We start from the raw sequence: 459,285 nt of genomic DNA on the forward strand, positions 1-459,285 counted from the left end.
GAGCCGCTGGAGGCCTCGATCACCGGGCGGTCCGGCCGGATCCAGCCGTTGCAGAGGCCGTAGAGGAAGAGGGAGCGGGCGAGCCGGTGCTTGAGGCTGCCGGTGGGGTGGGTGGACTCGTCCTTCAGGTACAGGTCGATGCCCCACCGCTCCGGCAGGGGGAAGTGGAGCAGGTGCGTATCGGCCGAGCGGTTGGCGTCGGCCTGGACTCTGCGGACGGCTTCTTTCAGCCAGGCGCGGTAGGCGGCGTCGCTGTGATCGACGTCGAGGGTCACACCGGTCCGGGTCTGCTGGGGAGTGCTCACGGGGGCTCCTAACGCTGCGCGCCGACGACGCGTCGCGCGGCCGACACCCCCGATCATATGCACCCTCCGTACGCTTCTCACCTGCATAAACGCACCTTTGAGCCCCCCAAAGCGCCCCCTGGGGCAGGGCCCGGGGCAAGGGGGCGCGTGGTCAGGGGGGCGCACTTGTGTGTGTGCTCCGGGCGCCCCCAGGAGAGGGGGTCCGCTGTACTGGTGCTCGACGCCGGGTGAGGGCAGACTTCACCGCGGGACCGGGGCTCCGAACGGGGTACCGGCAGGGGTACGAGGCACCAACCGGAGCAAGCATCCGGACGGGGGCACACTGGATCAGGACACGAGCCTGTGCCGGGTACCGCAGAGCGGGGCCGGTGCACCGACGCGCACAAGGGGGCGGGTGGCATGGCGGAGCCGGAGTTCAGGGCCACGGGCGTGCGGATCGGGAAGCGGCTGCGTTCGCTCACCCGGGCCGGTCAGGTCCGGATCAGCGGCGGCCGGCTCGAGCTGCTGACCAGCTACGGCAGTGAGATCGACAGCGCGCCGGTGCAGGCGGTGCGCGCATCCAAGCCCTGGTTCGGCCCCGATGACCGGGCCACGGCGGATCTCAACGGCAATCGGTACCTGCTCACCCTGGGCGACCACGACCCCGCTCCGGGCGAGCCCGGGCCGCCGGCCGCGCGGCGCTTCATCGAGGCCGTGCGCAGGGCGGCGGGGCGCGGCGACTGAGATGTCCGCGAGTTGCGGTTCCTTACCCCCTGCGCCACTCTGGTCTCACGTCACTCTGGGTTTACCGGCGATAACGCTGCGAACCAGCCCGCCGGCCACGACAGCGGGCGACAGTGTCACGAAGACGCCCTGCTGGATCCGAACTCCGTGTTCTTCCGGACCTCACGTCGGGGAGTCGCAGCCGTGATCAGCTACCCAAGCAGGCACTGCACGGTGGAGCTCCAAGCCCTGCCGTCGCGGATCGGCCAGGTCCGCAGAATCGTCTCTGCGCAGTTGCGCTACTGGCATCTGGACGCTCTGATCGACCGGGCCTCGCTCGGTGTGACGGAGCTGTTGTCCAACGTCCACCGGCATGCCCAGCCCGACAAGACGTGCACCGTGGAGATAGAGCTGCTGCTCGACCGGCTCACGGTCTCGGTGCGCGACCACGACCCGCGGATGCCCGTGGTCGACGACGCCGAGCCGCTGGCGACCTGCGGGCGCGGGCTCGCGATGGTGGCCGCCATGAGCGAGAGCTGGGGCGTCCGGCCGGACGGCGAGTCCGGCAAGGTCGTCTGGTTCACCCTCCCGACGTCCTCCGCCGCGGTCGCGGCGCCGTCGCGCCGGGCACGGCGCACGGTCCTGGAGAAACCCGCGCGCAGGTTCGCGGAGGTCGGGCACACCGCCGACGGGCTGCGGCCCGAACATGCTCCCGCCCGGTCCGCCGTTGCCGGTTGACCGGGCGGTGACCACCGTCCGCACGGCGGTTGCCACCGGGTGACGTACGCCGCCGGGCGCACGTCACCCGGTGGCGGCGGGGAACCGTTCGGCGTGCGCCCGCCGCCTGTCCGGCGTCGCATCCGGCCGGGGCGGCGCGTCGCCTCCGGCCGGATGTTCAGGCACCTCCGCCCTTGGCCGTGCGACCGAACTCCTCGTTCAGTACGGACAGTCGGCGCCAATACTCCTCCTCGTCGATCTCGCCGGAGGCGAAGCGGTGGCCGAGTACGGCTATGGGCGAGTCGCTCCCGACCGCGGGCTGCCGCCATGGGCCGCCGCGGCGGCCGCGCCATACGGTGCGGCGCAGCAGTGCGATGCCGCCGCCGATGAGCAGGGCCCACAGGACCGGGAAGAACAGGATCCACGGTCCGGGGCCGCCGTCGCCGAAGTGTGCCAGGGTCTGCATGTCGTCCAACTCCTCGATCGCCGTGCCGGATGTCTGTGCGTCGCTTTCGAGAGTCGCCCCACGAGGGGCCCCCGGTCGTCGTACGCCCAGCGACAGTGCGCCTACGCCCTGGGGGGTAGGCGCCGGGTCGATTTCTGTAACTACTGGTATGTACAGTAGGGGCATGAGCACCTCGGAACGGCTGATCGAGTCCACCCGCGAGCTGCTGTGGGAGCGTGGTTACGTGGGCACGAGCCCCAAGGCGATCCTGGAGCGCGCCGGCGCCGGGCAGGGCAGCATGTACCACCACTTCAAGGGCAAGCCGGACCTCGCGCTGGCCGCGATCCGGCGGACCGCCGAGGAGATGCGGGCTGTCGCCGCCGCAGTACTCGACGGACCGGGAACGCCGTACGAGCGCGTCGAGGCGTATCTGCGGCGTGAGCGGGATGTGCTGCGTGGCTGCCCGATCGGCCGGCTGACCATGGACCCGGACGTGATCGAGAGCGCCGAGCTGCGCGCCCCGGTCGACGAGACGCTCGACTGGATCCGCGAGCGGATCGCCGGGATCGTCGAAGAGGGCAAGGAACAGGGCCAGTTCGCGGCCTCGCTGGACGGCGAGGAGATCGCCGCGGCGGTCGTCGCGACGGTCCAGGGCGGTTACGTCCTCGCCCGCGCCTCCGGCTCCCCCGCCGCGTTCGACGCGGGTGTGCGGGGCCTGCTGTCGCTGCTGGCACCCCGCCCGGCCTGAGGAGACCTGAATGCACGCCATGCAGTACGAGCTCACCTTGCCCGCCGACTACGACATGGGCGTCATCCGCGACCGTGTCGCCCGCTCGGGGCATCTGCTCGACGACTGGGACGGGCTCAGCGTCAAGGCCTACCTGATACGCGAGCGCGGCCAGCGCGGCTCGCCGGTCGACCAGTACGCGCCCTTCTATCTGTGGAACACCGTCGAAGGCATGAACGCCTTCCTCTGGGGCGGCGGGTTCCAGGGGCTCAGTGACGACTTCGGGCGGCCGTCCGTACGCCAGTGGACGGGTCTGGCGTACGAGGAAGGGGGCGGTTCGCACGCGAGGTTCGCGGTACGGAGGCGCCAACCCGTCCCGGACTCCGGGCCGTTGGCCGGGGCGGTGGAGGGCGCTGTGCGGGAGGTCCGGAGGCTGGCGGCGGAGGACGGGGCCCTGCTCGCCGCGGCCGCCGTCGACACGAGCCGCTGGGAGCTGGTGCACTTCTCCCTCTGGGAGCACGACGCCCCCAAGGCCGACGGTGACGTGTTCGAGGTGCTGCACCTGTCGGCACCGGGCGTGGACCGGCTGCCCCGGGGGCGGCGGTGGTGAGCGCGGTCCGCACGGTGCTGGGAGACGTGCCGCCCGGAGAGCTGGGCGTGTGCGACGCCCACGACCACCTGTTCTTCGGCAGTCCCCGGCTGCCCGGCCAGGAGCTGCGCAGCGTGGCGGCGGCGCGGGCGGAGCTGGTCGCGTTCCGGGAGCAGGGCGGTGGTGCCGTGGTGCAGTGGACGCCGTACGGGCTCGGGCGGCGGGCCGCCGATCTGCCGCCGCTGTCCCGGGAGACCGGGGTGCACGTGGTCGCGGCGACCGGGCTGCACCAGGCCGTCCACTACGACGAGGACACGCTGAAGGGGCTGCGGGGCCGGCTCGCCGACGTCTTCGTCTCGGAACTCACCGAAGGCATCGGGACGTCGGGGGTGCGGGCGGGTCTCGTCAAGGTCGCGGGCGGTTTCCACGCCCTGGACGCCCACGCCCGCTGGACCATGACGGCGGCGGCCGAGGCGCATCACGCCACGGGCGTGACCGTCGCCGTGCATCTGGAGCTGGGCACCGGGGCGCTGGACGTACTGGACCTGCTGTGCGGGGAGTTGGGGGTGCCGCCGCACCGGGTGGTGCTCGGGCACCTCAACCGCTCCCCCGACCTCGTGGTGCACCGGCAGGCCGCCGAGTCCGGGTGCTATCTGGCCTTTGACGGCCCGTCACACACCCACCACGCCACCGACTGGCGGATGCCGGACGCCGTACGGGCCCTCGCCGACGCCGGGTTCGGCGACCGGCTGCTGCTGGGCGCGGACACCACGACGGCCGCCGCCCGCTCGGTGGGCGGCGGCCCCGGGATGCCGTATCTGTTGCGCCGGGTGCGCCCCCGGCTCGTCCACGCGGTGGGCGAGGACCTGGTGGGGCGCATCCTCACGGAGAACCCGGGCCGGGCGTTCGCCGTGCGGTGGCGCTGACGGCGTGGCGGGCCGGTCTCAGCCCGCGGCCTGGTCGTTGTCCTTCAGCTCGCCCCAGCCGTGCCAGCGGTCGACCTCGATCCAGGCGCTGACCCGGGGCCGGACGCGGTTCGGGTAGGGCTGGCCGCCGTAGTGCCGGGAGAGCAGGTCGATGTCGGTCAGGTCCTTGTCGTCGTACATCTCGGTGACGCGGCCGATGAGGGTGACGTGGGTGTACCAGTTGTCATCGGCGAGAACGGTGAGGGTCACGCGCGGGTCGCGGCGCAGGTGCTTGAGGCGGACCCGGCCCTCGTCGAGGTTGATCAGTACCCGGCCGTCCTTCCACAGGTACCAGGTGGCGGTGGAGACCGGTGTGCCGTCGGAGCGGAGCGTGGCCATGACGCACGGGTTGGGCCGGCTCAGCAGGGCTTCGGCCTCGGGCGGCAGCGGCGGCTTGGACATGGGGAACCTCCGGGGTGATCAGGCGGGCGGGTTGTCGTCGAAACTCGCGAAGTAGGCGGCGGCCATGTCCTCGTCGCCGTGGCCCTGGGCTGCGGCACGCTCCATGCGGGCGGCGGCGGCTTCGGCCACGTCCAGGCGGACGCCGTGGCCCGCACCGGCCTCGACGATGAGGCGGGCGTCCTTGGCCGCGGTGCTCACCGCGAACTGGGGCGGTGTGAGCCGGTCTTCGAGGACCATGCCGGACTTGGCGTGCAGATAGCCCATGTCGAGCGGGCCGCCGGCGACGAGGTCGAGGAAACCGCGCGGATCGACGCCGAGGGCCTTCGCCAGCGCCAGGGCCTCACCGGCGGCGGCCGTGACGGCGAGGACCCAGCTGTTGGCGACCAGCTTCAGCCGGGTGCCGCCGCCGGCCGCGCCGTCCTCACCGGCCCACACGGTGCGGGCGCCGACGGCGTCGAACACCGGCGTCACCGTGTCCCGGCCCTCGACGGGGCCGGCGGCGAGCACGGTCAGCTTCCCGGCCTCGGCGGGCTGGCGGGTGCCCAGGACGGGGGCGTCGTAGAAGACGAGGCCGTGCTCGCGGGCGAAGGCGGCGAGGTCGCCGATGGCCTCGACGCCGGCGGTCGTGGACTGCACCCACGCGGCGCCGGGGCGCAGTCCGGGCGCGGCCTGGCGCATCGTCTCCAGTGCGGCGGGGCCGTCGTAGAGCATGGTCAGGACGACGTCGCTGTCCCGGACCGCCTGCGCGGGGGTGTCGGCGATGCGCACGCCCTCGGCGGCCAGCGGCTCGGCCTTGGCGCGCGTGCGGTTCCAGGCGTGGACGGTGTGCCCGGCGCGTGCCAGGTTGCGGGCCATCGCGGCGCCCATGATGCCGGTGCCCAGGACGCTCACGGTGAGCTTGTCGGTCATGACGTCCAACTTCCTCGTTCGTACGGTGCGGGCGTGCCTCCCGCGGTCCAGCCTGCCCGCTCAGGCGCGAGCCTTCCCGGAAGCGGCGCGTACAAGCCCGTCGAGTCCTGCCTGATGGCCGTTGGCCATCGGATGCGGGGTCTGCCGGGCCGGTTCGGCGGCGGGGCGGCCGAACCGGGTCTCCTGGCTGAGGACGCGGACCCGGTCGCCGGGCAGGTCCTCCCACCAGCCATGCGTGCAGCACTTCCAGCTTCTCCTGAGGCGTGCCGTCCTGCCGCGCCGTCCAGGACAGGCGGCCCGGGGCACCGTCGGTGGGCGGCCGGCGGCGCTGTGAGCCTGACGCGGGAGTGAGACCCGGACACCCTCTAGGAGAGCGCACCCAAGGGGTCGTCCAGGACCGGCTGCCAGGCCAGTTCGGCCGCGCCGACCAGGCTGTTGTGGTCGAGGGTGCACGCGAGGATCGGGACGCCGCCGCTCTGGCCCCACAGGCTGCGGTCTGCGACGACCGCGCGGAGCCGGCCGGGGTCGGCGTCCAGGAGGGTGCGGTGCAGGCCGCCGAGGATGATCCGGTCCGGGTTGAGGATGTTGACGAGACCGGCGAGTCCGAGGCCGAGCCGGTCGATGAGGGTCTCGGTGGCGGTGCGGACGCCCGGGTCGTCGTAGTGGTGGCGGATCAGGTCGATGGACTGCTGGAGCAGGGACACCTCGGGGCCCGGTTCGCGTCCCGCCGCGGTGAGGAAGGCCAGCGGGTCGGTCTCCACGTCCAGGCAGCCGCGGCTGCCGCAGTGGCAGGGGCGGCCCTCGGGGTGAACGGTGAGGTGGCCGACCTCCAGCGCGAGGCCCGAACTGCCCCGGTGGAGGCGGCCGTCGAGGACGAGCGCGCCGCCGACGCCCCGGTGGCCGGTGGCCACGCACAGCAGGTCGCGGGAGCCGCGTCCGGCGCCGTGCCGGTGCTCGGCGAGCGCGGCGAGGTTGACGTCGTTCGCGGCGAACGCGGGTCCGTCGAGACCGGCCGCACGCACTTGCTCCGCGAAGATGTCCCGGACGGGCGAGCCCGCGGGCCAGGCGAGGTGCAGGGGGTTGAGGGCGAGGCCCTCGGGTTCGGCGACCGCGGAGGGGACGGCCAGTCCCGCGCCCACGCATCGCCGCCCGGTCTCCCGCAGCAGCTCGGCGCCCGCCGTGACGACGGAGGCGAGCACCTTCGCCGGGTCGGCGTCGACGACCTCGCAGCCGGGCGCGGTGGCGACGATCCGGCCGCCCAGTCCGACCAGCGCCGCCCGGAAGCCGTCGGCGTGCACCTGCGCGGCGAGCGCGACGGGCCCGTCCTCGGCGACGGCCAGCTTGTGCGAGGGCCGGCCCTGCGAACCCGCCGCCGCCCCGGGCCGGGCGTCGACCCGGATCAGCCCGAGCGCCTCGAGTTCGGCGGCGACCGCTCCGGCCGTCGCCCGGGTCACGCCGAGCTCGGCGGTGAGTACGGCCCGGGTCGGCGCGCGTCCGGTGTGCACGAGCTCCAGCGCGGGTCCGAGCGCTCCGCGCCCCCGGTCCAGCCGCGTCCTCGTCGAGGTGCTCCCATCCCCCGCCGGCCGGGGGTCCGCCTTCCCGCTCATGAGGGCGAGTCTCCCATGATCCGTAGAGCCCGCGGCCTAAAGACCGCTGACCCGGAGCGTGATGTTGAGCCGTCCGGTCAGGCCCAGCCCGGGCGGTGCCGTGCCTCCGTGTACCCGGGGGACCCCGTGGTAGGCGAGCCGGGACGGGCCGCCGAAGACGAACAGGTCACCGCTGCGCAGCTCGACGTCGGCGTAGGGCCGGGTGCGGGTCTCCGGGTTGCCGAAGCGGAACACGCAGGTGTCGCCGAGGCTCAGCGACACCACCGGCGCGTCCGACTTCTCGTCGCTGTCGCGGTGCATGCCCATCCGGGCGTCGGCGTCGTAGAAGTTGATCAGGGCGATGTCGTACGCCGGTGCCGGTCCGCCGAGTGTGTCGCTGACCGCCCGGCGGCCCAGGTCGTCCAGCCACGCGGGGAACGGCTTCACCGGGGCGCCGTCGCCGTCGACGACCGTGCGGTTGTAGGCGTAGGGGTGCCAGTGCCAGCCGAGACAGACCTGCCGGGCGGTCATGGTGCCGCCGCCGGGGGTGCGGACCGTGCGCAGGCCGGCCGGCGGGCGCGCCCACGCGCGGCAGGCCTCCAGCAGCTCGCTCTGGCGCTCTATGTCCAGCCAGTCCGGCACGTGCACCGCGCCCGGCGCCACCTGCGAACGGGCCCTGGGGAACAGTTCGCCGTCCATGCCTCCCATCCTCCCCGACCTGGGCTGAGCAGCGGCTCGGCTAGCCTGGACGCACGATGAACGACCGTATGACGACGCCCTGGGGCGAGCTCGCGCCGACCCGTTTCCCCGAGGACCCGCGCGACAGGCTGCGTGCCTGGGACGCCTCCGACGAGTACCTGCTGAGGTATCTGGCGCAGGAGGGGGTCCCGCTGTCGGGCACGGTCGTGGTCGTCGGGGACCGCTGGGGTGCCCTGGTCACGGCGCTCGCGGAGCACCGGCCGGTGCAGATCACGGATTCCCACCTGACCCAGGAGGCGACCCGGGCCAACCTCGCGCGGCACGGCGTCGAGCCCGGCGCGGTGCGGCTGCTGACCACGCAGGATCCGCCACCCGGCCGCGTCGACGTGCTCCTCGTGCGGGTGCCGAAGAGTCTGGCGCTGCTGGAGGACCAGTTGCTGCGGCTGGCGCCGGCGGTGCACACGGGGACGGTCGTCGTGGGCACGGGCATGGTGAAGGAGATCCACACCTCGACGCTGCGGCTGTTCGAGCGGATCCTCGGCCCGACCCGCACGTCGCTCGCCGAGAAGAAGGCCCGGCTGATCTTCTGCACGCCGGATCCCGCGCTGGAGCGGCCCGCCAGTCCGTGGCCGTACGTCTACACGCTCCCGGACGGCATCGGGCCGGCATCGGGGCGCACCGTCGTGAACCACGCGGGTGTCTTCTGCGCCGACCGGCTCGACATCGGCACGCGGTTCTTCCTGGAGCATCTGCCGGGCGGCGGGGGCGGCCGGCGGGTGGTGGACCTGGGGTGCGGCAACGGCGTGGTCGGGACGGCGGTGGCGCTGGCCGACCCGGCGGCCGAGGTGCTGTTCGTGGACGAGTCGTTCCAGGCCGTGGCCTCGGCGGAGGCGACGTACAAGGCGAACGGCTCGCCGGGGCACGCGGAGTTCCGGGTCGGCGACGGGCTGGCGGGCGTGCCGGCCGGCAGTGTGGACCTGGTCCTGAACAATCCGCCGTTCCACTCCCATCAGGCGACGACGGACGCCACGGCCTGGCGGATGTTCACCGGGGCGCGGAGTGCGCTGCGACCGGGCGGCGAGCTGTGGGTGATCGGCAACCGGCATCTGGGCTACCACGTGAAGCTGCGCAAGCTGTTCGGCAACAGCCGGCTCGTGGCGAGCGACCCGAAGTTCGTGGTGCTGAAGGCCGTCAAGCGGTAGCCGCGCCGAGGGTCTGGAGGGTCCTCGCCACCGTCCGGGTCATGGCCTCCCGCGCGACCGTCAGGTAGCCGCGCGGGTCGACGGCCTCGGGCCGGTCGGCGAGGAAGTCCCGGATCGCGCGGGTCAGCGCGATGTTCAGGGCCGTGCCGATGTTGACCTTGGCGATGCCGCCCGCGACCGCGGCCGTGAGTTCGTCGTCCGGGACGCCGGAGGAGCCGTGCAGGACGAGCGGGACGTCCAGCGCGGCCGACAGCTGTTTGAGGAGGGCGTGGTCGAGGGTGGCGGTTCGGGTGGTCATGGCGTGGGCACTGCCGATGGCGACGGCCAGGGCGTCCACGCCCGAGTCGGCGACGAAGGCCCGGGCCTCGTCGGGGTCGGTGCGGGCGCCCGGGGCGTGCGCGTCCAGCGGGGGTCTGCCGTTCTTGCCCCCGATCTGTCCCAACTCGGCCTCGATCCACAGGCCTCGGGCGTGCGCCCAGTCGACCGCCGCCCGGGTCGCGGCGAGGTTCTGCTCGTAGGGCAGCCGGGCCGCGTCGTACATCACGGAGCTGAATCCGGCCTCCGCCGCCTGGTGCAACAGGGTCTCGCTCTGCACGTGGTCGAGGTGCAACGCGACCGGCACGGCGGCCCGTTCGGCCGCGGCGACGGCCGCGCGGGTGAGCGGGAGCAGTCGTCCGCCGTGGAACTTGACCGCGTTCTCGCTGACCTGGAGCACGACGGGGGCGGTCACGGACTCGGCGCCCGCGATGACGGCCTCGACGTGCTCCAGCGTGATGACGTTGAAGGAGGCGACGGCCGAACGGGCGGCGGCGGCGCGGGTGATGAGCTCGCCGGTGGTGGTGAGGGGCACAGTGCCTCCGAGGTCAGTGAGTGAGGATCACCGAGCGGGTGAGGTGGCGCGGCTGGTCCGGGTCGAGGCCGCGTGTCGCGGCGACGGCGACGGCGAGGCGCTGGGCACGGACGAGTTCGGCGAGCGGGTCCAGGGCCCCGGCGATCCACAGCGCACCCGTGCCGCGCACCTGTTCGGCGAGTCCGTCCGGTGCGTCCCCGAACATCCAGGTCGCGGTGCCGCTCGTGGTGACGCTGATGGGCCCGTGCCGGTACTCCATCGCCGGATAGGCCTCCGCCCAGGACAGTGACGCCTCGCGCATCTTCAGCCCGGCCTCGTTGGCCAGACCGACGGTCCAGCCGCGCCCCAGGAAGGTGAACTGAGCACAGTCGACCAGGCCCTCGGGCAGGGGTTCCGCCAGGGCCGTGCGCGCGTCGGTGACGGCCGTGCCGGGGTGGAGCCCCAGGTGGGCGCGGAGCAGGGTGAGGGCCGTGGTGGCGAACCGGGTCTGCACGACGGAGCGTTCGTCCGCGAAGTCGAGGACGGCGAGGTCGTCGGCCGCCGTCCTCACGGGCCTGTCCGGGGCGGCGGTGATCGCGGTGGTGGGGGTACGGCCCTTCAGCCTGCCTAGCAGATCGAGGACCTCGGTCGTGGTGCCGGAGCGGGTGAGGGCGACGACCCGGTCGTAGGCGCGGCCGTACGGGAACTCCGAGGCGGCGAACGCGTCGGTCTCGCCCTGGCCGGCGCTCTCGCGCAGGGCCGCGGCCGCCTGCGCCATGAAGTACGAGGTGCCGCATCCGATGATCGCGACCCGCTCCCCCGGCGCCGGCAGCACCTCCGCGTGCCCGGGCGCCTGTGCCGCGGCGCGTGCCCAGCACTCGGGCTGGCTGGTCAGCTCGTCCTCGACATGCGTCATGCAGCATCCTCCACTGTGATTGCTCCTGCAAGATATCGCCAACTTTCGAGCAATATCAAGCATCGGGGGCCGATCGGGGCGCCAGGGTCGCGCCGGAGATCGAGAGGTCGAGGTACGGAGGTCGCCGGGGAGACGGTGCGGCGGTTCGAGGAGGGCCTGGCTGCGGGTCGTCACGGTGGGACCGCCGTTCCCCGCGTCGACGCCCTAGGCTGGGGCTGAGGCGCGTACCGGCCAGGGAGGCGGTCATGGGCGGACCAGCGGAGGACCACGGCGTGCCGGGCGGCCGGCGGTATCTGCCGATCGCGGAGCACGGGCTGATCGGCGACCTGCGCAGCGTGGCCCTGGTGGGGACCGACGGCACGATCGACTGGTACTGCTGCCCGTCCTTCGACGCGCCCAGCGTGTTCGCCTCGATCCTGGACGCGGAGCGCGGCGGCTGCTTCGAACTGGCGGCGGCGGTCCCGGCGCGGACCAAGCAGTTCTACTTCCCCGACACCAACGTCCTGATCACCCGGTTCTTCACCGAGGACGGCGTCGGCGAGGTGCAGGACTTCATGCCGGTCGACGGCACGTCGGCCGAGGCCGAGCGGCACCGGCTGATCCGCCGTGTGGTGTGCGTACGCGGCTCGATCCCGTTCCGTACCCGCGTCGCTCCCCGGTTCGACTACGGCACCCGGCCGCACACCGTCCGGATGAGCGGTGAGACGGCGATCTTCGAGGCCGAGGGGCCTGCGCTGGCGCTCGCGCTGACCGCGACCGTGCCGCTGGAGACGGACGGGCCGGACGTACGCGGGGACTTCAAGCTCGCCGAGGGCGAGTCGGCGGTGTTCGCGCTGGACAAGGTGGGCGGCGGCGTCCTGCCCCGCCGGTGCGCGCACACCGAGGCGGAGGAGCAGTTCGCGGCGACGGTGGCGTACTGGCGGCGCTGGCTGTCCGCCTCCAAGTACCGGGGCCGCTGGCGGGAGATGGTGCACCGCTCGGCACTGACGCTGAAGCTGCTCACCTACGCGCCGACCGGGGCGATCGTGGCCGCGCCGACGACGAGTCTGCCCGAGCAGCTCAGCGGCGAACGCAACTGGGACTACCGGTACGTGTGGGTGCGCGACGCGGCCTTCTGCGTCTACGCCCTGCTGCGGCTGGGCTTCACCGGTGAGGCCGAGGCGTTCATGAACTTCGTGACCCGCCACATCAGCCCGGGCGACGGCAAGCCCTCCGGCCCCTTGCAGATCATGTACGGCATCGACGGACGCACCGAGCTGCCCGAGACGACACTCGACCATCTGGAGGGCCACCAGGGTTCCGCTCCGGTACGGGTCGGCAACGCGGCGGCCGACCAGCTCCAGCTCGACATCTACGGCGCGCTGATCGACTCCATCTACCTCTTCGACAAGTGGGCCAAGCCCATTTCCAGCGACCAGTGGGACGACGTGTGCGCGCTGGTGGACTGGGTGTGCGAGCACTGGGACCAGCCCGACGAGGGGATCTGGGAGACGCGGGGCGGCCGCAAGAACTTCCTGTACTCACGGCTGATGTGCTGGGTGGCGATCGAGCGGGCCATCCGCATGGCCAACCGGCGCGGCCTGCCCGCCGACCTGCCGCGCTGGCGGGAGCACCGCGACACGATCTACCGGCGGATCATGAGCCGGGGCTGGTCGAAGGCGCGCCGGGCCTTCGTCCAGCACGAGGACGGGGACGTGCTGGACGCGGCCTTGCTGATGATGCCGCTGACGAAGTTCATCGCACCGACCGATCCGAAGTGGCTGTCGACCCTGGACGCGCTCACCGAGGAACTGGTCTCCGACTCGCTGGTCTACCGCTACGACCCGCAGGCCAGTCCGGACGGGCTGCGCGGGGACGAGGGCACGTTCTCCATCTGCTCGTTCTGGTACGTCGAGGCCATGGTGCACGCCGGCCGGATCGACGAGGCGCGCCTCGCCTTCGAGAAGATGCTGACGTACGCCAACCATCTCGGCCTGTACGCCGAGGAGATCAGCCACACCGGGGAGCAGCAGGGCAACTTCCCGCAGGCGTTCACGCATCTCGCGCTGATCAGCGCGGCCTTCAACCTGGACCGGGCGCTCGGCTGACGCTCAGTGCCCGTGGCCGTCGTCCGCATGCCCCTCGGGGGTACCGGAGCCGACTGCCTCTCCCCCGGCCCTGACGGTGAACGCCGCCGTGTGGACCTTTCCGTCGTGCTTGAAGTCGAGGAACAGGCGGTAGGAACCGGCGCTGGGGGCCGTGGCCGTGAAGGAGATGTCCGGGCCAGGCCTGGTCTTTCCGTCGCCGGGTTCGCCGTTCGGGTGGACGTGGAGGTAGGCGAGGTCACCGGAGCGCAGGGCGACCAGGTGGCCGTAGGCACCGAGGTAGGGCTGGAGGTTCGTGACGGGCTCGCCGGCGCGGGAGACCTTCAGCTTGAGTTCGCTCGCCTTGCCGGGCCGCAGGGCGCCGGACAGCTTCACCTCGTAGCCGTTGGTCGTGGCCGTGGGGTTCGGTGCGGGCAGTTCCTTCGGCTGGTACGGGCCGGAGGCGGCGAGGTCCGCGCCGAGGGTGAGGTTCCGGGCGTCCTTCTGCGCCGGGGTGAAGTCGGCGAAGACGCGGTAGCCGCCCGCGCGGGGCAGGTCGACGGGGGTGCTCCAGGTGCCGTCGGCGGCGCGGGTGGGGTGCAGATGGCGGTAGGTGACCAGATCGCGTGAGGCCACGATGAGGTGCAGTTCCTTTTCGTGTTCGCGCTGGTAGGCGGTGACGGCCCGGCCGCTGCCGTCCCTGACCGTGAAGCGCAGGTCGGCCCGCTGCCCGGCGGTGACGCTCGGGGTCTCCAGGTCGAGGGTGTAGCCGTCCTCGGAGATCTGGAGCCCGCCGGCCGGGGGCGTGTCGTGCCCGGTGTGGCCGTCGGCCTCCTCGGGGCGCTGTGCGGGCGGGGTGTGCTCGTCCTTGTGCTTCGGCGGGCTGTCGGCGACGACGGGGTCGATGCCCTGGCCGACGCCGTAGGCCGTGCCGAAGGTCGCAGCCAGGACGGCGGCGAAGCTCGTGATCTTCAGTCCGGTGTTCATGGCCGGCATCTCCTTCAGGACCGGGGCCGCCCGCGCCCATGCGGGCCTCCATGCAGCTCACCATACCCCTAGGGGGTACCGAGTCAAGTTATTCACTCGCTTGCATCTTATACCCCGCGGGGGTATACAGGAACTGGCGAGGGGATACCCCCGCCCCGTATTTGAGAATCGTGTTTGAGAATCGTGACCGTACTCAGGAGGCACGCCATGCCCGCCACCACCTACGCCGTCTCCGGAATGTCCTGCGGCCACTGCAAGGCCACGCTGACCAAGGTCATCGGCGAGCTGGACGGCGTCAGCGGCGTCGAGGTAGACCTCGACGCCGGGCAGGTCACCGTCACCAGCGCGGGCGAGCCCGACGACGCCCTGATCGCCGAGACCGTCGACGAGGCCGGCTACGAGCTGACCGGGCGGGTGTGAGCCATGACCACCGGCACGACCGGTACCGGCGCCCAGGTGGAACTCGCCATCGGCGGCATGACCTGCGCCTCCTGCGCGGCGCGCATCGAGAAGAAGCTCAACCGCATGGACGGGGTCACCGCCACCGTCAACTACGCGACCGAGAAGGCGAAGGTCAGCTACAGCGGTGACGTCTCCGTCGGCGACCTGATCGCCACCGTCGAGGCGACCGGGTACACCGCGCAGGAGCCCGCTCCCCCCGCCGGACAGGAGGAGCGAACCGAGGAGCCCGACGAACTGCGGCCGCTGCGGCAGCGGTTGGTCACGGCCGTGGTGCTGGCGATTCCCGTCGTGGCCATGGCCATGATCCCGGCCTTGCAGTTCGAGTACTGGCAGTGGCTGTCACTCACATTGGCCGCGCCCGTGGTGACGTACGCGGCGTGGCCCTTCCACAAGGCGACGTTCACCAACGCCCGGCACGGCGCCGCCACCATGGACACGCTGATCTCGGTGGGCACCTCGGCCGCGTTCCTGTGGTCCCTGTGGGCGCTGTTCCTCGGCACCGCTGGAACGCCCGGCATGACGCACCCCTTCGAGCTGACCATCGAGCGCACGGACGGCGCCGGGAACATCTACCTGGAGGCCGCCGCGGGCGTGACCGCCTTCATCCTGGCCGGGCGGTACTTCGAGGCCCGCGCGAAGCGCAAGGCGGGCGCGGCCCTGCGGGCGCTGCTGGAGCTGGGCGCGAAGGACGTCACGGTGCTGCGCGCCGACGGCCGTGAACAGACCGTTCCCGTCGCGGAGTTGCGGGTCGGAGATCGCTTCCTGGTCCGGCCCGGCGAGAAGATCGCGACCGACGGCACGGTGGTCGACGGCTCCTCCGCCGTGGACGCCTCGATGCTCACCGGCGAGTCCGTGCCGGTGGAGGTGGGCCCGGGCGACCCGGTCACCGGCGCCACGATCAACGTCGGCGGGCGGCTCGTGGTGCGCGCCACGCGCGTCGGCGCCGACACCCAGCTGGCCCGGATGGCCCGGCTGGTGGAGGACGCGCAGAACGGCAAGGCCGCCGCGCAGCGGCTCGCGGACCGGATCTCCGCCGTGTTCGTGCCGGTGGTGATCGCCCTCGCGCTGGGCACGCTGGGCTTCTGGCTCGGCAACGGCGTGGGGCTGACGGCCGCGTTCACCGCCGCGGTCGCCGTCCTCGTCATCGCTTGCCCGTGCGCCCTGGGTCTGGCCACGCCGACCGCGCTGATGGTCGGCACCGGGCGGGGCGCGCAGCTCGGCATCCTCATCAAGGGCCCGGAGGTCCTGGAGTCCACGCGCCGTGTCGACACCGTCGTCCTCGACAAGACCGGCACCGTCACCACCGGCCGCATGACCCTGCTGGCCGTGCACACCGCCGACGGCACCGACGAGGCCGAGGTGCTGCGGCTGGCCGGGGCGCTGGAGCACTCCTCCGAGCACCCGATCGCCCGTGCCGTCGCCGACGGGGCGCTGGAGAAGCTGGGCTCGCTGCCCACGCCGGAGGACTTCGCCAACGTGCCCGGACTCGGTGTCCAGGGCGTCGTCGAGGGCCACGCCGTGCTGGTCGGGCGGGAGAGGCTGCTGGCCGATCGGGCGATGGAGCTGCCGGAGGGGCTGGCCCGGGCCCGGGCGGCGGCCGAGGACGCCGGGCGCACCGCCATCGCGGTCGCCTGGGACGGTGCGGCGCGCGCGGTGCTGGAGGTCGCCGACGCGGTGAAGGAGACCAGCCCCGAGGCGATCCGGCGGCTGCGCGCCCTCGGACTGACCCCGATCCTGCTGACCGGGGACAACGAGGCGGTGGCCCGGTCCGTCGCCCGTGAGGTCGGCATCGCGCCCGAGCACGTCGTCGCGGAGGTGCTCCCGCAGGACAAGGTCGACGTCGTCAAGCGGCTCCAGGGCGAGGGCCGTTCGGTCGCCATGGTCGGCGACGGCGTCAACGACGCGGCGGCTCTCGCCCAGGCCGATCTCGGTCTGGCCATGGGCACCGGCACGGACGCCGCGATCGAGGCGGGCGACCTGACCCTCGTACGGGGCGATCTGCGGGCCGCTGCGGACGCGATCCGGCTCGCCCGCCGCACCCTCGGCACCATCCGCTCCAACCTGTTCTGGGCCTTCGCCTACAACGTGGCGGCCCTGCCGCTGGCCGCGGCCGGTCTGCTCACGCCGATGATCGCCGGGGCGGCGATGGCCTTCTCCTCGGTCTTCGTCGTCGGCAACTCCCTGCGGCTGCGCACGTTCCGCGCCGCGGGTTGAGCTTGCGCGCTGGTCAGCGGTGGCGCCACACCAGCGTGTAGCGCCAGAACAGGCGGCGGCGCAGGCGGGCGCCGGGCAGGACGGTCCGGGCTCGCGGACGATCTCCGGGAAGGTCATGCCCGGCGGACTCGTGCGGGCCGTCATCGAGACGGGGAGCGGCGCCGGACGGCCGCGGTTCTTGAGCAGGGCCATGACGATGTTGAGCGCAAACGACGCGGCCGAGAGCAGGTGGTCGGCGGGCGTCTCCTCCCGGGACACACCGACGATCACCAGGGTCCCGCCGGGGGCCAGCCGGTCGCGGAAGGCCTCGAGAGCCCGGGTGAACGGCAGGTGGTGCACCACGGCGACGCAGGTGATGACGTCGTACGGACCGTCGGGAAGCCCGGCCGGCGCGTCGACCACCGCGTACGTCACCGGAACCGACGTGGGGGTCAGCTCCCGCGCCCGCGCCGTGATCGCCGGGTCGGTGTCGACCCCGTCCACCCGCTCGGCCCGGCCGGCCAGCAGCCGGGCGAGGTCGCCGCTGCCGCATCCCACGTCCAGGGCGCTCCCGGCACGCCTGGGGAGCTGCCGCAGGATCCAGCGGTGGAAGTGGGCGTTGTGGTCCCAGGGACGGTCGGCGTGGAAACGGTCGAGTGCGCGCAGGACCCGGCGTGACAGGGGCGTCATGCCCCCAGTCCAGCAGACGGGTTCAGTCGCCCGACATGGGCACTCGGGAGGTACCGGCCCGCGGGGGCGCCGAGCGTGCGCCCGGCGCGAGCCGGTACCTTGCTGAGGAAGGCCACTGCGGGGAGAAGCACATGACCGATCCGACGACCACAGACGAGGACGCCCTTCGTCCGCTCCCGAAGGACGGGAAGCCCTCGGGCGGGCCCGGCCGGCTCCTGGGCGCCGTCATGGGTGATCTCAGGGCCGTGGACGGTGCCCTGTACGCGGCGGTGGCCGCCACTCCCACGCCCACACTTGACCGGACGCTGCGCCATCTGTCGCACGCGGCCGACCACTCCAAGATCTCCTTCGCCATCGCCGCGGCCCTGGCGCTGGGCGGGAAGCGGCCACGCAGGGCCGCGTTCGCCGGTGTCGGGGCGATCGCCGTGGCCTCGGCCTCCGCCAACCTGCTCGGCAAGCGCCTGGTGCGCCGCGCCCGGCCGGACCGTGAGGCGGCCCGCGTGACGGTGGACCGGCACGTTCCGATGCCGACGTCGGCCTCGTTCCCGTCCGGGCACACGGCGTCGGCGGTCGCGTTCGCCACCGCCGTCGGTGTGGTCCTGCCCCCCGCCGCGGTGCCGCTCGGGGCGCTGGCGAGCGCCGTCGGCTACTCCCGTATCCACACGGGCGTGCACTATCCGGGCGACGTGGCCGCGGGCGCCGTCCTCGGCATCGCGAGCGCCGCGGCGGCCCTGGCGGCGGCAGCGGCGGCGGCCACGCCGTCGGCCAGGACGCAGGCACTTCTCACGGCGGCCCGTTCGTGGCCGCGGATCAGCATCGGCGCTGCCCTGCGGCAGTGAGGCCGCAGTACGTCCACGCAGTGCCGTCGCACGCGTTGGCTATCGCAGGGAAACAGCAGCGGACCGGCGTACGTCGACGGCCGTGAGCGCCAAGGCGAGCGGTCCCGGGGCCAGGAAGGCCAACGGCAGCAGCATCCAGGCGCACAGTGCGGCCGTCGCCACGGCCAGCAGGACCAGCCCGCTGCCGCCCGCGTCCGCCACGGCGCCCCGGGCGGCCCCGCGCACCGCCGCGCGCCAGTCGGTGAGCGACTCGGGGCGTGCGCAGGCCCGCAGGCCGACGACCGCCGCGCAGGCGACGATGACCGCGGCGGTCACCGCGAACAGCGGCGCCCCGGGCAGCCCGGCCCCGGCCAGTGCCAGGTCGGCCGCGAACAGCAGCAGACCCGCCAGGGCGACGGCTCCCGCCAGCAGGTCACCGGCTCGCAGCCGTTGCCGCAGCACGGCCACGTACCTCCCGGCCGTGACGGGCCGGTCCTGTCCGGCGCCGCGCAGTACGGCGCACGCCGTCGACAGCGCGGCCGGCGCGGTCACCAGCGGCAGGCAGGCCACCGACGTGGCGAGGCCGACGCTCAGCACGTCCGCGAACAGTGTCATGCGCGGCCCGAACACCTCACCGGCCTCACGTGTCCGCATCCCGCTCACCCCTTCACCCCGGAGCTGGCCATGCCCTCCACCAGGAACCGCTGGAAGGCGAGGAAGAACAGCACGATCGGCAGCAGCGCGATCACCGACATCGCGAACATCGGGCCGAACGCGGAGGTGCTGGAGGCGTCCACGAAGGAGCGCAGCGCGAGGGTCAGCGTGAACTTGTCCGGGTCGAACAGGTAGATGAGCTGGGTGAAGAAGTCGTTCCAGGTCCAGATGAAGGTGAAGATGGCGGTGGTGATCAGGGCCGGCCGGGTGAGCGGAAGCACGACCTGGAAGAAGCTGCGGAAGGGTCCGCAGCCGTCGATCCGGGCCGCCTCCTCCAACTCGCGCGGCAGGCCGCGCATGAACTGCACGATGAGGAAGACGAAGAACGCCTCGGTAGCGAGGAACTTCGGCAGGATCAGCGGCCAGTAGGTGTTCACCAGGCCGAGCTGGTTGAAGATGATGTACTGCGGGATCAGCACCGCGTGGTGCGGCAGCATGATCGTGGCGATCATGAAGGCGAACAGCGGCCCGCGCAGCCGGAACCTGAGGCGTGCGAAGGCGTAGGCGGCGAGCGAGCAGCTGATGACGTTGCCGAGGACCGCGCCGCCGGCGATCAGCAGCGAGTTGGTGAGCAGCCGCCAGATGGAGACGTCGTTGACGCCCTCCATGGCCGTGGAGTAGTTCGACCACTCCAGGCGGCCGGGCAGCAGGTTGAGGCTCGCGATGACCTCGTCGGCGGGCTTGAGCGAGGTGGCCAGCAGCCAGGCCAGCGGGTACAGCATGACCAGCAGCGCGGCCAGGCAGCCCAGGTGGACGGCGACCCGCCCCCAGCGGACGGGCTTGTGGGAAACGGCGGTCGAGGTCATCGGTCCCCCTCGGAGGCGTAGAAGACCCAGGAGCGGGAGGTGCGGAACAGCACCGCCGTGACCACACCGATCACGAGGAGCAGCACCCAGGCCATGGCGGAGGCGTAGCCCATGTGGGAGGCGACGAAGCCGCGGTCGTAGAGGTACATGGTGTAGACGAGGGTCGAGTCGGCCGGTCCGCCCTTGCCCGCGCTGACCGCGAAGGCGGGCGTGAACACCTGGAATGCCTGGATGGTCTGGAGGACCAGGTTGAAGAACAGCACCGGGGACAGCATCGGCACGGTGACGGACACGAACTGCCGCCACTTCCCGGCCCCGTCGACCGCCGCCGCCTCGTACAGCTCGGCCGGTATCTGCTGGAGACCGGCGAGGAAGATGACCATCGGCGCGCCGAACTGCCACACCGTCAGCAGCGCGACGGCGAGCAGCGACCAGCCGGGCTTGTTGACCCAGCCGCCGGTGCCCAGCAGGTTGTCCACCGTGCCGCCGTCGTTGAAGACCGCCCGCCAGACGAGGGCGATGGACATCGACGCGCCGAGCAGCGAGGGCGCGTAGAAGGCGGAGCGGTAGAAGGCCTTGCCGCGCTTCATGCCTTTCAGGGCTAGCGCGACGACCAGGGCGAGGGCCAGTTGCAGGGGCACGGCGATGACGACGTACGTCACCGTCGTCACGACCGAGCGCCAGTAGCGCGGGTCCTCGGTGAACATCTGCACGTAATTGCGCAGGCCCACCCACTTCGGCGGGTTGAACAGGTCGTAGTCGGTGAACGACAGGTACAGCGACACGGCCATGGGCAGCAGCGTCAGGACGATCGCGCCGAGGACCCACGGCGAGAGGAACACCCAGGCGGCGCCCTCGCGTTCGCGCTTGGGGCGGCGCTTCGGGGCGGTGGCGGGGACGCGTTTGGTCTCCGTGGGGATCGCGGTGGTGGTCATGACCTCAGCTCCGCCTTCGCCTCGGTGATGTAGTTCTCGGCCGCCTCGCGGGGCGACATGCGCGCGTAGGACACCTGGTCGTAGTCGCGCTGGAAGGTGCTCTGGAGGGCGTTGTCGCCCGCCGGCGGTGCCTGAGGCGGGTCCTTGAGCTTGCCCTCCAGGGAGGCCTGGAAGTCGGCGATGGTCTTGTCGAAGTCCTTGAGCTGCGGGCCTATCTCGTCGCGGACCTGCTCGTTGACGGGGATGCCGCGGCTCGCGCCGAGGATCTTCGCGGCCTGCCGGTCGTTGACCAGGAAGTCGACGAGCTGTGCCGCCTCCTTCGGATGGGCGGTGTTCGCGGAGACTCCGACGAACATGGACGGCTTGAAGTACTGGCCGGGGGTGCCGTCCTCGCCGGACGGCATGGGAGCGAGGGCGACGCCGCCCTTGACGAGGGCGAGGAAGCCGCTGGCCGGGGCGTCCCAGTTGGCGTCGGTGACGGAGGTGCCGCGCCCCAGCGGGGTGTTCTCGACGGAGCCGTCGAGCTGGGTGGTCTGCTCGGCGGGCGAGACGGCGCCCTCGCGGCGCAGCTTGTCGGTGAAGGTCCACCAGCGGGTGAGGTCGCCTGCGGTGAAGCCGAGTCCGCCGTCCTCGGTGTAGAGGACCTTGCCCTGCCCGCGCAGCCAGACCTCGAAGGCGTCCTCGCTCTGGCCGGGATCGGTCGCCCCGGGCTTGCCGGTCTTCTTCGCCAGGGCCCGCATGGTGTCGGCCCACTGGCTCCAGGTCCAGCTCTTGCCGGGGAGGGGCACGCCCGACTTCTTCCAGGTCCCGACGTCGTAGGCGACGGTCTCCGTGCCGCGGCCCTGCGGGATCGCGTACTGCACGTCGTCCACGCGGCCGGTGGCGAGCAGGCCCTGGTCGATCTCGGAGGTGCGCAGTACGGCCTTCTGCTTCGCCAGGTCGAGCAGGACGCCGCCGGAGGCGTACTGGTCGATCTGGCGGTAGTCCAGCTGCATCACGTCCGGCGCGTCACCGCCGGCGGCCTGAGTGGCGAGCTTCTGTTTGTAGGCGTCGTAGCCGGAGAACGACGTCGTCACGTCGACGTCGGGATGCTGTTTCTCGAACAGCGCGACGGCCTGCTCGGTGCGTTCCGCGCGGTCGGGGTTGCCCCACCACGTGTAGCGCAGCACGACCTTGCCGCCGCCGGCCGATTCCCCGGATCCTCCGCAGCCCGCCAGCACGGCACACAGTGCCAGTGCGGCGGCCGACGCGCAGAACCCCTTCGTCCTGTGTCCGGGCATGCCGAGGTCACCTCTCTTCTCCTCGGAGTTCGGTTGAGGCCCCCCTCGTTGGTGCGGCTACTCCCCCTGGTACGGCAGCGTCGTCCCGGGCAGGTTGTACTCGTCCCGTCGGCCGCACATGCCGAAGCCGCCGAGCCGGGTGGGCGCGGCCTCATAGGCGGTGGCCTCGCCCAGGTAGGCGGGCTCGCCGTCGGCCAGCGCGTCGAGCTGGGCGCCGGTGCGTTCGGCGGTGGCCAGGGCGCCCGCCCGCCACAGGGCGCGCCAGGTGGGCACCTTGTCGCGCACGATCCGGGCGGCGGCCCGCTGGAACTCCAGGTACGGGCCGTTGTCGCCGGCGACGAGCGCCTCGCGCAGGGCCAGGTAGCCCTCCACGGCCAGGTCGCGGCGGCGCTTGGCGGCCGCCGCCGTCTCCGGTCCCGTGCCGGGCGGCAGGGTCGCCGCGGCGGCGTACCGCTCCGGGTCGGCGAGCACCTCGGGCGGGAAGGTGAACACGGCGTCCCCTGCCTCGGGCAGGCCGCTGTTCTGCATCAGCACGGTGATGCGCAGGTCGCCGCCCTGCACCATGCGGTGGACGGTGCCCGGCGTGAACCAGGCGATGGAGCCGGCCTCGAGGGGGATGTCCCGGTAGCCGTCGGGGCTCAGCGTCTGGACCGCGCCCCGGCCGCCGGTGACGACGTACGCCTCGGTGCACACCAGGTGCAGATGCGGGCTGCCGCCGCAGACGCCGTCGGCGGCCTCCCAGTCGTAGGCGCTCAGATGGGACAGGCCGATCGCGCCGGGCAGCGGGTGCGGCAGGGCGGGCTTCGGGTCGTTCACCACGGCAGGCCCTCCAGGTGCGTGCCGACCCGGTCGCGGTCCCAGGCGCCGTCGGCGACGACGAGCCGGTACCGGAAGGCGAAGGACTCGCCCGGCGGGAGTTCGAACTCCTCGAAGAACGCCCAGGAGAAGGCGACCGTCGGGAAGGGCTCGGAGCGGACGAACCAGTGCGACTCGTGGACCGCGGACGTCTCGTCGAGGTTCTCGGGCGCGTGCGCGAAGACGAGGGTGGAGTGGCCGTCGACGTCGTCGTGCTCGGTGGTGAAGGCGAGCCAGGGGCCCTGGGTGCCCATGAGCTTGCCCGCGTCGGCGTCGGTGTCCGGGGCGAAGACCGTGCCGCCGGTGAAGTCGCGCGGGCCGCGCCACTGGAGTCCGGTGTAGCCGGCCATCTCGCGGCCCGCGGTGGTCGGGGAACCGAAGGCCAGCGGCTCGGAACGGACGTTGGTGAGGCGGATCGACCAGTCCAGGGCCCAGGCGCCGGCCTCCTCGTCCACCGAATGGACGGTCAGCCCCCGCACCTCTCGCGCCCACTCCTCGCCGCCGTTCTCGACCCAGGTGAGCTCCTCGGTGAAGGCGAGGCGGTCGTCCTCGACGGTGAACTCCGGGAAGCCGTCGTGCCGCATGGAGCCGACGCGCTCGGGCAGGCGCAGATACCCCTGGCCGTGGACGTAGCAGTTGCCGCCCCAGAAGTTCTGGCCGGACAGATGGCTCGCGGTCATCTGGAGGCCCTTGTGCCAGCGGTGGTCGTTCGGCCGGTAGCCGGTGACCGTCCGCCCGGACAGGGTGCGCACCGGGTGGGCGTACGGCTTGCGGGACTCGAAGGGATCCGGGTCGGGGCGGTAGACGTAGCGGAGGATCTCCGTGCCGTTCGCCGCCGTGACGGCGATGTCCTCGCCGTGGGTGTGGGTGACGCGGATGCTCATGCGCGCTCCTTGGGGGCCCAGTCGGGGTACTCGCCGTGCATGGCCTCGTAGAAGGGGTCGCCGGGTCCGATCTCGCCCGCGTGCACGGAGCGGCCGGTGAACGCCGCCTTGTACAGGGCGGCCGCGAACTCCAGGGTGACGCGGGCGTCCTGGCCGCTGCCCGGTGGTCTGGTGCCGTTGTCGTAGGCGTCCAGGAGTGCGCCCAGTTGGGCGGTGTGCGAGCTGGGGACGTCGTTCGAGGGGGTCCGCCAGGCGGTGGCGCGGTCGGAGGCGACGTGCGGGGCCGGGGTGTAGACCCAGCTGTCGTTGGTGTGGCCGTACAGGTGGGTGAGCTCGACGGTGGCGTCCGCGCAGTCGATGCGGATACGGCTGACCTCGTCCGGGGACAGCACGCTGTTGACGACCGTGGCGAGGGCGCCGCTCCTGAAACGGACCAGCGCGGTGGAGACGTCCTCGCTCTCGGTGTCGTGGACGAGCCGGGCGGCCATGGCCCGGATCTCCTCCCATTCGCCGAGCAGGTGCAGCATCAGGTCGTACTGGTGGATGCCGTGCCCCATGGTCGGCCCGCCGCCCTCGCTGGCCCACTTGCCGCGCCACGGCACGGCGTAGTAGGCGGCGTCCCGGTGCCAGGTGGTCTGGCAGTGCGCCACCAGCGGGGTACCCAGCTCGCCGCTCGTGATCAGTTCGCGGGCGTGGACCGCGCCGGAGCCGTAGCGGTGCTGGAAGACGACCGCCGCGTACGCCCCGGAGGCCTCCTCGGCGGCGGCGATCTCGTCGTACTCGGCGAGCGACAGGGTGAGCGGCTTCTCGCACAGCACCCAGGCACCGGCCTTGAGCGCGGCCACCGTCTGGTCGCGGTGCAGGGAGGGCGGCGTCCCGATGAGGACCAGATCGGGGCGGACGGCGTCCAGCATCGCGTCCACCGAGGTGTACCCGGCGACCTGGCCCCCGGCCAGCTCGCGGAAGGCGTCGAGGCGCTCCTGGTCGACGTCGACGGCGGCGACCAGCTCCACCCGGTCGGAGTGGGCCCGCAGCGCGGGCAGATGACTGCCGCCGACGATCGCTCCGGTGCCGACGACGGCCACGCGGCGGCGGGTGGGGGACAAGGACATGCGGCGCTCCTCGGACGGCCGGCGGACACACGCTTGGAAAGCACTTCTGAAAGCACTTTGGAAAGCGCTTGCACTCGGAAGCCGACCCTAGGCGTGAGCGAATGTCTGGACAACCCCCCTGCATCGACCTGCACAAGGTTTTCCCGAGCGTTCTCCCAGCTCGGGGCCGTGATTCCGATTGTTGCCGGGGTCATGGAAACGGTGGTCCCCCGCCTCTGTGCTGGGGCTCGCCCCACCTCGAAGCGGCTGCCAGCCGGAGTGATCGGACGGCGGCCCGTCCCTAGCGTTCTGTCGCACCGCATCCCCTCTCCGGCGCCCCCTGCCGGTCGTGACGGGGCATCGGCGACAGAAAGGACACCCACCCGTGCTATCCCGCTTACCGGGAACCGCGAGGCGAGCCGTACTCACCCTGACGGCCGCCGGTCTCGCCGTGACGGCGCTGCCCGCCACAGCCGGGGCGAGTCCCGGCCCCGACCCCCTCGCCCGCTACCACGACCAGCGCCTCACCTGGAAGAGCTGCGTGCTCGGACCGGACGACACGACCGGCAAGGAACTGGAGCAGGCCGGCGCCCGCTGCGCCGACGTGACGGTACCGCTGGACTACTCGGACCCCGACGGCCGGACGATCACCGTCGCGATATCCCGGATCCGCGCCACCGACACCGACCGCCGCGTCGGCCCGCTGCTGCTCAACGGCGGCGGCCCCGGCGGGACGTCCCTCGGCGACCCGCCATGGGTGAGCAAGGCGATGAAGGACGTCGCCGCCCGGTACGACGTGGTCGGAGTGGATCCCCGTTTCGTCGGCCGCAGCACACCGCTGGACTGCCACTGGCCGACCGGCTCGGCCTGGCGCGGCGCGGGTGAGGACCGGGCCGGCTTCGACCGCGTGGCCGCGTTCTCGAAGGACCTCGCCGAGCGCTGCCGTAACCACGCGGGCGATGTCCTCCCCCACGCCACCACCCGCAACACCGCCCGCGACATGGACGTCATCCGGGCCGCGCTGGGCGAGCGGCGGATCTCCTACCTGGGCTACTCGTACGGCAGTTACCTCGGCGAGGTGTACGCCACGATGTTCCCCGGCCGGACCGACCGGGTCGTCCTGGACGGTGTGATCGACCCGGACCGGTACGGACCGAGGCTGCTCCGGGGCGTCGAGCGGGCCAACCGCCGCGCGCTGGAGGGCTGGGCCTCCTGGGCCGCCGCCCGCGAGGCGACGTACGGGCTGGGCCGCACGCGGGGCGAGGTGCTGGCGACCGTGGACCGTGTCCACGAGGCCGCGGCCCGCACGCCGCTGCGGCTCGGCGACCACCGGCTGGACGAGCACGTGATGCCGATCGTCGCCTTCAACGGCCTGTCGCAGCACAACGACGCCGCCTACGGGGACTTCGCGCAGGGTGTCCGGGACATGCTGCGGGCGTCGCAGGGCCGGCGGGTCACGCCGTCCCCGTGGCTCGCCGGGGTCCTGGAGTTCGTGCTCACGGACACCGACTCCCACTACGGCAGCGTGCAGACGGCGATCCTGTGCGGCGACGGCCCCGCTCCGCGCGACCCGGAGGTGTACTGGCGCGACGTGCAGCGCACTCGGGCGCATGACCCGCTGTTCGGACCTGTCACACAGAACATCGGTCCGTGCGCGTTCTGGGACCGGCCGCGTGAGCGTCCGACCGCGATCCGGGACGACCTGCCGGCCCTGCTGGTCAACGCGACAGGGGACCCACGCACCGACTACGACGGCGCCCGGGCGGTCCGGGGGATGTGGCCCTCCTCGCGCCTGATCACCCTGGCCGGCGCCGACCAGCACGCGGTGTACGGCGTCTACGGCGTGCCGTGCGTCGACGACACGGTCAACGCGTACCTGGCCACGGGGCGGCTGCCGGGGCGGGACATCGCCTGCCAGGCCCCCGCGGACCGCTAACGCACACCGGTGCCCGGACCGCTCCAGGACCGTTCCCGGTCCGGGCACCGTGAGGGGGCGCGATCGGGACCATCAGGACTCGACGATCTTGCGCACGTTGTCGACGGAACCGCAGCCGGCCTTCAGCTGCCGCTCGCGCTCCTGCCAGAACGCCCGGCCCAGCTCCTCGCGCCGCTCCATCGCCACGTTCTCGCGCGCACCGTTGAGGATGGTGCGCTCCTCCTCGTCGGCGTGGTGGGTGACGGCCTGCACCAGCTCTTCAAGCTTCTCGTCCCACTCGTCGGAGCCGACCTCCTCCACTTCGAGGAGTTCCAGGAGGGCCTCGTTGCCCTCGTCGTGCTCGTGCTCGCCGTGCTCGACCTCTTCGTCGTCGATGTTCTTGTACCGCTTGAGCGCCGGGTAGACCTTGGCCTCCTCGGCCAGCGCGTGCGCGATCAGCAGGTCCGCGAATTCCCGCAGCGCGCCCGACCGGTCGGCTTCGACGCTCCGCATCTCGCGGAACAGGTCCTCCATGCGCCGGTGATCCCGGAGGATGAGCTCGACGACGTCTTGTGTATCGGCCATGGAACAGGAACGCCTTTCATACGAGACATCGGGCCACTTTCCACTCCCCCAGGTGCCCGGCCTACGGGCGAAAACGCAGTCGAGTTCCCGGGTTTGCCCGCCCCTGCCCGGGGCATTTGCGCCACTTGGCCGAGCCATGGCGCCAAGGCCGGATCAGGCCTGAAGTCGGCCTGTTGGAAAGGGAGTTGTCACCCCCCTCGCGGGTAATGAGATCGGCGGCCGGTGTATCCGGCCACTCCATCCGACCCTAGGGGGGTTTCCATGGGCAGCACGGCGAGACGAGTCCGGATCAGATCGGGCTGGGTGGCGGCGACGGCCCTGGCGGTGCTGGCCGTCGGCGTCGGCCCCGGCGGAGCGGCGACCGGGGCACCCGCGCCCGCGACGTCGACCACGGAACCGGCGGACGCCACACTGGGGTACCGCGGCAACGCCCGGCACGACAGCTTCGTCGCCAAGGCCACGGCCGCGCCGCCGTTCACCAAGCTCTGGTCGGCCGACCTGGGCTCGGCCGTCTCCGCGCCGGTGGCGGTCGGCGGGAAGGTCTTCGTGGTGGTCAACGCGGTGGGAGAGGACGAGACCGGCGGCCCGCGCATGGAACTCGTCGGCCTGGACGCGGCCACCGGCAAGAGGCTGTGGCCCCAGCGCCTGATCACCGACAACGACCCCAAGGCCACGCTGGCCTACGGCGGCGGACTGCTGTACACCCAGACCGGCAGGGGCGTGGTGACCGCCTGGGACCCGGCCACCGGCAGGCAGCGGTGGTCCCACAGCATCGGATCCGGCATCTGCGAGTACCCGCCGACGTGGTACGACGGCGTCCTCTACACCCAGGACGGCCGGGGCACGGCCATGGCGCTGCGCGCGAGCGACGGAGCGGAGCTGTGGCGGGCCCCGCTCGTCGACTGGGGCATCTCGCCCGTCGTCGTCGACGACCTCGGCGTGTGGTTCGGCTTCGACAACTACTCGTTCCAGCTCCTGGACCGGAGCAGCGGCCGGGAACTGCGCCGCTACGACGTGCCCGACTTCACCGCGCGCGGCGGCAACCCCATCGCGCGCGGCGCCGGGGCGCTGTGGCTGCGCAGCTCGGCCGCCGACGACGAGCGGATCGTGGCGTACGACCAGAACACCGGCGCCGCGCTGCGGTCCTTCCCCGCCGACGCCACGCCCGCGTTCGGACCGGGCCGGGTCTACGTGGCCCACCGGGGCGTCGTGAAGGCGCTCGGCACGACGACGTACCAGCCCGCCTGGAGCTACACCAGCCCGCGTCAGGCGGCCACCGTCCGTCTGGTCGCGGGCGGTTACGTGTACGTCCAGGACGGCAACGGCAAACTGGTCGTCCTGAACGAGCGCACCGGCGCCGTCGTCTGGTCCTACCGGCTGTGGGCCGAGCCGCACCCGATGGAGAACGTGCTCGCGGAGGAGGACTGGCGGGGCTGGGTCAACCCCGGCATCGCGACCGCGGGCGGCCGGGTGTTCGCGCCCGGGCAGAACGGGGTCCTGACCGCGTTCGGCCAATGAGCACACGGGCGACGCCGAGGCAGCCGGCACCGGCCGCCTCGGCGTCGCCCACTCGAAGACCCGGGAACACCGGTCGCACATCCGAAGACCCCGGAACACCGGTCGCACACCCGAAGACCCCGGAACACCGGTCGCACACCCGAAGACCCCGGAACACAGGTCGCACACCCGAAGACCCCGGAACACAGGTCGCACACCCGAAGACCCCGGAACACAGGTCGCACACCCGAAGACCCCGGAACACAGGTCGCACACCCGAAGGCCCCGGAACACAGGTCGCGCACTCGGCAGCTCCGGGAACTCGCGTCACCCGGGTCACGCCGGTGACCGCAAAGACCACAACCTCCGTTGATTCCGCAAGCGAGACACCTCGTCGGCGTCCGGGCACCATGTGGCCCACGTCACCCTCCCCCACAGGGCCTTCCCTACCCGCAACGACGTACCGACAGGTGGTGGCACTCGTGCGCCTGCGCACTCCCCTCGCCCTGCTCGGGGCCGCCGTGCTCGTGCTCGTCGGACCACCGCTGCTGACCGCCGGCAGCGGCTCCGAGACCGGCACACAGATCCCGGGCCTGCGTTTCATGGTCCCCAACACGCCCGGCGGAGGCTACGACATCACGGCCCGCACGGCCGCCAAGAACGCCGAGGACGCCGAACTGACCCACAACATCGAGGTGTTCAACCTGCCCGGTGCCGGCGGCACGGTCGGCCTGAGCCGGCTGGTGAGCGAGCAGGGCAACGGCAAGCTCGCCATGTCCATGGGCCTCGGGGTCGTGGGCGCCGTCCGTTCCAACGACGCGCCGAAGACGCTCGGCGACACCACACCGATCGCCCGGCTCACCGAGGAGCAGGACGTGGTCGTGGTCGCCAAGGACTCCCCGTACAAGACGATCGACGATCTCATCGGCGCCTGGAAGAAGAGCCCGGGCAAACTCCCGGTGGGCGGCGGCTCGTCGCCCGGCGGGCCCGACCACCTCGCGCCGATGCTGATGGCGCGGGCCGCCGGGATCCCCCCGAAGCAGGTCAACTACATCCCGTTCGACGGCGGCGGCGAGCTGCTCGCGTCGATCCTCGGCAACAAGGTCGCCTTCGGCGTGTCCGGCGTCGGCGAGTACCTGGACCAGATCAAGGCGGGCGAGCTGCGGCTGCTCGCGGTCACCGGCCCCGAGCGCGTCGAGGGGCTGGACGCGCCCACGCTGAAGGAGGCCGGGTACGACGTCAACTTCACCAACTGGCGGGGCATCGTCGCCCCGCCCGGCCTGACCGACAAAGAACGCGACAAGCTCGTGCGGCTGCTCGAGGAACTGCACGGCTCGGACGAATGGCGCAAGTCCCTGGAGCAGAACGGCTGGGACGACGCCTTCCTCACCGGGGACAAGTTCGGCGCGTTCCTCGACGCCGAGGACAAGCGCGTGGTGTCGGTGCTGAAGGAGCTGGGACTGTGACGACGCAGACCACCGGGGTTCCCCCGGCCGAGCGGAACGAGCGGCGCACGTGGCTGCGGGAGCACTCCGAACTCGGCGTGTGCGTACTGCTGCTGGCGCTGGGCGTGCTGGTCCTGACGGACGCGCTCACCATGGACGTCGACATCGCCCAGCGCGGCCCGGTCGGCCCGAAGACCGTGCCCGTCGTGGTCGGCGCCGGCCTGCTGGTGATCGCCGCCCTGCTCGCCGTGGACGTGCTGCGCGGCGGCCGGGGCCAGGCCGAGACCGGCGAGGACGTCGACCTGTCGGAACCCGCCGACTGGCGCACGGTGCTGCTGCTCGCCGGGGTGTTCCTCGGCTCGGCCGTCCTGATCGAGCCGCTCGGCTTTCCCGTCGCGGGCGCGCTGCTGTTCTGGGGTGCGGCGTTCGCGCTCGGCAGTCGCAGGATCGACCGCGATCCGCTCATCGCGGCCGGGCTGTCCCTCGTCACCTACGTCGTCTTCAACAACCTGCTCGGAGTGCCCCTGCCCGGCGGTCCGCTGATGGGAGTGCTGTGACATGGACGCCTTCAACTCCCTTCTGGACGGCTTCGGCACGGCCCTCACCCCGGTCAACCTGCTCTGGGCCGTCATCGGCGTGCTGCTCGGCACGGCCATCGGCGTGCTGCCCGGCATCGGCCCGGCGATGGCGGTCGCGCTGCTGCTGCCGGTGACGTACGGGCTCGAACCGACCGGCGCGTTCATCATGTTCGCCGGCATCTACTACGGCGCGATGTTCGGCGGCTCCACCACGTCCATCCTGCTCAACACGCCCGGCGAGAGCGCGGCGGTGGTGGCGGCCATGGAGGGCAACCCCATGGCCAAGTCCGGGCGCGGCGCGCAGGCCCTGGCGGCGGCGGCCGTAGGGCACTTCGCGGGCGGCCTGATCGGCACGATCCTGCTGGTGGCGCTGGCCCCGACGGTCGCCAAGCTGGCCGTGGACATCGGCGCGCCGGACTACTTCGCCATCATGGTGCTGGCGTTCATCGCGGTGACGTCGGTGCTGGGCTCGTCCCGCATCCGGGGCCTGGCCTCCCTGCTCATCGGCCTCACGCTGGGCCTGGTGGGCCTGGACCAGATGACCGGCCAGCAGCGCCTGACCTTCGGCTCGCTCCAACTGGCCGACGGCATCGACGTGGTGATCGTCGCGGTCGGTCTGTTTGCGATCGGCGAGGCCCTTTGGGTGGCGGCGCACCTGCGGCGCAGCCCGCCGGAGCCGATCCCGGTGGGGCGTCCATGGCTGGGTCGCGGGGATGTGAACCGGACCTGGAAGTCGTGGCTGCGCGGTCCGTTCATCGGTTTCCCGTTCGGCGCGATCCCGGCGGGCGGCGCGGAGATCCCGACCTTCCTGTCGTACGTGACGGAGAAGCGCCTGTCGAAGCACAAGGACGAGTGGGGCAAGGGCGCCATCGAGGGCGTGGCCGGTCCGGAGTCGGCGGCGTCGGCCTCGGCGGCGGGCACCCTGGTGTCGATGCTGACCCTGGGCCTGCCGACCACGGCGGTCGCGGCCGTCATGCTGGCCGCCTTCCAGCAGTACGGCATCCAGCCCGGCCCGCTGCTCTTCGAGCGCGAACCCGACCTCGTGTGGGGCCTGATCGCCTCCCTCTTCGTCGGCATGGTGCTGCTGCTCGCGCTCAACCTGCCGCTGGCGCCGCTGTGGGCGAAGCTGCTGCGCATTCCGCGGCCGTACCTGTACGCCGGGATCATGTTCTTCGCCGCGGTCGGCGCGTACGCGGTCGGCGGTGAGGTGATCGACCTGGTGATCCTGCTGATCATCGGCCTGATCGGCTTCGGCATGCGCCGCTACGGCCTGCCGGTGCTGCCCGCCGTCATCGGCGTGATCCTCGGCCCGAACGCCGAGCAGCAGCTACGGCGGGCGCTCCAGATCAGCGACGGCAGCGTAACGGGGCTGTTCAACACGCCGTTCGCGGTGACGGTGTACGCGGTGATCGTGCTGCTGCTGGTCTGGCCGCTGCTGAGGAAGGCGGTGACGCGGGGCCGCGCCGCGGCCTGACCCGGTCATCGCGGCACCCGTTCCCGGGTGCCGTCCGGGAAGCGGATCTCCACCTCGCCGGTCGCGGCGACCCGTACGCGCGGTCCTGAACGCCGCACGTGCGGGTCGCCGTTCGTCTCCGGGTCGGCGCTCAGCACGACGAGGGTCACCAGGAGGTGGGTGCCGCCCGGGTGGACGGGCAGGGTGAGGTACGGGGTCGCCGAATGGTGACCGCAGGCATTGGCGCCGACCGCGTGTGCCACCGCCGTCCCGGCGTCCTGCCACCCGTGCAGGCCGACGACCGTGCTGGTCAGCCCGTCCGCGCGCCGGGCCAGCGCCCAGCCGGGGCCGGTCCGGGCGGCCGGTGGCGCGGTGTCGTCGGCGACGGCCCAGCCGCCCTCGCGCACCGGCGTGCCGGGCGGCGCGTCGACGCGGTGCACGCGGACCTCCCAGGGGCCGTGCACCACGCTGACCGTCTTGATGCGGTGTCCTTCGTCGCTGCCCGGGAGCACCGCCCGGTGCCAGGAGGCGGCCCGCGTGCCCTCGACGCCGAGCGGGTGGATGCGGCCGCGCGGGGTGGGCGTGCCGTCGGGGGCGAGAAGGGCGATGTGGTTGTCAGGAGCTCGGTCGGCCGGTGTCTCGGGCGCCGTCGCACTGGAATAGGCGAGTCGGGCGTAGTGCGGGCTGTCCTCGGCCGTTGCGGGTGGGGGTGGCAGCCGGTCGCTGCCGTGGTTGACGAGCCGGACGATCCCGTCGGCGGCGGTGGAGTGCAGCAGCCAGCCCGGTGCCGGTAACGCGAGGCGCACGTCGGCCGTCTCCACCGGGCCGGGTACCTCGGGCGCCGTCCACACGGGGTGGTCCGCGGGCAGGAGCAGGCCGAGGAAGGCCTTGCTCGCCCAGTACGGGGAGGCCGGGCCCGAGTACCGCTGGGTGACGGGGAGGAAGGGCCCGTACCAGCCGAGCGTGAGCAGCCCCTGGGCATCGGGCACGCCGCGCTCGGCGAAGTGCTTCAGCGCGCCGGAGGCGAGACGGCGGGTGCGGCCGGGCGGCAGCGGGGTGGCGTCGGCGAGGACACCCGCCCACAGCGGCGCCGCCGTCGCGAAGCGGTAGGTGAGCGAGCGGCCCTGGTGGACGGGTGCGCCGTCGGCGCCGAAGAAGTGCTGGTGGTCGTGGAGGAACGACCGCAGGCGTCTCCGGTGTTCCGCCACCAGCCGGGGGTCGGCGCGCGGCCCGGCGATACGGGCCCACAGGACCGGATAGAGGTGCAGCGCCCAGGCGTTGTAGTAGTCGAACTTGCGGCCGTCGCCGTCGGTGTACCAGCCGTCGCCCCGGTACCAGTCCTCCAGGCGTGCGAGGCCGGCGTCGATCTCGCTGCGGCTGTGCGGGGCGCCGACGGAGGCGAGGAACTCCTCGGTGATGACCTGGAACAGCCGCCAGTTGGAGTCGTTGACCACGGCTCCGACGAAGCCGCCGAGCCAGTCGGCGACCCGCTGCCGTACCCGGTCGTCGAGCCGGTCCCAGATCCAGGGGCGGGTCTCGTGCAGGGCGATGGCGAGGGACGCGGCCTCGACCATGGGCTGGGACCGGTCGGTGATGGGCGGCCAGCGGTCGGGGCCGCGCGGGTCGGTGCCGGCCGCGAGTCCGGCCGCGTACCGCTCGATCAGGCCGGACACGCCCTGCCCGCCCGAACCGGCGATGCGGAACGCGGCCAGCAGGAAGGACCGGGCGAAGCCTTCCAGACCGTCCGACCAGGGCCCGGAGTGGCTGGGCGGGCCGGGCAGCCGGTACTGGGCCAGGCCCGGGGAGGCGTAGGGCGTCAGGGCGTCGAGGAGGCGGTCGGCGATCGCCTCCCAGTGGGCGCGGGTCCAGCCGGTGAGGGGCGAGGTCAGCGGGTCGGGCGGTGGCAGGTGGGGCAGGTTGGGGAGGTGCGTCGGGTCGGGGAGCGACACGTGCGGCGCGCTCATGCGGGTGCGGTTCCTCCGTTGGTCACAGGGCGCGCCCGGGCGGGGGCGCGCCGACGCTGTCGCGTACGACGATGTGGGTGCCGAGCAGATGGTGGGCCCCGGCGGCGTGCTCGGGGTCGCGCAGCGCGATGCGTACGGCGGCGCGCCCGAGTTCCTCCGCGGGGGTGCGGACGGTGGTGAGCGGCGGGTTGAAGTCCTCCGCGAGCGGGATGTCGTTGTAGCCGACGACGGAGATGTCGCCGGGGACGCCGAGTCCGGTGTCGGCGATGGCGCGCAGGGCGCCGGCGGCGACCATGTCGTCCCCGGCGAAGACCGCAGTGAACTCCCGCGTCGACTTGAGGAGTTCGGTCATCGCGCGGTGGCCGGCGGCCCGGCCGAGGCCGCAGTCGACGACGTGTGCGGCCTCGGGCGGCAGCCCGTGCTCGGCGAGTGCGGCCCGGTAGCCGGCGACGCGGGCGTCGAGGGCGGTGTTGCCGGGCAGCCCGCCGAGGAAGACGATCCTGCGGTGGCCGGCCGACAGCAGGTGTGCGGTGATGGCGCGGGCCCCGGCCTCGTTGTCGAACTCGACGACGAGCGCCGGGATCTCCGGGTCGGGCGCGGGCCGGCCGCAGAGCACGAGCCGGGCCCCGGAGGAGTCGAGGGCGTGGGCGTAGTGGGCGACGCGCTCGCGGTAGGCGTCGTCCTCGACGACCCCGCCGACCAGGATCACGAGCCGGGCGCCCTCCTCCCGCATGAGCTGCACGAACTCCATCTCGCGCTGTGCGTCGCCGCCGGTGGCGCCGACCACGCAGAGCCAGCCGCGGTCGGCGGCCTCCGCCTCCACGCCCTCGGCGACCTGGGCGTAGAAGGGGCTGGTGACCTGGCGGACCACGACGGCGGCCATCTTGCGGCCGCCGCCGACCAGGGCGCGGGCGTGCGCGTTGGCCACGTAGTCGAGGTCGCGGGCCGCGCGCAGGACCCGGGCCCGGGTCGCCGGGGGCACCGGGTGGTTGCCGCTGAGCGCGCGGGAGGCGGTGGCCGTCGACACGCCCGCCCGCTCGGCGACCTCGCGGATCGTGACCCGTCCCTTGGACACCATGTCGTTCCCCATCCCCCGCGTCTCCTCTTCCGCCCACCGCTGCTCAGGTGTTGGCCGCGTAGTCCTTGGCGTATTCATCGGCCATTCTGTCGCCGCCCCGGCTCCGCCACCTCTTCACGGCCGCGTCCCACTCGGACATCGGCAGCCGTCCGGCGATGATCCCGGTGATGGTGTCGTCGAGGAACGTCTTGAGGGTGGCGCCCTGGGAGTTGTTCGTCGCGGACTGGAGCCCGAAGGAGGCGTCGCGGATGGCGTGCGGTACGACCTTCCGCTGCCAGGAGTGCAGGGCGCGCACGGCGTCGGGCATGCCGGGCACGAACAGCACCTGGGGGCCTTCGGCGAGGTACTTCAGCGGCAGGTTGGTGTTGTTCTCGACCTCGCCGAGCTTGGTGGGTTCGGGCGAGCCGTCCTTGCCGCGGGTGAAGTGGACGTCCTCGACGCCGTAGTGGACGAGTTCCCACTCCTGACTGCCGAAGGGCGCGGCGAGGTAGTCGAGGATGCGCAGCAGCAGCTCGATGCGCTCCTTCTTGGCCTGCTTCAGGACGGTGTAGCCGAAGGAGCGGCGGGCGGCGACGATGCCGCCGGGCTCGCCGCCGACGCTGTACGGCAGGGCCGCGGCGGGGCTCATCTTGCCCTTGGACTCCCGGTACTTGGGCAGGTAGGCGCCGAACCCGTCCTGCATGGAGCCGACCGTGCCGTTGTAGTAGAGGGTCGTCAGGTCGATCTGGGAGATGGACGTGGCGTCGGGGTGGTAGGAGCCGTTCTTGCGCAGCTGGGCCTGGAAGGCGATCGAGGCCTTGTAGCGCTCGTCGGCGGCGGCCGATAGGAAGGTGCCGTCCTTGGTGACGGCCCAGCGCTGGGGGGCGTTGTGGGCGGCGGAGTGGTAGGCGTTGCCGAACAGGGAGCCGTTGGCGGCGCCGAGCATGTACGTCCGGCCGCGGGTGCCCTGCCGTGCCACGGCGGTGAAGTCGTCGGCGGTCCAGCCCTCCTTCATGCCCGCGTCGGCGAACATGTCCTGGTTGATCCAGAGGGTGGAGCCCGGCAGCGGGCGTTCCAGCGGGATGCCGTAGATGCGGCCGCCGATGCGGCCCATGTCGCGCCAGGCGTGGGTGGGGATGCCCGCGAGGTTGGGGTAGTCGGCGACCGCGTTGCCCGACAGGTACGGCGTGAGGTCCTGGGCGCGGCGCTGCACGAACTGCGCCTCACGGGGCAGGGTGAAGCCGGCGAACATGTTGATGATGTCGGGCAGGGCGTCGGCCTCACCCGCCATCACGGTCGCCATCTTCTTCTGGTAGTCGGCCTGGGAGATGATCGTGTACTCGATCTTCACGCCGAGGGCCTGCTCGACGGCTGACCAGAAGCGGTTCTGCGAGGCGGGCTTGGGCGGGGTGCCGAAGGAGACGGTCATGACGCGGACGGTGGAGCCGTCGCCCGGGGTGCGGGACACGGACTTGACCAGGTCGGACGGGTAGGTGGTGTAGCCGGCCTGGACACCGGCGTCGGTGGGGGCCAGGTCGGGCTTGGGCCCTGAGGCGGGCCGGTAGGCGGGCCAGGGGGCGAGCTTCTTGCCCGCGTTGGAGACGTCGCCGTCCCCGGAGTCCGAGGAGGAGCAGGCGGTCAGCAGACCGGGGACGGAGACGGCGGCACCACCGGCGGCCACGGTACGCAGCAGGGTGCGTCGGGACATGCTGGGCATGGGTGAATCACCTCGTGTCGGCTTGGGTCAGCTCTTGATGGCGCCGGTGAGCACGCCCTTGGTGAAGTACTTCTGGAGGAACGGGTAGACGAGCAGGATCGGCACGGTGGCGATCACGAGCACCGCCATCTGCACGGTCTGCGGAGCGGTGACGGTGGCCTCGCCGGTGGTCGCGTCGGTCAGACCGGCACCGGACACCACATAGGTGCGCAGCACCTGCTGGAGCGGCCAGTGGTCGCTCTCCAGGTAGAGCGAGGCGTAGAACCAGGAGTTCCAGTAGGCGACGGCGTAGAACAGGCCGACGACGGCGAGCGCGGCCTTGGACAGCGGCAGCACCACCGACACCAGCACCCGCCAGTCCCCCGCCCCGTCCAGCCGGGCCGCCTCGTACAGCTCCTCGGGGACCGACTGGAAGAAGCCGCGCAGGACGACCAGGTTGAACACGTTGACCAGGACGGGCAGGACGAGCGAGGCGTACGAGTCGAGCAGGCCGAGTTCCTTGACGAGCAGGAAGCTCGGGATCATGCCGGGCGGGAAGAGGAACGTGAACAGCACCAGCAGCAGCACGGGCTTGCCGCCGAAGACGCCCGGGCGGGACAGCGCGTAGGCCAGGGTCACCGTGCAGGCGAGGCTGAGCAGGGTGCCGACGATCGTCACGCCCGCGCTGACACCGAGGGCGTGGGTGACGATGCCGCCGTCGAAGATGTCGCGGTAGGCGTCGAGCGTCGGATCGCTGGGCCACAGCACCCAGCCGCCGTTGTCGACGACCTCCCGGGTGGACGCCAGTGAGGTCGACACGATCACCAGGAACGGCACGCACACCAGCAGTACGACGGCGGCCAGGGCGAGGGCCTTCGCGGCCTGGGTGAGCGGCCGGGGCTTCTCCATCCAGCCGGGCCGGGCGGACGCGCTCACTTGTAGACCCCCTGCTCGCCGAGGCGGTGGGCGACCTTGTTGGCCGCGTAGACGAGGAGGGCGCCGACGACGCCCTTGAACAGGCCCGCGGCGGCCGCGAATCCGTAATCGCCGCCCACGATGCCCTGGTAGTAGACGAAGGTGTCGATGACCTCGGCGGTCTCCGGGCCGACCGCGTCGCGTTGCAGCAGCATCTGCTCGAAGCCGACGGAGAGGATGTCGCCGAGCCGCATGATGAGCAGCAGCACGATCACCGGGCGGATGGCGGGCAGGGTGACGTGCCAGAAGCGCCGCCAGGGTCCGGCACCGTCGATGGCGGCGGCCTCGTACTGCTGCTCGTCGACCTGGGCGAGCGCGGCGAGGAAGATGATCGTGCCCCAGCCGGCGTCCTTCCAGATGACCTGGGCGACGACGAGCGGCTCGAACGCGTCGGGGTTGCCGATGATGTCGACGGTCTGCAAACCGGCCCCGCTGAGGCCGCTGTTGAGCAGGCCGGTGTCGCCCAGCACCTGCTGGAAGAGCGCGACGACGATCACCCACGAGATGAAGTGCGGCAGATACGCCACCGACTGCACGAACCGCCGCACCGAGCTCCAGGTGAGCGTGTGCAGCAGCAGGGCGAGGCCGAGCGGCACCGGGAAGTAGAAGACCAGCTGGAGGACGGAGATCCAGAGGGTGTTGAGGACCGAGTCCCAGAACGCCGCGTCCTCGAACATGCGCTGGAAGTTGCCCAGGCCCACCCAGGGGCTGCCCCAGAGGCCGTCGAACGGCACGTACTCCTTGAACGCGATGACGTTGCCGGCGAGTGCGCCGTAGTGGAACAGCAGGAAGTAGGCGACGCCGGGCAGCATGAGCAGGAAAAATGTCCGGCTCTGAAAACCTTTACGCTCTCGCTTCACCCCCTCGGGATCGCCTCGACCTGAACCTGCCCCCTTCGTACCTGCTCTTTCCCGTAAGGCAGTTGCCACGGCTCCCCCTCACCTCGGCGTGTCCGGTGAAGGGAAGTTAAAACGTTTACACGGCCCGGTCAACACTTCTGACGCAGAAGGGACTTCACGCCGAGAGACGGGACTTCACCGCCCGAGGACGGGACTTCAGGCCGAGAGCAGTCCCCGGCCGAACCAGTCGGAGGACGAACGCACGCCGGGCAGGGCGAAGAAGTAGCCGCCGCCGGTCGGGGAGATGTAGTCCACGAGGGGTTCGTCGATCAGCCGGGTCTGCGTTGCTTCGAACTGGCGCCGCACGTCCTGCTGGTAGCAGCAGAAGACCAGGCCCATGTCGAGGTTGCCGACGCTGTCGACGCCCCGGTCGTAGTTGTAACCCCGGCGCAGGATAAGGGAGTTGTCGCTCGCCGCGGTGCGCGGGTTCGCGAGGCGGATGTGGGCGTCGAGCGGGATGGCCGTGCCGTGCGGGTCCTTGGCGTAGTTCGGGCTGTCGGTCTCCTGGGCACCGTCCAGCGGGGCACCGGTGTCCTTGCGCCGGCCGAACATCTGCTCCTGCTCGGTCAGCGAGACGCGGTCCCAGAACTCCACCAGCATCCGGATGATCCGGACGACCTGGTAACTGCCCCCGGTCGCCCAGCCCGGTTCGCCCTGCCCGGCGCCGACCCACACGAGGTGGTCCATCTCGCGGGCCGACGCGACGTCCGGGTTGACGATGCCGTCCTTGAAGCCCAGCAGGTTGCGCTGGGTGCCGCTGGGCCGCGGCACGTTCTGGAAGCCGTCGACACGCCACCGGATCTGTACCGCGCCCCGGGTGTGCTTGGCGATGTCGCGTAGCGCGTGCAGCACGGTGTCCTGCCGGCCCGCGCAGATCTGGAGGGACAGGTCGCCGTGGCACTCGGCGGGGTTCAGGTGGTCGTTGGGGAAGGTGCGCATGGGCGTGAGCCGGCGCGGCTTCGCCTCGGCGAGTCCGTAGCGGTCGTCGAAGAGGGAGGCGCCGACACCCACGGTCACGGTGAGCGCGTCGGCCGGGACGACCGGGCCGAGGATGCCGTTGTCCGAGGGCGGGGCACCGACACCCAGGTCGGCGGGGGTGCCGCCGGCGGTGAGGAAACGGGCCCGCTGGGTCAGGGTCCGCAGCAGGTCGGCCAGTTCCGCGCGGTCGCCGGCGATGACGTCGAAGGAGACGAAGGCGGCGGCCTGCTGCTGGGGGGTGACGATCCCGGCCTGATGGGGGCCGTGGAAGGGCACGGCGGCGGCGTCCGTCCCTTCGGCGGCCCGGGCCGTGCCGTCACCGCTCTCGGCGAGCGCGAACCCGCCCCCGGCCAGTACGGCTCCCGCGGCCCCGGCGCCCAGGGCCGTCTTGACGAAGGAACGGCGGCCCGCGTGGGCGGGGCAGCCCGGCGGAGGCGTGTCAGCGGACGGCATGGGGACGTTCCCTTCGGTGTGTTCGTTGTGCTCGTGGCGGCCGGTGTTCACGCGGACTTCCTGATCTCGAGCAGGTCCGGCACCGGCGACAGGTCTTCCAGGAGCTGCCCCATGGCCCCGTCGATCCGGTCCTTCGCGGTCCGTCCGAGCCGGTCGACGGGGGTCCAGCGGCCGTCGCGGTGCTGGGCGTCGAGCAGCGTCCGCAGGCGCGCGATGTCCGCGTCCACGGTCGGGAGCAGATGCGGGGCCCGGGTGATGAGCAACGGCCGCAGCACGGTGAGCAGTTCGCGCGTACCGGAGAGGTTGGCGTCGGCCGTGGCCAGTCCGGTGCCGCTGCCCTGGTCGGTGTCGCCGGTCAGCTCGAACTGGAGGGTGTTCTCCAGGATCTCGTGGGCGCGCAGGGGCAGGTCGGAGGCGTCGAAGTCCTGATGCGGGAAGGCCTTCCGCAACCCGGCGGAATCGGCGGCCAGTTGCCGCGCCGGGCCCTCGAGCTCACCGGCCGACTGGCCGTGCCACAGCCCGTACTCGATCCGGTGGAAGCCGGTGAAGTCCTTGTCGTGGACCCCGCCCGGCAGACCGTCGGGCCTACCGTTGATCTTCTGGTCGAAGTCCTCGAAGGTGCCGTAGGCGGCGCCGAGGGAGGCGTAGGTGCGGTGCGCGGTCAGCCAGTCGGCGCGCGCCGCGCCCAGGTGACCGGCGCGGATGTCGTCGCCGAGCTTCCGGGTCTCGGTGACGAGCGTGACCAGACCCCGGTTCACGTACGCCTCGTACGCCCGCAGCGGCCCCGCGAGATCCCGCGCGGAGACAGGGACGACGGCCCCGGCACCGGCGGCACCGCCGACCCGGACCGGCTTGGACGTGACGGCCTTGCCGTCGGTGGGCACACAGCGCCAGGCGTACGTACCGCCCGCGACGGTGGCGACGAGGTCCCGGGTGGTGCCGGGGGCCAGGCCCTCGATCTCGCCGTAGACCGCGTTGGTGGCCGGGTCGATGAGGTACACCTCGGATGTCTGGTCGCCGGTGTTGCGCATCTGGAAGGTCTGCCGCCCCGGCTCGGGCGCGGTGAAGCCCTGACCGCAGTCCTTCGCGGAGACCGCGACCGTCTCGCCCCCGGCGGGCTTGGGGCGCGCCAGGGCGACGACGAGCCCGGCCAGGACGACGGGTAGGGCGACGACGGCGACGGGGATGAGCCAGGCGGGGCTGTGGCGGGCGGGCTCACGGGTGGGAGTGGGGCTCGGGCTCGGGCTGGGGCTGGGAGCACCTCCCCGCACGCCCCTCACGAACAGCGTCATCACCACGCCGAGATACCCGACGCACCCGGCCACCTGAAGCCACGTCATCGTCGGCGTCAGGTTGAGCACGCCCTGGAGCAGGGTGCTGTACCAGGACCCTGCGTCGACGCTGCCGCTCAGGTCGACGGCGTAGGCCGTCCCACCGGGCAGGACCCCGCCCTCCTGGAGGTCGCGCAGCCCGTAGCCGAGCACGCCCGCGGCGATCACGATGAGGACGGCGCCGGTAGCGGTGAAGAAGCGCGTGAGGTTGATGGAGAGCACCCGGCGGTAGAGCCCCCAGCACAGCACCGCCGCGAGCACGAGCCCGATGCCCGCGCCGGTCAGCGGCCCTGCCGACTCGTGCGCCGCGCGGGCCGTGGTCCACAGGAACAGCGCGGTTTCCAGGCCCTCGCGTCCCACCGCGAGGAAGGAGGTGAGGACCAGCACACCGGCGCCCATGGTCAGTGCCCCGGTGACCTTCTCCTTGATCTCTCCCGCCAGGCTGCGGGCCGAGCGGCGCATCCAGAACACCATCGCGGTCACGAAGGCGACGGCCATGATGCTCAGCGCGCCGCCGAAGGCTTCCTGCGCGGCGGTGGAAAGGGACGCGGCGGTGAACGTGAGGACCGCGCCGAAGCTCATCGAGAGCGCGACCGCGGCCAGCACGCCGGTCCACACCTGCGGAAGACGGGACCTGGCGTCCGCCCGCACGAGGGTGGCGACCAGCACGGAGACGATGAGGCCTGCTTCCAGTCCTTCCCTCAGTCCGATCAGGAAGCTCGGAAACGCGTCGTCCCACATGTGCTGCGGCCCTCCCGGCCCTCCGCCCCGACCCACCACGCAAGCGAGTTAGCCAAGGCATGCCTTACCGACGCCGACCATCATGACCTCGGTTCTCTGGGCATCTGGTCATGAATGGCTCATGGCGCGGCAAAAGTCCGGAGTACGAGCTGCCCATCGGGCCGGCAGTGGGTGCCAGGCCGGGCTCAACCGGACGGCGTGACCGAGGACCACACGCCGAACCACTGCTCGGCGCCGAACTCCTCGAACCGCATTGCGCTTCTGGCAGATCTGACCTTCGCGGTCTCAGCGTGGGGCAAGTTACAGCGTTGCCCGCGTGTTGATCACCGAGGGCATCACCCTAGTGATCGTCGGCAGCTTGGCCTGGCTGAGCGGCTCCGCCACGCCGAGCACCGCGCGCAGTCCCGGTGATCACGTCGACCGGGGCCACGCTCGCCTTGACCGGTTCACCCCGCCCCCTTGACGCGTCAATGACAAAATGGGTTGATGCATGGGAGCGCTCCCACCTCATCCAGGGAAGGGATCACCATGCGCAGGACCCGCCGCTCGTCCTCGCACTTACGCATCATCCCCGTGCTCGGTCTCCTCGCCGCGCTGCTCCTCCCCTTCGGCATCACCTTCGCCTCCCAGGCCACGGCCGCACCGGCGGCAGACCCCGTCCGCGTCATGCCGCTCGGCGATTCGATCACCGGCTCGCCTGGCTGCTGGCGTGCGGTGCTCTGGAACCGGCTGCTGAACAGCGGATACAAGGACATCGACTTCGTCGGCACCCTCCCGCCTCAGGGCTGCGGACAGGCGCACGACGGCGACAACGAGGGGCACGGCGGTGAGCTGGTGACCAACGTGGCCGACCAGAACCTGCTGCCGGGCAGGCTCGCGGCCACGCAACCGGACATCGTTGTCATGCACTTCGGCACGAACGACGTGTGGAGCAGCATCGCCCCGGACCGCATCCTGGCCGCCTACACCAAGCTCGTGACGCAGATGAGGGCCTCGAATCCGGACATGCGGATCCTCGTCGCGCAGCTCATCCCCATGAACCCGGCCAGCTGCGCGGCCTGTGCGCAGCGCGTCGTCGACTTCAACGCGCGGATCCCCGACTGGGCCCGGGCCACCAGCACCGCACGCTCCCCGATCACGGTGGTCGACCAGTGGACGGGCTTCAGCACCGCCACGGACACCTACGACGGGGTGCACCCCAACGCCTCGGGTGACGACAAGATCGCCGCCCGTTGGTTCCCGGCCCTGGCGGGGGTCCTCGACGCGGGTGTCCCGGAAAACCCCGGCGGCCCGGGTGAACCCGCGGCCTGCACCGTCCGCTTCCGGGCCGTGTCCACGTGGCAGGGCGGCTACCAGGGAGAGGTGACCGTGACGAACACGTCCGCCTCCGCCGCCTCGGGCTGGAGCGCGACGGTCGTACCGGCGGGCGGCGCGCGCATCGGCCAGGTCTGGAACGGCACCCTGACCACGGCCGCTGACGGTACGGCCACCGTCACGAACGCGGCGTGGAACGGGGCGTTGGCGCCCGGCGCGAGTGCCACGTTCGGTTTCGTCGCCACCGCCCCGGCAACGGCCGGCGCCCCGGCGGCGACCGTCACGTGCACGGCGAAGAGTTCCGGCGCCTGACGCCCCACGCGGGCCCAGGAACGGCCCGACGACCGACTCAGCATCGATGACCAACTCACCGCTCCCTCCCCAGGATCGGAACGCGACCCGGAACAGGCCCCATCTCCTCCCACCCCCACCTCTGGAGCCGCCATGAGACCCCGCCCCGCCCCCACCCCTCGCGTGGCCACCGTCGCCGTCGCCCTCCTCGGACTCCTGCTCTCCTTCCTCTCCCTCGGCACACCGGCGCACGCCGCCCCCACCGGCTTCCGCATCGACAACGGCCGGCTGCTGGAGGCGTCCGGGAACGACTTCGTGATGCGTGGCGTCAACCACGCCCACACCTGGTTCCCGGACCGGATCAGCTCCCTCTCCCACATCAAGGCCAAGGGCGCCAACACCGTCCGCGTGGTCCTCTCCAGCGGTGACCGCTGGACCCGCAACGACACCGCCGACGTGGCGAACGTGGTCGCCCAGTGCAAGCAGAACCGGCTGATCTGTGTGCTGGAGGTGCACGACACCACCGGGTACGGCGAACAGAGCGGAGCCGTCACGCTCTCGCGCGCCGCCGACTACTGGATCAGCGTGCAGAGCGCGCTGACCGGTCAGGAGGACTACGTCATCGTCAACATCGGCAACGAGCCGCACGGCAACACCGGCTACACGGCCTGGACGGCCGACACCAAGGCGGCCATCCAGAAACTGCGTAACGCCGGGTTCGACCACACGATCATGGTCGACGCGCCCAACTGGGGCCAGGACTGGGCGTTCACCATGCGGGACAACGCCGCCTCGGTGTTCGCCTCCGACCCGGACGCCAACACGATCTTCTCGATCCACATGTACGGCGTCTTCGACACCGCCGCCGAGATCACCGACTACCTGAACCGCTTCGTCACGGCCAAACTGCCCATCGTCGTCGGCGAGTTCGGCCACGACCACTCGGACGGCAACCCCGACGAGGACACCATCCTGGCCGTCGCCCAGCAGCTTCGCCTGGGCTACCTCGGCTGGTCCTGGAGCGGCAACGGCGGCGGCGTCGAGTACCTGGACATGGTCACGAACTTCGACCCGGACCAGCTCACCAGCTGGGGACAGCGGCTCTTCAACGGCGCGAACGGCATCGCCGCCACCGCCAAGGAAGCCGCGATCTACTCGTCGGGCGGCGGTGACACCACTCCCCCGACGGCTCCCGGTGCCCCGACCGCCTCGGGGGTGACCTCCTCGTCCGCCACCCTGACCTGGGCCGCCGCCACCGACGCGGCAGGCGTCACCGGCTACGACGTGGTCCGGATCGGCGGCGGCACCGAGACGGTCGTCACCTCCACGACCAGGACGACCGCCACCGTCACCGGCCTGTCACCCGACACCTCCTACACCGTCGCGGTCTACGCCCGTGACGCCGCCGGCAACCGTTCGCCCCGCTCGGCCACGGTGACGTTCACGACCTCCTCCGGCGGCTCGACGGCGGCCTGCGGCGTCGGCTACCGGGTGACGGGCAGCTGGCCCGGCGGATTCCAGGGCGAGATCACCCTGCGCAACACGGGCACGTCGGCGATCAACGGCTGGACGCTGCGCTGGACCTTCCCGGACAGCCAGCGCATCACCAACCTCTGGGGCGGTACGGCGACGCAGAGCGGCTCCGAGGTCAGCGTCGCGGCCGCCCCGTACACGGCGACGATCCCCGCGGCGGGTTCGGTCACCCTCGGCTTCACGGCCTCCCGGGCGACGGCGAACCCCAGCCCGACGGCGTTCACGCTGAACGGCGCGGCCTGCTCGGTGAGCTGAGCGGCCGTGTGCGACGGTGCCGGCGCGCTCCCGAAAGGCCGGGCGCGGCGGCACCGTCGCCACAGGGGTGATCCGCGAGTGTGATCCGCGCGACATCCACCCCGAAAAGCGGTTTACGTCGCTCCGCTTGGGTCAGGCGGCGGAGATGTCGCACCGGCACCCCACCGCCGTAACCCCGGCAAGACGCGTATCCGCCCGCCCCGGTTCCCCGCACCGTGCGCGGGAGGCGCGATGAGTGAGAACACTCTGCGCGAGGACACCCTGCGCATGCGGCCCGTCGCGAGCACCCGCGGCGAGGCCGGAGCGAGCGCGTCACGCGAGGCCGCCGCCCCGCCGAAGCAGTCCGGGCAGCGCGACGCGTTCTTCGACAACGCCAAGTACCTGGCGATCGTGCTGGTGGCGATAGGGCACGCCTGGGAGCCGTTGCGGGACGGCAGCCGGGCGGTCAGCGCGCTCTACATGGTCGTCTACGCCTTCCACATGCCGGCGTTCATCGTCATCTCCGGCTACTTCTCGCGCTCCTTCGACGCGAGCCCGGGGCGGGTCAGGCGTCTGGTCACCGGGCTCGCCGTTCCGTATGTCGTCTTCGAGACGGCGTACACACTGTTCACGCGCTGGACGGACCAGGAGCCCGACCGGCCCGTGAGCCTGCTGGATCCGCTGTATCTGACATGGTTCCTGGCGGCGCTGTTCATCTGGCGGCTGACCACGCCGGTGTGGCGGCGCGTGCGGTGGCCGCTGCCGGTCGCCCTCGTCATCGCGATGCTGGCGACGCTCTCGTCGTCCGTCGGCAACGACCTCGACCTGCAACGCACCCTTCAGTTCCTGCCGTACTTCGTCCTCGGTCTGCTGCTGAAGCCGGAGCACTTCCGGCTGGTGCGCCGCCGCTCGGCGCGTGTGCTGGCCGTGCCGGTCTTCGCCGGCGCGGTCGTCGTGGCCTACTGGGCGGTCCCGCGGATGACCGGCGCCTGGTTCTACCACCGCGACAGCGCCGAGGAACTCGCCGCGCCCGCCTGGTACGGGCCCGTGATGACGCTGGTGACCTTCGGCTGTTCGCTGGTCCTGGTGGCCTGCTTCCTCGCGTGGGTGCCCGGGCGCCGGGCGTGGTTCACGGTGCTGGGCGCGGGCACGCTGTACGGCTACCTGCTGCACGGCTTCGTCGCGCAGGGGTCCAAGTTCTGGGGTTGGTACGAGCCGGCGTGGGTCCACCGGCCCGTGGGCGTGGTCGTGGTGACGGTCTTCGCCGCGGTGCTCGTGACCGCCCTGTGCACCCCACCGGTGCGGCGGCTGTTCCGCTGGGTGATGGAGCCCGAGATGCCGTGGGCGTTCCGCCGGGACGCGCAGCAGCAGGCGCGGGACCGGAACGCCGTACGCGGGTGACGCCCCGCACCGCGCCAACCACCGACCGCCCCGCCTACCCCTCCCGCGTGAGCCGGATCAGCAGCACACCGGGCGTGCGCGGCACGGACACCCTCAGCCCGTCCCCGTCCCACACCGCCCCGCCCGCCTCCGCGGAGGACGGGTGCAGGACCTCCGCGCGGTCGCTCCGGCCCGCCCAGTGCCGGACGGGGACGCGCAGTTCGGCCGGTCCGCCCCGGCGCCAGACCGACAGGTACGCCGTGCGGTCACCGGGGACCGAGAGCCCCAGGGCCAGCCACTCGTCCTCCCAGCCGGGCAGGCCGAGCGGCCAGAACGGCAGGGCCCGCGCGAGGTCACCGCGGATCGACTTGTAGACCGCGACGGCATCCCGCACGAGGGCCAGCTGGTGGTCCGACATGCGGTCGAGATGGCCCGAGAGGTGGATACGGCCGAGCAGTGCCCCGCCGAGGGTCGTGGTGATCAGGTCGTCGTCGAAGCCGGGCTGCGGATAGGCCCAGACGGCACCCTGCTCGGGCGGGACGGCGGTCGGCGCGGCGACGGCGATGGGCGGGTAGCGCAGGGGGTCCTGCTGGTCGCTGGTGGACTGGAGCTGGGAGACGGCCAGGGTGGCGCCGTCCATGCGCATGCCGCCCGAGGCGCAGTTCTCCACGACGAGTCCGGGGTGGCGGTCCAGTACGCCGGACAGCCAGTCCAGGTAGGCGTGGGCGTGGCCCAGCAGCCCGGCTCCTGGTGCGAGGTCGCCGGGGGCCTGGGTGCCGGGGTCGACCACGATGTTGTAGTCCAGCTTGAGGTAGCCCACCCCCCAGTCGCCGACGATCCGGTCCACGGTCTTGTCGAGGTGGGCTCGGGCGGCCGGGTGCCGCAGGTCGAGCTGGTGGCGGCCCTGTTCGGTCAGGCGCACGCCGTCGCGCTGGAAGAACGCCTCGTCGGGCAGTTCGGCCGCGACGGGGCTGCGCACCCCGACGACCTCGGGCTCCAGCCACAGCCCGGGCACCATCCCGCGCTCCCGGATCCGGTCCAGGACGGCCCGGATGCCGCCGTCGGGGAAGCGGCGCGGCGAGGCCTGCCAGGCGCCGACGCTGTCCCACCAGCCCCGGGTGTCGTCGTCGTACCAGCCCGAGTCGATGCAGAAGTACTCGGCGCCGGCGTCCGCGGCGGCGTCGATCAGCGGCAGGAGCTTGGCCGTGGTCGGGTCGCCCATCAGGGTGTTCATGTAGTCGTTGAAGACGACGGGGAGGGCGGTGTGGTCCGGGTGCGGGCGGCGGATCGCCCGGCGGTAGGAGGTCAGGGCGCCGATCGCCGTGTCGAGGTCGGAGCCGAGTGCCAGGGCTCCGGGGACGGTGGTGAACTCCTCGCCCGGGCCGAGGCGGACCCGCCACTGGTGTTCCGCGTCGGTGGGGCCGTTCAGCGCCAGGTAGCTGCCGTGTGCGTGTTCGCCCAGGTCCCAGCGCCAGCCGGCCGGGGACTCGACCTGCCACGCCCAGGCCCGGCCGCCGCCGCGCTCCGTCAGCGCGCCCATGGCCAGGTGGCCGTCGGTGGGCCAGCTGCCGCGCCCGGTGAGGGCGAGAGCGGCCCGGCTGTCGTGCTCGTGGACGTCGACGTGGATGTCGGCGACGGAGGCGCGCAGCGGCTCGGCGTACCAACGGCACTCGGCGAGCCAGTCGTTGCGTGCCCGGTGGACGTCGAGGGCGTCCGGGGCGGGCAGGCCGCCGAGCAGGACGCTGCTGACGGACTGGACGACCAGGGGCGCACCGCCCTCGTTGCGGAGGCGGACTCGGGAGCGGAGGACGGACACGCCGGCGGGTGAGGCGAGTTCGACGAACGCCGTCAATCCGGTGTCCGGGTCGTGGAGTTCGGCGGTCAGCCACTCCCAGCCGTCGCGTCTGTCCGTGCGGTGGGTCCGGTAGGCGAGCCGGGCGCCGAAGGCCGTGCCGGTGAAGCGGGGGCCGGACCAGCCGCTGCCGTGCCCGAGGGCGGTGAGCTCCACGAGCGGGAGCGCGGAGTGCGGGGCGGCGGGTCGATCGTCGTCGGGATGGGCCAGTCGGACCAGCCGCAGGGTCCCGTCGGCGGCGATCGCGAACCCGGCCCGGAGGGCTTGATGCCCCCAAGTGAACTCGCCCTGCCGCTGGTTGGAGGCCATGTGCGCCGCATCCGCCGTGCCGGTCAAGGTGCTCCCCCTCCTGGCCCCGCCCCGTCGTCGGGGAGCGGAGGTCCGCGTGAATCCCTCGTTACGGTCTCTTGACGACCCAAGTGTGACCGGTCACAATCCTCGCATGAATGTGACCGGTCACACAAGGCGCCCGGCGAGCATCAGGGACGTCGCGACCGCCGCGGGGGTCTCGTACCAGACGGTCTCGCGGGTGATCAACGGCCATCCCAGCGTCCGGCCGTCCACCCGGGAGCGGGTGCTCGCCGCCATCGACGAACTGGGCTTCCGCCGCAACGCGACCGCCCTCGCCCTGGCCAGCGGCCGCACCCGGGCCGTGACCGTGCTGACCGCGAACACCACCCACTACGGCTACGCCTCGATCCTCCAGGGCATCGAGGAGGCCGCCCGGGCTGCGTCGTACGCGGTCGGGATCGGGGTGCTGGAGTCGGCCGAGGACGCGGCCGTCGCCGCCGAGGTGCAGCGCGCGGCGGACGCGGGCGGCGGGATCGTCGTGATCGCATACGATCCGGCCGGTGTCCGGGCGCTGGAAGCCGTGCCCGCCGGGCTGCCGGTGGTGGGCGTGGTCGAGACCCCGGCGACCCCGCCCGGCGGCGACCGCCCATGGGTGTGGGCCGACGACCGCGAGGCGGCCTACCAGGCGACCCGCCATCTGCTCTCCCTCGGCCACGAGACCGTGCACTACGTGGCCATCCCGTCCAGCACCCGCCGCACCAGCGCCCGCACCAGCGGCTGGCGGCAGGCGCTGAAGGAGGCCGGTGCCCCGGAAAGCCGCCCCGTGCAGAGCAGTTGGGGGCCGGCGGGCGGTCACGCGGCCGGGCTGAAGCTGGCGAGGGACCAGTCCGTCACCGCGGTCCTGTGCGGCAACGACGACCTCGCGCTCGGCGTGCTGCGCGCCCTGCACGAGTCCGGCCGCTCGGTGCCGGGCGAGGTCAGTGTGGCCGGTTTCGACGACGCCCCGCACTCCGGCTTCCTCACCCCGTCCCTGACGACCGTACGCCTGGATTTCACCGGCCTCGGGCGGTCCGCGTTCGCCCTGCTGCACGGCGCGCTGGAGGAGTCCGCGCCGGTCGCCCCGCATCCCGTGTCCGTACCGGAACTGGTGGTGCGGGAGAGCTCGGGGCCGCCGCCCGCCGGCGCCTGAACCACCGATGCCTGAACGACCCGAACGAGCCCAGCAGTTGTGAGTCCCGCTTTGTGAATCGAACCGCCTGCTCCGAAAGGCACGAGATGAAGACAAGAGCACTCCCCGCCCTGGCGCTGATATGCGCCGCCGGCCTGGCCGCCACCGCGTGCAGCGACCCGACCGCCGGGGACTCCGGTTCGGACGGTTCGGACGCCAAACCGGCGGCGGTGAATCCGACCGCCCGGCTGGACGGCGTGAAGCTGACCATGTGGACCGCGCAGAACACGGTGAACGCGCCCAAGCAGGTCATCGACGCCTTCGAGAAGGCCACCGGCGCCGAGGTCGACACCCAGGCGATCCCGGACCTCTACGAGCAGAACGTGCCGACGAAGCTGGCCTCGGGCGACCGCCCCGACCTGATGTTCTGGCAGCCGTCCATCTCCACGCTGCCGTTCATCCAGCCGAAGCAGAACCTGCTGCCCCTCGACGGGGAACCCTGGGAGGCCAAGCTCGGCGACACCGAGAGGTCCCTCGGCGTCATCGACGGCAAGCGCTACGCGGCGATCGTCACCAGCCCCGCCATGCTCGGCGTCTATTACAACAAGGACGTCTTCAAGCAGGCCGGACTGAGCGAGAAGGACTTCCCCAAGTCCTACGACGAGCTGCTCGCCCTCGGCCGCAAGGTCGTCGACAAGACCGACGCGGCCGCCTTCTACGAGGCCGGCGGCGACAAGTGGCCTCTCCAGTGGCAGATGCAGGTCCAGCTCACCGACCTCGACCGGCAGTGGTGGGCCGATCTGAACGCCGGCAAGAAGAAGTGGACCGACCCGGTCGTCGTCGGCGCGATCAAGAAGTACAAGGAGAAACTGCTCGACGCGGGGCTCGCCCAGAAGAACTACCGGACGGGCACCTTCACCGGGCAGGCCGACGCGCTGTGGAAGGGCGACGCCGGCATGGTCCTCAACGTCACGTCCTTCCAGAGCCAGTTGCAGGCCAAGTACTCCACCGCCGAGCTCGACAAGAAGATCGGCTGGTTCCCGGTCGCCAACTCCTCGGCCACCGGCCTGTACTCCCCCGACCAGACCAACGGTGTCGTCGCCTTCAAGACCGGTGACGACAAGCGGCAGAACGCGGCCCGGCAGTTCCTCGCCTTCTGGCTCGGCCCGGACTACCCGGACTACATCAAGACGATGAAGATCCCGTCCGTGCAGCCGTCCGTGCCCACCCCCGGCGGCCTGCCCGAGGCTTCCAAGGCCCAGGTCGCGGCCCTGCCCAAGGCCATCGGCGTCTTCCAGGCCAAGGCGATCGTCGCCCCCGACACCCACCTCTACCTGGCCGACATGATCTTCGGCAAGAAGAGCCCGCAGCAGGTCGCGCAGGCGATCCAGGATCAGTTCGCGCAGGTGGCCAAGGCCCAGGGCGTCCCCGGGTTCTGACCATGGCGGACACGGTCGTACGTACGCGCAAGCAGCCGGCTGCACAAGGCGCACCGAAGGGCGTGGGACGGCTGCCACGCGCCGCCGTGCACCACCCCTGGTGGTTCGCGCTCCCCGCGATCGTCGTCTTCGCGGGCTTCTTCCTGGTGCCCAACCTGCTGAACTTCTACTACCCGTTCACCAACTGGTCCTCGTACCACGCGGACATCGCCTTCACGGGCCTGGACAACTTCCAGACCATCGCCGAGGACGGCTCGCTGCTGCGGGCGATCCGCACGACCCTGGTGTACGCGCTGCTGGCGGCCTTGTTCCAGAACGGCTTCGGGCTCGTGCTGGCGCTGCTGCTGGAGGACGACAGCCGCTTCAACCGGTTCTTCCGCGCCGTCTTCTTCCTGCCGGTGCTGATCTCGGCGCTGGCGACGGGTTACGTCTTCCAGGCGCTGCTCGACCAGGACGGGGCCGTCAACTCCGTTCTGGGCACGGACATCCCGTGGCTGGGCTCGACCACCTGGACGCTGGTGATCGTCACGCTCATCCACGGGTGGAAGTGGATGGGCCTGTCGATGCTCATCTATCTGGCCGGGCTCAAGGGCATCCCCGGCGAGATGCTGGAGGCCGCGAAGTGCGACGGCGCGGGGCCCTGGCGGACCTTCTGGTCGGTGCGCTGGCCGATGCTGGCGCCCGCCGTCACCTTCAACGTCACCACCGCGCTGATCGGTTCGATGAACACCTTCGACATCGTGCAGGCCACGACGGGCGGCGGCCCCGCCGCCTCCACCGAGGTCTTCAACATCTACATGTTCCGGATCTTCGGGCAGGGCCTGTACGCGCAGGCGTCCGCGATGAGTCTCGTCCTCTTCCTGGTCGTGGTCGCCGTGGCGATCCCGCTGGTCGTGGGGCTCCGGCGAAGGGAGCAGCTGCTGTGACCGCGGTGTGGCGGTACGGCCGCCCGTCCCTCGTCGTCCTGCTCGCCGCGCTGGCCGTGGGCGTGCCGCTGTGGCTGGTCGCCGTCACCTCGGCCAAGCCGCAGGCCGAGGCGATCAAGCCGAACCTGGACCTGCCGCGGCAGTGGCAGCCCGCGAGCAACTACGCGGACGCCGTCAGCCAGGGCGAGATGCTGCGCGGGTTCCTCAACTCGCTGCTGGTCGTGGTGCCTTCGGTGGTCCTGGTGCTGATCCTGGGTGCGGGCGCCGCCTGGGTCTTCGCGCGCCGCAAGTCGAAGCTGGTCTCGGCGGCGTACGCGCTGTGCATCAGCGGACTGCTGCTGCCGCCGGCCGTCATCACGATCGTGATGGAGCTGCGGCAGCTGGGGCTGTCCAACACCCGCCCCGGCATGATCGCCGTCTACACCGGGATGTACCTGTCGACGTCGATCTTCTTCATGACCGGGTTCATCCGCGCCATCCCCATGGAGCTGGAGGAGGCGGCCCGGATGGACGGGGCGAGCCCGTCCCGCATCTTCTGGCGGATCGTCCTGCCGCTGCTCCGGCCGGTGATCGCCACCGCGACGATCATGGTGATGCTCTACGCCTGGAGCGACATCTTCTACGCGTTCTTCGTCCTCGGCGGCGGAGACCGGGCGACCCTGCCGCTCAACCTCTACCAGGTCGCCAGCGCCCAGCTCTACCTCAACAACTGGCATCTCGTCTTCGCGTACGTCGTGGTGATGAGCCTGCCCATGGTCGCCGTGTTCCTCGTCGGCCAGCGAAAGATCGTGTCCGGAATCACCAGTGGAGCCGTGAAGTGACTGGAGGTCCAGCAGCGTGATCACCCCCACCCGCACGAGAGCCGGTACGAGGTCCCGTACCAGAACCGCCTTGATGACAGCACTACTTGGAGCAGCCGCCATGGCAGCCACTCTCCCCGCAGCCGGCAACGCGGCAGCGGTAGCCGACCCACAGCGCCTCACGGTCGACCTCAAAGCCTCCGAGGGCCCGGTGATGCTCGGCGCCAACGGTTCGCTGTACGGGGTCAGCGACGACGGGGTGCCCAGCGACGCCGCGATGGCGCCCCTGAAGATCACGAGCATCTCGCAGAAGCCGGAGGGCGGCGCGCAGCACCCCAACGGCGACGCGCTCACGGTCTCCAAGTCGTTCTTCCGCAACGGCGGCGGCGAGATCAACGTGATGATGCAGGACATCTACGCCAAGTGGCCGTACGAGGACCTCGGCATCGACGACTATCTCCCCAAGGTCGACAAGATCGCCAAGGAGGTCTCGGCCGACCCGAACAGCGAGCGCTTCGTCTACATCCCGTTCAACGAGCCGGACCAGATCTGGTACAAGCTCGACGTCGCCGACCAGGCCCAGTACGAGAAGAACCGCGACCGGTTCTTCAAGGACTGGAAGACGGTGTACCAGCGGATCCGCGCGATCGACCCGAACGCGAGGATCGCCGGACCCAACGAAGCCGCCTACCACACCCGCCTGCTGAAGGACTTCCTCGCCTTCGCGAAGCGCGAGAACGTGCTCCCCCAGGTGATGACCTGGCACGAGCTCGGTTCCGGCTCGCTGCGCGACTTCCAGGCACACTACGACGACTACCGCAAGCTGGAGCGCGAGGCGGGCATAGCCCCGCTGAAGATCAACATCGACGAGTACGCCAACCGCCGCGACCTGTCCGTGCCCGGGCAACTGGTGCAGTGGGTCTCGATGTTCGAGCGCAACAAGGTGTACGCCAACATGGCGTACTGGGACGCGGCCGGCAACCTCAGCGGCCACGTCGTGCGGTCGAACATCCCCAACGGCGGCTGGTGGCTCTTCCGCTGGTACGCGGGCATGACCGGCAACACCGTGAAGGTGACGCCGCCGCAGCCCAACACCATCGACACGCTCCAAGGGCTCGCCTCCCTCGACACCTCCCGCCGCCAGGCGCAGGTCCTGCTCGGCGGCTCCGCGGCCGACTCGGACGTGGTCGTGCAGGGCGTCCCCCGGTCGGTGTTCGGCCGTACGGTCACCGCGACCGTCGCCGAGGCCGCCTGGTCCGGTTACGAGGGGCAGCACGCGGCGCCGCGGGTCCTCGCGCGCACCAAGGTGAAGGTCGCGGACGACGGTTCGGTGACCGTGCCGCTGCGCGGCCTGCACAAGATGTCGGCCTACCGCGTCGTCCTCACCCCCGGCGGCTCCGGCACCCCGTCCGCCGCCTCCGTGCCGTGGTCGGCGTCGTACGAGGCCGAGGACGCGGCGATCACCGACGGCAAGGTCTACACCCAGGGCACGGTCCAGAACGCCAACGGCTACGCGGCCTCCGGCACCAAGGACGTCGGCTCGCTCAACCAGCCCGGCAGCAAGGTCGCCTTCTCGGTGACGGTGCCGAAGGACGGCACGTACGACCTGGCGATCCTGTACGGCAACCAGTCCGGCGGGCCCGCCACGCAGAAGCTGTCGGTCGACGGCGGCGACCCGGTGACGGTCACCTACCCCTCCACCGAGAACTGGACGTACCGCGCCAAGAAGGACGTCAGTGTCCAACTCAAGGCGGGCACGCACCAGCTGACCCTGTCCAAGGGCGACGCCGAGGTCACCCTGGACCGGATCGACCTGACCACGCGGACGGGCGCGCCCTCCGCGTCCTACGAGGCCACGCTGGCGGACATCAGCGGCAAGCCGTCGTACGACTACACCTCGTCGGCCGGTGTGGGCACGGGCTCCCTGGTGCTGCGCTCCGGCGACAAGGCGGTGTTCGACGTCTACGCCCCGCGCGACGGCTACTACACCGTGGTGCCGCGGACCTCGGCGGCCGTGAAGCTCGCGCTGCACGGGGAGACGGTCAAGGCCGCGCCCGGCCGCCCGCTGCGGCTCTACCTCGTCGCGGGCAACAACCGGATCGCGATGACGTCGGGCCACTCCGCCGTCCGCTCCCTCGACGTCTCCGGTGACGGCTCGGCCGCCGGCACCCTCTCCTACGAGGGCGCCAAGGCCACGCTCGCCGGCGGGGCCAAGCTCGTCGACTCCCCGCACGCGTCCGCCGGCTCGTACATCGGCTGGCTCGGCAACAGCGCTTCCAGCACCGCCGAGTTCACGGTCGACGCGCCTCGGTCCGGCCGCTACCTGCTGGTCGTCCACTACGCGCACAACGACCGCCGGGACAACGGCCACGCCTACAACACGGACATCATGTCCCGTACGGCGGACGTCACGGTCGGGTCCGCGGACCCGGTGAAGGTCACCTTCAAGAACACCTGGAGCTGGGACGACTACTGGACCGTCGGCGTCCCGGTCGATCTGGCGAAGGGCGCGAACAAGGTGACGTTCGGCAACGCGAGCGCCTGGGCGCCGAACATCGACCGGATCGAGCTGGGCCGGATCGTGGGCTGAACCACGCGGTGAGGTGAGTTTGCTCGCCTCACAGGGGTGCCGCGGCACGCGGCACCCCACCCCTCAAAGGGGCGTCGCGGCGTGCAGGATGAGCACCATCGTGACGGCGGAGTTCGCGGACGACATCGCCGACACGGCCGTTCCGGCCGCCGCGCCCCACGCCGCCAGCCCGACCGAGGTGAAGACCGGGGGCCAGTCGCGTACGGCGGGTGGCGGGCCCAGCAGGGCCGCCACCCGGCGCGGCACCGGGCCCGGAGCGGCCAGTCCCGCGAGCGTGGGCGCCGGGGTGCCCCGCGAGATCAGGGCGGCCGTGCCGATGGCACGCGCCACCGTGCGGCGGCTGCCGACCGCCCGGGCCGCCTCCTCGTCCGCCCACCGCTCGGCCGTGTACGCCACGGCGGTGCGCAGCGGCCGCAGGAACGGGTTGGCCCGGGCCGCGAGCTGCACGGTGAGCAGGAAACGGTCGTGCCGGGCGGCGAGGTGCGCCCGCTCGTGGGCGAACAGGGCCCGGCGCTCGGCCGGCCGGAGCCGGTCCAGCAGCGCCGTGGTCACCACGACACGCCCCCCGCGCCGACCACGGACACGGCGCCCGGCACGGCCGTGCGGCGCACCATCACCCGGGCGACCGCCACGCCGAGCACCGCCCCGGGGGGCATCAATGCCTCGGCTCCCACCACCGGGCAGCGCATACGCATAAGGAACGCCGTCCGGCAGCACGGCCACCTCCGTGTCCGGCAGCCCGGCCAGCGCGCGGTGGGCCTGGCGGCGTACCCGGGCGTGCCGCCACAGCGTGCGGGCGCAGGCGACGACCACCGCGCACAGCGCGGGAATCGCGGCCTTGCCGACGACCTCGTCGAACGGGACCGCCGCCCGCACCTCGGGGTCCGACCAGCCGTCGGGCAGCGGGTTGCCGGGCAGTTGGGCGGTGCCGACCACCATGACCAGGCCCAGGCACACCGTGCTGCACAACGCCAGCACCGCGGCCATCGCCGTCAGCAACCGGGTCGCGGTGCGTGGATGCAGATGCTGTTCGGCCAGACGCGCGACCGGCCATGCCGTGAGCGGGAGAACCAGTGGCAGAAAGACGAAGACCCCCATGAGGCTTCAGTCTTCCCCTTCGCCGTGGGCTTGATCCAGCAGGTCACGCAGCAGCCGCTCGTCGTCCGGGCCGAGGCCGGTGAGGAAGCTGGCCAGCACGGCCCCGCGGTCGCTCTCGGCGTCGAGCACCTTGCGCATCTTCCGGGCGGCCAGGCCCGCCTCGTCCGCGGCGGGCGTCCACGCGAAGGACCGGCCCACCCGCTCCCGGGTGACCGCGCCCTTGCCCAGCAGCCGGGTCAGGATCGTGATGACCGTCGTGTACGCGAGGTCACCGCCGAGGCGTTCCTGCACCCAGCCGGCCGTCACCGGGCCGTCCGCCTCGCGCAGTGCCGACAGCACCAGCGCCTCCAGCTCGCCCTGCCCCCGCCGGGGACGCTGCCGGGGTTCCGTCACCGCCCTGTCTCCCTTCGCCGCCCTGCCTTGCCCTGCGGACATCGTATAGATCCGCGGGGCCGACCCCGGCTACTTCTACAGTGCTGTAGATTTCACTGTGCTCGGTACCGACGTCCGACACAGCAACCGGCAAGGAGACCCTGTGGCCGATCCGCCCCGCCTTCACCCCGAGGACCGCGCGGACTTCGAAGCGGTACTGGATCTGGCGCTGAGCAGCGCCGACATCCACCGCGCCGTGCGCGCCGACCCGACCGGCAGGACGGCCGCGCAGCTGCGCGCCCACGCGCTCGCCCACGCCGACGACATCACGGCGGCGGCCGGCGAGCCCTACCGCGCCTACCTCGCCGCACGGACCGCCGCCCGGCAGGACGCGCGGCGCCCGCTCGCCACCGGCACCCTGCTGCCCGCCCTCGCGGTGCTCACGCCGCTCGTGGCGGCGACGTCCGCCGGGGCTCTGCTCCTGCTCGGCAGCCTGCTCCAAGTCGCCGACGCACCGGGGCCGTTGCCCGGGTCGCTCGTCGCGGCCGGCTGGACGCTGGCGCTCGTGGCGGCCGTGACCGGTCTCGTCGGCCTGGCCGCGCTGCTGCGCTCGGCCCTGGGCGGGCGGGCCGACCGCGTGGAGCACGCCCGGCTCGCCTGGCGGCAGGCCCTGCTCGACCGCGGCATCCTGCCCCATCTGCTCCGGCATCCGGCGGTCGCACATGCCGAGGCGGGGATCACACCGAGCTCCCCGCCCGATACGCTCGCGCCGTGCCCGGCCCGGGCGGGAAAGGACAGGACATCATGTTCGGACTGAGCGAGCTCGCGATCCTCCTCATCGTCGTCATAGCCGTGATCGGAGCCAGGAAGCTGCCCGAACTGGCCCGGTCGGCCGGCAAGTCGGCCCGCATCCTCAAGGCAGAGGCACGAGCCGCGAAGGACGAGGAGGCCGGGGCGGGAGCCGCCCCGCGGGTGCTCCAGGGCGAGATCGTCCCGCCGGGCACGGGCACGCCCCCGCCCGGCGCGCGGGCGGCGGACGCCCCGGACCCCCGCTGATCCGCTCCCTGCCTACAGCGTGCGCTCCAGGCGGTCGGCCACGAGCTTGACGAAGCGTGCGGGGTCCTTGGGCTGGCCGCCCTCGGCGAGCACCGCCAGCGTGTGGAGCAGCTCGGCGGACTCGACGAGACCCGAGCGGTCCTCGCGCTCCTTGTACGCCTCGTTCAGGTTCTTCACCAGCGGGTGGCCGGGGTTGAGTTCGAGGATCCGCTTGGTGCGCGGCACCTCCTGGCCCATCGCCCGGTACATGTTCTCCAGGGCCGGGGTCAGGTCGTGCGCGTCCGAGACGACGCAGGCCGGGGAGACGGTGAGCCGCGCCGACAGACGCACCTCCTTGAGGTCCTCGTCCAGCTGCTCCCGCATCCAGCCGAGCAGTCCCGCGTAGTCCTCGGCCTGCTTCTCCCGCTCCCCCTCGGCCTTCTCGTCCTTCTCGCCGTCGAGGTCGATCTCGCCCTTGGCGACGGAGCGCAGCTTCTTGCCCTCGTACTCGCCGACGGCGTCGACCCACACCTCGTCGACCGCGTCGGTGAGCAGCAGGACCTCGATGCCCTTGTCCCGGAACGCCTCCATGTGCGGGGAGTTCTCGATGCTCTGCCGGGACTCGCCGGTGATGTAATAGATGTCGTCCTGGCCGTCCTTCATCCGCTCCACGTACTGCGCGAGCGTGGTCGGCTCGTCCTCGGCGTGCGTGGTGGCGAACGACGCGACGGCGAGGATGGCGTCCCGGTTCTCGGAGTCGGTGACCAGGCCCTCCTTCAGGGCGGTGCCGAACTCGCGCCAGAACGTGGCGTAGCGGTCGGCGTCCTTGGTCTTGACCTCCTTGATCGTGGACAGGACCTTCTTGGTCAGCCGGCGCTGCATCATCCGGATGTGCCGGTCCTGCTGGAGGATCTCGCGGGAGACGTTGAGCGAGAGGTCCTGGGCGTCGACGACGCCCTTGACGAAGCGGAGGTAGGGCGGCAGCAGCGCCTCGCAGTCGTCCATGATGAAGACGCGCTTCACATACAGCTGGACGCCGCGCTTGAAGTCCCGCGTGAACAGGTCGTGCGGGGCGTGCGAGGGGACGAAGAGCAGGGCCTGGTACTCGAAGGTGCCCTCGGCCTGGAGCCGGATCGTCTCCAGCGGCTCGCGCCAGTCGTGGCTGATGTGCTTGTACAGCTCGTGGTACTCGTCGTCGGACACCTCGTCGCGCGACCGCGCCCACAGGGCCTTCATCGAGTTCAGCGTCTCGGGCTCGGGCGCGTCCTCGCCGTCGGCCTTCTCCGGGACCATCCGGATCGGCCAGGTGATGAAGTCCGAGTACCGCTTGACGATCTGCTTGATCGTCCACGGCGACGTGTAGTCGTGGAGCTGGTTCTCCGGGTCGGCGGGCTTGAGGTGGAGCGTGACGGAGGTGCCCTGCGGCGCGTCGTCGACCTTGTCCAGCGTGTACGTGGACTCGCCGCGGGACGTCCAGCGGGTCCCCTGGCCCTCGCCGGCGCGCCGGGTCACCAGTGTCACCTCGTCCGCCACCATGAAGCCGGAGTAGAAGCCGACACCGAACTGGCCGATGAGCCCCTCGGCATTGGCCGCGTCCTGGGCCTCCCGCAGCTCCTTCAGGAAGGTGGCCGTACCGGAGTTGGCGATGGTGCCGATGAGCTGTCCGACCTCGTCGTACGACATCCCGATGCCGTTGTCCCGCACCGTGAGGGTCCGGGCCTCCTTGTCGACGTCGATCTCGATGTGCAGGTCGGACACGTCGGCGTCGAGCGAGTCGTCCCGCAGCTTCTCCAGACGCAGCTTGTCCAGCGCGTCGGAGGCGTTGGAGACGAGCTCCCGCAGGAAGACATCCTTGTTCGAGTAGACCGAGTGGATCATCAGCTGGAGCAGCTGACGTGCCTCTACCTGGAACTCAAACGTTTCGGTCGTCATGGTTCGCGAATACCTCACAGGTCCCACAGTCGCCTGAAGCTGGTGCAGTCACTTTAAAACACCTAGTCAGGCCGGGGGCACGGAAGTCAGACGAGGTGGGCGAAGACCACCAGGTTCTCGCTGTAGTCGCGGGCCTGACGGTCGTAGGCACCCGCGCAGGTGATGAGCCGGACCTGGGCGTCGGGGGTGTCGCCGTACACGCGCTCGCTGGGGAAGTCGTCCTTCTTGAAGGACTCCGCGCCGTCGACGACGAAGGTCGCCCTGCTGCCGTCGGCTCGCGCCACGTGGAACCGGTCGCCCTTCCTCAGCGCGCTGAGCCCCGCGAACACGGCCGGGGACGTGGCGGTGTCCACATGCCCGGCGATGATCGCCGTACCGGCCTCGCCGGGCGAGGCGCCCTTCGCGTACCAGCCGACGAGGTTGACGTCGTCGGCCGGAGGCGGTTCGAGCTGGCCCGAACGGCCGATGGCGAGGTCGGTGAAGGGCGCGTTCACCGAGATCTTGGGGATGTACAGGCGGACCGGCCGGGACCGCGGCAGCCGCGGGCCGGTCCCGGACGCGGCGGTCCGGTGCGGCGCCGCGGAGGAGGGCCGCGCGTCGGGCACGGCCGGCGCGGCGGAGGTGACGGGCGCGGCCGTCGGGACGGCCGGTGGGGCGTGCGGCGGACCGCCGGCGTCGGACGACGACTCGCCACGGCCGGCGACCAGGCTCACGGTCAGGACCAGGACGGCGAGACCCCAGAAGACCGACACGGCGGTGCGGAATCGCCGCTTGGACGGCGCGGGGGCGGGTTCGGCCGGGGACGGGGGGCTGGGGCTGGGGCTGGCTGCCATCGGAGACCACCTCATTCGGGCACGGCAGCGGAACGGACACAGGGACGCGGCATTCGGGAGGACGAGCCGGGCCGCCGCGACGCGAGGAGCACGTGCGGCGGCCGCGGCGGCTATCGGTCAGGCCTCGGTCATGCCGCGCCCTGTGAGGCCTTCTGGCGCCGCAGGGCGTACAGGCCGGTGCCGGCCACCGCCAGCACCGCGAGACCGCCGGCCGTCACGCCCGGCGCGGAGGCCAGGCCGCCGCCACCGGTGTGCATCCCGCCGCGCGGCTTGTGGTGCTTGTCGCCGTGCCAGGAGCCCTTCTCGTGGTCGTCGTGCTTGCCGTGCTCCTCGTGCTTGCCGTGCTTGTCGCCCCAGGCGTCCTCGTCGTGCTTGTCGCCCCAGGGGTCGTCGCCGCGCTCGCCGTCAGGCTCGTGCTTGGGGTTGTCCCAGTCGTCGGCGTTCACCGCGGTCAGCGCTCCGCCGCCCGTGTGTACTCCGCCGCGCGGCTTGTGGTGCTTGTCGCCGTGCCAGGAGTCCTTCTCGTGCTTGCCGTGGTCCTCGTGCTTGCCGTGGTCCTCGTGCTTGCCGTGGTCCTCGTGCTTGCCGTGGTCCTCGTGCTTGCCGTGGTCCTCGTGCTTGCCGTGGTCCTCGTGCTTGCCGTGGTCCTCGTGCTTGCCGTGCTCGCCGTCCTTGTGGCCGTCCTGGTCGTGCTTGTCGCCGTCCCAGTCGTGGTCCGCGGTCACCGCGGCCAGCGCTCCGCCACCCGTGTGTACTCCGCCGCGCGGCTTGTGGTGTTTGCGGTCCTTGTCGTGCTCCTTGCTGTAGGAAGTGGTGTCGTGGTCCCGGTCACCCATCGCCACCGCGTAGGCGGTGGGTGCGGTGATCGCGAGGGCGGCCGTGGCCGTGGCCGTCGCGAGCAGCATGCGGGCAGAGCGCATCGGTGAGTCCTTCCATCGCGGGCCGGGCGCTGACGCCTCGCCAGCTCACGAGACCCGGCCTCGACGTGAACCACCGTCAGTCATGCCGGGCCGTCCCACCATCCAGGGCGTTCACACGGGTTACGGCCCACACCCTTACGGCGGCATCCGCCCAGGCCGGACCGGGCCGGAAAGACCGCAACCTCCTGCCCGTCCCGCCCGTCTCCTACAGCGACGCGGGGGCGAGGTCCGCTCTCCCCCGCACCAGCTTCGGGAGGCGTTCATGGCCATGGTCGGCCTGTTCTGGATCGGCGAGGACTCGGTGTACGTGGGGGCCGAGCCCGAGGGGGCGGCCTCCGGGGTGCGGCTCTCCGAGGACGGCGTCGAGGTGCTGGGGGCCGGCCGGGGCAGGTTCTGGACGTGGGACGAGGTGGTCAGGATCGACACGCGCGACGTGCCCGTGCGGTCCGGGGTGCGGAGGCTGGCGTCCATGGCCTTCGACGCCGCGCTCGTCGTGGTCACGGGTGACGGCCAGCTGCCGCCCGCCTTCTCCGTGGAGGTGACGACGGCCGAGGAGACCGTCCAGGCCGATGTGCACGCGGCCGTCACCGGAGGGATCTACCTGCCCTCCGAGTACGAGCTCTCCGTCACCCTCCTCCAGCGGCTCGCCGACGGCGGCACCGACATCGGCGACCTCCTCGCCTGGGGACGTGACCACGCGGCCGAGGGCACTTTGCCGCACGAGGAACGCGAGGCGCTGCTGCGCAAGTGGGCCGGGGCGTAGGTCCGGGCCGCCGCGCAGGTCACCATCGCCTCTGCCGCTGACGCCCCAGGCGGCTGGGGTCCGGGTCGACCAGCTGGGCCGCCATGCCGACGAGGACCAGCCCGGCCGCGATGAGCAGCCCTTGTGCCAGGGCGATGCCGGATCCCAGGACGGCCACGCCGAGGGCCAGCGCCCACCAGGCTCCGGTACGGCGGTACTCCCGGGGCCGGGCCGGGCGGCCTGATCTCATGGCCCGGGTGAACCTGGGGTCCTCCCGCTCGAGTCGTGCTTCGAGGTCGACGAGACGTTGGTCTTCGGACTGGGGCACGGCTTCTCCTTCCCGGAACCCGACAGCGCTTCGAGGCAGGGCACGGCCGAGGCCATGGCAAGTCCTGGGGTGTCGGGCCGCGTGGCGATACGGAGGGAGACAGCCCGCCGACGCGCGGCGCGGCCGGTCTCACCAGGGCTTCAGCTTCTCCCTCCTCCAGCGGTGTCCGCCATCGGGCCCAATCCTCATCCTTCCCGGTGGCCGCCCCCTACGAACGCCCTGCCGTAAGGCGGATGTTCGGCCGAGGATGGGGTGTGGCACGGATGGCGACGCGAGCGGACGGCACGCACGCCGGATCATGACGGTGCCGAGGAGGCGGTACGCGGTGCCCTTGTTCCGGCGGATCTTCCGGCGTCTTCGCCTGGGCCGCCTCCTCGGCGTGCACGACCGGGGCGCCGCCGTCCCGGGAGCGGCCGCGGGCCGGCTCCGTGCCGTCGGCCGCATCCAGGTGCGCCGCTGACCGCCGCGGCACGCGCCGCTCTGGGTGCCGCCACGCTCGTGGCGGGTGACGGCGGCCGAAGCCATCAGCCGGGTCATGCCGCGGCGCCGGCCCGCGGCCTCGGCGAGAACGAGGCCTGCTGAACGCCCTCGTGCTCATCACTGCCGACGCCCTGCTGCGGCCGGGGCGACGTGCGAGTTGCCGACATCAGCCCCAAGCCGGTGAAGCGCCACCGGGCCGACCTGCTCCAGAAGTCCGGCACGAAGGACCATCTGGCGCTGACCCGCGAGCCCTGAGCCGGGAGTGGGTCAGCGCTCGGCCTCGGCGGGCGTTGCGGCAGAGGCGGACGCGGGTGTGCTGTCGTCCCGGGGGCCGGGCTCCGTGTCGTACGACCGGGCCGTGCGGCCAGGTCGGAGGTCCTGGGCGGCGCGGAGCGCGCGGGCGAGCAGGTGGGCCCGGCCGGCGGCGATGGGGCCGAGGATCGCGAGGACGAGGACGTACCCGGCGATGAACGGGGCGAGGCGGGCGTCGAGCCCGGCGCCGGCGGCCATGGCGGCCAGGATCAGCGCGAACTCCCCGCGGGCCACGAGGGTGGTGGCGATCTCGGCGGCGGGCTCGGTGCCGTAGCGGTACACGCGGGCGACGAGGAGTCCCGCGGCGACGTTCATGACGACGGTCAGTGCCGCCGCCGCGGTGACCGGTCCGACGACGGAGACGATGTCGCCGGGGTCGATGGAGAGCCCGAAGGCGAAGAAGAAGATCGCCGCGAAGGCGTCGCGCAGCGGGTGTACGAGTTCCCGGATGCGCGGGCCGGAGGGCGTGCCGGCCAGGATCAGGCCGACCATGAACGCACCGATGGCGTCGGCGACTCCGAGCACCTCGGCGACTCCCGCCACGAGGACGGCCGCGCCGAGAAAGCTGATGACGAGCAGTTCGTTGTCGCGGGTGGCGATCAGGCGCCCGGCCGGTTTCGTGCCGTAGCGGGCGGCCGCTGCCAGTACCAGCAGGAATCCGAAGGCCTTGGCGCTCTGGAGGACCGTGTCGCCGATGCCCTGGGCGCCGCTGATGACCGGCTGGAGGGCGGCGAGGTAGAGGGCCAGGAAGATGTCCTCGACGACGATGACGCCCAGGATGAGGCGTGTCTCCGGGCGGCCGATGCGGCCCTGGTCGATGAGGATCTTGGTGACGATGGCGGACGAGGAGATCCCCAGGACACCGGCGAGCACCAGCGCCTCCCGGACGCCCCAGCCCAGAGTGAACCCGAAGAGCAGTCCTGCGCCGACGTTGAGCAGCAGATAGATGCCGCCCGCCGTCAGCAGGCGCCGGCCGCCGCTCTTGAGGTCGTCGAGGTGGAACTCGAGGCCCAGGTAGAACAGCAGCAGCACCAGTCCGAGTGCGGAGAGCATCTCGAAGTCGTGTGCGTCCTCGACTATGACCAGGCCCGGTGTGTGCGGGCCGAGCAGGATGCCCGCGAGCATGAAGAGCGGGATGGTCGGGAGTCCGATCCTGCCGCCGAGGCGGGCGAGGAGGGCGGCGGCCAGGAAGGCTCCGCCCATGGCGAGAAGGCTGTCAGCGTGTCCCACGGATCACCGCCTTCGCGGGCACGCGGGGGGCGGATCGTTTCACCGTGCGGGGATGGATAAGGGCTCCTCCTTCGTGGGGCTGGGGCGGACGCGTCGTGCGCGTCTCAGCGCCGCCCGAGGCCGCGGCCATGACAACCGGCGCGAGCTCGGGCAACGCCGCCAGCCTCACACGGGCTCCGGGCCCGTCACCATCGGTGCCCGCACCCATCTCCGGGCGGGGGCGACACCCATCTCCGGGCGGGGCGGCCCCGATCTCGTCGTCACACGTTCCGGTGGTCGATGCCCAGCAGGCTCGCCGCCGCCCTGAAGTCGGCCGCGTGGTGGCCGACGGCGAGGGACCAGTGGTGGCCGACACCCGTCGCGCTCCAGGCGTCCACCCATTCGCCGGGATCGCGGCCGAAGTCGACGCGGCTGGTGGTGTTGCCGATCTCCAGCAGGGGTCCTGGTACGACGGTGCCTTCGGAGGTGACGAAGGACAGGCTGCCGTCGGCGTCCTGGCCGAGGCCGAGCAGGGTGACGGGCCCGTGCTGGACGTCGAACTCGACGCTCACGCCCCAGCCGCGTTTGCCGTGGTAGACGCCGAGCCCGCGCAGCAGCGGGTCGCGGGCGCTGACCGCGAGGTGGGCGGGACCGTCGTGGCCCATCTCCACGACGCCGTCCTCGAAGTTGAGGGCCTGGATCTCGGTGAAGGAGCCCCCGGCGCCGACGCTCTGGGAGGCGAGCTGGGCGACGCTGGTGCGCAGTTCGTACTCCCCGGCCGCCGGCACGCCCCGGGCCGTGAGCAGGGAGGCGCCCAGGATCATGCCGGCGCCGAGCCGCTCGTGCAGCTCCCCGTCGAGGCCCCGGTGGTAGTAGGCGAGGCTGTCGAGCCGGAAGTCCGCCACGAGCCGGTCCAGGGCGACCGACACGGTCGCGCCCCAGGCGAAGTCCTCCTCCACCACGCTGTCGTCGAGGGTGAAGACCTGCCGGGCGAGCGCCATGCGCTCCCTGGTCTCCTGCTCGGTCACACGCTCCACCCGGTGCCGCAGGTCGTCGAACTCCAGCACCTCCACGTGCGAGCCGAACGTCGTGGACAGCAGCGTCGGATCGGTCTGCACGTCGAGCATGCCGGGGTACACGTGCCCCATGAGGCCGTGCCGGGCGTGCCGGAGCGCGGCGCGGATGTGCGCGGCCCGGATCCACTGTTCGATGCGCCGCCAGGCCGACTCCTGCCGCAGCCAGCCCGACACCGACCGGAAGGGGATGCCGGCGCGCCGGAAGACGTTGCCGACCTCAGGGACGGGGCACTGCCCGCAGTAGGCCAGCCAGGCGCCGGTGTCGAAGGAGGCGTGGTCCATCTTCTCGGTCGGCTGGAGGTCGATGACCAGGACCGGCGTGTGCGTGCGCTGCGCGATCGGCAGCACCATCGACGAGGTGAGGTAGGTCGTCAGGAACAGCACGATGAGGTCGCAGTCGGCCTTGCGCAACTGCTCGGCGGCGCGCGCGCCTTCCCGGGCGTCGGAGACGAACCCGGCGTCGGTCACCTCCGCGTCCATCCCCCGGAAGCGCTCGGCGACGTAGGCGGCCGACTCCTTCAGCTGCGGGAGGAGACCGGGGAACTGCGGCCAGTACGTGCCGAGTCCGCCGGCGACCAGTCCGATCCGGGTGCGGCGCCGGGTGACCGGCGGGAGCAGGTCGTGCAGGGCGGCGGCCCGTCCGGCGGTGCGGTCCGCGGTCGTTGCCATGGTCGGTGCTCCTTGTCGGTGTGCTGCGGCTCAGGTGCTGGGGACTCGCAGGTCCGCCCTGTCCTGCGCCGCGCCGGTGGCACGGGGGACCAGGACGCGGATGATGAACACGCCCGCGAACGCGGCCGCCGTCATGCAGCCGGTGATCGTCCAGAGCAGGACGGCCGGACTGTAGTCGGCCAGGGCGGGGGTGAAGAACGCGGCGACCGCGAAGACCCCCCGTGACAGGGCGTAGGTGAAGCCCTGGGTGGTGCCGCGGGTGTCCGCGGGCAGCGTGAGCTGCGACCACACCTTGTAGTTCGCCTCGCCGGCGAAGGGGTTGGAGAACTGGTAGAGCACGAAGAACACGAGCATGCCGACGAGCGCGCCCGCGGTCAGGGACGCGATGACGAACGCGAGGATCTGCACCACCGCGGCCACGTGGAACAGCCGGTCGCGCCAGGGGGTGTCGGCGACCCGGACGAAGGCGAAGGTCAGCAGCACCCCGATCGGGATGAAGGCCAGGTTGATTCCGGTGGCCAAGCTCTGGGAGGCGTCGCTGACGGTGACGAGCAGGTAGGTGCCGAACTGGCCGAAGGTGTTGGCGCCGAGGCCCCAGGTGACGTAGAAGACGAACGTCGCGGTCATCGGCAGCAGGGCGGCGCGCGTCCAGATGTTCTTCAGGGCGCTGCCGGGCGGGGCGGCCGCCGTCTTCTCCTCCGTGTCCTGTTCGTCGGAGAGTTTCAGGCGGGAGCGCAGGGCCCAGGTGACGAGCGCGGCGACGGCCAGTTGTCCGGTGATGATCCGGGCCCCGGTCATGCCCGTGGTGGACAGGACGAAACCGAGGAAGATGGCGACGGCGATGCCCAGCATCCACATGACCTGGGTGAAGGCGACGAGCCGTCCCCGGGCCCAGGAGGGTGCGGCGTCCGAGACCACGGCCAGGGACGTCGGCAGGTCGGCGCCGGCCGCGAGTCCCGCGATGAGGACGCCGGTCAGCAGCGTGATGTCGTCGGGTGCCAGCGTGATGACGATCGCCCCGAACGCGAAGCAGAAGATGTCCCAGTTGTAGACGCGGCGGCGGCCGAAGAGGTCCGCGAGCCGGCCGCCGACGAGGGATCCGACGGCGATGCAGCCGGTGACGATCGCGCTGATCGCACCGGCCATCCACACGCCCATGTCGTAACTGTCGCGGTAGATGGCCAGGTTGACGGAGATGCTGACGATCAGCCCGGCGTCGAGATAGGAGGCCATGCCCGACAGGGTGGCGGCCTTCCAGAGCTGTTTGGGGATGGGGCGGGTACCGGCCATGATGCGACTCCGTCGTCTGGTGACATCGCGGTTCCGGGGGCCTGGTCGCAGCGAATATAGGGCGAGAAAAACGTTGCAACAAGGTGTCGTGCAGACATGGGTGACATGACGTCGGCTTCCCGGTGGCGTGCTCGTGTCTGGCGTGGCCGATCCAGGTCGCCTACCGTGAAGGGCGGCCTAAAAACGTTTTAGGGGAAGGACCGCGTCCGTGATCTCCCCGGTGCTCCGGCAGCTCTTTGACGACCCACCCCGTGATTTCGGTCCCGCCCCCCTGTGGTGGTGGTCGGGTGCGAAGGTCACTCGCGAGCGACTCGCCTGGCAGATGCGGGCGTTCGCCGAGGGCGGTGTCCACAACCTCGTCGTGATCAACCTGGCCCCGGCCGGCCCGACGTTCGGCGCCCGGGCCGACGATCCGGCGTGGTTCGGCGAGGAGTGGTGGGCACGCTTCACCGACGCCTGCGAGATCGCGGCGGAGTTGGGCACCCGCCTGTGGTTCTACGACCAGGTCGGGTTCTCCGGCGCCAATGTCCAGGGCGGTGTGACACACCGTCATCCCGAGGCCAGGGGCTGTGCGTTGCGCTGCCGGGACGTCACCGTCTCCCGGGGCACGGTCGCCCTGCCGGATGCCGAGACCCCGCTGGCCGCGTACACCGCGCAGGGGCGGCGCCTCGACCTCTCCGCGGACGGCCCGGACACCCTGACCGTCGCCGCCGCCGACGGAACCGGCGTACGGCTCGTCACCACCGTACCCACGGCGTTCGACTACCTGGACCCGCACGCCATCGGCCTGTTGATGGACGCCGTGCACCACGAGTACGACCGCCGTGTGCCCGAGCACCTGGGCACCGTCATCGCGGGCAGCTTCCAGGACGAACTGCCGGGCACGAACGCCTGGAGCCACCGCTTCGCCGACGAGTTCCGCGCCCGGCGCGGCTACGACCTGCTCGACCACCTGCCGGCCCTGTTCGGCACGGACGCCACCGTGCCGCAGACGAAGATCCGCGCCGACTACTACGCGGTCCGAGCGGAACTCACCGAAGAGGCCCTCTTCCGGCCGCTGGCGGCATGGCACCGTGAGCGCGGGATGCTGCTGGGCAGCGACCAGAGCCACCCCGCCCGTGCCGGATATCCGGCCCAGTCGACGCAGATCTACACCGACTACTTCCGCACCCACCGCTGGTACGGCGCCGCAGGCAGCGATCACCACGGCGACGCCAAGGTGCACTCCTCCATGGCCCACCTCTACGGCCACGAGCGGGTGTGGATCGAGGCGTTCCACTCCTCCGGCTGGGGCGGCACGCTGGAGGACACCTACCACTGGCTGCTGCCGTTCCTGCGCAGCGGCGCCAACCTGTACAACCCGCATGCCAGTTACTTCGGCACAGCGGGCGGCTGGTTCGAGTGGGCACCGCCGTCCACCGACTGGCGCCAGCCGTACTGGAAGCAGTACCCGGCGTTCTCCCGGGCCGTGGCCCGGATCTGCTCGATCATGTCCTGGGGCGGCTACGCCGCCGACGTGGCGGTCCTGTACCCGACCGCCACGATGCAGGCCCTCGTCCCGCTGGACGCGCCCGTCCGGCACTTCGGCGACGGCCGGCTGGGCGACGGGCACGCCGACGCCGACCAGACACAGCGCCACTACCTGGATCTGTGCGGCACGAACAACTGGCTCGCCCCGCACCCCGGCGCCCTGGACCGGCGCGGCATCTCCTTCGACGTGGTCGACGACGACTCGGTGCAGCGCGCCAAGGCCGCCGACGGCGCCCTGCGGATCAGGGACCTGGCGTACCGCGCGGTGCTGCTGCCGTCGGCGAGCGTGCTGGAGGAGGAGACGGCGCGGCGGCTGACCGAACTGCTCGGCGTGGGCGGCCGCGTCGTCGTCGTGGGCCGTCCGCCGGCCACGGCCGCCGGCCGGTCCGGCGACGACTCGGTGGTGGCGGCCCTGCTGGCGCATCCCCGGCTGGAGCGGGTGCGCGACCCGGAGTCCGGCGCGGCGGCCGTGGCCGACGCGGCCGGTCACGCCACGGGCGAGGTGCCGCTGCTCGTCAGGCGGACGGGCAACGAGGCGGTGGCACTGGTCACGGCGGCCTTCCCCGAGATCGGCGCGCATCCGCTGCGGACCCGGTCCTCTCCCTCGGATGGTGCCGTCGGCGCCTCGTCCGTCACCGTGCGGGCCTCGGTCGCCGAGGCCGAGGTCTGGAACCCGGCGACCGGCTCCCGCACCCCCGCGCACGTCACCGTCTCCCCCGACGGCGCCGTCTCGACCATCGACGTACCGCTGGACGGCGCCCCAGCGGCCCTGGTCGTGTGGCGCGAGGGCCGGCCGACGCCCAGACCTCCTCAACAGGAGGCGCCCGCCCGGGTGATCGACGTCTCGACCGGCTGGCACGGCCGCTTGGTCCCCACCATGGACAACACCTGGGGCGATCTGGCACTGCCCCCGGGTTCGCCGGTGGACGAGCCGCAGATCTGGGCCATGGAGTGGACCGAGGGCGGGGCTTGGGAGCGGACCCGGGTCACGTACGGCAACCGGGTCCGCGTCCTGCCGCCGGTGCCGCTCGGTCAGGTGCCCGAGCCGCTGGACGCCGCGTCCGTGGAGCGGGTTCTGGCCGGTGAACTGCCCCTGGTGCCACCCGACGCGGGCTGGGACGTCGCCGTGTACTCGTCGAGCCGGGGCATCCCGGACCCGGGCGGGCTGCTGGGCCTCAAGGGGCTGGTGAACGAGGAGTTCGTACGCGTCCCCGTCCCGGGCGGCACAACGGCCGCCCGGGTCCGGGCGATCGTGGAGACCGAGCAGCGGGGGCCCGCCGAACTGCACGTCGGCGCGGAGTGCGGCAAGCGCGTGTGGTGGAACGGCGAGCCGCTGGAGCCGGACGGCGGCGGTTACCTGGCCTCCGCCCGGGTCACGGTGACCCGGGACCGCAACGTGCTCGAGTACGAACTGTCCGGCGCCCAGAGCCGCCCCTCGACGATCTCGGCCGCCGACGGCACTCCCCTGGGCAGTTTCTTCTGTCTGTCGGAGCCGGGCGGGCTCGGGCCGCGTCCGCGGTTCATGCGCCCACCGGAGGAGGTGCGGCCGGACGGTCGCGTCACCTACCGTGCGCGCATCCACGTCCCGGGCGACGACGCGCGGGCCGTGCTCGTCGTGGGTGCCGCCTCGGCGGTCACCGTGCTGCTCGACGGGGAGGCCGTGGCGCGGCAGGAGAAGGTGGAGTACTACGAGGCGGACTGGGGCGCCGTGCCCATGTTCTTCCGCCACGAACCGGCGCTCGGGGCGGGCGGGCACACCCTGGAGGTCGTGGCCGACAGCGCCGACGCCCGGGACGCGGTGTTCGTCGACCTGGTGGTGCGTTCCGGGGCCGGGGTGACGGCCCTGGTCAGCGGCGCCGGCTGGGAGGCCGAGTCGGGCGGCCGGCGCGGGCGGACCGTCGAGGACGAGCGCAGGCGGGGCGAGTTGCAGCACTGCCACGCCGCGGTACGGCCGCACCCGCTGCCGGACTCCGGGTGGCTCACGGGCCGGCCGGTGCTCGGCGGCACCGTATGGACGTCACGGTCGACCGACGATGTCCAAGCGACACCACAGCGCTTCCGGTTCACCGTGCCGGCGGGAACGGTGTCGCTCGACCTGCCCTTGGCGCTTCGCGCGAGCGTGCGCGTCGGGTCCGGGCCGGAACTGCCCCTTCCAGGCGCACAGCTGAATATCCGTCAGCCTCTCTCCGAGTCCGCACCGGTCGAGGTGGTCACGGAACCCACGGCGGTCCTGCGGGCCGGTTCCGCCTGGCGGGGGCCGGTGCGTGTGCGTGCCGTACCGGCACCGCTGCCCCTGGGGGACTGGCGGGAGCTGGGGCTGGGCAGTTGGAGCGGAGGCGTGACGTACGCGCGGGCCCTGGAGGTGCCGTCGGGGCCCGCTCCCGTGCTGGATCTCGGGCGGGTGCGCGGCAGTGTGGAAGTGTCGGTCGACGGGGAGCCGGCCGGTGAGGCGTTCTGCGCGCCGTACCGTTTCCCGTTGCGTGGTGCCGCCGGGCGGACCGTACGGCTGGAGGTGACCGTCCGGGGCACGCTGGCGCCGTATCTCGCGGAGGCCACGCCGACGGCCTGGGCGTTCGACTCCCAGCTGGCGTCGGGGCTGTGGGGGCCGGTGACGCTGCGGATCCCGTCCGACCGCCGGGGTGGCGGGGTCTAGGGTCTGTCGTTTGGATCACGCCGCAGACGCGGGGTCTGGCGCGCACATCTGCCGCGTTGTCGTCGGTTGCCGACTCCCCCACGCTCGCCTTCGCTCGCGCGGGCGGTGCCCCCATCGCGTCGACGCCCTCCTCCGCCTTGCAGCTGCACACACCAGACCCCGCTCACCGGCACTGAACAGCACCGTCGATTTCCTGCGGCCTGATCCAAACGACAGACCCTAGTCGTCGGAGGGCGGTCGGGTGGAGTCGCGCAGAACGAGGCCGGGGGCGAAGACGCGGGTCTCGTGGACGTGGTCCGCGCGGGCCTCGATCTCGTCGAGGAGCATCTCCACGGCCGCCCGGCCCAGTTCCTCGACCGGCTGCCGCACCGTCGTGAGGGTGGTGGCGCCGAAGGTCGCGACGTCGAGGTCGCCGTAGCCGACGACCTGAACGTCCTCGGGGATGCGCACGCCCCGGTCGGTCAGGCCCCGGCACAGGCCCGCCGCGAGGAAGTCGTTGGTGCAGAACACCCCGTCGGGCAGTTCCCCGAGGTCGTGCGCGATCCGCGTGCCGTACGCGACGGTCATCCGCTCGGCGACGACCTGGTCCAGCCGTGCCTCGCGCCGGCTGCGCACGGCCTGCCGGGCGCCCTGGTAGCGGTCGGCGCACTGGCGTATGCCGCGCTCGCCGTTGACGACGAGGATGTCGCGCGCACCGCGGTCGAGGAGGTGCTGCACGGCGATACGGCCGCCGGCGATGTCGTCGACGGAGGCCGAGCAGCCCTCCCGGTCGGGCATCGCGCGGTCGGCCAGGACGAGCGGGATGCCCCGCTCGCGCAGCCGGGCGAGCCGGCCCGGGTCGGCGCTGAGCGGCACGACGACGACGCCGACGGCCCGCTGCTCCACGAGCATGCTGAAGTAGCCCTGCTCCCGCTCCGGGGCGTCCCCGCTGTGGCAGAGGACGAGGGAGTAGCCGTGGTCGTAGGCCGCGTCCGCGGCGCCCCGTGCGATGCGCGCGTAGAAGGAGTTGGTCACGTCGGGCAGCACCAGGCCGATGGCCGAGGCGCGGCCGGTGCGCAGGCCGGCGGCTCCCGGGTGGGGAACGTAGTCGAGCGCGGCGACCGCGACGCGGACGCGCTCCGCGGTCTGTGCGTTGACGCGCTCGGGCCGGTTGAGCACGTTCGACACGGTGGACACCGAGACGCCGGCGGCTGCCGCGACGTCCTGGATGCGGGCGGGGCGTGCCGGAACGGCGTTCACCCCCTCGCTCTCGCAAGCCGTGCGACCAGGCACGACGGTGTCCTTCACGGGCGCCGCAAGTATAACGTGACCGGGCGTGGAACGTTTTTCCCGCCCGGTCGACGTCGTCTCTCCGGATCAGGCGGCGGGCGCGCCCGTGAGGACTTCCACGCGACCGGTGTCGAGCGAGTAGTAGGCGCTGACGACGGCCAGGTCGCCCTTCTTCACGAGCGGGGCGAGGTCCCGGTTGGTCCGCAGCTCGGCGGCGGTCTGCTTGGTGTGGATCCGCACCATGGCGTCGACCGGGTCGGCGTGCTTCCCCCTGGCGGTCTCCCGGTAAGCCGGCCGCAGGGCGTCGGAGATCGCCTGGAGGTTGCCGGGCAGCTTCTTGCCGTCGCGCATCGCCTCGTAGGCCGCCTTGATCGCACCGCAACGCTGGTGTCCGAGGACCACGATCAGCGGGGTGCCGGACGTCATCGGCCCGTACTCCACGGAACCGACGACCACCGGTCCCACGACCTGCCCGCCGGTACGCATCACGAACAGGTCGCCGAGGCCCGTGTCGAAGACGAGCTCCGGCGGAACGCGGGAGTCGATGCAGGAGAGGATGACGCCGTAGGGGTCCTGTGCCTCGGCGACGAACTCGCGGCGCTTCGGGTCACGGTCGGGGTGCTGGAGCTCTCCGTCCACCCAGCGCTTGTTGCCGTCCATCAGCCGGGCGAACGCCGCCCAGGGCGAGTCCGGTCGCGCGCCCGCCGCGGGTGAGGGCGAGGGGGTCTTCGCCGCTCCCACGGCCGACGTCTTCCCCCCGTTCGTGCTGTCCGAGTTCGACGAACAGGCGGTGAGCATGGCTGCGGTGGCAGCCAGCCCCCCGGTGAGTATGGCCCTGCGTTGTGGTGTCCTGGCGGTACCCATGTAGCCGTCCCTTTCGGTCCCCGTTCTCCCTGGCGGGAGCGGTGATCCAACTGTCGTGGGAGGCCGGTTAGCGCCCGTACAACGCTGATGCAGGGCAGGAGAAGTGCTGTTCCAAAACGCGGGGGGTGAGGGTGTCGGACGCTGTGTGATCCCTCGTCAAAGGCGGACTGTGGCGCGGTGTTCGTAGTCCAGCCCGTGTTCGGCGCAGGACCCCTGCCCGCGGGGGCAGATCATCGAGTACTCGGTGACCCGGGCCCGGTACACCCGCCACGGGGCGGGCGGACGCACCTCCTCCGGGGCGAGGGAGCGGCCGCCGCGCCCGGCGGGGCCGGGGATCACCCGCAGGCCCTCCAGGGCCTCCTCCCCGTGGAGTTCCTCCGCCGTGGCCCTCAGGTACAGGGCGAGGGGACTCGCCGTGCCCACCGGGGCCCGGGAGTCGTGGAGAACGATGCCGATCCGGGGCTCGTGGGCGATGTTGCGGGAGTGCGTGACCTCGGGGGACGACACCCAGTACAAGTCCCGTCCGTCCTCGGTGGAGTAGAAGACGGGCGAGGCCCAGGGGGCGCCGTCCGCGCCGACGGTGGCCAGCACCATGTACAGGTTCCTGTCGATGATCGCGCGTGCCGCGCTGCGGGTGCCCTCGGTCATGCGTCCCCCCTGGTTCCGGTGTTCCCGTGTTTCCGGCGCTGCCATTGTGCGGCTGCCGAAACCTGCGCCACACCACGATCGGACCAAGAGCGCCGACGTCCCTTACCTGCCGGGAACCCGCCTGCCCGGCACCGCGACACCGCCGGACGCCGCGGCGTCGAGGAGACGGCGGAAGGTGGGGCACTCCATATGGCTCGGCGCGGGGCACTTGGCGGCATGGCGCAGGGAGTCGCGCAGTACGCCCAGTTCGCGGATCCTGTTGTCGAGTTCGTCCGCCTTGGCCGCCAGCTTCCGCCGGTCGATACGCGGCTGCCCGTCCGGCGCGAACATGAGCGCGATCTCGTCGAGCGAGAACCCGGCCGTCCGCCCCAGCGCGATCAGCGCCAGCCGTTCCAGCACGCCCGGGTCGTACTGGCGACGCAGGCCCCGCCGGCCCGTCGAGGAGATCAGACCCTTCTCCTCGTAGTAGCGCAGGGTCGATGCCGGGACCCCGGCGCGGTGCGACACCTCGGCGATGTCCAGTTCTGTCATTCTGCATTGACCTCAAGTCGACTTGAAGTAGAACGCTGTCATCCCGGCACGACGAAGGCAACCAGAAGGAGAGACAGTCATGGACGCTGCGCGCAGGGCCGACGACGAGCAGGCAGCCCGCTGGAAGGGGCCCGCCGGTCACGCCTGGGACGATCTCAAGGGAGTGCTGGACGAGATGTTCAAGCCCATCGAGGAGCTCCTCGTCGATGCCGTCGCCGCCGAAAAGGCGCGGCACGTGCTCGAGGTCGGCTGCGGTACGGGCGGCATCACGCTGGCCGTGGCGCGACGGCTCGGCCCCGAGGGCCGCTGTGTCGGCGTCGACATCTCCGAACCGATGATCAGCACAGCCCGGGAGTACGCCGAACAGGAGGACGTGCCGGCGTCGTTCGTCTGCGCCGACGCACAGGACCACGCTTTTGAACCCGCCGCCTTCGACGCCGTCATCTCGCGGTTCGGCGTCATGTTCTTCTCCGATCCCGTCCGGGCCTTCGCCAACCTCCGGCGCGCCGTCAGGGACGAGGGTGCGCTGCGGTGCGTCGTCTGGCGTGATCCGGCGGAGAACCCGTTCATGACGACGGCCCAGCGCGCCGCGTCACCGCTGCTCCCGGACCTGCCCGTCCGCCGCCCGGACGAGCCGGGACAGTTCGCCTTCGCGGACGCGGACAAGGTCCGGCGCATCCTGGCGGAGAGCGGCTGGACCGGGATCGACATCCGGCCGGTCGACGTGGTCTGCACCCTGCCCGAGAAGGAGCTGGTCCGTTACTTCACCCGGCTCGGTCCGGTGGGCATGTACCTGCCCGAGGTGGACGAGCAGACCCGCGAGCGGGTCGTCGAGACGGTCCGTGCCGCCTTCGAGCCCTTCGTGCACGGCTCGGAAGTCCGCTTCACCGCGGCCTGTTGGACGATCGCCGCCCGGACCTCGTCAGCGAAATTTTCGTGAGGCCCGGCCCTCTTTCGTGAGCGCGGACGCCCGGCGCATAGTGAGATCACGATGACGCTGAAGAAAGCCCTGGTGGTCCGCGGCGGCTGGGAGGGGCACCAGCCGGTCGAGGCGACGGAACTTTTCCTGCCCTTCCTGCGGAGCAACGGATACGCCGTCCGGGTCGAGGAGTCGACCGACGTCTACGCCGACGCCGCCCGCATGGCCGGCACCGACCTGATCGTGCAGTGCGTCACGATGTCGGAGATCACGCGCGAGCAGCTCGCGGGGCTGAGCTCCGCGGTCGTGGCGGGCACCGGATTCACCGGCTGGCACGGCGGCATCGCCGACTCGTTCCGCGCTTCCTCCGACTATCTGCACCTGGTGGGAGGGCAGTTCGCCACGCACCCCGGCAGGGAACCGTGCGAGCGCCGGGGCGGACCGCAGGACAACTTCCTGCCCCACACCATCACCGTCACCGAGGCGGGCCGCGAGCATCCCGTCACCGCGGGCATCGAGGACTTCGAGCTGCACACCGAGCAGTACTGGGTGCTCCACGACGACCTCATCGACGTCCTGGCCACCACCACGCACCCCACCCGGCCTTGGGAGCCCTGGCACCGGCCGGTCACCTCACCGGCGGTCTGGACCCGACGGTGGGGGGCCGGGCGGATCGTGGTGACGACGCCGGGGCACAGCCTCGACGTGCTGGAGAACCCCCACGTCCGCACCATCATCGAGAGGGGCATGCTGTGGGCGACGCGCACCGCGTCGGCGTCGTAGGGCTCGGGGTCATCTCCCGCGCGTATCTGGACACGCTGGCCGGTCATCCCGCCGTGCGCGTGACCGCGGTCGCCGACCTCGACGCCTCCCGGTCGGCCGCCGTCGCCGCCGGACTGCCGGGCGTCCGGGCGCTGACCGTGGAGGAGCTGCTGAGCAGCCCGGACGTGGACACGGTGCTGAACCTCACCACGCCCGGGGCGCACGCCGACATCGCCCTCGGGGCCATCGGCCACGGCAAGAACGTCTACGGGGAGAAGCCGCTCGCCGCCACGCTCGCCGACGCCCACACCGTCATGGCGGCCGCCGCGCGGGCGGGAGTCGGAGTGGGGTGCGCGCCGGACACCGTGCTAGGCACCGGAGTTCAGACGGCGCGGGCCGCCCTGGCCGCCGGGAGCATCGGACGCCCCCTGTTCGCCTCGGCGATGATGGTCACCCCGGGCCACGAACGATGGCATCCGCACCCCGACTTCTACTACACCGAGGGCGGCGGCCCCCTGCTGGACATGGGGCCGTACTACCTCACGTCCCTAGTCCATCTGCTGGGCCCGGTGCGGGCCGTGACGGGGGCGTCCAGCCGGCTGCGCGCCGAGCGGGTCATCGGTTCCGGTCCGCGCACGGGAGAGCGGATACCGGTAGAGGTGGACAGCCATGTCTCCGGTGTGCTGGAGCACGCGGACGGGACGCTGACGACGATCACGACGAGCTTCGACGGGGTGGCCACCACCGCCTCCCCGATCGAGGTCCACGGTGAGGTGGGAACCCTCGCCGTCCCGGATCCGAACCGCTTCGACGGCGACGTACGGCTCTTCGGACTCGGCGATACGCAGTGGCGCACGCTCCCTCCGTCCGCGGGCTACGCCGACGGCGCACGGGGAGTCGGGCTGCTCGACTTCGTCGCCGCCGACGGGCAGCGGGCACCGCGCGCGAGCGGCGAACTCGCCCTGCACGTACTGGAGACGATGACCGCGCTGCTGCGTTCGTCGGCCGAGGGACGGCGCATCGAGCTGACGACGTCGGCGCAGCCGCCCGCCCCCGTCCCGTTGACGGCCGCCGAGGACTGGGGCGGCGCCGCCGAGGAGTGGGGCGGCCGGGCCGCGCCCAGCCCCGCGTGACCCGGCGATGCCGCGGCGGTCAGTCCACGGGCCAGGTGTGCGCGGGCGCGTTCATGTGCATGTAGTCCATGTACGTGGCGGTCATCTGCCGCAGGGCCTCACGCCGGTCGGAGACGCCGGTCTTCTCCAGATGATGGACCATCTCCGCCTGCCACAGGGCGCCGTTGCGGCCGGTAACACAGCGCTGCTCGATGATGCCCAGCAGGGGTTCCCGCCAGGCCGCGTCCATCCCGGCCAGCTCCAGACCTCGGTGGGCCAGCGGCAGCAGACGCCGCAACACCAGTTCCGTGACCGGCACTTCGCCCGTGCCGGGCCAGTACAGGCGGGCGTCGATGCCTTCGCGGGCCGCGGTGTGCAGGTTCTCCTCGGCGACCGAGAAGGACATCCGCGTCCACACCGGCCGGTCCTCGTCGACCAGGGCGCGGGTGAGGCCGTAGTAGAAGGCGCCGTTGGCGATGATGTCGGCCACGGTGGGGCCCGCTGGCAGTACCCGGTTCTCGATGCGCAGATGCGGGCCGCTCTCGGTGACGGCGTAGACGGGGCGGTTCCAGCGGTAGATCGTGCCGTTGTGCAGGGTCAGTTCCCCCAGTTGCGGAACGCCGCCGCTGTCGAGCGCGTGCTGCGGGTCCTCGTCGTCGCACAGCGGCAGCAGGGCCGGGAAGTAGCGCACGTTCTCCTCGAAGAGATCGAAGACGCTGGTGATCCACCGCTCCCCGAACCACACCCGGGGCCGTACGCCCTGGGCCTTGATCTCCTCGGGGCGGGTGTCGGTGGCCTGCTCGAACAGGGGGATGCGGGTCTCGCGCCACAGCTCCCTGCCGAACAGGAAGGGCGAGTTCGCCGCCAGGGCGATCTGCACGCCCGCGACGGCCTGGGCCGCGTTCCAGTAGTCCGCGAACTGCTTGGGGGCGACCTGGAGATGGAACTGGGTGCTGGTGCAGGCGGCCTCGGGAGTGATGGTGTCGGCGTACGTCGACAGGCGCTCCACGCCGTCGACCCTGATCCGCAGGTCCTCGCCACGCGCCGCGAAGATCTGCTCGTTGAGCAGCCGGTACCGCGGGTCACCGGAGAGGGCGGTCTCACTGACGTCCGACTCGTCCAGGGTGGGCAGGATGCCGACCATGATCAGGTGCGCGCCGACGGCCGCGGCGCGGTCCTCGGCGTGGTTCAGGGCGTCCCGGATCGTCTGCTCCCAGGCTCCGGGGCCGCCGGTCGTCAGCTCCCGGGGCGGGATGTCGATCTCCAGGTTGAAGCGGCCCAGCTCGCTGGACCACGCGGGATCGGCGATCGCCTGGAGCACGTCGGTGTTGCGCATCGCGGGCAGCCCGCGGTCGTCCACCAGGTTGAGCTCGATCTCCAGCCCGACCCGGGGGCGCTCGCTCTCGAAGCTGGACTCGCGCAGCATCCTGGCCAGCACTTCCAGGTCCGTCTGCATCTTGGCCCGGTACCGACGGCGGTCCTCCCGTGTGAACACCAGGGCCGGCACGTCACGTCCCATGTACGCTCCCGAGTTCCCTCGGCGGATGGCTCTCGTCCCAGAGTCGCACCTTCTCGTCCTGGCGGCGCACCTTGTCGTGGTGCGCGCACCCGCCTAGCCTGACTTTGTGCCGCAAATAAACAAACCCCGAACGCACAGTGCCGTGCCGGGCAACGGCAACTCCCTCGCCCGACTCCGTACCGCGATCACCGTCTTCTTCGCCCTGGACGGCTTCGTCTTCGCCGGCTGGGTCGTGCGCATCCCCGCCATCAAGGAACAGACCGGCGCCTCCGCCAGTGCCCTCGGACTCGCCCTCCTCGGCGTCTCCGCCGGAGCCGTCGTCACCATGGTGCTCACCGGACGGCTGTGCCGCCGCTACGGCAACCACCGCGTCACCGTCGCCTGCGCCGTCCTGCTCTCCCTCAGCGTCGCCCTGCCCCCGCTGACCCACTCGGCCCTCGCGCTCGGCCTCGTCCTGCTGGTATTCGGCGCCGCGTACGGCGGGATCAACGTCGCCTTCAACAGCGCCGCCGTCGACCTCGTGGCCGCGATGCGGCGGCCGATCATGCCGAGCTTCCACGCCGCGTTCAGCCTGGGCGGCATGATCGGCGCGGGGCTGGGCGCTCTGGTCGCGGGGTCCCTCTCCCCCGCCCGGCACCTGCTGCTGCTCACCGTCGTCGGACTGCTCGTGACGGCCGTGGCGGGCCCCACGCTCCTGCGGCAGAAGCCGCCGGAGCCGCCGGAACGGGAACGGCCCGCGGAGGGCGCCGCCCCGCGCCGGCTCGACGGCCGTACCCGGGGACTCGTGCTCGTCTTCGGCCTGATCGCGGGGTGCACCGCGTATGGAGAGGGGGCGCTGGCCGACTGGGGCGCCCTGCACCTGGAAGAGGACCTGGGCGCCTCTCCGGGTGCCGCGGCCATCGGCTACTCCTGCTTCGCGCTCGCCATGACCGTAGGCCGCCTGACCGGGACGACACTCCTGGAACGTCTGGGCCGGACCCGGACCGTCGTGGCGGGCGGCGCCACGGCGGCGGCCGGGATGCTGCTCGGCTCGCTCGCCCCAGCCCTGTGGATGGCCCTGCTCGGGTACGCGGTCACGGGCATCGGCCTGGCGAACCTCTTCCCCGTGGCCGTGGAACGCGCGGGCGCGCTCGCCGGCCCCAGCGGAGTCGCCACGGCCTCCACGCTGGGCTACGGCGGCATGCTGCTGGGGCCGCCCGCCATCGGGTTCATGGCGGACTGGTTCTCCCTGCCGGCCGCGCTCACCAGCGTGGCGATCCTTGCCGCGGTGGCGGCGGCCATCGGTTTCGCGACGCGCGGCGCCGCGGCGCGCTGATCCTTCCACCGGCGAGCCGGGCATGTCCGATGCCGGGTGATCGGTACCCCGGCGGCGGGGTACCCGGGGCCTCGCCCGTTGTGATCGGCGGTTGTGATCACCGGGACGTTACGCCATGCACAAGGAGGCAGACCCGTGACCGATCAGCAGCACCCCGGCGAACAGCACCCCACCCCGGAGTTTCCCTCCCAGGACCAGCCGCACCCGGGCTGGACCGGCCCCATGGACCCGCCCCCGGACCACGGTGAGGAGTCCTACCGGGGCAGCGGCCGGCTGACCGACCGCAAGGCCGTCATCACCGGCGGCGACTCCGGGATCGGCCGCGCGGTCGCCCTGGCGTTCGCCCGGGAGGGGGCCGACGTGATCTTCACCCACCTGGATGACGAGAAGGACGACGCCGCCGAGACCGCCCGGCTGGTCGAGGAGGCCGGACGGCGTGCCGTACCCGTCTCGTGCGACGTACGGGAGGAGGAGAACTGCCGGGCGCTGATCGACCGTGCGGTCGCGGAGTTCGGCCGGATCGACGTCCTGGTGAACAACGCGGCGTACCAGATGTCGCAGCCCGACGGCATCGAGGCGATCTCCACCGAGCAGTTCGACCGCGTGATGCGCACCAACCTGTACGGCATGTTCTGGCTGTGCAAGCTGGCCCTGCCGCACATCCCGGAGGGCGGCAGCATCATCAACTCGACGTCGGTGCAGGCCTACAAGCCCAGTCCGCATCTGCTGGACTACGCGACGACCAAGGGCGCGATCGTCACCTTCACGCAGGGGCTGGCGCAGATGGTGATCGACAAGGGTGTCCGCGTCAACGCCGTGGCGCCCGGCCCGGTGTGGACGCCGCTCATCCCGGCGACGATGCCGGACACCAAGAAGTTCGGACAGCAGGCGCCGATCGGGCGGCCCGCGCAGCCGGCCGAGATGGCTCCGGCGTACGTCTTCCTCGCCTCGCAGGACGCGTCGTACATCACCGCGGAGATCGTCAACGCCACGGGCGGCACACCGCTGCCGTGACGTCCCTGGGGAAATCCGGCGCTCGGAGTGCGCTCCATGGGGCAGACTCGCGCCATGGAGACCGCCGAGTTCCTTCAGACGCTGGAGACAGAGGGCCGGTTGCTGGCCGCGGCCGCCGAGGAGGCCGGGACCGACGCCAAGGTGCCGACGTGCCCGGAGTGGCATGTGCGTGATCTGCTGCGGCACACGGGCGCGGTGCACCGCTGGGCCGCGTCGTACGTCGCCGAGCGGCACACCGAGCGCCGTCCGCTGGGTGAGGTCCCGGCGGACCTCGACGGGGCGGAGCTCGTGGCCTGGTACCGCGACAGCCACCGTCTCCTCGTCGGCACGCTGGCCGACGCCGCGCCCGATGTCGAGTGCTGGTTCTTCCTGCCCGCGCCGTCCCCGCTGGCCTTCTGGACCCGGCGCCAGGCGCACGAGACGACCGTGCACCGGTTCGACGCCGAGTCCGCACGCGGGGCCGGCATCACCGCCGTCGCCCCGGACTTCGCCACCGACGGCATCGACGAACTGCTGCGCGGCTTCCACGCCCGCTCCAGGAGCCGGGTGCGCACGGACGAACCGCGCGTCCTGCGGGTACGCACGGACGACACCGACGCCGTGTGGACCGTACGTCTGTCGTCCGAGCCCCCCGTGACCACCCGGGGCGCCACCGCGGAGGCGGAGTGCGAACTGTCCGGCACGGCCGAGCAGTTGTATCTGGCGCTGTGGAACCGGGCTCCCCTGCCGTCGGTCACGGGTGACCAGGCGCTCGCCGCGCTGTGGCGGGAGACATCGGGGATCTGACCCGGCTACGGCCTGTCGTCCGCCAGCATCCGCGCCAGCACCGCACGCTGCACGGGCAGCACCTCACCGTGCAGCGTGCGCCCCTTCGCCGTGAGAGCGACGCGCACACCCCGCCGGTCCTCCGGGCACATGCAGCGCTCGACGAGCCCTTCCTTCTCCAGCCGGGCGATCAGCCGTGACAGCGCGCTCTGGCTCAGATGGATCCGCTCGGAGATCTCCTGGACGCGGTAGGAGGGAGTGCCCTTCGCCGCCCGGCACCCGGCGAGGACGTCGAGCACCTCGAAGTCGCTGGCGCACAGGCCGTGGTTGTGCAGAACCCGGTCGAGTTCGCACTGTGTTCGCGCGTGCAGCGCCAGAATGTCCCGCCACTGTTCCACGAGCGCCTGCTCGGCCTGGGTCGCCGCCATGCGCGGCACCGTAGCAGAGAGCCAGGATCGTTGCACCTGAATTAAATGCGTTTGCATCTCATGCATACGCATGTAATCTCCCGTGGCATGACCTCTCCGCTCACCTCCCCCACGTCCGACGGGCGTTGGACTCCCCGGCTCTGGGGCACCCTGCTGGTGCTCTGCGCCGCGATGTTCCTGGACGCTCTGGACGTGTCCATGGTCGGCGTCGCACTGCCCTCCATCGGTGCCGACCTCGGCCTGTCGACCTCGGCACTGCAATGGATCGTCAGCGGCTACATCCTGGGCTACGGCGGCCTGTTGCTCCTCGGCGGACGCGCCGCCGACCTGCTGGGCCGGCGCCAGGTCTTCCTGGTGGCCTTGGGCGTCTTCGCGCTGGCCTCGCTGCTCGGCGGTCTCGTCGACTCCGGGCCGCTGCTCATCGCCAGCCGCTTCATCAAGGGCCTGAGCGCGGCCTTCACGGCCCCCGCCGGCCTGTCGATCATCACCACGACGTTCCCCGAAGGCCCGTTGCGCAACCGCGCGCTGGCCATCTACACCACCTGCGGCGCCACCGGCTACTCGATGGGCCTGGTCTTCTCCGGCCTGCTCACGGAGGCCAGCTGGCGGCTCACGATGCTCCTGCCCGCCCCCATCGCGCTGATCGCCCTGTTCGTGGGCCTGAAGCTGCTGCCGCGCAGTGAGCGCGAGCGCGGCCGGGGCGGCTACGACATTCCCGGCGCCGTCCTCGGCACCACCTCGATGCTGCTGCTCGTCTTCACCGTCGTCGAGGCGCCCGAGGTGGGCTGGGGATCGATCCGGACGATCCTGTCCTTCGCCGCCGTCGCCGTCCTGCTGGCGGCCTTCGTCGCCGTCGAGCGACGCAGCCCCAGCCCACTGATCCGGCTCGGCGTGCTGCGCTCAGGGCCCCAAGTCCGGGCTCAGCTGGGCGCGTTGACGTTCGTCGGCAGCTACATCGGCTTCCAGTTCCTGGTGACCCTCTACATGCAGCAGCTGCTCGGCTGGTCGGCGCTGCACACGGCCCTGGCCTTCCTGCCGGCGGGCGCGCTGGTGGCGCTGTCCGCGACGAAGGTGGGGACCGTCATCGACCGGTTCGGCACGGCCCGGCTGATGGTGCTGGGCTTCGCCCTGATGGTGACCGGCTACGTGCTGTTCCTGCGCATCGACCTCGACCCGGTCTACGCGGCGGTGATCCTGCCGACGATGCTGCTGGTCGGCTCGGGCTTCGCTCTGACCTTCCCGTCCCTCAACGTCCAGGCCACCAACGGCGTCGACGAGCACGAGCAGGGCATGGTCTCCGGCCTGCTCAACACCTCGGTCCAGGTGGGCGGCGCGATCTTCCTCGCCGTGGTGACGGCGGTGGTGACCGCCAACTCCCCCGAGCAGGGCAACGCCTCCCCGCAGGCCGTCCTCGACAGCTACCGGCCCGGACTGCTGGTCGTGACGCTCGTCGCCCTCGCCGGCCTGCTGATCACCCTCACGGGCCTGCGGACCCGGCGGGAACGGCCGTCCGTCGTGGTCGCCAAGTCCGCCCCAAAGGAGACGGAGCGCGTCACCGTACGCGACTAAGGCGTCGTTTCCTTTGGTGTGCTCGTAAGTTGAGCCGTGCGTGAGGGATCTGATCGAGCGGTTGGTGCCGGATGAGTTGTGGGTCCTGTTCCGGCGGGTGGTGCCACCGACTGAGGTGAAGCGTCCGCAGGGCGGCGGCCGACGGCGGGCGGGTGACCGCGAATGCCTCGCCGCGATCACCTTCGTAGCCACCTCTGGTTGCACCTGGCGGCAGCTGCCCCCGGTGTTCGGCCCGGCCTGGCCGACGGTCTACCGGCGCTTCGCCCGGTGGAGCCGGGCCAGGGCGTGGGCTCGCCTCCACCGGGTCGTCCTCGACGAACTCGGCGCCCGCGGTGAACTGGACTGGTCGCGGTGCGCGATCGACTCTGTCAGTGTCCGGGCGGCAAAAGGGGGCCACTGACCGGACCGAATCCGACCGACCGCGGCAAGAGCGGATCGAAAATCCACCTGACCACCGACCGGAACGGTCTGCCCCTGTCACTGGGCATCTCCGGTGCCAACATGCACGACAGCCTCGGCCTGGAATCGCTCGTGCGCGGGACACCGCCCATCCGCTCCCGGCGTGGCCCGCGCCGCCGGCGACCGGCCAAGCTCCATGGCGACAAGGGAGACGCCTACGACCACCTGCGCCGATGGCTCCGCAAGCGAGGCGTCCGTCACCGCATCGCGCGCAAGGGCATCGAGTCCTCGCAGCGGCTGGGCCGCCACCGCTGGGTGGTCGAGAGGGAGCACCCCCTGAAGGTATTGACAATCGTTTCCACCTGGTCGACACTCGATGCACATGGTCGACAATCGACAAAGCGGCGGCAGGCTGCTCCGCTGAAGCACCAGGAGGACCAGTGGGATTCGACATCAAGCCCAAGTTCGTGACGTTCGACATGAACGGAACGCTGATCAAGTTCAGCATCAACGACACGATGCGTGAGGTCCTGGGCGACCGACTGCCGGCCGAGGTCGCCGATGAGTACCTGCGGATCTGCAAGGCGTACCGGATCGACGAGTGCACGGGCGCGTACCAGCCGTTCCACCAGGTCGTCGCGCGTTCCATGGAACGCGCCTCGCGCAGCGTCGGTCTCGAGTACCGCGACGACGACGCGCGGGCGGTGTACGAGATCATCCCCACCTGGGGCCCGTACCCCGGTGTCACCGAGGCGCTGAACCGCCTGGCCGAGGAGGTCCCGCTGGTCATCATCACGAACAGTGACACCGCGCACGCCGTGCGCCTCGCGGAGAACCTCAAGGCCCCGTTCGAGGTCGTCATCAGCGCCGAGGAGATGGGCGTCTACAAGCCGCGACTCCGCGCCTTCGAGTACATGTTCGACAAGCTCGGCGTGACACCCGACGAGCTCGTGCACGTCTCCGCGAGCCCGATGTATGACCACCGCTCCGCGGCCATCATGGGCATCAAGAACAAGGTGTACGTCGACCGCGGCTTCGAGCACGACGAGCACTGGCTCGGCTACGAGCGGATCACCGACATCGCCGACCTCCCGGTCCTCTTCGGCCTGCCGCGCCCGACTGCCTAAGACCGTGTCCTAATACTCCACCCGTAGATCGTGATCTCGATGGTGAGTGGCGCCTCTTCGCCTACCCGAGTTCACCGAGACGGAGGGCGTCCTCAATCTCGCTGAGCTTCGCGGAGGACAGGACGCCCGCCCGCTCGATCAGGTCGTCCTGGGACACGGTGGTCAGCCACGTGCAGGGGGTAAAGCCCGGGCGAGGGAACGCGAACCGCAGCACGCCTTCAAAGGGCAGTCCTTCCATGGCACCTACTTGCACTTCGACGCCCAGACCGCTGATGTCGACGCCCGCAGGAGTGACGACCTGCATCGCCCGGATCCTGGACGCGTCGTCTGCCGCCAGCAGTACGACCAGCCGCCGCTCGTCGAACTCCACCCACCAGACTTCGCCACGTTGCACATGTCCTCCTGACTCAGGACGGCAGGCGGAACTGCGCGACCCTGACGCGTTGTGGAGACGGGTGCGGCCACCGTTGAGGATCGTGAGTTGTGTGGACTGACGAAGAGACGGTGGCCGCAGGTCACAGCATAGAACCCACCCGTTGGCGGGACGCGTTCGAGGGCTTGATGGGCCGGATCGCGGGGGCGCTTCGCCCGGGTCGACCCCCGGCGCAGGGCGGCGCGGTTGGTGCTCGGTCTATTGGCCGACCTGCCGCGCAAGAACTGCTGGACCATCGCCGAGTGGGCTGGCGAGACCACTCCGGACGGCATGCAGCACCTGTTGGGCAGAGCCAAGTTGAATGCCCATCACGTCCGCGACGACGTGTGCGGCTACGTGGTGGAGCACCTGCACGACGACTGGGCGGTGCTGGTCGTCGACGAGACCGGCGATGTGAAGAAGGGCACCGGCACGGTCGGCGTCCAGCGCCAATACACCGGTACTGCCGGCCGGATCGAGAACTCCCAAGTCGCCGTCTACCTGGTTTACGCAGGCAAGCGCGGCCACGCCGCAGTGGACCGGGAACTCTACGTTCCGCGCTCCTGGACCTCCGACCCCGACCGCTGCCGCGCCGCGGGCCTTGCCGAGGAAATCACCTTCGCCACCAAGCCGGAGCTGGCCACTCGTATGGTCGCCCGGTTCCTGGACGCCGGCCACCAGGCCGCATGGGTTGCCGGCGACGAGGTCTACGGCGGCAACCCGAAGCTGCGAACCGCACTGGAGGAACGCGGCACCGGCTACGTCCTCGCGGTGGCCTGCTCGCACGAAGTCACCACCGGTGCGGGGAAGTTCCGTGCGGACATCTTGGCCAAGAAGGTGCCCGAGCGGGCCTGGCAGAAGCTCTCCGCAGGGGCCGGGGCCAAGGGCCACCGCGTCTACAACTGGGCAGTCATCGACCTCCCCGACCCCCGCCCCGGGAGTCGTCAGCTACTGATCCGCCGTAACCGCAGCACCGGCGAACTCGGCTACTACCGCTGCTACTCGCCCGCGTCCGTGCCGCTGACCGTGCTGGTCAGAGTCGCCGGATCAAGATGGCGGGTGGAGGAGTTCTTCCAGTCGGGCAAGGGCCTGGCCACACTCGACGAGCACCAGGTCCGCCGCTATGAGATCCAGCGCCTGTTCATCACCCTCGTCGTCCGACCCGTCCACGACACAGCCCACCGGCTCGGTTGGTCGAACTGGCGACGCCGCCACCAGGCCCGATCCCAAGCCAGCCGCTACCGACGACAAGCCACTCAGGAATGAAGATCACTAACTGCACCCACCTGCGGCGGCCAAGGCGTTCGCTGGACTCGATTCCAAACTCTCCGGCACCAACCGCTTGACCAGATCCGTCATGCACGATTCAACGAACGAGCACACAAAGGAAATGACGCCTAAGGCGCGTTTCCAGTCGTGATCAAGAGGCCCTGCGCGCCCCGCCCAGGGAACGCAGGGCCAGAGGCACGAGGGGCAATCAGTCAAAAAAGTGTACGTTTCATACTTTTCCCGACTCCGAATGAGTTCTAGGCTCATGTACAGATGGCGGGCGGAGGGCCGGCCAGTCGACCACCGCCGCCTGTAACGAGCGGAGGCGGAGATGAAAGCGTCGATAAGGCGGTCCGCGATCTTCGCAAGCGCGGCTGCTCTTGTGATTGCCGTCTGCGGTTCGACGGGCACGGCCCAGGCCGAGCCGGGCGATGGTGAGCTCCAGTTCGGCTATGTCCTGCCGGAGACGGGACAGCTGGCCTACCTCGGCCCACCCCAGATCGAGTCGCTGAAATTCGCGATACAGAAGATCAACGACGCCGGCGGAGTCCTCGGCAAGTCCGTGCCGACTGTGGTCTCCAGTGACGAGGCGGGCCAGGAGGCCGTTGCCGCGCAGTCGGCGGACCGGGTCCTCGCGGCAGGCGTGGACGCGATCGTCGGTGCCGCGGCTTCCGGCATGTCGCTGGCGTTCATCGACCGGGTGACCGGGGCGGGCGTCGTCCAGTGTTCGGGCTCGAACACCGCTCCCACCTTCACCGACTACGAGGACGACGGCTTCTACTTCCGTACCGTCCCGAGCGACGCCTTGCAGGGGCCCATCCTGGCGGATGTCGTCCGCGACGACGGTCACGACCGGGTGGCCCTGGTCGCACGGGCGGACGACTACGGGCGCGGCCTGATGGAGGCCACCCGGAAGACGCTGGAGGAGCGCGGTGCGACGGTGACGCTCGCCGAGACCTACGACCCGAAGGCGACCAACTTCGACCAGGTCGCCCAGCAGATCGAGAACTCCAGGCCGGACGCCGCCGTGGTGATCGCCTTCGAGGAAGGCGCCCAGATCCTTCAGGGCATGATCGAGTCCGGAGTCGGACCCGACCGGATCGGCGTCTACGGCGCCGACGGCCTGCGCAGCGAGGAACTGCCCTCGCTGGTCGCCCCGGGCCAGCCCGAGAGGCTCTCCGGGATGAAGGGGACCGCGCCGGCATCGGCGGAGAACGAACAGTACGTGAAGGATCTCAAGAAATTCGCGCCGAAGCTGAAGGAGCTCCAGTTCGCACCGCAGGTGTTCGACTGCGCGACGACCATCGCGCTCGCCGCGGAGAAGGCGGAGTCCGACGATCCCGGCGACTACGTGAAGGAGATGAACGGGATCACCAAGGACGGCGAGAAGTGCAACTCGTTCGCCGCCTGCAAGGAGCTGCTCGCCGACGGCAGGGACATCGACTACGACGGTGTGAGCGGTCCGCTCAACTTCACCGACAAGGGCGAACCCGGCCAGGCGACGATCGAGGTGTACGGCTACGACGACAAGGGAGCGTTGCAGACCCTGCGTACCGAGACCAGCAGGGCCGAGGAGTGACCGGGAGGGCTGACAGGCAGGACCGGGGAAACGGGAGTCAACGGACGCGGGCGAGCGTGCCGAGGTAGAGCTCGATCACCTTCTCGTCGTGCAGCAGGGCCGTACCCGTACCGGTGTACGCGTTGCGGCCCTGGTCGAGGACGTAGCCGCGGTCGCAGAGCTGAAGGCACCTGCGGGCGTTCTGCTCGACCATGAGCACGGCGACGCCCGCGCTGTTGATCATTCTGCACCGGTCGAAGACGTGGTCCTGGTGGACTGGTGACAGGCCGGCCGACGGCTCGTCGAGCAGCAGCAGCTGCGGCTCCATCATCAGGGCGCGGGCCATCGCGAGCATCTGGCGTTCGCCGCCGGACATCGCGCCGGCCTTCTGCCTGCGGCGTTCGGCCAGCGTGGGGAAGAGCTCCTCGACCGCCGCGACCCGCCGCGTGTGGTCCTTGGGCCGCAGATAGACCCCCATCCGCAGGTTCTCCTCGACGGTCAGCGTGGGGAACACGTTCTGCAACTGCGGTACGTACCCCACACCCCGCCGGACCAGTTCGTGCGCGGGCCGTCCGGTCACGTCCTCGCCGCGCAGCCGCACGGTCCCGCCACGCACCCGCAGCAGCCCGAAGACGGCCTTGACCAGCGTCGACTTGCCGGCGCCGTTGGGGCCGATGACGCCTACCACCTCGCCCGGCCGCACCTCGATGCTGCATCCGCGCAGCACGTCGACTCCGGGGACGTAACCGGCGACGATGTCGTCGGCCGCCAGCACCGGTGTCTGTTCCTCGGCGGACATCGCTACTCCTCCTCGCCCTTCCTGTCGGTCGCCTCCGGGGCCCCGTTGCCCTTCTTCTCGGTCGCATCCGGCTCGTCGTCGCCCCTCTCCTCGGTCACCTCCGGCTCGTCGTGCCGCTTGCCCAGGTAGGCGTCCACGACGGCCGCGTTCCGGCCGATCGTGTGCGGTGGGCCCTCGGCCACCAGGCGCCCGTCGGCCATGACGGCCACCCAGTCGCTGATGCCCATCACCACGTCCATGTCGTGCTCGACGAAGCACACCGTGAGTCCCTCGTCGCGCAGTTGCGTGATGTGGCCGAGCAGCGACTGGGTCAGCGCGGGGTTCACCCCGGCCATCGGCTCGTCGAGCAGGAGCATGACCGGCCGGGCCATCAGCGCGCGGGCCAGTTCCAGCAGTTTGCGCTGCCCCCCGGAGAGCGTGCCCGCGTGGTCGTCGCGCAGGGGCCCGAGCCGGAACCGGTCCAGCAGTTCATCGGCCCGGCGCTCGGACTCCCGCTCCTGACCGCGCCACAGGGGTCGCAGCAGCGCGGGCAGCGCCCGCTCGCCGCGTTGCCCGGGCGCGGCGAGCAGCATGTTCTCCAGCACGGTGAGCCGGGCGAGCGTCCTGGTGAGCTGGAACGTACGGACCATCCCGCGCCGCGCCACCCGGTGCGCCGGGGCGCCGGTGAGCGGCTGTCCGTCGAACGACCACCGGCCGCCGTCGGCCCGGTCGAACCCGCTCACCACGTTGAACAGGGTGGTCTTGCCGGCGCCGTTGGGCCCGATGAGCGCGGTGATGGCCCCGCGCTGCACCTCCAGGTGCTCGACCCGCACGGCGACGAGACCGCCGAAGGTGCGGGTCACCTGGTCCAGGACCAGCAGGGGGTCGGGCTTGCGCACCCCCGGCTCGGGATCGATCGCGGAGAGCCGGCCCGGGTGGGGCACGGCAGCGTCAGCGGCCACTGAGCAGCATCTCCTTCCGGCTGCCGAGAATGCCCTGCGGCCGGAACGCGACCAGCAGGATCAGGGCGACCCCGACCAGGGCGAAGCGCACCGCGCCGACCTCCGACGTGCTGATGAGGTCCGGTGAGATGTACTCGGCGTCGATGGCCTGGCGGAGCGCACTGTCGAGGAAGCTGAGGACGAACCAGAACAGGATCGAGCCGACGACCGGCCCCAGGATCCGCCCGGCGCCTCCGAGAACGAGCAGCGTGTACAGGAAGAACGTGACGCCCGGGTCGTAGTTGTCCGGGTTCACGGACTGTACCTGGATCGCCTGCACCATGCCCGCGACCGCCCCGATGACGCCGCCGAGCACGAGGCTCTGCATCTTGTAGGCGTAGACGTTCTTGCCGAGGCTGCGCGCGGCGACCTCGTCCTCACGGATCGACCGGATGACACGGCCCCAGGGACTGTGGATCAGCAGGGCCATCAGACCCCCGACCACGAGCACCAGCGCCCATCCGACGATCATCACCCAGAGGTCGCGGGAGCTGAACCTCACGAGCCACACGCCGTAGGTACCGGGCTCGATGGGGCTGAGCTCGTAGAAGTCGTTCGCGAATCTCTGGAGTCCGAACACCCCGCCGGTGACCGGCTCGGCCCAGTTGGAGCGGTAGAACAGCCGTAGTGTCTCCCCCGCCGCGATCGTGGTGATCGCGAGGTAGTCGGCGCGCAGCCGCAGGGTGGGCAGGCCGAGGAGCAGTGCCAGCACGATCGCGCAGGCCATTCCGCCGAGGACGCCGAGCCACATCGGGCCGTCGTACGTCGACACCGTGATGGCGAGCCCGTAGCCGCCGACCAGCATGAAACCGACCTGGCCGAAGTTGAGGAGCCCCGTGTAGCCGAAGTGCAGGTTCAGCCCCATCGCGGCGAGCGCGTAGACGGCGGCGATGGGTCCGATCCCCGAGCGCAGGGCGTCGGTGAGGATGGCGGAGAAGTCCATGGCGCACCCCCTCACCCGACGCGTTCGGCCCGGCCGAGGATGCCCTGCGGCCGGACGAGGAGGACGAGGATGAGGACGATCAGTGCCCAGGCGTACTGCAGGTCGACCGGGAACCACAGGGTGGACATCTGGGCGACGATGCCGATGACGAGGCTGCCGACCATGGCACCGTAGGCGGAGCCGAGCCCTCCCAGGATGACCCCGGCGAACATGAGCAGCAGGAGCTTGAAGCCCATGTCCCAGGTGACGATCTCGACCAGGCCGAAGAAGACTCCGCCGAGCGCGGCCAGCCCACCGCCGAGCATCCACACGAAGAGCACCACCCGCTGTACGTCGATGCCCGACGCCTCCGCGAGGTCACGGTTGGCGGAGACGGCCCGCACGGCCGTGCCGATCCGCGTCTTCTGCAGGAGCGCGGCGACGCCGAGCAGCACCAGCACGGCGAGCAGGGTGACGGTGAGGTCCCGTGGGGTGATGCCGGCCGGCCCCAAATCGATCGTGCTCTGGATGTCGTACTGCGCGTAGGAGGCGGGCCGGGTTCCGTACAGCACGAGGACGACGTGGCGCAGCACCAGCGAGAGCCCGATGGTGACGATGAACATGTTGATCAGGCCGGTGCCCCGAGCACGCAGCGGGCGCCAGATGCCGCGATCGACGGCCCCGCCCAGCAGGGCGCCGAAGACCACCGCGGCAAGGGCGGCGGGGATCAGGTGCCAGCCCGGGCCGGCCGCGGAGACGTTGAGGAAGAACGCGAAGGTGGCGCCGATCGTCACGAACTCACCGTGCGCGAAGTTGATCAGGTGGATGGTGCCGAAGATCAGCGAGAGCCCGACCGAGGTGATCGCGATGATCACGCCGAACTGGATACCGTCGATCAGCGCCTGAAGAGCGCGCGCGGCGAAGGTGGGCCCGCGCGGAACTTCCTCGCCCTGTGCCCGGGCGGAGATCGCGGGCAGCACCAGGAGGATCAGGGCGAGGGCCGGTACGAGCAGCCGCTGATAGCGCACGACGGTTCCGGTACGTCACGAACATCCCTTATGAGCTCAGTGTAAGCGCAGGTCGGGGCGGTGACACGGGCAGTGCGCCCGGTATGGCCGCCCACGGGAAGCGGAGGATGCGGGAATGGACGACAGCGGGGATCTCACGCGTGCGTACAGCGACGACAGTGTGCTCTTCCGGGTGCTGCGGCACCTCGGCTGGGACAGCCTGGCCAACATCGGCTACTTCACGCCGCCCACCCTGCCGCTCGCGGCCCTGACCGGACCGGTGCCCTTCCAGCGCCGTCTGGTCCGCCGGTCGCTGGCGCTGCTGGACGCCCGGCCCGGACAGCTCGTCCTGGACGCCGGATGCGGTCGCGGCGACACCACGGCACGGCTGGGCGCCGCGGGGTGCCGGGCGCTGGGGGTGGACATCCAGACCGCGCAGATCGAACAGGCACGTCACCGCTTCGGCGGCCTTTCCGGCGTGCGTTTCGCCGTCGCCGACGCCACGGCTCTGCCGCGTCGGGCGGCGGAAATGCCGCTGGCGGATGGTTCGTTCGACCGAGTGCACTGCCTGGAGGCCGCCTTCCACTTCGGCCATGAGGGGCGCAGGTCGTTCCTGAACGAGAGCTTCCGGCTGCTCCGCCCAGGCGGCCGGCTCGTCCTCGTGGATGTCACTTCACGTACGGATCAGCCGATCGGGACCCTCGACCCGAACGGCCTCGTACGCGGGACCTGGCGCTTCGACGACATCGAACCCTGTGAGCGGTATCCGCTGATGGCTTCCGCCGCCGGCTTCACCACGCGCCGGATCCTCGACTGGACCACTCCCGTACTGCACCGGGCGGCCCAGCTCTGTGCCCTGTTCGTCGCCATCGCGTCCACCCGGGCCGGCCGACGGGCCCTGTGCGCGCGGTGGCCCGGCCTCAGGACACTCGACGCACAGGACTGGGACGAGGTCATCGCCGTCGTCCGGGCCCACCGGGCCATCGGGCGCGTCACTCGCTACACGGCGTACGTCCTCGACAAACCCGCATGCTTGCCCACCGGGCTCCCTCCTGTTTGACTCGCCGTATGACCAGTCACGGGGGACGGCGCACGCAGGGCGAACGGGACGCGATCACCGTCGAGATCGGGTACGCGCTGTGCAGTGCGGCCTTCGCGGCGGCGGTCGTCTTCGGGGCCGTGGCCGGTCCCGCGCTGCTCTTCGACCTCCCGGGCACGCCGGAGAGCCTGCTGCTGCACGCCGGGCTGGTGCTCGCGCCCGTCCTCTTCGCCGCCCGGGTCGTCAGTGTGCTGCTCCGGTTCCGCTCGGCGGGTCAGCCCAGCCAGCCCGGCCGCACCAGCCCCGACTCGTAGGCGAGCACGACCAGTTGGGCCCGGTCGCGGGCACCCAGCTTCACCATCGTGCGGCTGACGTGGGTCTTCGCGGTGAGCGGGCTGACGACCAGGCTGCGGGCGATCTCCTCGTTGGACAGGCCGATGCCGACCAGGGCCATCACCTCCCGCTCCCGCTCGGTGAGCCGGGCCAGCGCGTCGGCGGCCGCCGGTTCCTTGGAGCGGGCCGCGAACTCGGCGATCAGGCGGCGCGTCACCCCCGGCGAGAGCAGCGCGTCGCCCGCCACCACCGCCCGTACGGCGCGCAGGAGTTCGTCCGGCTCGGTGTCCTTGACCAGGAAGCCGGAGGCGCCCGAACGGATCGCCTCGAAGACGTACTCGTCGAGTTCGAAGGTGGTGAGCATGACCACCTTGACGTCCCCGAGGTCCGGGTCCCCGGTGACCCGGCGGGTCGCGGCCAGGCCGTCGAGCGCGGGCATGCGGATGTCCATCAGGACGACGTCGGGCCGCAGTTCGCGGGTCCGGCGCACGGCCTCCTCCCCGTCGGCGGCCTCCGCGGCCACCTCGATGTCGGGCTGCGCGTCGAGCAGCGCCCGGAACCCGGCCCGGACCAGTGACTGGTCGTCGGCGAGCAGTACGCGGATCACCGGTCCTCCTCGACCTCGGCGGAAGTCGTCAGCGGCAGTACGGCGAGCACCCGGAAACCGCCGTCCGGACGGGGCCCCGCCTCGATGGTGCCACCCAGCGCGGCGGCCCGCTCCCTCATCCCCGCCAGCCCGTTGCCGCTGCCACCGGCGTCGGCACCGGTCGCCGGCCCGTCGTCGTCGACGCGCAGCCGCAGCACGTCCGCGTCGTGCGCGAGCCGCACGCGCGCGTGCCGTGAACCCGAGTGCCGTACGACGTTGGTCAGGGCCTCCTGGACGATCCGGAAAGCGGCGAGGTCCGTGCCGGGCGCGAGGCGCGGCGGCTCGCCCTCGACGTCGACGGTCAGGCCCGCGCTCGCCGCCTGCTCCACCAGCTCGGGCAGCCGGTCCAGCCCCGGCGCGGGTGCGCGCGGCGCGTCACCGGGCGCGCGCAGCGTGTCGAGCACCTGGCGCACCTCGCCGAGCGCCTCCTTGCTCTGGGCCTTGATCGTGGTGAGCGCCGTGCGGGCCTGCTCGGGGTCGGAGTCGAGGAGCGCGAGGCCGACCCCCGCCTGCACGTTGATCACGGAGATGCTGTGGGCGAGCACGTCGTGCAGCTCTTGCGCGATCCGCAGCCGCTCCGCGTCGGCCCGTCGCCGCGCGGCCTCGGCGCGCTCGGCCCGCTCGCGGGCCCACTGCTCGCGCCGGACCCTGAACAGCTCCGACACCGCCGCGATCGCCACCACCCAGGTGGCGACCACGATCTCCTCGCCCCAGGACGCGGCGGAGTCCCCCGACGGGGGAAGCCACCGGAAGAGCCAGTGCGCCACCAGCGCGTGCCCAGCCCAGAGCGTTCCCATCGCCGCCCACGCCGCCCAGCGGTGTCCGGCGACGATCGCGCTGAAGCACGCCAGGGCGACGGTGAGGAGCACCGGCCCGTACGGATACCCGGCCCCCAGGTAGAGCATGACGGCACCCGCCGTGCCGAAGACCACGGCCACCGGGTACCGCTTGCGCCACAGCAGCAGCGCCCCTGCCAGCAGCAGGAGCACCCGCGCGAAGGGGTCCAGGGCCGCCCGCTCGCCCTCCTGGCCGTGGGCGGCGAACTGGGAGCCGAGCAGGACGAAGCCCGTGACGACGGCGGTGGACCGCCAGGGCAGGCGGGGCGCACGCTCCCCCTCGCCCCACCGTTCCCACCACGGAGGCCCGTGCCGCCACCACCGCGGCGGACCGCCCCGCGCACGCTGCTCGTCCATAGCGGCCACGCTAGACGCCACCCGCCCGCGGCGGCGTCACCCGGGCGTGGTGATCACTCGTACTCCCGGGGAAGTACGGCGCCCGTCAGGACGCCGGGTTCCTGGCGGCGGGCCCGTTCTGCGGATACACCAGCCCCACCCCGTGGGCGAGTTGCCCCACCGAGTGCCGGAAGAACGTCTCCCGGTCCTTCACCACCCGGTTGAACTGCCCGAACAGCTCGAAGCCGACCAGCCCGAACAACTGGGCCCAGGCCGCGACGAGGGCCGCCACCGTCTCGGGCGGTAGGTCCGGCGCGAGGTCGGCGGCCATCCGCTCGGCCTCCGGGCGCAGGTCGGCCGGCAGCGAGGGCCTGGCCAGGCCGGGACCCTGGTAGGCGTCGCGGACGATGGCGAAGAGCAGCAGACCGACGCGGGCGGCGGGCGGGACGGTGGTGTCGGGGGCGGTGTAACCCGGCACGGGTGATCCGTAGATGAGGGCGTACTCGTGGGGGTGGTCGAGCGCCCAGCGCCGCACCGCCTCGCACACCGCGATCCAGCGTTGCAGGGGGCCGGAGCCGGCGGCCGCTTCGTAGGCGGCCTCGGCGGTCCCGCCCAGGGAGTCGTAGGCGTCGATGATGAGGGCGGTCAGCAGGTCGTCGCGGCTGGGGAAGTAGCGGTACAGCGCCGAGGAGACCATGCCGAGCTCGCGGGCGACGGCCCGCAGCGAGAGCCGGGCGGCGCCCTCGGCCGCGAGCTGTCTGCGGGCCTCGTCCTTGATGGCCGCGGTGACTTCGATCCTGGCCCGGGCACGGGCGCCGTGTGCGGTGCTCATGTGGGGCAGTGTGCCATGAGAACAGAGCAGTGCACACAAACGAGAGCAGCACCCCGAAAAGAGAGCAGTGCTCTTGCTTTCGGGCACCGCTCTCGGGCAGACTGGCAACACCGAGCGAGAGCAATGCTCACAAAAGAGAGCGCTGCTCCACATCTACTAGAACTACCAGACCTACCAGGGGGAACCCCATGTCCACGCATGTCCGCAAGCCCGGCTGGCTCACCATCAACGTCTTCAACCGGCTCGTCGCCTGGCTGACCCGCCGCGGCATCAGCGTCTGGGGCTCCCGCGTCCTCGCCGTCCGCGGCCGCAAGAGCGGCCAGTGGCGCACCACCCCGGTCAACGTGCTGACCCTGGACGGCCGGCAGTACCTGGTCGCGCCCCGCGGCCACGTCCAGTGGACGCACAATATGCGCGCTTCGGGCGGCGGCGAACTGCACCTCGGCGAGCGCGTGGACACCTTCACCGCGACCGAGGTGGCCGACGACGACAAGACCCCGGTCCTGCGCGCCTACCTCAAGCGCTGGAAGGCGGAGGTCGGGGTCTTCTTCAACGGAGTCGGCCCCGACTCCCCGGACGACCAGCTGCGCCGTATCGCCCCCGACCACCCGGTCTTCGAGATCACGGTGACGGGCTGACCTCGTCCGCCTGCGCCTCGCCCGTCGCGGCGGGACGGCGGTCCAGCGCGGTCAGGGCCCGCTGGGCCACCGGATACGTGCGGACGATCTCACCCAGCGACGTCGAGCCCTGCGTGATCTCCTTGAACGCCCGCCAGGCCGGACGGAAGCTCGTCAGCGCCGCGTGGAACAGACCGGGGCGGCGCTCGAACACGGTCAGCAGCCGCTTGCCGACGCTCATCTCCACACCGAGACCGGCCTTGACCGCGAACGCGTAGTTGAGGGCCTGCCGGCGCGTGTCCACGGCGTCGTGCGCCTCGGCGATCCGCACCGCCCACTCCCCCGCGAGCCGCCCGGACCGCAGCGCGAAGGAGATGCCCTCGCGGGTCCACGGCTCCAGCAGCCCCGCCGCGTCACCGCACACCAGCACCCGCCCGCGCGAGAGCGGCGAGTCGTCGGCGCGGCAACGGGTCAAGTGCCCGGAGGAGATGCTCGGTTCGAAGCCGGCGAGACCCAGCCGCCCGACGAACTCCTCCAAGTACCGCTTCGTCGCGGCGCCTTCGCCCCGCGCCGAGATCACCCCGACCGTCAGGGTGTCGCCCTTGGGGAAGACCCAGCCGTAACTGCCGGGCATCGGGCCCCAGTCGAGGAGCACCCGCCCCTTCCAGTCCTCGGCGACGGTCTCCGGCACCGGGATCTCCACCTCCAGGCCGAGGTCAACCTGGCCCACCTTGACCCCGACGTGCGCCCCTATGCGGCTGGCGCTGCCGTCCGCGCCGACCACGGCCCGGGCGAGCAGGACCTCGCCGCCCTGGAGGATCACGGCGACCGTGCGCCGGTCGGGCACCGCCGAGCCGTGCTGCTCGACCCGCTGGACCGTGACACCCGTACGCAGCTCGGCGCCCGCCTTCTGCGCGTGCTCGACGAGCTGCTGGTCGAACTCGGGCCGGTTGATCAGCCCGAACAGCATCTGCTTGGACCGGCGCGTGCGTGTGAAACGCCCGTTGTTCGAGAAGGTCACCGCGTGCACGCGGTCCTTGAGCGGCAGCTCGAAGCCGGGCGGGAGCGCGTCGCGCGAGGGGCCGATGATGCCGCCGCCGCACGTCTTGTACCGCGGCAGCTCCGCCTTCTCCAGCAACAGCACGCGTCTGCCGGCGACCGCCGCCGCGTACGCGGCCGAAGCGCCCGCGGGTCCCGCGCCCACCACGACGACGTCCCACACCTGTCGCACGTCGTCCGCCGAAGAGTTCTCGCTGCTCACGATGGTCTACTGCTCCCGATCAAGCCGCCTGCCCCTGCTGTCTCCCGCATCCTACGGCCGACCTGGCCGAAGGCCGCTGTGGGAGGATCTACGGCACTCACCGCTACAACGTCGCACCCACAAGGAGCGTGCCCATGCCGTCGAATCCGGTCGCCGAAACCGTCGCCTCGCTGATGCCCAGGGCGAAGGAAGAGCTCACCGAACTGGTGGCCTTCCGGTCGGTGGCGGACTTCGACCAGTTCCCGAGGAGCGAGAGCGAGGGCGCCGCCCGCTGGGTCACGGACGCGCTCGCCGCCGAGGGCTTCCAGGACGTGGCCCTGCTCGACACCCCCGACGGCACCCAGTCGGTCTACGGCTACCTGCCCGGCCCGGAGGGCGCGAAGACCGTCCTGCTGTACGCCCACTACGACGTGCAGCCGCCGCTGGACGAGGCCGGATGGACGACCCCGCCCTTCGAACTGACCGAGCGGGACGGGCGCTGGTACGGGCGCGGAGCCGCCGACTGCAAGGGCGGCATCATCATGCACCTGCTGGCGCTGCGCGCTCTGAAGGCGAACGGCGGCGTCCCGGTCCACGTCAAGGTGATCGCGGAGGGCTCGGAGGAACAGGGCACGGGCGGCCTGGAGCGGTACGCGGAGGAGCACCCGGGCCTGCTGGAGGCCGACACGATCGTCATCGGCGACGCGGGCAACTTCCGGGTCGGACTGCCGACGGTCACCGCCACCCTGCGCGGCATGACCCTCGTCCGCGTCCGGATCGACACACTCGCCGGCAACCTGCACTCGGGCCAGTTCGGCGGTGCCGCGCCCGACTCGCTGGCCGCCCTGATCCGGGTCCTGGACTCGCTGCGCGCCGAGGACGGTTCGACGACCGTCGACGGGCTCACCGGGGACGCGGCCTGGGACGGACTCCAGTACGACGAGGAGCGCTTCCGGCAGGACGCCAAGGTGCTGGACGGTGTCGGGCTGATCGGCTCCGGGACGGTCGCCGACCGCATCTGGGCGCGCCCGGCCGTGACGGTCCTCGGCATCGACTGCCCGCCCGTCGTCGGCGCCACTGCGTCCGTGCACGCGAGCGCCCGGGCGCTGATCAGCCTGCGGGTGCCGCCGGGGGTGGACGCGGCCGAGGCGACCAAGCTGCTCCAGGCGCACCTGGAGGCGCACACGCCGTGGGGCGCGCGGGTGAGCACCGAGCAGATCGGCCAGGGCCAGGCCTTCCGCGCCGACACGACGAGCCCGGCGTACCGGGCCATGGCGGACGCGATGGCCGTGGCGTACCCGGGGCAGGAGATGCAGTACGCCGGCCAGGGCGGCTCCATCCCGCTGTGCAACACCCTCGCCGCCCTCTACCCGCGTGCGGAGATCCTGCTCATCGGGCTGAGCGAGCCGGAGGCCCAGATCCACGCCGTGAACGAGAGCGTGTCCCCCGAGGAGCTGGAGCGGCTGTCGGTGGCGGAGGCGCTGTTCCTGCGCAACTACGCGGCGAGCTGACCACTCTGCTGACAGCTAAGGCCCTCGTCCGCGGACGGGGGCCTTGCCTACGGTCGTCCCATGGACGTCGTCGAGCTCCTCCCCCGCCTTCACTTACTGCGTTTCCCCGTCGGCCAGGCCTACCTGTGGCGCGACGGTGACGACCGCGGCGAGCTGACGCTGGTCGACGCCGGCCCGGCGGGCTCCGGTGCCCCGATCGCCGAGGCGGTGACCGCGCTCGGCCGGGATCCGCGGGACGTGCGGCGGATCGTGCTCACCCACTTCCACGAGGACCACGCGGGCGGGGCGGGCGAGTTCGCCGCGTTCGGCGGTGCCGAGGTGCTGGTCCACCGGCTGGACGCGCCCGTCGTCCGGGACGAGACCCCCGGCCCCCCGCCGGTGTTCGAGGACTGGGAGCGGCCGCTGTTCGAGCAGGCGGCGAAGCTCCTGCCCGAGGGTGACTTCGCCCGGCCGGCGCGGGTCACGGAGGTGGCCGGCGGCGAGGTCCTGGACTGGGGCGGCGGGGCGCACGTCGTGCACGTGCCGGGGCACACGCACGGCAGCATCGCGCTCCATCTCCCCGAACACGGGGTGCTGTTCACGGGTGACACAGTCGCCGCGTCGCCCGTGGACGGCACGGTGATACCGGGCGTGTTCAACCTCGACCGCTCCCAGGTACTGGCCGCCTGCCGGCGGCTGGCGGAGCTGGACACGGACGTGGCCTGCTTCGGTCACGGGGATCCGGTGACGCGGGGGGCGGCCGGGGCGCTGCGGGCCATGGCGTACGCGTGAACCGCGGTGGTCAGAGGCTGCCCTTCAGCTCCGCGAGTGCCGGGTCGAGCACGATGTCCTCGGCGCGCGCGGCGACCGTCGGTTCCTCGGGGAAGTGGCAGGCGGTGAGATGGCCCGCGGGGCTGCCTTCGACTCTGACGAGCCGCGGTTCCTCGGTGGCGCACTTGTCCTGGGCCTTCCAGCAGCGGGTGCGGAAGCGGCAGCCGGAGGGCGGGTCGATCGGTGAGGGCACGTCCCCGGCCAGCCGGATGCGCTCGCGCCGCTCGGTGGCGTCCGGGTCGGCCTCGGGAACGGCGGACAGCAGCGCGTGCGTGTAGGGGTGCCGTGGCCGGGTGTAGAGCGACTCCCGGTCGGCCACCTCGACGATCTTGCCGAGGTACATCACGGCGACCCGTTCGGAGAAGTGCCGTACGACGGCGAGGTCGTGGGCGATGAAGACGAAGGCGATGCCGAACTCCCGCTGGAGGTCCTGGAGCAGGTTGACGACCTGCGCCTGGATGGAGACGTCCAGTGCGGAGACGGGTTCGTCGGCCACGATCAGCTTGGGCCGCAGGGCGAGGGCGCGGGCGATGCCGATGCGCTGGCGCTGGCCGCCGGAGAACTCGTTCGGGTAGCGGTTGTAGTGCTCGGGGTTGAGTCCGACCGTTTCCAGGAGTTCCTGGGCGCGCCGCTTGTGGCCCTGGGGCGGGTTGATGCCGTTGAGCCGCATCGGCGTCTCGATGATGGTGCCGACGGTGTGCCGGGGGTTCAGCGAGGAGTACGGGTCCTGGAAGATCATCTGGAGGTTGCGGCGGGCCTGGAGCATCCGTCCGGGAGGCCGGTGGGTGATGTCCTCGCCGTCGAACACGACGGAGCCGCCGGTGGGTTCGAGCAGCCGGGTGATCAGGCGGCCGGTGGTCGACTTGCCGCAGCCGGACTCGCCGACCAGGCCCAGCGACTCGGCGGGCCCGACCGAGAAGTCGATGCCGTCGACGGCTCGCACGGCCCCGATCTGCCGCTGGAAGAGGATGCCCTGCCGGAGGGGGAAGTGCTTTTGGAGACCGCGTACTTCGAGGAGGTTCTCGCCGGTGGGGCGGTCGGCGGTCTGTCCGGTGAGGGACTGGGTGGTGCTCACGTCATGCTCCCTTTCGTCCGCCGTCACGGATCTCGTGCTTGGCCTCGTCGGTGAGGTGGCACGCGGCGAGGTGCCCTCCGGTACCGGGGACGAGGCGCAGCTCGGGCCGTTCCACGGTGCAACGCCCTTCCGGGGCCCAGCCCTTGTAGGCGCAGCGGGGGTGGAAGGAGCAGCCGTCCGGCAGGTTGATCAGGCTCGGCGGGGTGCCGGGGATCGGGTTGAGCCGTTCGCCGACGTCGCCGGTGAGGTGCGGCATGGACTGCAACAGGCCCCAGGTGTAGGGGTGCTGGGGCTGTTTGAGGACCTCTCGGGTGGTGCCGTACTCGATCCGGCGGCCGCCGTACATCACCAGGATGTCGTCGGCGACGTCGGAGACGACGCCGAGGTCGTGGGTGATGATGACGACGGCGGAGCCGAACTCCTCCTGGAGGTCGCGGATCAGGTCCAGGATCTGCGCCTGGACGGTGACGTCGAGGGCGGTGGTGGGCTCGTCGGCGATGAGCAGGGCCGGGTCGCAGACCAGCGACATGGCGATCATGGCGCGCTGGCGCATGCCGCCGGAGAACTGGTGCGGATAGTCCCGGGCCCGGCGCTCGGGCTGCGGGATGCCGACCCGCTTGAGCATCTCGACCGCGCGGTCCCTGGCCTCCTTCTTGGAGACCTTGTGGTGGACGCGGTAGGCCTCGGCGATCTGGGCGCCGACGGTGAAGAAGGGGTGGAGCGCGGAGAGCGGGTCCTGGAAGATCATGGAAACCGTACGGCCGCGCAGTGCGCGCATGTCTGCCTCGGGCAGGGCGACGAGTTCCTTCCCCTCCAGCCAGATCTCGCCGGAGACCCGGGCGCGGGTGCCCTTGTGCAGTCCGAGCAGGGCCAGCGAGGTCACCGACTTGCCGGAGCCGGACTCGCCGACGATGCCGAGGGTGCTGCCCTTCTCCAGGGTGAAGGAGACGCCGTCGACGGACTTGACGAGGCCGTCCTCGGTCGGGAAGTGCACCCTCAGGTCGCGTACGTCGAGGAAGGGTGCGGGCGCGGGCGTGACGTCCGCGGGCTGCGGTGAGGTCTGAACGGACACGGGTGTTCCTAAGGACGGAAGAAGGACTCAGGCGAGGCGCACGCGCGGGTCGACGAGGCCGTACACCAGGTCGACGACCACGTTGGCGAGGACGACGAACGTCGCGGCGAAGAGCGTGGTGCCGAGGATGACGGGCAGGTCGGAGTTCTGGACGGAGTCGACCGCGAGCTTGCCGATGCCGTTGATGCCGAACACCGACTCGGTGATGACCGCGGAGCCGCCGATCAGGGAGCCGACGTCCATGCCGAAGATGGTGATGATCGGGGTGATGGCGGCGCGCAGTCCGTGCTTGAGGACGACGGTGGCGGCCGGCAGTCCCTTGGCTCGGGCGGTACGCATGTAGTCCTCGGAGAAGACCTCCAGCATGGAGGAGCGCGTGAGCCGGGTGTACATCGCGAGGTAGACGATGACCAGGGTGGCCCACGGCAGGATCAGGCCCTTGAACCACCCTGCCGGGTCCTCGGTGATCGGGGTGTAGCCGGAGGTCGGCAGGAGCTGGAACTTGTCGACGAAGAGGTACAGCAGGAGCAGACCGATGAAGTAGATCTGCACCGAGACTCCGAACAGGGCCAGTCCGACCGCCGCCTTGTCGGCGGCCCTGCCCCTGCGGACCGCGGCGACGGTGCCGAGGCCGACGCCCAGGACGAGGAACGCCACCGCGGCGCCGAGTCCGAGGGAGAGGTCCGCCGGGAAGTCCGACAGCAGGGTGGTCAGGACGGGGGTGTCGGTCTGGAAGGAAACGCCGAGGCAGGGTGCCTCGCAGTGGATACGCACGCTCTGGTCGCCGAAGTCACGGCCGGCGAACAGCCCCTTGACGAACTCCCAGTACTGCGTCAGGTAGCTCTGGTCCAGGCCCAGCGAGTGCTTGATCTCCGCGAGGCGGGACGGGGAGCAGGTCTTTCCGCAGGCCAGGAGTGCGGGGTTCGACGGCAGCGCGAAGAAGATGAAGAAGGTGATCGTGGTGATCACCAGCATGATCAGGGCCGCTGCCAGCAGGCGTCTGATGAGGTAACGAAACATGGGATGCCGGGACCTGACGTGAGTGGGGTGCCCGCCGGCGGCCCAGGCCGCCGGCGGGGTCGAGAGGGTTGCCGCCGTCAGTGCTTGACGTAGACGTGGACCAGGCTCGGCTCGGCCAGGATCGTGTCGGGGATGACCCCGCCGACCTTGGAGCCGGACATGTCGCTGAAGTTCATGTACGTCAGCGGGACCACGGCGGCGTCCTTCATGATCTGCTCGTCCAGCCGACCGTAGGTGGCGTTGCGCTGCTTGACGTCGGTCATCGTGGCGGCCTTGTCGATCAGCGTGTTGGCCTTCGGGTCGTTGAGATAGGACAGGTCCTGGTTGGCCTGCGGGTTCTTCTTGATCAGCCGGCCGTCGAAGAGGGTGGGCAGCACCGTGGAGGCGTTGGGCCAGTCGGCGATCCAGTCGCCCCAGGTCAGGTCGTACTGGTTCTTCGTGTTGTTGACCGTGCTGAAGTAGTTCGCCGCCTCGATCGGTGAGATGTTGGCGTGGATGCCGATCCGTTCCAGCGCGGTCTTCACCGCGTCGGCGAAGTGTTCCTGGGTCGGGGTGTTCTCCACCGCGATCGACATGGTCGGCTTCGGGTCGCCCGCCTGCTTCATCAGTGCCTTGGCCTTGGCGAGGTTGCCCGAGGGGTTGGGGCTGTACAGGTTGAACTTCTTGTAGCCGCCGATGCCGGGGCTCAGCATGGTGGTGGCGTAGTCGCCGTACGCGGAGCCCCCGAAGGCGCCGCGCACCGTGGTCTTGTCGATGGCGTACTCGATCGCCTGGCGGACCCGGAGGTCCTTGACGCGGGTGGTGTTGATCGCCAGGTAGTTGATGCCGGGTGCCGGGATCTTGTAGTAACGGCTCTTCAGGGACGGGTCGCCCGCGAGCTGCGCCAGGTCGGAGCCCGCGATCGGCCACTGCTGGATCGATGTCTGCGCGGTGCCGGCATCGGCCTTGATCTGCTGGTCGATGGCCGCCTCGTCCTGGCCGAACTTCACGTCCATCTCGTCGACGTTCTGCTGCCGGATCGGGTCGGTCGGCTGCGACCAGTACTTGTTCCGGGTGAGGACGAGTTCCTTGTTCTTGGCGTACGACTTGATCATGTACGGGCCGTCGGACCAGACCTTGGTGTCATAGGTCGAGCCGGTGTCGTGGGCCTTGGGTACGGCGGACCAGCCGGGCATGGCGGTGGTCTCGTTGAAGTCGGCCACCGGCTGGTTCAGATGGAAGACGATCGTGTACTTGTCCGGCGTCTGGACGGAGCCGAGCTCCTTGCCCTGGTAGGGGCCCTTGTAGTCGGCGCCGCCGACGAGCCACTGGGACGCGTAGGGCGGGCCGCCGTTGATGTCGGAGGAGAAGAAGCGCTCGACGCCGTATTTGACGTCGGGTGCGGTGACCTCGCTGCCGTCCTGGTACTTGACCCCGTGCCGCAGGTGGAAGGTCCAGACGGTGGCGCCCTTGGACGGCGTTCCGGTGTCCGTGGCGAGGTCGCCGACCAGCTTCGGGGCCGAGCCCGTCTCGTCCCAGCCCGTGAGGGTCCGGACGATTTCCTCGTCCATGCTCGAGCCTTCGGTCGTGTAGACGCGCTGGGGGTCGAGGTGGTCGAAGTCCGCCTTGTTCAGGACGGTCAGGGTGCCGCCCTTGCCGGGCGTGCCGCTGCCGCTGTCGCCGGAGGAACCTCCGCATGCGGTGGCCCCCAGGGCGATCATCACGGCGGAGGCCGTGAGAGCGACCGTGCGCGATCTGCGCGTGCTGCGCGTCATTGAGGAAACTCCGTTTCTTGCTACGGGCCGGGCGGCCGTTCGTGGGGCCGCCGGGCCGACACTCGGGGGGTGGCTTGTCAGCCGCGCCGGGCGCGGGGATCCAGGGCGTCCCGGACGCCGTCCCCGAGGAGGTTGAGCGCCAGGACCAGCAGGAAGAGCAGGACACCGGGCACGAAGAGGTACATCGGGTCCTGGAGGAAGAACTGGGAGGCGTCCGACAGCAGGGATCCCCAGTCGGGGTTGGGCGGGATGACGCCGACGCCCAGGTACGACAGGGCGGCCTCGGTGGTGATGTTCTGCGGGACGGCGAGGGCGAAGGAGATCAGGATCGGCGCCCACAGGTTGGGCAGCAGTTGCCGGAACAGGATGTGCCGCCGGCCGGCGCTCATCAGCCGCGCGGCGTCGACGAACTCCCGCTCGCGCAGGGACAGCACCTGTCCGCGCACCAGACGGGCGGTGTACGCCCAGGCGAAGACGGCGATGTTGAGGACCAGGACGAGCAGCCGGAGGTTCTCGTCGGTGCCGCCGTGGCTGTTGGTCTGGAGCGCGTTCTGGATCACCGGGGTGAGCGCGATGATGAACAGCAGCTGCGGGAACGCCAGCATCACGTCCATGACCCGGGACAGCAGGGAGTCGACCCAGCCGCCGAAGTAGCCGGCCGCGAGCCCTGCCACGACACCGACCACGGTGGACAGCACGGCCGAGGCGAAACCGACGTAGAGCGAGGTGCGCAGGCCGTAGACGATGCGGGCGAACAGGTCGTAGCCGGTGCCCGGTTCGACGCCGAGGAGGTGCTGGGCGCTGATGCCGCCCAGCGATCCGTAGGGGAAGTTGCCCGTATCCGGGTTGATCGCCTTGTTGTCGGGGGTGATCGGTCCCCAACTGGTCAGCGCGGTGAGGACCGGCGCGAGCAGGGCGATCGCGATGAACAGGAGGGTGGCCACCAGGGCGGCCGTGGTGACCTTGTCCCGCCTGATCCGCTTCCAGGCCATGCGGGCCGGTGAGCGGCCGGCGACGACCGTGCCGCCGGTTCTGGGATCCTGCGTCGGCGGCTCGGCCAGGAGCGCGGTGCCGCCGCCGGCGTCGGCCGGCTGGTGTTGCGTGGTCATCGTACGGACATCCCGGATCTGCCCCTGAGGCAAGGAAATTGAGTGGCGGTCGCAATCACCGCCGTGAGACTCTGCGGACTTTCGCAATGCCGTGCGAGTCCGGTCAAGCCGAGCAGGGGTCAGAAAAGGGACTGTTTGCGGTCATGGAAGAGTGTTGACGAGAGCAGGGAACGTGATTACCCGCCGCGTGAACGAGTGCGGGAGATTCCTTGGGCAGTACTTGGCAATGGGTCCGTGGACGTTTCCTTTTGCTTTTCCCTCGGAATCTCCCGCGTCGGGTAAAAGGCGGGAACGAGAGCTCGGCGTCAGCCGACCGGCACCCCGGCTTCCAGATAGAACGCCGCTCCGCGTTCGCGTGCCCTCAGGGCCCAGCGCAGCCGCTCGTAGCGCACCGGTGGCAGCAGGTCGGCGGCCTCCTCCTCGGTGACGAACCGCCAGTCGCGCAGCTCCGGCCCGGGCAGCAACAACCGCCCGGCCTCCGTGGAGTCGAGGGTGCCGCCGTCGAAGAGGAGCCGCAGGCCTCCGAACCCGGGGGGCGAGGGGCGCTCCCAGTCGACGACGAGCAGGCTCGGTACCTCGTCGAGGTGGATGCCGGTCTCCTCGGCGACCTCCCGCACACCGGCGCGTGCGGGGGCCTCACCGGGTTCGACGACGCCGCCGGGAAACTCCCAGCCCGCCTTGTAGGTGGGGTCGACGAGCAGGACCCGGCCCTGTTCGTCGAAGAGGAGCACACCGGCGGCGAGTGTCTCGGCGGTGGGCTCGGGCGTCTGCACGATGTCGCAGACGGGCACGGAGCCGCTGTTGACGGCCTCGGCGATCCGGGCGGCGGTCTCGTGCGGTGTGAGGTCGCTGGTGTCGACCGGGTGGGCGTCGGCGGTGAGCCAGGAGGCGAGTGCGGCCCGGTACGGCTCGATGTGGCCGAAGGACCACTGGCGTATTCGCATCTCGCCGTCGGGCAGGTCCCGCGGAACGTCGCGGCCCGCTATCCGCTCGCGCAGTATCGTTTCGGCCGGAGCGAGCAGGAAGTGGCTGACCGCAATCCTGCGGGCGGCCAGGCCGCCGAAGATCTCGTCGCGGTACTCCTGGCGCAGCAGGGTCATGGGGACCACCAGGGTCCCGCCGAGTTCCGCGAGCATCGCGGCCGCCGTGTCGATCACGAGCCGGCGCCAGATCGGCAGGTCCTGGAAGTCGCCGACCCCGGCGAGGTGTTTGGGCGGCAGCAGATACCGGAGCGCTCCGCCGATGACCTCGGGGTCGAAGAGCGTGCTGTTCGGGATCAGTTCGATCAGTTCCTGTGCGGTGGTGGTCTTCCCCGCACCGAACGCGCCGTTGATCCAGACGACGGTCACAGGTCCCCCTCTTCTGTTGGCCCCCTGAGGCTTGCCCGCTCCACCCTGCCACGAAAACCAGCCGCAGTTGAGGGCGCATGACGACGGCGCCGGCGCCCCCTGACTCGGGAGCGCCGGCGCCGTGGGCCGGGGACGGGCGGACCGTCAGCCCTTCTCCTTCTCCTGCGCGCCGTCCTCCTTGTCCAGGGACAGGCTGTCCTTGGCGACGGTGTCGGGGAGGGTGCGGAGGGTCTCGTCCACGTTGAGGGTGCCGAGGCTCTCCCCGACGGCGTGCGACGGGGTGATCGCCGCGACGACGAAGCCGGTGGCAAGGGAGGCGATGGCGAGCATGCTGCGCTTCTTCATGCCCGACTCAACTGCCGGACCCGCCGCGGGGTCACGCACCCGGAGCCGACCGGGCGAAGCAGGGGCTTCACGCGAGGTCGTCGTCCGGCTCCGTGCCCCAGGCGCCGGGGCCGCCGCCGCGCCACTCGATCAGCCCGGACGCCGCCACGTAGGCCTCGTCCGCGTCGTCGATCCCCGCCCGCCGCAGGAACTCGGCGACGTCCAGCAGCCCGTACGCGATCCCGAGGAACTGGTCGTCCACGCGTACCCGCCGGCCACCGTCCGTGGCGGGCGGGTAGACCACGACGGGTTTCACGGACGCCATGGCACCAGGGTGCGCGGGAAGGGCGCCGGGCGCTCGCCGGAGTAGGCCGTTCAGCTCGCCTTCTGCGTCTGCCGGAACTCGTGGACGTCGGCGGTGAGGGTGCCGTCGTGCTGCTCGTAGTGGGACAGGGCCAGGCCCAGACCGAAGAAGGTCGGTGCCCATTCGCCCACGAAGATGCCCCAGCGGTCGGCACGGGCGAGGCCGGTGCCGGGTTCCATCTTCAGCGAGCCCATCCAGGCGACGACGCTGAAGCCGATGGACGCCATGGCGGCCATGTAGGCGTGCTCGCTGCGGACGCCCTTCTCGTGCATCTTCTTGATGATCATCAGCGACTCCGTTCCGTGGGGGGTTCCGGAAACGGAGTGCCCTCGGAGCGTGCCGTTATTCACCCGATTTGAGGCTTATGTGCAGAGTGGGCTTTTTGCGGTGACCGTGAGGCGAGTGACTCCGTGGTGCACTCGCCTCACGACCGTTCTCGCTCAGGCGCCGACGTAGGCCGCGAGGTGCTCCCCGGTCAGGGTGGAGCGGGCCGCGACGAGGTCGGCCGGTGTGCCCTCGAAGACGATCCGGCCGCCGTCGTGGCCGGCGCCGGGGCCGAGGTCGATGATCCAGTCGGCGTGCGCCATGACCGCCTGGTGGTGCTCGATGACGACGACCGACTTGCCGGAGTCGACGAGTCGGTCGAGCAGGCCGAGCAGCTGCTCCACGTCCGCGAGGTGCAGGCCGGTGGTCGGCTCGTCGAGGACGTAGACGCCGCCCTTCTCCGCCATGTGCGTGGCCAGCTTCAGGCGCTGCCGCTCGCCGCCGGAGAGCGTGGTGAGCGGCTGCCCGAGGGTGAGGTAGCCGAGCCCGACGTCGGCGAGCCGCTCCAGGATCTTGTGCGCGGCCGGGGTACGGGCCTCGCCGTCGCCGAAGAACTCCTCCGCCTCGGCCACCGACATCGCGAGCACCTCGCTGATGTCACGGCCGCCGAGGTGGTACTCCAGCACCGAGGCCTGGAACCGCTTGCCCTCGCAGTCCTCGCAGGGGGTGTCGACGCCGGCCATCATGCCGAGGTCGAGATAGATGACTCCGGCGCCGTTGCAGGTGGGGCAGGCGCCCTCGGAGTTGGCGCTGAAGAGGGCCGGCTTCACGCCGTTGACCTTCGCGAAGGCCTTGCGGATCGGGTCGAGCAGCCCGGTGTAGGTCGCGGGGTTGCTGCGCCGGGAGCCCTTGATCGCGCTCTGGTCCACCGAGACGACCCCCGCGTCGGCGGGGATCGACCCGTGCAGCAGGGAGCTCTTGCCGGAGCCGGCGACACCGGTGACGACGGTGAGCACCCCTAGCGGGATGTCGACGTCGACGTCCCGGAGGTTGTTCGCCGACGCGCCCCGGATCTCCAGCGCGCCGGTGGCCTTGCGCACGGTCTCCTTGAGGGTGGCCCGGTCGTCGAGATGACGGCCGGTGACGGTGTCCGCTGCCCGCAGCCCCTCGAGCGTGCCCTCGAAGCAGACGGTGCCGCCCGCCGTACCGGCGCCGGGACCGAGGTCGACGACGTGGTCGGCGATCGCGATCGCCTCCGGCTTGTGCTCCACGACGAGCACCGTGTTGCCCTTGTCCCGCAGTCGCAGCAGCAGGTTGTTCATCCGCTGGATGTCATGCGGGTGCAGGCCGATGGTCGGCTCGTCGAAGACGTAGGTGACGTCCGTGAGCGAGGAGCCGAGATGGCGGATCATCTTCACGCGCTGCGCCTCACCGCCCGACAGCGTGCCCGCCGGCCGGTCGAGCGAGAGATAGCCCAGGCCGATCTCCACGAACGAGTCGAGCGTCCCCTGCAACGCGGTGAGCAGCGGCGCCACGGACGGCTCGGACAGCTTCCGGACCCACTCGGCCAGGTCCCTGATCTCCATCGCGCAGGCGTCGGCGATGCTGATGCCGTCGATCTTCGAGGATCTGGCGCCCTCACTAAGCCGGGTGCCGTCGCACTCGGGACAGACGGTGAAGGTGACCGCCCGCTCCACGAACGCCCGGATGTGCGGCTGCATCGCCTCCTTGTCCTTGGCCAGGAAGGACTTCTGGATCTTGGGGATCAGTCCCTCGTAGGTGAGGTTGATGCCGTTGACCTTGATCTTGACCGGTTCCCCGTAGAGGAACGCGTGCAGTTCCTTCTTGGTGTACTCGCGGATCGGCTTGTCCGGGTCGACGAAGCCCGACTGGGCGTAGAGCTGCACGGTCCACTGGCTGTCCGACTTCCAGCCGGGGATGGTGAACGCGCCCTCGGACAGCGACTTGGAGTCGTCGTAGAGCTGGGTGAGGTCGATGTCGGAGACCTTGCCGCGGCCCTCGCAGCGGTTGCACATGCCGCCGGTGCGCTCGAAGGTCGCCTTCTGGGCCTTGGTCTTGGCGCCGCGCTCGACGGTGATCGCGCCACTCGCCCGTACAGAGGCGGTGTTGAAGGAGTATGCGCTGGGCGGGCCGATGTGCGGCTTGCCCAGCCTGCTGAAGAGGATGCGCAGCATCGCGTTGGCGTCGGTGGCGGTGCCGACCGTGGAGCGGGGGTCGCCGCCCATTCGCTGCTGGTCCACGGCGATCGCGGTCGTCAGCCCGTCGAGCACGTCGACCTCCGGCCGGGCCCGGTTCGGCATGAAGCCCTGGAGGAAGGCGCTGTAGGTCTCGTTGATCAGCCGCTGCGACTCCGCGGCGATGGTGTCGAACACGAGCGAGCTCTTGCCCGAGCCGGAGACGCCGGTGAACACCGTCAGCCGGCGCTTCGGGATCTCGATGCTGACGTCCTTGAGGTTGTTCTCGCGCGCGCCGTGCACGCGGATCACATCGTGGCTGTCGGCAACGTGCGGCCCGGACGACTGTCTTTCCGTCCTCATGGCCATGCTCATCGGTCTCCATCTGTCGGGCGGGGCTGCCGCGGTCGGACGATCTGGCTTCCCCGCGCCGGCCGAGAGGCGCGGCGCGGGGTGTTGCGTGTGGGTCTGCGGATCGGCTGCTACCGCGCCGTCACGGCTTCAGCTGCTGGATGCGGACCATGTTGCCCGCGGGGTCGCGGAAGGCGCAGTCGCGGACGCCGTACGGCTGGTCCACGGGCTCCTGGACCACCTCGGCGTCGCCCGCCTGCACCCGCTCGAAGACGGCGTCGACGTCGGGGCTGGCCAGGACGATGCTGGCGTAGGTGCCCTTGGCCATCATCTCGGCGATGGTCCTACGCTCGTCCTCGGTGACGCCGGGGTCGGCGGCCGGCGGATGCAGCACGATGTTCGTGCCGGGCTGGCCGACGGGTCCCACCGTGATCCAGCGCATGCCCTCGTAACCGACGTCGTTACGGACTTCGAAGCCGAGGGTGTCGCGGTAGAACGCCAGGGCGGCGTCCGGGTCGTCGTGCGGAAGGAAGCTGGCGTGAATGGTGAGGTCCATGGCCATCACGCTAGTTTCGGCTCGAGGTGGGCGCTTCTCGATTCCTGATCGGCCTGGTCACCTGTTTCGCCACACACGACGGAATCCCCGCGGTGGCGAGGAGCGCCTGGCGCCGGAAAGCGCTGGGCGGCATGCCGACCAGTTCCGTGAAGCGGGTGCTGAAGGTGCCCAGCGACGAGCAGCCGACCTCGAAACACACCTCCGTGACGCTGAGGTCCCCGCGGCGCAGCAGCGCCATGGCGCGCTCGATGCGGCGCGTCATGAGATAGCTGTAGGGCGACTCGCCGTAGGCGCGCTTGAACTCGCGGCTGAGATGCCCGGCCGACATGTGCACACCCCGGGCCAGCGCCTCGACGTCCAGCGGCTGCGCGTACTCCCGGTCGATCCGGTCCTTGACCCGGCGCAGGAGGGCGAGGTCGCGCAGGCGCTGCGCCGGGGCGGGTCTGCTGTTCACATGCGTGAGCGTGCCACATCGCACAGACATTCGGGGGCTTTTCGAGAGAAAACCCGGTATCCCGGACCGGCGCCCGTCAGGTGCGGTACGGGTGCCCGCCAGGTGTGCGGTACGGGGGCGGCCCGTCAGGTGCGGTCCGCGTCTCCGGACGTTTCTCCGGACGTGTCTCCGACAGCCACGCCGGGTCAGATGCCGCCCACGCCGGAGCGGTTCCCTCCGAATCGAGAGCATGCCGGATCAGGAACATGGTGGGCTCAGGAGATGACCCGCCTGAACGTTCCAGCCCGGTCTCACACCCCGGCCGCGGCCGTGTCCGTCCGCGTCGCCAGTGCGGCCGCCGCCGCGCCCACCAGCCCGGCGTCGGTGCCCATCTGGGCCGGGGCGACGGTCAGGTGCCGGACGAAGGACAGCGTCGCGTAGGTGCTCAGGGCCTTGCGCAGGGGGACGAACAGGACGTCGCCCGCCTTGCCCACTCCCCCGCCGATCACGGCGATGTCGATCTCCACGAGGGTCGCGGTGGCGGCGATTCCGGCGGCCAGGGCCTGGGCGGCCCGCTCGAAGGAGGCGACGGCGACCGGGTCGTCGGCCCGGGCCGCGGCGGCCACCGCGGCGGCGGACGTGTCGCCGTCAGGGCCGGGCCGCCAGCCGTTCTCCAGGGCGCGCCGGGCGATGTTGGGGCCGCTCGCGATGCGCTCCACACAGCCGTGCGAACCGCACGGGCACAGATCGCCGTCGAGGTCCACGCTGATGTGGCCGATGTGACCGGCGTTGCCGGTGGGCCCGGCGTGCAGCCGGCCGCCGAGCACCAGGCCGCCGCCGACACCGGTGGAGACGACCATGCACAGCGCGTTGTCGTGGCCGCGGGCGGCGCCCTGCCAGTGCTCGGCCGCCGTGATCGCCACACCGTCGCCGATCAGCTCGACGGGGAGGCCTCCGGCCGCGGCCCGGACGCGCCCGACGAGCGGGTAGTCGCGCCAGCCGGGCACGTTCACCGGGCTCACCGTGCCGGCCGACCTGTCCACCGGACCGGCGCTGCCGATCCCCACGGCCGAGACCCGGTCCCACAGCGGCGACCCGGTGAGTTCGCCGAGCACCTCCTCCACAGCCCGCATCACTGTGTCACCGTCCTCCCGGGCGGGCGTCGGCCGCTGGGCGCGGACCAGGATCCGTCCCTCACCGTCCACCAGAGCGCCGGCGATCTTGGTGCCGCCGATGTCGAGCGCGGCCACGAGGTCGGTGTGCATGAGTGTCGGAACTCCCCGTCAACGGTGAAAGGACTGGCCGGCCAGCAGCGGAGCCCGGTCCGGAGATTGCGGTGGACAGTCTCCCCCGAGGCTGACAACGTTGTCCAGGCTCTATGCTCGACGCCACATCCTCATACAAACCGAGGACCGACGCACCCCGTGGACGACAGGACAGGACACCGCACCGTGCCCGAGACCAACCTCCGATCCGCCACGCGCTACGGCACCCGGCCGACCATGAAGGACGTCGCGGCACGTGCCGGGGTCGGACTCAAGACGGTCTCCCGCGTCGTGAACGGGGAGCCGGGCGTGACCCCGGAGACGGAGCGGCGTGTCCAGGAGGCCATCGACGCGCTCGGCTTCCGCCGCAACGACAGCGCGCGGGTCCTGCGCAAGGGCCGCACGGCGAGCATCGGCCTGGTCCTGGAGGACCTCGCGGACCCCTTCTACGGGCCGCTGAGCCGGTCGGTCGAGGAGGTGGCCCGCGCCCACGGCGCCCTGCTGATCAACGGCTCCAGCGCGGAGGACCCGGACCGCGAGCAGGAGCTGGTGCTGGCCCTGTGCGCGCGGCGGGTGGACGGGCTGGTGGTGATCCCGGCGGGTGACGACCACCGGTACCTGGAGCCGGAGCTCAGGGCGGGTGTCGCCACGGTGTTCGTGGACCGGCCGGCCGGGCACATCGACGCCGACGTGGTCCTTTCGGACAACTTCGGCGGTGCCCGGGACGGCATCGCCCACCTCCTCGCGCACGGGCACCGCCGGATCGGCTTCATCGGCGACATGCCCCGCATCCACACCGCCGCCGAGCGGCTGCGCGGCTACCGGGCCGCGATGGAGGACGCGGGCATACCGGTGGCGGACTCCTGGATGTCCCTCGGCGTCACCGACCCCGAGCGGGTGCGCAGGGCGGCCGAGGAGATGCTGTCCGGCCCGGATCCGGTCACCGCGATCTTCGCGGCCAACAACCGGGTGACGGTCACCGTGATCCGCGTGCTCGCCGAGCAGACCCGCCGGGTCGCCCTGGTCGGCTTCGACGACATCGAGCTCGCCGATCTGCTCCAGCCGGGCGTCACGGTCGTCGCCCAGGATCCGGCGGCCATCGGCCGCACCGCCGCGGAACGCCTCTTCCGGCAGCTGGACGGCACCCTCGTCACCCCGGAACGCATCGAGCTGCCGACCCGGCTGATCACCCGCGGCTCGGGCGAGCTGCCCCCGGCGGACTGAGCGGCCCATGGAACATCCCACGGAACCTACGGAGCACATGGCGCACCTCACCGATCGCACACTGCGAGCACTCGGGCTGGCCGAGGCCCCGCGCGAGCACCCCCTGCTCTACCCGGGCGCGTGGCCCGCCGACTCCGGGCTCCTCGACGGGGACCGCTTCCTGCCGCTGGACCGGCTCGTGCACGAGGACCGCACGCCGGTTCTCGCCATCGGCTCGAACGCCTGCCCAGGCCAACTGCGGCACAAGATGGAGGAGTTCGGGATCCTGTCGCCGATCCCGATGGTGAAGGCCCGGGTGACGGGCGTCGACGCGGGTGTGTCGGCCCATGTGAGCCGCATGGGGTACGTGTCGGCCTCGCCGGTCAGCGCGCCCGACACCGTACGGGAGTTGTTCGTCGTCTGGCTCGACGCCGAGCAGCTCGCCGTGATCGACACGAGCGAGGGCGTGCCGGTGCCGGCCGGCAACTACGACCGTGCCTGGCTGCCCTCGCCCGACGTGCGCATCGATCTCGCGGACGGCACGCGCCTGCCCGGCGCGTACGCGTACGTCAACCGGCACGGTGTCCTTCACGACGGCACCGGCGTGCCGCGCACCCACCCGGGCCAGCGGGTGCTGCTCACCGAGCTGCTCGTCGGCCTGCCCCGTTTCCGCGAGCTGTTCGGCGTCGTGCCCGAGGAGTTCTGCGCACGGGCCCGCTCCGACCGGCGGCTGTGCGAGCGGGGCACGCGGCTGTTCGTCGAGGAGAAGCTGGTGACGGCCTCCGGGCTGGAGCGGTACGCCGCGGTGTCGCTGCGCGCTCAGCAGACCGGGAGTCCGGGGACGGGCGCGTCGTTGTCGCCGCCCTTGATGTAGACGTCGCTGACCCAGACGTCCGTGTTGCCGCTGTCGTCGTCCGTCTTGGCCCACCAGATGTTGGTCCACCGGCCGTCGGTCTCCCGCCGGCCCAGGTTCTGCTGGCAGTAGAAGTAGTTGGTGCCGGCGTTGAGGATGCCGACCTTGGTGCCGGAGGCGGTGTAGGAGTCCGCGGTCTTCCAGACCGTGCAGTTGTACTTGCCGCCGCCGATGGCGTGGCAGACGGGTGCCTCGCTGGGGGTTCCGCCGCCTGTCGTACCGCCGTCGCCGGACCCGCCGCCGGCGCCGCCGCCGCCTCCGGAGGTGTCGCCGGACGATCCTCCGGTCGTGTCGCCGGTGGTGCCGCCGGAGGACTTGGCGGGGGCCGAGGATGTCGCCCGGCCGGTGGGCTCCGGTTTCTTCTCGCCCCCGGGCTTCTCCGACGGGGCCTTGCCCTTCTCGTCACCCTTCCCCTCGGGCCTGGGGGCGTTCGAGCCGTCGTCGGTACGACCGGGCTCGGCCGCGGAGGACGCGGCATCCGCACGGGCGGCGTCGGCCCGCGCGCCCGAGTCCTTGCCGTCGGAGGCGTTCATCAGGGCGACCGTGGTCCCGGCCGCCGCGAGGACGACGGTGGCGGCCGCGGCGGCGAGGAGGACGCGGGTCTTACGGCGAGGCGTGGCTCCCGAGTGCATCGGACCTGTGGGAGCGGAGGCGCCGCGGCCGCCCGGGCCGGCCGGACCCAAGCCCTGCGTACCGGGTCCTGGGCCGTGCGGGCCGGACTCGGCGGCGTGCGGGCCGGACACAGCGGTGTGCGAGCCGGGCTGTGAACCGGGCTGAGCGGCCCCCGAGCCGGGCGAGCCGGATGCTGCGCCCTGCGGCCCTTGTCCCGGGCCCTGCGAGCCGAGCCCCGAGCCACGGGGATCGGTCCCCGAACCCTGCGAGCCGGGCCCCGAACCCTGCGGGCCGCCCCCTGCTTCCGCCGGCCCGCCCGAACCCGAAACCGAAACCGATCCGGCCTGTCCCGGTGCTCCGGAGGAGGTCGCTCCTGAAGCAGCGGTGGCCCCGGAACCGGCCTTCGTGCCGGAGCTCGGAGTGCCCTGGTCCTCGTGGGGTCCGGCGGCGCCCGGCCACCCGTGCTGCGGTGGGCCGAATCCCGGGGGTACCGGCGGGACAACACGCTCCGTCTCCGGGCGCGTGGGCGACGTCGGGGCCGCATGACCTCGGAGTGAGGACGTCGGCCTGTCCGTGCTCCCCGTGTCCGCCACCGTCTGGAGCATTTCGCGGGCCCGGTCGGCCTCCGGGCGGCCCTCGGGGCGCTTGTCCAACAGCTGCTGGAGGACGGGGGCGAGAGGACCGGCGCGCCGGGGCTCGGGCAGCGGCTCGGAAACGATGGCGGTGAGCGTCGAGAACGTGGACGTACGGCGGAAGGGCGCGGAGCCCTCCACAGCCGCGTACAGCGTGGCGCCCAGGGCCCAGATGTCGGAGGCGGGGCCCGGGTCGGCACCCTGGGCCCGCTCGGGGGCCAGGTAGTCGAGGGAGCCGACGAGTTCGCCGCTGCGGGTGAGGTTCGTGGCCGAACCGTCGCCCGGGTCGTCCATCGTGGCGATGCCGAAGTCGGTGAGGACGACCCGGCCCGAGCGGTCGAGCAGGATGTTGCCGGGCTTCACGTCGCGGTGCAGGACGCCCGCGCGGTGGGCGGCGGCCAGGGCGCCCATGACCTTGGCGCCGATCCCGGCCGCCTCGCGTGCGTCCAGCGGGCCGCGGTCGCGCAGTACGTCGTCCAGGGACGGCCCGTCGACCAGCTCCATGACGATGAGGGGGCGGCCGTCGACCTCGGCGATGTCGTGCACGGCGATGACTCCGGTGTGGCGCACCCGGGCCGCCGCACGCGCCTCGCGCTGCATCCGCACGCGCAGACCGGCCAGTTCGGGGCCGGCCGCGTCGGTGTAGGTGCGCAGTTCCTTGACGGCCACCTCACGGCCGAGGACCTCGTCGACGGCCTTCCAGACGACGCCCATGCCGCCGCGACCCAGCTGGGCCGCGACGCGATAACGGCCTGCCAGCAGCCGACCGGCCCCATCGCCCTGCCCGTACTCCCCCGTTGACACCGCTGCCCCTGCCCCGTTCCTCTGACCCCACCGGATTCCCCGACACGTCCGTGCGTGGCGTACAGACTACGGGGCCGCTGTGACGGCGACAGCCGGAGGTGACGGCTGTGACAGGGCCGGTACGGGGCACAAGGCCCCTTGGAGAGAAGCCGTCAGGCGGACGCCGTCAGGTTCCCCCGCCTGGGTACCGCGAAGCTCTCCAGGTCGGCGCGGGTCAGGCCGGTCAGCCGGGCTACCTCCCCGATGTCCAAGGCGCCGCAGTCCAGGCCGCGCAGCAGATAGCCGCTGAGGGCCTTGGCGGTGGCGGGTTCGTCCATGACGTCGCCGCCGGTGCGGTTGGCGTAGCGGGCGAGGCGGGCGGCGGCCTGCTCGAAGCCCTCGCGGTAGAAGGCGAAGACGGCCGCGTAGCGGGTGGGGATGTGGCCGGGGTGCATGTCCCAGCCCTGGTAGTAGGCGCGGGCCAGGGCGCGGCGGGTGAGGCCGTAGTGCAGGCGCCAGGCGGCGTGCACCTTCTCGGTGGGGCCGATGGGCAGGACGTTGGTGGAGCCGTCCGAGACGCGCACGCCGGTGCCGGCCGCGGCGACCTGCATGACGGCCTTGGCGTGGTCGGCGGCCGGGTGGTCGCTGGCCTGGTGGGCGGCGGAGACGCCGAGGCAGGCGCTGTAGTCGAAGGTGCCGTAGTGCAGGCCGGTCGCGCGGCCCTCGGCGGCCTGGATCATGCGGGCGACGGTGGCGGTGCCGTCGGCGGCGAGGATGGACTGGCTGGTCTCGATCTGGATCTCGAAGCCGATCCGGCCTGGTTCCAGGCCGTGCGTCTTCTCGAAGGCGTCCAGCAGCCGCGCCATGGCGGTGACCTGCTCGGCGTACGTCACCTTCGGCAGGGTGAGCACCAGCCCGGCGGGCAGGCCGCCGGCCTCCATCAGGCCGGTGAGGAAGATGTCGAGGGTGCGGATGCCCCGGGCGCGCACGGGCGCCTCCATGCACTTCATGCGGATGCCCATGCAGGGGGCCGCGGTGCCGTCCTCGTACGCCTCGGCGATCAGCCGGGCGGCGCGGGCGGCGGCCTCGTCCTCCTCGGCGTCGGGGCGGTTGCCGTAGCCATCCTCGAAGTCGACGCGCAGGTCCTCGATCGGCTCGCGCTCCAGCTTGGCGCGCACGCGCGCGTGGACGGGCTCGGCGAGTTCGTCCGAGAGACCGAGGACGGCGGCGAAGGACGCGGCGTCCGGGGCGTGTTCGTCGAGGGCGGCCAGGGCACGGTCACCCCAGGAGCGGATCGTGTCGGCGGCGAACACGTCGCCGGGGACGTAGACGGTGTGGACGGGCTGGCGGGTGCCGGGGTCTCCGGGGTAGCGGCGCTCCAGCTCGGCGTCGACCGGCGCGAGGGAGGCGCTGATGTCCTCGCTGACGGCGCCCGCGAGGCTCGTCGCCACCTTCTCCTGCTGGCCCTGACCCATTCCGAGATCCTCCTGTTTTCCGCTTTACGGAATCAACAATCCGTAGAGCGAAGTTATCGGCCGACCTTCGGCCTGGTCAACACCGTCTTGAAGTGGGATTCCCCATCCTTCACCGTTGGTCACTGCCGACCCGCCGTCTTCTTCCGTATTCAGAAGGCAAGCTTCATCCTGACGTGCAAGGGGAGGGAGACCACGTGCCGAACGAGGCCGGAGTGACGCGCCGCCACGGGCTCAAGGCGGCGGCCGCCGCCGCCATCGCGGGACCGCTGCTCACCAGCGCAGGCCCCACACAGCCCGCTTCCGCCGGCGAGCACCCGGGCGCCCTGAACGTCATGACGTTCAACGTGCGCTTCGGGACCGTCGTCGACACGACACCGCGCTGGGACGTGCGCCGACCGGTGATGCGAGAGCTGCTGCGCCGCGAGCGACCGCACGTCATCGGCACCCAGGAAGGGCTCTACCGGCAAGTGCGCGCGATCGAGAAGGATCTCGGCGGGCACTACGACTGGATCGGCACCGGACGCGGGGGCGGCAGCAAGGACGAGTTCATGGCGGTCTTCTACGACACGCGCAGACTCGACCCGATCGAGTTCGATCACTTCTGGCTGTCCGACACTCCGTACACGATCGCCTCGAACACCTGGGGCGCGGACTGGCTGCGCATGGTGACCTGGGTCCGTTTCGCCGATCTCGCCGACGGGGGACGGGAGTTCTACGTCCTCAACACCCACCTGGACAGCGTCAGCCAGTACGCCCGGGAACGCTCGGCGGGGCTCATCGGCGAGACGATCGCCGGGTGGGACCGGTCGTTACCGGTCATCGTCACCGGCGACTTCAACGCGGACGCCCAGGACAACCGGGTGCACGACATGATGCTGGACATCGGTCTGGTGGACGCCTGGGACGCGGCGGCCTCGCGGAGTCCGGCGTACGGGACGCACCACGGCTACCGAGGGCCCAAGTCCGGCGGGCGGCGCATCGACTGGATCCTCACGACGCCCGGGGTGACCACGCACTGGGCCGGGATGAACACCTTCTCCGTGGACGGGACGTACCCGAGCGACCACCTGCCGGTGCAGGCCTCGATGACCCTGGGATGAGAAGAGGCCCCCGTGACCGTTCGTGCGGTCACGGGGGCCTTCCACAGCCGGGGTCGATCAGCCCTTGCGGGTCTTGATCTCCTCGGTCAGGGCCGGGACGACGTCGAAGAGGTCGCCGACGACGCCGTAGTCGACGAGGTCGAAGATCGGGGCCTCGGCGTCCTTGTTGATCGCCACGATCGTCTTCGAGGTCTGCATACCGGCACGGTGCTGGATCGCACCGGAGATGCCCGAGGCGATGTACAGCTGCGGCGACACGGACTTGCCGGTCTGGCCGACCTGGTTGGTGTGCGGGTACCAGCCCGCGTCCACCGCGGCGCGCGAGGCACCGACGGCCGCGCCGAGGGAGTCGGCGAGGGCCTCGATGATCGCGAAGTTCTCCGCGCCGTTGACGCCACGGCCACCGGAGACGACGATCGCGGCCTCGGTCAGCTCCGGACGGCCCGTCGACTCACGCGGCGTGCGACCGGTGACCTTGGTGCCGGTGGCCTTCTCGGAGAAGGTCACGTTCAGCGCCTCGACCGCACCGGCGGCCGGGGCCGCCTCGACGGCCGCGCTGTTCGGCTTGACCGTGATGACCGGGGTGCCCTTGGAGACACGGGACTTGGTGGTGAAGGACGCGGCGAACACCGACTGCGTGGCCACGGGGCCCTCGTCGCCGGCCTCCAGGTCGACGGCGTCGGTGATGATGCCGGAGCCCAGACGCAGGGCCAGACGGGCGGCGATCTCCTTGCCCTCGGCGGAGGACGGCACCAGCACGGCGGCCGGGGAGACTGCCTCGACCGCGGCCTGGAGGGCGTCCACCTTCGGTACGACCAGGTAGTCGGCGTACTCGGACGCCTCGTGCGTGAGCACCTTCACCGCGCCGTGCTCGGCGAGGGCGGCGGCGGTGTCGGCGGCGCCGCCTCCCAGCGCGACCGCGACCGGCTCACCGATGCGGCGGGCCAGGGTCAGCAGCTCCAGGGTGGGCTTGCGGACGGCACCGTCCACGTGGTCGACGTAGACGAGAACTTCAGCCATGGGACTTCTCTCCTGCTTGCGAAAGATGAGGGGCGGTCAGCGAATGCGGGGCTCAGATGAACTTCTGGCCCGCGAGGAACTCAGCGAGCTGCTTGCCGCCCTCGCCCTCGTCCTTGACGATCGTGCCCGCGGTACGGGCCGGACGCTCGGCCACGTTCTCGACCGTGGTGTAGGAGCCCTCCAGGCCGACCTCCTCGGCCTCGAGGTCGAGGTCGGACAGGTCCCAGGACTGAACCGGCTTCTTCTTGGCCGCCATGATGCCCTTGAAGGACGGGTAACGCGCCTCGCCCGACTGGTCGGTGACCGACACGACCGCCGGCAGGGACGCCTGAAGGTTCTCGGAGGCGGCGTCGCCGTCACGGCGGCCCTTGACCGTGCCGTCCTCGACCGACACCTCGGACAGCAGGGTCACCTGCGGCACGCCCAGACGCTCGGCCAGCAGCGCGGGCACAACGCCCATGGTGCCGTCGGTGGAGGCCATGCCGGAGATCACCAGGTCGTAGCCGGCCTTCTCGATCGCCTTGGCCAGGACCAGGGAGGTGCCGATGGCGTCGGTGCCGTGAATGTCGTCGTCCTCGACGTGGATCGCCTTGTCGGCGCCCATGGACAGCGCCTTGCGCAGGGCGTCCTTGGCGTCCTCCGGGCCCACCGTCAGGACGGTGATCTCCACGTCGTCGTCGGAGTTCTCGGAGATCTGCAGCGCCTGCTCGACCGCGTACTCGTCGAGCTCGGAGAGCAGACCGTCCACGTCGTCCCGGTCGACGGTCAGGTCATCGGCGAAGTGCCGGTCGCCAGTGGCGTCGGGCACGTACTTCACAGTGACAACGATCCTCAAGCTCACGCCGGCTCTCCTACTGCATCGTCATTTCCATGCTGCCTACTTGCAGGCAGCATAGGCGCCTCAAGCGGCCGATCCCGGTCGGGGGCGACCCCTGCTCCGAGCGAAATATTACTCGTCAGTACACCCAGTTCGTTCCCGCTAAGCAAGCGCTTTGAACTGTGACCTTCGCAACGCAGCGTAACCGGAACTCGACGGTCCCGCAGCCCGGGGAACAGGTGATCAATCGCGCAGGCGGTTGAAGCGTCCCTGGTGGTAGAGGAGCGGCCGGCCGGTGCCCGCGGGGTCGCCGAGCACGACCTCCGCGATCACGATCCGGTGGTCTCCGGCGGGCACGCGCGTGACGACCCGGCCCACCAGCCAGGCCAGCACACCGTCGAGCACGGGGACTCCCTCGGGCCCCTCACGCCAGGCCGTGGGCGGCGCGAAACGGTCGGCCCCGCTGCGGGCGAAGGTGGCGGCCAGCTCCTGCTGGTGCTCACCGAGGATGTGGACTCCGACATGGTCCGCCGCCGCGATCGCGGGCCAGCTGGAGGAGCCGGTGCCGACTCCGAAGGACAGCATGGGCGGCTCGGCGGAGACGGAGGCGAGGGAGGTGGCGGTGAAGCCCACCGGACCGGCGTCGCCACGGGCGGTGATCACGGCGACCCCCGCCGCGTGCCGCCGGAAGACCGAGCGCAGGAGATCGGGCGTGGCGAGAAGGTCCGCAGGCATGGGGTCAGGCTGACGATAAATGGTTGGCGCAGTCAAGTTCGTTCCCCGATGTGGGAGATGGCTCACTGACCGGGTCGCGTCCCTCACACCGCCTCGCCCAGCGCGGCGATGACGTCGGCCTTGCGCGGCTGGCCGGCGGCCCGCCGCACCACCCGGCCGTCGGCGTCGAGGACCAGCACGGTCGGGGTCTTGAGGATGTCCAGCCGTCGCACGAGGTCCAGGTGGGCCTCGGCGTCGATCTCGACGTGAGTCACGCCCGGGACCATGCCGGCGACCTCGCCGAGGACCCGCCGGGTCGCCCGGCAGGGCGCGCAGAAGGCACTGGAGAACTGCACGAGTGTGGCCCGCTCGCCCAGTTCCGCGCCCAGCTCGGCCGCGTCCAGCCGCTTGCCCTCGTCCCGCCCGCGCACCCGCACTCTCCCGCTCCGCCGCCGTTGCAGCACTCCGTAGGCGCTCGCCACCGCGAGCACCAGAACGCACACCACCAGTCCGGTCATCACCTGCTGCAAGCGTTCACGAGACCGCAAAGATTCCCGCCCCCACCTCGGGCGCGTGCTGCGGAATGCTTGCTTCCCATGGACATCGATGTGAGAGGGCCGCGTTTCGGCGCGGCCGTGACGACCGTCGTCCTGGCGGTCGTACTGGTCACGGGGAGCGCGTGGCTGCTGGCCTGGCAGGCGCTGGCGTTCCTGCTGGGCGCCGCGGGCGGGGTGACCCGGGCGCCCTACGGCCTGCTGTTCCGGAAGGCCGTACGGCCGCGGCTCGGGCCTCCGACCGCGTTCGAGGCGCCCGAACCGCCGCGTTTCGCCCAGGCGGTGGGGCTGTTTTGCGCCGCAATCGGGCTCGTCGGCTTCGCCCTGGGACCCGGCTGGCTTGGTCTCGCGGCAACCGGCGCCGCGCTCGCGGCAGCCTTCCTGAACGCGGTGTTCGGGTACTGCCTGGGGTGCGAGATGTACCTGCTCGTACGGCGGATGACGGTAGGCCTGAAGTAATACGGACGTAAAAGCCCGAGGTGGGGTCCGGCGGAGACGTGACGAGAATCTCTTCACGGGCGGGCACGGGGACTGGCTACCCGGCCGTTCTTCGGGCACGATCTCGACAAGCCGTAAACCTACGGCTGCGTAACTTTCCACTGGGAATCCCTTCCCAGGCAGAGCAGGAAGGGTCCGACCCGCCCATGGCAGAGCTCGTCTACCGTCCCGTCGTCGGTTGCGCCCGCACGCTGTTCAAGGCGTGGGACCTCAAGATCGACTGTCAGGGTTCGGAGAACATCCCGCGCTCGGGCGGCGCCGTGCTGGTGAGCAACCACATCAGCTACCTGGACTTCGTCTTCAACGGCCTGGCGGCGCTGCCGCAGAAACGTCTCGTGCGCTTCATGGCGAAGGAATCCGTCTTCCGCCACAAGATCTCGGGCCCGCTGATGCGCGGGATGAAGCACATCCCCGTGGACCGCAAGCAGGGCGAGGCGGCCTACGCGCACGCCCTGGACTCACTGCGGTCGGGCGAGATCGTCGGCGTCTTCCCCGAGGCGACCATCTCGCAGTCGTTCACACTGAAGAGCTTCAAGTCGGGTGCCGCGCGCATGGCCCAGGAGGCCGGCGTCCCGCTGATCCCGATGGCGGTGTGGGGCACGCAGCGGCTGTGGACCAAGGGCCACCCCCGCAACTTCAAGCGCAGCCACATCCCCATCACGATCCGGGTCGGTGAGGCGATCGAGGCCTCCCGCGACAAGTACGCCGGCGCGATCACCCGTCAGCTGCGCGAGCGCGTCCAGGAACTCCTCGAGGCCGCCCAGCGCGCCTACCCCGTACGCCCGAAGGGCCCGGACGACACCTGGTGGATGCCGGCCCACCTCGGCGGCACGGCTCCGACGCCGGAGCAGGTGCGGGAGGCCGAGGCGCACTGACACCGGGGCGGCCGGCCCGGGCTCGGGTCCCGCTTCAGAGTGCGGTGGGGAGTGTCTCCCACAGGTGGGGGCGATCGTCGGCTGATTTCAGGGCGTCGAGCACGACCGGGTGAGGCGCGGCATACAGGACCGGACAGTCCGTCTCACCGGAAGCCGGGTCGGGCGTGAAGGCGAGCCGCTCGCCGTCGAGGGAGAACCGCGCGTTCACCCCCGGCTTGTTGCCCCGGGGGTCCTGCCGGTGCCACGCGCCGTTGAACCGCACGGCCACCAGACCGTGCACCACGTCGAGCTTCTGGTAGCACAACGCGGTCGGGATGTCCTCGGCCCGCAGCAGCGCCGCGAGCGCGTGGGCCTTGGCGTAGCAGATGCCGGTGCGCTGTTCCAGGACATCGGAGGCGCGCCAGGTGACACGGAGATCGCCCGAATCCTGCGAGTGCGGAATGGTGTCGCGCACGAACTCGAACGCCGCCCGCGCATACTCATACGAGTTCGCCACACCCCTGGTCAGCTCGGCCGCTGTCTCGCGAACGAGCGGATGGTGATGGTCTACCGCCTCGTCAGCGGCCAAGTAGGCGGAGAGGTCGGGGGTTTCCTGGATCAGCTGCATGCGGGCAGAGCATAGGGACGAGATCACTCCTGGGTCAATTCATTTTCGGTTAGCCGTATATGTATGCACCGACGGGAGAACGGCTGAACCCCGCCGCAACCCCCCGCCCGGCCACAACCCTTACCCCATGTCACCGGTCTCGGCCCCCGCAGATCCGTGACAAGGGGGAAGACATGAAGCACCCACACCGCCTGCTCGGCGCCGCGCTCGCGAGTTGCGCCCTGGCGGCGGCCGGAGTCGGCGCCGGGCCCGCGCACGCCCAGGAGAACCAGCTGTGGATCAGCGCGCCGTACGAGACGGTGCTGCCGGGCGCCGACTCGGACGGCGGCGCGCGTGAGCGCGGCCTGGCCGTGCAGGTCAGCCGCGACGTCGCCGATGGCGAGTTGCCGGAAGGGCGACTGACCGTCGACATCAGTGAGATCGCCTCTTTCGCGCGGGCGTCGTGGCCCGCGAACTGCGAGCCCGAGTCGGAGGTCAGGGCGGTCTGCGACTTCCCCGAGATGCCCGCCGGGACGGAGAGCGTGCCGGCCGCAGCGTTCGGGCTGCGCGCGCTGCCCGGAGCGGACACCGGCGCCTCGGGCTACGTGCGCTACTCGGCGATCGCCGGAGAGGCGACGGCCCACCCGGCCGAGACCCGGGTCGGCGTGGGCAACGGGCCCGACCTCGGCCTCAGTCAGGCCGGCTACCAGCGCGACCTCAGGCCTGGCTCGGAGACAAGCGTGCGGGCGACACTGTCCAACAGCGGAAACCGCACCGCGGAGCGCACCCTGCTGTGGCTCAACGCCTCGTACGGACTGCGTTTCGGGGAGCGGCACGCCAACTGCGAGTACCGGGAGCACGACACCGGTACGTCCGCCCTGTGCGTACTGGACGAGGCGGTGGCACCGGGACAGCGGTACGCGCTGGACACCGGTCTCGGCGTGGGCCGGAAGGCGCTGTACGAGCGGTTCGACCACTCCGTCCATCCGTACTCCGACGACGCGCTGGAGGAGATGCGCGGCGACTGGACGTGGACCCGGGGCACGGGCGCCGAGCTGGACCTGCGCCCCGTGGCCGCCGCACGGGCCGCGGCGGCGGACCCCGACATCGATCCGCAGGACAACTACCGGACCGTCATCCTCGACGCCCGGAACACCGCCGATCTGAAGCTGACCGGCAGCAGGGTGAGCGGGGCCGCCGGTGACACCGTCACCGCCCGGGTCACCGTGCACAACCGCGGTCCGGCCTGGGTGGCGTCGCCGGGCGTGGGCGCCGCCGTGGCGACGGTGCGGTTCCAGGCGCCGGAGGGCACCACGGTGATGGTGCCCCCGGAGGAGGACTGCTGGACCTCGGAGGACCCCGCGTCACCCACGACGTACTACTGCAAGACGCCGATCTACCTGCACGACAAGGCGTCGCACACCTTCGAGATCCCGCTGCGGATCGACCGTGTGGTGCGGGGCGCGCGCACCACCGTCGCCACCGTCAACGACGATCCCGAGCTGAGCATCAGGAAGTTCGACCCGAACCTGCGCAACAACAGCGCGGGGATCGTCGTCAACTGACGCGGAAGCCGCGAGGAGGTGGCCCTAGCGGGCCATCTCCTCCTTCAGTGCCGCGACGAACGCGTCCACGTCCTCCTCGGTCGTGTCGAAGGCGCACATCCAGCGGACGTCGCCCGCGGCCTCGTCCCAGAAGTAGAAGCGGAACCGCTTCTGGAGGCGCTCGCTCACGTCGTGCGGCAGGCGGGCGAACACCGCGTTGGACTGCACCGGATGGAGGATCTCCACGCCGTGCACCGCCCGTACGCCCTCGGCGAGGCGCTGGGCCATCTCGTTGGAGTGGCGGGCGTTGCGCAGCCACAGGTCCCGGGCGAGCAGGGCCTCCAGCTGCACCGACACGAAGCGCATCTTGGAGGCGAGCTGCATGGACAGCTTGCGCAGGTGCTTCATGTGGCTGACGGCGTCCTGGTTCAGGACCACGACCGCCTCGCCGAACAGGGCGCCGTTCTTCGTGCCGCCGAGGGAGAGGAGGTCGACCCCGGCGGTGTTGGTGAGCGTCCGCATCGGGACGTCCAGGGTGGCGGCGGCGTTGGCCAGCCGGGAGCCGTCCAGGTGCACCTTCATGCCGTGCGCGTGGGCGTGCTCGCAGATGGCGCGTATCTCGTCCGGTGTGTAGACCGTGCCCAGCTCGGTGGCCTGGGCGATGGAGACGACCTGGGGCATCGCGCGGTGTTCGTCGTCCCAGCCGTACGCCTGCCGGTCGATCAGCTCAGGCGTGAGCTTGCCGTCGGGCGTGGGCACGGTGAGCAGTTTCAGGCCGCCGACCCGCTCGGGCGCCCCGCACTCGTCGACGTTGATGTGGGCGCTCTCGGCGCAGATCACCGCGCCCCAGCGGTCGGTGACGGCCTGGAGGGCGACGACGTTGGCGCCGGTGCCGTTGAAGACCGGGAACGCCTCGGCCGTGGGCCCGAAGTGGCTGCGGACCAGTTGCTGGAGGTTCTCGGTGTACGCGTCCTCGCCGTACGCGACCTGGTGCCCGCCGTTGGCCAGGGCCAGGGCGGCGAGCACCTCCGGGTGGGCGCCGGCGTAGTTGTCGCTGGCGAAACCGCGGACCTCGGGGTCGTGATGGCGACGGGCGTCGGTCTTCGGCGGGTTCACGGCTTCTCGGTGAGCCACAGACGGTTTCCGTTCACTTCGGCGGCGGGCTTCTCCCAGACTCCGGTGATGGCCTCGGCCAGGTCCTTGACGTCGGTGAAGCCCGCGAACTTCGCGTTGGGTCGCTCGGCGCGCATCGCGTCGTGCACCAGTGCCTTCACCACCAGGATGGCAGCCGCCGAGGTCGGCCCCTCGGGGCCCCCGGCCTTGCGGAAGTAGTCGGCCATGGCCAGCGTCCACGCCTCGGCCGCCGCCTTGCCGGCGGCGTACGCGGCGTTGCCCGCGGTGGGCTTGCTGGCACCCGCCGCGCTGATCAGCACGTACCGGCCGCGGTCGCTGCGCTGGAGTGCCTCGTGGAAGGCGAGGGAGGTGTGCTGCACGGTGCGCACGAGCAGCATCTCCAGGAAGTCCCAGTCGTCGAGGCTGGTCCGGGTGAAGGTCTCGCTGCCGCGCCAGCCGCCGACGAGGTGGACCAGGCCGTCGACGTGGCCGAAGTCCTTCTCGATGCGGGTGGCCCAGTCGTGCGTGGCCCGCAGGTCGAGCAGGTCGACCGTGTCGCCGGTGACGGTGGCCCCGCCGGTGGCGTAGCTCGCCGCGTCCACCGCCTCCGCCAGCCGCTCCGGGTCGTTGTCCGAGCCGATGACGGTGGCCCCCGCCTCGGCCAGCCTGAGCAGTGCGGCCCGGCCGGCGGGTCCTCCCGCTCCGGCCACCGCGATCACCGCGCCGCTGAGCGCCCCGTTCCCCGCCATGGTCTTCGCCTCCTGAGCCGTGTTCTCGCTTCGCCGATCGCTCACGCGGCGATCCGCTCTGCGCCGTCCGCCGTGATGCCCTTGGTGGAGGCGATCACGTTCTTCAGCTTCTTGGACAGTGCCTCATAGAACATGCTCAGCGGAAACTCGTCCGGAAGCACGTCATCGACGAGTTTGCGCGGCGGCTGCGTCACGTCCAGCGCCTCGGGGCCCTTGGCCCACTTCGAGCCCGGGTGCGGGGCGAGGTAGGCGGAGACGAGCTCGTACCCGGCGAACCAGTGGACGAGCTTGGGGCGGTCGATGCCGTCGCGGTAGAGCTGCTCGATCTCGGCGCACAGCTGGTTGGTGACCTGCGGGGCGCGCTCCCAGTCGATGGTCAGCTTGTTGTCGGTCCAGCGGACGACGTCGTGCTTGTGCAGGTAGGCGAAGAGGAGCTGGCCGCCGAGGCCGTCGTAGTTGCGCACCCGCTCGCCTGTGACGGGGAAGCGGAACATGCGGTCGAAGAGCACCGCGACCTGCACGTCACGCGCCTGCGGCACGCCGTCCTGGGCGAGCTTCACGGCCTCCTTGAAGGCGGTGAGGTCGCAGCGCAGCTCCTCCAGGCCGTACATCCAGAACGGCTGGCGCTGCTTGATCATGAACGGGTCGAACGGCAGGTCGCCGTGGCTGTGGGTGCGGTCGTGGACCATGTCCCACAGGACGAACGCCTCCTCGCAGCGCTTCTGGTCGTGGACCATCGCGGCGACGTCCTCGGGCAGCTCCAGGCCGAGGATGTCGACGGCGGCGTCGGTGACGCGGCGGAAGCGGGCGGCCTCGCGGTCGCAGAAGATGCCGCCCCAGCTGAACCGCTCGGGGGCCTCGCGCACGGCGATGGTCTCGGGGAAGAGCACGGCGGAGTTGGTGTCGTAGCCCGCCGTGAAGTCCTCGAACTTGATGCCGCAGAACAGCGGGTTGTCGTAGCGGGTGCGCTCCAGTTCGGCGAGCCAGTCCGGCCAGACCATGCGCAGCACGACCGCTTCGAAGTTGCGGTCCGGGTTGCCGTTCTGCGTGTACATCGGGAAGACGACCAGGTGCTGGAGGCCGTCCGCGCGGTTGGCGGCGGGCTGGAAGGCCAGCAGCGAGTCGAGGAAGTCGGGCACCTGGAAGCCGCCGTCGGCCCACCGGCCGAGATCCTTGGCCAGGGCCTCGTGGTAGTCGCGGTCGTGCGGGAGCAGCGGGGAGAGCTCCAGGACCGCGTCCGTGACCTGGCGGACGGCGAGCTCGGCGTCGGCCGGGTCGGGCGCGCCCTCGGCGTCGAAGTCGATCGACCCGTCCTTGGACTGCCATGGCCGGATCCGCTCCACGGCATCCTTGAGCACGGGCCATGCCGGGTGCTCCACCACCCTGACCACGGGAGGAACCCGCTCCTCCGAACCCACCTGCCCAAGAATTTCCGTCATGTCACACCTTCCACGGGAGAATCTCGCGTACTCCGACCGTATACATACGAGGTTCCTCCCAGCAAGGGCCACCTCGGGAAAATATCCTGCCTTACCCTGCCCTTCACCGCACTTTTTCCTGTTGACCATCCTTCTGCCCGCACGCACGCCGACCATGCCCTCACCCTCTGCACAGGGTGGGTGCAGGCGATACGGTCAGGTGGGCCGTCAGGCCCCCACTGCCGCCTGTCGACGGAAGAGAGTCGCGTCTTGAACTTCCTCACCATCGGTCACCGCGGAGTCATGGGTGTGGAACCGGAGAACACCCTCCGGTCCTTCGTCGCCGCGCAGGAGGCCGGCCTCGACGTCATCGAACTCGATCTGCATCTGAGCAAGGACGGCGCGCTCGTCGTCATGCACGACACGGACGTGGACCGCACGACCGACGGCACCGGGGCGATCGCCGAGAAGACCCTCGCCGAGCTGCGGACCCTGGACGCGGGCCGGGGCGAGCGGGTGCCGGTCTTCGAGGAGGTCCTGGAGGCCGTATCGACGCCCCTCCAGGCGGAGATCAAGGACGCCCAGGCGGCGCGGGCCCTGGCCGAGGTGATGAACCGGCGCGGGCTGGCCGGCCGGGTGGAGGTGTCCTCGTTCCACGACGAGGCGATCGCCGAGATCAAGCCACTGGTGCCGGGTGTGCGCACCGCGCTGATCGCCAGCCGCTACGGCACCGACATCGTGGACCGGGCCGTCGAAGCGGGGGCCTCGACCGTCTGCCTGAACATCCGCCGGCTCACCCTGGAGATCGTGGAGCGCGCCCGCAAGGCCGACCTGAGGATCATCGGCTGGGTGGTGAACACGCAGGACCATCTGCGTCTCGTCCGCGCCTTCGGACTGGACGGCGCGACCACCGACCACCCGGACATCAAGCGCACGGGCCGTTTCACCGCGTAGGGCCTGTCGCGGGACAGGCCCTGGTGACTAGGTGTGCTGATCGGGCAGGAAGGCCCGGCACCCCGCCGCGGGCCCCGTCAGTTGGGGAAGGAGAAGTAGAGCGCCTCGCTGTAGAAGGACCCGAAGTGCCTCTGCCAGTCGGCTCGGACCGAGGCCAGCCAGTCGTCGTTCTGGCCGGCTATCGCCGCCTCGGCCTGGCCGACGGCGTCGGGGATGTCCTCGGACGCCAGACGCCGCACGCTCGCTGCCGGATCCTCGCCCGTCATCGAGACGATCTCCCCGGTCTCCAGGACGAAGTACTTCGCCTGCTGCTTGTCGAGGTGGGCCGTGGTCGTGGCAACGCATTCGGCGAACTCGGCGTCGTCCTCCAGGCCCTTGCCGACCGCGCGCAAAAGGCCGCGCAGCAGGGCCGCCCCGTCGGCATAGTCCGCGGCGATGCCGATCGGAGGGTTCCAGATCATGGACGGAACGACCGTCGTTCCGCGCCCCACCATGAGCTTGTGCGCGAGCGGGATGTCCCAGTTGTGCTCGGATATGCATCGGATCCGCTCGGGGATCTCCGCCTCGTTCGGCATCGAGTCCGCAGAGTAGAGGTATGAACGGTTCGCCATGGATGGCGACGCTAGCACCGGGGGCCGACAACGCCGGCGCCCTCCAAATCCTCCCCGCGATCGGCGCGTTGGCCGCGATCCTGCTGATCACCATCCAGCACCAGATCAGTGAGATCATCACCGGCCTGGTCGGGGTGTTCCTGATCGCGGCCTCGTTCCTCTCATCGGTCCGCCGTGCCAAGGCGCTCGCGGCCGCCGGGACCGAGGACCCGACCTCACAGCAGGGTGAGTCCCGCCTCTGACCTGACCGTCACACCGAAGCTCCCCCGTGGGAGGGTTCGATGCGGATCACGATGGATTTGGTCACCGGCGTGTTACTGGTCTCGGCCGTGGAGTCCAGGGCGACCAGCACGTTCGTCTCCGGGTAGTAGGCGGCGGCGCAGCCGCGCGGCGTCGGATAGCGGACGGCGCGGAAGCCGGGGGCGCGGCGTTCACCGTCCGGGTTGACGCTGATCAGATCGACCAGGTCGCCGTCGTGGAGGTGGAGGTCGCGGAGGTCCTTCCGGTTGAGGAAGACGACCCGCCGTCCTCCCTTGATGCCGCGGTAACGGTCGTCGAGGCCGTAGACGGTGGTGTTGAACTGGTCGTGCGACCGTACCGTCGTCAGCAGCAGGTGTCCCGGCGGAACTTCGGGCGCGGTCGGTGGGTTGACCGTGAACTGCGCCTTGCCGGTCGACGTGGGAAAGGTGCGGGAGTCGCGCGGTGCACGGGGGAGCATGAAGCCGCCGGGCTGCCGGACGCGCTCCTCGTATGCGTGGAATCCGGGGCAGACGTGCTCGATGTGGCGGCGGATCACGGCGTAGTCGTCGCGCATGCCGCGCCAGCCGAGGTCGTCGCCGAAGAGAGCGTGCCCGAGGTCGGCGACGATCGCGACCTCGCTGCGCAGGTGCGGTGATCCCGGAAGGAGTCGTCCGTGCGACGAGTGCACCATGGCCATCGTGTCCTCGACCGTCACGAACTGCTCACCCGAGACCTGCCGGTCGCGCTCGGTGCGGCCGAGGCAGGGCAGAAGCAACGCCTCGGTGCCGTGGCACAGATGGGACCGGTTCAGCTTGGTCGCGACATGGACGGTGAGGGCGCAGTTGGCCAGCGCGGTCTCCGTGACCTGCGTGTCCGGCGTGGCCGCGGCGAAGTTGCCGCCGAGGCCCATGAACACGTCGACCTCACCGTCGCGCATGGCCTTGATCGAGCCGACGGTGTCCAGGCCGTGGGCACGGGGCGGATCGAACCCGAACTCGTCGCGGAGCCTGTCCAGGAACGGTTGCGGCATCCTCTCCCAGATGCCCATGCTGCGGTCGCCCTGGACGTTGCTGTGCCCGCGGATCGGGGCGGGTCCGGCACCGGGGCGACCGATATTGCCGCGCAACAGGAGGAAGTTGACGATCTCGCGGATGGTTGCCACGGCGTTGCGGTGCTGAGTGAGGCCCATCGCCCAGCAGACGATGACGCTGTCCGCGGCGAGCACGTCGGCCGCGCAGTCCTCGATCAGGCGGCGGGGCAGGCCGGCCATCGTCTCGATCTGCGACCAGTCCAGGGCACGCCATGCCGTTGCGGCCGCTTCGAATCCGTCGCAGTACCGGTCGATGAAGTGGTGGTCGAGCACGGAGCCCGGCTGGGAGTCCTCCCGGTCGACCAGGGTACGGTTCAGGCCCGCGAAAAGGGCCAGATCGCCGTTGATGCGCACCGGGAGCCAGCGGTCGGCGAGCTGCGTGCCCGGGCCGATCAGGCCGCGCGCGGTCTGTGGGTTGTGATAGCGGCCGAACCCGGCTTCGGGGAGCGGGTTGGCTGCGATGATGCGGGCGCCGCGCCGCTTGGCCTGTTCGAGCGCGCTGAGCATGCGGGGGTGGCAGGTGCCGGGGTTCTGGCCCACGATGATGATCAAGTCCGCGTAATCGGTGATGTCGGAGATCGTGATGAGACCTTTTCCGACGCCGATGGTCGCGCTCAGGGCCTCGCCGCTCGACTCGTGGCACATGTTCGAGCAGTCGGGCAGATTGTTCGTGCCGAGCCTGCGCGCCAGCAACTGGTAGAGGAAGGCGGCCTCATTGCTCGTCCGGCCGCTGGTGTAGAAGACGGCACGGTTCGGATCGGCGAGGCCGAGCAGGCGATCGGCGGTGAGCGCGAGCGCGTCCTCCCACGAGATGGGCGCGTAGTGCGTCGCGCCGGGGGCGAGGTGCATCGGCTGGGCCAGCCGGCCCTGCGACTCCAGCCAGTGACCGTCCCGCTCCCGCAGGTCAGCGACGGAGTGCTCGGCGAAGAACGCCGCGTCGACGCGTTTGCGCGTGGCCTCCCAGGCGACGGCCTTCGCGCCGTTCTCGCAGAACTCCGCGATCTTCCGGTGGTCGGGACCGGGGTCGCCCCACGCACAGCTCGGACAGTCGAAACCGTCGACGTGGTTCACCTTCAACAGCGTCTGCAGACTCCGCTTCGGCCCCATTTCGGCCATGGAATACCGCGCGGATTCGGTGATGCCGTGAATTCCGACGCTGGCCTTCTCGGGTCCTGAAGAGGTCACATCCGATACGGACGGGTTGATCGGTTTCTCAGCCATGACTGCCTCTTTGCCCTATACGTGGACTATCGTATGCGAGAGCAAAGTCGACCGCAGCCGTCGCCTCCCCGAGCAATTCCCGGCCGTCAGAACAGCCAGTCTTCAGGGCAAACCGCAGCCAGGTCCGGCACCCTCACCTGACGTCGACGAAGTCGCCGGCCGCCATGGACGGGCGGCCTGGTCGGAACCGCCGTGGTGCTTCACGTCGTAGACCCGGTCTCCGACGAGACCGACCGCGCCGGTGCCCTTGGGGCCGGGGGCGATGACGGCGACCGGGCCGTCGACGGGCCGCTTGTCGATGCCTGCCGCGTGGAAGGAGCGGGCCGAGTAGCCCTTGTCGGCCACGACCCGTTCAGGCCGCCGACGAGGGCGTCCCGGCCCGGGGCGGGCGACGCGGATCGCGTCGATGACGGCTTCGGCTTGGGTGCAGTCGTTGCGTGTGCCGGCCGTGACCGTGAAAGCCAGCGGGCGGCCCCGCCCGTCGCAGGCCAGATGGATCTTGCTCGTCAGCCCACCGCGGGAGCGTCCGAGCCCGCGCTCCTCGAGCCCCCTTTGGCAGCGGCGTGCTGATGGGCCCGGACGATCGTGGAGTCCAGCGCGACCAGCCAGTCCACCTCCGCCCTTGTCTGGACCGCCGCCAGGATCCTGCCGAAGGTGCCGTCGGCCGCCCAGCGGGCGAACCGCCCGTGCACCGTCTGCCACGGACCGAACCGCTCCGGCAGATCCCTCCAGGGCACACCCGTACGGAACTTGAACACGATGCCATCCATGACCTGACGGTGATCCCGCCACCTGCCCCGGGCACGGCCCACCGGCGGCAGCAACGGCTCAATCACCGCCCACGCGGCCTCAGATACTTCCCCATCCCTCACGACCGATCCAACGATCGGATGATCGGCAAGACACCCCCTAGGGGGTGTCCGCAAAGTCCCGTCGTCCGCCCGGAGGGCGGGCCTCGCGGCGTCCGGTGCGTGCTCTCGGCGTGCCGGGCGGACGCCCGCGTACTGGTTGTACGTGGGTGTTCGCCCGGTGCGGCGAGAGGGCGTGCCGGGCGTCGCGGGGCAGGCGGGACTTTGCGGACACGCCCTAGGCCAGCTCCTTGACCAGCAGCTCGAACTCCAGGTCGTCGCGCTGCGGCACGCCGAAGCGCTCGTCGCCGTACGGGAAGGGGGTCATCCGTCCCGTACGCCGGTAGCCGCGGCGCTCGTACCAGGCGATGAGGTCGTCGCGTACGGAGATCACGGTCATGTGCATCTCCGTCACACCCCATGTCTCACGGGCCTGCCGCTCCGCCTCCGTGAGGATCACCTTGCCGAGGCCCTCGCCCTGGAGCCGGGGGCTGACCGCGAACATCCCGAAGTAGGCGTGTTCCCCCCGGTGCTCGATCTGGCAGCAGGCGACGATCCGCCCCTCCCGCTCCACCGTCAGCAGCCGGCCGTCGGGCGCCTTGATGACGGCCAGCACACCCTCCGGATCGGTCCGCTGCCCCTGGAGGATCTCCGCCTCGGTGGTCCACCCGGCCCGGCTCGCGTCACCCCGGTACGCCGATTCGATCAGCGCGACCAGCTCGTCCACGTCGGCGTCCGTGGCATCGCGGAAGGTCAGTCCGGTGGCGGCGGTGTCCATGGGCGTAGGTCTCCGTTTCGTGGGGCGCGCGGGCAGGGACGAGAGTAACTCCACGACTAACCTCCGGTGCATGGTGCATGTACTCAGCAGCCGGATTCTGCTCCGCCCCACCGACCCCGAGCGGTCCCGTGCCTTCTACGGCGAACAGCTCGGGCTCGCCGTGTACCGGGAGTTCGGTACGGGGCCGGAACGCGGGACGGTCTACTTCCTCGGCGGGGGCTTCCTGGAGGTCTCGGGCCGGTCCGAGATCCCGCCGGCGCCGGCCACGCGGCTGTGGCTCCAGGTCGCCGACGCTGCGGCGGCGCACGACGAGCTGCGGGCGAAAGGCGTGGAGATCGTCCGGCCGCCGGTGAAAGAGCCCTGGGGGCTGGTCGAGATGTGGATCGCGGATCCGGACGGGACGCCGATCGTGCTGGTGGAGGTCCCGGCGGACCACCCGATGCGCTACCGGCCGGGCATCTGAGATCACCGGGGGCGGTGCTCCCAGCCCCGGTCGGTACGGGTCAGTTCGCGAAAGCCCGCGCCCGTCAGGTGCCCGAGCATGGTGCTGTCCGCGGCGGATCCGTAGGCGACGAGGCGGTCCACGCCGCACAGGCGGAGCCAGTCGCCGGCGTGGCCGAGCAGCCAGTGCTCCAGGCCCGTGCCGTACTGGGCGGGTCGATGCGCAGGTTGCCGATGTCGGCCAGGGCGGCGGCCCGGGCGTGCCGTTCCGGGCGGGCCAGGGCCGTGTCGGTCTCGACGAACCCGAGGGCGCCGGTGCCGGAACGGGCCGTGAAGCGGGTGCCGCACTCCCCCAGCGTGCGCTCGACCGTGACGCCCGGCCGGGGCTCGGGCTCCGGCAGGTCGGCCACCCGGGCGATCAGGATGACCTCGGTGTCCCCGACGTGCCGGAAGCCCGCGCGTTCGTACGCGGCCCGGATGTGCGGCCAGTTGCGGGGCAGTCCGTAGACGAGGGGGGCGGGCAACGCGCCGTCGGCGTACCGGACGCGGACGTTCCAGCGGGCGAACTGTGCCAGGCACGCCCACATCAGCAGGTCCGCGGCCTGGTCGGCGTCCGGCCAGAAGGACGCCGCCGGACGGCACACGAGCCAGTTGATCTCGGCGGCGTCCCGGTAGGACGCGCCGACCTCGGCGTCGGCGCGGTAGCGCAGCAGATGGGCCGCGGCGACGACGTACTCGCGCTGCTCGGCGACGAGTGTCGTCCGCTCGGCCACCCACGGGTCGGTGATGAACTCGCCGGGCTGCCGCTCCAGGTCGCTGAGGACGGTGTTGACCGAGACCGAGACTCCGGGGACGACGGCCGCCACGTGCATGTTGACCAGGTCGGTGAGCTGGTCGCGGTCGGCTCGGCGGAAGGGGCGCACCTCGAGCGCGGGCATGGGGAACCTCCGGGTGGGGTGAAGGAGCTGGAGGCCGCCACGCGGTGCGGTACGGACCGAGGGTATGCCGGGGCCGGTGCGGCACACCAGTGGGTTTCCCCGGATGGCGGGGAGGGCGGACCGCGGCCTAGCGTGCTGGAGAGGCTCATGCCCGGGACTGCCAGCGGAAGGAACGCCATGAAGCTCGACGCACCGGTGACCGGCGGGCCCTGCTGGACCGAGCTGGGGACCGCCGATCTGGAGGCGGCCCAGCGGTTCTACACCAGACTGTTCGGCTGGCGGCCCGAGACGGACCCGCGTCAGGAGGCGGGCGGCTACACCATCGCGCACCTCGGGGACGCGGCCGTCGCCGCGCTCACCCCGCTGTACCAGCCTTCGCAGCCGGTCGCCTGGAACGTGTCGTTCGCCGTCACCGACGCGGACGCCACCGCCCGTGCGGTGACCGAGGCGGGCGGGACGGTGCTGTTCGGCCCGGCCGACGTGTTCGACGCGGGCCGGTTCCTGGTGGCCGCCGATCCGGGCGGTGCCGTGTTCCAGATGTGGCAGGCGGGGACCTTCCCGGGCGCCGGGCTGTTCAACGCGCCCGGTTCGCTGGGCTGGGCGGAGCTGTACACCCGGGATCCCGAACAGGCCGTGGCCTTCTACAGGCGGGTGTTCGGCTGGACCGTCAACGCCTCGGAGCGCTACACGCAGTGGAGCGTCGACGGGGCGGACTTCGGCGGCATGGTGACGATGGACGACAAGTTCCCGCCCGAGGTCCCGCCGCACTGGCTGCCGTACTTCGCCGTGGCGGACGTGGACGCCACGACCGCCGTCGTCCAGGCGCACGGCGACGTCCTCATGGTCCCCACGTCCGTACCCGACGGACCGCGCATCGCGGTGCTGCGTGATCCGCAGGGGGCGATGTTCGGTGTGTACCGGGCGGGCGACTGGGGTTGAGGTCATGCCGGCCGGCCCCGCCGGTGGACGGTTCAGCTCCGCAGCGCGCCCAGGCGGCCCTCCAGCTGGCTGAGCAACTCACCGAGCAGGGCGGCCAGTTCACCCTGCTCGGGGCCGTCCAGGCCGGACAGGACGGCGGTCTCGTAGGTGAGCTGGGCGGGCAGGATGCCGTCGACGAGTTCACGTCCGGCGTCGGTGAGGCGGAGATGGACGACACGCCGGTCGCGGGTGTCGCCGCGGCGTTCGACGAGACCGCGTTCGGTCAGCTGCTTGAGGCGCTTGGTGACGGCGGCGCCCGAGGAGAAGGTCTCCCGGGCCAGCTCCCCGGGCGTCAGCTCGTGCCCGGTGCGGCGCAGCGCGCCGAGCAGATCGAACTCGGGACGGCTGAGCCCCGCCCTGCGCAGGGGTGCGTCCTCGGCCTGCTGGAGGAGGGCGGCGCAACGGTTGATCCGCCCGATGATCTCCATCGGTCCGGTGTCGAGCCCGGGGTGCACGGCCTGCCACTGCCGGACGACGGCGGCGACGGTATCGCCCCGCCGACGGCCGCCGAAGTCCCCATCGACGGCCGGGGCATCACCGTCCGGATCCCATCCGGCCGCGGGGGCATCACCGGCCAGACCGCCTCCAGGCGCAGGGGCCTCACCGGGCAGAGCCCCTCCAGGCGCAGGGGCTTCGCCACCCGGGCCCCCTTCAGCCACCCGGCTGTCCCCCACCGGCTCTCCTCCGGCCACCGGCCTCGGGCCCGCCCCCGGGTCGGCCCCCGGGTCGGCCCCGGTCCCCGGCTCCGGGCCGCCGCCTGGCCCGCCCCCGTCGGCCGATGGTCCATCCGTCGCCGTCATGGCCGTGCGTCCTCCGTCTCTGTGTCCGTGCCCCGGTCCGGGAGCAGCCCCTGGCGTCGTGCCGCCGCGGCGAGCGTACGGTGTCCGGACTGCTCGGCCAGTACGACCCGCTCCTGGGGCAGGGCACGCTGCCACCATTCGCCGGCCGCGGCGTCGGCGGTGGCGCGCAGCTCGGCCAGGGCGACGGCGAGTCCACGGCCGGCGGCGGCCAGGGCGGCGGCGTCGGCGTCCCGCTCGGCCAGGAGGCGGGCGACGCGCTCGCGGGCCCGGTCGGCGGCGGTCAGGGCCTGCTCGACGCGGCCGCCCGCACGCCGGTTGGTGACGGCCACGGCGGCGACGAAGCCGACCAGGGCCCCGACGACCGTGTCCACGACCCGCTCCGTCATCAGCTCACCCGGCTTCTGGTACCCGGCGAACTCGGTGATGAGCAGCGCCATGGGCGTCACACAGACGCTGCCGAGCCAGTAGTTGCGGCTGATCAGCAGCTCGGCGCCGAAGCTGAAGGCGAGGCAGCACAGCACGAGGGCCGCCTGGCCCAGGTGCGCGAGCGGTGCGACGGCCGCGAAGACGAGCACTCCGACGACGTTGCCCACGACGCGCTGGACGGCCCGGCTCCAGGTCAGGGCGATGTTCGCCTGGTAGAGCGAGGCGGCGGTGACCAGGGCCCAGTAGGGGCGGCCGACGCCGAGGGCCAGGGAGGCGTAGCCGGCGAGCGCGCAGCCGAGCGCGGTGCGTACCGCGAGCGGGGTCAGCGGGCCCAGCCGCGCCCAGAGACCACGGGAGGCGTCCACACCGAGCAGTTCGTCGGCGGCCGCCCGCGGCAGCCCGGTCTGCGGGACGGGCCCGGTGCCGCGCAGCGCGCCCGCCCACGTCCGCAGACGGCCGGCGTCCGCCTCCGTCGGCGCGGCGAGGGCCACCTCGGCACGGACGACGAGCCGTTCGAGCGCGCGGCGGGTGCGGGAACGGGCACCGGCGGACAGCAGCGCCTGCCATGCGGCCTGCACGGCGGCGTAGCCGGCGGCCCGGGCCCGGGCATGGCCCTCACCGGTGCCGCCCGTCCCGGCGTACGCGGCGGCGGCCCTCAGCGCGGCGGCGGTGGCGCGCCGCTCCGGGCCGTGCGGGCGGACCAGCGCCGGCGCCATGCAGACCAGCCAGGCCCAGACACCCGTCGTGGCGGCCAGCGCCAGATGGCCGGGGACCTGGGCGAGGGTCTGCGGCGCGAACAGGGATGCGGAGCTGACGAAGGTGAGGACCACGTTGCCGGGCGGCCCGACCCGGGTGGCGTCGCACAGCATCTTCTGGACGGCGGCCAGCAGAGCGCCGACGGTGACCAGCACGACGGCACTGCCGGTGAGCGAGGCCGCGACCAGGGCGACGGCGAGCCCGCCGAGCATGCCGAGCACCACCCACACCAGGACCCCGGCACGGGCCGCGTACGGCCGGTTGTGGGCGTACAGCGCGCACAGGGATCCGGCCATCGTGTACATCGCCAGGTCGAGCCGGCCGAGCGCCAGCAGGATGAGAGCGGGCGGAGCGATCGCCGCGACCACGCTCAGCGCGGGCTTGAACCAGATGTCCGAGGGGCGGCCGACGCGCAGCACGCCCGCCAGCGGGAAACGCCGGGCGGGCGGGTTGGCGGAGGCGGGGGGCGCACTGCTCATGGGGCATAAGATTAACAGGTGTTTTACCCGTAAAGAATTTCCCTCGCCTAGCCCTCACCTGTGTGCTCCGCCGGATGCTCCCCGTATACACCCTTGCGCTCGCGTGCGCGCCGCATGGCCCGGGCATCGATGGACCGACTGCCGAGCTGACCGACCGTCGAGCGGGGAGGTGCGCGTGCACGGACCGGCTTCGTCCGGCTGGCTGCTGGTGGCGCTCTGCGCGGTGACCGGCGCCTACTGCCTGGTGCGGATGCGCAGCGGTGCCGGGGAGGAGCGCGGCGCCGCGGGCGGCGAGGCGCTGATGGGCTTCGGGATGGCCGCGATGGCCGTGCCGGCGGCGGTGTTCACTCCGCCCTCATGGGCCTGGCCCGTGTACGCGGTGGTGTTCGGGGCGGCCGCGCTCCCCGCGCTGTGGGCGGCGCGGGCCGGCGTGCACCACCTCCACCACCTGGTGGGGGCCGGGGCCATGGTCTACATGTCCGTCGTCATGGCCGGCGCTCCCGCACACGCGCACGGACAGGGGGGATCGGGGGTCCCCCTCCTGACGGGTGCGCTGCTGCTCTACTTCGCCGGATACGTGTTGCTGACCGGCGTCCGTCTGGTGCCGGTGGCCGCCGTGGTGGGAAGCGGGACCGGGGGCGGCGGGGCCGCCGGGTGGGGTGACCGGCCGGAGCTGGCGCGGGCCTGCCGGCTGTCCATGGGGATCTCGACGGTGGCGATGCTGCTGACGCTGTGAGCGGGACCGTCCCGGTACGCCCGTACGGATCCGTTGCCTGCGTCACTTCGGCGCCACAAGTCGTACCCCTGAGCGGCGGGTCACTCATAGGCTGCGCCTCATGATGCTCCCCGCGGCACTGTTGCTGCTCGGCGCCCTGATCGCAGTGGTCGCTCCCCGGCTGCTCGCCCGTGCGGACTGGCCGGATCGTGAGCCGGTGGTGGCGCTGTGGGTGTGGCAGTGCGTGGTGGCGGCCGTGCTCGTGTGCTGTGCGCTGGCGATGACGCTCAGCGCGGCGGCGGCCTGGCACGCGGTCGGCGGGCCCGTCTTCGCGACGGCGCCGGGCCCGGTCGCCGAGGCCTACGCCCTCGGTACGGCGGGCCCCTGGGCGGCGGTCACCGCCGTGGCGCTGGCCGGCGGCGGGCTGTGGAGCGCGGCGATGCTGGTCCGCGAGATCGGCGGGGCACGCGCCCGGGGCCGCCGTCGGCGTGCCGATCTGCTGGTCAGGGCGCCGCTGATGCCGGGCGAGGTGGCCGTGTCCGGTCGGCTCGTCGTCCTGGAGAGCGAGCGGCCCGACGCCTGGTGGCAGCCCGGCACTCCGCCGCAACTGGTCGTCACCACGGCCGCGTTGCGCCGGCTGAAGGGCCGGCAGCTGGACGCCGTGCTCGCCCACGAGCAGGGACACGCGCGGGCCCGGCACGACTGGCTGCTGAACAGCTCCTCCGCACTGGCGGGCGGCTTTCCGCAGGTACCGGTGTTCGCCGCCTTCCGCGACGAGATGCACCGCCTGGTCGAACTCGCCGCCGACGACACCGCGTCCCGCCGCTTCGGCCGCCTGACCACGGCCCTGGCCCTGGTCGAACTCAACGAGCACCGCGGTGTGTTCGGCCCCTGCCCGACCCCGCAGGCGCATGTCCCGGCACGGGTGCACCGGCTGCTCACTCCCCCGGACCGTCTGCCCCCGGTACGCCGGCTGCGGCTGACGGCGGCGGCCGCGCTGGTGCCCGTGGTGCCGGTGCTGGTGGCGTTCGGGCCGGGGCTGCGGGCGCTGGGATAGCCGAGGCCCATGACCTGGGGCGCCGGTGGCGTCCCTGCCGATTGCGTGGGCGCTGGAGGGGCGTCAGGGTGGCCGAAGTATGCGGTTCGGTGCCCGAAGATCGTCGCCGTACTGGATCCGGAGGCCCCGGTTCGGCGAGGATCGCATCATGAACGCCCCGTCCGTCGACTCCCCGCCCCGCCCGCAGCACCGCACCGCCGCCCGGTCGGCCGGCGTCCTGGCGCTGTGCTCCGTTCTGCTGCTGACCCTCGTCGCGGCGAGATGGAGTCCGTTGATCAGCGCGGACGGAGACATCTCCGCCACCGCCCACCGCTGGGCGGTCGAGGAATCCGGCGTCACCCAGGCGTGCCGCATCCTCACGGACTGGGTGTGGGACCCGTGGACGATGCGACTGCTGTGCGCGGTCGTGGTGGTGTGGCTGGTGGTGCGCTTGGCGGCGCGCTGGACGGCGGTGTGGCTGGCGCTGGCGGTCACGCTGGGCACGCTGTTCCAGCAGGCCCTCAAGGCGCTGGTGGACCGCCCTCGCCCGGTCTGGCCCGACCCCGTCGACTCGGCCCACTACGCGGCCTTCCCATCCGGCCACGCCATGACCGCCACGGTCGTGTGCGGCCTTTTCCTGTGGCTCCTGCGCCGGCACGGCGTGGGCCGTGCCGTGTGGCGTACGGCCGTGACCGTGGCCGTCGTGTCCGTGGTCGGCGTCGGGCTGACCCGTGTCTGGCTGGGCGTCCACTGGCCGTCGGACGTGGTGGGTGGCTGGCTGCTGGGCGCGACCGTGGTGGCCCTGGCCGTGTGGACGCACGAGCACCGGCAGCCGCGCACCCACCCGGACAGCGCCTCGTAGGATCGCCCCATGACCGCTGTGCTGTTCGACTTCTCCGGAACGCTGTTCCGCGTCGAGTCCACCGAGTCCTGGCTGCGCGGCGTCGTCGCCGACGCGGGAGTCCTCTTCACCGAGGCGGAGTTGACCGCCGCCGTACGTGCGCTGGAGGAGGCGGGGGCGCTGCCCGGCGGTGGTGCTCCCGCACGGGTGCCGGCCGAACTCGCCGGCTCCTGGCTGATCCGGGATCAGAGCGCCGCACTGCACCGGGCCGCCTACACCGGCCTCTCCCGCCAGGTCACGCTGCCCGACCCGGCGTTGCACGACGCGCTGTACGACCGCCATATGACACCCGCGGCATGGACCCCGTACCCGGACGCCGTAGAGGTGCTCCGCACCCTGCGGGAGCGGGGCGTGCCCGTAGGGGTGGTCAGCAACATCGGCTGGGACCTGCGCCCGGTGTTCCGCGAGCACGGCCTGGACCGCTACGTCGACGTGTACGTCCTGTCGTACGAGCACGGCATCCAGAAGCCCGACCCGCGGCTGTTCGCCACCGCCTGCGAGGCGCTCGGCGCCGACCCGCGCCGGACGCTCATGGTCGGCGACGACCGCAGGGCGGACGGCGGGGCCACCGCCCTGGGATGCGGGGTGCACTTCGTGGACCACCTGCCGGTGACCGACCGGCCGGACGGGCTGCGGCCGGTCCTGGACCTGGTGAGCTGAGGTCACCACCAGGTCACGTGGTCATCTGCTCGCCCGCCTCGGACGATCCCCCGTGTCGCCCGAGGCAGACGGCATCCCCGGCCATGACCGCGCGGTCCTGGCCGGATGTCCCCGAGTATAGTTGGCTGGCAGCCAGTCAACGCAGGAGTTTCAGCATGTCCCCGCGCAGCGCCTCGGTCAATGAAGAGTTGCGGAGGCGTTCCAAGGAGCGGCTTCTCCAAGCGGCGGTCGAACTGGTCGGCGAGCGCGGCTTCGAGGCCACGACGCTCGGGGACATCGCCGACCGGGCGGGCTCGGCCCGCGGGCTGGTCTCGTACTACTTCCCGGGCAAGCGCCAGCTCGTGCAGTCCGCCGTGCACCGGCTGATGCACCGCACACTGGAGGAGGCGCTGGAGCGCGAGCCGCGCACCGAGGACGGCCGGGAGCGGATGGCGCGGGCCATCGACGCGGTCCTGAGCCTGGCCGGGGACCGGCCCGTGCTGATGCGCCAGCACATGGCCGGGCTGTTGCAGGCCGAGGGCTTCGTGTCCTGCCCGGAACAGCGGCGCCTGGCCGAACTGCTGCGGGACACCGTCGCCCGGCACGGCTCGCGGGACGTCGACAGCGACTATCCGATGCTGCGGGCCCTGCTGATGGGGGCCGTGTACGCGGCCCTGGTGCCGGGGGTGCCGATGCCCGTCCCGGTACTGCGGGCCGAGTTGTTCAAGCGCTACCGGCTCGACTGGGAGCTGGGTGTCCCGCCGGAGACCGGAGCCTCCGGCGGGAGGGGTGACAGGGATCTGTCGCGGTTCTTCGCGACCGGGGCCGCACCGGAGTGCGACCCGCGGGCTCAGCCGAAGTAGTCCGGCTGAGTCTGCACGTTGAACTCACGCAGGTGGACCCACCGTGCCGGGTCCGTGCGCCGGTCCTTGATCTTCAGGACGTCGAAGCCCTTGGTGATGTCGTTCGAGTAGATGTAGCCGTTGTAGTAGTACGCCGACCAGGAACCGCCGAAGGTCAGTTGCTCGGTGCTCGCCGGGCCGCGTTCGAAGTAGGCGATCTCCGTGGGCTTCGACGAGTCGGTGAAGTCCCAGACCGAGACACCGCCCTGGTACCAGGCCTGGACCATCAGGTCCCTGCCCTTCACCGGGATCAGCGAGCCGTTGTGGGCCACGCAGTTCTCGGTGTCCGCCTGGTGGCGGGAGATCTTGAAGTAGCTGCGGAAGACGAGTTTGCGCTTGTCGCCCTTGCCGACGATGTCGTAGATGCCGTCGGCACCGCGGTTCGGGCCGGTCGCCACGTTGCAGGTGGGCGCGGGGCCGCCGCCCAGCTCGTCGGTGAACACCACCTTGTTCGCCTTCTGGTTGAAGGTCGCCGAGTGCCAGAAGGCGAAGTTGACGTTGTCCTGCACTCGGTCGATGACCTTCGGGTGCTCAGGGTCCTTGACGGAGAACAGGATGCCGTCCCCCATACAGGCGCCCGCGGCCAGGTCCGCCGAGGGCAGCACGGTGATGTCGTGGCAGCCGGTGGTCTTGGACACGCCCGGGTTGGTGGGCCCGCCCGGGTTGCCGCCGCCGTCCGGGCCCTCGCCGGGGAACAGCACCGGGAAGCCCACGACCGCCGCCTTCTCGGGAGCGTTGCGCGGCACCTTGATGACGGAGATGCCGTCGTGCGGCGGCCGGCAGTCCGGGTACGTGGCGTTCGGCGAGTACGAGGAGACGTACACGTAGACGTTCCGCCGCTCGGGCACCAGCGTGTGGGTGTGCGAGCCGCACGCGGTCTCGACGGCGGCGACGTACCTCGGGTTCCGCTTGTCGCTGATGTCGAAGACCTTCATGCCCTCCCACGAGGACTTCTCGGTCGCCGGCTGCGTGGTGCTGCTGCAACTGCTGTCACTGCGTGAGGAGTCGGTGGACAGGAACAGCAGGTTGCCGGAGACGGAGATGTCGTTCTGGGAGCCCGGGCACAGCACCTGGGCGACCGTCTTCGGTGACCTCGGGTTGCTGATGTCGAAGACGCGGAAGCCGTCGTAGTTGCCGGCGAAAGCGTACCTGCCCTGGAAGGCCAGGTCCGAGTTGGTGCCGGGCAGCACGTCCTTGGGGACGTTGGCTACGTGCTCGATGTTCGCGGAGTGGGCGATCTGGTCCTGGCCGGGTATCTCGCCGTTCTCGATGGCCTCGCGCGCCTCGGCCTGCGCGCTCTTGGAGACCTCCTTCGGCTTGGGCGGGACGTCACCCGGGTCGGGGGTGGCCCCTGCCGGCGCCGCCACGAGGAGCGCGGCCAGCACTCCGCCGGCGATCGCGCCGGCTCCCAGGCGTCTGCGGCGTGTTCTGGGGTCGTTGAACAGGATCACTGTTTTCCTCCCTGGTTCCGTTCGCTGTTGGAACGGTTCACGCACCACGCAGTATCGTCCTCGTCATGCACATACCAAAAGGCGGCAACAGGATCTTAAGGAAGTCGCTCGGTCAATGACCCGCGAGCATGCCCGAATGGCCGTAGGTATCGCCTGGTGTCCACCAGCACGCCTGCCACAGGAGGTTGTTGTGCCCTTCCGCCGCGCGTCTCGCACGTCCGTCGTCATGACGGGGCTGGCCGCCCTGGCCGCGCTCACGGCCGGGGGTTGCGACTCCGGTCCGGACCGTGAGCCGGCCGCCGCGGACGGACCCGCCGTGATCGCCCCGGGCAAGCCCGGCGAGGCGAACCGCACCCTGTCCGCCGAGGAAGCCGCCGACCGGCACGCGGAGAACGACTCCCCCAACTCGGCGGATGTCTCCTATGCCCGCATGATGATCGAGCACCACGCCCAGGCCCTCGTGATGACCGAACTCGCCCCGGAGCGCGCCGAGTCCGCGAAGGTGAAAGGGATCGCCGCACGGATCGCCGCCGCCCAGAAGCCGGAGATCGAGGCCATGAAGGGCTGGCTGAAATCGCACGGGAAGCCGCTGGAGGCCGAGCGGCACGAACACGCCACGATGCCCGGGATGGCGACCGAGGCACAGCTGAAGGAGCTCCGCGCGGCGGACGGAAAGGCGTTCGATCAGCTCTTCCTGACGCTGATGACGACCCATCACCAGGGCGCGGTCACCATGGCCGCGGACGTGAAGGGGCAGGGCAACAACATCCGGATCGAGGAGATGGCCGACGAGGTGATCGCCCAGCAGACGAGCGAGATCTCGCGCATGCGGGACATGCTCTAGCGGGTTCCGGTCCCGGTCGAACGCCGGGCCGGACCCCTCAGCGCCCGGCGCGACGCGGGGTCAGGAGTCCGGCGTCCCGGGCCTGGCCGATGAGTCTGAGGGATGTGCGGCGGCTGTGTCCGGTCGCGCACATCACGGCGAGGACGGGATCGGCACCGTCCCGCTGTGCCGCGCGGTACTCCTGCGCCACCAGCCGCCGCCCTTCCGCACCGCACGGCCAGGCCGGCCGGGCCCGCCGCCCCTGGCCTCCGCCGCCTCCCGGAGCCGTCCCGGCACCGGCGCAGCACGCCTCGGCCAGCGAGTCCTCGATCCAGTCGGCGAGCACCGCGAGATCGTCGGCGGACAGCGCGGGCTGCGCGCGTACGTCCTCGACGCCGACGCGTCCCCCGGCCACGACGGCCAGCGCGTCGACGCGGGCGCCGTCCGTGAAGGCCAGCCGGACGTCGAACCACCGCATGGCGTCGTCGTTCTCCCGCACCTCCCACGCGGGCCGCACGGACACCGCGCTGTCCGCCGGAGAGCGATCAGAAAGATTAAGAAAGGATGCTTCCAGCACACACAGAACGTAACCGAATGATCACATTCCCTATAGATCGGACACGCACCCCGAGCGGAGCACGGCACCCTGTCAGCGGAGCCCGGCCGGTGCGATGCTGGAGACATCAGCGCCTCCAGCGATCCCTCGGGATCCCCGGGTAAGGAGTTCCGCCGTGCTGCGAGTCGCCGTCGTAGGCTCCGGGCCGAGCGGGTGCTACACCGCCCAGAGCCTCGTCCAGCAGGACCCCGAGGTGCGCGTCGACGTCCTGGACCGGCTGCCGTGCCCGTACGGCCTGGTCCGGTACGGCGTGGCTCCGGACCACGAGAAGATCAAGTCGCTCCAGAACAACCTGCGCACCATCCTGGAGCACGACCGGGTCCGGTTCGTCGGAGGCGTCCAGGCCGGCCCCGGCGGGGTGCCGGTCGCCCGGCTGCGGGAGCTCTACCACGCGGTGGTGTACTGCGTGGGCGCCGCGACCGACCGGCATCTGGGCGTCCCCGGGGAGGACCTGCCGGGCAGCTGGTCGGCGACGCAGTTCGTGTCCTGGTACAGCGCCCACCCGGATGCCGTGGACGCCGGGTTCCTGCGGGACGCCCGGTCTGCCGTGGTGATCGGCGTGGGGAACGTCGCCGTGGACGTCACCCGGATGCTGGCGCGCGGCCTGGCCGAGCTCAGCCCGACCGACATGCCACAGGCGGCCCTGACGACACTGGCGGCGAGCCGGGTGACGGAGATCCACATGGTGGGCCGGCGCGGCCCGTCCCAGGCCCGCTTCACCACCAAGGAGCTCCGCGAACTGGGCACCCTGCCGGAGACCGACGTCATCGTGGACCCGGCGGAGCTGGCCCTGGACCCCGGGTACACCGACCCGTCCGCACTGCCCGCCGCGCAGCGCCGCAACGTGGAGGTGCTGCGCGGCTGGTCCGAGACTCCGCCGAGCGGCGCCCCGCGCCGGATCCGCCTGCGCTTCTTCCTCCGCCCGGCCGCCCTGCTCGCCGAGCAGGGCCACGTGGGCGCGGTGCGCTTCGAGCGGACGGCACCGGAGGGGCACGGCGGCGTGACGGGCACGGGCCGGTTCGAGGACGTCGAGGCACAGCTGGTGCTGCGTTCGGTGGGCTATCGCGGAGTGCCGCTGGAAGGGCTGCCCTTCGACCCGGACAGCGGCACGGTGCCGAATCTGGCCGGGCGTGTCCTGCGCGAGGGCGTCGTCACACCCGGCGAATACGTGGCCGGCTGGATCAAGCGGGGCCCGACAGGCGTCATCGGCTCGAACCGCCCATGCGCGAAGGAGACGGCGATGTCCCTGCTCGAAGACGCCCCGGCCCTCGCCCGGAAGAACGTCGCGGAGGACCCGGTCACGGCACTGCGCGCCGAGGGGGCCGACCCGGTCGAGTGGACGGGCTGGCAGTCGATCGAGCAGGCGGAGGCAGTGCTGGGAGCGTCGCTCGGCAGGAACGTGGTGAAGCTCCCCGACTGGCAGTCCCTCATGACCGCCGCGCACGGTGACGCGCTCTAGCCTCCACTGACAGCCTGCCGGCCCGCGGCATCGAGCAGGGCATCCATGAGCCCCGGGAACAGCTCGTCCAGATCGCCCCGCCGCAGCCCGTTCATCTTGGCCGTCCCCCGGTACACCTGCCGGATCACCCCACTCTCGCGCAGCACCCGGAAGTGATGCGTGGTCGTGGACTTCGTGACGGGCAGGTCGAAGTGCGAACAGGACAACTCCCCGCTGGCCGCGGCGAGTTCCCGCACGATCCGCAGCCGCATCGGGTCGGAGAGCGCGTGCAGCACACCTTCCAGCCGGATCTCGTCGCGCACGGGATGCGGCAGGTCGCGACTGCTGACGGCGGGAGAGGTCACGGCGGCTCCACTTTCTTCGGGGATCCCATAGTACGAGAGTCCTCGTAGTTTGACATCCACCGTACTACGATGCCTATCGTACGAGTCGACATCGGCCCCGTGACGAATGGAGTCCGCCGTGACCGTGCTCTTCGAGCCCTACACCCTGCGCGATGTGACGATCCCGAACCGCGTGTGGATGCCCCCGATGTGCCAGTACTCGGCCGCGCCGGAGGGCCCGGAGACCGGCGCCCCCAACGACTGGCACTTCGCGCACTACGCCGCCCGCGCCACCGGCGGCACGGGCCTGATCATCGTCGAGGCCACCGCGGTGTCCCCGGAGGGCCGCATCTCGCCGTACGACCTCGGCATCTGGAACGACACCCAGGTCGAGGCGTTCCGCCGCATCACCCGCTTCCTCGCCTCACAGGGCACGGTGCCTGCGATCCAGCTTGCCCATGCCGGCCGCAAGGCCTCGACCGACCGCCCTTGGAAGGGCGGCGCCCCGGTCGGCCCGGACGCCCACGGGTGGGACTCCGTGGCGCCGAGCCCGCTCGCCTTCGACGACCGTCACCCGGTCCCGGCCGAGCTGACCATCGATCAGATCAAGGACATCGTCGGGCAGTTCGCGGCCGCGGCCCGTCGCGCGCTCGCCGCCGGTTTCGAGATCGCCGAGATCCACGGCGCCCACGGCTACCTGATCAACGAGTTCCTCTCCCCGCACTCCAACCACCGCACCGACGCCTACGGCGGCTCCTACGAGAACCGCACCCGCTTCGCACTCGAAGTCGTCGACGCCGTACGGGAGGTGTGGCCGCAGGACAAGCCGCTGTTCTTCCGCGTCTCGGCGACCGAATGGCTCGACGAGGGCGGCTGGACCGCGGACGACACCGTCCGCTTCGCCGCCGACCTGCGGGCCCACGGAGTCGACCTGCTGGACGTCTCCTCCGGTGGCAACGCCTCCGGCGTGCGCATCCCCACCGGCCCCGGCTACCAAGTACCCTTCGCCGCCCGGGTGAAGCAGGAGACCACGCTGCCGGTCGCCGCGGTGGGGCTGATCACCGAGGTCGAGCAGGCCGAGAAGATCCTCGCCAACGGCGAGGCCGACGCGGTCCTGCTGGGCCGCGAGTTGCTGCGCAACCCCTCGTGGGCCCGGCTCGCGGCGCGGGAGCTCGGCGGTGAGGTGCGGGTGCCGGACCAGTACCACCGGTCGGTCTGAGCCGGCACCCGAGCCGGGAGGCAAGCGGTCAACCTCAACCGGTCGCGCACGCCGTCCCGTTGAGCGTGAACGCGGCCGGGGCGGCGCTGTTGCCGCCGTGAGCGGCCTGGTAGCCGATGCTCACGCTCGCGCCCGGCGCGATGGTGCCGTTGTAGGACACGTCGGCCGCGGTCACCGACCCGGAGGAGGGCGTGTACGTGGCGCCCCAGCCGCCCGTGACCGTCTGCCCAGCCGGGAGCGTGAAGCCGAGCTTCCAGCCGTTGACCGTCGTCGTGCCGGTGTTGGTGATGGTCACGGAGGCGGTCAGGCCGGTGCTCCAGGCGTTCACCGCGGCCGTCACCTTGCAGGCGCCGGGCTGGGGCTGGGGAGCCGGGCCCGACTTGTCGAGACCGAAGAAAGTGAGCACGCGGGATGCCATTCCGTGGGCGTACAGGTTGTGGCCGACGCCCTGGAGGCTGATCGCCTCCACGGGCGCCTGGTCACCCGTGCCGCCGTAGCGGGTGCGGGTCCAGCCGGACTGGGGTGTGTCGGTGGCGGCCGGTGTCTGGCTCACGCCCTGCACGTTCGTCCACTGTTTTATCTGCTCGCCGAAGTTGGGGTAGCGCAGGACGTCGTCCTCGGTGCCGTGCCAGATCTGCATCCGCGGGCGGGGTCCGCTGTAGCCCGGGTACGCGTTCCGGACGAGGTCACCCCACTCCTTCGGGGTGTGGGTGACCGTGCCGCCCGAGCAGTTGCTGTTCCACTCGGAACCGTCGGTGGTGGCGAAGCAGGCGAATGGCACGCCGGAGAAGGCGGCGCCCGCCGCGAACACGTCGGGGTAGTCCCCGAGCAGGACGTTCGTCATCATCGCGCCGGAGGAGATGCCGGTGGCGAACACCCGGCCGGTGTCGGCGTCGTAGGTGCGGGTCACCCAGTCGATCATCGACTTGATGCCGACCGGGTCGCTGCCGCCGCCGCGGCGCAGCGCCTGGGGCGAGGAGACGTCGAAGCACTTGCTGCTGCGCGTGACGGACGGGTACAGCACGATGAACCCGTACCGGTCGGCCAGAGTGTCGTACTCGGTGCCGTTGTACATGTCCGGGCCCGAGCCGGTGCACCAGTGCACGGCGACCACGACCGCCGGGTTCGGCGTGACGCTCTCCGGCACGTACAGGTACATCCGCAGGTTGCTGGGGTTCGTGCCGAAGCCGGTGACCTCGGTGAGGGTCGCGGCGGGCACGGCCTTCTCTCGGGCTGAATCACCGGCGGAATCACGGGCGTTCTCACGGGCGGCGGCCGCGGGCGCGGTGAGCACCGTGGCCGCGAGCAACGGCAGCAGCGCGGCGAGGAGCGTGGCGAGGAGTGCGGCGGGCATCGACCGCAGCGGTCTCCTCGTCGTGGGGTGGGGGGTGGCAGGCACGTCCGGGGTCCCTTCGGTTGTGAGGCGCCCTTCGGTGGTGAGGCGCGACTCGCAGGACGTCGTACGGCGGTTCAGCAGGTGGAGTTCGTGCGGGTCAGCAGGGCCGGCCCCCAGGGCAGCCGGTGGTACTCGCCGCTGGAGACCGGGTCCGTCCCGAGGCTCCGGCGCCCGGCGGCGCCGGCGCCGGGGCCAGGACACCGGCGGTCGGCAGCATGAACACGAGTCCGCAGGCGAACGTACGCATGCGCGGAGTCCTCATCGACCCGCCCTCTCCTCAAGGGAAGCGTCCGATCCGCATGGTGACATGGACATGGCCGCCATGGAAGCGCTCCCACGCCACTTCCCCGGCGTCGGCGGCTCCGACCAGGTCCGACCGAATGTGTTCTGTGCGAGGCGTTGACTAGAAAGCGCTTGCCCCCTACGTTCCGTTCAGCAGTGTGACCCGGTAGCGCCTCCGCCAAGGCGCCCGCCGGAGCCTGCCGGGCTCAGGGACGTGCACCCCTGGGGCATGGCAAGGTCTCCGATTCAGTCGCACGCAGCGCGCGCGGTGAACAACATGGCGAACGTCATTCATGTACATGACCGACCTGGCACCATGAAGGCACCACGAAGGGACGCACCCCACATGCGTACTCAACCCCCACGCACACATGTCCGCAGATCCACCCTGGCGCTCGCCGCCGCGTCCGCACTGGCGACCGTGACGGTCCTGGCCGTTCCCCAGCCGGCCGGGGCCGCCGAGACCTCTCCGGTCGGGTTCGGCGCGGGGACGACCGGCGGTGGCAGCGCCTCGGCGGTCACCGTCTCCACCCTGAGCGCCTTCAAGTCGGCCGTGACCGGCAACTCGGCCAAGGTCGTCCGGGTCAACGGCCTGATCTCGCTGAGCGGTCAGGTCGACGTCGGATCCAACACGACCGTCCTGGGCGTGGGTTCGGCGTCCGGGTTCACCGGCGGCGGACTCCGGCTGAAGAAGGTCTCGAACGTCGTCATCCGCAATCTCAACATCAGCAAGCCGGTGGCGCCGGCCGACGGCATCACCGTCGAGGCGTCCAGCAAGGTCTGGATCGACCACAACTCCTTCTCGGCCGACCGCGATCACGACAAGGACCACTACGACGGTCTGCTGGACGTCAACCACGGCGCGGAGAACGTCACGGTGTCCTGGAACACCTTCAAGAACCACTTCAAGGGCTCGCTCGTCGGTCACAGCGACAACAACGCGAGCGAGGACACCGGCCGGCTGAAGGTGACGTATCACCACAACCACTTCGCCAACGTGTACTCGCGCATACCCAGCCTGCGCTTCGGCACCGGGCACTTCTACAACAACTACGTGGAGGGCGCCGACACCGCCTGCCACTCGCGCATGGGCGCCCAGATGCTGGTCGAGAACAACGTCTTCCGCTCGACGAAGGTCGCGGTCACCACGAACCGCAGCAGCGACGTCGACGGATACGCCAACCTGCGCGGAAACGACCTCGGTGGAGCCGCCACCGAGATCTCGCGGGTCGGCACCTTCACCAGCCCGCCGTACGCCTACACGGCGGAGCCGGCCTCGTCCGTCGTCGCCTCGGTGACGTCGGGTGCGGGCGCCGGAAAGCTCTGACACCCCGTCCGCCCGGACACCCCGTCCGCCCGGACACCCCGTCCGCTCGGACCCCTCATCCGCTCGGACCCCTCATCCGCTCAGACGACAGAAGGAATCGGGACATGACTTCTGCGACACGTCCGCGCGCCCGCAGGCGCGCGCTGACCGGCGCGCTGGCCACCCTCGGCCTGTCGGTTGGCATGATCATGACCACCAATGCGCCGACGGCGAGCGCCGCCACCTGGCCGGCCCCCAACGGCAGCCAGGGGACCTCCTCCACCATCTCCGTGTCCGGTACCAAGGACTACGGGATGAAGCGGTTCTACGGCACCGGAGCCCTGGCCGGTGACGGCCAGGAGGAGGGCCAGGACCCGATCTTCAAGCTCGCCGACGGCGCGGTGCTGAAGAACGTCATCCTCGGCGCCCCCGCGGCCGACGGCATCCACTGCCAGGGCAGCTGCACGCTCCAGAACGTCTGGTGGGAGGACGTCGGCGAGGACGCCGCCACCTTCCGCGGCGGCACCGGTGCCACGTACCACGTGATCGGCGGCGGCGCGAAGAAGGCGGCGGACAAGGTCTTCCAGCACAACGGCGGCGGCACCCTCAACATCTCCAACTTCGCGGTGCAGGAGTTCAAGACGCTCTACCGCTCCTGCGGCGACTGCTCCACGCAGTACACCCGCAAGGTCAACCTCAACACCATCGACGTGACCGGCACCGGCTCCACCGCCCGGCTCGTCGGCATCAACGTCAACCGCAACGACGTGGCGACGCTGCGCGGCATCACGATCCGCAACGACGCCGGCCGGAAGGTCGTCCCCTGCCAGAAGTACAACAACAACACCGCCGTGGGGACGGGGCCCGACAGCAAGAACTGCCTCTACTCCACCTCGGACATCACCTACAGGTAGTCCCTGGGGCAGTTCCTCGGACAGACAGTCCCCCCACGGTGAAGACGGCCGTGCGAAGCGTCCTGGCGGGCGCTTCGCACGGCCGTGCGCGTCATACGCCCCGCACGCGCGCCCGTACCTCGCCGATCAGCTCCCGCTGGTAGTCGGTGTAGGCGGCGCGCAGCCCGGCTCCCGGCCAGTGGGCCGGCAGGAGACCGGGCGGCAGGACGGGGTCCGCGAGCAGGTGCCGCACGACGGCGGCGAAGGCGGTCAGGCGGTCGGCCGGGCCGGGTGTCCGGGCGATGTGGTCGAGCAGCGCGCGGGCCGTGGCGGACCAGGCGTCCAGCGGCCACAGGCTCCGGACCAGGTCGCGGGCGGGCCGGTCGGGGCGGGCCGTGTAGTGCTGGGCCACCCGGTCCAGGTCGCCGGGGAGGGCGCGGGCCAGGTTGGCGGGGCGGAGCCAGACGCCCTCGCGGAGTTCGGCGAGCCGGAGGGCCGCCAGCCGGGCCCGCAGGTCGGCGCGTTCGGCGGGGCCGCGTCCCGTCGCGGTGATCACCACCATCTCCCAGTCGCCGTCCCACGCGCGCGTGCGCGGGTGCACGGCGTCGTCCTGGCGGCGCTGGCGATCCAGCAGCCGGTCGCTGAGGCGGTAGCCGGTGTCCGTACGCCGCAGATCGCCGGCGGCCACCATCCGGCTCAGCGCCGCCCGCAGTGTGGAGCCGCCGACGCCGAAGCCCTCCACGAGCCGCACGAGCTCCCGGACCGGCAGTTCGGGGGGATGCGTTCCGAGGAGCAGGCTCAGCACGACCGACCGCGCGGACAGCGGCCGCAGATCGAGCGCGCCGGGCCGCGCCGGGACGTTCATCGGCATGGTCACGTACTGTACGCGGCGGATTTCCGTGTTGCAGGATTGCTGCGGCCGCAGGAGGAGTGCAACACTCGACGCATGGTCTCGACACTCGACGAACAGCGGGCGTCCGGCGGACCCGCCACGCACGACGTCACGAACCAGGCCCCGCCGCTCGCCCCGTACGACGCCTCCGAGGACACGGCTCTGCTGGAGGGGCTGCGGCGGGAGGGCGCCGGGTGGGCGGAGGAGGACCTGCGGCGGCTCGGCAGGCAGGCCGGCAGCGTCCAGGCGCAGGAGTGGGCCGACCTGGCCCATCGCCACGAGCCGGAGCTGCGGACGCACGACCGGTACGGCAACCGCGTCGACGAGGTCGAGTTCCACCCGAGCTGGCACCACCTGATGCGCACCGCGATCGCGGAGGGCCTGGCCGCGTCGCCCTGGGCGGACGACCGTGCGGGCGCCCACGTCGCGCGGTCCGCGGGCGGACTGGTGTGGGGCCACACGGAAGCCGGGCACGGCTGCCCGACGTCGATGACCTACGCGGCGGTCCCCGCGCTGCGCAGGCAGCCGGAGCTGGCGAAGGTCTACGAGCCGCTGCTGACGAGCCGGGAGTACGAGCCCGGGCTGCGGGTGCCGACGGAGAAGCGCGGGCTGCTGGCAGGCATGGGGATGACCGAGAAGCAGGGCGGATCCGACGTCCGGACGAACACCACGACGGCCACCCCCACGTCGGAATCCGGGGTGTACACCCTGCGCGGGCACAAGTGGTTCACGTCTGCGCCGATGTGCGACGTGTTCCTGGTGCTGGCGCAGGCCCCGGGCGGACTGTCCTGCTTCCTGGTGCCGCGCGTGCTGCCCGACGGCACCCGCAACACCTTCCGCATCCAGCGGCTGAAGGACAAGCTGGGCAACCGCTCCAACGCCTCCTCCGAGCCCGAGTTCGACGGGACCGTCGCCTGGCTGGTCGGCCCCGAGGGACAGGGCGTCAAGACCATCATCGAGATGGTCAACTGCACGCGGCTGGACTGCGTGATGATGTCGGCCGCGCTGATGCGCAAGTCGCTCGTCGAGGCCGGGCACCACGCGCGGCACCGCAGCGCGTTCGGCGCACGGCTGGTGGACCAGCCGCTGATGCGCAACGTTCTGGCCGATCTCGCGCTCGAGTCCGAGGCCGCCACGACACTCACCTTGCGGCTGGCCGGGGCGGCGGACCGGGCGATCCGCGGCGACGCCCAGGAGACCGCGTTCCGCCGCATCGCCACCGCCGTCGGCAAGTACTGGGTGACCAAGCGGGGTCCGGCCTTCACCGCGGAGGCGCTGGAGTGTCTCGGCGGCAACGGCTACGTGGAGGACTCGGGCATGCCCCGGCACTACCGCGAGGCTCCCCTGCTGTCGATCTGGGAGGGCTCGGGGAACGTCAACGCCCTCGACGTGCTGCGGGCGCTGAGCCGCGAACCGGGCACGGTCGAGGCCCTGTTCGGCGAGTTCGCCCGCGCCCAGGGGGCGGACGCGCGGCTGGACGCGGCCGTGGCGCGGCTCGGGAACCGGCTGTCCGGGGCGTCGCAGACGACGGCCCGCCGTCTCGTGGAGGAGATGGCTCTGACGCTCCAGGCCTCCCTCCTCGTCCGGTACGCCCCGCCGGCGGTCGCCGACGCGTTCTGCGCGACCCGGCTCGGGGGCGACTGGGGGTACGCGTTCGGGACGCTGCCGGAGGGTGCGGACCTCGACGCGATCGTGGACCGCGCGCTGCCCGGCGGTAGCTGAGCGGCCCTCCCCCGGCGGCGACCGAGCCACTGTCGGCCAACGGGCACACGGTTCGCGGACAGTCACCTCCCGATTCCGCTTCGTTGTCAGTGCCGTGGTGCAGACTCCCCGTCAGTTGGCACTTCGCCTGGGGAGGACAACGTGTTCAGGGGGATCGACGAGGTCGACTGGGCCTCGCTGCGGCATGCCTACGGCAGCGCGGAGGATGTGCCCGGACTGCTCCGGGGACTGGCCTCCGCCGACCGGGCCGAGCGGGAGACCGCGCTCGACCGGATGTACGGCGCCGTGCACCACCAGGGAGGCGTGTACGACTCGACACTCGCCTGTGTTCCGTTTCTCCTCGTGCTCGCCGCCCGCGAGGAGGTGCGGGACCGGGCGGGGGTGGTGGAGCTCCTTGTCAGCATCGGTGGGTCCGAGGGTGGGGGTGGGTCCGGCGAGGACGGGGGTGGGTCCGGCGATCTCGCCGCGAAGGCCTGTGCCGCGGTGCGCGCGGGTGCCGATGTCTTCGTACTGCTGGCCGGGGACGCGGACGCCGGAGTGCGCGGGGCGGCTCCTGCGGCCCTCGTGCGGTTCCTCGACCGGCCGGCTCGTGTGCTCGCCCTGTTACGGGAGCGGATCACCGTGGAGCGGGACGACCGGGTCCTGCTCGCCCTGGCCGAGAGCCTCGGCCTGTTCGCACGGCGGCACCTGTCGGCCGGTGACTGCCACGCGGCGGAGGCGGTGGGCCTGCTGACGGCGCTGAGCGGGCCGCCTTACGGACCGGGGCTGCGCCTGGCAGCGCTCGGCCAGCTGGCGCAGTGCGCCCCGGAGTTGCTTCCCGCGGATCTCGTACCCACGGTGGTCCGGCTGCTCCGGGACAGGTCCGCACAGCGCGGTTGCGAGAGACCCGCGCAGGACGGTCCCGGTGCGGACACGCTCGCCGGGCGGCTGCGGCGCCTGCGTCCCTCGGACGAGGAGGGCTCCCGGCTGCTGCGGACCCTGCACTCCGCGCTCGACGGCCGGGTGGCCGACCGGGTCGCCCTGCTGTGCGGCCAGTTGACCAGTCCGGATGCGCTCGACCGGTGCAATGCCGTGTGGATGTCGGCCGGCCTGTTCCGCGAGTGGCGTACCGACGTGGTGGAGCCGGTCACCCTCATAGGTGCCCAACTGGGCGCCGGGGAAGGCCGGTTGCACGACGCGGCGGTCGCCGTCCTGGTGGAGCTCTTCGAACTGGCCCTGCCTGCCGCGGACCATCTGCACGCCCTGGTGACCTGCCGTCCCGAGCTTCGCGTACGCCACGGGGAGCGGGGGGCGCCGACGCTGGGTGGCCCGCTCAAGGCGCTGGCCAGGGCCGGTGACGCGCGGGCCACGCCGGTTCTGGCCGAGGTGCTGGCGGGCCCGGTCGTACCGCCCGACCTTGGGCTGGTGATCTCTCATCTGGGCCACGCTGCCGCGCCGCTCGCCCCCGCCCTGCGGCGACACCTCGCCCGCGTTCCGCTCGACGGCCCCGACACGCATGAGCGGGCCGTGCCCCTCCTGTCGGCACTCACGGCACTGGGCGACGCCGAGTCCGTGCCGTCGGTGCTGCGCCTGCTGCGTGGCATGCCGGACGGGCTGCGGCTGCGCGACGCCGTCACGGAGTCGGCGGTCCGTGCCCTGGGGGCGGTGGTCAGCGCCGCGCACGAGGCGATACCGGATCTGCGCCGACTGCTGGAGACCGACTGCGCCATCGCGGCCGGGGACGCGCTGTGGTCGGTCACGGGTGAGGCGGATGCCGTCGTGCCCGTGCTGCTCCGCAGGCTGACGGACAGCGGGAGGGGCCGGTACCGGCCGGCGTCGGCCGCCGGCTTACTCGGACGACTGGGACCGGCGGCCCGTACGGCCCTGCCCGCGCTACGCCGGATGACCGGCTCCGGTGAAGCGTCGGAACGGGCCGCGGCGGCCTGCGCGGTGTGGCGGATCACCGGGGAGCCGGAACAGGAACACGTCCTTCCCGTCCTCCGCGCCGCATGGACGGAGCACCCGCGCACCCGCACGACGATCGCCGGGTGCGTGGCAGCGCTGGGCCCCACGGGAGCGCCCCTGCACGACCTGCTGCGAGCGGAGCTCACGTCCCCACGACGGCATCGCGCCGGCTCCGGCGGCTGCGACAGCCACGGCATCCATGAGGACGAGCGGTTGTTGCGGGTGTGCCGGGGGGCGCTGAGCCGGGAGGGTGGCGGGTAGGACGCGGGATGGACCGGGTCCGCCCCCGCGCGGGCGGGACGGCTGCCTTGTCGGGCACGACCGGCCTGCCTTGCCGGGCGGAACCGGCCTGCCTTGCCGGGTGGAACCGGCCTGCCCTGTCGGGCGGGACCTGCCGCGCCCCGCCGGACGGGGACCAGCCGCCCTCGGCGGGCTTGGACCACCCCGTCCCGCATGACTGCGACCGGCCGTCCCCGTCGGGCCTGGGCCGCCCTGCCCCGCCGGACTGCGACCGGCCGCGCCCGCCAAACCGGGACCATCCCACCCCGTCGCACCGCGACCGGCCGCGCCCATCGGACGGGGACCGGTGGCTCTCGGCGGGCACCCCTGCCACGCCGGACTGCGACCAGCCGCCCCCGACGAACTGCTGATGCGGACCGCCCCGCTCCGCCGGGCCGGAACCGGCCGCTCCGGCCAGACTGGGACCGCCCGCCACATCGGACCGTGACCAGCCGCCCCGCCGAAAGCCACCCCATCGGACCGCGACCACCCGCGCCCATCGGACGGGGACCAGCCGCCCCCGGCGAACTTGGACCGCCCCGCCCCGCCCCGCCGGACTGCGAGCACCCTGCCCAGGGGGACTGCGCCCCGCCAGACCACGACCAACCCGACCAGGGGCGGACTGCGCCCCGCCGCCCCCGGCCGGACCACGACCAACCCTTCCACCGGACCGGGACCAGCCCCTCCTGTCACCCCGTCGTGCGCCCCCACATCGGGCCGAAGCGGGACCACTCGGCGTCCCACTGGTCCATGCGGCGGCGCTCCAGGCGACGGCGTACCGCGCGGCCGGCGGCGAGTGGTGCGAGCGCCGCGCAGACGCCCGCCAGGCCGCCGATCAGCGAGGCGCGTACGCGGGCCTGGGACTCGGTGACGGGGCGGGTCACCTGGCGGCCCTCGCGGTCCGTCCACACGGTGATCGGCGAACCGGCCTGGCTGCCCGCCAGGACCCGCACCTGGCCGGAGTGCGGAGAACCGTCCGCGGCGGTCCACCGTGCCTCGGCCCAGACCTGCTGGGCACGGGAGACGTCGCCGTTCTCGGAGGCCGTCCCGGGAGCCCGCTCGGCGAGCCGGGCCACGAGGGGGCGCCATTCGACGCGCTCGCGGGCCAGCCCGTCCTCGACGGAACGGCTCACCGTCAGGCCGGTGAGGACCCCGACGAACACCGTGAGCATCCACACGCCCAGCACGACCCAGGCCTCCACCCTGTCGGCGCGCCGCTTGAGCGGATTGCGCCGCCAGCGCCACAGCCACACCTTCGGACCACGTAACGCCATCGAGGGTTCCTCCTCACGAGCGCATGACCATCCCGCCGCCCTCCCCATACGGAAGAGGGCCGCTGGATGCTCACTGCACGTACCCACGAGGGGGCGCCACGGGCTGTGGCAGCGTCCTCGCGGGCAGGGCGCCGGACGCCCGTACGCGGCACCGACACGGCCCTGACCTGCGTCGGAGCCCGCTCCGGGGGTGACTGTCAGTGGTGGGGTGCAGACTGGCCCGTGTCTGAGACGAGGGCGTCGACGACGACGCCGCGGAGGTGATCGGCATGACCGAGGTACTGCTCGCCGTGGGCACGCGCAAAGGCCTGTTCATCGGGCGCCGGCGGGACGGTGGCGCCTGGAGGTTCGACGAGAGCCCCTACTTCAACGCGCAGGCCGTGTACTCGGTCGCCATCGACACCCGCACCGCGACCCCGCGGCTGCTGGCCGGCGGCGACAGCGCGCACTGGGGCCCGTCCGTGTTCCACTCCGACGACCTGGGCCGGACCTGGACGGAACCGGCCCGGCCGGCCGTCAAGTTCCCCCAGGACACGGGGGCTTCCCTGGAGCGGGTGTGGCAGCTGCACCCGGCCGCCGCCGAGCCGGACGTGGTGTACGCGGGCACGGAACCGGCCGCGCTGTACCGCTCGGAGGACCGCGGGGAGACGTTCGAGCTCGTCCGCCCCCTGTGGGAGCACCCCACGCGGTCGAAGTGGGTGCCGGGCGGTGGCGGTGAGGGCCTGCACACCGTGCTCACCGACGCACGCGATCCCAACGCGGTGACGGTCGCCGTATCAACCGCCGGTGTCTTCCGCACACTGGACGGCGGGGCGAGCTGGGCGCCCTCAAACTCGGGAGTCTCGGCGGTGTTCCTGCCCGACCCGAACCCGGAGTTCGGGCAGTGCGTGCACAAAGTGACGCGGGACGCGGCGAACCCGGACCGGCTCTACCTCCAGAACCACTGGGGTGTCTACCGCAGCGACGACGCGGGTGCGCACTGGACGGACATCGGCGAGGGCCTGCCGTCCACGTTCGGATTCGCGGCGGCCGCGCATCCGCACAGAGGCGACACGGCGTACGTGTTCCCGATCAGCGCCGACGCCGACCGGGTCCCGGCCGACCGCCGGTGCCGGGTCTACCGGACGGCGGACGCGGGCAAGAGCTGGGAGCCGCTCTCGGCGGGGCTGCCCCAGGAGGACCACTACGGCACAGTGCTGCGCGACGCGATGTGCACGGACGACGCGGACCCGGCGGGCGTCTACTTCGGCAACCGCAACGGCGAGGTGTTCGCCTCGGCGGACGACGGCGACAGCTGGCAGCAGCTCGCCGCGCATCTGCCGGACGTGCTGTGCGTGCGCGCCGCGGTCGTCGGCTGAGGCGTGGTCCAGGCGGGGGGATGAGGGGGGTACGAGGCGAGGGATGAGCTTACGAGCGGCCCTTGGCCACCGGTTGATCGCCTCTGCCCGTACGGCAGTAGGGTGACGCCCGTGGCACCACGACCCTTGCATGAAATCGTCGAAGCGGGCTGGGCGAAGGCCCTGGAACCGGTGGCCGAACGCGTCGCCGCGATGGGGGACTTCCTCCGCGCGGAGATCGCCGCGGGGCGCACCTACCTCCCGGCCGGGCCGAACGTGTTGCGGGCCTTCCAGCAGCCCTTCGACGACGTACGGGTCCTGATCGTCGGTCAGGACCCGTATCCGACCCCGGGGCACGCGGTGGGGCTGTCGTTCTCGGTCGCGCCCGAGGTGCGGCCGCTGCCCGGCAGCCTCATCAACATCTTCCGCGAGCTGAACGCCGATCTGGGACTGCCGCAGCCGTCCAGCGGTGACCTCACGCCGTGGACGCAGCAGGGCGTGCTGCTGCTCAACAGGGCGCTCACCACCGCCCCGCGCAAGCCCGGAGCCCACCGGGGCAAGGGCTGGGAAGAGGTCACCGAGCAGGCGATCCGGGCCCTGGCGGCGCGCGGCAAGCCCTTGGTGTCCATCCTGTGGGGCCGCGACGCCCGCAATCTGCGCCCGCTGCTCGGCGACCTGCCCTCCGTGGAATCCGCCCACCCGTCCCCCATGTCGGCGGACCGGGGCTTCTTCGGCTCCCGTCCGTTCAGCCGGGCCAACGACCTGCTGATCCGTCAGGGCGGCCAACCGGTGGACTGGCGCCTGCCGTGACCGGTGCGTCGGAAGGCTCCGGCTTTCTCGCCGTGGACTCCGGCGGGTCCGGACTCCGGGTGGTGGTGGGAACCGCCGAGCGCGGACCGCTCGCCCGGCGGGCGTCCGACGAGCCGGTGCGCACGGGTGACCGGGGCATCGACCCGGAGCACTTCATGGCGCGACTCGTGCCTCTGGTGCGTGCCCTGACCGCCGAGGCCGGTCCTGTGCGACTGACCGCCGCCGTCGTCGGCGCGGCCGGGCTGGCCTCCCTCGGTGCCGGGCTGCGCGCCGAACTGCCGGATGCCCTGGCGCGGGAGTTCGGTGTACGGAGGGTCGCGCTGGCCGCCGACGCGGTGACCGCGTACGTGGGTGCTCTCGGGCCCCGGCCGGGTGCCGTGATCGCCGGTGGTACGGGACTGATCGCGATCGGCACCGACCTGACGAGCTGGCGTCGGGCGGACGGCTGGGGCCATCTGCTCGGCGACTGCGGCGGCGGTGCCTGGATCGGGCGGGCCGGGCTGGAGGCCGCACTGCGGGCCCATGACGGCAGGGAAGGCGGCTCGGCCCGGCTGCTGGCCTGCGCCGAGGACGTCTTCGGGCCCGTGGCCGGGCTGCCCGGCGCGCTGTATCCACGGCCGGACCGGCCCGCCGTCCTCGCCTCGTTCGCGCCCCGGGTGGCCGCCTGCGCGGAGGAGGACCCCGTGGCGGCGGGCATCCTGGGTGCGGCCGTCCGGCACATGGCCGACTCCGCGGCGGCCGTGTGCCCCGTCGGCGGCGAGTCGCGCGTCGCCGTCACCGGCGGCCTGTTCAAGATCGGCGACCCGCTCCTCGCACCCCTCGACGAGGAACTGGCGAAGCGGCTCCCGCACGCGCGACGGGTGCCGGCCGAGGGCGATCCGCTGCACGGCTCGGTGCGCATGGCGGCCGAGCTGAGCGCCGGTCCGCTCACCCTGCCGGGTGACGAGACCATGTTGAGCTTGACCACCCGATCGGGTGATTGATCCGATCACGCACCATCCGCACGTCATTCAATCCGCACGTCACTCATCAGACAAAACCGGACGGATACCGCTCACCTGACCCCTCCCCGAACAGGGGAGCCCAAGAAGCCAGTAACATGCGGCGCCATGAGTTCCCCCACTGGACCCGAGTCCGGCCTCCCAGTACGAATGCCGCGACCCCGCCAGCCCGGACGGCACCGCCGCCCGGAGCCGCTGGTGGCTCCCGAGGGCGCGCCCGCGCTCGTCCTCGCCGTGCCGGGCACGCCCAGTAGCGCCACCCGCAGCCTCGCCGAAGAGGTCGTGAGCATCGCCCGCTCCGAGCTGCCCGGCCTCGACGCCCGCATCGGGTACCTCGACGGGGACAACGCGGAGTTCCCCACGCTCCAGGCCGTGCTCACGTACGCCGCCGAGGAGCGCACCGCCCGCTTCGAGCAGGCGCGTGCCGCCGGTATGGACGTCAGGGAGCCCGACGGGCCGGCCGCCGTCGTCGTGCCGCTGCTCGCCGGCCCGGACAGCGCGCTGCTGCGCCGGGTCCGCCAGGCCGTCATGGAGAGCCGGATCGCCGCCGAGCTGACCGATGTCCTCGGTCCGCACCCGCTGCTCGCCGAGGCGCTGCACGTGCGGCTCTCCGAGGCCGGCCTGGCCCGTGCGGACCGCGCCCGGCTGTTCACCGTGGCCACCGCCGCCGACGGCATCATCCTGGCCTCCGTGGGCGGTGACGAGGCCGTGCAGGCGGCCGGGATCACCGGCATGCTGCTCGCCGCGCGCCTCGCGGTGCCGGTGATGGCGGCGGCCCTGGACCAGGAGGGCTCCATCGCGTCCGTCGCCGAGCAGCTGCGCAACTCGGGTTCGCAGCAGCTGGCCCTCGCGCCGTATCTGATCGGCCCGGAGATCGAGCCGGGGCTGGTCGAGGAGGCCGCGAAGGAGGCGGAGTGCTCCGCCGCCGAGTCGCTCGGGGCGTACCCGGCGATCGGGAAGCTGGCGCTGGCCAAGTACACGACGGCGCTGGGCATCGCGCCGCAGCAGGCTCAGGGCACGCCGGTTCGCTGACGTCCCCGGTACATCCGAGAAGGCCCGCCCCCGGTCAGGGGCGGGCCTTCGTCGTCGGGGCGGTGCCCCCCCGTATCCCCGTCAGCCGAGGATCACGCAAGACGCCGCCGTCACTCCGATCGAGCCGGCGCGTCGCGGAATGCCCGTGCGCGGGTCGGTGGCGAACCAGGTCACGTCGCCCGAGCGTTCGTTGGCGACGTAGAGGAAGCCGTCGGACGCCGTGAGGGCGCGGGGCCAGTGGCCGCCGCAGGGCACCGTGGCGATCAGCCGCAGTCGCTCGCCCTCGACGGCGAGCACGGACAGGACGTCTTCGCCGCGCGTGGCGGTCCACACGAAGCGGCCGTCGGGCGAGGTGACGATGCCCGAGGGGTAGGCGTCGCCCGCCGGTGCGCCGGGCAGGACCCGGGTCTCGGTCAGCGGTGTCAGCACGCCTTCGGCCCCGTCCCAGCGGCAGACGGTGACGGAGGGGGTGAGTTCGTTCACCACGTACGCGTACGACCCTTCCGGGTGGAAGGCGAGGTGGCGCGGGCCCGAGCCGGGCCGCAGGGCGGTCTCCTTGTGCAGGGCGAGGGCGCCGTCCGTCAGCGTGCAGACCCGCACGGAGTCGGTTCCGAGGTCGACGCTGACGGCCCAGCGGCCGCCCGGGTCGGGTTGCACCTGGTGGGCGTGCGGACCCTGCTGGCGCGGGCTGTGCGGGCCCGAGCCGGTGTGCTGGAGCACGCCTGCGGCGGACCGGGCGAGGGTGCCGTCCGGGCGGAGGGGGATCGCGGTGACGCTGCCGGAGCCGTAGTTGGCGGTCAGGACGTGTCCGGCGAACAGGCTGAGGTGGGTCGGCCCGCTCCCGCCGACCGGCACCGGCGGCCCGGCCGGCTCGGGCCTGTCCCCGTCCACGCGGTAGGCGGCCACCGCACCCTCGGCCGTCTCACTGACCGCGTAGAGCGTGCGGGCGTCGGGGGACAGTGCCAGGTAGGCGGGGTCGGGGACGGCGTCGACGCCGCTCAGGGCGGTCAGCGCGCCGCTGTCGGCGTCGACGGCCGCCGTCACGATCCCGGGGCCGCCGGCCGCCGTGAACGACCCGATGTACGCCCGCCGCCTGCCGCCGTCCGCCACCGCTGTCCCCTCTCGTCCCCGAACGCGTCCTCAACCGTCCGGAACGCCCGCGCAGCCGATCATGCGCGGTCTAGACCAAACGGTCAAGGACGTCGCCGGGCCCGGCTCGCGCCCAGCGCCCCGGCGCCCCGGCGAACGGCAAACGGCAAACGGCGGGGCAAGCGGTGAGCGGCGCGGGGCGGTACGGCGCGGGGCGGTACGGCGCGGCGCGGGGCGGGGCGGGGCGGTACGGCGCGGCGCGGGGCGGGGCGGGGCGGTACGGCGCGGGGCGGTACGGCGCGGGGCGGGGCGGTACGGCGCGGGGCGGGGCGGTACGGCGCGGGGCGGTACGGCGCGGGGCGGGGCGGTACGGCGCGGGGCGGGGCGGTACGGCGCGGGGCGGGGCGGTACGGCGCAGGGCGGGGCGGTACGGCGCAGGGCGGTACGGCGCAGGGCGGTACGGCGCGGGGCGGTACGGCGCGGGGCGGTACGGCGCGGGGCGCCGCAGATAAGCCGAAGCGGCGAACCCACGACGATACGCAGCGGCCGAACGGGCCCGACGAGGGCCCCCTCAGCGCCGTACAGCGCTCACGCGTCGACCAGCGGTGAACCCGACGGCGTGCGGAGGGGGCGGGCGAGTTCCGCCAGGGCCCGTTCCAGGCCGTGCAGGTGGGCCAGGGCGGGTTCCGTCGCGGCGGAGTCGTCCGTCTGGACCGAGACGTCTCCGCCGTCGGTGAGCGCCTCGACCGCGGCCTGCACGCGATGGCAGGCGGCGGCCAGGCGGGCGTCGTGAGAGGCCTCCGGGTCCGCCGCGACGGCCACCAGGCCCCGGATCTCCCGGGCGCAGTCGTCGAGGAGGGCGAGCACGTGCCGGGCGCGTCGCTTGCGGCCGAGCATCGGGTTCAGCGGGTGCACCAGCGGCGCGACCGAGAGCCGTACGCGGGCGAGCAGCTGCTCCAGTTCCGCGACCCGCGGGGCCGGATCGGCGTCGGCCGCGCCCGCCAGGCGCCGGGCGGTCTCGGCGGTGCAGGCGTGGACACAGCGCAGGGCCCGCTGGATCCAGGCGTCGGTGACGCTGTGGGTGGTGACGGGCAGTAGCAGGATCACGGCCAGCGCGGCACCGAGCGCTCCGACGCCGGTCTCGGCGAGCCGCAGGGCCAGCAGACCGGGGCCGAGCACGCCGAGCAGGCCGTAGAGCAGCCCGGCGAGGAGGGTCACCCAGAGCATCATCCAGGTGTAGGAGACGGCGGCCGTGTAGAAGATGCCGAAGACGCAGGCGGCGGCGAGGACGGCCGTGGCGGTCGGGTCACCGTGCACGGGCATGGCGACGACCAGTCCGAGGGCGATGCCGATGACCGTGCCGAGGAGTCGCCGGAAGCCGCGGACCAGGGTCTCGCCGCGCGAGGTGGTGTTGACGAAGATCCACCAGGTGGCGCCGACGGCCCAGTACCAGCGCTGCCCGGACACCAGCTGGCCCACGACGAGGGCGAACCCCGCGCCGGCGGTGGCCTGGATCGCCTGGCGGGTGGTCACGCGGGCCAGCCCGGTACCGCCCGGCGGGGCGGGCACGACGGCCGGCGGCAGGCTGCGCTCGTAGCACCACAGTCCGAAGCGCACCACGGCGGCGGTGAGGACGGACAGCAGCAGCGCGGCGTAGAGCTCGGGCAGCTGGTCCGTGGTGGCGTGCAGGAACTGAGCCACGAAGAAGGTCATGAACGCGAACACGCCGAGGCTGTGCCCGCGCGGACCCCAGCGGCGCGCGTACACCCCCGCGCCGACCACGGCGAGGAAGGTGAGATCGCGGGCGACCGGGTGGTCGTGCAGTCCGGCCGCGGCGGTGAGCACGGGCAGTCCGACGGCGGGCAGCAGGGCCGTGGTGACCGCCTGGCCGCGCACGGTGGCGTCGGTGACGGTGAACAGGGCGAGCAGGGCGGCGAGACCGCCGGTGACGGCCCCCGTGAGGGAGTGCCCGGCGAGGCCGCACACGGCGACCGCGAGCGCGATGCCGAGCACGGCACGCGTGGCGAACCGCAACCGCGTCCGCCCCGGATCCGGAGCCACGAACACCCTCTTCAGCACCACTTACCGCCCCCTTCGGAACGCCGGATGAGCAAGCATGAAAAAGGCGCCGCGGGGTCCGCAGCGCCATCGACGCCTCCATATCAGCATCCCGGACGCCACTGGCTCAACAGGCTCCTTCTAGACTGGGCCATTGGTACAGCCGGAGCGGCCGGAGAGCGGCCGGAGCAGGGCCAACGGACGAGGAGGGCGCGGCATGGCCGTGGACGAGCTCGACACCCGCATCCTGCGGCTGCTGCTGGAGCAGCCGCGCACGAGCGTGCGCGAGTACGCCCGTCTCCTCGGCGTCGCCCGGGGCACGTTGCAGGCCCGGCTCGACCGCCTGGAGCGGGACGGCGTGATCACCGGCACGGCGCCGGCCCTCTCCCCTGCCGCGCTCGGGCACCCGGTGCTCGCGTTCGTGCACATCGAGGTCACCCAGGGCCATCTCGACGAGGTGGGAGACGCGCTGGCGGCGGTGCCCGAGATCGTCGAGGCGTTCTCCATCACGGGCGGCGGGGACCTGCTCACCCGGGTCGTGGCGCGGGACAACGCGCATCTGGAGGATGTCGTCCAGAAGCTGATCAGCCTGCCCGGGGTCGTCCGCACCCGCACCGAGATCGCCCTGCGCGAGCGCGTCCCCCACCGGCTGCTGCCGCTGGTGGAGTCGATCGGCCGCGCGGCCCGGGCCTGACCCCGGCGGTCCAGGGATCATGGTCTTTGACATGCTGGAAGCATGAGCAGTCTCGGCGGCATATCGGTCATCTTCGATCTCGACGGAACGCTCGTGGACAGCGAGCCGAACTACTACGAGGCGGGCCGGCAGACCCTCGCCGAGCACGGCGTCCCCGACTTCGGCTGGACGGACCACGAGCGGTACGTCGGCATCAGCACGCACGAGACGGTCGCGGACTGGATCGGGCGGTACGGCCTGCGGGCTTCCGTGGAGGAGCTGTTCACCGCCAAGAACCGCCGCTATCTGGAACTGGCCCGCAGCTCCACGCGTGCGTACCCCGAAATGCGCAAGTTCGTCGAGTTGCTGGCGGCCGAAGGCGTACCCATGGCCGTGGCCTCGGGGTCCTCGCCCGAGGCCATCGAGGCGGTCTTGGCGGGCACGGGCCTGGACACCCATCTGCGGACGGTCGTCTCGGCTGACGAGGTCGTGCACGGCAAGCCGGCCCCCGACGTCTTCCTGGAGGCGGCCCGCCGGCTCGGCGCGGACCCGGCGGCCTGCGTGGTGCTGGAGGACGCCGCCCCGGGCGCCGCCGCCGCGCACGCGGCGGGGATGCGCTGCATCGCCCTCCCCTACGTCGCCGCCCAGGCCGACGCACCGGAGTTCGCCACCGCCAGTCTGCTGCTGCGGGGCGGGCAGGAGGAGTTCACGGCACAAGCCGCGTACGAATGGCTCCTGAACTCCGCCGGCCTTTCCTGAACTTCACCCCTCCCGCCCCGTTGACGCTCCCCCGTCCCCTCCCTAGGGTCTGGTCGACCATCCGCACGGCGTTCGATATATCGATCACGCCGAGTACCGTGGACTCTTGGAGGAGCACACATGGCACGGCCCCTCTCCAGAAGGACCCTTCTTCAGGCAGCGGCGATCGCCGCTGCCGCGCCCGCGCTCTCCGAGACGACGGCCGGACGGGCAACGGCGGCTCCCGCGGCCGCGGTCGCCGCGGCGGCAGCGATGGACGTCCCGTCCGCCTGGACCGTACGGCCCTTCGACCTGGAGGACGTGAGCCTCGGCCGGGGCGTCTTCGCCGACAAGCGGCAGCTGATGCTGGACCACGCCCGCGGCTACGACGTGAACCGGCTGCTCCAGGTGTTCCGCGCCAACGCCGGTCTCGCCACGGGCGGCGCGGTCGCCCCCGGCGGCTGGGAGGGGCTGGACGGCGAGGCCAACGGCAACCTGCGGGGTCACTACACCGGCCACTTCCTGACCATGCTGGCGCAGGCGTACCGCGGCACGGAGGAGCGGGTGTTCGCCGACCGGATCGGCACCATGGTCGGGGCGCTGACCGAGGTGCGCGCGGCGCTGCGGCGGGACCCGGCGGTACTGAGCGTCGCCGGCAGGTTCGGGACCGCCGCGGATCAGGTGCGCGGCTCCTACCAGTACGTGGATCTGCCGGCGGCGGTGCTCGGCGGGGCCTCGGCGATCACGCTCTCCGTCTGGGTGCGGCCCACGCACGACGCCGACTGGGCCCGCGTCTTCGACTTCGGCGACGACACCACCCGTTACCTGTATCTGGCCGCCCGCAACCAGGCCGGAGTGCCGCGCTTCGCCATCACCACGTCGGGCCCCGGCGGCGAGCAGGCCCTCGACGGCACGGCCGCGCTGCCGCTGAACCAGTGGAGCCACCTCGCCGTCACGATCGCGGGCGGCACCGGCACGCTCTACGTCAACGGCACCGCCGTGGCGCGGAACACCGCGATGACTCTCAACCCCGCGGCCCTCGGCACGCTGAAGAACAACTGGCTCGGCCGCTCGAACTACTCCGCCGACCCGGTCTTCGCGGGCGCCTTCGAGGAGTTCAACGTCTTCTCGCGGGCGCTGACCGCCACCGAGATCACCGAGTTGCAGAGCCGCCGGGCCGCCGACGCCTCGACGGGCCGGGGCGACCTGGCGTCGTACGCCTTCGACGAGACGGCGGGCGGAACCTTCGCGGACGCCTCCGGCCGGGGACTGACCGCCACCTTGCGCCGCACCTGGGGCGGACCCAGCCACCCCGGGTTCCTCGCGGCGTACCCGGAGACGCAGTTCATCGAACTGGAGTCGAGGACGACCCCCGACTACACCAAGGTGTGGGCGCCGTACTACACCGCGCACAAGATCCTCAGGGGTCTGCTCGACGCGTACACCGCCACGGACGACGACCGCGCCCTCGACCTCGCGTCCGGCATGTGCGACTGGATGTACGCGCGGCTGTCCAAGCTGCCGGAGTCCACGCTCCAGCGCATGTGGGGGATCTTCTCCAGCGGCGAGTTCGGCGGCATCGTCGAGGCGATCTGCGACCTGCACACGATCACCGGCAAGACCGAACACCTCGCGCTGGCCAAGCTGTTCGACCTCGACCGGCTGATCGACGCCTGCGCGGCGAACACCGACGTCCTCGACGGGCTCCACGCCAACCAGCACATCCCGATCTTCACCGGATACGTGCGGCTCTACGACGAGACGGGCGAGGAGCGCTACCTCACGTCGGCGAAGAACTTCTGGGACATGGTCGTACCGCACCGCATGTACGGCATCGGCGGCACCAGCACCGGGGAGTTCTGGAAGGCCCGGGACGTGATCGCGGGCACCATCGGCGGGGCCACCGCCGAGACGTGCTGCGCGTACAACATGCTCAAGCTGAGCCGGACCCTGTTCTTCCACGATCAGGACCCGAAGTACATGGACTACTACGAGCGGGCCCTGTACAACCAGGTGCTCGGTTCGAAGCAGGACAAGCCGGACGCGGAGAAGCCGCTCGTCACGTACTTCATCGGGCTGACGCCCGGTCATGTCCGGGACTACACGCCCAAGCAGGGTACGACCTGCTGCGAGGGCACCGGCATGGAGAGCGCCACGAAGTACCAGGACTCGGTGTACTTCGCGAGGTCGGACGGCAGCGCCCTGTACGTCAATCTGTACAGCCCGTCCACACTGACCTGGGCGGAGAAGGGTGTCACGGTCACGCAGACCACCCGCTATCCGCAGGAGCAGGGCAGCACCCTGACCTTCGGGGGCCGTCGTGCCGCCTTCACGCTGCGGCTGCGGGTGCCGTCGTGGGCGAGCGCCGGATTCCGGGTGACCGTCAACGGGCGTGCGGCGTCCGGGACTCCCAAGCCCGGGAGCTACTTCGACGTGTCACGGACCTGGCGGGCCGGTGACACCGTCCGCATCGCCATGCCGTTCCGGACGCGGGTGGAGAAGGCCCTCGACGACCCGTCACTGCAAATGCTGTTCCACGGCCCGGTCAACCTGGTCGCCCGCGACGCCGCGACGGAGTACCTGAAGGTCGGGCTGTACGGCCGTGCCGGACTGTCCGGTGACCTGTCGCACTCCCTCACACCGGTGCCGGGCAAGCCGCTGCACTTCACGCTGGACGGGAGGGAGTGGGCGCCGTTCGCCGAGGGGACGGAGGATCCGACGCACGCCTACTTCCGACGCTCGGAGCCGAAGGTCGTCTTCGGCGGCCGGGACTCGGGCGTCGCCAACCCGGCGAAGCCGGACGGCACCACACTGCTGGACGAGGTCTGGGCGGGGGCGCCGTTCCGGAACAAGGGGGCGCTGGTGGCCCGGGTGCGGTCCACGGTGGACGCGTGGGTGACGGCCGGGCTGCTGAGCAGGGCGGACGGCGACAAGGTGGTGAGCACGGCGGGCGCGGCCTCGTACCAGCCGTGAGCCTTTCCGACCGGGTCCGGTGCCGAGGGCGGCACAGCACCGGACCCGGTCGGTTCACAAAATTTTTTGCGGCAGCGGTGATTGTTTCGCCCCTGGCATCCGTACCTCCTGGCGTTGGGCCGTTCATATCCCAGGAGGCACGATGCGCATCTCGCGCAGCACGGCAGGAACCGCGTTCGTGAGCGGTGCGTTGATCCTTACGCTCACCGCGCTCGCCTACCCGAGCATGCTGGGCGTGGAAAACGCGGCTTCCGGCCAGGACCGCATCATCGCCAACACCCAGTACGGGCCGCTGACCGAGGCGGACCGCGACTTCGTGGTCCGCGTGCGCGCGGCCGGTCTGTGGGAGTACCCGCTAGGGCAGCTGATCATGCAGCGGAGCTCGTCGAAGGAGATGCGGGAGGTCGCCGAGCATCTGCTCGTGGGTCACGGCCGGCTCGACGCGGGCTGCCGCAAGGTCTCCACGGACCTGGGAATCACCCTGCCGAACGAGCCGTCGCCGCAGCAGCAGCAGTTCGTGGCGACGGCGGAAGGCAGCACCGGCAAGGAGTTCGAGTCCACGGCCGTGACCATCATGCGTGTCGCGCATGGGGGCATCTTCCCGACGATTGCCAAGATCCGGGCGACCACCCGGAACAGCCTCGTGCGGGAACTCGCAGACACGACCAACGACACTGTTCTCGACCACATCACGGTCCTGGAGAAGACCGGCCTGATCAACCAAGAGCAGGTCAGCTTCCAGATCACCGCCCCGCCCAAGCTGCCCCAGGAGCAGACGACGCCGCCGCCGCCCCAGCAGGGTGCGCCGGTCCGCGTGCTGCCGATCCCCGAAGACCTGAAGGATCTGCAGACGGTCGCCCCCAACCCGTCCTACGGGCAGCCGCAGCCGTCCCCGCCGGCCGGGTGAACCAGGGGCGGGCCGGGGATCGCGCTCCGGCGGCGGGCCCCCAGGCTACGAACGGCGGCGCGGTTTGCCGCGCCTGCCGCCCTTGGGGGCACCGCGCCCGCTCCGACCGGCCGACTGCCCACCCTTGCCTGTGGGCTTCGCAGCCGCCGACCTCCCGGCCGCCGACTCCCCAGGCACCGGCTTTCGTCGGGCGCCGCCCTTGGGATTCCCCTCCGGAAGAGCCGGCCTGCGGCCGCGCGTGCTGTTGACCGTGCGGCCGCGCACGATGCCGATGAAGTCCTCCACCTCGTCCGTGGTCGCGTCCTCGGGCCAGGCCAGGGCCACACTCGACTCGGGGGCGTCCTTGAGCGGACGGTGCGTGAGGTCCTTGCGGTGGTGGAGGCGGGCCAGCGACAGGGGGACGATGAGCACGCCGATCCCCGCCGCGACGAGTTCGACGGCGTCGGGCGTCGTGGCGGGTCGTTCGAAGGCGGGCCGTCCGGGGAGGTTCTCCCAGTCGAGGACGTCGTCCAGGGGATGCAGCACGATGTCGTCGGACAGATCCTCCGGGGACACCTCGTCGACGGCCGTGACCAGGTGGTCCTTGGGCACCACGACGACCGTCTGCTCGGTGTAGAGGGGGATCGCGCTGAGGACCGTCCGGTCGACGGGGAGGCGTACGAGGCCCGCGTCGGCGTCCCCGTCCAGCAGCCGCCCGGCCGCCGCTCCGGCGGGCACCTGCGTCAGGGCCAGCGGGACGTCGGGGTGCCGCTCGTTCCAGACGCGCAGCCACTTGTCGGGCATCACACCCGGGACGTACACGAGCCGGAACGACGATGATTCTTCCGAGCCTGTCACCTGGCCAGGTTACCGGCCGTGGTAAGCGGTCGTGGTCAGCGGTCGCGCACACGCTCGATACCCTGGGGCTCATGACGTCGCACCAGAGCACCCAGACCATGAAGCCCGCGACCGCGGCGAAGAAGCTGGGTGTGTACCTCGAGGCCACACCCGCCGAGTTCCAGGAGGGCGTCGTCTCGCGCGCCGAGCTGAACGAGCTCCAGGCGAACCCGCCGCAGTGGCTTCAGGACCTGCGGAGCAACGGCCCGCACCCCCGCCCGGCGGTCGCCGCGAAGCTCGGCGTCTCCATCGCGGGTCTCGCCCGCGGCGGCGTCACCGAGCCCCTCACCACCGAGCAGATCGAGACGCTGAAGCGGGAGAGCCCCGAGTGGCTCGAGCGGGAGCGCGCCACCCAGGCGGAGGTCCGCAAGGAGGCGGATCGCATCAAGAGGAAGAACGCCGAGCGCGCCGAGTGCAGCGGCTGACCTCGAACCTTCTCTCACACGGCCCCAACCGGTCCATCCGGTTGGGGCCGCTGTCGTTTTCCGGGCCCTGCCACGGCCTCGTGTGACCTCGGTGAAATCTTTCAGCCATGTCTTGACATGGTGATGAAACGATCCGTAGCTTGGCCGATCATTTAGATTCGTGAAGTTGGTTCACGGATATGAACGGAGGCATCCATGCGGGATCGCCGACGCTGTATCGATGTGCGGTTCCGCGGCGGGCACCGTCTGGCCGCCGCGCTCGCCGTCTCGGGGCTCCTGTTCGGAACGACCGCCTGCGGCTCCGGTTCCGGCAACGCCCGGGCCGGCGATCCGAACACGCTGGAGGTGTGGACCCGGAGCGATCCGGATTCCGCCCAGACCTACAAGCGGGTGTTCGCCGCCTTCACCGAGAAGACCGGCATCAAGATCGACTACCAGCCGGTCATGAACTTCGACCAGCAGTTGCAGAGCCGCGCGTCCACCAAGGACCTGCCGGACGTCATGATCAACGACACGGCCCTGATGGGCAGTTACCAGGGCCAAGGCCTCCTCAAGCCCGTCACACCGGCCTCGATCGCCGGACACGGCGAGATCACCGCCAAGTCGTGGTCGTCCACCGTAGGCCGCGACGGCAGGCACTACGGCATCCCGTACTCCCGCCAGGCCATGACGCTGTTCGTCCGCAAGGACTGGCGCGAGAAGCTCGGCCTGCCGCAGCCGAAGACCTGGCAGGACACGCTCGCCCTCGCCAAGGCCTTCGCCACGCGCGACCCGGACGGGGACGGGAAAAGGGACACGTACGGCATGGTCGTGCCCGGCAGCGCGCAGAACGGCTATGTCGCCTGGTGGGGTGCGAGCTGGCTGTGGCAGGGCGGTGTGCGGATCGTCGAGAAGGAAGGCACCGGCTACCGGCCCGCCATGGACTCGGCGGCCGCCCTGCGCACCGTCACCTGGATGAAGGACAACCTCTTCTGTGGTGACAACGGTGTCATCCAGCCCAGCGCCCTCACCTCCGTCACCGCGAACACCACCAACTTCCAGGACGGCAACGCCGGGATGTACCTCACCGGCCCGTACAACATCTCCACGTTCGACAAGGCGCTCGGCAAGGCCACGTACGAGGTGCTGCCCGCCCCCGCGGGCCCGGCCGGGAACGACGTGCTGGCCGACGGCGAGAACATCTACTTCGGCGCCAGGACCGGGAAGGCGAAGCAGGAGCGGGCGCTGGCCGCGTTCCTGATCTCCCCCGAGGGTCAGACGCTCGCCATGACGGGCGACCACCAGCCCGTCGTGCGGATCCCCGTCAACTCCACGCTGGACGCGGCGAAGGTGCGGGGCGACGCGCGCTGGAGCGTCGTGCAGAAGGCCTACGAGGACGACTCACAGCAGTTCCCCAACGCGCCGGACTGGGCCCCCATCAAGCAGGACACGGCCGATTCCCTCAACGCCCTGTTCACGTACTGCGGCAGTGACGTCAAGGCCGGTCTCAAGGAACTCAACGACACCCTCGCCGGTGACCTCAAGGACCAGGACCTGTTGAAATGACAGCGACCGTGACGACACCCGGGCCGCGCAGAGCCCGGGTCCTCAGCAAGAAAGCCGTACTCGGCAAGAAGGCCGTACTGCCCTGGCTGTTCCTCGCGCCGGGTCTGCTGCTCGCCCTGGTCTTCAAGTTCCTCCCCATGGGCAAGGGCGTCTGGCTCAGCTTCTTCGACGTGCGGCCCTTCCTCGGTGACCAGTGGGTCGGCCTCGACAACTACACGCGGGTCCTGACCGACCACCGCTTCCAGGACGCCATCGGCCACACCCTGGTCCTCGGCCTCGGCATGTCCCTCGGCGGCATCGTCGCCGGCTTCCTCCTGGCCTTGCTGCTCGAAGGCCAGGCCCGGTCACTGAAGATCATCCGTACCGCCGTCTTCCTGCCCGTCGTCACCGCCACCGCGGTGGTCGGCGAGATGTGGCGGCTGATGTACTACCCGACCTCCGACGGCCTGATCAACAGCGGTCTCGGGCTCCTCGGCCTGGGGCCCGTGCCCTACCTCGACAACCCCGACACGGCGCTGTGGGCGACGATGGCCATGGGCATCTGGATGCTCGCCCCCTACAACATGGTGATCATCCTCGCCGGACTGGCGGGTGTGGACCGCTCGCTGTACGAGGCCGCCGCGATGGACGGGGTGTCGCTGTGGCAGCGGCTGCGGCACATCACCCTGCCCGCCATCCGCCCGGCCCTCGGCATCGTCCTCACCCTCGCCGCGATCCGCGGGCTGCGCGTCTTCACCGAGGTGTACGTCCTCACGGGCGGCGGCCCGGCCGGGTCCACCGACGTCTGGATGACCCGGGCCTACACCCTCGGCTTCTCCCGCAACGACATCGGCGGCGCCTCGGCCGCCTCCGTGCTCCTGCTCTGCGTGACGCTGCTGCTCACCGTCACGGTCAACTACATCCGCAAGAGGGGAGACGTGAGATGAGCGCGCCCGCCATCGAGCCCGTCCGGACCCCGGTGACCGCCTCGCCCGAACGGAAGTCCGCCGGGAAGCGGCGCACCACCCCCGCCCGTTTCGACACCGCCCTCGGCTGGAGCGACCGGCCGGGCCCCGCCTGGGCGCTCCGCGTCCTGCTCTGCGCGCTCGCCCTGGGCGTCTTCGCGGCGCCGTTCCTGACGGTCTTCTCCGGTTCCTTCAGCGAGAAGGCCAGCGGTTCGACCCTGTCGTTCCTCCCCCACCACCCGAGCCTGCTGAACTTCCAGGTGGCCGGCGAGCGCGGCATCTGGGACTACTTCGGCAACTCCCTGGTCATCGCGGGCGGCGGACTGCTGCTCCAGCTCGTCGTCTGCACGCTCGCCGCCTACGCCCTGGCCCGGCACAGGTTCCGCGGGCAGGCGCTGATCCTGACCCTGTTCATGCTGACGATGATGCTCCCCGAGGAGGTCATCGCCATCCCGCTGTCCCTGGTCCTCGGTCATGTGCCCGTGGTGGGACTCGATCTGAAGGGCACCGTCTGGGGCGTGATCCTGCCGCTCGGCGCCTGGGGCTTCTCGGTGATGGTGCTCACCGAGTTCATGAAGGACATCCCCGCCGAGATCGAGGAGGCCGCCCGCATCGACGGCGTCGGTGAGCTGCGGATGCTGTGGCAGGTCGTCCTGCCACTGTGCAAGCCCGCGCTCGGCGTGGCCGGGGTGCTCGGCTTCATCATGATCTGGGACCAGTACCTGCTGCCCCTGATCGCCGCCAAGGACCCCACCGACTACACGGTCACCGTGGCCCTGTCCATCCTGCGCACCGACCCCGAGGTCGGCTCGGGCGTGGTGCTGGCCGGTGCGGTGATCGCCCTGGTCCCCAGCCTGATCGTCTATCTGCTCCTCCAGCGCTCGCTGGTCACCGGCATCGCCGCCGGTGCCACGAAGGGCTGACCACCCACCCCCCACGTATGAGGGAGACATGAAGTTCCACGGAGTGCTGTTCTTCCCGGTCACGCCTTTCGCGGCGGACGGTTCCCTGGACGAGGAACGGCTCGCCCAGCACATCGAGTCGGGCGTCGCGGCGGGCGCGGGAGGTGTGTTCGTCGCCTGCGGCACCGGCGAGTTCCACGCCCTGTCGGCCGACGAGATCGAGCGGGCCACCCGGGTCGCGGTGCGGACCACGGCCGGGCGGGTCCCGGTCTTCGCGGCCGCCGGCGGTCCTGTGCCGGTCGCCCGGGACCAGGCCGCCCGCGTCGAACGCGCCGGCGCCGACGGCATTCTGCTGCTGCCGCCCTACCTGGTCGGCGCCCCGCAGCAGGGCCTGGTGCGCTACGTCCGGGAGGTCACCGCGGCCACCGCGCTGCCCGTCGTCTTCTACCAGCGCGGCACCGCCCGGCTCACCGAGGAGACGGCCGCAGAGATCGCCGCCCTGCCCGGGGTCGTCGGACTCAAGGACGGCATCGGGGACATCGAGCGGATGCACCGCGTCGTCCGAGCGGTGCGTGCCGTGCCGGGCACGGAGGACTTCCAGTTCTTCAACGGCCTGCCCACCGCCGAGCTGACCGCGCCCGCCTACCGGGGCATCGGCGTCGAGCTGTACTCCTCGGCGGTGTTCGCCTTCGCCCCGGAGATCGCCCTGGCCTTCCACCGGGCCCTCGCCGAGGACGACGAGGCCCTCGTCTCCCGGCTCCTCGACGAGTTCTACGGCCCCCTGGTCGCCCTGCGCGACGAGGTCCCCGGGTACGCCGTGTCGCTCGTCAAGGCCGGGGTGACGCTGCGCGGCCTCGATGTCGGCGGGGTACGGGCTCCTCTGCTGGATCCGGCACCGGAGCACGTCGCCCGGCTGTCCAAACTCATCGACCGCGGTCTGGAGGTGGTCGGCGCATGAGCCCGACGCGTATCCGGGAGCTGATCATCACCCCGATCGCCTTCGGTGACCCGCCGCTGCTCAACTCCAACGGCGTGCACGAGCCGCTCGCCCTGCGGATCATCCTCCAACTCGTCCTGGAAGACGGCACGGTGGGCCTCGGCGAGTCCCCGGGCGGCACCGCCCGGCTGGAACGGCTTCAGGCCGCGGCGAAGGTGGTGGCCGGCATGGACGTCTTCGACACCACCGCCGTCGCCGCCGCGATCGACTCGGCCCTGCTGCCGGCCGTGCCCAGCTCCCACGAGCGCGGCTGGACCACCTCGGCGGTGGAGGTGGCCTGTCTCGACGCGCAGGGCAAGCTGCTCGGCCGTCCGGTCAGCGATCTGCTGGGCGGCAGGGTGCGCGACGCGGTGCCCTTCGCGGCGTACCTGTTCTACAAGTGGGCCGAACACCCCGCGCTCGACGGCCGTCCGGCCATCGCCGACGACTGGGGCGCGGCCCTCGACCCGGCGGGGATCGTGGAGCAGGCCCGGCTGATGCAGCAGCGGTACGGCTTCAGGTCGTTCAAGCTCAAGGGCGGCGTGTTCCCGCCCGACGAGGAGATCGCCGCGATCCGGGCGCTGGCAAAGGCCTTCCCGGGGCAGCCGCTGCGGCTGGACCCGAACGTGGCGTGGACGGTGGAGACGTCCACGTATGTCGCCCGTCAACTCGGCGGCGTACTGGAGTACTTGGAAGACCCGACCAAGGGCATCGAGGGCATGGCGGAGGTGGCGAAGAAGTCGCCCATGCCGCTCGCGACCAACATGTGCGTGATCGCCTGGGAGCATCTGAAGCCGGCCGTCGAGCAGGACGCGATCCAGGTCCTGCTCACCGATCACCACTACTGGGGCGGGCTGCGCCGCACCCGGGAACTGGCCGCCGTGTGCGAGGCGTTCGGGCTCGCCCTGTCGATGCACTCCAACTCGCACCTGGGCATCAGCCTCGCCGCGATGACCCATGTCGCCGCGGCCATCCCCAACCTCGACCACTCCTGCGACACGCACTACCCGTGGAACTCGGCCGACGACGTGATCGTGCCGGGCGTGCTGGAGCTGCGCGACGGGGAGGTCCGGGTGCCGACCGGCCCGGGGCTGGGCGTCGAGCTCGACCACGACAAGCTGGAGCAGCTGCACCGGCGGTACGTCGACTCCGGGATGCGCGGCAGGGACGACACCGGCTACATGCGGCGGATCCAGCCGGACTACGAGCTGCGGCTGCCCCGCTGGTGAAAACGGGCGTGCGCCCCTCCGCGCGGAGGGGCGCACCCGGTCACCTACTTGGACTTGGGCACCTTCAGCCGGTCCCAGGTGAGCTTGCCGGGGATGCCGTCGGCGTCCTTGCCGGAGAAGCCCTGCTTCTGCTGCCAGAGCGCGTAGGAGCGGCGGTCGGCCTCGCTCCAGTCGGGGCTCGGCCCCTCCTCGTAGCGGCTGCACCCCTCGGCGACCAGACGGCGGCCCATCGCCGTGATGATCGGGGAGCGCTGCCCGACGTGGAAGAACGCGGCGCCCGGGAACGGCTCGTAGGACGGCTTGGGCGACGGCTTCGGGTCGGGGGCCGGCTTGCCGCCGCCCCCGCCGCCCTTGAGCCGCTGGGCTATGCGCTTGCGCATGGCGTCCATGGTGAAGCCGCGCGGGTCGACCTTGCCCGGCTGCCACTCCTTGTGGCCGATGACGGAGCGCTCGGACCAGCCGTGGTGACGGCAGATCGCCGCCGACACCTTCTCGATGGCCTCCTTCTGCGCCTCGGGCCAGGGGTCCTTGCCGTTGCCGAGGTTGACGCACTCGAAGCCGTAGAAGTGCCGGTTGCCGTCGGTGTCGGCCTCGTTGTCGGCCGGCAGCTTCGACTCGTTGATCACGGCGCGCAGGACGTCGCCGTCGCCGAGGCCGGCGTGGTTGGCGCGGCCGTTGCCGACCAGGTGGACGTGACCCTTCTTGTCGATGACGCCGTGGCACAGCGGGCCGGGCAGGCTGGAGTAGCCGTCGTAGCAGATGTCGACGGAGGCGGCGGTGCCGGAGGTGACGGTGTGGTGGATCATCACGCCGTTCACCGGGCCCCAGGGGCCCTTGCTGTTGCGGTTGTGGGTGCGCCAGTTGCGGACCTCGTGGACGGTCAGGCCCTCGGCTCTGAGGATCTCCACCAGCTTGGACGCGCTCAGGGGCTTGGCCATCAGTTGTCTCCTTCCACGGCGGCTTCCGCCTCGGCTGTGGTCTGGGACCGCCCGTGGGAGGGGTCCTCGGCGGCCAGTTCCTCGCGGTGGGCCTGCTCCTCGGCCGCGAGCGTGGCCTCGTCCGCGGGCGGCATGCTGCTCGCCAGCGGGCCGAACGCCAGGCGCAGGTCGACGGCGCTGCCCTCGCCCTTGATCAGCGCCAGCGGGGCGAAGTGCCGGGCGATGCCGGCCGGGCCCTGGAGCAGCGGACGGCGGGCCGCGTCCACCGGCCACTCGACGTTGCCGGTGGCGGTGCGGGCGGGGACGGTCCAGTGGTCGCCGGTGCGGTAGGTGCCGCCCTTGGCGAAGTACACCTCGACGCCGTCCTCCAGGGGCAGCCACTCCCCCTCCGTGACGGGGACCGCGCCGCCGCGCAGGGCGGTGGTGCGGCCCTTGCGCTTCGGGCCGCCGCGGTGGTCCCAGCGGCGCAGGTACGGGTTCAGGTGCGCGAGCCGCCCGACGCCCGGGGCGGGTTCGGCGGACAGGCGGACGCGGCGGCCGGGCAGGTCCACTTCCTCGACCCGCAGCAGCGGCAGGGGCTCCAGGCGGGAGGCGTAGGCGGTGTCGACGAACTCCACGTGGTCGCCGACGTCCAGGTCCAGCTTGTCGTCGTGACCCAGGGACGCCAACTGCACCCAGGTGCCGTCCAGTTCATCGACGGGGAAGACGACGGAGCCGTTCTCACGGGACCACTTGAAGGTGGCGTCCTTCGCCTCGCCGCCCTCGTGGACCTCCACCCGGTACAGCTGGTTCTCCGGACCGCGGTAGCGGGCGTCCGGCTTGACCAGGCACGGGTCCTCGTCGGCGTGGTCGGGCCGCTCGCTGCGGGCGGCGAGCCGGGCCGAGGGGGCCGACCGGCGCTGCGCCCAGCGGGTGAACGCGGCGCGGACGACGTCCTTGGACGGGTCGGTCTCCTCGATCTCCAGCGCGGCGAGGGACAGCGGCAGCACCTGCCAGACGACCTTCAGCCGGGCGGCGGTGTCGGGCATGGCCGCGCCGAGGGCGACCTCGCGCAGCGCGGGGTCCTCGGCCGCGGTGACCGAGCGCTCCCACACGTTCAGGTAGACGACGAACGGCGTCTGGGCGGGCGAGGGCAGCCGGTCGCCGGGCTTCTCCGGGTCGCGGAAGCCGTCGGGCTGGTCCCAGTAGGTCCAGTGCGCGGGCGGCTCCGGGGCCGGCTCCTCGCCGTCCTCGTCGGTGACGGGCACTCCGGCGGCCGGGCGGCCGGCGTCGCACAGGATGCCGTCGACGTAGTAGCGGCCGCCGTGGATGAGGAGGGTGTCGATCTCGTGCTGACCGCCGACGTACTCGATGCGGAAGCCGGCGGCGTGGCGCGGCCCGCCGTGCGGTCCGATCAGGTCGGCGGCGATGCTGCGGGCCTGGTGGAGCTGGATCGCGGTCTGTTCGTTGAGGTCGGCGTCGAGCTGGACGCGGCCCTGCTGGGCGACGACCGCGGAGTAGTGCCGCTCCGGGCGGAACGTGGAGCGGGAGAGGTCTGCGTGCATGAAGGGTGTCCCCCCTGGTTCAGAAGTGCGGGTTCACAAGGTCGGTGGCGGGTGCGCGCCTCACGTCACGAAGAAGATCCCGGCGTCGGTGCCCGCGGGCGTGTACTCGGCGAGCCGGGCCCGCAGGCCGTCCTCGCGCTGCGGCCGGTACAGGTCGTGGAAGGCACCCATCTCGGCGCCGTCGTCCGCGCCGCGCCTGATCTCCTCGGGGCAGCGGTCGGCGAGCAGCCCGTACCAGGGCGTGCCGTAGCGCTGGGAGGTGAACAACGGCCTGATGCCCTGGGCCTGTTCGGGTTGGCAGCGGTGGCGGCGCGGGGTGCGGGAGCCGGTGGGGACGTAGGAGTGGCGCAGGCAGCCGATGCCGCGCCGGGCCACGTGGAGCCGGCCGGTGAAGACGCTGTTCTCGGCGATCTTCACCGCGTGCGTGTGGATCTCGCCGATGACGGTGGTGCGGTGCAGGTGCAGTACGGCGTGGGCGTGGCGGCAGTCCGGGGCGGACAGGGCCTCGCGGTCGTCGGCGGTGGCGTCGAGGACGCTGTCGCGGATGTGGATGTCGAGGGGGTCCTCGCTCACCTCGTCGCCGATGACCTCGATGGTGCCGAGGATGCTGTGCTCGATCTGGAGGCAGGCGGTGGTGCGGTCCAGGACGATGCTCGGCTCCTCGGGCGAGTGCGGCTCGCACTCGGGCTCCAGGGACCAGCCGGGCACGAGCGTGCTGTGCCGCAGGACGACGGCGCCCATCGCGCCTGCCACGTTGATGCCGCGCCCGGCGACGAGCAGCCCGTCGAGGACGACCCGCGGCCGCTCGTGCGGGGCGCAGTCGTCGGACACCGCGCGGATGTTGAGGGCGTCGGGGCGGTTGCTGTACCAGTCGAGGAGGCGGACGACGGGGCGGGTGCCCTCGGCGGCGCGCAGTTCGAGCCGGTCGCCCGGGTCGAGGTCGAAGTCGAGCTGCTCCTGGTAGGCGCCGCTGTGCGTGATCTCGATGATGCCGGCGGGGCCGGTGCGGTCGGCCCGGCGGTCGTGCTGCCAGGCCCGGTAGGCGTCCATGATCTGCCGGTAGGGCTGTCCGGGCCCGACCCGGTACACCTCGGCGTCGGGACGCGCCTCGCGGTCGCGCTCGTACTCGCCGCCGCCCATGTCGGCGGCGAACGCGTAGTGGTAGTCGACCCACACGCCCTGCCGGGGCGCGGAGCGCGACCCGAAGGCGATCCGGCCCAGCTCGGGGTCGACGGCCACCTGGCCGCGCTTCGGCCGGTAGCGCCAGTCCGACAGGTCGGCGACCACGATGTCCGAGGGCGGTACGGGGTTGTCCTCGCCGTCGAGGCGGATCACGAAGCTCTTGCCGGGGCCGTAGTAGTCGAGCAGCCGGTCGTGCAGGAGGCGGCGGGTGACGAACGCCGGCACGTTGTCGGCGGTGGCGATGTGCGCGGGCGAGGGCTCCGGGAACGGCTTGGTGACCAGCGGGGTGTCGTTGCCGAGGATCGAGAAGGTGTAGAGGTTGCGGGCCCGGTCGACGCAGTAGGCCGGGCTCCGGGTCAGCGGGTACGCCTTCAGCCGCCACACGAAGAGCGCGACGCCGGCCGGGCTCCAGCCGCCCTGCCGATGCCGTGAGTCGGCGCGGCGGACGTCGACCGTACGGGCGGAGTTGGCGAACGGGCCGCCGTCGAGGGCGAGTTCGGCGCCGTCGCGCAGGTCGGCCAGCCGGCCGCGCTCGCCGCGGTGCGTGCCGGTGCCGTACAGCTTCACCGGCTGGGTGTGGGCGACCTGCCGGGACAGTTCGACGGCCCGCGCGGGCCAGCCCGCCACCCGCTCGGACAGCTCCTCCAGGAGGTGCAGGGTGCCCTTGCGGCGGCGGTTCGCGACCGTGGCGGCCACGTCCCGGCGCGGGGCGACCGCCTCGGCGAGGGCCGCCCTGCCGCCCTCGTGCAGGCCGGTGGTCAGGACGCGCTCGTAGCCGGGCAGGGTGCGGTAGCCGACCAGGTCACCGAGGTACGGCAGCACCCAGGGGGCCGCCGTCTCCACGAACAGGTCCTCGTAGCCCTGCTGGACGCCGTCGCGGACGCGGTCGATCTGCTCGGCGATCACCGCGAGCAGTTCGCGCAGCGGCCCGCCCTCCTCGGCGTCACGCAGCAGGTGCCAGCGGGGCAGCAGTTCGGCGAGCCCGTCCGGTTCCCTGGGCACCACCGGGGCCGGTGTCTCCAACTGGGTGTCCGGGGACATCACTTGACCTCCGTCAGAATCAGGGTGTCCGCGGCCCGGGGCGACAGCAGCGCGAGCTGGGCCGGGCGGATGCCGCGGAAGACGTACACCGACCGGCCCTTGGGCAGGCGCCGGGTGTCGGTGATGTCGGGGTTGAGGCGCAGGAGTTCGGCGAGGGGTACGCCGTAGCGGGCGCAGATCTCCGACAGGGTCTCGCCGTCGTCGGAGCGGACGGTGTGGGTCTTCTCGTCGTACGTCGCCGGGTGTGCCGGGACGGTCGCCCTGGGCGGGCCGGGCCGGGTGAGCAGCTCGGTGAGCTCGTCCGGGCCGGCGGAGGCGGGCACGCCGGTGAAGACGTCGACGTCCACGTAGTCGACGCCGGGCACGGTGTGGGCGGTGGCCAGGACCTCGGAGAGGCGGGCGGGGCGGCCCAGCTCCCTGCCCTCGAAGCCGAGCCGCTTCAGCAGGGCCTGCCGCAGGCGCGGCTCGACGATCTGCCAGGAGTGGTCGGGGGCCACCTTCACCTTGGCGGCGATCAGCAGCAGGACCAGTTCCCTGCCGTCCACGCGGACCGGGAGGTTCGCGTCGCCGTACTCGGTGAGGGCGCCGCGCAGCGCGCGCAGGGTGTCGGAGTCCGGCGCGATGGGCACGTCGTCGGTGCCCGCGACCGTCACGTGCAGCACGCGCCGCCGTCCGTCGAACAGTTCGCGCGCCGAGGCCCGGCCGATGCCGGCCCGGGAGCGGGCGAAGTCCTCGTAGTCGGACTCGGAGACCAGCCGGTCCAGGGCCGAGACGGCCAGCGGGACGGTACGGCGGGTCAGGCCCGGGCCGTCGGCGTCCGCGCCGCCGGTGGCCGGGCGCGGGTTGGTGACCGCGGTGACACCGAGGGGCCGGGTGAGCGGCTGGGTGACGCGGCCCGCCGGGACGTTCGCGGCCTTGCCGGTGCCGAAGCGGTAGCGGGCGCGGACGTTCTCGTGGCCGGAGGGCAGCCGGGCGCCGTGCACACCGTCGCCGAAGGTCACGGTGGTACGGCCGTCGGCCGTGGACCCGGTGATGTAGACCCGCTCGGTCGGGCCGCGTCCGGCGAGGCTGTCCACCTCGTGCCACAGCACACCGTCGACCCGGACCTCCAGCACAGGTGTGGCGCCGAGCGGATTGTCGTCGGCGAGCCAGGTCAGCGGGGACTGCCAGAGCGCGAAGGTCTGGTTGACGCGGTCCGAGTCGCCGCTGCCGATGGCCTCCTCGCGGCTCTCGCCGTGGGTGGCCTCGACGACGTTGCCGAGGATGCGGACCGTCTCGCGGCGGTAGCGGTGGGCGAGGTCTGCGGTGAACGTGAGCCGGGTGTGGACGTGGTCGCCGGGGATCCGGCGGTCCGCGGCGGGGTCGGCGGCGGCGATCGTGACGACCTCGGTGGCCCGCACCCCGGCCGTGCCGGGGATGTCGCTGCGTTCGCCCTCGACGATGAGCGTGCGGCCCGGGCGCAGTCCGTCGTACAGCTCGGCGAGTTCGATCTCGTTGCCGTGTACGTCCTCGCCGAGCGGTTCGTCGGCGAGGCGCAGCGGCTCGCCCGCCGCGTGCACGGTGGTGTCGCGGATGTGCGACAGGAGCACGTCGAACTCGTCCAGCCAGGCGTGGGCGAGGGTGAGTTCGGTGCCGCGGCCGGTGATGCCGTAGTTGGTGTACGCGGCCGTGCGCACGGCCGTCACCTGGGTCGTGACGAACGCCAGCCTCGGATCGCCGGGGACGCCCTTGTCGGCGCCCTTGGCGGGCCGCTGGATCGCCACCCAGCTGCCGACGGTGATGCCCTCGTGCACGGTGTCCAGCTGGAGCGTGCTGCGGTTGACCTGCTCCGGCTTGGTGGCGATGACGATCTCGACGTTGGGTTCGGCGCCGGCCACCGTGTACTTGAGGCTGACCTCGTGCTCGCCGTGCGTGAACTGCTCGGCGGCGCCCGGCCGAAGGGCGATCTGCTGGGACGTGCCGTTGTGGACGCCGACGTGGACCAGGCCCTCGTCGTCGGGCCGCGACACGAACAGGGTGCGCTCGGGCAGGCCGGAGTGGAGGCGGGCGGTGACGCCGGGTTCCTGGGAGTCGGCGGGCCGCCGGTTGAGCCAGTTCAGGTCGCGGTCCTGGCCGGAGCGCACGGACAGCTCGACCTGGCCGGGACCGAGCGTGAAGGTGACGGGCTGGGTGACGGGCAGGTTCTCCGCGCGCTGGTCGGAGCTGCTGCCCTCGACGTACTGGAACTCGGCCCGGACCGGGGTCTTGCCCGCCGTGTCGTACACGACGCGCATGGTCGCCAGCACCGCTCCGGTCAGCGGCCAGTCGGCGGTGCGGATGACCCGGCCGCGGTCGTCCTGGACCGGCTTGAGCGGAGCCGTGGCGCCGAAGGGGGCCGCGGTGACGCGCAGGGCGAGCAGTTCGCGCAGGAGCTGCGGGGCGCCGGGGGCGGCGGCCGTACGCCAAGCGGGGTAGAGGCTGCCGAGGCCGGGGTTGAGGGCGGAGAGGAGGCGGGCGGTGTCGGTGCCGGGGAGTTGTCGGCCGAAGGTGCCCACCGGGGTGGGCGTGGTGGCGCGAAGGGCGGGGAGTATGGCGCCCAGGGCATCCCAAGCGGCGGTGAGTGCGTCGTCCCTGAGGGGCGCGGGCCGTGCCGATATGCGGCTCCGCCGCGTGGGCGCGACCGGCCCAGACGGTGCCGCAGACAACCGACGGCCCACCGAGGCACCCTCCTCGACCGTCTGCGCGGGCGCCAGCTCCAGAGCCCGATCCGCGAGTTCCGCCAACACCGCCTCCAACTGCTCGAACCACTCCGCCACGTCCTCATACGGCTCGGCCAGCACCTGAGCCTCACCGAGCCGGGCGAGAGGTTCCGCGAGCCGGGCCGCGAGCCGCTCGGGGGTCTTGACGCCGTCCAGGTCGGCCCGCAGCGGGGCGAGGACCTGGTCCTCGAAATCCTCGATCAGCCGGCTGACCGGACGCGGGTTGGGCACCTCCGGGGTCGGCGGCTCCTCCCCCGGCTCCCCCGGCTGCACGGGCGGAGCCGTCCAGCGCCGCACCTCGTCCACGAGTTCCCTCAGGCTCGGCGGCGCCGACTTCGGCAGGGAGATCGCCGTGACGTCGTCGTCCCGGTCGACGCGCGTGTTCGCCACCGGCAGCAGCTTGCGCTCACCGCCGGCGCCTTCCCCGAAGACGAACAGCAACTGGTCGCCGGTCCGCAGGGAGTGCGCGGTGCCCTCGACGAACAGCTCGGAGCGCTTTTCGAGATCCCGCGGGGTGACGAGCGAGGGACGGCGGCGGCGGACCTTGAGTTCGTTGAAGTCCCAGCGGGCCGTCAGGTCCCGGCTCGTCTCGAAGGTCAGCGACTCCTCGTCGGCGGACGCGGGCACGCTGTGGCTGCGCGCACCGCGCGGGATCAGCACGTTCTGGGCCTCGGCGCGCGGGTCGCGTTCGAGGGTGTACGCCAGGTGCGTGGCGGCGGCGACGCCGGGGCGCGGCCGGTGTCCGACGAGCCGGCCGAGGAGCACCAGGGAGCGGTGTTCGTTCGCGGTGCGGACGTAGGCCTCGTCGGCGGTGCGCTCGGAGTGGAAGGTGAGCAGGTCGCCGAGGACGGCGGTGGCGTCGAGCAGGCCGATCGCCGGGTCGTCCGGGGTACGGACGGTGAGCCGGTTCAGGGCGGGGTAGGCGGGTGAGGCGAGCCGGTCGAGCAGGGCGGCCAGGAACGAGCCGTACTCGCCGACGCGGTAGTCCAGCGCGGTGCGGCCGGGCGGGTTGTGCAGCGGGGCCGGCGCGAGGCGCTCGTCGTGGCCGCCGCGGCAGGCGCCGCCGCAGCCGCACTCGTCGGTCGCGGTGACCGGGTGCGTGTCCGTCATCGGGCACCTCCCAGGGATATCGCCAGCAGGCCGTTCTCCGGCCGGTCCGGGTCGTTGTCGCAGGTGGCGATCTCCAGCGGGCCGAGCCGCAGCACGCCGTCCTCCCTCTCTCCTCGGTCCTGTCCGTGCAGCCGCCGCAGCCGGGTGACCTCGACGCTCGCCACTCCGGGCACGGCCGCGGCGACGGCGACCAGGCGGCTGAGCCGGACCGGTTCGCCGAAGGTGAGCGCGTCGGAGTGGAAGAAGCCGAGCCGTCCGCCCGGCAGCCGTCCGCTGCCGAGCACGCGGTACAGCTCGGCCAGGATCTGCCCGTGCTGGTGACCCGGCTCGGCGCACACCGTGAGCGCGATGTCGAGCGGCACCAGGCGGGCGGGGCCCACGACGAGGTCGTGGCCGATGCGCCGGTACGTCTCCAGCGCCTGGGCGACCGAGTCGAGCAGCTCCGGTGACGGGGCCGCGGTGCCGTACGCGTCGATCGCGATGTGCGCCTCCTGGACGCTGCCGGTCCAGCGGAGGGCGGCCGCCGCCCGCTGCACGCCCGGCAGTTCGCCCGCGAGGGCCGCATAGTCCTCGGCGGTCACGGCGCGCAGCCGGGTGCGGCGCAGGTCGAGCGGGGCCAGCTGGCGTACCTGCTCGACCGGTTCGGGCCGGGTGCCGCCGACTGCGGGCAACGGGTTGCGTACGGCGACGGCCGGAGCTTCGCAACCGCTCTGCACGACGAGGTGGTTGATGGCCTCGGCGCCGACGTTGCCGGCGGTGCCGCCGCCGAGCCGGTAGCGCAGTGCCAGCCGGGTGCCGGGCGTGGGCTCGGCGCCGTGCCGGCCGTCGCCGAAGCGCAGGGCCAGACGGCCGTCGTCCTCCAGTTCGCCCACGAAGTGCCGCTCGCGCGGACCGCTGTCGAGCAGGTCGCGGCGCGGCTCCCAGGTCTCGTCGTCGCCCTCGACACGTACGGCGGGCAGCGCCCGGCGCGGGTCCTGGGCGAGGGCGGCGGTCGCCGATCCGCGCAGCACCGTCTCCTCGGGGTGGAGGCCGGCCGCGTAGGCCGGGCCCCAGCTGTGGGCGATCTCCCAGGCTATGTGCCCGTCGAGGACCGTGCCCGCGCGGGCCCGGGCGGCGAGGACCTCGACGCGGCGCAGCTTGGTGTCGAGCAACTGGTCGCTGCGGTACAGCAGTTCGCGCAGGGCGCGGACCGGGTGGCGGCGCAGTTCGAAGCGTTCCAGCACGTTCAGGCCGTAGACCACGGCGAGTTCGGCGATCTCCCGCTCGCCGAGCCCGTCCCGGTCACGGGCGCTGCGCCACAGTTCGACCAGCCGCTGCCGGATGCGGCCCGGGATGGCAGCGATCCGTTCGGCCTGCCCGGCGGCGACGGTGCCGGGGTCGGGGAAGGGCACCGCCTGGGTGACGGGCGTGCGGCCGAGGACCGGGCGGAAGCGGGGCGCGATGCCCGGGTAGACCGACTGGGCGAGCAGGGTGCGCAGCGCGGCGGTCTGGGCGTACGCCGTGCCGGGCACGACCTGTTCGTGCCGCTGCCCGGCGCTCTCCAGACCGAGGCCGGCGCGTGTGGTGGCTCGCTCACCGACGACCTCGAAGAGTTCGCGGACGTCGTCGGGGACGAGCGCCCGGCCCGACCGGGTCTTGTCCGTCAGGGCGTTGATGAGCCGCGCGGGTGCGTTGCCCTCCTCGGTGTCCCGGCAGCCGAACGCGGGTGGATCGCAGGGGGCGGTCACGGCGGGCACGGGCGGCACGGTGACCGTCTCGGGCAGCCCGGTCAGGGTCCGGCCGTGGTCGACGAGGACGACGTTGCCGCGGGCGAGCGTGACGTCCTCGACGGGCAGGCAGTCGCGTCCGCCGCGCGTGGTGAGGCAGAGCGGGAAGCGCAGCGCGTCCTGGGCGGCCCAGGTGACCTCCAGGACCGGCTGGTCCTCGATCCGGTCCAGGCCGGGTGTGACGGAGGTGAGACGGACGGCCTGGCGGTGGCTCGGGTCGGCGTCGCCGGGGGTGCCGGTGCGCGGGCCCTTGGCCTCCTCCAGGACAATGACGTCGCCGGGCTTGAGGTCGAGACGGCGCTCGCGGCAGGTCTCCGGGTCCACCCAGGCGTCGCGCAGGGTGGCGGCGGTGGCGCCCTTCGGCAGGGTGCACACCTCGCCGCCCCACGTCCACAGCCGGATGGCGTTGTGCGCGACCCTCAGCTCCAGCGGATCGGTGGCGACGACCGGTTCGAACACCTCGACCGAGCCGCGCTCGTCGAGGTCACCGAGTTCGCTCTCGTCGATGACCGTGCCCGGCTCGGGGCGGTCGTGCGGGTCGAGGCTGCGCACGTCGACGGAGGCGAAGCGGAAGGTGCCCGGGGCGAGCGTGAGGTCGTCCGCGGTGCGGACGGTGACGTAGGCGCGGGCGTTGCAGCCGTCGTGCATCGCGTAGTCGATGAGCCGCACGTGGCGGCGTACGGAGACGCGGCGGCGGGCGGTGTCGAGGTAGGCCTCGGTGGCGACGGCGTCCTGCTGGTAGCTGATCTGGTCGCCGGTGTACGCGAGGAGTTCGACGAGGGTCGTGCCCAGGTCGGCGGGGTTGCGCTCGACCCAGTCGGGGGTGGTGAGCGCGAGCCGGTCCAGGAGCAGTTTGCGGATGGTGTCGTAGTCGCGGGCCGTGTAGTCGATGACGGGCGCGGCGGGGAAGTCCGGCTCCGGCTGGTCCTGGTCCTTGCAGTCGAAGGGCGTCGGGCAGTCGGGCCGGAAGGAGAACGTGGCGCTGTGGTAGCGCTGGTCGAAGCCGCGGTACGGCTCGGTGCCGGGCCGTCCGTACGGGTCGGCCTCGACGAGGGAGAGCCGGTAGCGGGAGGTGTCGCCGGCCTTGTCGAGGGTGACGTAGAGCCGGTCGTCGAGCTCCGGGTCCTCCTCGCGTTCGACGCTGACGTCGACGGCGGTGATGCCGGTGACGCGCCGGCCGCCGTCGATGCGGACGTTCTCGGGGCCGAGGCCGTGCGGGGCCTTGCCGAGGAAGGTGACGGTGAGCAGCAGGCCGTCGTCGCCGGCCTCGACCGTATCGACTCCGTTGAGCTGGGCGGCCCGTACGCGGGACCGGCGGGACGCGGTGGTGGTCATGCCGCCCTCCCTTCGAAGACGTCCTCGTGCCGGGTGCCGGTGGCGCGCAGGGCGTACGACAGGTACACGCGCACGACGTGGTCCTCGCTGACGACGTCGAGGGCTTCGACGTCGATGAGGTCGCCGAGCCAGCTCTGGAGCGAGGCCTGCACGGAGAGTTCGAGCGTGCTGATCAGTTCGGGGCTGTTGGGTGTGAACACCAGGTCGAGGAGCCCGCAGCCGAAGTCGGGACGCATCACGCGCTCGCCGGGGCTGGTGAACAGCAGCTGCTCGATCAGGTCGTGGACGTGTTCGCCGTGGGTGGCGTGCGCGGTGCGTCCGCGGCGATCCGCGCGGAACGGGAAGGCGATGTCGCTGCGGGGGCGTGTCCCGCGGCTCGTGGGACTCATCGGACGGTGACCTTTCGCTGCGTGCCCTGGACGACGGGCGGTCCCTGCGGGACGAAGGCCGCGGTGAAGCACTGGGCGGCGGAGATGTCGAGCAGCACGGGCGCGCCGTCGACGGTGATGCCGCTGCCGTCCGCGGTCCAGCGGACCGTGACGCACGGCACGGGCACCCTGTCGACGGTGTGCGGGCAGCCGGTGACCACATAGCTGTGCGCGGTGGTGGCGACGGCGGCGCCCGCGACGCGTACGCCGCCGGCCGGTGGAGTGGGCGCCGTGACGCGCCCGCCGTGCGGGCAGCCGATCACGGCGGCGGTGTCCAGCAGACTCCCGGATGTTCCGGACACGTTCTTCGTTCCCCCGTTTCTATCGCTTGGACGCGACGGTCAACTGGCCCTCGTTCACGTCCACCTGGTCGCCGCGCAGGGTGATTTCCGCGCCCAGGCCGTTGGAGATCACGATGGCTTCCTTGGTGATGCGGATGTACGCCCCGCCCTGGGCCTGGAGCAGGATCCCCTGGTCGGCGCCGGGCGGATCGCTCATCACGATCTTGTGCGCCTCGGGCGTCTGGACCACGACGGGCTTGGCCTGGGACGCCGGCTGGACGAGCCGGCGGGCGTCGGGCGGCAGTTCGGCCTGTTCGCCGTACCAGCAGCCCGTCCACACCGGGAAGCTGGGGTCGCCCTGCTCGAACTCGACCCACACCCCGGCCCCGGGCGACGGCACCACGAACTGCCCGGCCTGCGGCCCCGTGAACGGCAGACAGGGCAGCGCCCAGGTCGACGGCTCGTCGCCCAGGACGTCCGGGACCTCGACGGTGATGCGGCCGATGTGCAGTGGATCGTTGTTGTCCACGACCCGTCCGCGGAACTTGCCGAGGTAGCGATTGCCGGGTGCCGCCATGTGAACTGCTCCTGGTCGTGATGATCGGTTCGGGTGGATCAGGGCCCTGGCGCGGGCGCTGATCAGGGCTTGGTGCAGGCGCTGATCAGGGCCTCACGTAGGGGCTGCGTGCTTCGAGTCCCTCTCGGGAGAGCGTGAAGTTCTGCCGGAAGGAGCCCGGGCGCAGGGTGTGCGTGACGGACTTGACGTAGTAGTCGCCGTCGTACGTACGGCCCGAGCCGCGCACGCCGACCAGCTGGCGCGGCTGGAGGATGTAGCCGTGCCGGTTGACGTCGAGCGAGCCGGAACCGGAGATGACGTCGGCGGACACGGCGGCCCTTGCGAGCAGTTCGGCCTCGGCCTGTTCCCGCTGCTGTTTGGCGGTACCGGAGAGCGTCTTGCGTTTCAGGGCGGGGGTGGGCCGTTTGCCGAGGGGCGGCCGCAACGGGCTGATCGGCGGTTGCGGCAGCAGGGTCGACTGCCGGGTCCCCGGGTCCTGCCAGCGGGCCTGCGGCTCTTCCCGCGCCGTCCCGTCGTAGGCGAAGGTCAGCTGGTCGACGGTGGAGTTGGCGTCCATGTTGACGTTGAGGGCGTGCTGGCGGATGCCCAGGCGGACCTCGGGCCCCCAGCGTGCGCTGCACTGTCCGGGGGCCGGGCCGGGCTCCAGGTAGAAGGTGTAGCCGTTGGCCCGGGCCAGGTCGTTGATGTACTGGAGGTCGGTGCCCGTCTGGTAGTGGACACGGAGGTCCTGGTGCGGGGGCTGGGTGACCTTCTCGGTGTACACGTCGGGCCGGATGCCGTAGCCGGAGTAGCGGCGCAGGATGGTCAGGACCCGCTGCGACGGCGGCATGTTGGGGTACCGGTCCGTGCGCTCCTCCAGGTCCATGACGAGGGCCAGGTCCTCGCCGGTGACGGTGAGGGTGGAGTGCCCCGGCTGGTTGCTGGCCCCGACCTCCTGGCGCACGATCAGCCCGTCGAACAGCACCTCGGGCGTGCCGCGGACGGTGACGGTCACGACGAGACGCGTCTTCGGGTCGAAGAAGCCCTCGGGCAGCAGGGTGCGGTTGATGAGCCCGTTCTTGGTGAGGTCGAAGGCCAGCTGGAAACCGCTGCGCTCCCCCGCGGTTGCCGTGATCTGGGCCGACAGCAGGGCCTCGGTCACCTCGGCGGGGACGGGGCGCACCAGCTGCGGTCCCATGTGCAGGGTGACGTGAACGGGGCCGCGCCCCACCGGCAGTTCAGACACGCCGGTCCCCCCGCGGGAAGTGCCCGGCGAGCGGGATCTCGACCTCGCTGCCCGGCTCGGCGGTCAGCTCACGCGGGTCCAGGACGGGGTTGGCGTCGGCGATCCGCCACCACTGGCCGGGGTCGCCGAAGTAGCGCTGGGCGAGCAGGTCGGGACGCTCGCCGGTACGCACGGTGTGCGCCTGCGTGTCCTCGCTCTCGTCGAGAGGCGGGAGCAACCGGCGCTTGGTGTAGCGCACTTCGGTCCCGTCGGGCTGCCGGTGCACCCCGATCTCGGCGTCGTGGTAACGGCTGGTACGCGGGTACGGGTGTGCCCCCGGTATCGCGTCAAGCGCGCTCTCGTACGGTTCGATGCCGGCCATGTCCGGTACTCAGCCCCTTCCCACCGCGATGTCACCGGGCCTGAGCCCCAGCGATCCGAGCCCCGCGGTGCGTGCCGCGCCGGCGAGGCGTTCCTTCTGCGCGAGGTGCGCGTAGTACAGCTCGGCGCCGGGGTGGCCGAGCGGCAGGTCACTGACGGTCAGCACCTTGAGGCCGATGCTCAGGGAGGCCCGGATGGGGTTGAGGTTGACGTCGAAGGCGGACTCGTTGATGGACAGCTCCGTCAGCCGCACGGGCATGACGCGCTTGCTGCCCCAGGTGAACAGCGTCAGCGGCATCTCGATCGGACTGATCTCGATGGTCCCCTTCTTCGACAGCCGGCTCGCTTCCCTGAGCTGCGCGGAGGTCGGCTGCACGAGCATTTCCAGCACGGCGAGCTGGGGGTGGATACCGTCGGGAGCGGCGATCTCGAACTGGTCGGTTGCGTCGATCTCGGCGGTGAACTTCCACGTTTCCTGGGCCGGCCCCTTGAGGCGAAGGGCCTCGTTCCTGTCCCCGTTCCCACTGCCTCCTCCGCCGGAGTCGCCGCTGCCTCCTGCGGACTGGGGCGAGAGGCTGCGTTCCAGGGTGTCGGGGTTGAACTGGAGGACGATGATGCGTTGGGGGGTGCCGCGTTCGGGGTCCAGGAGGACTATGCCGGAGCGGATGGGTTTGGGGATGTCTGCGTAGCGGGTCATGGCCTCTCCTCCATGCGGCGGGCGGGGTTCAGGTCATCCCAGGCAGGGAGAAGAGTCACCGTCGTGCGTCCCATCTCTGCCGCAGGGGTGTGTAGTCGTAGTCCGGGAACACCTGCGGTAGGACGTCGAGCATTCTCGCTACGCGTTCGGCCGTCCGCTCGAACTCCCAGTCGTCGAGCGGCGCCTCGGTGTAGAGGTGCTGCCAGCCGAATGCGCCCTTGGTGAGGCGGAGGAGTTCTACGTATGTGGTGTAGTCGAGATCCATCTGCCACAACCCGCGCACGTGATCGGAAAACCACATTTCGGGAGTCGCCGTCGTCCCGGTCTTCATCCGGATCGCGGTGAATGAACCAGCACCCGTGAACGGGGCATCATCAATGACGTGAAGTTCCGCTCCGACACGCTGCTCCTCGTCCGAGTAGAGAGAAGCGTCAAAACTGGGCGGGTCCTCGCGCAGGGCCTTCGCCAAAGGCGTGAGAAAGAATTCACCGGTGACCACTGGATAAGGCTCTACGGTCTGCCACTGGCTTCCGAACTCGGAGAACCGAAGGATCTGCTCAGAACCAGGCACGATGGCATCCTGGAGCAACGGCCCCCGGGTGTCCCGAAGTACTCGAACTCCAGAATGCTGTCGCAACTCCTCCTGGACGCGGACCCATTCCTGCTCCCACTGCGTCAAGTTCTGCATACCGCTTCCCCTTGCCATCACCTAGAAGGTCAACCACTTGTTCCGCGCGGCTCTCTGGAGCCTCTTGATGACCTCCACCTTGTTCTTGTGACTGCCGCCGGTGAAGGTCTCGTCCACTTCGCCGGAGGAGAGGTGTTCATCGTTGTTGAGGGCCCTGGTCAGGGCGGCCATGTTCTTGAACGTCCTGGTTCTCCGCATCCGGACGATGCGCTCGGCGAAGTACATGCTGATGCCTGTCGCCCTGCGGATCGCATGCGCGTCTGCGCTGTTCACGTTGGCGGAATGCGGCGCATGGTCCTGCTGTTCAGGCGGCGGCATGAAATTGCGCGGCCAGGTCACCGTGGCCGGGTCCCGTTTCCAGTGGCTGCCGGTATAGCTGTATCCACCCCACATGACCTTGATGGAACTCGGAAATCCGGGGAAGGTGTCATCACTGTAGTAGGAGATATTGACGTCATACCAGATCATGTTGTTCAGCTTCCCCTTCCACCTGGATTTCCGCACCTCCTTGCCGAGGGCCCGGGCCGCGGGGTGTTCCACGGCAATGGCGGCTTCCTTGTTCTGAGCCCCGCGTGCGGGTACCAGGTTGGAGGTCGTCGCGTCGCCTCCCAGTGGCGCGGGAAGCAGATGCATGCGCACCCATTTGCCGCCCGCGCTGTACGGCTTTCCGTCTGGGTCGCGCTCGTCGGCCACCATGTCCCAGCCGACGGGCAGGGCGTCCGGCGACTCGTCTGCTTCCGTACCCCTCTTGAGGGGTTCGTGAATATGGTGCGCCTTGAAACTCGGCGCTTTCACGGGGCCATTCGTGAAGGGTGGGAGTTTCGTCGGCGGCAGAGCGGGCTGGGTGCCTTCCGGGGCTGTGCGGTAGTCGATGTGGTCCCCCGTGTCGGTGTGTCCATTGGTGACGGGCTGACTGGGGTTCAGGCGTGCCGTGATGGTGAATTCTTGGTCGTTCGACTTGCTGAGGGCTGTGAGCCGGTAGTGGGCCCGCAGTCGTTCGCGCATGGCCTGGTGGTCCGACTCCGCTATGCCGCGCTCCAGCTTCGCGTTGATGACGGGTCGGATGCGGGCCACTATCTTGCGCAGCCGGTCGCTCTTCGACTCCTCCGAGTTCTCTTCCTTCTTCCTGTTGTCCTTCTCCGGCTTGGACTTGGGCCGGCCCGGCCCCGCCTTCTCCGGTTTCGGCCTGGTCTTGTCGCCGCCCTTCCTGTCCGGCCTGCCCTTCGGCTTCCCCGGGCCCTTCTGGTCCGGCTTGGGCTTCTTGCCGTCCCCGTCCTTGTTCTTGGGCTTGTCGGCGTCCTTCGGCTTCGCCGGATCCTGATCCTTGGGCCTGCCCGTAGCGTCCTTGTCGCCGTCCTTGGGCCTGTCGGGGCCCTGCTGGTTCGGCTTGCCGGGCGCTGACTCGTCAGCCTTCGGCCTGGTCGTGCCCTTGTCGTCCATCGGCTTGCCCGGGACGTCGTCCTTCGGCTTCGGCTTCGTGTCCGGCTCGGGCTTCGGCCTCGGCTTGGGTTCCGGCTTCGGCTTCGGAGCCGGGGTCGGGCGCGTGTCCGGCTTGGTGTCGGGGTCCTTGTCCGTCCTCGGGCGGGCCGGCGTGTCCTGGTCCGTGGGTTTCTTCGTGTCGACGGGCTTGTCCGACTTGGGCTTGGCCGGAGTGGTGTCCCGGTCCTTGCCCGGTGGCACCGTCGTCCGCCTGTTCGGGTCCGCCTTCGGCTCCGGCTTCGCGTTCGGCTTCGTGCCGGGGCCCGTGGCCCTGCCCGGCTTCGGCAGGGTGTCGGCGGAAGTGGGTCGGGCCGGCTTCCTGTCGGTCGGCTTCGGGTCGTCGCCCTGGCCGGTCTTCGGCTTGTCGCCGCCCTTGTCCGGCGTGCCGAGCTTCGCCGCCACCCCCTTCAGGCGGCGGCCGACCTTCGCGACGTACTTGCCGATGCCGCTCAGCAGCGCTTCGTAGGCCAGTTCCAGGAGTGCGACGATGCCCGCCGCGACCGCCTTGGCGAAGAGGACGCCCGCGCCGCCCTGGCGGACCGCCTTCAGCCAGTCGAGGACCGCGCCGATCGCGCGCAGGATCTCGCTGAGGGCACCGATGGCCGTGCGGATCGCGTCGATGACCGCCATGACCCAGCCGGCGCCGGGAATCAGCTTGGCGATGACCTTGGTGATGACGATCTCGCCGATGATGAAGGGGAGCTGGGGGACGATGGCGTCCCACGTCTCCTTCACGATCTTCTCCAGGGTGTAGCCACCCTTGATCAGCTTGTCGAGGATCGCCTTCGGGATGCCGATGATCTCTTCGATCTTGGACTGGAACCACGACTTCACCGCCGCCTGGACCTCGCGGAACAGGTGGTTCTTCGCACCGTCCACGGCGGAGTTCTTCGCGCCGCTCAGCCAGCCGCCCGGGTCGGAGAGGAAGTCGACGGCGATCATCATGAACTCGCCGAGGCCGGCCAGGAGTTTGGAGGCGTAGTCGAGAACCGTCTTGACCGCGTCCACGACCGCCTTGACGACGTCCTTGAGCATCTTCTTGAGGATGTTCAGGATGTCGCTCAGCAGTTTCGCGATGGCGTCCAGCAGGTCGGAGATGATCTGCTTCAGCCGTGCCGCGAGTTCGGTGACGAACGCGATCGCCGCCGCGATGAGGTCGGTGATGAACTTCCGGATGCGGTTCGCCAGTTCGATGACCGCCCGGACCATCGCCTTGGCGAACTCGATCAGATCGTTGATCAGGTTCTTGACCGTGTCGACGATGAACTTGCGGGCCTCGTTGATCCAGCGCTCGGCGTTCTCCTTGAAGTTCTTGATGAAGTTGACGACCGCGTCACGCGCCTCCCGGATGATCCGGACGATCGCGTTCTTGATCTCGATGACCTTCTCTTTGAGCCATTCGAAGGCCTTGGTGACCCAGTTGCCGGACTCCTTGGCGGCCGTGTCGGTCTTGTTCTTCGCGTCCGACTCCGCCGTGGTGGCCTTGTCCTGGATCTTCTTGTCGCTGTCCTTCTTCTCCTGCTCGACGTCGTCGTCGGTCTTCTTCTCCCGCTCCTCGACGTCCTTGCGCACCTTGTCGTGCTTCTCGGTCTTCTTCGTACCGAGCTTCTTGAGCTCCTCGTCCTGCTCGGTGCGCCAGTCGGCGCGCTGCGACGTGACCTCGTCGAGGGTCTTCCCGCGCTCGCTCGTCTGCGCCTCGGTGTTCTTGCCGACCTCGCTGTCGACCTTCTGCTTGTGCTTCTGCTGCGAGTCGCGGAAATCCCTGTCCTTGGTCTGGCGGCCCTCGGACATGCCCTTCTGACCCTGGCTGAAAGCCCGTTGGAACTCCGGGCCGCGGTCGTGCTCCGCCACCTCGGATGCCGCCTCGGCCGGCACGGCCCCGGTCCCCGCGCCCTCGGTCCCGGGCACACCGCCCTGGCCGCCGCCCTGCCGCCCCGGCACCTTCCCCTTCAACTGCTCCTTGGGAGCGTTGGGATAGACCTGGTTCTCCCCCATCGGGCGGGCGGCGTCGTCCTTGCCCGTCGCGACGGTCTCCTGGCCCTTGCTGTCGACCGCGGCGCCCTGCTCACCGGCCGTCTGCTCGGCGGCGCCCTGCATCTCCACGCCAGGCGCGTTGCCGGCCTGGGCCTGCTTCAGGGCTTCGTCCTTGGTCGGCAGTCCGGCGAACTTGGCCGCGAGCTCCTGCGGGTCCACCACCGGTTCGTCGGCGCCGAAGAGGCTGGTGACCCCGTTGACGATCTTGGCGCCGACGAAGCCCAGCGCCATCTTGAAGGTGTCCCAGCCGCCGGGCTCCTCGGCCTTCTCCGCCTCGATCTGGCCCTCGGGCTTCTTCTCGCCCGTGACCTCGGCCTTCTCGTCCTTGGGCGCCTCGGACTTCTGCGCCGGGTCCTGCGAGTACTGCGCCGGGGCGTCGGCCTTCGGCTTGCCCTCCAGGGTCTGCGGCGCGCCCGCCGGCCGCTGCATCGACGGCGGCGCGGCGGCGAGCTGCTGGTGCTCGTCGCCGACCGTGCGGTCCACGGCGCCGCCGACGCCGCCCATCGCCTGAAGTGCCTTGTGCGGCTTGAGCTTCGATGCCGTGGAGAGACCGGCCTCGGGGGAGACCTGGGAGAGGTTCGGCGCGGGTGCCGAGTCCTTCTTCTTGCCCTTGCCGGACGCGGACCCCTTGGCACCACCGCCGACAGCACCGCCCCCGCCCCCGCCTCCGCCGCGCGGTGCCTTGGGCACGGGCGCGGCCTTGGGCTCCGGGGCCTCCTTGGAGGCCTTAGGAGCGCTCTTGGGCGCTGGCGCCGGAGATTCTTTCGGAGCCGGCGCGGCCATGGCCTCCGGCGCCTTCGTGGACGGCGCGACCGGCGTCGCCGAGTCCTCGCTCCGCGTCGGCCCCGCGTCGGGTGACCCGCTCTGCGTCCCGCCGGCGGCCTCGTTGCTCGCGCCGCCCGGGGTGTCCGCGTTGGAACCGCCCGAGAGGTGTGTGTCCCGTGCCGGGGAGGGCGACTTGGCATCCGCCGACAGCTCCTCGCCGCCCGCCGGGCCGGCACCGCCCTGCGCCTGGCCGGCGGAGGCGCTGCCCCCGGACGCCGCGTCCGGCTGCTTCTGCTCGCCCTTGCCCGCGGTCTCCGGCGCCGCCGCCGTACCGCCCGCCGCCTTCTGGGACTGCTTCTCCTGCGCGCCCTGGTCCTTGTCGCCCGCGGCCCGGGTGTTCTGCTCCTCCTTGGCGGCGGTCTCCTTCTCCGCACCGCCGCCCTCGGAGTCGCCGGGGGCCTCCTGCACCGTCTTCTGCGCGGCGACGGGCCCCGCCTTCGGGTCGTCTCCGCTCTTCGGGTCCTTCGTCGGTGCGCCGGGCCCGGGCCGGGACCCGGCGTCCCGGTCCGCCGCCAGGCCGCCGAGCAGGCTGTCCCCCGGGCCGCCCTCGGTCTCCACCGACGGCTCGGGCTCCGTGGGCGCCGCGGCGTCGTCCTCCTCCGGCTCCAGCTCGGCCGCCTCGTCCTCGGCGTCCTCCGCGTCACGTTCGGCCTGCACCTTGTCGGCCTTGGTCGCGGGAGGAGCGGGGAACGACGGTACGGGCTGCCCGCCGGACGAGGACGGGTCGAGCTTGTCCGCGCTCGGTACGCCGGACACGTCCGGGTCCCGCTCCGGCAGGAAGTCCTCGGGCTGGAGCTTGACGTCCCAGGCGCTCTTCTCGGCGCCGACGTCCACCTCCGACTGACTGCCCGAGCCGAACGGATCGTCCTCGGCGGTCTCCTCGGGCCCTTCGAGATCCTGGTTGCGTACGCCGTCGAGCCGGCTCGTCCTGCCGGGCAGCTCGGTGTCCTTGCCCGCCGCCGTGACCGAACCCGCGGGCTTCTCCTTGCCGCCCTTGTCCTCCTGCTTCGGCTTCTGATCCGCCGTCAGCTGCTCGGCCGCCCCGGGGCGGTTCCTGGCCGCGGGCTCCTCCTTGCTCGCGGCGGCCGCGCCCTGCTGGCTGGTCTCCTCCTTGCCCTCCGCGCCCTGCTCGTCCCGGCCGCCCTGCTTGTCCCCGCCGCTGTCCTGCTTGCCCTCCTGGGCACCCGCACCGGACCCGTCGGACTTCTGCTCCCGGGCCTGCCCGGCTGCCCCGGCGGAGGCGCCGGCCGGCTCGCTCGTGGCAGCGCCCGGGCTCCCGGCCCGGCCCAGTTGCTGCTCCTGCGATCCGGCCGGCGCGCCCTCCTGGCGCCCGGCCGATTCGGACTCCCGTCCCCCGGCCGCTTCGGATTCCTGCCGCCCCCGCGGCGCTCCCCCACCCTGCGGCGTACTCCCGCTCTCCGCGGTCCCGCCGTTCTGCGGGGTGCTGCCGGGGGCGTTCTCCCCCTCGGCTAGGTCCTTCTCCGGTCCGGGTGCCAGGGCCGGCCGCTGAGCCCGGGCCTGCTCCTCCTCGACGGTGCGCTCCTCGCTCTCCCGCTCCTGCCGCAGTTCCTCCGCCGCGTCGGGTTCGACGGCCGGGGCGTCGAGCGGCGGACGTTCCGCGTCACCGCCGAGCGCCGCGTCGGCCTCGATCTCCTCGACGAGGTCCAGCACCTTGTCCTGCTCCGAGCCGAGCAGCCTGTCCTCCAGGCGCTCCAGGACCCGGTCGAGCAACTCCTCAGGAAGCCGTGCCAGTTGCTGCCGCGTACGCTTCGAGAGGTCTTCCGGGTCGGCGCGCAGCGACCGTACGACCGAGTTCGCCAGGCGATCCAGCATCGTCGCCGGATCGATCCGTTCCAGCCGGTTGCGGTCCGCGTCCACGGTGGCGTACCGCAGCCAGCCCGGCGTGGCCTGTCCCGTCTCCAGCTCCGGGGCGCCCGAGGCGGACGGGTCGTTCCCCGCGGACTCCGGGCGCGCGAGATCCCGAGCGACGGACTCGGCCTCCTGCTCGATGGCCTGCTGCGGCAGGCTGACCGCGCCGAGTTCGCGCCCGGCCCGCAGCGCGCCCAGGCCGTGCGGGTTCTGCACGGTGTGCAACAACTCGTGGGCGAGCAGGCGTCGGCCGTCCGTGGTGCCGGGGCGGTAGGCGCCCTCTCGGAAGAAGACGTCCTGGCCGACCGCGACGGCGTCCGCGCCGAGCAGCTCCGTCAGCTGCCCGGCCTCCGGCCCGGTGTGCAGTCGTACGCGGCTGAGGTCGTGGCCGAGCTGCTCCTCCAAGTCCCGCCGTACGCCGGCGTCGAGCGGCTGGCCGGCGCCGCTGACGATGTTCTTGGGCTCCGGGCTGCGGGCCTTGGCCGCCTTCTCCCGCCGCTTGCGGCGGCGCCGTTCGGCGGACTGCTCGGAACGGGAGTCCTGGGTCTGGGAGGCGCTCATCGCGTCACCTCCCCGCGGCCGGAGAGCCCGGAGTGCACGGCGCGCGCCAGTTCCTGGCCGAGCCGGCGCGAGGAGAGCCCGGCGGGCAGCGACGGCAGTCCGGACAGCGTGTCCATGGTCAGGGCGCCGTCGGCCGCCAGCGGCACGCCGTGTTCGCGGACCAGCCGGTCGAGTTCACGCTCGAACGCGGCGGAGACCCGGTCCGGGTCCACGCGGAAGCCGTCGAGGACGAGTTCGCCGATGTCCACCCGGATCGCGCGCGGCGCGTGACCCCCTTCGGGGGACCGGTCCCTGCCCGCGTTCCTGCTGCTGCCGTCCCAGCTCACACCCATCCGCGAACCTCCGTCGGCGTCAAGGAGCGCTCCAGCTTCAGGTATTCGGTCCGGGCCGCCGCGGCCATGTGCCGCATCTGGAGCGCCTCGCCCTCCTCGGCGGCCAGGAACGCCCCGGACAGGGCGATGTTGCGGATCGAGCCGCCCGCCACGGTGAGCTGGGCGAGCAGCCGGGGGTCGAGGTCCTTGACCGGCGCCTGCGGCGGCAGCACGCGGCGCCAGATCTCGGCGCGCTCGTGCTCGGCCGGGAAGGGGAAGTCGACGACGAAGCGGATGCGCCGCAGGAAGGCGTTGTCCAAGGCCTTCTTCATGTTGGTGGTGAGGACGGCGAGCCCGCGGTAGGCCTCCATCCGCATGAGCAGATAGCTGACCTCGAGGTTGGCGTACCGGTCGTGGCTGTCCTTGACCTCGCTGCGCTTGCCGAACAACGCGTCGGCCTCGTCGAACAGCAGCAGCGCACCGCCCGCCTCGGCGGCGTCGAAGACACGGCGGAGGTTCTTCTCGGTCTCGCCGATGTACTTGCTGACGACCTGGGAGAGGTCGATGACGAACAGGTCGAGGCCGAGTTCCTTGGCCATCACCTCGGCGGCGAGGGTCTTGCCCGTGCCGGAGCCGCCCGCGAACAGCGCGGTGACACCGAGGCCGCGGCGCAGGGTCTGTGCGAAGCCCCACTCCTGGTGGACGGTGGCGCGCTGCCGCACATGGGCGACGATCTCCCGCAGGACGCTGGTCTGCCGCTCGTGCAGCACCAGGTCGTCCCAGCCGGCCTGCGGTTCGATACGGCGGCCCAGCTCGTCCATGCCCATGCGGGCCTCGTCCAGACCGGCCCGCCAGGCCAGCTGTACGGCGTCCAGCTCGTCCTCGTAGGGCAGTTCACGCCGTACGGTGGCGGCGGCGGAGCGCACGACGTGCGGGGGCAGCTGGAACTGCGCCACCAGCGACCGCAGTTCGCCGTCGTCGAGGTCGGCGACGTCCTGGAAGGCGTCCGCCCACAGGCCGAGCTGCTCGTCGTCGTCCAGGCGCGGCACGGACACGCGGGTGCCGTGCGGCCGGTCGCTGCGGCGCGGGTCGGCGCTGGACACGACGACGGGTACGGCGGCACCGGCCAGGAACGCCTCGGTCGCCGCCTGCTGGTCCCGGTCCAGCTCCCCGGCCTCGACCAGCAGCGCGGCGGGCAGCAGGATCGCCTCGCGCTGCCACAGCCGGGCGAACCGGTCGCGCTCGGCGGGGTCGGTGGGAACGTCCTCGGCGCTCATCGTGTACAGGCCGAGTCCGGCGCGTGCGGCGCCCGCGGCGGCGATGTCGGCGCGGCTGCGCAGGTCGCCGCCGACCAGCTCGACGAGCAGCGGCGCGTCCGGCCGGGCGCCGGCCGCCCAGCCCGCCGCGACCCGGCTCGCGGCCAGGTCGTACGACGGCGGCAGCCGGTCCGGTACGGGGGCGCGGCGCGCCTGGCCGTGCAACCGGGTGTCCAGGTAGGGCGAGCCGAGCAGGAAGTGCAGGATGCGCTCGTCGAGCCGGAGCCGGGAGGTCGTCAGCCGTGTGTCGTCGTCCAGCTCGACGATCCGCCAGCGGCGCAGCGGCGACACGGGCGTGAGGGCGCTCCAGTGGGGTTCCGCCAGGGCGGCCAGGGCGAGCGAGAAGGTCGGGTGGACCCGCTCCGGGTCGGCACTCGCGGCGGCGCAGCGGGCGGCGGTCGTGGGGTCCAGTTCCTGGGCGGCGGTGAGCACGACGAGGTCACGCTCGAAGGGGGTGAGGCCGAAGCAGGTGACGAGGGCGTCGAGGGCAGTGGTTCCGGGACCGGCGGCGGTGACCGGGGTGGCTCCGGCCGCAGCACGGGCATCGTCGTGGGCCGGCACCGAAGCTGCCCCGGGTGCCTCGCCGTCACCACTCCTGGCCCGCTCCGCATGCGCGTCGACGCGGGCCAGGACGCGCCGGATCTCGGCGGTCAGCGTCGGTCCGCCGCCGTGTGCGGCGGCCGCCCGCGGCTCCCGCAGCTCGTGCGAACCGTGCGCTCCCATGTCGTCTCCTGCCCCCGTCGCTGCCATGTGCCGCCTCAGCTCTCCGCGTCCTCGCCGCCGGACTTCGTGTTCCTCGTCTCCTCGGCGGGGGACTTGGCGGTCTTCTTCGCGGTCCTTCGGGCACGCGCCGGAGCCTTGGCGGCGGCCTTCACCGGGGCCTTCGCGGGCGCCTTGGAAGGAGCGGCCTTCGCAGGGGGTGTGCTCGCCTCCCGCACGGGTTCGGGCTCCCCCGCCCCGGACCGCACGCTCGGCTGGTCTCCCCCCTCGGGGAGCTTCGGCGGCACCGGCGCGCCGGGCGCCCCGAACGGCAGCACCCGCACCTCGGGACGCTCCACCGGCTTGCCCGGCACCGGGACTTCGCGGCCGTCGATGAACACCAGGGCTGCCTGGTAGACGACCGACAGCGTGTACGGCGTCTGGTGGAGCATCCCCCACAGCTTCGACGTCTCGTCGATGTCCATCACGGTGGGCGTGAACCGCACCCGCTGCGCCGCCTCGGCCAGGTTGCTCCCGGACAGGTGGGCGCGTTCGCCCGCCAGTTCGATGATGTCCTTGGGCAGGACCGGGATCTCGTGCAGCGTGCGCACGACCGACCCGATGAGCCGCTGCCCGACCAGCTCCGCCTCCTCGCCGTAGGCGCTGATGACGTAGTGCAGGTCGAGCGGCGCGGCCGCCCGCCGGACCAGGGTGCCGTCGGCGGCGCGGGTGGGCAGGTCGGTGTTGCGCTGTGAGGTGTTGGGCGTGACCTGGTACAGGAACACGGTGATGGTGGGCTCGGTCGGCGGGTCGGCCGGGGGCTTGCGCGGCTCGACCTTGACCGCGATGTCGATGTCCGGGGGCAGGTTGGTCTCGATGAGCAGGGCGAGGGCCTGGGTGACATGGGCGATGGCTAGTGCGTTACTCATGGCGTCGGTTCCCCGGTCCCTCTGGTCCTGTCCTCGGTCCCTGTCGTCCTGCTCGTCCCGCCGGCCGGCAGCGTCGTCCAGCTCGTCCTGCCAGTCGGTCGGGTCGCCCAGTTGCTCCCGCCGCCCGGTCGCGTCGTCCAACTCGTCCCGCCGGCCGGTCGGATCGTCCAGTTCCTCCCGACGCCCGCTCGCGTCGTCCTCACTCGCGCCCCCTCGCCAGGTAGTCCGCCAGGCTCACGGCGGCCCGCGGGCGCTCCGCGTCCCGTGGCCGGGGCCTGCCGCCACCGCCCTGGTGCGTTCCGCCCGCGGTCACCTCCAGGCGCCCGATCTGCACCTGCACCACCTGCTCGGTCTGACGCCCGGGCCGCCGGGCCGCCGCCTGCCGGACGGCGTCCCGGGCGGCCGCCGTGTCCGCCGCGCTGGGGAGCAACGCGGCGGACACGGCGGCGGGGGGAGCGGCGCCCGTACCAGGGGGGGTCGGCACGGACGCCGCGTTCGTGGTGGCCGCCCGCTCGGTACGGCCCCTGCCCGCCGCGCGGCGCGCGGTGTCCGGGACCGGCCGCAGCGCGGGGCCCGTCGGGGTGACGGGACGCAGCAGCGGCCCCTCGGGCCCGGCCGGCGGGGCCGGACGAGGCCCGGCTTCGGCCGGCTCCGGGGCCCGCTCGGTCCGTACGACCGTGCGTTCCCGTTCCGTACGGACGACCTCGCGGGCCGCCGGGCGTGCCAGGTCCGGCCGGGCGGCGGCGGCCGGGGCGGCGACGGGCCACAGCGGCTCGGTGCCGTCCGGGTCCGGCGCACCGCCCCGTACCGCTTCGACCCGTTCGAACGGCCCGGCCAGCCGCGGCCGTACGCGCACCACGCCGGGGCGCTGCGCGGCGGGTGCCGCGTGCCGGGCGAGCAGCCGGTCGAGGAAGTCGGGCTCCGGGCGATCGTCCCCAGTGGACTCAGACATCCGCACACAGCTCCAGGTAGTAGCGGCGCCGCAGCGGGCTGAGCGCCAGGATCTCCGGCTCGCTCCAGCCGTACGCGGTGGCGAGCAGATGGACGTCGAGCAGGAGGTCCCGGGCCCAGGCGTCCAGTTCGGTCCACAGGAAGGAGGCGATGTCCAGCTCGGCCCGCGTGCCCTCCCGGCACTCGGGGCAGGCGACGTTGAGCGTGACGTCGCCGCCCGGGTCCGCGGCCCGGGCGGCCTCGGCGATCCGGCGCTGCACGGCGGCGGGCAGCGTGTCCGCGGACACGGGCTGCCCGCCGTGTACGGCGGTGACCACGCACCGGGCGAGCAGGGCCCGGCGCGGGTCGGTGTCCCGGGCCGCCGCCGTCAGGTCGGCGACGCCGGGCACCCGGAACTCGACCTCCCAGCCGTCCTCGGCGACCCGCACCAGCGGATCGCCCCGGTCGGCCAGGGTGCGGGCGAACTCCCCGGCGTCCAGCTCGAACTCCATGTCCGCGCCGCACGCCGCGCACTCCAGGCGTACCTGCATCCGCTCGCCGAACAGGGCCCGGCGCAGGGCGAACAGGTCCGCCTCGCGCTGCCCCACCGGCAGCGACAGCAGCGCCTGCCGGTCGCCGCCCAGGTCCGGGCGGGCGGCCCCGTGCAGCAGCAGGGCCCGCCCGGCCGGGGCCCGGTCCAGCCCGGTCTCCCAGGTGGCCAGGAACTCGGCCGCCTGTGTGATGGCCATGCCTCCCCCAGTCCCGCGCTACGCCGGGTTCAGGAAGGAGGGCTCCTCCGGCTCGGGCACCTCGTAGTCCCGCTCCCAGCCCTCGCACTCGAGCTTCAGCGACTGGATGGCCACCGCGTTGGCGTTGGCGTCCAGTTCGCCGAGGACCTGGTACTCACTCGGCCAGGTCCGGTACAGCTTGTGGGAGACGGCGACCTGGCCGGCCTCGTTGAGGACCTGGATCACGATGTCCTTGCGGAAGTCCGCCAGGGACACCTCGGAGCCGAGGCCCGCGCCGACCTGCCAGACCTTGTTGGCCCAGCGGTCGAACTCGGGGTCGTGCGTGACGCCGCGCTCCAGGGTGATGCCCTCGAACTCGGAGCGGCCCGGCGACTTGCGCGGGGAGGACGGGTCACCGCCGTGGCGGTGCTTGACGACCTCCGTCGTCCGCTTCAGCGGACTGATCTTGCTGATACCCGCGACCGTCCGACCGTCCCACAGGACCAGGAACTTGAAGTTCTTGTACGGGTCGAAACGATGGGCGTTGACCGTGAACTCTGCCATCGAAAATGTCCTCAGGGGTTCCTAGGAGCGTTCCTCAGAGCGCGAACTGCCCGGACGTCTGCTGGATCTTGACGACCACGAACTCGGCCGGGCGGACCGGCGCGATGCCGACGAGGACGTTGACGATGCCGTTCTCGATGTCCTCGGTGGTCGTGGTGTCGCTGTCGCACTTGACGAAGTAGGCGTCGCGGGGCGTGCCGCCCTTGAAGGCGCCCTGGCGGAAGAGGGTGTGCAGGTACGAGGAGGCGGCGAGCCGGATCTGCTGCCACAGGTTCTCGTCGTTGGGCTCGAACACCACCCACTGGAGGCCTCGCTGGAGGCTCTCCTCGACGTGCAGGGCGAGCCGCCGCACCGGCACGTACTTCCACTCGCTGTCGAGGGCGTCGGAGCCCTCCAGCGTGCGCGCTCCCCAGACCACCGGGCCGGTCACCGGGAAGGTGCGCAGGCAGTTGACGCCGAGCGGGTTGAGCAGGCCGCTCTCGCGGTCGGTCAGGTTGACGGTGAGCGAGTGGACGCCGGCGAGCCGGGCCTCGGTGCCGGCCGGGGCCTTCCACACGCCGCGCTCGGAGTCCGTACGGGCGATGACGCCCGCGACCGCGCCGGACGGCGGGAAGGAGCGCAGCCGGCCCGTGAGGGGGTCGGTGAGCTGGAGGTGCGGGAAGTACAGGCCCGCGTGGTTGCCGCGCACGGCGTCGAAGGCGGCGAGCCCGGCCCGGGCGGTGTCGACGCTGACCCAGGTGCCCGGCGCGTCGACCAGCAGGAAGATCCGCCGTTCCTGGCACAGCCGCTGGGCGGCCGAGACGACGGTGACGGCGTCCTCGGTCTTCTCGTACGCGGCGAGTTCGGGCAGTACGAGGAGGTTGACGTCGGCGACGCCGCGCAGCGCCTGGATGCCGGACTTGTCGGCTTCGGAGCCGATGAGGTCGCGCGGTCCGGGTGCCTCGCCGTCCTCGCCGCCCTCCAGCGGGAAGACGGGCGGGTTGACCGAGGCCTCCAGGCCCAGGTCGTTGGCGCACTCGCCGAGGAAGCGGACGACGTCCTCGGGATCGGTGGAGCCCGCGACGACCTGGACGCGCCGGCCGAAGGCGGTGACCTGCACGCCCGCGAAGGCGTGCTTGCCGGGCGCGTCGGGCAGGGCGCGCAGCTTGCGCTCCAGCAGCAGCGCCAGCTCGGCGACGGAGCGCGGGGCCTCGCCGTCGCAGTCGGGGTCGTAGAGCGTGAACTCCCGCTCGACGTCGCCGATCTTGACGGTGAGGTCCACGGCGAGGTCGGGCAGTTCGTGCCCGAACGGCTTGGAGACGGTGCCGGACGGGTCGGGGCGGCCCTCGCCGACGACCTCGACGCGGATCAGCCGGGAGCCGGCGTTGACGACGGTCTGCACGTACCGGCCGTGGGACGGGTCGGTGGACAGGCCGGTGAAGCTCTCGCGGGCCTCGCCCTTGGCGTCGTGGACGCGCAGGTTGAAGGTCTCGTCGGGGCGGGGCGTGTCGTAGTCGACGGCGACGCGCAGGCCGTTGCCCCACACTCCGGGTTCCCTGGCGTGCACCTTGAGGACGTCGCACTCGCTGTGGCCCTCGGTGGACTCCAGCGTCACGCCGGCGGCCTTGCCGCTGCCGGCCTTGGCGACGCGGACGATCACGGCGACGGTGCCGCCGTTGCCGAAGAACTGGTGAACGGCGTAGCCGACGGCGCTCTGGGCGCTCAACCCCCCGAAGCGGCGCTCGAACTCGGTGAAGCTGGTGACGCGGACCGGCTCGTTCAGCGGACCGCGCCGGGTGTGGCCCACGAACGCGGTCACCGAAGTGGTCAGGGTCGAGATGGTGCGGGTGCTGCTGGGAAGCTCTTCGACGTAGACGCCGGGATACGTCGGCTTGGCGGCGTTCACTGCACTCATCGGCATTCCCCCTCCTATCCCTGTCTCGGGCACCGGATGAAGGCACCAAGAGAGGAGGGAGAGACGTTGCGGCCGTGCGCGAGGACCTGGCCCCCGCCCGTCGGCGGTGGACATGCGCGCACCTCATCAGTTCCCCCGTCAGTACCCGCGCGTTCGGTCGCACGGGTCAAGCAGCTCGCTTGTGACTCCTGATGCTCAAGTGCTCAATCCACCTTGCTGCGTTCGGAGTTGACCGAACAAGACGGGTTCTGGCCAGCACGGTAGGAGGTTTTGTGAAGGCAAAATTCCGCGATCCGCACATCCCGCCCGCGCGCCCTCGTGGACTGGTCCACACCTCCCGCACAGCGGCGGTGATCGCCGGGGGGAAAGCATGCCTGGGAGACCCCGCATTTCCGGCACCGGCGTCTCATCCGCCCGGCGCGCTCCCCGGGTCCTCCGCCAGTCGTCCATCCCGCGATGGCCGGTTTCAGCGGGGCGGCATGGACGCGCACGGAGTTGATCGATGCCTTACGGGATCCACCTTCGAGTGCCCCCTTTCGACCGGGACATGCCCGACCCAAACGCCAGGCCGCGCCACCCCTTCCAGCACGTAGAAATATCTACGAACATGGCCACTGCCGGACCGGCACGCGGAGCCCGAGGCTCCGCGGGTCACCGGCCCGTGTCCAGCGTGCGCCCGTCGGGGCGCGACCGACTGTGCCTGGGGTGGCCATGCAGAGCGTGATGTGGAAGCAAGCCGTCGAGTGGCTCGCGGCGGCCGCCCGGGACCCTCAGGAGTGCAAGCGGGAGTGGGACTACGGCACGGGGACGGTGCTCGTGGAGGCGGGGCGGTACTGGGACGTGCTCAGCGTCCCCGACCAGCTCGGGCTGCTCGCGCTGGACTGCCTGTGGCGCGACCCCTTGAAGGTGCCCGGGCCCACCCTGGTGGACAGCGCGGCACGCAGAGTGGGCTTCTTCCTGCCACCCGACCCCGTCAGCGAGTGGGTCGGTTCCGGTGTCCGGCACGTCGGCCGGGGCTCCTGGGTCGCCGTGCCGCCGCCGTACCGGCCCGCCGGGCGCCTGGAGTGGCTCGTCCCGCCGGACGGCACGGGCAGCCTGCACGCCCCGGGCACGCTGGAGTCGGCCCTGCGGGAGGCCACCGAGGCCCTCGCCGTGCTGGCGCCGGTCAGCTCGGAGCACGCGGTGGCCGACTGCTGGTGAGGCGGGTGCCGTCGGGGGCGGCCGTCCCCGGGTGCCGGCCGGCGGTCCATGTGGTGAGGGCGGCCCAGGTCTCGCTCGCGGACGGCGCCGCGAAGGAGACCCACTGGCCGTCCCGGTGCTCCGGGACCGCGTGGCCCCTGGCCCGCCATTCGGCGACGAGCGCCGCGTAGATGGGCGGATGCCCCCCGTAACCGCTGGTGAGTTCGGCGAACGACCGGGGAGCGGCGTCGTTCCCGACAGGGCGCCGCGCCGTCTCAGTACTGTCCATGCCCGGGCAACGCGACGCGGCGCACCGGTGGTACGCGGGCCGGGCCCCGTCCGTCGGGTCGAGTGAACCCGTCACCCGTACGGCGGCACGCGGGCACCGGACAAACATCCAGTCAGGCGGTCGTCCGTTCAGGGCGGGGGCGTTCCCGGGCCCTGCGCACTCCTGCGGCTCGCACGCATTCCGACGCTCTCCTCGACCCCGGCCGTACGCATCCGGTAACACTGACCTCAGACCGTGGACCCGGCCGGCACCGCGCCCGGAACCGATCCTCCCGGTACGACGTACGACGGCAGGGAGAGGCCATGTCACAGCGCCCTGACCTCCGGCAGCGCAGGGCCGTGCTGGAGCACGAGTGGTCCCGCTGGGTGCCGCGCCTGAGCGTCGCGGGCTCGCGGCCGGGCGGCAGCGCGGCGTTGCGCCACGAGGTGACCGAGTCCTGGGCGCGCTCGCTGAGCAGCGTGGACCCCGGGCGGGACAGCGCCCCGGTCGCCGACGGCGGCACGGTGCACCAGCGCTGGACTGCCTCACCGCTGTACCGGCCGGTGTCGGGCCTCGCCGGAGAACTGCGCAGCATCGCCGAGGACGCCGGGTTCGTCACGGCGGTCACCGACGAGTCCGGCACCATCCTGTGGACCTGCGGCGGCCCGACCATGCGCCGCCGGGCCGAGCGCGTCAACTTCGCGCCGGGCGGCCGGTGGGACGAGCAGGCCATGGGCACCAACGCCCTGTCCCTGGCCCTGCGCACCGGCCGTCCCAGCTCCGTGTTCTCGGCCGAGCACCTGGTGTCGGCCCTGCACGGCTGGGTCTGCTACTGCGCCCCGGTGCACGGCCCGGACGGCCGCGTCCTCGGCGTACTGGACCTGTCCACCACCTGGGACCGTTCGCACCCCCTGGCCATGGCCACCGTACGCACTCTGGTGTCGAGCATCGAGGCCCGCATCACCACGGAACAGCCCCGCTCGGGACAGGTACGGCTCACCTGCCTCGGCGCGGAACACGCCGCACAGGCCATACGGGAGGGACGGCCCGTCCCCCTGCGCCCCCGCCAGTTGGAGATCCTCACCCTGCTCGCACTCGAACCCGGCGGCTTCTCCCCGGAGCGGCTGCGCGCCGCCCTGTACGGCGACCGGCCGGTCACCGCGTCCACCTTCAAGGCGGAGATCTCCCACCTGCGCCGCGCCCTCGGCGGCGGCATCTCCCCCCGCCGCTACGCCCTGACGGTCCCGGTCTCCTGCGACGCCGCCGATGTCCTGCGCGCCTTGGAGCAGGGCGACACCGACACCGCCCTGAGCCTCTACGGCGGCCCGCTGCTCCCCCGCTCCGAGGCACCCGGCATCGAGGAGTGGCGCACCCGCCTCGAAGTGGCCGTACGGGAGGCCGTCCTGGCGAGCACCCGCCCGGAACACCCCCTGCGCTACGGCGAACGGGCCCCCTACGACGCGGAGATCCACGAACACGCGCTGCGCCTGCTCGGCCGGGACGACACGCGCCGAGCGATCGCGCGGGGCCGCCTGACCGCGGCCCGGCGCGACTGACGGCCCGGCGCGGCTGACGGCACGGCGATTTGCGGCGCGTCACGGCGCCAACCTTGCGCCAACCTCCCGGGAGCACAGTGAGGCAGTCACGACGGCGTGAACCGTAACCCGCCCGTCATCTCACGGAGGAGAGCCGCCATGGTGTACGCGCAGCCCGGAACGGACGGCAGCATCGTCACCTTCGCCCGCCGCTACGACAACTTCATCGGCGGCGACTGGGTAGCCCCCGTCGAGGGCCGCTACTTCGAGAACCCGACCCCCGTGACCGGCAAGGTCTTCTGCGAGGTCGCCCGCTCCTCCGCGGCCGACGTCGACCTGGCCCTGGACGCCGCGCACCGGGCGGCCGACCAGTGGGGCCGCACCTCCACCGCGGAACGCGCGCGCGTCCTCAACCGGATCGCCGACCGCATCGAGGAGAACCTGGAGAAGATCGCCGTCGCCGAGACCTGGGAGAACGGCAAGCCGGTCCGCGAGACGCTGGCCGCCGACATCCCGCTGGCGGTGGACCACTTCCGGTACTTCGCCGGCGTCGTCCGCGCGCAGGAGGGCAGCATCGCGGAGATCGACGCCGACACCGTCGCGTACCACTTCCACGAACCGCTGGGTGTGGTCGGCCAGATCATCCCGTGGAACTTCCCGATCCTCATGGCCACGTGGAAGCTGGCCCCCGCGCTGGCCGCCGGCAACTGCGTGGTCATCAAGCCGGCCGAGCAGACGCCGGTCAGCCTCCTCTACATCATCGAGCTGATCGCCGATCTGCTCCCGCCGGGCGTGGTCAACGTCGTCAACGGCTTCGGCGTGGAAGCGGGCAAGCCCCTGGCCTCCAGCCCGCGCGTGGCGAAGGTGGCGTTCACCGGCGAGACGACGACCGGCCGCCTGATCATGCAGTATGCGAGCGAGAACATCATCCCCGTCACGCTCGAACTGGGCGGCAAGAGCCCGAACATCTTCCTGCCCGACGTGATGGCCGCCGACGACGACTTCCTGGACAAGGCGGTCGAGGGCTTCGTGATGTTCGCCCTGAACCAGGGCGAGGTCTGCACGTGCCCGTCCCGTGCCCTGATCCCCTCGTCGATCTACGACGACTTCATGGCCCGCTGCGTCGAACGCACCCGGGCCATTCGCGGCGGCGACCCGCTGGACCCGGACACCATGATCGGCGCGCAGGCGAGCAACGACCAGTACGAGAAGATCCTCTCCTACCTGGACATCGGCCGGAAGGAGGGCGCCGAACTGGTCACGGGCGGCAACCCCCGTGCGGTCCCGGGCCTGGAGGGCGGCTACTACATCGAGCCGACGATCTTCCGCGGCACCAACGACATGCGGATCTTCCAGGAGGAGATCTTCGGCCCGGTGGTCTCGGTGACGACGTACGACTCCGTCGACGAAGCCCTGAAGATCGCCAACGACACCCTGTACGGCCTCGGCGCGGGCGTCTGGACCCGCGACGGCAACACCGCCTACCGCCTGGGCCGCGAGATCAAGGCGGGTCGGGTGTGGACCAACTGCTACCACGCGTACCCGGCGCACGCGGCGTTCGGCGGCTACAAGAAGTCCGGCATCGGGCGCGAGACGCACAAGATGATGCTCGACCACTACCAGCAGACGAAGAACCTGCTGGTGAGCTACTCGCCGAAGAAGCTGGGCTTCTTCTAGACGCCCGAAGTCAGGCGCCTGACGTGGTCTAAACACCCGTCAGGCGCCTGTCGCCCAGTCGATTCACGACTCCGCTACGGGGATTCGAAAAACACGGCTTGGTTCTTGCCTGCGGTTTTGGCTCGGTACAGGGCGATGTCAGCGTCCCTCAGCACTTCTGCCGGCGTGGTCGGCCTGGTGATGCTCCGTGCTCCGATGCTTGTCGTCACGTGAACCGAATGGCCATGGGCGAGGGTGAAGGAGTCCTTGAAGGAGTCGAGGATCCGCATCGTGTAGTCGTACAGTGCGCTCGCGCCCACGCCTTCCACGAGCAGTGCGAATTCGTCCCCGCCGAGCCTGACCACGATGTCCTGCTCGCGGACCCTTCCTGTCAGCCGCCGTGCGACGTCGATGAGCAGTTCGTCGCCGGACGGGTGCCCCAGCGTGTCGTTGACTTCCTTGAAGCCGTCGAGATCGAGCATCAGCAGTCCGGCGGGGGAAGTGGCGGAGCACCGGCCGAGAGCGGATTCCAGGCGCTCGTCCAGCAGCGTTCGATTGGCCAGACCCGTCAACGGGTCGTGGGTCGCCCGATGGCTCAGCTGCTTTTGGAGCTCTTCCTGCTCTCGCAGTGATGCTGCGAGGTCGTGGGCCTGCGTCCGCGCTTCGGTGGCCCTGCTCTGGGCGTACTGGGCCAGGAACGCGATGCGCAGCACCAACAGCAGCGAAAGGGTCGCCAGCATGCCGACGACCACCGTGACGCTCACGGGCTGGTACCGGATACCCCCGACATTGGCCACCACGATCAACGGCCCCACCAGGATGAGCGCGATCAGGATCGACAGTCGCTTCCGGGGCATGCTCTCCTTGCCGTCCGACAGTTGTGCCGCACGGCCGACCGACGGGTGCAGCGCCGCAGCCCCCAGCAGGAGGGACGAGACCATCCACCCCACTTCGGACACGTCTTCCGCGATCGCGGTCCCCGTCGTCGCCGTCGTTCCGTAGTAGAGGCCGTCGGCGGCGAGGAGGGCCAGCAGCCATCCGGTGCACAGAAGAAACGACGGAGTACGCTTGCCGGTGGTGAGCATCAGCCGCGCGGCCATGGACAACAGCACCAGGTCGGCGACGGGATAGGCGATGGACACCGCGAGTGGCCACGCGGACAGCTCGCTGCGCAGGTAGGGGGCGATGATGAACGCCCACGCCAGAATGCAGAACCCCAGCGTGACGATTCCCGCGTCCAGCAGCCCCGCCCAGTGCAGACGGCCTGACTGCTGCCGGGCCAACGTCACCAGGCCCGCGGCGAACAACAGGTAGCTGCCCAGGTACAGCATGTCGGCCACACCCGGGAACGGAACGTCTGCGTCGCGGACCTGGTACATGCCCCAGATCGCGTCCGCCACCGTGTACGGTGCCATGGCCGCCGCGAAGAGACACCACGGAACGAACGATGGGGGCCTGTTCCTGGTGAGTCCCATTGCTATCGCGAAGACGACCGAGGCGGCCACCAGCACGGGCAGCATGTAACGCGCTGGGGAGGAAGTGACCAGATAGAAGACGATGATCGTGGTCCCTGCTGCCGCATACGCCCAGACCGCCGCATCACGGCGGGCGGGCGACAGGACTTGGACCTTGCCCACAGGTTCTCCTTCCCTCCTCCGGCCCGTACGCGCCCGGGCGGCGGTGTGCGGACGGCTCCTCAACCAGGTTCGTGGCCGGGAGTTGGGGAGCGGAGCGTCTCGAGAGTGCGACAGGTGCGGTCGAGTTCGTCCTGGAGGCGGGGAGCCGTCTCTGCCAGTGAGGCCGGGTGTCCGGCACGCGCGTGCTCTTCCAGCTCCTGGCAACGGGCGGCGAGGCCCTCGGCACCCATGTTGCCGGCGGCACCTCTGAGGCTGTGTGCCTGATCTGCGATCTCCTGCGTGTCGTGGCGGTCGAGCGCGTGGAAGAGTGCGCTGGTCATCTCGGGGGCCCGGACGAGGAAGTGGTCCACCAGCCTGTCCACCAGTTCGTGCTCGGCCGGGGTGCCGGCGCCGCGTAGTTCGTTCAGCCGCTGTTCGATGGATGCGCGCAGGTCATCGTTGTCCGCCTGTGGGTCGGCGGGGCGGACCCAGTGCGCGAGGGCTTGCTCCAGGTCGTCGGCGCTGACGGGTTTGGAGACGTAGTCGTCCATGCCCGCGGCCAGGCACCGTTCCCGGTCCTCGGCGAGGGCGCTGGCGGTCATGGCGATCACCGGCAGGTGACGGCCGTGGTCCCGTTCCCGGCGGCGCAGTTCCCTGGTGGCGCTGTAGCCGTCCATCCGGGGCATGTGACAGTCCATGAGCACGGCCTGATAAGTGTGTTCCGCGGTCATGCGCAGGGCCTCGGCGCCGTCGGCGGCGGTGTCCGTGCTGTAGCCGAGTCGGGTGAGCATGCCCTGGGCGACCATCTGGTTGATCTCGTTGTCCTCGACCAGCAGGAGATGGCCCCGGTGGGCGGGCCGGGGCGTGCCGGGGGCCTGCGCTTTCGGAGCCGCTCTGGCCACCGGCGTTGTCCGGGTGGCCACTTCGACCAGGGCGTCCAGGAGCTGCGACTGGTGGACGGGCTTGGACAGGCTCTGGGCGATCCCGGCCGCCTGCGACTCGGCGGCGGGCGGCGGGGGGCCGGAGGTGAGCAGCAGCAGCTGCACGCGGGCGAAGTTCTGATCGGTGGTGATCCGGCGGGCGAGTTCCAGGCCGTCCATGTCAGGCATGTGCATGTCGACAAGGGCGAGGTGGAAGGGACGACCGGCGGCCTCTGCCTCGTGCAGGGCCACCAGTGCCTGGGGGCCGCCGGCGACCACGGCCGGCTGGATGTGCCATCTGCGCAGCTGCGTGTCGAGGATCAGCCTGTTGGTGTCGTTGTCGTCGACGACCAGGACCCGCAGCCCGCGAAGGATGTCGGGGTGTGGTGGGGCCGGGGGTTGTTCGGGGGCGTCGGGTGCGCGAACCGGTACCACGAAGGAGAAGGTGCTGCCCTGGCCGGGCAGGCTGTTGACGCCGATGGAGCCGCCCATGGCCTCGGTGAGCCTGCGGCAGATGGCCAGGCCCAGACCGGTGCCTCCGTAGCGGCGGGTGGTGGAGGCGTCGGCCTGGGAGAAGGCGTCGAACATCCGTGCCTGATCGGCCTGGGCAATACCGATGCCCGTGTCGGCCACCTCGAATTGCAGCCACGGCGCCTGCTCTGCGGGTGGCCGGGACAGGGCTGGGCGGGCACGGAGCACGACCTCGCCGGTTTTGGTGAACTTCACCGCGTTGGACGCCAGATTGAGCAGGATCTGCCGCAATCGGCCGGCGTCGCCGAGCACCATCGCGGGCAGGTCGGGATGGCAGTCGCTGAGCAGTTCCAGTCCCTGAGCCTGCCCGGTCTGCGCCACCAGCGAGACGACCTCCTCCACCAGCACCTGCGGGCTGAAGGCGACTTCGTCCAGTTCCAGTTTGCCCGCATCCAGCTTGGAGAAGTCCAGGATGTCGTTGATCAGCGACAGCAGTGCCGTGCCGGCGGCCTGAATGCCCTCGGCGTAACGTCGCTGCTCGGCATCCAGTTCGGTGCCCAGCAGCAGGTCGCTCAGCCCGATGACGCCGTTCATGGGGGTGCGGATCTCGTGGCTCATGGAGGCGACGAACTGCGACTTCGCCTGGGACGCGGCGATCGCCTGGTCGCGGGCCTCCGCCAGAGCGGCTTCGGCCTGTTTGCGCTCGCTGATGTCCCGGATGAAGGCGTTGAAGCAGCGCGCCTTCGCCGACTTCAGCCGCCACACCGCCAGTTCGACCGGGATCTCGTGGCCGTCGTGATGACGGGCGGTGAGTTCGACCTGACGGCCCAGCACATGAGCCTCTCCGCCGGCCAGCACCCGTTGCAGACCGGCCCTGTGCGCGGCGTGGTACCGGTCAGGAATGATCGTCTCCGTCAGCGGACGGCCCACCGTCTCGCGGTGGCTGAACCCGAACAGCCTCTCTGCGCTCAGGTTCCAGTCGATGACCAGGCCGTCCTCGTCGATGGAGACGAAGGCGTCCCGGGCGGTCTCGATGACCGAACGTGCCTGATCCTGCAACAGCCGCAGCGCTTCCTCCCTGCGCCGCTGGCCTGCCGCCTCACGGACGAACCCGCGTACTTCGATCGGCTCGCCCGCGGGTCCCCGCACCACCCAGGACGTCAACTCCGTCCACATCGAGTGCCTGTCGGCATGCCGCAGACGCAGACACACCGACACCCGGCCGTCGCGGAGCAGATCCCGCTCCGCCCACTCGAATTCCTCCACATCGGCCGGATGGACCCAGGACTCCAGCGACGTCCCCACGATCTCCTCGACCGGACGGCCCAGCAATGCCTGCCCCGCGGCGGACACCTCCTGGTAGACGCCCTCCATCGTCCGGCGGAAGACCATGTCCGGAGAGTTCTTGAGCAGTAGCCGAAACCGCTCTTCATCGTCGGTCGCATACTGCCTTGGCGTGGCTTTCGATTCCGGTTCCATCGTCCGCCTCCACATGTCAGGGCACGGCCACAAGGCGCGGCCGGGACCACCGAACAGACCGGTCGCGACGGTTTCGGTGCGGCGTGCGATGACGGAGATCAAGCGATCCGCTCGTCGGACATTTCCAGCAAAGAATGAACCACTGAAGATCGCAAATCGAGGAAGCGGACGCCGAGCCGGGGTTGCGGTCGGGCTATGGCCCTGGTAGCCCGGTTCCCAGGCACCCTCATGCCCATGACTTCCCGTGCCTTCTGACAGCCCTTCAGCTCGACGCGCAAGGACTGGTCCGCCCCTGCACGGCTGGACCCTGAGGTCCGGTCAGGGCGGGGCCGGCGTGCCGGGCGCACCGGGAGACCGCGGGGCACCGTTCAGGCGGAGCCCGCCCCACCGTCCGTACCGGTGAGCGGCAGCCAGGCGGTGATCGTGGTACCCCGGCCCTCTTCGGAACTCACCTCCGTCCGGCCGCCATGGTTCGCCACGATCGTGTGCACGATGGTCAGGCCCAGACCGGTACCAGGGATGGCCTGCTCGGTGGCGTTCGAGGCGCGGAAGAACCGCTGGAAGAGCTTCTCCTGTTCGGCGGCGGGGATGCCGATGCCGGTGTCGCTCACGCTCAGCACCGCCTCCCCGTCCCGCGCGCCGGCTCGCACACTGACTTTCCCGCCGCCGCGGGTGAACTTCACCGCGTTGGACAGCAGGTTCATCAGGACCCGGTCGAGTTGTTCGCCGTCCGCCTCCAGGACCAGCGGCTGCTCGGGGCACCGCGTCTCCAGTGTGACCGAGGCTGCCTCGGCGGCCGGTTTGATCGCGTCGACCGCCGAGGCCACCAGCCGTCGCAGGTCGACCGGTGCCTTCTGGGAGGTGAACGCTCCCGACTCGATCCTGGAAAGCGTGAGCAGGTCCTCGATCAGTGCCCGCAACCGGTTGGCGTTGCGGTCGACGACGTCCAGCATCCGCAGCTGGGACGGGGAAAGCGGACCGGTGTCCTCGTCCTTCAGCAGCTCGATGTATCCCACGATGCTCGTCAGTGGGGTGCGCAGCTCATGGGAGACGGTGGACAGGAAGTCGCTCTTGGCCTTGTCCAGGGCGCGCAGCTTGTCCACCAGGCCCGACTCCTTCTCGTAGAGAAGGGCGGTGTGCAGCGCCCGGCCGACACCGCCGGCCATGGACTCGGCGATTTCGACCTCGACCGGACGCCAAGGTCGGTCGGCGCTGGTACGGGCCACGGACACGGCACCGATCGGTTCCTCCCCCACCCCTATGGGGGTGATCACCGCCGAGTACAGGCCCAGCGCCGCCGCGGCAGCGCGGTTCTCCGCCGGCATACCCGTCGTCCCGAAGGAGCCGGGGGCACCAGGCATCCGTCTGGTGTCGGACACGTACTGGGGCAGGTCGGTGACCAGCCAAGCCGTTCCCCGCCGGTAGTGGTCGCGAACCACGTCCGCCGGGAGCGTCGGTATGCCTCTTCGCTCCTCGTCGGACAGCAGGCCCCGCTCCGCGGACCACACCCGAGCCACGGGAAACTCGGAGCCGCCGTCCTCGGCGAGCAGGATGAAGACGTAGTCGGCGTGCAGGACATCACCGATGCCGCGGCACGCCGCGTCGAGGACGTAGTCGACCTCGAGGCGGTCCCTGATCCGGATGCCGGTCTCCCTCGCGGCCGTCGACAGTCGCTGCCGTTCGTCCTCGACCGCCCGCAGCCGGTCGCTCTCGTCCGCGAGCAGGTTGACCGACCGGGCCACCGCCCGGATCTCCTCCGGCCCCGTCACCTCGACCCGGGCCGCACGGTCTCCCGCGGTGAGCCGGCCGAGCGTCCAGGCGGTTCTCCGCAGTGGCCCGGTCAGGGCGCGCGTGGCGTGCACCGACGTGTACACGGCCACGGCGAGGGCCGCGACCAGCGCCGCGCCGAGCCCGGCGACGCCCGCCCGGATCACCATGTCGGCGTGCCCCTCCAGACGCTGCTCTTCTTCGTTCAGCTGGTCGTTCAGACGGGCGTTGGTCACCTCGAACGCGTCGAACCGCCGGCTGGCCTCCCGGGTGAGCGCGAGGGCCTGCGCGCTTCCCGGAGTGGTGCGCGCCTGGTCGTCGGCTACGCGCAGGTACGCCTCGATCTGCCGCTGCTGCGTCGCGAGATCGCCTTCGTCCGCGACCTCGTGCCCACGGACGGCGTCGATGATCGACGGGATGCTGTCCCGGGCCGCACGGAAGGCGACGAGCTCTCTCCGGTCACCCGTGACCAAATAGCCCCGCATCGAACGCTGCACGCTGATGCCCGCGTTGAGCAGGCGCAGATTGTCGACCTCGGCGGGTTGGAGGCGGTCGCTGATCCGGTCGCGCTGGCTGTCCAGCACCAGCGCGCCGATCAGCGTACCGGCTCCGGACAGGGCGATCAGAAGGGTCAGGAGTCCGAACGCGAGGCCGAGCCGGTGCGCCACCCGGCCGCTGCCCCGTCTGGAAGCACGGCTCATGCACGATCACCTCCGCTCTCCCTCTCCTGGCCGGGAGAGTTGAATCCGGCACGGGTCATGGCACCCCACACCTGGGGAGACCCGCGCAACGCGTCCCACATGCCGCGCAGCCGCCACCACGCCGTCAGCTGGCGGTATCCGATGTTCTCGACGACCACTCCGACGAGGGCGCCCCAGACGTCCCGCCACCGGGTGAACCGGTGGAAGGCGTACTCCTCCACGCCGACCGACACCATGCTGACGACGATGGCGTAGGCGTAGGCGGCGAGCAGGAAGCGCCACAGGAAGTCCGCGTTCACCGCGCCGATCAGTACGCCCAGGGGTACGAGAACCAGTCCCGCGAGCTCCACGAGCGGGGCCAGCAGTTCGAAGACGACGTAGAAGGGCAGTGCCAGCAGTCCGATGCGGCCGTAGCGGGGGTTACCGATCATGCGGCGGTGCTTGAGCAGGATCTCCGTCAGACCGCGGTGCCACCGCCGCCGCTGGCGCGCCAGGACCGTCAGCTTCGAGGGTGCCTCGCTCCAGGAGATCGGCTCGGAGACGAAGACGATGCGGTAGTCACGGCCCTGCTCGCGCATGTGCCGGTGGAGGCGGATGACCAGTTCGGCGTCCTCGCCGATACTGTCCGGGTCCATCCCGCCGACCGCCACGACCGCGTCCTTGCGGAAGAGACCGAAGGCCCCGGCGATGATCAGCAGGCTGCCGAGCTTCGACCATCCGGTACGGCCGAGCAGGAAGGCGCGAAGGTACTCGACGACCTGAACGCGTCCGAGCACGTCCGGGGGCACACGCGCCTCGGCCACCCGCCCCGCCACGACAGTGCAGCCGTTGGCGAGGCCGACCACACCGCCGGAGGCGATCACCCGCAGCGGATCGTCGCAGAACGGTTTGGCCACCGCGAGCAGCGCCTGGGAGTCGAGGATCGAGTCGGCGTCCACCATGCACAGCAGCGGATAGCGCGCCAGGTTGATCCCGACGTTGAGCGTGTCGGCCTTGCCGCCGTTGTCCTTGCGGGCCACCACCAGGCGCACCGGGCCGCCCCTGGGCAGATGGACGGAGGTGACCCTGCCGCGTACGGGGACGTCGTCGGGCATCACGTACTCCACCTCGGCGAGGTCGAAGGCGTCCCGCAGGGCGTCCAGCGTGCCGTCGGTGGAGCCGTCGTCGACGACGACGACCTCGAACTCCGGATAGCGCAGCAGCAGCATGGCCCGTACCGCTTCGACGATGCCGGCCGCTTCGTTGTACGCGGGCATGATCACCGAAACGGGTGGGGTGAGGGGGCTGGTGGCGGCCTCGTCGTGGCCCGCGAAGGGAGCCCGGCGCAGCGTTCTGACGAACTCCCCGAGAGCGATGAGGATCAGCACCAGATAACTGGTGTTGATGGCCACGAAGTACATGATCACCACGCTGTCGCACACGGTGACCACCGAGTGCGCCACGCCCAGCAGCGACGCCCACGGTTCGTCGGCCGCCATGCTCACAGAGCCACCTCCGCGCGGACGTCGTGGCGTCCGGCCCCGACCGCCGATTCGGCGAGCACGGCTCTGGCCTGCGCGGCGGCCTGTCGGCGGGAGCGGTCCTCGGCCACCGCGCGCAGCGCGGCCTGCCCTTCCGGGCCGAGCTGCAGCAGCGCGCGAGCCGCGGTGGCTGCCACATGTGGGTCGTGATCGCCGAGCAGCTCCGCCAGCGGGCCCGTCGCAGCGACGGCTCCCAGACTGCCGAGGGCCCCGGCGCCCACCATGCGCAGGGCGACCGACTGGCCGGGCCGGACAGCCGCCAGCAGCGGCTCCAGGCCGTCGGGCATACCCAGTCTGCCCAGCGCGCGTGCCGCCTTGATGCGTACCTCGACCTGGGGGTCCTCGCGCAGTGCACGGGCGATCCCGGACGTATGGGAGACGACGCCGGTCGCGCCGAGGACCTCGATGGTCACGGCTCTGGCGAGAGGCTCCCGATGTTCCAGTCCCGCGGCGACACTCCGCTGCGCCTCCGGTCCCAGAGAGACCAGCGCCCTGGTGACCACGGCGGGCGGCACCGCCCGCGGTCCGTGGAGGGCCTCCAGGAGGTACGGCACGGACTCCGGTCCCCCGCACCGGCCCAGCGCGCGTGCGGCGGCCAGGCGGACCTCGGGGTCGCGATCGGCCAGCAGACGGCACAGCGACGGGGCGGCGGGACGGTGGCGAAGTTGACCGAGCACCTGCGCGGCGCGCCCCCGCCGGGCCGCGCTGCGGCTCGACAGGTCGGCTACGGCGTCCACGGCGGCCCCGCGCAGCTCGTACAGGCGCACCAGCGCCGTACGGGCTCCGCCGGCGACCTTGCCCAGCAGCGCCGTCAGGGTCGGCTCCAGGGCGATCCAGGTCCGTCTGTCGATCTCCGCCAGCCGGTGCAGCAGCTCGGTCTGCTCGTCCTCCTCCGCGCACAGGAGCTGCAGCAGGGGCCCGCGCACCGGTGCCGCGATCCGCTCGCGTCTGCGCTGTCGGTGCCTGCGGACGAGGCGGTTGCCGACGATCAGCAGGCTCAGCGCCAGGACGACGGCTAGCAGGCCCAGCAACGCGCCACTGACGAGGCCGGTGGGCATCACCGTTCCACCCGGTTGAGCACCGCGGTGACCCTGCTGGACAGCTCCCGCGGGCTGAACGGCTTGATGATGTAGTCGTCGGCTCCCGCCGCGAAGCCGACCTCGACGTCCGCTTCCTGGGAACGGGCGGTGATCATGATGACGGGGAGCGTCGCGGTCTCGGCCGCCGCGCGCAGCTCCCGGCACACGTCCAGACCCGACATGCCCGGCATCCGTATGTCGAGCAGTGCCAGGTCCACCGTGTTCTCACGCGCAGCCCGGAGCGCCGCCATTCCGTCCTCCACGGCCGTGACCTGGTGACCGCTCTGGGTCAGCTTGAACGCCACCAGATCCCGGATGTCCGCGTCGTCGTCGGCTATCAGGACATGAGCCATTACTCCTCCTGTGACTCCTTGGACTCCTGGGACTCCTGGGCAAGGGAGCTTCGGTAGGAGTCCACGAGCCGTGCCACGGCCGACTGCCGGAACGGTTTGGCCAGTACCTCGTCCGCGAGACCATCCAGATCTCGCGGGTCGAGCACCGAGGAGACGACCAGACGGCATCTCCTCGTCCGCTCGTCCGCCCGCAACCTGCGGACGACCTCCCGTCCGTCGATGCCGGGCAGCATCACGTCGACGACCGCGATGTCCGGAGGGTCGGCGAAGGCGAGGCCGAGCCCCTCTTCCCCCGAATAGGCGACGGCCACGGGACATCCCCGCTCGCGGAAGTGGCGCTCCAGCAGGGCGCTCACATCCTGGTCGTCCTCGATCACGAGTACGCGCGGTGGGAACATCGCCGTCCTGTCCACGAAGTCAGACCGTCAGTCATAAGTTAGAAGCAATGGTGAACTTTCACCACATATGACCCAAGGGTCCCGTTGGACTCGAGCACGGTCAGCGCGATGCCGCCGACTGGGCGAGGCGGCGGGCGGGCAAGGTGGCGGTGGGCATCGGGAGGCTGTCACCCGCTGTGCTGCGGAGGTGTCGCACGTACTGCTCTCTCGGCAGGAGAATGCCGCCGAGGTCGCGGACGTGCGGGCTGTCCCGCTGCGCGTCGAGCAGCTCGCCGCCGGCCTGTGCGAAACGCGCGGCGAGGTCGCTCACCGCGACCTTCGAGGCGCCGGGACGCCGGAAGAACATCGAGTCCATACTGAAGACCGATCCGACCCTGAGGCCGAAGACGCCGCCGACCAGATCGCCGTCCTCCCACACCTCGACGCTGTGAGCATGCCCCAGTTCGTGCAGGCGGACCAAGCTTGCGATCAGCTCTTCGGTGAGCCACAGCGGGACACGGTCGCCGCGGCATTCGCGAACGACCCGCTCGAACCCCCGGTCCAGGCTGGTCGACCACGGCAGCCGGTTGCGCAGCCGCCGGGCGAGGCTCCGGCTGAGGTGCGTGGCCGAGACGGGCAGCACCGGTCTGGGATCGGGTGACCACCAGGAGACGGCGAAGGGATCGGCCAGTAACTCCCCCACGAGCCGGATGCGGCCCTCCTGGACCTGATCGGCGAAGACCACCTCGTTGAGGGCGCGGGTGTACTCGTCGGATGCCGGGAACGGATAGGCCCCGGCGCGGTACGCCGCCAGGAGGGCGGCGGGACTGAGGTCGGCGGAGAAGGCCACCGGACCGTCGGGCGCCGCTTCCAGCACGTCCAGTGCCTCCCAGCCGGGGCATGGGCTCACCACCGTGCCGCTCCCTGCCCTCGGCTCTGCACCGGCCGGGCGTGCTCGGCCTGTTGCAGGAAGTCGATGTATCCGTCCATCATCTCCGCGTCCACGGGAGGAATGTCGATCCCGGCGTCCACCAGTGCCCGTTCCGCGTTGGAGCGGGTGAACTCCGGGAAAACGCCCTGGAAGTACATCTCGCTCACGGTGATGTCGGCGTGGTGGCACAGGTCGACGAAGAGAGGGACGAACGGTGTTATCGCGTCGGTGGGGTGCCCGGCCGCGTACTTCACCAGAGCGGCGATCCACTCGGCGTACGGGATCTCCTGGACCGGATATCCCCGCTGGCGCATGCGCTCGGCCAGCGAATCCAGCAGCGTGGGGCGGGGGTTGGTGAGGTGGTAGACCTCGCCGCGCGCTGGATGGCGGGTGGCGATGTGTCCGATTGCGCGGACGAGGCGGTCGGCCGGCAGGAAGTCCAGTGGCAGCCGGACGTCAGGGCACAGACCGGTCCGCGCGATGAAGCTGATGAGGGCGGCCATTTCGCTGGTGGTGTTCATCACGCCGGTTCCGCTGCTGCCCGTGATGTCCATCAGGCGGTAGACGGCGACCGGCAAGCCCGCGTCGGATGCCTTCTTCAGCAGCGCCTCGGCGACCCATTTGGTCTCCACGTATCCCACCGACAGATATTCCGGGAAGTCCAGCGGCGTGCTCTCGGTCACCTCGCGCACCCCGGCCGGCCCGAATCCGGCGAGCACCGCCATGCTGGAGGCGAAGTGGACGGGGACGGCCCTGCCGGCGGCGAGGCGGATGATCTCGTATGTTCCGTCGACGTTGACCGCACGCAACTCGTGGTACGGGTAGATGAAGTTGACCTGGGCGCCGAAGTGGTAGATGGCGTCGATGGTCGATCCCAGCTCCTCGAACCGGCCGGGAGGCAGCCCCAGTCCGGGCTTGCCCAGGTCGCCGACGACCGGCTGGATGCGCGCGCTGGACAGATCGCTGAGGACGTAGCGCTGGTGACTCGCGCGGATCATCTCCATGCCGTGCTGCTCGTCCGATGCCCTGACCAGGCAGAGGATCCGGCCCGTCGTGCTGCGCAGCAGCTCGTCGATCATGTACGCGCCGCAGAATCCCGTCGCCCCGGTGAGAAGGACGTCACCGGGGTGCCGGTGATCCGGTGCCGGCGCGTCATGGCCCACCGCCGGAACGCGCCGATCGGTCTCCGAGGCGAAGTCGACGCTCCCGCCATCCGGGTGGGTCAGTGTGCCGGCACGTGCCTGGCGCACGGACTCGGCGAACGCGGCGAGCATCGGCTGCCGCAGCAGTGAACGGGTCAGGTCGCGGATCTGGGTGACGCCGATGCCGAAGATGACGCGGGTCCGGGCGAGCATCTCCATGGCCAGCAGCGAGTTGCCGCCCAGCTCGAAGAAGTCGTCGTGCGGACGGACGTGGTCCACCCCCAGGATCTGACACCACAGCTGGGCCAGCCCATGCGGCACCGGACGGTCGTCGGCGTCGGCCGTCGTCGTCGTCGCGGTCCCGGCTTCCGGCACGGCCCTGCGGTCGAGCTTTCCGCTGGGCGCGACGGGCAGCCGTTCCACCGCGCGGAAGGCTGCCGGGATCATGTAGCCGGGCAGGACCTCGGCGAGTGCCGACCGCAGCCGTGCGCGCAGCGCCGCCTCGCCGCCGGCCTTCGGCGGCGAGGCCGGCGTGTAGTACGCGATCAGGTCCCGGTCGCCGTTGTCGCGCGCCCGGGCCACCACCATCGCCTGGCCGATCTCCGGGCGGGAGACGAGCGCGGCCTCGATCTCGGCCGGGTCGACCCGGAAGCCGCGGATCTTCATCTGGTCGTCGACCCGGCCCAGGACTTCCAGGTTGCCGTCCGAGCGCCGACGGCCCAGATCCCCGGTGCGATACATCCGGCCCCCCGGCGCGGAGCCGTACGGGTCGGGCAGGAACTGCCGTGCGGTCATGGCGGGTTGCCGCCAGACACCGCGCGCCAGACCCTGACCGCCGATGTAGATCTCGCCGCGCTCGCCCGGCGGCACCGGGCGTAGTTCCGCGTCGAGCACGTGGACGTGAGTCCCCTCCAGGGGCCTGCCGACCGGGGCGACGGCGGTGTCCGGCGCGGCGAGCACTTCCTGGTTCAGGTCGCAGAGCGTGGAGGTGATGGTGGTCTCCGTGAGCCCGTAGGCGTTGACGAGCCGTGCGCCGGGGATCCGGCGCGTAACGGCGCGGCAGTCCTTCGCGGTGACGATCTCGCCGCCGACGATGAGGAGCCTCAGCGACGCGAGGCTCTCGCCGCGGTCCGCGAGGGAGACGACCCGGTGCCAGTAGGCGGGGGGCAGGTCGGCGACGGTGATCCCGTGCTCGGGCAGGCGGTGCAGCAGGTCGGTGGGTGCCCACGTCGGTGTTCCCGCGAGGATGAGCGTCGCACCACTGATCAGCGTGGCGAAGATCTGCTCCAGTGAGGTGTCGAAGCCGAGCGCCGCGGCGTGCAGCACCCGGTCGCAGGGCGTCAGTTCGTATGCCTGGGCCACCGTGGTGAGGGAGTGGGCAAGCGACCGGTGGCTGATCATCACCCCCTTCGGGGGTCCGGTGGATCCGGAGGTGTAGATCACGTAGGCGAGGTCGTCCGGCCGGGGGCCGCGTGCCGGCCGCGGTGCCTCCGGCGGCGCCTGCGTGGCCGGTTCTCCGTCGGCCCCGGCGTAGACGATCCGGGCCTCGCACCCGTCGAACATCGAGGCGTACTCGTGGCTCGAGACGATGACGCGTGAACCTGTCTCCCCCACCAGTGCGACCATCCGTTGCCGCGGAGTCGCCGGGTCGAGGGGCAGGAACGCGCCTCCGGAGCCCAGCACCGCCAGCAGCGCGACGATCAGCTCGGGCACGCGGTCGAGGCACACGGTGACGACGGACTCCGCGCCGACGCCCGACTCCTGCAGCTGGTCGGCGAGCCGGTCGGCGCGGCCGCTCAGCTCGGCGTAGCTGAGCCGGGCGTCGTCCGAGAGCACCGCGAGAGCGGACGGCTCACGCCGCGCCCGCTCCCGGACCAGCTCGGACACGGGGCCCGGCCAGGATTCAGGGGTCCGTCCCCCGGCGCGGGCGCTCGCGGGCCGCATGTCGGTCCACAGGCGGTCGACCAGACTCCCGCACCACGCGGCGGACTCCGGTCCGCCGATCCGACACCACCCTGCCGGAATCCGGCGATCGGCGGGCCAGATCGCGTACTGCTCCTCGTCGTTGCGCAGCACGACGCACGGTGCGGCCGACTCTGCCGGCAAGTGCTCACGTTCCGTCACTCGGGCCTCCTGCCTTCGCGCGGCGTCCCGCGGAGCACGATCCGCGCCCCTAGTGGGAAAGGGCCGCCGCCATCACCGCTCCCCTTCCACGGGCCTCACCGGCAGTTCGGCCAGGCGGCCGAGCGGCGGCGCGAGGATGAGTTGCTCCGCCTCCTCGGCGCTGACCGGTTCGGCGAAGAGGTATCCCTGAGCCAACCGGCAGCCCATGGAGATCAGCAACTCCTGCTGCCTCACGTTCTCCACACCTTCTGCGATAACCGTGAGGCCGAGGGTGTCGGCGAGATGCGTGATGCCCTCGACAAGGGCGTACTGTTCCGGCGAGCGCCCGAGTTCGTCGACGAACGACTTGTCGATCTTGAGTATCGAGATGGGGAACTCCCGCAGATAGCTCAGCGACGAGTAGCCCGTTCCGAAATCGTCGATCGCGATACGGATACCGAGGTCTGTGAGCGAATTCATCTCGGCCAGGATACGTTCGTCGTTGTACATCAGCACGCTCTCGGTCAGTTCCAGTACGAGAGACGACGGATCGATGCCGGAGAGATCCAGGGCACGGCGGACGACGTTGTAGAACTCGTCGTCCCGGAACTGACGCGGCGACACGTTCACGCTGATGTAAGGCACGTTGCGGTCGGCCGTCCCGCCGCGCAGCACGGAGGACTCCCACCGGACCGCCTCGGCCGCGGCCTGGTCAAGCACCCAGGCGCCGAGCGGGACGATCTGCCCGCTCTCCTCTGCCAGCGTGATGAACTGCTCCGGCAGCACCATGCCGCGCGTGGAGTGCGGCCAGCGAACGAGCGCCTCGAAGCCGGCGATCCGACCGCTGGTCAGCTCCACGATGGGCTGGTAAAGCACCAGGAACGAAGTCTCGATCGTCGAACTGTCCAGAGCCTCCTGCAAATTGGCGCGCTCGGCCATGCCGCTCTGCAGTTCCGGGTGGTAGCGGCGCCACTGACGCTTGCCCGCCATCTTCGCCGAGTACAGCGCGAGATCGGCGTGTGCCAGCAGTTCGACCGAGTCGATGCTGTCTTCCGTCGTCGCGACGCCGACGCTGGCGTACGTACTCATCGGTCCCACACTGAGCCGGAACGGCTCGGCGAACACGGTCATCACGTGTTCGGTGAACTGCTCCACGCCCTCTGTCGTGACGGAGCCCTCCACCAGCAGTGCGAACTCGTCGCCGCCGATGCGCGCGGCGGTGTCGGAGGCACGGACGGTGGTCTGCAGCCGGAGTGACAGCGCGACCAGGAGTTCGTCGCCCACACCGTGGCCGTGTATGTCGTTGATGACCTTGAAGTCGTCCACGTCGACGAAGAGCACACCGACCACCGTGCCGTCGCGCTGAGCCTGCGCCAGTGCGTGGTTGACCCGGTCCTGGAAGAGCACGCGGTTGGCCAGGTTGGTGAGCGAGTCATGGAACGCCTGGTGGGTGAGTTCGCGTTCGAGTTTGCGCTGTTCGGTCACGTCCCGCAAGGTGAGGACAACTCCACCGACGGTCGCCTCCTCCCGCAGGTCGCTCCACCTCACCTCGACCTCGATGGACGACCGGTCGGCGCGAACCATACGCCAGTGCTCGCGCTTGCTCTGGTACTCGCCGCTCCGTATCCGGCCGAGTGTCTCGACCACCGCGCGGCTGTCCTGCGGTGGCACCAGATCGACGAGGAGGGCCCCCTCCAGGTTTGGAACGCCGAGCACCTGGGCGGCTGAGGGGCTGGCGTAACGGACCCGGTCGTCGTCGTCGAGGATCAGGATGACGTCGGAGGCGTTCTGCACCAGCGTGCGGAAGTACATCTCGCTGTTGCGCCGGTTGACCTCCTGGGCGAGGGTGACCCGCGCCGCGGCAAGTGCTGCCTGCGCGGCGAGAGTCGCCAGCGTGTCGCGGAGCACGAGCAGGTCCTGCTCGTCCCCGGCCACGATCAGCACCCCGATCAACGGATCGCCCGAGGGGTGATCCTGCGCGGCGAGCGGGCAGACCAGCGCGTGGCCGGTGCGGGCCGGCTCCTCGTCCGAGCCCGCGAGGTGGGCGGCAAGATCGGGCCCCACACCGTCGAGGGTCACCAGGCGGTTCTCGCCGGACGCGATCAGTTCCCGTACGGCCGCGGTCGCCCGTGCGGCCAGGGGCCCGCGCAGGGCGCTGTGCGCCCCGTTCACCCAGAACATGCTGTCCGGCAGGGTGAGCAGCGCGGAACGCGGCGGCCCGTGCGACAGAAGCTGCGTCACAGCGGAGTGGACGGCAGCGGCCACATCCCGCAGCTCCCCCGCTCCGCCCAGCGACGACACCGCGTTGCGCAGCACCTTCTCCCGGCCGACCGCCCGCCGGTGGGTCGCCACCACCCCCGACAGGCGGTAGAGGACGAGGAGGAAGAGCACCGCGGAGAAGACCCCGATGACGCCGACGTTGGACCTCACGCCGCGCACCGCCTCCGTCAGGAGGATGGCCGGGGCTATCAGCGACGCCAGGGTGAGCAGGCTCAGCCGGCCCGTGCCGGTCTCGGCTCGCCATGGCACCGGCTGCGTCAGCCGACGCATGGACGGATGGAGCGCGGCGGCCGCCCAGGCGCCGTACAGGACGGCCCAGCCGAGTTCGACCGCGCTACCCGTGCGCCACGTTCCGTTCAGCTGGATCAGGCCGTACAGCACGTCGGCGGTGAGCAGGCCGAGGGTGCCCGCGGTGAGCAGCATGAGCGAGCGGCTCTTGCCGCCACGGCCGACGAGCAGCCGCAACAGCATCGCCAGGACGAGGATGTCGCCGAGCGGATAGGCGATGGCGAACGCCTTCTGCCACCAGGTCAGACCCGCGGCGCGGGCGTACGGATCGATGAGGAAGAGCCACGACAGCAGCGCCAGGCCGACTGTCAGCGTCAGCGCGTCGACGAGGCTCGCCCGGTCGCGCCAACCTGTGCGCCAGTGCACGAAGCCCAGCAGCCCGGCCGCATAGAGCGGATATGCGGCGAGATAGAAGCCGTCGGCGATCGACGGGAAAGTGATCTCCTCGTTGAGCAACTGGATGAGGATGATCTGGGTGGCTTGGCCTGCGGCGAAGGCGAAGTTCCCCGCGGCGAGCAACAGCCAGGGGAGTCGATGCGCCGGGCGGTTGAGAAAGACACCCAGGACAATACCGATGACGCCGGTCGCTCCAATGGCGACGAAGAGCAGCCGTTTTTCCGGAAATAGATAGTAGAACGCGGTCAGCACGACGATGCATGAACTGACGGCGGCCATCGCAGCATGGCTTCGCAGTCGCGCGTTCATCCCAACAAACCTCCTGAGAGGGCCACTTGTCGGACGGGCTGAGCTGGGCGAACGGGCACCGGGCGGCGGAGAAGCCCGTGGGGCCGGGCTGACATGAGGGGAACTCTCCGGACCCCGGGCCGGGACTCGGCCCTGGTCGCCTGTGAACAGGATTTCCGGTACACACCGTCGCTGGTATACACGGTCTGCGGTATGCACGGTCGCCGTGATGCGGGCTCCTTCTACACCGAGACATCGACGTGTCCTCCATCCAGCTTACCGAGATCGCCATTTCTCGCATGCGCACGGAGAGATGCCGCGTCATCTCGCGAGATACCGCCACATGCGTGAAGATGGAAGATCCGGGAACCGGACCGGGTCCTCCCAGCGACGATCGGCCAGTCACGGAGAGCGTGGAGTCCACGCTCTCCGTTTACCGCCGGACCTTCCGCGCCGGGCGATTGCCGCCCTCCCTGGAGCCGGGCGATTCTGTTGTCTCTGCTGGACGCCCGGGCGGTTTCCCGGACCAAGTCACCGCCCGCCGCCGACCGCGGTCCCGATTTCGCCGGTCATCGTGGACGCCACGCGTGTACCACCAACAGACGAAGAATCTGCTGGTGAGCTACTCGCCGAAGAAGCTGGGCTTCTTCTAGACACAGAGACCCATGTGCCCTCAGGTGTCACCGGGTGCGCACGCCCAAGCGCCGTCGAGCGCGGGCCGTCAGCCGGTACCGACCGCCACGCCGGCGTACGCCACCGCCGTAAGGGCCAGTACGGCGGCGGGCAGTGCCCGTACCGGCGGGTCGCCGTGACGCAGGTGGACCACGGCGGCTGCGGTCATCAGCAGCGCCAGCCCGATCGCGGCGGCCACCCCGAGCGGGGCGGAAGCCAGTCCGAGCACCAGCCCGACGGCTCCGGCCACTTCCAGGGTGCCGACGAAGCGGTAGAGGCCCGGCGACATGCCCAGGTGCGCTGCCGCCTGACGCATGAACGGCACCGCGGCGATCTTCGCCCCTCCCAGGGACAGGAAGACCAGGACCAGGACGACGGCGAGGGTGGTCTGTGCGGTCGTCACGCCGACCGCCCCCGGCGTTCGGCGCCCAGCCGGGCGTAGTGGTCGATCAGGTCGGGGGCGTCCACCGTCGCGGGGTTGACCACCTGCTCGGCCGGGGCGCCCTGGAGGAGGCGTTTGACGGGGACTTCGAGTTTCTTGCCGGTGCGGGTGTGCGGGATGCCGGGGACTTCGAGGATCTCGTCGGGGACGTGGCGGGGCGAAGCGTCGGCCCGGATCGCGCGGTGGCGCGCGGCCAGCTCCCACAGGACGTCGGGCTTGGCGAAGGGCGCCGGGCTGCCGTCGTAGGTGCACGTCGTGGCGCCCGTCAGGAGGGTGGAGGCGACCAGGTTCCACATCATCCAGTGGGTGGTGGTGTACCACAGGAGGCGGTCGCCGGGGCCCAGGTCGGAGTGCAGGCCGAGGGTCTTCAGGTGCTCCAGAAGGACGCCGCCGTGGCCGTGGACGATGCCCTTGGGCAGGCCAGTGGTGCCGGAGGAGTACACGACCCACAGGGGGTGGTCGAACGGCACGGGGGTGCAGGTGAGTTCCTCGGCGCGGGTGACCGCGTCCTCCCACGGCACCACCAGCGACGGGTACGCCCTGGTCGGCCACGGCAGGCCCACGTGGTCCACCAGCACGGTGGCCTTCAACGTCGGCAGCGCACCGGCGAGTTCGAGGGTGGCGTGGCGGCGGTCGTGGGTGGAGGCGTTGAAGAGGTGGCCGTCGGCGCTGATCAGGACGGTGGGTCGGAGCTGGGCGAAGCGGTCGGCGGCGGCCTTGGGGGCGTAGTCCTGCCCGCAGACCGACCACACGGCGCCCAGGCTCACGGTGGCGAGGAACGCGACGATCGCATGCGGGGTGTTGGGCAGGTAGCCCACGACCCGGTCTCCCTTGCCGACGCCCAGGTCGCGCAGGGTGGCGGCGACTGAGGCGACCTGGGCGCGCAGGCGTCTCGCGGTCACCTCGTAGCCGGAGCCGGTCTCGTCGAGCGCGATGATCGCCGCGGCGTCGTCGGCGAGGTTGCGCAGGGCGTGGTGGGCATAGTTGAGGGTGGCGCCGGGGAATCAGCGGGCGCCGGGCATCCGCTCCTCCGCCAGCACCTGCTCGTAGGGAGTGTCCGCGTCGATGTCGAAGTACTCCCACACGCGCCCCAGAAGCCCGACAGGTCGGTGACCGACCAGCGGTGCAGGGCGGCGATAGCTCACCCCGGAGCCGTTCCACCTCCCTCAACTTCATGCTTCGACGATGCCCACCACCAGGTGAGATCACCCGACGTAACGAAGCACTACTAGGTGACGTGGTTACGGTTGCCGGTCAGCGCGGCGGCGGGCGGGACGCCGGCGGCGCCGTCCGGTGCACCCCGGCCGGTCTCCGGTCCGTCCATCCGTCCTGCCGCGTGGACGAGGACACCGCCCGGCGGTCCGGGAACCCGGTCTCAGCCGCCGCGCCGTACCCGGGCCGCTTTGCGGGCCTCCGCGAGCTTGCGGGCCTCGCTGCTCTTGCGGGACGGCCTGCCGCCGGAGCCGTCCTTCGCGTCCTTGGTGCTGCCCAGGCCGCGGAACGGGGCGTTGTGGTTCTTGGGGCGCGGTACGGCCGGCCCGCCGTCGAGCGGCTTTCCGGAGGGCGCCTTGGCGCCGGTGATCCGGCTCAGCTCCGCCTCGCCCGACCGCACTTTGGTGACCGTGGGGGCGACGTGGGCGTCCGCCATGACCTGGCTCGTCTCGCGGCGCTGCGCCGACAGGACGAGTGTCACGACGGTGCCGGAGCGGCCGGCCCGGGCCGTGCGGCCCGCGCGGTGCAGATAGTCCTTCGGGTCGGTGGCCGGGTCGACGTTGACCACGAGGTCGAGGTCGTCGACGTGCAGGCCGCGTGCGGCGACGTTCGTCGCCACCAGCGCGGTGACCTGCCCGTTCTTGAACTGGGCGAGGGTCCGGGTGCGCTGCGGCTGGGACTTCCCGCTGTGCAGGGCGGCGGCGGCCACGCCGCCGGCCCGCAGATGCCGCGTGAGCTGGTCGACGCCGTGCTTGGTGTCCAGGAACAGCAGGACGCGGCCGTCCCGAGCGGCGATCTCCGTGGTCACGGCATACCGGTCCGGGCCGTGCACGACGAAGACGTGGTGCTCGATCGCGGAGACCGCGCTGGACGAGGGGTCCACGGAGTGGACGGCGGGGTCGCGCAGGTAGCGCTGCACCAGCTGGTCGACGTCGCGGTCGAGGGTGGCGGAGAACAGCATCCGCTGCCCGTCGGGACGCACCTGATCCAGGATCTCGGTGACCTGCGGAAGAAACCCCATGTCACACATCTGGTCGGCCTCGTCCAGAACCGTGATGCGCACCCGTCCCAGTCGGCAGTCCTTGCGCTCGATGAGGTCGTGCAGCCGACCGGGCGTGGCGACGACGATCTCGGCGCCGTCCCGCAGCGCGGCGGCCTGGCGTCCGATGGACACTCCGCCCACCACGGTCGCGATCCGCAGCCGCAGCGCCTCGGCGTACGGGGTGAGGGCCTCACCGACCTGCTGCGCCAGCTCCCTGGTAGGCACCAGAACCAGCGCCAGCGGCTCCTTGGGCTGCGCGCGCCGCCCGGCCGTCCGGGCGAGCATCCCCAGGCCGAAGGCGAGCGTCTTGCCGGATCCGGTGCGGCCCCGGCCCAGGACGTCCCGTCCCGCGAGCGCATTCGGCAGCGCCGCCGCCTGGATGGGGAAGGGCACGGTCACACCGCGCTCATCGAGCGCCCGCAGCACCTCGGCCGGCAGCCCCAGCTGCGCGAAGGACGCCACCGTGGGCACCGCCGAAGGGGCGCCCGACGCCTCGGACACATCGTCTCGCTGCCGGGCATCGGCACGTGCAGATTCGCTCACAGAGAGCCTTCCTCCGAAGGGACCGTACCGAGGAAGGCGCGGCAGGGACGCGTCCGCCGGCCGGAGACATCGAACGGAGACCGGCACAGCGACGCTGCAAACCCGCAAGGCTAGCACGCTGGGCGACTGTCTCGACGCGCCTGGACCACAACGTCTGCACCTGTGGAAACAACTCTGCCCTGACTTCTGGGGCCAGTGGCGGCCGCGAGGCCGTGAACCGGGCGGGACAGACGTCGGCGGAGTGGAGCCAGGATCATCCTGGCTCCACTCCGTGGTGCGGGCGTGTCACTGGAACTGTGCGAAGAACCTCCAGATCTCTGCCTTGGTCCAGGTGGTGACGCCGCTTTCGCCGGAGGAGCCGTCGACCGGACCGGGTATGTGGCCTCCGTCGAACGCGGCCCATTGGACCGGGTATCCGGCACGGCAGCCCGAGTAGGTGGTGGTGACGTGCGTTCGGCTGCCCGGCGCGGGCTCGCGCGGGCTCTGGGGGGTGCAGCCGTTGTTGCGGACGAATGTGTCGCGCAGGGACCGTCCTTGCCCGATGTTGAGGACGTTGTCGCTGATGCCGTGGATTCCGAAGTAGGCGATGGGCTGTGTGCCGCCGCTGCACCCGCTGATCTGGGCGCCGGAGATGACCGCGACGGCCCTGAAGACGTTCGCCCGGCTGCACGCGAGCGCGTAGCTCATACCGCCGCCCCAGCTGAATCCCGTGGCGAAGCGCTGCGCCGGGTTGACACAGAGGCCGCCCTCGATTCGCCGGATCATGTCGTCGACGAAGGTGACGTCCTCACCGCCCGAATTGGCCCAGCCGTTGCCGAGGCCCTGGGGGGCCACGAGGATCGCGCTGTTGTTCGACTGTTCCTGTTGGCCGTAGTAGGACCAGGCGCTCCCGCTCGTGCCGCCCGAGGCGACGTCGCCGGCAGTTCCGCCCCGCCAGTGGAACGCGAAGATCAGCCGGTAGCGGTGGCTGCTGTCGTAGTTGGCGGGAACCCGGAGGATGAAGCTGCGGCTCTTGCCGCCGCTCTGGATCGTGTGCGTACCGCTCGTCAGAGTCGGGGCGCTGCCGCATCCGCCGCCGCCACCGGACGACAGCTTGACCATCTGCCATTGCTGGTTGGCGCCGCCCCAGTCGGAGTACTGGACGACGTTGCCGCCGTCGGCGGTGGAGGCGCCCTGCACCTCCACGGCCTTGCCGCTGGTGCGGTTGACCAGCCGGACGTGGCCCGCGTCGGAGTCGGCCAGGCGGAACTGCTGGTTGGCCCCGTTGTGGTCGGCCCACTGCTGAATCGCGGCGCCGTCCGCGGTCGAGGCGCCGGCCACGTCGAGGACCTTGCCCGAATGCCGGGCCTTGAGGCGGTAGAAGCCGCCGCCGGAGTCCACGAACTGCCACTGCTGGTGGGTTCCGTCGTTGCGCGTCCACTGGCTGACCCGCGCACCGTCGGCGCTGGACGCGCCGGAGACGTCCAGCGCCTTGCCGCTGTTGCGATTGACGAGGACGTACCAGGCGTTGGGGTCCACCGTCGCCGCCTCGGCGGGCGCCGGATTCACCACGGAGAGCATGCCCATCGCGAGGGTCGCGGCCACCACGGCGGCGACCCGGGACCACCAGTGTTGTCCGCGTGGAGGGGCGGGGGAAGCCGCACCGTAGGTCTTCATCGACTCAGCCTTTCGTCTGTGACAGGCCCCATCAGGTGCGGGTCCAGCGCTGGTTGCTGCCGTTCGAGCAGGAGTAGAGCTGGATCAGGGTGCCGTTGGCGGTGCCGGCTCCGACGGCGTCGAGGCAGAGGCCGGACTGGACGCCGACGATGGATCCGTCGGAGTTGAGGCGCCATTTCTGGTTGTCGCCGCCCCAGCAGCTGTAGATCTGGACCTTGGTGCCGTTGCCGGTGCCGGCTGCGTCCAGGCACTTGTTGCCGTAGACCCTGAGCTCGCCGGCGGCGGTGTGCGTCCACTGCTGGTTGGTGCCGTTGTTGCAGTCCCACAGCTGGAGCTGGGTGCCGTCGGTAGTGCCGGTGCCGGGCACGTCCAGGCAGCGGCCCGAACCGACGCCCTTGATCGGTCCGCCGTCCGGAGGGGGCGTGGTGGAGCCGCCGTTGAGTGCGTTGAGGACGGCGGTGTAGGCGGGCTTCTTGCTGCCGTTGTCGTTGAACAGCAGTGGCGTGTGCTCCCGTCGCCAGGAGTCGCTGTCGCGCACACCCCAGACGGTGATGCCTAGGCAGCGCGGGACAGCCAGGCAGTCGTTGGTCACGTTGGCGTAGGTCGTGGGCGAGGCGCCCTGGATGTCGAGCTCGGTGATGGCCACGTCGACGCCGAGGGCGGCGAAGCTCTGCAGGGTGGTGCGGAAGTTGCTGTTGTACGGGCTGTCGTTGTTGAAGTGGGACTGGAAGCCGACGCAGTCGATCGGCACGCCGCGCTGCTTGAAGTCTCGGACCATGCGGTACATGGCCTGGGTCTTGGCCCAGGTCCAGTTCTCGACGTTGTAGTCGTTGTAGCAGAGCTTGGCGGCCGGGTCGGCGGCGCGCGCGGTGCGGAAGGCGACCTCGATCCAGTCGTTGCCGGTGCGTTGCAGGTTGGAGTCGCGCCGGGCTCCCGAGTTGCCGTCCTCGAAGGCCTCGTTCACGACGTCCCACTGGACGATCTTGCCCTTGTAGTGGGCCATCACGCCCCTGATGTGGTTGATCATCGCCTGGCGCAGCGCGCTGCCGCTGAGGTTCCGCATCCAGCCGGGCTGCTGGGAGTGCCAGGCCAGGGTGTGGCCGCGCACCTGCTTGCCGTTCTGCACCGCCCAGTTGTAGACACGGTCAGCGGCGGTGAAGTTGAACTGGCCCGGCTGGGGTTCGGTGGCGTCGATCTTCATCTCGTTCTCAGCCGTCACCGAGTTGAACTCACGACTCGCGATCGACGTGTACGCCGAGTCGCCCAGCCTGCCCGAGGCGATGGCGGTGCCGAAGTAGCGGCCGCTCTGCGCCGCCGCGGCGCCGAGCGTGTTCTCGGCGGCGTGCGCGGCCGGCGGCGCGACCAGTGCGGTGACCACACCGAGGACGCCGACGACCAGCGCCAACAACAGGCCGCGGATCTTCCGGCGGACAGCGGATCTGGGAAGGGCGTACGAGCCCATGACTGTGCCTCCAAGGTAGGAATCACGGAAGGACTGAAGCGCAGGGGAACGCGTCGTCCGCTCCCACTCGGCGGACGGACGGGGCGGGCCGGAACCCGGCAGCACGCAACCACCGGACACCGCGGTATGGGACCGGGACGATCTCAACCGGCACGGACGGCACCCGGTCGGCCGTCGGGTGACGTACGGCGGGCTGCGGTGTTTCGACACAGGCATGGGGGGACTCCATCGCGGCTCAGCCGGGCTACCGCCACGCGGCGTCGCGTACCTCTCCAACTGCGCGAAGAGCCAGGTGCGCTGGTGCGAACCTCACCGGGACGTGACGGGGTGGCGCAGGTGCTTTGGTGCGCGGATCTTCTCGTGCAGCTGTTGCGTGGATCTGCCGTGCAGCACGGATGATTGAGGTTTTGACGATGGATCGTCAATACTCCCGGCAGAAGAAGTTTCGATTCCTCGCTCGAAACATTCGAGATCACGGCGAGCCGGACAGCGAATCCCCGGCGCGAGCTACGGAGTGCTCCGGTCTGCGCGGCTGCCTGTCAAGCCCAAACGCGAGGCGCTGTTTGTAGACAGATCTGCGACAGGTCTTGACCGGAGGGTCCCGCATTCCTAGCTTGTGGCGTCAAAGCTTTCCGGGAATTCTTCGAAATGTTTCGGATCGTCCCTGCCTCCCCCGGCAGGCCGCTCTGCGGTTCATCGGGGTCACGTCGCCCCCGCCCCCGCCCCCAAAGGAGTGCCCTCTGATGTGGTCTCGCCTTCCGTCCCCGGTCCGTCTGAGACGCTTACTCGCCGTCCTCGCGCCCTTGCTGCTCGTGGCCACCTTCCTCGGTGCCCAGCCCGCCGGCGCGGCGACCGTAGACCCCAACGCCTCGTATGTGCTGGTCAATCGCAACAGCGGCAAGGCCCTGGACCTCTACAACATGGCGACCGGTGACGGCGCCCGCATCACCCAGTGGACCAGGAACGATCAGAACCAGCAGCAGTGGCAGTTCGTCGATTCCGGGGGCGGCTACTTCCGCATCAAGTCCCGCCACTCGGGCAAGGTGCTGGACGTCCACAACTGGTCCACCGCGAACGGCGGCTCGATCGTCCAGTGGGCCGACCTGAACGCCACCAACCAGCAGTGGCGGCTGGCCGACAGTTCGGACGGCCACGTGAGGCTCATCTCGCGCCACAGCAACAAGGCTCTGGAAGTGCAGGGCGGTTCCACCGCCGACAACGCGAACATCGTCCAGTACGACGACTGGGGCGGCGCCAACCAGCAGTGGCGGCTCGTCAAGGTCGGCGGCGACACCCCTGGCACGTGCGATCTTCCGTCGACGTACCGCTGGACATCGACGGGCGCGCTGGCGCAGCCCAAGGCCGGGTGGGCCTCGCTCAAGGACTTCACCGTCGCCCCCTACAACGGCAGGCATCTCGTCTATGCGACGACGCACGGCACCGCGGGAACGGGAGTGGGCTGGGGTTCGATGAACTTCGGCCTGTTCAGCAACTGGCCGGAGATGGCCTCGGCCAGCCAGAACACGATGTCGGCTTCCACCGTCGCGCCCACGCTCTTCTACTTCGCGCCGAAGAACATCTGGGTGCTCGCCTACCAGTGGGGCGGTGGGAGCGCCTTCTCCTACCGGACGTCGAGCGACCCCACCAACCCCAATGGCTGGTCAGCACAGAAGGTGCTCTTCTCCGGAAGCATCACCGGCTCCGGCACCGGCCCCATCGACCAGACGCTCATCGCCGACGGCCAGAACATGTACCTGTTCTTCGCCGGTGACAACGGCAAGATCTACCGGGCCAGCATGCCGATCGGGAACTTCCCGAGCAGTTTCGGCTCGACCTACACAACGATCATGAGCGATACGGCGGACAACCTGTTCGAAGCCCCGCAGGTCTACAAGCTCCAGGGCCAGAACCGCTACCTCATGATCGTCGAAGCGAGGGGCTCGCAGGGCCGCTACTTCCGCTCGTTCACGGCCACCAGTCTGAACGGCTCATGGACACCCCAGGCCGCGACCGAGAGCAACCCCTTCGCCGGCAAGGCCAACAGCGGCGCCACCTGGACCAACGACATCAGCCATGGCGAACTGATCCGCACCAGCGCCGATCAGACCTTCACCGTCGATCCCTGCAACCTCCAGTTCCTCTACCAGGGCCGCAACCCCAACTCCGGCGGCGAGTACAGCCAGTGGCCCTACCGTCCGGGTCTGCTGACACTGCGGCGCTGACGGCGTGACACGGGTCCGGCCCCGGTACGGAGCCGGCGTGGCGGGCTCGGCGGAGGCCGAGCCCGCCCGGGTCACGCGACAACGTCATGAGTCCCAATGACTGAGTCAAGCCACCTGCATACGCGCCGCCGAAGATCGACGATGATGGAGCCCTTCGCGCCAGATGACGACAAGGGGTGGGCGACGTGGCCAGCGTGATCAGGCGCCAGGAGTATCCGGTGAATGTGGACTACAACGGATGGGCCTTGCAGGACTTCGACGACACACGGGTTCCTGTGCTGTTCCCTGAGGGTTTCGAGAGCGGCACGTTCCTCACCGCTCACCCTGGGCGCCTTGATTTCCACAGTGCCGGGCACACCCACACCGCGTCCCTGACGGTGGAGATCTGGGACGGGGAGCCGGCCGTGCCGGCCGGAGAGTGGGACGAGACGGCCCTGGCCGGCATCGCTTGTTCTTCGGGCAAGTTGCGCGCCAGGGGGGTGGCGGCAGGACCGATGCCAGAGGCGATCGAGTTGTCGGACGGGCCGGGCGTCTGGACGGTGCGAGTGGTGTGCGCCGGCCGTGAGGCGGCATCTGCGCAGACCCAGCACGGTGTGGTGCACGGAGTCGAGCGCTACATCGCACAGTTCTGGCCGAACGCCTAGATGCTGAGGGGCGGCTCGCATATCCCGAGCCGGGGCAGTAGCGCGCTGATCGCGGCTCGTGCCAAAGCCGGTCCGGCCGGCCCGCGGGCGACCGGATACAGTGCGCGAGACGGCAGCCCGGTCTGGGAGGGGAAGCGTGACCGACACCAGCAACACCCGACCCGCCGACAGCGACGCGCAAGCTCCGCGGCAGAGCCGGTTGCACCGCGTGATGCGCTACCTCCCCCTGATCGCCCCCGTCCTGCTGTGGTCCGTGCCCTGCTGGGTGCTCCTGCACACCGGCCAGCACTGGCCGCTGCCCGTCACGCTGGCCGGCACCGCCCTGTTCGCCCTCGGCCTCGTCGGTATGCCGCTCGCGATGGCACGCGGCCACGGCCGGCGCCAGCAGGACCGGGCGGCGATCGTGGGTGACACCCTGCTGGGCACCAGCTGGGTTCTGTTCACCTGGTCCGTTCTGCTCGGCGTCCCCTTGCTGATCGTCCTGAGCGTGGCCGGCGTCGACGAGAGTCAGGACCGGGCCCGAATCGTCACCTGGGCCGTCCTCGGTATAACCGCCGTACTACTCGCCTGGGGGTACGCCGAAGCCCGCCGCGTGCCGCGCGTGCGCCGACTCGACGTGCAGCTTCCACGGCTGGGTGCCGGGTTGGACGGCACCCGCGTCGTCCTCATCACCGACACCCACTACGGCCCCCTCGATCGCACTCGCTGGTCGGAGCGGGTGTGCGAGACGGTGAACACTCTGGAAGCCGACCTGGTCTGCCACACCGGCGACATCGCGGACGGCACGGCCGAACGCCGCCGCGCCCAGGCCGTCCCACTCGGCACCGTGCGGGCCACCCATGCCCGTGTCTACGTCACCGGCAATCACGAGTACTACAGCGAGGCCCAGGGCTGGGTCGACCTGATGGGCGAGCTGGGCTGGGAGCCGCTGCGCAACCGCCACCTGCTGCTCGAACGCGGAGGCGACACCCTCGTGGTCGCCGGCGTGGACGACGTCACCGCCGAGTCCTCCGGCCTGGCAGGCCACCGCGCCCACCTCGCCGGAGCTCTGGACGGCGCCGACCCCGACCTACCCGTCCTGCTCTTGGCACACCAGCCCAAGTTCGTCGACCGGGCGGCAGCCGAAGGCATCGACCTCCAGCTCTCCGGCCACACCCACGGCGGCCAGATCTGGCCCTTCCACCACCTGGTCCGCATCGACCAGCCCGCGCTCGCCGGCCTCAGCCACCACGGCACCCGCACCCTCCTCTACACCAGCCGCGGCACCGGTTTCTGGGGCCCGCCGTTCCGCGTCTTCGCCCCCAGCGAGATCACCCTGCTCGTGCTCCGCTCCCCGTCAGGCGCCTTCCACTCAGCCTGATACCTCGACGAGCCCGACTCGCGCACCAACTCCCCCGTTCGTCCCCCTGGTGTACCGTCCTGACCAGTGCTTCCGGACCAATCGCGGACCAAAATGTGCGGAGCAGTGAGCGCTGCTGTGGGCAGCTGACGCTCGGAACTCCCGTCCCCTGCCTGTCGATAGCATCCACCCATGAGCAACGACGTGATCGCGGCCTGGGAACGTGTCGAGTACTTGCTGAGGCTCCACCCACCAGCTACCCCGGTGGCTCCCGGCGCCTCCGACGAGCTGATCGCCGAGGCAGAGGCCGAGCTGGGGTTCCGCCTCCCCGCCGACCTCCGTACGCTGTGGCGGCGATGCGGCGGGCCGGTCGGGCCGCTGACGCCCGATGGTGAAGTACTGCTCGGAGTGCGCCAGGCCCTGGATGCCTACGACCTGCTGAATCACCCGGGGGTGTGGGAGACCACATGGATCCCGTTCACCGCCGACGAACCTGACGACCCGTTCACCGGGACCTTCATCGACGCCGCGACGGGATTGACCGGGTCGTGGAACCGGCAGGACTTCTCCCACCTTTACGACGATGGCAGCACCCTGACCGGGTACCTGACGGAGGTGGCCGACGAACTTCAGGCGCTCCACTGACGGCACCGAACGGCGCCCGCCCGTTGAGGAGTTCATCCTGCAACGGGCGGGGTGGTGGCTATCGGGTTGCCGTTTCCGATGGTGTCAGCGGCGCGGCGCGCTGAGCTTCGGCGCCGACCGACTGCGCTCAGGGAAACCGTTGGCCCATGCGTCGCAGATGACCTTCGCCGCGGTCCAGTCGCATCCGGCGGCCTTCAGGCCCGTCCAGACGTAGTAGCCGTCGGCGTCCAGCAGTCGATTCGCCGACGCGAACTGACTGAACAGGCGCATGGCCCCCGAGTTGACCTCCAGCGACATGGACGACCGGCCGCACTTGGCCTTCGTCCAGTCCGGTTCGGGGTAACGCCCGTCGTCACGGAGGTGGAGCGTGCCGTCGTCGCTCAGGCCCTCGTACGTCTGCACGCACTGCTCACCGTTGCTGACGAGGTAGGGGTTGGCGTTGCCGTCGGGGTTCTTGGGCATTCCACCGGACTCGTAGGTGGCGTTGAAGGCGTACTCGTCACATGACGGCTTGTCCTTCGGATCGGGCTTGTTCGGCTTGGGCGTCAGCAGGTAGTCGAACAGGGCGGTCTTGTCGTGCGGGACGAAGCCCGTTGCGCCCGAACGGCCGCAGATGACCCGGCGGTTTTCCTGATCGGACCGGTCGAAGCGGTTGCGCTGCGGCTTGCCCTTCTTCGTCATCGGCAGGTAGTGCAGCGGGGTGCTGTAGTCGCTTCCCACATATCCCGGCAGCTTGGCGGCCATCAACTCGGCGTGTACGGCAGCGGCCGGGTATGTGGCCGGATCGATGACCCAGCCGGGGTTGTTGGCCGGGAACACACATCCCGGCGGCATGTTGTTGATGTTCGCGGCGTCGCAGCGGGCTGTGAACGGCCCGTTCTCGAATTTGACGTTCTGCTGCTTGACACCGTCCAGACTGGTATCGATCTGCATGCGGAAGTCGATGGGGAAGGAGCGCTGCCGGTCCTGGTCATGCGGGCCCGCGTTGCCCAGGTCGTCCAGGGCGGTGTCCCACGTCATCACCGCGGTACCGGTCTGTTCATGCGGGTCCGTGGGGTAGGAACCGTTCCAGGTCATCGGCCCGTCCCAGTCGAACGTGGGGCTGTTGGCGCACCCGAAGTCACAGGTGGGGTCGAACCTCACCTTGATGCTGCCCGTGACCGGCGGTTCGCTGGGCAGCAGCGGCCGTGGAGCGAACCTCGCCCAGAACTTGATGTCCTTGGACTTGACGTCGGTCAGCACCTGCGCCTCGATGTCGAACACCGCCACGCCCTTGAGCTTGGGCGGTTGGTTGCTGGATATCTCGATGGCACGGTAGGTGTACTGGTAGCCCAGGCACGCCTGGGTACGGGTGAATGTGCCGTCGGCCGCCGGACCCGTCCGCGAGCAGTACGGGATGATCGGTGCGGGCGTCGCGTCGGCCCGGGTCTCGGCGCCGGAGGCCTTGTCGCGCTCGGGTGCCTCGGCGCCGGGCTTGAGCACCTCCCGCAGTTCGATCTTCGAGCAGATCCGGAGGTTGCCGGAGTCCTCGCAGCGCTCCTTGCCCTTGCCTCGGGCGACCTTGCCGTCAGGCGTCTTGACGCTGTCCGCGCGGGCGGGTTCCAGGATGACGGCGTCGGGGCTCCAGTCGGGAATGGGCTGAGTCCCGTCCACCTGCCGCCAGGTGCCGTCGCTCTTCCTGGGCTTGGGCAGGGCGATGTCGATGATGTGGTTCGTCCGGCGCGGGCCGGTGCCCGCCCGGAACCCGTAGGCGCGGACCTCGCCGACGTTGTCGGCACGGTCGACGGTGGCCGCCTCGACATAGTGCGAACCCTCGGCACCGGGAGTGACCTCGAACGCCGCGTTGCCGGCGGTGGTCGCGATCGACTGCCAGACGCCTGCGCGCGGGGCGGGGGACCGCAGCGCGGTCTCGGGGTCGTCCAGCGCGCCCTCGCCCTCGTCGAGGTCGGCGATGCCGTCCACGCGGTAGCGGACCTCGCGGGCGCCGTCATCGCCGGTGCCCACCTCGAACCGGCCTGGAGTGCCCGCTCCCCCTCCCCACTGGCCTTCGGGGTAAGTGGTCGAGGTCATCCTGGCCGGTGCGCCGGGCGCGGTGGTGTCGACGACGAACTGCGTCCAGGGGGACCAGCTGAGGTTGTAGTGGGTGCCGTCGTAGGCGTTGGTGCGGAACTTGTACGTCTTGCCGTCCTGGAGCTGCCCGGCCGGCACGGTGACCGAGGCGGGCTTGCCGGAGTCGACGAAGTCGGACACGATCAGGCCTTCGCCGACCGGGGTGGTGATGGGTTTGTCGGTGGCGGCGTCGTAGACCTGGAAGGTGCCGTTGACCTTGTCGCCGTCCGGGTCGGTGAACGTGTCCCGCAGGGTCGGGGTGGTGGAGTTCACCGCCCACACACCGGCGTACGACTTGAACGGCGCACCGGCCTGCCGGTTCGTGCCGTCCGAGGGGCGGTAGTTGTAGGTGACGGACAGCTTGGGCTGATTGGCCGCGTTGTTCGCGGAGTTGACCCTCTTCCACGCCTTCACGTCGTCGGTCGCGGCGCGCAGGCCCATGTGGCCGCGGGTGACCTTGGCGGAGGCCCAGGCCTGCACGAGCGTGTCGACGTCGGCATTGATCCAGCCGTCCGGCTGGGTGGAGGCGCAGTCCGGGTTGCCTTTGGTCTGCGTGGAGGAGTGGTACTCCTGGTTCCACGCTGGCTGGTTCGCCCAGCGCGAGGACGTGGACGGGGCGCCGGTGTCCCAGACCGTCCACTTCTGGGCGGTGCAGTCGGTGTTGCCGGAGTGGAAGTTCCACAGCGCCAGGTTCGTGTCGACGATCAGCGCATCCTGGATCGGTGTGGTGTTCCACGTGATGTAGGAGCGTGCGGTGCGCGGCGTGCCGTCGGCGTTCTTGGTGCCGGGGTTTCCGAAGTCGAGTTCGACGTCGGTGGACCAGTCGACGGTCTCGCCCTGCTGCACGTACGTGTCGAAGGTGTTCGTCAGCGCGGAGGTAGACGGGTCGACGGTGACCGGGTACTTCGTGGCCGGGTCGGCGAGGAACTCCGCTGACGGGGTGACCACCAGATCGACCTCGCCCGCGCCCTTGTCGACGACCTTCATGTCGACGCGCGCCCGGTTGAGGTGCTCGCCGGAGACCTTGTCGACGGCGGCGTCCCACATCACCGGGGCAGGCATGGTGGCCCTCACGGCACCGGTCTTCGCGTCCCGGAAGGTGACCGAACCGTCCTTGTCGGCCTTGGCCTTCAGGCCCTTCGTCTTGACCGGGAGGGTGTAGGAGTAGGCGCCGGAGGGCCGTTCGCCGATCTCGACGAACTGCTCGAAGCCGGTACGGGTGGCCTCGACGATCACGTCGGCGCCGGGCACCGCTTCCCCGTACCGGGCACGGGTGCCGTCGAGTTCGGGGGCGGGCAGGCCGCCCTTCCACTGCAGCCTCACCTGATCACTGCCGCTGCCCAGCGTGACCAGGTCGCGGGCCGGGCCGTCCTGCGCGGCGCGCAGCGACTTCGGCAGGGTGCCGCCCTTGCCGCCCAGACGCAGCCCGTTGGGATGTGCTTTGGGCGTGATGCTGCCGTCGGCGTTCTGGGCAAGGGTGGCATCGACCTTCCGCCACTTGCCGTTCTTCCAGACCCGCTCGGGGCCGGCGGTCAGCTCGGTGGTGAGGGTGCCGTCCGGGTTGGCGACGGTGTAACTGGAGGGCGTGGTCTCGTCGGTGACGACGACCTTCGTGCCGGACTTCTTCGCCTCGGTCAGGGCCCACGCCTTGGAGCCCTTGGTGTGCTTGGCCGCCCAGGCCAGGTCAGAGCGCCAAATCTCTTCCGTGCCGGGCGACTTGGCCGTCGTCACGGCAGCAGGAGTCTTCGTCGTCTCCTCGGCGGGCGTGGCGGCGGCTGACTGGCCGGCCAGCAGCGTGCCCTCGACGGACAGTAAAAGGGCTACTGCCAGCGCTGTTCGTCTCTTTCCTTGCCCGCTGAGCGGGCGCCCTAATCTCTGCTCGGACAAGAGCCTTCGTTCCTTTCCCGATCGTGTCGGTCGGCAAGATGCCAAAGAAACGGTAGGGACACCTGTGCGAAAACTGTGGACGGAATGAAATGTTCCGAGTGACACCCGTCACGGTTGCAATGGGTTTCGTGATGATCTCGTGAATACCGTCCTCGGCCGTGAAGAGATCTCATGAAGTTGCGATTTGCGAGATGGAGAGCCGGGTATAAACTTCGGCCGCTTGGAGCCCGTGCGCGCGGGCCGCAGCCGCGCGCCCAACCTCTTCACCCCGGCAGCCCACCCCGGACACCAGGTGCGACAACAGGGGCTCGGCCGCCAATGGCGGCGACTTCATGGAGGGCCGCTCCAAGGGCCCCGAGCTCCTCGGGACGTACCGGTCCTACGGCCCCCGGTCGGCTCGTCTCGTCCCCTACCCGCCGCCGCCCGACAGGGCCCGCAGCGCCGACGTGACGGCATCGGCCATCGCGCGCCGCGCCACGATGAGGGCCGGGCGGGGGTCGACCGCCGCCGGTGCCGCGGCGAGTGCGTCGCGGACCGCGCCGGTGAAGGCGGCATTCAGTGCCGTACCGATGTTGATCTTGACCATGCCGGACGCCACCGCCTGCCTGAGCTCCGCGTCGGGCACGCCCGTCGAGCCGTGCAGGACCAGCGGCACGGGGACCGCCTCGGCGAGGCGGGCGATGAGACCGTGGTCCAGCCGGGCGGTACGTGTGGTCATCGCATGGGAGCTGCCGACCGCGACGGCCAGTGCGTCGACCCCGGTGGCGGACACGAAGTCGCGCGCCTGATCGGGGTCCGTACGTGCCGAGGGTGCGTGCACTCCGTCCTTGCCGCCGATCTCGCCGAGTTCCGCCTCCAGCCACAACCCCTGGGCATGTGCCCACCGTGCCGCAGCGCGCGTGGCGGCGACGTTCTCGGTGTGCGGCAGCGCGGATGCGTCGAACATGACGGATCCGAAGCCGCAGTCCGCGGCGCGGCGCAGCAGCGCTTCGTCGGTGACATGGTCGAGGTGCAGGGCCACGGGGACGGTGGCCGCCTCGGCGAGTGCGGCGGTGGCGCGGGCTATCGGGGCGAGCCGGCTGCCGTGGAAGCGCACGGCGTTCTCGCTGATCTGGCAGATGACCGGGCGGCCCGCGGCTTCCGCCCCGGTGACCACGGCCTCGGCGTGCAGGGTGATCACGTTGAACGCGCCGACGGCCCGTCCCTCGCGGCACGCGGAGCTCACCACGGCGGCGGTGGGAGTCAGCGGCACGGACGGCCTCCTGTCGTGGTGCGCGAGGTCCGCGACGCCCGCAGGGGCAGCGGCTGGGGCAGCGGCATGGACGTGCGGCACGTGCAGGGTTTTGCTCGTTTGTGGACCATAAAACACCCAATCAAGCGCTGTGGTTTCATGGAGGTGCGCACATCGGGGCGTACATCACCGACAGGGAGTTGTGAGACATGGCGGCACCACAGGCCCGGTGGAGCGCGCTGCTGGAGATGCTGACGCGCGACGGACGGATCGAAGTCGAACCGGCCGCCGAGGAGTTGGGGGTCTCCGCCGCGACGATCAGGCGCGACCTCGACGAGCTGGCCCGCCAGCAGATGGTCACCCGCACGCACGGCGGCGCCGTGATCAACGCGATCGCCTACGACCTGCCACTGCGCTACAAGGCCGCGCGCAAGGCTCCGGAAAAGGAGCGGATCGCGGACGCGGCCGCCGGGCTGGTCAAGGCCGGCGCCGTGGTGGGGCTCAACGGCGGCACCACGACCACCGAGGTGGCGCGGGCACTGGCCACCCGGGCCGACCTGAGTTCCGGCGGCGCGGAGACGGCGGTCACCGTGGTGACCAACGCCCTGAACATCGCCAACGAACTGGTCGTACGGCGCCACGTGAAGCTCGTGGTGACCGGCGGGGTGGCCAGGCCGGCGTCCTATGAGCTGATCGGGCCGCTGGCCACCGAACTGCTCGCGGAGATCGCACTGGACCAGGTCTTCATCGGGGTGGACGCCATCGACGTGGCCCACGGGGCGACCGCCCACCACGAGGGGGAGGCCAGCATCAACCGGGCGCTGGCCCGCCGCGCGCAGCAGGTCGTCGCGGTCGCCGACTCCTCCAAGCTGGACCGGCGGGCCTTCGCCCGCATCTGCCCGGTGGAGGACATCGACGTCCTGGTCACCGACAAGGGCGCCTCGGACGAGCTGACCGAGTCGTTCACGGCGGCCGGTGTGGAGGTCATCCGCGCCTGACACCGCACGCCGAGGCCGTGGCCTTCCCGGCCGCGGCCTGGGCTCCGATGCGCATTGCGGTGTCATCCCCGGACCCCGCCCGCGGTCGGGCCCGCGACGAGGTGGCGCTCCACGAAGACGAACAGCACCACCACGGGCACGATCGCGACGAGTGACGTGGCGAACAGGTACTGCCATTGCTCGTGGTACGAGGTGACGAAGCCGGGAATCGCCTTGGTCAGGGTCATCCGGTCGCCGGACGAGGTGATCGTGAGCGCCACCACGTACTCGTTCCACGCGCTGATGAAGGTGTAGACGAGCGCGGTCACCACACCGGGCATCGCCAGGGGCAGGACGACACGCGTGAGGGAGCCGAACCGTCCGGTGCCGTCGAGCCAGGCCGCCTCCTCCAGTTCCCGGGGGATGCTCGAGAAGTACGCGTTGAGGATCCACACGCAGAACGGCAGGTTGAACGCCGCGTTCACCAGGATGAGGCCTTCAGCGGTGTCCGTCAGGTCGAGGCACGCGAGGCGGCAGCCCGGAAGCACCAGACGTTCGTCGGCAACCGGCTCGTTGGTTAGGGTGATGGCCGGGACCCTGGGGGGAGTTCGCGTTGGATCGCCTGGCCGGAGCAGAACCGGGCGCGGTGGGCGTGTGACCGGCCGGTCGGCGCCCGCGGTGCTGCCTTCGCCGCTGCGTGCGGCGCTCGGGCTGGTCGCGGCCCTCGCCGCGCTGGTGGTCGTCGCGCTCGGGGTCCTGTACGCCGGCCATGACCAGCCCGGCAGGGTGGACGGGTGGATCATCCAGCCGACGGCGGACAGTGTGCGGCCGCCGTGGCGGGGCGTCGCTCTGGCCACGGACTTCCTGGGAGAGCCCGCCGGAGCGGCCATGCTGGTCGTGGCCGTCGTGGCAGGCTGCCTGCTGCTCCGGTGTCCTCGCGCGGCGGTGTTCATCGTTGCCGGCGCGGCCCTGGCCGTGGGGACGACGAAGGCGCTCAAGCCCGTGGTGGGACGCACCATCCACGACGGGCACCTGTCCTACCCGAGCGGTCACACCGCCTTCCTCACCGCGCTCGCCCTCATGGTGGCGCTGCTCGCGGCCGGCCGGCTCGGCCTCGGCAGGACGGCCGGCGCGTTGCTCGTGCTCGCCGCGGCGCTGGTGGCCGGCGCCGCGATGGGCTGGGCGCAGGTCGCCCTGGGCGCGCACTACCCGACCGACGTCCTCGGCGGCTGGTGCACCGCGCTGGCGGTGACACCGGCGACCGCGTGGCTGGTCGACCGGACGGCCGACTCCGCTCGGAGGAAGCACAGTTGACGTCACGTCACGCCAAGCGGCGGAAGACGGGCTTCACCGGCCGCCCGGCGAGCCAGGGGGCGGGGTCGGCCGCGTCCAGTGCCTTCCGGTACACCGCACCTGCCTGGGCCACCGCCTCGACGGTGTGATCGATGTCGGCGTCGCTGAGCGCACTGCTCACCACGAACGACGGGGCGAGCACCCCCCCCGCGAGGAGTTGGCGCAGGAACAGGGTGCGGTACCGCTGGGACGGCTGCCGGTTCTCGTCCAGGGTGGCGTAGACCAGGTTGCTGGCCCGGCCCCGGACGACGATGTGGTCGCCGACGCCCATGCTCGCCGCGGCGTCGCGGACACCGGCGGCCAACCGCTCGCCGAGGGCGTGCAGCCGCGCGGTGACGCCCTCCTCGGTGTAGGTGGTCTGCACGGCCATCGCGGCTGCCAGGGAGTGCGTTTCCGCACCGTGCGTGGTGGACAGCAGGAACACCCGGTCGCCGGAGTGACGCAGCCCGCCCCGCTCCATCAGCTCGCGGCGTCCGGCCAGCGCGGAGACGGCGAAGCCGTTGCCCAGCGCCTTGCCGAACGTGGAGAGGTCGGGGACGACGCCGTACAGGCCCTGGGCGCCCGCCTCCGACCAGCGGAGACCGGTGATCATCTCGTCGAAGATCAGTACGCAGCCGTGCCGGTCGGCCAGCTCGCGCAGGCCGGCGAGATATCCGGGCGGCGGCTCGGTGTGGGTGGCGGGTTCGAGGATCAGGCAGGCGACCTCGTCCTGGTGCCGGGCGAGCAGCTCCTGTGTGGCGGCCAGGTCGCCGTACGGGAACGCCACGGTGAGTTCGGTGGTCGCCGCCGGGATACCCGCGGACATCGGCGTGGTGCCGATGAACCAGTCGTCGACGGAGAAGAACGGATGGTCGGCGCAGACGGCCACCCGCGGGCGCCCGGTGACGGCGCGGGCGAGGCGCACCGCGGCGGTGGTGGCGTCGGAGCCGTTCTTCGCGAACTTCACCATATCGGCGGTCGGCACCGTGGCAAGGAAGCGTTCCGCGGCCTCGACCTCCACGATGGACGGCCGGACGAAGTTGCTGCCGCGGTCGAGTTCCCGCCGCACCGCCTCGGTCACGCGTGGGTGGGCGTGGCCGAGGCTGACCGACCGCAGGCCGGAGCCGTACTCGATGTAGCGGTTGCCGTCGATGTCCCACACGTGGGCGCCGCGGCCGTGGCTGATGACCGGGGCCAGGTTCTCGGGGTACTGGTCGTCGCCCTTGGCGTAGGTGTGCGCGCCCCCGGGGATCACGGCGTGCAGCCGCTCGTTCGCCTGCCGCGATCTGGGCAGCTGGAACTCTTCGGTGTCCACGCCGGCCTCACTTCTCTCGTTGCTTCAGGACCTCGGCAAGGCTCGGCGCCTCCCGGTCCCGCTGGGACATCGAGGTGACCGGCAGCGGCCAGGGGACGGTGAGCTCCGGGTCGTCGAAGGCGATCGTCACGTCCTCGGCCGGATCGTGCGGGCGGTCGATCCGGTAGGAGGTGTCGGCGGTTTCGGTCAGCGCCTGGAAGCCGTGCGCGCAGCCTGCCGGGATGTACAGGGTCGTCTGGGTCTCGTCGGACAGCTCGAAGAAGGCCCGGCCCAGGTACGTCGGCGAGTCCGTCCGCAGGTCCACGACGACGTCGAAGATCTTGCCGTACGAGCACCGCACAAGCTTGGCCTCGCCGGCGCCGGAGCGCAGGTGCAGGCCGCGCAGCACGCCCCGGACCGAGCGGGACACGCTGTCCTGGACGAAGGCGTCCGGGTCGAGACCCACCGAGCGGACCACGTCGGCGTCGAAGGTGCGGCAGAAGAAGCCGCGCTCGTCGGCGTACGGCGTCGGCTCGAACAGGTACGCACCGGAGATCTCCGGGACTTCGGTCGCTTTCATGGAGCCTCCCGGTACGCGTGGGCGTGGGCGTGGTCTGTCGTCGGGAACAGGGCGGCGGTCAAGGAGGCGAACTGGTCGTCGAGTTGCCGCTCGGCGACCTGGTTCCGCTCGGAGAGCGTCCGCCGCAGCTGCGCCGACCCCTTCTCCAGCGCCCGGAACTGCTCCAGCAGCCGGTCGGCGTCGACCTCGCGCGCCGGGTGGCAGTACGCGCCGAGGCCCATCCGGTCCATGAGCGCGTCGCTCTTCGCCGCATAGCTGAGCGCGAGCGTCGGTGTGCCGGCCTTCAGCGCGCAGACCAGGTTGTGGTACCGGGTCGCCACCACGGCGTCGGCAGCCGCCGTCTCCTTCATCAGGTCGGTCAGCGAGGCCGCCTCGGCGGCGGTGACCAGCGGTGAGTCCACCGCGTCGAGGATCGCGGCGACCACCGGAGCGTCGCACGCGTCGCCTGTGAGCAGCCGGACCGGCCTGCCGTCGTTCGCCAGCGCGCGGACGAACCGGGTCGTCCCGTCGAGGTAGCGCCGGTGGATCTCCTCGGCCCGGGCGCGGTCGTCGTCGCCGCCGTGGAAGGCCATGACGCCGACGCAGACCGGGCCCGGCCGGCCCGGGGGCGTGCTGGCCGGCGGGGTCGGCAGGGCGAAGGCGAGATCCGGGTAGACCTCGTCGCGCGTGGTGCCCACGCCCATCGCCCGCATCGCGTCGCGGGACTGGGTGTCCCGGTAGGAGCGGTACGTGGCCAGCCGCGCCGACCAGCGCACCAGGGCCCGGGTCGGCCGGCTGCCGATCGCGGCGGCGCCGACGCTGACCAGCGCGACGCGGGTGCCGAACAGCCGGCCGGTCGCGCAGAGCAGGAACAGCGAGTACGGGAAGCCCCACGGCCGCAGCGGCAGCGTGGCCTCCAGGACGCCCATGCCCGGCACGATCACCACATCGTGCCGGCGCACCCAGGCGGCGGTGCGGACGGCGTCGACGAGTTTGCCCAGCGCTTTCCCCGCGATCGCGCCCGCACGTGACGCGGTCCGGTACTCCCCGCGGTACCAGTGCAGCCGCGTCGCGGGGATCCCGTACCGGGCCGCGACGACCTCGGGTCCGCCGCACAGCGCGTCCACGACCGCCTCCGGGTGCTCGGCGCGGAGGTACCCGAGCACGGCCTCGAGCGACCCGTCGTTGCCGAGGTTGCCGGAGCCGAGCAGGCCGAACACCCCCACCCGCACCGAGGTCATGCCCGCCTCCCCTCACGGCCGGCGACCAGGGCGTCGACGGCGGCAATGTGCCCTCCCGGTTCGACCGGGTCGCGGTCCTCGACCCGCTCGCCGGCGCCCGGCCGGATGCGGCTGGTCATCCAGGCGGCCAGGTGGCGGTAGCACGCGCGCCGTTCGGCCGGGGACAGCGGCGCCCGCCGGATCGCCGTGACGAAGCCCCGGACGTACTCGGCGAGCAGCCGGGGCGTCGGGTGCAGCGGACCGGCCCGGCGCGGGTCCAGGTTGACGCACCGGGACCGCTTGGAGGGGTTCGCCCGCTCGGCGCGGGTGGGGTGGTCGCGGCGGAAGTACAGCAGCTCCGGCACCTGGTGGAAGGGCCCGTGCAGGACGATCTCGGCGACGAACGTGCGGTCCGCGTGGTGGTAGCTGTCGTGCGGCTTCACCCGGCGCAGCACATCGGCTCGCATCACCCCGTAGAAGTCGTCACCGCCGGGCTCGAACAGCAGACTGCGGAAGCGCTCCGGCGCGTACGGCGAGTCGGTGGCGAGCCCGTACTCGTACGGGACCTTGACCTGGCCGTCGCCGTCGATGACCGCCTGGCCGGAGTGCGCGAGGATCACGTCGGGCCGCTCGTCCAGCGCCTCCACGCAGCGCCGCAGCAGGTCGCGGGCGTACAGGTCGTCGTGCGAGGCCCACTTGAACAGCTCGCCGCGGCACTCGGTGAACACGTGGTTGTGGTTCGGTGCGGCGCCGATGTTCCGCGACAGGCGGATGTACCGGATGCGTGAGTCCCGGGCCGCGTACGTGCGGCAGATGTCCCGGGTCCCGTCGGTCGAGGCGTTGTCGGAGATGACCAGCTCGAAGTCCTCGTAGGTCTGGCCGAGCAGGGCGTCGAGCGACTCGGCGAGGTACTGCTCGCCGTTGTAGACGGGCAGGCCGATGCTCAGCCTGGGTTGGGCGGTCATGGTGTCCTCACTTCGGGGATGGGGATCTGGCGGTGTTCGCGCAGGGCGGTCCGCAGGTGCAGCCACCACACGGCCGAGCCGCAGGCGGTCGCGGCGGCGACGCCCCAGGCGGAGCCGACCGTGCCGGCGGCGACCGCCCCGCCGAGTCCGCCGCCGAGATAGCAGGCGGAGGCGAGCAGTTGGGCGCGCAGGCTGCGCCGGGCGACACCGAGCGCGCGCAGCCCGGCCGCCGCGCCGGTGCCGAGTCCGGCGCCCGCGACGCCGAGCGTGACCGGCACGATGAGCTCCGCGGCGGAGTGCCAGACGCCGCCGAGGACGAGCTCACCGACCCGGCCTGGCACCAGCAGCAGCGCGCCGCCCCAGAGCAGCGCGGCGACGGCCTGTCCGCCGCCCAGCAAGAGGCAGAACGGGCCGAGGCGGTGCGGGGCCCGCCGCAGCACCCGTGCCGCCTCCGCGACGGTGACCAGCGACAGCCCCATCAGCACCGCGAGGAACGGTCCGAGCAGGAGCTCTGCTCCCCGGATCACACCCACCGCGCCGACTCCGACGATCGCGCCGAGCCCGTAGGCCCGCAGCTGGCTCGCGCCGCTGTTGCTGACGTTCTCGACGAGGTACCGGTAGCCGAGGTCGCGGTGCGCGCGAAGCCACTGGCGTGCTCCGGTCGGACGGGGCCGGATGCCGGACTGGAAGCAGCCGCACACGGCGGCCACCGCGGCGGATCCGCCCCAGGCGAGCACGAAGGCGGCCACGCTGCCCACGCGGGCCGCCACCACCAGGGCGGGGACGAGCGCGATGCCCCACACGAGGTCGTTGACGAACGCCTTCCGCCCGGCGCCGGCGGCGAAGAACGCGAACCGCCACGCGTCCTGCAGCAGCAGCCCCGGCAGGACGACGCCGAGGCAGGCGAACGCGGGCCCCACACGGCCGCCGACGCCGACGCCGACCACCAGACACGCCGCGCCGAGCACGGCACCGACGCCGAGCGCGGCACCCGACGACCGGGCCACCGCCCCGCGCCAGGCCGCGTCCGGCACACCGCTGAAGCGGACCATGAGCGGGTCGGTGGCCAGCCCGCGGGAGACGTTGAGCACCACGCCGTAGGTCACCCAGGCGAGGCTGAACACGCCGAACGCGGTCACGCCCAGCGAGCGGGCCACGTAGATGCCCACCGCGAAGTTGGACAGGCTGGAGGCCGCCTGGTCGGCCAGTCCCCAGGACAGCCGACCGGCGAGGGCCCGCCCGGCGTTCGCCGCCTTCGGTCTCGTCCTCTCCCCCTCGGTGGTCACCGGCGTCATGCCTTGATCAGCCCGGCGCCGTGCAGGGCGTCGGCCGCTGCCGCGACGGTGCCGAACGGCAGCCCGGACCGCTCGGCGACGTCCAGCAGACTGTGCTCGCCGTCGGAGAGGTTGAGCACCCAGAGCATGGCCATCTGGGCCTGCTTGGTGTCGCTGCGGCCGCCGAGCGCGTCGTACAGCCCGCGCCGGCCCAACTGCGGTTCGCCGTAGGGGTTCAGGTTGACGTACCGGCGGTTGCGGTCGAGGACGGCGAACGCCTCGCGACAGACGGCGAGCGTGTCCGTCATCGCCTCCGGGGAGACGAAGTCCAGGTTGTCCGCCGAGGTGTGGTACTCGGGGTAGCCGGCGTACGGGGTGCGGGTGAGCGAGCCCACGCCGAGATCGAAGCCGGGTGAGCAGAACTGCCGCTCGTCGTAGCCGTACGGAGTGAACTCGGTGACGCGGTGCGGGCGTTCGGAGGCGCCCAGCACGTGCCGCATCACCCGGTCGATCTCCGCGTCACCGCGTCTGCTCTGTTTGTACGTCAGGTCCCCCGGGTCACCGGCGCAGGCCAGCACCAGGCCGTGCTTGACCCGTTCCACCCGCTCCGCGTTGCGCGCGAGCCAGGTGATCGCCCCGATGGTGCCGGGCGCGAAGATGAACCGGTAGGTGTAGTAGGGCGTTTGCCGGGCCAGCGCCCGGGCCAGGAACGTCGCCACCGCGATGCCGGCGAGGTTGTCGTTGGCCAGCGACGGGTGGCAGACGTGGCAGGAGACGATCACCTCGTCGGGGACCTGCCCCGGGACCACGTGCTCGGCGTAGGTGAGGTGGCCGTCCGCGAGGGTGGAGTCGATGCGCACCTCGTACTCGCCGTCCGGCATCGCGTCCAGGGTGTCCTGGGCCAGGCAGAACCCCCATTCCGGCTTGTAGTAGCTGGTGCGGTACGGCACCCAGCTCGGGTGGTCCGGCAGGGTGTGCAGGTGTTCCCGCAGCTCGGCCAGCGGCATGGTCGCCGACACGGGCACGCTGTAGCCGAGCACGTGCAGGCTGGACGCGGCGAAGTCGACGACCCGGTGGCCGGTGGTGTCGGCGATGTACGCGTCGCGGATGTTCCACTCCCGCGGCACGGTCCAGTCGAGCACCTGCGTGCCGGTCGGCACCTCGTGCGTCTGGAGCGGGATGTACTCCCCGACGATGTCCAAGGTGGCGCGCACACCGTCGCCGGTGATGCTCCGGCACAGCGGGTACAGCCGCTCCACCAGCGCGTACATCTCCTCACCGATCTCGGTCACGGGCGCCACCGCAGGGTGTCGTCGACGGTACCGGCGCCGGACGCCGCGCGCAGCACGGCGAGGCGGGTGAAGCGTCGCTCGAAGTCCTCCCGGGTCAGGCCGAACTTCCGGTAGGTGTCGGCGAGTTCGAGCGCGCCCCGCTTCACCGTCCACTCGCAGTCGAAGCCGGGTATCGCGGCGCGGAACCGGGAGAAGTCCACCCGGTACGACCGCGGATCGGCCCCGGTCTCCCCGGTGATCACCACCTTCGAGCCGGGTACCGCCTCGGCGACCTGCCCGGCGATCTCGGCGACCGTGACGTTGTTGGTCTCACTGCCGATGTTGAACGCCCGGTCGTGCACGGCTTCCCGCGGCGCCGTCAGCGCGGCCGCGAAGGCGCGTGCGATGTCGGCGGCGTGCACCAGCGGGCGCCACGGGGTGCCGTCGGAGAGCACCAGCACCTCGGCGGACAGGAGCGCGTGGCCCACCAGGTTGTTGAGCACGATGTCGGCGCGCAGCCGGGGCGAGTAGCCGAAGGCGGTGGCGTTGCGCATGAACACGGGGGTGAAGTCGCCGTCGGCCAGCGCGTGCAGGTCGTCCTCCACCCGCACCTTGGACTCCGCGTACGGCGTCACCGGGCGCAGCGGGGCGTCCTCGCCCACCAGGTCGTCGCCGCCGGCGGCGCCGTAGACCGAGCAGGTCGACGCGTACAGGAAGCGCCGTACTCCGGCGTCGCGGGCCAGCCGGGCCAGCCGCACGGACGCGTGGTGGTTGATGTCGTAGGTGAGTTCCGGCGCCAGCGATCCCAGCGGGTCGTTGGAGAGGGCGGCCAGGTGGATCACGGCGTCCACCCCGGCCACGTGGTCGGCCGTGACGTCGCGCAGGTCCACCCGATGCCCCCGCGGGTCGGCGGGCGTCGGGCCGAGGACGCAGTCGGCGAACAGGCCGGCGTCGAGGCCGACGACCTCGTGTCCGGCGGCCGCGAGGACCGGGGCCATCACGGTGCCCAGGTAGCCCTGGTGTCCGGTCAGCAGTACGCGCACGGTTCATTCCCCCAGATCGAGCGTGAGTTTGGTGACGGCGAACGCCTCGGCGTAGCGCGCGTGGCATTCGATGCCGCGGATCCGGGCCAGCCCGAGGAAGGCCTCCCGGTCGTACCAGGGCCGGTGCCGCTGCGAGGGGTAGTGCTCCTGGAGCAGTCGCACCTTCCGTTCGGCGATCTCCGGCGACAGCGGCTGGTACGCCGGCGGACGGCCGAGGTCGCCGTCCCACTTGACGATCTCGTAGCCGAGCACGAGGTGGTCGCGGAAGGCGGTGGACATCAGCTTGGCCAGGCCGCGGTGGTCCTGGTGCGCGTCATCGGTGCGCGGGGCCAGGATCAGATCCGGATCGGTCTGCCCGCGCAGTTCCTCGACCGCGGCCTTGGCCTCTTCCCAGTGCGCGGGGAGCCGGCCGTCCGGCAGCTTGTGCACGGTCAGCCGCAGGTCGGCGTCCGGGCAGAAGGCGGCGAGCGCGGCCTGCTCCTCCTGTTCCCGCTCGCTGCCGCCGCCGGAGAGCACCAGGGCGTCGACGCGGATACCCGGCCGCGCGAGGCACAGCGTCAGCAGCGTGCCGCCGGCGCCGATGGCGATGTCGTCGCAGTGCGCTCCCACCGCGACGATCCGGTCCAGGCGCCCGGTCCCGAGCCGGATCACGCGCTCACCCCCGCGCCGTCCCGTTCCCACACGGCCCACGGTCGGTCGCCCCGGGCGTAGGCGTCGTCGAGCGCGGCCCGCTCCTTCACGGTGTCGGTCGGCTTCCAGAAGCCGCGGTGCTGGTGCGCCACCAGCCTTCCGTGCTTGGCCAGTTGGGCGCATCCGTCGGCGACCAGGTCCCCGTTCTCCGGGATGTGGTCGAAGACCTCCTGGCGGAGCACGAAGTAGCCGCCGTTCTCCCACAGCGGCAGTTCGCTCACCGCGGTGATGCCCCCCACCAGGCCGTCCTCGCCCAGGTCCACGCAGTGGAAGGAGGACTGCGGCGGCACCACCATCATCGACGCGCCGGCGTCGCGCCGGGCGAACCGGTCGATCATCTCCGGCAGCGGGGCGTCGGTGAGCACGTCGGCGTAGTTGGCGAGGAACATCTCGTCGCCGTCCAGGTGGTGGCGAACCCGGCGCAGCCGCTCCCCGATCGGTGACTCGATGCCGGTCTGCGCGAAGGTGATCGTCCAGTCCGCGATGTCGGTGGACAGCAGCTCGGTCCGCCCGCCCCGCAGTACGAAGTCGTTGGACACCGTCTCCTCGTAGTTGAGGAAGAAGTCCTTGATGTGGTGGGCTCCGTATCCGAGACACAGGATGAACTCCGTGTGCCCGAAGTGCGCGTAGTAGCGCATGACGTGCCAGATCAGCGGTCGCGGGCCGACCATCGCCATCGGCTTGGGCACGTCGTCCGCGGCACCGCTTCGCATCCGCATCCCGTAACCGCCGCAGAACAGAACGACCTTCATGCCTTGACCTCGACAATGCTCAGTTCCGGTATGGGAAAGACCAGCCGGCCGCCCCAGTCGTGCACGAAGGACAGCTGCTCGACCAGCTCGGCCCGCAGGTTCCACGGCAGGACGAGGACGTAGTCCGGTCTGTCGGCGGCTATCCGCTCGGGTGGCAGGATCGGGATGCGCGTGCCCGGCGTGAACCTGCCGTGCTTGTAGGGGTTGCGGTCGACCGTGTACGGGAGCAGGTCGGGCCGGATGCCGCAGTGGTTGAGCAGGGTGTTGCCCTTGCCCGGGGCTCCGTAGCCGACGACCGTCTCGCCGCGCTCGGCCGCCTCGATGAGGAACCGCAGCAGGTCCCGGCGCACCTTGGCCACCCGGGCGGAGAACTCGGTGTACCCGGACAGCTCCTGCAACCCGGCGGCCTTCTCCCGCGCCAGCACGTCGGCCACCCGCTGCGTCGGCTCGCCGGCCACCTCGGCCGGCCGTGCCCACAGCCGTAGGGAGCCGCCGTGCGTGGGCAGCAACTCGACGTCCACGAGCGCGAGTCCGCCGCTCGCGAGGGCTCGGGTCGCGGACGCGACCGTGTAGTACTGGAAGTGCTCGTGGTAGATCGTGTCGTACTGGTTCTCCTCGATCAGGGTCAGCAGGTGCTGCACCTCGATGGAGACCCAGCCGTCGTCGGCGACCAGGGCGCGCAGGCCCTGGGTGAACCCGACCACGTCGGGGATGTGCGCGTACACGTTGTTGGCCACGACCAGGTCCGCCGCGCCGTGTTCGGCGCGGACGGCCGAGCCGGTGTCCGGGCTCAGGAACTCCGTGAGCGTGGGAACGCCCGCCTCGCGCGCCGCGGCGCCGACGTTCACCGACGGCTCGATGCCGAGGCAGCGGATCCCCCGGTCCACCACGTGCTTCAGCAGGTACCCGTCGTTGCTCGCGACCTCGACCACGAAGGCGTCGGGGCCGAGTCCCACCCGCTGTACGGCGTCGGCGACGAACGTGCGCGCGTGCTCCACCCAGGAGGTCGAGTACGAGGAGAAGTACGCGTACTCCTTGAACGTCTCCTCCGGCGTGATCAGCGGCGGGATCTGCGCGAGCCAGCAGTCGGTGCAGACCCGCAGGTGCAGCGGGTACGCCGGCTCCGGCTGGTCCAGTTGGTCCGCGGCGAGAAAGCTCTCGCACGGCGGCGTCGCTCCCAGGTCGACGACGCTCGCCGGCGTCGCCGAGCCGCAGAGTCGGCATCGTGTCATCTACTGCCCCCCATTGATTCCGTCCCCCATTGATTCGGTCCGCTTGATTCCGTCCGCCCCGCGATCGCGGTGCGGTACTCCTCCACCAGGCGCTCCAGCCCGACGGCCGGGCTGAACCCCTGCTCGTAGCGGCGCCGGGCCGCCCGGCCCATCTCCCGGTTGCGGGCCGGCCCGGCCGCGATCCGGCGTATGCCGGACGCGAGCGAGGCGGGCTCGCCCGGCCGGTGCAGCAGCCCGGTCACGCCGTCCTCGACGAGTTCGACGAAGGCGCCGTGACCGGCGGCGACGACCGGGACCCCCGCCGCCATCGCCTCCACGACCACCAGGCCGAACGCCTCCAGCCACGTCGAGGGGGCCACCACGGCGACCGACCGCTCGATGGCCTGACGGCACTGAGCCGGGTCGTACAGGCCGACGTGGCGCACGTCGTCCCGGCCCGCCGCCCAGGCGGTCACCTCCGGCTCCAGTGGCCCCGCCCCGGCGATCACGAGTGGTACGCCCACACCGCCGCTCGCCGCGATCTCGTCCCACGCGGCCATGAGCAGCCGTACGCCCTTGGCCTCCGCGAGCCGGCCGAGGTAGAGCACGTGCTCGCCGGGGCCCGTTCGGCAGGAGCCCGGGTCGGGCACGAAGTTGTGCTTCACCGCCAGCCGCTCGGCCGGCATGCCGGACCGCACCAGGACGTCGCGCTGCGCCGCGGAGATGCAGAAGAACCGCTCCACGCCGGACCACCACCGCCGCCGGTTGACCGACAGGCTGACCGCGAGCGGCACCGTCGCCAGCCGGGAGTTGCGGTAGCAGCCGTGCCGGACGGCGGGCAGCGGGGCCGACCCGACGCACTCGGTGCACGGCCGGCCGTCCCGCTGGAGCGTGCCGGGCGGGCAGACCTGGGTGTAGTTGTGCAGCGTGGCGACGGCGGGCACGCCGGCGTCGGCGCAGGCGGCCAGCACGGCGGGCGACAGGAGCGGGAAGACGTTGTGGACGTGGACCACGTCCGGTCGCTCGCTGCGGAGCCGGGCGGCGAGTTCCGCGCGGACCGCCGGGTTCCACGGCACCAGGAGCGGCACCGCGGCCTTGGCGAGGAGGGACCGGGCGGCGATGTCGTCACTGCGCCGCTCGAACACCTCGACCCGGTGGCCGGCTCCGCGCAGCAGCTCCACCTCCTGGTCGACGACCCTGTTCTCCCCGCTCGGCTGCGCCGAGGCGTAGCGGTTGTGCACCACGAGGACGTGCATGGTCAGGTCACCTCCGATCTCCGGGCCGGCACGGGATGCGTCATCGAGGGACTCCGGGCGTCGAGAGGAACGGCCGGGGCGGGTGCCGCGAGCAGCGAGGCGGCGACGGCCAGGTGCAGCAGATACGGCGAGGCGTCGCCGAGGCCGGCCTCGGTGTACGACGCGATCGCGCAGTAGCTGATCAGGAAGATCGCGCAGGCCCTCGACAGCGACGGCGGCCGCAGCAGCGCGACGCCGCCCAGCACGATGATGATCGCCGCCACCAAGGAGACCCCGGTCAGGCCCTGCTCGTGGTAGACGGCCAGCCAGCTGTTGTCGATCGGCAGCCCGCCGAACGACTTGTCGCCCAGGCCCACGCCCAGCAACTGCTCCGTGGTCGTCCGGGGCGCCGCCAGCAGGGCGTCCCAGACCTTGGCCCGGCCGGTGAGGCTGGTGAAGTGCTCCTGGCTCTGTCCGCGCAGGAACCAGGCCTGGAGCGCGGAGGTGAACCCCACCGCGGCCACCGCGGCGCACAGCACCGCCCAGGTGAAGAACCGGCGGGCGGCGGCGCTGGTCAGGACGAGCGAGCCGATCGCCAGCGCCAGACCGATGAGCAGGCCGAGCGTGGCCGTCCGGGTGTGGGTCAACGCGAGCAGGACCAGTGACGGCACGATGACCAGCGCCGCGCCGGCCCTGTCGGTCCGGCGGCCCAGCACGAGCAGCACGGTGAGCCCGGTGATCACCGCGGCGTACTGTCCGATCTGCGGCGGGGTGAGCGGCCACAACGCACCGACCAGCCGCCCGCCGTAGAGCTCGGGCAGGGCCGCGCCCGGTGCGATGACCAGGCCGGCGGCCACCGACCCGAGCACCGCGAAGTACATCCGGATGTGGTGCCGGACGAACGTCGTGCCCCCGTCCCACCAGCGGCTGAGCAGCCACAGCGTGCCGATGAAGAGAGCCAGCCGGGCGCAGCGGAACAGCGCGCCGAACCCGGACTCCAGGTGCGCGCTGGAGATCACGCTCGGCACCAGCAGCAGGGTGAGCAGGAACATGAAGGCGCCGGCTCGCAGGCGCAGCCGCAGATTGACCGCGAGCGCCAGCGCGAACGCGGCGACCAGCGCGCCCATGGTGACCATCTGGATGAGGGAGCGGGGCAGCGGGACGATGGTCTTCGCCCCGGCCGAGCCGAGTGTGTTGAGGACCAGCAGCCCCCAGACGATCCCGACGGTCTTCGGTGTGGTGGTGCGGTCACGGTCCATCTCGGCCACCGGCCCGTTCCGCGAAGGTGCTGCCCGCGTCCTGCTCGTACGGCGGGCCCTGCCACTGCCCTGAGTCGAGCACCCGGCTCGGGTCGTGGGCGACGAACTTCCACGGGCCGAGGTAGACGTTGTCGTGCCAGCGGTTGTCCTGCTCGTGGGTGATCGCCTCCGCCACCTTCTCCCCCTGGTACGGCGACCAGTCCGGATAGGTGCCGTAGTTGGCCAGTACCGCCATGCGGTCGCACTTCGCCGCGCACTTGACGACGGACTTGTCCAGCGCGAAGCGGTTGTCGTGGATGTCCACCCGCTGCGTCTTCCACCGGCAGTCGGCGTAGAGCGGTGGCCGGGTGATCGCCGGCTTCGCGCAGCGGTCGGTGTCCCGCACGAGCAAAGTGCAGTCACCGGACGAGGTGTTGGCCGGGCTGTTGCAGAACCGGTCGGCGTTTTCCCACAGGGTGATCCCGGACCAGTTGTTCTCCAGCACGTTCCGGTAGATCTCGATCTTGTCCGTGCGGGCTCGGATCCGTGGTTCGCCGCCGGACTCGGACAGGTAGACGGTCGCGAACGGGAAGTTGTCGCCGCGGTCGGCCTGCCTGCGGCCCTCGACCCAGTTGTTCCGCCGGATCGTGTTGTTCCGGATGACGGCGTTGTAGCTGGTCTCGTAGATCAGCGCGGCACCCTCGTTGGCCTCGACCACGTTGTTCTCGATGCGGAAGTCGTTGTTGTTGGTGTCGGCCCACAGCCCTGTTCCGCGGTTGCCGTGCACCCAGTTGCCACGCACGTCGGCGCCGTCGACGGCCCAGAACTTCACGCCTCCGGTGCAGCCGCAGCCCTTCCGCCGCCGCTCCCAGCCGCCGGTGTTGTTGCCCGTGATCTCGTTGCCCTCGACCACCAGACCGCTGATGCGGCCTGTGGCCTTGTACGCGTTCATGCCGTACTGGCCGTTGCCGCGCAGGCAGCTGGCGCGGACCCGCTGGCGGGCACCGGCCATCAGCCCGGCGCCGGAGTTGTTCTGGATCGTGGCGTGCTCGATCACCCACCCGTCGGCCGAGTCGTGGTTGACGACGCCCTCGTCATGCGGCGCGACGAAACGCTGCACGGTCAGGTGGCGGATGGTGACGTCGCGGGCGCTGCCGCCGAACGCGTACTGGTTGGTCTTCCGGCCGTCGAGCACCGCGCCCGGGGCGCCGAGGTAGCGGTTCCCCTGCTTGGGGATGACCTGGGCGTAGCGGTCCGGGGCGAGGCTGTGCTTGCCGGGGCGAAGCCAGAACGTGGTGTGCGGAGGGTTGTTCCTGGTCTTCGCCGCCAGGTCACCGACCACCGCGGGGTCGACCGTCACCGCGCCCGCCGGCGCCTTCGCCGGCCCGGCCGCGGGCTCGGCGCACACCCGCGCCACGGGCGTGGACGACGCCGGGGCGGTCGGCTTCGCCCTGGCGTCCGGAGTGCTGGTGCTCGTGCCCGGGCTCTCACAGCCGGTCGCCACCAACAGGGCCAGCGCCGGCGGTGCCGCCGCCCACGCCCAGTGCCGCCTCTTGATCCCCACCCGGCCCCCTAGCCGCGGAACCTGAGTACGGTGGTGAACCCTTCCGCGCCGTCGGCGAAGCCGGTGCCGACCAGTGTGGTGGTGGGTTCCTTGCGCCCGAATCCGGCGGAGTACCAGCCCAGCGGCGGGCCGGTCTCGCCGCGATGCGCCTGCCAGGTCAACTGTCCGGGCAGGTCGAGCACCGCCGAACGCCCCTCGCCGTCCCGGTTCCAGGTGAGCACCGCCCGGTTCCCCACCAGGTCCGCGGCGATCGCGGGGCCGAGGTGGAACGCCAGGCGTACGTCCCGGCTCGGGCCGCGCACCTCGTCGACCACCCTCAGCTCCCGGCTCACGGCCGTCAGCTCCACCCGGCGGCGGTGCACGGAGCGCTGGTATCCGTAGTGCTCGGCACACCAGCGGGACACCCCCTCACCGGAGGGGTCCACGGCCAGCACGCGGCTCCTGGCCTGCCTGAGCCACAGGAACGGGCCGCCGGAGACGGACTGGTCGCCGCCGTCCAGCTCCAGGGTGTTGTGGCCGAGGGTCGACCGGAAGTACTGCCGCCATTCGGGCTGCCCGTGGTAGCAGTACGTCCCCGGGTCGGCGAGCACGTCGACCCCGTCGTGCCGGACCTCCACGGACAGCGCGTCCGCGTGGGCGTGCGCGGCGATGGACAGGAAGCCGTGCGGACCACCGTCGCAGCGGCACCAGATCTCCTCCGGGCCGCGCAGGATGGTGAGCCCCGCGTCCGCGAAGTGCGCCGGCCGGCTCGCCGGGCGGGTCGCGGCGGGTCGGATGGGTCCGATGAGCGCGGCGAGCAGCGGGGTGCGCACATCGGTGCCGGTCACCTTCGGCCACCACGCGAGTCGGCCGAACACCGCGTCCCCGGTGGCCAGCAGCGAGCCCCAGCGGTCGGTGCCCGCGCCGTCGAGGACGAGGCCGTGCCCGTCGTCCGCGTCCCCCTGGCGCGGCGGACGCAGGCGGCCGTCCACTATGGCCGCGAGCGCGTCGGTCATCCGCAGCAGCACCAGCCGGATCGACGCGGGAACCGGCACGCCGGCGGCATCCGCCTCGGCCACCGCGGCCAGGCCGAGCTCCAGCACCAGTCCGTGATATTCGGTGGCCAGCTCGCGGTTGAGACCGGAGTCGAAGGTGTTGCCTCGCAGGTGCCGCTCCAGTGACCGCAGCGCGTCGGCCCGCCACCGCGCCGAGGAGGGGAACCAACCGAACGCGCAGGCCGCCGCCAACTGCCCGGCCGCCTCGGCGATGACGTGGTTGTTCGCCGAAGACCCCCGGCTGGGGAAGGCGGCCAGCCAGCGCTGGTGGTGCCAGATCTGGTTCAGCGCGACCGGGTTGCCCTCGAACAGCCCGGCCGCGCCCGGCCAGCCGTCGAGCAGCCGGCGGATCCACACCCAGGACAGCAGCCGGATGCCCAGTTCGATGCCGCTGATCCAGTGCACCCCGCGCAGCGGCGCGTTGGCCGCCCACCACGACCGCAGGTGCTCGGCCACCCGCTCGGCGTACCGCTCGTTCCCGGTGATCGCGTAGGCGGCGGCGAGCTGGGTCAGGTACTGGTGCCGGGACGGCTCCCAGATCTGCTTGATGTCCCCGACCGCGTCCTCGTTCCGGTACGGCACGTCGAAGGCGTGGCCCCACGGAGCCCGGCGCCCGGTCTTCGGGTCGTACCACCAGTCGGGGTCGGTCAGGTCGTCGCGGACCACACCGAAGTACTCGGCGTGCCCGTACATCAGCCGGTCCGCCTCGGCGATGAGACGCTTCGCGGCGTCCGGGGGTATCGCGGCGATCGTCCCGGCGGGCAGTACGGCGGTGAACCGGGCGCCGGTCACGCTCGGGCAGGCCGGCCGCGCCGACCGCCACCGCCGCCTGCGCACCGCGTCGACCGCCCGGCCGCCGACCTCTCGCGGTCCCATCCGGGACAGCCGCCGCAGGTACCAGCCCGCGCTCATGGTCATCGCGGCCTCGCCAGCGTCACCGGCGCACCGCCTACCAGGCCGGCCCGCACGGCGAGGGTGGCCGCCGTGGTGGCGACCAGCGACTGGAGCGGCACCGGCATCGGCCCGCCGGTCCGCACGGCCTTGACGAAGGCGGCCAGTTCGGCGGACTGGCCCTTGTCCCGGGCCTTGGGCAGCCGCGAACTGACCCACCGCTTCCGGCGGCCATCGTAAACAGCGGCACGGACGAAGTCGTCGAGCCGCAGCGCACGGCCGTCCGCGACCAGGTCCAGCGTCTCCTTGGGGAATCCGGCGGGGCCGGTGGTGACGTAGCTGATGGTGGCGGTGGACCCGTCCGGGTAGCGCAGCACGACCTGGAGGTCCTCGTTGCCGGACGGGGCGACCGCGTACACCGATACCGGGTCGGCGTCGAGCAGCCAGCTCGCCGTGTCGATGAAGTGTCCGCCCTCGCCGGCGAACCGGGAGCCCTCGGTGCCCTGCTGGAGGTACCAGCTTCCGTGTTGCAGCCGGCCCGCGTTGACCAGGTAGCGGAGGTTGGCCGGACCGGTCCGGGTACCGAAGCGCTGCCGGGCCTCCCGCAGCAGTGGCGAGAACCGGCGGTTGAAGCCGACCTGCAACCGGTCGTTGCCGGACTCCTCCACGGCCGCGAGCACCCCGGCCAGCTCGTCCTCGGTGAGGGCCAGGGGCTTCTCCACGAAGACGGTCTTGCCGGCCAGGAGTGCCCGCCGGGTCAGTTCGGCGTGCGAGCTGTGCCGGGTGACGACGAAGACCGCGTCGACGGACTTGTCGCCGAGTACGGCGTCGAGGTCGGTGGTCGCCTCGGCGAAGCCGAATGTGCGCTGCGCGTTGGCCGCGGACAGCGCCGTCGTGGTGACGACCGTGGACAACTCGACGCCGTCGCGCTGTGCCAGGTGCGGCAGCAGCATCGACGTCGCGTAGTTTCCCGCGCCGACGAACGCGAGGCGCACCGGCGTCCTGGCGACCCGGACGGGAGCCGGCTTCACGTTCACCGCGGGCACGGCGACCGCAGGGGCCTTCGCAGGGGCGTCCGCCTCCCCCGCCCGTCGGGGGTACCGGAACAGCACGGCCACGGCCTTCAGTTCGCCGTCCTTCAGGCGCTGGTACGTCTCGACGGCGTCGTCGAATTCGGCGATGTGGGAGATCAAGGGCTCCACGTCGACGCTGCCGCGGGCGAGGAGGCCGAGGAAGCACGCCAGGTTGCGGCGCTCGGTCCAGCGCACGTAGCCGATCGGGTAGTCCCGCCCCTCCAGCTCGTACTCCGGGTCGTAGCGCCCGGGGCCGTACGACCGGGAGAAGCGGACGTCGAGTTCCTTCTCGTAGTACGCGTTCCACGGCAGGTCCAGGCGGCACTTGCCGATGTCGACGACCCGGCCGCGGTCCCGGCTCAGCTCGGCGGCCAGCTCGACGGGCTGGTTGCTGCCCCCGCCGGCGGCCAGGTACACCTGGTCCACGCCGTGCCCGCCGGTGAGGTCGGCGACGGCGGACTTCACGGCCGCGGACGCCGGATCGCCGGCGGCCGCGGCGCCCAGGCGCTCGGCGAGCTCGCAGCGCGCCGGGTCGGGGTCGGCGCCGACGACGCGGACTCCCGAGGCGGCCAGGAGCTGCACCACCAGCTGCCCGATCAGCCCGAGGCCGATGACCAGTGCCACCTCACCGAGCTGCGGTTCACCCTGGCGGACGCCCTGCAACGCGATCGACCCGACGGTGCCGAAGGCCGCGTGCCGCGGCTCGAGGCCGTCCGGCACCCGGGCGTAGAGGTTCCTCGGCACCCAGTTCAGCTCGGCGTGCAGCGCGTGCTCGTTGCCGGCGCAGGCCACGAGGTCACCGGCCGCCACGTCGTCGACCCCGGCGCCGACCTGCTCGACCACCCCGCACAGCGAGTAGCCCAGCGGCGTGTAGGAGTCCAGCTTGCCCATCACCTTGCGGTAGGTGGCCGGCACCCCGTTGGTGGCCACGCTCTGCATGACCTTGGCCACCTGGTCCGGGCGGGAACGGGCCTTGCCCAGCATCGACATGCCGGCCTCGGACACCTTCATGAGCTCGGTCCCGGTCGAGATCAGTGAGAAGGCGCTGCGGACCAGCACACCGCCCGGCTTGCACCCCGGTACCGGCACGTCGAGCACCGCCAGCTCGCCGCTCTTGTAGTTCTGCACAACCTGTTTCACCCGAACTCCTGATTCCTAAGCCGATGACCGAGAGCTCTGACCGGACCCGGAGGTCGCGTCGCGATACCAGTACTCGAGGGTCAGTACGTGCCAGAGATGCTTGGAGAAGTCCCGCTGCCCGGCGGCGTCCTCGGCGACCATCCGCGCCAGCGCGTCGCGGCGCAGCAACCCGGAACGCACGAGCTCGCCGTCGTGCACCACCTCGCGTACCAGCGGTGCCAGGTCCCGGCTCATCCAGGCGCGCAGCGGGGCGCTGAACAGACCCTTGGGCCGGTACACGATCTCCCGGGGCAGGACCGAGGCGGCCGCCTCCTTGAGGACGGCCTTCCCCTGTCGTCCGACGATCTTGCGATCGCCGGGTACGGCGAACGCCGCCCTGACCACCTCGACGTCCACGTACGGCACCCGCACCTCGGTCGACGCGGCCATGCTCGACCGGTCCGTGTACGCGAGGTTCAGGCCCGGCAGGAACATCCGGGCGTCGGTCAGGCACATGCGGTTGACGAAGTCGTCGAGGTCGTTGTCCTGGTAGGTGTCCGCGTGCTCGGTGAGTACGTCCTCGACCGTCCCGGCCAGGTCCGGGGCGACCAGGGCGAGCAGCTCTTCCTGGTCGTACATGGTGTAGCTGCGCCGGAACGCGGTCTCCTCCGGCAGGTCGGCGAAGGAGAGGAACCGTTTCGCGAAGCGCACCGACCGGTAGCCCCGGCGGGACGTGGCGACCGGCAGCCGGTCCACGGCCCGGGACAGGCCGCGGCGCACGGGCCGCGGGACGCGCTGGTAGCGCAGCGCGAGCAGGTTGGCCAGGTGCTTGCGGTACCCGGCGAACAGCTCGTCGGCGCCCATCCCCGAGAGCATCACCTTGATCCCGGCCTCGCGGGCGGCGGAGCAGATCAGGTACGTGTTGATCGCGGCGGGGTCGCCGATCGGCTCGTCCAGGTGGTACGTCATCCGCGGCAGCAGGTCGAGCACGTTCGGGGCGATCTCGATCTCGTGCAGGTCGACGCCGAACCGCCGGGCCACCTGCCGGGCGTAGCGCAGGTCGTCCGGCATCGCCTCGAACTTGGCGTCCTCGGCGCGGAATCCGATCGTGTAGGCGGAGATCCCGGGCCGGTGGCGGGCCGCGAGGGCGGTCAGGTAGCTGGAGTCGAGGCCGCCGGAGAGGAACGTCGCCACGGGGACGTCGGAGAGCAGGTGGCGCCGGGTCGACTCCTCCACGACGGCGGCGAGATCCGGTGGTTCACCGTCCCGGGCCTCGTGGGCGACGTCCCGGAGGTTCCAGTACCGGCCGCGCTCCACCCGTCCGTCGGGCCGGCACCTCAGCCAGCTCCCCGGCGGCAGCTTCTCCGCCTCGCGGAACGCGCAGCGCGAGTCCGGCACCCAGTAGTACAGCAGCGAGGCCACCAGCGCCGTGTGGTCGACCTCCAGCTTCCCGCCGGTCGCGGCGGCGAGCGCCTTGAGCTCGGATGCGAAGGCCAGGCCCGTGCCGCGCCGGAGCAGGAACAGCGGCTTGATGCCCAACTGGTCGCGGACAAGGACCAGTTCACCGGTGCGCTCGTCGAAGATCCCGAACGCGAACATGCCGCGCAGCCGGGGCAGGCAGTCCGTGCCCCAGCGCCGCCAGGCCTCCAGCAGCACCTCGGTGTCGGAGGTGCCGCGGAAGCGCACCCCGGCGGCTGCCAGTTCGGCCCGCAGCTCGGGAGCGTTGTACAGCTCGCCGTTGTACGTCAGGGCGAGGCCGTCGGAGACCATCGGCTGGGCGCCGGTCCCGGACAGGTCGATGATGGCCAGCCGGCGGTGCCCCAGCTGCACTTCGCCGTCGCCGACGGGGTGGCCGTAGCGGCCCGCCCCGTCCGGACCTCGGTGGGCGAGGGTTTCGGTGAGCCGGTCGGTCACGGCCTTCCCGTCCGGCCATCGGTAAGTGCCTGCGATGCCACACATGTCCTACCGCGCCTCCTGCTCGTTGTCCGGGATCCGTGCGGCCCACAGCGGCTGCCGCTCCGTCCGCGCCGGGCCCTCCCCCACTGCCTGAACGGCGTGGGAGGTACCCCCACCGTTCTGCCAGGCCGGCCGTTCGGTCCGGCCGCGCAGCGCGGTGTGCGGCCCGTCCCACAGCGTGCCGTCGGTCCGGTCACGCGGATCGGGGTCGATCAGCACCACCCCGGTCACCTCGATGCGCTGGTCCGCCAGTTGCCGTGCCACGGTGTGCAGCCATGCGGCGCTGCCGTGCCCGGCCCGCACGACGAGCACGGTGCGGGTGCCGAGGTACTGGAGGTCGGTCCAGGCCGTGCCGGGCGCCACCGATCCGACGCCGATCCGGCGTTCGTGAGGGGACACATCCGCGGCGGGCTCGCCGCTGACCACGGCGGGGTCTCCCGGCTTCGGGCGGCGGTTCGCGAGCTGCGGTCCTGGCAGACCGTCGATGACGGCCACCGGCCCGTCCGCCGCCATGGCCCGGGCGAGGTCCAGGGCCAGCGCGCTCGTGCCGCGCGCGCAGCCCAGTTCCAGCAGTGACAGCGGTTCCGCGGAGCCGCGCACGGTGCGGGCCAGGGTCCGGGTGAGCCTCATCCGTGCCGCTCGGGTCCGTCGGCGCCGCCACGGCCTGCCCGGCCGGCGGGGCAGCTCCGCGATGACCGAGGCGCCGAGGTTCGCCGCGATGTCCCGTCGTAGCACGGGGCGGTCCGCCACCACCGTGCCGACGGCGGCCACCGCGAGCCCGAGGACCAGCCCGAGGACGAGCCCGATCGCGGCGTTGGTGGCGGCGGCCCTGGGCAGGGAGTGCCGCACCGCGCGCGGGGCGTCCACGATCTGTGTGCCGGAGACGACCCCGGGTGTGCCGGTGCGCGCCTCCGCGGCGCGCTGGTCGAAATCGGCGATCCGTGAGTCGAGTTCGGCCCGGCGGGCGAAGAGCGACTCCATGCTCGCCGACGCTTTCGGGTCGCTCTGCGCCGACCGGTCTCCGATCGCCTCGTTGACCTGGGCGAGCTCCTCCCGCATGCGGTCACGCTGGTCGAGCAGGGCCTCGGACTCGGCCTTCGCGGTTTCCCGCATCCGCCGCACATGGTCCGCGACGAACGCCTCGGCCAGCGCCCTGGCCCGGGCCACCGCTTGCGCGTCGCTGTCGCCTGTCACATCGATCCGCAGCAGGTTGTTGGTCAAGCCGGTACCCCGGTAGTCCCGCATGAAGTCCTCAGGTTTTTCCCGGGAGTCGAGGGCCTCCAGGGCCTTGCCGGCGATCCGCGTGGTCCCCAGCAGCTCGACGTCGGTGCGGATCAGCGTTCCGGTGTCGTTCGGCTGGTCCTCCCGATGCGCGACCAGCACCTTGGTCACCGCGGTCGGCGGCGGCGGCATCAGGACCGCCACCGCCGCGCCGGCCAGCAGTCCCAGCAGCGCCATGGCGCACCAGATGCGGCGGCGCCTGCGCACCGCCACCACCAGCGCCTGGAGGTCGAAGAGCGGAGCGGCTGCCGACGACTCCGACGTCGTGCTCGTCGTCACACCGAACCTCCCGTCGCATGGCCGCGAACCGCGAGCGCGGGAGTGGCGTCGTCCGGAGGCCGGCCGGCGGACCGCGTCGGACGGATCCGGACCGTTCCGGCGACGACGACGCCGGCCACCTCATGCCCGCCGTCCGCACACGCCTCGGCGATGCCGGCGAGTTCCTCCGCGGTCCGGCTGCCCGCGCTGAGGACGACCAGGGCACCGGACTCGGTGTCGCGGTCCGGCACGACCGGCCGGTCCACCGAGACCTCCACCACCCGCAGCAGCGGATCGCCATCGGCCTCGGCGACGAGCTGTCCGGCGGCCCGGCGGGCGATCTCGTCCCCGTCCGGTACGACGACCAGCAGCCGCCCGGGGGCCGGCAGCCGGTCCCGGAGGCGGGTGCAGACCCGCCGGTAGCGGATCCGTCTGCCGGCCTCGTCGCCCGAGCTCGGCGGCGTCGGCAGGTCCCACCGGGTGTCGAGACCGAGGAGGCGGCGGATCCGGGCCCGTGGGACGCGGTCTTCCGGCCGGTGCGCGCCGCTTGGCTCCTCGGGCACGTCGACGGTGCCGAGCAGTGCCGAGCCCAGTGCCGCGGAGATCTCCGGTTCGGTGCGCAGCCGGCGATTCGTCCGTGCGGCGGCGAGATGGCCGATGACCGCGAGCAGGAAGAACAGCAGCGCCCCGGCGACGATGAGCTGCGTCCTCGTCGGCGGTGCCTCGCCGGTCGGCCGGACCGCCGGGCCCATGACGACCATGCCGGCCTTGCTGGTCGCCGGGTCGGCCTCGTCCAGCTTCCTCATGGCCTGTTCCAGCGAGGTGCGCAGCTTCTCGAGCGCGGTGCGGCCCTGCACGCTCTCCACGGTCTGCCCCGGACCGGCCGCGTGGGCCAGGTCGGTGATGCGGCGGTTGGTCTCCTCGACCTTCTTCCGCAGCTCCTCGGGCTCGGTGGCCGCTTCGGCGTCGGTGCCGCCGCCCGCGATCCGCGCGGCGAACTCGACGAACTGCCGGGCCACTTGGTCGGAGAGCCGCTGGGCGCGCTCCGGGGTGTCGGCCGTACCGGAGATCTCGATGATGTTCCCGTCGGCGGCCTCGGCGGTCACCCGGTCCCGCAGCTCGGCGCCGCCGACGCCCCTCCAGCCGAGCGTGGCGGCCGCGCGGTCGACCACCGTCGAACTGGTCGCGACGTCCACCTGGGTCAGCAGTTCGCGCTCTTCCCACTGCCCCGGCAGCAGGACGGATGCCGACGTGGTGTACCGCGGCGGAAACACCAGCGAGGTGCCGTAGCCGACGAGCGCGCCCACCACGGCGAGGGTGGCGAGAAGCCGCCCGCGCCGGCGGAGAATCCGCCCGATGGTGGCCAGGCGTATGGTGTCCTCGCTCAACTGCGCTGCCTCTTCCCTGTGCGGACCGGGTCGCCCGCCGACACCGGGGTCTGGTCACGGCAGGCGGCGGCGTAGGCGGCGAGCAGAGACGCTTGCGAGTTCCGCCAGGAGAGCGGCCCGCTGATCCGCTCCTGGCCGGTCCTGCCCATCCGGGCCCGCTTCTCCGGGTCGTCGAGGAGCAGCGCGATGAGTCCCGCGAATGCGGCCTCGTCGTTGGCGGGCGCGTAGACGGCGGCGTCACCGGCGGAGACGCGCGCCTCCCGGAGGTCGAAGGAGACGATCGGCCGGCCCATCGCCATGTACTCCAGGACCTTGTTCATGGTCGACACGTCGTTGAGCGGATTGCGCGGGTCGGGGGAAAGGCACACGTCCGCGGTGGACAGGTAGCGCACCAGGTCGGCGTCCGGGATGCGCCCGGTGAACTGCACCCGCTCCGAGAGCCCGAGCCGCCGGGACAGCTCGACCATCGCGTCGAAGGCGTCACCGGAGCCGACGAACACCGCGTGCCAGTCGGTCCGCCCGAGCTCGTCACGCAGCTTCGCGAGGGCACGCAAGGCGTAGTCGACGCCGTCCTGAGGGCCCATGACGCCGAGGTAGCACAGCAGATGAGGCTTGCCGCGCTTCAACTCCGGCTCGGGCGGCACCGGTTGGAACCGGTCGGTCTGGGGTGCGCTGCGCACCACGAAGACGTCCTCCGGCCGCCGGCCACCGCGGCGCACCGCGACGTCTCGGTAGCTCTCGTTCGTGGCGAGCACGATGTCCGCGGCCCGGTAGGTCCGCCGTTCCAGCGCGCACACGGCGCGGTAGAGCAGGTCCTCGCCGCGGTCGAACCGGGAGAGGTACAGCTCGGGCACCAGGTCGTGCTGGTCGAAGACGAACCGCGCGCCGCGCCTCTTCAGCCACAGCGCGGGCAGGAACAGCAGGTCGGGCGGGTTGCAGGCGTGGACCACGTCGACCGGGCCGACCTTGCGGGCCAGCCGGGCCGTGTGCCACAGCGCCGATCCGTACTCCCGCAGGTAGCCGGCCGGTCCTCCGGTGGCCGCGCGCAACGGGTAGCGGTGGATCCGCACCCCGTCGATCTCCGCCTCCGGCTCCGTGTCCCGCTTGCTCCCCTGGGGACAGATGACGTGCACCGTCCAGCCCGCGTCGCGCAGCGTCGTGCACTCCTGCCACACCCGCCGGTCGAAGGGCACCGACAGGTTCTCCACCAGGATCAGCGCGCGCCGGCCCGGCCGGTCGCCGCCGGATATGCCATCTGACGCCATGTCACCAAGCAAGGCCCACGTACCCCGGTTCGGCCCGGCGCGCCTCGGCGTCGGGAAGGTGGATGAGGTCGACGATCACCGGGCGGCCGCCATGGGGCAGCGCCGCCAGCACGGCCGGATCCCTGGTCCCGACCAGGCACACCTCGGCGTGTTCGAGCACCTCGTCGACGGAATCCGCGAGCAGCTGCGCGAGGTGCGGCAGCCGGGTCTCGATGTACTCGCGGTTCGCGCCGATCAGCCGGGAGAGGCTCACGTTGGCGTCGTGGATCCGCAGGTCGTACCCCTTGCCGAAGAGCCTCTCCGCCAGCTCGACGAGCGGGCTCTCGCGGAGGTCGTCGGTGCCGGGTTTGAAGGACAGTCCGAACAGGCCCACCCGGCGCTTGCCGGTGCGCTCGACCAGCTCCACCGCGCGCTGTAGATGCGCGGAGTTGGAGGGCAGCACGTGGGCGAGGATGGGCACCGAGACATCGGCCCGCTGTGCCGCGTGGACCAGGCTGCGCAGGTCCTTGGGCAGGCAGGAGCCTCCGAAGGCGAAGCCCGGCCGCAGGTAGGCGGGGCTGACGTTCAGCTTGCGGTCGGCCAGGAACACGTCCATCACCTGGTGCGAGTCCACCCCGAGGGCCTGGCACACCGCGCCCAGCTCGTTCGCGAAGCCGATCTTGAGGCCGTGGAACGCGTTGTCCGCGTACTTGATCGCCTCGGCTGTCGGGACCGGCACCCGGAACACTTCGCCGGGCAGGCCGTCGTACAGCGCCATCACCGCGTCGCCGCTTGCCGGGTCGAGCTCGCCGATGACGGTCTTGGGCGGGTCGAAGAAGTCCCGCACGCTCGTGCCCTCGCGCAGGAACTCCGGGTTGACCGCGACCCCCAGGTCCACCCCGGCCGTGCCGCCGACGTACTTCTCGAGGATCGGTACCAGCAGGTTCAGACAGGTGCCCGGAAGCATGGTGCTGCGGAACACGACGGTCTGCCGCCCGCCCCGCTCGGCCAGCGCGGCGCCGATCTGCTCGGTGACCCGCTCCAAGTACGTGGTGCACAGGCTGCCGTTGGGCTCCGACGGCGTGCCCACGCAGACCAGCGACACCTCGCTGCCCATGATCGCCTCACGGACGTCGCCGGTGGCGCGTAACGCTCCGGTGCGCACGACGTCGGCGACGAGTTCGCCGATCCGTTCCTCGACCACCGGGGCCTTGCCGTCGTTGACCAAGTCGACCTTCGCCTGGTTCACGTCCACCCCGATGACCTCGTGCCCCATGCTGGCCAGGCACGCGGCCGAAACGCAGCCCACGTAACCGAGCCCGAAAACGCTGACTCTCATGACCCGTCCCTCCCCCAGGCAGGCCCTTGTGGCCTGCGATCCCCCCGAGCAGGCCCGTGGGGCCTGCGGTCCGCGCGCCGGCCGGACGACGGCCTGCGCGCATCAGTACGCCCCTTGCCCATGGATCACCGCACGCAGCGTCTTCCACAAGATCACTGTGTCCAGGGCGAGCGACCAGTCCTCCACGTACCGCAGGTCGAGGCGGACCGCCTCCTCCCACGGCAGGTCACTGCGTCCGCTGATCTGCCACAGACCGGTGAGCCCGGGTTTGACCAGCAGCCGCCGCCGGATGTCCGGGTCGTACGCGGCGGACTCCTCCGGCAGCGGAGGCCGCGGGCCGACGAGCGACATCGAGCCGGTGAGCACGTTGAAGAGCTGCGGGAGCTCGTCGAGCGAGTACCGGCGCAGCACCGCTCCCACCCGGGTCACCCGCGGATCCCGGCGGAGCTTGAACAGCAGCCCCGCGCCCTCGTTGCGGTCGGCCAGCTCGGCACGTGCCCCGTGAGCCCCGGCGACCATGGTGCGGAACTTGAGAATGGTGAACTCGCGGCCGTCCTTGCCGACCCTGCGCTGGCGGTAGAACACCCCGCCCCGACTGTCGACGATCACGAGCAGCCCGACGAGCACCATCAGCGGCGCGAACAGCACCAGCAGGACCGCCGCGCCCACCCGGTCGACCACCCCCTTGATCACCCGGCGCCCTCCGCTGAAGGCCGGCATGCTGACCCGCAGCAGCGGGATCCCGAGCACCGCGTCGACGTGCAGCCGCGGCCCGGCCACCTCCATCAGCACGGGGGCCACGACCATCTCCGTGTCGCTGCCTTCGAGGTTCCAGGCCAGCCGCTGGAGCCGGTCCGGTGACCAGTGCGGGTCCGGTGTGACCGCGACGACGCGGTAGCCGTCGTGGCGGACGTGCTTGGCGACGTCCGCCAGTTGTCCGACGACCGGCACTCCGTCCACTTGGTCACCGTCGAGCCCGCGACCGTCCGTCGTGCACACCGCCTCCACACGCCAGCCGAGGTGCGGGAACTTGCGGGTACGGGTGATCAGGTCGCGCAAGGTGTCCGGGCTCCCGGCAGCGAGCACCGGCCTCAGGCACCGTCCCTCCTTACGCTGTTTGTGCAGCCAGAGGCGGAGCAGATACCGCGCGGTCATGGTGACCAGCGCGATCGCGGGGACCGCGACGAAGATCCAGAGCTTGATGTTGCGCGAGGTGAGAGCGATCCCGCCGAGCGCCAGTACGACGGTCGCCGCGAACAATGAGCGTCCGAGCCGGCGGAACTCCTCGGCGCCCTGGCCGAGCACGACCGGAGACCACGACCTGCTCACCGCGAGCGCTCCGAGCACCAGCAGCTCGGTGCCGAATGCGAGGATTCCCCACTTCTCGTGCCAGTCGGCCGCGTCCCGGGCCCCGAAGAAGTTGCCGATCGCCGCCACCACCAAGGCGGTGGCCACCGTATCGCTGGAGATCACGGTACGGCGGTACCGCTGCTCCCAGTCGATCGCGGGTCTGCTGATTGCCCCATTCGCCAGACTCCCGCGCGCCGACGATAAAGGGCCGACTAATCCCCCCTGCCGCACAGAACCCCCCCGGTTCCCAGTGGTTCGACGGTGTCGCCCAACACTGTTCCTCCCCCTGGGAGGCCCCCGCCTCCCGCGCGCTTCCTCCCCTCGGGGGACCCCCGGCCCCCGCGCCGCGCTGTTCTTTCCCCGCGGGAGCCCCCTGCGCCCGCGTACGGCATTCCGGCTGCTTCAGCGCTACTCGGACGACTCGCGCCGGCGGCAGCGGACTCGCATGTCCTGCCAGACTCTCGAGGTGCGCGTGGGAACCCGTCGAAACCTCGGATGCTCCCCGCACCCGAAGCCCCCTCCCGGGCTCCAAGAACCGATCACCTCCACGGCCGGCACCGGAGACGCAACCGCTGACCGTCCGTAGCACCGGACCTGTAGATCATCATTTGTCGCCTCGTGTCCCAGCATGGGAAGCACGGTCAATCTAGACCATCGGGGCCCTTCTGAAGAGAGGGGTGTGTGGAATTTGTGCTCAAGATTTGAAGCCGTGTCCACGGGCCGGTGACCGCCGACGGGTGCGTCAGTGACAAGGCATGCCTGTGACCTGCGATGACGGGGGTTCTCCGGGCTTCCGGCACCGGCGGCCCCGGGGCGTCCCGGCGCTGCCGGTCGGCGTCGGCGGGGACGCGGGGCAGGGGAAGAGGAGATCACGCAGGCAATGGATCATCACGTCCCGGTCTCCGGGTAACGTCGAGGTATGAGCCATCCGCACCCCGAACTCAAAGCCGCCCCACCCCTGCCCGCCGGAGGACTGCGGGTCGTCGCCCTGGGCGGCCTGGGTGAGATCGGCCGCAACATGACCGTCTTCGAGCACGCCGGCAAGCTGCTCATCGTCGACTGCGGCGTGCTGTTCCCCGAGGAGACCCAGCCCGGCGTGGACGTGATCCTGCCGGACTTCACCTCGATCCGGGACCGGCTGGACGACATCGTGGCCGTGGTCCTCACCCACGGCCACGAGGACCACATCGGCGGCGTGCCTTATCTGCTGCGGGAGCGGCGGGACATCCCCCTCGTCGGCTCCAAGCTCACCCTCGCCTTCATCGAGGCCAAGCTCAAGGAGCACGGCATCCGGCCCCGCACGGTGCGGGTGCGGGAGGGCGACCGGCGCGGCTTCGGACCCTTCGACTGCGAATTCGTGGCGGTCAACCACTCCATTCCGGACAGCCTCGCGGTCGCGATCCGCACCAGCGCCGGGATGGTGCTGCACACCGGCGACTTCAAGATGGACCAGTTCCCTCTCGACGACCGCATCACCGATCTGCGCGCCTTCGCCCGCCTCGGCGAGGAGGGCGTGGACCTGTTCCTCACCGACTCCACGAACGCCGAGGTCCCCGGTTTCACCACCTCCGAGCGTGAGCTGAACCCGGCGATCGAGCAGGTGATGCGTACCGCGCCGCGACGGGTCATCGTCTCCAGCTTCGCCAGCCACGTGCACCGCATCCAGCAGGTCCTGGACGCCGCCCACGAGCACGGCCGCAAGGTCGCCTTCGTCGGCCGGTCGATGGTCCGCAACATGGGCATCGCCCGCGACCTGGGCTATCTGAAGGTCCCGTCCGGTCTGGTCGTGAGCACGAAGGAGCTGGAGAAGCTCCCGGACCACAAGATCACTCTGGTCTGCACCGGCTCCCAGGGCGAACCGATGGCCGCGCTGTCACGGATGGCCAACCGCGACCACATGATCCGCATCGGCAAGGGCGACACCGTCCTGCTCGCCAGCTCCCTCATCCCCGGCAACGAGAACGCCATCTACCGGGTGATCAACGGGCTCACCAGGTGGGGCGCCCACGTGGTCCACAAGGGCAATGCCAAGGTGCACGTCTCCGGGCACGCCAGCGCCGGCGAACTCGTCTACTGCTACAACATCGTCAAACCCCGCAACGTCATGCCCGTGCACGGCGAATGGCGCCACCTGCGGGCCAACGGCGACCTCGCCATCCGTACCGGCGTCGACCCCGACCGGGTCGTCATCGCCGAGGACGGCGTCGTCGTCGACCTCGTCGACGGGCGCGCGTCCATCACCGGCAAGGTTCCCGCCGGCAACGTCTACGTGGACGGCATGGAAGTCGGCGGCGCCACGGAAGCGTCCCTCAAGGACCGCCTCACCCTCGCCAACGAAGGCGTGGTCACGGTGGTGGCGATCGTCGACGCGGACACCGGCGCACTCGCCGAGGCCCCCGACTTCCTGGCCCGCGGCTTCGTCCACGACGACGCCACCTTCGAGCCGGTCATCCCCGTCATCGAGAAGACCCTGGCCACCGCGGCCGAGGAAGGCGTCGGGGACGCCCGCCAACTCGAACAGCTCCTCGCCCGCGCCGTGGCGAACTGGGCGTTCCGCACCCACCGCCGCAGGCCCCTGATCATCCCGGTCATCATCGACGCCTGAACCCGGGTGGAAGCCTGTAAGGGGCCTCATCGGATGCGCTTCGCCGGCTGGGTGGCGGCGTCGAGCAGGTACTCCAGGGGCCCACGGCGGAAGAAGCGGTTTGGCCAGGCGGCGCAGTCGCGGCAGGCGGTCCATCGCCACCGTGGCACCGAGGAAGCGACCGTCCCGCCCCTGTACGTCCTGCTCGGCTTCCCGGTCTCGGGACCAGGGAAGCCCTAAGGGACTGTAAGGACTTGGCTCCCGGCATTGAGCGACCCTGTTCGCGCCGTCGACTCTGTGTGCTCCCGAGCCGCAGACAAGGGAGTTCCGATGGCCACACAGACCACCGCCGAGCGCGCGCGGCAGCCACGCCGCGACGAACGCAGGGTCGTCAGCAACATCGTGCGCGGATCGATCGGCAACCTGATCGAGTGGTACGACTGGTACGCGTACACCGCCTTCAGTGTCTACTTCGCCTCCGTCTTCTTCCCCTCCGGCGACCAGACCGCCCAACTGCTCAACACCGCCGCGGTGTTCGCCGTCGGCTTCCTGATGCGGCCGATCGGCGGCTGGATCCTCGGCCGCTACGCCGACCGCCGTGGCCGCCGCGCGGCGCTGACGCTGTCGGTGACGCTCATGGCGGCCGGTTCGCTGATCGTCGCGCTGACCCCGTCGTACGGCTCGATCGGGGTCGCCGCGCCCGTACTGCTGGTTACCGCACGGCTGTTGCAGGGGCTCTCGGTGGGAGGTGAATACTCGACCTCCGCGACCTACATGTCCGAGGTGGCCTCGCCCGGCCGCCGCGGCTACTACTCCAGCTTCCAGTACGTCACCCTCATCGCCGGCCAGCTGACGGCACTCGGCCTTCAGATCGTCCTTCAGCAGGTTCTCAGCCCCGCGCAGATGGAGTCCTGGGGCTGGCGGATCGCGTTCGTCGTCGGCGCCGCGGGGGCGGTGGTCGTGCTGTGGCTGCGGCGCGGCATGGACGAGTCCGAGAGCTTCCAGCGCGCCGCGTCGGAAGGCGAGGAGGAGCACAGCGGCCCGGCCCGCGGCAGCCTGCGACTGCTGCTGTCCTACCCGCGGCAGTGCCTGGTCGTCGTCGGGCTGACCATGGGCGGCACGCTGTTCTTCTACACGTACACGACTTACCTGCAGAAGTTCATGGTCAACACCAGCGGCATCGCCAAGCCGACGGCGGCCTGGATCAACTTCTTCGCGCTGCTCGTGTTCGTCGTGCTCCAGCCGGTCATGGGCCTGCTCTCCGACCGGGTGGGACGGCGTCCCCTGCTGATCGCGTTCGGGGTGCTGGGCACCGTGGTGGTGGTGCCCTCGCTCACCCTGCTGTCGCACACCAGCGACCCCGTGTACGCGTTCCTGCTCATGGTCGTGCCGCTGGCCGTCAGCTCCCTGTACACCTCGATCAGCGCGGTGGTGAAGGCCGAGCTGTTCCCGACCTCGATCCGGGCGCTCGGCGTCGGCCTTCCGTACGCGCTGACCGTGGCCGTGTTCGGCGGGACCGCCGAGTACGTCGCCCTGTGGTTCAAGAACGCCGGACACGAGAACTGGTACTTCTACTACGTCACCGCCTGTGTCCTGATCTCGCTGCTCGTCTACATTCGGATGCGCGAGACCTCCGAGGCGTCGCCCCTGGACGAGGGCGTTTCCGGGTCTCGCGGCTGACGAGGCGGGAAGGAGGCGACCGTGCGGGTGCTGCTGGCCGAGGACGACGACGGTGTGGCGGGCGCGCTGACCGAGGCCCTGTACGACAACGGCCACCTGCCGGCCCGGGTGCGGCGCGGCGAGGACGTGCTCGCCCGCCACCGGCAGGCCGACCTGCTGCTGCTCGACCTCGGCCTGCCCGACCTGGACGGCCTGGAGGTGCTGCGCAAGCTGCGCGCGGTCAGCCCCCTGCCGGTGGTGGTGCTCACCGCGCGGGGCGACGAACGGTCGGTGGTGCGCGGCCTGCGGCTGGGCGCCGACGACTACCTGGTCAAGCCGGTCCGGCTGGCCGAGCTGCTGGCCCGGATCGACGCGGTCACCCGGCGGGCCGCGGCGCCCTCGGCGCCGGCGCCGCGCACGGTGCGTGCCGGGGACGTCGAGGTCGACCTGGACGCCCGCCGGGTACTGGTCGGGGGCGCGGAGGTGCGGCTGACCACCAAGGAGTTCGAGGTCCTCGCCGCGCTGGCGGCCCGGGCCGGCACGGCGGTCAGCCGCCAGCAGCTGATGGACGAGGTGTGGGGGGACGCCTTCCTCGCCGTGTCCCGCTCGCTCGACGTGCACCTCACCCAGGTCCGGGCCAAGCTCGGCCGCCCCGAGGTGCTGACCACCATCCGCGGCTTCGGCTACCGCTTCGGCGACTGAGCCGGCCACACGACAGGCCCTGTTCATGCGCACCCGCGTCCTCACCGTGGTCCTGGCCTTCGCGCTCCTGGCCGTGGCCGGCTTCGCCGTCCCGCTGCTGGCCGTCACCGCCGCGCAGCGCACCCAGCAGCTCGTCGCGGCACGCACCGCCGACCTGGACCGTTTCGCCGGGCTGGCCGAGCAGGCCGCCGAGAGCGACGACACCGGCGCGCTCACCGCCGACGTGCGCCGCTACACCGAGCTGTACGGCGAGGCCGTCGTGGTCGTCGACGCCCGCCGCGCCCCGGTGGTACAGACGGGCGGCCTGCACGCCGCCGACCCGTCCGTCGCCCGGCTCGTCGACGCGGCGCTGCGCAACCAGCCCGTCCCGCCCGGGGGGACGCTTCGGCCCTGGTCCCGGGCCGACCGGCTGCTCGCCCGCCCCGTGGGCACCGGGACGAGGGTGTCCGGCGCCGTGGTGCTGCGGGTCTCGGTGCGGGCCGCCGCGGACGACATCGCCCTGCGCTGGGCGCTCGTCCTGGTCGGCGCCGGCCTGTTCGCCGTGGCCTGTGTGCTGCTCGCCCGCCGGGCCACGCAGTGGGTCGTACGGCCGCTGCACCGTCTCGACCGCGCGGTCGGCACGCTGGCCGCCGGTCTGCCGCCCGAGCACGCGCGGGCGGGCGGCCCGCCGGAACTGCGCCAGCTCGCCACCGGCTTCAACCGCATGGCCGACGCGGTCACCACCGCGCTGGAGCAGCAGCGACGGCTGGTCGCCGACACCTCGCACCAGTTGCGCAACCCGCTGGCCGCCCTGCGGCTGCGGATCGACTCGCTCCACCCCCACCTGCGCACCTCCGCCACCCGCACCTACACCGGGGTGACGGCCGAACTCGAACGCATGGAGCACCTCCTCGACGACCTGCTCACCCTGGCGAACGCCGAGCACCGCGCCGGTGAGCTGGCCGTCACGGACGCGCGGGAATCACGCTGCGACGCGACGGAGGTCGCGGCGGCCCAGGCCCGGCTGTGGCAGCCGGTGGCCGAACAGGCCGCGGTCGGCCTGGAGTTCGTCCCCGGCCCGGCCGTCCCCATGGCCTGCCCGGAGGGAGAGCTGGCCCAGGTGGCCGGCATCCTCTTCGACAACGCGATCAAGTACGCGGGGAGCGGCGCCCGCGTGGCGGCGCGCTGCTTCGCCGAGGGCGCGGACGCGGTGTTCGAGGTACAGGACGACGGACCGGGCCTGGACACCGGCGAACTCCCCCGGGCGGGCACCCGGTTCTGGCGCTCGGAACGCCACCGCGAGGTACGCGGCAGCGGCCTCGGCCTGGCGATCGCCGAGCGGCTGGTGGCCGCTCACGCCGGACACATCGAGTTCACGGCGGCCGAACCGCACGGCCTGCGCGTCCGGGTCGTACTCCCGAAGGGGCACACGTCATGACCGGCCCCACGCCCCGCCGCAGCGTCCTGCGCGCCGCTCTCGGCGCGGCGGGCGCCGGCCTGCTCGCAGGCTCCGCGACGGCGGACACGCGGCGCCCGGGCAGCGGCCCGGAGGGAGACCTGCGGATCGCGACCGGCGAGCCCGACGGGTTCTACGCGGCCTTCGGCCGGCTGCTCGCCGCCCAGGTCACGGCCGCCTACCCCCGGCTGTCCTGCCGGGTGGTCAACAGCGAGGGCAGCGTGGCCAACGTACGGCTGCTCCAGGCCCACCGGGCCGAGGTGGCGCCGGCCCTGTCGGACATCGCGTGGGCGGCGTACGGCGGCACCGCGCCGTTCGACCGCCGCGTTCCGCTGCGCGCGATCGGCAGGGTCTACGAGAACTACGTCCAGCTGGCCGTGCGCTCCGGGGCGCCCATCCACACCGTGGCCGACCTGGCGGGCCGCACCGTCTCGCTGGGCGCGCCCGCGTCGGGCGGCGCGGTGCTCGGCGACCGTCTGCTGCGGGTCGCGGGCCTGACCCCCGGCACCGACGTGCAGGTCCGGCATCTGCTGATGCCGCAGGCGGGCCGCGCGATGCGGTCCGGCGCGATCGACGCCCTGCTGGTCGCGGGGGGCGTCCCGCTGCCCGTGCTGTCCGGGCTCGACACCCGCCCCGGCATCCGCCTGCTGCCCCTGTCCGGCCTGCTGCCCCGGCTGCGGGCCGGGCTCGGTCCGGCGGGATCGGGGCTGGAGGCGGTGACGGTGCCGGCCGGGGCGTACGGGCGGAACCCCGAAGTCCCCACCATCGGCGTCGCCAACCTCCTGCTCTGCCGCCCCGACCTCCCCGCCCCCGTCGCCGCAGCCCTCACCCACGTCCTGGTCCGCCGGGCCGGCCGCCTCGTTCCCGCCCCGGCCCTCGGCACCCAGTTCCTCGACGCCCGCAGCCTGATCTCCACGGGCGCCGTCCCCCTGCATCCGGGGGCGGTCGCCGCCTATCGCGAACTGCACGGCTGACGGCGCGGCTCCGCCGCGGTCCCCCGCGACGGCTAGGATCCCGGCCATGGCCATGACCATGAACGACGTGGACCGATTCGAGGCAGCCAGGCCCCGCCTGGAGGCCATCGCCTACCGTCTCCTCGGTTCCGCGAGCGAGGCCGAGGACGCCGTGCAGGAGGCCTTCCTGCGCTGGCAGGCCGCCGACGTCGACCGCATCGAGGTCCCCGAGGCCTGGCTGACGAAGGTGCTCACCAACCTGTGCCTCAACCAGCTCACCTCGGCCCGCGCGCGGCGGGAGACCTACGTGGGCCAGTGGCTCCCCGAGCCGGTGCTCGCCGGGGACCCCATGCTGGGCCCCGCCGACACCGCCGAACAGCGGGAGTCGGTCTCGTTCGCGGTCCTCGCCCTGCTGGAGCGCCTCTCCCCCAACGAGCGGGCGGTGTACGTCCTGCGGGAGGCGTTCGACTACCCGCACCGGGAGATCGCCGAGATCCTCGACATCACCGAGGCCGCCAGCCAGCAGATCCTCCACCGCGCCAAGAAGCACGTCGCGGACGGCAAGGCCCGCACCGAGGTCGACGAGGCCGCCGCCCGGCGGATCGTCGACGAGTTCCTCGCGGCCGCCACCAGCGGCCGGACCGAGCCGCTCGTGCGGCTGCTCACCCAGGACGCGATCTCGGTCGGCGACGGCGGCGGGAAGGTCCCGGCCCGTGCCAAGGCGTTCGAGGGTGCCCTCGCGGTCGCGAAGTTCATGCGGGGCCTGTTCAAACCGGGCAAGGCCAAGCGCGCCCTGGTCGGCGGCTCACCCGACGTCTACGCCACGACCGCCAACGGCGACCCCGCCCTCGTCGTGGTCCTCGACGGCCGGGTCATCGGTGTCATGTGCCTGGAGGTCACGGCCGAGGGCATCGCCGCGTTCCGCAACCAGGTCAATCCCGACAAGCTCGAACGCGCGACCAGGCGGTGGGCGGCCACCGACCACGGCGATCCCCTGCTGAGGGTCTTCTGACCCGGCCGACCGCGATGTGAGGTGCTTCACACCGCGTTCCTGTCAGGAAACGGCGGGCTGCCCGGTTCAAGGGGCGAGTCCCGCTCAAGACAGGAGCCCGGAAATGCAGCACCGCATCGTCGTCCTCGGAGCCGGCTACACCGGAGCCATCGCCGCCGGCCGCCTCGCCAGGCGGCTGTACCGCGAAGACGTCGCCATCACCCTCGTCAACGCCGAACCCGACTTCGTCGAGCGCGTCCGGCTGCACCAGCTCGCGGCCGGTCAGGAGCTCAGCCCCAGGCCCCTCAGCGAGATGTTCGCGGGCACCGGCGTGAAGCTGAGGCTCGCGAAGGTCACCGGCGTCGACGTCGACCGCAGGACCGTCGCCGTCGTCGACGCGGACGGCCCCGGGGATCCGGAGACCGAGGAGCTGGAGTACGACACCCTCGTGTACGCCCTCGGCTCCGGCTGGAACGACCAGGGAGTCCCCGGCGCCGCCGAGCACGCCCACCAGATCGCCGGCCGCCCCGGCGCACTGCGGCTGCGCGAGCGTCTGGCCCGCCTGGACGCCGGGGAGTCCGTGGTCGTGGTCGGCGGCGGACTCACCGGCCTGGAGGCCGCGACCGAGATCGCCGAGGCCCGCCCCGACCTCGATGTCGCCCTGGCCGCCCGCGGGGAGCTCGGCGACTGGCTCTCGCCCAAGGGCCGCCGGCATCTGCGGAAGGTCTTCGGCAAACTTGGCATCACCGTCCACGAGCACGCCGCCGTCACCGGCGTCGAGGCCGACCGGGTCACCACCGCCGACGGCGGGACGATCCCCGCCGCGGTCACCCTGTGGACCACCGGCTTCGCCGTCCACCCGATCGCGAAGGCCACCACCCTGGACGTCACCGACACCGGCCAGATCGTGGTCGACGGGACCATGCGCTCGGTCTCGCACCCGGACGTGTACGCCATCGGCGACGCGGCCCTGGCCATGGGCCCCGGCGACAAGCCGCTGCGGATGTCGTGCGCCTCCGGCACCCCCATGGCATGGCAGGCCGCCGACGCCATCGCTGCCCGCCTGACCGGCGGGAAGCTCCCGAACGCGCCGCTGCGCTACTTCAACCAGTGCATCTCGCTGGGCCGCAGGGAAGGCCTGATCCAGTACGTCACCGCCGACGACCGCGCCGTCCGGGCGGCCCTGACGGGCCGGTTCGCGGCCGTCTACAAGGAACTGGTCTGCAAGGGCGCGGCCTGGGGCGTCAGCAACCCGACTCTCGGCCTGCCGACCCGCCGCCGCCACGTCGTACGGCAGCCGGCCCGTGCGGGCTCGCCGGTCAGGACAGCGGCCTGACTCGCACGGCGGCCGTCGCGGTCCTTACCGGGGACCCTGACGGCTGCTGTCGGCAGGGGCGGCCGAGGAGGCCCGGGATCACGGCCACCCGGCACCGGCCGGCCGCCCCGAGCAGTGCGAGGTGATCACCACCGGCGAAATCGGCGTCGAGGAACCAAGTGTCCGAAGAGCAGAGGCGCTTATCGGCCGGCCGCGAGATTCCGGTCGATCCTCTCGTGCAACGCGATTCCGAGGGAAACGGACACGTTGAGAGACTCGGTCTGGCTCATCATGGGGATGGAAACCGAGGCGGAGGACGCGTCCTCGAACAGGTCGGAAGGCCCGCCCTTTTCGCTGCCGAACAGCAAGGCCAGCCGATCCGGATTGTCCCCGAGTTGCTTCACGGAAATATCGCCGTCCGCCTTGAGCGTCATCAGCTGCATACCGCTGTCCCGAATGAAGGCGACGGCCTCCTCGCGACCGGAGAGAACGACGGGAAGGGAGAAGACGTAACCTCGGCTGGCCCTTTGCAGACGCCGGTCCGCGATGCTGGTGATATCGCTGTCGACCAGGATGATCCCCGACGCTCCGAGCGCGAGCGACGTTCGTACGATCGCGCCGATGTTCCCGACGATCTTCACCCCGTCGAGAACGACGACGTCCCCGCTCCGGCTCGCGATGTCGCTGAACCCGGCCGGGCGAGGGACGCGGGCGATGCCGAACGTCTTGGCCTTCCGCTCCCCCTTGAACAACTGGTTGACGATCGAGGAGTCGATGAGGCGGACCGGAATGTTCCGCCGCCTGCACACATCCAGCAACTCACTTGGAAAAGGACTGCTGTCGCTGCCGTAGACCTCGATGAACTCCACCCCGGCCGCGATGCTGTGCATGAGGGGCTCGACATCCTCGATCAGCGTTGTCTTAATGTTGGATCGAGAAGGCTTGGTGACGTCGATGATCCGCTGCACCGCGGGATCGGACGGATTTGCGATCGTGTCCAACTCAGTCATGGTCGTCCTACCGGCTGCTGTGTTCAGTGACGCGATTCCTGGGCGTGACGCCCTGCGTGACGACCCTCGCTGTCGATCCCCGCACATGAAGTATTCGCCCCTGATCATACATTTCCGGCTGCGTCGAGCCAATCTGCGGGTGTCGTACTCGCCTCATCGCCTACGGGTGGAAGCCCGCCTCGCCCTCGACGCGGACGCCCGTCTCCTCCCCCGGGCGGACCCGGATCGGGCCCGCCACGCGGATGCCGATGGGGGTGTCGTGGCCGTCGACCGCCACGGTGACCATGGCGTCGTGGCCGTAGTACGAGACGTCGATGACCGTTGCCCTGACCGCGCCGGCGAAGTCCTCGCCGGTGAGGCGGAGTTGTTCCGGACGGAGCAGGACCGTGCCGGCGCGCAGGTCGCCGGGCGGAGCGGCGAGGGACACCGTGCCCAAGGCGGTCCGGACCGTGTTGCCGGCGTCGGCGGTGCCGGGGAGCAGGACGGCGTCGCCGACGAAGCCGGCGATCCAGGGATCCGCCGGGTGCCGGTAGAGGTCCTGGGGGTTGGCGCACTGGGCGACCCGGCCGTCCCGTACGACGGCGACGAGGTCGGCGATGGACAAGGCCTCCTGCTGGTCGTGGGTGACGAGGACCGCCGTGGCCCCGGTCGCCCGCAGCGCGGAGCGCACGTCCGCCCGCACTCCCGCCCGCAGTGCGCTGTCGAGGGCGTTGAACGGCTCGTCCAGCAGCACGAGTTGGGGTCGCGGAGCGAGCGCCCGGGCCAGGGCGACGCGCTGTTGCTGGCCGCCGGACAGCTCGTGCGGCATGCGGTCGCCGTATCCGGTGAGACCGACCAGTTCGAGCATCTCGTCCGTGGTGCGCCGCCGTTCGCCGCGGTCGGCGCCGGTCAGGCCGAAGGCGACGTTGCGGGCCACGCTCAGGTGCGGGAAGAGGGCACCTTCCTGGGGCACGATGCCGATGCGGCGGCGCTCCGGCGGCACGTGGACCCCGGGCCCGTTCAGGAGGCGGTCCCCCAGCCGGACGGTGCCCGCGTCGGCGCGCAGGAACCCGGCGACGACCCGCAGCATGGTGGTCTTGCCGCAGCCGGAGGGACCCAGCACGGCCGCCAACGTACCTGCGGGGACGGTGAGTTCGAGTCCACGCAGGACCGGCTCCCCGGTTCCGTAGGACTTGGTGAGCCCTTCGACGTGCAGTTCGTTCATGTCCGGTGCCTGCCTAGGAGGTACGAGGGGACGGCGGCCAGCAGGATCAGCGCGGCGGCGTACGGCGCGGCCGCCGCGAAGGAGCCGGCGCCGGTCTCGGTCCACAGCCGGGTGGCGAGTGTGTCCATGCCGGTGGGACGCAACAGCAGGGTCGCGGGGAGTTCCTTCATGCAGACCACGAAGGTGAGCGCGGCCCCGGCGGCCACACCGGGGGCGGCCAGCGGCACGGTGACCTCGCGCAGCACCTGCCACGGCCGTCGCCCGAGTGAGCGGGCCACGTCCTCCAGGACGGGCGGCGCCTGGAGCACGGCCGCGCGGGTGGCGGCCACCGCCACCGGCAGGAACAGCACGGCGTAGGCACAGACGAGGAGCGGGAGTCGCTGGTACAGCGGGTAGGCGTAGCGCACGGCGAAGAAGACCAGGGCGAGCGCGACCGTGATGCCGGGCAGCGCGTGCCCCGCGTACGCCGCCTGCTCCAGCAGACGGGCGCCGCGGCCCCGGTGCCGGGCGGCGATCACCCCGACCGGCAGGGCGAGGACCGTGGTGAGACCGGCGCCCGCCGCCGCGACGGAGAACGTCGCCCAGGCCGTCTCCGCGAGCCCGCCGAGGTCCCGGCCGGCCGAGCTGCCGACGGCCAGCCAGTACCCGAGGGTGCCCAGCGGGAAGGCGACGGCCACGGCCGCAACCGCCCCGCACCACAGCAGGGCGAGCGGACGCCACCGGCCGAGGGCGGCCGCGAGAGCCGGGCGGGCGGTGCCCGTACCGGTCCTGGCGTGCCCGGCGCGTCCGCGCGTGCGGGCCTCGGCGGCCACCAGGACGACGGTCATCACGACCAGCACCACGCTGAGGGCGGCGGCCGGGGTCCGGTCGAAGGAGGCGCGGTACGAGGTGTGGATGGCCCGGGTGAAGGTGTCGTACCGCATCAGGGACACCGCGCCGAAGTCGGAGAGCACGTACAGCGCGACGAGCAGCGCTCCGCCCGCGGCCGCCGGTCGCAACTGCGGGAGCGTGACCCTGGCGAACGTCCGCAGCGGTCCGTGCCCGAGGGAGCGCGCCACCTCCTCCTGGGCCGGGTCGATGCCCCGCAGGGCGGCGGCGACCGGCAGATGGACGTACGGAAAGCTCACCAGTGTCAGGGCGAGGGCGGCGCCGCCGAATCCGGCGAGGCCCGGCTCGGCCGACAGCCAGGCGAACGCGGCCACATAGCTGGGCACGGCCAGCGGCAGCGTGGCCAGCACCGACCAGGCGCGAGCCCCGGGCAGCGCGGTGCGCACGGTCAGCCAGGCCAGCGAGATCCCCAGGACGAGGCAGGCGGCCACGACCACGACGGTCAGACCGAGGCTGCGGCCGAGCAGGCCCAGGGTGCGTTCGTCGGAGACGACGTCCCAGGCGAAGGCCGGCCCGCGTTCCAGGGCGCGGACGGCGAGGTAGCCGAGGGGCAGCAGGGCGAAGAGGGCGGCCACGCAGGCGGGGACGAGCAGGACCACAGGTGGCCTGCGGCCGGCCGTACGCGCTCTTCGTGGCGTACGGGACGGCGTACGCGTCCGTCTGGACGTGGACGGCGAGGTGGGCACGGCGGGTCAGACCAGTCCGACGTCCTGGAGCATGGCCAGTGTCTCCTGGAGGGAGTCCAGCTTGCCGAGGTCGATGTCGGGGGACTCGAGCGACTCGAACGCGGGCAGGTCCTCCACGTCGCTGGTGACGCCCGCGGCCAGCGGGTACTCCTTCGTCCTGTCCGCGAAGTAGGTCTGCGCCTCCTTCGAGAGCAGGTAGTCCACGGCCTTCTGGGCGGTCTCGCTCTGCCCGCTGTCCTCGAGGATTCCCGCGCCTGCCACGTTGATGAGCGCGCCGGGGTCCTCGCCGGGCAGGAAGTGCAGCTTGGAGTTGACCTTGTCCTCGCCCTTCTCGGCGACCCGCTCGTACCAGTAGTAGTGGTTGACCAGGCCGAGGGAGACCTCGCCGGCCTCGACGGCGTCCAGGGTGGCGAGGTTGTGGGCGTACGTCTTGGCGCCGTTCGCCTTCAGGTCCTTGAGCCACTCGCGGGTGGCGTCGTCGCCCTTCAGGACGCGCATACCGGTGACGAAGGCCTGGAAGGAGGCGTTGGTCGGCGCGAAACCGACCTTGCCCTTCCACTCCGGCTCGACGACGTCGAAGACACTGTCGGGAACCTCGTCCTCGCCGACCTGGTCCGGGTTGTACGCGATGACGCGGACGCGTCCCGAGAGGCCGACCCAGTCACCGCCGGAGCCGCGGTAGGCCTCGTCGACCTTGTCGAGGGTGCCCGCAGGCAGCTTCCGCAGCATGCCCTCCTTGGACAGGGCACCCAGGGCTCCGGCGTCCTGGGAGAAGAACAGCCCGGCCTTGGTGCGGTCGCCCTCCTCCAGGATCTGCGCGGCGAGCTCCGCGCTGTCGCCGTAGCGCACGTCGACCTCGGCGCCGACGGCCTTCTCCAGCTTGTCCAGAAGTGGCTTGACGAGCTTCTCGTTGCGGCCGGAGTAGATGACGAGGGAGGAGGCGTCGCCCTCGCCCCCGCCGTCCTTGTCGCCGGAGCCGCACGCCGCGAGGGCGGGGAGCAGCAAAGTGGCCGTGACCAGCGCGGTCATCCGGCGAACCGAGGGGCGTCGCATGGTGTGTGCCTTCCTGCGGGGTTCGCCTCGGTGCCCGCCGACCATGTCGGTGACCGACGGGGGCGAAGAGGAACCTGTGATTCTTCTGTGGCTTGATTATGACCCTGCAATGAATAAGGTAAGGATTACCTAAACGTCAAGGGTTCTGTGCTGAAAGCGGACGTTGCCGCGGAAAGGGCGCGCCCCGTGCTCCACCCCTACGAGCCCTTCCCGGCTCCGTCCCCCATGCGTCTGCTGCCGGTGCGGCCTGTCCTGCCTGTCCGGCCTCTGGGACCGAAAGGCGTGCCCTTCGCGCGTGAACTCGCGGCCCACGGCGACCGGGTCGCGCTCATCTCGCCGGAGGGAGAGCTGTCGTACCGTGAGCTGGCCGAGCGGGTCGCCGGCACCGCCGAACGCCTCGGGTCCGTGCGGCGGCTGGTGCTGCTGGCCGGGGCCAACCGCGTCGACGCGCTCGTCACGTATCTGGCCGCCCTGTCCGCCGGACACCCCGTCCTGCTCGTCCCCGGCGACAGCGAGAGCACGATCCGCTCGCTGACGGAGGCGTACGCGCCCGACGTCGTGGCCCGTCCGGAGGCCGACGGGACATGGACCCTGGCCGAGAATCACCGCACCGGCGCCCACGCCCTCCACCCGGACCTCGCGCTGCTGCTGAGCACCTCCGGCTCCACCGGCTCGCCCAAGCTGGTGCGGCTCTCCCACGAGAACCTTCAGGCCAACGCCGAGTCCATCGCCACGTACCTGGGCATCGACGGCACCGACCGGGCGGCCACCACGCTGCCCATGCACTACTGCTACGGACTGTCCGTCATCCACAGCCATCTGCTGCGCGGAGCCGGGCTGATCCTCACCGAGCGGTCGGTGTCCGAGGCGGCCTTCTGGGACGAGTTCCGCGCCGCACGCGGCACCTCGCTGGCCGGCGTGCCGTACACCTTCGACCTGCTCGACCGGATCGGCTTCGAGCACATGGAGCTGCCGCGGCTGCGCCGCGTCACCCAGGCGGGGGGCCGGCTCGCTCCCGAACGCGTCGCCCGTTACGCCGAGTTGGGTCGCCGCTCGGGCTGGCAGCTGTTCGTGATGTACGGCCAGACCGAGGCCACGGCCCGCATGGCCTACCTCCCGCCGCAGCTCGCCGCGGAGCGCCCCGAGGCCGTCGGCGTACCGATACCCGGCGGCTCGTTCCGGCTGCTGCCGACCGACGGCCACGGTCCGGATGTCGGCGAACTGCTCTATTCCGGACCGAACGTGATGCTCGGTTACGCCGAGAGCCCGGCCGACCTCGCCCTCGGCCGGACCGTGGAAGAACTGCGCACCGGGGATCTGGCCCGGCGTGCGCCCGACGGGCTGTACGAGATCGTGGGCCGCCGCAGCCGCTTCGCGAAGATCCTGGGGCTGCGGATCGACCCGCAGCGCGTCGAGTCGCTGCTGGCGGAGCACGGCGTCACCGCGTACTGCGCGGGGGACGGGGAGGCGCTCGCGGTGGCCGCGCTCGGGCGTGCCGGGGAACAGGCGCGGATCCGGCGGCTGGTCGCGCAGGAGTGCGGGCTCCCGTCCCGCGCCGTACGGGTCCGGGTCCTCGACCGGCTCCCCCGCCTGGTCACGGGCAAGCCCGATTACGAGGCGGTACGGCGGTTGACGCGGCCCGCCCAGGAGGCACCACCCGAGGCCGGCCAGGATCTCCTCGGTCTCTACGCGGAGATCCTCGACCACGCCGACGTCACCGAGGACAGCAGCTTCGTCAGCCTGGGCGGTGACTCGCTGTGCTACGTCGAGATGTCGCTGCGCCTGGAGGAAGCCCTGGGCCGTCTGCCCGCCGACTGGCACAGGGCGACGATCCGCGAACTGCGAGCCATGGCGGCACCCGCGCCGGAGCGAACGGAAGGGCAGGAGGAGCGGCCCGAGCCGGAGCGGGCCCGACCGGTGCCGGGACTGCGCGGGACACTGCGCTCCTGGACCACCTCGCGGTCCTGGCGGACCCGCCGCACTCTGGAGACCGGCATAGCGCTGCGCGCCGTCGGGATCGTCCTCATCGTCGGCTCGCACGTCCAGGTCTTCGAGATCAAAGGCTTCGCCCACATCCTCATCTGTGTCGCCGGGTACAACTTCGCCCGCTTCCAGCTGAACGGCGCCGAACGCCGCGAACGGCTGCGGCACATGGGGCGCAGCATCGCCCGCATCGCGGTACCGAGCATGGTGTGGATCACCGGCGCGGTGCTCCTGACCGACTTCCACGACCCGGCCAACGCGGTGCTGCTGAACAGCCTGCTCGACCAGGGGAACGACCGGTTCGACTGGGCCTACTGGTTCGTGGAGGCCCTGGTCTACTTCCTCGTCGTCCTCGCCGCCCTCCTGGCCGTGCCGCTGCTGGACCGGCTGGAGCGGCGGTACGCCTTCGGCGTGCCGCTGGCCCTCACGGCCGTCGGCCTGGTCGGCCGCTACGACCTGCTGGGCCTGGCGTCCGCCCGTCCGCAGCTGAGCCCCACGGTGGTCTTCTGGCTGTTCACCCTGGGGTGGGCGGCGGCGCGGGCCGAAACCGTACGGCGACGAGTTCTGCTGACGGCGTTGCTGCTGCTCACCCTGCCCGGCCTGTTCCAGGACCAGCCCCTGCGCACGGCCCTCGTGATCGCCGGCCTGGCGCTGCTGATCTGGGTACCGGCCCTGCCCAGCCTGAGGCCGCTCAACGCACTCGCCGGCCTCCTGGCGAGCGGTTCCCTCTACATCTACCTGACGCACTACCAGGTCTACCCCTACCTCCAGGAGGACTTCCCGCTCACCGCCCTGTTCGCCTCCCTCGCCGTCGGCATCGGCTACGCGGCGGTGGTGACCCGGGTGACGCGGACGGTCCGGTGGCTATGACCCATGCGCGGGATCCTCTCCGCCGGGCGGGGCACGGTCGACCGGCGTTGGACCTGCTGAGGATCCGGCCGGACTCTCCCGGCCGGATCCCGTGAGCTCCCGCCGACTCAGGCGCCAGCTGAAGCCCTATACTCACTATCGGTAACCAGCCACCTCAATGTAACTAACGGAGGTCTGCGACGCATGTCACAGCATCCGGCCTTCGATGTCATGACGGCGACCTGCCCCTCCCGCACCTCGCTCGCCCGCATCGCCAACAAGTGGACGGCCATGGTGGTCATCGCCCTCAGCGCCGGCCGCATGCGCTTCCGCGACCTGCGCACCGCCGTCGACGGCATCAGCGCGAAGGTCCTCACCGAGACACTCCGCGACCTGGAGCGCGACGGAATCGTCACCCGGCAGGTGTACGCCGAGGTCCCGCCCCGGGTCGAGTACGAGCTGACCGAACTGGGCCGCACCTTGCAGGCCCCGCTCCAGGCGCTGGGCCACTGGGCCGAGGAGCACATCGCCGAGGTACTCGCGGCGCGTGAGAGCTACGACGCCCGCCGGTAGTCCGCCCGGCAGGCGCACCCTGGCCCCGGCGGGGAGCCCTGTGCTGCAATGGTCCAGTGCAGTTCGAGCATGACAACATGGTCGGGGTTCACCTGGCCGTGGCGCTGGTGAACCTTGATGCCAGTGAGTCATGGCTGCCTGACGTACTGGAACGGGTGCTGCGAGAGCTCCGGATCCGCCGTCCGCGCGTCTCGGACTCCGCGTCCCGGGAGATCAGGGACTGGTCGCGGCGGATGAGGCCTGTTTTCGAGGCGTCCTCGCAGACCGAGCGGTGCCAGAACATCAACGGCCTGCTCGCGGATGGTGCCCGGAGCGTGTACCTGACCACACACGACGATCTGCGACCCCATCTGCACTTCGCCCCGGACGCCCAGGACCTCCAGAGCCGCGTGAAAGCCGTGACCGCCGGCGGTCTGGCCGTCTTCGCCATGGAGGCCGAGGGGAAACGGCTGGGCGTGTGCGCGCTGGACTCCTGCCGGACCGCTTTCGCCGACACCAGCCGCAACGGCCGCCGTGCCTACTGTTCCGCCCGCTGCGCCAACACCGACGCGGTCCGCCGCCACCGCGGCAGGCGACGCTGGACACGCCCTGACGCCGGGTAGTCGCTATGCCGGGACCAGTGCCATGACGAGCGGGACGGCGGCGGTGCCCAGGAGTGTTTGTGCGGCGGTGATTCCGGCCATCAGGGGTGCGTCGCCGCCGAGTTGCCTTGCCAGGATGTACGACGACGACGCCGTCGGCAGGGTCTGGAAGAGCACGGCGATGATCAGCGCGTGGGAACCCAGGCCGAAGAGCTGGGCCGCGAGGAACGTCGCGGCGGGCATGAGCGCGAACTTGGCGGACGAGGACGTGAGGATCGGCGCCGTCCACGACCGTGCCGTGCCGAAGCGCAGAGCGGCACCGATGCAGAGGAGGCCCAGTGGCATCGAGGCGGCCCCCAGTGCCTGGAGCGCTGGTTCGATGCCCGGCGGCAGGCTCACATCGAGTGTCCGAAGGAGGATGCCCCCCAGGCAGGCGAGGATGAGCGGATTGGTCACGAGCTGTCTGACGACGCCCGAGAACCGCAGGCGCGCGGTCCCGAACCATGCGAAGACCAGCACGCACAGCACATTGACGGTGGGCACGATCGCCGCGTTGCAGACCGCGGCGAAGGCGACGCCCTCGGTGCCGAACAGGCCGGCGGCGATCGCCACGCCGATGTAGTTGTTGAACCGGATGCTGCCCTGGAAGACCGAGGTGAAGGCGTCGCCCTTCAGCCGCATCAGGGGCTTGCAGGCGATGACCAGCACGGCCACCGCCACCGTGGAGGCAATCAGCGCGCCGGCCAGGGCCCTCACCGGCAGATCGTCGGTGTCGGCGGTCGCCAGGCTGTGCAGGAACAGGGCCGGCAGCAGAACGCGATAACTGAGGCGCTCGGCTTCGGACCAGAAACTCTCCGCTGTGATCACCGAGCGCTTGAGCGCCCAGCCCAGCGCGATCAGCAGGACGACGGGGACGAGCGCCTTCACGGTCAGTGCGATCACGCCGAGACCCCGTCCGGGCGGGACGGATCAATGCCCTGCGGGCTGGGCGGGGGCGCCGTGACGTTCATGCCGACAGGCTGACGTCACGCTGCCGAGCATTACAACCATTACCGAGCAGGGTCTGCTGGACCTCGGCAGTGGAGCAAAGCCGGCCCAGCAGTTCCGTCCAGGTGCCCGGCATACACTCGGCGGCAACCTTTCCCGCGAAGGGAGCGCCAACCAGAACTGGGCTCCCGTCCCCACGCCGGCGCCCGGGGCCTGCGCGGGCAGACCTACACTCTCGGCGTGATGCTGCCCGACATCCGCAACCCCTCTTCCCCGAGATCCTCGACGGCATCACGGACGCGCGGGAGGACACCGGGTACCAGGTGTTCCTCGGACGGGGCTGCAACGGCGAAAAGGCCGAAGCCCAGATCACCGAGGCCGTGATCGACCGCGGCATGGACGGCATCATCCTGGTCGTCGGCCACCTCGCCGGCCTCGGGCACCGCCGGATCGCCCACATCGCACCACGACACGGACCCCGCACACCTCGCCGGCATGCCCAACGCCCGGCACGCCGACGGCTACCGCCAGGCCATGCGCGCACATGGCCTGGAGCAGTGGACCGACGTCGTCTCCACCAGCTGCACCCAGGAGGGCGGCTACGGGGCGCGAAACGACTGCTGTCCCGTCCCGACCGCCCCACCGCCGTCTTCGCCGGAGCGGACATCGCCGCCATGGGCGTACTCGAAGCGGTCGCCGAAGCCGGACTGTCCGTCCCCGACGACATCTCCGTGGCCGGATACGACAACACCACCTTCGCCGCCCTCGGCCCCATCTCACTGACCGGCGTCGACCCCTGAGCTTGCCGGTGGCCGAAAATCAGCCTCGGCCTGGCCTCGTGTCCGGATCCTTCCGTAAAAGTGGGCACCGAGCGGACAAACCCGGGCCGGCAAGCGGGCAGCGGCTCCTGCGTCCTAGAGCGATCCCTCGCGGCAACCAGTGGCTCCACTCTCCGAAAAGCGGGCAGATTCGGTCACGAACCGCTCTACGACGAACCTGGTCAGTACGGGCGAACGCCTTGTAGAAATTTGGCCACTGGAGGCCGAACGGGCCGGGCTCCGGACATGTGCGGGTGCGGTCACAACGCCCCGGAGCCGTGGAAGGAAGGTGTCGCCGTGGATGCCGAGGAGCGAAGACGGGGAATCCTGGAATCGGCCCGCCGTTCCGGATCCGTGGACGTCGGAAAGCTCGCCGCCGACCTCGGGGTCTCCAAGGAGACCGTGCGGCGGGATCTCAACCGGCTCGAGGGGCACGGGCTGGTCCGGCGTACGCACGGCGGTGCCCACGCCGTGGAGAGCGCGGGTTTCGAGACCACGCTCGCCTTCCGCACCACCGTGCATGTCCCCGAGAAGTCCCGGATCGCGGCCGCCGCGGCGGAACTGCTCGGGGATGCGGAGACGGTTTTCGTCGACGAGGGCTACACACCTCAGCTCATCGCCGCCGCGCTCCCCCGCGACCGGCCACTGACCGTGGTCACCTCCTCGCTCGCCACCGCGGGCGACCTGGCCTCCGCCGAGAACATCACCGTGCTGCTCCTCGGCGGCCGTGTCCGTGGCGGGACGCTGGCCACGGTCGCCCCATGGGCCGTCCGCATGCTGTCCGGCTTCGTCATCGACCTGGCGTACGTCGGCGCGAACGGCATCTCCCGCGAGTACGGACTCACCACCCCCGAACCCGCGGTCAGTGAAGTGAAGGCCCAGGTCATGAGGGCCTCCCGGCGCCGCGTGTTCTCCGGCGTCCACACCAAGTTCGGTGCCGCGAGCTTCTGCCGCTTCGCGGACGTCACGGAGTTCGAGGCGATCGTCACCGACGCCGGACTCCCCGCCGCCGAAGCGCAGCGCTACTCACTGCTGGGTCCCGAAGTCATCCGGGCCTGAGTCCCGGTTCATCCCCCCCCGTCCAGCCCCGCGAGTCCGGGGCCTGGGTTTCCCATGTCCTCAGCCATCCCCTGGAGTCAGTCATGCGCACACGAAGAATGGTCCACGCCCTCGTCACCGCCACAGCCGCGGGCTCGGTGCTGGTCGCCTGTAGCGGGGCGGGCGGCACCTCGGCCTCCGGCGGCGGCAAGAGCATCAACGTGCTGATGGTCGGCAACCCGCAGATGGAGGACATCGCGAAGCTGACCAAGGACTCCTTCACCAAGGACACCGGCATCAAGGTGAACTTCACCGTCCTGCCCGAGAACGAACTGCGTGACAAGGTCACCCAGGATGTCGCCACCCAGGCCGGCCAGTACGACGTCGCCACCATCGGCGCCTACGAGGTGCCCATCTGGGAGAAGAACGGCTGGCTGCACGAACTCGGGTCCTACGCCGACAAGGACGCGAGCTTCGACAAGGCAGACCTTCTCAAGCCCATGGTCACGTCCCTGTCGGGTTCCGACGGCAAGCTCTACGCCCTGCCGTTCTACGGCGAGTCGTCCTTTCTCATGTACAACAAGGACGTCATGAAGGCGAAGGGCATCACGGTGCCCGAGCGCCCGACGTGGCAGCAGATCGCCGACATCGCGGCCGAGGTCGACGGCGCCGAACCGGGCATGCGGGGTATCTGCCTGCGTGGTCTGGCCGGCTGGGGCGAGCTGGGCGCGCCGCTGACGACCATGGTCAACACCTTCGGTGGCACCTGGTTCACCAAGGACTGGAAGGCGCAGGTCAACAGCCCGGCGTTCAAGAAGGCCACCAACTTCTACGTCGACCTGGTGCGCAAGCACGGCGAGGCCGGAGCCCCGCAGGCCGGGTTCACCGAGTGCCTGAACGCCATGAGCCAGAAGAAGGTCGCGATGTGGTACGACGCGACCAGCGCCGCCGGGTCACTGGAGGACCCCAGCTCCAGCAGGATCGCCGGCAAGGTCGGGTACGCCTACGCGCCGACCGTCGAGACCAAGTCCAGCGGCTGGCTGTGGAGTTGGGCGTGGGCCATGCCCAAGACCACGAAGAACGCCGACGCCGCCTCGCAGTTCATGCTGTGGGCCTCCAGCAAGGAGTACGAGAAGCTCGTCGGCGAGAAGCTGGGCTGGGCGCGCGTCCCGGCCGGCAAGCGGGCCAGCACCTACGAGATCCCTCAGTACAAGAAGGCCGCCGCGTCGTTCGGTGACATCACCCTGAAGTCCATCGAGGGCGCCGACCCGGCCAACCCGGGCGTCCAGCCCCGGCCGACCGTGGGCGTCCAGTACGTGGCCATCCCCGAGTTCCAGGACCTGGGCACCAAGGTCACCCAGGAGATCTCCGCCGCCATCGCCGGCATGACCAGCGTGGACAAGGCGCTCGACGACGGCCAGAAGCTCGCCGAGACGGTCGCGAAGAACTACCAGAAGTGACCTTCACGGCCCGGTCGGCGCTCCCGGCCGGCCGGGCACCGCTTCCCCACCCCGGCCGTCACCCGGCAGAGGAAACACCCATGACCACGCTCACCGCTCCGCCCAAGACCGCACCGCCGCCCGCCGGCCCACGGACGCCCTCCGGCGTCAGCAAGTGGCGGCGCCGTATCCCGCTGCTGCCGGCGCTGATCTTCACGATCGTCGTCACGCAACTGCCCTTTGTGGCCACGCTGGTCATCTCCACCTTCCAGTGGAATATCCTGCGTCCGGGCGAAAGGCACTTCACCGGCCTGTCCAACTACACGTTCGTCTTCACCGACGAACGGTTGCGCACCGCGGTGCTCAACACCGTCGTCCTCACCGCCTCGGTGGTGCTGATCAGCGTGCTCCTCGGACTCGGCCTGGCCGTGCTGCTCGACCGCCGCTTCCCCGCCCGCGGACTGGCCCGCACGATGCTCATCGCCCCCTTCCTCGTCATGCCGGTGGCGGCATCGCTGCTGTGGAAGCACGCCATCTACAACCCCGACTACGGGCTGCTCAACGGCAGCCTCAACGCCGTCTACCAGTTCTTCGGCGCCGACCACGGTCCGACGGTCGACTGGGTGTCCTCGTATCCCATGCCGGCCGTGGTGGTCTCGCTGGTCTGGCAGTGGACCCCGTTCATGATGCTGATCCTCCTGGCCGGCCTCCAGGCCCAGCCCGGTGACGTGCTGGAGGCGGCCCGCGTGGACGGAGCCTCGGCCATGGCCACCTTCCGCCACATCACGCTGCCCCACCTGCGTCAGTACATCGAGCTGGGGGTACTGCTCGGCACGATCTACGTCGTGCAGACCTTCGACGCGGTCTTCACCATCACCCAGGGCGGACCCGGCTCCCAGACGACCAACCTGCCCTACGAGATCTACCTGACCATGTTCCGCAAGTACGAGTACGGCGAAGCGGCCGCCGCGGGAGTCGTCGTCGTTCTCGGCTCGATCGTCATCGCGACCTTCGCCCTGCGCACCATCGCGTCGCTGTTCCGCCAGGAGGTGTCCCGATGACCGCCCGGCTGTCGCCCCTGTGGACCTTCGTCGCCTGGCTCGCCACGCTGGCGTTCTTCGCACCGGTGGCGTGGATGGTGCTGACCTCCTTCCACCAGGAGGCCGACGCCGCGACCAACCCGCCCAGCCCCCTCGCCCCGTTCACCTTCGACCAGTACGGAACACTGTTCAGCCGGGACATCACCCCCTTCCTCCTCAACTCCACGATGGCCAGCGTCATTTCGACGCTGCTGGTGCTCGCCCTGGCGGTGCCGACGGCCTACGCGCTGTCCATCAAGCCGGTCGAGAAGTGGACCGACGTGATGTTCTTCTTCCTGTCCACCAAGTTCCTCCCGGCCATCGCGGCGCTGCTGCCGGTGTACCTGATCGTCAAGGACGCCGGGATGCTGGACAACGTGTGGACCCTGATCGTCCTCTACACCGCGATGAACCTGCCGATCGCGGTCTGGATGATGCGCTCCTTCCTCGCCGAGGTCCCCAAGGAGATCCTGGAGGCGGCCGAGGTCGACGGGGCCAATCTGCTCACCGTCCTGTGGCGGGTCGTCGCGCCGATCGCCCTGCCCGGACTCGCCGCCACCTCGCTGATCTGCTTCATCTTCAGCTGGAACGAGTTCATGTTCGCCGTGAACCTCACCGCCACCCAGGCCTCCACCGCCCCCGTCTTCCTGGTCGGCTTCATCACCAACGAAGGCCTCTTCCTCGCCCGGCTCTGCGCCGCAGCCACCCTGGTCTCCCTGCCGGTCCTCATCGCCGGCTTCGCCGCCCAGGACAAACTGGTGCGCGGCCTGTCCCTAGGAGCAGTCAAGTGAAAGCCGCTGTCATCGAAGCCCCCGGCAAGGTCACCGTCACCACAGTGCCCGACCCGGCTCCCGGGCCGCGCGACGTGGTCGTCGATGTGGCGGCGTGCGGGCTGTGCGGGACCGATCTGCACATCCTTCAGGGCGAGTTCGCACCGACCTTGCCGGTCGTGCCGGGGCACGAGTTCGCCGGGGAGGTCGTGGGCCTCGGCAGCGAGGTGACCGAACTCGCCATCGGCGACCGGGTCGCCGTGGACCCCTCGCTGTACTGCAACGAGTGCCGTTACTGCCGGGTGGGCCGCAACAACCTCTGCGACCGCTGGCAGGCGATCGGTGTGACCGTGGCCGGTGGCGCCGCCGAGTACGCCGTGGCGCCCGTCGCGAACTGCGTACGGCTGCCGGACCACGTGGACGTCCAGGACGCGGCGCTGATCGAGCCGCTGTCCTGTGCCGTGCGCGGCTACGACGTGCTCAACAGCAGACTCGGCTCCCATGTGCTGATCTACGGCAGCGGGACGATGGGCCTGATGATGCTGGAGCTGGCCAAGCGCACCGGTGCCGCCTCGATCGATGTCGTCGACGTCAACCCGGAGCGGCTGGCGACGGCCGGGAAGCTGGGCTGTTCCCACACGGCGCTGTCAGCCGACGAGTTGGGGCGACCGGACGGCTGGGACGTGGTGGTCGACGCGACCGGCAACGCCGCCGCCATCCAGGACGGCCTGGAGCGGGTCGCCAAGGCCGGGACGTTCTTGCAGTTCGGGGTCTCCGACTACGCCACGACGGCCACGATCTCGCCGTACCGCGTCTACAACCAGGAGATCACCATCACGGGCTCCATGGCGGTACTGCACAGCTACGAACGGGCGGCGGAACTCTTCGCCACCGGAGTGCTCGATCCGCGGGTGTTCATCAGCCACCGGCTGCCGCTGGCCCGGTACCCGCAGGCACTGGAACAGTTCGCGGCCGGCCAGGGACGCAAGATCGTCGTACTGCCCTGACCCCGGCGCGGCGTGCGCGCCGGGGCCGGGGTGCCGGGTCAGCCGATGCGGTCGGTCCGGCCCGCCTTCAGATACGGGTCGTGCGGACGAGGCGAGTGGAGTGGTACGTCACCGGTCCTGGGACAGGGCCACGAGTTCCGCGAACAGCCCCCCGCCGTGGGCCAGTTCCTCGTATGTGCCCTGTTCGACGACCCGGCCCTGGTCCATGACGAGGATGCGGTCGGCGAGCTTCGTGTGTTCTCGAGCTGGTGGGTGACGACGATCGTCATGCGCTCGGCGGCGATCCGTCTGATCTCCAGGAAGACGGCGTGCTCGCCACGGGCGTCCATCTGGGAGGTCGGTTCGTCCAGGATCAGCAGCGGGGTCTGCCTGTAGAGCGCGCGGCCGCACGCGAGGCGTTGCCACTGCCCGCCCGACAACTCGGCGCCGCCCCAGAGTTCTTTGGCGAGAAGGGTGTCGAGCCGCTGGGGCAGTTTCTCCATCGCCTCGCGCATGCCGACGGCGTCGACGACGTCCCACACCGGTCCGTCGTCGTTCGTCCGCGGCTGGCCGAGGGTGATGTTCTCACGGGCGCGCAGCGGCCAGGCGGCGAAGTTCTGCGGGACGAGCGCGGTGCGTTTCCACACGGCGTCGGGGTCGGCTCGGGCCAGGTCGACGTCGTCCCACAGAACGCGGCCCTTGTCGGCGAGCAGAATGCCGGTGATGAGTCTGATCAGGGTCGACTTGCCCGAGCCGTTCTCGCCGACGACGGCCAGGATCTCGCCGCGCCGCAGCGTGAGCGATACGCCCGCGACGGCGGGTTCCTCCTTGCCGGGGTACTGGTAGACGACCTCGTCGAGGCGGATTCGGTCCACCCGGTCCGGGACGGCCAGGTCCCCGCGCCTGGGTGCCCGTTCGCCTGCCATGTCGAGGAAGGACCGCATGTCGGCGAGGTAGAGCGAGGTGTGGAACATCGCCGCGCCGTGGATGACGAACTGGGAGAGCGCGGCCAGTGTGGTCTGGACGGCGACCACGGCGGTGGCCGCGACGGGCAGGGCGATGCGGCCGGTGGCGGCCAGCCAGGCGAGCGCTGCCCAGGTGCACAGCAGGAAGGCCCCGCCCAGGGCGCTGGTGCCGAGGGTGATGCGCAGCATCCGCGGGGCGGCGGTCAGGGTGCGCCGGTCGATCCGGTCGGACAGGGCGCGGTACCAGTAGGTGAGGTAGCCGGTCATGCCGTTGGCGCGGACCTCGTCGCCGAAGCGGGAGTAGGTGGCCCACCAGCGCATCATGGAGCGCACGTTGCGGTCGCCGAGGTTGAGGTAGTGGGTCTCGTAGTCGACGCGTGCCGACAGGACGGCTCCGGCGCCGGCCGGCAGGACGGCCAGCAGGAGCAGGGGAAGCAGCAGCGGGTGCAGGGTCGTGACGACCCCGCTCGCGGCGATCATGCGGATGAGGGCGGACATGAACCGCTGGGCGTCCTGCACCATCAGCCGGGTCCGGGTGACGCCGATCTCGGCGGCCTCCTGCCGGTCGGCGAATCCGTCCTCACCGTAGGCGCTCGACTCCACGCGGCACACGGCGGTCACCAGCGCGATGTCCGCTTCGGTCGTCAGCCGCGGGGTGATCCGTCCGTCGGCGTACGAGGACAGGGCGCCGCTGACCCGGCCGATGGCCGCGGCCGTCGTCACGACGGTCAGGGCGGGCAGCGCGGCGTGCAGGCGTTCGGGCACGGTTCCGGTGCCGAGGAGGTGGGTCATCGCCTGTGCGGTGAACGCGAGGACGACGGCGGCCGCGGCGCCGGTGAGCAGCTGGCAGGCGAGGAGCAGCACGGCACCGGTTCTGTCGACGGCCCAGGCCATCCGGGCGGTACGCCCGAGCACGGAGGGCAGGCGTCGGCACATGGCGGTGAAGCCGGCGTCTGCCAGCGGGTTCTTGCCGAACTTGCCCTCGAAGGTGATGGTGGCCGGGGGTGGAGGGGGTGGTGCTTCCGCGTTGTCGGTCGAGGCGTCGGTCACGGTCACCTGTATCGCTCCTCGGGTCGTGCCGCGCCGGGTCGGCTCGGCGGTGCACGGCATAACGACGCGGCGCGGGAATCGAACGCGATCGATTCCGGACGCGTTCGACGCCAGACACGGCAAGGGCGCGAACGGGTGGGCACGGTCCTGAAGCCGCTCCCGGACGGCTTGAGTTGGCCGAATCGCCGAGGTCTGAAACCGCAGTGACGGATGGGGTTCGCGGACCCTGAGCCCGGCTGGCTCGCAGGACCGCGAGTGCGACCGGCCGCCCCTGCGGGTCAGCTCGCCGGGGCGGGGCCGGGCGGCAGGTGGACCGTCATGATCAGGTGGCAGGTCTCCGTGCCCGCGCCGCGATAGGTGTGCGGGGTGTCGCCGTCGAACGTGGCGGTCTGGCCCGCCTCGACGGTGTGCTCGGTACCGTCGACGATCAGGGTCATCCGGCCGGCGGTGACGCTGACGGTTTCCGCGACTCCGGCCTGGTGGGGGTGGCTGGGGTACTCCTCGTCCGGTTCCAGCCGCCAGCGCCAGACCTCGACCGGTGCCGGCCCCGACGTCGTCAGCATCAGCCGGGCCTCGCCGCCCCGCTCTCCGGTCCACAGGGGGGCCACGGCCTCGGCGGACACGACGCGGACGCGGCCTTCGGGTGATCCCTGCATCAGTGCGGAGACCGAGATGCCGAGGGTGTCGGCCAGCCGGACCAGGGTGGCCAGGTTGGGATTGCCCTGGGCTTTCTCCAGTCCCACCAGGGCGCCCTTGCTGACCTGGGCGCGCCGGCTGAGTTCCTCCAGCGTGAGGCCCGCGCGGATGCGGGCCGCCCGGACGTTGTGCGCGACCGTCCGCAGGGCTGCGGCTGTCTCGGCCACCTGATCACCATCCTTGCAGCTGGAACATTCGACTGTACCGTCCGGTCGTTTGGTTGACATCGGGCGGTCGTTCTGTTGTACGGTCTGGTCGTTCCACTGAATGGTAAGGGATGTCCTGTGATCGCTCTGCTGCTGGCCCTGGGCAGCTCGCTCGCCTACGGATGCGCCGACTTCCTCGGCGGCCTCGGCGCCCGCAAGGCCCATGTGCTGCGCACGGTGATGATCGCGGCTCCGGCGAGCCTCGCGGTCGAGCTGTTGTTGTGGCCGGTGCTCGGAGCCTCGTTCGGCGCCGGCACCCTCGGCTGGGGTGCCGCGTCCGGGGTCGCCTCCGCCGCCGCGTTCGCCCTGCTCTACCGCACGCTGGCGATCGGCCCGATGAACGTGCTGTCGCCCGTGACCGCGCTGGTGTCGGCCGCACTGCCCGTCGGCGTGGGTCTGGTGCAGGGCGAGCACCTGGCCACCGCGGGACTGGTGGGGCTGCCGCTCGCGCTGGTGGCGGTCGTGCTGGTCAGCGCCGGCCACGGCGCGGGCTCGGCGCGTCCCTCCCGCACGGCGCTGCTGCTGGCCTTCGGCGCGGGCGCCGCCATCGCCCTTCAGCTGGTCTGCCTGCACCAGGCGCCGTCCGACAGCGGAGTGGGGCCGCTGATCATCGGCCGGGCCGTCTCCTCGGCCGTGACGCTGGCCGCGGCGGGGCTGATGCACCGCAGGCTGGGCACCGAGCGGCCCGCGTACGCCCTGTCGGCGGCCGCGGGCGTGCTGGACTCCGTGGCGAACCTGCTGTTCCTGCTGGCCGCTCGCAGCGGAGACCTCGCCGTCGTCGCCGTGATCACCGCCCTCTACCCGGCCGGTACGGTCCTGCTGGCCCGCGGCGTGCTCGCCGAACGGATCCACCGGGGCCAGCTCGTCGGCCTCGGCACCGCCGCCGTCGCCGTCGGTCTGCTCGCCCTGACCTGAGCGGCCCCGCACTGTGCACCACCGAATCAAGGCCCGCCCCGACACGAGAAACGGCAAACCCGCCATGCCCGCATTTCACCTCACCCCCGCCGTCGCGGACGCCTTCCCCGACACCCTCATCGCCCTGGTCACCGCCACCGGCCTGCGCGGCCACGAATCCTGGCCCCACACCGCCACGGCCGTGGAGGATCTGGAGCGGCGACTCGTCGACGGCGCCTGGCAGCCCGCCGACGAGACCGACCCGCGCATCGAGGCCTGGCACACCGCCTACCGCTCCTTCGGCACCAACCCCCGCCGCATCCGCCCCAGCGTCGACGCGCTCGGCCGCCGCCTCGCCAAGAAGGGGACACTGCCGCGCATCAACCCGGCCGTCGACTCCTACAACGCCGTCTCCGTCCGCCACGGCCTGCCCGCCGGCGCCTTCGACCTGACCCACGTCACCGGGGACGTCGCCATCCGTCACGCGGACGGCAGCGAGTCCTTCACGCCGCTCGGCGAACCCGGCACCGTCGAGCATCCCAAGCCCGGCGAGATCATCTACGTGGACGCCACCGGCGTCCTGACACGCCACTGGAACCACCGCGACGCCCACCGCACCCGCGTCACCGAGGACTCCACGCACGTCGCCTTCGTCCTCGAAACCCTCCGCGCCACGCACGACGGCGACCACCTCAAGACCGCGGCGGAGGAGTTGCGCGGTCTGCTCGCCCCGCATGCCGCGCAGACCGCCGTGCACTTCCTCAGCCCGGCCGAGCCCCGGGCCACCGCCTGAGCTTCTGTCCGGGACCACCGTCCGCGCGAAAGGCCGCCCATGTACCTCCCCAAGCACTTCGTCCCCGACGAGGCCGCGGTCCGTGACCTGCTGGCCGACTACGGCGCGGCCGACCTGATCACCATGACCTCCGAGGGCCTCGTGGCCACCCTGCTGCCTTTCGAGTACGACCCGGACGCCGGCGAACACGGCGCCCTCGTCGGCCACATGGCACGCGGCAACGACCAGTGGCGCCGACCGGTGCAGGGCGAGGCCATGGTGATCGTCCGCGGGCCCCAGGCCTATGTGACGCCGTCGTGGTACCCGGCCAAGGAGGCGCACCACCGGGTGGTGCCGACCTGGAACTACATCACCGCGCACGTGTACGGGCAGTTGGTCGTGCACGACGACCCGGCCTGGATCGAGAGCCGGATACGCCGCCTGACCGACCGGCACGAAGCCGGGCGCGCCGAGCCCTGGTCCGTCGACCAGGCGCCGGCGGAGTTCGTCGAGCGGCAACTGCGCGGCATCGTCGGCGTCGAGGTGGTCATCAGCCGCGTCGAGGCCAAGTTCAAGCTCAGCCAGAACCAGCCGCGGAGCAACATCGAGGGGGTCGTCGCGGGGCTCGAAGCGCGCGGCCGGGCCGACGACGCCGCGGTCGCGGCAGCGGTACGCGCCCACACCCCGCACGCCGCCGAGGCCGGTCGTCGAGAGCGCTGAAACGCGACGAGCTCCTCAGCCGACGTCCGTGCCCGAGAGTCTCCTGGTGACGAGGCCGAGCGCGTGGGCGAGTTGTTCGCGGTGATCGTTCAGCACCTCGGGGGTGATGCCCCGGCCGGCCGTCTCACGGGCGAACTCGTCGGCCGCCACCTTGAGCACGGCGTTCATGGCGGCGGCCTGCACGCGCACCTCGAACGCCGCGGGCGGCATGCCCATGCGTGCGGCGAGCACCTCGGTGAACGTCTCCTCCGCGCGCTCCCTGAGGACGAGGTAGGCCGCGCGCAGCGCGGGTTCGTCATGGGTCATGCGGACCACGGCGAGAACCGCCTCGACGTCCTCGCCGGACGAGGAGTCGAGGACGGGCTGATAGGCCGTGCGCAGGTGCTCGATCAGGCCGGCTTCGGGCGGCCAGGCGTGCAGCACCGTCCGGAAGGCGTCGAGCATCTTCGTCAGCAGCGGCTCGACACAGCTTTCCTTGGTGGGGAAATACCGCCACAGCGTGCGCTCGGAGACCCCGGCGGCCCGCGCGATCTGCTCACCCGAGGTGGCGGCCACGCCCTGCTCGGCGAACAGCCGGACCGCGTGGCGGGAGATGCCGAGGCGTTGCCGCCCGCGTTGCTCGTCGCTCACCTTCGGCCGGCCCCGGCGGGGTGTACGACCGCTGTCCACCATGAGGTCCTCCATCAGGCGATCTAAACACGCACACGACAGGGGAGACGACTGACCGAAACTTTAATGACAGTTACTGCCAACAAACTGCTACGGTCGGGGCGGCTCGAAGATCGCATGCGGAGATCACAGGAGGAGCGCCATGAGCGTTACCGCCGAGCGACAGCAACTGCCCTTCCCGAGGCCGAACGTCCTCGACCTCGCGCCTCTGTACGACGTACTGCGCCGCGAGGCGCCGGTCACGCCGGTCACCACACCGGCCGGGGACCCCGCCTGGCTGGTCACCCGCTTCGAGGAGGTGCGCGACCTGCTCGGCGACAAACGACTCGGCCGCTCCCACCCGGAGCCGGAACGGGCGTCGCGCCTGACGTCCGCCGCAGTCATGGACGGCCCTACGGGCAACTACGCCACCGAGGAGGCCGACCACACGCGGATGCGCCGGCTGCTGACCCCGGCGTTCTCGGCCAAGCGGATGCGGATGCTCTCCGACCACGTCCAGCACCTGGTCGACACGTGCGTCGACCGGCTGATCACCGAGCACGCCGCCGCCCCCGACCGGGTCGTCGACCTCCAGGCCGGGCTGGCCTTCCCGCTGCCGGTCGCCGTCATCTGCCGGCTGCTCGGGGTGCCCGAGAGCGACCGTGAGCGCTTCGCCTCGCTGTCGGAGCGTATGTCCGACTACGCCATCGGCGGCGAAGCCCACCGGGCGCGGGACGGGTTCAACGAGTACATGACCTCTCTCGCCGAGACCAAGCGAGCACAGCCGGGCGAGGACGTGATCTCCGACCTCGTCCACGCGCAGAGCGCCGACGAGGACTACGACTACGCCGACATGATCCAGCTCTGCGTCGGGCTGCTGTTCGCCGGCCACGAGACCACGGTCAACCGCATCGGCCTGGGCACGCTCTTCCTGCTGACGCGTCTCGACCAGTGGCAGGCACTCACCGCCGACCCCGACGGCCGGGTCAACGCCACCGTCGAGGAGATCATGCGCCTGGGCGCGCCCGGCGACCTCGGGCTGCTGCGGTACGCGCACACCGACGTCGACGTCGCCGGTGTCACCATCCGGCGCGGCGACGCCGTGATCCTGTCGGTCAACTCCGCCAACCGCGACTCCTCCGTCTACACCGACGCCGAGACCTTCGACCCCGACCGCCCCGAACGCACCCACCTCGGTTTCGGCCACGGCGTGCACTTCTGCATCGGCGCGAGCCTGGCCCGGGTGGAGCTGCGCATCGTGTTCGCCACGCTGGCCCGCCGCCTGCCCGGTCTGCGGCTCGCCAAGGAACTGGACGAACTGGAGGTGCGCACCACCCTCACCGGCGGCGTCACGGAGCTGCCGGTGACGTGGTGACCCCCCGAGGTGATCTGGTGTCAGTGCGACTCACGGGTCACCTCGGAGCCGCTGGAACCGACGAGGAAGTCGAGGTCGGCTCCGGTGTCGGCCTGGAGGACGTGGTCGACGTAGAGCCGTTCCCAGCCGCGCCGGGGGCCGGCGAAGCCGGTGACGCCGGCGCGTACGAGGTCCAGGAGCTTCCGGCGCCGGTGGCCGGACCCGCCGAGGTCGTCGTCGATGTCGAGCGGGTCGGTGTGTGCGGCACGGACGCGGAGTTCTTCACCGGCGCGATGGCCTATCTCCACCAAGGCCACTCCACGTACCCGATGCGGCCGGGCCACGAGTGGGCCGGGCGGGTGGCGGCGGTCGGAGACGGTGTCGATCCCGCCTGGCTCGGCCGCCGTGTCATGGGTGACACCATGCTCGGCTGCGGCTCCTGCCGCCGGTGCCGGCGCGGCCGTCAGCACGTGTGCGAGCAGCGCAGGGAGGTCGGCATACGCGGGGGTGTGCCCGGCGCGCTGGCGGAGCAACTCGCCGTACCCGCCTCCTCGTTGCACGCCCTGCCCGATTCCGTCGACGCCGTGCTCGGCGCTCTGGTCGAGCCCGGCGGCAACGCCCTGCGCGCCGCCCGGGCCGCCGCGCCGGCGCCCGGGGACCGCGCCCTGGTCCTGGGCCCGGGGACGATCGGGCTGCTGGTGGCGATGTTCCTGCGCGCGTCCGGTGCCGAGGTGCACCTCATGGGCGCCACCGACAGCTCCCTCGCCTTCGCCCGCTCCCTGGGCTTCGAGCACGTGTGGACGGAGGGTTCCCTGCCGGACGTGCCCTTCGACGCGGCCGTCGACGCCTCGAACGCCGCCCGGCTGCCGGACATGGCCCTGGACCTGGTCGAACCGGGGGGCCGCCTCGTGTACATCGGGCTGGCCGGCGAGCCCAGCAGGATCGACACCCGCGCACTCGTCCTCAAGGACGTGACCGCGACCGGTGTCCTGTCCGCCTCCCTGGGCCTCGACGCCACCATCCGGGCGTACGCCGCCGGATGGGTCGACCCCAGGCCGCTCGTCGCCGCCACCGTGGGCCTGGACGAGGTGGGTCCCGTCCTCGCCGGCGAGCGCCCGGCCGGTTCGGGGCCCGGCCCCAAGATCCACGTCGAACCCTGAGGGTCCGCCGTCGCGTCACCGACCGGCGGCCGGTGCCCTGGCGGCGGGTGTGCGCAGGGCCAGGAGGGCGACGTCGTCCTCGTTGTCGGCGGGGCGGACGCGGCGCAGCAGGTGGTCGGTGAAGGAGGGCAGGGGGCGGTGGGCGAGGGCGGCGGCGTGCCGGCTCAGCCGTTCCAGGCCCTCGTCGAGGCTGTGGCCGGGTGCTTCGATCAGGCCGTCGGTGTACAGCACGAGGGTGGATCCGGGCGGGAGCAAGGTGGTGGCGTCGGGGCGCGGGGTGGCGGCTCCGGCGCCCAGGACGATGCCGTGTCCGTCGGTCAGGTAGCGCGCCAGCCCGTCGCGGCTGATCAGCAGGGGTGGCGGGTGGCCCGCGTTGGTCCAGGAGAGCTGCCACCGGCCGTCGTCGTCCGCCGACTCGATCCGGGCGAAGATCAGCGTGGCCATGTCGACGTCCGTGATGTGCTGGAGCGCCTCGTCGAGCCGTGTGACGATCCGGCTGGGGGGTTCGTGCTGGGACCAGGCGTAGGCGCGGAGCATGTTGCGCACCTGCGCCATGCCGGCCGCCGCCTCCAGGTCGTGCCCGACGACGTCCCCGACGGCCAGGGCGGTGGACCCGTCGGACATGGGGAAGGCGTCGTACCAGTCGCCGCCGACCTGCGAGGCGTCGGGTGCGGGCAGGTAGCGGACGGTCATCTGGAGGCCCGGAACTCCCGGCATCTGGGGCAGCAGGTGGCTCTGCATGGTCTCGGCGACCTTGCGCTGGCGCTGGTACAGGCGGGCGTTGTCCAGGGCGAGGCCGGCCCGGCGGGCGATGTCCTCGACCAGCGGGAGATCGGCCGGAGTGAAGGGGACCGGGTCCTCGGCCCGGCCGAGGGTCAGGGCCCCGAGGACAGCGCGTGTGCTGCGGATGGGCGCGATGGCCGCCGAGTGCATCCCCGTGACGTCGAACAGCCGGCGCTGCTCGACCGCGATGCCCGAATCCGGTTCGCGCTGGTAGGTGCCGGGCCCGGCCACCGTGGAGGCCACCCCGCGCAGGGCTCTGGACAGGGGCATCGGGGACGCCTCCGGGACGGGCGGCATCGGGCCCTGGAGATCGTCCCGGCGCACCAGGGCGCCGCCGTCGGCGTGGACGACTTCGGTACGCCAGACTTCGTCGTGCTCGGTGATCAGATCCACGATCACCCAGTCCGCCAGCCGGGGCACGACCAGGTTCACCAGGCGGTCCAGCGCCTCGTCGACATCGAGCGTGGAGGTCAGCCGCGTGGTGGCGTCGGCCAGCAGAGCCAGTCGCTCCAGCTCGGACAGCGGCCTGCCCGTCGGCTGGGGCTGCGGGCTGGTTTCCGGCGCGTGTTCGACGGTGTGGAACAGCACGAGCGTGCCGGCTCCGTCGTCGCCGATGTCGTACGGGGTGATCAGCCAGGAGATGGGCAGCAGCGCACCGTCTCCGCGTGCGAAGTAGTCCTCATCGGCCTGGGCGGTCCGCCCGGCGTGGAAGGCCTGCCGCATTCCGCACCGGCTCGTTGGCAGCGGTCGCCCGTGGGCGTCCCGGTGCAGCAGGTCGTGCGCGTCATGACCGATCAGGTCCTCGGTGGACCGGCCCAGTACGTCCCGGGCACGGGTGTTGACCGCGAGGATACGGCCCTCCTCGTCGACGACGTAGGCCCCGGTTCCGATGGCGTCCAGCCTTCGGGTCAGCGAGGTGTCGAGTACGGCCACGGACCGCTGTGCGGCGGTCTCCGTATGCTCCGGCCCTGCCATGTCGTCGCCTCCTCGCTGTTCGGCCGCCCCTGCCGACTGTCGGCCCTTCCACTGTGGGATGCCCTGCTGTGTTGCATCCCCGTGTGCCCCGTGGCACCGAAACCAGCCCCCCGTGGCTGCCACCGCTGGAAGCAGCCTGCCGGGAACGCCTGGTGGTTGTCCTGGTATGTGTCGAGCGCACCCGGGTAAACGCAGAGCGACAGAGCAACCCCGGCAGGGGCGAACACAACGAAAGAGCATCCGTATGGTCCTCCCGCTTGGGAAGCAGGCGGCAGATCGACCGGGCGCGGACGACCACGCCACGCTGCGCTTCGGCGCGGCCTGGGGCGACGGCGCGGCAAGCGCCGTCGACGCGCGTCTGGCCCTGCGCGCCTTCCTCGCCCATGGCCGGAACACCGCCCCCGCCACGATTCCGGCCTCTCTGGCCGTGGACGCCGAACTCGTCGTCAGCGAACTGATCACGAACGCGATCCGGCATGCTCCCGGACCCTGCGAGCTGATCCTGCGACTGCTCCGGGGACGGCTGGCCATCACCGTGCGGGACACCTCGGCGGAGCAGCCCACGGTGCGCCAGGGTGACCGGTTCCGCGTCGGCGGCCACGGACTGCGCCTGGTGCACACGGTCAGCGAACGGGTCGCCGTGGCACGCCGCGCCAGGGGAAAGCAGATCACCGCCTATCTGCGGCTGGCCCCGCACGACCACGCGAGCGCCGGTGCGGGGGCCGGTGCCGGGAGGACCGTGCTGGCCGCCGGCTGATCCTGGTCCGGGTCCTGTCCTGCCCCTGTCCCGGTACGCAGCCGACGGAGTCCGTACCCCGTGGGCGCGCGACGGAGTCCGTACGTCGTGGGCGCGTCGCGGAATCAGTTCTGCCGGGCGTGTACGGGGCTGTTGGCGACATCCTCCGGGCACTTCCCGTGCCGCTGGCGCGAGCGCCGGTCGCGTCTCCAGTCGGACGTCGCGAGGGCCAGGGACGCCAGCATGCCGAGGAGACCGGCGCCCAGTGCGATGGCGAGGGCGCCGCGGTAGTCGTCGCCGCTGCCGAGCACCAGGTAGAAGAGGCCGGGCAGGGCCGCGGTTCCCACCGCGGCGCCGAGCCGCTGCCCGGTCTGAAGGGCGCCGCCCGCCGCGCCCGCCATGTGCACGGGCACGTCGCGCAGCGTCATGGTGATGTTGGGTGAGATCACACAGCCGCTGCCGAGGCCGCCCAGGAACAGCACCGGGGCGGCGGCCCAGGGCGCGATGTCGAGGGGCGCGAAGCGGAGCAGCAGCGCGGTGCCGCCCAGCCCGGCGATCACGGCCGTGAGGCCGCCCACGGTGAGGATGCGGCCGAGCCGGTCCACCAGCCGGCCGGCGACCGCGGCCGCACAGGCCGAGCCGAGGGCGAAGGGGGTCACGGCGAGGCCGGAGCGGAGGGGGGAGAAGCCCAGGCCGTCCTGGTAGAAGAGCGCGAAGACCAGCCAGACGCCGCTGAAGCCGATGAAGTAGAGGGTGCCGACGCCGGCGCCGACGGCGTAGCCGCGCACGGTGGTGAACAGGCGCGGATCGAGCAGCGGCTGGGTGTCCCGCTCGACGAGGCGGCGCTGCCAGCGGCTGAAGCCGAAGAGGATCGCAGCACCGGCGGGGAACATCCACCACAGTCCGCCGAGGCCGCCGGAGCCCGCCTGGACCAGCGGGTACATCAACGCGAGGACACCGAGGCCGAGGAGCACGACGCCGGGCAGGTCCACGTGCTGCCGGCCGGTCCGCCGGGTGCGGGGCAGCAGGCGGCGGCCGAGGAGGACGGCGAGGATGCCGATGGGCACGTTGACGTAGAAGATCCACCGCCAGCCCTGGTCGCCGGCGGCCAGGGCGAGGATCAGCCCGCCCGCGAGAGGGCCGACGGCGGACGATATGCCGACGGTGGCGCCGAAGAAGCCGAAGGCGCGTCCGCGTTCGGCACCGCGGAACATCTGCTGGATGAGCGCGGAGTTCTGGGGAGCCATGAAGCCGGCCGCCAGGCCCTGGGCGAGGCGGGCCACCACCAGCAGCGTGATGCTGGGGGCCGCCCCGCAGGCCGCGCTGAAGACCACGAAGCCGCTGAGGGCCAGCAGGAAGATGCGGCGCCGGTCCAGCGCGTCTCCGAGACGGCCGGCGGTGACGAGCGCGAGGGCGAAGGCGAGGGCGTACCCGGACACCACCCACTGCACCTGCGCGGGAGAGGCGTCCAGGCCGCGCTGGACGGAGGGCAGGGCGACCGCCACGATCGACACGTCCAGCAGGCTCATGAAGCCGGCCACGAGGGTGACCCACAGGGCCCGCCACCGGTGCGGATCCGGCTCGTACCCGGCCTCCCGCGCGCCCTGGTTCCGGTCGCCCGCCGCCGACGCTGTCACATGGGCTCCTCTCGCCAGGCAGGCACCCGGGTAGGCATCCCAGGTGTGCACCGGCGAACCAAGTTCCCCCTCCGGGGCAGGGACACACCACGGCCGGCAGGCGGGCAGCGCCGATCTCGCCGAGACCACCGGTCATGACCCTCGGTAGTCATCCGAGTGCCGCGCGAAGGGGATCGTTTGAGCGCGCGAGATCTGTGCAGGCGTTGTGGTTGGCACAGACGACCGGCGAAAGGAACGACGTGATGGCGGCGCCCGACAACGACGAGTCGGTGGATCACGCAGCCGTGAGACGACACCGGGTGCTGTTCCGGGCGATCGAGAAACGACGCCATCCGAAGCTGCGCCGCAGCGACATCACCGTGACCGACGAGGCGGCGGTCAAGCGCGCCACGAAGGCCGCCGCCCTCGGCAACGCGATGGAGTGGTACGACTTCGGCATCTACAGCTATCTGGCCTCGACCATCGGGCAAGTCTTCTTCCCCTCGGGGAACGACACCGCCCAACTGCTCAGCTCCTTCGCGACGTTCGCGGTGGCCTTCCTGGTGCGTCCCCTCGGCGGAATGGTGTTCGGGCCGCTCGGCGACAAGGTCGGCCGCAAGCGCATCCTCTCCCTCACCATGATCATGATGGCGGTGGGGACCTTCGCCATCGGCGTCGTCCCCTCGCACGCCGTCATCGGTCTGTGGGCCCCGGCCCTGCTGATCTTCTTCCGGCTGGTGCAGGGCTTCTCGACCGGCGGGGAGTACGGGGGCGCCTCGACGTTCATCGCGGAGTACGCGCCCGACAAGCGGCGCGGTTTCTTCGGCAGCTTCCTGGAGCTGGGCACGCTCGCCGGCTACGTCGGGGCCTCCGGCCTCGTCGTCGTCCTCCAGACCCTCCTCAGCGACGACCAGATGCTGGCGTGGGGCTGGCGCATCCCCTTCCTGGCGGCGGCCCCGCTCGGCCTCATCGGCCTCTACCTGCGGCTGAAGCTGGACGAGACGCCCGCCTTCCAGAAGCTGGAGGGCGGCAAGGTCAAGGCGAGCGAGGCCGCCGAGGCCGTGGAGACCTCGGCCGCCGCCGACCTCGGCAAGATCTTCACCCGGTACTGGCGGCCGCTGCTGCTGTGCCTCGCGCTGGTCGCGGCGTACAACATCACGGACTACATGCTGCTGTCGTACATGCCGACGTACCTGTCCGACGAGCTGGGTTACGAGACCAACCACGGGCTGCTGATCCTGCTGCTCGTGATGGTGCTTCAGATGTGCGTCATCAACCAGGTCGGACGGCTGTCGGACCGCTTCGGGCGCAGGCCGCTGCTGATGGCGGGGATGCTCGGGTTCCTCTTCCTGTCCGTGCCGTCCTTCCTGCTCATCCGGCAGGGCAGTGTCGTCCTGATCGCCTTGGGCCTGCTGATGCTGGGGCTCTCGCTGGTGACGATGCTCGGCACGATGTCGGCGGCGCTCCCGGCGATCTTTCCCACCCACGTCCGGTACGGCTCCCTCTCGGTCGCCTACAACCTGGCCACGTCGATCTTCGGCGGTACGACTCCCCTGGTGATCACCGCCCTGATCAGCGCCTTCGACTCGACCCTCATGCCGGCCTACTACTCCACGGGTGCCGCGGTCATCGGCGTCATCGCCGTCCTGTGCATGAAGGAGACCGCCAACAAGCCCCTGGCCGGTTCCCCGCCGTCCGTCGAGACGCGGGCCGAGGCCGCGGAGATCGTCGAGGCACAGGCCCCGCGGCCCAGGTTCTGACCGTCCGACGGACGGCAGCGGTCCTTCGCCTCACAGGGCAGGGGCAGCGGCGGGCGGTCGTACCGGCCCGCCGCTGCCCCCGGTCGGTGCAATTACGGCCTGCGCCCCGTCGTGGAGGCGAAGCCCAGCCAGGTGTGCCGGTTGTTCCACCAGCACCAGCCGACCTTCGGGGCGTTGCGGCGCTCGCGGCCGTCGCGCCCGGTGCCGTTGCTGATCCAGATCGCCGGGGTGCGGGCGTCCATGCTGCCGTTGGGCTTGCGCAGCCGGGACCCGATGGTCATGAAGCAGCGGTTGCGCTCCAGGACCGCCGGCTCCTGGAGCACCCAGTGGATGCCCTCGGTGAGCAGCAGCGGCGTGCGGTCCTCCTTGGTGAGGACGGGCAGCGCCTCGTCCGGGCTCCAGTTGGCCATGTGGTCACCGCGGTCGACGCCGGTGACGACGTAGAGCGCGGTGTCCGGCAGTTCGACGGCGGTGGGTCTGAACTCGTCGACGTCGGGCATGTCGAGGACGACGAAGCCCGGTTTGCCCTCGCGGCGCAGCAGCGGCGCGAGGGCGGAGGCGGGTGCCCTGTCCGGGTGCACGGCCAGCAGGGCGCCCTCGCCGTCGGTCTCGGCGGCGAACGTACGGATGTCGTCGGCGGACAGCCCGGCGATCTCGTGCACCCCCAGTTCGATCAGCCGCTCGGCCTGCGCGCTCAGGGCCGGGAGTGCGGGCAGGACGGTGGACGTGTCGGGCGTGGCGTCGGGCACGATGCTCCCATGGTCGGTGGTGTGGACGAACTCATGTGCAACGAGCCGTTCTGCCGGGACGTTCCCGCGACGGATCACTTCTCCAGGAAGGCGAGCAGGGCCGCGTTGACCTCCTCCGCGTGGGTCCAGAGCAGTCCGTGCGGGGCGCCCTCGATCTCGACGTAGTCGGCGGCCGGGAGAGCCTTGTGGAACGGCCTGGCGGTGCCGTCCACGGGGAGGATGCGGTCGCCCGTGCCGTGCAGGATCAGGGCCGGCACGTCGATCGCCGGGATGTCGGCCCGGAAGTCGGTGTACCAGGTCGAGGGCGCGGCGGCCGCCGCGAAGAAGCCGCCGCCCGCGGCGACGTTCCAGCTGTTGCGGACGGCCTCCTCGCTGATCCGGCTGCCGAGGTTCTCGTCGAGGTTGTAGAAGTCCTTGTAGAAGTCCGTGTAGTACGCGTAGCGGTCGGCCTTGACCGCCGCGACGATCCCGTCGAAGAACTCCTTCGGGGCGACCCCCTGCGGGTTGTCGTCGGACTTGAGCAGGCAGGGCTCCAGCGAGGCGAGGAAGGCGACCTTGGCCACCCGGCCGGAGCCGTACCGGGACACGTACCGGGCGACCTCGCCGGTGCCCATCGAGAACCCGACGAGGACGGCGTCCCGCAGGTCGAGGGTCTCCATCACGGTGTTCAGGTCGGCGGCGAAGGTGTCGTAGTCGTAGCCGGTCGTCGGCTGGGCGGACTGTCCGAAGCCGCGCCGGTCGTAGGTGATCACGCGGTAGCCGGCGTCCAGCAGCACGGCGGTCTGCCGCTCCCAGGAGTGGCCGTCGAGCGGAAACCCGTGGATGAGGACGACAGGCTGACCGGATCCGTGGTCCTCGTAGTACAGGTCTATGGCGGTGGAGTTCTCCTGGCCCACGGTGATGTACGGCATGTGGTGCTTCCTCGTTTCCGGGTGGCTGGTGAGGGACCTGGCAACGCTAGGCCCGGAGCCGTGCGGCCGGTTGCCGGTGAGCGCACCGGCTCTTGACCGGGAGCGCACAGGAGCAGTCGTCGGGAGATCGTTAACCCCTCGCACCGACGCGACCGCGTGACACCATCGCCGCATGGAAGGCTTTTTGACGTCTGATCAGATCGACGCCCGTAAGTCCCGGGCTCTCGCCGCGGCCGTCGCCGCTGGTCGCGATCTGGGGCTCACGGTGACCGACGCGAGGGTGATCTACGACGTGTTCTCCGTCGTGGTGCACCTCGCTCCGTCGCCCGTGGTGGTGCGGGTGCCGACCGTCCTGCCGCCGTACTCCGGCCCTGAGTTCCAGGCGGCGCGGCAGCGGCTGGAGCTCGACGTGGTGGCGTGGCTGGCGGAACAGGGGCACCCGGTGATTCCGCCGAGTCCGCTCGCGCCGCGCGAGCCCGTCCAGCGGGACGGTTTCTCGATGACGTTCTGGCAGTTCGTCGAGCTGGACCAGAGCGTCGAGCCCGACTACGTGCACAACGCCGGCCTGGTCGCCGACCTGCACGCCGCGCTGCGCTCGTACCCGGGTGAGCTGCCGTTCCTGTCGGCGGCCGAACCGCGGTTCGTCTCCGAGGGACTTGCCGAGCTCGAAGGGCGGCCCGACCTGCTGGCCCCGGCCGACCTCGACCGCGCGCGGCGCGAGTGGGACGTCCTGGAACCCGTCATCAGCTCACGCGCGGGGTTCGAGGCGGCGTTCCCGGGCATCGAGTTCCAGCCGATCCACGGTGACTCCCCCGCGGCCAACATCGTCTCCGCCAAGGACGGCGAGCTGTACTCCGACTTCGAGCTGACCACGTTCGGACCGGTCGAGTGGGACCTGGCGGCTCTCGGTCCCCAATGCGAGGCCGCGTACAACGCGGCCGCCGAACGCCGGGGTCTGCGGCCGCTGGACGAGGGGGTGCTGCGAGTCGTCAATGCCGTGGGCATGTCCCGCGCGGTGGCGTGTCTCGCGCTCGCGCCCCAACTGCCCATGCTCGTGGACGCGTTGCAGCCGGCCGTCGAACAGTGGCGGACGATGCCGTTCGCCGGTGGCCTGGAGGGCTGAGCGGGAGGCGGCCGGCTCCGCTCACTCGGGCAGGGGCCGGTCGTCCACGACGTGTTTCATGACGAGGGTGGAGTTCAGGCGCTGGACGCCGGGCAGCCGGGCGAGCTGCTGGTCGTAGAGCTGCTGGAAGGCAGCCAGATCGGTGGTGGCGACGCGCAGGAGGTAGTCGGGGTCGCCGAACAGGCGCTGCGCCTGGAGCACGTGCGGCACCGCGGCCACGCCCTCTTCGAACGCGGAGACGGTGTCGGCGTCCTCCCAGCGCAGGGTGACGAAGACGAGCGCCTCGAATTCGAGGCCCACGGCGGCCGGGTCCACGACGGCCCGGTAGCCGCGGATGGCTCCCTCGCGTTCGAGGTCGCGCAGGCGGCGGTGGCAGGGCGAGACGCTCAGTTTCACCCGGGCGGCCAGCTCGGTGACCGTGAGACGGCCGTCGAGCTGTAGCTCGGTAAGAATTTTCCGGTCCAGGGCATCCATGGAGAAGATTCTGCCCCAGATGGCGCGATCAAGGAGTAAAGAAGGGAACACTTTCGGGCAGATCCGACCTAGCCTTCCTCTCGCGACAAGGCACGTGAGAGGGACCGATCGATGGACACGACGACGCTGGCGGCATTCCTGGCAGTGGATCTGCTGCTGGTGTTCACGCCCGGCGCGGACTGGGCCTATGCGATCACGGCGGGCGTCAGGGGCCGGTCGGTCGTCCCCGCGGTCGCCGGTCTGGTAGCCGGATACGCGGGATACACCCTTCTCGCGGTCGCGGGCCTGGTGGTGATCGTGGCGAACTCGGCGACCCTGCTCACCGCGCTGACCCTGGCCGGGGCCGGCTACCTGGTGTGGCTCGGCTGCGGCGTACTGAGGCAGCCCGCCGTGCTGACGGTCTCCGAGGACGAGGCGGGCTCCTCCCGCTTGCGGGTCATGCTCAGGGGAGCCGGGACCAGCGGACTGAACCCGAAGGCGCTGCTGCTGTACTTCTCGCTGTTCCCGCAGTTCATCGACCCCGCGGGCGGCTGGCCGGTCGCCACGCAGACCGGTCTGCTCGGCACGCTGCACATGACCGCCTGCGCCGTCGTCTACCTCGCCGTCGCAGTCCTGGCCCGCACCGTCCTGCGGACCAGGCCCGCCGCGGCCCGGGCGGTCACGCGTGTCTCCGGCGCCCTGATGATCGCCATCGGCGGGTTCCTGCTGGTGGAGCGCCTGACCGGCCGATGACGCGCTCCTCGCGGTGACTGACCGTCAGGGCGTGTCAGGACCCGGGGGCGGTGGCGGGAAGCCGCGAAGGGGTAGTCGGCGGTCCTCCCTGAGATGATGGCCGGGAAGCGGCAGGGGGCCACATCCGGAGGCACCGTGCAGGGACCCGTACCGGAGGACTTGGCGGTCGTCGTCGACGCCCGTGGGGTGATCACGGTGTGGAGCGACGGCGCTCGACGGCTGCTCGGATACGAGCCCGGCGAAATCGTGGGCCGGGGCGCCGCGCGCCTGCTCGCCGCAGACCTGCCCGGTGCCACGCAGCGTCACGTGGCCGACGGGCAGCGCTGGGCCGGTGAGGTCGCGCTGTGGCACCGGGACGGCGACCGTGTCGTGGTCCGGCTTCAGGGCACCCCGATGCTGGACGCGGACCGCGGGCGGCTCTGGCTCGTCACCGGCACGGCCCTCGCGCACACGGCGAGGCGGGCCGGGCACGGAGCCCTGACCCTGTGGGATCTCACACTCGCGCAGCTCCCCGTGCCGGTGGCGGTCTACGACCGTGAGGCCCGGCTCGTGGCCGCCAACGAGATGATGACCCAGGTGATGGGCAGGTCCGAGGAGGAGATGAAGGGCCTGACGCTCTGGGAGATCGAGCCCAGGCCGCCCTTCGACACGTACGACCGCCTCCAGCGTGAGGTCCTGCGCACCGGCGAGATGGTCTTCCACGAGGAGCACGGCCAGGCCCCGGGCGAGACGGGGCCGCATGCCTGGTCGATGTTCATGGCGCCGCTGAAGGACGAGACCGGTGCGGTGCAGGGCATGTCCGCGACTGTGTTCGACACCACGGAGCAGTACTGGGCCCGCCGCCGGCTGGCGGTGCTCAACGACGCCGGCCTGCGGATCGGGAGCACCCTGGACGTGACCCGGACGGCCGAGGAGCTGGCCGAGGTGGCCGTGAACGGATTCGCGGACTTCGTCACCGTGGACCTGCTGGAGTCCGTCGCCCTGGGCGACGAACCGGAACCGGTGCCGCTGGACGCGCCCGTCACCGTGCGGCGCACCGCGCAGCGGTCGGTGCTGGAGGGCTGCCCGGAGTCGGTGATCGCCTCGGGCGACGCCACGTTCTACCCCATGGACACGCTGCCGGTGCGGACGCTGGTCGCCGGCCGGGGCTCGCGGCACCGGTCGGGAGATCCGGGGCTGCGGGAGTGGATCAGGTCCACCCCGGCCCGCGCCGATTCGGTGTCCAGACACGTGATCCACTCGGTGATGATGGTGCCGCTGCGCGCCCGTGGGGTGACCCTCGGGCTGGTGCACTTCCTGCGGCACCGGACGGCGGAACCGTTCAGCGAGGACGATCTGCTGCTCGCGGAGGAGATCGTCACCAGGGCGGCGGTGAGCGTGGACAACGCCCGCCGCTACACCCGGGAACGCCGGACGGCACTGGCACTTCAGCGCAGCCTCCTGCCCGACCGGCCGCCGGACCTGGCCGCGATGCAGATCGCCTACCGCTATCTGCCGGCCGGTTCCGGAGCGGACATCGGGGGCGACTGGTTCGACGTGATCCCGCTGTCCGGCACGCGGGTCGCCCTGGTCGTGGGCGACGTGGTGGGACACGGCATCCAGGCCTCGGCCACGATGGGCCGGCTGCGGACCGCGGTGCGGACGCTCGCGGATGTCGATCTCGCCCCCGACGAGCTGCTCACCCAGCTGGACGATCTCGTCATCCGGATCGACCGGGAAGAGGGCCCGGAGGCACGCGGGCGGGCGGCGGAGACCTCGGGACAGGTCGGCGCCACCTGCCTGTACGCCGTGTACGACCCGGTGTCCCGCCGCTGCACGATGGCCCGGGCCGGGCATCCGCCGCCCGCCCTGGTCACGCCCGACGGCGCCGTACGGTTCCTGGATCTGCCGGCCGGGCCGCCACTGGGTGTGGGCGGCCTGCCGTTCGAAGCCGTCGAAGTGCCGCTGGAGGAGAACAGCCTGCTCGCCCTCTACACCGACGGGCTGATCAACGCCGCCGACCACGACATGGAGGCCGGGCTCGCCCTGCTCCGCGAGGCGCTGGGCAACCCTGCCGGGGAGCTGGAGGAGACCTGTGAGCAGGTGCTGCGCACGGTGCTGGCCGGCCGTCCCGCCGACGACATCGTGCTGATGCTGGCCCGGACCGCCGCGCTCGACGCCGGGAAGGTGCGCACCTGGCAGCTGCCGCCCGACCCCGCGGCCGTGGCCCGGGCCCGCAGGATGGCGGGCGAGCAACTGGCCGCCTGGGGGCTGGCGGAGGCGGAGTTCACCACGGAACTCATCGTCAGTGAGCTGGTCACCAACGCGCTGCGGTACGGCGGCGCGCCCATCGAACTGCGGCTGATCCGCGACTCGGCCCTCATCTGCGAGGTGTCCGACGGCAGCAGCACCGCACCCCACCTGCGCCGGGCCCGCGTGTTCGACGAGGGCGGACGAGGACTGCTGCTCGTCGCCCAGCTCTCCGAACGCTGGGGCAGCCGCCAGACCCCCACGGGCAAGACCATCTGGGCGGAACAGCCGCTGCCGGGACAGGCCGGCGGGGCTGGTGATCACTACACCTAGCGCGTGTCGACGATGCCGCCGGTCACCGCGATGACCTCGCCGACCGTGTAGCTGGAGTCGGCGTCCGAGGCGAGGTAGACGTACGTCGGTGCGATCTCCTCCGGCTGGGCCGCGCGTTCGAGCGGAGCCTCGCTGCCGATGTGGGCGAGCCCGTCCGGTGGCATGTGCTGGTCGGCCTCGTTGAGCGGCGTCCAGGTCGGGCCCGGCGCGACCACGTTCGCGCGCACGCCGCGCTTGGCCAGGTGCACGGCGACGGACTTGGTCAGGGTGATCAGCGCGGCCTTGGACGCCGCGTAGTCGATCATCGTCGTACTGCCCTTGAGCGCCTCTTCGGTGGCCGTGGCGATGACGGCGTCGCCCGGCTCCAGGTGGGGCAGCGCCGCCATGAGCAGGTGGAAGTACGCGTAGACGTTCGTCTTGAACGTCCGGTCGAAGTCCTCGGCGGTCAACTGGTCGAGTTCGAGCTTGCTGTTGAGGTACGCGGCGTTGCTCACCAGGATGTTCAGCCCGCCGAGCTCCGCCGCCGTCCGCTCGACGGCCTCGCGGCAGAACTCCGGGTCGGTGAGGTCGCCGGGTAGCAGCAGGCAGCGCCGGCCTTGGTCCTCGACCTCGCGCCGGACGCGCTCCGCGTCCACCTGCTCCTCGGGAAGGTAGACGATGGCGACGTCGGCGCCCTCCCGCGCGTACAGCAGCGCCACCGCCCGTCCGATACCCGAGTCGCCGCCGGTGATCAGCGCGGCCTTCCCCTCCAGCTTTCCGCTGGCCCGGTAGCGGCTCGCCCGGTAGCGCGGCTGGGTGCGCATGTCGGCCTCGAGGCCGGGCCGTTGCTGCTTTTCGGAGTCGTAGGGCGGGTCGGGCTCGGACACGACCTGCGGTGCGGACCGTTCCTGCTCGGGCTGCACGGGTTTTCCTTTCGCCGGTGTCGTCCACGGCGCGGCCGTTCACCTGGGGTCACGCCGTTTCTTCCCCGCACCGCGTGCCCACATCGGCGGCAGGCATGTTCCCCGTTGCCGCCCGGCCGGCGTCGCGCCCACCGGCATGGCCGCACCCGCAAGGGGTACTCAGTCGATCTTGGAAGGCCCGGCCGGAGGGCCTCTTGTCGGAAGGAGATCCGTGTCTGACGAGACGGTGAAGAACGTCTTCGTGATCGGGCTCGACGAAGCCAATCTGCCGACGCTGCGGGCGGTTCCCGGAGCTGACCGGCTGCGCTTTCACCAGCTGCTGACCATCGAGGAACTCCAGTACGGCGAGGTGCATCTGCCCACGCTGTTCGACAAGGCCGTGGAGGTGCTGGACGCCTTCGACGGAAGCATCGACGCGATCGTCGGCTACTGGGACTTCCCGGTCAGCACCCTCGTGCCGATGCTGAGCGAACGCTACGGAACGCGGAGCACGAGCCTGGAGTCGGTGGTCAAGTGCGAGCACAAGTACTGGAGCCGTCTCGAGCAGCAGAAGGCGACCGACCGGCACCCGGGGTTCGACCGGGTCGACCTGTCGGCCGAGCCGCCTCGCCCGCCCGAGAACGTGACCTTCCCGATGTGGGTCAAGCCCGCGCTCTCCTACTCGTCCGAACTCGCCTTCGGGGTCGATGACGAAGAGGAGTTCCGCAAGGCCGTGACCGAGATCCGCGACGGCATCTCCCGCATCGGCCGCCCCTTCGAGCACATCCTCGAACGCATCGACCTGCCTCCGGAGATGGACGGCGTCGGTGGCCGGGTCTGTCTGGCGGAGGAGGCGATGTCCGGTGTCCAGGTCGCCGTCGAGGGCTACGTCCACCGGGGCGAGGTGACCGTCTACGGAGTGCTGGACTCGATCCAGTACCCGGACTCCCCCTGCTTCCTGCGCCACCAGTACCCGTCGACGCTGCCGCCGGCGGTCATCGCGGAGCTCCACGACGTCTCGGAGCGGGTGATGCGGCAGATCGGAATGGACTCGGCCACCTTCAGCATCGAGTACTTCTACGACCCGAAGACGCAGTCGATCAACCTGCTGGAGATCAACCCCCGGCACTCCCAGTCGCACGCGGAGCTGTTCCAGTACGTCGACGGCGTCCCCAACCACCACTGCATGGTCAGTCTCGCGCTCGGCGAGGACCCGCGCATGCCGCACGGCAAGGGCCAATACGCGATGGCGGCGAAGTGGTACCACCGCTGGTTCACTGACGGCGTGGTGCGCCGGGTGCCCGGGCCCGAGGAGATCGCCCGCATCGAGCGGGAGACGCCGGGCGTGCGCATCGAGGTGGTCCCCGAGGAGGGCACCCGGCTCTCGGACCTCCCCGGACAGGACAGCTACAGCTACGAGTTGGCGCACATCTACACCGGCGGTGCGGACGAGGCGGAGCTGCGGGAGAAGTTCGACCACTGCGTGGCCGAACTGGGCCTCGTCTTCGACGAGCCCCCGCAGGAGTGAAGCCCGGCCGGAGTGAACCCCGACAGTAAGGAGCACGTGGGTTCCATGCGTTACGTGACCAACCTGCCGTACGCGACGAAGGAAGAAGAACACGTCACGATCCCGATGTCCGACGGGGTCCGGCTCTCCGCGCACATCTGGCGTCCCACCTCGTCGGACCATGAGCCGGTGCCCGCGGTGCTGGAGTACATCCCGTACCGCAAGCGCGACCTGACGGCGGTGCGTGACTCCATCCACCACCCGTACCTCGCCGGACACGGCTACGCCTGTGTCCGCGTCGACCTGCGCGGCACCGGCGACTCGGAGGGCGTGCTGCGCGACGAGTACCTGGAGCGGGAGCAGGCGGACGCGGAGGAGGTGCTGGCCTGGCTGACGGAGCAGCCGTGGTGCGACGGCGGCGCGGGCATGATGGGCATCTCCTGGGGCGCGTTCGCGGCGCTCCAGGTGGCGGCCCGTCAGCCCCCGGGCCTGAAGGCCATCGCCATCGCCTCCTTCACCGACGACCGGCACGCCGACGACATGCACTACATGGGCGGCGCCCTGCTGTCGGACAACCTGGCGGAGGCGGGCACGATGTTCGCCTACGGCACCTGTCCGCCGGACCCGGCCGTGGTCGGTGACCGCTGGCGGGAGATGTGGCACGAACGCCTGGAGCACACCGAGCCCTGGGTCCTCCAGTGGCTGCGCCACCAGCGCCGGGACGACTACTGGCGGCACGCCTCGGTGTGCGAGGACTACAGCAGCGTGCGCTGCCCGGTCCTGGCCTCCAGCGGCTGGGCGGACGGTTACTCCAACGCCGTGACGCGGCTGCTCGGCAACCTGGACGTGCCCCGCAAGGGGCTGATCGGCCCCTGGTCGCACAAGTTCCCCCACCTCGGGGAGCCCGGCCCGGCGATCGGCTACCTCCAGGAGCTCGTACGGTGGTGGGACCACTGGCTCAAGGGCGTCGACAACGGCGTCATGGACGGCCCCATGCTGCAAGCGTGGATGCAGGACAGCGTGCCGCCGTCCACCGCGTACGAGGAGCGGCCGGGGCGCTGGGTCGGCGAGCCGGACTGGCCCTCCCCGCACATCCGGCAGGCCGTCCATCCGCTCACCCGGCACACGATCGGGCCTCCGCGGGAGGCGGCGGACGAGGGGAGCGCCCTCGACGGCGACGCGATGACCGTGCAGTCGCCGCTGTCCGTGGGCCAGTTCGCGGGCAAGTGGGCCTCGTACAACGCGCCCCCGGACCTGCCGTACGACCAGCGTGAGGAGGACGGCGGTTCCCTCGTCTTCGACAGCGAGCCGCTGACCGAGCCGGTGGAGATCCTCGGCTCGCCGACCGTGGAACTCGACCTGTCGGTCAGCGAACCGGTCGCCATGGTGGCCGCGCGGCTGTCCGACGTGAGCCCGGACGGCTCCGCGACCCGTGTCTCGTACGGCATCCTGAACCTCACCCGCCGCGACAGCACGGAGTCGCCCGAGCCGCTGGAGCCGGGCCGCCGCTACCGAGCCACCGTCCCGCTGAACGGAGTGGCCCAGGCGTTCCCGCCCGGCCACCGCATCCGGCTCTCCCTCTCCACGTCCTACTGGCCGCTGGCCTGGCCGCCACCGAAGCCCGCCCTGCTGAGCGTCCACGAGCACTCCAGCACGCTCACCCTGCCGGTGCGGCCGGTGGAGGAACCGGACGAAATGCCGGCGTCCCCCTTCGGCGAACCCGAGGGCACGCCCCCGATCGCCACGAGCCAGGTGACGCCCTCCGAGGAGCGCTGGGAGGTCAAGCGGGACCTGATCGGCTACCAGTCCGAGCTGGACATCGTGAAGGACCGGGGCACGGTCCGCTTCGAGGACATCGACATGGAGGCGGGGCGCCGCGCCCGCGAGCGCTACACGGCGGTCGCCGACGACTTCACCTCGGTCAGCGGCGAATCCACGTGGACCATGCGGTTCCAGCGGGACGACTGGGACGTACGGGTGGTGACGCAGACCCAGCTGAGCTGCGACGACACGGACTTCTTCGTGGACGCGACCCTCGACGCGTACGAGGCCGACCGCCGGGTGTTCTCCCGCACCTGGAACGAGCGGGTACCGCGCGACCTGCTGTAGCCGGGCCCGGTGAGCGGGAGGGGTCCCCTCCCCCGGCGCGGAGGGCGCCACCGGGACTACTTCTCCCCCTCCCGCGAGAGCCCCGTCGACGGACGTCCGTCGACGGGGCTCTCGGTGTGCGCGACGAAGTCGTCGAGGAACAGGGCGAGGAACAGGGCGAGCTGCCGCAGCCCCCCGGTTGACCAGGCCGACAGCGCCATCTCCATGCCACGGCGGCGGGCCTCCTGTATGCGACGGACCGCGTCCCGGCCGGCTTCCGTGAGCTGGACGCGCTGGGCGCGCCGGTCGTCCGGGTCGGGGACGCGGGTCACGTGGCCGGTCCGCTCCAGTCGCCGCAGCTGCCGGGTGACGTGGGACGCCTCCACCGACAGCCGGGCGGCCAGCACCCCGGGGCGCAGCGGGTCGCCCTCGGCGATGTGCAGCAGGACCGTAGCAGCGGCCCTGTCCAGGCACACTCCCGACTCGGCCACCAGACGCTCGTGCTGCCGGGCCCGGCCGGCCAGGTGGGCGCCGTGCCCGCCTCCGAGACGGCCGCCGGCACATGCGGCGTGCGGGATGACGGTTGCACCTCCCACTCCGAGATCGGCGGGAAGTCCTGGGACGGGTTTCCGAGACGGATACTTCCGGGCGACCATGGCTGGGCACCCCTACCGCAGGGAGGTACCCCATGACCGACTCACCCGCCCCCGACCCCGGCGTGCTGCCGACGACCGCGCGCACGGGGCGTGTCGAACTGACGCCCGCCGCCGAGGACCTGCTGCGACGGCTGACCGGGACGCACGGGCCGGTGATGTTCCACCAGTCCGGCGGCTGCTGCGACGGCAGCGCCCCGATGTGCTACCCCCGCGGAGAGTTCCGAGTCGGTGCCGCGGACGTCCTGCTGGGGCACGTGGCCGGGGACACCCCGTTCTGGATGAGCGCGGACCAGTTCACGTACTGGTCGCACACCCACCTCACCGTGGACGTGGTCCCCGGCCGTGGCAGCGGCTTCTCCCTGGAGGCCCCGGAAGGCGTCCGCTTCCTGCTCCGCTCACGCCTCCTCACCGACGAGGAGCTGCGGCGCATCGAGTCGGAACCGCCACTGCCGACCGGGGCGGAAGAGGTCGCCTAGAGGCGTGCAACAGTCCCCAGTCCCGACACATCCCAGTGAACTCACGTAGCACACCTGAGTCCTTCGTCGATGCGGGTGCGCAGGGAGCGCAACGCCTGCCTGAGCTCTGCCGGTTCGATGTCGGTGACGTCGGCGTCGAAGGTCAGGAGCAGTCCTGCCAGCCCTGCCCATGACCACGCACCGAGCGTGAGTCGGCAGCTGGAGTCGGTGTAGTGCTCGACCGTCGACCCACCGGGGGCGAACCGGGCGACAACGGGCGCGGGTAGCGCGACGAGCGCCGACCCGCAGCACGGCCATTCCGCCAGGGTGTCGCCGCGGTCGTGCGTGCTCATGACGAATGCGACCGCGTCGCCGTGCGGGACGTCGCGGCGGTCGAAGGTTCTCCCCGTGGGCATGCGTGGCTCGAGGCGGTCGACGCGCATCGCGCGCCATCGGTCCGCGTCCGGTTCGAACGCGACGAGGTACCACCGTGCCGCCCACACGACGAGGTCGTGCGGTTCCAGCGTGAGCGTCGCCGGTTCGTCCTCGCCGGTGCAGTCCACGCGAACGACGTGCCGTCGGTTGATCGCGCCGCCGATGACGCGGACGATCTCGGCATCGATGGGTGCTGCGGGGAATTCCCAGTAGTTGCGCGCTGCGGAGACGCTGAACGCCTCGGTGCGGATGCGGCTGCGGGCGGGCATCGCCTGCTGCAACGTGGCGAGGGCGCGTGCCGAGTTCTCGCGGATGCCGGAGAGGATCGTGGGGACGGTCTGGAGCGCGACGGCCGCGGCGACTGCTTGGTCCTCGTCGAAGACGACCGGCGGCAAGCGGGTGGCGCGGCCGAGCCGGTAGCCTCCGCCCACCCCGCGCACGGCCTCGATCTCGTACCCGAGCTCTCTGAGCGTGTCGATGTCGCGTCGCACGGTCCTAAGGGAGACTCCGAGCCTTTCGGCGAGTTCCTCGGCGGTCAGGGTGGCGCCGGTACCGAGGATCGACAGCAGCCTGAGCGTCCGAGCGGAGGTCACAGCCATGGTCCCGCCCCCAGGGAAAGCGGTCATTCGATGGCAACTATAACTGTGATCCTGGCCGACATGACCGCTCCACAGACATCCCGAGAGGGCACACGTGCCCCCGACGCTCCCTCAGCACCCATCTCCGGCGCAGGTGCGAACATGGCGCTCCTGGTCGTGCTGTTCAGCTCCTTCATGGACCTCGTCGACGCGACGATCGTCACCGTCGCGGCCCCTGCGATTGCCCGCGACATGGGAGCCGGCGATGCTCAGATCCAATGGACGATCGCTGCCTACACCCTCGCCCTGGGCGCGGGACTGATCACTGGCGGACGGCTCGGTGACCAGTTCGGCCGCAAGCGCCTGTTCATGAGCGGGCTGGTCGGGTTCATGGTCACCTCCGCGCTCTGTGCGCTTGCCGTCACTCCGGGAATGCTCATCGGCATGCGCGCCGCGCAAGGACTGACCGCGGGGATCATGGTCCCGCAGGTGTTCGGCGTCATCCGGGCATCCTTCGCCCCGGCAGAGCGCGCCAAGGCATTCGGCGCCTACGGGGCCGTTCAGGGGCTCGCCTCGGTCGCAGGCCCACTGCTGGGCGGACTCCTCGTCGAGGCCGACCTGTTCGGTCTGGGGTGGCGCACCATCTTCTGGATCAACGTCCCCATCTCGATCCTCGCCCTCGTCGTCGGGGCGAGGGTCTTGCCGGAGTCCCGTTCCGCCTCCACCGCGCGACTGGACCTCGTGGGTGCCCTACTGGCGGCCTCGGGCATCCTGCTCGTCCTGCTGCCGATCATCCAGACAGAGACATGGGGATGGACCGCGGGAAGTTACGCCCTCCTGGCGGCCGGAATCATCCTGCTCACGCTCTTCCTCGCGTACGAGCGCAGCCTCGCCGGCCGTGGGGGCGAACCCGTCTTCGACCCGGCCCTGCTCAGAATCCGCGCCTTCGCCGTCGGCCTGAGCGCATCCGTGCTCTTCTTCGGCGGTATCGGATCGTTCTTCCTCACCCTGTCGGTCTACCTTCAGCTCGGCACCGGCCGGACCGCGTGGGAGACCGGATTGGTGATCCTGCCCTATGCCCTCGGCTCGATCATCACCTCAGGACTCGGCGTCGCTCTCGCCGCCAAGGCGGGCAGAGCCCTGCTGATCACCGGCTCGCTCACCATCGCGGCATCTCAGCTCGTGCTCTTGGCCGTCATCAGGGACGGCAGCGACCCCGGATTCTGGCTCCTCGCGCTCGGCCTGTTCATCGGCGGCCTCGGACTCGGCCTCGCCGCACCCATCCTCGTCAATGTCGTGCTCGCCGGTATCCCCGGACGCAATGCGGGCGCGGCGGGCGGCGTCCTGTCCACCGTCAACAAGATCGGCGGAGCCATCGGCATCGCCGTTCTCGGAACGGTCTTCTTCGCCGCCGTCGCCGGATCGACGGCGGATGCACCAGGACCGGCCGACTACGGTCACGCGCTCAGGATCGTCCTCGTCGTCACCGCGGTGCTCTACCTCGTGGCGGGGCTCGTGATGCTCGCGCTTCCGAAAGCCGCGGCCGAGCACGTCGACCAGTGAACCCATGCGGCAGGAAGGCACACCGCTGATGATTCATCGCAAGGCTCGTGAGCACCGACGTCAACGCGGCTGGCGATCCCCGGCCAAGGAATTCCGCGGCGCCGTGCCCGCCTCCGGCAACGAGACGGGCACGCGCACGGCACTGGAGAATCCGGCCCGGTCCGGCGAGACCGGCCGGGGCGTCTAAGGCGCGGCGCACACCGACGGCAGCGCCCGCCCGAGCCCCTTCAGGTGCAGGCCGTCGAGCCGGTGGGTGTACGCGGACCAGCCGGCGGCCGTGACCAGGCGGGGACCGCATGACGGCAGGGTCCGGGCCCGTTCCGTGTCGTCGAGCGCGGCCAGCAGTCGTGTGGTGATGCGGTCGAGGGCAGGGCGGACCTCCTTGGCCAGGTCCGGCCGTTCGGTGGGGCGCTCGCCGGGGTTCGCGTCCCAGCGGGCGTACAGGCCGCGCTGCACCAGCTTGTTCGCCTCGATCTGATCCCGGAACACAGCGGCCATGGCGTCCGGGTCGAGTCCGAGGCCGGCCGCCCGGGTGCGGACGTCGTCCAGGATCCGCGCCTCGCGCTCCGGGTCGTCGATCGGCGTGTCCGTGCCGTACTTGGCGGCGGCGACCTTGTCGGCCAGCAGCAGCCGCTGGGCGAGCAGTTCGGTCACCGACGCCAGGTCCGACGTCAGACCGTGCGCCGCGGCAGCCGTGTGATGTACCGGGGCGGGCCGCTCGGCGGCGGTGGCCGGGCCTGCCGTCCCGAGCGCCAGGGTGGCCGCGGTCGTCAGGGTGCCGAGGAGGGTGAGGGTGGACCTTGGACGTTGCGCACGCACAGGGGTGTCCTTCCGTGGGGGCGGGGCGCCGGACCGCGGCGCCGTTCCGCAACCTACCGATCGGCGTCAGGCGGGTGTTCGCCGAGGTCCCGGAACAACCCCGCCATGATGCGTAGCCCCTCGCGGGCCGCCGATCCCAACAGGTCTTCGTCAGGGGTGTGTTCGGAGCATGAGGGGTGCGAGTGCGGGACCCGCACGGTGGGCAGGCCGAGGATGTCCGCGAAGGCGTCGTTGGGGAGGGTGCCGCCGAGGTTCGGCAGGACGGCCGGTTCCTTGCCCGTGGTGTGCCGCAGGGAGTCCACGGCCCAGCGGACCCAGGGGTCGTCCGGGCTGAGGCGGGTGGCGGGGACGGCTTGGAGGACGTCGACGTCGACCATGGACAGGCCCTGGGCGTCGAGGTGGTCGCGGACGACGCGTTCGAGGTCGCGCCAGGGCGTGCCGACGACGAAGCGGAGCCGGACGTCGGCGTGGGCGGTGCCGGGGATGGCGCCGACGGGCTTGGCGGGATCCCCGGCGGCCAGAGTGAGGACTTCCAGGGTGCTCCAGCCGAAGGCGCGTTCGGCCGGGCTGGGCCCGGCTCGCCCCAGCCGGAGTCCACCTCCGGGGCGCCGTCCCCGCCGCCCACGGTGAGATCCGTCAACTTCCGTCTGCGCGTGGCCCCGCGCGAGGGCGCCCACCACTCGGGCAACTGGGGCGGCGCCCTGCGCAACCCCGCCACGTTGCTCGCCGGACCCTGGCGACCCTGGTCGACTCCCGGGGCCGCAGACATCCCGCCCGAGGTTCAAGCAGGCGTGCGGCGGCGGAGGAGCTGGGGTGGTCCCTGCGGGAGACGGCCGTCGGCGGAACGAGCGACGGCAACTTCGTCTCCGCGCCCGGCCGTCCCGTCCTCGACGGCCTGGGCTCGGTGGGCGACGGCGCCCACGCACGGCACGAGCACGTCCTGCTGGACCGCCTACCGGCGCGCACGGCACTGCTGGGGGGCTCCTCAGTGCGGGGGCGGCGTAGGCGCGCCGCAGAGGCCTCCCCGACCTCTGGACGCCCTCCCGCGGGCTCGCCTAGTGTGCGACGGCAAGCGCTTTCTAGCCTGCCCATGCCAATCCCACGTGCGCGCAGCCCCGCCGACGGCCCGGACGAGGAACCGACGCGGGTCTGACGCGGAAAGGCAGTGCCCGTGCCGCACAGCGAGCCCCACAGACCGCCGCACCCGTCACACCCGTCCTGGACCCGCAAGTCGTTCTTACGGGGAATGGCAGCCGTCGGCGCCGCCCCCCTGCTCTCCGCCGCCGTACTCCCCACCGCCACCGCCGAAGCCGCCCCCTCCGCCCGGCCGGACTTCCCGCTGCTCCGGAACGGCACCCCCACGGACGTGTTCGTGGACGCGGCCGACGACCCCGCCGTGATCCGCGCGGCCGGTGACCTCGTGGCGGACGTGGAGCGGGTCGGCGGCGTCGGGCCACGGCTGCTGCACACCGTGCCCCGGCGGGCCGGACTCCTGGTCGTGGTGGGCACGATCGGCGCGAGCCCGGTGATCGACCGGCTCGTCCGGCACGGACGCCTGGGCGTCTCCCGGGTCGAGGGCCGCTGGGAGGCGTCCGTCACCCAGGTCGTGGACCGTCCGCTGCCCGGCGTGGACCGCGCCCTGGTGATCGCGGGCAGCGACCGGCGCGGCACGGTCTACGGCGTCTACGACACCTCGGAGCGCATCGGCGTCTCGCCCTGGTACTGGTGGGCCGACGTGCCGGTGGTCCCCCGCGCCACGGTGACGGTCCCGGCGGGCCCCTTCGTACGCCACGAGCCCGCCGTCCGCTACCGCGGCGTCTTCATCAACGACGAGCAGAACCTGACCACCTGGTCCCACCGCACCCAGGAGCCGGACAAGAACATCGGCCCCCGCACCTACGAGCGGGTCTTCGAACTGCTGCTGCGCCTCAAGGCCAACTACCTCTGGCCCGCGATGCACCCGTACTCCGACTTCTTCAACAAGCACCGGGAGAACCCCGAACTGGCCGACCGCTACGGCATCGTGGTCGGCTCCAGCCACCCCGAGGCCATGCTCCGCAACGGCGTGCACGAGTGGGAGCCGTGGGCCGAGGAGCACCGGAACCCCGACGGCACCCCGCCGCTCTACGACTACACGGTGAACCCGGCCGTCATCTCCGACTACTGGCGGGCGCGCGCCCGGCAGAACGCCGGCTACGAGAGCAGCTGGACGATCGGCATGCGCGGCCTGCACGACTCCGCGCTGGAGACGAGGTACGCCACCACGATCCCGGAGAAGGTCGCGGTGATGAACGACATCATCGACGACCAGCGCCGCATCCTGGCCGAGGAGGTGGGCAAGGCGGCCGAGCCGCAGATCTTCATCCCGTACAAGGAGGTCCTGGAGCTGTACAACGCGGGCGTCCGGGTCCCCGACGACGTCACGCTGATCTGGCCGGACGACAACCACGGCAACATGCGCCAGCTCCCGAACGAGGCGGAACGGCGGCGCTCCGGCGGCAACGGCATCTACTACCACCTCTCCTACTGGGGCCGTCCCAGGAGCTATCTGTGGCTGGACACCACGCAGTTGAGCAAGGTGTGGCAGGAGCTGCGGCGGGTCCACGACCACCAGGCCGACCGGATGTGGATCTTCAACGTCGGTGACATCAAGTCGATCGAGACCGGCTTGTCCTTCTGCCTGGACATGGCCTGGGACGTGGACCGCTGGGGCCCGGGGAACGTCGGGGACTTCCTGGTGGAATGGGCGGGGCGCCAGTTCGGCCGGCGTTACGGCCCGGAGATCGCCGCCATCCGCACGGAGTACTACCGCCTGGCGGCGGAGCGGCGCCCGGAGTTCATCGACAAGGCGATCTTCTCGACGGTGCACCACGGGGACGAGGCCGAACGCCGGCTGTCCGCCTACGAGCAGTTGCTGGACCGGGTGCGGAAGCTGGGCGCGAAGCTGCCCGAGCCCTACCGCGACGCCTTCTACGAACTGGTCGAGTACCCGGTGCACGGCGCCTACTTGATGAACCTGAAGTACTACTGGGCGGACCGGAACGCGCTCGCCGTCCGTCAGGGGCGCGGCGCGGGAACGAACCGCTTCGCGGATCTGGCCGAGGCCGCGCACGCCGAGGAGCAGGCGATCACCCGCCGCTACAACTCGGAGATCGCGGGCGGCAAGTGGGACGGCATCGTCAACCCCTACCCCTCCCAGATCCCCAAGGCCCCGGGCCGTCCGGCCGTCACGCGGGTGCCCCGCCAGGAGACCTCGGGCCTGGGAGTGGCCTCGGAGGGCAACGAAACGGGAGCGAGCCGGCCGCTCTCCTTCTCCTCCTACACCCGCGACCGCCGCTTCGTGGACGTCTTCAACACGGGTTTCCTCTCCCTCCAGTGGCAGGCCGAGCCGAGTCACCCGTGGGTCCGGCTGAGCACGTCGGGCGGCGAACTCGCCGACCAGACGCGGGTATGGGTGGAGATCGACTGGCCGCGAGTGCCGGAGGGCACCCACCACCCGGTGCTGGCCTTCACCGGCGCCGGCACGACCGCCGAGGTGCCCTTGCGGGTGGTCAACGACGGCGAGCGGGCCCGGCAGCGCGCCCGCGGTTTCGTCGAGGCCCACGGCTATGTGTCGATCGACGCCGCGCACTTCGACCGTCAGGTGGCGCGCGGCGGGGCCCGGTGGCGGGTCGTACGCGGACTGGGTCGCCGTACGGCCGCCGTCGAGGCGGTCCCGACGACCGCACCGCCGGTCACCGAGGACCTCCCCACCCGGTCACCGGAACTGCGGTACCGGGTGCGCTTCACCGGCTCCGGCACCTTCCCGGTGACCGTCTTCCGGCTGCCCTCCCTCGACGAGCGGGGCAAGCGCCGGCTGGCGATCGCCCTCGACGACCAGCCGCCGACGGTCCTGTCAGGCCAGGCGATCGCCACCGGCAACCGGGGGGACGCCTGGGCCCGCAACGTGGAGGAGGGCGTCGAGAAGCTGACCACCACGGTGACCGTGACGGAACCGGGTGAGCACGTGCTGCGGCTGTTCATGGCCGATCCCGCGATCGCCGTGGACCAGATCGTCATCGACACGGGGGGCCTGCCCGCGAGCTGTCTGGCGCCACCGGAGAGCTACCACCGCGTCTTCAATCCCGGCCCCGCCGTCGCACCAGGCGTGGAAGCACCGGGCCGATAGGCCAGTCACCGGCAGTCGCCCGGAGCGACTGCCGGTGTTCTTCAGGAGCACTGACAGCAACACAGATTTCCGCGTCCACGGAAAATCAAAAAAAAGCCGGTTACACGCAGCAACCGTGATTCGCTCGACGCCCCTCCGTGCTTCCGTGCGCCCCTATGGAGAAAGGATTCCGCGAGCCGTCGGCAGATTCCACTGGGCAGGACATGAGGCGAGCATCATGTCGGTGCGACCGCACCAAAATCCCGTGTGCCAACTGAGGCAGGTGGTATTCGATGAGCGGCTCCCTTCCCGGACCGGCCCGAGATTGGACAGTGGGCACTGCTCCAGGCATATTCCCATTCATCGGCCACGGTATCGACTTGGTCCGTCGACCGCTGGCCTTTCTGAATTCTTTACCCTCACACGGGGATCTGGTCGAGATACGCCTGGGTCCGCAGCGTGCCTGGATGGCGTGTCACCCGGACCTGGTCCACCAGGTGCTCAGGGACCCGCGCACGTTCGACAAGGGCGGCCCGCTCTACGACCGGTTACGGATGCTGCTCGGGGACGGCGTCGGCACCTGCCGCCACCAGGATCACCGGCGCCAGCGCAGGATGCTCCAGCCCGACTTCCGCAAGGCCCGCGTCGCCGACCAGGTGAGCCTGATGGGCGAGGAGGTGGAGTCGGTGTGCCGTACGTGGCGGCCCGGGCAGGTGGTCGACATCAGCGCGACCATGCTGGACCTGTCCACACGCGTGGTCAGCCGTGTCCTCTTCTCCGACTCGCTCGACACCGCGACGGCCGCCGAGATGCGCAGGTGCCTGGCCACCGTGGTCCGCGGCATGTTCGTCCGGACGGTGATGCCGGTCGACGTCCTGTTCCGGGTTCCCACGCCGGCGAACCGGCGTTACCGGCATGCTTCCGACCGCCTGCGCGCGATCGTCGACGCGGCCATCGCCCAGCGCCGTCGAGGCACCGCGCAGGACGACCGCGACGACCTCCTCGCCACCCTGCTGGCGGCCACGCGGGCCGACCACGGGGGGACGGCGATCAGCGATCAGGAAGTCCACGGCCAGGTGCTGACGCTGATGTTCGCCGGCGCCGAGAGCACCGCCCTGTGCCTCGCCTCCGCCCTGGAGCTCCTGGGGCGGCACCCCGAGGAGGAACGCCGCCTGCACTCCGAAGTCGACGCCGTGCTCGCTTCGGGGCAGCCGCCCGGCCCCGACGAGCTGCCGCGCCTCGTCCACACCCGGTGCGTCCTCACCGAGACCCTCCGCCACCGCCCGCCGGGCTGGCTCTTCACCCGCGACACCACCCAGGAGACGGAGCTGGCCGGGCACCGCCTCCCGCAGGGATCCACCGTCATGTTCAGCCCGTACCTCCTGCACCACCACCCCGCCGTGTTCCCCGACCCCGATCGCTTCCTCCCCGACCGCTGGCTGCCCGGACAGGCCGTCGCGGTCCCGCCCGGAGCGATGATCCCGTTCGGTGGGGGCAGCCGGAAATGCATCGGAGAGACACTCGCGCTGACGGAGGCCACGGTGGCCGTCGCGTTCATCGCCCGCCACTGGCGGCTGCGTCATCTGCCCGACTACACCGAACTGCTGCGCCCCGCGGCGTCGTTGGGACCGAGGGGACTGGTCATGGTCAGCGAACCGCGAACGAGGCCGTCGATGGGCACACCGCCTCCGGCGGATTCACGCGCACCCGGGGCAACTGTCGTACCCGTCGTCCACAACTCCCGAACAGCAGGTGGCAACGATGTCCACGACGCATGAGGAAATCACGCTCGCCGCGCAGGCGGAAATTCCGGTCGTCGATCTGGGGGAACTGATCGACGCGAACCTCTACATGCCCTTCCCTTACCAGCGCAATCCCCACGCGTCCGAAGCGGCGGCAGGCGTCGACGAATGGCTGAGCAGCCGGGGGCTGACCGACGACCCGGCGGTGGCGGCCATGATCTCCTATACGCGCCCCGCCGAACTCGCGGCCTGCAACAGCCCGACCATGGACGCCGGGCTCCTCCAGATCGTGGCCAACCAGATCGCCTACCAGTTCATCTTCGACGACCGCGCGGAGGACGTCGGCCGGCACGCGCCGGGCCGGCTGCTGCCCATGCTGTGCGAGAGCATCGCGATCCTGCGGGACGGCCAGCCCCCCACCACCCGGCTCGGGGCGGCCCTGGCCGACCTCCACCGACAGGTGCAGGAGCGGTGCACACCCGCCCAGGCCGCACGATGGGCCTGGAACAGCCGTGAGTACGTGCACGGCCTGCTGTACGAAGCGGTGGCGCAGACCGACCCCGTCCCGGTGGAAAGCGGGCTGTGCCGGTCCATCCGCTCCCTCATCGCGGGCGTCGAGCCGTTCTACCCGCTGTGCGAGGCCGCGCAGCCCTGCGAACTGACCCCGGAGGAGATCCATCACCCCGTCATGCGACGCCTGAGCCGGCTGTCGGCCGACGCGGCGGTGTGGATACCCGACCTCTTCTCCGCGGTGAAGGAACAGCGGGCGGGCGGCGTGATCAACCTGGCCCTCGCCTACCAGCGGACCCACCGGTGCTCCCTGCCGGTGGCCGTCACGCTCGCCACACGGCGCATCAACAGCACGATCCGCGAGTTCGAGGAGCTCTACGGTGAGCTCAGGCCGGAGTTGAGCCCGTCCGGGGTCGGCTACGTGGAGGGCATGGCCGGCTGGATCCGCGGTTGCTACTTCTGGTCCCGGACCGTGCCACGGTACGCGGACACGATGGCGGCACCCGCGGTGCCCTGATGCGCTGTCCGACCGGCCGTTTCCACCACAGGGAACCCGAGAAGGGCGGAAACGCGACAGACTACCCGAAAGACCGAGACCAGAACCGCTCCTGCGGGAAATTCACCCTCTCTGTCGACCTCCCGTTCCGACCCGGCCATGGGGCGTGCACGAGCGCGTACGCTCGCCCCGTCCGGCGGGGAGCAACGACAGGAAGCGGTAGACCACATGGCCCATGGGCTGCGGCAACCGAACACCGGAGACCGGCCTCTACTCGAGCGCGACGAGGAACTCCAGACCATCGACCACGCGTTGGCGGAGCTCCGTGACACCGCCGACGGCGTGCCCCAGGTACCGCGCGGCGGGTTGCTCGCCTTCACCGGCGAGGCCGGGCTGGGCAAGACGACACTCATCGCGGCGGTGCGGGCCCGCGCCGCCGCCCTCGGGTTCACGGTGTTCTCCGGCAAGGGCGGCGAGAACGAGCGGGGGATGGCGTTCCGCGTCGTCCGCCAGGCCATGCAGCCCATCCTGGCCGGGATGAGCGAGACGGAACGCCGGGATTTCCTGGGCAGCTGGTACGACATCGTCGGCGCCGCGCTCGGTCTCGAGGCGACGGACCCCGCTCGGGTGCCGGACCCGACCGGAGTGCGCGACGGCCTCGACTGGGTCATGACGCGGCTGACGATGCTGAACTCGCCGGTCGTTCTGCTCCTGGACGACCTGCACTGGGCCGATGCCGAATCCCTCGACTGGCTCGCTTCCTTCGCGCCCCGGGTCGCGAACCTCCCGCTGCTGATCGTCGTCGGCTACCGGCCCGACGAACTTCCTTCCGACGCGAGCAGTTTCCGTACGCTCGTCGAACGCCACGAGCGACGCCCGCATCTGCTCGCTCCGCTCGGGGAGGACGGTGTGGCGCGGATCATCAGGCACGAAGTGGGTGAGGAAGCCGAGGACGAGTTCTGCGGCGAGTGCTGGGCGGTCACCGGTGGAAGTCCCTTCGAGGCCGTCGAACTGGCCATCAGGCTCCGTGAGCGGAAGCTGAGGGGCACCCAGGAAGAATTGCCCGCGATGCGGGACCTCGCCGCCGCGGTCAAGGGCCCCGGCCTGATCGAGCGCCTCAAACGGCTCGGCCCGGGCACCGTCCGCTTCGCGTGGGCCGGTGCTGTCCTGGGTGGGTCCTTCTCACCGGAGGTCGCCGCCGACCTCGCGGTTCTCGGCAGCGAGGAGGCTCTCGAAGCGGCCGAGAAGCTGCGCGCCCGCCGCATTCTCGCGTACACCGACGAGCCCGCGGGCTGCCTGGAGTTCGTCCACCCGCAGATCGCCACGACGATCTACCGCGACATCCCCGCGGGCCTGCGGGTCGGCATGCACAACGCGGCCGCCCATGCCACCCAGGCGGTCGGGGCCGGCCCCACCGTCGCCGCCCGGCACCTGCTGGAGGTTCCCTGCGACGGCCGGCCCGAGGCGGTCGCGTGCCTGCGCGCCGCCGCGCGTGAGTACCTCCGCGCCGGGGCTCCGGAGGCCGCCCGGCGCGTGCTGACCCGGGCGCTGCGGGAACCGCCCCCTGCCGAGGACCGTGCCGCCCTGCTCCACGAGCTGGCCTGCTCGACCTTCCTGATCGAGCCCACGGCCACGGTCAGCCATCTCCGGAAGGCGCTGAAGGAGCCGGGAATCGACCCCGACCTGCGCGCGTCCATCGTCTACCGGCTGACCCAGGCGCTGGCCCACACCGACCGGCTGACCGAGGCCGCGACCGTGGCCGCCGACGAGGCGCGGCGCGCCACCAACGCGCGCGTCAAACTGCGCATGCAGGCCGATCACTTCGTATGGAGCGCGTTCCGCGCCGACGAGCCCGACTCGTCCGCCCGCTCGCGCAGGCTGGCGCGGCTGGCGGACAAGCTGCCCGGCCGGGGCCTGGAGGAGCGCCATATCCTCGGGCTGCGGGCGTGGGACGCCCTCGTGCGCGGCGAGCCGCGGCGGACCGCCCTCGGGTATGCCGAGGAGGCCCTCAGCGGAGGGATGAGCTGGACCGACGAGAACCGCGGCTTCGAGGTGCCCGCCGCGGTCGCCCTGCTGTTCATGTACTGCGACCAGCCGCGGCGGGCCGAGGAGCTCTTCGCCGAGGGCATGGCCGAGTGCGAGCACATGGGGTGGCGCGGCTCCCATCTGGCGCAGGGCCAGACGCTGCTGGGCTACATCCGCTACCGCCGTGGCCTCCTGCAGGAGGCGGAAGAACTCGTCCGGGCCGGACTGCACACCGCCGAGCGCGTCGATGGAGCGGTGCCCGCCCAGTGGTTCGCCATCGGCATTCTCATCCAGACCCTGCTGGCCCGTGGGAGGGCCGGTGACGCTCGCCGGCTCGCCGACAGGTATCACTACGGCGACGTGGTCCCCAACGCCGTCATCTTCCCCGATCCCCGCACGGTGTACGCCGATCTGCTCCTGGCGGAGGGGCGACTCCCGCAGGCGGCGCGGCTGTTGTCCAAGGTCGGGGACTGGCTGGAGGGGCGGGACTGGCGCAACCCCGCGTGGTGCCCCTGGCAGCTGGGGCTGGCCTCGGCCCTCGCCCGCACCGCCCCCGACGAGGCGGTCCGCCATGCCCAGGACGCCGTCAAGCGGGCCCGGGACTTCGGTGCGGCGTCCGCGATCGGGCAGGCGCTGCATGTCCAGGCGGAGGTGACGGGCGGGGAGGCGGCGCTCGATCTGCACGCGCAGGCCGTCGACCACCTGGAGCAGTCGCCGGCCGCGTACGAACTGGCCCGTGCCCTGGTCGGCCACGGCTCCGCGCTGGCCCGCAACGGCCTTCTGCAGGGCGCCGCCGACCGGCTCTACCAGGGCCTGGAGGGCGCGGTGCACTGCGGTGCCGAGGGTCTGGCCGCCCGGGCCAGGCGGGAGCTCTCCGCCGCGGGACTGCGCCCGCTTCCCCTGCGCTACCCGCAGACGGACATGCTGACGACCCAGGAGCTCAGGGCCGCCGATATGACGGCCCTGGGCCACCCGGCATCGGTGGTCGCTAAGGAGCTGCGGCTCACCGAGCAGGGCGTACGGCAGCTGCTGTCCTCGGTGTACCGAAAACTCGGCACGGACGAATCCGGCCTCCCCGACGCCCTGTCGAACCGCTCCCGGCACGAGCGGTAGCGGCCGGGAGCCCGGCCCCGCACCCCGGCCGCCGGTTTCCTCACCGCTGCCTCGAGTTGTGCTGCGCCCGATGCCCCATCGACTCCCAGAACCTCCGCAGCTCCGTGACGTTCGTGCGGCGCTGCCAGGAGGCCCTGGGCCGGAACGGGGAACGGGACAGGAGGGTGGACTGGGTGCGGCAGAAGGCCTCGCCGAGTTCCGCTCGGTGGCCGTCGAGGCCCGTGGCCGGGTACGGGCACAGTTCGAAGGCGCAGTCGTCCCGGCAGTTGGAGCCCGCCTGGGAGGAGGCCGTGCGAACAGTGGTGCGGCCCGGGTCGAGCGGGGTGCGGTCCAGGGTGAGACAGGGCGGCAGGTGGGGCCGGGCGGTGTGCTGGAGGCGCCGGATGCGGTCAGTGGGCCAGTCTCCCCGTTCGGCCAGGTTCAACAGCAGCAGCACGTCGGCCAGGAGTTGCTGCGCGGTCGGGTGCAGGGCGCTCCAGCCCGTGGACGGCGCGATCCACAGGTTGTGCTTGCGTGCCTCGCCCCGGGACGTCTGGGAGCCGACGTGCGCGGCGACACCCGACTCGTCGATCCACAGGAACCGTTCGGGCTGCCCGGTCTCCAGGGCCCAGACGCAGAGTTTCCCGGCCGCGGTCACGAACGGGTGCTCCGGTTCGCCGTCCGGCCGGGCCAGCCACTGACGGACCTGCTGGGCGGGGTCGGACCCGTGACCGCGCGACGGGCGCCCGGCGCCGGCGCCGTCGGGCAGGTCCCACAGGGTCAGCGCGTGCAGCAGCGTGAGGCGGGTGAACCAGAACCGGGTGCGTTTGAGCATGTCCCACGCCTGCTCGCTCAGGTACTCGCGGGCCTCGGGCCGGGCGTGCGGGTGGCGGTGCCGGCGGTTCGCCGCGTACTTGAAGCCCTGGGCCAGCGCCACCTCCACGTTGAGGTCGAGTCCGGCGGGCCCGTCCAAACCGTCCGCCGGGACGCCGACGCGCTGCACCCAGCTCTCCAGGAACGCGTACGGGGTGTCCTGGTGCCGGTGGGTGGTGACCGAACCGACGAGCAGCGGGATCAGCCAGGCGCACAGGGTGTTGTCCCGCCACTGCCGTTCCTCGGCCTCGCGGTCCTCGCGTTCCCGTCTGCGCTCTTGGCGCCGCTCGTCCTCACGCTCCTTCAGCTCCCTCTTCATGCGCGCGACCTGGCCCTCGCCCTGCCGGCGCAGTCTGGTCTCCCGCTCCCCCACCAGCTCCGGCTGCTGGCCGCCCCACAGCTTCTCCCGCCAGTCCGGCTCCCGTTCGACGCGCATGCCCTCGACCACCTGGGGCCCGCGCAGTCTCGGCTGGAGCGCGGCGAAGGCGAGGTCGCCGCCGGCGCCGATCTCCTGCGCGATGGCCAGCCGGACCGGGTACGAGGGTTCGAGGCGGGCGATCTCGAACATCTCCAGGTAGGCGGGCCGGAGGGTCTGCCGCTGGGCGACGCCGCGCATGGCCTCGCCGAACCGGGCCACGAGCAGGGCCTTCGCGGTGCGCAGGGTGTGCGGGTCGCGGGCCCTCAGATCCGGCCAGGACGTGCACAGCCGCATGGCGATGAGGTGCTGCTCCGGCTGGGCGTCGACGCTGTCGATCTCCAGGGCGGCCGCGTACAGCTCCAGGGCCTTGCTGTGCAGGGTACGGCCGAAGAGGGGCCGTACGTGATGCTTGTCGTCGTTGTCGTGTTCGGCGTTCCTGACGGCCTGTGCCTGGCAGGCGGCCTCCATCAGCAGGTCCCGCGCGGCGCTCACCGGGCACCACGGTGTCCCGTCGGTGCCCGCCGCGCCCGGCTCCTCGTGGACGCACGCGCCGTCGGGCAGCCGGGAGTGCAGCACCATGGCGATCAGCAGTTCCCGGCCCGGCCGTTGCAGGGCCGCCGGGAAGTACCAGCCCTCGGTCGGCTGTGCCGGGACGTCCGGGTGGATCACCGCGTTGAGGAAGCGGGCCCCCAACTGGGCCTGGATCACGCTGTGCTGGAAGCGGACGCGGTCGCCGCCGAGCTCGACCATTTCCATCCGGGCGCCCCAGTGGGCGGCGAGCCTGAGGTCGATGCCGCTGTCCCCGACCCTGCGGGCCAGCTCCCGGACGATCTCGGGGAAGCGGGAGCGGGCCGGGTCCTGTTCGTCGACGACGTCGGCGAACCGCACCTCGGAGGTGTCGAGGGCGAGTCCCACGCACGCCACCGCGGCCATGTAGTGGACGACCGAGCGGCGCTCCTCGGGGGAGAGCGGCAGGTGCGGCCCGAAGCGGCCGCTGATGAGGGCGCTCAGCCAGGTCTGGAACAGGTGGAACCTCAGGGACGCCCGGTCGCCGCCCCGCGTCTCGACGGCCTCCTCGTCAGCGGGCCCGGCGAGGGCGCGCTCCAGCAGTCCCTGCTCGTGCAGTTCGGCGGCGATCTCCAGGTAGGTGGGGGCCTCCGCGATGCCGGCCCGCTCGACGATCCAGTCGAGCCGTTGCCGGTCCTCCCCGGCGCCCCCGGACGAGATGTAGGTGAGGGCGGCCTCCTCGCTCAGCGGCTCCAGCTCGGTGAGGGACGCCTCCATGCCGCGCAGCGAGTCGTGCGGCCGGGAGGTGATGATCAGCGGCAGACCCTCCTCGTTGGCGCGGCGGATGGCCAGCCGGATGACGGTGTCGCGTTCCTCCGTCAGGTCCTCGGCGGTCAGCGCCTCGTCCAGGCCGTCCGCGAGCACCACGATCCGCCCCTGCTGGCACAGCCGCCGCCAGACCTTCTCCGCCTCGGCGGCGGAGCGGATGTTGCCCTGCACCTCCCGGCAGAAGCGTTCGAAGGCCAGCTCGCGGAAGTCGAGCCTCGTGTCGGCGGCACGCAGCCGCAGCGGCACGGGCACCGCCCCGCGCTCCGCCAGCCGCTGCGTCAGCAGCACGACCAGCGCCGTCTTGCCGGTGCCGATACCCCCGACGACGACGTGCGTCCGGCGGAAGCGGCGGTCCCGCAGGTCCTCCATGAGGACGGAGCAGAGCTGGTCGCGGCCCACGACCCGGCCGAAGATGCCGCCCGCGGTCTCCACGAGTGCGTGGGGTTCGAGGCGCGCCTTGCGCAGGTAGGCCCGGCGCACATGGCTGAACCGGAAGAACAGGTAGGTGACGGTGGCCAGGGCGAGGGTGAGGAAGGGCATGAAGAGGGACTGGAGGATGGTGCAGCTGAAGCTATCCGGTTTGCACTGCTTGTCCACCCATCTGACGGGCGACTCGAAACTCTGTTCCTGCGGCAGGGTGATGGCGGCCGTGATGGCCAGGAACAGCAGGAGCAGAGCCCCAAGGAACGTCAGAATCAGCAGCGTCACGTACCCGCCGCTCTTGCGGACCCGCCAGGTCCTGGTCCGGTCGTAGCCCTGCCGCATCAGTCGGCGACGGTGCAGCGCGCGGCGCAGGCCGAGCCCGCCGCGGAGCGTCCGCCCGAGCAGTCGGGACGGTCCTCCTCCGTGTCGCGGGGCAGCAGGACCCTGGGAAGCACGCGTACCACCGTTCACCCTGTGAGGGTTCCGCGCCGGCGGGCTCCCGGGCGTCCGCGGTCGGCACATTCACCCGACCGAAGCCTTCGGGGACCCGCCACCCGGCCGTACTCGTCGCACCGACCATGCAGGCCCGCACGCCCAACTTCCGTGAATGCCTGACCACTTGACGCTGAACCGTTTCACTGGTTCCCTCGAGAAGCTGCTCATGGGAGCGCTCCCAGCCACCCCCCACGTGAAAGGGAACCCCGTGCAGACCTCCCCCCACCCCTCCCCCAGACGCGCCCTGCCCGCTCTCCTCACCACCGTGCTGCTCGCCTGTCTGCTCTCCCTGGCGGGCGGCTCTCCCGCGCGGGCCGCGGCGGGGGACGGCTCGGTGTCCGATTCCAACATCGCGTACGTCGGACGCTGGGACACCTCCTCCGGCACCGCGGCCGTACCCAGCTGGACCGGCGCCTACCTCCAGACCGGCTTCACCGGCACCACGGTGAAGGTCAGGGCCAGGAACGCGGTCAACTTCTACGCCAGCATCGACGGCGGCCCCGACGTCTTCCACGCCGGTGTGCGCGGCACGGTGAACCTCACTCCCCGGCCGCTCTCCCCCGGCACCCACACCCTGCGCCTGACCTACCGCTCCGGTGACACCGTCTTCCAGGGCCTGGTCCTGGACTCCGGCGCGCGGACCGTCGCCGCCGGCGCCCCGACCGGGCTGGTCGAGTTCGTCGGCGACTCCATCACCGCCGGAGCCCTCACCGACCGGCTGGCACTGGACTCGTACGCCTGGAAGACCGGGGAGCGGCTGGGCATGCGGCACACGCAGATCGCCCGGTCCGGGTACTGTCTGGTCGCCCGGTCGGGGTGCACCGGTCTGAGCGGCCAGTTCTTCAGGACGGCCAGCACCGGCGGCGCGGACTGGGACTTCTCCCGGTACCGGGCCGGCGCGGTCGTCATCAACCTCGGCACCAACGACATCGGGCACGGAGTGTCCGGCGCCGCCTTCCAGTCGGCGTACACCACGTTCCTGCGGGACGTGCGCGCCAAGTACCCCGCGGCGCACCTCTTCGCGGTGCAGACGCTGAAGAAGCGCTACGTCACCGAGACCAGGGCCGCCGTGAGCGCCCGCAACAGTGCCGGTGACGCCCGGGTGCACTACGTCGACACCACGGGCTGGCTCACCGACGGCGCCGACTACGAGGACGGCAACGGGCATCCGAACGAGGCGGGTCACACGAAGTTCGCCGAGCGCCTGGCCCCGGTCGTCCGTGCCCGGCTCAGCGGCGCCACGGCGAAGGCGGCGGCTCCGGGACAGCCCGGCGACCCGAACATCAAGTTCGTCGGCCGCTGGGACACCACCGGCTCCGCCACCGCCTACACCCCGTACTGGGCGGGCGCCTACTACCGCGTCGGCTTCACCGGCAGGACGGTCAAGCTGAAGCAGCGGGGCACGATCGACCTGTGGGCACGGATCGACAACGGGCCGGTGAAGTTCTACGACGACGTCAAGGGCACGGTGAACCTGACCCCGACGGCCCTGCCCCCCGGCAACCACACGCTCCAGGTCAACTACCAGGTGGTCGCCGGTTCCTACCGGGGCGACGCGGTGTTCCAGGGGCTGGTCCTGGACAGCGGTGCGACGACCTTCGCACCGCCGGCCCCGGCCAAACTGGTCGAGTTCGTCGGCGACTCGATCACCGTGGGCACGACGTCCTCGCAGAACGCCCGTACCGCGTACGGCTGGCTGATCGGGGAACGGCTGGGCGTCGAGCACACGCAGATCGCGCAGGGCGGGGCGTGCCTGGTGGCCGCGGCGGACGGATGTGTGGGCCTTGAGCGGCAGTTCACCAAGCTCAACCCGAACGCCGCCACGCCCGACTGGAACTTCTCCCGCTACCGGGCCGACGCGGTCGTCATCAACCTCGGCACCAACGACGTCGGGCACGGGGTGAGTTCCGCGCAGTTCCAGTCGGCGTACGGCAGTCTGCTGCGCAAGGTCCGTGCGGCGTATCCGCAGGCGTGGATCTTCGCCCTGGAGACGTTCCGCGGGCGGTACGTCCCGCAGACCGAGGCCGCCGTGAAGGCCGCCGTCGACGGCGGTGACACGCGGGTCTCCTTCGTCGACACCACCGGCTGGCTGGGCTCGGGCGACCTGACGGACTCGGTGCACCCCAACGACCGGGGCCACCGGGTCGTCGCCGACCGGCTGGCGCCGGTCATCGCCGCGCGGATCGGGGCGTAGCGGGACGGGGGCGGGCCTCACATCGGGGCGGGGCTCGCCCCTCCCTTGAGTCGTTCCAGGTCGGAGGGCCGGACCTGGATGACGATCAGGGCGATCAGCGCGGCGACGGCGGTGAAGATCGCCGCCATGATGAAGGCGGCCGAGACGCCGGCGGTGAGGATCTCGTCGGACCAGGGCTTCGGCAGTTGCTCGGTGCGTTTGAACTGCAGGAGTTCGGCAGGGGTCGCCTGCTCGCGGAAGAGCGGGATCTGCTTCTCCGCCTCATTAGCGCTGGCCGTGCCGTACATGGTGACCAGGATGGACAGGCCGAGGGAGCCGCCGACCTGCTGGGTGGCGTTGAGCAGTCCGGAGGCCGCGCCGGTCTCCCGGGTGGAGACGTTGGAGAGCGCCATGAGGGTGAGCGAGACGAACTCCATGCCCATGCCCAGGCTGAAGACGAGCATCGGGCCGAGGACGCTGCCCGCGTACGTGGAGTGCACGTCGGTCAGGGTGAGCCAGGCCAGTCCGGCCGCCGCCAGGATCGCGCCCACCACCATGAAGGGCTTGGGGCCGTACGTGGGCAGGAACCGCGAGGCCAGTCCGGCGCCGATGGCGATGACCGCGCTGACCGGCAGGAAGGCGAGCCCGGCCTGCAACGGGCTGAACTCCAGCACGTTCTGCACGAAGAGCGTCAGGAAGAAGAACATGCCGAAGATGGCGGCGGCCAGGCACAGCATGATGCCGTAGGTGCCCGCGCGGTTGCGGTCGGCGAACATGTGCAGTGGCGTGATGGGCTGTCTGGAGCGGCGCTCGACCAGGATGAAGCCCGTCAGCACGACGACCGCCGCGGCGAACGAGGCGAGGGTGAGGGCGTCGCGCCAGCCCTCCTGCGCGGCTCTGATGAACCCGTAGACGAGCAGCACCATGCCCACGGTGGAGGTCAGCGCGCCGGTGATGTCGAAGTGCCCCGGGTGCCGTTCGGACTCCCTGATCCAGCGGGGGGTGGCGAGGGCGATGAGCAGCCCGATCGGGACGTTGACGAAGAGCACCCACCGCCAGTTCAGCCACTCCACCAGGATGCCGCCCGCGAGCAGGCCGATCGCACCGCCGCCCGCGGAGACCGCGGCGAACACCCCGAAGGCCCGGTTGCGTTCCGGTCCTTCTCGGAAGGTCGTGCTGACCAGCGAGAGGGCGGTCGGGGACGCGATGGCGCCGCCGACGCCCTGGAGGGCGCGTGCGGCGAGGAGTTGGCCGGCGTTCTGGGCGAGCCCGCCGAGCAGGGAGGCGAGCACGAAGAGCAGCACGCCGAAGACGAAGACGCGCCGCCTGCCCAGGATGTCGCCGACCCGGCCGCCCAGCAGCAGCAGTCCGCCGAAGGTGAGGGTGTAGGCGTTCACCACCCAGGACAGGCTGGTGGTGGAGAAGTCCAGGGAACGCTGGATCTGCGGCAGCGCGATGTTCACGATCGTGATGTCGAGGACGACCATCAGCTGGCACGAGGCGAGGACGAATAGTGCCATCGCGTTCCCGCCACCACCGGATTCCCTGGTGGTGGTCGTCTGTGGTGAAGCCGGCTGCGGGCTGCTGCCTGCGGTGTCCACCGTTCGACGGTACGCCCGGCTCCCGGACCTCACCACTCGATCAACGTCGGTGCCGCCGCACTGAAATTGCCATGGTGTGCGGGGATAATTCGCACAAGGCGGTCAGCCGGCCGCGACGGTCGAGTGGGAGCGACAGTGATCCGCGTTCTTCTCGTCGAGAACACCCGCCTGGTGCGGGGAGCGTTCGCTGCCTTGCTGTCCCGTGAGGACGACATCGAGGTCGTCGCCGAGGCCGACGGCAACGGTGACGTGGTGGCACGTGCCGTGGCGTGCCGGCCCGACGTGGCCGTGATCGACGTGGACTCCAGGGAGGGTGAGGATGTCGCCGTCCGGGGCGAGCTGCGGGCGCGGCTGCCGGAGTGCCGGATGCTGCTGATGATGGCCTCGACGACGCCCGAGCGGCTGCGCCGCCTGCTCGATCTGCGCGCCGCGGGCGTCAGCAGCACCAACGCACCGCCGGACCGGCTGGTCCACGGGGTGCGCAAGCTGGTCCGGGGGCAGCGGTTCGTCGACCCCGAGTTCGCGCTGGCCGCCCTGGACGCGGGCGTCACCCGCTGACCCCGCGGGAGGTGGAGGTGCTGCGGCTGACCGCCGGCGGCACTCCCACCCGGGAGATCGCGGAGCGGCTGTGCCTGTCCGTGACGACGGTCCGCAACCATCTGTCGGCGATCACCAGGAAGACGGGCGGACGCAATCGGATCGATGCGATCCGGATCGCTGTGGAGTCGGGCTGGGTGTGAACCGGGCAGGTCATCGAGGTGAACCTGCCCGGCCCCCGCGGGTCCTCACCCTGTTCCGTCGATCTCCCACGAGCATCGCAGAGGGGGAAACCGCGCAACAGCACCGTTCGTCACGCGTGCGGCGTGAGACCGTCACCGTCGGACCGGGAGGAACGGCGATACGGCATGGGCGTTCCGATCCCCGGTCTCCGGTCAGCGGCCGCCGCGGATCAAGCCCGTCAGATAGCGCCACAGCGAGGAGCGCTGCCGGGCGGACCGGTCCGGCAGGACCTCCTCGGCCGTCTCCGGCGTGGGACCGTTCGCCGACGGGCGCGCGAGTGCCGCGGAGAGTTCGTACCGCACGGGCAGCGAGCGCAGGCCGCGCATGAACGGCGAGGAACGCCAGGGCAGTTGGTCGGCGGGCAGGGCGAGGTCGAGGTAGTCGAAACGCTCGAACAGGCGCCCCACACCGGCCGCCGCGACCGTGGAGGCGAGCTCCCGCGCCGGGCACTGGCGCGGCCCGGCTCCCCAGGACAGGTGCGCCCGGGTGCTGATGGTGGTGCCGGAGGCGACGTGGTCGGCGAAGAGCGGGTCGGCGTGTGCGGCGGCCGAGGAGACCCACACCGGGTCGCCGGCCCGGATCGTGTAGTTGCCGAGCCGGGTGTCCTCGGCGGCGAAGCGCGGGACGAAGTTCACCAGGGGCGGCTTGCGCATGACGGACCGGTTCATGGCCTCCCGGACCATCCCGGCGGACAGGCTGGCGCGCACGCTGCCCTCGCCCGAGATGACCTCCACGACGGTGTTGGAGATGAGGATGCCGACGTGGTCGGAGGTCATGCCGAGCAGCATGAACAGCTCGCGGGCCAGATGGTCGAGCGACAGGTCGGGGTGCGCGGCCAGCAGGTAGGAGGGGAAGTCGTCGCCCGGCTTCTCCAGCTTCGACGCGGCCAGTTCCGCCAGGGTCGCCAGCAGTCGCTCCAGTGCGGCCTCCGCGTCCGGGCCCGCGTCGAGCACGCGCCACATGTCCATCAGCGCGTCGTCGCCCTGCGAACCGGGGAAGCCCAGCAGATGGCTGGCCACCATCAGCGGCAGCGGCCGGGAGAACTGTGCGGACAGGTCCGCCACGCCCGTCTTTCCGCCCTGCCCGACCAGGGTGATCAGCTCGTCGGCGTAGGCGGTGACGGCGGCCTTGAGGCGCTTGGCCTGGGGGTGTCGCGGGTCCTGGAACGGCTTGAGGGCCACGTCCCACGCGGTGCGCAACGGCCGGTATCCGGGGCCGCCCTGGATCAGGATGTGGTTGACCTCCAGGGACGGGCCGAGCGGCCAGTCGGCCGGTACCCGGCCCTCGGAGCGGGCCCGCCAGTTCTCCAGCCCCTTCGGGAAGCCGTCGTTGTCCTGGAGCACCTGGAGCGCCTCGCGGTAGCCCAGGACCAGCCAGGCGGGTACGCCGAGCAGGTCGACCGGCGCGACCGGGCCGTGCTGCTGCCTCAGCCGTTCGTACACGAGCGCGGGGCGCGTCTCGTAGTCCCGGGTCAGCAGCGGCTGGGGACTCAGCTCCTCCAACCGCGTGTCGTCCAGGTCCACGGATCCGCCGTCACCCCACTGGGATTCCATCGTCTTGCCACCCTCCGACACGCCCCGTACCGGCACGTCATCAGCCGGTAACCGGAAACGGTGGGGACCCTACCCCAGGGGTGACCGGCGGGTAACGACGGGGGTGGGATCACGGGCCGATGCCACCCGTGCCGGGATCAGGCCGCTGTGTAGCCGAGTTGGCGCCGCATGTAGGGCGTCATGAGGGTCTTCGCCTTGGCCAGGGTGGTGGTGCGGCTGCCGAGGACCGCGGACTCGCCGCCCGGCACGGGCAGCACGGTCAGTCCGTCGGCGGGGCCGAACGGCACGATGAGCGGGGTGCGTTGGATCGGCCGGTAGGAGCGCGGCTCCTTGCGGTGCTTGCCCGAACTCTGAAGGTAGGCGCGGATGTTGTGGGCCGCGATGTCCGCCTGGGCGAGCGCGGCGGGGGTGATCTTGAGCTCGCTGACGTCGTTGACGTCGCCGACGGCGAACACGTCCAGCCTGCCCTCGACCCGGAGCGTCCGGTCGACCTTGACGTGTCCGTCCCTGTTCAGCCAGTCGCCGTGTCCGGCCAGGCGCAGCCAGAGCGTGTTGGGTGTCGTGCCCGTGGCCCAGAAGGACAGGTCGGCCTCGATGACGTTGCCGCGGCCGTCGCGGTAGGTGCCGAAGTCGTTGCCGGGCGACATGAACGAGTCGAGCCGCACCTCGATGTCATGGGCCTCCAGCCACGCGAGGGCCTTGCGCCCCGGCCGGGTGCTGCCCGTGGAGTCGAGCAGCGCCGGTCCGGAGTGGGCGAGCGTGACCCGGGCGTCCGGCCGGGCGAGGCGGATCTCGGCGCAGAGTTCGACACCGCCGGGGCCGCCGCCGACGACGAGGACGTGCTCGGCCGTGGCGACGTTGCGCTGGTGTTCGGCGAACGACTTGGCAGCCTCCTCCACGGTGGTGCCCACGAAGCGCGCCGGCTCGGGGTAGTCGGCGCCGGTGGCGATCACGACCACGTCGTACGGCAGCCGCTCGCCCGTAGCGAGGACGACCTGCCGCTCCGCGGTGTCGATGCGGACGGCCTTGCCCGCGACCACGCGGCCGTGGTGCAGCAGCCGGTCGAACGGGATGAAGGGCGTGTGCGTCCACTCGGGGCGCACCCCCGCGCGCAGGGAGGCGACGCGGTGGAAGAAGACCTCCTTGCGGTCCACCAGCGTGACCCGGGCCGTCCCGTCCAGCCGCTTCGCCAGCCGGACACCGCCATAGCCGCCGCCGATCACCACTACATCACCGTCGTACACGCCCAGTCTCCTGTGCCTGGTGGGGGGTGCGAGTGCCGCCGCGGAACAGGCCCCCGCTCGGATCGGCCCCCGGCGGCCACTCGACTGACGGTGAGATTAGCGCTTGAAACTTAAAGAGACCCCCGGGGTTCCGTGCATGTTCCGTGAAGAGATGGACACCTGACCGGACGTCACTTCCCCCAGATCCTCCGGTACGCCTCCCGGTAGCCCGACGGGTCCCAGGTCGTGGCGCCTTCGCTGTTGCCGGCCGTGGCGATGTGGACGGGGGCCGTGTAGCCGCTGGCCGGGCGGCCGGAGAAGGCGCGGTTGAACTCGTCGACGATCTGCCAGCCCTGGAGGGACAGCGGTTCGGGCACGGTGGCGGCCTGGTACTGCCTGCTGTTGATGCGCTGGAAGGCGGACGGGTCGCCGTCGCCCGCGCCGATGTTGTAGGGCGGCCCCGAGCCCTTCTCGCCGGCCGCGCGGAAGGCGGGGGCCGCGTCGGCGAAGTACAGGTCGTTGATGGCCACGGAGTGGGTCCACCGGTCCTGGAACCGGGAGAGCAGCGAGGAGATCTCCCGCGGGGTGCGGCTGCTCGCGTCCGGGATCGGGATGTTCTCGACGGAGAGCAGCCGCACCCCGCGGCATCCTGCGAGTTCCCTCCTGATCAGGTCGGACTTGTTCCTGGCGAAGGGGATCGACGCGTCGGTGATGAGCACGACCCCGGCGCGGCCGTTCGAGTCGGAGATGATCCACTGCGCGCTGATGCGGGCCACGTCCTGGACGCGGGTGGTGACGTTGGTGAAGAGATCGGGCTCCCGGCTGGGGCCGGGCTCGGGGACCGCGTGCCAGCCGATGAGCGGGATGCGCTGCGCGTTGGCCCGGGCGGCCTGCTGTGCCGTCGAGTCGGGGTCGAAGCCGCCGATGACGATGCCCGAGGGCCTGAGGGCGACGGCCTCGCTCATGGCCGCCTGGATGCCGGCCGGGGTGCCTCCGCCGTCGATCACCCGGACGTCCCACCCGATGACCCGCGCGGCTTCCCGCACGCCCCTCGCGGCGCCCGCGACGCCGGGATTGGTCATCGTCTGGGCCACGTAGACGATGGTCCTGCCGGACACCGCCTCGGGGCCGGTGGTGGGTCCGCCCCAGGGGATGTCGGTCCGCTCCGCCCGGGTGACGGCGGCCCGGGCCCCGGCCTGGACGCCGGGGCAGCCGCTCGGGCCCGTCGCGGTCTCCTCGGCGCCGTCCGACGAACCGCGTTCGCAGCCGACGAGGGCGGTCGCCGTCACCAGAAGGGCGCAGCAGGCGAGCCGCGCGGTGCGGACTGCGGGGGCGGCCTTGCGGTTGCGGTGCACGGGGGCTCCTGTGAGGGGATCGGCGCGGCGGGACGTGCCGAGGGGTCAGGGGGGTGTGCCCGCCGTGCCGCCCTCGGGCTTCGGGGAAGACGGTGGCGGGGAGGAAGGCGGCGGGGTGGAGGACGGCGGCGGGGGTGGCGCGGCGGGTGTGTCGCGGGCCGCGGCGCCGCCGCGCAACCGGCGGCGGGCGGCGTATCCGGCCAGGCCCACGGCGATGAGCAGGGTGCCGCCGTGGAACAGCGGCACCGTCCAGAAGTCGGCGCCGAGCTGGGCGATGCCGGTGAGGCCGACGGCCAGGACGGCGACGGCGACGACGGTGCCGAGGGCGTTCGGCCGGCCGGGCTTGATCGCCGTGGATCCGAGCAGGGCGCCGACGAAGGCGGGCAGCAGGTAGTCGAGGCCGACGCTCGGGTTGCCGATCTGCTGCTGGGCAGCGAGCAGCACCCCGGCGAAGCCGACGATCAGCCCCGAGGCGGCGAACGCGTAGACGGTGTAGGTGCGGGTCGGGATGCCGACGAGGTCGGCCGCGCGCGGGTTCGACCCGACGACGTACAGGTACCGGCCGACCGGCAGCCGCTCCAGCACCAGCCAGAGGAGTCCCGCGAGGGCGAGCACGTAGAAGGCGGGGACCGGAAGGCCGAGGAACGTGGAGTCGTAGAGGTCGGTGAACGCGGGCGGGAGGCCTTGCGGGCCGGGGACGATCCGGCTGCCGTCGGTGATCCAGCCGGTCACGGCGTACATCATGCTGCCGGTGCCGAGGGTGGCGATGAAGGAGTCGATCCGGCCGAACTCGACGATGACGCCGTTGAGGACGCCGACGACCAGTCCTCCGGCGAGCACGGCGAGACAGGCGAGCGGCCAGGGCCAGCCCGCGTTGACGACGAGCTGCATCACCATGACGTGGGCCAGTCCGAGGCCGTAGCCGATGGAGAGGTCGAACGCGCCGGTGACGATGGGCACCATGGCCGCCAGCGCCAGGACGGCCGGGATCGACTGGTTGGAGAGGATCGAGTCGAGGGTGTCCAGCGTGGGGAAGGTCTCCGGCAGGGCGAGGGAGAAGACCAGGTAGAGCAGGGCGGTGAGGGCGAGCAGGCCGTAGGCGCCGATGTGCTGCCCGCCGGGGGCGCGCAGGCGCCCGGGGCGGGGCGAGGAGGGCGAGGGCGAGGTCGGATCGGTCATGGGGTCGCCGCGGCTGTGGGCGGGGGCATGGCCGAGGCCGCCCGGGTGAGCCCGGTGACGGTGAGGTCCCCGCCGCTCAGCTCGGCCGTCACGGATCCGCGGACGAAGACCAGGGTGCGTCCGCACACGCTCGCGACCTCCTCGAAGTCGGTGGACAGGAGCAGGACCGCCAGGCCCGCCGACAACGCCTCGTCGAGCAGGCGGTGGATCGCCGCCTTGGCGCCGATGTCCACGCTCGCGGTCGGCTCCTCGAGGATCAGCAGCCGCAACTCCGTCCGCAGCCAGCGGCCGATCATGACTTTCTGCTGGTTCCCGCCGGAGAGCGTGGCGATGGGGGCCTCGCTGTCGCGGGGGCGCACGGAGAACCGCTCGATCAGGGCGGCGGCTTCGGCGCGTTCGTTTCGGGGACCGATCCAGTGCGGCGCCGGCCGGCCTCCCGCGCGGGGATTGGCCAGGAGGTTCTCCCGCACGGTCAGTTCGGCGAGGCAGCCCTCCCGCAGCCGGTCGCCCGGCACGAAGCCGACACCGAGGGCGACGGCCTCCGCGACCGTGCGGGGGTGGTAGGGCCGCCCGTGGAGTACGGCCCGCCCGCCGAGGAGCGGCCGGGCCCCGGCCAGGGCACGTCCCAGCTCGGTGTGCCCGGCGTCCGAGAGCCCGACCAGTCCGAGAACCTCTCCGGCGGCCACTTCCAGGCTGACGGGTCCGGTCAGGGGGGTGCGTACGGAGTCGAGGGCCAGGACGGGTGGTGCGGCTGCCGGGGGTGTGGCCGGGTGGGTGGTGGCCGGAGGGGTGGTGGGGTGGGCGGCAGGTGAGGGTCGGGCGGGGAGGGTGGTGGCTGGCGGGTTCTCCTCGCCGACGATGTCGTGGACCAGGCGGGCCGGGCTGTGGCCGGCGAGTCGGCCGTGACTGACCAGGCGGCCGTCGCGCAGTACGGCGAAGGTGTCGGCGACCTGGTACACCTCGTCCAGACGGTGGCTGACGTAGAGGACGGCGTGGCCGCGGTCGCGCAGGTCGTGCAGGACGCCGAAGAGGCGGGCGCTGTCCGCGGCGGGCAGGCGGGCGGTCGGCTCGTCGAGGACGATGAGCCTCGCGCGGGCCGCCAGGGCCCTGGCGATGGCGACGAGCGAACGCTCGGCCGGTGCCAGTCCGGAGACCGGCGCGTCGGGGTCGAGGTGCCCGGCGACGATCCGCAGCGCCTCGACGCAGCGCTCGCGGGTGCGCCGCCAGGAGATCAGCCCGGTCCGGCGGGCGTATCCGTTGGACAGGGCGATGTTCTCCGCGACCGTCATCCACTCCACGAGACCGAGGTCCTGGTGGATGAAGGACATGCTCCGGGACGCGGCAGGGCTGCCGAGAGGCTCACCGCCCACGGTGATCTGTCCCGCGTCGGCGGGGTGCACGCCGGCGAGGACCTTGATGAGCGTGGACTTGCCGGCGCCGTTGGGCCCGAGGAGGGCGAGCACGCTGCCTGCGTGCACGTCGAGGTCGACCCCGGCCAGCGCGACGGTCCCGCCGAACCGCTTGCCGAGCCCGCGGATACGGACCAAGGGCTCCGGCCCGAAGGGTGAAGCCGTCTTCACCGGCGTGTCAGGAGCGTCGTGCACCCGCTCAAATTACAGCATTTAGGGCATCTTTCAGCCCCTGTGACTCCCACGCGGGTCGGCGGTCTCCTCAGGCGGCGTCGAGCCCGCATTCGGCCCAGATGACCTTGCCCTCCGGCAGGTAGCGCGTGCCCCAGCTCTGCGAGAGCTGCGCGACGAGGAACAGGCCGCGCCCGCCCTCGTCGGTACTGGCCGCCCGGCGCAGGTGGGGGGCGGTGTTGCTGGCGTCGGAGACCTCGCAGATCAGGGTGCGCCCGTACAGCAGCCGGACCCGGATGGGCCCGGTGCCGTGCCGGACGGCGTTGGTGATCAGCTCGCTGAGGATCAGTTCCGCGGCGAACGCGGTCTCGTCGAGTCCCCAGTCGGACAGGCGGCGCATGGCGGAGGCCCGGACCTCGCCGACGAGCGCCGGGTCGGCGGGCAGCTCCCAGGCGGCGATCCGGCCGGGGTCCAGGGCGTGGACGCGCGCGACGAGCAGGGCGATGTCGTCGTGCGGATGCGCGGGCGCCACGGTGTCCAGGACGACCTGGCAGGTCTCCTCGGGTGCCCGCTCCGGATGGGCCAGGGCCACGCGCAACTGCTCCAGGACCACGTCCACGTCGCGGTGCCGGTCCTCGATGAGTCCGTCGGTGTAGAGCACCAGCTGACTGCCCTCGGGGACGTCGATCTCGACGGCGTCGAAGGGCAGGCCTCCGAGACCCAGCGGAGGCCCGGCCGGGAGGTCGGGGTAGGACACGGTGCCGTCGGGGTGGACGAGTGCGGGCGGCGGATGACCGGCGCGCGCCATATGGCACCGCTGCGCGGTCGGGTCGTAGATGGCGTACAGGCAGGTCGCGCCGATGACGCCGGCGCCCTTGCCGTCGGGATCCTCCCGGTCCAGGCGCCCCACGAGGTTGTCCAGGTGGGTGAGGACCTCGTCCGGGGAGAAGTCGAGCTCGGCGAAGCTGCGTGCCGCCGTGCGCAGCCGGCCCATGGTGGCCGCGGAGAGCATGCCGTGGCCGACGACGTCGCCGACGAGGAGCCCGACACGCGCGCCGGAGAGCGGGATGACGTCGTACCAGTCCCCGCCCACGTCGGACTCGGCGGGCAGATAGCGGTGGGCGACCTCGACGGCGTCCTGGTCGGGCAGACCGTGCGGCAGAAGCCTGCGCTGGAGGGCCAGGACCATGGTGCGTTCGTGGGTGTAGCGCCGGGCGTTGTCGATGGACAGGGCGGCGCGGGTGGCGAGTTCCTGGGCCAGCGAGCGGTCGTCGTCCCCGAAGGAGCTCCCGGTGCGGTAGAAGCTGGCGATGCCCAGGACGACACCGCGCGCGAGCAGGGGCACCGCGATGAGGGAGCGGACGTGGTCGAGCAGCCGTGCGGTGTGCTCGGGGTCCTGGGCGAGCCAGCCCGCGGCGGCCTCCAGGTCCGGCTCCAGCACCGCCTCGCCCCTGGTCAGGCAGCGCAGCTGGGGCGCGGTCGGGCCGAAGTCGATGCGCTTGCCGGGCGGTGTGAAGGGCAGGCCCTCGCGGACGCCGTGCAGCACCGTGCGACGCAGGTCGGCGAGGGGGTCGGCGGCCTCCTCGCCGCGCAGGACGGCGTCGGGCAGGTCGATGGTGACGAAGTCGGCCAGACGCGGGACCGCCGTCTCGGCGAGCTCCTCGGCGGTGCGGCGCACGTCCAGGGTGGTTCCGATGCGGGCGCTGGCCTCGGACAGCAGTTCCAGGCGCCGACGCGCGGCCAGGGCGTAGGCCCCGACGTGCGGCTCCCCCACCATCACGAGCCCCCGTGCCGGGAACGGTGAGCCGGCGCGGTCGTCCGCCCCGCCCCTGCCGCCACCGGCCGGGCCCCTGCCGCCGTCCGTAGCACTCCTGCCGCCGTCGGCCGCGCCCCTGCCACCGTCCACCGTGGTCCTGTCGCCCTCCGCCGCGCTCCCGCCGCCGTCGACCGCGCCCCTGCCACCGTCCACCGTGGTCCTGTCGCCCTCCGCCGCGCTCCCGTCACCGTCGGCCGTGACAGTGCCACCGTCCACCGTGACGGTGCCACCGTCCGCCGTGACGGTGCCACCGTCCGCCGTGGCCGTGCCACCGATCGCTGCGGGCCCCCGATCACCGCCCCTGCCACCGTCGGCCGTGGCGGTACCGCCGGCCTCCGCGGATCCCCGGGCGCCGCCGGGCGCCACCGTCGGGCCGAACGCGGCGGCGAGGTGCCCGGACGGCAGGGTGATCGGCGGTCGTGCGGGCCGTGGGGTGGTCGAGAAGGCGGCCAGGTCCGGCAGCTCGTCCGCCTGATGCGGGAGGACGAGGGCCTCCCCCGCCACGGTGCCGGGCAGCACGGCCTCGATGGCGAAGCCCCGCACCCCGGAGGCGCTCGCCATCGGGCGGCTCACGAGCGTCACCCGCCGGCCGTCGGGCAGGGTCACCTCGACGGCGGCCCGCTGCCCGCGGGAGATCAGCTCGGCGGCCTTCTCCCTCAGGATCGCCTGGTCACGGGGGTGGATAACCTGGGCCAGCGCGTCCAGGGCGACGCCATGACGCAGGCCGCCGCCCTCGCCCCCGGTGGCCAGGTACGTCCGCAGCAGGGCACGCTCGTGCGCGGAACTCTGCCCCAGCAGCCGCCGCTCGATGTTCTCGGCCGCCCGGCGGATCGCCGCGCTCAGCGCGGGCTGTTCGAAACCACGCGGGTATCCGAAACACAGGACGCCCTCGATGCGTCCGCTGAGCGGGTCACGGACGGGCATCGCGACGCAGGCGCTGCCCTGGGAGCGTTCCGCGAAGTGCTCGGCGCCGTAGACGCGGATGAGCTGCCGCTCCGCCAGCGCGAGGCCGATGCCGTTGGTGCCGGCCACCTGCTCGGCGAAGACGAATCCCGGGACCCGCTGGATCGCCGGGAGGCTCCTGGCCATCGCCGGGTCCCCGAAGCGGCGCAGCAGGACCGTCCCGTTCGCGTCGGCGACCGAGATGTTGACCTGACTGCCGGAGAACGCGTCCTGGAGCCGGTCGAGCACCGGCACGGCCGCGCGGACGATACGGCCCCCCGGGTCGAAGTCCTCCCGGTAGGGGAGGTCGCTCGCGTCCGGCGACAGCCCCAGGGACCGGCTGCGCTGCCACGAGTTCAGGATGGACGTCCGGACACCCGCGTCGGCCTGCTCGCCCTGGAGAAACCGCTCGCGAAGCCGGGCGGGGCCCGTGCCGTCAGTCGCACGCCCCGCCGGCTTGGGTTCCTCGCCGGACCGAACCACGCTTCGCCTCGCTTGCGCCGCGATCATCCGCTGCTCGGAAGAGAATCTGGCATTGACGAGAATACGGGCATTACGGTCGGGCGTCACGGTGCGCCGGAGCCGTTCGGGCGCCACGCCGGAGCGGCTCCGGTCTGGCGGACCGCGCAGCTCCGGTCTGGCGGACCACGGTCACCCCAGGAAACTCAACCGCACCTTCCGCTCCGGGTTGTCCTTGTTGGTGTCCACGAGGCACACCGACTGCCACGTCCCGAGCTCCAGCCGGCCGCCCAGCACCGGCAGGGTCGCGTGCGGCGGGACGAGGGCCGGCAGGACGTGGTCGCGGCCGTGGCCGGGACTGCCGTGCCGGTGCTGCCAGCGGTCGTCGGCGGGCAGCAGCGTGTGCAGTGCGGCCAAGAGGTCGTCGTCGCTGCCGGCGCCGGTCTCGAGAACGGCGATTCCGGCTGTCGCGTGCGGGACGAAGACATTGAGGAGGCCGTCCCGCCCGGTCGCCGCCTCCCGCAGGAAGGACTCGCAGTCGCCGGTGATGTCGACGACCCTCTCCGTGGAACCGGTGCTGATGTTCAGAACTCGGGTGGTGAAGACATCTGACATGCCCCCATCCTGACGCACGAGCCGGATTCCACCCGATCACCCCCTCCCGGGTGGCGGTACAGGCGTCCACTGGACGAGACGCCCGTTGACCGTGCGCATGCCACCTGGCTAGGTTCAGCGGCATGTTGCGTTCAGCCCTGCTCACCACGCGCGGTCACATCGACCTGCTGCGGGTGGCCTCCGCCGCGTGTCGCCGCGGCTGCTGACGCCCTTCCTCTCCTCACTTCCGGGTTTCCTCGCCCTGGTTCCGCCTGCCCGCTGAGCACCCCTGCTCCCGTCGGCGCGGCGGCGACGAGGCGTGCCTCCTCCCGCCCTCGCTCTCCCCCGTGGAGTCCTCATGAGCATCAGTCATGCCTCACCCGCGTCACCGAAAGCCGATATTTCGTCTATATCGGCTCACGACCTCGACCTCCAGCCCCTCGTCCCCGCCTCGTCCCGCCGCACCCGCGTCCCGCGCTGGCTCCGCCGCACCAGCGGCCCTGCCCTGCTGCTGGTCCTGTGGCAACTCCTCAGCAGTACGGGCGCGTTGCAGCCGGACGTGCTCGCCTCGCCCGGCCGGATCGCCCAGGTCGCCGGGGACATGCTGGGCGACGGCTCGCTGCCCGCGGCCATGGGCACCTCGCTCCAGCGGGTCGCTGCCGGGCTGCTGCTCGGTCTGGTCGTCGGTACCGGGCTCGCTCTGCTCTCGGGCCTGTTCCGGATCGGCGAGGACCTGGTGGACGCGCCCGTGCAGATGCTGCGGACCGTGCCGTTCGTAGGGCTCATCCCGCTGTTCATCATCTGGTTCGGCATCGGCGAGGCGCCCAAGGTCGCCATCATCACGCTCGGCGTGACCTTCCCGCTCTATCTCAACGTCTATGCCGGGATCCGGGGCGTGGACGCCCAGTTGATCGAGGCCGGGGAGTCCCTCGGGCTGTCGCGGTGGGGGCTCGTGCGGCACGTCGTCCTCCCGGGCGCGCTGCCGAACGCCATGACCGGTCTGCGCTACTCGCTCGGCATCGCCTGGCTCGCGCTCGTCTTCGCCGAGCAGGTCAACGCCGACTCCGGCATCGGGTTCCTCATGGTGCAGGCGCGGGACTTCCTGCGGACCGACGTGATCGTGGTCTGCCTGGTCGTCTACGCCTTCCTCGGTCTGCTCGCCGACTTCATCGTCCGCTCCCTCGAAAGGCTGCTGCTGCAATGGCGACCCACGTTCACCGGCCGGTGACCCCCCAGGCGGTCCATGTCGAGGGGCTCACCCGGGCCTTCGACGGCCGTGCCGTCATCGACGACCTGCGACTCGACGTCCGGCCGGGCGAGTTCGTGGCCCTGCTCGGCCGCAGCGGCTGCGGCAAGTCGACGCTGCTGCGCATCCTCGCCGGGCTCGACCGCGACATAGAGGGCACCGTGCTGGTGCCGCGCCGCAAGGCCGTCGCCTTCCAGGCGCCGCGGCTGATGCCGTGGAAGAAGGTCTGGCGCAACGTCCTGCTCGGTTTGCCCGGGAAGCCCGAACGCGCCGTCGCCGAGCGGGCCCTCGACGAGGTCGGCCTCGGCCACCGTTCGGACGCCTGGCCCAAGACCCTCTCCGGCGGCGAGGCCCAACGCGCCTCGCTCGCCCGGGCGTTGGTGCGCGAGCCCGATCTGCTGCTGCTCGACGAGCCGTTCGGCGCGCTCGACGCCCTCACCCGTATCAAGGCGCAGCGGCTCGTGGGCGAGTTGTGGCAGCGCCGGGGCTGCGCGGTGCTCCTCGTCACCCACGACGTGGAGGAGGCCGTGCTGCTCGCCGACCGCGTCCTGGTGATGGACGGCGGCGTCATCGCCCACGAGCAGCGCATCGACCTCGACCGCCCCCGTGACATCACCGACCCGCGCTTCGCCGCGCTGCGCGCCGGGCTCCTCGAGCGCCTCGGCGTCGAAGCGACGGCCGCCGAAGCGGCCTGACCTCCTCGCCCCCCTCTTTGCGGCCTTTACGGCCCACGAATCACGACTCACACGAACGGAACCGCCATGCGACGACGTCTCGCCCCCGCCGCCCTGCTCCTCCCCCTCGCCCTGCTGCTCACCGCGTGCGGTGGGAACTCGGCCGCCAGTACGTCGGACGGCGGCACCGACGGCCATGGCCCGGTCACGATCGACGTCGGTGACCAGAAGGGCGGTTCGGAGGCCATCCTGCGCGCCGCCGGGGAACTGAAGAACCTCGACTACAAGATCAAGTGGTCCACGTTCACTTCCGGACCACCCCTGCTGGAGGCCGTCAATGCGGGAGCCGTCGACATCGGCGGCGTCGGCAACACCCCGCCGGTCTTCGCGGCCGGAGCGGGATCGAAGATCAAGGTCGTGGCCGCCTGGCACGGCACGTCCAAGGGCGACACCGTCCTCGTCCCGAACGACTCGTCCCTGAAGCGTCCCGAGCAGCTCAGGGGCAAATCCGTGGCCGTGGCGCAGGGCTCGTCCGCGCACTACCAGCTGGTCGCGTCCCTGCGGAAGGCTGGGCTGAAACCGAGCGACATCGAGGTCAAGTACCTCCAGCCGGCCGACGCGCTCGCCGCGTTCACCTCCGGCAAGGTCGACGCCTGGGCGGTGTGGGATCCGTACACCTCCCAGATTCTGAAGGCCGGGCAGGGCCGGGTCCTGACCGACGGCGACGGTGTGACGAACGGGCTCACCTTCCAGGTCGCGGCACCGGACGCGCTGAAGGACAAGAAGAAGGCCGCCGCCGTCAAGGACTACCTGGAGCGGCTGCGGCGCGCCTACAGGTGGGTGTACGACCACGAGGAGGAGTGGGCGAAGGTCTGGGCGAAGGACACCGGACTCCCCGAGGACGTGGCGCTGGCCGCGGTGAAGCGCACCTACACGACCCGGATCGCGGTCGCCGTCGACAAGCCGCTGATCGCCTCCGAGCAGGAGATCGCCGACACGTTCACGGCGTTGAAGCTCATCCCGCGCAAGGTCGACTTCGCCGGCTTCACCGACACCCGGTTCAACGGCGACCTGCCGCCGTCGACCGCCGAGCCCCGGCCTGCCACCGGGTCGTGAGGCAGCCCGCCGGGTCCCCCGCCGCCCGGGCGGGGGACCCGCGCGTCACGGCCGGGTGGCGGCCGAGCCGTCGTAGACGTTGCCGGGGGTCACGACCGCGGTGATCGCGCGGGCGAGCAGGGTGGACGGCTCCTGGCCCCCGGACAGGACGTCCGTGTTGAGCATGAGCACCAGCGTGGCCCGCTGTGAGGGCAGGTAGACGGTCACGGTCTCGTAGCCCGGGATCGAGCCGTTGTGCCCGATCCAGCCGTTGGTCTCGAGGATGCCGAGGCCGTAGGTGGTGCCGGGGTAGCCGGTCGGCAGCGTCCTGAGCCGCTGCGCCTGGGTCTCGGGGCTGAGCAGCTCGCCGGTGGCGACGACCTTCGCCCAGCGGCGCAGGTCGTGCAGGTTCGAGATCATCGCCCCGGCCGCCCAGGCCCAGCTGGGGTTCCAGTTCGTGACGTCCTCGACCTCGCCGCTGAGCGTCTGGTCGGTGTAGCCGCGCGGGTGCGGCTCGGGGAACTCGTCGTCCTGCGGGAACAGGGTGTGGTGCAGGCCGGCCGGACGGAGCACCCGCTCGTGGATGACGTCGGCGAGCTTCCGGCCGGTGACCTTCTCGATCACCAGGCCGAGCAGGACGAGGTTGGAGTTGGAGTACTGGAAGTCCTGGCCGGGCCCGAAGGTGTTCGGGTGCCGGAAGCCGTACGGGAGGACCTCCCGGGGGCTGAAGTAGCGCTCCGGGTCGCTCAGCAGATCGTGGGTGAAGTCGGCGTCGGCGGTGTACGGGAACAGGCCGCTGCGCATCCCGGCGAGCTGACGCAGCGTGATCCGGTGTCCGTCGGGCACGCCCTTGACGTACTTGGCGATCGGGTCGTCCAGCCCGATCCGGCCCTCGTCGACGAGCTCGAGCAGTGCGGTGACCGTGAAGGTCTTGGTCTCGCTGCCGATGCGGACGTAGGAGTCTACGGCCATCGGCTCGCGGGTGACCGTGTCGGCCACACCGGTCGCGCGGACGTAGCTGCCCTTGCCCGGCATCCACAGTCCGACGACGACGCCGGGGATGCCGGCCTCCTCGCGGACCTCCGCGATGGCCCGGTCCAGTCGTGCGGTGAGCTCGGGGCCGAGGCCGTGGCGGGGGAAGTCGTCCTGGTCGTGGCGGGCGATGCCGGTCGCGGGGGCGGCCGTGGCGGGCATCGTCGCCATCGGAGCCAGCACGGACGCCACGAGCAGTGCCGCGGCGAGCAGTCGGCGGGAGGGAGTACGTCGCATGAGGGGGGCGCCTCTTCCGGAGGGGCGAGGGGGCGGGTCGGGATGATCATCACCACGCGGATCCCGGGCGGGGTCTCCTGGCGGTCCGCCGGCCGGAGGAGTCCACTCGTTCGGAGCCGCGCGGGCCGTCCCTCGGGAAGATCCACGCCTCCGGCACGGTTGGTAGAAGCGTGAACAACACACGCGAGGTCGAGGTAGTCGTCATAGGCGCTGGTCAGGCCGGTCTGGCCGGCGCCTATCACCTGCGGCGATCCGGTTTCGAGCCGGACCGCGACTTCGTCGTGCTCGACCACTCCCCCGGTCCCGGCGGCGCCTGGCAGTTCCGCTGGCCGTCGCTGACGTACGGCAAGGTGCACGGGATGCACGCGCTGCCGGGGATGGAGCTCACCGACGCGGATCCGGCCCGCCCGTCCGCCGAGGTGATCAGCGACTACTTCGACCGGTACGAGAAGGCCTTCGACCTGCGGGTGCGGCGCCCCGTGGACGTACGGGCCGTGCGCGAGGGGCCCGGCGGGCGGCTGCTGGTGGAGACCTCGAAGGGCGTGTGGTCGACGCGGGCGCTGATCAACGCGACCGGTACCTGGGACCGGCCGTTCTGGCCGCGCTACCCGGGCCAGGAGACCTTCCGGGGGCGGCAGTTGCACACCGCGCAGTACCCCGGGCCGGAGGAGTTCGCCGGGCAGCGGGTCGTCGTGGTGGGCGGTGGCGCCTCGGGCACCCAGCACCTGCTGGAGATCGCCTCGTACGCGGCGGCCACCACCTGGGTGACCCGGCGTCCGCCCGTCTTCCGTGAGGGCCCGTTCGACGAGGACGCGGGCCGGGCGGCCGTCGCGCTCGTCGAGGAACGGGTGCGGCAGGGGCTGCCGCCCATGAGTGTCGTCTCGGTCACCGGGCTGCCGCTCAACGACGCGGTCCGCCAGGGCATCGAGGACGGGGTGCTCGACCGGCAGCCGATGTTCGACCGCGTCACGCCCACGGGAGTGGACTGGCAGGACGGGCGACACGTCGACGCCGACGTCATCCTCTGGGCCACCGGCTTCCGCGCCGCCATCGACCACCTCGCCCCGCTCCGGCTGCGCGCCCCGGGCGGCGGCATCCGCATGGAGGGCACGCACGCGGCCGCCGACCCTCGCGTCCACCTCGTCGGCTACGGCCCGTCGGCCAGCACCATCGGCGCCAACCGCGCCGGCCGCGCGGCCGTCCGCGACATCAGGCGACTGCTGGCGCGGGAGCCGGTCGCCGCGTGACGCCCGGGTGGGTCATCCGGCCGCCCGCGCGCCCTCCTTCTTCCGGTGCGTGTTGAACTCCGCGACGTTCCGCTGGTGTTCCGCGTAGTCCGCCGTGAAGCGGGTGTCGCCCGGCCTGACCGTGACGAAGTAGAGCCAGTCGCCCGGGGGTGGGTTGATGGCCGCGCGCATCGCCTCCTCGCCGGGGTTGTCGATGGGGGTGGGGGGCAGGCCCATGCGCTGGTACGAGTTGTAGGGGCTGTCGATCCGCGTGTCATTCGTCGTCGTCCGCACGGTGGAGCGGCCCAGCGCGTAGTTGATGGTGGAGTCCATCTGGAGCGGCATACCGCGTTCGAGCCGGTTGAAGACGACCCGGGCGACCTTGCCCATGTCGGCCCTGGTGGCCGCCTCCGCCTGGACGATGCTCGCGATGGTGACGGCCTGATAGACGTTCATGGCGTTGCGCTGCGCCCCCGCGGCGATGGGCGCGCCGTTGAACTTCTCGTTCGCGGTGTCGACCATCAGCGCCAGGAGCTTCTCCGGGGCCGTCTTCTCCTGGAGCGGATAGGTCGCCGGGAAGAGGTAGCCCTCCGGGTTGCCCTCGGCGTCGTTCGGCAGCTTGAGGGCGGCCTTCGCCAGGGACTTCTTCGTGCTGCCGGGAGGCAGGGCGAGGGCCTTGTCGACGGCGGCGTAGACCTGGCTCGCGCGCCAGCCCTCCGGGATCACCAGGGTCGTGGGCCGGCCGTCCTCCTCGGGCGCCAGGGTCAGCAGCGGCACCGCCACGGCGGTACCGACCACGACGGCTCCGGTCGCGACGAGGGCGATCCGGCCCCGGCGCGTCAGTCGAATCGTGCTCCGTGGCGGAGTGTTCTTCTGCATGCGGGCACGGTAACCCGCATATCGTCATAAACCCGGCATATTTTCATCTTGTCGGTTCCAGTTGGGCGTCCCGGCGTACCAGCGCCGCGTACCGGCCGTGCCGCTCCAGCAGTTCCTCGTGCGTACCGAGTTCGACGGCGCGCCCCGAGTCGAGGACCACGATCTGGTCGGCGCCCCGGACCGTGGACAGCCGGTGGGCGATGGTGAGCGTGGTGCGGTTCGCCGACAGCGCGTCGATGGCGTCCTGCACGGCCGCCTCGGTCCGGGTGTCCAGCGCGCTGGTGGCTTCGTCGAGGATGAGGACCGGCGGGTCGCGCAGGATCGTGCGGGCGATGGCCAGGCGCTGCTTCTCGCCGCCGGAGAAACGGTGGCCGCGCTCGCCGACGACGGTGTCGTAGCCGTCGGGCAGGGCGGCGATGTGGTCGTGGATCTGCGCCGCCTTCGCCGCCTGGTGGAGTTCCTCGTCGGTGGCGTCGGGCTTGGCGAAGCGCAGGTTGTCGGCGACCGAGGCGTGGAAGAGGTACGTCTCCTGCGAGACGACGCCGACCGCGCGCGCCAGGGTGCCGAAGTCGAGGTCGCGGACGTCGACCCCGTCTAGGGTGACGCGGCCGCCCGTCACGTCGTAGAGGCGGGGCACCAGGTAGCCGAGCGTGGACTTGCCGGCGCCGGTGGGCCCGACGATCGCGAGGCTGCCGCCGGCCGGGACGGTGAGGTCGATGCCGTCGAGGACGGGGCCGCCCTTGTCGTCGTAGCCGAAGGAGACGTCCTCGAAGCGGACCTCGCCCTTGACCCGGTCGAGGCGGACCGGGTCCGCGCGCTCGGTGATGTCGATCGGCAGGTCGAGGTACTCGAAGATCCGCTGGAAGAGGGCGAGCGAGGTCTGGATCTGCACGCCGGTCGACAGCAGGCTCACGGCCGGGCGGAACAGGCCCTGCTGGAGCGAGACGAAGGCGACGATCGTGCCGAGGGAGACCTCGGGGCCGCCCAGCTGGAGGGCCATGCCGGCGGTCCAGTAGATGACGGCGGGCAGGGCGGCCATGACGATCGTGATGACGGCCATGCGCCAGCGACCGGCCATGTTGGACCGGACCTCCAGGTCGACGAGCTCCTCCGACTCGTCGGCGAAGGACTTGGTCAGCGAGTCGGAGCGGCCCATCGTGCGGCCGAGCAGGATGCCGCTGACGGAGAGCGACTCGGTGACCGTGGCCGCCATGGCGGCCATCTGCTTCTGGCGCTGGGTGGTGATCTTCCGGCGTTCGTCGCCGACGCGGCGGCTGATCCACACGAACACCGGCAGCAACAGCAGCGAGACGACGGTCAGGCGCCAGTCGAGGACGACCATCGCGACGATCGTGGCGACCACGCTGGTGAGGTTGGAGACCAGGGAGGTCGCGGTGGAGGTGACGGTGGCCTGCATGCCGCCGATGTCGTTGGCGATGCGGGACTGCACCTCGCCCGTGCGCGTGCGCGTGAAGAAGGCGAGGGACATGCGCTGGAGGCGGCCGTAGACGGCAGTGCGCAGGTCGTGCATGACGCGCTGGCCGACCGTCGTGGAGATCAGCGTCTGGAGGACACCGAAGACGCTGGTGAGGACGGCGCTGAGGATCATGCCGAGGGCGAGCAGGCTGAGCAGGCCCGTACGCCCCTGCGGGATCGCGACGTCGAGGATCTCCTTCAGCAGGAAGGGCGTGGCGACCGAGACCAGCGACGCGGCGCCGACCAGCAGGCCGACGATCGCGAGGCGGCCCCGGTAGGGGCGGAAGAGCCTGAGGATGCGGCGGACCTGCCGGGGCTCTTCCTTCGAGTCGGCGGGTGCGGTCCAGGAGGCTTCGTGATCGGGGTGCATGGGCTCCTTCGAGAGGGCGGTACGGCCGGGGCGAGGGCGGCGAATCGGATCGTAGCTCATTGTTACCTATACTCACAATGAACATCATCCTGATATTGTTCCCGCATGACCTCCCCCGACTCCGACGGCCTGCTGGCCGAGCAGCTGCTGCGGCTCACCCGCCGGGTGCACCGCATCCAGAAGCGCCATCTGGAGCATCGCGACCTCGGCATCACACCGGCCCAGTCCCGGCTGCTGCGCACCCTCGCGCACTGGGGGTCGCCGCCGCGCATGGCCGACCTGGCCGAGCGCCTGGAGGTGGTGCCCCGGGCCGTGACCACGCTGGTCGACGGGCTGGAGGCGAGCGGCAAGGTACGCCGGGTCCCGGATCCGGTGAACCGGCGGGTGATCCGCATCGAGCTCACGGACGACGGCCGCAAGGCGCTGGGCGAACTGCGGGCGGCGCGCAGGTCGGCCGCCGAGGAGATCCTCGCGCCGCTGACGGAGGAACAGCGCGAGGCGCTCGGAGGGTTGCTGAACACGCTGATCGACGGGGCGCCGGCGCGGTCCTGCTGACACCCGGGAGGGCGGTCCGGGGTCTGTCGTTCGGATCGGGCCGCGGACGCGGGGACTGATCCGCCGGGCAGGCCCCTAGGGGGTGTCCGCAAAGTCCCGCCTGCCTCGCGACGTCCGGCACGCCCTCTCGCCGCACCGGACGAACACCCACGTACAACCAGTACGCGGGCGTCCGCCCGGCACTCCCCCAGCCTTCGGCCGGGGGGACCCCCAGAGCACGCACCGAACGCCGCGAGGCCCGCCCTCCGGGCGGACGACGGGACTTCGCGAACACCCCCTAGACTCCCGCCATGATCGCCGATCTTCAGTGCGTGGTGCTGGACTGCCCCGCTCCATCGGAACTCGCCGGCTTCTACCAGTCGCTCCTCGGCGGCGTCGTCAACCAGCCGGACCGGCGGTGGTCCCTGGACGAGGACTGGGCGACGCTGCACACGCCGTCCGGGTTCGTGCTGGCCTTCCAGCGCGTGGCGGATTACCGGCCGCCGCGGTGGCCGGATCCCGCCCGGCCGCAGCAGTTCCACCTGGACTTCGGCGTGGCGGACCTGGATCGCGCGCAGGAGCAGGTGCTGGCCGGGGGCGCCGAGGTGCTGGACGCCGGTGCGGACGGGCGGAGTTGGCGGGTGTACGCGGACCCGGCGGGGCATCCCTTCTGCCTGGTGCGTCACTGAACACACGAAGAGCCGCGGTCACCGCCCGCGTGTTCCGGGCTGTGACCGCGGCTCACTCGCCTGCCGCCGTCAACCGGCGTCGGCGACGGTCTCCTTGGTCTTCTGGGCCGGAACCTCCGCCGGAACGGGCTCGTCGCCGCCCTCCGGGTCCTCGGCCGCCGTTTCGCCGTCCAGCACCTTCTTGGCCCGCTCGATGTCCAGCGCGCCTTCCCAGCGGGACACCGCGAACACGGCGACGCAGTTGCCCAGCAGGTTCGTGACGACGCGCATCGAGTCCATGATGCGGTCCACGCCGAGCAGCAGGGCGACGGCTCCGGCCGGAATGGCGCCCAGGGACGAGGCCGTCGCGGACAGGGCGAGGAACGCGGAACCGGGGATGCCCGCCATGCCCTTGCTGGTCAGCATCAGCACCAGGACCACGGTGATCTGCTGGTCCAGACTCAGATCCACGCCCACGGCCTGGGCTATGAACAGCGTGCCGATGGACAGGTAGAGCGAGGCGCCGTCGAGGTTGAAGGAGTAGCCCGTGGGCAGCACCAGACCCACCGCGTCGTCGCGGGCACCGGCCCGGCGCAGCTTCTGCATCACGCGCGGCATGACCGACTCGGTGGACGCCGTGCCGAGCGCGAGCAGCATCTCCTCACGGATGTAGCGCAGGAACTTCCAGAGGCTGAGCCCGGTGACCATCCGCAGGGCGACGGCGAGCAACGCGACGAACAGCGCGGCCGCCACGTAGCAGAGCACGATGAGCTTGGCGTACGTCTTCATCACGCCCAGCCCGTAGTTGCCGACCAGATGGGCCATCGCGCCGAACACCGCGATCGGGGCCAGCCGCATGATGAAGCCGACGACCGTGAAGATCACTTCCTGGGCCTGGTCGATGGCGGGCAGGATCTTCGGCACCTTGGTGTGCCCGAGGTGCAGCAGGGCGGCACCCACCAGGCAGGCCAGGATGAGGACTTGGAGCAGTTCGTTCTCGGCGAAGGCGCCGACGAAGCTCTCGGGCAGCGCGTTGAGGACGAACTCGGTCGTCGAGGGCAGTTGCCCACCGCCCGTCGTCTGGTTCACCGCGGCGGCGTCCAGCGAGGCGGGGTCGACGTTCATGCCCTTGCCGGGCCCGACGACGTTGGCGGCGACGAGGCCGATGACCAGGGCGGCGGTGGAGGCGACCTCGAACCAGATGAGGGCCTTGACGCCGATCCGGCCGAACGCCTTCAGGTCACCGGCCTTGGCGATGCCGACGACGACCACGCAGAACACCAGTGGCGAGATCACCGTCTTGATGAGCCGGGTGAAACCGTCGCCGAGCGGCTGGAAAGCCGTGGCCGTGTCCGGCCACAGCTTCCCGACGACGATTCCCAGGACGAGCGCGCAGAGAACCTGCGCGAAGAGTGAGGTACGCAGGGTGCGTGCGACGCGCCGCGGCAGGGACGGTACGGACGGTGGCACGAGGCCTCCCAGGGGGGACGGGTCACACAGAAGCCGGAGGGGACTTCTGCGATATGGAAAGCGGTTTCCGTAGCCGTACACTCTGGAGGCCGTCTTGATCGCGCACAAGACCGCAACGTTTCAGCCAGGTAAAAACGCCCTGAGTGGCGCGTGTCACACAGGTCACGCCGGCCCCCTCAGCAACGGCGACGGTCCCCCGTGAGCACCCCCTGCGCAGTGGTCAGCGTGCGGTCGTAGCAACCGTGCGAGCCGTACAGCCGGTAGCGCTCACTCGTCGCGCCGACCGCGTGCCGCTGATCGCGGGGCACGTTCGCCGTGTACGTGGCGTCGCCCGTGTAGGAGTCGTCGAGCCGTGACCACGCCGTACGGCGGCCGCCGCGCGTCTCGACGGCCGTGGCGCGGTCGCCGAGGGTCAGCACGGTGCGCAGCCGGTCGCCCGCGCCGAGGGTGGTCGTGCCGTCCATCGTGTAGGTCCGGTCGGTGCGGGTGGTGTGGGCCGGTCCGCGTCCGTCGACGGTCACCGACTCGTCGTCGGTCCAGGCGGCCTTGAGGGCGTCGGTCGTCTCGCCGTCCACCCAGCGGTGCTCGGAGGAGTTGGCGAGCGAACGGCTCACAGTGGTCGTGACACGGCCGTGCGAGGTGTCGACGTATCCGGCGACGGTCAGCCGGTGGGCGCCCTCGGTGTCGACCCGGTGCTCCGAACCTGGCGTATACGAAGAGGAGTTGGCGAGGTCGCCCGCCTTGTGCACGGTGAGCTTCCCGGGCACGTGGGCGCGCTGCTCGTCCTGCCAGACGAGGACGTTCACGGGGGTGCTCCAGCCGGTCTGTCCCTCGGGCACGCCGACGACCGAGACCTCGACGCGGTGCGGGCGGCCGTCGTTGAGGAGCCCGGCGAAGGGGGTGAGGTCGTAGCTGATCGGCTTGATGTCGAAGGCGCGCGGGCCCGGGATCACGTACCAGAGGAACGGGTTGGACCAGCCGCCGGTCCACACGGTGGGGAACGGTGCGGCGATGCCCGCGAGCCGGCCGTCCACGCGGATCTGCACCTCGCGGTAGGGGCCTTGGCCCGCCTTGCAGGAGTACGGCGCCGGGTCGGGCACCGTCAGGTACCAGTACTCCTCGCAGCCGCCGCCGGAGCCGGTGGCGTACACCTCGGCGACGACGCGTTCGCTGTTGCGCGGCGTCGTGAGGGTGGTCGCGCCGTCGGTTCCCTGGTCGAGCGTGAGGACCCGGTCGGGGATCTTCCCGTCGGGGCGGCCCGGGTGGAACGTCAGCGTGACCTTGACGTCGAGGACACCCGTGTAGGTGTCGTCGACGACGTTCCCGATGAGCATCTCGACGTCCTGGCGGCCACGGAAGGTGTCGCTGTAGCGGGTGACGTCCTTCTCCACCGACCACTCGATGCCGTCGGGCGAGGGCTGCGGTGTCGAGGTACGGAAGATCTCGACCCCGCCGACGTGCAGGTAGCCGAGCCGGTCGTACTGGCGCCCCTTGACCTTGCCGTCGAGCCGCAGCACCACCTTGCTCCAGCGGTCGCCGCAGCCGCCGGGCGGGGTGTAGGTGCCCCGGTACGGGGTGAAGTCGCGGAACTGCGCCTGGGCCAGGGTGACTTCGCACGATCTGCCGCCGGGCTTCGCGAGGGGCGGGGCGGCCGTGACCGGGTCGTGCCAGTCGGTGCCGAACTCGGCGGGGACGTCGGCCGCGCGGGCGGGACCGGCCCCGAGGAGGGTGCTCGCCAGGAGGGTAGCTCCGGCAAGCATGGACATGACGATCCGTCTCTTCATGGGCGGTGTTCTACGGGGAGTCCGCCGCATCCGCAATGAGCACCTGCCCGCCGCGCAGCCCTGTTCCCACCCCTGTCGGCGGGTTCCGTTCGGTGGGTCGAAAACCGGTTGCCTCCGAACACGTGGCGAAGCGAACCTGTCACGGTTTGCTGCCCTCGGCCGGACCCCCATCCCCCGATCCCGCCATCCCCCCATCCTCCCTCCCTCATCCCCCATTCCCCCTGACACGAGCCACTGGGACGTCATGCAGATTCAAGACCTTCCGTACCCCGACCCGGGCGTGCCGGACGCGCGTTCGGGTCCCCGATTCCTGTGGTGGCTCTTCCGGAATCAGCTGGACGGGCAGCTCAAGTCACTGGCCTGGGGGCTGCTGCACTTCGCCTCCGTCGCCGCGCTGCCGTTCTGCGTCGGTGTCGCCGTACAGGCCGTCGTCGACCGCTCCGGCGAGCAACTCGCCCTGGCGGGTGGCCTGCTGGCGCTGGCCTGCGTCGGCAACGCGGTCGGCGACACCTTCCTGCACCGCACCGCCGTCACCAACTGGATCACGGCGGCCGCCCGCGTCCAGCAGCTGCTCGCCCGCAAGGCCGCCCAGTTGGGCTCGGCGCTGACCCGGCGCGTCGCGGCAGGTGAGGTCGTGGCGGTCTCCACGGGTGACGTCGAGAAGATCGGCTGGTTCGTGGAGGCCTGGTCGCGGTTCACCGCCGCACTGGTCACCATCGTGCTGGTCTGCGCCGCTCTGCTCGTCTACCAGCCCGCGCTCGGCGTCGTCGTCGCCGTGGGGCTGCCCGTGCTGGCGCTCGCCGTGCTCCCCCTGCTGCCCCGCGCCACCCAGCGCGCCGACGTCCAGCGCGAGAAGGCCGGACGCGCCACCGAACTCGCCTCGGACACCGTCGCCGGTCTGCGCGTGCTGCGCGGCATCGGCGGTGAGGAACTGTTCCTCGACCGCTACCGCCGCGCCTCCCAGGAGGTCCGGCACGCGGCGGTGCGCAGCGCCCGGATGTGGTCCCTGATCTCCGCGATCCAGGTCCTGCTGCCGGGACTGCTGCTGATCGCCGTCGTCTGGTATGGCGTGCACCTGGCGCGCCAGGGCCGCATCGCCGTCGGTGAACTGGTCACCGTCTACAGCTCGGTGATGGTCCTCACCTATCCGCTGCGGCACTTCGAGGAGATCGCCATGGCGTACTCCTTCTCCCGGCCGTCCGCCAAACGCGCCGCGGGCGTGCTGGCGCTGGAGCGGGCCACGGACACCGCCGGGTCGCGCGAGGCCGGCCTCCCCTCCGGAGACCTGTACGACCCGGACACCGGGCTGCTCGCGAGCGCCGGCCTGCTCACCGCCGTGGTGTGCGGCGACCCGGACACGGCGGGCAGGCTGGCGGAACGGCTGGGCGGACACCCGCCGCAGGAGGGCACGTCAGTGCTGCTGGGCGGCGTGCCGCTCGACGAACTCCCGCTGGACTGTGCCCGTACGGCCGTCCTGGTCCAGGACAAGGACCCGGTGTTGCTCTCCGGCTCGCTGCGGGAACTGCTCGACGTACCCGCGTCGGGCGCCGTAGAACCGCGGGCGGCGCTGGCCGCCGCGCAGTGCGACGACGTGCTGGCGGCGCTGGTGCAGGGCTCGGTGGACGCCGCCGACCCCATGGACGCCCGGATCACCGAACGCGGCCGGTCCCTGTCCGGCGGCCAGCGCCAGCGCCTCGCGCTCGCCCGGTCGCTGATCACGGATCCGGAGGTGCTCGTCCTGGACGAGCCGACCTCGGCCGTCGACTCGCACACCGAGGCACGGATCGCACAGGGCGTGCGGGAGCTGCGCGCGGGGCGCACGACCGTGGTGTTCACCTCCTCGCCGCTGCTGCTGGACCGCGCCGACCGGGTCGTGTTCCTGCACGACGGCGAGGTCGTGGCGACCGGCACGCATCGCGAACTGCTGCACACCGAGCCCCGCTACCGGGCGGTGGTCACCCGCGAGACGGACGACGAGGTCGCGCTGACCGGTTCCGTCGCCCTGAAGGACGTCCTGCACGAACTGGAAGAGATCGAGGAGAAGGCATGATCGGCGTGGCGCCACCGGCGTACGACCCGGCGGCCCCGACGACGGCGAACACCCTGCCGGTCGGTGCCCCCACGACCGTCCGCGCCTACGTGGCCGAACTGCTGCGCCGGCACCGCCGGGCGTTCTTGCTGCTCGTCGTCGTGAACACGGTCGCCGTCGTCGCCTCGATGGCCGGTCCCTGGCTGCTGGGCGGAGTCGTGGAACGGGTGTCCGACGGGGCGCAGGACCTGCGGCTGGAACTCACCGCGGGGCTGTTCGTGGCGGCGCTGACCGTCCAGGCCCTGTTCGTCCGCCAGGTGCGGCTGCGGGGCGCGATGCTGGGCGAGCGGATGCTGGCCGACCTGCGCGAGGACTTCCTCGTACGGTCGGTCGGGCTGCCGCCCGGCGTGCTGGAGCGGGCCGGGACCGGCGATCTGCTGTCGCGGATCACCACGGACATCGACCGGCTGGCCAACGCCATGCGCGAGGCCGTGCCGCAACTGGCGATCGGCGTGGTGTGGGTGGTGCTGCTGATGGGCGGGCTGGTCGTCACGGCACCGCCGCTGGCGCTCGCCGTGCTGCTCGCCCTGCCGCTGCTGATCACCGGCTGCCGCTGGTACTTCCGGCGGGCACCGGCGGCCTACCGCTCGGAGTCCGCCGGGTACGCCGCCGTGGCCGCCGCGCTCGCCGAGACCGTGGACGCCGGGCGCACCGTCGAGGCGCACCGCCTCGGCGACCGGCGCGTCGCGCTGTCGGAGCGCCGGATCCGGGAGTGGACGGCCTGGGAGCGCTACACGATGTGGCTGCGGTCGGTGCTCTTCCCGGTCGTCAACGTCACCCACGTCACCGTGCTCGCCTCGGTCCTCCTGCTCGGCGGCGTGTTCGCCCTGCGCGGCTGGATCGACGTCGGCCAGCTCACGACGGGGGCGCTGATCGCCCAGATGCTCGTCGACCCGGTGGGCATGATCCTGCGCTGGTACGACGAGCTCCAGGTGGCCCAGGTGTCGCTGGCCCGGCTCGTCGGCGTCCGGGACATCGAGCCGGACGCCGGCGACCCCTCCGTGTCCCCCGACGGACGCCATGTGCACGCCGACCGGGTGCACTTCGGCTATGTGGAGGGGGTGGACGTCCTGCGCAAGGTGTCCCTGGAGGTCTCCCCCGGCACGCGGCTGGCCCTGGTCGGCCCCTCGGGTGCGGGCAAGTCGACGCTGGGCCGGCTGCTCGCCGGGATCTACACGCCCCGGGACGGGCGGATCACCCTGGGAAGCGCCGAGCTGTCCCGGATGCCGGCGGAACGCGTCCGCGCGCACGTCGCCCTCGTCAACCAGGAGCACCACGTCTTCGTGGGCTCCCTGCGCGACAATCTCCGGCTCGCCCGGACCGGCGCCGGCGACGCCGAGCTGTGGGCGGCGCTCGGCGCGGTCGACGCGGACGGCTGGGCCCGGGCACTGGACGACGGCCTGGACACCGAGGTCGGGTCGGGCGGCCTGACGCTCACCCCCGCCCAGGCCCAGCAGATCGCCCTGGCCCGCCTGGTGCTGGCGGACCCGCACACCCTGGTCCTGGACGAGGCGACGTCCCTGCTTGACCCACGCGCCGCCCGCCACCTGGAACGATCCCTGGCCAAGGTCCTCGACGGCCGCACGGTCGTCGCCATCGCCCACCGCCTCCACACCGCCCACGACGCCGACGTCATCGCCGTCGTCGAGAACGGCCGCATCAGCGAACTGGGCAGCCACGAGGAACTGGTGGCGGCGGACGGGGCGTACGCGGCGTTGTGGAGGTCGTGGCACGGCTGACAGCCGGTGACAACGGTGCCGACGCTGCCAGGGACGTCGTGAGACGCGGAGCCTCGGCGGGCCTGGCCGGGGCGACACGGTGTCCCGAACGACTGGTTCTCTGAGCGGGGCCGGATTGGGTGGGGCCGGACCGGGAGGGACCGGGCCAGGCGGGCCCGGAGCGGGAGGGGACCGGACCAGGCGTGCGCGGACCGAGAGGGGACCGGACCAGGAGGGACCGGGCCAGGCGGGCCCGGAGCGGGAGGGGACCGGACCAGGCGTGCGCGGACCGAGAGGGGACCGGACCAGGAGGGACCCAACCAGACGGGCCCGGAGCGGGTAGGGGACCGGACCAGGCGTGCGCGGACCGAGAGGGGACCGGACCAGGAGGGGCCCCACCAGGCGGGACCGGACCACGCGAGGAGTGTCCAGTCCGGGAGGGTCCGGTCCCGCCCATGGCCCGGCTCCGCTGGGTCCGGCACCTGGGTCGGACCCGCCTTCCGGACGGCCCCGCCCCGTGGGCCCGCTTCCGGGCGCCGCCTCCCCCAGGGGGTCACCTCCCCCAGGGGGCATCTCCGGAGGTGACCCGGGGCCGGCCCGGAACCGAGACCGGGGCCGAGTCGGAGCCGGGACAGGAGCCGAGACCGGGCCAGAGCCGGGACCGGGCCAGAGCCGGAGCCTGACCAGAGCCGAGCAGGAGCCGGGGCCGGGGCCGGGGCCGGACCAGAGGCGGGACCGGGCCGGGGCCGGGGCCGGGCCGTAGCCGAGGCCGGGGCACGGGCCGGGGCCCGGGTCTGCCCGTCCCCTGGCCGGTGACCGCCGGAGGCGTGCCGTGGCGTTGCGCGGTCCCGAGGCAGGGTGGAAGGCTGGAAACAGGCACCGGCTCGGGGGATCGCCCGGGAACCGCGGCAGCGGTCCGGCGGCGGGCGGCGTCAGTGCTCCATGTGGCGGCGGCCCGGCGCGGGCCCCGGTGTGAACGGGCCCGCCCCACCCCCTGGAGGTACCCGTGAAGAGCTCCGACGGCTGGGGCGATGACGTCTACCAGCCGGAACCATCCGAGCAGAGAGAGGACACGGGGCTGCTCGACGCCGAGGACACCCTGGAGTACGACGGCGTCGACGATCCCCTCGACCGGGGCTGGTCCCCTCCCGAGCGGCCCTGGGCCGTGGAGCACAGCGGCGTCACCGCGGCGGAGCGCCAGCGGGGCGAGACGCTGGACCAGCGGCTCGCCGAGGAGCTGCCGGAGCCCGTCGCCCCGGACGGTGACGGTCTCGGGGACTGCCAGGGCACCGACGGGGAACTCCTGGACAACGAGGTCGGCGCCGCCCGCTCCGGCCGGCTCGTGGCCCCCGACGAGGGCGCGCACGAGGACGAGGAGAGCGCGCTGGTCGCCATGGACGTGGGCATCGACGGCGCGGCGGCGTCGGCCGAGGAGGCAGCCGTGCACATCGTCGACGAGGACGTCCTGCCCGGCTGATCGCAGAACCGACCCGAGCCGCACGAGGAGCAGCCATGCAGCAGGACAAGCACCCCGACTACCACGCCGTCGTCTTCCGCGACCGGGCCGCCGGTTACGCCTTCCTGACCCGGTCCACCGCGACCAGCGACCAGACCATCGAGTGGGACGACGGCGAGACCTATCCGGTCGTGGACGTGGAGATCTCCTCGGAGAGCCACCCCTTCTACACGGGCAAGGCCCGCACGGTGGACTCGGAGGGCCGGGTCGCCGCGTTCGAGCGCCGGTACGGCGGCCGCTGAACCCTGTCCTCTCCTCCGGCTCGGCAGGTACTCGCTCAGATGACGTTGAGCGCCGCCGCGCAGCCCACCCCGCCGAGCAGCATGAACACCGGCATCAGCACCTTGAGCTCCACCCAGCTGCCCGCCCGGAACCGCATGAACTTCGGCGGCCCGACCGGGTACCAGCGCTTGCGCCCGACGGGGATCGGCCACAGGATCGGGCAGCCGGAGACGGTCAGCGCGTCCCCGATGTCGTGCACGATCGCGCCCAGCACGACCGGCAGCCCCAGCCACAGGTACTCCTGGCCCGGCTCCGTGAACAGCCAGTCCGCGCCGTTGCCCGGCTGGTCCAGCACACCCGCGAGGATCCACGCGGTGGCCGCGGCCAGCAGCCACACCAGGACCTCGCTGCTGGAGCCGCGCGTCGCCCGCCACAGGAGACCCTCGATGGCCAGGACCATGTGCACGAAGAGGATCGCCAGCACCCCCCAGCGGTCGCTGGTGATCGCCACGACCGAGGTGCCCGCACCGATCAGCACCGCCCACAGCCAGGTGTGTGTGAGCGTCCGGTGCCCGCCGGAGCGACGCGGGTCGCCCTGCTTCTTCGTTGCCTTGTAGACGGCGTACGACAGCTTGTCGACGATCTCGCACAGCCAGCGCGACACCGGTCCGAAGGACCGCGAGATGGTCGCCGCCTTGTGGTCGAGGTCCGGGGCGAGCGCGGCACCGGCGCAGACCAGGGCGCCGACGAGGAGGACCGGCCAGGGCATCGGGTGCCCGGCCGCGGCGGCCGCCGCACCGACGCCGAGCCAGGCGGCGCCGCCCGACAGTGAGTGTGCTGGTCCCATCATCGGCGCTGCCCGCCCCATTCCTCGTGTACCGCTGTCCAGTTGACCGGCGCGTGACATCCCGTCGGCGACACAGCGTAGCGTTCGCGATCTTCGTGCCCGCAGCCGATTCCCGCATCGGGCGGGAGGCCAGGCAAGATGGGGGCGTGACCCTCATCGATCAGCTGCCGCGGACCGCCGACCCCGACGCCCTGTACGAAGCCTTCGAGTCGTGGGCCGGTGAGCGGGGTCTCACGCTCTATCCCCACCAGGAGGAGGCGCTGATCGAGGTGGTCTCCGGCGCGAACGTGATCGTGTCGACGCCCACCGGTTCCGGCAAGAGCATGATCGCGGCGGGTGCGCACTTCGCCGCGCTGGCCCGGGACGAGGTCACCTTCTACACGGCCCCGATCAAGGCGCTGGTGTCGGAGAAGTTCTTCGAACTGTGCAAGATCTTCGGCACGGAGAACGTCGGCATGCTGACCGGCGACGCCTCCGTCAACTCCGACGCCCCCGTGATCTGCTGCACCGCCGAGGTACTCGCGTCGATCGCGCTGCGCGACGGCAAGCAGGCGGATGTCGGCCAGGTCGTGATGGACGAGTTCCACTTCTACGCGGAGGGCGACCGCGGCTGGGCCTGGCAGATCCCGATCCTGGAACTGCCGCAGGCGCAGTTCGTGCTGATGTCGGCGACGCTGGGCGACGTCTCCTTCTTCGAGAAGGACCTCACCCGCCGCACCGGCCGCCCGACCGCGGTGGTCCGCTCGGCGACCCGCCCTGTGCCCCTGTCGTACGAGTACCGCTACACCCCGCTCACGGAGACGCTCACCGACCTGCTGGCAGCCCGGCAGGCGCCCGTCTACATCGTGCACTTCACGCAGGCGCAGGCCGTGGAGCGGGCGCAGGCGCTGATGAGCATCAACATGTGCTCGCGCGAGGAGAAGGAACAGATCGCCGACCTCATCGGCAACTTCCGCTTCACCACGAAGTTCGGCCGCAACCTCTCCCGCTACGTCCGGCACGGCATCGGCGTCCATCACGCCGGCATGCTGCCCAAGTACCGCCGCCTGGTGGAGAAGCTCGCGCAGGCCGGCCTGCTGAAGGTCATCTGCGGCACGGACACGCTCGGCGTGGGCGTCAACGTCCCGATCCGGACGGTGCTGTTCACGGCCCTCACCAAGTACGACGGTACGCGCGTCCGCACCCTGCGCGCCCGGGAGTTCCACCAGATCGCGGGCCGTGCCGGGCGGGCCGGTTACGACACGGAGGGCTTCGTCGTCGCGCAGGCGCCCGAGCACGTCGTCGAGAACGAGAAGGCGCTCGCCAAGGCGGGCGACGATCCGAAGAAGCGCCGCAAGGTCGTCCGCAAGAAGGCGCCCGAGGGCTTCGTCGCGTGGTCGGAGCAGACTTTCGAGAAGCTCATCACCTCCGAACCGGAGCCGCTGACCTCCCGGTTCCGGGTGACGCACACGATGCTGCTGTCGGTGATCGCCCGCCCCGGCAACGCCTTCGAGGCGATGCGCCACCTGCTGGAGGACAACCACGAGCCGCGCAAGCAGCAACTGCGGCACATCCGCCGGGCCATCGCGATCTACCGCTCGCTGCTGGACGGCGGCATCGTCGAGAAGCTCGACGAGCCGGACGCGACCGGCCGCGTCGTCCGCCTCACCGTCGACCTCCAGCAGGACTTCGCGCTCAACCAGCCGCTGTCCACGTTCGCGCTGGCCGCGTTCGAGCTGCTGGATCCCGAATCGCCGTCGTACGCGCTCGACATGGTGTCCGTCGTGGAGTCGACCCTGGACGACCCGCGGCAGATCCTCGCCGCCCAGCAGAACAAGGCGCGCGGCGAGGCCGTCGCCGCGATGAAGGCGGACGGCGTCGAGTACGAGGAGCGCATGGAGCGCCTCCAGGACATCACGTATCCGAAGCCCCTGGAGGAGCTGCTCTTCCACGCGTACGACACCTACCGCAAGAGCCACCCCTGGGTCGGCGACCATCCGCTGTCGCCGAAGTCGGTCATCCGGGACATGTACGAACGGGCGCTGACCTTCACCGAATTGGTGTCCCACTACGAGCTGGCGCGCACCGAGGGCATCGTGCTGCGCTACCTGGCCAGCGCCTACAAGGCCCTCGACCACACGGTCCCCGACGACCTCAAGTCCGAGGACCTCCAGGATCTGATCGAGTGGCTGGGCGAGATGGTGCGCCAGGTCGACTCCAGCCTGCTGGACGAGTGGGAGCAGCTCGCCAACCCCGAGGTGATGACCGCCGAGGAAGCGCAGGAGAAGGCCGACGAGGTCAAGCCGGTCACGGCCAACGCGCGCGCCTTCCGCGTCCTGGTCCGCAACGCCATGTTCCGCCGGGTCGAGCTGGCCGCCCTAGACCAGGTCGAGGAGTTGGGCGAGATGGACGCGGAGTCCGGCTGGGACGCCGACGCGTGGGGCGAGGCGATGGACAAGTACTGGGACGAGTACGACGACCTCGGCACCGGCCCCGACGCCCGCGGCCCCAAGCTGCTGATCATCGAGGAGGAGCCGGAGAATGCCCTGTGGCGGGTCCGGCAGATCTTCCACGACCCGAACGGCGACCACGACTGGGGCATCAGCGCGGAGGTCGACCTGACCGCCTCGGACGCGGAGGGCCGAGCGATCGTCCGGGTCACCGACGTCGGCCAGCTGTGAACGGCCCGGCAGCAGCGAACACAGGAGAATCCCACGCATGACGACGAACCCGGCCGAGAGACTGGTCGACCTGCTCGATCTGGAGCAGATCGAGGTCAACATCTTCCGTGGCCGCAGTCCGCAGGAGTCCCTCCAGCGGGTCTTCGGCGGCCAGGTGGCGGGCCAGGCCATGGTCGCCGCCGGCCGCACCACGGACGGCGACCGTCCCGTGCACTCGCTGCACGCGTACTTCCTGCGCCCGGGCATCCCAGGCGTGCCGATCGTCTACCAGGTCGAGCGGGTGCGCGACGGGCGGTCGTTCACGACCCGCCGGGTCACGGCCGTGCAGCAGGGCCGTACGATCTTCAATCTCACCGCCTCCTTCCACAAGCCGGAGGAGGGCAGCTTCGAGCACCAGCTGCCGCCGGCCCGCAAGGTCCCGGACCCGGAGTCCCTGCCCACGGTCACGGACGAGATCCGGGAGCATCTGGGCGCGCTGCCCGAGCAGTTGGAGCGGATGGCCCGCCGCCAGCCCTTCGACATCCGCTACGTGGACCGCCTGCGCTGGACCACCGAGGAGGTCGCGGACGCCGAGCCGCGAAGCGCCGTGTGGATGCGCGCGGTCGGCCCGCTCGGCGACGACCCGCTCGTGCACACCTGCGCCCTCACCTACGCCAGCGACATGACCCTCCTGGACGCGGTCCGCATCCCGGTCGAGCCGCTGTGGGGCCCGCGGGGCTTCGACATGGCGTCACTGGACCACGCCATGTGGTTCCACCGCCCGTTCCGCGCCGACGACTGGCTGCTGTACGACCAGGAGTCGCCCATCGCGGTCGGCGGCCGCGGTCTGGCCCGGGGCCGGATCTACGACCGTGAGGGCCGGCTGGTCGTGTCGGTCGTGCAGGAGGGGCTCTTCCGCAAGCTCGGCTGACCTGGTCATGTGCGGGTCGGAGCCGCTGTCCGGGGCTCCGATCGCGCCCGTGCCCGGTTCCGGCGACCATGGCAGGAGGAGGCACTCTGCCGGCGTCACACGCCCGCCGGTCCGGGAGGTGACCACGCTGCACACCGTGCTCCCCGTCGTCTTCGCGGTCTGCGCGGCCCTCAGCAACGCCGTCGCGACGGTGTTGCAGCGCAAGGCGGCCCTCACCGTGCCGCGCTCCCAGGGGCTCAGGGCCGGGCTCATCACCGACCTGCTGCGCCGGCCCGTCTGGCTGGCCGGCATCCTCGCGGTGATCGGCGCCGCCGTCTGCCAGGCGCTGGCGCTGGCGACCGGTCCGCTGACGATCGTGCAGCCGCTGTTCGTGCTGGAGCTGCCGCTGACCCTCGTCGTCGCGTCGCTGCTGATGCACCGGCATCTGCCGCGCGCGGGCTGGCTGGCCGTGACGGTGGTGGTGGCCGGACTGGCGGTCGCGCTCGCCGCCGCCTCCCCCGCCGGCAATCGCACCCATGTGGAGCTGGACCGCTGGATCCCCGCGCTCGCCGTGTGCGCCGGGGCGGTCGCCGGCCTCGCCGTCGCCGCCCTGCGCCGCCCTGAGGGCCGGGCCCGGGCGGCGTGTCTGGGAGGCGCGACGGCGATCAGCTACGCGGTGACCGCGGCGCTGATGAAGGCCTCCACCCACATCCTCGACGAGCAGGGACTCGTGGGTTTCCTCACCGCCTGGCAGACCTACGCGTTCGCCGCGACGGGCGTGTGCGCGCTGTTCCTGCTGGAGAACGCGATGCAGGCCGGTCCCCTGGTCGCCTCACAGCCCGCGCTCACCCTCGGCGACGCGATGGTGAGCCTCGCCCTCGGCATCACCCTGTACGAGGAGACGGTCCGCACCGGGTGGTGGCTGCTGCCCGAGTTGTTCGGCGTGGCGCTGATCGCCGCGGGGGTGCTCGCCCTGTCGCGGATTCCGTTCACACAGTCGCTCGTGGCACCGGACGAGGAACGCCGGACGGCGGGAGTGCCGTGACGGTCTCCGACGGCGCGCCGCACGCGGGGGGACCTGGCCGCACGGATCACCCCTCCGGCTGACACCGCGGGCACCACACCGTCCCCCGGCCCGCCATACGGGACCGGCGCAGACCGCTGCCGCAGCGCGGGCACCTGGGGTCGGGGTCGTCACGGTGTCCGGTGAGCCAGGAGTCCCGCGGCGGCACGCAACCGGCGCTGACGGCGGACCGCAGGGTTCTGCGCATCTCGCTGTACAGGCGACGGCGGTCGTCCTGGGTGAGCTCACGCGCCGGTCGGTCGGGGCGCAGCCGGGCACGCCACAGGATCTCGTCGGCGAGCAGATTGCCGAGGCCGGCCAGGGCGGACTGGTCGGTGAGCGCGGTCTTCAGGTGGCCTCGGCGTGACGAGAGCATGGCCTCGAAATCCGCTCGGTCCACCGCCATCGCGTCGGGGCCCTGCCGTCCCAGCAGCCGGTCGAGGTCGGAGTCGTCGTGGGCCAGCCACAGGCCCTGGAGCTTGCGCTGGTCCCGGAAGCGCAGCTGACGGTTGCCGCCCAGGGTGAACAGCACACGGTCGTGGGGCTCGACGGCGTCCTCGGGACGAGCGCAGACCAGCCGGCCGGTCATGCCGAAGTGCAGCACCAGGGTGGGGCCGCCGGTGCGGGCGAGCAGCCACTTGCCGTGCCGCTCCGGGGTGCCGAACCGCCGGCCCTCCAGCGCCTCACGCAGACCCCGGACCCCGACCCCGTGCAGGACGCCCGCGTCCCGCACGTCGACGTGCCGCACGACGCGTCCCTTCGCACAGGACTCGAGCACCTGCCGGAAGCCCTCGACATCGGGCAGCTCGGGCATGACCGACGGGTCAGGATTCCTGGAGGACGGACAGCACGTTCCCCGCCGGGTCGGTGAACCAGGCGATCAACGGACCGCCGCCGCGGAAAATGCCCTTGTCGTCCGCCTTGAGGTGGTCGTAGCGCTCGAAGCGCACCCCCCTTCTGCTCAGCTCGTCGACCGCCGCCTCGATGTCGTCGACGGGGAAGTTGAGGATGGTGTAGGTCGCCGGGGTGTGATTCTCCTTCGGGTAGACCAGGATGTCCCGGCCGCCCGCGATGTGCAGGATCAGCATGCCGTGCTCTTCCGAGACGCGGAGTCCCAGCGTGTCGCCGTAGAACTTCCTGGCCGCCTCGATGTCGTTCACGGAGAAACCGCTGTATGCCTTCGTGGTACCGAACATGATCGCCTCCCGGACATAGTCTCCTCACAGGTCGGACCGGGATGCATCCGGAAACTCATCGCTTATCGGGCAAGTGGCTGGCGCGCGCTCCGCCCGGGCAGCGGCGCGGTCACCCCGTAGGCCGCCGGCCTCTGCGGCGCAGCCAGCCCAGGAGGCCGTGGGAAGACGCGTGGTCCGGTGGCACGGGCCGGTGTTTCGCCGGGGCCGCGATCGGCTCCGGCGCCGAGGTGGGGGCCGGTCCCTGCCCTGGGTCCGGTACCTGCCCTGCGGCCCGTACGTGCTCTGGGGCCTGTTCCGGGGCCGGGCGTGGTGCCGGATGGCGCCTTCGGGCCGTTTCCATCGTGTGGGCGAGATCCGCACGGAACCAGGCCACTTCGTCCGGCTCGCTCGCCGTCATGAGTTCCTGGGCCCGGTCGGCGGCGGGTGAGCCGGGCGCGCCGTGTGCCGGAAGCCGGGGGCGGCAGCGGTTCAGGTGGTCGCGCTCGTACGGGTCCGCTACGACCTCCGCCACGTCGGCCGGGTCGAGGAGGCAGGCGACGGCCGCCGCGTGCGCCCACGGGTCGTCTCCCGCCTGTCGCAGCAGGAACCCGATGTGCCGTCCCCGCCAGTTGCGGGGCCGCCGGTCCAGCCCCGTCTTCAGCCGTTCCCGCATCTCCGCCGGCACGCGGCCGGTCAGCAGCCGGGCGTTGCTCTCCTCGGCCGCGAACTGCCGTAGCTCCTCGGCCAGATACAGCCATGCGACGGTGCGGTAGCGGTTCAGGTAAAAGCGCACGGGCACCAGCAGGCCGAAGCGCGCGAGGCTCGTGAACCTGGTGGGCGTCACGTCCAGGAGCTTGGCGCCCTCGTTGGTTCCCGCGGTCGCGACGCGCTCGCGCAGCGCGTCCGGGAAGCCGTCCTCGGCGCGCAGCCGGTCGAGCTCGGCGCGGGCCACCCGTCGGCCTCCGCCTCCTTCGCCGGGGACGGTCCGGATGAGCCCGAGATTCACCGCCAGGTCGAACTCCCCCCGCTTGAGATCGAGTTCGCGGGCGGCCCGGCTGGGGGCGCAGGTGAGGCGGTCGGGTTTCGCGATGGTGCCTGACATGGTCGGTCTCCCCCGTGGAGTCGGCGGCTCACGCCGTGTGCGGTTGCCGTGAAAAAACCGTAGCCGCTTCGGCGCACCTCACTGCGAGCCTGTGGATAACTCCGCGGGGGGGTGACGAACGTGCAGGTCAGATGCCTGTTTCCGGTTTCCGCTCGGGCCGGCGCGCATCCACGTCGAGGTGCTCGCCGACCCGGTTGACGAGAAGTGTCATCTCGTAGGCGATCTGGCCGATATCGGCCTCCGCGCCGCTGAGGACGCACAGACAACTGCCCGTGCCGGCTGCGGTGACGAAGAGCACCGCGTCGTCGAACTCGATCATCGTCTGGCGTACGCTGCCCGCGCCGAAGTGCCGTCCCGAGCCCTTGGCCAGGCTGTGCAGTCCGGACGACACGGCCGCGAGGTGCTCCGCGTCCTCGCGGCGCAGGCCGGTACTCGCCCCTGTCACCAGGCCGTCGTTGGACAGGACCAGTGCGTGCCGCACATGGTGGACGCGCTCGGTCAGGTCGTCCAGCAGCCAGTCCAGTCCCTGGTTCTGCGCCATTCCGATCTCCCCGTTTTCTCCCCGTGCGATTCTCCTCCTGGCCGGAGGATCTCCACGCCAGCCTTCCCCACGACCGCTGCCGGAGCAAGGAGGATGGGAGCCATGGCAGAGAAGATGACCGACGCGCAATGGCGGGAGTTTGTTTCCCACGGCACCCGCACCGCGAAGCTCTCCACGGTCCGCGCCGATGGGAGCCCGCATGTGACCCCGATCTGGTTCGTCCTGGACGGCGACGAGCTGGTGTTCAACACCGGCAAGGACAGCGTGAAGGGGCGCAATCTCGTCCGTGACGGCCGGGTCGCCCTGTGCGTGGACGACGACCGGCCGCCGTACTCCTTCGTGGTGGTGCGGGGCCGCGCCCGGGTTTCGGAGGACCTCGACGAGATACGGCGCTGGGCCACCCGCATCGGCGCCCGGTACATGGGCGAGGAGCGCGCCGAGGAGTTCGGCGCCCGCAACGGCGTCCCGGGTGAACTCCTCGTCCGTGTCACCATCGACAGGGTCCTGGCGGAGCGGGACGTCGCGGACTGACGGAGAGGAACCCGGTCAGCCGACCGAGTCGAGGAGCCGGGCGGTGTGCATCCGCCCGGCGTACTCGACGAGTCGGATCAGCACCTCCTTTCCCGAGTCGCGGTCCCGGGCGTCGCACAACACCACGGGCGTGCCGCGGTCGAGGTCGAGGGCGCGCGAGACGTCCTGAGCGCCGTGCCGCCGGGCGCCCGCGAAGCAGTTGACGGCCACCACGAACGGGATGCGCCGGTGCTCGAAGTAGTCGACCGCGGGGAAGCAGTCCTCCAGGCGACGGGTGTCCGCGAGGACCACCGCGCCGAGCGCCCCTTGCGACAACTCGTCCCACAGGAACCAGAACCGGTCCTGGCCCGGCGTGCCGAACAGGTACAGGGAGAGGCCGGAGCGGATGGTGATGCGTCCGAAGTCCATGGCGACGGTCGTGGTGGTCTTGTGGTCCACACCGTCGGTGTCGTCCACCAACTGACCGGCTTCGCTGAGCAGTTCCTCGGTGCGCAGCGGCCGGATCTCGCTGACGGCGCCCACCAGGGTGGTCTTGCCCACGCCGAACCCGCCGGCGACCAGTATCTTCAGCGCCAGTGCGGAGGTGTCGCCGCCGGTGGCGTCGGAGTCTTCGGAGACCATTGATCACTTCTCTCGGGAGTGCCGGCAAGGGGTGAGGTGAGTACGTGGGCGGTGTGCCGGCGCCTACAGCGCCCTCAGTCCCGCGATCACCTCGCGCAGGATGCGCTCGTCGGGCAGCTGTGCCGGCGGCACGGGGCGGCTGACGGTGACGCTGCCGAGTTCCAGGAGGTCGCCGAGGAGGACCCTGACGACGCCCACGGGCAGGTCCGCGCCCGCGGCGAGTTCGGCGACCGACTGGGTCTCCGTACGGCACAGGTCGAGGAGAGTCCGGTGTTCCGGACCGAGCGGGACGTCGTCCACGCCGGGCGCGGCCGGGTCCAGCGTGACCAGGGCGATCAGGTCGAACCGCACGCCGGTGGGGCCGGGCCGGGTGCGGCCGCCCGTCATGGCGTAGGGGCGGACGAGCGGGCCGGCCTCGTGGTCGTACCACTGGCTGCCCTGGTCGGGCGGGGTGCCCGTCATGTCCTCGGTCATCTGCGCGGACCGCCCTCTCGGTTCATCCGGCGGCGGGCGGCCGGGCGCCGACGCGCGGCGCGGTGCCGAGGTGCTCGCCGACGCGCTTGACCAGTCGTGCCATCTCGTACGCCACGAGGCCGATGTCGGCGGTCACTGCGGTGAGGAGGGCGAGGCAGGATCCGTCGCCCGCCGCGGCCACGAACAGGAAGCCCTCGTCCATCTCCACCATGGTCTGGCGGACACCGCCCGCACCGAAGTGGCGTCCGGCTCCCTTGGCGAGGCTGTGGAAGCCCGAGGCGACCGCGGCGAGGTGCTCGGCGTCCTCGCGGCGGAGGTCGGTCGAGGCGCCCACGGCCAGGCCGTCGTTGGACAGCACCACGGCGTGCCGTATCTCGCTCACGCGGAGCACCAGATCGTCCAGCAGCCAGTCGAGTTCGCCGGAGCTCCGGGCGGAATGGGTACTCGGGTTCTGGATCATGCGGGGTCTCCTTCGAAGCTGTCGCTGCCCTTCGGGCCGGGAGTGGTTCCGCGGCCGGGCCGCCTGCCGCCGCCGCGCGTCCAGCCGGCGCGGTACGCCGCCATGCGGTCCCGGACGAGCTCGGGGGTGCGTTCGTCGTCCCGGGGCGCGGGCGAGGGCGGGGGCTCCTCGGGGCGCCCCTCGCGCAGTTGGGGAGCGAGGCTGGCCTGCCGCACGCGACGCGGGAGGTCGTCGGAGCCTTCGGGCTGCTCCTGGGGCCGGTGCAGTCGCAAGGTGGCGACTCCTGGGGGTGGGGTGTGGCTCGTGGTCTCCGCGGCGGCCGGGACGGGAGCCACCAGGGCGCGCCGGTCGGCCGGTGCCGGGACGGCGTCGGGAGCGGTGTCCTGATGCGGGAGGCCGTCGGGCACGCGCGCGTGGGCACGTTCCTCGGGCTGCCGCGCGTGCGCCGCTTCGCCGTAGGCACGTTCCGCTTCACCGTGGGCACGTTCCGCCGCCCCGGTGTGCAGCAGGGCGGTGGGCACCAGGACGACCGCGGTGGTGCCGCCGTACGGCGAGGTCCTCAGGTGGACCTTGATGCCGTGCCGGGCGGCGAGCCTGCTGACCACGAAAAGGCCGAGCCGGTCGCTGTCGAACAGGTCGAGCGCCTCGGACTGCTCGATGCGGCGGTTGGCCTCGGCGAGGGTCTCCTTGCCCATGCCGAGGCCGCGGTCCTCGACCTCGACCGCGTAGCCGTTGCCGACGGGTTCGCCGGTGACGCGCACGCGCGTGTGGGGCGGCGAGAACTGGGCGGCGTTCTCGATGATCTCCGCGAGGAGGTGCGTGAGGTCGGCCACGGCCGCGCCCACGACAGCCGCCTCGGGGAGCTGCCGTACCTCCACGCGCGCGTAGTCCTCCACTTCGGAGACGGCCGCGCGGACCACGTTGGTCAGGGAGACGGGCCTGCGCCAGGCCCGGCCGGGGGCCGCTCCGGAGAGGATGATCAGGCTCTCCGCGTGACGCCGCATGCGGGTGGTGAGGTGGTCGAGACGGAAGAGGTCGCTCAGCTCGTTCGGGTCGTCGGAGCGACGTTCCATGCTGTCGAGGAGGCTCAGCTGCCGGTGGACGAGGATCTGGCTGCGGCGGGCGAGGTTGACGAAGACGCCTGAGATGCCGCTGGCGAGTTCGGCGCGCTCGACGGCGGCCCGCAGCGCGGCACGGTGGACCGTGGCCAGGGCCTCGGCGACCTGTCCGGTCTCGTCCTCGGCGGACGGACCCGGCGGTGCCTCGGCACGGACGTCGATCTCCTCGCCCGCGCGCAGCCTCCGCATGGCCTCGGGGAGTTTGCGCCGGGCGATCTCCAGCGCGCTGTTGCGCAGGCTCACGAGCTCCACCACGAGGCCGCGGCCGATGCGCACGGAGATGACGAGCGAGGCGGCGACGGCCGCGAGGCCGAGCAGGACGGCCGCGCCGGCCGGGGTGAGCAGTCCCCGGGTGAACGGGTCGGCCCGTTGCGCGACGCCTCGTGCGGCGTCGTCCTCGATCGTGCGCATACCGTTCTGCACGCGCGCGTGGGCGGTGTTCCAGGTGCTCTCGGGTACCGCCTCGATCGCCTTGGCGCCCGGCCCGCCGGCGAGGATCCCGTCCTCGGCGTCGCCCAGCCCGGCGTAGGCACTGCTGTCGGCGAGGGCGTTCCACGCGGAGCGTTCGGTACCGCGCAGGTCGGTGACGGCCGACTCGGTCAGGGTGCGGCGCAGGTCGACGGCGCCGGTGAACAGCCGGAGCCGCTCCCCGGTCAGCGTCCCGGACAGGCGGGCACTCGCCAGGAGCGCGTCCTCCCGGGCCAGTGCCTCGCCGGCCCGGGAGAATTCGAGCAGCACGCGCGCGTCGGAGCCGAGGTCGGCGTCCTGGATGCCGGTGAGGGCACCGCCGACGCCGAGGGCCTCGGAGATGGTCCGGGTGTAGCGGTCGTACGTCTCGGCCCAGCCCGCGCGCCGGTCCCGCACCTCGGTCCGCAGCTGACGCAGTTGCTCGGCACCGGTGACGAACGCCTCCAGCCGGCGGGCGACTCCGGCGGGCAGTTCCTCGCTGTCGGCGACGGTGCTGTTCTCGCCGAGCCGCAGTTTCGCGACGGCCCGGTCGGTGCGCCGGGCGAGTTCCTCCAGCTCGTCGGTCCCCGCTGCGGAGGGGTCGGTGGCGCGGCGTACCGCTGCGGCGCGTTCGGCCTGGAGGGCGGCGACCGCGGCGGAGACGGGGGCGCGGACCATGGCGTCCACCCGCTGGACCTGCCGTAGCCGGGAGACGTCCTGGGCGGTGGTGACGGTGGCGTGGGCCCACAATGCCAGGAGGGAGACGACCGGCACCATCAGCAGGCAGACGATCTTGGCGCGCACGGTACGGGGGCGTATGTGCCAGCGTTCCGCGCGCGTGGGCATCCCGTCCGGGGCGGTCCCCGAGGGCGTCTCGGAGTCCTCGTCGGCTGGTGGTCCGGCGTGCGCGCGGCGACCCCGCACGGGCGGGGGCGGCGCCTCGGGGCCGGTTGTGGGGGTCCTACGGGGTGTACGCATGGACTCCTCGCTCGGGGGTGGTTCGGGGCGTGTCACCCCGGCTTCAGGGCGTGCCGTGCGGGCTTGCTCTGTCTGCCGTCCAGACCGTGACCGTGGGGTGTGCCGCCCGGAGGGTCTGTCGCCCGCCACACCGGGCCTCGGTCGCGGGGGGGGCGGCTAACGGGCGACGGTCTCGACCGGCCGCTGGGCCGACGCGGACGCCTCGCGCTCCCCTGCCGTCGGCGACAGGGCGACGAACGCGGAGGTCAGGAAGAGGTAGGACCCGAGGCCGACGGCGAGGGGGAAGATGAACTGCATCGCCGTGGCCCCGGGCAGTGCCTCCCCGGAGGGCGTCACGCGCACGCTCACCGCGAACATCCCGGTGTAGTGCATGCTGCTGACGGCCGCGCCCATGATCAGGGAGGCGATGGTGACCGCGACGGGCGACTTGATGTTGAGCGCCGCCCACAGAGCCGCCGTCGCGGCGACGACGGCGATCAGGACGGAGAGCCCGACGAGCACCGGGTCGTAGTCGACGTCACCGTGCAGGCGGACGGCCGCCATGCCCAGGTAGTGCATGCTGGCGACGCCGAGGCCGGTGGTGAGCCCGCCGATCAGCAGGGCCCGGCCGTGGTCCCTGCCGTAGCCGACGGCGAAGACGCCGGCGCAGACGACGACCATGGCGACGAGCAGGCTCAGCAGGGTGAGCGGCACGTCGTAGCGGATATCGGTGCCGACGACGCTGAAACCGAGCATGGCCACGAAGTGCATGGTCCAGATGCCGGTGCCGATCGCCGAGGCGGCGGTGACGAGCCAGTTGCGGCGCGAGCGCCCGGTGGCGGCGAGCGCGCGGACGGTGCAGCGCAGCCCGAGGGCGGCGCCTATACAGGCCATCACGTACGACAGCGCGGGGGTCAGCCACCCCAGGGCGGCGTGGTCCAGGTGTCCCATGACCCCGGGACGCTAGACCCGGCAGGGGCGCACAAAGGGGGCGCATTTCGAAAGGTGTTGGAATATGACGCAAGGCTGTACCGGAACGATCGGGTCACGCTCGAACGTGTGCACTGAGGCGTCATCCGTGCCGGTGAGGAATCATGCCGTACATGAGCGACGACCAGACGCGTGTCCAGGAGTTCTTCACCGCCCGCGCCGCCGACTGGGACAGCCGGTTCCCCGACGACGGTCCGGCCTACGCCGCCGCGGTCGCCGAGCTCGGACTGCGCCCGGGCGACCGCGTGCTCGACGCGGGGTGCGGCACCGGACGCGCTCTGCCGCCGCTGCGTGCCGCAGTGGGGCCCTCGGGAGTGGTGCTCGGGGCCGATCTGACCCCGGTCATGCTGCGGGAGGCCGTGCGGGCCGGACGGGACCGTGAGGGGGCGTTGCTGCTCTCGGACGTCGCCGCGCTGCCGCTGCGCTCGCATTCGCTGGACGCCGTCTTCGGGGCGGGCCTGATCTCGCATCTGCCGAGTCCGGCCGAGAATCTGCGGGAGCTGGCGCGCGTTGTGCGTCCCGGTGGTGTGCTGGCGCTGTTCCACCCGATCGGCAGGGCGGCCCTGGCCGCGCGCCACGGCCGCCCGCTCACCCCGCACGACCTGCGCGCCGAGCCCAACCTCCGGCCGCTGCTGGCCGGTTCGGGGTGGCGGCTGACGTCGTATGTCGACGAGGACTCCCGCTTCCTGGCGCTCGCCGCCCGCGCGGACTGAGCTGCCGCGTCACCCGGCTCCCTCCCACCCGGCCGCGTCACCCGGCTCCCTCACCCCGCTCCCTCACCCGGCCGCGTCACCGGCCTCGGCGTCCGACGCCGCGACGTGCCGCACGGGGCAGCCCCGGACGCCCGGGACCGGGCGCGTGCCCAGGTCGTCGAGCCGGTAGCCGTACGGATAGCCCTTGATCTCCCGGTTCTGGCCGGCGAAGTGCGGGGCGCGCCGGGGCGGCAGCAGACGGACGGCGCGGCCCCGCAGCCGTACCGCGCGACGCACACATGCGCGCGTGGCGGCACTGGGCGGGGTGTAGCGGAAGGCACGCAGCAGAGAGTCGTCGAGCAGAGCGAGGGTCGTGGTGCGCAGCAGCGGCGCGAGCGGGCGCGGGTACCAGGACGACATCAGGTCGAGCGTGGCGTCCGAGACCCGCCGGGAGTCCTCGTCCCACGCGAAGTGGGCCGCCTCGTAGCCGTCGAGGCAGCTCTCGAACTCCTCGTAGGTCTCGGGGATGTCCTTGATGCCCATGTGCCGGCCCAGCGTGCGGTAGTGGACGGCACCGGCCACGATCTCGTGGCGCGACATCCTGCGCCACGCGTAGGCGTCGATCCACCGCTTGGGCACCACGACGAACGTGCAGAGCACGTAGCGCATGTCGTCGTTGCCGATGTCGTAGCTGCGGTGCATCTGGTTGATGCGGCGGATCGCGGTCTTGCCCTGGTCGCTGCCGAAACCGTGCTCGACCACGGCGTCCAGGAGGAGCGACGTGTCGTCGTAGCGCTTCTGTGTCCGCTCCGTGAGCTCCCCCGTCTCGGCGAGCAGCCGGCCGATGCTCGGGATGGCGTACGTGCGGTACAAAGCCAGCTCCAGGGCGCGGGCGAAGTCCCAGGGAAACTCGTACGCCGCGCTCAGCCGGTAGATCTCCGTGGCCTCCCGGTAGGGGTCCATCCGCCGTATCTGTTCCAGCCGTGCGAAGCGCTTCACAGTGCTGTCCCCCTTCTGTCACCGGAGATCCAACTTTACGTTGGAGTCAGCGAGATGACCGGCAGGCGGGACATCCGCACAGGGGGAAGGTGGTCAGCATGTGGGGCAAGGTCCGGAAGGCCAGAGACAGAGTCGCTCACGCCTTGCGCACGGAGCCGAAGGCGGGCGAGGGCAAACGTCCGCACAATCTCTTCGAGGCGGCCGCCGTCTACGTCACGGCGAGCGCGGAGGACGACCAGGAGCGGGCCGACGAGGCGGCCGGCTGGGTCTCGCCCGAGGCGCTGTCGTTCGGGGTGAACGAGCTGGCCGGCCGGGCCGTCGTCGCGCTCGCACGGGAACGCGGGGAATCGCCCCGGACCGTGGCCCGTGAGCTGCTGGGGCTTCCGGCGGAGTGACGAGCCCTGTCCGGTTGGCCGTTTCGCCCCGTCCGCCGGAAAAGGGCAGCTCCTGGGGCACTCACGAGGCCGTGACAAGCGGCTTCCGCGCGCACTAGGGTGCGCGCCGGTGGACGAACCGATGGGGAGGCTGGGATGGCCGGGACGGATGGGGACACCGTCGCCGCCGCGGACGACGCGCTCTACGTGCTCACAGCGGTGCTGCTGACGCCGGCGCAGTTCCCGAGCGTGCTGGGCGACGACTATCCGCAGGCGTGCGCGGCGCTCGGCCTCGCGCCGCTCGCCGACGGGTACGGGCTGGTGCTAGGCCAGGACGGCGAGGGAGCCCGGTGGACGGTGGTCATCGACGACGTCTCCCTGGTGGCCGTCGCGATCGCGTCCTGGGACTGCGGGATGGAGTACGAGCTGTCGCCCGACGAGCGCACGGTCGTCACGGCCCTGCCGGGCTGGCCCCTCGCGGTCGCCGTGGCGGCGCCGGGAGTGCCCGCGCCGCACGATCCCGGTCCGGAGGTTGACGACCGGCCCCCGCTGACCCCGCCGGACACCACCGTCTGGGGTCCGGCCCAGCGGCGCCTGGGCGCGGACGAGATCGCGCTTCAGTGGGCGACGTGGCGGGAACAGGTCGACGACTCGGCCTTCCCGGCGCCGGGGCCCTCGGCGACCCCGGGCGGCGGGGGCGCTACGGCCGACGGTCCGGGCGGAGGCGGGGAGAAGAGGCAGCAGGGCCACAGCGGCATCCGGCGCGTCCTCGCGGAGGCCCGCGGCTACATCGACTCGCCGCCGCCCCTGGGCCGGGTCCGGTCGTCGTTCGCGCCGGGTGACGCGCGGACCCTGCGGGCCGACGGTCCCGGCTGGTCGCTCGTGGCCAGGACCGACGACATCGCCTTTGTGCTGCTGGACGAGGAACCTGGGGAGATCCTGCCGGTGGGCCGGGGGCCGGAGCTGCCGGGTCTCCTCGAAGCCCTCGACAAGATGGCCGTACGGCCGAACTGAGCCGGTGCGGCCTTCGGCCGCACCGGTCATCAGCGCGTCAGCGACCCGGCTCCATGCGGATCAGCGCGTCAACGGCCCAGCTCCTTGCGGGTCAGCGCGTCAACGGCCCAGCTCCTTGCGGGTGGCTCGGCGCAGCCGGCGCCGCTGCGAGGGGTCCAGCGTGAGATACGCGGCTGCCGGGACTCCCAGGATGATCAGGAGCGCTGCCCACCAGGGCAGCCAGATCAACAGGACGAGCCCGACCGCCACACCACCTGCGGCGATCTTGGCGTTCTTGGACATGATGTCGCCTCCTTCGCGGCCACTGCCGCTCTCTGTCTCGAAAACGGGCCCGCGCTTGCGGCGGTTCCTGACCGCGACCCTGAGACATCCCTGAGGCGCTACCCCTAGGCACCCCTGAGACCTCTATCGTGACCCACTTCACAGCCAAGTCATACCCAGAGGTTGCAGGAAGTGCTGTACCCTCGGCGACTCCGACTCACTAGTCAAATTTGAGGAATCAGCCATAGCCGAGCATCCCACTCCCCCGGCACCCTCCTACGACTTCTCCGAACTGGCCCACTGCCGCACCGTGTTCCTGCCCGGCGATCCGGCCCGGACGGGCAGCGTCGCCTTCTGGCGGCCGGACGGCGAGACCCCGCCGGTGACGGAGTCGGCGTCCGCGTCAGACCTGACCGTCGTGGTACCCACCGTCGACGGAGTCGGGCCGCGGAGCGTGCCCGCCGTCCTGGTGCCGGTGCGTACCGCCCTGCCGGTCCTCCTGCGCGCGCGTGCCGGCGCGCAGGGGCACCGGTCCACCGTGTTCTGGGGCGCGGCGGCCACGCACGCCCTGCACCTCGTGGCGCGCGGGCTCCTGCTGCCGGGTCTGTCCCCCGCCGACCACGACGCCTGGCGCGTGGGCCCGCTGCGCGCCCAGGACGTCGAGGCCGTACGCCGCCTCGCCGCCGCCATGCCGCCCGAGGCGCACGCCGTGCCACTGGCGGACGCCGGATCGCCGCGGCTGCCCGACCCGGAGCAGCTCCTGTGCGCCTTCATCGACGCGGTCGCCGACACCCTGCCCCGCTCCCCCGCCGCGCCGCTGGTCACCGACGGCCCCGCCTACGCTTCGCTCGAGCCGGTGCGGCTGCCCGAGCAGCGCGCGTGGGCCGCCGACGTCGCCGCGGGCCACGACGCGGGGGTGCGGGTGTCGCTGCGCATCGAGGCGGACGGCCTGGCAGACACGGCGGACGGCCTGACGGAGGCTGCGGCCGACGAGGCGGACGTGACGTTCCGAGCCGTGCTCCAGGTGCACAGCGTGAGCGATCCCGCGGTCGTGGCGGACGCCGCGGACGTCTGGGCCGGCGCCGGGGACGAAGCCTTCGGCCCCCGCGCGCGGATGGACGCCCTGCTCGCCCTGCGCCGCGCGGCCCGCGCCTGGGCCCCTCTCACACCTCTGCTGTCGGCGACCGTTCCGGACGCGGTCGAGCTCGCCGACGAGGAGGTCACCGAACTGCTCGGCACGGGCGCCGGGGCGCTGGCGGCGGCCGGAGTCGACGTGCACTGGCCGAAGGGGCTGACCCGCGAGCTCACCACGCGCGCGGTGGTGGGGCCTTCGGACGACGAACAGGAGTCCGGCAAGGCCTTCGCCGCCATGCCGTCGTTCCTGTCCGCCGACGCGCTGCTCGCCTTCGACTGGTCGTTCGCGCTGGGCGACCGGCCGCTGAGCCGCGAGGAGCTGGACCGGCTCGCCGAGGCCAAGCGCCCTGTGGTGCGGCTGCGCGACCAGTGGGTCCTGATCGACCCTCAGGAGGTCCGCCTGGCCCGCTCCCGGCAGGACCACAAGGTCACGCCGGTGGACGCGCTGGGCGCGGCCCTGACGGGCTGGGCGGAAGTGGACGGCCGCCGGGTCGAGGTGCGGCCCACCGGGTGGCTGGCGGCCCTGCGGGAGCGGCTCGCGGACCCCGAGGCACAGCAGCCCGTGGAGCAGCCGGCCGCCCTCGCGGCCACCCTGCGGGACTACCAGCGGCGGGGCCTGAGCTGGCTCGCCGGCATGACCTCGCTGGGCCTCGGCTGCTGCCTCGCCGACGACATGGGGCTCGGCAAGACGGTCACGCTGATCGCCCTGCATCTGCACCGGCAGACCGACGCCCGGTCCGCCGGGCCCACCCTGGTGGTCTGCCCGACGTCCCTGATGGGCAACTGGCAGCGGGAGATCGAGCGGTTCGCGCCCGGCACACCCGTGAGGCGTTTCCACGGCGCGCGGCGCGGCCTCGACGGCCTGGCCGACGGGGAGTTCGTCCTCACCACGTACGGCACGATGCGCCTGGACGCGCCCCGGCTCGCCGAGGTGCCGTGGGGCATGCTCGTGGCGGACGAGGCCCAGCACGTGAAGAACCCGCACTCCTCGACCGCGCGGGAACTGCGTTCCATCGGCGCACGCGCGCGTGTGGCGCTCACCGGCACGCCGGTGGAGAACAACCTGTCGGAGCTGTGGGCGATCCTCGACTGGACCACTCCGGGGCTGCTGGGGCGCCTCGGCACCTTCCGCCGACGGTACGCGGAGGCCGTCGAGGGCGGTCAGGATCCGGGCGCCGCGGACCGGCTGGCCCGGCTCGTACGGCCGTTCCTGCTGCGCCGCCGCAAGTCGGATGCGGGGATCGCGCCCGAGCTGCCGCCGAAGACCGAGACCGATCACGCGGTGTCGCTCACCCAGGAGCAGGCAGGCCTGTACGAGGCCGTGGTGCGCGAGGCGCTCGCGGAGATCTCCGGCGCCGGCAGCATGGCGCGGCGCGGACTGATCGTGAAGCTGCTGACCGGCCTCAAGCAGGTCTGCAACCACCCGGCGCAGTACCTCAAGGAGGAGCGGCCTGTGATCGCCGGACGCTCCGGGAAGCTGGAGCTGCTGGACGAACTGCTCGACACGATTCTCGCCGAGGAGGCGGGCGTGCTCGTCTTCACGCAGTACGTGCAGATGGCCCGCCTCCTCGAACGGCACCTGTCCACCCGCGGCACTCCCTCGCAGTTCCTGCACGGCGGGACGCCCGTCGCCGAGCGCGAGGCCATGGTGCGGCGCTTCCAGGACGGCGAAGTGCCCGTGTTCCTGCTGTCGTTGAAGGCGGCGGGCACCGGCCTGAACCTCACCCGGGCCGAGCACGTCGTGCACTACGACCGCTGGTGGAACCCGGCCGTCGAGGCCCAGGCGACCGACCGCGCGTACCGCATCGGCCAGACCCGGCCCGTGCAGGTGCACCGGATCGTCGCCGAGGGAACCATCGAGGACCGCATCGCCGAACTGCTGGTCCGCAAGCGGGCGCTGGCGGACGCGGTCCTGGGCTCCGGCGAGGCCGCCCTCACGGAGCTGACCGACGCGGAACTGGCGGATCTGGTCGAACTGCGAGGGGGCCTGCGATGACTCGGTACGACGGTGACACGGAGCGCACGTTCGCCGCGCTGCCGCCCGCGAGCGGGCGAGGCTTCGCACAGACCTGGTGGGGCCAGGCCTGGCTGAAGGCGCTGGAGGACACGGCGCTGGACTCGACGCAGCTCAAGACGGGCCGCCGGCTCGCGCGCGCGGGAGCGGTCGGCACGGTGTCGGTGCGCCCGGGGCGGCTCACGGCCGTCGTCCAGGACCGCGACCGCACGGCACACCGGGCCGACGTCCTGCTGGAGGAGCTCTCGCCCGGACAGTGGGACCGATTCCTGGCCATGACCGTGGAGCGGGCCGGTCATGTGGCGGCGCTGCTGGACCGGGAGATGCCTCCGCACCTGGTCGAGGACGCGGCGGCCGCGGGCGTCGAACTGCTGCCGGGCCTGGGCGATCTGGAGCCGGAGTGCGACTGCGGAGCCTGGGACCACTGCGGGCACACGGCGGCGCTCTGCTACCAGGTGGCGCGACTGCTGGACCAGGACCCGTTCGTCCTGCTCCTGATGCGGGGACGCGACGAGGCCACCCTGCTGCACGACCTCCAGTCGGGCAGCGGCGCCTGCGCCACGGAGCGTTCCGTCCAGGCGGGCGTGGACGCGGCCGAGGCGTACGCGGCCGGCGACATCCTGCCTCCGCTGCCTCCCCTGCCCGGACTCCCGGCCGAGCCGGGATCGCCGCCGTCCCTGGACACCGAGACGCCGCCCGCTCCGGGCATCGACCCGGCCGCACTGGAGTTCCTGGCCGCCCGCACCGCCGCACAGGCCCACCGCCTGCTCGCGGAGTCACTCCGGGACGCGGACGAAGGGCACGTCCCCGGCACGGACTTGTCCGTCTCGCAAGACGCCGTACGGCTGGCCGCGGGCGAGCCCGGGAGAGAGGTGGCGGACCGCCTCGCCGACGGGTCGGGGCGCGGCCGTGAAGGGCTGGCAGCGGCGGTCCGTGCCTGGCGCCACGGTGGTACGGCCGCGTTGTCCGTGCTCGACGAGGAGTGGAAGGTGGAGGGCGAGACGCTCGCACGCGCGCGTGCCGCCCTGGAGTCGGCCTGGGACGCGGACGAGCGGCCCGAGCTGCGGGCGCGGAGCAACCGCTGGACGGTCGTCGGCGCACCGGTACAGCTGCGCCTCGGCCGGGACGGCCGGTGGTGGCCGTACCACAAGGAGCGCGGCCGCTGGCTGCCCGCGGGAGGTGCCGCACAGGATCCTGCGACGGCACTGACGTCGGCGGAGCTCGCCGCCGGAGACGAGGCCGCTCCGGGTTCAGGGCAGTAGCTCGCTGGCGTCCAGGGACGGCAGGAGCGACTCGAAGCCGCTCGGCAGATCGCTCGGGAGATCGCTCGGCAACTGGCTCGGAAAGCCCGACGGCAGCCGGGTCGGCAGCTTGCTGGGCAACTGGGTGGGCAGCTTCGTGGGAATGCCGAACGTCGGAGCGGGGGTGCTGCTCGCGCTCTCGGCGGGCGGCTCCCGGTCCGGCGAGTCGTCGCTTCCCCTGGCCATCAGCACCACGACGGACACGGCCACGACGGCCACGAGCACGGCGAGCAGGATGAGCAGCGGGTTCCGGCGCCGGGGAGGCCCGGGCGGGCGAGGCGGTTCGGGCGGCATGGCCATACCGACCACAGTCGCCGCTCACCGCTCAAGACGGGAGACGTACACGGAAGTTGATACGGACTCATGGCGTGGATCGCATGATTCCGGAGCATTGCGGACCGTGATTCAGGAGCATTGCGGGTCCGTTGGCCGGTCGCACCCCGTGACCGGCCAACGGACCCGCACGCGCGCGTGCCGATCGGGCCCCGCAACGCGCGCGCCAAGGAGCCCGCACGCGCGCGTGCACTCAGCCGCGCGCCCCCAGCAGGTGGTCCATCGCCAGCTGGTCCAGATGCTCGAAGGCCATGCCGCGGGCGGCGGCCGCCTCGACGTCGAAGGCCTCGAAGGCCGACCGGTCGGCGAGCAGGGCCTGGAGACCGTCCGCGGCGGTCGGCTGGGCCAGCTCGTCCAGGCGGGCCGCGCGCAGGGCCTCCTGGACCTCCGGGTCGGCACGGAAGGCGGCGGCGCGCTCCTTGAGGATGAGGTAGTTGCGCATGCAGCCGGCCGCCGACGCCCACACCCCGTCGAGGTCCTCGGTCCGCGGCGGCTTGAAGTCGAAGTGCCGCGGGCCGGTGTAACCGGCCGACTCCAGCAGGTCGACCAGCCAGAACGCGGACCGCAGGTCGCCGGCACCGAAGCGCAGGTCCTGGTCGTACTTGATGCCGGACTGGCCGTTGAGGTCGATGTGGAACAGCTTGTCCGCCCACAGGGCCTGCGCGATGCCGTGCGGGAAGTTCAGCCCGGCCATCTGCTCGTGCCCGACCTCGGGATTGACGCCGTACAGCTCCGGCCGCTCCAGGCGCTCGATGAACGCCAGGGCGTGGCCGACGGTCGGCAGCAGGATGTCGCCGCGCGGCTCGTTCGGCTTGGGCTCGATCGCGAAGCGCAGGTCGTAGCCCTGGGAGGTGACGTACTCGCCGAGCAGGTCGAAGGCCTCCTTCATCCGGTCCAGGGCCGCGCGGACGTCCTTGGCGGCGCCCGACTCGGCACCCTCCCGGCCACCCCAGGCGACGTACACCTGGGCGCCGAGCTCGACGGCGAGGTCGATGTTGCGGATGGTCTTGCGCAGGGCGTAGCGGCGCACGTCGCGGTCGTTGGCGGTGAACGCGCCGTCCTTGAAGACCGGGTGCGTGAAGAGGTTGGTGGTGGCCATCGGGACCTTCATGCCCGTGGCGTCCAGCGCCTGCCGGAAGCGCTTGATGTGGGCTTCGCGCTCGGTGTCGCTCGAGCCGAACGGGATCAGGTCGTCGTCGTGGAACGTCACGCCGTGGGCGCCCAGCTCGGCCAGTCGCTGCACCGTCTCGACCGGGTCGAGGGCACGCCGCGTGGCGTCGCCGAAGGGATCCCGTCCCTGCCAGCCGACGGTCCACAGTCCGAAGGTGAACCTGTCCTCGGGGGTGGGCTGGTAGCTCATGCCGCGGCTCCTTGCTCGCTGAGGCTATTTCGTCATGCCGATTTACAAATTAGTATGCGAGCACCTTCCTGGGAAGAGACAAGGTGTCTCGGGACGAGAGCAGAGGGAGAAACCCGATGTCAGAAGCCGAAGGTCCGCTCGTCATCGGCGTGGACTCGTCCACCCAGTCCACAAAGGCGCTGGTCGTCGACGCGGCCACCGGCCGGGTCGTGGCCACCGGCCAGGCGCCGCACACCGTCTCCTCGGGGGCCGGGCGCGAGAGCGATCCGCGTCAGTGGTGGGACGCGTTGCGTGAGGCCCTGCGCCAGTGCGGCGAGGCGGCGCACGAGGCCGCCGCGGTGTCGGTCGGCGGACAGCAGCACGGCCTGGTCACGCTGGACGGGCGGGGTGAGCCGGTGCGCCCGGCGCTCCTGTGGAACGACGTGCGCTCGGCGCCGCAGGCGCGCCGGCTGACCGAGGAACTGGGCGGCGCCAAGTTCTGGGCCGAACGCACCGGCAGTGTCCCCGCCGCCTCCTTCACGGTCACCAAGTGGGCCTGGCTGGCCGAGCACGAGCCCGAGGCGGTCCGCGCCACGAAGGCCGTGCGCCTCCCCCACGACTACCTCACCGAGCGGCTCACCGGGCAGGGCACCACCGACCGCGGCGACGCCTCCGGGACGGGCTGGTGGGCGTCCGGTACGGAGGCGTACGACGAGGAGATCCTGGCGCACGTGGGGCTCGACCCGGCTCTGCTGCCCCGTGTGGTCCGGCCCGGCGAGGTGGCGGGCACGGTGCGCGACAGCCACGACCTGCCGTTCTCCAAGGGCACCCTGGTCGCCCCCGGAACCGGCGACAACGCCGCCGCCGCGCTGGGCCTCGGACTGCGTCCGGGCATGCCGGTGATGAGCCTCGGTACTTCTGGCACGGTGTACGCGGTGTCGCAGCGGCGGCCCGCCGACCCGAGCGGCACGGTGGCCGGTTTCGCCGACGCCCGCGGTGACTGGCTGCCGCTGGCCTGCACCCTGAACTGCACGCTCGCCGTGGACCGCGTCGCGACGCTGCTGGGCCTGGACCGCGAGGCCGTCGAGCCCGGCACGGCCGTGACGCTGCTGCCCTTCCTGGACGGCGAACGCACCCCGAATCTGCCGAACGCCTCCGGCCTGCTGCACGGCCTGCGCCACGACACGACCGCCGGCCAACTGCTCCAGGCCGCCTACGACGGCGCCGTCCACTCCCTGCTCGGCGCGCTCGACCTGGTCCTGGACCAGGACGCGGATCCCTCGGCGCCGCTGCTGCTGATCGGCGGTGGCGCCCGGGGCACGGCCTGGCAGCAGACCGTCCTGCGGCTGTCGGGGCGTCCCGTGCAGGTGCCCGAGGCCAAGGAGCTGGTGGCCCTCGGCGCCGCCGCGCAGGCGGCCGGGGTACTGACCGGGGAGGACCCGGCGGCGGTCGCGCGGCGTTGGAACACCGCGGCCGGACCGGTGCTCGATGCCGTCGAGCGGGACGAGGAGACGCTCGCCAGGATCGCCGGGGTACTCTCCGACGCGGCTCCGCTGCTGGAGCGGCCCACGGACACCCACTGAGGACTGGCGTCAGGCATGACCGCACCACTGCACGAGGCCCGTCCGGCCGGGCCGGGACGCGCCCTGCCGGACACCCAGCAGGGCATGCGCCGCCGCAACCTCGCCCGGGTCCTGCACGCCGTCCGTGCCGAGGGACCGCTGTCCCGGGCCGCCGTCGCGTCCCGGATCGGCCTGACCCGGGCGGCGGTGTCGACGCTCGTCGACGAACTCATCCGCTCGGGGCTGCTGGAGGAACTGGGGCCCGAACGGCCCGGCCGGGTGGGCCGCCCCGGCTCCGCGCTCGCGCTGAGCGGACGCGGCCCGGCGGGGATCGGCGCGGAGGTCGGCGTCGACCATCTCGCGGTCTGTGCCGTGGACCTGCGCGGCACGACCCGGTCGCGGGCGATACGCCAGGGCGCGAACCGCGGCCGCTCCCCCGGGCCCGTGCTCGCCGAACTGACCGAACTCATCCACCGGGTCGTCGCCGAGGCGGAGAGCGAGGGCCTGTGGCCGGCCGGTCTGGCCGTGGCCGTGCCCGGTCTGGTGGCACGCGACGCCCGGACCGTCGTACGCGCCCCGAACCTCGACTGGCACGACACGGACCTCGGCGACCTGCTGCCGGCGGACCTCCCACTGACCGTGGACAACGAGGCCAACTTCGGCGCGCTGGCCGAACTCTGGCTCGGCGAGGGCACGCCGCGCGACTTCCTGCACGTGTCGGCGGAGATCGGCATCGGAGCGGCGGTCGTGGTGGACGGCGGACTGCTGCGCGGAACCCGTGGCTTCGCGGGCGAGTTGGGACACGTGCCGGTCCGGCCGGACGGGCCGGAGTGCGCGTGCGGCGGGCGCGGATGCCTGGAGCAGTACGCCGGTGAGGAGGCGGTGCTGCGCGCGGCCGGACTGGAGCCGGACGAGGACCGGGTCGGGCTGCTGGCCGGGCGCGCCGCCGAGGGCGACGAGGACGTACGCCGTGCCCTGCGCGACGCGGGCACCGCCCTCGGAGTCGCCCTGACCGGGGCGGTCAACTTGCTCGACCCGGAGAGCGTGGTGCTGGGCGGGGAGCTGTCGGGGCTGGCGCCGTGGCTGCTGCCGTCGTTGCGGGAGGAGTTGGCGCGCCGGACGGCTGGTCCGGCCTGTCCCGTGTCCGTGTCCCGACTGGGTCCTCAGGGGCCGCTGCTGGGGGCCGCGCACTCGGTCGTGCGGGCGGTGCTGGACGATCCGGCCACCGTTGCCGAGCGGGCCTGAGGACCAGCCCCGGCCTACAGACGGGACCTGAGCGGCATGCAACGGGAGCCGCCTCACGAAGCCCGTCAATCACCCGACCGGGTGGGCGAGTTGTCCACATCTCCGCGTCCCTCCACCAGAAATCTTCGCTGCCCTCGGGCCGACCGGTAGGCGCCGTAACTTGATCCACGCGGGCCGCGACCACAACGGCCGCCGCCCCCAGCAGTTGAGCAAGTGACACCCGCCGTCGAGCCCGGAAGGCACACACTCATGGAACGGACGACCCCTTTCCCCAGCAGGCGAGGCCTCCTCGTGGGCGCCGCCCTCACCGCCGTCCCGTACGCCCTGTTCCCCGACGCACGGGCCGCAGCCCGTCCCCAGGCAGTCGACCACCCCGGAGCCGCGTGGCACCCGGCGAGCCGTGGCAACTACACGCCGTCGAACCGCCCCCGCGCCCATCCGCTGCACTACGTGGTCATCCACGTCGCGCAGACGACCTACTCCGGCACCCTGTCCGTCTTCCGGAACCCCAGGACGAAGGTGTCCGCGCACTACGTGGTGCGCTCGTCCGACGGGCACGTGGCGCAATGTGTGCGCGAGGCCGACATCGCGTGGCACGCGGGGAACTGGGACTACAACACCCGCAGCATCGGCATCGAGCACGAGGGCTGGGTGAACCGGCCCACGTACTTCACCGACACCATGTACGAGCGGTCCGCCCGGCTCACCGCGGCGATCTGCGCGAGGTACGACATCCCCAGGAACCGGGCGCACATCATCGGCCACCACGAGGTACCGGGCAGCGACCACACCGATCCGGGCCGCCACTGGGACTGGAAGCGCTATATGAGACTGGTCGACAAGTACGCCTGAGAACACCGCACTTCTCCGCCCCCCTTACCCCTCTGCCCCCACCTCACGTCCCGGTTACAAATCGCTCAACCTCTGGTTGCGGCGCGGTAAGCACGCGACGATGGGACCATGACTCTGGCCCAGCGCGCCCTGGAGCGTCTGCAGGCCTGGCCCGACCTGATGGCGGGCCCGGCGAGTTGCGGTACCGGACGGGCGCTCCGTTCCGTCCGCGACGAGATCGTCCACTTCCACTCGGCACGGGACGTGGACCTCCACCTCACCCGCCAGGCCATCCAGCGCTTCCACTACGACCTCGCCGGTTCGAGCGCGATACACCTGGTTCCCGGATCGTGCTGGGCGACGGTCCACCTCGACTGCGAGGCGGACATCGACCTGCTGCTGAGCCTGGTGAGCATCGCCCTCAAGGCCCACCAGACCCGGCCCGCCGGCGAGGAGGCACAGCCGGCCGGGTGCAACTTCCACCGTGTCGCGGTCCTTCCGCGCGACGCCGTGGCGGGCGGCTGAGCCTTGGTGACGCGACCGGAGGCCGTCAACGCGGAGGCCTGGCGTGCGTACGGAGCACACCACCTGCGGCGTGGCACGGTGTTGCCCGAGGTGGCGCGGATCGACTGGGGGTTCGAGGGCGCGGGGCCGGGGATCGAGGTGCTCGGCGAGTTGCCGGGCCGGCGAGTGCTGGACCTCGGGTGCGGTCCGGCCCGGCACGCCGCCCATCTGGTCCGTGCTCACGGCGCACTGGTGGACGCGGTCGACTCATCGGCCGGGCAGTACGAACGAGCGCGTGCCCGCTACGGCTCCCTGCCCGGGCTGCGGCTGGTCCTGGCCGACGCGGTGGAGCATCTGCGCTCGGCGGAGCCGTACGACGTCATCTACTCGGTCAACGCGGTGCCGTACATCGACCCGCACCGGCTGCTGCCCGCCCTGGCGGCGGCGCTGAAGCCGGGTGGCAGGCTCTGCTTCACCGTGCTGCACACCAACTCGCACGGTGACGGGCCGTCGGACGAGGTGGTCGCCCGGCCGGAGGTCCTGCGGCTGGCCGGCGGCGGGGACGTCACCGTCCGGATGTGGGTGCTCGACCCGGAGCTCTGGACGGCCCTGCTCGCCGAGCACGGGCTGCGCGTGGAGCAGGTCGACGTCCTCGACACACCGCAGGACGGCAACCACGCGTCGTACCGGCTCTTCCGGGTGACCCGGCCCGTGCGTGTCTCCTCCCGGCCGCGCACCGCCAAGCCGCCGTCGGCCCACGCCGCGCTCGGGGTCGGCGCCATCGTGCACGGGCCCCGGGGACTGCTCCTGGGCCGGCACCGGCACGGGACGTGGGAGCTGCCCGGCGGGACGGTGGAGCCCGGGGAGTCGTTGCGGGAGACGGTCGTGCGCGAACTGGGCGAGGAGACGGGCCTCGACGCCCGGCCCGAGGACGTCCGGCTCCTCGGGACGCTCCTCGACGACGCCGGGGGTCTCGTACGGGTGACCGTGGCCGCCCGGGTCACCGCCTGGCGGGGAGAACCCTCGGACCAGCCGGGCGAGAGCGTGGGCCGCTGGCGCTGGTTCGCCCTGGACCGGCTGCCGGAGGAGCTGTTCGTGTGCAGCGCCCAGGCCCTCACCGCCTGGCGGCCGGGCCTGCCGATCGACCACGCGCCCGCTCACTTCACGCCGTACGACACCGGAACGGGCAACAGCTGAAGCACCCAGAGGGGTGCGTTTTTTTCAGCCGTTCCCGCGTAGCCGGCGCTCAGCCACCCTGCCGGCTCTCGTGGTCTGGTGCACTGCCCCTGAGGATCCGGACAGTTGACGAGGCATCAGGGGGCACGGTGACAGGTCGTCGCAGGCGACGGGGAGCAGGCAGAGCGGTACTGGCGTTTCTCACGGCGTTCGGAGCGCTGGCCGGTGCGGCCCTGGTGGGGGCGGCACCGGCCGGCGCCGTCCACAAGGGTGTCCGGGTCGCGCCGGGTGTCACGTACGAGGAGTTCGACATCAAGGCGGCCAAGGGGGTGGCCCACGCGCACGTGCTGAAGGTGGACCTGGGCCATCCGCAGGTACGGGTCGATCTGCTGTATCCCGGAGCGGTGGCCTCGCGGGCGCAGGTCTCGCGGATGGCCGACGCCCAGAGGGCCGTCGCCGGTGTCAACGGCGACTTCTTCAACATCACCGAGGCGCAGCATCCGGGCGTCGAGGTGACCGGCGCGAGCGTGGGTCCGGCGATCGCGGCCGGGCGGACGCTCAAGGCCGCCGTGCCGAACGGCCAGCGTTTCGGCCCCGCGCTGCCGCCCGGCACGACCACCGAGGACGTGTTCGGCGTCGGCACCGACGGAGTGGCACGGCTGGACCGGCTGGCCCTGGACGGCACGGTGCGTACGGCGGAGGCGCAGATACCGCTGGGCGGGCTCAACCAGTACGCGCTGCCGGTGGGCTCGGTCGGCGCGTTCACCTCCGACTGGGGCAGCGTCTCCCGCGTTCGCGCCACGTGCGGCACGGACACGGACCGGGCCGCGCCCTGCAGTTCGGACACGCACGAGGTGACGGTCCGCGACGGCAAGGTCGTGTCGGCCGCCGACACGCCCGGCAGCGGCGCCATCCCCGCGGGGACGACCGTGCTGGTCGGCCGGGAGGCCGGGGCCCAGCAGCTGCGGAAGCTGGCCACCGGCGAAGCGGTCGAGGTCGAGCACCGTCTCGTGGCGGCCACGGACGGCGCCGCGTACCGCCTCGCCCTCGGCGGCTACCCGGTCCTCACGGGCGGGCGGCCGCTGCCGGGCCTGGACGACACGGCGTCGGCCGTACGCACGGCCGTGGGGATCGCCGACAGCGGGCGGCGCATGCTGCTGCTCGCGCTGGACGGCGCCGCCGCCTACCGCAGCGGCCTGACGATCGCCGAAGTGGCCGCCACCATGCGGAAGCTGGGCTCGGACGACGCCTTCAGCCTGGACGGCGGCGGGTCGTCGACGCTGGTCGCCCGAAAAGCGGGCGCGAGCGCCGTCTCGGTGCGCAACCATCCCAGCGGCGGCGCCGAACGCGCCGTTCCGAACGGCATCGGCGTGTTCTCGGGAGCGTGAGGTCAGGGCCGCAGACTGCTGACGATGTCCGCCGTCGCCGTGAGACCGCTGTGGATGGTGGGGGCGACGCTGGTGCTGGCCAGATAGAAGCCGAGCAGCAGACAGACCAGCGCGTGGGAGACCTTCAGACCGCCGTTGCGCAGGAAGATCACCGCCAGGATCGCGAGCAGCAGCACCACAGAGATGGAAATGGCCATCGTCGACTCCTCCGCCACGCCGCTATGTCCGGTTCACGGCGTTCGGCCGTAAGTGTGGCGTAGCGGAGGGTCCGTCCGGGCGGCTGACCTGTCCGCCGAACGTGTGGTGTCCGTGTCCTAGGTGCCCTAGGTGTCCTAGGTACCGAAGGTGTTCTACGTGTCGTACGGGTCTACGCCGCCCGCCGGGCGTCCAGGAACGCCTCCAGTCCGGCGAGGTCGTCGGTGTTGAGGTAGTCGACGTCCGCGGCGAGCAGTTCGGCCCACAGCGCGTCCCGGGCGGGCCCGGCCAGGTCCGGGGTCGCCCAGAACCGCACCTTCTGGCCACGCTTGTGCGCGGCCCGGACGATGCCCCGCAGCTTCTCCCGCTCGGCGTCCGGGAACGCGCCCACGCCCTGCCAGGTGAAGTTGAGCGTCCAGTTGTCGCTGATCAGCGGGATGAAGGAGGCCGGCGCCTGGGTGCCGAGGTCGGCGAGCCGGCCATCGTAGAAGGCGCGCCGGACCGTTTGGGACTCCATGGGGGCGCGGGCCGCGCGGTCGCCGGAGATGACGGCGGTGACCGGGCCGGGGAGGACACGGCCGTGGGCGTAGGTCGTGAACAGGTGCCGGTAGCGCCTGAGGTGGCGGTCGAGTTCGCGGTAGCTCGACGAGCCCTCGGTCTTGATGTCGACGAGGAGTTGCAGCGAGCCGCGGTATCCCCGGTACACACGGCCGCGGTTGGCCCGCACGCGCGCGGCGAGCGGGTCGAGGTAGAGGGACTCCAGCGTGCGGGCCGGATCGAGGTCCTCCGGGTCGTGGGCGACGAGGAGCTGGTCGCCCACGAGGTAGATGTCGGCTTCGACGCTGCCGAACCGGTGGTCCAGGGCGTCGAGCAGGGGGCGCGGGTGCTCGTAGTCGTTGTGGGCGTGGGCGCGCCACAACGGGCGGGGCCCGTGCCGCCGTTCGCCGGCGAGGGCGTGGCCGGCGGGGAGGGCGACCGAGCCCGCGAGGGCGGCGCCGAGGGTGGTGAGGGCTCTGCGACGGGTGGTGAGGTCCATGCTCTGCCTCCCTGGAAGTGCCGTTCGGGAACCCTGTGAGTATGGGGTTCGGGCATGGCCAAGAAGCAGGGTCTTGCGGGGAGTTGGCCGGAGTGCCGTCGGGCGTTCACTTCGACGTGATCATTCACCCGGCCAAGGACCCTTCCGATGCCCTCTGGTCCGGGCGTGCTGCAACTTGCGCGTGAAGCGATGCATGTGAGGGTCGAGCAGTTCGGCCGGCTCCTCGAGCACCTGCTCGTCGGTCAGCCACCGGATGGCGCTGAACTCGCTGTGGTCATAGGAGGTGATGGTGTGGGCGCCCGCATCGAGGAGGTACCAGAGCGAGACGTCGGTGTGCGTGTGCTGCCCCTGGGTCGCGGTGACGGTGAGGAAGAACGGCTGCTCGCCGGTGATCGGCGATGCCACGGCCTCGATGCCCAGTTCCTCGCGGCATTCACGGACCACTGCGGCCCATGGGTCCTCGCCCGGCTCGACGTGTCCTCCCGCTGGCAGCCACAGGCCCGCCTTGCGGTGCGCGACGAGCAACAGCTGCTCCCGCGGGTCGTCGAGGACGACGAAGTAGCTCACCAAGTGCATCGGCGGAACGTCCGGCTTGCGCACTCGGCAGAGCGGGGCTCCGCCGGCGATCCACTCCCTGGCGGCATCCAGATGAGCGCGCTCCAGATGGTCCCAGGGTTCGATCGCACCGACCAGCGCCAGTAGGCGGCCACGCGGCTGATCGTCAGGTTTGGTGAGCGAGTGGTCAGTTGAGGTCACTTGGGCATGCTGGCAGGGGCCACTGACAATCAAGGACTCCTGACAAAAGTGGTGGGCTTGACCTGGTCAGAGGTCGGTGTCGTGCACGAGGCCGCCGGGTAGCGGGACGCCGTCAGCCGCGTAATCGCACGCGATAAACCTGGCGACGTCGGCGATCATCCCCGGGATACTGGTCGCCCATGGATGAGGTCAAAGTCGTCGTCGCCCATTCCGAGCGCGCGACTCTGCGCGTCGGGGACGTGTTCTTGAAGGTGGACGCCGATCAGGCACGCGTCGACGTCGAGGTCGAGGCGATGTCCCTCGCGCCGGTCCCGACCCCGGAGGTCCTGTGGCGCAAGCCGCCCGTGCTCGCGATCGCCGCACTCCCGGGGACGACGCTCGGGCGCCTCGGTGGGCCGTCGACCGGGTCGCCGGCGGCATGGGCCGCGGCGGGCGCCGCCATCCGGAAGCTGCACGAAGCGCCCCTGCCGCCCCTGCCGGGCCGGGCCGGCCGGGGCATCGTCGCGCTGGCAGCGGAACTCGACGACGAGTGCGAGTTGCTCGTGACGAACGGTGTCCTGCCCGCTGACCTGGTCACCCGCAACCGCCAGGTCGCCGAGGCCGCTCTCCGGCCGTGGACTCCGGCGTTCACACACGGCGACCTGCAGATCGCGCACGTCTTCGTCGACGGCGACGAGGTCACCGGCATCATCGACTGGTCCGAGGCGGGCCAGGGTGATGCCCTGTACGACCTCGCCACCTTCACGCTCGGACACGAGGAGCACCTCGACGACGTCGTCGCCGGCTATGGCACCGACATCGACGTCGACGTGATCCACGCGTGGTGGTCGCTGCGAAGCCTGCTGGCAGTTCGCTGGCTGATCGAGCACGGCTTCGACCCCTTCGAGCCGGGCTGTGAGGTCGACGTGCTGAGATCCCGGATGTGAGGCTGCGCGGGCCCGACTGCTGCGAATGCGTTCTGACGCCTCGAGCAGGCCATCCCCTGGGGCGATCGCCCGCCCTTGCTCTTCCCCTCGGCCCGACCCACAGGCAGACCATGCTGCTGATCTCGTTGCTCACGCTCGTCTTGGACACGCTCGCACCCTGACCAGCAACATGATCGGCCGGACAAGTCCCAGGCGTCAGCCCGATGTACGTCAGGTCTGTCCGTCAGGCCTGTCCGTCAGGCCTGTCCGTCAGGCCTGTCCGTCAGGCCTGTCCGTCAGGGGGCCTGGAGGTCGACCAGTCCGGCCAGTGCCTCCCGGTGGGCGCCGGCCGTGCCGTAGGCGATCGAGTCGGCCTTCGCGCGCTTCAGGTACAGATGCACCGGGTGTTCCCACGTCATACCGATGCCGCCGTGCAGTTGCAGTGCCTCCTCGGCGGCGTGGACGGCCACGGGTGCCGCGCAGGCCTGGGCGACGGTGACGGCCACGTCGACGTCCTGGCCGGTCGACAGGGCGTCGGCGGCGTTGCGGGCGGCCGCGCGGAGGCTCGCGACCTCCAGCCACAGCTGGGCCAGCCGGTGCTTGAGCGCCTGGAAGCCGCCGACGGGCCGGTTGAACTGCTTGCGGTCCTTGAGGTAGCGGACCGTCTCCGTCAGCGTCCAGTCGGCCAGGCCGAGTTGTTCGGAGGCGAGCAGCCCGGCCCCGGCACGCAGGGCCTGGCGTACGGCGGGTTCGGCGTCGCCCAGCAGGCGGCCCGGCGCCCCGTCGAGGGTGACGGTCGCGAGCGGCCGGGTCAGGTCCAGGGAGACCTGGGGTGTGACGGTCGCGGTGGTGGCGTCGACCGCGTACAGGCCGCCGTCGTCGGCGGGCACGAGCAGCACATCGGCGACGGCCGCGTCCGCGATGCCGGTCAGTTCGCCGTGCAGCAGGCCGTTCTCGTGCTGGACGACCTTGTAGGCGGCACCCGGTGCGACGCTGAGGGCGACCGCGAGGGCACCGATCGACGTCCCGGAGGCGAGCTCGGTGAGCAGGTCGTCGGTCCCGCAGGCCAGCAGCGCCTCGGTGGCGACGACCGCGCTCGTGAGGTACGGGACGGGCGCGACCGCACGCCCCAGCTCCTCCAGCACCACGGCGGCTTCCCGGTGCGTGGCACCCTGGCCGTCCAGCGCCTCCGGCACCAGCAGGCCCGCCAGGCCCATGCCGTCGGTGAGGGCCTTCCACAGCGCCAGGTTGTGCGGCGCGTCCGACTCGATTCGGGCGATGACGCCGGGCGCGTCGCAGTGGTCGGCGAGCAGGTCACGGACGGCGGCGCGCAGCGCCTCTTCCTCCTCCGAGTACAACAGGTCGGGCTGTGAGCTCATCGGGCCAGGTCCTTCCAGGCGACGTCCTTGTCGGTGCGCGGTTCGCTGGGCAGGCCGAGGACGCGCTCGGCGACGATGTTCAGCAGGACCTCGCTGGTCCCGCCCTCGATGCTGTTGCCCTTGGAGCGCAGGTAGCGGTAGCCGGCCTCGCGGCCGGTGAAGTCGACCAGCTCCGGGCGGCGCATGGTCCAGTCGTCGTACGACAGGCCCTGTTCACCGAGGAGTTCCACCTCCAGGCCGCTGATCTCCTGGTTGAGGCGGGCGAAGGCGAGCTTCATGCCGGCGCCCTCGGGGCCGGGCTGGCCGGCGACGAGCTGCTGGCGCAGCCGCTCGCCGGTGAGCCGGGCGACCTCGGCCTCGACCCAGAGCTTCAGCAGGCGCTGGTGCAGGTCGTGGGTGCGCAGCTCCGGGCGCTCGCGCCAGGTCTTGGAAACCGGGCCGATCATGCCGCCCTCGCGGGGCAGCCGCATACCGCCGATGGCGACGCGCTCGTTGTTCAGGGTGGTCTGCGCGACCCGCCAGCCGTCACCGACCTCGCCGAGCCGGCGGGAGTCCGGGATGCGGACGTCGGTGAGGAACACCTCGTTGAACTCGGCCTCGCCGGTGATCTGCCGCAGCGGCCGCACCTCGACACCGGGGTCGGTCATGTCGCAGACGAAGTAGGTGATACCCCGGTGCTTGGGCACGTCCGGGTCGGTGCGGGCGATGAGGATCGCCCAGCGGGCCACGTGGGCGCTGGACGTCCACACCTTCTGCCCGTTGACGACCCAGCCTCCCCCACTCCCGGCTTCGCTCGAGCGGGAGGTGCCCCCATCCTCCCGCACCGCTCGTGTACGCAGCGCGGCCAGGTCGGACCCGGCCCCCGGCTCGCTGAACAGCTGGCACCAGACCTCCTCGCCCACCCAGAGGGGCCTGAGGAATCGCTGCTTCTGCTCTTCGGTGCCGTACTTGAGGATCGTCGGCGCGGCCATCCCGAGGCCGATGCCGATGCGCCGCGGGTCGTTGTCGGGCGCCCCGGCCGCCTCCAGCTCGGCGTCCACGACGGCCTGGAGGGAACGGGGGGCGCCGAGTCCGCCGAGCCCCTCCGGGTAGTGCACCCAGGCCAGTCCGGCGTCGAAGCGGGCCCGGAGGAAGTCCAGGCGGTCGGTCGAGGCCGGCGGGTGGGCGGCCAGCAAGTCCTGTGTGCGACGGCGCAGTTCCTCGACGCTGGTCCCACCGCGCTGCTCTGCGCTGGTCATGCTGCCTCCTCCACTACGACGGCGATCCGGCCCGTGGTGAGGCCGTCCGCGACCTTCTGCACGGCGGCAGCGGCCCCGCCGAGCGGAACGCGTTCGCTCACCAGCGGCTTGATCGCGCCCCGGGCGGCAAGCTCGGTGAGCTGCTCGTGGCAGTGCTGGACGAGCTTCGGGTTCTTGGTGTTGTACAGGCCCCAGTGCAGGCCGAGGATCGAGTAGTTCTTCACCAGGGCGTGGTTCAGCCCCGGGCTGGGGATCGTGCCGCTGGCGAAGCCGACGACCACGATGCGCCCCTCGAAGGCGACGACCTTGGCGGACTGCGCGTAGGCCTCGCCGCCGACCGGGTCGTAGATCACGTCGGCGCCCCGGCCGTCGGTGGCCTCCTTGACGGCGGCGACGACGTCCTCCGAGCGCCGGTCGATCACGACGTCGCAGCCCAGCTCGCGGGCGACGGCCGCCTTCCCGGAGCCGCCGACGACACCGATGACGGTGGCGCCGGCGGCCTTCCCGAGCTGCACGGCCGCGCTGCCGACCCCTCCTGCGGCAGCGTGGACGAGCAGGGTCTCGCCGGCCTCCAGACCGGCCCGGCGGTGCAGACCGAACCAGCCGGTCTGGTAGCCGATGTGCAGGGCCGCGGCCTCCGCGTCGTCCAGGGCGTCCGGCGCGGGCAGGAGGGCGGCGGAGTCCGCGACGGCGTACTCGGCGAAGCCGCCGTACGGCAGCGCCGGGTTGGCGATCACCCGGCGGCCGTCCTCGGTCTCGCCGCAGATCTCCACGCCCGGGGTGAAGGGCAGCGGCGGCCTGACCTGGTACTGGCCCCGGCACAGCAGGGCGTCCGGGAAGTTGATGTTGGCCGCCCGTACCTTCAGCAGGACCTGGCCGTCGCCGGGGGTGGGCGGCTCCACGTCCGCGAGCCGCATCACCTCACCCGGCTCGCCGTTCTCGTGCACTTGCCATGCCTGCATGCGGGGCCTCCACGGGGGACTGCTTCGTCTGACCGGGGTCGGTTCGCATACTAAGCGGTCGCTTGCCGATCAGGGAACAGTCTCCGGGAGAAGAGTCCCGCCAACGGGCATCGCGTACGTCACGACTTCTTCGGCCGTGCCCGCACATGCATCCGCTCCCCCTGCGGCCCGAACAGGCTGAGGAACTCCACGGGCCCCTCCCCCGTCGACCCGAACCAGTGCGGCACCCGGGTGTCGAACTCCGCGGCCTCCCCCGCCGTCAGCACCACATCGTGCTCGCCCAGCACCAGGCGCAGCTTCCCGGACAGCACGTACAACCACTCGTAGCCCTCGTGGGTGCGCGGGTCCGGCTCCTGTCTGCGCTGGGGTTCCAGCACCTTGTAGGCCTGGAGGCCGCCGGGCTGGCGGGTGAGCGGCCAGTGGGTGCGGCCGAACATCTCGATCGGCTTCGACCGCACCCGCGGGTCACCGGCCGGCGGGGTTCCGACCAGCTCGTCCAGGGCCACCTGGTGCGCCCGGGCGATCGGCAGCAGCAGCTCCAGGCTGGGTTTGCGCAGACCGGACTCCAGCCGCGACAGGGTGCTGACGGAGATGCCGGTGGTCTCGGACAGCGCCGCCAGGGTCACCTCCCGCTCCTTGCGCATCTGCCGCAGCCGGGGGCCGACGCCCGCGAGTACCTCGTCCGTAGTCATGGACCGTATTGCAGGTTCGGCAAACCGGTTTGTCAATCCCGTGGCGGTGGAGCGACTCTCGGCAGTGGAGGTGGTCACCATGACCGAGAGGTACGCAGTCGTAGTCGTCGGCGGTGGTACGGCGGGTCTGTCCGCGGCTCTGGTGCTGGGCCGGGCGCGGCACCGCACGCTGGTCGTCGACGCGGGCGAGCCGCGCAACGCGCCCGCCGCGCACATGCAGGGCTATCTGTCGCGCGACGGGATGCCGCCCGCCGAGTTCCTCGCCGCCGGCCGGGAGGAGATCGCGCGGTACGGCGTGGAGCTCGTGCGCGACCGGGTGGTGGAGGTGGAGAAGGGCGAGGACTTCACCGTGGTGCTGGCCGGCGGGCGGACCGTGCGGGCGCGGCGGCTGGTGGTCGCGACCGGGCTGAAGGACGAGCTGCCGGCGGTTCCCGGGGTCGCCGAGCGGTTCGGCCGGGACGTGCTGCACTGCCCGTTCTGCCACGGCTGGGAGGTGCGCGACCAGCCGTTCGGGGTGCTGGCGACGAGCCCGGCGAGCGTGCACCAGGCGCTGATCGTGTCCCAGTGGTCGAAGGACGTGCGGTTCTTCCTGCACACGGTCGCCGAGGAGGAGCTGTCCGACCAGGACCTGCGCCGGCTGGCCGCGGCCGGGGTGGACGTGGTGCCCGGGGAGGTCGCGGGGCTGGTGGTCGAGGACGGCCGGCTCACCGGTGTCCGGCTCGCCGACGATACGACGCACGCCCGCTCCGTGGTGTTCGTCGCCCCGCGCCCGGTCCCGCAGACCGGTCTGCTGGAGCGGCTCGGCGCCGAGCTGCACGAGACGCCGTTCGGCGCGTACCCGGTGGTCGACCCGACTGGGCTGACGACCGTCCCGGGCGTGTGGGCCGCGGGCAACGCGATCGGCTTCGCCGAGCAGGTCGTGCACGCGGCGAGCGGGGGGTACCGGGCGGCGGCCGCGATCGTCGGGGATCTGCTGATGACCGATCTCGACGCGGCCGCCCAGGAGTAGAGGTGCCGCCGCCCGCGGTCGCGGCCCGCCCTCAGGACACGGTCGTCCGGGTGTAAAGGCGGCCCCTCCGGTGCACCATGGCTGCATGCTGTTGCACCGGCTGGCCCGAGTGTCCCAGGAGGTCGCCGCCACCTCGGCGCGGTCCCGGAAGACGGCCCTGCTCGCGGAGCTCTTCCGGGACGCGGAGGCGGACGACGTGCCGATCGTCATCCCGTACCTGGCCGGACGGCTGCCGCAGGGCCGGATCGGCGTCGGCTGGAAGGTGCTGAGCCGCCCGGTCGCGCCCGCCGCCGAGCCGGGCCTGACCGTGCGGGACGTGGACGCCCGGCTGTCGGAGCTGGCCAAGGTGTCCGGCCCCGGCTCCCAGGCGGAACGGGCCCGGCTGGTCGGGGAGTTGATGGGTGCGGCCACCGAGGACGAGCAGCGGTTCCTGGTCGGGCTGCTCACCGGGGAGGTGCGGCAGGGCGCGCTGGACGCGGTCGCGGTCGAGGGACTGGCCCAGGCGACCGGGGCGCCCCCGGCGGACGTACGGCGGGCCGTGATGCTCGCCGGCTCCCTCCAGACGGTCGCCGAGGCGCTGCTCGCGGACGGCCCCGCCGCCCTGGACCGCTTCCGCCTCACCGTCGGCCGCCCGGTCTGGCCGATGCTGGCGCACAGCGCCTCCTCGGTCGCCGAGGCGCTGGACAAGCTCGGCGCCTGCGCGGTCGAGGAGAAGCTGGACGGCATCCGCGTCCAGGTGCACCGGGACGGCGAGACGGTACGGCTCTACACCCGCACCCTCGACGACATCACCGACCGCCTGCCCGAAGTGACGGCCGCCGCGCTGGAGTTGCGGGGCGAGCGGTTCATCCTCGACGGTGAGGTGATCTCCTTCGACGTGGACGGCCGCCCCCGCTCCTTCCAGGAGACCGCAGGCCGCGTCGGCTCGCGCACGGACGTGGCGACGGCGGCCCGCGCGGTGCCGGTCTCCCCCGTCTTCTTCGACGCGCTGTCCGTGGACGGCCACGACCTGCTCGACCTGCCGTTCGCCGAGCGGCACGCCGAGCTGGCCCGGCTGGTCCCCGAGCCGATGCGGGTGCGCCGCACGACGGTGTCCGGCCCGGACGACCTGCACACGGCGGAGGAATTCCTCGCCGAGACCCTGAAACGCGGCCACGAGGGTGTCGTCGCCAAGGCGCTCGACGCCCCCTACAGCGCGGGCCGGCGCGGCGCGGCCTGGCTCAAGGTCAAGCCCGTCCACACCCTCGACCTGGTCGTCCTGGCCGCCGAGTGGGGCCACGGCCGCCGCACGGGCAAGCTCTCCAACCTGCACCTGGGCGCCCGCACCGCCGACGGCGGCCTCGCCATGCTCGGCAAGACCTTCAAGGGCATGACCGACGCGATGCTGACCTGGCAGACCGAACGGCTCCGGCAGCTCGCCGTCGACGACAACGGCCACGTCGTGACCGTACGCCCGGAACTCGTCGTCGAGATCGCCTACGACGGCCTCCAGCGCTCCACCCGCTACCCGGCCGGCGTGACCCTGCGCTTCGCCCGCGTGGTCCGCTACCGGGAGGACAAGCGCCCCGAGGACGCCGACACGGTGGAGACGCTGCTGGCCGCGCACCCGGGGGTGAGCCCGTGAAGCGCAGTGCCGGCCTGCTGCTCTTCCACCACACCGACGACGGCCTCGACGTGCTGCTCGGCCACATGGGCGGCCCGTTCTTCGCCCGGCGCGACGCCGGCGCGTGGAGCATCCCCAAGGGCGAGTACGAGCCCGACGAATCCGCCTGGGCAGCGGCCCGACGCGAGTTCGAGGAGGAACTGGGGCTGCCCCCGCCCGACGGGGAGGCCCTCGCCCTGGGCGAGGTCCGGCAGACAGGCGGCAAGATCGTCACGGTCTGGGCGATCGAGGCGGACCTCGACCCGGCGACGATCTCGCCCGGCACGTTCCGGATGGAGTGGCCGCCGAGGTCGGGGCAGCTCCAGGAGTTCCCCGAGCTGGACCGGGTGGCGTGGTTCGGGCTCGACCGGGCCCGTGCGGTGATCGTCAAGGCGCAGGCGGCGTTTCTGGACCGCCTGGCGGAGCACTCGCCCTGAGGAGACGCTCCCGCGTTGCGGTCCCCTCCGTCGCGCGGGAAGGTCGGACTACAGCCCGCACCGAGGGAGGTCAGCCATGCCCATCGCAACGGTGAACCCGGCGAACGGCGAGACGCTCAAGACGTACGAGGCCATGGGCGAGGAGGAGATCGAGCGCCGGCTCCAGCTCGCGGAGGCCACGTTCCGCACGTACCGGACGACGACGTTCGACGAGCGCGCCCGGCTGATGAGGAAGGCCGCCGATCTCCTCGAAGAGGACCAGCAGGACATCGCCCGCGTGATGACCACAGAGATGGGCAAGCCGATCCAGCAGGCCCGGGCCGAGGCGGCGAAGTGCGCCAAGGCGATGCGCTGGTACGCCGACCACGCCGAGGAGCTGCTCGCCGACGAGGAGCCCTCCGACACCGACGTGAAGGACTCCGGCGCCTCGCGCGTGCGGGTGCGCTACCGGCCGCTGGGACCGGTGCTGGCGGTCATGCCGTGGAACTTCCCGCTCTGGCAGGTGATCCGCTTCGCCGCGCCCGCGCTGATGGCGGGGAACGTGGGCCTGCTCAAGCACGCCTCGAACGTCCCGCAGACCGCCCTGTACCTGGAGGACCTCTTCCACCGGGCCGGCTTCACGGAGGGCTGCTTCCAGACCCTGCTGATCGGCTCCGCCGCGGTCGACGACATCCTGCGCGACGAGCGGGTCAAGGCGGCCACCCTCACCGGCAGCGAGCCCGCAGGCCGCGCGGTCGCCTCCACCGCCGCGGAGATGATCAAGAAGACGGTGCTGGAGCTGGGCGGCAGCGACCCGTTCGTCGTCATGCCCTCCGCCGACATCGACCGGGCCGCGAAGGTCGCGGTGACCGCGCGCGTGCAGAACACCGGGCAGTCCTGCATCGCCGCCAAGCGGTTCATCGTGCACACGGACGTCTACGACGCCTTCGCCGAGCGTTTCGCCGAGGGCATGAAGGCGCTGAAGGTCGGCGACCCCATGTCCGACGACACCGAGGTCGGGCCGCTCTCCAGCGAGCAGGGACTGCGCGATCTGGAAGAGCTGGTCGACGACGCGGTGCGCGGCGGCGCGGAGGTTCTGTGCGGTGGCGAACGGCCCGACGGGCCGGGCTGGTACTACACGCCGACCATCCTCGCCGGCATCGACCGGGAGATGCGCATCCACCGGGAGGAGGCGTTCGGCCCGGTCGCCACGCTGTACCGGGCGGCCGACCTGGACGAGGCCGTGCTGATCGCGAACGACTCGCCGTTCGGACTCAGTTCGAACGTGTGGACGCGGGACGAGGCCGAGGTGGACCGGTTCGTCCGGGACCTGGAGGCGGGCGGTGTGTACGTCAACGGGATGACGGCTTCCCATCCGGCGTTCCCGTTCGGCGGAGTGAAGCGGTCCGGGTACGGGCGTGAGCTGTCCGGGCACGGAATCCGGGAGTTCTGCAACATCACGACCGTTTGGCACGGTGCGTGAGTGTTGCGGGGCTACGATCCCGTCTGTGAACCGCGAAGTGACTCTGCCCCTGATCGTCGACGACCGCGGGACCTTGCAGGTGGCTGCGGCCGATGTCAGCAAGCTGTTGCGGACGGTGGGGGGTCGATGGGTGCGGCTTGTCGAGAGCGGGGAGTCCGGGCTCGACGAGGACACGGTCGCTGCGTTGACGATCGAGCTGGCGAAGCTGGCCGACCGTATTGATGTGGCTTGCATTGCGCACAGCAGTGGGGGTGCGACGTAGTTGCGGCGTGTGCGGGTGCATTGTGGCTGGTCGCGCCCACGTGGCGGAGCCGCAAGTCGACACAGCCCCGCGCCCCTAAGAGGGCAGATCCCCCAGCGTGGACCAGAACATCGCCTCGTATGTCTGAAGTAGGCGGCCGTATGCGTGAGCTCGTGTCTCGTCGAGGCGGCCGGCGTTCAGGGCCGCCTGCACCACCGCCGTCGCCATCCCGTCCAGCGCCGCGGACGGCTCCGCGAAGAAGTCGAAGAAGGCGCACGCCTCGTCCGTGAAGCCGTAACGCTCGCGCAGCGCGGTGGCGATCGTCGCGCAATAGCCGCCCCACGCGGAGAAGTTGGCGGTCAGGGCCAGGACGACGTCCGCCGGTGAGGCGTTGAGGGCCAGCCAGGCGACATACGCCGGGTAGGCCTGGCAGCCGGGCAACGGCTCGTACGACGCCTCCCGCGCCTCGTCCACACCGCAGGTCCGTGCGAAGACCACCAGCCGCTCACCGGCCAGCGCCTCGCCCTCCGCGAGTGTCCTGAAGAAGGCCGCCGCCTCCGGGTCGGTCGTCGCGGAGCGATCCGCCAGGTGCAGGAACGCGCGGCGGTCCGCGGGGATCACCCAGGACTGCTCCAGGGCGAGCGCGGCGAGAGCGGAGCGAGGTGCCGTGCCGTCGGCGATCCGGGGGACCAAAGGGTTGGACCGTGGGTCCGGAGCGAGGCTCGCGGTGGTCGTCCTCAGCAGGTCCCGGGCCGGGTGCGTCATCGCGTCCTCCGTCGTGGGGGTGTCGGGACGAGCCTGGCACGGCGTCCCCGATACGGAGTAGTCCCGCGCGAGACCGGCGCCCCACCGGGCCGCTCCACCCCGCGCGCCGTGAACGCGGCGGCCACTCCGTTCCCCATCGCGGTGATCTGCGAGCTGATGGGCGTCCCGGCCGCCGACCGGCAGGGCATGCACACCTGGACCCAGCTGATCCTTTCCTCCTTGCACGGCGCCGAGCTCAGCGAGAAGGCGAAGCAGGAGATGGGCGCCTACTTCTCCGACCTGATCGGGCTGCGCGAGGGCAGCACCGGCGAGGACGTCACTTCTCCCGCAACCCGAACCCCCATGTGTCCTTCGGCTTCGGCCCGCACTACTGCCCCGGCGGCATGCTGGCCCGGCTGGAGTCCGAACTCCTGGTCGACGCGCTCCTCGACGGCGTCCCCGGGCTGCGGCTCGCCGTCCCCGCCGAGGAGGTGCCGTTCAGGAAGGGCGCGCTGATCCGCGGCCCGAGGCCCTGCCCGTGACGTGGTGAGCCGGCGATGACGGCGACGGAAGGACTGCTCGTCCCCCCGGGCCACGGCCGGGTCGTGGAGGCCCCCGCCCAGCGCGTGACCTTCAAGGTGACCGGCACGCACTCCCGCATGGCCTCCACCTTCGAGGTGGTCGTGCCCCCCGGGCTTCGACGTCGGCGCCCATGTGCACACGCGCAGCGAGGAGTTGTTCTACGTGCTCGAAGGCGAGCTGGACGTCCTCGCCTTCGAGCCGCGCGTCCGCACCCCAGACAACTGGCAGAAGTGGGAGTCCGGGTCGGGCAGCCGGGTGGTACGCGCGACACCGGGAACGGTGATCGTCGTACCCCCGGGCTGCCCGCACGCGTTCGCCAATCCGACGGACGGTCCCGCGAAGATGTTCTTCCAGGCGACCCCGCCGCCGGATCACGAGCGCTACTTCGAGGAACTGCTGGAGATCCTCGGCAACGGCGGCCCTCCGGACCACGCGGCCATCGCGGAACTCCGCGCCCGCTACGACATCGAACAGCTGACCCCGCTCCGGCACCGGTGAGCCCGGTCCGGCCACCACGGCCGGGCCGGGCTCCCGGAGGACACGGAGGCCCGGCCGTGACGCGGCGAAAGCGGACTGGAACCGCTGACCCTGGTCGCCAACCACCTACCGCCGGTTACCGGATCGTCATGCCCGACAGCGTCCGCGCGATCACCAGGCGCTGGATCTCGCTGGTGCCTTCGAAGATCGTGTAGATCGCCGCGTCCCGGTGCATCCGCTCCACCGGGTACTCCCGCGTGTAGCCGTTGCCGCCCAGGATCTGGACCGCCTGGGCCGTCACCTTCTTGGCCGTCTCGCTCGCGAACAGCTTGGACATCGAGCCCTCGGCCGCCGTGAACGGCCTGCCGTTGACGGCCATCCAGGAGGCGCGCCAGACCAGGAGCCGGGCCGCGTCGATGGACGTGCGCATGTCCGCGAGCTGGAACGCCACACCCTGGTTGTCGATGATCGGCCGCCCGAACTGCTCCCGGGTCTTGGCGTAGTCGAGGGCGACCTCGTACGCGGCCCGGGCGGTGCCGACCGCCATGGCGCCGACCGCCGGGCGGGACGCCTCGAACGTGGCCATCGCCGCGTTCTTCACGCGCTCCCCGCCCTGCCTGGCCTTCTCCCGTGCCCGGGCGAGCCGCTCGTCCAGCTTCTCCTTGCCGCCGAGCAGGCAGGAGCCGGGGACGCGCACGTTGTCCAGGATGACCTCGGCGGTGTGCGAGGCGCGGATGCCGTGCTTCTTGAACTTCTGGCCCTGGGACAGGCCCTCGGTGCCCGGCGGGATGATGAAGGAGGCGTGGCCCTTGGAGCCGAGCTCCGCGTCGACCACCGCGACCACGACATGGACGTTGGCGATACCGCCGTTGGTCGCCCAGGTCTTGGTGCCGTTGATCACCCACTCGTCCTTGGCCTCGTCGTACACGGCCCGGGTGCGCATGGAGGCCACGTCGGAGCCGGCGTCGGGCTCGGAGGAGCAGAAGGCGGCGACCTTGACGTCGTTGGCGTCGCCGTACATCTGCGGGATCCAGGTGCCGATCTGCTCCTCGGTGCCGTTGGCGAGGACGCCGACGGCGGCGAGACCGGTACCGACGATGGACAGGGCGATGCCCGCGTCGCCCCAGAACAGCTCCTCCATGGCCATGGGTATGCCGAGGCCGGTGGGGTCGAAGTACTGCTGGGCGTAGAAGTCCAGGGAGTAGATGCCGACCTTGGCGGCCTCCTGGATGACCGGCCAGGGAGTCTCCTCACGCTCGTCCCATTCGGCGGCCGCGGGACGGATCACATCGGCCGCGAAGCCGTGCAACCAGTCCCGGACCTCCTTCTGTTCGTCGTTGAGCTCCATCGTGAACTCGGCCATGTCGGTCCCCTCCAGCGGCACACGTGCATGTTACTTGCGGTAACACCAGTCTGTTACCGGCGGGTAGTCCGCGTCAACTCCTACCGACCGGTCGGCACCCGTTCGATGTCTGGGGCATCTTTGAGTGTTAGTTTGCGCAGGCGTCATCGAAACAGCACGGGTGGGGAGAGCACATGGACACCACGCAGCGGACCGAGCAGCAACGGTCCGCCGACCGCCGACGGCGTGAGCTGCTGGAAGCCGCCGACCGAGTGGTGCTGCGCGACGGTCCGCAGGCCTCGATGAACGCGATCGCGGCGGAGGCCGGTATCACCAAGCCGATCCTCTACCGGCACTTCGGCGACAAGGGCGGACTATACGCCGCCCTCGCCAAACGGCACACGGACGCGCTGCTCGACTCGCTCCGGGCGGCGCTGGACGCTCCCGCGGAGCGGCGCGAGCGGGTCGAGGCGACGCTGGACACGTACCTCGCCGCGATCGAGGCGCGGCCCCAGGTGTACCGGTTCCTGATGCATCCCGCGGAGGGGGGCCAGCCGGGGGATCAGGGTTTCGATGTCGGCAAGCACAGTGCGCCGTTGCTGCGGCGGATGGGCGAGGAACTCGCCCAGGTCATCGAGGAGCGGCTGGATCTCGGGCCGGGCGGGCAGCAGCTGGCGCGGGTGTGGGGGCACGGGATCGTCGGCATGATGCATGCCGCCGGAGACTGGTGGCTGGGGGAACGACCCTGCTCCCGTGCGGAGTTGGTGCGGAGTCTGGCTGATCTGTTGTGGGGGCGTCTTGCGGCTGCGGGGGATCGGGTGGGGGGTCCCGGGTTCTGACCGTCGCGTGTCGTGTGCGGACCGGTGGGGGCTGGTCGCGCCCACGCGGCGGGAGCCGCACATGGGACACAGCCCCGCGCCCCTGGGTTACTCACCCACTCGGCACCATGAAGCCCTGGCCACCTTGCGCATCAGTCTGCGGTGGCGCCAGCCCTTGAGGTGGTCCGCGTAGATGCGGCCCTCCAAGTGGTCGCACTCGTGCTGGAGGCAGCGGGCGAAGAAGCCCGTGCCGTGGACGGTGACCGGCTCTCCGGTCATCGTGAAGCCCTCGACCACCGCGTGGTCGTAACGTTCCGTGGCCGCTTCCAGGCCCGGTAGGGACAGGCAGCCCTCCGGGCCCCGGATCACCACTCCGTCCGCCTCGACCAGGCGCGGGTTGACCATGTGGCCGAGGTGCCGGACGTCCTCGTCGTCGGGGCAGTCGTAGACGAAGACCCGCAGCGGCTCGCCGATCTGGTTGGCGGCGAGGCCGACGCCCCGGGCGGCGTACATGGTTGCGAACAAGTCCTCCACGAGGCGGGCCAGTTCGGGGCCGAACTCGGTGACCTCCGCACAGGGTGCGTGCAGGAGCGGGTCTCCGTGCAGGGTGAGGGGTCTCACGTGGCCGTGGGCGCCGGGGATGGGGCTGTTTCGCATGGCGGCAAGAGTAAGGTCCCTGTCGTTCCGCGCGTCCCACACGAGTTCACCACAGTGCCTCGGTTCGGGAGTGCTAATGGATCTCGATAGGCTGAGGTCCACACCACGTGGCCGTCAGGCTTCAAGGCGCGGCGCGTACGCAAGGAGGATCGAGAACTGATGGCAGGCAACTCGGACCCGCTCTCGCCGCGGGCCAAGCTGGCCGTGACCGCGGGCAAGGCGGTCGCGGCGGCATCCCGCGCCGCGGGGCGCGGCAGCGGTTCGGTGATCGGCGGCCGGGTGGCACTCAAGCTCGACCCCGACCTCCTCGCCCGGCTCGCGCAGAACCTGGACGTGATCCTGGTCTCGGCGACGAACGGCAAGACCACGACCACCCGGCTCATCGCCGAGGCCCTGCGCGCGGCGGGACCGGTCGTCTCCAACGCGCTCGGCGCCAACATGCCGGCCGGCATCACCTCGGCACTCGCGGGCAGCTCGGACGCCCGGTACGGCGTCATCGAGGTCGACGAGAAGTACCTCGCCGGCGTCGCCCGGGACACCGCGCCGAAGTGCATCGCGCTGCTCAACCTCTCCCGCGACCAGCTCGACCGCGCCGCCGAGACCCGCATGCTCGCCGAGAACTGGCGGGAGGGACTCGCCGGTTCCAAGGCCGTGGTCGTGGCCAACTGCGACGATCCGCTGGTGGTGTGGGCGGCGTCGTCCTCCCCCAACGTGATCTGGGTCGCCGCCGGGCAGATGTGGAAGGACGACGCCTGGTCCTGCCCGTCGTGCGGCGGCGTGATGCAGCGCCCGGGCGACGACTGGTACTGCGGTGAGTGCGGCTTCCGCCGTCCGACGCCGAGCTGGGCGCTCTCCGGCGACCACGTCCTGGACCCGCACGGCTCCGCGTGGCCGATCCACCTCCAGCTGCCCGGCCGCGCCAACAAGGCCAACGCCGCCTCCTCGGCCGCCGTCGCCGCCGTGTTCGGCGTGCCGCCGCAGGTCGCGCTGGAGCGCATGTACCAGGTACAGGCGGTCGCCGGGCGGTACGACGTCGTCCAGTTCCAGGGCCGTGACCTCAGGCTCCTCCTCGCGAAGAACCCGGCCGGCTGGCTGGAGACGTTCTCCCTGATCGATCCGCCGCCCGCCCCGGTCATCCTGTCCGTGAACGCGCGCTCCGCCGACGGCACCGACACCTCCTGGCTGTGGGACGTCGACTACACGCGTCTGACCGGCCACCCGATCTGCGTCGTCGGCGACCGGCGGCTGGACCTCGCGGTGCGCCTGGAAGTCGCCGACCAGCACTTCCAGGTGTACGAGAACCTCGACCAGGCCGTGGCCGCGTGCCCGCCGGGCCGGATCGAGGTCATCGCCAACTACACGGCGTTCCAGGACCTGCGCCGCCGGGTCGGCAACTGAGCACGAGACGTCAGGGGACTTTTGTGAGCGACAACCAACTGCGGGTCGTCTGGATCTATCCCGACCTGCTCAGCACCTACGGCGACCAGGGCAACGTCCTCGTCGTGCAGCGCCGGGCCCAGCAGCGCGGCCTGGACGTGGCGCGCCTGGACGTGCGCAGTGACCAGGCGATCCCGACCTCCGGCGACATCTACCTGATCGGCGGCGGCGAGGACCGGCCGCAGCGGCTCGCGGCCGAGCGGCTGCGCCGGGACGGCGGACTGACCCGGGCCGTGGAGAACGGCGCCATCGTGTTCTCCGTGTGCGCCGGCTACCAGATCCTCGGCCACGAGTTCATCAACGACCTCGGCCAGCGCGAGCCCGGCCTCGGCCTGCTGGACGTGGTGTCCGTGCGCGGCGAGGGCGCGCGGTGCGTCGGTGACGTGCTGGGCGACATCGACCCGCGCCTCGGTCTGCCCCCGCTGACCGGCTTCGAGAACCACCAGGGCGTCACCCACCTCGGCCCCACGGCCCGCCCGCTCGCCCGGGTGCGCTTCGGCAACGGCAACGGCACGGGCGACGGCACGGAGGGCGCGTTCAACGACACCGTCTTCGGCACGTACATGCACGGCCCGGTGCTCGCGCGCAACCCGCTGATCGCGGACCTGCTGCTGAAGCTGGCCCTCGACGTCAACGCGCTGCCGCCGACCGACGACCGCTGGTACGAGGCACTTCGCAACGAGCGCATCGCCGCCGCGCAGCAGCCCGCCTGACCAGCAGCGGGTGTGGAGCGCGCGTCAATCTGCTGGTCAACAGCCCGTCTGACGGCACATCCGCACAGGTGAGCGGGGTCGTCCAGCAGGCGGACGCGTGCTTCGGTCCGGCCCCTCGATGCCGCTAGGGTGGCGGGGATTCGAGCCGGACAACGTGGTCCGGTCCCGGCCCACGTTGAGAAGGTTTTCGGGCTATGCGCATTGGTGTCCTCACGTCCGGCGGCGACTGCCCCGGCCTGAACGCCGTCATCCGGTCCGTCGTGCACCGCGCCGTCGTCGACCACGGCGACGAGGTCATCGGCTTCCGGGACGGCTGGAAGGGCCTTCTGGAGTGCGACTACCTCAAGCTCGACCTCGACGCGGTGGGTGGCATCCTCGCCCGCGGCGGCACGATTCTGGGGTCCTCCCGGGTCCAGCCCTCCCATCTGCGGGACGGTGTGGAGCGGGCCAAGGGCCATGTCGAGGAGCTCGGCCTCGACGCGATCATCCCGATCGGCGGCGAGGGCACGCTCAAGGCCGCGCGGCTGATGTCGGACAGCGGTCTGCCCGTCGTGGGTGTGCCGAAGACGATCGACAACGACATCGCGGTCACGGACGTCACTTTCGGCTTCGACACGGCCGTCGGAGTGGCGACCGAGGCCCTGGACCGGCTGAAGACCACCGCCGAGTCCCACCAGCGGGTTCTGGTGGTCGAGGTCATGGGCCGGCACACCGGCTGGATCGCGCTGCACTCCGGCATGGCGGCCGGCGCGCACGCCATCGTCGTACCCGAGCGCCCCTTCGACATAGAGGAGTTGACCCGGCGGGTCGGCGAGCGGTTCGAGGCGGGCAAGCGCTTCGCGATCGTGGTGGCGGCGGAGGGGGCCAAGCCCCGGGCCGGGACCATGGAGTTCGACGAGGGCGGCAAGGACATCTACGGGCACGAGCGGTTCGCCGGGATCGCCCGTCAGCTGTCGGTCGAGCTGGAGGGACGGCTCGGCAAGGAGGCCAGGCCGGTGATCCTCGGCCATGTGCAGCGCGGTGGCACGCCGACCGCCTACGACCGGGTGCTGGCCACGCGGTTCGGGTGGCACGCGGTGGAGGCCGTGCACCGGGGCGAGTTCGGGCAGATGACCGCGCTGCGGGGCACCGACATCGTGATGGTGTCGTTGGCCGAGGCCGTGGAGACGCTGAAGACCGTGCCGGAGGATCGGTACGCCGAGGCGGAGTGCGTTCTCTGAGTTCCCCGCGCCCCTGAGGACGTCTTACCGCCCCCGGTCACCTGTGTGGCCGGGGGCGGTTCTACTCTTGGGGCGGACAGATTGCTGCACACCCCCACGAAACAGGAGCCGGCGGTATGGATCACAGCGGGCACGGCATGACCATGGATCTGCCGCCGTTCACGCTGGGACGAGGGCTGGAGTGGTCGGCCGACCCGTTCTTCCTCATCGCCTGCCTGGCCGGGCTGGCGCTGTACGGGTGGGGTGTCGTGCGGCTGGTGCGGCGCGGGGACAAGTGGCCGGTGGGGCGGACGGTCGCCTTCGTCACCGGCGTGCTGAGCATCATGCTGGTGATGTGCACCCAGCTGAACGACTACGGCATGGTCATGTTCAGCGTGCACATGGTGCAGCACATGGTGATCAGCATGGTCTCGCCGATCCTGATCCTGCTCGGGGCGCCGATCACGCTGGCGCTGCGCGCGCTGCCGACGGCGGGACGGGGCCGCAAGGGGCCCCGTGAGCTGCTGCTGATGTTCCTGCACAGCCACTACATGCGGATCGTCACCCACCCCGCGTTCACGATCCCGCTGTTCATCGCCAGCCTGTACGGGCTGTACTTCACACCGCTGTTCGACTTCCTGATGGGCTCCAAGCCGGGGCACATCGCGATGATGGTCCACTTCCTCGCCGTCGGCCTGGTGTTCTTCTGGCCGATCATGGGCGTGGACCCGGGCCCGCACCGGCCGGGCTATCTGATGCGGATGCTGGAGCTGTTCGCGGGCATGCCGTTCCACGCGTTCTTCGGGATCGCGCTGATGATGGCGTCCGAGCCGATGGTCGAGACGTTCAAGAACCCGCCCGCCTCGCTCGGCATCGAGGCACTGTCCGACCAGAACGCGGCGGGCGGCATCGCCTGGGCGTTCAGCGAGATCCCGTCCGTGCTGGTGCTGGTCGCGCTGCTGTTCCAGTGGTACGCCTCGGACCAGCGGCAGGCCAGGCGCGAGGACCGGGCGGCCGACCGGAACGGGGACAAGGAACTCGAGGCGTACAACGCCTATTTGAGCTCGCTGCACGCACGCGGGAACTGACTTTTCCCACGCCCCAAAGCACCCGTTCACTCTCGCTCTGCTCTTTCTCCACAACGCGGCTGAATAGCTTTTTCCTTCAGTAGCATGAAACACGTCGGGGGAACCGCAGGGGGGAGCGGTGATGCGGAGACTCGCTGTCCTGGTCGCTTTTCTGTTCGCTCTCGGGGGGTGCGATTCGGGCAGGTCCTTGTTCGAGGTGAAGGCGGTCGCCGCGGGAGTTCCGTCGCCGGCGCCCTTCTTCGCCGAGGACAGTGGGCTCGGCCGGGACGCCCGGGTGCGGTCGCGAGCCGTGCCGGGCGGCCTCCAGCAGGGGGACACGCCGGGGCTGTACGGAGGGACGAAGCAGCCGGGGATCTGTGACGTCGAGCGGCTGAAGCGGTTCCTCACCGCGCCGCGCAACGGTCGCAAGGCGCGGGTGTGGGCGGCCGCCCTCGATCTGCGTGCGGACGAGATTCCGGGATATCTCGACCGGCTCACGCCGGTTCTCCTGCGTCACGACACGCTCGCGTTGAACCACGACTACAAAAAGGGAAAGGCTGTTCCCTTCCGCGCTTTGCTCCAGGCGGGAATCGCGATTCTCGTCGACGAGCAGGGACTTCCGTCGGTCAAATGTTCGTGCGGAAATCCGCTGCGGCCCTTCGAGGGCGACACGAGCCGGATATCCGTCACGTTCGGGGACGGCAACGAGAAGTGGCAGGGCTACGACCGTGCCGAGGTGGTGGTCGTACGGCCCGCTCCCCGGAAGCTGGAGCGCATCACCCTCGTCGACGTCCAGGACTCCGGCCGGGGCATCGAGCGGCCCGTCGGCACGACCGGTGCAGCCGACGCCGACTTCGACGCGACGGAGCGGCGGGCCGTGCCGCCCCTCGCCGGGACGACGTTCGGGGAGGCGAGCCGGCGGCTGGCCGAGGCGGGACTGGCGGTCGCGTTCCGCGGTGGGGAGCCGCCTCCCGACCGTGCGCGGGTCGTCGCGTCCGACCCGGGCGCGGGGACCGAGCTGCGGTTCGGGGCGTATGTGACGCTGAGCCTGGCGGCGGAGTCGCGGACGGAGGGGCGTACGCCGACACCATCGCCCTCGGCGTCCTCCACTCCCCCTTCCGCCTCCAGGCCTCCGACCAGTACCGGGACCCCTCCGAGGAGTACCGGGCCCGGGCCTTCGCGTCAGCCCTCGTCGAGGGCACCGTCCGGCTCCGTGCCGCCCCCGTCGAGCGCCGCGCCCAGGAGCAGCGCACCGCCGACGGCGACCGGCTCACCGCCGCGGGGCACCAGCTCCCCTCCCCCGGCCACCACCAGCTCCCCTCCCAGCGGCGAACCTGTCACGAGCAGCGCGGCGCCGCCGATGAGCAGCGCACCGCCGCCCGTGAGCAGCACGCCCGCGTCCACCGCCCCAGCGACGACCCCGCCTGCGACGACCGCCCCCGTGCCCACCGCTCCGGCGACCACCCCGCCCGCCCCGAGCGCCACCGTCTAGCACCGCACCCCCGCCGAACCCGGGAGTCACCGGATGTCCTCAGGATCACCGACGTCGGGAGTGGGCCGGATCGTCGCCGGCCGCTACCTGCTGCTGCGCCGGCTCGGCAGCGGCGGCATGGGGCACGTCTGGCTCGCCCACGACCAGAGACTCGCATGCGAGGTCGCGCTGAAGGAGATCGTGTTCCGCGACCCGGCCGAGGCCGGGAACGAGCGGGAGGCGCGGGTCGCGAGGGCCCGTGCGGAGGCCCGGCACGCGGCCGGGCTGCGCGGACACCCGCATGTGGTGACGGTCCACGACGTGCTGGAGCACGAGGGGCTGCCGTGGATCGTCATGGAGTACGTGACCGGCGCCGTGGACCTGCGGGAGCTGGTGACCCGGCGCGGACCGCTCGCTCCGGCCGAGTGCGCCCGCGTCGGTCTCGCCGTACTGGACGCGCTGACCGCGGGGCACGAGCGGGGCGTGATGCACCGGGACGTGAAGCCGGCGAACATCCTGCTCGCGCCGGACCGCGCGGGTTCTCCGTACGGGCGGGTGCTGCTCGCCGACTACGGCATCTCCGTGCAGCCGGACGCCGGTGAGACGCGGTACACGATGGCGTCCGCGCTGGTCGGCACGGCGGGGTATCTGGCGCCGGAGCGGGCGTCCGGCGGTGCGCCTACGCCGGGCGCCGACCTGTTCTCGCTGGGCTGCACCCTGTACTTCGGTGTCGAGGGCCGCGGCCCCTTCGAGCGGGACTCGCACCTGGCCGCACTCACCGCCGTGGTCATGGAGGACCCGTTGCCCCCGTTACGGGCCGGGGCTCTGGAGCCCCTGCTGCGCGGGCTGCTCGCCAAGGATCCTCAGCTGCGGATGACCGCGCAGGAGGCGGAGGCCGGGCTGTCGGCCCTCGTCACGCCCCAGTCGGACGCCTACGAGCGGACCCGGACCGATCCCGGATCGCCGTCACCGTGGGAGACGCCGCCCGTGCCGGCGACCGGGCCGGACGGTCTCGGGCCCGTGATCGCCGCGTCCGGCGGCTCCGCGCCCGTCGGGGTCCCGTCCGGTGCTCGGCGACGGCGGCGCTCCCCCGCCCTCCGGGCCGTCGCCGCCTGCGGGCTCGGGCTGGTCCTGGCGCTCGGCGGCGTCTGGTACGCACTGGCCGACCGGGCGGGCGGCGGGACGGCGGCACCGTACGGCGAGGCCGTCGGGCTGGCGAAGCCGCTCGCGGACGGGGACTGTGTCCTCGCCGACTGGCCGGGCGGGACCCGGTTCACCGGCACGCCCCGGCTCTCCCTGGACCCGACCTGCCGGGACGAGGGGCCCGACGGGCAGGTGGTGGCGTTCGTCGGGGCGACCTCGGCGGAGGAGGCACGGAAGCTGGGACCGGCCCGGTGCGAGGAGCGGACCCGGGAGCTGCGGGACCGGCTCGCCGACGTCCGCGGCCACGCCGTGGTGCCGAGCGGCACCGGGTTCGAGTCGGCGGGTCGGCGCACCGCCTGCCTGGTCCTCGGCGCGCACGGGCCGCTGTACGGGCCGCTCGGAGAGCGACGTAGGTTCGGTACGGCGTTCGCCGACACCGCGACCATGCAGAAGCGCGACTGCCTGGACGTCCGTTCGAACCGGGAGGCGCGGTTGGTCCCGTGTGGCGGACGGTACGACCAGCAGGTGCTCGGGTTCACCCGACTGGGCGCCGATGTGACGCTCGCCGAGGCGCGGACCTCGTCGGACGCCGCGTGCGCCCGGGACGTGGCGCCGCAGGACTACGGCTTCGATCCGTCCGTCTACGAATCCGGTTCCTGGACCAGTGACGGACCCTGGAAATCCGGTACTCATGTCGTCGTCTGCACTGTCAGGAGGCAGAACGGGGGCACCATGGGGGGAACAGAACCATGAGGAGGGTGTTGCGATGCCCGGTTCCACGAACGGTTCGAACGCGACGAAGACCATGGGAGTCGTCACCGTCGGCGGCCTCGTCCTGGTGACGGCCTACACGGTGGCGCTCGGCAGCAACGGCTGGCTGTGGTTCGGCTGGGTCGTGCTGGGCCTGATCACCCTCGGGATGGTGGTCACCACGAAGAGCACCTGAGGCTCACTCCGGGATCAGCCGTCCGGCCGAATGCACGCCCGGCTGGTACTTCGGGAGCCGGACGGTGATCTTCATGCCCGCGCCCGTGGCGGTCTCGATGACGAGGCCGTGGTCGTCGCCGTAGACCTGGCGGAGCCGGTCGTCGACGTTGGAGAGCCCTATGCCGCCCGAGGGGCTGACCTCGCGGGCGAGGATACGGCGGAGCAGTCCGGGGTCCATTCCGGCGCCGTCGTCCTCGATGACGACCAGGGCCTCGGCGCCCGCGTCCTGGGCCGTGATCTGGATGTGGCACTTGTCGGTCTTGCCCTCCAGGCCGTGCTTGACGGCGTTCTCGACGAGCGGCTGGAGGCACAGGAAGGGCAGGGCGACGGGCAGTACCTCCGGGGCGATCTGGAGGGTGACGGAGAGGCGGTCGCCGAAGCGTGCCCGAACCAGCGCCAGGTAGTGGTCGATGGCGTGGAGTTCGTCGGCGAGGGTGGTGAAGTCACCGTGCCGGCGGAACGAGTAGCGGGTGAAGTCGGCGAATTCCAGGAGCAGTTCGCGGGCGCGCTCGGGGTCGGTGCGGACGAACGAGGCGATCACCGCGAGCGAGTTGAAGATGAAGTGCGGGGATATCTGGGCCCGCAGCGCCTTGATCTCGGCCTCGATGAGGCGGGTGCGGGACTGGTCCAGGTCCGCAAGCTCCAGCTGCACGGACACCCAGCGGGCCACCTCGCCAGCCGCCCGGACGAGGACCGCGGACTCGCGGGGCGCGCAGGCGACGAGGGCGCCGTGCACGCGGTCGTCGACGGTGAGCGGGGCGACGACCGCCCAGCGCACCGGGCAGTCGAGGAGATCGCAGGTCAGCTGGAAGGCCTCGCCGCGGCCGGTCTCCAGGGGGCCGGCGAGACGTTCCATGATCTCGGTGCGGTGGTGGGCGCCGTCGCCGTCCCAGACCAGGACCTGTTTGCGGTCGGTCAGGCAGAGGGCGTCCGTGCCGAGCAGGGAGCGCAGTTTGCGGGCGGACTTGCGGGCGGTCTCCTCCGTCAGCCCGGCCCGCAGCGGGGGCGCGGCGAGGGTGGCGGTGTGCAGGGTCTCGAAGGTGGCGTGTTCGACGGGGGTGCCCAGTCCGCCGAGGCTCTGGGGGCGTACCGTGCGCCGGCCGAGCCAGACGCCCAGGGCCAGCACCGGGAGTACGGCGACGCACAGGCCGGCCAGGAATCCGCTCATGCCGTCACCTCCGTGCGCAGTTCCTCGGGCAGGTGGAACCGGGCCAGGACCGCCGCCGTGCCCGGGGGCACCCGGCCGGGGGTGGCCAGGGACACCAGGATCATGGTGAGGAAGCCCAGCGGCACCGACCAGAGCGCGGGCCAGGCGAGCAGGGCGTGCAGCGTGCCCTCGCCCGGGTAGCCCGTCATGGTCGCGGCGACGGCGAGCAGGGCCGAGCCGCCGCCGACCAGCATCCCGGCGGCCGCGCCGGGCGGGGTGAGCCGCCGCCACCAGATGCCGAGGACGAGCAGCGGGCAGAAGGAGGACGCGGACACGGCGAAGGCGAGCCCCACCGCGTCGGCGACCGGGAGCCCGCCGACCAGGACGCTCGCCGCGAGGGGCATGGCCATCGCGAGGACGGTCCCGAGCCGGAAGTGCCGTACGCCCCGCGCGGGCAGGACGTCCTGGGTGAGCACGCCCGCGACGGCCATGGTGAGCCCCGATGCGGTGGACAGGAACGCCGCGAAGGCGCCGCCCGCCACCAGCGCGCCCAGCAGGTCGCCGCCCACTCCCCCGATGATGCGGTCGGGCAGGAGGAGGACGGCGGCGTCCGTGTCGCCGGTGAGGGTGAGTTCGGGGGCGTAGATGCGGCCGAGGGCGCCGTAGACGGGCGGCAGCAGGTAGAAGGCGCCGATCAGGCCGAGGACCGCGACGGTGGTGCGGCGGGCGGCGACGCCGTGCGGGCTGGTGTAGAAGCGGACCACGACGTGCGGCAGGCCCATGGTGCCGAGGAACGTGGCGAGGATCAGCCCGTACGTGGCGTACAGCGGGCGTTCCTCGCCGCTCTCGGCCGGTGCGGGCGACAGGTCGCCGCCGCCGCTGCGCTGCGCCTCGGGGACGGCCGTTCCCCCGGCGAAGGTGAGCCGGGTGCCGCGTTCGACGCGGTGGGTGCCGGCGGGCAGGTCGAGGCGGGTATCGGTGTGCGTGCGGCCGTCCACGGTGCCGGTCACCGTGACGGTGAGGGGCCGGTCCAGTTTCAGGTCGATGCTGTCGCCGACGCGGACGACGCGCTGCTCGCGGAAGGTGGCCGGCTCGTCGAAGGCGTGGCGGGGGGCTCCGTCGCTCTGCCAGGCGAGGACCAGGAACAGGGCGGGGACGAGCAGGGCGGTGAGTTTCAGCCAGTACTGGAAGGCCTGGACGAAGGTGATGCTGCGCATGCCGCCGGCGGCGACGGTGGCGGTCACGACGACGGCGACGATCACTCCGCCGAGCCAGTCGGGCGCCCCGGTCAGCACCGTCAGGGTCAGTCCGGCGCCCTGGAGCTGGGGCAGCAGATACAGCCAGCCCACGCCGACGACGAAGGCACCGGCCAGCCGCCGTACCCCCTGAGAGGCGAGGCGGGCCTCGGCGAAGTCGGGGAGCGTGTAGGCGCCGGAGCGGCGCAGCGGGGCCGCGACGAAGAGGAGCAGGACCAGGTATCCGGCGGTGTAGCCGACCGGGTACCAGAGCATGTCGGGGCCCTGCACCAGGACGAGGCCCGCTATGCCCAGGAAGGAGGCGGCGGAGAGGTACTCGCCGCTGATGGCGGCGGCGTTGAGGCGGGGGCCGACGGTGCGGGAGGCGACGTAGAAGTCGGAGGTGGTGCGGGAGATGCGCAGGCCGAAGGCGCCCACGAGGACCGTCGCGATGACGACCAGGGCGACGGCGGGGACGGCGTAGTGGGAGTTCATCGGTCTTCGACGAGGCGTACGAAGTCGCGCTCGTTGCGCTCGGCGCGGCGGACGTACCAGCGGGCGAGCAGGACCAGCGGGGCGTAGAGGCCGAAGCCGAGGACGGCCCATTCCAGGCGGCGGGCGTCGGGCATCGCCGCGAACAGCAGCGGCAGGGGGCCGACGAGCAGGCCGAGGATCGCGAAGACCGTGAGGGCGGCGCGCAGCTGGGTGCGCATCAGGGAGCGGACGTAGGTGTGGCCGAGGGTGGTCTGTTCGTCGATCTCGGTGCGCGGGCGGTAGTAGCCGGAGGCCCGGCCGGCCCGGCGGGGCGGGCCGGTGACGACGACGCGGCGTTCGGTGTGGTCCTGGGGCACCGTCACTGCCTCCTCATGAGCAGGTCGCGCAGTTCGCGCGCGTGGCGCCGGCTGACCTGGAGTTCCTCGGAGCCGACGAGGACGCTGACGGTGCCCGCGTCGAGGCGGAGTTCGCCGATGTGGCGCAGGGCGACGAGGTGGCGGCGGTGGATGCGGACGAAGCCGCGGGAACGCCAGCGCTCCTCCAGGGTGGACAGCGGGATGCGGACCAGGTGGCTGCCCTTGTCGGTGTGCAGGCGGGCGTAGTCGCCCTGGGCCTCGACGTGGGTGATGTCGTCGACGGCCACGAAGCGGGTCACGCCGCCGAGCTCGACGGGTATGTGGTCGGGGTCGGGCTCGCTCACGGGTATGCGGGGCGCGGTGCCGCGCAGCTCCGCGGCCCGCCGTACGGCCTCGGCGAGCCGTTCCTTGCGGACGGGCTTGAGGACGTAGTCGACGGCCTTGAGGTCGAAGGCCTGGACGGCGAAGTCCTCGTGGGCGGTGACGAACACGACGAGCGGCGGCCGGGCGAACCCGGTGAGCAGCCGGGCCAGGTCGAGCCCGTCGAGGCCGGGCATCTGGATGTCGAGGAAGACGACGTCGATCGCCTCGGGCCCGCCCGGACCGGATTCCAGGGCGCGGTTGATGCGGCGCAGCGCCTCGGTCGCGTCGCCGGCGCCCTCCGCGCTGCCGATGCGGGGGTCCGCGTGCAGCAGGTAGAGCAGTTCCTCCAGCGAGGGGCGTTCGTCGTCGACAGCCAGGGCGCGCAGCATGAACCCGGAGTGTAGGGGCGATCCGCACGTCTTGACATGTGCCGGGGGCAGGATGTCCGCGCTGGAGGAGGTGGCCGCGCCGGGCCGGGCGCGGGACGGGGTGCCGGTGGATACAGTGCCCGCATGAGCAGCAGGTCCACGCCGTTCGACGAACTCGACCGGAAGATCATCACCGCGTTGATGGCGAACGCCCGGACGTCCTTCGCCGAGATCGGCACGGCGATCGGGTTGTCGGCCACGGCGGTCAAGCGGCGGGTCGACCGGCTGCGGGAGACGGGTGTGATCACCGGGTTCACGGCCACGGTGAAGCCGTCGGCGCTGGGCTGGCGCACCGAGGCCTATGTCGAGGTGTACTGCGAAGGTGCGGCCCCGCCGCGGCGGCTGGCGGAGGTCGTGCGCGACTACCCGGAGATCACCGCGGCGATGACCGTGACGGGCGGTGCGGACGCACTGCTGCACGTGCGGGCGCGGGACGTGGAGCACTTCGAGGAGGTGCTGGAGCGGATCCGCCAGGAGCCCTTCATCCGGAAGACGATCAGCGTGATGGTGCTGTCCCATCTGCTTCCGGAGAGTCCGGAGGCGGGTGCCAGCCAGCCGGCGCCGGAGGCGGTCCCGGGCGGCGCACCAGGCGTGCGCTGACGGGCCTCAAGACGCAGCGTTCCTGCGTGGACGCGCAACCTTTGTTCCTTGTCGGCCACCTCTGTCAGTTCCTACCGTTGTGTCAACCCCCAGTCACACACCGTGAGGAAGCGGAGGGACCCCTCTGTGCCCGACTCCCGTGTGCCGCGCCGGCGGCGCTACCTCGTCTGCGAGCCCAGACACTTCGCCGTGCAGTACGCGATCAACCCGTGGATGCGTCCCGGCGAACCCGTCGACGTCATCCGCGCGCTGGACCAGTGGCAGGCGCTGGTCGACGCCTACCGTGCCCACGGCCATACCGTGGACACTGTGAAACCCGTGCCCGGTCTGCCCGACATGGTCTTCGCCGCGAACGCGGCGGTCGTCGTCGACGGCCGCGTCTTCGGCTCCCTCTTCCACGCGCCCGAGCGGCGTCCCGAGTCCGTGCCGTACGAGGCGTGGTTCAAGTCGGAGGGCTACGAGGTCTACCACCCCGAGTCGGTGTGCGAGGGCGAGGGAGACCTGGTGCCGGCCGGCCGCTGGATCCTGGCCGGGACGGGCTTCCGTACCACCCGTGAGGCCCACAGTGAGGTGCAGGAGTACTTCGGGATGCCGGTGATCAGCCTGACGCTGGTGGACCCGTACTTCTACCACCTGGACACCGCGCTGTTCGTCCTCGACGACGACAACATCGCCTACTACCCCGAGGCGTTCTCGCCGGGCAGCCGCGAGGTGCTCGCCCGGCTGTACCCGGACGCGGTGCTCGCCACCCGCGAGGACGCGATGGCGTTCGGGCTCAACTCCGTCTCCGACGGGCGGCACGTGTTCATCTCTCCGGGGGCGACGGGCCTGGCCGGCCGGCTCGCCGGCCGTGGCTACGTCCCCGTCCCCGTCGACCTGTCCGAGTTCCAGAAGGCCGGTGGCGGCATCAAGTGCTGCACCCAGGAGATCCGGGAGATCCGCTCATGACCGCACCCGTCCGCACCGAGGACCCGCAGGGGAGCCGTGGCTCGCGGGAGACCCGTGGCTCGCAGGAGCTCATCCGCGCGGAGGAGCCGGTCCTCGCGCACAACTACCATCCGCTGCCCGTGGTCGTCGCCCGTGCCGAGGGCGCCTGGGTGGAGGACGTGGAGGGGCGGCGCTACCTCGACATGCTGGCCGGCTACTCGGCGCTGAACTTCGGCCACCGGCACCCGGCGCTGATCGAGGCCGCCCACCGCCAGCTCGACCGGCTGACCCTGACGTCCCGCGCCTTCCACAACGACCGGCTCGCCGAGTTCGCCGAGCGGCTGGCGGCGCTGACCGGGATGGACATGGTGCTGCCCATGAACACCGGTGCGGAGGCGGTGGAGAGCGGGGTGAAGGTGGCCCGCAAGTGGGCGTACGACGTCAAGGGCGTCCCGGCCGACCGGGCGACGATCGTGGTCGCGGCGGACAACTTCCACGGCCGTACGACGACGATCGTCAGCTTCTCCACCGACGAGACCGCCCGGGCGGGCTTCGGGCCCTTCACGCCGGGCTTCCGGATCGTGCCGTACAACGACCTGGCCGCGCTGGAGGCGGCGGTCGACGAGACGACGGCGGCGGTGCTGATCGAGCCGATCCAGGGCGAGGCGGGCGTGATCATCCCGGACGACGGCTATCTGGCCGGCGTACGGGAGCTCACCCGCCGCAAGGGCTGCCTGTTCATCGCGGACGAGATCCAGTCCGGGCTCGGCCGTACGGGCAGCACGCTGGCGGTCGAGCACGAGTCGGTCGTGCCGGACGTGGTGCTGCTGGGCAAGGCGCTGGGCGGCGGCATCGTGCCGGTGTCCGCGGTGGTCGGGCGCCGGGAGGTGCTCGGGGTGCTGCACCCCGGGGAGCACGGGTCGACCTTCGGCGGCAACCCGCTGGCGGCCGCGGTCGGCACGGCGGTGGTCGAGCTGCTGGAGACGGGCGAGTTCCAGCGCCGCGCGACCGAGCTGGGCGCGGTCCTGCGGGACGGCCTGACCGGCCTGGTCGGCAAGGGCGTCGTCGGCTTCCGCTCGCGGGGCCTGTGGGCGGGCGTCGACATCGACCCCGCGCTCGGTACCGGCCGCGAGATCAGCGAGCGCCTGATGCGGGAGGGAATCCTGGCCAAGGACACCCACGGCTCCACGATCCGCCTGGCCCCACCGCTCACCATCACCACCGAGGAGCTCGAGGGGGCACTCGGGTCGCTGGAGAAGGTGCTGCGGTAAGAACGCCACGGCCCGCCCCCACCCCACACACCCCGAGCCTCCCCGGCCGGCCCCGCACAAGCCGCCCCCACATGCCGGAAGGGTGAAGATTGAGGCAAGAGGTGGTAGACCACTCTCAGCGACAGAGAGGTCGGCCGTGGGCGAACACGAGGAGTACGGCGTTGCCCGGCAGCGGTTCGACGTGGCCGACGCCGCGCCCCTGTTGCTCGATCCGCAGGGCGTGGTGACGGGCTGGACCGGTGAGGCCGGGCGGCTGCTGGCGTACCCGGCCGCCGAGGCGGTCGGCAGGAAGCTGGCGGATCTGCTGACGGCCGAGGACGCGCAGCGCGTGCCGGACCTGGTCGAGCGGTGCCGCAGGGACGGTGGCTGGACGGGGCTGCTGACGGCCCGTCGCCGGGACGGGCAGCCCGTGAGGGTCGCGGCCCGGATCACCCCGGCCGAGGAGGCGCACGGCGGTGCGCGCTGGCTGGCGCTGCTGTCGGAGCTGGCCGACGCGCCCGGCTGGGACATGAGCCGCACGGTGCTGGAACGGATGGTGTCCGACGCCCCGGTCGGTATCGCGGTCGTGGACACGGACCTGCGTTTTGTGTGGTCGAACGCCGCCCTGGAGCAGTTCGGCGGCGGACCGCCGGCCCGGCGGCTCGGCCTGCGCTTCGCGGACGTCCAGCCGGGCCTGGACGCCCAGGCGGTCGAGGCGCAGATGCGGCACGTGCTGGAGACCGGCGAGCCCGTGGTCGGGTACGAGCACGTGGGCCGTGTGCTGTCGGCTCCGCTGCGCGAGACCGCGCACATGCTGTCGTTCACCCGGCTCGAGGACGACCGGGGCCGCCCGATGGGCGTGTACTACACGGTCGTCGACATCACCGAGCGGCACCGCGCCCGGCAGCGGCTGGCGCTCCTGGACCGTGCCAACGAGAGCATCGGCCGCAGCCTGGACCTCACGCGCACCGCGCAGGAACTGGCCGACGTGGCCGTGCCGGGACTGGCCGACCTCGTCACCGTGGACCTGCTGGAGACGGTGCTGCGGGGCGCCGAGCTGACGCCCGGGCCGCTCGTGGACACCGATCGGGTGGCGCTGCGCCGGGCGGGCAACAGGGCCACGGAGGAGTGCGGCCCGGAGGCCGTCGTCGGGGTCGGCGAGGTGACGGCGTACCCGGCCGGGTCACCCCCGGTCCGCTGCCTGACCACGGGACGGCCCTGGCACGTGGAGCGGCTCGATCCGCTGGACCGGGTATGGGTCACGGACCTCCCGGGCGGCCGGCGGCCCACGTTCTCGGAGCTGGGCCTGCACAGCGTGATGATCGTGCCGGTCCGGGCGCGCGGCACCACCCTGGGCATCACCACCTTCTTCAGGCGGCACGGCCGGGAGCCCTTCGACGAGGAGGACCTGCGGCTGGCCGAGGACCTCGTCTCCCGCGCGGCCGTCTGCGTGGACAACGCCCGGCGCTACACGCGCGAGCGCGACGCCGCGCTCGTTCTCCAGCGCAGCCTGCTCCCCCACCGGCTGCCCGAGCAGGACGCGGTCGAGGCGGCCGCGTGCTACCGGCCGGCCGACGAGCTGACCGGTCTGGGCGGCGACTGGTACGACCTCATCCCGCTGTCCGGGGCGCGCGTCGCGCTCGTCGTGGGCGAGGTGCCCGGGCACGGCATCGACGCCGCCGCGGCCATGGGGCAGTTGCGGACGGCCGTCCGGACGCTGGCCGCTCAGGATCTGCCGCCCGAGGAGGTGCTGGCGCACCTCGACGACCTGGTGGCGCGGTCGGCCCGGGAAGAAGGCGCCGAACCGGGCGCGGCGGGCTCCGCGGGCACGCAGTGCGTGGGCGCCGGGTGCGTGTACGTCGTCTACGACCCGGTCGACGGCGGGTGCTCGATGGCCGCCGCCGGGCATCCCGCACCGGCCGTGGTGCTGCCCGACGGCTCGGTCACGTTCGTCGATCTTCCGCAGGGGCCGCCGCTCGGCGTGGGCGGTCCGCCCTTCGAGGCGGTCGAGCTGTCCCTCGTGGAGGGCAGCACCCTCGCCCTGCACACCGACGGGCTGCTGGCCCGGGGAGAGACCTGGGCCGTCGACGCCGGCCGGGAACGCCTGCGCCGGGCACTGGAAGGGGCGGGCCCGCTGGACGCGCGCTGCCGGAACGTCGTCGACGCGCTGGTCCCGGCGCGCCCGTACGACGACGTGGCCCTGCTGATGGCCCGTACGAAACGCCTCGGCACCGAGCAGGTCGCGGCCTGGGACCTGGACCCCGACCCGGCCCTCGTCGCCGACACCCGCCGTACGGCCACCCGGCAGCTGTCCCACTGGGGGCTGGACGAGCTGGCGTTCACGACGGAACTGGTGGTGAGCGAGCTGGTCACCAACGCCATACGGCACGCCACCGGACCCATCCGGCTCCGGCTGATCCGGGAGCGCGCCCTGGTCTGCGAGGTCCTGGACAGCGGCGCCACCGCGCCCCACCTGCGCCATCCCCGTACGACCGACGAGGGCGGGCGGGGTCTGCTGCTGGTCTCCCAGCTGACCCAGCGGTGGGGCACGCGGTTCGTCCCCGACGGGAAGATCATCTGGGCGGAGCAGTCCCTGACGGAGCTCGCCGAGCTGCCCGTGGCGGCGCTTCTGGAGTGAGGCCCGGGCCCGGTTCCCCCATACCGTGGGAAACTGGTCTGATCCCGGCAGTGGTAAGGCGGCGGCCATGACGGATTCGGCGATCGACTACACGGCGGTGTTCCAGACCCTGCCCGGCATGGTCGCGCTGCTGACGCCCGAGCTGGTGTACGCGGATGTCAACGACGAGTTCGTCCGGGTGTCCGGGCGCCCCCGCGAGCAACTGGTCGGGCGCTACCTGTTCGACGTCTTCCCCGACAACCCCAACGACCCCGCCTCGACGGGCATGCGCAACCTGGAGGCCTCGCTGTACCGGGTCCTGGCGACCGGGGAGCGCGACGCCATGGCCCTCCAGCGCTACGACGTGGAGGATCCCGAGCGGCCCGGGGAATGGCAGGAGCGCTACTGGAGTCCGGTGAACGCGCCGCTGCTCGGCCCCGACGGCAAGGTGGCGCTGATCCTGCACCGCGTCGAGGAGGTCACGGAGCTGATCCGGGCCCGGGGCCGCTCGGGAGGGAGCCGGGGCGGCCGGTCCCGGGTCCTGGAGGCCGAGCTGTACGCCCGCGCCCGCGAGCTCCAGGAGCTCAACGAGCGGCTGCGTCAGGCACACTCCCGGGAGCGCGAGGTGGCGCTGGCCCTCCAGGAGGCGATGCTGCCCGACCGCCGCCAGGTCAGCCCCCACCACCGGGCCGCCGTGCGATACCGCCCCGCCGTGGGCGCGCTCAACGTGTGCGGGGACTGGTACGACCTGGTCGATCTGGTCGACGGCCACCGCGTCGGCGTGTCCGTGGGCGACGTGGTCGGGCACGGGCTGGGGGCCGCCGGTGTCATGGGCCAGCTGCGCAGCGCGCTCAGCGCGGCCTCCCGGGTCGCCGAGGGCCCGGCCCAGGCCCTGGACGTCCTGGGGCGCTACGCCCACGTGGTCGACGGCGCCGAGTCGGCGACCGCCGTGACGACCTTCATCGACTTCACCCGGCACACCATCACCTACAGCAGCGCCGGTCATCCGCCGCCCATGCTGGTTCACCCCGACGGCCGCGCCGAGTTCCTCGACGGCGCCACCGACACGCCGCTCGACGCCCGCCCCGACCCGATTCCGAGACCCCAGGCCCAGACGACCTTCACTCCGGGCGCCACCCTGGTGCTCTACACCGACGGCCTGGTCGAGCGGCGCGGCGAGGACATCGACACCGGCCTGGCCCGTCTCGCGGACGCGCTGTACCGGAACCGGGACCAGGATCCCGAGGCCCTCGCCGACACCGTCCTGCTGGAACTGCTGCCGCCCGGCGGCGCCACCGACGACACCGCGCTGATCGTCGTGCGGCTGTGACCGTGACCTACCGGCGGGTGTTGCCGTGGTCGAGCAGCCTGACGCGGTCCACGTTCTGCCGGTCCTCGGCGTCCCTGCTGGGCTCGCCGGCGAACCACGCGTCGAGGATCTCCTTCAGCAGCGGCTCGGACGTGAGCCGCAGGCTGAGCGCGAGGACGTTGGCGTCGTTCCAGCGGCGCGCCCCGTCGGCCGTGTAGGCGTCCGTGCACAGGGCGGCCCGGACGCCCGGCACCTTGTTCGCGGCGATCGAGGCACCCGTGCCGGTCCAGCAGCACACCACGGCCTGGTCGGCCGTCCCGTCGGCGACCTCGCGGGCCGCGGCCTCGGAGCACACCGCCCACTGGGGGTCGTCGCCGGGACGCAGGGCGCCGTGCGGGCGCACCTCGTGCCCTCGGTCGCGCAGCGCGGCCACGAGGGAGCGGGCGACGGGCTCGTCCATGTCCGAGGAAACAGAGATCCGCATGCTTCGCAGACTACTCGGGAAGGCCGCAAGAGCAGGTGGTTGGCCAGGCACCCCTCGTATCCCGCCACGCCACGCGTTCGGCTTGCCGGTCACCCGGGTGGAGCAGCACGCTGGTCCCGCGGTCCTCCCCAGCCGCATGAGCACCATCGGATGCACCTTGCTGACTGACCGTCAGTCAATCGGTGAAGGATCGGCATGGTCCGGTCGCACGAGGTGCCCGGTGGCCACGCCTGCACCTACACTGGCACCCCACGACATGCCGGTTGACCTGCTGGAAAGCGGCGGTTGAGTCCACCGCGAGAGTCGAGGAGCGCCCGCTTTGTTCTACTACCTGCTGAAATACGTGCTGCTCGGGCCGCTGCTGAGGCTGGTCTTCCGCCCTCGGATAGAAGGCCTGGAGCACGTTCCGGCGGAGGGCGCCGCCATCATCGCCGGCAATCACCTGTCGTTCTCGGACCACTTCCTGATGCCCGCCGTCCTCAAGCGGCGCATCACCTTCCTCGCGAAGGCCGAGTACTTCACGGGCCCGGGCATCAAGGGGCGGCTGACGGCGTCCTTCTTCCGCAGTGCCGGGCAGATCCCCGTCGACCGCTCCGGCAAGGACGCCGGGCAGGCCGCGATCCGCGAGGGCCTCGGCGTGCTGAGCAAGGACGAGCTGCTCGGCATCTACCCGGAGGGCACCCGCTCGCACGACGGCCGGCTCTACAAGGGCAAGGTGGGCGTCGCGGTCATGGCCCTCAAGGCCGGTGTCCCGGTCATCCCCTGCGCGATGATCGGCACCTTCGAGGCCCAGCCGCCCGGCAAGGTCATCCCCAACGTCCACCCCGTCGTGATCCGCTTCGGCAAGCCCCTCGACTTCTCCCGCTACGAGGGCATGGAGAACGAGAAGGCCATCCTGCGCGCCATCACCGACGAGATCATGTACGCGATCCTCTCCCTGTCCGAGCAGGAGTACGTCGACCAGTACGCGGCCGTCGTGAAGGCCGAGGAGGCCGCCGCCGCCGCGAAGGAGCGGAAGTTCCCGCGCCTGCCGCTCACTTGAGGCTTTGCTGTCGGCAGAAGCCGTCCCCCCGGCCGCCTCGCCCCTCTACGGTCGCAGCATGAGACGTGCTGTGGTGATCGGGGCCGGCGGGCAGATCGGACGGCCCGCGGTGGAGGCGCTGGCGCGGGACGGCTGGGAGGTGACGGCCGCGTCGCGCGGCGCAGCCCGGGACGAGAGCTGGCCCGGCGAGGTACGGACACGGCGGCTGGACCGCGAGGACGACGCGGCGCTCGGCGCGCTCATCGGTGACGGCTGCGACCTCGTCGTCGACATCGTCGCCTATGGGGCCCGGCACGCGCGGCAGTTGACGGCTCTGGCCGACCGCGTCGGCTCGGCCGTGGTCGTGTCGACGGTGTCGGTGTACGGGGACGGCACGGGCCGCGGCTTCGACACGATGAGCGAGCCGGGCGGCTTCCCGCAGTACCCCGTGCCCGTACGGGAGGACCAGCCGACGGTTCCGCCGGGGGACGCCACGTACAGCACCGGCAAGGCCGCCCTGGAGAGGGAACTCATCGCGGCGGGCGACCGGTTGCCCACGACCCTGCTGCGCGCGGGCGCGATCCACGGCCCCCACAGCCCGCTCCCCCGCGAGCTGTACTTCGTGAAACGGAACCTCGACGGCCGGCGCAGGAGGGTGCTCGCCCACCGGGGTGAGAGCCTCTTCCACACGTCGGCCGCCCGCAACATCGCCGAACTGATACGGCTGGCGGCCGCACGACCCGGCTCGCGGGTCCTCAACGCCTGTGATCCGCAGCCTCTGACGGTGGCCGGGATCGGGTCGGCGGTGGACGCCGTGATGGGGGTGGAGACGGAGACCGTCCTGGTGGACGGTGCGGCACCCTCGCCGTCCGTGGGCAGCTCCCCGTGGTCGGTGGAGCTGCCGGTGGTCTTCGACATGTCCGCGGCGGAACGGGAGTTGGGCTACCGGCCGGTCGTGTCCTACCCCGAGAGCCTGCCCGAGACCGTGGACTGGCTCACCCGCCGGCTGTCCGGGCAGGACTGGACGGACGCGTTCCCGGCTCTCGCACGGATCTACCCGGACCTGTTCGACTACGCGGCGGAGGACGCCTGGTTCGGGGCGTGAGCGGACGCTACCTCTACCTCTACGTCTGCGCGAGTGACGCCAGTGCCTCGTCGAGCAGCCGTCGCAGCCGCAGCGCGTCCGGCGCCACGGCGGTCACAAGGGCGGCGGGACCGGCGAGCGGGACGACCGAGGCCCCTTCCCCGAGGGCCCGGGCCGGCACCGGCTCGGTGGCGAACTCCGGTCGTACGACGAGCAGTTGCCCGACCGCCCGGTGCCCCGCCAGCACCGCGGGACCGTCCCAGCCGCCCGGCGCGCCGGGCCCGCAGGCCAGCTCCTGGTCGAGCACGGCCTGCCCGGCGACCCGCACGGTCAGCCGGCTCGTCAGCCGCCCGGGTTCCTCACCCGCCCGCCCGAGCACCTGCTCCTCACGCAGCACCAGCCGGGCCGTGGCGGCGAGCTCGACGCGGGTCGTGACGTACAGGTCGCTGCCCTGGGCGGAGATCAACTGCTCGGGCAGCCAGTGCAGTTCGGCCCGGTCGGCGACGTCGAGCCGGACGTCGTAACGGGCCTCTCCCTTGGTCTGCCCCGGCAGGGCGATGGTGGCTGCGGCCGAGCCGACGGACAGCAGCGCATCCTCCTCCAGCCGGGCGCGCACGGTGAAGTGGTCGCCGCCGAGCGGTCCGCTCATCGCCCCGACCAGCATGACCCGTGCCTCGGCACCGCTCCCCCGGGTGCGCCGCAGCGCCAGCGGCCCGTCGCTCTCCAGCACGGGCAGGGCCGTCCCGCCCCGGCCGTCGTCCCGGGCGACGATCGTCGCGACGGACCGCACGCCGGAACTGTTCACGGCCGTGCCGCCCACGCGGCGAGCTGCGCACGCACCCAGGCGGCGACGTCCGCCACTCCGGGCTCGCTCCGCAACGACTGGAAGACGACCGGCAGTTCGGCCCGCTGCGCCTTGGCGTCGGCCGCCATCCGAGCGAGGTCGGAGCCGACGTACGGGGCGAGGTCGGTCTTGTTGACGACGAGCAGGTCTGCGGTGGTCACACCCGGCCCGCCCTTGCGCGGAATGTCGTCGCCTCCCGCCACGTCGATCACGAAGATCTGCGCGTCGACGAGCCCCCTGGAGAAGGTCGCGGTGAGGTTGTCCCCACCGGACTCCACGAGAACCAGGTCCAGCGGCCCGACGGCGTCCTCCAGGTCCTCCACCGCTTCCAGGTTGGCGGAGATGTCGTCCCGGATCGCGGTGTGCGGGCAGGCTCCCGTCTCCACCGCCGTGATCCGCTCGGGCGGCAGCACGGCCTCCCGGAGCAGGAACTCGGCGTCCTCGCGGGTGTAGATGTCGTTGGTGACGACCGCGAGGGACAACTCGTCCCGCAGCGCGCGGCACAGCGCGGCGACGGTGGCGGTCTTCCCGGAACCGACGGGCCCGCCGAGTCCGATGCGCAGGGCGCGGCGGCCGCCGTCGGGCCGCAGGGCGTCGGCGCTCACGGCGCCGGGGCCGTCGTGGGCGTGGTCGTGGTCGAGGTGCATGGGGCGGCTCCTACGTTCTTGTCCGGCTGATTCGATTGGCGGGGGGGATCTGCCTAGGAGGCGAACAGCCGCACGGGCCAGCTCGCGTGCATCTCCGCCCCGATCTCCAGCAGCGGCGCCGACCGCGCGGGCAATGCGTCGACGCCCTCGTCGACCACCCTCCGCGCCGCCTCCACCGCCCGGTCCACCACGCGGTCCGCCTCCGGTGCCAGCCGGGCCAGTACCCCGGTCGCGTCGAAGGGATCCAGACTCAGCAACCGCACCGTTGCCGAGGCCGGCCCGCTGACGCTCTCGTACGCCGCGCAGTACGCCGCGTCGACGGGCCCGAGACCGGCCGCCCTCGCCGCCAGCCCGAGCACCACCGGCTGATGGGCTCCCTTGGGGAACTCCCTGGCCAGCGCGTCCAGTTCGGCGGACGGCCAGGTCGCCCGGGCGGCCCGCATCAGCTGCCGCCCCAGCTTGCGCGCGGCGACGCGCAGCGCGGGCGAGGGCGTGCGGGCGTCCGCGGCACGGTCCAGCGCGACGGGGTCGATTCCCAGCGCGGCGGCCGCCGCGAGGGCCGCCGCCACCGAGCCGGCCGTGTGCAGCCGCCCCCGGCAGAAGTCCGCCAGGCTCGCCGCTCCGGTGATCCGCCCGGCCTTGACCGCCGCCTCCGCGCCGCCGGAGTGGGCGTGGCCACCGGCGGGAAAGCGGCCGTCGGCCAGGACGAGAAGTGCCGCACGTGACATCAGGCGTCCTCAGAACAGGAAGTACCGCTGGGCCATGGGCAGTTCGGCCGCCGGCGCCGCTTCGACCAGCTCCCCGTCGATGTGCACGGCGAAGCTGTCGGGATCGACCCGTACCTCGGGCCGGGCGTCGTTCTCCCGCATGTCGGCCTTGGTGACCCCGCGCGTCGACTCGATCGCCACGAACCGCTTCCCGAGGCCCAGCCGCTCCGGCAGCCCGTCCTCGACGGCCAGGGGGGCGACGAAATTCAGGGAGTTGGCGGCGGGTGCCCGCCCGATCGCCCCGAACATCGGGCGCGGCAGGACCGGCTGCGGTGTGGGGATGGAGGCGTTGGCGTCGCCCATCTGCGCGTAGGCGATCTGCCCGCCCTTGAGGACGAGTTGCGGCTTGACGCCGAAGAACGCCGGCTCCCACAGCACCAGGTCGGCCAGTTTGCCGCTCTCGACGGAGCCGATCTCCCGGGCCAGGCCCTGGGCGAGTGCCGGGTTGATCGTGTACTTGGCGACGTACCGGCGCGCCCGGCGGTTGTCGGCGCGGCCGTCCCCGGGCAGCGCGCCCCGGCGCCGCTTCATCACGTGGGCGGTCTGCCAGGTCCGCATGATGACCTCGCCCACGCGCCCCATGGCCTGCGAGTCGGAGGAGATGATCGAGATCGCGCCCAGGTCGTGCAGCACGTCCTCGGCGCCGATCGTGGAGGGCCGGATGCGGGACTCGGCGAAGGCCAGATCCTCCGGCACGGCCGGGTTGAGGTGGTGGCACACCATCAGCATGTCGAGGTGTTCCTCGGCGGTGTTGACGGTGAACGGCCGGGTCGGATTCGTGGAGCTCGGCAGCACGTACGGCTCGGAGACCACGGTCATGATGTCGGGCGCGTGCCCGCCGCCCGCGCCCTCGGTGTGGTACGCGTGGATGCCCCGCCCGCCGATCGCGGCGAGCGTGTCGCCGACGAACCCTGCCTCGTTGAGGGTGTCCGTGTGGATGGCGACCTGGATGCCGGTCTGCCCGGCGACGGTCAGCGAGGCGTCGATGACGGCCGGTGTCGACCCCCAGTCCTCGTGCAGCTTCAGGCCGAGTGCGCCGCCCCGGATCTGCGACAGCATCGCCTCGTGGGAGACGGTGTTGCCCTTGCCGAGCAGGCCGATGTTGAGCGGGTAGGCCTCCATGGCCTCCAGCATCCGCGCGATGTGCCAGGGCCCGGGGGTCACGGTGGTGGCCTTGGAGCCCTCGGCCGGGCCCGTACCGCCGCCGACGAGGGTCGTGATGCCCGAGGACAGCGCCTCGTCGGCGATCTGCGGGCAGATGAAGTGCACGTGGGCGTCGATCGCGCCCGCCGTCAGGATCCGCCCGTTGCCGGAGATGACCTCGGTCTCGGGGCCGATGACCAGGTCCGGGTGGACGCCGTCCATGGTGTCAGGGTTGCCGGCCTTGCCGATCCCGGTGATCCGCCCGTCGCGGATGCCGACGTCGGCCTTGACGATGCCCCAGTGGTCGATGATCACCGCGCCGGTGATGACGGTGTCCGGCGTGCCCTCCGCCCGGGTGGCACGCGCCTGGCCCATGGACTCGCGGATGACCTTGCCGCCGCCGAAAACGGCCTCGTCGCCGGCGAGCCCGGGCCCGCCGGAACGATCCTCCTCGATCTCGACCAGCAGATCGGTGTCGGCGAGCCGGATCCGGTCGCCGGTGGTCGGGCCGAACAGGTCGGCGTACGCGGCACGCGAGATCTCAGGCATCGAGGGCACCTCCGGTCTCCCCGCGCAGACCGGGCACGACGCGGGCGCCGGTCAGCGGAACGAGTTCGACGTCGACGGGGATCCCGGGTTCGAAGCGCACGGCCGTGCCGGCGGCGACGTTCAGCCGCTTGCCGCGCGCGGCGGCGCGGTCGAACTCCAGACCGGGGTTGGCCTCGGCGAAGTGGTAGTGGGAACCGACCTGGACGGGCCGGTCGGCGGCGTTGAGGACGGTGAGCCGGGTGACCTCGCGGCCCTCGTTGTACGCAATCGGGTCATCGGCGAAGAGGATCTCTCCGGGAATCATCGAGACCTCTCTCAGACGATGGGCTCGTGGACGGTGACGAGCTTGGTGCCGTCCGGGAAGGTGGCCTCGACCTGCACGTCGTGGATCATCTCCGGGATGCCCTCCATGACGTCGTCCCTGGTGAGCAGCTTGCGCCCGGAGGCCATGAGCTCGGCGACGGTACGGCCGTCACGCGCGCCTTCGAGGATGTGCGACGTGATGAGGGCGACAGCCTCGGGGTGGTTGAGCCTCAGCCCACGGGCCCGGCGCTTCTCGGCCACGTCGGCCGCCACGTGGATCAGCAGCCTCTCTTGCTCGTGCGGGGTCAGTTGCACGTCCCACCTCACAGTCCTCGCTCCGGACCGTGCGGGGCCCGGTTGCCGCGGCCACGGGGCAAAATGCCAGGTGGCGTGGATCGGCAGGCTAATTGGACCGCGTTTCGAGCACGTTAACCGCGCTGTGATCCACCGGTCGTGGCGTCCTCGTCCCGCATGCTCATCAGTGCCCGCAGACCGTCCCGGAGGATCTCGACCGGGGCCGGCCCGACGATGGACTGCTGTGCGATGAACCCGAGCACGGCGGCGATCATCGTGCGGGCCACATGGTCCGGCGCCACGTCCGCCCGCATCATCCCGGCCTCCTGGTAGCCCTCGACGATCCTCCCCCAGGCCGCGCGGACCGAGCCGTAGCCCTCCCGCAGGAGGGCCGCGAGCTCCTCGTTGCGCAGCGTCTCCGTCCACACCTGGATGACGAGCCGCGGAAAGGCGGGCCGGCCGTCGACGACCAGGGACTCACGAGCGGCGAGCGTCTTGCCGAGGACGGAGGCGACGAGTTCGTCGGGCGGCGGGGGCGGACTCTGCCGGGCCGCTTCCTCGAAGGCTCCGCGGACCGACCCGAGCACCTCGGCGACGATGGCTCCGATCAGCTCCTCCTTGCCGCTGAAGTAGCGGTACACCGCCCCCGCCGAAAGGTCGACCTCCTTCAGCACGTCCTGCATGGACGTGGCGTGGAAGCCGTTGCGGGCGAAGCAGAGCGCGGCGCCGTCGAGGATCTGGCGGCGGCGGGCGTCGAGATGTTCCTGGGACACGCGGGCCATGATCCCCAACGTAAAACGAATATTCATTCTTGACAAGCCACCGCGAGCGGGAGCACGGTGAGGACAGAGCAAAACGAACGATCCTTCTTTTTAGTGCTCCAGCTCCCGCTCCAGTTCCCGCTCCGGTTCCTCTCGCCTCAGGAGACCCTCATGCCCGCCCGCAACCGCCGACTGATCGCGGTCGTCGTCCTCGTGCCCGTCCTGGCGGCCCTCGCCTTGTGGGCCTTCGCCTGGCCGGCCTCCCGTACAGCACCCCGCGACCTGCCGCTGGGCGTGGCCGGACCGCCCGCCGCGGCGGCCCAGGTGGAGCGGCAGCTGGAGCGGCACGAGGGCGCCTTCGAGATCCACCGCTACGCCGACGAGGCCGCCGCCCGGGACGCCATCCAGGACCGGAGCGTCTACGGCGCCGTCGTGGTCACGCCGCAGGGGCCCGAACTGCTCACCGCGTCCGCGGCCGGACCGACTGTCGCACAGTTCCTCCAGCAGGCCGTGGCACAGCAGGCCGCCGCCGGGGGCGCCCAGGTCGAGACGGTCGACGTCGTGCCCGCCCCCGCCAGTGACCCACGCGGCGCGGTGCTGAACGCCGCCGTACTGCCGCTCGCCCTGGCCGGCATCGCGGCGGGCGCGGTGGTCACCCTGCTGGGGCTGCGCGGCGTCCGGGCCGTGCTCGCGCTGCTCGGCGCGTCCGCGCTGGTGGGTGTGGTCGCCGCCGGGATCGCGCACAGCTGGCTCGGGGCGCTCGGCGGCGACTGGTGGGCGGAGGCGGCGGTGCTCGGCCTGTCCACGGTGGCCGTCAGCGGCGCCGTCGCCGGCCTCGCCGCCCTGGTCGGCCCCGTCGGCACGGGCATCGGCGCCGCGGTGGTGATGCTGCTGGGCAACCCCTTCTCCGGCGCCACTTCGGCCCCGCAGATGCTGCCGGAGCCGGCCGGCGCGATCGGCCAGTGGCTGCCGCCCGGCGCGGGTACGACACTGCTGCGCTCGGTGTCGTACTTCGACGGCGCGGCGGCGACCGGCCCCGCGCTGACCCTGACCTGGTGGGCGGCGCTGGGCCTGGGTGCCGTACTGCTCGGCAGCTCGCTCCGGGCGCGGAAGACGGGCAGTGAGCCCGCCCCCGACCGGCGAGAGCTGTCGGCGATCGGCTGACCACCGCCCCGCCGCGCGCCCGGGCGGCGTCACAGAAAGCGACCGTGGGTCCCCGCTGTAGCGGACGGGGACGCACGGTCTTTCGTCAGACCGGGCCGGCCCTCCGGTGCTCCGCCGCGACGCCGAACCGCTGGGGTTCGCCAGGAGCGGACGCGACTTCACGGACCGTGGAGACCGCGCTGATCACCTGCTCCTCCGTAGGCTCCGCGACTTCCGCGCGCTCCGCGGCCTCTTCGAGTCGCCGCAGGTCATCGGCCGAGACGAGGGCGACGAGGGGCTTGCCATGCCGGGTGACGACGACGCGTTCACCGCCGTACACCACGCGGTTGATCAGGTCGGCGAGCTCAGCCCTGGCTTGCGTCACCGGAATCTCGTAGGCCATGCAGCCATCATAACGGCACGTACGTCCTGTACATTTTTTACAGAGACAGCTGTCTCCGGAGACGGCTCTGCCGCGAGGAGGGGTTCACCATGACCCGACCGTCCGCCCGTTACGTGCTGCCCGAGTTCACCGAACGCACGTCGTCCGGGCAACGGACGATGGATCCGTACTCGAAGCTTCTGGAGGAGCGGATCGTCTTCCTCGGGACGGCGGTGGACGAGACCTCGGCGAACGACGTGATGGCCCAGTTCATACACCTCGAACACCAGGCCCCCGACCGCGACATCTTGCTCTACATCAACTCCCCCGGCGGCACCTTCCACGCCCTGTCGGCCGTCTACGACACGATGCAGTACGTCTCCTGTGACGTGGAGACGATCTGCCTGGGCCAGGCCGGCGCGGCCGCCTCGGTGCTGCTGGCGGCGGGCACGCCCGGCAAGCGATTCGCGCTGCCGGACGCCCGCCTGGTGCTCCATCAGCCCGCCCTGCCCGAGCCGGTCCGCGGACAGGCCGGCGATCTGGCGATCCAGGCCGACGAGTTGACCCGCATCCGGACCCGCATGGAGGAGCTGCTCGCGCGGCACACGGGCCGTACCCGGGAGCAGGTCGGCGAGGACATCGAGCGCGACAAGGTCCTCACCGCCCAGGAGGCGGTGACGTACGGCCTGGTGGACCGGATCGTCCCCCACCGCAAGGCCACCCTGGCCCCGCCGACCGGAGAGTGAGCGCCGGTGCTCCCGCCCGAACTGCCGCCCCTGCCCGCGCTGACGCGGGCCGAGGCGGAGTTGATCGACCGTTACCTGGAGGTCGTCGACCTGCTCGGCCGGATCAACCCGGCACTGCCCGGCGACACCTACCGCGGACTGCGCGCCGCCCAGGCCCTGGTGGGCAAGGCGACGGCGCTGCGTGACGCGCTGACCCTGATGTACCAGCGGGGAGAGACGGAACTGCACGCCGGAACGCTCGGCCGGGCGCTGCGGGTGCTGGACGGCGAGCGGCGTACGGCTCGCGTCAG

The 459,285-nt window shown here is 71.6% G+C and carries 391 protein-coding genes and 10 pseudogenes (2 of these 401 only partly in view); 180 read left to right on the top strand and 221 right to left on the bottom strand.

Annotation, left to right across the window (positions count from 1 at the left end; translation table 11 throughout):
• Positions 1-305, bottom strand: partial view of a PLP-dependent cysteine synthase family protein gene (locus tag QC385_RS00730; protein WP_279539263.1) — the start only. It extends 820 nt beyond the left edge of the window; only the first 305 of its 1,125 coding nucleotides appear in the window; its start codon is at positions 303-305; the stop codon falls past the left edge of the window.
• A 399-nt stretch (positions 306-704) separates the two neighbouring features.
• Here QC385_RS00730 and QC385_RS00735 point away from each other — a divergent pair, with 399 nt between their 5' ends.
• Both QC385_RS00735 and QC385_RS00740 read left to right on the top strand, forming a co-directional pair.
• The gene (locus tag QC385_RS00735; RefSeq protein WP_279539264.1) at positions 705-1,028 is read left to right on the top strand and encodes a hypothetical protein; all 324 of its coding nucleotides are present in this window, start codon (positions 705-707) and stop codon (positions 1,026-1,028) included.
• A gap of 183 nt (positions 1,029-1,211) precedes the next feature.
• Positions 1,212-1,745: an ATP-binding protein gene (locus QC385_RS00740; RefSeq protein ID WP_279539265.1), complete on the top strand. Its 534-nt coding sequence runs from the start codon at positions 1,212-1,214 to the stop codon at positions 1,743-1,745.
• Positions 1,746-1,902: 157 nt separating this feature from the next.
• Here the strand turns inward: QC385_RS00740 and QC385_RS00745 are convergent, their stop codons facing one another.
• Positions 1,903-2,190, bottom strand: a complete 288-nt coding sequence (locus QC385_RS00745) for an SHOCT domain-containing protein (RefSeq protein ID WP_279539266.1) — start codon at positions 2,188-2,190, stop codon at positions 1,903-1,905.
• 148 nt (positions 2,191-2,338) lie between these two features.
• Between QC385_RS00745 and QC385_RS00750 the strand changes: the two genes are divergently transcribed.
• From QC385_RS00750 to QC385_RS00760, 3 genes are read left to right on the top strand one after another with little or no spacing between them, the layout of a single operon-like run.
• Entirely contained in the window at positions 2,339-2,917 is a 579-nt protein-coding gene (locus tag QC385_RS00750; RefSeq protein ID WP_279539267.1) for a TetR/AcrR family transcriptional regulator, read from the top strand.
• Between the two features lie 10 nt (positions 2,918-2,927).
• Complete coding sequence (locus tag QC385_RS00755) at positions 2,928-3,506, top strand: DUF4865 family protein (protein ID WP_279539268.1); 579 nt, start codon at positions 2,928-2,930, stop codon at positions 3,504-3,506.
• The gene (locus QC385_RS00760) at positions 3,503-4,411 is read left to right on the top strand and encodes a phosphotriesterase family protein (protein WP_279539269.1); all 909 of its coding nucleotides are present in this window, start codon (positions 3,503-3,505) and stop codon (positions 4,409-4,411) included. Before QC385_RS00755 ends, QC385_RS00760 begins: the two co-directional genes overlap by 4 nt.
• Positions 4,412-4,429: 18 nt before the next feature.
• Here the strand turns inward: QC385_RS00760 and QC385_RS00765 are convergent, their stop codons facing one another.
• From QC385_RS00765 to QC385_RS00780, 4 genes are all read right to left on the bottom strand, one after another.
• Positions 4,430-4,852, bottom strand: coding sequence for a PPOX class F420-dependent oxidoreductase (locus tag QC385_RS00765; protein ID WP_279539270.1), 423 nt, complete (start codon positions 4,850-4,852; stop codon positions 4,430-4,432).
• Positions 4,853-4,870: 18 nt separating this feature from the next.
• Complete coding sequence (locus QC385_RS00770; protein ID WP_279539271.1) at positions 4,871-5,761, bottom strand: NAD(P)-dependent oxidoreductase; 891 nt, start codon at positions 5,759-5,761, stop codon at positions 4,871-4,873.
• 365 nt (positions 5,762-6,126) lie between these two features.
• Entirely contained in the window at positions 6,127-7,368 is a 1,242-nt protein-coding gene (locus QC385_RS00775; protein ID WP_279539272.1) for an ROK family protein, read from the bottom strand.
• Positions 7,369-7,404: 36 nt separating this feature from the next.
• A complete protein-coding gene (locus QC385_RS00780) occupies positions 7,405-8,046 on the bottom strand; it encodes an alpha-ketoglutarate-dependent dioxygenase AlkB family protein (protein ID WP_279539273.1) in 642 nt (213 codons plus the stop codon).
• A 68-nt stretch (positions 8,047-8,114) separates the two neighbouring features.
• On the opposite strand from QC385_RS00780, the gene QC385_RS00785 reads away from it, so the two are divergent.
• On the top strand, positions 8,115-9,248 hold the full coding sequence (locus tag QC385_RS00785) for a methyltransferase (protein WP_279539742.1): 1,134 nt from the start codon (positions 8,115-8,117) through the stop codon (positions 9,246-9,248).
• Here QC385_RS00785 and QC385_RS00790 read toward each other — a convergent pair.
• Positions 9,238-10,098: a class II fructose-bisphosphate aldolase gene (locus QC385_RS00790; protein WP_279539274.1), complete on the bottom strand. Its 861-nt coding sequence runs from the start codon at positions 10,096-10,098 to the stop codon at positions 9,238-9,240. The two genes, QC385_RS00785 and QC385_RS00790, sit on opposite strands and share 11 nt — an antisense overlap.
• 13 nt (positions 10,099-10,111) lie before the next feature.
• Positions 10,112-10,993 carry an SIS domain-containing protein gene (locus QC385_RS00795; protein WP_279539275.1) on the bottom strand — a complete coding sequence of 294 codons (882 nt, stop codon included), beginning with the start codon at positions 10,991-10,993 and terminating at the stop codon, positions 10,112-10,114.
• A 245-nt stretch (positions 10,994-11,238) separates the two neighbouring features.
• Between QC385_RS00795 and QC385_RS00800 the strand changes: the two genes are divergently transcribed.
• Positions 11,239-13,080 (top strand): glycoside hydrolase family 15 protein, encoded by a 1,842-nt coding sequence (locus QC385_RS00800; protein WP_279539276.1) that lies wholly within the window; start codon positions 11,239-11,241, stop codon positions 13,078-13,080.
• A gap of 3 nt (positions 13,081-13,083) precedes the next feature.
• Here QC385_RS00800 and QC385_RS00805 read toward each other — a convergent pair whose 3' ends face one another.
• Positions 13,084-14,043, bottom strand: a complete 960-nt coding sequence (locus QC385_RS00805; RefSeq protein WP_279539277.1) for a hypothetical protein — start codon at positions 14,041-14,043, stop codon at positions 13,084-13,086.
• A 207-nt stretch (positions 14,044-14,250) separates the two neighbouring features.
• Between QC385_RS00805 and QC385_RS00810 the strand changes: the two genes are divergently transcribed.
• Together QC385_RS00810 and QC385_RS00815 are read left to right on the top strand one after the other, a co-directional pair.
• Positions 14,251-14,463 (top strand): heavy-metal-associated domain-containing protein, encoded by a 213-nt coding sequence (locus QC385_RS00810; RefSeq protein ID WP_279539278.1) that lies wholly within the window; start codon positions 14,251-14,253, stop codon positions 14,461-14,463.
• 3 nt (positions 14,464-14,466) lie between these two features.
• The gene (locus QC385_RS00815) at positions 14,467-16,719 is read left to right on the top strand and encodes a heavy metal translocating P-type ATPase (RefSeq protein ID WP_279539279.1); all 2,253 of its coding nucleotides are present in this window, start codon (positions 14,467-14,469) and stop codon (positions 16,717-16,719) included.
• A 13-nt stretch (positions 16,720-16,732) separates the two neighbouring features.
• On the opposite strand, the pseudogene QC385_RS00820 reads toward QC385_RS00815, so the two are convergent.
• Positions 16,733-17,388 (bottom strand): annotated as a pseudogene (locus QC385_RS00820) (class I SAM-dependent methyltransferase).
• 131 nt (positions 17,389-17,519) lie between these two features.
• Here QC385_RS00820 and QC385_RS00825 point away from each other — a divergent pair.
• Positions 17,520-18,227, top strand: coding sequence for a phosphatase PAP2 family protein (locus QC385_RS00825; RefSeq protein ID WP_279539280.1), 708 nt, complete (start codon positions 17,520-17,522; stop codon positions 18,225-18,227).
• A gap of 39 nt (positions 18,228-18,266) precedes the next feature.
• Here QC385_RS00825 and QC385_RS00830 read toward each other — a convergent pair whose 3' ends face one another.
• Genes QC385_RS00830 through QC385_RS00860 form a run of 7 tightly spaced genes read right to left on the bottom strand, consistent with a single transcriptional unit; the run spans position 18,267 to position 24,792 of the window.
• Positions 18,267-18,860 carry a hypothetical protein gene (locus tag QC385_RS00830; RefSeq protein WP_279539281.1) on the bottom strand — a complete coding sequence of 198 codons (594 nt, stop codon included), beginning with the start codon at positions 18,858-18,860 and terminating at the stop codon, positions 18,267-18,269.
• A 5-nt stretch (positions 18,861-18,865) separates the two neighbouring features.
• On the bottom strand, positions 18,866-19,726 hold the full coding sequence (locus QC385_RS00835) for a carbohydrate ABC transporter permease (RefSeq protein ID WP_279539282.1): 861 nt from the start codon (positions 19,724-19,726) through the stop codon (positions 18,866-18,868).
• A complete protein-coding gene (locus QC385_RS00840; protein WP_279539283.1) occupies positions 19,723-20,661 on the bottom strand; it encodes a carbohydrate ABC transporter permease in 939 nt (312 codons plus the stop codon). Before QC385_RS00840 ends, QC385_RS00835 begins: the two co-directional genes overlap by 4 nt.
• Complete coding sequence (locus tag QC385_RS00845) at positions 20,658-21,941, bottom strand: ABC transporter substrate-binding protein (RefSeq protein ID WP_279539284.1); 1,284 nt, start codon at positions 21,939-21,941, stop codon at positions 20,658-20,660. Before QC385_RS00845 ends, QC385_RS00840 begins: the two co-directional genes overlap by 4 nt.
• A 57-nt stretch (positions 21,942-21,998) precedes the next feature.
• A complete protein-coding gene (locus QC385_RS00850) occupies positions 21,999-22,760 on the bottom strand; it encodes a cupin (RefSeq protein ID WP_279539285.1) in 762 nt (253 codons plus the stop codon).
• A complete protein-coding gene (locus QC385_RS00855) occupies positions 22,754-23,680 on the bottom strand; it encodes a PmoA family protein (RefSeq protein ID WP_279539286.1) in 927 nt (308 codons plus the stop codon). Before QC385_RS00855 ends, QC385_RS00850 begins: the two co-directional genes overlap by 7 nt.
• On the bottom strand, positions 23,677-24,792 hold the full coding sequence (locus QC385_RS00860) for a Gfo/Idh/MocA family protein (RefSeq protein ID WP_279539287.1): 1,116 nt from the start codon (positions 24,790-24,792) through the stop codon (positions 23,677-23,679). Before QC385_RS00860 ends, QC385_RS00855 begins: the two co-directional genes overlap by 4 nt.
• A gap of 364 nt (positions 24,793-25,156) precedes the next feature.
• Here QC385_RS00860 and QC385_RS00865 point away from each other — a divergent pair, with 364 nt between their 5' ends.
• Positions 25,157-26,707: an alpha/beta fold hydrolase gene (locus QC385_RS00865; RefSeq protein ID WP_279539288.1), complete on the top strand. Its 1,551-nt coding sequence runs from the start codon at positions 25,157-25,159 to the stop codon at positions 26,705-26,707.
• 72 nt (positions 26,708-26,779) lie between these two features.
• On the opposite strand, the gene QC385_RS00870 is transcribed toward QC385_RS00865, so the two are convergent.
• The gene (locus QC385_RS00870) at positions 26,780-27,271 is read right to left on the bottom strand and encodes a hemerythrin domain-containing protein (RefSeq protein ID WP_279539289.1); all 492 of its coding nucleotides are present in this window, start codon (positions 27,269-27,271) and stop codon (positions 26,780-26,782) included.
• Positions 27,272-27,532: 261 nt separating this feature from the next.
• Here QC385_RS00870 and QC385_RS00875 point away from each other — a divergent pair, with 261 nt between their 5' ends.
• The 4 genes from QC385_RS00875 (at position 27,533) to QC385_RS00890 (ending at position 32,265) form a co-directional block, all read left to right on the top strand.
• Positions 27,533-28,789 carry an outer membrane protein assembly factor BamB family protein gene (locus QC385_RS00875; RefSeq protein ID WP_279539290.1) on the top strand — a complete coding sequence of 419 codons (1,257 nt, stop codon included), beginning with the start codon at positions 27,533-27,535 and terminating at the stop codon, positions 28,787-28,789.
• A 461-nt stretch (positions 28,790-29,250) separates the two neighbouring features.
• The gene (locus QC385_RS00880; protein ID WP_279539743.1) at positions 29,251-30,234 is read left to right on the top strand and encodes a Bug family tripartite tricarboxylate transporter substrate binding protein; all 984 of its coding nucleotides are present in this window, start codon (positions 29,251-29,253) and stop codon (positions 30,232-30,234) included.
• Complete coding sequence (locus QC385_RS00885) at positions 30,231-30,770, top strand: tripartite tricarboxylate transporter TctB family protein (protein ID WP_279539291.1); 540 nt, start codon at positions 30,231-30,233, stop codon at positions 30,768-30,770. The genes QC385_RS00880 and QC385_RS00885 overlap by 4 nt, the downstream gene beginning before the upstream one ends.
• A gap of 1 nt (position 30,771) precedes the next feature.
• The gene (locus QC385_RS00890; RefSeq protein ID WP_279539292.1) at positions 30,772-32,265 is read left to right on the top strand and encodes a tripartite tricarboxylate transporter permease; all 1,494 of its coding nucleotides are present in this window, start codon (positions 30,772-30,774) and stop codon (positions 32,263-32,265) included.
• Between the two features lie 5 nt (positions 32,266-32,270).
• On the opposite strand, the gene QC385_RS00895 is transcribed toward QC385_RS00890, so the two are convergent.
• The 7 genes from QC385_RS00895 to efeU all read right to left on the bottom strand — a co-directional run bounded on the left by QC385_RS00895 (position 32,271) and on the right by efeU (position 42,338).
• Entirely contained in the window at positions 32,271-34,208 is a 1,938-nt protein-coding gene (locus QC385_RS00895; RefSeq protein WP_279539293.1) for a DUF2264 domain-containing protein, read from the bottom strand.
• 22 nt (positions 34,209-34,230) lie between these two features.
• Positions 34,231-35,298, bottom strand: coding sequence for a LacI family DNA-binding transcriptional regulator (locus tag QC385_RS00900; protein ID WP_443032817.1), 1,068 nt, complete (start codon positions 35,296-35,298; stop codon positions 34,231-34,233).
• 31 nt (positions 35,299-35,329) lie between these two features.
• Complete coding sequence (locus QC385_RS00905) at positions 35,330-36,982, bottom strand: extracellular solute-binding protein (RefSeq protein ID WP_279539294.1); 1,653 nt, start codon at positions 36,980-36,982, stop codon at positions 35,330-35,332.
• 27 nt (positions 36,983-37,009) lie between these two features.
• On the bottom strand, positions 37,010-37,897 hold the full coding sequence (locus QC385_RS00910; RefSeq protein WP_086846342.1) for an ABC transporter permease subunit: 888 nt from the start codon (positions 37,895-37,897) through the stop codon (positions 37,010-37,012).
• Positions 37,894-38,748, bottom strand: a complete 855-nt coding sequence (locus tag QC385_RS00915) for an ABC transporter permease (protein ID WP_279539295.1) — start codon at positions 38,746-38,748, stop codon at positions 37,894-37,896. Before QC385_RS00915 ends, QC385_RS00910 begins: the two co-directional genes overlap by 4 nt.
• A gap of 243 nt (positions 38,749-38,991) precedes the next feature.
• On the bottom strand, positions 38,992-40,266 hold the full coding sequence (efeB, locus tag QC385_RS00920; protein ID WP_279539745.1) for an iron uptake transporter deferrochelatase/peroxidase subunit: 1,275 nt from the start codon (positions 40,264-40,266) through the stop codon (positions 38,992-38,994).
• Between the two features lie 47 nt (positions 40,267-40,313).
• Complete coding sequence (efeU, locus tag QC385_RS00925) at positions 40,314-42,338, bottom strand: iron uptake transporter permease EfeU (RefSeq protein ID WP_279539296.1); 2,025 nt, start codon at positions 42,336-42,338, stop codon at positions 40,314-40,316.
• Positions 42,339-42,866: 528 nt separating this feature from the next.
• Between efeU and QC385_RS00930 the strand changes: the two genes are divergently transcribed.
• The 3 genes from QC385_RS00930 to QC385_RS00940 all read left to right on the top strand — a co-directional run bounded on the left by QC385_RS00930 (position 42,867) and on the right by QC385_RS00940 (position 47,111).
• Positions 42,867-43,964 carry a GDSL-type esterase/lipase family protein gene (locus QC385_RS00930; protein ID WP_279539297.1) on the top strand — a complete coding sequence of 366 codons (1,098 nt, stop codon included), beginning with the start codon at positions 42,867-42,869 and terminating at the stop codon, positions 43,962-43,964.
• A gap of 132 nt (positions 43,965-44,096) precedes the next feature.
• A complete protein-coding gene (locus tag QC385_RS00935; protein ID WP_279539298.1) occupies positions 44,097-45,731 on the top strand; it encodes a cellulase family glycosylhydrolase in 1,635 nt (544 codons plus the stop codon).
• Between the two features lie 231 nt (positions 45,732-45,962).
• A complete protein-coding gene (locus QC385_RS00940) occupies positions 45,963-47,111 on the top strand; it encodes an acyltransferase family protein (protein WP_443032818.1) in 1,149 nt (382 codons plus the stop codon).
• A gap of 34 nt (positions 47,112-47,145) precedes the next feature.
• Here the strand turns inward: QC385_RS00940 and QC385_RS00945 are convergent, their stop codons facing one another.
• Positions 47,146-49,278 carry a glycoside hydrolase family 36 protein gene (locus QC385_RS00945; RefSeq protein WP_443032819.1) on the bottom strand — a complete coding sequence of 711 codons (2,133 nt, stop codon included), beginning with the start codon at positions 49,276-49,278 and terminating at the stop codon, positions 47,146-47,148.
• Positions 49,279-49,384: 106 nt separating this feature from the next.
• Here QC385_RS00945 and QC385_RS00950 point away from each other — a divergent pair, with 106 nt between their 5' ends.
• The 5 genes from QC385_RS00950 to QC385_RS00970 all read left to right on the top strand — a co-directional run bounded on the left by QC385_RS00950 (position 49,385) and on the right by QC385_RS00970 (position 56,156).
• On the top strand, positions 49,385-50,422 hold the full coding sequence (locus QC385_RS00950; RefSeq protein ID WP_279539299.1) for a LacI family DNA-binding transcriptional regulator: 1,038 nt from the start codon (positions 49,385-49,387) through the stop codon (positions 50,420-50,422).
• 86 nt (positions 50,423-50,508) lie between these two features.
• Complete coding sequence (locus QC385_RS00955; protein WP_279539300.1) at positions 50,509-51,840, top strand: ABC transporter substrate-binding protein; 1,332 nt, start codon at positions 50,509-50,511, stop codon at positions 51,838-51,840.
• Positions 51,841-51,842: 2 nt separating this feature from the next.
• Positions 51,843-52,766, top strand: coding sequence for a carbohydrate ABC transporter permease (locus QC385_RS00960; protein WP_086851054.1), 924 nt, complete (start codon positions 51,843-51,845; stop codon positions 52,764-52,766).
• Positions 52,763-53,587: a carbohydrate ABC transporter permease gene (locus tag QC385_RS00965; RefSeq protein WP_086851056.1), complete on the top strand. Its 825-nt coding sequence runs from the start codon at positions 52,763-52,765 to the stop codon at positions 53,585-53,587. Before QC385_RS00960 ends, QC385_RS00965 begins: the two co-directional genes overlap by 4 nt.
• Before the next feature lie 100 nt (positions 53,588-53,687).
• Complete coding sequence (locus QC385_RS00970) at positions 53,688-56,156, top strand: CBM35 domain-containing protein (protein ID WP_279539301.1); 2,469 nt, start codon at positions 53,688-53,690, stop codon at positions 56,154-56,156.
• 63 nt (positions 56,157-56,219) lie between these two features.
• On the opposite strand, the gene QC385_RS00975 is transcribed toward QC385_RS00970, so the two are convergent.
• On the bottom strand, positions 56,220-57,254 hold the full coding sequence (locus tag QC385_RS00975; RefSeq protein WP_279539302.1) for a M56 family metallopeptidase: 1,035 nt from the start codon (positions 57,252-57,254) through the stop codon (positions 56,220-56,222).
• A 6-nt stretch (positions 57,255-57,260) separates the two neighbouring features.
• Positions 57,261-57,647 (bottom strand): BlaI/MecI/CopY family transcriptional regulator, encoded by a 387-nt coding sequence (locus tag QC385_RS00980; RefSeq protein WP_279539303.1) that lies wholly within the window; start codon positions 57,645-57,647, stop codon positions 57,261-57,263.
• A 142-nt stretch (positions 57,648-57,789) separates the two neighbouring features.
• Here QC385_RS00980 and QC385_RS00985 point away from each other — a divergent pair, with 142 nt between their 5' ends.
• Together QC385_RS00985 and QC385_RS00990 are read left to right on the top strand one after the other, a co-directional pair.
• A complete protein-coding gene (locus tag QC385_RS00985) occupies positions 57,790-58,443 on the top strand; it encodes a hypothetical protein (RefSeq protein ID WP_279539304.1) in 654 nt (217 codons plus the stop codon).
• A complete protein-coding gene (locus tag QC385_RS00990) occupies positions 58,431-58,682 on the top strand; it encodes a twin-arginine translocase TatA/TatE family subunit (RefSeq protein ID WP_279539305.1) in 252 nt (83 codons plus the stop codon). Before QC385_RS00985 ends, QC385_RS00990 begins: the two co-directional genes overlap by 13 nt.
• A 12-nt stretch (positions 58,683-58,694) precedes the next feature.
• Here QC385_RS00990 and htpG read toward each other — a convergent pair whose 3' ends face one another.
• The 3 genes from htpG to QC385_RS01005 all read right to left on the bottom strand — a co-directional run bounded on the left by htpG (position 58,695) and on the right by QC385_RS01005 (position 62,346).
• Positions 58,695-60,593 carry a molecular chaperone HtpG gene (htpG, locus tag QC385_RS00995; protein WP_279539306.1) on the bottom strand — a complete coding sequence of 633 codons (1,899 nt, stop codon included), beginning with the start codon at positions 60,591-60,593 and terminating at the stop codon, positions 58,695-58,697.
• An 86-nt stretch (positions 60,594-60,679) separates the two neighbouring features.
• Complete coding sequence (locus QC385_RS01000) at positions 60,680-61,426, bottom strand: class F sortase (protein WP_279539307.1); 747 nt, start codon at positions 61,424-61,426, stop codon at positions 60,680-60,682.
• Positions 61,427-61,554: 128 nt separating this feature from the next.
• On the bottom strand, positions 61,555-62,346 hold the full coding sequence (locus QC385_RS01005) for a hypothetical protein (protein WP_279539308.1): 792 nt from the start codon (positions 62,344-62,346) through the stop codon (positions 61,555-61,557).
• Positions 62,347-62,608: 262 nt separating this feature from the next.
• Here QC385_RS01005 and QC385_RS01010 point away from each other — a divergent pair, with 262 nt between their 5' ends.
• Positions 62,609-63,109, top strand: coding sequence for a hypothetical protein (locus tag QC385_RS01010; protein WP_279539309.1), 501 nt, complete (start codon positions 62,609-62,611; stop codon positions 63,107-63,109).
• Between the two features lie 19 nt (positions 63,110-63,128).
• On the opposite strand, the gene QC385_RS01015 is transcribed toward QC385_RS01010, so the two are convergent.
• The gene (locus QC385_RS01015; RefSeq protein ID WP_279539310.1) at positions 63,129-63,416 is read right to left on the bottom strand and encodes a DUF3040 domain-containing protein; all 288 of its coding nucleotides are present in this window, start codon (positions 63,414-63,416) and stop codon (positions 63,129-63,131) included.
• 325 nt (positions 63,417-63,741) lie between these two features.
• On the opposite strand from QC385_RS01015, the gene QC385_RS01020 reads away from it, so the two are divergent.
• The gene (locus tag QC385_RS01020) at positions 63,742-63,876 is read left to right on the top strand and encodes a hypothetical protein (RefSeq protein WP_279539769.1); all 135 of its coding nucleotides are present in this window, start codon (positions 63,742-63,744) and stop codon (positions 63,874-63,876) included.
• A gap of 287 nt (positions 63,877-64,163) precedes the next feature.
• On the opposite strand, the gene QC385_RS01025 is transcribed toward QC385_RS01020, so the two are convergent.
• From QC385_RS01025 to QC385_RS01035, 3 genes are all read right to left on the bottom strand, one after another.
• Positions 64,164-65,438: a cation:proton antiporter gene (locus QC385_RS01025; RefSeq protein WP_279539311.1), complete on the bottom strand. Its 1,275-nt coding sequence runs from the start codon at positions 65,436-65,438 to the stop codon at positions 64,164-64,166.
• Positions 65,439-65,698: 260 nt separating this feature from the next.
• Positions 65,699-67,162, bottom strand: a complete 1,464-nt coding sequence (locus QC385_RS01030; RefSeq protein WP_279539312.1) for an L-fucose/L-arabinose isomerase family protein — start codon at positions 67,160-67,162, stop codon at positions 65,699-65,701.
• Positions 67,163-67,192: 30 nt separating this feature from the next.
• The gene (locus QC385_RS01035; RefSeq protein ID WP_279539313.1) at positions 67,193-68,452 is read right to left on the bottom strand and encodes an MFS transporter; all 1,260 of its coding nucleotides are present in this window, start codon (positions 68,450-68,452) and stop codon (positions 67,193-67,195) included.
• A gap of 208 nt (positions 68,453-68,660) precedes the next feature.
• On the opposite strand from QC385_RS01035, the gene QC385_RS01040 reads away from it, so the two are divergent.
• Positions 68,661-72,635, top strand: a complete 3,975-nt coding sequence (locus QC385_RS01040) for a glycosyl hydrolase (RefSeq protein ID WP_279539314.1) — start codon at positions 68,661-68,663, stop codon at positions 72,633-72,635.
• Between the two features lie 219 nt (positions 72,636-72,854).
• On the opposite strand, the gene QC385_RS01045 is transcribed toward QC385_RS01040, so the two are convergent.
• From QC385_RS01045 to QC385_RS01060, 4 genes are all read right to left on the bottom strand, one after another.
• Entirely contained in the window at positions 72,855-73,907 is a 1,053-nt protein-coding gene (locus tag QC385_RS01045) for a LacI family DNA-binding transcriptional regulator (protein ID WP_443032820.1), read from the bottom strand.
• A gap of 84 nt (positions 73,908-73,991) precedes the next feature.
• A complete protein-coding gene (locus QC385_RS01050) occupies positions 73,992-74,645 on the bottom strand; it encodes a carbonic anhydrase (protein WP_279539315.1) in 654 nt (217 codons plus the stop codon).
• Between the two features lie 279 nt (positions 74,646-74,924).
• Entirely contained in the window at positions 74,925-75,416 is a 492-nt protein-coding gene (locus QC385_RS01055) for a pyridoxamine 5'-phosphate oxidase family protein (RefSeq protein WP_279539316.1), read from the bottom strand.
• A 102-nt stretch (positions 75,417-75,518) separates the two neighbouring features.
• Positions 75,519-75,947, bottom strand: coding sequence for a helix-turn-helix domain-containing protein (locus QC385_RS01060; protein ID WP_279539317.1), 429 nt, complete (start codon positions 75,945-75,947; stop codon positions 75,519-75,521).
• A gap of 79 nt (positions 75,948-76,026) precedes the next feature.
• Between QC385_RS01060 and QC385_RS01065 the strand changes: the two genes are divergently transcribed.
• The 3 genes from QC385_RS01065 to QC385_RS01075 are packed head-to-tail and all read left to right on the top strand — an operon-like array spanning position 76,027 to position 78,761.
• A complete protein-coding gene (locus tag QC385_RS01065) occupies positions 76,027-76,887 on the top strand; it encodes a class I SAM-dependent methyltransferase (protein WP_279539318.1) in 861 nt (286 codons plus the stop codon).
• Between the two features lie 51 nt (positions 76,888-76,938).
• Positions 76,939-77,649: a ThuA domain-containing protein gene (locus QC385_RS01070; RefSeq protein ID WP_279539319.1), complete on the top strand. Its 711-nt coding sequence runs from the start codon at positions 76,939-76,941 to the stop codon at positions 77,647-77,649.
• Positions 77,619-78,761: a Gfo/Idh/MocA family protein gene (locus tag QC385_RS01075; protein WP_279539320.1), complete on the top strand. Its 1,143-nt coding sequence runs from the start codon at positions 77,619-77,621 to the stop codon at positions 78,759-78,761. The genes QC385_RS01070 and QC385_RS01075 overlap by 31 nt, the downstream gene beginning before the upstream one ends.
• A 19-nt stretch (positions 78,762-78,780) precedes the next feature.
• On the opposite strand, the gene QC385_RS01080 is transcribed toward QC385_RS01075, so the two are convergent.
• A complete protein-coding gene (locus tag QC385_RS01080) occupies positions 78,781-80,259 on the bottom strand; it encodes a glutamate-cysteine ligase family protein (protein ID WP_279539321.1) in 1,479 nt (492 codons plus the stop codon).
• Positions 80,260-80,401: 142 nt separating this feature from the next.
• Between QC385_RS01080 and QC385_RS01085 the strand changes: the two genes are divergently transcribed.
• The 3 genes from QC385_RS01085 (at position 80,402) to QC385_RS01095 (ending at position 83,374) form a co-directional block, all read left to right on the top strand.
• A complete protein-coding gene (locus QC385_RS01085; protein WP_279539322.1) occupies positions 80,402-81,574 on the top strand; it encodes an MFS transporter in 1,173 nt (390 codons plus the stop codon).
• Positions 81,575-81,709: 135 nt separating this feature from the next.
• Complete coding sequence (locus QC385_RS01090) at positions 81,710-82,588, top strand: SDR family oxidoreductase (RefSeq protein ID WP_279539323.1); 879 nt, start codon at positions 81,710-81,712, stop codon at positions 82,586-82,588.
• Between the two features lie 54 nt (positions 82,589-82,642).
• Positions 82,643-83,374 carry a maleylpyruvate isomerase family mycothiol-dependent enzyme gene (locus QC385_RS01095; RefSeq protein WP_279539749.1) on the top strand — a complete coding sequence of 244 codons (732 nt, stop codon included), beginning with the start codon at positions 82,643-82,645 and terminating at the stop codon, positions 83,372-83,374.
• A 5-nt stretch (positions 83,375-83,379) separates the two neighbouring features.
• On the opposite strand, the gene QC385_RS01100 is transcribed toward QC385_RS01095, so the two are convergent.
• Complete coding sequence (locus QC385_RS01100; RefSeq protein ID WP_279539324.1) at positions 83,380-83,781, bottom strand: MarR family winged helix-turn-helix transcriptional regulator; 402 nt, start codon at positions 83,779-83,781, stop codon at positions 83,380-83,382.
• Between the two features lie 87 nt (positions 83,782-83,868).
• Here QC385_RS01100 and QC385_RS01105 point away from each other — a divergent pair, with 87 nt between their 5' ends.
• The 3 genes and pseudogenes from QC385_RS01105 to QC385_RS01115 all read left to right on the top strand — a co-directional run bounded on the left by QC385_RS01105 (position 83,869) and on the right by QC385_RS01115 (position 86,876).
• Positions 83,869-85,350 (top strand): MFS transporter, encoded by a 1,482-nt coding sequence (locus tag QC385_RS01105; RefSeq protein WP_279539325.1) that lies wholly within the window; start codon positions 83,869-83,871, stop codon positions 85,348-85,350.
• Positions 85,351-85,390: 40 nt separating this feature from the next.
• Positions 85,391-86,076: pseudogene (locus QC385_RS01110) on the top strand (IS5 family transposase); the annotation flags it as partial.
• A gap of 113 nt (positions 86,077-86,189) precedes the next feature.
• Positions 86,190-86,876, top strand: a complete 687-nt coding sequence (locus tag QC385_RS01115; protein ID WP_279539326.1) for a haloacid dehalogenase type II — start codon at positions 86,190-86,192, stop codon at positions 86,874-86,876.
• 61 nt (positions 86,877-86,937) lie between these two features.
• On the opposite strand, the gene QC385_RS01120 is transcribed toward QC385_RS01115, so the two are convergent.
• A complete protein-coding gene (locus tag QC385_RS01120; protein WP_147875988.1) occupies positions 86,938-87,270 on the bottom strand; it encodes a type II toxin-antitoxin system PemK/MazF family toxin in 333 nt (110 codons plus the stop codon).
• Between the two features lie 167 nt (positions 87,271-87,437).
• Between QC385_RS01120 and QC385_RS01125 the strand changes: the two are divergent.
• Positions 87,438-88,554, top strand: a pseudogene (locus QC385_RS01125) (IS701 family transposase).
• Between the two features lie 334 nt (positions 88,555-88,888).
• Positions 88,889-90,136, top strand: a complete 1,248-nt coding sequence (locus tag QC385_RS01130) for an ABC transporter substrate-binding protein (RefSeq protein WP_279539328.1) — start codon at positions 88,889-88,891, stop codon at positions 90,134-90,136.
• Between the two features lie 37 nt (positions 90,137-90,173).
• On the opposite strand, the gene QC385_RS01135 is transcribed toward QC385_RS01130, so the two are convergent.
• The 4 genes from QC385_RS01135 to QC385_RS01150 are packed head-to-tail and all read right to left on the bottom strand — an operon-like array spanning position 90,174 to position 93,844.
• A complete protein-coding gene (locus QC385_RS01135) occupies positions 90,174-90,914 on the bottom strand; it encodes an ABC transporter ATP-binding protein (protein WP_279539329.1) in 741 nt (246 codons plus the stop codon).
• A 2-nt stretch (positions 90,915-90,916) separates the two neighbouring features.
• A complete protein-coding gene (locus QC385_RS01140) occupies positions 90,917-91,855 on the bottom strand; it encodes an ABC transporter ATP-binding protein (RefSeq protein ID WP_279539330.1) in 939 nt (312 codons plus the stop codon).
• A complete protein-coding gene (locus tag QC385_RS01145; protein ID WP_279539331.1) occupies positions 91,845-92,837 on the bottom strand; it encodes a branched-chain amino acid ABC transporter permease in 993 nt (330 codons plus the stop codon). The genes QC385_RS01140 and QC385_RS01145 overlap by 11 nt, the downstream gene beginning before the upstream one ends.
• An 11-nt stretch (positions 92,838-92,848) precedes the next feature.
• Positions 92,849-93,844: a branched-chain amino acid ABC transporter permease gene (locus QC385_RS01150; protein ID WP_279539332.1), complete on the bottom strand. Its 996-nt coding sequence runs from the start codon at positions 93,842-93,844 to the stop codon at positions 92,849-92,851.
• A 115-nt stretch (positions 93,845-93,959) separates the two neighbouring features.
• Here QC385_RS01150 and QC385_RS01155 point away from each other — a divergent pair, with 115 nt between their 5' ends.
• Both QC385_RS01155 and QC385_RS01160 read left to right on the top strand, forming a co-directional pair.
• Positions 93,960-94,883 (top strand): SAM-dependent methyltransferase, encoded by a 924-nt coding sequence (locus tag QC385_RS01155; protein ID WP_279539333.1) that lies wholly within the window; start codon positions 93,960-93,962, stop codon positions 94,881-94,883.
• A gap of 8 nt (positions 94,884-94,891) precedes the next feature.
• A complete protein-coding gene (locus tag QC385_RS01160) occupies positions 94,892-95,176 on the top strand; it encodes a DUF6332 family protein (RefSeq protein ID WP_279539334.1) in 285 nt (94 codons plus the stop codon).
• On the opposite strand, the gene QC385_RS01165 is transcribed toward QC385_RS01160, so the two are convergent.
• From QC385_RS01165 to QC385_RS01175, 3 genes are all read right to left on the bottom strand, one after another.
• Positions 95,137-95,802 (bottom strand): response regulator transcription factor, encoded by a 666-nt coding sequence (locus QC385_RS01165; RefSeq protein WP_279539335.1) that lies wholly within the window; start codon positions 95,800-95,802, stop codon positions 95,137-95,139. The genes QC385_RS01160 and QC385_RS01165 overlap by 40 nt on opposite strands.
• Positions 95,799-97,034: a sensor histidine kinase gene (locus QC385_RS01170; RefSeq protein WP_279539336.1), complete on the bottom strand. Its 1,236-nt coding sequence runs from the start codon at positions 97,032-97,034 to the stop codon at positions 95,799-95,801. Before QC385_RS01170 ends, QC385_RS01165 begins: the two co-directional genes overlap by 4 nt.
• 85 nt (positions 97,035-97,119) lie before the next feature.
• Positions 97,120-97,845, bottom strand: coding sequence for a TetR/AcrR family transcriptional regulator (locus QC385_RS01175; RefSeq protein WP_279539337.1), 726 nt, complete (start codon positions 97,843-97,845; stop codon positions 97,120-97,122).
• A gap of 188 nt (positions 97,846-98,033) precedes the next feature.
• Here QC385_RS01175 and QC385_RS01180 point away from each other — a divergent pair, with 188 nt between their 5' ends.
• The gene (locus tag QC385_RS01180) at positions 98,034-98,483 is read left to right on the top strand and encodes a nitroreductase family deazaflavin-dependent oxidoreductase (protein ID WP_279539338.1); all 450 of its coding nucleotides are present in this window, start codon (positions 98,034-98,036) and stop codon (positions 98,481-98,483) included.
• On the opposite strand, the gene QC385_RS01185 is transcribed toward QC385_RS01180, so the two are convergent.
• Entirely contained in the window at positions 98,467-99,723 is a 1,257-nt protein-coding gene (locus QC385_RS01185) for a geranylgeranyl reductase family protein (RefSeq protein ID WP_279539339.1), read from the bottom strand. The genes QC385_RS01180 and QC385_RS01185 overlap by 17 nt on opposite strands.
• Positions 99,724-99,857: 134 nt before the next feature.
• Here QC385_RS01185 and QC385_RS01190 point away from each other — a divergent pair, with 134 nt between their 5' ends.
• Together QC385_RS01190 and QC385_RS01195 are read left to right on the top strand one after the other, a co-directional pair.
• Positions 99,858-101,213, top strand: coding sequence for a dipeptidase (locus tag QC385_RS01190; RefSeq protein ID WP_279539340.1), 1,356 nt, complete (start codon positions 99,858-99,860; stop codon positions 101,211-101,213).
• Between the two features lie 60 nt (positions 101,214-101,273).
• A complete protein-coding gene (locus QC385_RS01195; RefSeq protein ID WP_279539341.1) occupies positions 101,274-101,984 on the top strand; it encodes an MBL fold metallo-hydrolase in 711 nt (236 codons plus the stop codon).
• A 10-nt stretch (positions 101,985-101,994) separates the two neighbouring features.
• Here QC385_RS01195 and QC385_RS01200 read toward each other — a convergent pair whose 3' ends face one another.
• From QC385_RS01200 to QC385_RS01260, 13 genes are all read right to left on the bottom strand, one after another.
• On the bottom strand, positions 101,995-103,098 hold the full coding sequence (locus QC385_RS01200) for an ABC transporter ATP-binding protein (RefSeq protein WP_279539342.1): 1,104 nt from the start codon (positions 103,096-103,098) through the stop codon (positions 101,995-101,997).
• A gap of 1 nt (position 103,099) precedes the next feature.
• A complete protein-coding gene (locus tag QC385_RS01205; protein WP_279539343.1) occupies positions 103,100-104,170 on the bottom strand; it encodes an ABC transporter ATP-binding protein in 1,071 nt (356 codons plus the stop codon).
• 27 nt (positions 104,171-104,197) lie between these two features.
• Complete coding sequence (locus QC385_RS01210; RefSeq protein WP_279539344.1) at positions 104,198-105,190, bottom strand: ABC transporter permease; 993 nt, start codon at positions 105,188-105,190, stop codon at positions 104,198-104,200.
• A 77-nt stretch (positions 105,191-105,267) separates the two neighbouring features.
• Complete coding sequence (locus QC385_RS01215; RefSeq protein WP_279539345.1) at positions 105,268-106,944, bottom strand: ABC transporter substrate-binding protein; 1,677 nt, start codon at positions 106,942-106,944, stop codon at positions 105,268-105,270.
• Between the two features lie 77 nt (positions 106,945-107,021).
• Positions 107,022-108,053 (bottom strand): ABC transporter permease, encoded by a 1,032-nt coding sequence (locus QC385_RS01220; RefSeq protein ID WP_279539346.1) that lies wholly within the window; start codon positions 108,051-108,053, stop codon positions 107,022-107,024.
• 305 nt (positions 108,054-108,358) lie between these two features.
• A complete protein-coding gene (locus QC385_RS01225) occupies positions 108,359-109,402 on the bottom strand; it encodes an NUDIX hydrolase (protein ID WP_279539347.1) in 1,044 nt (347 codons plus the stop codon).
• Between the two features lie 144 nt (positions 109,403-109,546).
• On the bottom strand, positions 109,547-109,747 hold the full coding sequence (locus QC385_RS01230) for a hypothetical protein (protein WP_279539348.1): 201 nt from the start codon (positions 109,745-109,747) through the stop codon (positions 109,547-109,549).
• 67 nt (positions 109,748-109,814) lie between these two features.
• Positions 109,815-110,051 carry a hypothetical protein gene (locus tag QC385_RS01235; protein ID WP_279539349.1) on the bottom strand — a complete coding sequence of 79 codons (237 nt, stop codon included), beginning with the start codon at positions 110,049-110,051 and terminating at the stop codon, positions 109,815-109,817.
• A 50-nt stretch (positions 110,052-110,101) separates the two neighbouring features.
• Positions 110,102-110,377 carry a hypothetical protein gene (locus tag QC385_RS01240; RefSeq protein ID WP_193503889.1) on the bottom strand — a complete coding sequence of 92 codons (276 nt, stop codon included), beginning with the start codon at positions 110,375-110,377 and terminating at the stop codon, positions 110,102-110,104.
• 153 nt (positions 110,378-110,530) lie between these two features.
• Complete coding sequence (locus tag QC385_RS01245; RefSeq protein ID WP_279539350.1) at positions 110,531-112,924, bottom strand: excinuclease ABC subunit UvrA; 2,394 nt, start codon at positions 112,922-112,924, stop codon at positions 110,531-110,533.
• Positions 112,925-113,042: 118 nt separating this feature from the next.
• A complete protein-coding gene (locus tag QC385_RS01250; protein WP_279539351.1) occupies positions 113,043-113,456 on the bottom strand; it encodes a VOC family protein in 414 nt (137 codons plus the stop codon).
• A gap of 10 nt (positions 113,457-113,466) precedes the next feature.
• Complete coding sequence (locus tag QC385_RS01255; RefSeq protein ID WP_279539352.1) at positions 113,467-113,940, bottom strand: helix-turn-helix transcriptional regulator; 474 nt, start codon at positions 113,938-113,940, stop codon at positions 113,467-113,469.
• 260 nt (positions 113,941-114,200) lie between these two features.
• Positions 114,201-115,154, bottom strand: coding sequence for an ROK family protein (locus QC385_RS01260; protein WP_279539353.1), 954 nt, complete (start codon positions 115,152-115,154; stop codon positions 114,201-114,203).
• A gap of 159 nt (positions 115,155-115,313) precedes the next feature.
• Here QC385_RS01260 and QC385_RS01265 point away from each other — a divergent pair, with 159 nt between their 5' ends.
• A complete protein-coding gene (locus QC385_RS01265; protein ID WP_279539354.1) occupies positions 115,314-116,378 on the top strand; it encodes a LacI family DNA-binding transcriptional regulator in 1,065 nt (354 codons plus the stop codon).
• 37 nt (positions 116,379-116,415) lie between these two features.
• Complete coding sequence (locus QC385_RS01270) at positions 116,416-117,231, top strand: hypothetical protein (RefSeq protein WP_279539750.1); 816 nt, start codon at positions 116,416-116,418, stop codon at positions 117,229-117,231.
• On the opposite strand, the gene QC385_RS01275 is transcribed toward QC385_RS01270, so the two are convergent.
• Positions 117,177-119,318 (bottom strand): serine/threonine-protein kinase, encoded by a 2,142-nt coding sequence (locus tag QC385_RS01275; RefSeq protein WP_279539355.1) that lies wholly within the window; start codon positions 119,316-119,318, stop codon positions 117,177-117,179. The two genes, QC385_RS01270 and QC385_RS01275, sit on opposite strands and share 55 nt — an antisense overlap.
• Before the next feature lie 152 nt (positions 119,319-119,470).
• A complete protein-coding gene (locus tag QC385_RS01280; RefSeq protein ID WP_279539356.1) occupies positions 119,471-120,772 on the bottom strand; it encodes a DUF6986 family protein in 1,302 nt (433 codons plus the stop codon).
• A 194-nt stretch (positions 120,773-120,966) separates the two neighbouring features.
• Here QC385_RS01280 and QC385_RS01285 point away from each other — a divergent pair, with 194 nt between their 5' ends.
• Positions 120,967-121,872 carry an endonuclease/exonuclease/phosphatase family protein gene (locus tag QC385_RS01285; protein WP_279539357.1) on the top strand — a complete coding sequence of 302 codons (906 nt, stop codon included), beginning with the start codon at positions 120,967-120,969 and terminating at the stop codon, positions 121,870-121,872.
• 57 nt (positions 121,873-121,929) lie between these two features.
• Here QC385_RS01285 and QC385_RS01290 read toward each other — a convergent pair whose 3' ends face one another.
• From QC385_RS01290 to QC385_RS01305, 4 genes are all read right to left on the bottom strand, one after another.
• The gene (locus tag QC385_RS01290) at positions 121,930-122,892 is read right to left on the bottom strand and encodes an electron transfer flavoprotein subunit alpha/FixB family protein (protein WP_279539358.1); all 963 of its coding nucleotides are present in this window, start codon (positions 122,890-122,892) and stop codon (positions 121,930-121,932) included.
• A 52-nt stretch (positions 122,893-122,944) separates the two neighbouring features.
• The gene (locus tag QC385_RS01295) at positions 122,945-123,733 is read right to left on the bottom strand and encodes an electron transfer flavoprotein subunit beta/FixA family protein (protein WP_279539359.1); all 789 of its coding nucleotides are present in this window, start codon (positions 123,731-123,733) and stop codon (positions 122,945-122,947) included.
• Between the two features lie 219 nt (positions 123,734-123,952).
• Positions 123,953-124,444 (bottom strand): flavin reductase family protein, encoded by a 492-nt coding sequence (locus QC385_RS01300; RefSeq protein WP_279539360.1) that lies wholly within the window; start codon positions 124,442-124,444, stop codon positions 123,953-123,955.
• A gap of 83 nt (positions 124,445-124,527) precedes the next feature.
• Positions 124,528-124,941, bottom strand: coding sequence for a thioredoxin family protein (locus tag QC385_RS01305; protein WP_150485237.1), 414 nt, complete (start codon positions 124,939-124,941; stop codon positions 124,528-124,530).
• A gap of 78 nt (positions 124,942-125,019) precedes the next feature.
• Here QC385_RS01305 and QC385_RS01310 point away from each other — a divergent pair, with 78 nt between their 5' ends.
• Together QC385_RS01310 and QC385_RS01315 are read left to right on the top strand one after the other, a co-directional pair.
• Entirely contained in the window at positions 125,020-125,436 is a 417-nt protein-coding gene (locus QC385_RS01310; protein ID WP_279539361.1) for a DUF4395 domain-containing protein, read from the top strand.
• 185 nt (positions 125,437-125,621) lie between these two features.
• Entirely contained in the window at positions 125,622-126,350 is a 729-nt protein-coding gene (locus QC385_RS01315) for a lysophospholipid acyltransferase family protein (protein WP_279539362.1), read from the top strand.
• 34 nt (positions 126,351-126,384) lie between these two features.
• Here QC385_RS01315 and QC385_RS01320 read toward each other — a convergent pair whose 3' ends face one another.
• Positions 126,385-126,957, bottom strand: a complete 573-nt coding sequence (locus tag QC385_RS01320; protein WP_279539363.1) for a transglutaminase family protein — start codon at positions 126,955-126,957, stop codon at positions 126,385-126,387.
• Between the two features lie 173 nt (positions 126,958-127,130).
• Between QC385_RS01320 and QC385_RS01325 the strand changes: the two genes are divergently transcribed.
• Positions 127,131-128,501, top strand: a complete 1,371-nt coding sequence (locus QC385_RS01325) for a hypothetical protein (protein WP_279539364.1) — start codon at positions 127,131-127,133, stop codon at positions 128,499-128,501.
• Between the two features lie 24 nt (positions 128,502-128,525).
• On the opposite strand, the gene QC385_RS01330 is transcribed toward QC385_RS01325, so the two are convergent.
• The 3 genes from QC385_RS01330 to QC385_RS01340 are packed head-to-tail and all read right to left on the bottom strand — an operon-like array spanning position 128,526 to position 131,781.
• The gene (locus tag QC385_RS01330; protein WP_279539751.1) at positions 128,526-129,596 is read right to left on the bottom strand and encodes a threonine aldolase family protein; all 1,071 of its coding nucleotides are present in this window, start codon (positions 129,594-129,596) and stop codon (positions 128,526-128,528) included.
• Positions 129,593-130,342: an SDR family NAD(P)-dependent oxidoreductase gene (locus tag QC385_RS01335; RefSeq protein ID WP_279539752.1), complete on the bottom strand. Its 750-nt coding sequence runs from the start codon at positions 130,340-130,342 to the stop codon at positions 129,593-129,595. Before QC385_RS01335 ends, QC385_RS01330 begins: the two co-directional genes overlap by 4 nt.
• 41 nt (positions 130,343-130,383) lie before the next feature.
• Complete coding sequence (locus QC385_RS01340; RefSeq protein WP_279539365.1) at positions 130,384-131,781, bottom strand: DUF6421 family protein; 1,398 nt, start codon at positions 131,779-131,781, stop codon at positions 130,384-130,386.
• 249 nt (positions 131,782-132,030) lie between these two features.
• On the opposite strand from QC385_RS01340, the gene QC385_RS01345 reads away from it, so the two are divergent.
• Positions 132,031-132,714 (top strand): glycerophosphodiester phosphodiesterase, encoded by a 684-nt coding sequence (locus tag QC385_RS01345; RefSeq protein WP_279539366.1) that lies wholly within the window; start codon positions 132,031-132,033, stop codon positions 132,712-132,714.
• 77 nt (positions 132,715-132,791) lie between these two features.
• Here QC385_RS01345 and QC385_RS01350 read toward each other — a convergent pair whose 3' ends face one another.
• Positions 132,792-133,325, bottom strand: a complete 534-nt coding sequence (locus QC385_RS01350) for a DUF7822 domain-containing protein (protein ID WP_279539367.1) — start codon at positions 133,323-133,325, stop codon at positions 132,792-132,794.
• Between the two features lie 56 nt (positions 133,326-133,381).
• Here QC385_RS01350 and QC385_RS01355 point away from each other — a divergent pair.
• Positions 133,382-133,567 (top strand): annotated as a pseudogene (locus tag QC385_RS01355) (DUF475 domain-containing protein); the annotation flags it as partial.
• 8 nt (positions 133,568-133,575) lie between these two features.
• On the opposite strand, the gene QC385_RS01360 reads toward QC385_RS01355, so the two are convergent.
• From QC385_RS01360 to QC385_RS01375, 4 genes and pseudogenes are all read right to left on the bottom strand, one after another.
• Positions 133,576-135,876, bottom strand: coding sequence for an FdhF/YdeP family oxidoreductase (locus tag QC385_RS01360; protein ID WP_279539368.1), 2,301 nt, complete (start codon positions 135,874-135,876; stop codon positions 133,576-133,578).
• Between the two features lie 102 nt (positions 135,877-135,978).
• Positions 135,979-136,221, bottom strand: coding sequence for a hypothetical protein (locus QC385_RS44170; RefSeq protein WP_443032833.1), 243 nt, complete (start codon positions 136,219-136,221; stop codon positions 135,979-135,981).
• Positions 136,198-136,763, bottom strand: a pseudogene (locus QC385_RS01370) (IS5 family transposase); the annotation flags it as partial. The pseudogene QC385_RS01370 and the gene QC385_RS44170, both read right to left, overlap by 24 nt.
• Positions 136,764-136,962: 199 nt before the next feature.
• Positions 136,963-137,502, bottom strand: coding sequence for a GNAT family N-acetyltransferase (locus QC385_RS01375; RefSeq protein WP_279539369.1), 540 nt, complete (start codon positions 137,500-137,502; stop codon positions 136,963-136,965).
• Between the two features lie 70 nt (positions 137,503-137,572).
• Here QC385_RS01375 and QC385_RS01380 point away from each other — a divergent pair, with 70 nt between their 5' ends.
• Positions 137,573-137,965 (top strand): VOC family protein, encoded by a 393-nt coding sequence (locus tag QC385_RS01380; protein WP_279539370.1) that lies wholly within the window; start codon positions 137,573-137,575, stop codon positions 137,963-137,965.
• Between the two features lie 2 nt (positions 137,966-137,967).
• Here QC385_RS01380 and QC385_RS01385 read toward each other — a convergent pair.
• A pseudogene (locus tag QC385_RS01385) lies at positions 137,968-138,881 on the bottom strand (N-acetyltransferase).
• Between the two features lie 177 nt (positions 138,882-139,058).
• Between QC385_RS01385 and QC385_RS01390 the strand changes: the two are divergent.
• On the top strand, positions 139,059-139,820 hold the full coding sequence (locus QC385_RS01390) for a VOC family protein (RefSeq protein ID WP_279539371.1): 762 nt from the start codon (positions 139,059-139,061) through the stop codon (positions 139,818-139,820).
• Between the two features lie 32 nt (positions 139,821-139,852).
• Here QC385_RS01390 and QC385_RS01395 read toward each other — a convergent pair whose 3' ends face one another.
• Positions 139,853-140,470: a MarR family winged helix-turn-helix transcriptional regulator gene (locus QC385_RS01395; RefSeq protein ID WP_443032830.1), complete on the bottom strand. Its 618-nt coding sequence runs from the start codon at positions 140,468-140,470 to the stop codon at positions 139,853-139,855.
• A 185-nt stretch (positions 140,471-140,655) separates the two neighbouring features.
• Positions 140,656-142,320 carry an FUSC family protein gene (locus tag QC385_RS01400; protein ID WP_279539373.1) on the bottom strand — a complete coding sequence of 555 codons (1,665 nt, stop codon included), beginning with the start codon at positions 142,318-142,320 and terminating at the stop codon, positions 140,656-140,658.
• Positions 142,321-142,495: 175 nt separating this feature from the next.
• Here QC385_RS01400 and QC385_RS01405 point away from each other — a divergent pair, with 175 nt between their 5' ends.
• From QC385_RS01405 to QC385_RS01425, 5 genes are all read left to right on the top strand, one after another.
• On the top strand, positions 142,496-143,056 hold the full coding sequence (locus QC385_RS01405; protein WP_279539374.1) for a DUF5134 domain-containing protein: 561 nt from the start codon (positions 142,496-142,498) through the stop codon (positions 143,054-143,056).
• Positions 143,057-143,156: 100 nt separating this feature from the next.
• Positions 143,157-144,092, top strand: coding sequence for a M56 family metallopeptidase (locus QC385_RS01410; RefSeq protein WP_279539375.1), 936 nt, complete (start codon positions 143,157-143,159; stop codon positions 144,090-144,092).
• A 148-nt stretch (positions 144,093-144,240) separates the two neighbouring features.
• The gene (locus QC385_RS01415) at positions 144,241-144,933 is read left to right on the top strand and encodes a phosphatase PAP2 family protein (protein WP_279539376.1); all 693 of its coding nucleotides are present in this window, start codon (positions 144,241-144,243) and stop codon (positions 144,931-144,933) included.
• Positions 144,934-144,942: 9 nt separating this feature from the next.
• Entirely contained in the window at positions 144,943-145,632 is a 690-nt protein-coding gene (locus QC385_RS01420; RefSeq protein ID WP_279539377.1) for an HAD family hydrolase, read from the top strand.
• Between the two features lie 155 nt (positions 145,633-145,787).
• Positions 145,788-146,474 (top strand): TetR/AcrR family transcriptional regulator, encoded by a 687-nt coding sequence (locus tag QC385_RS01425; protein WP_279539378.1) that lies wholly within the window; start codon positions 145,788-145,790, stop codon positions 146,472-146,474.
• Here the strand turns inward: QC385_RS01425 and QC385_RS01430 are convergent.
• Positions 146,462-147,964 carry an LVIVD repeat-containing protein gene (locus tag QC385_RS01430; RefSeq protein ID WP_279539379.1) on the bottom strand — a complete coding sequence of 501 codons (1,503 nt, stop codon included), beginning with the start codon at positions 147,962-147,964 and terminating at the stop codon, positions 146,462-146,464. The two genes, QC385_RS01425 and QC385_RS01430, sit on opposite strands and share 13 nt — an antisense overlap.
• Positions 147,965-148,154: 190 nt before the next feature.
• Between QC385_RS01430 and QC385_RS01435 the strand changes: the two genes are divergently transcribed.
• Positions 148,155-148,808: a DUF305 domain-containing protein gene (locus tag QC385_RS01435; RefSeq protein ID WP_279539380.1), complete on the top strand. Its 654-nt coding sequence runs from the start codon at positions 148,155-148,157 to the stop codon at positions 148,806-148,808.
• Between the two features lie 37 nt (positions 148,809-148,845).
• On the opposite strand, the gene QC385_RS01440 is transcribed toward QC385_RS01435, so the two are convergent.
• Complete coding sequence (locus QC385_RS01440; RefSeq protein WP_279539381.1) at positions 148,846-149,310, bottom strand: DUF6214 family protein; 465 nt, start codon at positions 149,308-149,310, stop codon at positions 148,846-148,848.
• Positions 149,311-149,518: 208 nt separating this feature from the next.
• On the opposite strand from QC385_RS01440, the gene QC385_RS01445 reads away from it, so the two are divergent.
• Positions 149,519-150,862, top strand: a complete 1,344-nt coding sequence (locus tag QC385_RS01445) for an FAD-dependent oxidoreductase (protein ID WP_279539382.1) — start codon at positions 149,519-149,521, stop codon at positions 150,860-150,862.
• On the opposite strand, the gene QC385_RS01450 is transcribed toward QC385_RS01445, so the two are convergent.
• Positions 150,859-151,206, bottom strand: coding sequence for an ArsR/SmtB family transcription factor (locus QC385_RS01450; protein ID WP_279539383.1), 348 nt, complete (start codon positions 151,204-151,206; stop codon positions 150,859-150,861). The two genes, QC385_RS01445 and QC385_RS01450, sit on opposite strands and share 4 nt — an antisense overlap.
• Positions 151,207-151,324: 118 nt before the next feature.
• Here QC385_RS01450 and QC385_RS01455 point away from each other — a divergent pair, with 118 nt between their 5' ends.
• A complete protein-coding gene (locus QC385_RS01455) occupies positions 151,325-152,404 on the top strand; it encodes an NADH:flavin oxidoreductase/NADH oxidase (RefSeq protein WP_279539384.1) in 1,080 nt (359 codons plus the stop codon).
• A gap of 34 nt (positions 152,405-152,438) precedes the next feature.
• Here QC385_RS01455 and QC385_RS01460 read toward each other — a convergent pair whose 3' ends face one another.
• A complete protein-coding gene (locus QC385_RS01460; protein ID WP_279539385.1) occupies positions 152,439-153,758 on the bottom strand; it encodes an extracellular catalytic domain type 1 short-chain-length polyhydroxyalkanoate depolymerase in 1,320 nt (439 codons plus the stop codon).
• Between the two features lie 670 nt (positions 153,759-154,428).
• Here QC385_RS01460 and QC385_RS01465 point away from each other — a divergent pair.
• Together QC385_RS01465 and QC385_RS01470 are read left to right on the top strand one after the other, a co-directional pair.
• Complete coding sequence (locus tag QC385_RS01465; RefSeq protein WP_279539386.1) at positions 154,429-155,409, top strand: pectate lyase family protein; 981 nt, start codon at positions 154,429-154,431, stop codon at positions 155,407-155,409.
• A gap of 104 nt (positions 155,410-155,513) precedes the next feature.
• Complete coding sequence (locus tag QC385_RS01470) at positions 155,514-156,302, top strand: pectate lyase (protein ID WP_279539387.1); 789 nt, start codon at positions 155,514-155,516, stop codon at positions 156,300-156,302.
• A gap of 91 nt (positions 156,303-156,393) precedes the next feature.
• Here the strand turns inward: QC385_RS01470 and QC385_RS01475 are convergent, their stop codons facing one another.
• Positions 156,394-157,152 carry a PaaX family transcriptional regulator C-terminal domain-containing protein gene (locus QC385_RS01475; protein WP_279539388.1) on the bottom strand — a complete coding sequence of 253 codons (759 nt, stop codon included), beginning with the start codon at positions 157,150-157,152 and terminating at the stop codon, positions 156,394-156,396.
• 75 nt (positions 157,153-157,227) lie between these two features.
• On the opposite strand from QC385_RS01475, the gene QC385_RS01480 reads away from it, so the two are divergent.
• Together QC385_RS01480 and QC385_RS01485 are read left to right on the top strand one after the other, a co-directional pair.
• Positions 157,228-158,895, top strand: a complete 1,668-nt coding sequence (locus QC385_RS01480) for an acyl-CoA dehydrogenase family protein (protein WP_279539389.1) — start codon at positions 157,228-157,230, stop codon at positions 158,893-158,895.
• A gap of 141 nt (positions 158,896-159,036) precedes the next feature.
• Positions 159,037-161,100, top strand: coding sequence for a HEAT repeat domain-containing protein (locus QC385_RS01485; protein ID WP_279539390.1), 2,064 nt, complete (start codon positions 159,037-159,039; stop codon positions 161,098-161,100).
• Between the two features lie 707 nt (positions 161,101-161,807).
• Here the strand turns inward: QC385_RS01485 and QC385_RS01490 are convergent.
• Positions 161,808-162,392 carry an Rv1733c family protein gene (locus QC385_RS01490; protein WP_279539391.1) on the bottom strand — a complete coding sequence of 195 codons (585 nt, stop codon included), beginning with the start codon at positions 162,390-162,392 and terminating at the stop codon, positions 161,808-161,810.
• 260 nt (positions 162,393-162,652) lie between these two features.
• Here QC385_RS01490 and QC385_RS01495 point away from each other — a divergent pair, with 260 nt between their 5' ends.
• The 4 genes from QC385_RS01495 (at position 162,653) to QC385_RS01510 (ending at position 166,572) form a co-directional block, all read left to right on the top strand.
• Positions 162,653-163,750, top strand: a complete 1,098-nt coding sequence (locus QC385_RS01495) for a WD40/YVTN/BNR-like repeat-containing protein (protein ID WP_336621261.1) — start codon at positions 162,653-162,655, stop codon at positions 163,748-163,750.
• 111 nt (positions 163,751-163,861) lie between these two features.
• The gene (locus QC385_RS01500; protein WP_031120513.1) at positions 163,862-164,539 is read left to right on the top strand and encodes a uracil-DNA glycosylase; all 678 of its coding nucleotides are present in this window, start codon (positions 163,862-163,864) and stop codon (positions 164,537-164,539) included.
• Positions 164,536-165,522 (top strand): N-acetylglucosamine kinase, encoded by a 987-nt coding sequence (locus QC385_RS01505; RefSeq protein ID WP_279539393.1) that lies wholly within the window; start codon positions 164,536-164,538, stop codon positions 165,520-165,522. The genes QC385_RS01500 and QC385_RS01505 overlap by 4 nt, the downstream gene beginning before the upstream one ends.
• Before the next feature lie 126 nt (positions 165,523-165,648).
• Positions 165,649-166,572, top strand: a complete 924-nt coding sequence (locus QC385_RS01510; protein WP_279539394.1) for a sirohydrochlorin chelatase — start codon at positions 165,649-165,651, stop codon at positions 166,570-166,572.
• 81 nt (positions 166,573-166,653) lie between these two features.
• Here the strand turns inward: QC385_RS01510 and QC385_RS01515 are convergent, their stop codons facing one another.
• Complete coding sequence (locus QC385_RS01515) at positions 166,654-167,682, bottom strand: lactonase family protein (protein ID WP_279539395.1); 1,029 nt, start codon at positions 167,680-167,682, stop codon at positions 166,654-166,656.
• Positions 167,683-167,846: 164 nt separating this feature from the next.
• Here QC385_RS01515 and QC385_RS01520 point away from each other — a divergent pair, with 164 nt between their 5' ends.
• Positions 167,847-168,173 (top strand): hypothetical protein, encoded by a 327-nt coding sequence (locus tag QC385_RS01520; protein ID WP_279539396.1) that lies wholly within the window; start codon positions 167,847-167,849, stop codon positions 168,171-168,173.
• 76 nt (positions 168,174-168,249) lie between these two features.
• Here the strand turns inward: QC385_RS01520 and QC385_RS01525 are convergent, their stop codons facing one another.
• Positions 168,250-169,740 carry an FUSC family protein gene (locus QC385_RS01525; protein ID WP_279539753.1) on the bottom strand — a complete coding sequence of 497 codons (1,491 nt, stop codon included), beginning with the start codon at positions 169,738-169,740 and terminating at the stop codon, positions 168,250-168,252.
• Between the two features lie 196 nt (positions 169,741-169,936).
• On the opposite strand from QC385_RS01525, the gene QC385_RS01530 reads away from it, so the two are divergent.
• From QC385_RS01530 to QC385_RS01545, 4 genes are all read left to right on the top strand, one after another.
• A complete protein-coding gene (locus QC385_RS01530; protein ID WP_086601434.1) occupies positions 169,937-170,413 on the top strand; it encodes an Lrp/AsnC family transcriptional regulator in 477 nt (158 codons plus the stop codon).
• 42 nt (positions 170,414-170,455) lie between these two features.
• Complete coding sequence (locus QC385_RS01535; protein WP_279539397.1) at positions 170,456-171,151, top strand: HAD family hydrolase; 696 nt, start codon at positions 170,456-170,458, stop codon at positions 171,149-171,151.
• A 120-nt stretch (positions 171,152-171,271) separates the two neighbouring features.
• Positions 171,272-174,103, top strand: a complete 2,832-nt coding sequence (locus QC385_RS01540; protein WP_279539398.1) for a beta-L-arabinofuranosidase domain-containing protein — start codon at positions 171,272-171,274, stop codon at positions 174,101-174,103.
• A gap of 142 nt (positions 174,104-174,245) precedes the next feature.
• Positions 174,246-175,010, top strand: coding sequence for a DUF4142 domain-containing protein (locus QC385_RS01545; RefSeq protein WP_279539399.1), 765 nt, complete (start codon positions 174,246-174,248; stop codon positions 175,008-175,010).
• Between the two features lie 45 nt (positions 175,011-175,055).
• On the opposite strand, the gene QC385_RS01550 is transcribed toward QC385_RS01545, so the two are convergent.
• Positions 175,056-175,847 carry a LysR family transcriptional regulator substrate-binding protein gene (locus tag QC385_RS01550; RefSeq protein WP_279539400.1) on the bottom strand — a complete coding sequence of 264 codons (792 nt, stop codon included), beginning with the start codon at positions 175,845-175,847 and terminating at the stop codon, positions 175,056-175,058.
• A gap of 71 nt (positions 175,848-175,918) precedes the next feature.
• Between QC385_RS01550 and QC385_RS01555 the strand changes: the two genes are divergently transcribed.
• From QC385_RS01555 to QC385_RS01580, 6 genes are all read left to right on the top strand, one after another.
• On the top strand, positions 175,919-176,311 hold the full coding sequence (locus tag QC385_RS01555; RefSeq protein ID WP_279539401.1) for a DUF5997 family protein: 393 nt from the start codon (positions 175,919-175,921) through the stop codon (positions 176,309-176,311).
• Between the two features lie 195 nt (positions 176,312-176,506).
• On the top strand, positions 176,507-177,856 hold the full coding sequence (locus QC385_RS01560; RefSeq protein ID WP_279539402.1) for an ABC transporter substrate-binding protein: 1,350 nt from the start codon (positions 176,507-176,509) through the stop codon (positions 177,854-177,856).
• Positions 177,853-178,782 carry a carbohydrate ABC transporter permease gene (locus QC385_RS01565; RefSeq protein WP_279539403.1) on the top strand — a complete coding sequence of 310 codons (930 nt, stop codon included), beginning with the start codon at positions 177,853-177,855 and terminating at the stop codon, positions 178,780-178,782. Before QC385_RS01560 ends, QC385_RS01565 begins: the two co-directional genes overlap by 4 nt.
• Positions 178,779-179,723 carry a carbohydrate ABC transporter permease gene (locus QC385_RS01570; RefSeq protein WP_279539404.1) on the top strand — a complete coding sequence of 315 codons (945 nt, stop codon included), beginning with the start codon at positions 178,779-178,781 and terminating at the stop codon, positions 179,721-179,723. Before QC385_RS01565 ends, QC385_RS01570 begins: the two co-directional genes overlap by 4 nt.
• A 28-nt stretch (positions 179,724-179,751) precedes the next feature.
• Positions 179,752-180,660 carry a 5-dehydro-4-deoxyglucarate dehydratase gene (locus tag QC385_RS01575; RefSeq protein ID WP_279539405.1) on the top strand — a complete coding sequence of 303 codons (909 nt, stop codon included), beginning with the start codon at positions 179,752-179,754 and terminating at the stop codon, positions 180,658-180,660.
• Complete coding sequence (locus tag QC385_RS01580) at positions 180,657-181,907, top strand: glucarate dehydratase family protein (RefSeq protein ID WP_279539406.1); 1,251 nt, start codon at positions 180,657-180,659, stop codon at positions 181,905-181,907. Before QC385_RS01575 ends, QC385_RS01580 begins: the two co-directional genes overlap by 4 nt.
• 44 nt (positions 181,908-181,951) lie before the next feature.
• Here the strand turns inward: QC385_RS01580 and QC385_RS01585 are convergent, their stop codons facing one another.
• The 20 genes from QC385_RS01585 to QC385_RS01680 all read right to left on the bottom strand — a co-directional run bounded on the left by QC385_RS01585 (position 181,952) and on the right by QC385_RS01680 (position 211,962).
• Positions 181,952-182,845 carry a peptidoglycan-binding protein gene (locus tag QC385_RS01585; RefSeq protein WP_279539407.1) on the bottom strand — a complete coding sequence of 298 codons (894 nt, stop codon included), beginning with the start codon at positions 182,843-182,845 and terminating at the stop codon, positions 181,952-181,954.
• On the bottom strand, positions 182,845-184,389 hold the full coding sequence (locus QC385_RS01590) for a DUF6519 domain-containing protein (RefSeq protein ID WP_279539408.1): 1,545 nt from the start codon (positions 184,387-184,389) through the stop codon (positions 182,845-182,847). The genes QC385_RS01585 and QC385_RS01590 overlap by 1 nt, the downstream gene beginning before the upstream one ends.
• A gap of 60 nt (positions 184,390-184,449) precedes the next feature.
• Entirely contained in the window at positions 184,450-186,612 is a 2,163-nt protein-coding gene (locus QC385_RS01595; RefSeq protein ID WP_279539409.1) for a hypothetical protein, read from the bottom strand.
• Positions 186,612-190,460, bottom strand: a complete 3,849-nt coding sequence (locus QC385_RS01600; RefSeq protein ID WP_279539410.1) for a putative baseplate assembly protein — start codon at positions 190,458-190,460, stop codon at positions 186,612-186,614. Before QC385_RS01600 ends, QC385_RS01595 begins: the two co-directional genes overlap by 1 nt.
• Positions 190,457-193,561: a putative baseplate assembly protein gene (locus QC385_RS01605; RefSeq protein ID WP_279539411.1), complete on the bottom strand. Its 3,105-nt coding sequence runs from the start codon at positions 193,559-193,561 to the stop codon at positions 190,457-190,459. The genes QC385_RS01600 and QC385_RS01605 overlap by 4 nt, the downstream gene beginning before the upstream one ends.
• Positions 193,558-193,950: a GPW/gp25 family protein gene (locus QC385_RS01610; RefSeq protein WP_086854390.1), complete on the bottom strand. Its 393-nt coding sequence runs from the start codon at positions 193,948-193,950 to the stop codon at positions 193,558-193,560. The genes QC385_RS01605 and QC385_RS01610 overlap by 4 nt, the downstream gene beginning before the upstream one ends.
• Entirely contained in the window at positions 193,947-194,291 is a 345-nt protein-coding gene (locus QC385_RS01615) for a hypothetical protein (RefSeq protein WP_279539412.1), read from the bottom strand. Before QC385_RS01615 ends, QC385_RS01610 begins: the two co-directional genes overlap by 4 nt.
• 19 nt (positions 194,292-194,310) lie before the next feature.
• Positions 194,311-194,847: a phage baseplate assembly protein V gene (locus QC385_RS01620; RefSeq protein ID WP_279539413.1), complete on the bottom strand. Its 537-nt coding sequence runs from the start codon at positions 194,845-194,847 to the stop codon at positions 194,311-194,313.
• A gap of 85 nt (positions 194,848-194,932) precedes the next feature.
• Positions 194,933-196,072: a hypothetical protein gene (locus tag QC385_RS01625; RefSeq protein ID WP_279539414.1), complete on the bottom strand. Its 1,140-nt coding sequence runs from the start codon at positions 196,070-196,072 to the stop codon at positions 194,933-194,935.
• Positions 196,065-196,433, bottom strand: coding sequence for a hypothetical protein (locus QC385_RS01630; RefSeq protein ID WP_279539415.1), 369 nt, complete (start codon positions 196,431-196,433; stop codon positions 196,065-196,067). Before QC385_RS01630 ends, QC385_RS01625 begins: the two co-directional genes overlap by 8 nt.
• A 9-nt stretch (positions 196,434-196,442) precedes the next feature.
• On the bottom strand, positions 196,443-197,129 hold the full coding sequence (locus tag QC385_RS01635) for a hypothetical protein (RefSeq protein WP_279539416.1): 687 nt from the start codon (positions 197,127-197,129) through the stop codon (positions 196,443-196,445).
• 55 nt (positions 197,130-197,184) lie between these two features.
• Positions 197,185-197,817, bottom strand: coding sequence for a hypothetical protein (locus QC385_RS01640; protein WP_279539417.1), 633 nt, complete (start codon positions 197,815-197,817; stop codon positions 197,185-197,187).
• Positions 197,818-197,838: 21 nt separating this feature from the next.
• Entirely contained in the window at positions 197,839-204,585 is a 6,747-nt protein-coding gene (locus tag QC385_RS01645) for an eCIS core domain-containing protein (protein ID WP_279539418.1), read from the bottom strand.
• Complete coding sequence (locus QC385_RS01650; protein ID WP_279539419.1) at positions 204,582-204,917, bottom strand: hypothetical protein; 336 nt, start codon at positions 204,915-204,917, stop codon at positions 204,582-204,584. The genes QC385_RS01645 and QC385_RS01650 overlap by 4 nt, the downstream gene beginning before the upstream one ends.
• Positions 204,908-206,935 carry an ATP-binding protein gene (locus QC385_RS01655; RefSeq protein WP_279539420.1) on the bottom strand — a complete coding sequence of 676 codons (2,028 nt, stop codon included), beginning with the start codon at positions 206,933-206,935 and terminating at the stop codon, positions 204,908-204,910. Before QC385_RS01655 ends, QC385_RS01650 begins: the two co-directional genes overlap by 10 nt.
• 35 nt (positions 206,936-206,970) lie before the next feature.
• Positions 206,971-207,981, bottom strand: a complete 1,011-nt coding sequence (locus QC385_RS01660) for a DUF4255 domain-containing protein (protein ID WP_279539421.1) — start codon at positions 207,979-207,981, stop codon at positions 206,971-206,973.
• Between the two features lie 58 nt (positions 207,982-208,039).
• A complete protein-coding gene (locus QC385_RS01665) occupies positions 208,040-208,792 on the bottom strand; it encodes a hypothetical protein (RefSeq protein ID WP_279539422.1) in 753 nt (250 codons plus the stop codon).
• Positions 208,785-209,519, bottom strand: a complete 735-nt coding sequence (locus QC385_RS01670; RefSeq protein ID WP_279539423.1) for a T4 family baseplate hub assembly chaperone — start codon at positions 209,517-209,519, stop codon at positions 208,785-208,787. The genes QC385_RS01665 and QC385_RS01670 overlap by 8 nt, the downstream gene beginning before the upstream one ends.
• 18 nt (positions 209,520-209,537) lie before the next feature.
• The gene (locus QC385_RS01675) at positions 209,538-210,062 is read right to left on the bottom strand and encodes a phage tail protein (protein ID WP_004003113.1); all 525 of its coding nucleotides are present in this window, start codon (positions 210,060-210,062) and stop codon (positions 209,538-209,540) included.
• Positions 210,063-210,096: 34 nt separating this feature from the next.
• Complete coding sequence (locus tag QC385_RS01680; protein WP_279539424.1) at positions 210,097-211,962, bottom strand: phage tail sheath subtilisin-like domain-containing protein; 1,866 nt, start codon at positions 211,960-211,962, stop codon at positions 210,097-210,099.
• A gap of 705 nt (positions 211,963-212,667) precedes the next feature.
• On the opposite strand from QC385_RS01680, the gene QC385_RS01685 reads away from it, so the two are divergent.
• Positions 212,668-213,156: a hypothetical protein gene (locus QC385_RS01685; protein WP_279539754.1), complete on the top strand. Its 489-nt coding sequence runs from the start codon at positions 212,668-212,670 to the stop codon at positions 213,154-213,156.
• Here the strand turns inward: QC385_RS01685 and QC385_RS01690 are convergent.
• Positions 213,122-213,424, bottom strand: a complete 303-nt coding sequence (locus tag QC385_RS01690) for a hypothetical protein (RefSeq protein WP_279539425.1) — start codon at positions 213,422-213,424, stop codon at positions 213,122-213,124. The two genes, QC385_RS01685 and QC385_RS01690, sit on opposite strands and share 35 nt — an antisense overlap.
• A 302-nt stretch (positions 213,425-213,726) precedes the next feature.
• On the opposite strand from QC385_RS01690, the gene QC385_RS01695 reads away from it, so the two are divergent.
• A complete protein-coding gene (locus QC385_RS01695; RefSeq protein ID WP_279539426.1) occupies positions 213,727-214,959 on the top strand; it encodes a GAF domain-containing protein in 1,233 nt (410 codons plus the stop codon).
• Positions 214,960-215,097: 138 nt separating this feature from the next.
• Positions 215,098-216,615: an aldehyde dehydrogenase gene (adh, locus tag QC385_RS01700; protein WP_279539427.1), complete on the top strand. Its 1,518-nt coding sequence runs from the start codon at positions 215,098-215,100 to the stop codon at positions 216,613-216,615.
• 74 nt (positions 216,616-216,689) lie between these two features.
• On the opposite strand, the gene QC385_RS01705 is transcribed toward adh, so the two are convergent.
• The 16 genes from QC385_RS01705 to QC385_RS01775 form a co-directional block, all read right to left on the bottom strand.
• Entirely contained in the window at positions 216,690-218,231 is a 1,542-nt protein-coding gene (locus QC385_RS01705) for a GGDEF domain-containing protein (protein ID WP_279539428.1), read from the bottom strand.
• 59 nt (positions 218,232-218,290) lie between these two features.
• A complete protein-coding gene (locus QC385_RS01710; RefSeq protein WP_336621262.1) occupies positions 218,291-221,095 on the bottom strand; it encodes a response regulator in 2,805 nt (934 codons plus the stop codon).
• A 353-nt stretch (positions 221,096-221,448) separates the two neighbouring features.
• Entirely contained in the window at positions 221,449-223,548 is a 2,100-nt protein-coding gene (locus QC385_RS01715; RefSeq protein WP_279539430.1) for a sensor histidine kinase, read from the bottom strand.
• The gene (locus QC385_RS01720; RefSeq protein ID WP_279539431.1) at positions 223,545-225,026 is read right to left on the bottom strand and encodes a glycosyltransferase family 2 protein; all 1,482 of its coding nucleotides are present in this window, start codon (positions 225,024-225,026) and stop codon (positions 223,545-223,547) included. The genes QC385_RS01715 and QC385_RS01720 overlap by 4 nt, the downstream gene beginning before the upstream one ends.
• A 2-nt stretch (positions 225,027-225,028) precedes the next feature.
• Positions 225,029-226,126: a HEAT repeat domain-containing protein gene (locus QC385_RS01725; RefSeq protein ID WP_279539432.1), complete on the bottom strand. Its 1,098-nt coding sequence runs from the start codon at positions 226,124-226,126 to the stop codon at positions 225,029-225,031.
• Positions 226,126-226,500 carry a response regulator transcription factor gene (locus tag QC385_RS01730; protein ID WP_279539433.1) on the bottom strand — a complete coding sequence of 125 codons (375 nt, stop codon included), beginning with the start codon at positions 226,498-226,500 and terminating at the stop codon, positions 226,126-226,128. The genes QC385_RS01725 and QC385_RS01730 overlap by 1 nt, the downstream gene beginning before the upstream one ends.
• Positions 226,500-226,913, bottom strand: a complete 414-nt coding sequence (locus tag QC385_RS01735; protein WP_279539434.1) for a response regulator — start codon at positions 226,911-226,913, stop codon at positions 226,500-226,502. Before QC385_RS01735 ends, QC385_RS01730 begins: the two co-directional genes overlap by 1 nt.
• Positions 226,914-226,998: 85 nt before the next feature.
• Positions 226,999-227,787, bottom strand: coding sequence for a leucyl/phenylalanyl-tRNA--protein transferase (locus QC385_RS01740; protein WP_279539435.1), 789 nt, complete (start codon positions 227,785-227,787; stop codon positions 226,999-227,001).
• Positions 227,784-231,074 (bottom strand): amino acid adenylation domain-containing protein, encoded by a 3,291-nt coding sequence (locus QC385_RS01745; RefSeq protein WP_279539436.1) that lies wholly within the window; start codon positions 231,072-231,074, stop codon positions 227,784-227,786. The genes QC385_RS01740 and QC385_RS01745 overlap by 4 nt, the downstream gene beginning before the upstream one ends.
• Before the next feature lie 72 nt (positions 231,075-231,146).
• Positions 231,147-234,326 (bottom strand): putative bifunctional diguanylate cyclase/phosphodiesterase, encoded by a 3,180-nt coding sequence (locus tag QC385_RS01750; RefSeq protein ID WP_279539437.1) that lies wholly within the window; start codon positions 234,324-234,326, stop codon positions 231,147-231,149.
• Between the two features lie 700 nt (positions 234,327-235,026).
• Entirely contained in the window at positions 235,027-235,380 is a 354-nt protein-coding gene (locus QC385_RS01755) for a DoxX family protein (protein ID WP_279539438.1), read from the bottom strand.
• A complete protein-coding gene (locus tag QC385_RS01760; protein ID WP_443032821.1) occupies positions 235,377-236,321 on the bottom strand; it encodes an AMP-binding protein in 945 nt (314 codons plus the stop codon). The genes QC385_RS01755 and QC385_RS01760 overlap by 4 nt, the downstream gene beginning before the upstream one ends.
• 102 nt (positions 236,322-236,423) lie before the next feature.
• On the bottom strand, positions 236,424-236,564 hold the full coding sequence (locus tag QC385_RS44175) for a hypothetical protein (RefSeq protein WP_443032822.1): 141 nt from the start codon (positions 236,562-236,564) through the stop codon (positions 236,424-236,426).
• Between the two features lie 230 nt (positions 236,565-236,794).
• Complete coding sequence (locus QC385_RS01765) at positions 236,795-238,216, bottom strand: DEAD/DEAH box helicase (protein WP_443032823.1); 1,422 nt, start codon at positions 238,214-238,216, stop codon at positions 236,795-236,797.
• A 285-nt stretch (positions 238,217-238,501) separates the two neighbouring features.
• A complete protein-coding gene (locus QC385_RS01770) occupies positions 238,502-239,872 on the bottom strand; it encodes an RICIN domain-containing protein (protein WP_443032824.1) in 1,371 nt (456 codons plus the stop codon).
• A gap of 31 nt (positions 239,873-239,903) precedes the next feature.
• Positions 239,904-241,334: an endo-1,4-beta-xylanase gene (locus QC385_RS01775; RefSeq protein ID WP_279539439.1), complete on the bottom strand. Its 1,431-nt coding sequence runs from the start codon at positions 241,332-241,334 to the stop codon at positions 239,904-239,906.
• Between the two features lie 743 nt (positions 241,335-242,077).
• On the opposite strand from QC385_RS01775, the gene QC385_RS01780 reads away from it, so the two are divergent.
• The 4 genes from QC385_RS01780 to QC385_RS01795 all read left to right on the top strand — a co-directional run bounded on the left by QC385_RS01780 (position 242,078) and on the right by QC385_RS01795 (position 246,184).
• On the top strand, positions 242,078-243,556 hold the full coding sequence (locus tag QC385_RS01780; RefSeq protein ID WP_279539440.1) for a non-reducing end alpha-L-arabinofuranosidase family hydrolase: 1,479 nt from the start codon (positions 242,078-242,080) through the stop codon (positions 243,554-243,556).
• 185 nt (positions 243,557-243,741) lie between these two features.
• Positions 243,742-244,200 (top strand): hypothetical protein, encoded by a 459-nt coding sequence (locus tag QC385_RS01785; RefSeq protein ID WP_279539441.1) that lies wholly within the window; start codon positions 243,742-243,744, stop codon positions 244,198-244,200.
• A gap of 136 nt (positions 244,201-244,336) precedes the next feature.
• Positions 244,337-245,560, top strand: a complete 1,224-nt coding sequence (locus QC385_RS01790) for a metallophosphoesterase (protein ID WP_279539442.1) — start codon at positions 244,337-244,339, stop codon at positions 245,558-245,560.
• Between the two features lie 171 nt (positions 245,561-245,731).
• Positions 245,732-246,184, top strand: coding sequence for an SMI1/KNR4 family protein (locus QC385_RS01795; protein WP_279539443.1), 453 nt, complete (start codon positions 245,732-245,734; stop codon positions 246,182-246,184).
• 84 nt (positions 246,185-246,268) lie between these two features.
• Here QC385_RS01795 and QC385_RS01800 read toward each other — a convergent pair whose 3' ends face one another.
• Positions 246,269-250,123 carry a DNRLRE domain-containing protein gene (locus QC385_RS01800; RefSeq protein ID WP_443032831.1) on the bottom strand — a complete coding sequence of 1,285 codons (3,855 nt, stop codon included), beginning with the start codon at positions 250,121-250,123 and terminating at the stop codon, positions 246,269-246,271.
• Positions 250,124-250,589: 466 nt separating this feature from the next.
• Positions 250,590-251,432 (bottom strand): class II fructose-bisphosphate aldolase, encoded by an 843-nt coding sequence (locus QC385_RS01805; RefSeq protein ID WP_279539444.1) that lies wholly within the window; start codon positions 251,430-251,432, stop codon positions 250,590-250,592.
• A 188-nt stretch (positions 251,433-251,620) separates the two neighbouring features.
• Here QC385_RS01805 and QC385_RS01810 point away from each other — a divergent pair, with 188 nt between their 5' ends.
• Positions 251,621-252,409 (top strand): DeoR/GlpR family DNA-binding transcription regulator, encoded by a 789-nt coding sequence (locus tag QC385_RS01810; protein ID WP_086849218.1) that lies wholly within the window; start codon positions 251,621-251,623, stop codon positions 252,407-252,409.
• Positions 252,410-252,471: 62 nt separating this feature from the next.
• Here the strand turns inward: QC385_RS01810 and QC385_RS01815 are convergent.
• A pseudogene (locus tag QC385_RS01815) lies at positions 252,472-252,885 on the bottom strand (carbohydrate ABC transporter permease); the annotation flags it as partial.
• A 157-nt stretch (positions 252,886-253,042) separates the two neighbouring features.
• Between QC385_RS01815 and QC385_RS01820 the strand changes: the two are divergent.
• Positions 253,043-253,702: a phosphatase PAP2 family protein gene (locus QC385_RS01820; protein WP_279539446.1), complete on the top strand. Its 660-nt coding sequence runs from the start codon at positions 253,043-253,045 to the stop codon at positions 253,700-253,702.
• A gap of 7 nt (positions 253,703-253,709) precedes the next feature.
• On the opposite strand, the gene QC385_RS01825 is transcribed toward QC385_RS01820, so the two are convergent.
• The 21 genes from QC385_RS01825 to QC385_RS01925 all read right to left on the bottom strand — a co-directional run bounded on the left by QC385_RS01825 (position 253,710) and on the right by QC385_RS01925 (position 281,200).
• Positions 253,710-255,035 (bottom strand): glutamate-1-semialdehyde 2,1-aminomutase, encoded by a 1,326-nt coding sequence (locus tag QC385_RS01825; RefSeq protein ID WP_279539447.1) that lies wholly within the window; start codon positions 255,033-255,035, stop codon positions 253,710-253,712.
• Positions 255,036-255,042: 7 nt separating this feature from the next.
• Positions 255,043-255,594 (bottom strand): dTDP-4-dehydrorhamnose 3,5-epimerase, encoded by a 552-nt coding sequence (gene rfbC, locus QC385_RS01830; protein ID WP_279539448.1) that lies wholly within the window; start codon positions 255,592-255,594, stop codon positions 255,043-255,045.
• Complete coding sequence (locus QC385_RS01835) at positions 255,591-256,814, bottom strand: polysaccharide pyruvyl transferase family protein (protein WP_279539449.1); 1,224 nt, start codon at positions 256,812-256,814, stop codon at positions 255,591-255,593. The genes rfbC and QC385_RS01835 overlap by 4 nt, the downstream gene beginning before the upstream one ends.
• Complete coding sequence (locus QC385_RS01840) at positions 256,811-257,758, bottom strand: glycosyltransferase family 2 protein (protein ID WP_279539450.1); 948 nt, start codon at positions 257,756-257,758, stop codon at positions 256,811-256,813. The genes QC385_RS01835 and QC385_RS01840 overlap by 4 nt, the downstream gene beginning before the upstream one ends.
• Entirely contained in the window at positions 257,755-259,053 is a 1,299-nt protein-coding gene (locus QC385_RS01845) for a hypothetical protein (RefSeq protein ID WP_279539451.1), read from the bottom strand. The genes QC385_RS01840 and QC385_RS01845 overlap by 4 nt, the downstream gene beginning before the upstream one ends.
• On the bottom strand, positions 259,050-260,333 hold the full coding sequence (locus QC385_RS01850; RefSeq protein WP_279539452.1) for a DUF4910 domain-containing protein: 1,284 nt from the start codon (positions 260,331-260,333) through the stop codon (positions 259,050-259,052). The genes QC385_RS01845 and QC385_RS01850 overlap by 4 nt, the downstream gene beginning before the upstream one ends.
• Entirely contained in the window at positions 260,321-261,346 is a 1,026-nt protein-coding gene (locus QC385_RS01855; protein WP_279539453.1) for an NAD-dependent epimerase/dehydratase family protein, read from the bottom strand. Before QC385_RS01855 ends, QC385_RS01850 begins: the two co-directional genes overlap by 13 nt.
• Positions 261,347-261,349: 3 nt before the next feature.
• A complete protein-coding gene (locus QC385_RS01860; protein WP_279539454.1) occupies positions 261,350-261,997 on the bottom strand; it encodes a PIG-L deacetylase family protein in 648 nt (215 codons plus the stop codon).
• Positions 261,994-262,788 (bottom strand): glucose-1-phosphate cytidylyltransferase, encoded by a 795-nt coding sequence (locus QC385_RS01865; protein ID WP_279539456.1) that lies wholly within the window; start codon positions 262,786-262,788, stop codon positions 261,994-261,996. Before QC385_RS01865 ends, QC385_RS01860 begins: the two co-directional genes overlap by 4 nt.
• Positions 262,785-264,020 (bottom strand): class I SAM-dependent methyltransferase, encoded by a 1,236-nt coding sequence (locus QC385_RS01870; protein ID WP_279539457.1) that lies wholly within the window; start codon positions 264,018-264,020, stop codon positions 262,785-262,787. The genes QC385_RS01865 and QC385_RS01870 overlap by 4 nt, the downstream gene beginning before the upstream one ends.
• Positions 264,017-265,255: a glycosyltransferase gene (locus QC385_RS01875; RefSeq protein ID WP_279539458.1), complete on the bottom strand. Its 1,239-nt coding sequence runs from the start codon at positions 265,253-265,255 to the stop codon at positions 264,017-264,019. The genes QC385_RS01870 and QC385_RS01875 overlap by 4 nt, the downstream gene beginning before the upstream one ends.
• 2 nt (positions 265,256-265,257) lie before the next feature.
• Positions 265,258-266,493, bottom strand: a complete 1,236-nt coding sequence (locus QC385_RS01880) for an O-antigen ligase domain-containing protein (RefSeq protein ID WP_279539758.1) — start codon at positions 266,491-266,493, stop codon at positions 265,258-265,260.
• Positions 266,483-268,036, bottom strand: a complete 1,554-nt coding sequence (locus QC385_RS01885) for a right-handed parallel beta-helix repeat-containing protein (RefSeq protein ID WP_279539459.1) — start codon at positions 268,034-268,036, stop codon at positions 266,483-266,485. Before QC385_RS01885 ends, QC385_RS01880 begins: the two co-directional genes overlap by 11 nt.
• An 8-nt stretch (positions 268,037-268,044) precedes the next feature.
• On the bottom strand, positions 268,045-269,988 hold the full coding sequence (locus tag QC385_RS01890) for an alginate lyase family protein (RefSeq protein ID WP_279539460.1): 1,944 nt from the start codon (positions 269,986-269,988) through the stop codon (positions 268,045-268,047).
• Positions 269,985-272,174, bottom strand: coding sequence for a bi-domain-containing oxidoreductase (locus QC385_RS01895; protein WP_279539461.1), 2,190 nt, complete (start codon positions 272,172-272,174; stop codon positions 269,985-269,987). The genes QC385_RS01890 and QC385_RS01895 overlap by 4 nt, the downstream gene beginning before the upstream one ends.
• 15 nt (positions 272,175-272,189) lie before the next feature.
• Entirely contained in the window at positions 272,190-274,112 is a 1,923-nt protein-coding gene (gene asnB / locus QC385_RS01900; protein ID WP_279539462.1) for an asparagine synthase (glutamine-hydrolyzing), read from the bottom strand.
• 3 nt (positions 274,113-274,115) lie between these two features.
• Positions 274,116-275,669: a Wzz/FepE/Etk N-terminal domain-containing protein gene (locus QC385_RS01905; RefSeq protein ID WP_279539463.1), complete on the bottom strand. Its 1,554-nt coding sequence runs from the start codon at positions 275,667-275,669 to the stop codon at positions 274,116-274,118.
• Positions 275,666-277,036, bottom strand: coding sequence for a Wzz/FepE/Etk N-terminal domain-containing protein (locus QC385_RS01910; RefSeq protein ID WP_279539464.1), 1,371 nt, complete (start codon positions 277,034-277,036; stop codon positions 275,666-275,668). Before QC385_RS01910 ends, QC385_RS01905 begins: the two co-directional genes overlap by 4 nt.
• Positions 277,033-278,301 carry a glycosyltransferase family 4 protein gene (locus QC385_RS01915; RefSeq protein ID WP_279539465.1) on the bottom strand — a complete coding sequence of 423 codons (1,269 nt, stop codon included), beginning with the start codon at positions 278,299-278,301 and terminating at the stop codon, positions 277,033-277,035. Before QC385_RS01915 ends, QC385_RS01910 begins: the two co-directional genes overlap by 4 nt.
• 1 nt (position 278,302) lies before the next feature.
• Positions 278,303-279,619, bottom strand: a complete 1,317-nt coding sequence (locus tag QC385_RS01920) for a nucleotide sugar dehydrogenase (protein ID WP_279539466.1) — start codon at positions 279,617-279,619, stop codon at positions 278,303-278,305.
• Positions 279,620-279,721: 102 nt separating this feature from the next.
• Entirely contained in the window at positions 279,722-281,200 is a 1,479-nt protein-coding gene (locus QC385_RS01925) for a sugar transferase (protein WP_279539467.1), read from the bottom strand.
• A gap of 688 nt (positions 281,201-281,888) precedes the next feature.
• Between QC385_RS01925 and QC385_RS01930 the strand changes: the two genes are divergently transcribed.
• The 7 genes from QC385_RS01930 to QC385_RS01960 all read left to right on the top strand — a co-directional run bounded on the left by QC385_RS01930 (position 281,889) and on the right by QC385_RS01960 (position 290,629).
• A complete protein-coding gene (locus QC385_RS01930; RefSeq protein ID WP_279539468.1) occupies positions 281,889-283,574 on the top strand; it encodes a ribonuclease J in 1,686 nt (561 codons plus the stop codon).
• A gap of 309 nt (positions 283,575-283,883) precedes the next feature.
• Positions 283,884-285,233, top strand: a complete 1,350-nt coding sequence (locus QC385_RS01935; RefSeq protein WP_279539469.1) for an MFS transporter — start codon at positions 283,884-283,886, stop codon at positions 285,231-285,233.
• 21 nt (positions 285,234-285,254) lie between these two features.
• Positions 285,255-285,914 (top strand): response regulator transcription factor, encoded by a 660-nt coding sequence (locus QC385_RS01940; protein ID WP_279539470.1) that lies wholly within the window; start codon positions 285,255-285,257, stop codon positions 285,912-285,914.
• Between the two features lie 25 nt (positions 285,915-285,939).
• A complete protein-coding gene (locus QC385_RS01945; RefSeq protein ID WP_279539471.1) occupies positions 285,940-287,331 on the top strand; it encodes a sensor histidine kinase in 1,392 nt (463 codons plus the stop codon).
• Entirely contained in the window at positions 287,328-288,323 is a 996-nt protein-coding gene (locus tag QC385_RS01950) for a TAXI family TRAP transporter solute-binding subunit (protein ID WP_279539472.1), read from the top strand. The genes QC385_RS01945 and QC385_RS01950 overlap by 4 nt, the downstream gene beginning before the upstream one ends.
• 46 nt (positions 288,324-288,369) lie before the next feature.
• Positions 288,370-289,314: an RNA polymerase sigma-70 factor gene (locus QC385_RS01955; protein WP_279539473.1), complete on the top strand. Its 945-nt coding sequence runs from the start codon at positions 288,370-288,372 to the stop codon at positions 289,312-289,314.
• A 103-nt stretch (positions 289,315-289,417) separates the two neighbouring features.
• Positions 289,418-290,629 (top strand): NAD(P)/FAD-dependent oxidoreductase, encoded by a 1,212-nt coding sequence (locus QC385_RS01960; protein WP_279539474.1) that lies wholly within the window; start codon positions 289,418-289,420, stop codon positions 290,627-290,629.
• A 179-nt stretch (positions 290,630-290,808) separates the two neighbouring features.
• On the opposite strand, the gene nshR is transcribed toward QC385_RS01960, so the two are convergent.
• The 4 genes from nshR to QC385_RS01980 all read right to left on the bottom strand — a co-directional run bounded on the left by nshR (position 290,809) and on the right by QC385_RS01980 (position 295,449).
• Positions 290,809-291,618 carry an NshR/TsnR family 23S rRNA methyltransferase gene (nshR, locus tag QC385_RS01965; protein WP_279539475.1) on the bottom strand — a complete coding sequence of 270 codons (810 nt, stop codon included), beginning with the start codon at positions 291,616-291,618 and terminating at the stop codon, positions 290,809-290,811.
• A 160-nt stretch (positions 291,619-291,778) separates the two neighbouring features.
• On the bottom strand, positions 291,779-292,822 hold the full coding sequence (locus QC385_RS01970) for an ABC transporter ATP-binding protein (protein WP_279539476.1): 1,044 nt from the start codon (positions 292,820-292,822) through the stop codon (positions 291,779-291,781).
• Positions 292,819-294,396, bottom strand: coding sequence for an ABC transporter permease (locus tag QC385_RS01975; protein WP_443032825.1), 1,578 nt, complete (start codon positions 294,394-294,396; stop codon positions 292,819-292,821). Before QC385_RS01975 ends, QC385_RS01970 begins: the two co-directional genes overlap by 4 nt.
• A 6-nt stretch (positions 294,397-294,402) precedes the next feature.
• Positions 294,403-295,449, bottom strand: coding sequence for an iron ABC transporter substrate-binding protein (locus QC385_RS01980; protein WP_279539478.1), 1,047 nt, complete (start codon positions 295,447-295,449; stop codon positions 294,403-294,405).
• 282 nt (positions 295,450-295,731) lie between these two features.
• On the opposite strand from QC385_RS01980, the gene QC385_RS01985 reads away from it, so the two are divergent.
• The 3 genes from QC385_RS01985 (at position 295,732) to QC385_RS01995 (ending at position 299,456) form a co-directional block, all read left to right on the top strand.
• Positions 295,732-298,302: an AMP-binding protein gene (locus QC385_RS01985; RefSeq protein ID WP_279539479.1), complete on the top strand. Its 2,571-nt coding sequence runs from the start codon at positions 295,732-295,734 to the stop codon at positions 298,300-298,302.
• Positions 298,303-298,485: 183 nt separating this feature from the next.
• Positions 298,486-298,854, top strand: a complete 369-nt coding sequence (locus QC385_RS01990; protein ID WP_279539480.1) for a winged helix-turn-helix transcriptional regulator — start codon at positions 298,486-298,488, stop codon at positions 298,852-298,854.
• A 77-nt stretch (positions 298,855-298,931) separates the two neighbouring features.
• On the top strand, positions 298,932-299,456 hold the full coding sequence (locus QC385_RS01995) for a CGNR zinc finger domain-containing protein (protein WP_279539481.1): 525 nt from the start codon (positions 298,932-298,934) through the stop codon (positions 299,454-299,456).
• Between the two features lie 3 nt (positions 299,457-299,459).
• On the opposite strand, the gene QC385_RS02000 is transcribed toward QC385_RS01995, so the two are convergent.
• Both QC385_RS02000 and QC385_RS02005 read right to left on the bottom strand, forming a co-directional pair.
• On the bottom strand, positions 299,460-300,377 hold the full coding sequence (locus QC385_RS02000) for an AEC family transporter (RefSeq protein ID WP_279539482.1): 918 nt from the start codon (positions 300,375-300,377) through the stop codon (positions 299,460-299,462).
• Positions 300,378-300,649: 272 nt separating this feature from the next.
• A complete protein-coding gene (locus QC385_RS02005; protein WP_279539770.1) occupies positions 300,650-300,895 on the bottom strand; it encodes a hypothetical protein in 246 nt (81 codons plus the stop codon).
• On the opposite strand from QC385_RS02005, the gene QC385_RS02010 reads away from it, so the two are divergent.
• The 6 genes from QC385_RS02010 (at position 300,818) to QC385_RS02035 (ending at position 306,573) form a co-directional block, all read left to right on the top strand.
• Positions 300,818-301,222 (top strand): substrate-binding domain-containing protein, encoded by a 405-nt coding sequence (locus QC385_RS02010; RefSeq protein WP_279539759.1) that lies wholly within the window; start codon positions 300,818-300,820, stop codon positions 301,220-301,222. The two genes, QC385_RS02005 and QC385_RS02010, sit on opposite strands and share 78 nt — an antisense overlap.
• 315 nt (positions 301,223-301,537) lie before the next feature.
• A complete protein-coding gene (locus QC385_RS02015) occupies positions 301,538-302,299 on the top strand; it encodes a DeoR/GlpR family DNA-binding transcription regulator (protein ID WP_279539483.1) in 762 nt (253 codons plus the stop codon).
• Positions 302,300-302,382: 83 nt separating this feature from the next.
• On the top strand, positions 302,383-303,738 hold the full coding sequence (locus QC385_RS02020; RefSeq protein WP_279539484.1) for an ABC transporter substrate-binding protein: 1,356 nt from the start codon (positions 302,383-302,385) through the stop codon (positions 303,736-303,738).
• 80 nt (positions 303,739-303,818) lie between these two features.
• Positions 303,819-304,778: a carbohydrate ABC transporter permease gene (locus QC385_RS02025; protein WP_279539485.1), complete on the top strand. Its 960-nt coding sequence runs from the start codon at positions 303,819-303,821 to the stop codon at positions 304,776-304,778.
• Positions 304,775-305,587 carry a carbohydrate ABC transporter permease gene (locus QC385_RS02030; protein ID WP_279539486.1) on the top strand — a complete coding sequence of 271 codons (813 nt, stop codon included), beginning with the start codon at positions 304,775-304,777 and terminating at the stop codon, positions 305,585-305,587. Before QC385_RS02025 ends, QC385_RS02030 begins: the two co-directional genes overlap by 4 nt.
• On the top strand, positions 305,584-306,573 hold the full coding sequence (locus tag QC385_RS02035; protein WP_279539487.1) for a zinc-dependent alcohol dehydrogenase family protein: 990 nt from the start codon (positions 305,584-305,586) through the stop codon (positions 306,571-306,573). The genes QC385_RS02030 and QC385_RS02035 overlap by 4 nt, the downstream gene beginning before the upstream one ends.
• Before the next feature lie 108 nt (positions 306,574-306,681).
• Here the strand turns inward: QC385_RS02035 and QC385_RS02040 are convergent.
• Together QC385_RS02040 and QC385_RS02045 are read right to left on the bottom strand one after the other, a co-directional pair.
• Positions 306,682-308,567 (bottom strand): annotated as a pseudogene (locus QC385_RS02040) (ATP-binding cassette domain-containing protein).
• 278 nt (positions 308,568-308,845) lie between these two features.
• Entirely contained in the window at positions 308,846-309,430 is a 585-nt protein-coding gene (locus QC385_RS02045) for a helix-turn-helix domain-containing protein (RefSeq protein ID WP_279539488.1), read from the bottom strand.
• A 117-nt stretch (positions 309,431-309,547) separates the two neighbouring features.
• Between QC385_RS02045 and QC385_RS02050 the strand changes: the two genes are divergently transcribed.
• The 3 genes from QC385_RS02050 to QC385_RS02060 all read left to right on the top strand — a co-directional run bounded on the left by QC385_RS02050 (position 309,548) and on the right by QC385_RS02060 (position 311,855).
• Complete coding sequence (locus QC385_RS02050) at positions 309,548-310,384, top strand: DMT family transporter (RefSeq protein WP_279539489.1); 837 nt, start codon at positions 309,548-309,550, stop codon at positions 310,382-310,384.
• A 64-nt stretch (positions 310,385-310,448) separates the two neighbouring features.
• Positions 310,449-311,156 (top strand): B3/B4 domain-containing protein, encoded by a 708-nt coding sequence (locus tag QC385_RS02055; RefSeq protein ID WP_279539490.1) that lies wholly within the window; start codon positions 310,449-310,451, stop codon positions 311,154-311,156.
• Positions 311,157-311,195: 39 nt separating this feature from the next.
• Entirely contained in the window at positions 311,196-311,855 is a 660-nt protein-coding gene (locus QC385_RS02060) for an FMN-binding negative transcriptional regulator (protein WP_279539491.1), read from the top strand.
• A gap of 15 nt (positions 311,856-311,870) precedes the next feature.
• Here QC385_RS02060 and QC385_RS02065 read toward each other — a convergent pair whose 3' ends face one another.
• A complete protein-coding gene (locus QC385_RS02065; protein ID WP_279539492.1) occupies positions 311,871-312,539 on the bottom strand; it encodes a TetR/AcrR family transcriptional regulator in 669 nt (222 codons plus the stop codon).
• Positions 312,540-312,666: 127 nt separating this feature from the next.
• Between QC385_RS02065 and QC385_RS02070 the strand changes: the two genes are divergently transcribed.
• Entirely contained in the window at positions 312,667-313,878 is a 1,212-nt protein-coding gene (locus QC385_RS02070; protein ID WP_279539493.1) for a cytochrome P450, read from the top strand.
• 101 nt (positions 313,879-313,979) lie between these two features.
• Positions 313,980-315,017, top strand: a complete 1,038-nt coding sequence (locus QC385_RS02075; RefSeq protein ID WP_279539494.1) for a zinc-dependent alcohol dehydrogenase — start codon at positions 313,980-313,982, stop codon at positions 315,015-315,017.
• 15 nt (positions 315,018-315,032) lie between these two features.
• On the opposite strand, the gene QC385_RS02080 is transcribed toward QC385_RS02075, so the two are convergent.
• Complete coding sequence (locus tag QC385_RS02080; protein ID WP_279539495.1) at positions 315,033-316,775, bottom strand: SpoIIE family protein phosphatase; 1,743 nt, start codon at positions 316,773-316,775, stop codon at positions 315,033-315,035.
• Between the two features lie 244 nt (positions 316,776-317,019).
• Here QC385_RS02080 and QC385_RS02085 point away from each other — a divergent pair, with 244 nt between their 5' ends.
• On the top strand, positions 317,020-317,532 hold the full coding sequence (locus QC385_RS02085) for an ATP-binding protein (RefSeq protein ID WP_279539496.1): 513 nt from the start codon (positions 317,020-317,022) through the stop codon (positions 317,530-317,532).
• A gap of 104 nt (positions 317,533-317,636) precedes the next feature.
• On the opposite strand, the gene QC385_RS02090 is transcribed toward QC385_RS02085, so the two are convergent.
• Positions 317,637-319,148, bottom strand: a complete 1,512-nt coding sequence (locus QC385_RS02090; RefSeq protein WP_279539497.1) for an MFS transporter — start codon at positions 319,146-319,148, stop codon at positions 317,637-317,639.
• Between the two features lie 242 nt (positions 319,149-319,390).
• On the opposite strand from QC385_RS02090, the gene proP reads away from it, so the two are divergent.
• Positions 319,391-320,887, top strand: a complete 1,497-nt coding sequence (gene proP, locus QC385_RS02095) for a glycine betaine/L-proline transporter ProP (protein WP_279539498.1) — start codon at positions 319,391-319,393, stop codon at positions 320,885-320,887.
• 92 nt (positions 320,888-320,979) lie between these two features.
• On the opposite strand, the gene QC385_RS02100 is transcribed toward proP, so the two are convergent.
• Positions 320,980-321,636 (bottom strand): DUF5701 family protein, encoded by a 657-nt coding sequence (locus QC385_RS02100; RefSeq protein ID WP_279539499.1) that lies wholly within the window; start codon positions 321,634-321,636, stop codon positions 320,980-320,982.
• A gap of 74 nt (positions 321,637-321,710) precedes the next feature.
• Positions 321,711-322,547, bottom strand: a complete 837-nt coding sequence (locus QC385_RS02105; protein ID WP_279539500.1) for an alpha/beta fold hydrolase — start codon at positions 322,545-322,547, stop codon at positions 321,711-321,713.
• 172 nt (positions 322,548-322,719) lie between these two features.
• Between QC385_RS02105 and QC385_RS02110 the strand changes: the two genes are divergently transcribed.
• Positions 322,720-323,670, top strand: coding sequence for a phosphotransferase (locus tag QC385_RS02110; RefSeq protein ID WP_336621264.1), 951 nt, complete (start codon positions 322,720-322,722; stop codon positions 323,668-323,670).
• A gap of 21 nt (positions 323,671-323,691) precedes the next feature.
• On the opposite strand, the gene QC385_RS02115 is transcribed toward QC385_RS02110, so the two are convergent.
• The gene (locus tag QC385_RS02115; protein WP_279539502.1) at positions 323,692-324,144 is read right to left on the bottom strand and encodes an Lrp/AsnC family transcriptional regulator; all 453 of its coding nucleotides are present in this window, start codon (positions 324,142-324,144) and stop codon (positions 323,692-323,694) included.
• Positions 324,145-324,255: 111 nt separating this feature from the next.
• Between QC385_RS02115 and QC385_RS02120 the strand changes: the two genes are divergently transcribed.
• Both QC385_RS02120 and QC385_RS02125 read left to right on the top strand, forming a co-directional pair.
• Complete coding sequence (locus QC385_RS02120) at positions 324,256-324,876, top strand: LysE family translocator (RefSeq protein WP_279539503.1); 621 nt, start codon at positions 324,256-324,258, stop codon at positions 324,874-324,876.
• A 135-nt stretch (positions 324,877-325,011) separates the two neighbouring features.
• Positions 325,012-327,438, top strand: a complete 2,427-nt coding sequence (locus QC385_RS02125) for a SpoIIE family protein phosphatase (RefSeq protein WP_279539504.1) — start codon at positions 325,012-325,014, stop codon at positions 327,436-327,438.
• On the opposite strand, the gene QC385_RS02130 is transcribed toward QC385_RS02125, so the two are convergent.
• A complete protein-coding gene (locus QC385_RS02130) occupies positions 327,435-328,340 on the bottom strand; it encodes an SDR family oxidoreductase (protein WP_279539505.1) in 906 nt (301 codons plus the stop codon). The two genes, QC385_RS02125 and QC385_RS02130, sit on opposite strands and share 4 nt — an antisense overlap.
• Positions 328,341-328,551: 211 nt before the next feature.
• On the opposite strand from QC385_RS02130, the gene QC385_RS02135 reads away from it, so the two are divergent.
• Entirely contained in the window at positions 328,552-329,847 is a 1,296-nt protein-coding gene (locus QC385_RS02135) for an ATP-grasp domain-containing protein (protein ID WP_279539506.1), read from the top strand.
• A 45-nt stretch (positions 329,848-329,892) separates the two neighbouring features.
• On the top strand, positions 329,893-331,935 hold the full coding sequence (locus QC385_RS02140; RefSeq protein ID WP_279539507.1) for a CocE/NonD family hydrolase: 2,043 nt from the start codon (positions 329,893-329,895) through the stop codon (positions 331,933-331,935).
• Between the two features lie 56 nt (positions 331,936-331,991).
• Here the strand turns inward: QC385_RS02140 and QC385_RS02145 are convergent, their stop codons facing one another.
• Positions 331,992-332,510 carry a MarR family winged helix-turn-helix transcriptional regulator gene (locus QC385_RS02145; protein WP_443032826.1) on the bottom strand — a complete coding sequence of 173 codons (519 nt, stop codon included), beginning with the start codon at positions 332,508-332,510 and terminating at the stop codon, positions 331,992-331,994.
• A gap of 92 nt (positions 332,511-332,602) precedes the next feature.
• Here QC385_RS02145 and QC385_RS02150 point away from each other — a divergent pair, with 92 nt between their 5' ends.
• Positions 332,603-333,046: a DUF779 domain-containing protein gene (locus tag QC385_RS02150; RefSeq protein WP_279539508.1), complete on the top strand. Its 444-nt coding sequence runs from the start codon at positions 332,603-332,605 to the stop codon at positions 333,044-333,046.
• Positions 333,047-333,087: 41 nt separating this feature from the next.
• Here the strand turns inward: QC385_RS02150 and QC385_RS02155 are convergent, their stop codons facing one another.
• Complete coding sequence (locus QC385_RS02155) at positions 333,088-334,059, bottom strand: helix-turn-helix transcriptional regulator (RefSeq protein WP_279539509.1); 972 nt, start codon at positions 334,057-334,059, stop codon at positions 333,088-333,090.
• A 141-nt stretch (positions 334,060-334,200) separates the two neighbouring features.
• Here QC385_RS02155 and QC385_RS02160 point away from each other — a divergent pair, with 141 nt between their 5' ends.
• Both QC385_RS02160 and QC385_RS02165 read left to right on the top strand, forming a co-directional pair.
• Positions 334,201-335,601, top strand: coding sequence for an MFS transporter (locus QC385_RS02160; RefSeq protein ID WP_279539510.1), 1,401 nt, complete (start codon positions 334,201-334,203; stop codon positions 335,599-335,601).
• A 4-nt stretch (positions 335,602-335,605) separates the two neighbouring features.
• Positions 335,606-335,788, top strand: a complete 183-nt coding sequence (locus QC385_RS02165; RefSeq protein ID WP_279539511.1) for a hypothetical protein — start codon at positions 335,606-335,608, stop codon at positions 335,786-335,788.
• Here the strand turns inward: QC385_RS02165 and QC385_RS02170 are convergent.
• Entirely contained in the window at positions 335,785-336,420 is a 636-nt protein-coding gene (locus QC385_RS02170) for a chorismate mutase (protein WP_279539512.1), read from the bottom strand. The two genes, QC385_RS02165 and QC385_RS02170, sit on opposite strands and share 4 nt — an antisense overlap.
• Positions 336,421-336,473: 53 nt before the next feature.
• Positions 336,474-337,100 carry a hypothetical protein gene (locus QC385_RS02175; RefSeq protein ID WP_279539513.1) on the bottom strand — a complete coding sequence of 209 codons (627 nt, stop codon included), beginning with the start codon at positions 337,098-337,100 and terminating at the stop codon, positions 336,474-336,476.
• Between the two features lie 566 nt (positions 337,101-337,666).
• On the opposite strand from QC385_RS02175, the gene QC385_RS02185 reads away from it, so the two are divergent.
• From QC385_RS02185 to QC385_RS02200, 4 genes are all read left to right on the top strand, one after another.
• A complete protein-coding gene (locus QC385_RS02185) occupies positions 337,667-340,588 on the top strand; it encodes a glycosyl hydrolase 115 family protein (protein WP_279539514.1) in 2,922 nt (973 codons plus the stop codon).
• Positions 340,589-340,860: 272 nt separating this feature from the next.
• Complete coding sequence (locus QC385_RS02190; protein WP_279539515.1) at positions 340,861-342,345, top strand: cytochrome P450; 1,485 nt, start codon at positions 340,861-340,863, stop codon at positions 342,343-342,345.
• Positions 342,329-343,336, top strand: coding sequence for a (-)-alpha-amorphene synthase (locus QC385_RS02195; RefSeq protein ID WP_279539516.1), 1,008 nt, complete (start codon positions 342,329-342,331; stop codon positions 343,334-343,336). Before QC385_RS02190 ends, QC385_RS02195 begins: the two co-directional genes overlap by 17 nt.
• A 207-nt stretch (positions 343,337-343,543) precedes the next feature.
• Positions 343,544-346,453, top strand: coding sequence for an ATP-binding protein (locus QC385_RS02200; protein ID WP_279539517.1), 2,910 nt, complete (start codon positions 343,544-343,546; stop codon positions 346,451-346,453).
• Between the two features lie 40 nt (positions 346,454-346,493).
• Here QC385_RS02200 and QC385_RS02205 read toward each other — a convergent pair whose 3' ends face one another.
• Positions 346,494-349,823 (bottom strand): NACHT domain-containing protein, encoded by a 3,330-nt coding sequence (locus tag QC385_RS02205; RefSeq protein WP_279539518.1) that lies wholly within the window; start codon positions 349,821-349,823, stop codon positions 346,494-346,496.
• Between the two features lie 361 nt (positions 349,824-350,184).
• Here QC385_RS02205 and QC385_RS02210 point away from each other — a divergent pair, with 361 nt between their 5' ends.
• Positions 350,185-352,170 (top strand): GDSL-type esterase/lipase family protein, encoded by a 1,986-nt coding sequence (locus QC385_RS02210; RefSeq protein WP_279539519.1) that lies wholly within the window; start codon positions 350,185-350,187, stop codon positions 352,168-352,170.
• Positions 352,171-352,187: 17 nt separating this feature from the next.
• Here the strand turns inward: QC385_RS02210 and QC385_RS02215 are convergent, their stop codons facing one another.
• Entirely contained in the window at positions 352,188-353,669 is a 1,482-nt protein-coding gene (locus tag QC385_RS02215; RefSeq protein WP_279539520.1) for an MFS transporter, read from the bottom strand.
• 216 nt (positions 353,670-353,885) lie between these two features.
• Between QC385_RS02215 and QC385_RS02220 the strand changes: the two genes are divergently transcribed.
• Both QC385_RS02220 and QC385_RS02225 read left to right on the top strand, forming a co-directional pair.
• Positions 353,886-354,308: a hypothetical protein gene (locus tag QC385_RS02220; RefSeq protein ID WP_279539521.1), complete on the top strand. Its 423-nt coding sequence runs from the start codon at positions 353,886-353,888 to the stop codon at positions 354,306-354,308.
• A gap of 17 nt (positions 354,309-354,325) precedes the next feature.
• Positions 354,326-354,490, top strand: coding sequence for a response regulator transcription factor (locus tag QC385_RS02225; protein WP_279539522.1), 165 nt, complete (start codon positions 354,326-354,328; stop codon positions 354,488-354,490).
• A gap of 192 nt (positions 354,491-354,682) precedes the next feature.
• On the opposite strand, the gene QC385_RS02230 is transcribed toward QC385_RS02225, so the two are convergent.
• From QC385_RS02230 to QC385_RS02260, 7 genes are all read right to left on the bottom strand, one after another.
• Positions 354,683-356,083: a cytochrome P450 gene (locus tag QC385_RS02230; RefSeq protein WP_279539523.1), complete on the bottom strand. Its 1,401-nt coding sequence runs from the start codon at positions 356,081-356,083 to the stop codon at positions 354,683-354,685.
• Positions 356,084-356,220: 137 nt separating this feature from the next.
• Complete coding sequence (locus tag QC385_RS02235; protein ID WP_279539524.1) at positions 356,221-357,327, bottom strand: FAD-dependent oxidoreductase; 1,107 nt, start codon at positions 357,325-357,327, stop codon at positions 356,221-356,223.
• Positions 357,328-357,497: 170 nt separating this feature from the next.
• Entirely contained in the window at positions 357,498-358,661 is a 1,164-nt protein-coding gene (locus QC385_RS02240; protein ID WP_279539525.1) for a substrate-binding domain-containing protein, read from the bottom strand.
• Positions 358,662-358,706: 45 nt separating this feature from the next.
• Positions 358,707-359,840 carry an ABC transporter permease gene (locus QC385_RS02245; protein WP_279539526.1) on the bottom strand — a complete coding sequence of 378 codons (1,134 nt, stop codon included), beginning with the start codon at positions 359,838-359,840 and terminating at the stop codon, positions 358,707-358,709.
• Positions 359,837-361,444, bottom strand: coding sequence for a sugar ABC transporter ATP-binding protein (locus QC385_RS02250; protein WP_279539527.1), 1,608 nt, complete (start codon positions 361,442-361,444; stop codon positions 359,837-359,839). Before QC385_RS02250 ends, QC385_RS02245 begins: the two co-directional genes overlap by 4 nt.
• A gap of 67 nt (positions 361,445-361,511) precedes the next feature.
• Positions 361,512-364,661 (bottom strand): SpoIIE family protein phosphatase, encoded by a 3,150-nt coding sequence (locus QC385_RS02255; RefSeq protein ID WP_279539528.1) that lies wholly within the window; start codon positions 364,659-364,661, stop codon positions 361,512-361,514.
• Between the two features lie 168 nt (positions 364,662-364,829).
• Positions 364,830-365,252 carry a secondary thiamine-phosphate synthase enzyme YjbQ gene (locus QC385_RS02260; RefSeq protein WP_279539529.1) on the bottom strand — a complete coding sequence of 141 codons (423 nt, stop codon included), beginning with the start codon at positions 365,250-365,252 and terminating at the stop codon, positions 364,830-364,832.
• Between the two features lie 122 nt (positions 365,253-365,374).
• Here QC385_RS02260 and QC385_RS44180 point away from each other — a divergent pair, with 122 nt between their 5' ends.
• The 4 genes from QC385_RS44180 (at position 365,375) to QC385_RS02275 (ending at position 368,267) form a co-directional block, all read left to right on the top strand.
• Positions 365,375-365,458: a putative leader peptide gene (locus QC385_RS44180; RefSeq protein WP_349817350.1), complete on the top strand. Its 84-nt coding sequence runs from the start codon at positions 365,375-365,377 to the stop codon at positions 365,456-365,458.
• A 131-nt stretch (positions 365,459-365,589) separates the two neighbouring features.
• Complete coding sequence (locus QC385_RS02265) at positions 365,590-366,459, top strand: ABC transporter permease (RefSeq protein WP_279539530.1); 870 nt, start codon at positions 365,590-365,592, stop codon at positions 366,457-366,459.
• A complete protein-coding gene (locus QC385_RS02270; RefSeq protein WP_279539531.1) occupies positions 366,432-367,172 on the top strand; it encodes an ABC transporter ATP-binding protein in 741 nt (246 codons plus the stop codon). Before QC385_RS02265 ends, QC385_RS02270 begins: the two co-directional genes overlap by 28 nt.
• A 66-nt stretch (positions 367,173-367,238) precedes the next feature.
• Positions 367,239-368,267 carry an ABC transporter substrate-binding protein gene (locus QC385_RS02275; RefSeq protein ID WP_279539532.1) on the top strand — a complete coding sequence of 343 codons (1,029 nt, stop codon included), beginning with the start codon at positions 367,239-367,241 and terminating at the stop codon, positions 368,265-368,267.
• 45 nt (positions 368,268-368,312) lie between these two features.
• Here QC385_RS02275 and QC385_RS02280 read toward each other — a convergent pair whose 3' ends face one another.
• Positions 368,313-369,515 carry a serine hydrolase domain-containing protein gene (locus QC385_RS02280; RefSeq protein WP_279539533.1) on the bottom strand — a complete coding sequence of 401 codons (1,203 nt, stop codon included), beginning with the start codon at positions 369,513-369,515 and terminating at the stop codon, positions 368,313-368,315.
• A 170-nt stretch (positions 369,516-369,685) separates the two neighbouring features.
• On the opposite strand from QC385_RS02280, the gene QC385_RS02285 reads away from it, so the two are divergent.
• Entirely contained in the window at positions 369,686-370,762 is a 1,077-nt protein-coding gene (locus QC385_RS02285; protein WP_279539534.1) for an NAD(P)-binding domain-containing protein, read from the top strand.
• Positions 370,763-370,774: 12 nt separating this feature from the next.
• Here the strand turns inward: QC385_RS02285 and mltG are convergent, their stop codons facing one another.
• Positions 370,775-371,620 (bottom strand): endolytic transglycosylase MltG, encoded by an 846-nt coding sequence (gene mltG / locus QC385_RS02290; protein ID WP_279539535.1) that lies wholly within the window; start codon positions 371,618-371,620, stop codon positions 370,775-370,777.
• A gap of 43 nt (positions 371,621-371,663) precedes the next feature.
• Complete coding sequence (locus tag QC385_RS02295) at positions 371,664-373,466, bottom strand: ABC transporter ATP-binding protein (protein ID WP_279539536.1); 1,803 nt, start codon at positions 373,464-373,466, stop codon at positions 371,664-371,666.
• A 105-nt stretch (positions 373,467-373,571) separates the two neighbouring features.
• On the opposite strand from QC385_RS02295, the gene QC385_RS02300 reads away from it, so the two are divergent.
• The gene (locus tag QC385_RS02300) at positions 373,572-374,021 is read left to right on the top strand and encodes a MarR family winged helix-turn-helix transcriptional regulator (RefSeq protein ID WP_279539537.1); all 450 of its coding nucleotides are present in this window, start codon (positions 373,572-373,574) and stop codon (positions 374,019-374,021) included.
• A 290-nt stretch (positions 374,022-374,311) separates the two neighbouring features.
• The gene (locus QC385_RS02305) at positions 374,312-374,689 is read left to right on the top strand and encodes a VOC family protein (protein ID WP_279539538.1); all 378 of its coding nucleotides are present in this window, start codon (positions 374,312-374,314) and stop codon (positions 374,687-374,689) included.
• Between the two features lie 69 nt (positions 374,690-374,758).
• On the opposite strand, the gene QC385_RS02310 is transcribed toward QC385_RS02305, so the two are convergent.
• Both QC385_RS02310 and QC385_RS02315 read right to left on the bottom strand, forming a co-directional pair.
• Complete coding sequence (locus QC385_RS02310) at positions 374,759-376,138, bottom strand: cation:dicarboxylate symporter family transporter (protein ID WP_279539539.1); 1,380 nt, start codon at positions 376,136-376,138, stop codon at positions 374,759-374,761.
• 176 nt (positions 376,139-376,314) lie between these two features.
• Positions 376,315-377,922, bottom strand: coding sequence for a peptide-N4-asparagine amidase (locus QC385_RS02315; protein WP_279539540.1), 1,608 nt, complete (start codon positions 377,920-377,922; stop codon positions 376,315-376,317).
• Between the two features lie 244 nt (positions 377,923-378,166).
• Between QC385_RS02315 and QC385_RS02320 the strand changes: the two genes are divergently transcribed.
• The 4 genes from QC385_RS02320 to QC385_RS02335 all read left to right on the top strand — a co-directional run bounded on the left by QC385_RS02320 (position 378,167) and on the right by QC385_RS02335 (position 383,487).
• Complete coding sequence (locus tag QC385_RS02320; RefSeq protein WP_279539541.1) at positions 378,167-379,972, top strand: ABC transporter ATP-binding protein; 1,806 nt, start codon at positions 378,167-378,169, stop codon at positions 379,970-379,972.
• Positions 379,969-381,750: an ABC transporter ATP-binding protein gene (locus tag QC385_RS02325; RefSeq protein WP_279539542.1), complete on the top strand. Its 1,782-nt coding sequence runs from the start codon at positions 379,969-379,971 to the stop codon at positions 381,748-381,750. Before QC385_RS02320 ends, QC385_RS02325 begins: the two co-directional genes overlap by 4 nt.
• 985 nt (positions 381,751-382,735) lie before the next feature.
• Positions 382,736-383,206 (top strand): DUF5709 domain-containing protein, encoded by a 471-nt coding sequence (locus QC385_RS02330; RefSeq protein WP_279539543.1) that lies wholly within the window; start codon positions 382,736-382,738, stop codon positions 383,204-383,206.
• A 35-nt stretch (positions 383,207-383,241) separates the two neighbouring features.
• Complete coding sequence (locus tag QC385_RS02335) at positions 383,242-383,487, top strand: type B 50S ribosomal protein L31 (RefSeq protein WP_059418946.1); 246 nt, start codon at positions 383,242-383,244, stop codon at positions 383,485-383,487.
• 35 nt (positions 383,488-383,522) lie between these two features.
• Here QC385_RS02335 and QC385_RS02340 read toward each other — a convergent pair whose 3' ends face one another.
• Positions 383,523-384,317 (bottom strand): metal-dependent hydrolase, encoded by a 795-nt coding sequence (locus QC385_RS02340; protein ID WP_279539544.1) that lies wholly within the window; start codon positions 384,315-384,317, stop codon positions 383,523-383,525.
• Positions 384,318-384,460: 143 nt separating this feature from the next.
• Between QC385_RS02340 and QC385_RS02345 the strand changes: the two genes are divergently transcribed.
• The 3 genes from QC385_RS02345 to QC385_RS02355 all read left to right on the top strand — a co-directional run bounded on the left by QC385_RS02345 (position 384,461) and on the right by QC385_RS02355 (position 388,908).
• Positions 384,461-386,974, top strand: coding sequence for a DEAD/DEAH box helicase (locus QC385_RS02345; RefSeq protein ID WP_279539545.1), 2,514 nt, complete (start codon positions 384,461-384,463; stop codon positions 386,972-386,974).
• 37 nt (positions 386,975-387,011) lie between these two features.
• Entirely contained in the window at positions 387,012-387,884 is an 873-nt protein-coding gene (locus tag QC385_RS02350; RefSeq protein ID WP_279539546.1) for an acyl-CoA thioesterase, read from the top strand.
• A gap of 127 nt (positions 387,885-388,011) precedes the next feature.
• Positions 388,012-388,908: a DMT family transporter gene (locus QC385_RS02355; protein WP_279539761.1), complete on the top strand. Its 897-nt coding sequence runs from the start codon at positions 388,012-388,014 to the stop codon at positions 388,906-388,908.
• Positions 388,909-388,954: 46 nt separating this feature from the next.
• Here the strand turns inward: QC385_RS02355 and QC385_RS02360 are convergent, their stop codons facing one another.
• From QC385_RS02360 to QC385_RS02375, 4 genes are all read right to left on the bottom strand, one after another.
• Positions 388,955-389,740: an Fpg/Nei family DNA glycosylase gene (locus QC385_RS02360; RefSeq protein ID WP_279539547.1), complete on the bottom strand. Its 786-nt coding sequence runs from the start codon at positions 389,738-389,740 to the stop codon at positions 388,955-388,957.
• A 10-nt stretch (positions 389,741-389,750) separates the two neighbouring features.
• Positions 389,751-390,122, bottom strand: coding sequence for a VOC family protein (locus QC385_RS02365; RefSeq protein WP_279539548.1), 372 nt, complete (start codon positions 390,120-390,122; stop codon positions 389,751-389,753).
• A 109-nt stretch (positions 390,123-390,231) separates the two neighbouring features.
• Positions 390,232-391,203: a DUF6397 family protein gene (locus tag QC385_RS02370; protein ID WP_279539549.1), complete on the bottom strand. Its 972-nt coding sequence runs from the start codon at positions 391,201-391,203 to the stop codon at positions 390,232-390,234.
• A gap of 127 nt (positions 391,204-391,330) precedes the next feature.
• Positions 391,331-391,744, bottom strand: a complete 414-nt coding sequence (locus tag QC385_RS02375) for a roadblock/LC7 domain-containing protein (RefSeq protein WP_279539550.1) — start codon at positions 391,742-391,744, stop codon at positions 391,331-391,333.
• 102 nt (positions 391,745-391,846) lie between these two features.
• Here QC385_RS02375 and QC385_RS02380 point away from each other — a divergent pair, with 102 nt between their 5' ends.
• Positions 391,847-392,275: a PPOX class F420-dependent oxidoreductase gene (locus QC385_RS02380; protein ID WP_279539551.1), complete on the top strand. Its 429-nt coding sequence runs from the start codon at positions 391,847-391,849 to the stop codon at positions 392,273-392,275.
• 15 nt (positions 392,276-392,290) lie between these two features.
• Here QC385_RS02380 and QC385_RS02385 read toward each other — a convergent pair whose 3' ends face one another.
• The 5 genes from QC385_RS02385 to QC385_RS02405 form a co-directional block, all read right to left on the bottom strand.
• Entirely contained in the window at positions 392,291-392,896 is a 606-nt protein-coding gene (locus QC385_RS02385; protein WP_150479414.1) for a GTP-binding protein, read from the bottom strand.
• A 63-nt stretch (positions 392,897-392,959) separates the two neighbouring features.
• On the bottom strand, positions 392,960-393,370 hold the full coding sequence (locus QC385_RS02390; protein ID WP_279539552.1) for a DUF742 domain-containing protein: 411 nt from the start codon (positions 393,368-393,370) through the stop codon (positions 392,960-392,962).
• Positions 393,371-393,392: 22 nt separating this feature from the next.
• Positions 393,393-393,830, bottom strand: coding sequence for a roadblock/LC7 domain-containing protein (locus QC385_RS02395; protein ID WP_279539553.1), 438 nt, complete (start codon positions 393,828-393,830; stop codon positions 393,393-393,395).
• Positions 393,827-396,373, bottom strand: coding sequence for a sensor histidine kinase (locus QC385_RS02400; RefSeq protein WP_279539554.1), 2,547 nt, complete (start codon positions 396,371-396,373; stop codon positions 393,827-393,829). Before QC385_RS02400 ends, QC385_RS02395 begins: the two co-directional genes overlap by 4 nt.
• Before the next feature lie 156 nt (positions 396,374-396,529).
• On the bottom strand, positions 396,530-397,303 hold the full coding sequence (locus QC385_RS02405; RefSeq protein ID WP_279539555.1) for an MHYT domain-containing protein: 774 nt from the start codon (positions 397,301-397,303) through the stop codon (positions 396,530-396,532).
• Between the two features lie 152 nt (positions 397,304-397,455).
• Between QC385_RS02405 and QC385_RS02410 the strand changes: the two genes are divergently transcribed.
• A complete protein-coding gene (locus QC385_RS02410; protein WP_279539556.1) occupies positions 397,456-398,055 on the top strand; it encodes a class I SAM-dependent methyltransferase in 600 nt (199 codons plus the stop codon).
• A gap of 63 nt (positions 398,056-398,118) precedes the next feature.
• Here the strand turns inward: QC385_RS02410 and QC385_RS02415 are convergent, their stop codons facing one another.
• On the bottom strand, positions 398,119-399,033 hold the full coding sequence (locus QC385_RS02415) for an oxygenase MpaB family protein (RefSeq protein WP_279539557.1): 915 nt from the start codon (positions 399,031-399,033) through the stop codon (positions 398,119-398,121).
• A 98-nt stretch (positions 399,034-399,131) separates the two neighbouring features.
• Between QC385_RS02415 and QC385_RS02420 the strand changes: the two genes are divergently transcribed.
• Both QC385_RS02420 and QC385_RS02425 read left to right on the top strand, forming a co-directional pair.
• Positions 399,132-399,428 carry a hypothetical protein gene (locus QC385_RS02420; protein ID WP_279539558.1) on the top strand — a complete coding sequence of 99 codons (297 nt, stop codon included), beginning with the start codon at positions 399,132-399,134 and terminating at the stop codon, positions 399,426-399,428.
• 135 nt (positions 399,429-399,563) lie between these two features.
• The gene (locus tag QC385_RS02425) at positions 399,564-400,421 is read left to right on the top strand and encodes a hypothetical protein (protein WP_279539559.1); all 858 of its coding nucleotides are present in this window, start codon (positions 399,564-399,566) and stop codon (positions 400,419-400,421) included.
• Positions 400,422-400,520: 99 nt separating this feature from the next.
• Here QC385_RS02425 and QC385_RS02430 read toward each other — a convergent pair whose 3' ends face one another.
• Positions 400,521-400,703: a hypothetical protein gene (locus QC385_RS02430; protein ID WP_279539560.1), complete on the bottom strand. Its 183-nt coding sequence runs from the start codon at positions 400,701-400,703 to the stop codon at positions 400,521-400,523.
• 289 nt (positions 400,704-400,992) lie between these two features.
• Here QC385_RS02430 and QC385_RS02435 point away from each other — a divergent pair, with 289 nt between their 5' ends.
• Positions 400,993-403,812, top strand: coding sequence for a DEAD/DEAH box helicase (locus QC385_RS02435; protein ID WP_279539561.1), 2,820 nt, complete (start codon positions 400,993-400,995; stop codon positions 403,810-403,812).
• A complete protein-coding gene (locus QC385_RS02440; protein WP_279539562.1) occupies positions 403,809-405,092 on the top strand; it encodes an SWIM zinc finger family protein in 1,284 nt (427 codons plus the stop codon). The genes QC385_RS02435 and QC385_RS02440 overlap by 4 nt, the downstream gene beginning before the upstream one ends.
• Here the strand turns inward: QC385_RS02440 and QC385_RS02445 are convergent.
• Together QC385_RS02445 and xylA are read right to left on the bottom strand one after the other, a co-directional pair.
• Entirely contained in the window at positions 405,081-405,431 is a 351-nt protein-coding gene (locus QC385_RS02445; protein WP_279539563.1) for a hypothetical protein, read from the bottom strand. The genes QC385_RS02440 and QC385_RS02445 overlap by 12 nt on opposite strands.
• Positions 405,432-405,657: 226 nt before the next feature.
• The gene (xylA, locus tag QC385_RS02450) at positions 405,658-406,824 is read right to left on the bottom strand and encodes a xylose isomerase (protein ID WP_279539564.1); all 1,167 of its coding nucleotides are present in this window, start codon (positions 406,822-406,824) and stop codon (positions 405,658-405,660) included.
• A 116-nt stretch (positions 406,825-406,940) separates the two neighbouring features.
• Between xylA and xylB the strand changes: the two genes are divergently transcribed.
• The 6 genes from xylB (at position 406,941) to QC385_RS02480 (ending at position 413,509) form a co-directional block, all read left to right on the top strand.
• Positions 406,941-408,386: a xylulokinase gene (gene xylB, locus QC385_RS02455; protein WP_279539565.1), complete on the top strand. Its 1,446-nt coding sequence runs from the start codon at positions 406,941-406,943 to the stop codon at positions 408,384-408,386.
• A 15-nt stretch (positions 408,387-408,401) separates the two neighbouring features.
• On the top strand, positions 408,402-409,610 hold the full coding sequence (locus QC385_RS02460) for an ROK family transcriptional regulator (protein ID WP_279539566.1): 1,209 nt from the start codon (positions 408,402-408,404) through the stop codon (positions 409,608-409,610).
• Positions 409,611-409,859: 249 nt separating this feature from the next.
• The gene (locus QC385_RS02465) at positions 409,860-410,462 is read left to right on the top strand and encodes an N-acetylmuramoyl-L-alanine amidase (protein ID WP_279539567.1); all 603 of its coding nucleotides are present in this window, start codon (positions 409,860-409,862) and stop codon (positions 410,460-410,462) included.
• Positions 410,463-410,570: 108 nt separating this feature from the next.
• Entirely contained in the window at positions 410,571-410,966 is a 396-nt protein-coding gene (locus tag QC385_RS02470; protein ID WP_279539568.1) for a luciferase domain-containing protein, read from the top strand.
• Positions 410,967-410,969: 3 nt separating this feature from the next.
• A complete protein-coding gene (locus QC385_RS02475; RefSeq protein WP_279539569.1) occupies positions 410,970-412,142 on the top strand; it encodes a bifunctional class I SAM-dependent methyltransferase/NUDIX hydrolase in 1,173 nt (390 codons plus the stop codon).
• A 128-nt stretch (positions 412,143-412,270) separates the two neighbouring features.
• Entirely contained in the window at positions 412,271-413,509 is a 1,239-nt protein-coding gene (locus QC385_RS02480; RefSeq protein WP_279539570.1) for a phosphodiester glycosidase family protein, read from the top strand.
• 2 nt (positions 413,510-413,511) lie between these two features.
• Here the strand turns inward: QC385_RS02480 and QC385_RS02485 are convergent, their stop codons facing one another.
• The 3 genes from QC385_RS02485 to QC385_RS02495 form a co-directional block, all read right to left on the bottom strand.
• Complete coding sequence (locus QC385_RS02485; protein WP_086599191.1) at positions 413,512-413,706, bottom strand: hypothetical protein; 195 nt, start codon at positions 413,704-413,706, stop codon at positions 413,512-413,514.
• 170 nt (positions 413,707-413,876) lie between these two features.
• A complete protein-coding gene (locus QC385_RS02490) occupies positions 413,877-414,740 on the bottom strand; it encodes a phosphatidylinositol-specific phospholipase C/glycerophosphodiester phosphodiesterase family protein (RefSeq protein ID WP_279539571.1) in 864 nt (287 codons plus the stop codon).
• Positions 414,741-414,860: 120 nt separating this feature from the next.
• Entirely contained in the window at positions 414,861-415,529 is a 669-nt protein-coding gene (locus tag QC385_RS02495) for an NUDIX hydrolase (RefSeq protein ID WP_279539572.1), read from the bottom strand.
• 146 nt (positions 415,530-415,675) lie between these two features.
• Between QC385_RS02495 and QC385_RS02500 the strand changes: the two genes are divergently transcribed.
• Complete coding sequence (locus QC385_RS02500) at positions 415,676-416,422, top strand: phosphotransferase family protein (RefSeq protein ID WP_279539573.1); 747 nt, start codon at positions 415,676-415,678, stop codon at positions 416,420-416,422.
• A 275-nt stretch (positions 416,423-416,697) separates the two neighbouring features.
• Here QC385_RS02500 and QC385_RS02505 read toward each other — a convergent pair whose 3' ends face one another.
• The 4 genes from QC385_RS02505 to QC385_RS02520 all read right to left on the bottom strand — a co-directional run bounded on the left by QC385_RS02505 (position 416,698) and on the right by QC385_RS02520 (position 420,672).
• Positions 416,698-417,780, bottom strand: a complete 1,083-nt coding sequence (locus QC385_RS02505; protein WP_279539574.1) for an acyl-CoA dehydrogenase family protein — start codon at positions 417,778-417,780, stop codon at positions 416,698-416,700.
• A complete protein-coding gene (locus tag QC385_RS02510) occupies positions 417,777-419,018 on the bottom strand; it encodes an acyl-CoA dehydrogenase family protein (RefSeq protein WP_279539575.1) in 1,242 nt (413 codons plus the stop codon). Before QC385_RS02510 ends, QC385_RS02505 begins: the two co-directional genes overlap by 4 nt.
• Positions 419,015-419,980, bottom strand: coding sequence for an NADPH:quinone oxidoreductase family protein (locus QC385_RS02515; protein ID WP_279539576.1), 966 nt, complete (start codon positions 419,978-419,980; stop codon positions 419,015-419,017). The genes QC385_RS02510 and QC385_RS02515 overlap by 4 nt, the downstream gene beginning before the upstream one ends.
• 119 nt (positions 419,981-420,099) lie before the next feature.
• Entirely contained in the window at positions 420,100-420,672 is a 573-nt protein-coding gene (locus QC385_RS02520) for a helix-turn-helix domain-containing protein (protein WP_279539577.1), read from the bottom strand.
• A gap of 79 nt (positions 420,673-420,751) precedes the next feature.
• Here QC385_RS02520 and QC385_RS02525 point away from each other — a divergent pair, with 79 nt between their 5' ends.
• The 5 genes from QC385_RS02525 (at position 420,752) to QC385_RS02545 (ending at position 425,484) form a co-directional block, all read left to right on the top strand.
• Entirely contained in the window at positions 420,752-421,681 is a 930-nt protein-coding gene (locus QC385_RS02525; protein WP_279539578.1) for an NAD(P)/FAD-dependent oxidoreductase, read from the top strand.
• 85 nt (positions 421,682-421,766) lie between these two features.
• Positions 421,767-423,305, top strand: coding sequence for an ATP-dependent DNA ligase (locus tag QC385_RS02530; protein ID WP_279539579.1), 1,539 nt, complete (start codon positions 421,767-421,769; stop codon positions 423,303-423,305).
• Positions 423,302-423,760 (top strand): NUDIX domain-containing protein, encoded by a 459-nt coding sequence (locus QC385_RS02535; protein WP_279539580.1) that lies wholly within the window; start codon positions 423,302-423,304, stop codon positions 423,758-423,760. The genes QC385_RS02530 and QC385_RS02535 overlap by 4 nt, the downstream gene beginning before the upstream one ends.
• A gap of 76 nt (positions 423,761-423,836) precedes the next feature.
• Entirely contained in the window at positions 423,837-425,222 is a 1,386-nt protein-coding gene (locus QC385_RS02540) for an NADP-dependent succinic semialdehyde dehydrogenase (protein WP_279539581.1), read from the top strand.
• A 25-nt stretch (positions 425,223-425,247) separates the two neighbouring features.
• Positions 425,248-425,484, top strand: coding sequence for a DUF6213 family protein (locus QC385_RS02545; RefSeq protein ID WP_279539582.1), 237 nt, complete (start codon positions 425,248-425,250; stop codon positions 425,482-425,484).
• Positions 425,485-425,559: 75 nt separating this feature from the next.
• On the opposite strand, the gene QC385_RS02550 is transcribed toward QC385_RS02545, so the two are convergent.
• On the bottom strand, positions 425,560-426,228 hold the full coding sequence (locus QC385_RS02550; RefSeq protein WP_279539583.1) for a transcriptional regulator: 669 nt from the start codon (positions 426,226-426,228) through the stop codon (positions 425,560-425,562).
• A 114-nt stretch (positions 426,229-426,342) separates the two neighbouring features.
• On the opposite strand from QC385_RS02550, the pseudogene QC385_RS02555 reads away from it, so the two are divergent.
• Both QC385_RS02555 and QC385_RS02560 read left to right on the top strand, forming a co-directional pair.
• A pseudogene (locus tag QC385_RS02555) lies at positions 426,343-426,757 on the top strand (cytochrome P450); the annotation flags it as partial.
• A gap of 7 nt (positions 426,758-426,764) precedes the next feature.
• Positions 426,765-427,287 (top strand): annotated as a pseudogene (locus QC385_RS02560) (cupin domain-containing protein).
• A 115-nt stretch (positions 427,288-427,402) separates the two neighbouring features.
• On the opposite strand, the gene QC385_RS02565 reads toward QC385_RS02560, so the two are convergent.
• Positions 427,403-428,629 (bottom strand): acyl-CoA dehydrogenase family protein, encoded by a 1,227-nt coding sequence (locus QC385_RS02565; protein WP_279539584.1) that lies wholly within the window; start codon positions 428,627-428,629, stop codon positions 427,403-427,405.
• 173 nt (positions 428,630-428,802) lie between these two features.
• Here QC385_RS02565 and QC385_RS02570 point away from each other — a divergent pair, with 173 nt between their 5' ends.
• Entirely contained in the window at positions 428,803-429,447 is a 645-nt protein-coding gene (locus QC385_RS02570) for a TetR family transcriptional regulator (protein ID WP_279539585.1), read from the top strand.
• A gap of 87 nt (positions 429,448-429,534) precedes the next feature.
• Here the strand turns inward: QC385_RS02570 and def are convergent, their stop codons facing one another.
• The gene (gene def, locus QC385_RS02575) at positions 429,535-430,083 is read right to left on the bottom strand and encodes a peptide deformylase (RefSeq protein WP_279539586.1); all 549 of its coding nucleotides are present in this window, start codon (positions 430,081-430,083) and stop codon (positions 429,535-429,537) included.
• A 159-nt stretch (positions 430,084-430,242) separates the two neighbouring features.
• On the opposite strand from def, the gene QC385_RS02580 reads away from it, so the two are divergent.
• From QC385_RS02580 to QC385_RS02610, 7 genes are all read left to right on the top strand, one after another.
• Positions 430,243-431,481 (top strand): MurT ligase domain-containing protein, encoded by a 1,239-nt coding sequence (locus QC385_RS02580; RefSeq protein ID WP_086558789.1) that lies wholly within the window; start codon positions 430,243-430,245, stop codon positions 431,479-431,481.
• Between the two features lie 23 nt (positions 431,482-431,504).
• Complete coding sequence (locus QC385_RS02585; protein WP_150479444.1) at positions 431,505-432,233, top strand: type 1 glutamine amidotransferase; 729 nt, start codon at positions 431,505-431,507, stop codon at positions 432,231-432,233.
• A gap of 194 nt (positions 432,234-432,427) precedes the next feature.
• A complete protein-coding gene (locus QC385_RS02590; protein WP_150479445.1) occupies positions 432,428-433,453 on the top strand; it encodes a 6-phosphofructokinase in 1,026 nt (341 codons plus the stop codon).
• Between the two features lie 116 nt (positions 433,454-433,569).
• Positions 433,570-434,520: a cytochrome c oxidase assembly protein gene (locus tag QC385_RS02595; protein WP_279539587.1), complete on the top strand. Its 951-nt coding sequence runs from the start codon at positions 433,570-433,572 to the stop codon at positions 434,518-434,520.
• A gap of 121 nt (positions 434,521-434,641) precedes the next feature.
• Entirely contained in the window at positions 434,642-435,991 is a 1,350-nt protein-coding gene (locus QC385_RS02600; protein WP_279539588.1) for a PASTA domain-containing protein, read from the top strand.
• Positions 435,992-436,024: 33 nt separating this feature from the next.
• Positions 436,025-437,866 (top strand): serine/threonine-protein kinase, encoded by a 1,842-nt coding sequence (locus tag QC385_RS02605; protein WP_279539589.1) that lies wholly within the window; start codon positions 436,025-436,027, stop codon positions 437,864-437,866.
• 13 nt (positions 437,867-437,879) lie between these two features.
• Entirely contained in the window at positions 437,880-438,059 is a 180-nt protein-coding gene (locus QC385_RS02610) for a hypothetical protein (protein ID WP_010041043.1), read from the top strand.
• A 3-nt stretch (positions 438,060-438,062) separates the two neighbouring features.
• Here QC385_RS02610 and QC385_RS02615 read toward each other — a convergent pair whose 3' ends face one another.
• Genes QC385_RS02615 through QC385_RS02630 form a run of 4 tightly spaced genes read right to left on the bottom strand, consistent with a single transcriptional unit; the run spans position 438,063 to position 442,085 of the window.
• Positions 438,063-439,268, bottom strand: coding sequence for a sensor histidine kinase (locus QC385_RS02615; protein WP_279539590.1), 1,206 nt, complete (start codon positions 439,266-439,268; stop codon positions 438,063-438,065).
• Complete coding sequence (locus tag QC385_RS02620) at positions 439,265-440,977, bottom strand: sodium/solute symporter (RefSeq protein WP_279539591.1); 1,713 nt, start codon at positions 440,975-440,977, stop codon at positions 439,265-439,267. Before QC385_RS02620 ends, QC385_RS02615 begins: the two co-directional genes overlap by 4 nt.
• Entirely contained in the window at positions 440,974-441,333 is a 360-nt protein-coding gene (locus QC385_RS02625; RefSeq protein ID WP_279539592.1) for a hypothetical protein, read from the bottom strand. Before QC385_RS02625 ends, QC385_RS02620 begins: the two co-directional genes overlap by 4 nt.
• A 2-nt stretch (positions 441,334-441,335) precedes the next feature.
• The gene (locus QC385_RS02630; RefSeq protein ID WP_279539593.1) at positions 441,336-442,085 is read right to left on the bottom strand and encodes a LytR/AlgR family response regulator transcription factor; all 750 of its coding nucleotides are present in this window, start codon (positions 442,083-442,085) and stop codon (positions 441,336-441,338) included.
• A gap of 123 nt (positions 442,086-442,208) precedes the next feature.
• On the opposite strand from QC385_RS02630, the gene QC385_RS02635 reads away from it, so the two are divergent.
• The 5 genes from QC385_RS02635 to QC385_RS02655 all read left to right on the top strand — a co-directional run bounded on the left by QC385_RS02635 (position 442,209) and on the right by QC385_RS02655 (position 448,848).
• Positions 442,209-442,724: an Lrp/AsnC family transcriptional regulator gene (locus QC385_RS02635; RefSeq protein WP_279539594.1), complete on the top strand. Its 516-nt coding sequence runs from the start codon at positions 442,209-442,211 to the stop codon at positions 442,722-442,724.
• Between the two features lie 126 nt (positions 442,725-442,850).
• A complete protein-coding gene (gene ddaH / locus QC385_RS02640; RefSeq protein WP_279539595.1) occupies positions 442,851-443,672 on the top strand; it encodes a dimethylargininase in 822 nt (273 codons plus the stop codon).
• Positions 443,669-444,922, top strand: a complete 1,254-nt coding sequence (rocD, locus tag QC385_RS02645) for an ornithine--oxo-acid transaminase (RefSeq protein WP_279539596.1) — start codon at positions 443,669-443,671, stop codon at positions 444,920-444,922. The genes ddaH and rocD overlap by 4 nt, the downstream gene beginning before the upstream one ends.
• A 136-nt stretch (positions 444,923-445,058) precedes the next feature.
• Complete coding sequence (locus tag QC385_RS02650) at positions 445,059-447,539, top strand: SpoIIE family protein phosphatase (RefSeq protein ID WP_279539597.1); 2,481 nt, start codon at positions 445,059-445,061, stop codon at positions 447,537-447,539.
• A 67-nt stretch (positions 447,540-447,606) separates the two neighbouring features.
• Entirely contained in the window at positions 447,607-448,848 is a 1,242-nt protein-coding gene (locus QC385_RS02655) for a PP2C family protein-serine/threonine phosphatase (RefSeq protein ID WP_279539598.1), read from the top strand.
• Between the two features lie 7 nt (positions 448,849-448,855).
• Here QC385_RS02655 and QC385_RS02660 read toward each other — a convergent pair whose 3' ends face one another.
• Positions 448,856-449,311, bottom strand: a complete 456-nt coding sequence (locus tag QC385_RS02660; protein ID WP_279539599.1) for an RpiB/LacA/LacB family sugar-phosphate isomerase — start codon at positions 449,309-449,311, stop codon at positions 448,856-448,858.
• A gap of 319 nt (positions 449,312-449,630) precedes the next feature.
• On the opposite strand from QC385_RS02660, the gene QC385_RS02665 reads away from it, so the two are divergent.
• Both QC385_RS02665 and QC385_RS02670 read left to right on the top strand, forming a co-directional pair.
• On the top strand, positions 449,631-450,353 hold the full coding sequence (locus QC385_RS02665; protein WP_279539600.1) for a lysophospholipid acyltransferase family protein: 723 nt from the start codon (positions 449,631-449,633) through the stop codon (positions 450,351-450,353).
• A 58-nt stretch (positions 450,354-450,411) separates the two neighbouring features.
• On the top strand, positions 450,412-451,437 hold the full coding sequence (locus QC385_RS02670) for an NAD-dependent epimerase/dehydratase family protein (RefSeq protein ID WP_279539601.1): 1,026 nt from the start codon (positions 450,412-450,414) through the stop codon (positions 451,435-451,437).
• Between the two features lie 19 nt (positions 451,438-451,456).
• Here the strand turns inward: QC385_RS02670 and QC385_RS02675 are convergent, their stop codons facing one another.
• The 7 genes from QC385_RS02675 to QC385_RS02705 form a co-directional block, all read right to left on the bottom strand.
• The gene (locus tag QC385_RS02675) at positions 451,457-452,236 is read right to left on the bottom strand and encodes an urease accessory protein UreD (protein WP_279539602.1); all 780 of its coding nucleotides are present in this window, start codon (positions 452,234-452,236) and stop codon (positions 451,457-451,459) included.
• Positions 452,218-452,907, bottom strand: coding sequence for an urease accessory protein UreG (gene ureG / locus QC385_RS02680; RefSeq protein WP_279539603.1), 690 nt, complete (start codon positions 452,905-452,907; stop codon positions 452,218-452,220). Before ureG ends, QC385_RS02675 begins: the two co-directional genes overlap by 19 nt.
• Positions 452,908-452,960: 53 nt before the next feature.
• On the bottom strand, positions 452,961-453,635 hold the full coding sequence (locus QC385_RS02685; RefSeq protein ID WP_279539604.1) for an urease accessory protein UreF: 675 nt from the start codon (positions 453,633-453,635) through the stop codon (positions 452,961-452,963).
• 9 nt (positions 453,636-453,644) lie between these two features.
• Positions 453,645-455,366: an urease subunit alpha gene (locus QC385_RS02690; protein ID WP_279539605.1), complete on the bottom strand. Its 1,722-nt coding sequence runs from the start codon at positions 455,364-455,366 to the stop codon at positions 453,645-453,647.
• Positions 455,359-455,670 carry an urease subunit beta gene (locus QC385_RS02695; protein WP_086852527.1) on the bottom strand — a complete coding sequence of 104 codons (312 nt, stop codon included), beginning with the start codon at positions 455,668-455,670 and terminating at the stop codon, positions 455,359-455,361. Before QC385_RS02695 ends, QC385_RS02690 begins: the two co-directional genes overlap by 8 nt.
• 11 nt (positions 455,671-455,681) lie before the next feature.
• On the bottom strand, positions 455,682-455,984 hold the full coding sequence (locus tag QC385_RS02700; RefSeq protein ID WP_279539606.1) for an urease subunit gamma: 303 nt from the start codon (positions 455,982-455,984) through the stop codon (positions 455,682-455,684).
• A 113-nt stretch (positions 455,985-456,097) separates the two neighbouring features.
• Entirely contained in the window at positions 456,098-456,745 is a 648-nt protein-coding gene (locus tag QC385_RS02705) for a TetR/AcrR family transcriptional regulator (protein WP_279539607.1), read from the bottom strand.
• A 150-nt stretch (positions 456,746-456,895) separates the two neighbouring features.
• Between QC385_RS02705 and QC385_RS02710 the strand changes: the two genes are divergently transcribed.
• Positions 456,896-457,888, top strand: coding sequence for an ABC transporter permease (locus QC385_RS02710; RefSeq protein WP_279539608.1), 993 nt, complete (start codon positions 456,896-456,898; stop codon positions 457,886-457,888).
• Between the two features lie 85 nt (positions 457,889-457,973).
• Here QC385_RS02710 and QC385_RS02715 read toward each other — a convergent pair whose 3' ends face one another.
• The gene (locus tag QC385_RS02715) at positions 457,974-458,270 is read right to left on the bottom strand and encodes a type II toxin-antitoxin system Phd/YefM family antitoxin (protein ID WP_279539609.1); all 297 of its coding nucleotides are present in this window, start codon (positions 458,268-458,270) and stop codon (positions 457,974-457,976) included.
• Between the two features lie 89 nt (positions 458,271-458,359).
• On the opposite strand from QC385_RS02715, the gene QC385_RS02720 reads away from it, so the two are divergent.
• Together QC385_RS02720 and QC385_RS02725 are read left to right on the top strand one after the other, a co-directional pair.
• The gene (locus QC385_RS02720) at positions 458,360-458,995 is read left to right on the top strand and encodes an ATP-dependent Clp protease proteolytic subunit (protein WP_279539610.1); all 636 of its coding nucleotides are present in this window, start codon (positions 458,360-458,362) and stop codon (positions 458,993-458,995) included.
• Positions 458,996-459,001: 6 nt separating this feature from the next.
• Positions 459,002-459,285, top strand: the 5' portion of a protein-coding gene (locus tag QC385_RS02725) for a hypothetical protein (RefSeq protein ID WP_279539611.1). Its footprint extends 25 nt past the window's final position; only the first 284 of its 309 coding nucleotides appear in the window; it begins with the start codon at positions 459,002-459,004; the stop codon falls past the right edge of the window.

The organism is Streptomyces sp. DH10 (assembly GCF_029813805.1).
Classification (GTDB): domain Bacteria; phylum Actinomycetota; class Actinomycetes; order Streptomycetales; family Streptomycetaceae; genus Streptomyces; species Streptomyces coeruleofuscus.

What these genes read in the sequence shown, in the direction of transcription:
- QC385_RS01315 (WP_279539362.1), top strand. Translation starts at nt 125,622, where the DNA reads ATGGCAGAGCTCGTCTACCGTCCCGTCGTCGGTTGCGCCCGCACGCTG.
- QC385_RS00795 (WP_279539275.1), bottom strand. Translation starts at nt 10,993, where the DNA reads ATGACGCATGTCGAGGACGAGCTGACCAGCCAGCCCGAGTGCTGGGCA.
- QC385_RS00890 (WP_279539292.1), top strand. Translation starts at nt 30,772, where the DNA reads ATGGACGCCTTCAACTCCCTTCTGGACGGCTTCGGCACGGCCCTCACC.
- QC385_RS02615 (WP_279539590.1), bottom strand. Translation starts at nt 439,268, where the DNA reads ATGAGCGGATTCCTGGCCGGCCTGTGCGTCGCCGTACTCCCGGTGCTG.
- QC385_RS02245 (WP_279539526.1), bottom strand. Translation starts at nt 359,840, where the DNA reads ATGACCGATCCGACCTCGCCCTCGCCCTCCTCGCCCCGCCCCGGGCGC.
- QC385_RS02590 (WP_150479445.1), top strand. Translation starts at nt 432,428, where the DNA reads ATGCGCATTGGTGTCCTCACGTCCGGCGGCGACTGCCCCGGCCTGAAC.
- QC385_RS02030 (WP_279539486.1), top strand. Translation starts at nt 304,775, where the DNA reads ATGACCGCCCGGCTGTCGCCCCTGTGGACCTTCGTCGCCTGGCTCGCC.
- QC385_RS01270 (WP_279539750.1), top strand. Translation starts at nt 116,416, where the DNA reads ATGGCGCACCTCACCGATCGCACACTGCGAGCACTCGGGCTGGCCGAG.
- QC385_RS01480 (WP_279539389.1), top strand. Translation starts at nt 157,228, where the DNA reads ATGGTCTCGACACTCGACGAACAGCGGGCGTCCGGCGGACCCGCCACG.
- QC385_RS01030 (WP_279539312.1), bottom strand. Translation starts at nt 67,162, where the DNA reads ATGGCAACGACCGCGGACCGCACCGCCGGACGGGCCGCCGCCCTGCAC.
- QC385_RS02485 (WP_086599191.1), bottom strand. Translation starts at nt 413,706, where the DNA reads ATGGCCATTTCCATCTCTGTGGTGCTGCTGCTCGCGATCCTGGCGGTG.
- QC385_RS02565 (WP_279539584.1), bottom strand. Translation starts at nt 428,629, where the DNA reads ATGGCCGAGTTCACGATGGAGCTCAACGACGAACAGAAGGAGGTCCGG.
- QC385_RS02500 (WP_279539573.1), top strand. Translation starts at nt 415,676, where the DNA reads ATGGATGAGGTCAAAGTCGTCGTCGCCCATTCCGAGCGCGCGACTCTG.
- rfbC (WP_279539448.1), bottom strand. Translation starts at nt 255,594, where the DNA reads ATGAAAGCGACCGAAGTCCCGGAGATCTCCGGTGCGTACCTGTTCGAG.
- QC385_RS02230 (WP_279539523.1), bottom strand. Translation starts at nt 356,083, where the DNA reads ATGGAATCCCAGTGGGGTGACGGCGGATCCGTGGACCTGGACGACACG.
- QC385_RS02400 (WP_279539554.1), bottom strand. Translation starts at nt 396,373, where the DNA reads ATGCGTACACCCCGTAGGACCCCCACAACCGGCCCCGAGGCGCCGCCC.
- rocD (WP_279539596.1), top strand. Translation starts at nt 443,669, where the DNA reads ATGACCGCACCCGTCCGCACCGAGGACCCGCAGGGGAGCCGTGGCTCG.
- QC385_RS02375 (WP_279539550.1), bottom strand. Translation starts at nt 391,744, where the DNA reads ATGGCGCAGAACCAGGGACTGGACTGGCTGCTGGACGACCTGACCGAG.
- QC385_RS01835 (WP_279539449.1), bottom strand. Translation starts at nt 256,814, where the DNA reads ATGACCTCGGTGCGGGTGGGGGTGTTCGGCCTGCTCGGCTCCGGCAAC.
- QC385_RS02670 (WP_279539601.1), top strand. Translation starts at nt 450,412, where the DNA reads ATGAGACGTGCTGTGGTGATCGGGGCCGGCGGGCAGATCGGACGGCCC.
- QC385_RS01155 (WP_279539333.1), top strand. Translation starts at nt 93,960, where the DNA reads ATGGACGACAGCGGGGATCTCACGCGTGCGTACAGCGACGACAGTGTG.
- QC385_RS02335 (WP_059418946.1), top strand. Translation starts at nt 383,242, where the DNA reads ATGCAGCAGGACAAGCACCCCGACTACCACGCCGTCGTCTTCCGCGAC.
- QC385_RS00780 (WP_279539273.1), bottom strand. Translation starts at nt 8,046, where the DNA reads ATGGACGGCGAACTGTTCCCCAGGGCCCGTTCGCAGGTGGCGCCGGGC.
- QC385_RS01410 (WP_279539375.1), top strand. Translation starts at nt 143,157, where the DNA reads ATGATGCTCCCCGCGGCACTGTTGCTGCTCGGCGCCCTGATCGCAGTG.
- efeU (WP_279539296.1), bottom strand. Translation starts at nt 42,338, where the DNA reads ATGTGGGACGACGCGTTTCCGAGCTTCCTGATCGGACTGAGGGAAGGA.
- QC385_RS01540 (WP_279539398.1), top strand. Translation starts at nt 171,272, where the DNA reads ATGGCACGGCCCCTCTCCAGAAGGACCCTTCTTCAGGCAGCGGCGATC.
- QC385_RS01230 (WP_279539348.1), bottom strand. Translation starts at nt 109,747, where the DNA reads ATGAAGAAGCGCAGCATGCTCGCCATCGCCTCCCTTGCCACCGGCTTC.
- QC385_RS01375 (WP_279539369.1), bottom strand. Translation starts at nt 137,502, where the DNA reads ATGGACACCGCCGCCACCGGACTGACCTTCCGCGATGCCACGGACGCC.
- QC385_RS01875 (WP_279539458.1), bottom strand. Translation starts at nt 265,255, where the DNA reads ATGCACGTCCTCGTGGTGCACAACCGCTACGCCTCGGCGCAGCCGAGC.
- QC385_RS01310 (WP_279539361.1), top strand. Translation starts at nt 125,020, where the DNA reads ATGGACATCGATGTGAGAGGGCCGCGTTTCGGCGCGGCCGTGACGACC.
- QC385_RS01920 (WP_279539466.1), bottom strand. Translation starts at nt 279,619, where the DNA reads ATGAGAGTCAGCGTTTTCGGGCTCGGTTACGTGGGCTGCGTTTCGGCC.
- QC385_RS02360 (WP_279539547.1), bottom strand. Translation starts at nt 389,740, where the DNA reads ATGCCCGAGCTGCCCGATGTCGAGGGCTTCCGGCAGGTGCTCGAGTCC.
- QC385_RS02270 (WP_279539531.1), top strand. Translation starts at nt 366,432, where the DNA reads ATGGCGACCCACGTTCACCGGCCGGTGACCCCCCAGGCGGTCCATGTC.
- QC385_RS01720 (WP_279539431.1), bottom strand. Translation starts at nt 225,026, where the DNA reads ATGGCGGCCGACGAACCGTGGGCGTCGCTGCTGGGCGTGGCGCACTCG.
- QC385_RS01420 (WP_279539377.1), top strand. Translation starts at nt 144,943, where the DNA reads ATGACCGCTGTGCTGTTCGACTTCTCCGGAACGCTGTTCCGCGTCGAG.
- QC385_RS01890 (WP_279539460.1), bottom strand. Translation starts at nt 269,988, where the DNA reads ATGACCATGAGCGCGGGCTGGTACCTGCGGCGGCTGTCCCGGATGGGA.
- QC385_RS01670 (WP_279539423.1), bottom strand. Translation starts at nt 209,519, where the DNA reads ATGGCCATCACACAGGCGGCCGAGTTCCTGGCCACCTGGGAGACCGGG.
- QC385_RS01475 (WP_279539388.1), bottom strand. Translation starts at nt 157,152, where the DNA reads ATGCCGATGAACGTCCCGGCGCGGCCCGGCGCGCTCGATCTGCGGCCG.
- QC385_RS02695 (WP_086852527.1), bottom strand. Translation starts at nt 455,670, where the DNA reads ATGATTCCCGGAGAGATCCTCTTCGCCGATGACCCGATTGCGTACAAC.
- QC385_RS01220 (WP_279539346.1), bottom strand. Translation starts at nt 108,053, where the DNA reads ATGACCACGCAACACCAGCCGGCCGACGCCGGCGGCGGCACCGCGCTC.
- adh (WP_279539427.1), top strand. Translation starts at nt 215,098, where the DNA reads ATGGTGTACGCGCAGCCCGGAACGGACGGCAGCATCGTCACCTTCGCC.
- QC385_RS01750 (WP_279539437.1), bottom strand. Translation starts at nt 234,326, where the DNA reads ATGAACGCGCGACTGCGAAGCCATGCTGCGATGGCCGCCGTCAGTTCA.
- QC385_RS02600 (WP_279539588.1), top strand. Translation starts at nt 434,642, where the DNA reads ATGCGGAGACTCGCTGTCCTGGTCGCTTTTCTGTTCGCTCTCGGGGGG.
- QC385_RS01035 (WP_279539313.1), bottom strand. Translation starts at nt 68,452, where the DNA reads ATGGCCGGTACCCGCCCCATCCCCAAACAGCTCTGGAAGGCCGCCACC.
- QC385_RS00840 (WP_279539283.1), bottom strand. Translation starts at nt 20,661, where the DNA reads ATGACCACCACCGCGATCCCCACGGAGACCAAACGCGTCCCCGCCACC.
- QC385_RS01780 (WP_279539440.1), top strand. Translation starts at nt 242,078, where the DNA reads ATGTGGTCTCGCCTTCCGTCCCCGGTCCGTCTGAGACGCTTACTCGCC.
- QC385_RS01730 (WP_279539433.1), bottom strand. Translation starts at nt 226,500, where the DNA reads ATGGCTCATGTCCTGATAGCCGACGACGACGCGGACATCCGGGATCTG.
- QC385_RS00835 (WP_279539282.1), bottom strand. Translation starts at nt 19,726, where the DNA reads ATGACCTCGACCGCCGTTTCCCACAAGCCCGTCCGCTGGGGGCGGGTC.
- QC385_RS02260 (WP_279539529.1), bottom strand. Translation starts at nt 365,252, where the DNA reads ATGTCAGATGTCTTCACCACCCGAGTTCTGAACATCAGCACCGGTTCC.
- QC385_RS01545 (WP_279539399.1), top strand. Translation starts at nt 174,246, where the DNA reads ATGCGCATCTCGCGCAGCACGGCAGGAACCGCGTTCGTGAGCGGTGCG.
- QC385_RS00930 (WP_279539297.1), top strand. Translation starts at nt 42,867, where the DNA reads ATGCGCAGGACCCGCCGCTCGTCCTCGCACTTACGCATCATCCCCGTG.
- QC385_RS01960 (WP_279539474.1), top strand. Translation starts at nt 289,418, where the DNA reads ATGCAGCACCGCATCGTCGTCCTCGGAGCCGGCTACACCGGAGCCATC.
- QC385_RS00875 (WP_279539290.1), top strand. Translation starts at nt 27,533, where the DNA reads ATGGGCAGCACGGCGAGACGAGTCCGGATCAGATCGGGCTGGGTGGCG.
- xylA (WP_279539564.1), bottom strand. Translation starts at nt 406,824, where the DNA reads ATGAGCTACCAGCCCACCCCCGAGGACAGGTTCACCTTCGGACTGTGG.
- QC385_RS01710 (WP_336621262.1), bottom strand. Translation starts at nt 221,095, where the DNA reads ATGTGGAGGCGGACGATGGAACCGGAATCGAAAGCCACGCCAAGGCAG.
- QC385_RS02315 (WP_279539540.1), bottom strand. Translation starts at nt 377,922, where the DNA reads ATGAAGAGACGGATCGTCATGTCCATGCTTGCCGGAGCTACCCTCCTG.
- QC385_RS01795 (WP_279539443.1), top strand. Translation starts at nt 245,732, where the DNA reads ATGAGCAACGACGTGATCGCGGCCTGGGAACGTGTCGAGTACTTGCTG.
- QC385_RS01095 (WP_279539749.1), top strand. Translation starts at nt 82,643, where the DNA reads ATGGAGACCGCCGAGTTCCTTCAGACGCTGGAGACAGAGGGCCGGTTG.
- QC385_RS02595 (WP_279539587.1), top strand. Translation starts at nt 433,570, where the DNA reads ATGGATCACAGCGGGCACGGCATGACCATGGATCTGCCGCCGTTCACG.
- QC385_RS02570 (WP_279539585.1), top strand. Translation starts at nt 428,803, where the DNA reads ATGGACACCACGCAGCGGACCGAGCAGCAACGGTCCGCCGACCGCCGA.
- QC385_RS01260 (WP_279539353.1), bottom strand. Translation starts at nt 115,154, where the DNA reads ATGCACACCGACCTCGTGGCCGCGCTCGACATCGGCGGCACCAAGATC.
- QC385_RS01530 (WP_086601434.1), top strand. Translation starts at nt 169,937, where the DNA reads ATGGCCGTGGACGAGCTCGACACCCGCATCCTGCGGCTGCTGCTGGAG.
- QC385_RS01865 (WP_279539456.1), bottom strand. Translation starts at nt 262,788, where the DNA reads ATGAAGGTCGTTCTGTTCTGCGGCGGTTACGGGATGCGGATGCGAAGC.
- QC385_RS02410 (WP_279539556.1), top strand. Translation starts at nt 397,456, where the DNA reads ATGAGCGACGACCAGACGCGTGTCCAGGAGTTCTTCACCGCCCGCGCC.
- mltG (WP_279539535.1), bottom strand. Translation starts at nt 371,620, where the DNA reads ATGCAGAAGAACACTCCGCCACGGAGCACGATTCGACTGACGCGCCGG.
- QC385_RS01130 (WP_279539328.1), top strand. Translation starts at nt 88,889, where the DNA reads ATGAAAGCGTCGATAAGGCGGTCCGCGATCTTCGCAAGCGCGGCTGCT.
- QC385_RS01715 (WP_279539430.1), bottom strand. Translation starts at nt 223,548, where the DNA reads ATGAGCCGTGCTTCCAGACGGGGCAGCGGCCGGGTGGCGCACCGGCTC.
- QC385_RS02350 (WP_279539546.1), top strand. Translation starts at nt 387,012, where the DNA reads ATGACGACGAACCCGGCCGAGAGACTGGTCGACCTGCTCGATCTGGAG.
- QC385_RS00745 (WP_279539266.1), bottom strand. Translation starts at nt 2,190, where the DNA reads ATGCAGACCCTGGCACACTTCGGCGACGGCGGCCCCGGACCGTGGATC.
- QC385_RS02490 (WP_279539571.1), bottom strand. Translation starts at nt 414,740, where the DNA reads ATGGACCTCACCACCCGTCGCAGAGCCCTCACCACCCTCGGCGCCGCC.
- QC385_RS01400 (WP_279539373.1), bottom strand. Translation starts at nt 142,320, where the DNA reads ATGAGCAGTGCGCCCCCCGCCTCCGCCAACCCGCCCGCCCGGCGTTTC.
- QC385_RS02690 (WP_279539605.1), bottom strand. Translation starts at nt 455,366, where the DNA reads ATGCCTGAGATCTCGCGTGCCGCGTACGCCGACCTGTTCGGCCCGACC.
- QC385_RS01655 (WP_279539420.1), bottom strand. Translation starts at nt 206,935, where the DNA reads ATGGGAGCGCACGGTTCGCACGAGCTGCGGGAGCCGCGGGCGGCCGCC.
- QC385_RS02020 (WP_279539484.1), top strand. Translation starts at nt 302,383, where the DNA reads ATGCGCACACGAAGAATGGTCCACGCCCTCGTCACCGCCACAGCCGCG.
- QC385_RS00775 (WP_279539272.1), bottom strand. Translation starts at nt 7,368, where the DNA reads ATGAGCGGGAAGGCGGACCCCCGGCCGGCGGGGGATGGGAGCACCTCG.
- QC385_RS01595 (WP_279539409.1), bottom strand. Translation starts at nt 186,612, where the DNA reads ATGTCCCCGGACACCCAGTTGGAGACACCGGCCCCGGTGGTGCCCAGG.
- QC385_RS02630 (WP_279539593.1), bottom strand. Translation starts at nt 442,085, where the DNA reads ATGCTGCGCGCCCTGGCTGTCGACGACGAACGCCCCTCGCTGGAGGAA.
- QC385_RS02710 (WP_279539608.1), top strand. Translation starts at nt 456,896, where the DNA reads ATGCCCGCCCGCAACCGCCGACTGATCGCGGTCGTCGTCCTCGTGCCC.
- QC385_RS02465 (WP_279539567.1), top strand. Translation starts at nt 409,860, where the DNA reads ATGGAACGGACGACCCCTTTCCCCAGCAGGCGAGGCCTCCTCGTGGGC.
- QC385_RS01105 (WP_279539325.1), top strand. Translation starts at nt 83,869, where the DNA reads ATGACCTCTCCGCTCACCTCCCCCACGTCCGACGGGCGTTGGACTCCC.
- QC385_RS02385 (WP_150479414.1), bottom strand. Translation starts at nt 392,896, where the DNA reads ATGGTCTCCGAAGACTCCGACGCCACCGGCGGCGACACCTCCGCACTG.
- QC385_RS02275 (WP_279539532.1), top strand. Translation starts at nt 367,239, where the DNA reads ATGCGACGACGTCTCGCCCCCGCCGCCCTGCTCCTCCCCCTCGCCCTG.
- QC385_RS00750 (WP_279539267.1), top strand. Translation starts at nt 2,339, where the DNA reads ATGTACAGTAGGGGCATGAGCACCTCGGAACGGCTGATCGAGTCCACC.
- QC385_RS01620 (WP_279539413.1), bottom strand. Translation starts at nt 194,847, where the DNA reads ATGGCGGCACCCGGCAATCGCTACCTCGGCAAGTTCCGCGGACGGGTC.
- QC385_RS01810 (WP_086849218.1), top strand. Translation starts at nt 251,621, where the DNA reads ATGGCGGCACCACAGGCCCGGTGGAGCGCGCTGCTGGAGATGCTGACG.
- QC385_RS01970 (WP_279539476.1), bottom strand. Translation starts at nt 292,822, where the DNA reads ATGAACGAACTGCACGTCGAAGGGCTCACCAAGTCCTACGGAACCGGG.
- QC385_RS01840 (WP_279539450.1), bottom strand. Translation starts at nt 257,758, where the DNA reads ATGACCGCCCAACCCAGGCTGAGCATCGGCCTGCCCGTCTACAACGGC.
- QC385_RS02685 (WP_279539604.1), bottom strand. Translation starts at nt 453,635, where the DNA reads ATGTCACGTGCGGCACTTCTCGTCCTGGCCGACGGCCGCTTTCCCGCC.
- QC385_RS01945 (WP_279539471.1), top strand. Translation starts at nt 285,940, where the DNA reads ATGCGCACCCGCGTCCTCACCGTGGTCCTGGCCTTCGCGCTCCTGGCC.
- QC385_RS00735 (WP_279539264.1), top strand. Translation starts at nt 705, where the DNA reads ATGGCGGAGCCGGAGTTCAGGGCCACGGGCGTGCGGATCGGGAAGCGG.
- htpG (WP_279539306.1), bottom strand. Translation starts at nt 60,593, where the DNA reads ATGACGACCGAAACGTTTGAGTTCCAGGTAGAGGCACGTCAGCTGCTC.
- QC385_RS01580 (WP_279539406.1), top strand. Translation starts at nt 180,657, where the DNA reads ATGAGCCCGACGCGTATCCGGGAGCTGATCATCACCCCGATCGCCTTC.
- QC385_RS01325 (WP_279539364.1), top strand. Translation starts at nt 127,131, where the DNA reads ATGAAGCACCCACACCGCCTGCTCGGCGCCGCGCTCGCGAGTTGCGCC.
- QC385_RS01240 (WP_193503889.1), bottom strand. Translation starts at nt 110,377, where the DNA reads ATGATCATCAAGAAGATGCACGAGAAGGGCGTCCGCAGCGAGCACGCC.
- QC385_RS00905 (WP_279539294.1), bottom strand. Translation starts at nt 36,982, where the DNA reads ATGCCCAGCATGTCCCGACGCACCCTGCTGCGTACCGTGGCCGCCGGT.
- QC385_RS00845 (WP_279539284.1), bottom strand. Translation starts at nt 21,941, where the DNA reads ATGCCCGGACACAGGACGAAGGGGTTCTGCGCGTCGGCCGCCGCACTG.
- QC385_RS01350 (WP_279539367.1), bottom strand. Translation starts at nt 133,325, where the DNA reads ATGGCGAACCGTTCATACCTCTACTCTGCGGACTCGATGCCGAACGAG.
- QC385_RS02340 (WP_279539544.1), bottom strand. Translation starts at nt 384,317, where the DNA reads ATGATGGGACCAGCACACTCACTGTCGGGCGGCGCCGCCTGGCTCGGC.
- QC385_RS02010 (WP_279539759.1), top strand. Translation starts at nt 300,818, where the DNA reads ATGGACGGCATCATCCTGGTCGTCGGCCACCTCGCCGGCCTCGGGCAC.
- QC385_RS01695 (WP_279539426.1), top strand. Translation starts at nt 213,727, where the DNA reads ATGTCACAGCGCCCTGACCTCCGGCAGCGCAGGGCCGTGCTGGAGCAC.
- QC385_RS02580 (WP_086558789.1), top strand. Translation starts at nt 430,243, where the DNA reads ATGGCAGGCAACTCGGACCCGCTCTCGCCGCGGGCCAAGCTGGCCGTG.
- QC385_RS01055 (WP_279539316.1), bottom strand. Translation starts at nt 75,416, where the DNA reads ATGACCGAGGGCACCCGCAGCGCGGCACGCGCGATCATCGACAGGAAC.
- QC385_RS02200 (WP_279539517.1), top strand. Translation starts at nt 343,544, where the DNA reads ATGGCCCATGGGCTGCGGCAACCGAACACCGGAGACCGGCCTCTACTC.
- QC385_RS00970 (WP_279539301.1), top strand. Translation starts at nt 53,688, where the DNA reads ATGGCAGCCACTCTCCCCGCAGCCGGCAACGCGGCAGCGGTAGCCGAC.
- QC385_RS01915 (WP_279539465.1), bottom strand. Translation starts at nt 278,301, where the DNA reads ATGGCGTCAGATGGCATATCCGGCGGCGACCGGCCGGGCCGGCGCGCG.
- QC385_RS00860 (WP_279539287.1), bottom strand. Translation starts at nt 24,792, where the DNA reads ATGTCCTTGTCCCCCACCCGCCGCCGCGTGGCCGTCGTCGGCACCGGA.
- QC385_RS01290 (WP_279539358.1), bottom strand. Translation starts at nt 122,892, where the DNA reads ATGGCTGAAGTTCTCGTCTACGTCGACCACGTGGACGGTGCCGTCCGC.
- QC385_RS00895 (WP_279539293.1), bottom strand. Translation starts at nt 34,208, where the DNA reads ATGAGCGCGCCGCACGTGTCGCTCCCCGACCCGACGCACCTCCCCAAC.
- QC385_RS02155 (WP_279539509.1), bottom strand. Translation starts at nt 334,059, where the DNA reads ATGGCTGTGACCTCCGCTCGGACGCTCAGGCTGCTGTCGATCCTCGGT.
- QC385_RS00990 (WP_279539305.1), top strand. Translation starts at nt 58,431, where the DNA reads ATGTTCGGACTGAGCGAGCTCGCGATCCTCCTCATCGTCGTCATAGCC.
- QC385_RS02470 (WP_279539568.1), top strand. Translation starts at nt 410,571, where the DNA reads ATGACTCTGGCCCAGCGCGCCCTGGAGCGTCTGCAGGCCTGGCCCGAC.
- QC385_RS01160 (WP_279539334.1), top strand. Translation starts at nt 94,892, where the DNA reads ATGACCAGTCACGGGGGACGGCGCACGCAGGGCGAACGGGACGCGATC.
- QC385_RS02085 (WP_279539496.1), top strand. Translation starts at nt 317,020, where the DNA reads ATGGTCCTCCCGCTTGGGAAGCAGGCGGCAGATCGACCGGGCGCGGAC.
- QC385_RS00810 (WP_279539278.1), top strand. Translation starts at nt 14,251, where the DNA reads ATGCCCGCCACCACCTACGCCGTCTCCGGAATGTCCTGCGGCCACTGC.
- QC385_RS02110 (WP_336621264.1), top strand. Translation starts at nt 322,720, where the DNA reads ATGGAAGGCTTTTTGACGTCTGATCAGATCGACGCCCGTAAGTCCCGG.
- QC385_RS02140 (WP_279539507.1), top strand. Translation starts at nt 329,893, where the DNA reads ATGCGTTACGTGACCAACCTGCCGTACGCGACGAAGGAAGAAGAACAC.
- QC385_RS01605 (WP_279539411.1), bottom strand. Translation starts at nt 193,561, where the DNA reads ATGACCACCACCGCGTCCCGCCGGTCCCGCGTACGGGCCGCCCAGCTC.
- QC385_RS02510 (WP_279539575.1), bottom strand. Translation starts at nt 419,018, where the DNA reads ATGACCAGCGCAGAGCAGCGCGGTGGGACCAGCGTCGAGGAACTGCGC.
- QC385_RS00940 (WP_443032818.1), top strand. Translation starts at nt 45,963, where the DNA reads ATGAGTGAGAACACTCTGCGCGAGGACACCCTGCGCATGCGGCCCGTC.
- proP (WP_279539498.1), top strand. Translation starts at nt 319,391, where the DNA reads ATGGCGGCGCCCGACAACGACGAGTCGGTGGATCACGCAGCCGTGAGA.
- QC385_RS02720 (WP_279539610.1), top strand. Translation starts at nt 458,360, where the DNA reads ATGACCCGACCGTCCGCCCGTTACGTGCTGCCCGAGTTCACCGAACGC.
- QC385_RS01575 (WP_279539405.1), top strand. Translation starts at nt 179,752, where the DNA reads ATGAAGTTCCACGGAGTGCTGTTCTTCCCGGTCACGCCTTTCGCGGCG.
- QC385_RS01590 (WP_279539408.1), bottom strand. Translation starts at nt 184,389, where the DNA reads ATGCACGCAGACCTCTCCCGCTCCACGTTCCGCCCGGAGCGGCACTAC.
- QC385_RS01880 (WP_279539758.1), bottom strand. Translation starts at nt 266,493, where the DNA reads ATGGACCGTGACCGCACCACCACACCGAAGACCGTCGGGATCGTCTGG.
- QC385_RS01210 (WP_279539344.1), bottom strand. Translation starts at nt 105,190, where the DNA reads ATGTTTCGTTACCTCATCAGACGCCTGCTGGCAGCGGCCCTGATCATG.
- QC385_RS02205 (WP_279539518.1), bottom strand. Translation starts at nt 349,823, where the DNA reads ATGCGGCAGGGCTACGACCGGACCAGGACCTGGCGGGTCCGCAAGAGC.
- QC385_RS01680 (WP_279539424.1), bottom strand. Translation starts at nt 211,962, where the DNA reads ATGCCGATGAGTGCAGTGAACGCCGCCAAGCCGACGTATCCCGGCGTC.
- QC385_RS02370 (WP_279539549.1), bottom strand. Translation starts at nt 391,203, where the DNA reads ATGTCAGGCACCATCGCGAAACCCGACCGCCTCACCTGCGCCCCCAGC.
- QC385_RS02460 (WP_279539566.1), top strand. Translation starts at nt 408,402, where the DNA reads ATGACCGCACCACTGCACGAGGCCCGTCCGGCCGGGCCGGGACGCGCC.
- QC385_RS01245 (WP_279539350.1), bottom strand. Translation starts at nt 112,924, where the DNA reads ATGAGCATGGCCATGAGGACGGAAAGACAGTCGTCCGGGCCGCACGTT.
- QC385_RS01995 (WP_279539481.1), top strand. Translation starts at nt 298,932, where the DNA reads ATGGTCGGGGTTCACCTGGCCGTGGCGCTGGTGAACCTTGATGCCAGT.
- QC385_RS01360 (WP_279539368.1), bottom strand. Translation starts at nt 135,876, where the DNA reads ATGGCTGAGAAACCGATCAACCCGTCCGTATCGGATGTGACCTCTTCA.
- QC385_RS01770 (WP_443032824.1), bottom strand. Translation starts at nt 239,872, where the DNA reads ATGAAGACCTACGGTGCGGCTTCCCCCGCCCCTCCACGCGGACAACAC.
- QC385_RS02445 (WP_279539563.1), bottom strand. Translation starts at nt 405,431, where the DNA reads ATGGCCATGCCGCCCGAACCGCCTCGCCCGCCCGGGCCTCCCCGGCGC.
- QC385_RS01570 (WP_279539404.1), top strand. Translation starts at nt 178,779, where the DNA reads ATGAGCGCGCCCGCCATCGAGCCCGTCCGGACCCCGGTGACCGCCTCG.
- QC385_RS02115 (WP_279539502.1), bottom strand. Translation starts at nt 324,144, where the DNA reads ATGGATGCCCTGGACCGGAAAATTCTTACCGAGCTACAGCTCGACGGC.
- QC385_RS00960 (WP_086851054.1), top strand. Translation starts at nt 51,843, where the DNA reads ATGGCGGACACGGTCGTACGTACGCGCAAGCAGCCGGCTGCACAAGGC.
- QC385_RS01010 (WP_279539309.1), top strand. Translation starts at nt 62,609, where the DNA reads ATGGCCATGGTCGGCCTGTTCTGGATCGGCGAGGACTCGGTGTACGTG.
- QC385_RS02295 (WP_279539536.1), bottom strand. Translation starts at nt 373,466, where the DNA reads ATGCACCCCGATCACGAAGCCTCCTGGACCGCACCCGCCGACTCGAAG.
- QC385_RS00870 (WP_279539289.1), bottom strand. Translation starts at nt 27,271, where the DNA reads ATGGCCGATACACAAGACGTCGTCGAGCTCATCCTCCGGGATCACCGG.
- QC385_RS02550 (WP_279539583.1), bottom strand. Translation starts at nt 426,228, where the DNA reads ATGACGCACCCGGCCCGGGACCTGCTGAGGACGACCACCGCGAGCCTC.
- QC385_RS00755 (WP_279539268.1), top strand. Translation starts at nt 2,928, where the DNA reads ATGCACGCCATGCAGTACGAGCTCACCTTGCCCGCCGACTACGACATG.
- QC385_RS01215 (WP_279539345.1), bottom strand. Translation starts at nt 106,944, where the DNA reads ATGACGCGCAGCACGCGCAGATCGCGCACGGTCGCTCTCACGGCCTCC.
- QC385_RS02430 (WP_279539560.1), bottom strand. Translation starts at nt 400,703, where the DNA reads ATGTCCAAGAACGCCAAGATCGCCGCAGGTGGTGTGGCGGTCGGGCTC.
- QC385_RS01560 (WP_279539402.1), top strand. Translation starts at nt 176,507, where the DNA reads ATGCGGGATCGCCGACGCTGTATCGATGTGCGGTTCCGCGGCGGGCAC.
- QC385_RS02320 (WP_279539541.1), top strand. Translation starts at nt 378,167, where the DNA reads ATGCAGATTCAAGACCTTCCGTACCCCGACCCGGGCGTGCCGGACGCG.
- QC385_RS01180 (WP_279539338.1), top strand. Translation starts at nt 98,034, where the DNA reads ATGTCCACGCATGTCCGCAAGCCCGGCTGGCTCACCATCAACGTCTTC.
- QC385_RS01145 (WP_279539331.1), bottom strand. Translation starts at nt 92,837, where the DNA reads ATGGACTTCTCCGCCATCCTCACCGACGCCCTGCGCTCGGGGATCGGA.
- QC385_RS02150 (WP_279539508.1), top strand. Translation starts at nt 332,603, where the DNA reads ATGACCGACTCACCCGCCCCCGACCCCGGCGTGCTGCCGACGACCGCG.
- QC385_RS00825 (WP_279539280.1), top strand. Translation starts at nt 17,520, where the DNA reads ATGACCGATCCGACGACCACAGACGAGGACGCCCTTCGTCCGCTCCCG.
- QC385_RS01690 (WP_279539425.1), bottom strand. Translation starts at nt 213,424, where the DNA reads ATGGACAGTACTGAGACGGCGCGGCGCCCTGTCGGGAACGACGCCGCT.
- QC385_RS01490 (WP_279539391.1), bottom strand. Translation starts at nt 162,392, where the DNA reads ATGGCGTTACGTGGTCCGAAGGTGTGGCTGTGGCGCTGGCGGCGCAAT.
- QC385_RS01320 (WP_279539363.1), bottom strand. Translation starts at nt 126,957, where the DNA reads ATGCAGCTGATCCAGGAAACCCCCGACCTCTCCGCCTACTTGGCCGCT.
- QC385_RS02605 (WP_279539589.1), top strand. Translation starts at nt 436,025, where the DNA reads ATGTCCTCAGGATCACCGACGTCGGGAGTGGGCCGGATCGTCGCCGGC.
- QC385_RS01080 (WP_279539321.1), bottom strand. Translation starts at nt 80,259, where the DNA reads ATGGGACGTGACGTGCCGGCCCTGGTGTTCACACGGGAGGACCGCCGT.
- QC385_RS00830 (WP_279539281.1), bottom strand. Translation starts at nt 18,860, where the DNA reads ATGCGGACACGTGAGGCCGGTGAGGTGTTCGGGCCGCGCATGACACTG.
- QC385_RS00915 (WP_279539295.1), bottom strand. Translation starts at nt 38,748, where the DNA reads ATGCTGCCCGGCGTCGCCTACTTCCTGCTGTTCCACTACGGCGCACTC.
- QC385_RS02120 (WP_279539503.1), top strand. Translation starts at nt 324,256, where the DNA reads ATGGACACGACGACGCTGGCGGCATTCCTGGCAGTGGATCTGCTGCTG.
- QC385_RS01955 (WP_279539473.1), top strand. Translation starts at nt 288,370, where the DNA reads ATGGCCATGACCATGAACGACGTGGACCGATTCGAGGCAGCCAGGCCC.
- QC385_RS01980 (WP_279539478.1), bottom strand. Translation starts at nt 295,449, where the DNA reads ATGCGACGCCCCTCGGTTCGCCGGATGACCGCGCTGGTCACGGCCACT.
- QC385_RS00785 (WP_279539742.1), top strand. Translation starts at nt 8,115, where the DNA reads ATGACGACGCCCTGGGGCGAGCTCGCGCCGACCCGTTTCCCCGAGGAC.
- QC385_RS01665 (WP_279539422.1), bottom strand. Translation starts at nt 208,792, where the DNA reads ATGTCTGAGTCCACTGGGGACGATCGCCCGGAGCCCGACTTCCTCGAC.
- QC385_RS01935 (WP_279539469.1), top strand. Translation starts at nt 283,884, where the DNA reads ATGGCCACACAGACCACCGCCGAGCGCGCGCGGCAGCCACGCCGCGAC.
- QC385_RS01065 (WP_279539318.1), top strand. Translation starts at nt 76,027, where the DNA reads ATGGACGCTGCGCGCAGGGCCGACGACGAGCAGGCAGCCCGCTGGAAG.
- QC385_RS02635 (WP_279539594.1), top strand. Translation starts at nt 442,209, where the DNA reads ATGAGCAGCAGGTCCACGCCGTTCGACGAACTCGACCGGAAGATCATC.
- QC385_RS00805 (WP_279539277.1), bottom strand. Translation starts at nt 14,043, where the DNA reads ATGAACACCGGACTGAAGATCACGAGCTTCGCCGCCGTCCTGGCTGCG.
- QC385_RS01255 (WP_279539352.1), bottom strand. Translation starts at nt 113,940, where the DNA reads ATGTCTGTGCGATGTGGCACGCTCACGCATGTGAACAGCAGACCCGCC.
- QC385_RS02065 (WP_279539492.1), bottom strand. Translation starts at nt 312,539, where the DNA reads ATGGAGGACCTCATGGTGGACAGCGGTCGTACACCCCGCCGGGGCCGG.
- QC385_RS02325 (WP_279539542.1), top strand. Translation starts at nt 379,969, where the DNA reads ATGATCGGCGTGGCGCCACCGGCGTACGACCCGGCGGCCCCGACGACG.
- QC385_RS01685 (WP_279539754.1), top strand. Translation starts at nt 212,668, where the DNA reads ATGCAGAGCGTGATGTGGAAGCAAGCCGTCGAGTGGCTCGCGGCGGCC.
- efeB (WP_279539745.1), bottom strand. Translation starts at nt 40,266, where the DNA reads ATGCCGTCCGCTGACACGCCTCCGCCGGGCTGCCCCGCCCACGCGGGC.
- QC385_RS44180 (WP_349817350.1), top strand. Translation starts at nt 365,375, where the DNA reads ATGTTGCGTTCAGCCCTGCTCACCACGCGCGGTCACATCGACCTGCTG.
- QC385_RS00815 (WP_279539279.1), top strand. Translation starts at nt 14,467, where the DNA reads ATGACCACCGGCACGACCGGTACCGGCGCCCAGGTGGAACTCGCCATC.
- QC385_RS01070 (WP_279539319.1), top strand. Translation starts at nt 76,939, where the DNA reads ATGACGCTGAAGAAAGCCCTGGTGGTCCGCGGCGGCTGGGAGGGGCAC.
- QC385_RS01535 (WP_279539397.1), top strand. Translation starts at nt 170,456, where the DNA reads ATGAGCAGTCTCGGCGGCATATCGGTCATCTTCGATCTCGACGGAACG.
- QC385_RS02080 (WP_279539495.1), bottom strand. Translation starts at nt 316,775, where the DNA reads ATGGCAGGGCCGGAGCATACGGAGACCGCCGCACAGCGGTCCGTGGCC.
- QC385_RS02025 (WP_279539485.1), top strand. Translation starts at nt 303,819, where the DNA reads ATGACCACGCTCACCGCTCCGCCCAAGACCGCACCGCCGCCCGCCGGC.
- asnB (WP_279539462.1), bottom strand. Translation starts at nt 274,112, where the DNA reads ATGTGTGGCATCGCAGGCACTTACCGATGGCCGGACGGGAAGGCCGTG.
- QC385_RS01235 (WP_279539349.1), bottom strand. Translation starts at nt 110,051, where the DNA reads ATGGCGTCCGTGAAACCCGTCGTGGTCTACCCGCCCGCCACGGACGGT.
- QC385_RS01930 (WP_279539468.1), top strand. Translation starts at nt 281,889, where the DNA reads ATGAGCCATCCGCACCCCGAACTCAAAGCCGCCCCACCCCTGCCCGCC.
- QC385_RS02515 (WP_279539576.1), bottom strand. Translation starts at nt 419,980, where the DNA reads ATGCAGGCATGGCAAGTGCACGAGAACGGCGAGCCGGGTGAGGTGATG.
- QC385_RS01100 (WP_279539324.1), bottom strand. Translation starts at nt 83,781, where the DNA reads ATGGCGGCGACCCAGGCCGAGCAGGCGCTCGTGGAACAGTGGCGGGAC.
- QC385_RS01640 (WP_279539417.1), bottom strand. Translation starts at nt 197,817, where the DNA reads ATGCAGAACTTGACGCAGTGGGAGCAGGAATGGGTCCGCGTCCAGGAG.
- QC385_RS00975 (WP_279539302.1), bottom strand. Translation starts at nt 57,254, where the DNA reads ATGGGGGTCTTCGTCTTTCTGCCACTGGTTCTCCCGCTCACGGCATGG.
- QC385_RS00855 (WP_279539286.1), bottom strand. Translation starts at nt 23,680, where the DNA reads ATGAGCATCCGCGTCACCCACACCCACGGCGAGGACATCGCCGTCACG.
- QC385_RS01305 (WP_150485237.1), bottom strand. Translation starts at nt 124,941, where the DNA reads ATGACCGGACTGGTGGTGTGCGTTCTGGTGCTCGCGGTGGCGAGCGCC.
- QC385_RS02070 (WP_279539493.1), top strand. Translation starts at nt 312,667, where the DNA reads ATGAGCGTTACCGCCGAGCGACAGCAACTGCCCTTCCCGAGGCCGAAC.
- QC385_RS02540 (WP_279539581.1), top strand. Translation starts at nt 423,837, where the DNA reads ATGCCCATCGCAACGGTGAACCCGGCGAACGGCGAGACGCTCAAGACG.
- QC385_RS02440 (WP_279539562.1), top strand. Translation starts at nt 403,809, where the DNA reads ATGACTCGGTACGACGGTGACACGGAGCGCACGTTCGCCGCGCTGCCG.
- QC385_RS01340 (WP_279539365.1), bottom strand. Translation starts at nt 131,781, where the DNA reads ATGACGGAAATTCTTGGGCAGGTGGGTTCGGAGGAGCGGGTTCCTCCC.
- QC385_RS02300 (WP_279539537.1), top strand. Translation starts at nt 373,572, where the DNA reads ATGACCTCCCCCGACTCCGACGGCCTGCTGGCCGAGCAGCTGCTGCGG.
- QC385_RS00955 (WP_279539300.1), top strand. Translation starts at nt 50,509, where the DNA reads ATGAAGACAAGAGCACTCCCCGCCCTGGCGCTGATATGCGCCGCCGGC.
- QC385_RS01610 (WP_086854390.1), bottom strand. Translation starts at nt 193,950, where the DNA reads ATGAGTCCCACGAGCCGCGGGACACGCCCCCGCAGCGACATCGCCTTC.
- QC385_RS01725 (WP_279539432.1), bottom strand. Translation starts at nt 226,126, where the DNA reads ATGCCCACCGGCCTCGTCAGTGGCGCGTTGCTGGGCCTGCTAGCCGTC.
- QC385_RS02160 (WP_279539510.1), top strand. Translation starts at nt 334,201, where the DNA reads ATGGCGCTCCTGGTCGTGCTGTTCAGCTCCTTCATGGACCTCGTCGAC.
- QC385_RS00935 (WP_279539298.1), top strand. Translation starts at nt 44,097, where the DNA reads ATGAGACCCCGCCCCGCCCCCACCCCTCGCGTGGCCACCGTCGCCGTC.
- QC385_RS01470 (WP_279539387.1), top strand. Translation starts at nt 155,514, where the DNA reads ATGACTTCTGCGACACGTCCGCGCGCCCGCAGGCGCGCGCTGACCGGC.
- QC385_RS01190 (WP_279539340.1), top strand. Translation starts at nt 99,858, where the DNA reads ATGCCGTCGAATCCGGTCGCCGAAACCGTCGCCTCGCTGATGCCCAGG.
- QC385_RS02215 (WP_279539520.1), bottom strand. Translation starts at nt 353,669, where the DNA reads ATGGCACTATTCGTCCTCGCCTCGTGCCAGCTGATGGTCGTCCTCGAC.
- QC385_RS01645 (WP_279539418.1), bottom strand. Translation starts at nt 204,585, where the DNA reads ATGAGCGCCTCCCAGACCCAGGACTCCCGTTCCGAGCAGTCCGCCGAA.
- QC385_RS02655 (WP_279539598.1), top strand. Translation starts at nt 447,607, where the DNA reads ATGACGGATTCGGCGATCGACTACACGGCGGTGTTCCAGACCCTGCCC.
- QC385_RS02405 (WP_279539555.1), bottom strand. Translation starts at nt 397,303, where the DNA reads ATGGGACACCTGGACCACGCCGCCCTGGGGTGGCTGACCCCCGCGCTG.
- QC385_RS02390 (WP_279539552.1), bottom strand. Translation starts at nt 393,370, where the DNA reads ATGACCGAGGACATGACGGGCACCCCGCCCGACCAGGGCAGCCAGTGG.
- QC385_RS02425 (WP_279539559.1), top strand. Translation starts at nt 399,564, where the DNA reads ATGGCCGGGACGGATGGGGACACCGTCGCCGCCGCGGACGACGCGCTC.
- QC385_RS02195 (WP_279539516.1), top strand. Translation starts at nt 342,329, where the DNA reads ATGTCCACGACGCATGAGGAAATCACGCTCGCCGCGCAGGCGGAAATT.
- nshR (WP_279539475.1), bottom strand. Translation starts at nt 291,618, where the DNA reads ATGACTGAGTTGGACACGATCGCAAATCCGTCCGATCCCGCGGTGCAG.
- def (WP_279539586.1), bottom strand. Translation starts at nt 430,083, where the DNA reads ATGCGAAACAGCCCCATCCCCGGCGCCCACGGCCACGTGAGACCCCTC.
- QC385_RS01460 (WP_279539385.1), bottom strand. Translation starts at nt 153,758, where the DNA reads ATGCCCGCCGCACTCCTCGCCACGCTCCTCGCCGCGCTGCTGCCGTTG.
- QC385_RS01060 (WP_279539317.1), bottom strand. Translation starts at nt 75,947, where the DNA reads ATGACAGAACTGGACATCGCCGAGGTGTCGCACCGCGCCGGGGTCCCG.
- QC385_RS02165 (WP_279539511.1), top strand. Translation starts at nt 335,606, where the DNA reads ATGCGGCAGGAAGGCACACCGCTGATGATTCATCGCAAGGCTCGTGAG.
- QC385_RS01775 (WP_279539439.1), bottom strand. Translation starts at nt 241,334, where the DNA reads ATGGGCTCGTACGCCCTTCCCAGATCCGCTGTCCGCCGGAAGATCCGC.
- QC385_RS01000 (WP_279539307.1), bottom strand. Translation starts at nt 61,426, where the DNA reads ATGGCAGCCAGCCCCAGCCCCAGCCCCCCGTCCCCGGCCGAACCCGCC.
- QC385_RS02520 (WP_279539577.1), bottom strand. Translation starts at nt 420,672, where the DNA reads ATGACTACGGACGAGGTACTCGCGGGCGTCGGCCCCCGGCTGCGGCAG.
- QC385_RS02055 (WP_279539490.1), top strand. Translation starts at nt 310,449, where the DNA reads ATGCCCGCATTTCACCTCACCCCCGCCGTCGCGGACGCCTTCCCCGAC.
- QC385_RS00770 (WP_279539271.1), bottom strand. Translation starts at nt 5,761, where the DNA reads ATGACCGACAAGCTCACCGTGAGCGTCCTGGGCACCGGCATCATGGGC.
- QC385_RS01650 (WP_279539419.1), bottom strand. Translation starts at nt 204,917, where the DNA reads ATGGGTGTGAGCTGGGACGGCAGCAGCAGGAACGCGGGCAGGGACCGG.
- QC385_RS02660 (WP_279539599.1), bottom strand. Translation starts at nt 449,311, where the DNA reads ATGCGGATCTCTGTTTCCTCGGACATGGACGAGCCCGTCGCCCGCTCC.
- QC385_RS02395 (WP_279539553.1), bottom strand. Translation starts at nt 393,830, where the DNA reads ATGATCCAGAACCCGAGTACCCATTCCGCCCGGAGCTCCGGCGAACTC.
- QC385_RS01425 (WP_279539378.1), top strand. Translation starts at nt 145,788, where the DNA reads ATGTCCCCGCGCAGCGCCTCGGTCAATGAAGAGTTGCGGAGGCGTTCC.
- QC385_RS01380 (WP_279539370.1), top strand. Translation starts at nt 137,573, where the DNA reads ATGGTGCATGTACTCAGCAGCCGGATTCTGCTCCGCCCCACCGACCCC.
- QC385_RS01585 (WP_279539407.1), bottom strand. Translation starts at nt 182,845, where the DNA reads ATGGCCAAGCCCCTGAGCGCGTCCAAGCTGGTGGAGATCCTCAGAGCC.
- QC385_RS01990 (WP_279539480.1), top strand. Translation starts at nt 298,486, where the DNA reads ATGTCACAGCATCCGGCCTTCGATGTCATGACGGCGACCTGCCCCTCC.
- QC385_RS02610 (WP_010041043.1), top strand. Translation starts at nt 437,880, where the DNA reads ATGCCCGGTTCCACGAACGGTTCGAACGCGACGAAGACCATGGGAGTC.
- QC385_RS02305 (WP_279539538.1), top strand. Translation starts at nt 374,312, where the DNA reads ATGATCGCCGATCTTCAGTGCGTGGTGCTGGACTGCCCCGCTCCATCG.
- QC385_RS01510 (WP_279539394.1), top strand. Translation starts at nt 165,649, where the DNA reads ATGAGTTCCCCCACTGGACCCGAGTCCGGCCTCCCAGTACGAATGCCG.
- QC385_RS01870 (WP_279539457.1), bottom strand. Translation starts at nt 264,020, where the DNA reads ATGACACGATGCCGACTCTGCGGCTCGGCGACGCCGGCGAGCGTCGTC.
- QC385_RS01390 (WP_279539371.1), top strand. Translation starts at nt 139,059, where the DNA reads ATGAAGCTCGACGCACCGGTGACCGGCGGGCCCTGCTGGACCGAGCTG.
- ureG (WP_279539603.1), bottom strand. Translation starts at nt 452,907, where the DNA reads ATGCACCTCGACCACGACCACGCCCACGACGGCCCCGGCGCCGTGAGC.
- QC385_RS02715 (WP_279539609.1), bottom strand. Translation starts at nt 458,270, where the DNA reads ATGGCCTACGAGATTCCGGTGACGCAAGCCAGGGCTGAGCTCGCCGAC.
- QC385_RS00950 (WP_279539299.1), top strand. Translation starts at nt 49,385, where the DNA reads ATGAATGTGACCGGTCACACAAGGCGCCCGGCGAGCATCAGGGACGTC.
- QC385_RS02060 (WP_279539491.1), top strand. Translation starts at nt 311,196, where the DNA reads ATGTACCTCCCCAAGCACTTCGTCCCCGACGAGGCCGCGGTCCGTGAC.
- QC385_RS01555 (WP_279539401.1), top strand. Translation starts at nt 175,919, where the DNA reads ATGACGTCGCACCAGAGCACCCAGACCATGAAGCCCGCGACCGCGGCG.
- QC385_RS01565 (WP_279539403.1), top strand. Translation starts at nt 177,853, where the DNA reads ATGACAGCGACCGTGACGACACCCGGGCCGCGCAGAGCCCGGGTCCTC.
- QC385_RS01335 (WP_279539752.1), bottom strand. Translation starts at nt 130,342, where the DNA reads ATGGCGGGGAACGGGGCGCTCAGCGGCGCGGTGATCGCGGTGGCCGGA.
- QC385_RS01280 (WP_279539356.1), bottom strand. Translation starts at nt 120,772, where the DNA reads ATGGGTCAGGGCCAGCAGGAGAAGGTGGCGACGAGCCTCGCGGGCGCC.
- QC385_RS01170 (WP_279539336.1), bottom strand. Translation starts at nt 97,034, where the DNA reads ATGGACGAGCAGCGTGCGCGGGGCGGTCCGCCGCGGTGGTGGCGGCAC.
- QC385_RS02705 (WP_279539607.1), bottom strand. Translation starts at nt 456,745, where the DNA reads ATGGCCCGCGTGTCCCAGGAACATCTCGACGCCCGCCGCCGCCAGATC.
- QC385_RS02530 (WP_279539579.1), top strand. Translation starts at nt 421,767, where the DNA reads ATGCTGTTGCACCGGCTGGCCCGAGTGTCCCAGGAGGTCGCCGCCACC.
- QC385_RS01415 (WP_279539376.1), top strand. Translation starts at nt 144,241, where the DNA reads ATGAACGCCCCGTCCGTCGACTCCCCGCCCCGCCCGCAGCACCGCACC.
- QC385_RS01675 (WP_004003113.1), bottom strand. Translation starts at nt 210,062, where the DNA reads ATGGCAGAGTTCACGGTCAACGCCCATCGTTTCGACCCGTACAAGAAC.
- QC385_RS00900 (WP_443032817.1), bottom strand. Translation starts at nt 35,298, where the DNA reads ATGGGGAACGACATGGTGTCCAAGGGACGGGTCACGATCCGCGAGGTC.
- QC385_RS02190 (WP_279539515.1), top strand. Translation starts at nt 340,861, where the DNA reads ATGAGCGGCTCCCTTCCCGGACCGGCCCGAGATTGGACAGTGGGCACT.
- QC385_RS01175 (WP_279539337.1), bottom strand. Translation starts at nt 97,845, where the DNA reads ATGAGCACCGCACACGGCGCCCGTGCCCGGGCCAGGATCGAAGTCACC.
- QC385_RS01195 (WP_279539341.1), top strand. Translation starts at nt 101,274, where the DNA reads ATGGACGTCGTCGAGCTCCTCCCCCGCCTTCACTTACTGCGTTTCCCC.
- QC385_RS02105 (WP_279539500.1), bottom strand. Translation starts at nt 322,547, where the DNA reads ATGCCGTACATCACCGTGGGCCAGGAGAACTCCACCGCCATAGACCTG.
- QC385_RS02420 (WP_279539558.1), top strand. Translation starts at nt 399,132, where the DNA reads ATGTGGGGCAAGGTCCGGAAGGCCAGAGACAGAGTCGCTCACGCCTTG.
- QC385_RS02505 (WP_279539574.1), bottom strand. Translation starts at nt 417,780, where the DNA reads ATGAGCTCACAGCCCGACCTGTTGTACTCGGAGGAGGAAGAGGCGCTG.
- QC385_RS00800 (WP_279539276.1), top strand. Translation starts at nt 11,239, where the DNA reads ATGGGCGGACCAGCGGAGGACCACGGCGTGCCGGGCGGCCGGCGGTAT.
- QC385_RS02280 (WP_279539533.1), bottom strand. Translation starts at nt 369,515, where the DNA reads ATGCGACGTACTCCCTCCCGCCGACTGCTCGCCGCGGCACTGCTCGTG.
- QC385_RS02185 (WP_279539514.1), top strand. Translation starts at nt 337,667, where the DNA reads ATGGCAGCCGTCGGCGCCGCCCCCCTGCTCTCCGCCGCCGTACTCCCC.
- QC385_RS02365 (WP_279539548.1), bottom strand. Translation starts at nt 390,122, where the DNA reads ATGTTCGGTACCACGAAGGCATACAGCGGTTTCTCCGTGAACGACATC.
- QC385_RS02380 (WP_279539551.1), top strand. Translation starts at nt 391,847, where the DNA reads ATGGCAGAGAAGATGACCGACGCGCAATGGCGGGAGTTTGTTTCCCAC.
- QC385_RS01635 (WP_279539416.1), bottom strand. Translation starts at nt 197,129, where the DNA reads ATGACCCGCTACGCAGACATCCCCAAACCCATCCGCTCCGGCATAGTC.
- QC385_RS02265 (WP_279539530.1), top strand. Translation starts at nt 365,590, where the DNA reads ATGAGCATCAGTCATGCCTCACCCGCGTCACCGAAAGCCGATATTTCG.
- QC385_RS01005 (WP_279539308.1), bottom strand. Translation starts at nt 62,346, where the DNA reads ATGCGCTCTGCCCGCATGCTGCTCGCGACGGCCACGGCCACGGCCGCC.
- QC385_RS01465 (WP_279539386.1), top strand. Translation starts at nt 154,429, where the DNA reads ATGCGTACTCAACCCCCACGCACACATGTCCGCAGATCCACCCTGGCG.
- QC385_RS02620 (WP_279539591.1), bottom strand. Translation starts at nt 440,977, where the DNA reads ATGAACTCCCACTACGCCGTCCCCGCCGTCGCCCTGGTCGTCATCGCG.
- xylB (WP_279539565.1), top strand. Translation starts at nt 406,941, where the DNA reads ATGTCAGAAGCCGAAGGTCCGCTCGTCATCGGCGTGGACTCGTCCACC.
- QC385_RS00765 (WP_279539270.1), bottom strand. Translation starts at nt 4,852, where the DNA reads ATGTCCAAGCCGCCGCTGCCGCCCGAGGCCGAAGCCCTGCTGAGCCGG.
- QC385_RS01600 (WP_279539410.1), bottom strand. Translation starts at nt 190,460, where the DNA reads ATGACGGACACGCACCCGGTCACCGCGACCGACGAGTGCGGCTGCGGC.
- QC385_RS01250 (WP_279539351.1), bottom strand. Translation starts at nt 113,456, where the DNA reads ATGGACCTCACCATTCACGCCAGCTTCCTTCCGCACGACGACCCGGAC.
- QC385_RS01950 (WP_279539472.1), top strand. Translation starts at nt 287,328, where the DNA reads ATGACCGGCCCCACGCCCCGCCGCAGCGTCCTGCGCGCCGCTCTCGGC.
- QC385_RS01630 (WP_279539415.1), bottom strand. Translation starts at nt 196,433, where the DNA reads ATGGCCGGCATCGAACCGTACGAGAGCGCGCTTGACGCGATACCGGGG.
- QC385_RS01300 (WP_279539360.1), bottom strand. Translation starts at nt 124,444, where the DNA reads ATGCCTGCGGACCTTCTCGCCACGCCCGATCTCCTGCGCTCGGTCTTC.
- QC385_RS02525 (WP_279539578.1), top strand. Translation starts at nt 420,752, where the DNA reads ATGACCGAGAGGTACGCAGTCGTAGTCGTCGGCGGTGGTACGGCGGGT.
- QC385_RS01845 (WP_279539451.1), bottom strand. Translation starts at nt 259,053, where the DNA reads ATGACGCCGGTGACCACCGAGGGGGAGAGGACGAGACCGAAGGCGGCG.
- QC385_RS01135 (WP_279539329.1), bottom strand. Translation starts at nt 90,914, where the DNA reads ATGTCCGCCGAGGAACAGACACCGGTGCTGGCGGCCGACGACATCGTC.